Consider the following 461373-nt stretch of genomic DNA (forward strand, 5'->3'; position numbering starts at 1 on the left):
TATCCGTATCCTGAACGCCTTTGTGGCCGTTGCCCAAGAGGGCAATATCTCGCGAGCGGCAAAGCGATTGCACCTCACTCAACCCGCAGTCAGTTTGCAGTTGAAACGCTTGGCGCAGGACACGGGGCTGGAGCTGTTCCGCCGCACACCCAAGGGTGTGGAGCTCACACGAGATGGAGAAGCCCTTGTAGTAAAAGCAGAAAAAGTCCAAGCGGCTATAGAAGAGTTCGGTCAAACGGCGCGACGGGTCAACGGAAATGTTCGAGGCACACTGCGACTTGGCACCATTGTCGATCCGAACTTCATACGCCTAGGAGCTTTTCTGGCGGCCCTCGTCGATGGGTATCCCGACCTGCAAACAAAGCTTGTGCACGGTATAAGTGGTGATGTCGTTGGTCGCCTGATCAATGGGGAAGTGGATGTTGGTTTTGTTCTGGGTGATCTTGATAGCTATGAAAGCAGCGATCCGGAACAAGCAGAATCAGTTTTTTTCCAACGGGAACTCACTAAGTTTACCTACCGTGTTATTGCGCCGGCAGGCTGGGGGAAACGGGTTTTGGGCAAGGATTGGCCGGCCCTGGCTGCTTTGCCCTGGATCGGAACGCCGAAGAACTCTGTACACCATCGGCTGCTGGAAAACATCTACGCGGATCTTGATTGCCAGCCGCAGGCAGTCTGTCTTGTTGATCAGGAGCCATCAATGCTGGCCATGGTACGCTCAGGTATTGGATTGAGCCTGTGCCGAGAATCGATCGCTCTTGAGGAAATGCAGTCACGCGGGCTTGTCATATCGGATAGGGTCAAAATTGAAACTTCCCTTCGATTTGTAACGCTTGCTTCAAAAAAAATGGAACCTAACGTCGTCGCCGCATTCGATGCTTTAGGTACCACCTGGAACTAGGTTCTGGTCCCAGTTATTTGGCTGCCGCGATCTCGTCTGCATGGTTCAAGCTCTGAGTTTTGAAGGGTGCAAAGTGAGTAACCTATTCTAATTGACCGATAAGCAGATGGGGCGCCTTCGGTCCTACTTTTCAAGAAGCCATGGCAAGTCGAGGGTCGATGATAGACTTGTGTTGAGCGGGATTGTTTCCGTCAATCGCAATGGGTTGCGGTGGTCCGATGCGCTTCGAGAATGTGGGCCAGCCAAGACCCTCTGCAACCGCTGGAAACGATGGGGCGTTACGGTTGGACTTGGGCGGGTAGGGGGCTGAAAGTTCGGCACGAGCTTACTTTAAGCGCAGGTGCGTTCGCGTCGTGGCCTTTGGCAGGAATGAGCCCAGTTTTCCTGATGCTTCGGTCTGCATTAATGGGTAACAAGCTGACCTTGCGATCAGTCCCTGTTGCGCAGAACGGACTGCCATTGTCACTAGATCGAAGCATGTTCGGCAGTAAGCCGAACGTACAAGTCAAACCGCTGACTTGTCCGGCTTGTAGTGCGACATGAACATCTTGACGCAATCGTCCATGACATTCTTTGGTGTCGGACTCTCTCCAAGAAAAAACTCTGGCCAGAAAAAGAACCCTTTGACAAGCACCAGAAGCTGAGTGGTTGCAAAGCCCGGATCGGCTTTGCAGATTACGCCCGCGTCCATGGCTTCGCTGATCAGCCTCTTTATCGGGTAATCGTGTGTTTCGCTTTCATTGAAAAAACGCTTGGAACGGTCGAGGTCACGGATCATCTCCGACATGACCATCCGGTTCAGTCCGATTGCTGTCTCGTCAGTAATCACCTCAACGTAGCGCCATAACGCATCTTCCAGTTGGTCTTCGAAGTCGCGATCCGGATCATAAGGCACTGGCTCCATGCAAGAATTACGTTCGATCATGATCTCAGAGATTGCTTCGAACAGGGCTTCTTTATTCTCGAAGTGATTGTAGAGCGTGCGACTCGATACGTTCGCTTTTTTGGCGATCGAGGTTGTCGTTGCCCCAAGAAACCCCTGTTCACGGAACTCATCGATGGCTGCATTGATGATGTCTTTTCGTTTTTTTTCAGTGCGTTTCATGATTTCAGCCTCGAAAGTAAAGGGTGCTATTTACAAACGGCACCCTATAAACTAAGTAAACACCATCCTGTACTTTGGCAAGGCATGATGCCAGCCACCCGAGAAAGCGGAGCATGACCATGATCAAACTGTCACGACGCAACGTTCTCCAAACTGCCTCCGTCGCTTCCTTGCTGTCCCTCACGGGCTGGGGAGCAAACGCTAAACAAACCACACAACCCTCTATCGAAGGACTTTCAGATATGGCCCTCACTGCTGGCAAAAACCAAGTAACTTTCAAATCCTTTGGCGTGGATTTGGCTGGCGATCTTTATCTTCCAGAAGGTTTTGATGCATCCAAGAAATACAAGGCTATCGTTGGCGCCAGCCCGTTCCCGCAGGTGAAAGACCAAATTCCGGCGACTTACGGCCCGGAAATGGCTGATCGTGGTTTCATCTATCTGGGCTTCGACTATCTGGGCATGGGTGACTCCCCGGCGCTTCCCGGTGAGTTCATGAAATCGCGCTACATGTTCCGGCTAATCGAAAACACCTGGGATGCGGTTTCTTATCTGGGTACGCTACCCTTCGTCGAAGAAATCTACGGCCTGGGCGTCTGCCAAGGCGGCTCGATCATTGCCTCAGCTGCTGTGACCGACCATCGCATCAAGAAAATCGCAATGGTCTCGGGCATGATGGCGGCGGACGCGTTCCAGTGGACTGACCGCGATATGGCGAACCAGATGATCGCCGGTGCTAACGCATCGATGCAGAAGCAATATGAGACCGGTAAGCCGGACTATGTCGCTCCGTTCGGCCTGAACGACAAGATGTCCCGCGAAGAGTTCACTGCAGCGGCCGCCTATCCGGCGATGGCTGGTGAGACCTATGACTACTATGGTCGCGACGGTGTCAAAGGTCCGGTTGCGGTTGCGAATTTCTCTAACATGCACATCGGCGATCAAGCCATGCAATCACTGTTCTCGATCTGTGAAGCTTATGCCGACAAGATCGCGCAGCCGTCACTGACCATCTACGGCACCAATGCTTCGACTGCGATCTGCTCGACGGCATTTGTTGAAAAGCTGACCAACAAGCACAAAGAGCTGGCTTTTGACGAGTTCAGCCACGTCGACTTCTACTACAAGCCCGAGGCAGTCAAAGCATCGACCGATGCGGTGGCCGAGTTCTTCAACGCATAAGGCTCAACAGTCCAAATGCTCAGGATCTGGCGTCGACAGGCGGCAGGTCCGAGCATCTCGAGAAGGGCCTGAAAGATGGAAAGTACTTCCCTGTGGGCCATGGTGAGTGGCATCCCGAAATTGATTGTCGGAACCGCCATTCACCCATTGTTACGCGCCTTGAGAAGTCCATTGAAACAACCTGAAACCCAAACCGAGCTGGTCAATCAAACTCGGATTCATGAAATCCGAGCGGGGTATACCCACCGTTTCATCCGCTTGATGTTCGTGATTGTGGATGACCGCGTTTTCTGTCGCCGCTATCAGTACAACGAACCTTCGTGGCACAGCGTTTTCCTCTCTGACCCGGGCGGACAGATAAGGTTGGATGGTGTTGCGGCAAACATCAACGCCGCCGTCCCGCAGGATATGGATGACGTTATCCCCGCAGTGGATCAGGCTTATGCTGATGCGCTGAAGAAGCTTGGAGCCAGTTACATGCTGCCGGGCGCGGTCGAGAAACGGGCGCAGGATAGCACGCTTGAAATCTTCTTCTCTGACTGACCAGTCCCCGCGTGACCTTGGGATGTTTCAGAATGAGGCGAACACAGCAAACCTGGCGATCATCTGAAAGAAACGGAAAGCGTCTAAGCAGGATACAACTCTGGCAGTAGGAAATCCCCTCGGACACAGAGGAAAGAAGCAAACATGACATTCGATAGAAACTCCACCACCGACGACGTATTGGAAGACATCAATCTGGTCGGAAAAACGGTCCTTATCACTGGCGGCTCTACCGGTCTGGGCGCAGAAACCGCCCGCGCGCTGGCCTCCAAGGGAGCTTTGGTCACCATCGTGGCACGCTCAGCCGACAAGCTTGCAAAAACGGCAGAGAGCATCAAGGCAGACACGGGTCAGGACGTCGAAACCGCTTCGCTGGAGCTCGACAAGCCCGACACCATCCGCGCCTTTACTGCCGAATGGCTCAAATCCCATGATACACTCGACATCCTGATCAATAATGCCGGCATCATGGCGACCCCGCTTGAACGCACAAAAGAGGGCTGGGAGAGTCAGTTTGCCACCAACCATCTGGGTCACTTCCTTTTGACCAACCTTCTGGCAGAACCGCTTAAGGCTTCAGGGTCGGCCCGCGTCGTAAACCTGTCGTCAGCCGGTCACATGTATGCGCCGGTCGATCTCGACGATCCGAACTATGAAAGCCGCGAATATGATGCGCTCAAAGCGTACGGGCAGTCGAAAACCGCAAATATCTGGTTCACTCTGGAAATATCCCGCCGCTGGGCCGATAGCGGCGCAACAAGCTTCGCCGTGCATCCAGGTGGTATTCAGACCGAGCTTGGCCGGAATTTCGAGCCCGAAGTGGCGACGATGTTCGAGCAGATGATAAAGGACTCTCCGGATATCTGGAAAACCATTCCGCAGGGTGCTGCGACCTCTTGTTGGGCGGCAACCTCGCCTGACCTGGCGGGTAAGACAGGCCTTTATGTCGAGGATTGCAATATCTCCCAGCCCATGACCGGTGACCCGATGCAGGGTGGGTATGCACCACACGCCTATGACAAAGACGGCGCAAAAGCGCTGTGGGAGTTGTCTAACAAGCTGCTGGGTACCGAGTTTTGACGCCATGAGGGGGAGCCATGCGCTCCTTCTTCCTTTGCAAAAGGGTTTGATCGGGACGGGCAGCAGATGTCTGTTCTCACGCTCTGAGTCGTTTCTACATCCACGAAGCGCATCAAGTGACCGTTTGTCCGGATTGCGCAGGTAGCGCCAATTGGCGACTCTGGGTGAAAGGACAGCTTTGATGCGCGATGTGTCTATTGCCCGATCATGATTTTTAGCACGATATGGGGACCTGCCACATGGGTGCCGGTCATGCCAACCATATCCGGTTTGCCGTTGGCAACCGCTGTCCTCCTCGCATGTGAGACAGCTTCGAAAGTACATGACCCTCCAAAGCCTAACAGAACTGTAGCAAGCAGTCTGCGTCGTGTTAGTCAGTTCTGTTCCCCAACTGGTTCCCACGCGATCGCAAAGCATCCAATGCCGCCGGTCGTTCTGGCAATGACAATGCCGGGTTTATCCCGGCTTGGGTCTGAAATACGGATAGCGTTCCGCTCAATGAATGGTTCGGCATTCTAGTCAACCGCTTTGCAATCGGGTCGTGATTTCGGACAACCGAGACCAGGATTGCAAGGTCACCGGTAAGGTAAGGGCCGCTTCAGCAAACTCCCACGAATAGCTGACAATCGAAAAAATCATTCCCGGTGTCGCATCCAGGTTTTGCGTTGCAAACCACAGATTGAACAAGATCAGCCCGATCAGCAGAACAAAGATCACGCCGTAGAGAATGGCTTCGGTATCCGAGAGTTTTACTTCGAACCGACGCAGTTTCTTCAGGTGAACCAGCATCGGGCGGTCGCGGCGTTGCTCCAGAACGCTGACCTGATGCTCCATTTGCTCATTCAGTGCACGGTTCCATTGCCAAAATGTCGAATGAAACAGGGCATAGACGGATATCATTCCGACTAGAACTCCGCAGGCTGATAGAGCCAGAGTTGGCGAGAAGTAAAACAGCAGAATCGCCGAAACGATGAATTGTACCACCCCTGCGATTGCCGAAGGCAGGATCTCCTCCAAAAAGTCCGCCAGCTCACGCCCCATTCCGATCCGCGCGTTCAGCGACGAAATTGGCAAGTTCGAAAACCGTGCGGCTAACGCCTTGCCCAATTCAACGCGGATCGTTCCATAAACACGCGTATCGTAAATCCGCCTGATCACACCGATCATCGTGAGGGCGACCATGAGAGCGCCTAAATGCACAAAGGGCTGAAAATCTCCACTGAGCAATCCATCAATCGCGAAACCGATGAACAGCGGGATCAACACAGTTAATGCCGTTTCTGACAGGATCAGCAACCACGTAAGGATGACCCGCCAGCGAAACACACTCAGAAGCGTTCCGATTTTCAGTTTTCGGTCCTTTAACATACGGCGCTACTGATCATAGTGGATACGAACGCGGACATCGCCCGGCCAGACCGATGCGGCCTTGAAATCAGGCTCATCTTCGGGGTTTGGCGCACCTGTTGAACCCAGACCCTCCAACAGTTTCGTCGCAGTCATGTTCAGGTCTTCGTCCTTGTTTTCATCATGAAACAGCAACACCGCATAAGGGCCTGCGTTCAGGTCCGAAAACTCGTGGCTGATACTGCCCTTGCGTGACGGAATCTGGGCGTAGTCAATCGCGCTCCATACATCCAAGCTGTCAAAGGCGCGCGCGTCATCAAAAATAAGGATCACGATGTTTCCGTTGGCATTGCGAATGCCGTCCACAGTCACATTCAGACCATCAGCTGCAGCAGGCGTTGCCAAAGCCATCAGGGCAAATGCGGGGGCTAAAAGAGTCCGTGTCATGGCGTTGTCCTTTCTTCGGTAGGCTGCGGAAGGGGTGGTTTGAAAACGGCGAGGACATCTTCGGTGATGGCGATCAGTACCGGCACCAGCAGCAGCATCAGGGCGGTGCCGAACAGTTCCCCAAAGGCCAGAGAGATTGCCGCTGGGATCAGATACTGCGCTTGCTCAGAGGTTTCTGTCAGCAATGGCAGCAGGCCAATAACCGTCGTCGCGGTGGTCAGAAAGATCGCCTTGAAACGACCAACACCTGCGCTTTGCAGTGCCAGATTCACAGGTTGGCCTTCGTCGCGCGCCTGATTGTATCTGGTAATCATGACCAGACTGTCGTTCACGATCACACCGGTCAGAGCCAGCATGCCAAAAAACGAAAACAGCGACAGTGAGACATCCATGATCAGGTGCCCGACGGCAGCCGCGATAAAGCCAAATGGCACGATGGCCAGAATGACAAAGGGCTGCCAATAGCTTTTCAACGGCACGGCCATCAGCACATAGATCAGCACAGCCGCCAGCAGCAGCGCACGTTTCAGGCCATCACTGATATCAGCCATCTCTTCCAGCTCCCCGGCAGGCAGAATTGTTACGCTGGGATATTTCGCACGGAGTTTCGGGACCAGCTGTTCGAACACGGCTTGGCCCACCTCTTCGGGGGCGACGCGATCGCGGTCGATGGATGCAGCTACAATGTTCATACGCTTGCTGTCGCGGCGATCAATGGTGCCAGACGTGTAAGCGCCTTCGATTTCAGCAACCGTCTCAAGCGGCACCCAGGCACCGGATGCGCTGCGCAACTGGGTCTGCATCAGGTCGGCGAGTGTATCGCGGTTTTCCCGTGCGTTCTGTACGACCACGCGAATTTCGGACCCATCGCGCCGGACCTTGGTCACTTCGGCCCCGCCGAACCCATAGCCAATCTGTCTGGCCAAGGCTTCGGCATTGAAACCAAGGTGCCGCGCGTCCGGACGCAGGCGGAGTTTCAGTTCGGGTTGGCCGCCCGCCATCCCATCACGCACATTCGCTATGCCCTCGATGTTCGACAGGAAGTCTTTCATTTCGGCGCTGGCTAGTTGCAGAAGGTCTTCATCTTTTGACGCCAACCGGATGCGAAATCCTCCGGCGAGTGCCTCCGATCCGGTGAACTCCAGCTCGGTCGCACCTTCGACCGAACCGACCCGGTCGCGCCATTCGTGGACCACGGAAAGGATCGGTACTTCCGGTCGCTCAATCACCGGGATCATTTCAGCGTACATTTGCGCACTACCTGCGCTGTTGATGATGGTGAACACCGTCTTAACGGGCGGCACAGCCATACCCGCGTTTTCGGCAAGTTCGGTGTTCAAACCGTTCAATACGGCTTCGATCCGGTCCACATTCGTACGGGTCAGCTCAAACGGCGCGCGGGCGTCCATTTCCAGGTTCATCGTTATGACCTGACCGGGCACTTCTGGAAAGAACACCGTTCTGACTTTGCCCTTGTACATCAAGCCAAGTCCCAGCGTTGCAGCGCTAATGAACAAGATCAGCACGGCATAGCGCTGCCGCACCGCTGCAACGAGCAAGGGCTCGTACAGGCGATCCCGAACCCAGTACAATCCGCCCTGCGCAGAATCCTGTACCCGACCCCACAGGCGGGTCAGCAGGTACCGACGCTCTTGCCCCATCGAAACCTGTGCCAAGTGAGCTGGAAGGATGAATTTGCTTTCGATCAGTGAGAATATCAGTGTCAGGATAACGATGCCCGCAAACCCGGCCAGTACCTTGCCTAGCGGATTGTCGATCAACAGCATCGGGAAAAAGGCCGCGATTGTGGTCAACACGCCAAAGACGGTCGCTACTGCCACGCGATGCACGCCACGCTCGGTATCTTGGATTGGGTCTTTTCCTTTGCGGCGTTCTTCGAAAACACTTTCACCGACCACAACGGCGTCATCGACCAAAATGCCCAAGGCGATGATCAGGCCGAAAGTCGTAACATCGTTCAGTGAGTAATCTACCCATTTCGAACCCGAGACCGCGATCGCTCCCATGACCGAAACGGGAATGCCCATTGCGACCCAGAAAGCCAAGCGCACGTTCAGGAACACCGAAAGCATCAGGGTCACAAGGATCAACCCCTGCACCCCGTTTGACCTCAGCAACGCTAGGCGGTCCGAGATATAGCCAGCGCTGTCGCCCCAGACCTCCACCTGAACCTGCGATGGCAATTGGCGGCTAAAATCATCAACTGTGCTGCGCACCACATCGCTGATCTTCAGCAGGTTCTCCTTCTGCCCAACCAGAACCTCCATCCCCACGGTTGGTTTGCCGTTCAGCCGAAACAGATACTCGCCGTCCTGGAACCCATCTTCGATTTTGGCAATATCGCCCAAAGGCACAAAGGACCCGTCGTTACGTTCAATGATTGGAAGGGCTGCATATTCAGGAGTGTACTTCGCCCGATCATCTGCCCTTAGATAGATCGTACCGCCCTCGGTCCGCAGTCGGCCGGCCTGAAATGTCAATGAGTTTTCAGTGATGGCACGGGTTACATCCGAGACGGTCAGTCCGTAGTGGCGCAGCAATGCCGGGTCGATTTCGATGCGCAGTTCTCGTGGGATCAGGCCCCTGATTTGCAGGCGCGACAATTCCGGTTGGGCCAGCAGTTCTTCTTTCAGGCGTTGCGCCAAGCTCTGCAGTGTTGCGGGGTCTGTTTTTCCGTAGAGGTTCAGATAGAGCGCCGGGAAATCAAACCCCGACGCTTCGATAACAGGGCGGCGCGCGGTCTCGGGCAGATCGGTCAGACCGTCGATCCGAATGCGGACCCGGTCCAAAACGGACTGTAGTCTCTCACCTCCCGCACGGCGCACCGTGACTATGCTGAGATCATTTTGGGATTGTGAGGTCACACTTCGCACGCCTTCCAACCCCTCAAGGGCTTGCTCAACCTTCTGCGTCAACAGTTCATCAACCTGTTCGGCCGTCGCCTCGGGAAGCTCAATTGCGATTGTTACGCTTTCTGGTGGGATGCGAGGGAAGCCTTCGATCCTTATGTTCAGTAGCGTTTGCACGCCAAGAAACAGGATCAGCGCCATCATCAGATTGGCGGCGACCGGATTGCGGATAAACCAGGATGTCAGGGCATGCATGGCTCAGTCCTCATCCGGCTGCGGGGTCACCCGTTGACCCGGTAGGAACGAGGCCAGAGGCGTTCGGGCTATCTGCCACGGGCCAGTCCCTTCGGGCGCAGGGATGGTGATTTTACCTTCACTTCGGAACAGGATTTCAGGGTTGATCCTGCGCAGGTGATCGTCGCCACCCACTAGCCAAACGTAGCCAGCGCGGGTCAGGGCGTTTTCTGGCAGAGTCACGGTTCCGTCAATTTGGCGTCCGGGAATATGAACCTGAATGAAATCTCCGGCCAAAATGCGCTCGTCCGGCGCGGTGATGTCCAGAAAAACCCGCACCTGCCGCGTGTCCTGATCCAAAAACCCGCCTCCGCGCCGGACCTGAGCCGTCCCCAGAGATTGCCCCGTACGTTGCGTCAGATCAGCGGTAGCGCCCGAGATCGGATGCTCCAGAAGCGCCCAATCCGCCTGGCTGAACGCGGCAACCAGCTCAAATTGTCGGTCGTCCGAGAGGTGTATCAACGCATCACCCGGATTAACCGTTTGGCCAAGACTGGCAAAGCGACGGGTGACAAAACCGGAAAATGGGGCAACTACTTCAGCGTCCTTCAGCTCACTGCGCGTGGCGTTCAGACGCGCTTGAGCCGCCGCAACGGTTTTCTCGGCGATACGGAGTTGCGGCAGGTTCACAGCTAGTTCGTTTGGTGGTTCTTTCTTGTCCCTTTCAAATTGGCGTTGCGCCACGGTGACGTTATTCTGCGCGCGCAGCAGGTCCAGTTCCGCTTGCTCAAGCTCCATCTCCGCTGCAGCTACGGCACTTCGGTAAGGTGCGTTTTCAATTGAAAACAGGGGATCGCCGCGTTCAACCTGCGACCCAGCCAAAGCTGCATCATGCACCGCAGTGATGCGCCCGGACACGGCAGATCGCAACTCGACATCCCAGCGCGGGCGCACTTCGGCAAAGGCAGAAACCCGTGCCTGCACTGTGTTCGGGCTAACTGTGATGACAGACACGATCGGTGGCGGGGGTGCAATCTCGGTCGCCTGAACATCGATTGTGTCCTCGGTGTCGAATAGAAGAACGATGATCGCGGTTAGCAGAACCAGCGACAGCCCGATCCAGAGCCAACGCCGCGTTGGTCTGTGCTTTGCTTCGAAGGATTTGTCCGTCATAGGCCCGTTTTTCCCGTTTCGTCGAATTTCTTGCACCTTGTGATAGAGTGGCATATACTATGAACGATCGTTCGTTCAATATAAAAGCAAAAAAATGACAGAAGATAAATCGGAGCCTGGCTCCAGCAGGGAAAAGGCAGTGGCCAAGCGGCGCAACCAGATACTGGAGGCCGCCGTGATGTGTTTTCTTGAACGCGGCTATCATCAGACAGGTGTCCGCGACATTGCGGCCCGGGCGGGGGTCAGCCTTGGGAACCTCTACAATCATTTTCGCGGCAAACATGATGTGCTTGTGGAAATCGCAATGCTCGAACGCCGCGAGATGGAGCCGTTTCTGAAAATCCTGAGCTCAAAAAGGTCCGCACCCAAAGTGTTGAAAAAGTTCATCAAGGCCTACGCCAAGTACCTGGCTGCGCCGGAAAACGTTATTCTGACCTTGGAGATTTCGAGCGAAGCCGTTCGTCAGCCGGACATCGCGCAGCTGTTTGTCGCGAACCGCTCCAGTTTGACTGAAGCTCTGGAGTCCATTGTAAGGCGAGGGATAGCAGACGGTGATTTGCGCGCTGTTCCTGATCCGCTTCAAGCGTCACAACTGGTGATAGAGGTTTTGGAAGGCAGCGCGTATCGCAGCGTGCTGTCAGAAATGCCAATGAACAAGATCATTGTAAGCGCGGAAGATTTTATTCTGAGCTCGCTGCTGGCACGTCAATGATCTGTGCCTATTGAAGCGAGCGAGAACACATGAGTGTCGTGTGTTTGTCTTTCAGACGCAGCTAGTGTTGTCGGCTGCTAGCCTTGCAGATCGCCTCGACCTTTTCCGACATGCACTGAGTAAAGGATCGTATGTTGCCGCAGATTGATTTCGAATCACCGTTAATGGCGGACGCGTGGGACGGGTCCATTTGGTTGGTGACTTGCGTGCTCATGACATCTTCTCTTTCTTGAGAACCCCGTCGTCGGCAAGACTGCGGCAGCACCGAAAACAGCAGTTGCTAATGCATCTAGGGTCTCAGCCGGACTATTGCTCACCCAACGGTTCAATGCCACATTCCGCTCCTTTCAGTTTGAGCATAAGCCACCAAAACTACGCTTTGTCTGACAGGTTGGAATACTGTTCGCGACAAAAACAGATTTTTACAGATGCATAGGTGCACAGGCAGTTTTGAGCCAAGCCAGTGTGGAGGTAGACATTAAGGGTCCAAGACGCTCAATCAGTGTTGCATGATAGGTGTTTAGCCAGTCGATCTCAGCCATGGTCAAAAGCTGGGTTTGCAACATTGTGGTTTGGATGGGGCACCATGTCAGGTTCGAAAACTCCATGAACCCGTCATTGGCCTCAATAATTTCGAACAGGTTTTCGATCCGGATGCCATATTGCTCTGCCACGTAATAACCCGGCTCGATCGACAGGACCATACCGGGGGCGAGATCCACAGGGTTATAAGGCTTTCCAATACGTTGGGGGTGCTCGTGTACTGAAAGTCTGTGCCCGACTCCGTGGCCTGTACCATGGTCATAGTCCAGGCCGAGGTCCCATAAAGGGCGGCGGCAGATTGCGTCTATGTGGTGTCCTTGCGTTCCGGCGGGAAAGCGCAGGGTTGCGATGGCGTGGAAGGCTTTGAAAACTGCGGTGTAGGCGCGGTCATAGCCTTCTGGCCGGGTGGGGCTAAAGGCGAAGCTGCGCGTGGCATCAGTGGTACCGGTCTCGTATTGGCCTCCGGAGTCGAGGAGATAGGTGCCATTCTCCAAAAGCGGAACCGTGTTGCCTTGTTGTGTCGCGTAATGGCACATTGCAGCATTGCCGGATGCGGCGGAGATCGGGTTAAAGCTTTCCTCAAGAAAACCGGGCTGCGCTTGTCGGAAGCTCAGAATGGCATGCTCGGCTTCACGTTCAGTCACGGGTTCGCCCTGTCTGGCACGTCGCGGAACTTCGGTCGCCAACCACGCGCAGAACTCGGTCCAGGCGACGCCATCTGCGATGTGGCAAGCGCGCATGCCTTCAAGCTCGGTCTGGTTTTTAAGCGCTTTGGCCACGGTCAGGAGGCTGGGTAAAGGTAATTTCTTTGCTTTTTGCTTTTCCAACACCAGCCGAACAGCGGCGGGTGAGAATTCCGGATCGAATAGAATGCCCTTGCCTGCGGCAACTCTGGCCTCAAGGGTCGGAAGAAAGGCATCGGGCGCGCAAGTTTGGACGTTATCCGGCAGGTGGTCGGTGACATTTGCGTCCAGTTTCTCCGGTGCGACGAACCATTGGACCTGCCCTGCGTCATCCAGCAGCAGGAACGACTGAGGGACGGTATTGTATGCCACATCCGTACCGCGAACATTCAAGACCCACGCGATGTTATCGGGCTGTGTTTCGACAAGGTATTTGGCTCCGTGGTCGTGCATCTGCTGAACCAAGTTGCTGATCTTGTCATGCGCCGATTTGCCCGACAGTTGAACGGGGAACGGGTCGATCTTTCCCAGCGGGGCAGGGGGCTGGTCGGTCCACACCATATCTACGGGGTTGGACTTAACGGGGACAAGCTCTGCTTCCGGCAGCGCATCAACGAAACGATCCAGAAACACAGGTGGAAGGTGCATCGCATCAAAGCCAACGCGCCAACCGGTCTGGGCTTGGTCGGCCAACCAATACTCGGGTGGGTTGTCGAACAGATGTCGATGCGTAAACAGTGGGGCGGGGCATTGGTTTTCTACCTGCACCACATAGCGCCCGTCCACAAAGACGGCCACCGTGTCCATGGTTACGATTGCCATGCCGGCCGAGCCGGTGAAGCCGGTGATATAGGCCAGCCGCTCGTCGTGAGGCGCCACGTATTCCGACTGATGCGCATCATACCGGGGCAGGATGAACGCATCCAAACCCTGTGCCTGCATTTCGGCCCGGAGAGCGGCAACAACGGGGCCGCGAGAGGTCTTGGGGGCGTCAAGCATGGGCATTGATCTCTTCAACGTGATGGCAGGCCACTTCGCCTCTGCCTCCAAAGGGCAGCAAGGCGGGAACCTGTTGTTTGCAAATCTCGCTGGCGTGACGACAGCGAACGTGGAACGGGCAGCCCGAAGGCATGTTAAGCGGCGACGGTAGCTCGCCATCTAGCTTGGCTGCCTTGCCGCGGTCTTCCGGGTCCATAGAGGGGGCCGCTGACAGAAGTGCCTGACTGTAGGGATGGGAGGGGTCCGAAAACAGTGTTTCGCTGTCTCCGATCTCAACGATCCGACCCAGATAGATCACAGCCACCCGGTTGGACACATGCCGAACCAGACGCAAATCGTGGGCGACAAACAGGATCGTCAGGTCAAGCTCTTGCTGCAGTTCCAGCAGCAAGTTCACCACCTGCGCCTGAACCGAGACATCGAGAGCCGAAACAAGCTCATCCGCGATCAGCACCTCTGGTTCAACAGCCAGTGCGCGTGCGATTGCAATCCGTTGGCGTTGACCGCCTGAGAACTCGTGGGGCAGTTTGTGCTGCGCGTCTTGCGGCAGGCGCACCAGTTCCAGCAATTCAGATACGCGGGCAGGGGCCTCGTGGTCCGGGCGCATCTTATGAACCCGCAGAGCCTCGGCCAATATCTGGCCCGTCGTCATACGTGGATTGAGCGAGGAATAGGGGTCCTGAAACATCATCTGGACGCGCCGGTTATAGCTGCGATCCGAGCGTTGATCGGCGCCAAAGATGTCCTGCCCGTCGAAACGAACTTCGCCCTCGCTGGGCTTGTAGAGGCGCACGATACAGCGCGCCAAGGTGGATTTTCCACAGCCGGATTCCCCAACGACCCCGAGTGTTTCACCGCGGTTAAGATCAAGGCTGACACCGTTCAGCGCGTTGACGACACGACCGGGGCGACCCATGGCAACGTCAGCCATGCTTCGACCCAACGGGAAGCGCAGGTGGAGGTCTCGGATTTGCAGCACCGGGGCCGTCATGCGGCATTCCCCTGTGATTTGGTGATCGGGTTGAAACAGGCCACTTGCCGCCCTTCAGTGGCCGTGCTGAGAGATGGCCGGTCCTGCGTGCAGGCCGAAACACAGGCAGCGCAGCGGGGTGCGAAGGCACATCCCCGTGGCAGCGCATCAAGGCTGGGTGGGACGCCCGGCACCGAGTAAAGCGGCGTTCGAGGCGGCAGGTTTTCGGGGACAGACCGCATGAGCCCAACTGTGTAGGGATGGCGCGGGTCCTTTAGCACATCGCGCACCGATCCCTGTTCGACGATCCGTCCGGCATACATCACAGCCACGGTGTCACAGGTCTGTGCGACGACACCAAGATCATGGGTAACCAAAACAACGCCCATATCCATGTCCTGCGCCAGTCGCAGGATCAAATCGAGGATCTGTGCCTGAATGGTTACGTCCAGGGCCGTCGTAGGTTCATCTGCCAGCAGCAGCTTGGGATTTGCCGCCAGCGCAATGGCGATCATCACGCGCTGCCGCATCCCGCCCGAGAACTGGTGCGGATAATCTTTCAACCTTTGCGCGGCCGAGGGGATGCCGACCAGATCCAACATCTCAATAGCGCGATCACGGCGCGTGGACTGGGACAGGTCGGTATGCGCGCGCAGGGTTTCTTCAAGCTGAAGACCGACCGTAAGCAGCGGGTTAAGCGAGGTCATCGGCTCCTGAAAGATCATCGCGACCTCGCGCCCTTGGATTTGGCGCAGGGCGCGATCCGGCATCTGTACTAAGTCACGCCCCTGCCAACGTACCTCGCCGGTGACATCGCCGTATCGTCGCGCGAGCCCGATAATGGACCGCAAAGTCACGCTTTTGCCAGATCCGCTTTCGCCGACCAGCCCCAGAACCTCGCCTCGTGCGACCGAAAAACTGACATCGCGCAAGGCTGGCAATGGTTGCCCGCCGCGGTGGAATGTGGTGTTGAGCCCATCAACCTCGAGTATCGGTGTGTTGTGTTCCATCCGTTACCCTCGTGGTCTCAGCAAGTCGGCCAGCCCGTCGCCCAGCAAGGAAAAGCCCAGCCCGGTCAGAACGATGGCGATGCCCGGCATCAGGCTTAGCCACCACGCCGTTGAGATGAAGTTGCGCCCTTCTGCGATCAGAACACCCCATTCCGCTTGCGGAGGTTGCGCACCTAACCCCAGATACCCCAGCGACGATCCCAGCAGGATCACCAGGGCCATGTCGGTCATCCAATAGACGATAATTGGCGTTATCGCGTTGGGCAGAAGGTGGCGAAAGATGATACGCTTGTCGGAATAACCCATCACGACCCCAGCGGCGGCATAGTCGTTGCCCATTTGCGCAATTACTTCGCCCCGCATAAGTCGCGCGTAATACACCCAGTAGACCACCGAAATCGCGATATACATGTTGACCAATCCCGGACCCAACACCGCAACAACCGCGATGACCAGAACAAGGAAGGGGAAAGTGATCACCGCATCAACGATCCGACCAAAGATCAGGTCAGCGATACCTCGATAGTACCCGACCAAAGCCCCAACGACTACGCCGATCACAAGTGCAAAGACGGTACCGAAAACAGCCATCTGCATGTTTACCTGATAGGCCCAGATCACACGGGACAGGCTGTCCCGTCCCAGCAGGTCCGTGCCAAACGGATGCGCCCATGAGGGTGGTTGGCGAACTGCGAGATAGTCGATCTCGTTCGGGTCATAGGGGGCGAAAAATCCCGGAAAGACCGCCAGAAGGATCGAAAACCCAATGATGATCAGCCCGGCTACAAACCCCGGCTTGCGCAGAGCCCTTTGCAGGAAGTTGGGCTGAATGGGTGTAAAGGTTGCATCACTCATTGCAGGCGCATCCTTGGGTCAAGGCGGCTCTGGAACAGGTCCGTCATCAGGAAGACCAGCGACACCAGCAGGGCAAAGGTTAGGGTCAGCCCCTGGATCAGGGGATAGTCGCGGGCAAAGATGGCTTCGAGCATCAGTCTCCCCATACCCGGAACCGCAAACACCGTTTCGGTCACCAAAGTACCGCTCATCAGGTTGCCGATGGACAGGCCCAGCAGCGTCACGGTCGAAATCAGGGCATTCCGCAATACATGCCGCCCCAATATCAGCCGCGCGGGCAACCCTTTGGCGCGGGCGAACTGGACATATTCGGCGTCCAGAACCTCGTTGATCGCGCTGCGTAGATTCCGCATGATGATAGCGGATGTGTATAGCGCCACCGTCACTGACGGCAGAAACAGGTGATACAGCCGCTCACCAAACGTGTCTCCATATCCGCCGACGGGGAACAGGCGCAGTTGGGCGGCGAGGAAGGTCAGCAAAACCAATCCGATATAGAAAACCGGCATCGACAGGCCGATCTGGAAAACAGTGCGGATGACGGCGTCAGGCCAGCGGCCCCGGTTCAACGCAGCGACAAAGGCGAGCGGTCCGGCTATCAGCAGCGACAGAACCACCGAATAGATCGTCAGAAACACGGTAATAGGCAGCCGGTCGGCGACGACAGTCGTGACATCGGTACGCATCAGGATCGACCTTCCCAGATCGCCCTGCAGAGTGTTCGTGAGGAATAGCCAAAACTGTACGAACATTGGCTGTGTCAAACCAAGCCGTTCGCGAATGGCTTGAATATCAGCGTCAGAGGCGCGGTCGCCCGCCATGGCAATCGCGGGATCGCCGGGCAGCATACGCACCAACAGAAAAATGATCACCATAACCAGGAAAAAAGTCGGGACCATCAAAAGTAGACGTTTGAAGATATAGGACAGGCTGGACAAACGCTGGCTCCGCAAAGAACACCCGCCGCCCGCAGGCGACGGGTCGAGGGGGTCAGAGGTTAGCGGCTAACCGTCGCTTCGTCGAAGATATTGTTGCCCAGCGGGGTCTGGACATATCCATCAACGGCCGTACCCAACGCCACGGCAAACGGAGTTTCGTACATGAACAGCAATGGGGCCGCTTCTGCATAAATCTCCTGCATCCGGGCGAATTGCGCCTTGCGGGCCTCGGGGTCCATCTCATTTGCAGCTTCTTCGAACAGGGTGTTGAACTCGGCATTTTCCCAACCGGTGCCAACGGCTTTGGCAGTTGGGGTATATCCTAGCCATCCCACAACCTGGCTAGGGTCGTTTACGTCATTCACCCAGCCATAAGTGTGAATATCGAATTCACCAGATCGGTTTTTCGCGCCGCGAGTGGCACCGTCTACCTGTTCCACGACCAGGTCGATGCCCAATTCGCCCCACATCTGCTGCAGCGCCGCAAAGATCGTCGCATCATCCGCCGATCCGGCCAGTGTCGTCAAAGTCACTTCGGTTCCGGGTTGTACGCCTGCCTCAGCGATCAGCGCCTTGGCCTTGTCGAGGTCATAGGCATAAAGCGGGTTCAGGTCGGCCGCGTATTGCGTCGCTTTTGCCATCAGCGGTGAGCTCATGGGTTGGCCGGCACCGTGCAAGACAACTCCGATCAGCGCGTCTTTGTTGGTGGCATAGTTCAACGCTTGCCGCACGCGCGGATCAGCCATGGGGTTTGGGGAGCCATCCGCACGGGTTTCACGCGTATTGATCGGTGAATAGATGATCCGGGTCGAGGGATAGAGCTGCATCTCGATATTCGGATCAGTTTCCAGCTCGGTTACGCGGCTGAAGGGGATAAACTCGGCAGCGTCCACCTCACCAGCCTGCAGGCGCAGGATGCGGGTGGCGTCGTCGGGGACGATCTCAAAGTGCACGCCGTCCAGATAGGGTAGGGCTTTGCCGTCCGAGCCCATGCGCCAATAGTGTTCGTTAGCGCAGAAATCCATCGATGCGCCTTGTTCAAAGCCACAAAGATAGAAGGGGCCGGAACCAACCCCGGCTGTTGTTGCGGCGAAAATAGCTGCAGACTTGTCCTGATCGGTATCGCCGGTCGCAGCATCAAACGCTGCTTTTGACACAATAGCGGTGTTGAACGTGGCCAGCATCGACAGGATTGTCGGATCTGGTGCGCTCAGGGCAACGCTGACCGTGTTTCCATCAGCCGATACCGAGTCAATCGAGCCCAGCAAACCTGCCCAAGGGCTCAGATCCGGGTTGCGGGCACGATCCAGCGAGAATACGACGTCTTCGCCCGACATGGGCGAGCCATCGGCGAACAGGATGCTTTCGCGTAAGGTCAATGTGACCGTCTTACCATCATCAGAAACGGAGTAGTTCTCGGCCAGACCAGGCTCAACCGAGTTCCCGTCGGCGCTGCCGCGCAGCAAAGTGTCGAACAGGCTGCCGACCATCCAGATATCCGGGTTGCGGTCTGCATAGATAGGGTCAATCAGACGCGATCCGTCATAGCGGGCAAAGTTTAGCGTGCCGCCTCGTTCCTGCGCCATAACCGGCAACGCCAGGGTGGCAGCAACGGTTAGTCCCAAAACCGTCTTCAACTTCATTCTCTTCATCCTCCCGCAATGGTTCTGTTTCAACCTTGCAAGGGACAATAAGTGATTCTTAAAAATACTAAAGAAAATTTTAGTAATAAATGAAAAATTTTTACCTGCCAGGAATTCCTGACTATTTTCTGACCAGTCTCAGTGCGTCACGAGGGCCCTGTGTCCTTGATGGGTGAAGTTGTGACCCACAGCTCAACCGCCTCGGCCTCTCCAAGCACGACAGAATAATGTCGCGTTGAGGTGTCGTGATGTACGACATCTCCGGGGGACATGATGAAAATCTGGTCCCCCAAGTGATATTCTAGCTGACCCGAAATCAAATAGCAGAACGCCTCGCCGTCATGGCACATCTTTTCTGAAACATGGCCTGCAGGGCGGTGAACGACCTGTGGGTGAAATAATGCGCCCGAGAAGCCAGGCCCCAGTTTCTCATAAAAACGCCCGCGCGTTCCAAGGGAATAGGTTTGCCGTTTGTCCTTCGGTACATACTCTGAAAAGACTTTTGGCACACTAAGCAATTGTTCGATGCTGGTTTGCAATGCAGCTGCGATCGCCATCAACGACGTCAGGGACGGGGAGCTGAGCCCTCTTTCAACCTGAGACAGGAAGCCAGTCGTCAGGTCCGAGGACTTTGCCACTTGATCAAGCGTCAGCCCCATGGCTTTGCGCCGACGGCGGATGGCTTGACCCAACTCGGTCGGTTTACCCTTTGACTTGGCCTTGGCGCGCTCGGTCGGAGCTGACATGCGGTTTCTCCTGCGGTTGAGGGTTTGGCTATAAAACAGAATAATCGAGGGAAGATCAAAAAGTTTCTTAGTCTGACTAAAATCAAACCCAGTGGCTCCACACATACGAAGTTCCATCCAGCCAAACGGCAGCTCCATCTGAGAAATCAAGGTCGAACCCCACTTTCAATCATCGGAGTGATTGGAATTGGCCCGTGTGACGAGGCAAGTTTATGTGTTTGACGGTGGCGGAACGGAACTGTTTGCGCCCGAGGAATAGTTCAGGATCAGAGCGGGCACCATTTACGGGCTACGTCAGCCGGCAGCCATGTGGTCGATCAGATTTCTGATCCGCATCGGCAACAGACGACGGCTTGGGTAAACGACAAACATATCTCTGGTAAGCGGTTGAGCGTTCTCGACCTCCAAAGGCTGAGTGTCCCCGCCAACCATGTCTCTCGGCAGCATTGCGACACCCAGATTGCGACCAACCGCTTGTTTGATAACGTCCAGATCGCCGAAACTGTGAGCGATCTGATCTGGTTGTAGTGTCTCTCCTGTTTCGAGCACCCATGACTGCCCTGCGACCAGCGCGGGAAGGGCCACAAACTCTTCACGTGACAATGACCTCTGCAAACCATGATCTTTTGCGAATTCCACGCCGGCGCAGAAACAATAGTCAACAGACCAAAGCCGCTTGGCGATGAGGTTTGAATCCGACAACGGCCCCACCCGGAACGCCAGGTCAATGTTGTCGCGAAAGAAATCCAGAAAGAGGTTCGTCGTGGTCAGCTCAAATTCCACGTCCGGGTTCTGCTGAGCAAAGTCCAAAAGACGCGGACCGATGGTTTCGCGCGCCGCCAGCGGTGGTGCTGTTAAACGGATCATGTGTCGCCGCGTGTCATCGGCAAACCCCGCGACACCCTGGAGCGCTTCGATCGGATCCTGACACCCATCCAGCAGGCGGCGACCTTCTTCGGTCAGACGCACCTGACGGGTCGTGCGTTCAAACAGTTTAGTGCCCATATGATCCTCGAGATTGGCAATCCTGCGACTGACCCGGCTGAGTGGGATCCCCAAGTTTTCAGCGGCGATGGAAAAGCTGAGATGGTTTGCGACGGCGGTGAACAGGGCAAGGTCGTTATAGATCATTATCCCATTAATGGGATTATGCTTCCTATAAGCAACTATTATCGCCAATTGCCCTCATCGCTATCTTCTTCCCAACAGAAGGAGAACACCATGTCATATGCAATCGAAATTACCCGGACCGGTGGGCCCGAGGTCTTGCGCGAAGCTGATATTGCAGGAGCTGTGCCAGGGAGCGGCGCGGTCCTGATCCGCAACCAAGCCGGAGCTGTGAACTTTATCGATACGATCATTCGTCGAGGGGAAATGCCCGAAGGGATGATGCCCGCCCTGCCTGTTGTGCCGGGTGTTGAAGGTGCCGGGATAGTCGAAGCCATCGGCGACCGTGTCGACGGGATTGCAGTGGGCGACCGCGTGGCTTGGATGGGACCGATTGGGGCGGGCGGTTATGGCACGCATTCGGTAATCGGCGCAGTATACGTGACCCGGATTTCCGATGAAATCAGCTTTGATATCGCGGCGTCGATCCCGGTAAATGCGATGACCGCCTACCACATGCTGGTCAATCTGGGCAGAGCAAGTTCCGGGGAAACGGTGCTGGTTCATGCTGCCGCTGGTGGAGTTGGAACGATGGCTCTGCAGATCGCGAAACACCTGGGCCTGACGGTGATTGCTTCGGTCAGCACTGACAAAACGGACTATGCGCTCCAGCAAGGCGCTGATCACGTTATCGACTATCGCAAAGAAGACGTCGCCGAGCGGGTGATGAACCTGACGGGCGGGCGCGGCGTCGACCTGACGCTGAACCCGATTTCAGGCGAAACCCTGAAATCCGATCTCGACGCGTTGGCGCCGCTGGGAACAGCCATTCTTTTTGGTTTCCTGGCGGGCCCGCCCGCAGGCAGCTTTACCGAGGACCTTGCGAAGCACTTCCAGAAATCAGTGGCGGTACGCGTCAGCGATATTTATACCTATTTCACCCATCATCCCAAAGCGTTCAGCGCAGATATGGCGACCGTGTTCGACCTTTTGAAGCAGGGTGTGCTGTGCCCTCAGATCACGACCCTACCCATTGCTGAGGCCGCAGAAGCACATCGCCGTCTGGAAGCGGGTGAAACCACTGGCAAGCTTGTCCTGACCTACAACTGATCTGTCAAATCGACCAATTTGGGAATGACCAAAATGAACACCGTTTTCGAAACTGCCCTTGCGGGCAAGCACATAGTCGTTGTCGGCGGCAGCAGCGGTATTGGCAAAGCCACCGCCAAAATGGCCGTGACCCTTGGGGCAAATATCACCATCGCCAGCCGCAATGCCGATAAACTGAACGCCGCCGCCGCAGAGATTGGGGGCGCCGTGCAAATCGCGCCGTTGGACATGACAGACGAGGGCGGTGTGAAAGCCTGGGTCAAAGGGCTTGGCAGGGTAGATCATCTGGTGATCTCAGCCTCCAGCGCTGCCCATGGCGCTTTCTCCGAACTGCCGACAGGTGACCTGCGCGGCATGTTCGAGGCCAAGTTTACAGGCCCCTACGTCACCGCAAGAGAAGTGCTGGCGTCTCTGACAGAAGGGGGCTCGATTGCCTTCTTCTCAGGCGTTCTGAGCCGTCGTCCATCTGCGGGGGCCACAGGTCTTGGAGCTGTGAACGCAGCGGTTGAAGCGCTGACAAAAGGACTGGCGCTTGAACTTGCCGGACGCGCGCGTGTGAATTGCATCAGCCCCGGCATGGTCGCCACTGAGGCCTATGAGGGAATGCCTCAGGAAGCGCGGGACGCAATGTATGTTGAGGTAGCGAGCCGCTTGCCGGTCGGTCACATCGGGCAGGCTGAAGACATCGCTCAGGCCGTTATCATGGCCATGACAAACCGGTATCTGACAGGTGCTGTGTTGGACGTGGATGGTGGGCATTTGGTGCGGGCCTGAACACAGAATCTTGGCTGACGGAACACGCAACTGGTCTCATCTTTGTCCAAAGTAGGAGGGGGCGAAAGCGCAGGATAGTGCTTTCGCCTCAGTCTTGATCGTCACACCAGTGGAACAAAAACGAAACCTTCTCCATCGCGTGTGACGCGCCCGGTTCCGGGATAGCTGAGATGAGTGGCTGAAAAGACCGTTTCAGTGTCGGCCAGTTGACCAAGCAGTTTTGTTCTGGTTGCGATGGCCTGTTCCGGGTCGGAATCGAGCGCATAACTTATCTTTGGATTTGTGAACTGAAGCGCCTCGGAAATGATGGCATCACCAACAATGAACAGCTCTTCGCCATTCTCGGCAATGATGCGCACGCCGCTGTGGCCAGGGGTGTGACCAACCAGTGGCTCTAATGTGATACCACTGCCCAGATCCGCTTCACCCGTATAGGTTTTGACACGATCCGCCAGTGGGGCAGCAATCGATCGCAGTAAATCAATCATGGGCTTGTCCGCCTCGGGCGCGGTGGCTGGCAGGCCCGGGTCGGTCCAGAACACCCATTCAGCTTCTGCCACGTGAATGGTCGCATTGCGAAACCCACCAGCGTTTGGCCCCATCAGCCCACCGATATGATCGGCATGCATATGGGTTAGGACGATATCGGTGATGGCATCTTTTTCGATCCCTTCTGCCGCCAGTAATGCGTCCAGTTTGCCGACAGTCGGAAACATCTCGGACAGCGCTACACCCGAACCGGTATCAACCAAAACGACGCGGTCGTCGTCGCGCACCAACCAGACGGTTGCTCCTATGTCGATGGGATCACCTGCAGTGGCGACCGCTGTATCACCAGCGCCCTGAAAGAAAGCAGCGGGGATTTCGAAATGGCCGTCGGACAGCATTGAAACCGTAGTCGTGCCGATCTTCAAAGAGGCGATCTCAGCCGCGAAAACGGCCTTGGGCAAACCGGCAAGTGCGGCGGCACCAAGCAGTGCGGTTGAAAATGTGCGCCGGGTCAGTTCTGGAGTTCTCATCTGTTGATCCTTTCACGTTTCTGGACCCCAATTTGCTGTTTATCGGGTTCTGCGCTATTGGCAGGCATGACAAAAACTATGCAGAGAATGCCGAATTGACCGCCCAAACACGTATTGCGATTGTTAGATACCGGGGAGCATTGGCCTCAGCCGTTCACGGCATCGAAGAGATGCTGAGTTTTGCCGGAAGTCTTGAGGGTCATCGTTCACTGCACGTGGCCATCACCGAAACGGTGGTTCCCGGATTTGATGTCTATGTCCTGCCGCCGGCCGGGCAAGAGATCGACGTAACAGCCCAACCCGACATTCCGAAGTTTCTGAAACAAGAGCACGCGCGCGGTGCGCTCGTATGCTCGGTTTGCGTTGGGCTAGTTTGGTTGGCAGAGGCAGGTGTTTTAGGCAATCGCCCTGTAACCACACATTGGGGGTTGGAAGCGCTTATGGCGCAGCAATACCCCGACGCCGCGACGGACGTTGATCAGATATTGATCGAGCACTCAGACCTGACAACTGCCGGGGGTATGATGGCTTGGGTGGATTTGTCGATGGCGCTAGTTGAACGGTTTGTTGGCCGCGACGCGATGATTGAAACTTCGCGCCGGTTTGTTGTTGACGTGGGCCGGATGGATCAACGGCGCTATCGGAGTTTTACCCCGGACCTGTCGCATCAGGATGTTGCGATCCGAAAGGCACAGCTGGCCATTGAAAGCGACTTTGCGTTGCGTTTGTCGGTGAATTATCTGGCCCAAAAGGCGGGGTTGGCGGAACGCACTTTCATCCGCCGCTTTACAGCTGTTACCAGAATGACGCCGATGACTTACGTGCAAGCTATCCGGCTCGAGAAGGCCAAAGACCTTCTGATCCACTCGACAAAGCAAATCCAGCAAGTTGCGTTTGACTCAGGGTATGCGGACCATTCCGCCTTTGGCCGTAAATTTCATCAGGCAACGGGGATGTCACCAAAGGATTTCCGGCGGAAATTCTCGGCCTGAGAGCAAGGCTGGGAAGTCGTTCAGCATACAGTCGACTGCAGCAATCGAGTGTGTGTCGTGGATCACGCTATTACGCAATGTCGACTCCTCTAAAGAAGTTGCAAAATTGAATATTTACAGGATTTTACGCCACCGCCATAGTTGCATCACATTGCAACCATAGTTTGAGTTTCAACCTAATAGTTACGCGCATCAGTTTTTGAACCTAGTACATAGATGAACCAAGAGTCCTTTAACCAGTCGCTGTCCTTTACGGCCGTTGTGGATTTTCGCGATCACAATATGGCCAAGAGGTATTGGCTTCGAAAGGCCATTTGGAAGACGTCCGGGTTTCTTGTGCTAATCGGGATAATTCTATGGGCTGTACTCAATCAGGCCGTGCCTGCCGTTATGGTGACAATCTGGCCCGAGCAATTTGAACCTTCAGACCAACAGATTTGGATGTCTGCTGTGATTGTATGCGGTTTTGGGGTTTGGACTTGGTCCACTGCCAATGGGCTTGGGCGGCTACTCGTAAGACACAAGCGGCCTCTGGATGCTCCCGACGATGGTTTTAGGGACGGTGTAAGCCGGGGATTGGTCAAGTTCGCGGTTAACCGTGACGGCCTGTCTTGGAAGTATAATTACCTTCACGATGAGATGCATTTTGCGTCCATAAAAAGAGTGTTCCGCTGGCGCGACCTAATATTGGTAAAGCAGCGCTGGCCGGAAATACACTACACGGCACACCCAAGTGGTAAATCGCAAGCCACAAAGTTTGTTAGGGCAATCAGGAAATCAAAGAAGCAGACTTCATCCGATGGTTGGAGATTTCCCGAAGACAGTCGAGAATGGGCTGTGTTCGAACTTCCCTCTGACGTGTACGAAACATCTTGCGGCTCTAAGAAATCGTCAATCGGCTTGGTTTCACATATTTTCTTAACCGGGGTGAATATCTTTGTAGCAGGTCTGTTTGTCGTTGCCGCGCGCAACGCAGGCAACGTTGGCGAACAACTTGTGTTCTTGTTTTTGGGTGCGTGTTTTCTTCCAGCTTTAGCCTTTGATATCCCGTGGCTTTGGCAGGGTGTAAAACGACGTATAAAGGGCCTGTCGCCGTTCGGCTCTGCCATACCCGGATACAGCTGCGGGAAAACCGCCTATCGCGTTCGGAGTGGTGGCATAGATGTGCGACGCGTTTTCCTGAAACGGTCATTCGATGATCAGGCTATATCCATCGTCGAGGAAGACGAAGGTTGGGCCACGATACGCGGCGGGGATCAGGTATTGGCCGTTCTGCCATGTTCCGATGCCCTGCGTCAGCATTTCGTGTCTGCGGGCTTTTCTCCAGAAGGTGGGTCCTGGGGTGCTCAGGACCAGAACCGCAAGTGGCTCAGAATCTCATGAAGACAAGTGTTTATCTGGCAATGCTCGGCTTTTTGAGTTTCGTTTCCTCGGCGTTGGCCAATGGCGCAGACTACACCCCTGTTCCCGATTGGGTCGATCAGACCGGAATTGAAATGCAGGCCAGCGACTCCGACGATCATTCCTCCAAAGGTATCGCTTACATCCTTTATGACAAACAGGTTCGGCTTGAAGAAGACGGCTATTCCACTTTTCGTCGTTACAAATTGCAGGTCGTTGCGCGCCCCGGGCTTGAAAGTGCCGGCACGGTAAACCTGTCTTACGATCCGTCTGAAGACAGCGTCGTTTTCCATCATCTTCACCGGATCAGAAATGGACAGGTTTCCGATCTGTCTGACACCGAATTCCTGAGCATTCGCCGCGAGACGGAAATTGAAGCAGGGATTCTGGATGGAACTTTGACGTTGCATGCCACGATTGCCGATTTGCAGGTCGGTGACGTTCTGGATTTTGCCTGGTCGGTGCGTAGCAAGCCCAGTGTGTTCAAATCGCACTATCTTGAATGGGTTACAGAAAAACCAAGTGCGCTGAGCAGGATGGAGCGCTTTCGGTTGCTTGTGCCAGAAGGTCGAACAATCTCAATTGAGGGCCCGGCAAAGCCCGACGTGCGTATTTCTGATGGGTGGACCGATTATCGATGGGAACATCGTGACAAAGTGCGGCCAGACTACTCCGACGACACAGAACGTTGGGAAGATGTATTCGGCGAAACCCAAGTAGTCACCGACACGCAGTGGGAAGATGTTCTCGCGGACTTAGGGCAGTCTTATCTTCCGGGAAACCTGCCCAGCGACCTGCTGGACAGAATTGCTTCGTTGCCGCGAGGCGATACTCAATTCATGGCAACTCAGGCATTCCGTATGGTTCAGGATGAAATCAGGTATTTCGGAACCGAGATCGGCGCAGGTGGATACCTGCCACGAACGCCCGAGACTGTGTGGTCAAGGAAATTTGGCGACTGCAAGGATAAGTCGATCCTTCTGGTGTCCATATTGAAAGAGTTGGGAATTACATCTGACGTCGTGCTTGTTCATTCAAGCAACGGTCGCAACTTACCGAGCTATGTGCCTTCACCGTATCTGTTTAACCATGCAATCGTTCGGGTGTTTGATGGCGAGGAGACGTTCTTCCTTGATCCAACGGATGTGCTGCAGGGGGGTATTGGCTCCAAAGTCACAACCTCAGATTTCTTTTGGGGTCTGCCTGTTTCCCAGGGCGAAGCGGAGCTGGTTTCGATAGCCAAGTATTCGCCGCCAGCGCCGGAATACGAAGTGCACGACCGGTATGAGTTCAAGTCTGATGACGACTACGCGGCTGAGCTTTTCGTAAAAACTACGTTTCGCGGAAAAGAAGCAGACTGGTTTCGCTACAAGCTTGCACGTGACGGTTTGGCCGATCGTGCTGAGTCATATCTTGAATATTATGAAGGTCGTTTTCCTGGTGCTGTCAGTCTGACACCATTGTACTATACCGACGACAAAGACGCCAACCTGCTGGTAACGACCGAGCATTATGGCCTGCCTAACGCGGGTTTTGAGGAAAAGCGCTATTGGGAGAAGTTCTACCTCAACCCCTATGCAACAAAGGGCGAACTGGAAGAGCTTCCGGACGAAGAGTTGAAGACGCCTTACTATCTGGAGCCTTTGTTCAAGAAACACCACATTGAGCTGGTTGGTGACCTACGCATTGATCCACCGAAGCCCTTGCAGATTGAATCACAGCACATCCGTTACAGCCGGGTCGGCAACCAGATCGAAAACGGAATCTCGGCGACTTATGAAATTGAAGTAGTGGCGGACTCGGTACAGCCGGACGAGGCAGATGAGTATCGCGCATCTTTCGAAGAACAAGATGACCAGGCCGATTGGCGTTACAAGCTGACGGCCCCGGGTTCGTTGCAAGATCCCCTGCAGGTAGAAGTGATCGAAGGTTGGCGGATGGAACAAGTCGCTCTGATTTTCTCGTTTCTTTTTGTATCGGCGCTTGTCACCGTCGGCATATTTTGGGGGATGAGGAAGGAACGGGCTGACACAGTCTAGGGTATCTGACGCCAATTCTGTGCGCGTAAAGTGGGAGGCCGAAAGTTTAGATTTCCGGAGGTTTCAGGCGGACATGCCGCGCGAGGGCTGCACGAGGGTATGTGCATCGTCTTGTACTGAACGAATGCAGTGAAAGATTTGGTCCAATCCCAATTCGGCGGCATTCTGCAGGTTTCCGCCTTTTCGGAACTGCACGATGTGACAGCCTGGGTTTTGACGTCACTCAGTTCCGTGCGGATTTCATTTATAGTTCGGGTCTCATTGCTGACCTTTTGCACGAAACGACGCATCCCTTGCGCAAAGTGGTGCATCAGGTTCTCGATCTTGGCGATGAAAGCACCGGCAGAAAATGCAAAAAATCTCGTCCGATCTGCTTTCGGGTGATTGATCAATGACAAGGGAAAAGTTCATCAGGTTCAACTCGCTCAAACTTAAGAGTGAACTTCGAAAAATGGGGGCTCAAGCTATGCGCTCAGCTCCTCAACCAGAAAATCGATGAACACCCGGACTTTTGAGACAACGTGGCGCCGTGACGGATACACGGCGTAAAGTGAGGTTTCGTTTGGTGCCCAGTGCTCCAACGCAGCACAAAGCCGTCCCGATGCAAGATCGTCCTCGACATACATACGGGGAATGAGGCTAAGGCCAAATCCAGCTCGCAAAGCATCGCGCACTGCAAGGCTGGAGGACACCTTGTAACGGCCGTTTACCGGAACGCTGACCGAGCGGTTGCCGTTTTGGAAAGACCATTTTGCGGTATGGTCCGATAAGCTGAACTGAATGCAATTGTGCTGGGAAATGTCTTCGGGTTTCTCTGGTTGTCCATGCGCGTCGAAATAAGATGGCGCTGCGCACAACACGTGGTCCATGACCATCAGCTTGCGCGCGATCAGGCCTGAATCCTCAAGATTGTCACTCGCGCGGAGGGCGATATCGAAGCCGTCCTCGACCAGATTGACCCTCCTGTCATCAAGGTTCAGGTCCAAAGACACGTCCGGATAGCGTTCCAGGAACTTCGGAATTACGTCCGTCAGACCGACCAGCGATACGGTGACCGGAGCGCTGACACGCAGGAGACCGCTGGGCGTATTCTGAGCGGCTTGGAGTATCCCGTCCGCGTCGTTCAGATCGTCCAGAAATTGAACAACGCGCTCGAAGTAAAGCGTTCCGGCTTCGGTCAGGCTCATTCGGCGTGTGGTCCGGTTGATCAGACGCGTGGAAAGATGCGTTTCCAACTCACTAACGTTCTTACTGACCGCAGCTGGTGACAGGCCAAGATGGCGGGAAGCTGCTGCAAAGCTGCCGCGCTCGACGACCGTGCGAAATACATTGAGTGCTGTCATTCGATCCATCGTTATTCACTATCAGTAAATAGTGCAGTCACCAATCGCATAATTCACCACCACGAATTACGGGCGTATTTTGGCATGAGATCGGCAGGGCGCCTCAACTGCGCGCGCTGTCCTGAACGAAGATCGAATTCAAACATACATGAGAGCCTGAAATGCGCACCGAAAGAAACCCAGACCATCCGATTGAACCGCTTTTCCTGTCGCGCTGGTCGCCACGATCCTTTGACGCCTCAGCGATGCCAGAGCCGCATCTTCTGACCATTCTCGAGGCCGGCCGCTGGGCGCCTTCCGCCTTCAACGTTCAGCCCTGGCGGTTCCTCTATGCCATGCGGGACAGTGTTCATTGGTCGGCCTTTGTTTCCCTTCTGGACCCGTTTAATCAAAACTGGGCCACAGACGCCTCGGCCTTGGTCTTTCTGGTGTCGGATACGGTGATGCCGGGCGACGAAAACCGGCCCGAGAAAGCCTCGCGTTACAACAGTTTCGATGCAGGGGCCGCGTGGGTGCAGATTGCGCTTCAGGCTTCCGCACTCGGATATGCCGCTCATGCGATGGCAGGCCTTGTCTTTGAACGGGTGCCACAAGTACTGGAATTGCCGGACCGTTTCCGGCTTGAGATTGGGATCGCGATCGGGCGTCAGGCGGGCGCTGGACGCTTGCCGCAGGAGTTGAAAACGCGGGAAGTGCCAAGTGGGCGCATGCCTCTGGAACAGATCTCCTTTTCCGGTCCATTTCCAACCCGTTTCAGCACGATTGCAGCCGAGTAGGAGTTCGCGATGCCGACGCAACCGATAAATTCCGTCTCAGACTTGCCAGTTCACGGCTTGATGTTGGTGGCGACCGTTCTGGTGGCCACGTCCTTTCCGGTCGCGGCTGCGATAACAGGCGACCTGGATAGCGTTGTGCTTACCTTCATTCGCTTTACTCTGGCGACCCTATTGTTTGCGCCCATCGTTTTGTGGCGGTACGGGCTGGTTCTTCCCAAATCGTCCGACTTTTTGCGGTACGGTGTACTCAGCATCCTGTTGGTCACGTTCTTCTGGTGCATGTTTACTGCGCTGCGCATGACCTCAGCCCTCAACACAGCGGCGATATTCGCGCTGAACCCGATAATCACGGCAACCATCGCCGCGTTACTATTGCGTGAAAGGATGTCGCTGCAGGCACATATTGCCCTGCCAATTGGGGCAGTAGGAGCGATCTGGGTCATTTTCCGGGGTGATCCCAATGCGTTTATGGCGCTTGAATTCGGTGCAGGTGACATCGTGTTCCTCGCCGGTACTATCGCGCTTGCCGCCTATGCAACGCTAGTAAAACTCTTGCACCGGGGCGAGCCAATGGCCCATATGACCTTCTGGATCCTCGCGACCGGCTCGATATGGCTGCTTTTGCTATCGCTTCCCAAATTGGGGGGTATCCAATGGTCTGTGATCCCGTTCAAAGTCTTCGCCGGTATCGCCTACCTGTCGATTTTCACCACGATCGTCACGTTCTTTGCATTTCAGTGGAGCACTACCAGAATCGGGCCGACCCGGGTTGCGGCCTATACGTTTCTGAACCCTGCGCTGGTACTTATAATCGGGCTGGTATTCGGTGCGGCCATGCCTCCCGCAGCGACATGGCCAGGTGTGATTTTGGTGATCGTGGCGACCGTCATATTGCAATCAGTTAAGAAGTTTGGCCGTCGCAAGGAGAGGTTAAAGCCTTGCCTGACATCACAATCCTGAACGGCCCTGTTGCCAAGCTATTTCATCGTCGCACGCAGGTCTTTGGCGAGGAAATTAGTAAATTTCTGGGTGGCCGCAGATCGAAATTGCGTCGGGGGGTAAACGGCATAGATGCCCCCAGACCGCAGTTGCCAGTCAGGCAAAAGTTGGGTTAACGCGCCGCTTGACAGTTCCTGGCGCACGAAGAAGTCAGGTAGAATGGATATGCCCGCGCTGTGGACGGCCAAAGCTCGGATCACCGCAGTCTCATCAGCTGAAAGAGCGGTATTCATCGTGACCCGCTCTGTTTCGCCGGATGGTGACGAAAAGCTCCAACTTGATGGCTTTGGCAGCGCCCGGTGTTCGATAAATGGGAAAGCGGCCAGATCGGTAGGATGAGAGGGCACCCCGTACTTTTCGATCAGCACAGGCGATGCCACGGCGAATTGTTGGAAATCGGCCAGCTTGCGCGCAATGTTCGAGGAGTCTGACAGCCAGCCAACACGAAACGCCACATCAAATCGCGACTCGACAGGATCCATGCGCATATCGCTGAGCGTCAGATTGATCGTCACCGATGGGTAGGTCGCTTGAAACTCGGCAACCATGGGTGAAATGAACGTCACCCCAAGGTCAAGCGGTGCCGTGATGGACAACGTCCCCGAGGGTTCCGCACGTCCGTGCCGCACCATCTCATAGGCTTCTTCAGCCTGGGCCACCGATGCCCTCGCCGCTTCAAAGAACGACTGTCCAGTCTCCGTCAGCTTCAGGTGGCGAGAGTTCCGTATGATCAAAGTCGCACCCAATTCCTGCTCAAGCAGTTGCAATTGCTTGCTGACCACCGCCTTGCTGATGCGCATCCGTTCTGCTGCGGCAGTAATGGACCCTGCTTCGGCAATGGCCACAAAATACTCAAGACGGTTGAGGTTTGGCTTCTTCACTGATTGTCACCTTTTGACTGACGCTTAGTCTATAAAGGTTGCCTTTAGACTACAATCTCATCCCCTTAAATGTGGTTTCGAACGAATTGGAGACCGCGATGACGCGTTTCATCTACATCTACGATACGTATTGCGGCTGGTGCTACGGCGCCGCGCCTGTTGTTTCAGCGTTGATGGATAGCGGTGCCGAAGTTTCCGTGATGCATTGCTCCCTGTTTCATGGGGCAAATGCGCATCGGATAGGCGATGGGTTTGGCCGGATCGCACTGCAATATGACCGGCTGATTGCCCAATTGAGCGGGCAGGTTTTCAGCGACGCATACCGTCAAAAAGTGCTGGGCAACCGGGACGAAGTGCTTGAAACGGGCCTGTCCGCGCAGGCGGCTGCTCTGGTCCATGATCAGCGCGCCAAGGTGGAAATGGCTTTGGCACGTCAACTACAGACAGCCCGTTATGTCCAAGGTGTTTCAGCCAGCGCCGAGGCTGAGATTCTGGAGACCCTCGCACAATTTGGTGTCACCTTTCCGTTGAAATACGGCGCTGGAATGGCTGCTGAGTTCAGCGCCGAAGCCACTGCTCTGATGGCCCATTGCGGACTTCAGGGCGTACCGGCGTTGTTGCGTGAACAAAACGGCAGGATCGAGCAGATCACCATTCCCAATTTCTACAAAGCCCCCAAACAGATCGCGGCTTTCGCCGCCTAACCCAAAGGAAAAGAACATGAAAACGTTTCTGGCCTCTACTGCCGCTGTGTTGATGTCGACCGCAGCTTTCGCCGCCGACCTGACGATCACGCATTTCACTCCGAACGCGGGAAGCTTTTTTCCCGTGTCTTCGAACCTGATCGAAGGTCCGACCGAGGTTATTCTGGTTGACGCCCAGTTTGAAAAAGACGATGCGGAAAAGCTGGTTGAGATGATCAAAGCCACCGGCAAGACCCTCACCACCATTTACATCAGCCACAAAGACCCCGACTACTATTTCGGTTTGGACACGATCAATGCAGCGTTCCCCGAGGCCAAGATCGTCGCTACCCCCGCGACCGTGAAAGGCATTAACGAGACCATCCAGATCAAGTTTGACTATTGGGGGCCCAAGCTGGAAGGCAATGCACCGACCGAACAAGTCGTGCCCGATGTTCTGAAAGGCAATCAGTTGACCGTTGATGGCGAAGCTGTGGACATCATCGGCCTAGACGGTCATGACCCAGCGCACACCTTCCTGTGGGTTCCGTCGCAGAAAACCGTATTGGGTGGTGTTGCCTTGTATGAAAACCTGCATGTCTGGATCGCTGACAACCAAACCCCCGAAAGCCGCGATGAGTGGGGCGCAACTTTGGGTCAGGTCGAGGCTCTGAACCCCAAGCGTGTTATCCCCGGCCACGTGATCGGTGAAAGCGCCGAAGACGCAAGCATCATTGCCTTCACCAAAGAATACGTTGCGGTCTTTGAAGCAGCGGCAGAAAAGGCCAAAAACTCGGCTGAGCTGATCGCAGCTATGACCGCTGCTTATCCGAACTTTGAAAACGTAGGAGATTTGGAACTGAGCGCCAAGGTTGTCGAGGGAGAAGTTTCCTGGCCGTAAATCGCCGCACAAGGGCAAGAGGCCAGATATCTGATAATATACCCTTGGGCACAGAGGTGTCAGCCACATCCGGCTGGCACCTCGACGGGTTTCGAGAGGAGCTGTCATGAAACAGGTATTGCGAACACGTCGGAAAATCCTGACCGGGCTGCTGGCCGTCGGGGGAAATGTTGCGCTGGCCAAAACTGCGGCAGCCGCGCCACAGACACCACGGGCCAGTGAAGGCCCGTATTATCCGGAACCAAAAATGCGATTCCCAGATACCGACAATGATCTGGTCAAAATCTCGGGCCTGGTGCGCAAAGCCGGGGGCGAGATCTTTACCCTGAACGGGCAGATCTTTGATGCTGCGGGAAATCCGCTTGCCGGGCATCGGATCGAAATCTGGCAATGTGACATGAACGGAAAATACCTGCACCCAGGGGACAGCCGAAAAGTCGCGTACGATCAGGGATTTCAGGGTTTTGGTCATGACATTACCGATGGGCAGGGGCGTTATTCCTTTCGCACCATCAAGCCGGGCAAATACCCCGGCCGTACGCCGCATATCCATGTGAAGGTTTTTGATGATGCAGGGCGCGAAGTGCTGACCACGCAATTCTACGAGGCAGGGAATGCCGAAAACAAACGCGACGGTTTGTTTCGCCGCATGTCGGACGCGCAGGCGAAAAGCGTATCCATGACCTACGGAACCGGCACCAAAGGGCTAGAGGCTACCGTCAATGTCACGCTTGCATAGTCGGGGCAGCGCTCAAGCTTAAAGCAAGGGAGCAGTTTTAGGGAAGCTCTGGGCACAGAGACATGCGGCTGACATCCGTATTGCCGTATTCGGCGTGGATGACAGCGCAAGAACTGTTGATCCGTCATTCTGCTCAAACCTGCTCGACCTACCTTTCTGGGCGCAGTGGCAGGTATCCATACCTTCAAACCGGATTAATTGAGATTTCGGCAGCCTTAGATGCCTGAAACGAGAGGAAATTCGGGATGCAGCAAATGTCAGTGTTGCTGGGTGCTGTTGACAGACCGGATTGGGCCGCAGATCAATACTTCAGATCGGCTCTGGCTGTTTGGGAATGACAGGGATTGTGGCAGCTAAATCAGGATTTCACCTGAGAGTACCCGCCTATTGACGATGAAAGAGGGGGTCTGGAAACTGCCTTTGGTTAATTTGATTTAGAGGACAGATTGTGAAACGCCTTGGTTTTTGTGCATTACTGGCTTTGAGCGGCTGTGTCAGCGTTCCTTACGATGATATTCCTCGAGGGGAATTTAGCGGCCTTGTAATGGTCGTGTGGGTCGGCCCCAACGATGCATCCTTTCTTGGGGACGGAGAGTTCTTGTACGTGCCCGTAAAAGGTAGAGAACTGACTTTTGTTCGAAGCGACGCTGCAAATCCTTCCGGAAACAGCAAAGTGATCCAGCCCAAAGCCTTCTATACCGACGGTGGTTCAGTTCCACGCGTTGTTCAATCCGCAAGAGGGTTCAATGCGTGGGGATATGGACCAGCCTACATAATTCACGACTGGATTTTCGTTGCGAAGAAATGTTTGAACGATGCTGATTTACCGGATCATGATCAGTATTTGAATGATGAGGTGATGAAAATCTCGGAAATGCGTTTTCGAGAAAGCGCCAGTATCATGGGCGAGACGATCAAAACTCTGGTTCGGGATAACGATATCGATGACGGTGACTCATTCTCGGGTCCGGTGATAACCAGTATTACTTCTGGTCCGGTCACACGAAGACTTTGGAATGAGACTGGAAAATGTGTGGGAAACCAAGTGAAACCCGAACATCAAGCTGTTGTTGATGAGCTTTCCGGCACCGGCGTTCAGGCATTGCGTCAATCTGAATCAGTTCTGATCGAGCGATCGGCCACGTTTCTGAGGAAACTTGAAAGCGCGTCATTCGAAACGCGCGTCGACCTTGGGGACGGATTAACCGCCTTTGCTTACGGTGTGGCGTCGCTTGATACGGTTGACTAGGGAAGGGCACATCCGCTTCACGAGGCGTCAACGTTTTAAGTTCTATTCCTCTCCCGGCGATATCTACAAGGGTGGCAAACCCAAGTCGGCGGTGGCTCATTGGCATCGCTGAGGCTGCTCTTAAACAATCGTGTGATTGGGTACCATTGTCTTCGTCCAATCCCTGGCGGTCATAGCCTCGGTTGGGGTTCAGATCGTAAGTCCGTATTCGTATTCCCTGTCAGTGCCAAGAATAAAGTCGGCCTAGATGTTCAGCATGCACTGCACCATCCACAGGCCAAAGACAGCAGTTGTGTTTGGAAGTCTTTGACCGAATAGCCCATATCCGCGTAGACGCTGATGTGTTTGCTAACAAACTCATGAAAACACTCGGTCAGACCGAACTGCTTTTCCTCAAGTGTCTCTGTCCGCAACCGAAGCAAGGCTCAGAATATAAACGATTAATGATCTTGTTTGAGCGAAGCATGATCGTAATGGAACGACCCGGATTACCTTGGAAAATGGCAACCAAGGGCGGACAGAAACACACTGTTTCAGACACATTTGTCAACCTCAGATTGACTGACGAGTCGCGGGGGCGTATTAAAGCTGCGTGCAAGGAGGTCTTGCACACAAATTGATAACGCGGAGGTCGCGCTATGACACAGGTCACGCTTTCAGTGATCATTGGACGGTTTCAGCCTTTTCACAAAGGGCATCGGAAACTGTTCGACCATGCTTCACACATCTCAGATAAAACACTGGTTCTTATTGGCTCTGCTTTCCGTCCGAGAACGGAGAAGAACGCGTTCAAATGGACCGAACGGGCAGAGTTCATCTCGAATGCGATGACAGCTGCGGGGCACCAGTCAAAGATCACCTGTCTGCCCCTGATCGACACGCTTTATGACGACAAGACCTGGGCGGGGAATGTGCGCACGGCGATCGATCTGCACCTGCGGACCGAAGGGATTGCGCAAGCCAACGTCAAAATAGTGCTTGTTGGTCACGACAAAGACGAGAGCAGTCGGTATCTGCGTTGGTTCCCTGAGTTCGACGCCGTTTCGGTTGAGGCCGAACGCTGCGGCAGCACTGTTTTAAACGCTACAGATATGCGGGCAGGGTTGTTCCTTGACAAAACACCCGTTGCGAAATTGCGCGAGACCTTCGGGGATCTTGAAACCGATCAGATTGTGTCCTGGATGGAGCAGAACCCGAAAGCCGTGGCGCAAATTCGTGCGGAGGCTGCGTATAATCAGGCTTACCGCGCAAACTACAGAAAAGCAGTCGCTGCTTTTGGCTATGAAATCCCCGCTGATTGCGCGGACGCCGTTGTGGTGCAGAACGGGCATATCTTGTTGGTCGAACGGGGAAATGCGCCGGGTAAGGGGCTTTTTGCATTGCCCGGGGGGCACCTTCAGAAAGAAACCGCTCAGGAAGCGGCAATCCGGGAGTTGATAGAGGAAACCCGCCTCAACATCCCGCGTAAGCTTCTTGAGGGCCGGATCGCTGCTCGGCAGGTGTTTGATCACCCTGAACGTTCGGAACGGGGTTGGGTGCGCACCGAAGCCTTCAAGTTCGAACTGATCGACGGCAAGGCGCAGGAAAAGGTTAAAGGCGCTGATGATGCTAAACGCGCGTTCTGGATGCCGGTCAACCAACTGACCCCGGATGTTATGTTCGAAGACCATTTCGACATCATTCAGGCTTTGGTGCCCAATGTGCCCTTTGCCTACTCCTCGGTTCTGATGAGCCGCATGCACTGAATTTACAGGCCCATTTGGCCTGTGATCCCCAGCCCGCCGGGAGGTCCGGCGTGGCTCAACATATCCAATCCAAGGAGGACTGGAGCCATGATGATGCAAACATCACAATTTGCAAACACCGTCGACGCGTGCAATTTCTTGCTGGACACCGACAGCTACAAGTACAGCCACCCCAAGCAATTTCCCGAAGGAACTGAATACGCCTTTGCCTATATCGAGCCGCGCCGTGCGGATGGTGAGATTGATGAGGTTTTGTTCTTTGGCCTGCAGGCCGAGCTTATGAAGCTCGAAGGGCAAGTCGTCACCCAGGCCATGGTGGATGAGGCTGCACCGTTTATCGAGGCACACGGGCTTTCGCTTTATGTTGAGATGTTTCAACACATCATCGATGCGCATGGTGGGCGTCTGCCGGTGCAGGTCGACGCACTGGCCGAGGGAACGATCGCCCCGGTTTCCATCCCGCAGGTCAGGATCGTCAATACCGATCCAAAATGTTGGGCCTTGCCGGGTTTTCTCGAAACTCGCCTGCTGCGCGCGGTGTGGTATCCGAGCACTGTCGCAACCATCTCGAACTTTGTGGTACGCCAAATTCGTGACCGGTTGATCCAGACGGATGGCAGTGACGAAGGTCTTGCCTTTAAACTGCACGACTTCGGCGCCCGCGGTGCAACCAGTGCCGAAAGCGCGGCCCTCGGTGGTGCAGCGCACCTGGTCAATTCGATAGGGACGGACACTGTCGGGGGGCTGGTTTTGGCTCGGAATGTCTACGGCGCGGAAATGGCGGGTTTTTCGATTCCGGCGACTGAGCACAGCACCGTAACCACCTTCGGCTTGGATGGCGAACTGGATTTCATGCGGAAGTTTCTGGCTGATAATCCGCAGGGCATCATTGCGTGTGTCTCTGACAGCTATGACCTGATGCGCGCGGTGCGCGACTATTGGGGTAGCGCGTTGCGTGATGTTGTCATGGCGCGTGAAGGTGTCCTGGTTGTGCGTCCGGACAGCGGCGATCCCTTGCAGATCGTGCCCGAGGTGATCGAAGCGCTGATGGAGAAGTTCGGCTTTTCGGAAACCGTTAACGGCTACCGCATCCTGCCTGCGCAGGTGCGTGTCATCCAGGGCGATGGTGTCAACAAGGTCTCAATTGTTCAGATCATGGAGAAGATGATCGAACGCGGGCTTGCGGTCGGGAATATCGCCTTTGGTATGGGGGCGGGCCTGTTGCAGAAACTCGATCGGGATACTTTTTCCTATTCCATGAAAACGTCGGCGATCTGCGTGAACGGAGTGTGGCGGGACGTATTCAAGGACCCGGTGACTGCATTAGGCTCCAAGACTTCGAAAAAGGGGCGACTTGGTGTCATGAAAACCGACAGTGGTCGGTTCGTGGTTCGCCCGCAAGGCAACATACCAACCGGTCATGACGCACTGCGCCCTGTTTTTCTGAACGGTGAGCTCGTTGAGCGTCAATGCTTTGATGCCATACGTAAACGCGTCGGGATCATTGTGTAGGTTGCCTCTGTGCCACTGAAGCCGTCCCGCCCAAGGGGCGGCTTCAATCTGCGCGCAATTTAGCATCTGGTCAGGACGATTTCAGCAAGGACCCCAACTGGTTGCTTGATTATCTGTTTAGGCTAGCCATTGAACCAGATCGTGGTCTCGCCCTCGGTCCACGGTGTGTATTTGCTCATCACCTGCAAAAAGGCATCGCTTTCCAGAAAACGATCCAGCCACGCTGCTAAGTTCTGCCAGCCCTGTTCGTCAAACCAGGCCCGATCGATGTGCGCAAATTGGCGAACAAAGGGCAGAAGCGCGAGATCAGCAAGGGTGGGGCGATCTCCGAATAGCCACGACCGCCTGTCCAGTTGCTCGTCGAGGTTGCGCAAATAGCTTGCCGCTTTGCTGCGCTCCTCTTGGATATTCAGGTCCGGATACCGTGTGGCATATTTTGTGTGATCCAATGCATCCTTGAACGGGCCATCATTGGTAGCGATCAGGTCCCAACCAACTTGAGGCATGTCCAGAAGCTGCTGCGGATCGTTCTGTCCAAGCGCCCAGACCATGATTTCCAGGCTTTCGTCAATGACCTGGTCTGGCAGGTGAAGCGTTGGTACTGTTCCCGATGGGGATGTTTGCAGGAAAGCTTTTGGTTTGTCCCGCAACAGAATTTCACGCAATTCGACTTTGACCCCCGAACTCGCCAATGCAAGCCGGGCTCTTATTGCATACGGGCAGCGGCGGAAGGTCCATAGGATAGGGTCGTTGGCCATACGTGGACTTAGCTGCAATTCAACAGTTTGGTCAAACCCTCCATCTCGCGCCAAGATTTAGAGTACCTGACAATAGCGGGTAAAAGGTAACTTATCCGGACACTCCTGTCGTCATTTCAACTCGCCACTTGCGGCAGGACGTAAACACCATGTTCGGGCGTGCGATTTACAACGATACGACATCCATAGGCCTGGCTGAGCCTATCGTCGCTCAGACTGTCCTGCGGTGCGCCGTGATGCAATATCTTCCCGTCTGACAGAAGTAGGACACTGTCGGCGCACATGGCGGTCAGATTCAGATCGTGCATGACCATAACAACGCCGCCACCAGTGGCGGCGAACTCCTGAACCAGCTGCATCACTTGCAGTTGGTGCCCAATGTCCAGGCTCGAAACCGGTTCATCCAGAAATAGCCAGCGTGCTTCTTTTGACCCGATAGGCTCCCATACCTGAACCAAAACACGCGCAAGTTGGACGCGTTGTTGTTCGCCCCCGGACAATTCCTGATAGAACCTGCCTTCGAACCCGCGCAAGCCAACGCGGGTCAAGGCGTCCAGGATGATCTGATCATCTTGTGCCGGCCGCATTCTGCCCATGCGAACCACCTCAAGCACCGTGAACGGAAAACTCATGGGCGTGGATTGCGGCAACACTGCGCGCATCTCGGACAACTCCACTGCCGAGGCTCGGGCAATGTCTTTTCCATTCAGGGTGGCCTTGCCACCATAGGAAAGATCACCGGTCAGGGCCGCCATCAGGCTGGATTTGCCGGCACCAGATGGTCCAACCAACGCCGTCACCTGTCCGGCTGCCGCTGAAAAGGAGATGTCCTGAAGGATGGTCCTGCGCCCATACTGCAGAGACAAGTTTGAAACGTGCAGCATGGGTTAAAAATCCACAATTCCGCGTTGGCGCAGCAAGATCCACAAAAAGAACGGGCCCCCGACGACGGCGGTGACAATCCCGATGGGCAGTTCGGAGGGCGCAATGATCACCCGGCTGAGTAGATCGGCCAATACCAGCAACGCCGCGCCCAACAATGCGGAATTAACCAGCAAGTAACGATGATCTGGACCGGATACCAACCGCAACAGATGTGGGACAACAATGCCGACAAAACCGATCCCGCCACTGACCGCCACAGAAGCACCCGTTGCAGCCGCTACAACCAGCACGGCGCCAGCCTTCAGGCGTTGAACGCGAATGCCGATATGTCCGGCCGCCGCTTCGCCTAACGACAATGCGTTCAGCCCTTGGGCCAGAAGCGGCGCAAACACCAACGGCAAAACGATCAACGCTCCCGCAATGCTGACCTTGCTCCAGCTGCTGCCTGCTAGTGAACCCATCGACCAGAAGGTAAAATCGCGCAGCTGCGCGTCGTCGGCCATGTAAACAAGGACACCCGTCAACGCCATCGCCAAAGCCGTCAGGGCAATACCTGCCAATAGCATTGTCGCGACCGAGGTTCGCCCGCGCCGTGTTGCGATACAATACAAGAGGATTGTGGTGAACCAGGCCCCGGTAAATGCTGCCAAGGGAACCAGCCAGACTGCGAAACCAGCGGCAAAGCTGAACGTACCCCCCAAAACGATGGCGGTTGCGGCGCCAAGGCTTGCGCCCGCGCTTACGCCTACAATTCCGGGGTCGGCTAGCGGGTTACGAAACAACCCCTGCAACACGGCGCCGGACACGGCCAGCCCTGCTCCGACAAGGCAACCCATGATCACGCGGGGGGCACGGATATCCATCAAGACCACACGGTCCCGAAGGGAAAGCTCCCGTCCGTGAAACAGATCGGATAGGGCCTGCCAAAGTGACGTGCCTGCGGAACCGGTTGCCAATCCGGCAAGCGCGGAGGCGCAAAGGGCAACCAATAAAAACCAGGTCAACCGCCGCGCTTTGGGGCTGCGGTCCCCGACAACAGAAGCGCCGCCAAATGTGCGGTCAACCATTGCCATCGTGCAACTCGGCGGCCAGCTCGGTCACCGCCTGACCGGTGCGGACTGAAAAGCCCAACAATAGCATTCCGTCCATTCGGATTAGCTCACGGTTCTGGCCGGCGGGAGTGGCCGCGATGGCGGGATGGGACAGGACATCTTTATCTGTCGCCGAAACACTGCGCCCGCCCTCCATCATCAGGATCACATCAGGCGCGGCTGTGATGATGGCTTCGTCGCCCAATGGCTTGAAACCATCAAACCCTTGAACCGCATTCACGGCCCCGGCCATTTCGATGATGCCCTGAGCCGCCGTATCCTGCCCGGCTGCAAGAACGCGGCCGCCTTGCATTGTCAGCACAAACAGGACGCGCTTGTCCCCAAGCTCGAGATGCGCGGTGGACTCGTCGATCGCACGGCCCACCTGAGTCGCCAGGTTTTCGCCTTCCTCCGGCACGTCTAAAGCGTCAGCCACCGCCCTGATTTTGGCTACTACTGCTGCCCGGTCATGCCCCATCGGAATGGTTACCAATGGCACCTGAGTTTCAGCCATGACCTCAAGCGTCTCTGGTGGTCCGGCGCCTTCTTCGGCAAGGATCAAGTCGGGGTTAACGGACAGTAGTCCTTCGGCTGACAGTCGGCGAACATAGCCGACATTGGGCAATTCTGCGACTTCAGGCGGGTGGTTGGAGGTACTGTCCCGTGCCACAAGCCGGTGTTCCTGACCCAAAGCATAAATGATTTCAGTGATTGAGCCGCCTGCGGATACGATCCTTTGCGCAGGTTCAGCGCTCAACACCGTTGCAGCAAGGATAAGTGCGCTCGAAAACGTGATTGACTTGATCATGCGGAAACCTCCTCGGGCAGTGCGTCCAGCGACAAGATCAACTCGTTCCAGACCTCGGCCGCTTTTGGCTCGGCCAGTACACCAAATACTTGCAGGATCAGCGCACCATCGGCGTCAAACGCTTCGACCGAGATTGCGTCGCCGCGTTTGGTGGCCTTGGTCGCCTGCCAGACCTCGGCAATATGATCCGAGCGCAGATGCAGGTTGAAGCCGGGGTCCAGCACATTCAGCCACGGACCCATCTGCTTAATTTCTTTGATTGGGCCAGTATGGATTTCAATACAGCCCTGGTTGCCCACAAAAACTATGATAGGCAGGCCGGATTCCGCGGCCTTGTGCAGCACAGTGTCTATGGCCGAGATTTGCAGAGGGCGCACATAGGGTGCCCCCGCCATACGATACGCCCCTAGCCGGTTCAGTTTGAGCTTGCGGACCATCTGCAGAAACTGATGCGTATCTGTGATATCGTCCCAGCCTGCGCGCAGACGATCCACCTTTTCTGGATCAACCTTGGCCGGTTCAACGTGTGCACGGGGAGAAACCATCAGAGCGTCGGACTGATCCTGCAGCTTCAGCACCTCGATTATTCCATCCCATTCTTCGGTCACAGAACTGTCGCGCAAAAAGATCTTGTGAACCGCATCCCCCGCCGCATCGAAGATCTGCAGCGACCGGCGTTCGGTCCCATCTTCTAGCGTTTTGGAAACAGCGAACCCGTGAACCCAGTGACGCGGGAACATGCGCAGATCAATCTCGCGATTGACGACAAGTGCTGCATGAGGGCCACCACGGTAGTCGTCGTAAATGCCAACCTTCTCAATCACGCAGCTTTCGTTGCGGGTCAGGGCCATGACCTCACCCAGCCGGTTTACCAGCGGCATAAGCTGATCCATGTCCGGGTTGATCCGGGTCACTCCATGACCAATATGCGCTGCCACCAGCTGCGCCTCGGTGATGCCAAGTCGATCGGCCAGATCACGTTCGCGCAGCTTTGGCTGTTCCAAACGGGCTGCACGGATTTCAGAAGGGCTTGGATGGGCCATGGTTGTCTCCAATACGTATCAAAGCGCATTTGGCTAGGACCGAGACGACCGGGCTGTGCACTGTTTTTCGCAGTATTCGCCCTTGTCCTAAGCAGTTGAAGCTGTGGCATCAAGGGCACGCGCTGATTTTCTGACAAAATTACTATGGTACTGACATGTCAAGCCCGCTAAAGACACGTCCACATGGGCCGATGTGCACAGATTTGTGTTCGTGCGTCCGTGCAAACACCCAGCACTGCGCGAGGTAGCATTCGAATTTCGCCTGTTTCAGGCGGGTGCATCTCTCACTGCACCACAAGAACTCTGGGGGTTTCCATGAAATCAGCGCTAAAACTCTCTACCGCAACACTGGCACTGGCAAGCGTCACTCTGGTGGCAACGCCACTTTGGGCGCAGGAGGAAGATGACGTCATCCAACTGGATGACATCATTGTAACTGGCACCGGTATTCCAACCGAAGTTTTCCAAAGCCCGGGCTCGGTCACAGTTGTCGACTCCGGCGAGATTCGAGAGATCCCTCCGACCTCGGTTGCAAACCTGCTGTCAGACGTGCCGGGCGTGCAGGTCACCGAGAATGATCTGGACCGTATCCGTATTCGGGGCGAAGAGTCCCAGCGCGTAGCCATCCTGATCGACGGCCAACGCCTGTCGGACCACAACCGATACGGCACACCGTTGCTGGTATCTCCCACCGATATCGAGCGCATCGAGATCGTGCGTGGCCCGTCCTCGGTCGTCTCAGGCAACCGCGCAATCGGGGGTGTGGTAAACATCATCACCAAACGTGGTGCCGATAAACCCGTCGAGGTCTCGGGTACTGCCGGATACATCGGGGCCAATGACGGCTACCGAGCCGCTGCCAGCATCGCAGGGACGGTCAACAATTTCGACTATCGCCTGTCCTATTCCAAACTGGATCTGAACGACCGCAAAACTCCTGATGGCGACCTAGTGCCTTCGAGCAGTGAGGAAGATGGCGTATTCGGCTTCTTGGGGTATCGCTTTGGCAACAGCTATGTTGGTTTTCGGGCCCAGGATTTTGATGCCTCGACCGAAGTGTTCACGGGCAGTCCTGATGCTCAGATCGACCTGCCCAAGCGCGACTTGCGAAAGTACAGCGCATTCTATGAAGGCGAAGACCTGACTTCATGGATGTCTATGTTGAAATTCAGCGTCTATACACAAAAAGTAGACCGGTTGTTTGACAGTACGTTTGTCGGAAGTGGGTTTGCACCAACAGTCAACGCAACGTCAGACGATGAACAGACGACGAGCGGTGTCACTGCAACTGCAAACTTTGAGTTTGCTCCGGGTCATCGATCGGTTGTCGGGTTTGAGTATGATGATGATCGCCTCGAAACCAACAAGGGCTCAGTTGTCAGTTTTGCGGGTCCTTTCCCGCCTCCGATCACAACGACCAGTTTTTACGACGCAACAATCAAAACGGCCAGTATCTTCGGTCAACATGAAGCCACCTTCGGAAACTTCACCGCTACTGTTGGGGCTCGCTATTACAACGTAGATAGCGATCTGGAAGAAAGTACCGTCAATGGTGTTGCACAGCCGGGCCAAAGCAACAGCGACGATCGCTGGCTGGGTTCGGCCGGGCTGGTCTACAATCTGTCGGATACGTCCATCCTGCGCGCAAACATCTCGCAGGGCTACACCTATCCCTCGCTGTCCGAGCTGTACCTGTCGACCTCGGCAGGTGGTCAGGTCATCAACGGCAACCCGAACCTGAAGCCCGAAACCGCCACAAACTACGAGATCGGCGCACGGGTTGATCGCGGGAACTTGGTTCTGGACACCGCTATCTTTTATACAGAGGCCAAGAACTATATCACTACGGTCACCGATCCGACCAATCCCAGCCAACTGATTTACGACAATGTCGACAGCGCAGACAGTTGGGGATTTGAGATCGCGGCTGAGGTTGATCCGGGTTGGGGTGGTGTGCGCCCTTATGTCATTCTGTCGAATGTCACCCGAGAGTTCACCTATGCCAACGGGTTCAGCACCAAAGACAGTGGCACGCCGGAGTGGACGGGTACGCTCGGTGTGCGGTCCGACTGGCAGACCACCAGCCTGTCCGGCACGTGGGATGTGTTCCTGCGGGGCGAAAGCTCGGCCGAGTTGCGGGATGAAGACGGCAATATCGTAAACACCGGCACGCCCACCGGCAGCAACCCGACCGCTGGCTGGACCACGCTGAACTTCCGCGGCAGTCTGGACCTGACCGAAAATGCTCTGCTGACGCTTGAGGTCAACAACATCTTCGACAAGTCCTATCGCGCCAACGATCAGATCCCGGCTGCGGGTCGGAACATCAACCTGTTCGTGACCGCGACATTCTAAGGCGCGGGCAGCACAAGCAAGCCCAAGGGTCGCAGCGCTGACTGCGGCCCTTCCATTCGACAAACCTAATTTAGAAGATTTCCCCCTCCGGTGCCTTACGCGGTGTCGGAGGTTTTGTCGTGTCCCATATGGCGCAGAACCATCAGAAATGTGACCCAAGAAAAAGGGGCCCATTCTGACGATGCTCTCCAAGCGGGTCGGCATAATCAAACGACTCGCCCGAGTTTTCCCAACATAGCTTAGATGTCGTGCCTGCAAACACGCGGCCGGAAACCCGATCGCAGGGCAGTTTTAGTCAATAGTTGGTTCAAAAAGTAAATTGTCACCATTGACAAAATAAGGCCTGCCATTAATTGTCACAAATGACAGTTTATGAGGCCCATATGCCAAGACCTTCAATGAAAGACCAAAGGTCCCACGAGATTCTGGACGCTTACCTCACATGTGTGGCGCGGTTCGGGCTAGAAGGGGCGACACAGGCGCGGATTGCAGAAGAGGCTGGTGTCAAGCGTCCGCTTTTGCGCCACTATCTGGGCAACAAGGATGAAATGATCACAGCGCTGGCCGACTATGTCGTCGCAGGGTTCACTGAATCGCTGGACGGGCTTCGTCAGGCTTTGCCGAACAGGGCGACACCGTCTGATCTTGTGGACGCGCTGTTTGCCGAGGACAGTGGAACCGATCCGCGATTGATGTTGGCGTATCAGGCGCTGGTGACAGCCATTCCGGATCGACCGGATCTGAGGCAAGACCTGATGGCCAGCCTCACCGAATTCTTTGATATGGTCGAAGATATCCTGAAGCGCGCGACCCCGGATGCGCCGGATACAAGCATTCGTGCGGTGACACAGGGAATCTCGGCAATCTTTGTCAGCATGGACGCCTTGTCCCCGCTAGAGCCACCCGCAATTTGGCGCGCAGAATTGAAACTGGCGGCCTCTTTGCTGGCCTCGACCCTGGAGGTCACGCCATGAGCAACGCCAGAACAGCAAACTACGTCGCGCTGCCCATCCTGTTGGCAGCCACTGCGCTGGGTCTCTATTGGGTTTGGGGATTGCTCTTTGTTTGGTGGATCGTGCCGACAATTCTGAACGGTCAGGCCTTTTTGGTCTTTGAGATCAACCGCACAGAGGATCCGGTGTTGTATTGGGCCATCGTCGGCCTCTGGGCTGCGCTGGGTTTAATGATGATCGCCGCCAGCCTGTTTCCCCAATACGCCCATCTGCTTGCCTGAGGTGTTGAGATGACAAAAATGTATCACCATCTGCCGGTCGAGGCTTATACCGCGCAAGACTGGTTCGACCGTGAGCAACAGTTGATCTTCTCGCGCACTTGGCGGTTCGCGGGACTGGTCGAGGATATCGAAGGTCCGGGGCACTATCTGTCCGTTCAGGCAGGTCTGAACAACCTGTTCATTGTGATGGGCCGCGACCACCGCCTGCGCGCCTTTCACAATATCTGCCGCCATCGGGGGACCCAGCTGATCCGAGCGGTTGGCAAGACCCAAAAGGCGCTCACCTGTCCTTATCACGACTGGACTTACGATTTGGAAGGCAATCTGATCTCGGTGCCCGATGAGGCATCCGAGTTCCCGGGCGGTGTCGATAAGTCCTGCCTTGGCCTAAAGCGGGCCAGTGTAGATGTCTGGCGCGGCATGCTGTTCGTGCACCCCGATCCGGACGCGCCGACCGTGGCAGAGTGGTTCGGGGCGGTCGACCCGCACCTTGGCCCTCACAAGCCCGAGGAACTTGTCGAATATACGGAAGGTAGGAATACCTACGAGATCAAGGCCAACTGGAAGATCGTTGTTGAAAACTACATCGACGTCTACCACCTGAGCCATCTGCACTCGAATACTTTGCACATGTATGACCACGCCAAGGCCGAATACGGATGGCAGGGGCCGCACTATCATTTTTGGGAACCCCCGTCGCCGGATTATGCAAAAAATCACGAAGACAACATTCCGATGCCGCGAACGATCCCTGAACCGCATGTCGGTGCGTGGGTTCCGATGTTGTTTCCCGGAATTGGCATCGGTGCCAGTGAGGAAAGCTGGAACCTGTTCATCATCACTCCACTTGCCCCTGATCTGACGCGGATCGAGAACCGCACCAAACTGGCGAACGTATCGGATTGGGCGTTTCAGAAACAACAGTGGAAAAGCTGGGGCTTCTGGAAGGATTTCGGCGGTGCAAAATACCAAGGGGATGATGCGGCTGGCGAAGACGATCCGATGGCATCCGGGGATTTCACGGCCGAGGATATCTATGCCTGCGAACAGCAGCAGAAGTCTCTGAAAAGCCCATACCTTGAAATCGGTCCAGCCGGGATTGGTGAAAGCCCGATTACGCAGCACCAAAAAGCGGTGCTGGCGTTCATGCAAGACGATTAGAATGCGGATACTGATCATGAAACCAGTACAAGCTACGCTGGTCGGTGTTGCGCTTGCGTCGGGTCTGGTGTTGGCGGCGCAGGCCGACGCACCAGAGGACATCGCAGCCTGCATTTTGCAATCCCAAAACGAGCAAAGCCTGCTGGCTACATGGGATAACTGGCACCCAGACGCCACGCATCGGGTCATCCTCAAATATGGTATGGGGCAAGCGGATGACACCTTCTCATACCGGGTGGCCGATCTGAGTGATGCGGAGGACCCTGAACTTGCCAAGGCGTTGGAAGGCTACACGGAAACTGCACGATCCGCGCCGCAGATTACTGCGCAGTCCGAAGATGGTGTCCGGCACATCATCGCAGTCACCCAAGTCGATTATGATTGGCAGGGATATGCTGGCAAAATGCGTCAAACAGATGAGTTTGTCTTTGAACCCTATCTGGGTGGGACGGTGATCCGGTCCTTGACCACCACATACGATTACCGATGACGGGGGGGTCCTGATGCAACGTGACTTTCATCCACTGACAGTTTCCGAGGTCCGAAAGGAAATCGGGGGCGCGGCCATCAGTGTTATCTTCGACATCCCTCCGGTCCTGACTGATCTGTTTAAATGGGTAGCCGGGCAGCATCTGACGGTCAGGTTTCTGATCGACGGAGAAGAACACCGGCGCAGTTACACCATCTCGAACCCTCCGGGGTCCGCGCTGCGCATCACTGTTAAACGCGTCAAAGGGGGGACCGTCTCGAACCATATAGGCGACACACTGTCGGCAGGGGATAGGGTCGACGTCATGCCACCTTTCGGGCAGTTCACCTTGACGCCCGGAGCCCTGAAACGCCGCACCCACTATTTCTTTGGCGCGGGCAGTGGCATCACGCCGTTATACGCAATGATCAACACCGTTTTGGCGAATGAGCCTCATTCCGTGACACATCTGATCTTTGGTAATGCAAACGCCGACAGCATTATCTTCCGCGAGGAGTTGGACCAGTTTCTGGCGCAGTACCCACAGCGGTTCACACTGCGCCATGTTCTCTCCCACCCTTCTTTGCTGAGTTGGTTCAGCCCCTGGCGCACTGGTCGGCTGGATGCCGAAGCCGTTCTGGACGCAATTGCCGAAACGCCTCCGGTTGCGCAGGATGCTCAATACTGGATCTGTGGCCCCGGCAGCATGAATACCGATCTTCGGGCAGCCCTGCAAAACTTGGATGTACCCGACGGCCGCATTCACTCAGAGAGCTTCGGCGGCGATACCGAAAGCGATCTGAGCGTATCCGGGATCGCAGCCACGGCCCGCATTGAGTTGAATGGCGCATGGCATGACGTCCCGGTCGCGGCAGGTCAGACGTTACTCGAAGCTGCCCGATCAGCAGGGCTAAACCCGCCATTCAGTTGCCAATCCGGAGTGTGCGGGGCCTGTATGGCACACCTGACCGAAGGAACTGTCCATATGCGGAACCGCGTTGCACTTGAGGATGAGGATGTTTCCAAGGGGCTCATTCTGTGCTGCCAAAGTGTTGCGACGCAAAAGAGTGTTGCGTTGCGGTTCGACGACTAATTTTCAGACGGCGATCCGATGCAATTCCACCCAAACAGATGCCGGTCTTCGAAATTAAATAGACGCCCCAAATGGAACAACGGTGGTGGGGCTGCGGGACGTGAACTCAAAGCCTCCAAGTGAATCCGGTTGCAGTTTCAGACACGTCCCACAGCCTTGCCATGGCCGCCTTGTCGTAGGCGTGGGAATGCAGCGTGCCTTTGCCGACTGCGCCGGTGAACTCTAAAAAGCCGGTCGGACCATAAAGTGCACGTTGTTCCAGCCCGTCCTCTGTTGCACACATGACTTCGGGCCACGCGCCTTTTTCGGCCGATTGCACGATCGGCAGGACTGACATGACGCTGAACATAATCCGCGTTTTCAGATCGGCGCTGGTTTTTACAAGTGAGGTGCGCGAGGCACCGGGATGGCAGACATAGACCTCAACGTCGGTTCGGCCTGCTGCGGCCAGCCGGTCCTGCAACTCATAGGCAAACATCATCTGCGCCAGCTTGCTCTGACAATATGTGCGGTTCTGGTGATAGTTTTTGTCCCAGTTCATATCGTCGAACTGTATGGCCTTGATCCCCATATTATAGCCAAGGCTGCTGACCACGACGATCCGGCCCTGCGACGCTTCGATCCGTTCAAATAACAGCCCGCACAGTAGGAAGTGACCGTAGTGGTTTGTTCCGAGCATGCTCTCGTGGCCATCTTCGGTAAATTGTTGCGTGGGGACCTGGGCGATGGCGGCATTGCAGATAAGGGCGTCGATGCGCGGAACTGACTTCAAAACCTCAGCCGCGGCGTCGCGCACGCTGGCGAGCGAGGCGAGGTCCATGCGGACAAAAGAAACGTCGGCACCACTCCCGAATTCGTTTTGCAGTTCTTTGACGGCGGTGTGCGATTTCTCGACCGAGCGGTTCAGCATCACCACCTTGGCGCCTTTGTTCAGAAGCGTTCGCGTTGCCTGAAACCCAGCGCCAGCCGTTGCACCGGTGATGAGGTAGGTCTTTCCCTGAAGGTTTGCGAGGCGCTCTGGGGTCCAGCCTTTGGGTCCAAACGTCGTTTCGGCCATGGTCCTTGTTCCTTGTTGCCTCGGCGTCCACGCCGCGTGGTGTGCGTTTCTGATCTCGAGTTGCAGATAGATCCCTCACAGCTGTCCGTGTAGGCCAAAAAGTCACAAATACTTGCCTGATTGTATCAAGTTGGTTGCTATTGTCGGTTTGAGGCCTCTAGGTCAGCCCTATGAGCAAAGATCAGATCAAGCAGCTTATCGCAGGCCGGACCGTCAATGACGGCCTTACAGAGACCGGCATCGATGGCGTGCGTCTGTTTCGGGCTACGCAAGCAATTCCGTGCGTTCCGGCGGTTTACGACCCTTGCGTCATAGCCATCGTGACCGGCGCAAAAGAAGCCGTTCTGGATGGGCGCAGGTATGTATACGACGACAGCCAATATCTGTGCTGCCCCATGTCGCTGCCGGTCAATGCTGGCACACCCTCTGCATCACCCGAAAACCCTCTCTATGGCGTTCTCATTTCGCTAAATCCGCGCGTTATGTCCCAACTGGCGATGGAAATGGAAAACGCCGGAGTAGCCCTCCCCAAGGTAGATCGCAAGTCGCGCGCCCAAGGGATCAAGCTTGCAGAGTGGGACTTTGATTTTACCGAGGCGTTGCTGCGTCTGCTGCATCTTGGGTTCAGTCAAACGGATGCGGCTGTTCTAGGGGAGGGACGATTGCGCGAATTCTACTATGCGATCCTGAAAGGCGAGGCTGGGATTTTTGCACGACAGGCCTTTGGCACAGGCAACGCTATCGCGCGGTCTATCGCGCATGTTGCGTCCCATTTGGACGCATCGATTTCGATCGACGATATGGCAACTCGAGCGGGGATGAGCCGCGCAGTGTTTCATCGCAAATTCAAGCAAGCCACAACGATGGCCCCGATCCAATTCGTAAAGTCGATGCGTCTGAACAACGCCGCAATGAAGATTGCCGGAGGGATGTCCGTTAACGAAGCGGCGATGGGTGTCGGCTATGTCAGCGCGTCACAGTTCAGCCGCGAATTCAAACGCATGTACGGACAGTCGCCCAAGCAATGGGGCGACGCCCAAAAGCTGCCGCCGGGGGTTGTTTGAAGTTGAGCGGAGCCTAGGCGCGCCGATCCGACATTGAAAACCAGTTCTCTGCCGCCGCAGCCCCACAAGCCCGGTTTGCGAAAAGAAATCGTCGCGGTTGTCAGGGGTCCGGTGGCGCATAGCTTCCGTCTTCACGGTGCGTCTCGCGCCCGCTGAGCGGTGGGTTGAAGACACAGACAAGCCGTAGATCGGTGTCTGTCGCGCGTACCAGATGCCGGTCATGCTGATCCAAAGCATAGCGGGTAAATGGCTTGAGGACATGCCATGTTTCTTCGTCAGACGCCCTGATCTGGCCCATGCCATCAATACAATAACACGCCTCTAGATGATGGGTGTATTCAAGTTCAAGCACGACACCTTTTTTAATGATCGTGTCCGTAAGCGAAAACCCCATGCCATCAGAGGCAAGCAATAGTCGTCTGCTTTCCCAGCCCGGACCAGAAACGTCCCGGTCTGTACCAAGGATATCTTCGAGTGCCGTAACAATCATCTTTCACTGCCTCGCTTCTATCGTACTGCGCGGTTCATCCCGCCGTCGGACAAAATGCTCTGACCGTTAATATACCGGGCCCCTTCGCTGGCGAGAAACACGCAGGCCTGTCCAATTTCCTCGAAGGTCGCAGGCCGCTGCGCCGGTATGGATCTGCGGGCCTCTTCAGACAAGTTGACGTTTTCGCAGAACCCGGGGAGCAGGTTGTTCATGCGAATATTGTGTCGGGCATAACGGTCTCCGTAAAGTTTGGAAAAACTGTGAAGAGCGCCACGCAGCATGCTCATGGGGTAGGGCGCGCGCGGCTCGATCGCGTTCATGGACGAGATGTTTACGAATGCCCCCCCGCCTTGTTCGATCAGTATGGGCGTGACGATACGGGCAATTTTGACGACGTTCAGCACATACATGTCCAGGCTTTCGTGCCAAAGCTCATCGCTGAGTTCCAAAAGCGGCCCGTCAAAGTCGGGATCGAAGCCGACTGTTTTGATGGCCTCTGGCACCGTTCCGCCATGTCCCATATTGCTGACGATTGCATCGATCCGTCCGTATTTGCTCAGGGTGTCGTCGACCATAGCCCGCAGATCATCAACATCCAGAACTGAGCCGCGTCGGCCGATGCCCCCAAGCTCCTCGGCCAGTTCGACCGAGCGATTGGAGGGGGACATAAGCGAGACCTTGTAGCCTGCTTTTGCCATTTCGATGGCACAGCCCCGGCCGATCCCTTGTCCTGCCCCTGTCATCAGTGCGACTTTGACCTCAGGCATGGCTTTTCCTTTCATTAGACGTGATGCGTGTGAGATTTGTTGGCCTGAGGTCAGTGTAAGCCTTTAGAATTGGCGGTTCCTATCGAGTTTGTGGAAGATAGATGTTAGGTTTTCTCACATGGCGGAAAACCTCAGACACCTTCGCGCCCTTCAGGCTTTTGATGAAACCGCAACCCAATCCAGCCTGACCAAGGCAGCGGATGCACTGAACGTAACCCACGGGGCGATCAGTCGACAAATCAAATTGCTAGAGCTGCACCTTGGTGTCACGCTCTTTCATCGCCGTCCTAATGGGGTCGAACTGACCAAGGCCGGAGAGCGCCTGTACCAATCAACACGAGGGGCGTTTTCGGCGCTGCAGTTGGGCGTCATGGATGTGAAGCGACTTCACCACCGCCAGTCGATCACAGTGTCGTTGTCCACATCGCTAGCGCTCAAGTGGCTTGTGCCGTTGCTAGGCTCGTTTCAGAAGGCACATCCCGGTATCGCTTTGTTGCTGGACACAAATGATGCCTTTGCTGATTTCGATACATCCGAGGTCGATGTCGCATTGAGATTTGGCAAACCGGGTTGGGATGGGCTCTATCACGAACAGATAAGACAAGAAGAACTGGTTGTTGTGGCGGCGCCGTCGCTGGTTGGGAAAACGCGACGGCCAATGCGCTCCGAGGAAGTGGTTGATCTTCCACTCTTGCACGATGCCTTCAACGTTGGATGGGGAAGCTGGGCTGAACAGACCGGGCTGAACGCTGATCAGATCAACGCGCAGAGCATCAAATACGTGGACAGTGCAGTTCTTCTGGAGGCCGCGATTGACGGACAGGGCGTAGCGTTGGCCAGACATCTGCTGGCGGAACGGGATTTGAAACTCGGTCGACTGATCCGCCTTGACGACAGCAGTGTTCCACTGGATCGCGGGCTCTTTTTCGTCTGCCGCCGCGGCGATCAGGAGCGTATAACAGTCAGGATTTTCAAGAAATGGCTCCTGTCTATTTGAGGTCTTGTAGAGACCAAGTTTCGTGAAAGCAGGGTTGTTTTGAGGGTGTGCGTTCTACTCTGGCCGGAGCTGTATTCGGCGGCGAAGCAGAAGCTGTTGGTTGCGCAGATACTAATCGCTTTAGGGGTTGCACCAAGAGCGCAGCCGCAGTCCGGGAGGATGTTTTGAAAAATGCATCGCGCTGCCTGCGGAAAAAGCATCTTTGCGTCCAAAGCCGCGTTGAATTTTGAAGGAAGCAGGTCGTTTCCTTTGAAGAGATGCGTCGGCTAATCTTCTGTTGTGAACAAGGCAAGGAAAGACGCGCGCCTCTGATCGATCCTCTGTGATTGGGTAAAATGGCCGGTCACCCGAACTATTGAGTAACCGGTCAAGTACTCCAGTCGTGGTCAGTTGGTGATGTCCTGCACTTTCATGACAAGCTCATTCCAATTACGCTGGTTTTCGACATCGTGCTGCAATCCCTTTTCGTCGGCGATCGTGAATCGTTTGACCGCAGGTGTTTTACTGGTCGCCTGATAGAGCCAGTAGGCCTCAGCCTTCAGCGCATCGGCGATGGGCCTATCGATGGACTCGTATACCATTTGCTTGCAGGCGTTGATCGATTCAGCCGGGAATTGCGCGATGCGTTTCGCCAGCGCATCAACGTAGGGGCCGATCTCATCCGGTTCCAGGGCTTTGTTGATCGTCCCCATGCGTTCAGCATCGTCTGCATCATAGTCCTGAGCGCTAAGGATGATTTCAAGCGCGCGGCCAAGGCCTGTTTGGCGAGCCATCCGTGACGCACCACCACCACATGGCAGAATGCCCATGCCAACTTCCATCTGCATGAACTTGAATTTCCCTCTCGCGGCAAAGCGCATATCCAAGGCAAGCGCCAGTTCATGTCCGCCGCCACGTGCAAACCCTTCAAGTTTGGCGATGGTCGCCTGAGGGACTTTGCTGAGGCGCTCGCAGACAGATTGCAGGTCCAGCAACTGGGCTTCTTCTCGCGAAACGGCCTCGATCGACATGTCCTTAAGAAGTTCTGTGTCGTAGTGACAAACCCAAATTTCCGGGTTTGCCGACTGGAAAATCACAACCTTGGTGTCGCGATCCCGTTCCAGCCGCATCGCAAGGCTGTTGAGATCGGCCAACATCTCTTGGCCCTGAACGTTGACTGTGCCGAAATCGAAGGTCACTGTGGCGATCGCGTTTTCGACCTGAACGTCGAAGGTCTGGAAGTTTTCATATTTCATTGGACGGTCCTTTCTTGGCCCTCGGCAACGTGTGCACGAGGGGTGGGTGAAGACGATTGGGATAGGGTGCGTGGTTTAGTCTCGTTGGCGGGTTATGGCCCGAATTGCGCTCATAACTTCTTTTGCGTGCCCGGCGTTCAGGGCGGCAGGATGCGGATCGGCAAACGCTCTACTGTCATTGTCAAAATAGCGTCCGGACGCAGTTGAGAACTGATCACCCAATGCCGCGTCAATCAGGATGTCTGCGCCGATGTTGAGATCGTTGCCCGCAACCCCGAAGCCATCCTTTACCATTTTTGAGGCAAGCAGCGAACCCGGGTTTATGGCAATCAATGTCGGCCCGGCGGCCAGCTCCTTCGCCCACTCACGGGTCCAGATGGTGATTGCCAGCTTGCTTTGAGCATATGCCTCCATATCAGATAGGCGTTTTTCGCCCTGCATCGCGCCTATATCCACCGGAGACTGGGCAGCAGACGATAGGTTCACGACACGGCCCGAATTGGGCATGATTGGCAACAACAGCTCGGTCAGCAGGTAGGGAGAAAACGTGTTGACGACAAAGCGGATGTCCAACCCGTTTTCGAGCACCGTTTGTGGAGCCTTCAGAACACCCGCGTTGTTGATCAATACATCCAGTGAATTGTGTTTTGCACGGACGTCGGCGGCAAGCGACACCACCGATGACATGTCCGAGAGATCGGCGCTGTATGTTTCGGCCTCGCCTCCGACGGTTTCAAGGGCGGCCTCTAGCTTTGACGGGTTGCGCCCGTGTAGAAGGACCCGATGGCCGTCAGCCGCGAGCTTTTTGGCCGTAAGAAGCCCGATACCGTCGGTTGCCCCCGTGACGAGAATGGTCTTGGTCATGTGGTTATCCTTCTATGAAAAGTCGGGCAGAACATCGTCTGCCAAACATTTGAGCGTTGTCTCGATAGAGTTTTGGTTAAATCTCAGGTTCAAGGCGACATGGTTGATGCCCAATGTCTCAATCTCGCGCAGGTATCGGCGCAGGGCGTTCGCACCGGATTGAAAACCCAGATGAATCGGGCGCGCCGGGGCATGAGGCTCGTCAAGCAGATCGACATAGAGCGACTGCATCACGGGTTTGTCCGGTTGCCCCATCTTTACCAGGCGGCCACGATAGTCTGACACGACACGCGCCTGCGATGCCGCATCCCTCGGGTAGGTCATCCAGCCGTCTCCGTTTTGTGCGACCCAATCCGGGGTCTGTTGACTGCCCCCCGTGATCAACAGGGGCAAGCGTGTGCCCGCGGGTTTCGGCAAAAGGTCAATATTGCCGGAGAGATTACCCTGCCTGCTTTGGTGTTTGGGGTAAGATGTCCCGGCCGCGCGGATATAATCGACACTGTCGCGAAAGCGCTCGCCGCGATCCGGATAGGTGTGGTTCAGGGCAGGGTATTCTTCAGGTCGATCTCCGGATGCGATCCCCAGTATCAAGCGCCCGTCCGACAAGACATCCGCCGATGCTGCGGCTTTGGCAACATGCGCCGGATGACGCAGCGGCAGAACGATGCTCGCCGTTCCAAGCGCTATGCGGTCCGTAACGGTCGCCAGAGCACCCAGATAGACAAAGGGGTCAAAGATCTGTCCGGGATCGCCAAAGCTGGGCACGTTGAAAGGCACATCCCGCAGCCAAAGCGCAGAAAAATCCAACCGATCAGCCATTTGAGCCGCGTCAAGATGGGCCTGCAGTGTTGGTTCAGCGCCAACCGCGTAGGCTTCCAACGGCAGCACCAGCCCGATGCTCAACCGGTTGGGACGAAACACCTGATTGAATGCTTTGTTGATCGGGGCAAATTTCGAGTTCTGGCTTTTGTCCAGCATGATGAATCCTCGCTCAATAACGCACCAAAGTACGGCTCTCGATGCTTTTGCGTGGTGTGGTGATGGTGGGGTCTTCGACCATATCTAGCGCGCTATGCGCGACCGAGGGCCGGCCCTGATTGTCATGGATGTTGAAAATCGCGACCTCGTCGGGCGTCATTTTGGACTGGTAAAGCCATTCGTGGTTTTCACTTCCCACAAGTCCCATGATCTGGCCTTTGCGGTCCGGGTAGATCAGGTCGAGTAATATCCAGTCTTCCGGGTCAATGGTTGAAGAGCGCACAAATCCCAGGGGCGCGCTGTTGATCGAATGCTCGACGGGGCGCCATACATTGACAAAGGCGTAGTGACCTTCGCCCCATTCCTCGGCCTGCTCTGGCCCAAGCAGGTCAATCAGACGTTGTCTGGCACCGTCCTTGCTATAGTCGCTGTGAACATTGCGCGCGGGCTTGCGTGTGGCGTCGGACGCATCCACCCGCACGGTATGATCAAAGATCACGATTTCTCGGGCTGCTAGCTTGTCCTTCAAAAGCCGCGTGAGCTCTTCATCATAAGTTTTCTGCCAACCGTCACCTGAAAAGGCCGTTACGGCGCTGGGGGCGAAGCCAAATTCAACGCCGTCTTCGGCAAAGCGCAAAGGTCGCACCGACCCACGCATGTCGGTAAGTGGCACTTTGGTGGGTGCCAGTTCGGGCGAAATCAGATTGCCTGCAATACCGCCGGCATCCAGCTCGAATGCTTGCCGCTGGGGCTTATGGACATGGTAATTTACGATACCAGTTCTTTGCATCAGATTTCTCCATGTTTGTACGGATCGAGTGGCCTTTGCGTTTTTCGGGGGGCTTTAGAACCAGCTCACAGTATCGGCCATTGGCCGACGGGTTTTGGGAAACTGTGGATCGCTGGCGCGGTGTCCAAACGCGAACATGACCGCAGGCCTCCATTTGGTTGTGTCCACACCGAAATGCTCGGACAGTGCTTGTGTGGTCAGGTCCATGTCGAACCCTTCCATCGGGCAGGAGTCGATCCCCATCAGGGCGGCCGCCGTCATCATGTTGGCAAGCACAATGTAGGCTTGTTTGCCGGACCAATCGGTAATCTCACGCTCGGATGTGACGCGGTGATCGGTCGACTGGAACTTGCCGTACGCGCCATTGAACAGTTCAATGACATCGTCAGGCAGTTGCTTCACCGAGCGATAGTGATCCTGCAGATAGTCCGACCCTGCGGTCATAGTTTCCGAGGTGCTGGCGAGGATGATGCCGAAATGGCTCGCGGTGCCCAATTGACCCGTGCTTCCGTTCATCACTCCGTTCGCGCCCCAGGAAAACTCACGAAAGTGCTCGCGCATTTCGGGTGACTGGATGACCAGAACTTTGAACGGCTCGTGCCCGAATGAGGTCGGAGACAGGCGCCCTGATTCAAGAATGGTTTCGAATTCGGAATCGCTGATCTTTTTGTCGGGGTCAAAGACCTTGGTTGCGTGCCGAAAATTGAACGCTTCGAGGATCTGTGACTGGATATTGGGGCGAACGGACATTTTTGGCTCCATCTGGTGTGTCTTTCGTTGATCCTGAAATAACACTTGCGGAAACTGATAAAACTGGGGAAAACGGGTTTCAGTTTTCGTGTTTTACTTATAATCTAGCTATGGATACCAAAGCCCTCCGTCTTTTCGTGCTTGCTGCGGACAAGCTGAACATCTCGGCCGCGGGGCGTGAACTGGGGTTGGTTCCGGCTGTTTCCAGTGCACGTCTTGCCAAGCTGGAGCATCAGCTGGGCGTTGAGCTTCTACATCGCTCGACACGCAAGGTTTCCTTATCGGTGGAGGGCGCTGAATTCCTGCCCTATGCGCGTGAGATCCTGGCGCAGGAAGAAGCCGCCTTGGCCGCCTTGGGGCAAGGTGCGACGCAAGCCACTGGCACACTGCGTTTCACCGCACCCAGTACGTTTGCCCAGCTATACATCGCGCCAATTCTAGCGAAGTTCCAGGCTCAACAGCCAGGTGTCATGCTGGATTTGCGGCTTTCGGACACTCAGTTCGACCTGATCGAAGGCAGTTATGATCTTGCACTGCGGAATGCGCCTTTGGTTGATACCAGCCTCAAGGGTCGAAAGCTGGCGGATGACAGGCGTATCTTATGCGCGGCGCCTCACTATCTGGACGAGCATGGCGTGCCCGCAACCCCTGACGATCTGGGCAATCATAAACTCATCGCTTTTCGCCACATCCGGGCGCGGGCACTGAAGTCTGCGCATGGCGATGCCGCGACATTCGATCCGGGCAAAACAAAATGCCCGCTGGTCATGGATGATGGGCTTAGCCAAAAGCTCGCCACTGTTGCAGGCGCTGGTATCTCGATGAACTCGTTGTGGAGCGTTCAGGAAGAGCTTGCATCGGGAAAACTGCGGCACGTCCTTCCAGACTATGAAGCCGCGGAAGAGAACGTCTTGTGGCTAATCTATCCAAAGTCAAACGTGCTGTCGCCCAAGGTGCGTGTGTTCATGGACTTTCTGATCGCAGAAATCGCAACGAACCCGCCGTGGGAAAAACCTGTGATGTAACTTCCATTCGCAGCGCCGAGTCGTTTATTCGACTGCACTGACGGCAGCGTAGAGCTTACGAAACCGCGTCAAACGTTCAGACAGTGACCCCATATGAGCGGGTTCGAACCTGTCCGTTGTTGGCGGTTGAATTGCAAGATCAGCCCGGCCCAACGCACCGTCACCAAAAGCTGCCAGCCGGGCCGCGCCAAACGCCGGGCCGGAATCTGCCCCGGCTGAACGCACAATCGGCTTCCCGGTCACCGTCGCGATCAGACTTAACAGCAAATCTGATTGGCTGCCCCCTCCGATTGCGGCCAGTTCTGGCAAGCCGTCTATTGTGTCACCGAAGCTTTGCGCTGCATCGGCAAAGCAAAAAGCAATCGCTTCGATCACAGAACGGCAGATGTCTGCGCGCGTTGTCGAATCCTCAAGGCCAAAGAAACAGGCCCGGATATGCGGGTCACCGAGGGGGCTGCGTTCACCTGTCAGATAGGGCAGGAAAATCGGCGCACGATCACCGCTGACCGTTCCGGCAAGCGCAACAACTTCGGCGGCGGACAGCCCCAATTGACCACCTATCCAAGAAATCGGCCTTGCACCGTTCAGCATCGCCGCCATTTGATACCAGCGGTCAGGCAGCGTGTGCGCAAAGGCATGCACATAGCGTTCCGGGTTTGGTTTGTATTCGCGATCCGCCACGAACAACTGTCCGGACGTGCCCAATGAGATGAAACCGCGACCCGGTTCGGTCGCGCCCAAGGATACTGCCCCGGTTGCCGCGTCTCCTCCTCCGGCGACGACGGGCGCGCCGGGTTCCAAACCGGTTTCAGTTGCCGCCTGTGCCGTCACAGTGCCAACAACTGTGTGGCCGTCGAACACCTGCGGTAACCAGTTGGGATCTACATCAGTGGCTGCGGCGACACCCGTATGCCAAGTGCGCGACGCCTGATCCAGCCACAGTGTTCCCGCGGCGTCGGACGTATCGGTTGCCAACGCGCCATGAAGGCGCAAGCCGATAAAGTCTTTTGGCAGCAGGATATGGGTTAGCCGGGCGTAGTGCTCGGGTTCATGTTGTTTCAGCCACGCAACTTTGGGTGCGGTAAATCCCGGTAGGGGCAGGACACCTGAGATGTGACCAATCTGCGGCATGGCTGCGCGTAGATCATCGCATTCACGTGTTGCTCTGCTGTCATTCCACAGGATGGCCGGGCGGATTGGCCACAGGTCGCGGTCTAATAAAACCGCCCCATGCATCTGGCCCGACAGCCCGATAGCCTTCACCTCTGACAACGTGACATGCCCGGCAAGTTGGTTCAGCGCGTCACGCGTCGCCTTCCACCAAAGGTCCGGGTGCTGTTCTGACCAGCCGAGCTGCGGCGAGGTCGTCTTGATCCCGGCCGAAGACGTCGCAACAATTCGATCGGTGTCCGCGCAGACAAGTTTAACCGCTGACGTTCCGATATCGATCCCGAGATACATTCAAACCCCTTGCCGGGCGTGTGCCTGGCTATTGATTTTTAGCGCGCGCAAAGAATATGTAAAAGTATGATAAGTTCAAGGCGGCGCAGATCCGCAGGCAGACTGGCATGACCAAGATAAAGAATATGGAAGAGTTCGCGGCCCTCAGCGGTATCTCGCGGCCCACTGTGTCCAAATACTTCCACGACCCCGACAGCGTTCGCGCGACGACCAGAGCCCGAATTGAAGAGGCGCTGGAACGGTTCGACTACCGTCCAAATATCTATGCTGTGAACCAGAACCGGAAGCTGACCAAGAACGTAGGTATTGTCGTGCCCTATCTGGCCGATCCCTTCTTTGCCGAAATCGCGCGCTATCTGGAGCAAAGCTGTATCGCGGCGGGTTATCGCCCATCTCTGTTTAGCTCTCATGGTGAACAAAAGCTGGAAAACGAAATTCTGGACGGCTTGCAAGCCATGAAGCCTGCTGGGGTCCTGTTGGCCCCTTTGGGTCGGATTTCTGACCGTTCAGCGATTGAGAGGTTCTGCGCCAACGTCCCGACTGTCCTGTTTGACAGCAATCTTGATGGTCTGGGGGCTGCTTTCATCGGATCGGACAATTTCAGCTTTGTGTCGCAGACCGTGGAGTACATGACCCGGACGGGTGAACCGCCATCGTTTTTTGAAATGCGCACACCTGCGAACCCGAATGCTAACAAACGAAGGAAGGCCTATGTCGACGTAATGGAGCGCCTCGGGTTCGAGCCCCATATCATCAAAGTCGACGGCGAAGGATGGGCGTTTGAAGAGATTGGGCACCGAGGAGCGCTCAAGGTTTTGGAAGAGCGTGGCCTGCGAACAGACTCGGTTTTGTGCAGCAATGACCGGCTTGCGATAGGCTTTCTTGCAGCCTGCTACGAGCAGGGGATTCGCGTTGGGCGCAAGGAAGGTTGTACGCTGCGCGTGGCCTCAAATGACGATCATCCATTCGCAAAGTTTACCTGCCCGTCTCTGACAACAGCTGCGCATGACTATGACAACGTGGCCGGGCGAAGCGTCGAAACCTTGTTCGAACTCATTGAAAGTGGAGGGAAATTTGAAACTCGGACCGAGATTCTTTTCCCTGCAAGGCTCGTTTTAAGGGCCTCTGCCTAGATTTCTATTTTTAACGCGCGTAAAGTTTTTATTGACGGCGCGACAATTTACGATCTACGCTCCCTGCACGACATCCAAGCTCAGGGAGGACAGGGATGTATCTGAAGCAAGCACTTCGCGCGGCGACTGCGTTGACTTTCGTCGCCACAGCAGCAGCCCACGCGCAAACCATCACAATCGCCACCGTGAACAACGGCGACATGATCCGGATGCAGGGCTATACCGACAATTTCACCGAAGCGACCGGCATCGATGTCGAGTGGGTGACGCTGGAAGAAAATGTGCTGCGTCAGCGCGTGACCACGGACATCACCACCAAGGGCGGCCAGTTCGATATCATGACCATTGGCATGTACGAAACGCCGATTTGGGGAGCGAACGGCTGGTTGGTCCCGCTGGATGGCATGTCAGCGGAATATGATGTGGGCGACATTCTTCCGGCGATGGCTGGTGGTCTGAGCAACGACGGCACGCTTTATGCGGCACCGTTCTATGGCGAAAGCTCGATGATCATGTACCGCACCGACCTGATGGAAAAGGCTGGTCTGGAAATGCCGGAAGGGCCGACTTGGCAATTCATTCGCGAAGCGGCTGCGGCAATGACCGACCGTGACAATGACATCAATGGTATCTGTCTGCGCGGCAAGGCTGGATGGGGTGAGGGCGGTGCCTTTATTACCGTGACAGCGAATTCGTTCGGTGCTCGTTGGTTCGACGAAGACTGGAAACCCCAGTTTGATCAACCCGAGTGGAAAGAGGCGCTGACCTTCTTCGTCGATATGATGAACGAGTCCGGCCCGGCGGGTTATGCCACAAACGGCTTCAACGAAAACCTTTCTCTGTTCCAGCAGGGCAAGTGTGGCATGTGGATCGACGCAACGGTTGCCGCGTCCTTCGTGACCAACCCCGACGATTCAACGGTTGCTGACAAGGTCGGCTTTGCGCTGGCGCCAAACGCTGAAGGTGTCGACAAACGCGCGAATTGGTTGTGGGCCTGGGCTCTGGCAATCCCTGCGGGGACACAGCAGGAAGACGCTGCCAAGCAATTCATCGAATGGGCAACCTCGAAAGACTATATCCAATTGGTAGCCGAGAACGAGGGCTGGGCAAACGTGCCGCCGGGTGCGCGGACCTCGCTGTATGAGAATGACAACTACAAGGATATCCCGTTTGCCAAGATGACGTTGGAGTCAATTCTCTTGGCTGATCCGCAAAACTGCTGTGCGCAACCAACGCCGTACACGGGTATTCAGTTCGTCGCGATCCCCGAGTTCGCCGGCATCGCCACTCAGGTAAGCCAGGAATTCTCGGCAGTTTATGCCGGGCAGCAAACAGTCGATGAAGCGCTTGCCAAAGCACAAGCCTTCACCGCCGAAGAGATGGAAGCCGCAGGGTACTGAGGTCTCCTCCCTCGTGGGGGACAGGCGACTGTCCCCCGCTCTTAACTTCCACAATCGATGTTTTTCCCGCAGGCTAAGGCACGCCTGAACAGAGAGGGTTTGCGTCATGGCAACTCAACATTCCCGATCCGTCGCGCGCCTGATGATGGCACCCGCAGTGGTCCTTCTACTTGGTTGGATGCTCGTGCCGCTGACGATGACGCTGTATTTTTCCTTCAAGAAATACCTGCCGCTGCGTGGCGGCGACCTGGGCTGGGTTGGGTTCGACAACTACGTTCGGTTTGTTTCCTCCAGTTCCTTCTGGCCTGCGGTGCAAGCCACCCTAGTGATCGTCGGAGGCGTTCTAGTCATAACGGTCATCCTTGGCATCCTTCTGGCGATGCTTCTGGACCAACCGATGTGGGGGCAGGGCGTTGTCCGCATTCTTGTCATCGCGCCCTTCTTTGTCATGCCCACCGTATCCGCGCTGGTCTGGAAGAACATGTTCATGGACCCGGTGAATGGACTGCTGGCGCATCTGTGGCGCTTTTTCGGGGCCGAGCCGATCTCCTGGTTGTCCGAGGCATCGATGACTTCGATCATCATGATCGTCTCATGGCAGTGGCTGCCCTTTGCGACATTGATCCTGCTAACCGCGATCCAGTCGTTGGACAGTGAACAGTTGGAAGCGGCTGAAATGGATGGGGCGCCAGTGCTGAAACGCTTCTATCACATCATCCTGCCGCATCTGAGCCGCGCGATCACCATTGTGATCCTGATCCAAACAATCTTCCTATTGTCGATCTTTGCCGAAATCTTCGTAACCACCGGCGGTGCGTTCGGCACCCGCACACTCACCTACCTGATCTTCCAGCGCGTACTCGAAAGCCAAAACGTTGGCCTTGGATCGGCCGGAGGTGTCTACGCCATCATCCTTGCCAATATCGTTGCGATCTTCCTGATGCGCATCGTCGGCAAAAACCTGGACGCGTGAGGAGGAAACACACATGGCCCGCGCCGTCACACCCCGCCGTAAATCGCTGAACACCGCCCTAGCCTGGGCCGTTGGATTGCTGATCTTTTTCCCAATCCTTTGGACGATCCTGACCAGCTTCAAGACCGAGGCACAGGCCATCGCCAGCCCGCCGCTGTTTCTGAACTTCAACTGGACGCTGGAGAACTACGCCATCGTGCAGGAGCGCTCCGACTACATGCGGTTTCTTTGGAACTCAGTCATCATCGCGGGTGGATCAACCATTCTGGGCGTGATCATCGCAGTGCCCGCCGCTTGGGCGATGGCCTTTGTGCCGTCCAAACGGACCAAAGACATCCTGCTGTGGATGCTGTCCACCAAGATGTTGCCTGCAGTTGGCGTGCTGTACCCGATCTACCTGCTGTTTATCCGTCTGGGTCTGCTGGACACGCGCGGAGGGCTGGTCGTTGTTCTGATGCTGATCAACCTGCCAATCATCGTCTGGATGCTCTACACCTATTTCCGCGAAATTCCGGGTGAAATTCTGGAAGCGGCGCGGATGGACGGGGCAACGCTGAAAGAGGAAATCCTCTATGTTCTGACCCCCATGGCCATTCCCGGCATCGCCTCGACCGTTCTATTGAACTTCATCCTTGCCTGGAATGAGGCGTTCTGGACCCTCAACCTGACCGCCGTCGATGCGGCCCCTCTGACTGCCTTCATCGCCAGCTATTCCAGCCCAGAGGGCCTGTTCTTTGCCAAGCTCAGCGCGGCCTCGACCATGGCAATCGCACCAATCCTGATCCTTGGCTGGTTCAGCCAGAAACAACTTGTCCGCGGCCTGACCTTCGGCGCTGTGAAATAAGGAACACGACACATGGGACATATTCAACTCAAGTCCGTGACCAAAAGCTTCGGCGACGTACAGGTCATTCCACCACTGGACCTGACCATTGAAGATGGCGAGTTCACCGTCTTCGTCGGCCCCTCGGGCTGCGGTAAGTCTACGCTGCTGCGTCTGATCGCGGGTTTGGAGGACATCACCTCGGGCTCCATCGACATCGACGGTGCCGAGGCGACCGATGTGCCGCCGGCAAAACGTGGGTTGGCGATGGTGTTCCAGTCGTACGCGTTGTACCCGCATATGACCGTGCGCAAGAACATTGCCTTTCCTCTGCGTATGGCCAAGCTGGATCAGGCCGAGATCGACAAGCGCGTCGAAGGTGCAGCGAGTGTTTTGAACCTGACCGACTACCTGGACCGCCGCCCCGGTCAGTTGTCTGGTGGTCAGCGCCAGCGCGTCGCCATTGGACGCGCGATTGTTCGCGAACCCGCCGCGTTCCTGTTTGATGAACCGCTGTCGAACCTCGATGCAGCGTTGCGCGTAGGCATGCGGCTGGAGATCAGCGAATTGCATGAACGCCTTGCGACCACGATGATCTACGTGACGCACGACCAGGTCGAAGCGATGACCATGGCCGACAAGATCGTCGTTCTGCAGGCTGGTGTGATTGAGCAGGTCGGTAGCCCTCTGGAACTCTACCGTACGCCACGTAATCTGTTTGTTGCGGGGTTCATCGGCTCGCCCAAGATGAACTTTATCGAGGGCGCAGAGGCGAAGAAATACGGTGCCCACACCATCGGTATTCGCCCGGAACATATCGCAGTGTCCGAAACCGAGGGTGAATGGTCAGGGGTTGTCAGCGTCTCGGAACACCTCGGGTCTGACACGTTTTTTCATATTCATGAGACCGGCCTAGCTGAAACAATCACCGTCCGTGCGGATGGCGAGGTTGGCTTCCGCCACGGGGACCGCATCCACCTGACGCCGCGTGCAGATGTGATCCACCGGTTTGACGCGCAGGGGCTGCGGATCGAATGACACGCCTGGCCGGCAAAACCGCCCTGATCACCGGGGCCGCGCGGGGCATAGGGCTGACCTTTGCCAGGGCTTATGTGGCCGAAGGCGCGCGTGTTGTGATTGCCGACATTGACGGCGCCCGTGCACAAGAAGCAGCAACTGAGATCGGCGAGACCGCATTGGCCGTCGAGATGGATGTGACCAGCCAAAACAGCATAGACGACGCTGTCGCGCATACGGCCGCACATTTCGGCGCGATCGACATTCTGATAAACAACGCAGCTATCTTCACGGCAGCTCCGATCGTTGAGATTGAGCGCGCCGACTACAACCGCGTGTTTGACATCAATGTCGCAGGCGCATTGTTCACGATGCAGGCGGTCGCGCGCCACATGATCAAACACGGTACCAAAGGTCGGATCATTAACATGGCTTCGCAGGCCGGGCGACGGGGTGAACCTCTGGTTGCTGTCTATTGCGCCAGCAAGGCGGCGATCATTTCCCTGACCCAATCGGCAGGGCTGAACCTGATTTCTCATGGGATCAACGTGAACGCAATTGCTCCGGGTGTTGTGGATGGCGAGCACTGGGATGGTGTAGATGCGTTCTTTGCAAAACACGAAGGTAAACCGCCCGGCCAAAAGAAACGCGAAGTGGCTGCGGCCGTCCCGTACGGCCGGATGGGACGCGCCGAAGATCTGACGGGGATGGCGGTATTTCTCGCTTCGGACGAGGCCAAGTACATCGTCGCGCAAACCTACAATGTCGATGGCGGAAACTGGATGAGCTGATGAACCCTGTGGCAAACGCAAACTCTCCGATGCAACTGCGGTTAGACGGCCTTGCAGACCTGCCAGCGTCTGTCAGGACCCCGGTTTACGCCCGTTCGGACCTGACGCCGGGAATTGTCCATATCGGGCTTGGTAATTTTCACCGCGCGCATCAGGCTTGGTACACTCACCAATTGATGCAGCAGGGACAGGCCCGCGACTGGGCAATTATCGGGGCTGGTGTGCGAAGCTATGACGTCGAGATGCGCGATCGGCTACTGACGCAGGATTGCCTGACGACGCTGATTGAGCTGGACCCGAAAGGGATGTCTGCCGAGGTGATCGGTCCAATGATCGACTACCTGCCGATTGAGGACGGCAACGCCGCCTTGATCCGCAAGATGACCGACCCGTGCATCCGGATCGTGTCCCTGACAGTAACCGAGGGTGGCTACTTTCTGGATGCCAACACGGGCGCCTTCGACGCAGATCACGAAGACATTCGCCACGATGCAGCGAACCCGAACCAACCGCGTACGGTCTTCGGTGCAATTGTTTCGGCGCTCAGGCAACGGCGTGCAGACAGCCTCAAACCCTTTACCGCATTGAGCTGTGATAATCTTCAGGGTAACGGGGCGATCCTGCGGAACTGCGTCGTTGGTTTGGCGCGCCTGTCCGACCCTGATCTGGCCGATTGGATCGACCGGAACGGTGCGTTCCCAAACTCGATGGTGGACTGCATCGTGCCTGCGACGACGGACAAATTGATATCGCAATGCCGCGCGCTTGGCGTTGACGACCGTGCACCAGTCTCGCACGAGAACTTTCGCCAGTGGGTGATCGAGGATGCCTTTTGCGCCGGGCGCCCGCCGCTTGAACAGGTTGGCGTGACATTGACCCACGATGTTCACAGCTATGAGACGATGAAGCTGCGCATATTGAACGGTGGCCACCAACTGCTTGCAAATGTCGGAGAGGTTCTGAACGTCCCGACGATCTCGGACTGTATGCAGGATCCGGATCTCGTGGCGTTCTTTGGGAAAGTTCAGGCTAAGGAAATCCTGCCTCATGTCGAAGCTGTCCCCGGAACTACCGCGAAAGAGTATCTTGGGTTGGTCGAGACGCGATTTGCAAACACTGCGATTCACGACACGACGCGCCGGGTCGCGTTTGACGGATCGGCACGGCATCCGGGGTTCCTGCTGCCGTCGTTGCGCGACGCGCTTGTGTCTGGCTCTTCCGTAAACGGGCTTGCTTTGGCTGAGGCCTTTTGGTGCCGGATGTGTGCGGGCGTGCGCGAAGATGGCTCTGAAATTGCTCCTAACGACCCCCAATGGGACACCTTACAAAGGGCCGCGTTGGCGTCCAAAGATGACCCGGAAAACTGGCTCAATCAGCGCCAATACTATGGCGACATTGGCAGCGATGCGGATTTTTCCAAAGCTTTTGCCCGGTGGTTGACGGCGATCTGGCAGAGGGGCAGCCGGGCTGCCCTAGAAGAATATGTCGGCGACCGTTCAACGGCTTACTGAATTCGCCGAGGCGTGACATCCGATTTTTTAGACCTCAAGGAAGCGGGTTAGTGGAAAACTAGGAACGACTGCGCCTAACCAGATGGAAAACGGCGATAGGTAAACGTTCGAAAACGAATTCCTACCGCGTGCGAAGGTTGATTTTAGCTCTCTGCGTCGTCGGCCTGATGCGCATCGTAACCGGCTTCCAACTCTCCCCTCAAGAACTCACCAAAGTTCAACGCATCAAACCTTGGGGCCCCTGTCCCCGGAATCGGGGCGATGTCGGTAGAGACATGTGGATCAAAGAAGAACGGAACGGAATAGCGCTCTCGGCCGGTTGCATTGATCACCCGATGGGGTGTGGACAAGAGCTTCCCGTTGGTAAGGCGATGCAGCATGTCGCCGACATTCACCACGAAAGCGTCCTCTTTCGGCGGCGCATCCACCCAATGACCAGCCGGGGTCTGAACTTGCAGCCCGCCAACATTGTCCTGCGCCAGCAATGTCAAAAACCCAAAATCCTTGTGCGGCGCAGATCCATACAAGTCTTCCGGCGCTTGCGGGGACTGTGGCGGGTAGTGAAGCAGGCGCAACCATATCGTGGGCTTTTCAAATGCAGCGAGGATTGAGCGATCCTCGGTACCAATAGCGTCCAGTGTTAACCCCAAAAGTTTGTTGCCCAGTTCGGTCATCGCCTGAACATAAGCCTCACACGCTTCCCGAAACCCTTCCAAGTCCGGCCACTGGTTTGGCCCCGTTAGATAGACATCAGGGTCAACCTCTGCGTCCTCGCGCATCATCATGAAGGACGCAGATTGGTTGGGCTTCGTCACCTCGGCCAGATCGGAGTTCACGTCCGTGGATGTATTAATAGCGATATAGCCGCGGTGGCACTTATCTAGTGTGATTGCCTGCTTTGCGGCCTCGGGAAGCGCATGAAACTTCTTCGAAGCGGCAAACACTGCTGCTCGTAAAGCCGGATCCACGCCGTGGTTTATGATATAGCCAAACCCGGTCTTGCTGTAGGCTTCAAAGAATTTCAAAGCAAGATCGGATGTGTCATCGCCATTGATCAGTGGTGCCAGATCAAGCACCGGAATTTCAGTAAATTCGGCCATCTAAGGTCTCCAGGAAAAGCTTTGCAAAGTGGATCACGAACCAAAGGTCGCTATCCGGCAAAACGCTTTCGACGATGAGCGCTGTGACGCTCTAGGATGACAAGATGAGAGAATTCTGACATGTACGGCACGCTATGGGGAGTGTCAGAGGCAATCAAGCGCTAAAATCCATCTTGCATGCGCTACCCTTTGAAAGGCCCTCGTAGTGCAGCGAGACGGACCCTAACGTCTGGTACGCTTAGTGAATCTCTGAAATCTCACGACCAAACGCACTGCCCTGATTTTCTTGAAAAATCGCGTGCCGGCTTTGTTTCCTGAAGTGTTGCGCACGGCCATTTTTTTGTTCCGGACTTCATCGAGGGCCTCGTTCGCCTACCAGCCCGGACAGTTTCAGACGTTGGAAATACCGATACCGGATCGGCCGGGCGGCGTGGTGCAGCGAACTCACCCAATCTCGTCCTCACCTTCGCAGCTGTGATGCATCGCCATCGTGGCCAATGCACAACTGAACAATATCGGCCTGCAACGGATGCTGGATATCCTGCAGGTTGGCGTGCAGTTGAGGGGGGTCGGCAATGCAGGATTTCGGAAGACGATATCGAGGCAGGCTGCATTCCGGTCTGCTGCTCCATGCTAATCTGCAAGATTTAAGTGGAGGTCTGACGAACAAGGGAAGCGCAGGCCATGCGCTTCCCCTTCTGATTTCAAATTTTCAATCTTCGTCTTCGGCCACAACTGCTTCGCCGATGAGGCAAGGCGAGCCTTAGTTAGAAGATGAACTCGTCCCCTTGTGTGGCAGCAGAAGTATCGACGATCACGTCGACCCAATAATTGGAGGCGTTGTAGCTTTGCGTTGGGAACTGATCGACTGCGCCCGCAGCATATACACCATTGCTGGTTTGGCCGCTGTCGGCGGGGGCGGTCAGCTGCCCGTCCGGCCCGGTCCAATCGCTTCCGAAGAAGCTTCCGCTAAAGGCATAGTTCTGGGTCGTGCCATAGGAGACAACATAGGACGAGCCCGCCTCCAAATCGATCGGTGTCGAAAGAGTGCCGACCTGCCACCCGCTTTCACCGGGATCGGACTGCACCGTGACGCTGGCCAGTTTGGTGCCATCTTCCGCCCACAGGTTCAGCACGCGTATGTCAGTATCATCTGCGTCAGCGGCACCGCGGTAGTAGCGCAGACCGGTGACCTGTCCGTCAGAGGCAATTGTGAATTCCACCCCGAGTTCATAGTCGGTCGGGTCGAAAGTCACGATCTGATCTGGCGTGTCGCCCGGCCCAAACAGGGTTGAGACCTGTGGGCCACTTTCGTCCACATCCGCTACGGTGACCGTTGCCACTTGCTCAACCGCCGGGTTGAACGCATCCGCGACCGAGACGATCACGTCATAAATATTGTCGCCATTGCTATCCCCGGGGTTTTCGAAATCGGGGGGCGATGCAAAGGTCAACGCTCCGGTGTTCGGGTCGATATTGAACGCACTTGCGTCTGCCCCTCCGGCGATTGCAAACACAAATGTGTCGCCGTCCGGATCAGTGGCGGCAAGGGAGGCAACCTGAGTTTGGTTCTCGTTCACCTGAAAATCGAAGTCTGTCAGTGTGAAGGTCGGCGCGCCATTGGGGCCGACCGATCCGGCCTCGAAGTCCACGTCTACCCAATAGTTGCTGGAGAGGTACGAGTTCTGTGGGAACACTCCTGTTGAACCGGCACTGTACAGCCCGTTGCTTTCGCCGGCTGAGTTCGCTGGTGCAACAAGAAGGCCATCGTCGCTGGTCGCGGCGCTGGTGAAATAGTTCTGAGACACCGCGTAGTTCTGAGTTGTGCCGTAGGACACCACGAACTGATCGCCATCTGCCGCGTTTACTGGTGTCGACAGATCGACGGTCTGCCACCCAATTTCACCCGGCGCGGATGTAACCGTTGCAGATGCCAGCAGAAGACCAGTATCACTCCAAAGGTTCAGCGTTCGGACATCCGTGTCCGACGCATCCTCGGCGCCACGGTAGTAGCGTAGTGCTGTGATGATGCCGTCGCTATTGGTTTCAAACCGCATGCCCAGCTCATAATCTGTAGGATCGTTGGTTGCGATAAGGTCCGGCGTGTCCGTTGCACCAAAGACATTCGTCGGTTCTTCCCCGGGCCCTCCCTCGGGCTCAACATCGTTTACGGTGACCGTGATCGACTGCTGCGTCACAGGGGCAATGCCGTCCGAAGCTCCGACAACCAGATCATACTGATTATCGGCCCCGGCGTCGGCTGGGGTTTCAAAATCAGGCGGTGCGACAAAGCTTAGCGCACCAGTGTTCGGATTGATCGAGAACAGGGACGCATCCGCGCCGCCTTCAATCGAATAGGTGAGCTGATCTGCGTTGGCATCAGTTGCCTGCACAAGCCCAACAGCAATGGTGTTTTCATTCAGGCTATAGGACACGCCTGATACGATAACCGGTGCCTCATTAACGCTGGGGGCAGGTGCGAAGGTTACATCCACCCAGTAGAATGTGTCCTGAAAACTGTTGGTGGGCAGGACCGGAGAACCACTATAAGCATACACGCCTGCGGCATCCGGAGCGCTTAGTACTCCGAAAGGTTCAGTGAATTCGCCACCGAAGAATGAGTTGGTCGCAGCGTAGTTGTCCGTCGTTTCGTACGAGACCACATATTGCTGACCCGCGAGGATGCTGACAGGAACATTGAGCGCGACTGTTTGCCAACCGCTCTCTCCGGGCGCGGACACAAATTGAGCGCTCGCAAGCAGTGTTCCTGAAGAATCCCACAAATACGCATTGCGGACATCTGTATCATCAGCATCCGCTGCGTCCCGGTAGTATTTCAATTCTGTCACCTGACCGGCGACGCTTGAGCTGAAATTCGTACCCAGATGTAGCGGTTGTGCGTCCGAAGCGAGCACTCCGTCATAGGAGGTGAATGGTTCGAACAGGCTGACCGTCTCGGGGATCACAGCTTCTGTGACTTCAAGAATCTGCGGCGGAAGCGACGCAAGATCGGGCAGGTTCAGGCTGTCATCAATGGCCCGCACGACAATGTCGTAATTGCCCTCCACTGCAGGTGTCCAACTGTAAGACCAATTGGTTGTCCCGTTTACCGGGCTCCAGGTTTGGCCGCCATCGAACGAGATTTCCACAAGGGCGACCACACCATCTTCGGTGCCGGCGTCTCCGTCGTCATCGGTTGCGGTACCCGTGATGATCACAGTTTGAAGGGCCGAAACGGAGTCCGGCAGATCGTCCATTGTGGCGGTGGCGTCCGTTTGGTCAGCGGAGGCAATTGCCCTAATTAACCCCTGAGAGGCAAGGATGGTGTCTGAAACACCGGGTTGAATACCCATGTCCGCGAACATGTTCACGGTGAACTGCTGAAGGTCGACATTTTCAATGTCGGCACCATAGGGTTCGCTGTCGTGTTCGTTGCTCAGCGCCCAAGTCCAGAATACCGTGCCTGCACTGAACACAAGCGCACCACTGTCGGCCCGATACATGGTCAGGTTGTGGGTCGCCGTGCCCGGCGCTGTCGTGTTGCCTTGGTCGATAACAATCCTGTCCCACGGAATTGTCGTTTCTGATAGTTTGATTAATCCGGCCGGGCGGTTTTCGTCATCCGGGGCTGTGTTCCACTCGTACCCCAAAATGCCTTCGGAGACGTCCAACGCACCGCCATCCGCGTAGGATGTGTCACGCCACACACGCAGGGGTGCGAATTCTTCCGGTATATCCAGCGCACCGCCAAAAGTGCCGGTCGCGTCAGGGCCAAAGAGGGTGCCAATGAGCGAGTTTTCGGCGCAGTGGCACATCGGAACACCGCCGCTTACGGTCTCATCGCCGGTGCCGACACCTGCTTCTGGGTTGCCCAAAAAGCGTACGTCGCGCCATGTGCCGGTCCAAATGTCAGAGGGGTCAAGATTGTAGTAATCGTCCGGACCCGCATTCGGATCGGCCACCGCCCAAGTTTCCTTGTAGCAGACCAGAGTTCTGTATTCGACACCATCGACGATGCTGGTTTCCCACCGCGTCTTCCAATACATGTCATTGCCGCCCCAGAACAGCAGGTTCACACCTGCGTCCCGCGCTTCCTCGACATTGGCACGCTGGTCGCCTGACCAGTATTCGTCGTGACCGACCGAGATGTATGCGTCGTATTTCTTTAGGTAATCCGGACCCAACCGGTCCGTGTCCATGCCAGAGATATAAGCGACGTCATAGCCATTCTGTTCAAGCCACGAGATCGCCGCGTAGTCCGCACCAAAAAGATAGTCCTGTGCTCCAGCCGCTGGTCCGCCCTGTCCGCCTTCAATGCCACGCGTGATCAGAGGCCGGTTGTAGCTCACAGCATAAGCGCGATCCTGAGCAAAGTTGCCAGCGCCTGGGATGTCCGGGTGATCAATTGTACCGCTTGCGTCCCCATAGAAGTTGGCGCCAACCTCGCCGTTATTGCCGAACCATCCGTTATAGGCATGCCATGTCGTGTCGGAGGTCTGCAGAACGATATCCGCATCCCGATCGTCATCCCGAATGATGAAAGGAATTTGGTTTGCGGCGCCTTCAATAGGGTCACCATTTTCATCCAGACGCTGCACCCGTGCCAGATATACACCGGAAACAGCATCCTCGGGCGTATCCCAGCTGTCGGTGACGCTCCAATTACCCGCATCCACCAAACCGCGCGCAGCGTCATAATCCGGATCCGGTTGCACGACCGCATCGGTGTTGGTCCATTCGGCAACTTTACGAGCGCCATTGCCGTCGTAGTAGCCAAGCCGGAAAATCTCGACCACGTAGTCACTACCTGCATCGCCGTTTACGTTGATCTTGAAGTCAATCTGCCCACCGGCATCAACGCTGATATCAGTGGCAAACCCTTCGATCTGGGTTGAATGTGGGACATCCCAGTAGGACTTGGGTGCTACGCCATCTGTTCTGGCATTTTCCTGAACTATCGCATTGGTCATCTTTAAATCTCCTTTTTAATCTCCTTTACGGACGGAGCTTATCCTTGGTTGTTGGGCATCAGCGCAGCGAGCTTGTTTCGCATACCGTCAGCGGGCTGCACAGGCAGCGGAGGTTGCCATGCTGTTGGGGTCGATACACAGGCTTCCAGTGCGCTGATGATCTTTTCCTTGTTCATTTGTCCTGTGCCGATAAAAACCAGTTCCTGTCTGCGGTCACCAAAAGGTGGTCGCCAATGTCGCCGAATCTGGGTGCGCACGCGTGGATCTGCGGGCCAGTGTTCCGCAGGGGTGGCCACCCACCAGCGCCCGGTTGGCGTTATGGTGGACAAATGGCCTGCCAAGCTGAAATCAAAGGCTATGCTTGGACGTTCGGCGACCCAGAAGTGACCCTTGGCGCGCAGCACGCCGGGCAGGTTGCCGGTCAGTAGTTTCTGAATACGTTTTTCGTCGAACGGTTGACGCGATCGGAAGCAGAAAGACGACAAATCATACTCTTCTGATTCCGGTACATGATCTGCATGTCCGTACATCTCTTTGTACCACATCGGATGGCTTTTCGCCACGGACGGGTCGAAAAGCCGTGTGTCCAGAATGGCACCCGGATCGACCTTGCCAAAGTCCGTTTCTATCAACCGGGCATCGGGATTCAGCGCTCGGATAACTTGACGCGCGCGGGTGGTTTGCTCAGGGCCGGCCGAACTGATCTTGTTCAGGACAATGATGTCCGCGAATTCGATTTGGTCGACCAACAGTTCGACCAGCGTTCTTTCGTCCTTGTCATCGCGAACCGGGCCGCGCTGGCGCAAAAAGTCATGGCTTTCAAAATCGGCAAGTAGGTTGACCGCGTCCACGACCGTGACCATCGCGTCCAGCCGAGCAATGTCACTGAGGCTCTCGTGATTGCTGTCGCAGAACTCGAATGTCGCAGCCACCGGCAAGGGTTCTGAAATACCGGTGGATTCGATCAGCAGGCAATCAAACCGATCTTCAAGCGCAAGCCTGCTAACTTCTTGCAACAAGTCATCCCTCAGAGTGCAGCAAATGCATCCGTTCGAAAGTTCAACCAGTTCCTCTTCGGTGTGGCTGAGTTGCGATCCGCCGCGCTGCACCAGTTCAGCATCAATGTTCACTTCTGACATGTCATTGACGATGACCGCGACGCGCATTCCCGCGCGTGCGTTGAGGATCTGGTTCAGCAATGTTGTCTTTCCTGCGCCCAGGAAGCCCGACAAAACCGTTGTTGGTAGCCTTGTAGTCATGAGTTTCTGGCCCCCTTCCAAAACAGGTTCCAAATCTTCGATTTGCCTTTTGCATTTTCTTTGGTCGTCAGGGTCATTCGGTCGGTAAAGCCGTATTGGCTGTGCCGTTCCGGCTGCACATCGACAATCAACGAGTAGGCCGGGGCAATTCCGGACTTGCTCAGCAGGCCGTCACTCAGTTCGGCCTCAGACTTGGTGGTCTGCCCCCAACGCATGACCAACAACTTGGCCTCGACAAGCTGAGCAAACCTGAGTGTTGCCAGCCTGTGCAAAGGCGGAGCGTCCACGATCGTGACGTAGTGACCAGCTTCGGCTTCGGTCAGAAGCGTGCTCATCTGGGTCCAGAAGCGTTCGTCCCGCAAATCGTTGCCATGGAGCGCGAGTTTATCGAGCTTTTCACTTTGACCGAGGACGATACCGCCGATTGTCGCGGGGCTGGAGGTCAAGCCGTCTTTGGCGTCAGCGACCTTATTCAGGTCCACAAACAGGACTTTGTAACCCTTCTCGATCAGTTCCTTTGCAATCCAGTGTGCGCACAGAGTTGACGAGCCGGCATCGGATGTCGGACAAACCAGCAAACTTGAAGGGAAATCGCCATGATTTCCTGCCTCAATCATGAAGGTTGTACTGCTGAGAAACTCAGAAAACTGTGCGTCCGGTACCCAGCTCAGGGGATCGCTTGCGGATGAGTCTTCATGCGGTTCGACACGGGGAAGATAACCCACGGGCACGAGGTGGCTAAGCTGCGTAAGCTGTTCGTGGCTGCGCACGCGATTGTCCAGAAGCTCCAGAAGCCCCGCCAAAGTCAGCGCGCCGATCAGGCTGACTAAGCCGACGGCCATCAGGTACATTTTGCGCCCTGGCCCCAGTGGTTTGCGTGGCACAATTGCAGGAGATAAGACTTCCAAAGTCACCAGTTTGATCTGCCCTTCGGCCATCAGACTGTTTTGCCGGTACTCCAGCAACGCTGCCAATTCTTCCTGTTCTCGCAACGCCAGGGTCAAGCCTTCCTGCTGTCGGGCCGCATTCTGGTTTTCGGCCAGCTGGCTACGTGCAGTTGTGATGTTGCTGTCAACCCCTTGGGCTTGCTCTACGATCTGGCTTTTGCGCAACTCAACCATTCTCGCATAGGCCGCGAGTTCTGATCTGATGTCGGCGCGAATGCCCTCGGCACGGGCACGTCCGCGCACCACCGCCTCAAACTGTTCGCCGTAGGTGGCTGCGATGTCTTCCAGATCACGCATTTGCAGCAGAAGTTCACGTCGGAGATCGCCCAAAATCGCGGGTTCATGCAACGCTGGAACCGCAAGGTCCTGTTGGGCCAATTCAATCGAAGTCAGTATCGTGTCTATGTCTGCAAGTTCTTGCATTAGGCGCGCGCTAAAGGTTTCAAGCCCGGCCAGATGGCTGAGGATAGCAGTAGAGGTATCTTCTGAAGCTTCGCCGCTTTTCTCCGCTGCTTGTTTTAGCTCGGACCGCGTTGCTTCGGCCAATGAGTGAGCTGTCTCAATCCTAAGGCCCAACCAGTCGGCCGCGTCTTCGACCTCACTTTTCCAGCGCGCCTCTTTTTGAGCGATGTAAGTTTCGACCACGGCGGTTGGGACCTCAGCTGCCAGCACCGGGTCTAGTGATTTGAAAGAGACAACGACGACGTTACTTTGCCTTTGTCTGTAAATGGACAAGGCATCGCGGTATTCTAACAATACGCGGCGGAACGGATCTTGGGCCTCGGGGTCGTCCTGAGATGACGGTGACCCGAAAGAGCGTATCCTACCCAAGAGACGGCTTATCAGGCTTTGTGGCCGTAATTCCGGGTTGAATTCTTCAGTGTTGGCCAGATCGAACTGTGCGATGACGGCTTCGGCATTCTCGACAGACCCCAGTCTTGCGACTTCGGTCACGATATCGACTTCGGCCAACCGGATCTCGGCCGCCTCGGCCAAAGCGACAACGGGTGTCTTAAAGATCAGGACTCGCGTTTCGCTGTAGTACTTTTTCTCCATCCCCAACAAAAAGGGTATCGAAATCAGGCAGGCCCCAATTGTGATGGCCGCAATCAGGAAAAGGCGCCGACGCAAAGCCCAGACCGCCTTGAGCCACCCCATGTCCTCTGTATTCAGGGATTCCTGCGGCGGTGATGCCAAGGACAGGCGGTTTGCAGGGTCCAGATGTAGCGGAGGTACCGTCATGTAGACACCTCCGCATACCGAGAGGCTTGCCCCAGTTTGCCGTAGAGGGCGTCAAGCTGTTCGACATATCCACCGATCCCGAAACCGGACAGGTACAGCTGTCGGCCTTGTTCCGCGATCCGCGCGCGTTTGGTTGGGTTTCGGATCAGATCCGAGAGCGTATGCGCCAATGCTGTTGCATCCCCGACCGGGACGAATACGCAACTTTCATCGTGTTGCAGAACCTCGTCATGGGCTCCGACGCGCGTGGTGACGACAACCAGTTCATGTGCAAGCCCTTCTAGGACGGCCATTGCAAAGCCTTCGGCATGTGACGGGAGCACTAAAATGTCTGATCGAGCGCAGAGAGAACGCGTTGTGGGTTCGTCAAGCCAGCCGGGCAGGTTAACTTTGTTCTCTAGGTTCAAGTCTGCAACGTCTTGTCGATATTGCTCAACTGGTCCGTCGCCAGCAAGTGTCGCACGCCACCCGTCATCTGGCATGTCAGGGTGAGACAGCGCATGCAACAGTTCCGGCACGCCCTTTCGTGGGCCGAGGCGGCCCAGAAACAGGATTTCGACAGTGTCGCCTTCTTCTTTTGGGTGTTGACCAGGGTCTGGAACGCAATTGCGAACAACTGAAAGCTTGTCGGTTGGCACCTTTAGAACGTCGTGGACCATGCGAAAATCTCGCTGACCCAGAACGATGACGTGTTCCGCTCTGTTGAACAGTTTGCGGATCGCGCGTTGTTGCCATTCGGGGCGGCGCAGGTAGTCGGCCTCGTAATCATAGTCGTGTAGGTGAAGGATGTAGCTGCATCCAAGCCAGTGGGCCCACGTCCCAAGGATAAGCTTGCGTGCGGTGCTGCCCCTGCCGGCGATATGGATGTGATGAAGCCTGCCCGGTTCCGAGACCCGATCAGTCATCAGCGTCACAAGAGCAGACAGCAAAAAAAACGGAGAATAGAGCGGGTTCCAGCCCGCGCCCCGTGTATCTTTAATGATATGGGTCGACTTCTTTCCAGGGGCGGACAGAATATTGCCCGCCAAACGACCGATGCCGCCGCCGTGTTCGTGCCCGCCCGCGATATAGTGGCGGACCGATCCCACGGACGGCCTGAAAACACGCATAATAGTTACCCTTGGTCACAAAAAAGATTCTAATACGTTGAGTGTCCGCTATGCGCGGCGCTGCGACAATTAACGCAGCTGATATCGCCATTAATCAATTTGGTTGGGCCAAGGCCGGCGTTTGAACGATCTTGCGGTACAGTTCGGCCGTCATACCCCCAATGGAGGAGGGAGCGTTCTGGCTCTCTGACCATTTGATAGCGTTTTCACCCAATTGGGTGAGGAGATTCGGGTCACGGGCCAGTTTCAGCATCGTGGCGGCCAGTTGCGATGGTGCGCGCGGCGGAACAACCAACCCAATACGAGGAGGCTCGACCGTTGCCTTCAACTCTCCCGTGTCAGAGACGATAACCGGTTTTCCGAAGGCAGCAGCCAAATGGAGTACCCCACTTTGCGAGGCCTCATCATAGGGCAACACGACCAAATCGGCGTCTACGAACTTCTGGGCAACGTCAATATCCTCGATGAAACCCTGCTGGATTTCATAACGTTCGGGGTGCCCCATGAGGTGTTTGAGATCATTGGGATTATCACCCCGGCCAGCAATCACAAGGCGTAATTCGGGTAGGTCGTCACTCAGCTGTTTTTCCGCCTCGATCAGCGTGGAAAGACCCTTATAGGCAAAAATCCTGCCGAACAGCAGCACGACAAACTCGTTACTTGGCCGCGAGCGGCGCAGACCAGCCTCTTTTGCAAGATCAGCGTATCGGCGGATCGCCGGATGCGGGATCGAGTGAATGTGGCTTTCCGGTTTGTTGAAGGTATTGGATGCAGCTTTGTGTAGGCCATCACCATGAACGATCAGATGTGGTGACTGTTTGGCCATCAGCCGATTGCCCCAACCGGGAAGACGAGCGGTATCCTTGTCGCCCGGGTGCAAAGTCACATCATGCACGGTTGTAACCAATGGTCTTTGGCGCCAGACGGGCATCGCCAAGTTAAACCAGAGCGACGTGTTGCTGAGCAAATGAACGACATCCGGCTCTTTGGAGTCGATTATGCGGGTCAAACGCCACAGAAAGGCTGGGTAAGAGGGGCTGCGGGTCCGCGGCCAGTCCAGCAGTTCGACTTTGACCCTTGGGTCAATCCAGCGCTGCAGATGCTCGTAATGCTTGCGCGACAGCAAAGCATGAACTTCCACGTGATGTGCAAGCCCATTGACCACCGCGATCGTATAGTCGACGGGGTCGGCACTCACGAGCACCGCCTTCATGACATCTCCGATGCCGGTTTAAGCGGGTCTCGGCGCAGCTGAGCAACGAGGCGCGCGCAGGTCCGGGCGCGCCGCAGGACATTCGGCTCACCGGGATCGCGCAGACCTTTGAGGACCAAAGTCAGGATGTTGTTGGCGTCCGGGGTGCCCAATCGCGCCGCGGCAGCCTGGTAAGGGAAATGATCCGCGATATCCAGCCGTTCCTGTCGGCCATGCTCGGCTAGAAACTGATTGCTCACATCGACAGTTGCCCGCCAATGCGCCATTCGTTTGACCAAAGTTTCCTCGTCGTCTGTGGCCCTATACCAGTTATTGTTGTGAATTCTGTAGTACCCCAACGCCTGCGGCAGTGCGACGACCGGCGATAGAAATGGCAGGATTCCGGTCAGCCATGCGTCCGCAGATATCCGAAAACTGTCGGGGATTGCGCCAGCAGCGTCCCAGGCGGCACGTGTAACCGCCAGAGATGAGGTCATGGGAAACGGCCAGCATCCGCCACTTCGCTTCAATCTGGGCGCCATTTCTCCGGCGCAAAGGCTTCGCGGAATCGGCGCAAAGGCGTTGCTTCCGTCCAAGTGGACAGGTTGCAGCCGATGATAGACCAGACCTGCGTCTGGGTTTTCGGCAAATGCATGCAGTGTTTCGCGCAGCTTGGTCGGAGCCCACCAATCGTCTGCGTCCAGAAACGCCAGAACCGGCGCCCGGGAATTGGCAACGCCCGCGTTGATCGCACTGGCTTGCCCGCCGTTTTCCTGAAAAACAGCCTTTACCCGGTCGCCATATCCTTCAATGACTGCGCGGGACCCGTCCTTGGAACCATCGTCGACCACGATGACTTCGGCGTGCACGCCTTCCTGCCCCAATGCCGTTTCAATGGCCTGAGGTAAAAAGCGTTCGTAATTGTAGTTATTGATGAGGACACTCACCTGGGGTTCAAAAGACATAAACCTGCCCCGGACAACTAGTTACCAAAAAAAATACAGTCAGAACTCCTTAGCCGGGCAGGGCCGTTTCGATTTTAACTTCCAGAACGTCGCCCGGTTGAATCAGGGTGCCCGGCTCGGCCGTAATGGTGTTCATCTGACCCGCTTCCATCCGGAGAATTTCCATCCTGGCAATCGGCTCGGAAAGAGAGCTGTCACTGGTCTGGGCAAGGCCGACGACAAGCAGTTGTGCTCTTAGAGCTTGCATTGCGGCTTCGATCTGAACTTTCTGTCGGCGTGCTTCCTGCAGTTCGTTCTGAATCGTGATGCGTTTCTGTGCTTCGCTGTCCGACGCTTCGTATCTGTTGGTTTCCTTGGCTTGACGCGCACGTGCCGCGAAGGCTTGGTTCTCCAGCAAGTCCCGACCAAGCTGAGACCTCTCGCGCATGAGCTCCTGCAAACGAGAGGTTTGCATCAACCCGCGTTCAACCAATTGGCGCGCGTTCTCCAGTTCTTCACCGTGGACTTCGCCTTCTTCGCGTTGAAGTTCGGCTTGTTGCTCCAGTATTTGAATTTCGGTGTCCAGAAGATCGATCAGGTTGCCGCGGTGCTGTTGATGCGCCGATTGGCGGGACAAGCGTTCTTCCAGCAGCTTGATTTCGCTAGCGACGGTGTCCGAAACCATTTGTTCATCCAGCGTGCCAGCTCGGTCGGTCGGGGTTTCAAATTCAGACTGATCCGCCAGTTCAGCCGCCAATCTGGCAATGCGCGTGTCAACCTGTAGCAATTGAAATGCATTGGCCTGACTTTGGGCGACAGCGTGGATCAGTGTTTCGGAGTCGAATTCTTCCCCTTCGGTTCTCAACTTCATTCCACCGGCCGCAATGACCGCTTGCCGAACAGTCATGCCGGGCAAATATGTAATTGCGCCCGGCTTCGCCACAGCGCCATCAACGTATACAGGCCGGTACTTTTCGAATTCTACCAGCACCACAGGCTGGCGCATGAGGCCCCGTGCCGCCAATTCCACTTCGATCAAAGTACGAATTTCATCGAGACTTCGCCCCGCAACCTCGATCCCGCCGAGTACGGGTAGAATGATGCGCCCGTCAGCATCGACGCGCGCTTCGCGCGAAAACAACTTTTCATCGAAGACTTCAATCAGCAACGTATCACCGCGCTCGACGGTCGTTGCAGCGAAAAGATATCCCGGGGCAGACACGAGCAGGGCTAAAATAAACACCCAGCAGCGGCCATGCTCCAAAATTCGGAGCGCATTCACGAGGTGGTTGGCCATTTTGCAAACACTTTCACTAAAACTTAGAGACACTCACACAAACCGACCCGAAAAAAGCCGGGCTCAATAGAAATCTATAGCGCTTGGAAATTCGACGGTATTAGGCGGATTGGTAAGGTCCTTAGGCCTTTTGGTGGGGTGTATCATAAAACCTATCCAAATGGAGAACCAATTTATCAAACCGGAACTTCGACTCAAAAAATGAGACGCGCTATCATTGGCTGCATTTTTCGTTTTTGAGGCCCGTTTAAATTGTTTCCGCGCGACGTTTCCCAGGCACGTCTACCGACTTGGCGCAAGTTGGAATGGGTCGGCTGTTCCTTCAGCCTATTTATATTGTCCGGAGCCGTTTTCCCTCTGCTGTATTCGCTGGACGGGGTTTTGGATGGGTCCGAAATGGCGACCCTCAGGAAGATAGCACTTCCGATGTACGTCATTACTTTGATTTTGCTCCTTCGCCATTTGTCGCAATTCATGACGATAGCATTTCGTAGCATTCCGATGCTAGTTTTGATGGGTTTGCCCTTCTTGTCAGTGCTTTGGTCAATTTCCTCTTCGATCACGCTGCGCAGGTCTGTTGCGCTGCTGATGTCGACGTTACTGGCATATTTGATCGCCATGCGATTTACACCGCGGCAACAAACCCTGCTATTTGCGATCGTTCTGACCGGCGTGATGGTCTTAAGCCTGTTGATGGCTGCAGGGGCGCCTCATATGGCATTTGCTCCGGGTGAAACGGCGCTGCGCGGGCTCTTTGCCCATAAGAATGTTTTCGGTTGGTTTTCAAGTATCTCGGTTTTGCTGGGTGTTGCACTCATTCAGGACCCCTGGCTTAAGATGCGGCGTGTCGGTTGGTTTTCGGCGATATTGGGTTTTACCTGCGTTCTTCTTTCACAATCGGCCACCAGTCTTCTGGTCGCGGTTGCGTCCATCGTGTTCTTTATGGCCTTTCGCTTGATCGAACGATCTAAAGGACTGGGGCGGGTCGTTCTGATCTTGCTGACTCTGCAAGTGATCGCGATCATTCTCGTGTTGCTTGCAGTGTACCTGCTTCCGCTTCTTGAAGCTTTGGGCAAAGATGCGACGCTTACGGGCAGAGTGCCTCTATGGGCACTTGTAGATCCCGAAATCGCCAAGCGCCCCCTTTTGGGCTATGGGTACGGGGCGTTCTGGTCCGAGGCGAACGGGGTTGCTTACTCGATTTACAGCGAATCCGGCTGGAGCCCACCACATGCTCATAGCGGTTTCAGGGATCTCTTGCTTTCAGTCGGTTTTGTCGGCGTCGCGGTTTTGGTTTTTGTTATAGTGCAATCGCTTATCCGCGGGCTGACCCTGCAGTTCGCGCGGCCAGATGACGGGTGGACCTGGTGCAATTTGATGATTGCCTTCTCGTTGATCGTCAATCTTTCGGAAAGCACTTTCCTGATGCAGAACGACCTAATTTGGACGATGACGGCCACGGCTATTTTGACCATCAACTTCCACTATCCGTCTTTCCGACCGAAACTTTCGAGGCACCAGCGTTTGGCTATGGCTGCCGCCTAAAGCTGTTTACGATTCTCTGAAAGGCCGGGCATTTCGGGCCCGTCGTAGCCGAATGCACCTATTGGACAGGTTCGTAAGCCGTTCGGAGGCTTATGTTTAGTGCAATGTCTGAAAGTACTAGGGTTAATGTACCACAGGGATTCCTTTAGTTAGGTTCCGGGTTACTCTCGTTCGGCCTAGGCTGATCGCAGATATGTTACCGATTGTTCTTTTTTTTGAGTACTGAGATGACGGATACCCCAGTCAGCTGGCCTCCTGACAGAGATTATAGCATTGACCCATCGGGCGCGGTGAGTGAGCCCGAAGCGATGTCAGTTAGCGAGACCACTAGAGCGAATATTTTTTACGGCGCGTCTAAAGGAAGCGTTCAAAGCCCTTCTGTTGCAGCGGCCAGCGAGCGTTTTTCGCAAGATGTTCTGCGTAATCACAAACCCCGAGTTGCGGCGCTTGGCCTGACGGTCGCTGACCTTTTGCTTGGTGCGTTTGTCGCGGGATTTGCGGTTTTAACGAGCGCGTTTTTGCACGTCGTAGCAATTGCACCAGTGGTTCAGACATTCGTCGTAGCGGTCGGCGCACAGATCATTCTAAAATCGTTGTTTGGTCTTTACCCTGGATATCTGCTGCGCCGTGAGGTTCGGTTGCGCAAAAGTTGCTTGGCTTGGGGCGGTGCCGCGCTTGCAGCGTCGCTTTATGCTATGACCATTGATATCTGGACCATGGGCATTGCTTCGCTGATTGCTGTTGCATTGGCGCTTTTCCTGATCACCGCCGTGGCGCAGATATTCGGGCGTAGGTTCGCAATACGCGTCCTCTTAGACAACGGGTTTTGGGGGCGATCGTCAGAGGTGTTTGGCGATGAAGGATCGGTCGACGAATTCACCCGGCTGATGCGCGCCGATCCGGGATACGGTGTTTCTCTGGTCGGGGCAGGGTGTGGAAACGACCTGAACGAGCCAAAGATTGCGATCTGGGTAAGTGCTAACTTCCCGAACAACCCGACCCTGCAACGGCTCCTCAAGTCTTACTCCGAAGTTGTTATCCTGTCGGATGTGTGCGGCTTGTCGCATAACGGACGGTGTCGGCCGGTCAATGCAGACCACATCGGTGTTCGCTTGACCGGGCGCTATGGACGAACCGCTGTTCCGTTCGGAAAGCGTGCTTTTGATCTGTTGGTCGCCATTCCGGCGTTGATATTTGCGGCGCCGACCATTGGCCTGGCTGCCTTGGCGATCCGCATTCTCGATCCCGGTCCGGTTTTCTTTTCGCAAGAGCGCGAAGGTCTGGACGGGCGCAGAATTCACGTTCTTAAACTTCGCACTATGTATTGCGATGCCGATACTCTGCTGCAGCAACTGCTTGAAAGTGATCCAGAGGCACGCAAGGAATGGGAAACCCATTTCAAACTGCGTAACGACCCGCGCATCCTTCCGTTTGTAGGCCGATTTCTACGCGTCTTCAGCCTGGATGAGCTGCCCCAGATTTGGAATATCATTCGCGGGGACATGAGCCTGGTCGGGCCGCGGCCTTTCCCGATTTACCACCTTGAGGCCATGCCTGCCGAGTTTCGCCACCGTCGGGCGTCGGTGATGCCGGGGCTGACAGGCGTTTGGCAGATTTCCGACCGCAGCAATGCTGATCTGGAGCAACAGATCGCGCTGGATTCCTATTACATCGAAAACCGGTCGTTCTGGCTGGACGTATCAATAATACTGCGCACTTTCTCGGCAGTTCTTACCGGCAAAGGTGCGTACTGATATGCTGGAACGTTTTTTCTCAGTTTTTTTCCGCTTCGAAGTCAAATTCCAAGAGAGGACTTAAGTATGACCGACAACAAGCGCATTCTTGTCACCGGAGGGTCGGGTTTTCTAGGCTCATTCCTGTGTGAAAGCCTGCTGGACGACGGTCACGACGTCCTGTGTCTCGACAATTTTCTGACCGGATCCCGATCCAATGTCCTACATCTTTTGGACCATCCCCGGTTCGAACTGGCACGCCACGACGTCACCATGCCGTTCTATGTGGAAGTAGACGAAATCTACAATCTCGCCTGCCCGGCATCGCCGGTGCATTACCAGCTGGATGCTGTCAAAACCATCAAGACAAATGTTATGGGTGCGCTGAACATGCTGGGTCTGGCAAAACGGACCAAGTCCAAGATTTTCCAGGCGTCGACAAGTGAAGTCTATGGTGATCCGTCCGTCCATCCGCAGCCTGAAAGCTATTGGGGCAACGTGAACCCAATCGGGCCTCGCTCTTGTTATGACGAAGGCAAGCGTTGCGCCGAGGCGTTGTTTTTTGATTATCACCGTCAGTACTCGGTCAATATCCGCATGGCCCGCATCTTCAATACCTATGGTCCGCGGATGAACCCGGATGATGGTCGTGTCGTGTCGAACTTTATCGTTCTGGCCCTGAAGGGTGATCCGGTGACTATCTATGGCGATGGCACCCAGACGCGGTCGTTCTGCTATGCCGACGACCTGATCCGCGGCTTCCGCGCGCTTATGGATGCGCCGGATGATGTCGAATTGCCGATCAACCTTGGCAACCCCGGCGAATTTACAGTCCGAGAGCTTGCAGAGCAGGTGATCGATCTGACGGGATCGTCCTCACCGATTATTTTCAAACCCCTACCGCAGGATGATCCGCTGCAGCGTCAGCCGGACATTTCCCGTGCACGTGCGGCCTTGGGTTGGGAGCCGAAGATTCAACTGCGCGAAGGTCTGGAACGGACAATCGAGTATTTTGACGCCTTGCTGTCGGCAAGATCCTCCAGCTCGTTGTTCAAACAGGACAGATCCGTGCGAGCACCGTTTACGCCAAAGCTCAAGCCCGCGTCGAAGCGGCATGAGCACAACGGGGTCAGGCTTTGAAGCTACTCGTCTTTGCGCACCGCCTGGAACTGGGTGGTACACAGATCAACGCAATAGACTTGGCAGCACAGCTTCGGGACAAGCACGGTTTTGACGTGATCGTTTTCGCGACCGAGGGGCCGGCTTTGCAGCTTTTGTGCCGCAAGAAACTGACATTTGTGCCAGCGCCCGATGTGCGCTGGCATCCGTCCGCGAAGCGTATGAAAAGCCTGCGTAAAATCGTCCAGCAGTTCCAACCGGACCTAATCCATGCCTGGGATTGGTGGCAGGGAATAGAAGCTTATCTTGGCGTGCATCTGCCCTATCGGACGCCTTTGGTCATTACCGATATGATGATGTCATTGACCCGTGTTCTTCCGCGTCATGTCCCGACTACATTTGGTTTTGAAGGGCTACGGCAGCAGGCTGATCAGGCAGGTTGGACAAAAACCCATGCGCTTTTACCACCTGTCGATATCGTCGAAAATGCCCCAGATGCCGTTGATGGGGGGGCGTTTCGGCGCGAGTATGGGGTCGGAACAGATGAAATTGCTGTCGTCTCAGTGTCTCGGTTGGCTGAATATATGAAAGCGGAAAGCTTGGTTCAGGCGATTGCAGCCATGGACCATCTGGCAGGGGAGCTACCTTTAAAACTGGTGATTGTCGGCAGTGGCGAAGGGCGCCCTCGACTTGAGGCCCAGGCGTATCAGGTCAACGAACGGTTGGGTCGTAAGGCAATCGTGTTTACCGGCGCGCTCAGCGATCCGCGCCCGGCCTATGCCGGCGCAGATATCGTCATGGGAATGGGCGGATCTGCCCTGCGGGGGTTGGCATTTGCCAAGCCGGTGGTTGTCGTGGGGACCAACGGGTTCGCCCGCACGTTTTCTCCTCAGCTTATTGATCTGTTCCAACGGACTGGGATGTATGGCTATGGGGATGGGGCTGGTCGAAACAGTGCTTTGCAAGATGCACTGCGTACACTGGCGATGAACCCGCGCCAAAGGCAAGATCTGGGCGAGTTCGGCCGCAGTTTCGTTGTTTCTCATCATGGTCTAGAAGAGGTTGCAAGCAGGTTCGCAGAATTCTGCCGCGAGGCCGCCACCGAACCACCGAGCCGTTTTCCGGACGCCGCGCGCAGCGCGTATTTTTACTTACGCGAACGACGTTTCCGAGTACCCTCAAGAGATAGTCTTAAACGTGCGGCACCCGCCGGGCGATAGTTCGGAGAAGGAACCGATCTTTATGCTGGCTGATGCGGAAAAAAGCTAACAATGGTCCGGCGATCCTTTGTCTTTGCATTTATTGACAAATCAGCAGGCGCTTTGCTTGCGATCATTACCATGGCTGTTACTTCGCGGCTATTGACGCCGGCCGAGGTCGGGCTGTTCATGGTCGCCAGCAGCATGATCCTTTTGATTGAGGCATTCCGTGATTTTGGTGTAGGGCCGTTCCTGATCCAGGAAGCGGAATTGACGCCCGAGATCACGCGCAGTGCGGTCACCGTGATAGTGGTGATGTCTTTGGGCCTTGGCCTTGTTGTGTATTTTTCGGCTGATGTGCTGGCCGGAATTTTCAGCAACTCAGAACTGGCCGGATTAATCCGCGTTGCTGCATTGGCTTTTCTGGTTGCCCCAATCGCCACGCCGTTGTTGGCTTTGCTTAGGCGCGACATGAATTTTGGGGCCGTCGCACGGATCAGTATTTTTGCAGCCGCAGTAAACGCTGCGACAGCAATATCCATGGCTGCACTGGGGTTTGGCGCTTACAGCCTTGTTTGGGGCTCTGTGTTTGCTGCATGCGCCAACATGGTGGGCGCGCTGATCTGCTTACCGAAATGGTGGATTTTTCGGCCCAGCTTTCAATATTGGCGGCAGGTTTTACCCTTTGGGGTGTGGTCCACCATCATCACCATTCTTGGAATGTTGTATGATTCAATGCCGAGATTGATCTTGGGCCGATTCCTTGGGTTCTCGGCCGTGGGGATATTCTCGCGATCCGTGTCGCTGACGCAATTGCCGGACAGGGTGTTTCTTAGCGCGGTTCAGCCGGTCATTCTGCCTGCTTTCTCGGCGCGATCCCGAGCCGGAGAGGGCATAGTAGAGCCCTATCTGCTAGGTATTTCCTTTGTCACAGCGTTGCAGTGGCCGGCATTGCTTTGTCTGGCGGTGCTGGCGGATCCGTTGGTGCGACTCCTGCTTGGACCGCAATGGCTTGAGGTGGTGCCCTTATTGCGGATCATCGCCTTGGCGTCATTTGCGCTGTTCCCGATTTACTTTTCATATCCGGTGCTTGTTACTGTCGGTCGAGTGCGAGAGATGGCCTTTATCTCATTGATAACATTGCCAGTCTCTACGCTTGTTGTTTTGGTCGCGGCCCAATCCAGCCTGTTTACAGTCGCGTGGAGTCTCTTCTTTGCCAACGCGTTCCAAATGATCGTGATGCTTTTTGTCGTGCGTCGCCATGTTCCGTTTACCTGGAGGGTGTTGGGCACTGTGCTTGGAACCAGTCTGCTCGTAACTGCAGGGGCGGGTGCAGTACCCGTCCTTGCGATTGCTTTTTGGGGAGCAGATCTGAATGTTTGGGCAACGCTATTCAGTGTGCTAGGAGCTGCAGTAGGGTGGGGTGCCGTTCTGTATTTGACCGGCCACCCCATCTCCTCCGAGATTTCAAGAGTTATTCAGCGCATTCCATGGCTTCAGTCGCGCCTGGGATCCAAGTCCACTTAAGCAGTAGGCCTTGGCTAAAGCGCTCATGTCTTGGCAGCGATATCCATTTCGATATTTCCGTTCGCCAACTCGTTCAGCTTGAACGCTGCCTGGGTCCGGTTCGTCGCCTGGAGCTTGCGCATAATGTTTCTGACATGCACCTTGACCGTGCTTTCCCGCAGGTCGAGTTGGTAGGCGATAGTCTTGTTCGCGGCGCCCTGTTGCAAAGCGCGGGCGACCGCAAGCTGTCGTTCGGTAAAATAGCGTTCAAGGCCATTCTCGGCTTCTTGACCCGCAATGGCTGCGCCTCGCAGGGCGAGAATACTCTTGCGCGGAATGACAACGCTTTTGGTTGAGGAAATGCGCATTGCTTCGATCAGATCGTTCAATCCCACATCCGGTGGAATGTAGCTGGCTGCACCACATTCAAGCACATCGAACAGGGCATTCAGATCGTCGCTTTTGGAAAGCACAATGACCTTCCGGGTTCCTGCCTTATCGACGAACCGACGCAGTTCCTCTTTCGTTTCTGTCTCCAGAACCCCACTTTCTTCGAGGCTGTAGAGGACCACCTCATTCGTGTCAGCGCCATCGAAACTCTCTTCCCACGCGTCAGGAGAATCAAAGCACCGAATTTCGGCTTCTGGAAAACGGTATTTCAGCGACGTCGAGATACACTCGCACTCAAGCGACTGTTGGGATATGACGCTGATTACCTTGGTATCTTCTGGGGTATCAGCTTCAATGGTATCAACTTCTGCACCTACTTCACCCTTTAGGTTATCCAAGCCCCTAGCAAGGTGGCTGGACCTATTGTCTGGCAAATTCTTCATTTGGACCCCCGTCCACACTAATCGTTAACTACGGTCCCAATTCGGTAGAGCCTGCTATGCTACCATCCAAACGCATTAGCGGTTCAGCATGTGTGAATTGGGTTACTACTCTCTTCCCCCTCCTTTTTCGCCATCAATGCAAAAACGGCTATATTTGATTTAGAAAATGCAATTTTGATTCGATTAAGATCATAACATGATAACCGTGTTTGGGCGTAATCCTCCACCTTTTGATCGTTCATAATCCACTTTAACTATTCAACTTGCTCGATTTTTGATTACTGTCTCAAAAATGGGGACAATTGGCGGGCAAAGTTAATCTCTGTGAAGAAGTTAAAAGCCTAAAGTTTATGCGTTTAATCTTAATAAGTGCGCGCATTGCGCGATTTATCGACCGATTGATCGCCCAAATGGATGAGATCAGCCTATCGAGCTTCATCTGAGCCGGAAAATTTTGTTTCTGGAAGGCGTACAAAGCAATGCGTACAGCCATCCGCCGTTTGATGGTGCATTCTTTCCAAAAGGTGTTGCAATTGCGGGCAGTAGTCGAGTCGCTTGCGTCCTGTCCGGGATGTGCGGCGGTAAAAAAATGGCCGGCGGATTGTATCCGCCGGCCAATTGGTGCGTTTTAGTCAGGTGACCAATGCGAGCTACGCGATTAGGTTGTCCTGCTCAAAGGCCTGACCCAGGATCAGGCCATCTTCAAGGCCGACATAACCGACCTCTTCCCGAATATGCCATGTTTCCGCGTCACGAGACGTTTCTTCGGCAATGCAAAGAGACAGCAGATCATCGTCGATATCACAGATTTCGACTGTCGCGGCGTTGTTGCCGTTAAAGGTCTGCATGTCAGTCAGCATGACAAGGTTGGCCAGCCCGGCCACATCAAAGAATGACTCTGTGTGGTCCACAGACGTGCCTGTGCTCTGGGCCAGCACGTTGTCGTCACCCTGCTCGATGGCGATCCAGTCGACCGAGTCGCGACGCAGGTTGTTGCCCTGGTTTGCTTCTTCCTGCTCGACGCGCAGGGTAAAGCCGTCATTGCTCACACCGGAAATCCGGTCGTTGACTGCTTCTTCGTTTCGGTCGCCGGTGGCCTGAGCCAGCACGATCGGACCGTTATCGAAGATGCCGTCTTCGAACTCGACATTTTTGGCGCGTTCGTCAGCCCTGACAGAGCCAGCAGAGATTGTCCGACCATCAGCCAGCGTATGGGTGCCGCTTTCGACAGCCATCCAGCTGAGCGTCTCCAGACCGCGAACACCGTCCTGATAATCCCATTCATCGATCTGGAACTCGAAGCCTTCGTCGGTGACATTGCGGACGCGGACTGTGTAGGGTTCGCCGTCGTTGTTTGTCATGCCACTCATAATCACGGCCGGATCATCCAGAGCTTCGCTGAAGCGGACAGTATGCCACTGATCGGCGCTATCCTGGCCCACAGTTACAGTCCCGGTCTCACCAATCTTGTCAGAACCTTGCTCGATCGGAGTGGTGTTACCTCCGTCCGGATTGCCATCCGCAACATCGGTGCCATCATTCTCTTCGGGAAGAGTGACAATGGGGTCGTCCTGGACAGGTGTTTCGTCTTCGACAGGTGTTTCCACGACCGGAGGTACATCTACGACAGGTGTGTCATCCACCGGCTGCGACTGTTCGCCTTCGTTGAACACAACGTCGACCCAATAGTTCGTCGCGTTGTAGCTTTGGTCCGGGAAGTTGCTGTTGCCACCATAGGAATAGACACCAGCGCTTTGATCCAGCGAGATCGGTCCGGCATCCATGGCGCCATTGAAATAGCCAGAAGTTGCGGTGTAAGTGCCGGAGGGCGAGTAGTACGAAGCCACATAGGTTTCGCCCGCTTCGACCTGAACCGGAGTATCGAATGAGATCTCCTGCCAGCCTTCACCAGACATGTTGCCTACAGCCTGCGACGCGATCAGTTTGCCGTCGGCGCTCCACAGATTGATGGTCTCAGCGTCGGATCCCGGGCCGGTGTAAATCCGGATCGAGTTGATGCTGCCGTCAACATCGGCCTGAAACTGCAGGCCAACCTCAAGCCCAGCATTATCCGAATAGGAACGCGCATCACGAGAGTCAGTTTCTTCAAAGAAGCTGCGCTCTTTCTCTGCATCGCCCGAGCCGCCATTATCGTTGGTTGGGGGAACGTCAACCACCGGATCTTCACCCGCGTCCGAGTCATCGTTGGACGGCGGCGGGGTGTTGTCATCCACAACAGGCGGAGTGTCGTCCGACCCGTTATCAACCGGGGGTGGGGTTACTACACCGGTGTCACTGTCGCCCTGATACCCCTTGCCTGCGGCAACGGAACCGTTCTGCAGCGAGAAATCCGACGGGGCGTTCACGAACTCAGGGTCTACACCCAGAATGTTGCCATTCGAGGCCGACGGCATGTTGTTATTGCCATCGGTGCGAACTGACGCTTGTCCATCCGTACCATTGTACGACACGTTGCCTTCCCAAACGACGTTTTGGTTCACATAACCGCCGTAGGAGTTGTTGTCATAAGCGGTGTTGTTAGGTTCAATGTTGGGATCAGCAACAGCGATGTTGTTGGTGAAAGTGTTGTTCGATGACTGAGCGTTGGAGATTTCACCGCGCCACGTGCCTGTGTTCTGAAGATCCCGGTTATTGTGATATGCGGTGTTGCCGGTGACTGTTACATAGTCGCTCCAGGTCACCTGAATGCCCTTGCCGCCGTTGTCGTAAACAAGGTTGTTTTCTACCAAAGTGGGGTAGGTGTAGTTGGGATAGCCAGAGGTTTGAGTGCTTTGGAAATCATCGATGATGATGCCGTTCCCATCCGTGTGAGCACCGTTCTCAGTCACATTGTCATAGGACACGTTGTCCCGAATGATGGTGCGATACCCTTCGGTCGTCGTGTCACCGGTGATGTTCCGGTTCTGGTAAACCGAAATGCCCGAGAACCAGTTGGAAGAGGCGTTGCCGTAAGTCGTATTACCTTCGACCAGATAGAACTCACCCCGAACGAGCGAGATACCTGACGCACCGTTGTCATGAGAGATGTTGTTGGTAATTGAGATATGGTGCGAATTGGTTGCTTCGATACCGTGGGACAGCGAGCCTGTGATCTCGAAGCCGTCGATTGTGATGTAGCTGCCTTCGATCGTGAAGCCGTTGGAGCCATTTTGGGGCGGTTGAATTATCGCGCCGCCGGGGACTTCCGAACGAATAGTGATGTCACCAGCCGGCGACCCATCCACGCCGACATAGACAGACTCGTTGTATACACCCGGCTTGACGACAATCTCGTCGCCAGGCTGCAGGTTTGCTTCGTACAGAGCTTGATTGATTGAGCTGTAAGGTGAGTTTGCACTACCGTTTCCACCGCCGCTTGCGTCAGCCGATACGTAATAAACTGCCATCTTAGTTTCGCCTATTGTTGTGAGTGTAACCCCCTGTGAAAGAGAGCATGTACAATCAGATAGCAGCGTCCAATATAGGCAACAATTTGGCGGAAAACCGCTTCCCACCGTTTCCGGCAAGGGCTCGCCGACGGTGGCACACCCCGCCGAACTCGCAGTGTGGTCGTATTCTGAAAAATAGTTAATTGAACAATCAATTAGAGCATTTTGCCTGCCGTCGGCAAAAACTTGCGTGGGTATCAATAGGCTAAGCAGAATTGTGGCGATTCCCGCGCGAAAAACCGCACAAAATGGCGAAAACACGGATTTGCTCGAAAAAAGTAAAGAAAAAATAGAACTGATCAACGGCTGCTCGGGACAGTTTTTGCACGCGCGATTCGCTGACAGGCACCAATACCCCGGCTAATATGTATATACTTAGCGAGGTATTTAGACGCCATTCGGCACCAGGTTTTGCACATCAATTCGATATCACCATCGCCAGTAGAGGCGTAGTGATAGATATCCGGAGCGACGCAAGCGATAAGCCGACGTACTGCCGATGCTTTGAACTGTCCCCTCCTCTGTGTGTTCGCTTAAAGCCAGAAGAATAGCGGAAAGCAGAACCTCACCATATACGTCCATTCAGGGAAGTGTATATCGGAATGCTACTCCGTTTGGGTAAACTCGGCACTGGATCTAACGCAATTGTCGGGACAACGTGCATTGTAAATGGGAGAAAAATTGAACAGCTCAGTCAGACGTAAATTCAGCTAAAGTTTCGCAAGCCCAAACGCTGAAGAGCGACCAAATAGAGGTATCGGGGCACTACCCGAAAATACCGGCGCCACAACCGCCGCGGTTCAGTCCCCAGGCGAAACAACCATTCCAGCCCGGCGTTCTGCATCCATGAAGGGGCTTGTGGCATATTCCCTGCGTGGAAGTCGAAAGCGGCCCCAACACCGATCAAAACCGGTGCGTTCAAGCTGCCCTGCATTTCTGCCATCCAAAGTTCCTGCTTCGGGGCGCCTAGCCCGACCCAAACGATATCCGGCGCAGAGCCGTTAATCATTTTTGCCACTGATTGCGCCTCGGTTTTGGCGAGAGGGCGGAACGGCGGTGAATATGACCCAACGATTTTCGCATCGGGCGCAGTTTTTAAAAGACCGCGTTCGAGCTTTTTCAAAGTTTCTGGCGTTGCGCCATACAAATAGTGCCGCAACCCCTTACTTTGCCCTTGCGCGAACAATTCCAACATCAAATCAGGTCCATAGACCCGTCCGGCAGTCTTGTGACCCTCGCGCCGCAACGCCCAAACCAAAGGCATGCCGTCTGGGGTCGCTAGAAAAGCACCGTTATAAACTCGTCTGAGTTCATTGTCCGATTGGCTGTCCACAAGGCCATGCGCCCCGCACACGCAGACATAACCCTTGTCACCATGATCAATGGCCTCAAGAATTCTACTGACTGCGGATTGCAGGTTGAGGGACGATACATTTACGCCAAGCAGATTAATGCTCTGAACGGGCGAAAAATCAGATTGCCCGGAGCTGTTCAGCACTTGGCCCTGAATTTGGGCAGACGACACCATTTTAAACTCGCAACACATTACTCCACTAAAGCTTACAAGTTTGGACGCGTCAGATCACTTGGGCCAAAAGGCTAATGTCAGGCTGTGAGATACCCCAAAAAGAACACTGCCTTATCATGTTTCGGTTTTGCCAGATGTCTCTAAGTGATTGATTTATTGGATCGTAATAACTCCGATTGAAACAATTGCGGCTAACTCGCTTTTTTGTGTCGGTGAGTCGCGGCGTTGTGGAGCCAAAAGATATGTCTGCGCGCCGATGCGTAGACCAAAATTTTTGTATTAGCGGATTCAGGTTCAGAAAAGCACAGAGCTTCTATTCGATCTGCCGTAAACAGGTACTTCTTTTGGTGAGTACACTATTCGAAAGGTGAGGCGTACTGTTGCGTTCGAACGATCTTTCTTGTCGGATTGGCGCATTCCTCATCCGCGCACCGCCTCCTACACTCTCGGGCAGTTAGTGTTTTTTGTTTAGCCCTGTTCAGCGGTTCATTTTGGAACTGCGGGTAACGAGTTTTGGAGGGGTGAAAGTGCCTATTTTTGAGTGTGACATCGGTATCGATGTGCGTATTTTTCAGCCGGACCTGGTCAATATATACGGCTGCGAAATCGGGTCCGAGTGCCGTATTGGACCCTTTGTTGAAATCCAGAGCGGCTGCACCATCGGTAAACGCTGCAAGATTTCGTCTCATAGTTTCTTGTGCGAAGGCGTGGTGTTGGACGACGGGGTCTTTGTCGGCCACGGGGTTATGTTCACCAATGATCGTTTCCCATCCAGCGTTAATTCCGACGGTTCGCTGAAAGGCGCAGGTGACTGGGTCTGTGAAGGCGTTCATGTCGGCAAAGGCGCGTCTCTTGGATCAAACTCAACGATTTTGGCAGGGATTAAGATCGGTGCCGGTGCATTGATCGGTGCCGGAGCGGTCGTGACGCGCGACGTACCGGACTACGCCATCGTTGCTGGCGTGCCCGCCCGGGTTATTGGCGATGTCCGCGATCCCGGCGCGGATGTGGATGACATTTCCGACCATCAAGGTGTTGTGAGGCTGTAATGATTAAAGTTGGTATTGCCGGTTACGGCTATTGGGGTCCGAATTTGGCCCGCACAGTGTCTGAGTGTAGTGACACGAAAGTGGAAATGATCGCGGACATGTCCCAGGCGGCATTAGAGCGTGCCTCGAAACGGCACCCCTCCGCGCGTTTGACCACGGACATTCTAGAAATGATCCGCGACCCGAATATCGACGCGGTGATGATCGCAACGCCGGTCAACACGCATTATCCGCTTGCGCTTGCCGCACTACAGGCTGGCAAGCATACCTTTGTTGAAAAGCCGATGGCCGACGAAGTCGCCCATGCCAAACATCTGGTGGATGAGGCGCAGGCACGGGGCTTGACCCTGATGGTCGACCACACCTTTATCTATACCGGCGCCATTCAGACGATCGCAAAACTGATCGAAGACGATGAGCTTGGCGATATCTACTATTACGATTCCACGCGGGTGAACCTTGGATTGTTTCAGCGCGACGTGAACGTAATTTGGGATCTGGCGGTGCATGACTTTGCCATCATGGATCATCTCTTTCGCAATCGTCCTTCGGCCATTTCTGCCAGTGCGGCAGGCTTTCTGGACGAAAGCCCCGAGAACATGGCGCACCTGACCGTTCATTATGAATGTGGTGCGATGGCCCATCTCAATGTGAACTGGCTGGCTCCGGTAAAGATACGTCAGACGCTGATTGGGGGTAGCCGAAAGATGGTCATCTATGACGATCTGCAGCCCAGCGAAAAGGTGAAAATCTACGACAGAGGGGCTGCACCGGCTCCGGATAGCTATGATCATTTGGTGTCATATCGTCTGGGCGATATGTACGCCCCGGCCCTGTCCATGAAAGAGGCATTGCTGACCGAAGTTGAAGAATTCGCCAAATGCATCAACACAAGCGCGGTGCCGATCACCGACGGTATCAACGGCTTGCGGGTGGTTGAAATGCTGGCGGCGGCCTCCCGGTCAGTGCAACTGCGCGGTCATCCGGTGAGCCTCGAAAACTTGAAGGTTGCGTCATGATTCCGTTTCTCGACCTTAAACGTCAATACACAGCCATTGCCGGAGAACTTGAAGCAGCAGCGATTTCAACATTGCGGAGTTGCGGCTACGTGCTGGGTGAACCCGTGGCGCAGTTCGAGGCGCAATTCGCCGAATATTGCGGTACCCAACATGCCGTAGCGGTAAATTCCGGAACCTCGGCCTTGCATCTTGCACTGCTCGCTGCAGGGGTTGGTCCGGGAGACGAAGTTATCACAGTGCCCAGCACCTTTGTTGCGACTGTTTCGGCGATTGTGAATGCCGGTGCCCGGCCGGTACTGGTGGATGTCGACCCTGCGACATTGAATATGGATCCCTTAAAGATCGCAGCAGCCGTGACCTCAAGGACCAAGGCGATCATGCCAGTTCACTTGCATGGGCGGCTTGCTGATATGGAGGCCATTCTGGAAGTGGCCGACGCCCACGGCCTTCGGGTCATTGAGGACGCGGCGCAGGCACATGGTGCGCAGCGCGGCAAACGAGCCGGGGCGTTTGGTGATCTTGGGTGCTTTAGCTTCTATCCGGGAAAAAACCTGGGTGCGGCAGGCGAAGGTGGTGCCGTTGTGACAGATGATCCCGATTTAGCGCAAGCCGTCCGTCAGCTTCGCGATTGGGGGCAGAGCGAACGTTATCTGCACGCTGTCAAAGGCTTCAATTTTCGCATGGATGCGATTCAGGGCGCAGTGCTGAATGTGAAACTGCCCCATCTGGACAAATGGAACGCCGGTCGTCGGCGGGTCGCCAATGCCTATGACGCCGGTTTGGCACCGTCATTGCTGCGCGCGCCGGGGCCGTTTGGCGAAGATCATGTCTGTCATGTCTATGCGATCTGCCCAACTGACCGAGAATGGTTCCGCGAAGGGCTGCAGGCGGCTGGTGTTGCCACCAATAGCCACTATCCGTGGCCGGTGCATTTGCAGCCTGCCCATTCAGACCTTGGGTATGAGGTAGGCAGTTTTCCGGTAGCCGAAGCATATGCAAGCCGCACATTGTCGCTGCCTATGTTCCCGGAACTGACTGAACAGGAAATCGCTCATGTTATTTCAGCGGTCAACGCACTTGCTGAATGTCAGGAGCCAAGAAAGGAATATGCACTTTGACCCTTTCAAACTCTCTTGAAGGAAAACGCGTTCTGATTACCGGTGGCAGCGGGTTTGTCGGATCGCATATTGCCGATCTTCTGGTTGAAGAAGGATGCCAGGAGATTACCGTCATCGACAACATGGTGCGCGGACGCCCGGAAAACCTATCTATGGCGATGAAGGGTGCACAAGTTCGTCTGGTCGAAGGGGATATCCGCAATCAGGAGCTGATGGCTGAATTGGTGGCGGGCTCAGATGTTGTATTCCATCAGGCAGCGCTGCGAATTACACATTGCGCCGCTGAACCGGATGAAGCGATGTCTGTGATGGTTCAAGCCACATATGACCTGTTGCAATTGTGCGTCCAGCACAAGGTTTCCAAGGTTGTTATGGCGTCATCCGCCTCGATTTACGGCCTGGCACCGCATTTCCCCACGCCGGAATCCGATCCGCCCTATGACAACCGGACGCTATACGGCGCAGCCAAAAGCTTTGGTGAGGGTTTGTTGCGTTCATTCAATGACATGTACGGTTTGGACTACACCGCACTGCGCTACTTCAATGTTTACGGGCCGCGTATGGATATCCATGGAAAATACACCGAAGTGATGGTGCGTTGGATGGAACGCATCGCTGCAGGTGAGCCTCCGATCGTGTTTGGCGACGGTTTGCAAACTATGGACATGGTACATGTACGCGATGTTGCGCGTTCAAACATTCTGGCTGCAAAAGCTTCGGCATCGGATGCTGTGTTCAATATCGGCAGCGGGACCGAAACTACCTTGCTGCGTCTGGCGGAACTTCTGGCCGAAGAAATGGGCCGGCCTGATTTGGTGCCGGTACACGAGGCTGAACGCTCGGTGAACCCCGTGCCGCGCCGTCTTGCGTCCTGCGAGGCCGCAGCGGAACAGCTTGGCTTTCACACGACCATTGAACCCCGAGAAGGTCTTTGCGAGTTGATCGACTGGTGGCGGAACATGAAACTGCAAGACTCGGTGACGGAGGCAGCGGAATGATCCCTATCGCCAAACCCCTTTTGGGCGAGGCCGAAGCCGAAGCCGCGCAAGCTGCCGTTCTGTCGGGGTGGGTTTCGCAGGGGCCTCAGGTTGCGCAGTTTGAAACAGATTTTGCGGAAATGACCGGTGCGGTACATGCCTGTGCCGTGTCAAACTGCACTACGGCTCTTCATCTGGCGCTGCTTGCCGTTGGGATCGGGCCGGGCGATGAGGTTATCACAGTCAGCCACAGCTTTATCGCGGGGGCCAATGCTATTCGCCAATGTGGCGCTGTTCCGGTTTTCGTCGATATCGAAGTCGACGGTTACAATATCGACCCCGAGAAAATTGCCGAGGCGATAACATCTCGGACCCGTGCAATTCTGTGTGTGCATCAAATTGGTATGCCCTGCGATATGTCGGCGATCCTCGATATTGCGAAATCATCCGGTCTGCCGGTGATCGAGGATGCGGCATGCGGTATTGGGGCCGAGATGCGCGTCGGGAATGTCTGGCACAAGATCGGTCGCCCATTTGGCGATATTGTTTGTTTTTCATTCCATCCACGCAAGGTTTTGACAACCGGTGAAGGCGGGATGTTGACGACCAACAACCCCGAGTATGATAAGAATTTCAGGCTTTGGCGGCAACACGGCATGTCTGTCTCGGACGCGGCGCGCCATGGCAGCCCGCAGGTTATATTCGAGGACTATCCGGTTCGGGGCTACAACTACCGAATGACTGATATTCAGGCGGCCATTGGGATTCAGCAACTGAAGCGGCTACCTGACGTGATGCAGCGCCGCCGAGCCTTGGCGCAACGCTATCACACAGCGTTGCAGGACATAGATGGCGTTACCCCTCCGATTGAGCCGGAATGGGCCCGGTCAAATTGGCAAAGCTATTGCGTGCGCCTTGATGATGAGCTGAATCAGCGTGATGTTATGCAATTTATGCTGGATCGTGGCGTGGCGACCCGGCGTGGCATCATGAATATGCATCAGGAAATGGCACAGTCCGATGTCGCATTACCTTATGCCTTACCCCGATCAGAGGCGGCGCGTGACCAGAGCGTTCTGCTGCCGTTGTTTGTCCAGATGACCGAAGCGGAACAGGATACAGTTCTTGCGGTCCTGCAGAAGGCGATTCACTACGCCCGGGGCACCAGTCAAAGCGATCTTTTGGCCGGATAAGTTGATACATTTCAGGTCTTTAAGGGGCGTGCAGGGTTTCCGCCTACGACGCTGCCTGCGGGGACGTCACGGATGACCACCGAACCCATTCCAACCAATGCCCCATCTCCGATGGACACGCCGTTTCGTACGCAGGTTCCGCTGCCGATATAGCAGCTTTCGCCAACGGTTACGTCTCCGGCAAGTATCGTTCCTGCTCCGATCAGGGAGTATGGCCCAATGATCACATCGTGATGAATGACAGACTGCGGCAACACCAAAACATGGTCACCGACATGCGCATTCGAGGTCACCGTAACCTGATGGAACAAAACTGTTCCTCCACCAATGGAAGCGAAGCGCGATACCTGTGCGGATGGATGTGCAACTGTCGCAAATCTCGTTTTCGAGAGACCAAACCTGCCGATGATCTCTGCTCGTTTGCGAAAGCTGGCTGGTGATCCGATTAAGCAGATAAATGATGCCTCCGGGAATTGCGCGGCCGCGCTCGTAGGCAAAACGGGAACGCTTTCGAAGGCTGAGCCCGCAAGAGACGGATCGTCGTCAAGGATGGCCGGTATCGAATAGGAGTTTTCAAGAGCTTCGAAAATCTCTCGCAGGTTACCGCTCAACCCGATGGGGACGATGGCGCTTGCGGTCATAAGTTCACCTTTCACAAGCCTTTTGGCGTATCTGTAGGCTTCAAAACTCTAAGTCAGTTCCCTGTGATGTTCCAGCGGGCGGAAGGAAGGCATCTGCAAAGAAGATAACGCTCTTATCAGGATACACTACAAAATCAGGGCGCAGGTCATTTTTCCGTGTGATAGCAGGTAATTACAAGTTGCATTGCCGGTGGTTGATGTAGCAAGCTAATTAACCAATTTCTGCGATTAAGGCCTAAATATCAAAGAAAGCGGCCGAGATTAGGCTGTTGGTGACTCAGCGCCCCTTAACTGATAGGGTTTATTAGTGTTTTTTAATTAGTTGAGTTGGTCATCGCTATGGCGGTCTCTCAGAATACTTCCTGCAAACGGAGGTGCGGATGCTGAATTCCGACCGCTCATCCGGTTTACAAGAATTAAATGTTGTTCGTAGCGAAAGCCGAGGGTTGCTTTGGTGTGTTGGGTTGTTCAGCACATTTGTGAACCTTTTGATGCTGACCGGCCCGCTTTTCATGCTTCAGATTTATGATCGCGTCCTGGGCAGCCGGTCAGAAGAAACTCTGGCCGCCTTGGTTTTGTTGATGTCGTTCCTGTTTCTTATGATGGGCACTTTGGATTGGGCGCGGGGGCGCGTTTTGGCCCGGTTGGGTGCCAGATTTCAAGCCAGACTGGATAAACGGGTTTTCGATGCAATCCTCCGAAAGGCGGTGCGGGAAAACAATACGCATCAAACCGAAAACCAGTTGAAAGATCTGGAGGCCGTTCAGCGCTTCTTTTCCTCGCCGGTCTATTCTGCATTGTTTGATATTCCATGGACCCCCATCTTTCTGTTGGGCATTGCGATTTTCCATCCCTGGCTGGGTATTTTGGCTGTCGCAGGCGGGATTGTGTTAGTGGTGGTCACGATCCTGAATCAGACTACCACACGGGCGGCCCAAGCTAGGGCGGGTATGGCTGGCTATGCGGCGGACCGCATGGCCGATCAACTCGTGTCCGAGGCTGAGATGGTGCGAAGCCTGGGTATGCAAGGCAATTTCTTTAACCGATGGCATCGGGCGCGGGTTGTCGCGTTGGAGGAAACGCTGCACGCCAACGATATGGGCGGTTCATTTTCGACCGCTTCAAAGACATTCCGATTGTTTTTGCAGTCTGCGATGCTGGGCCTTGGTGCATATTTGGTTTTGTTAGGGCAGATGTCGCCGGGCGCCATGATCGCAGCATCAATCCTGATGGGTCGCGCGCTTGCCCCGGTCGATCTGGTGATCGGCCAATGGGCTTTGGTGCAGCGCGCCAGACGAGGGTGGGAAAACTTGGCCGCACTGCTATCCGAGATTTCTGTTAACCCGCCAAGAACCACGTTGCCGCGCCCGAAAGCCCGGGTTGAGGTTCAGCATCTGACAGTGGTTCCACCGGGGGCGGCCCAAGCGTCGCTTCGGATTGTGAATTTTGAAATCGAACCCGGTCAGGCCGTTGGCGTGATCGGTCCTTCCGGTTCTGGCAAATCCACGTTGGCGCGTGCATTGACCGGAGTTTGGTCGCCAACAAGCGGCCGTATACGGTTGGATGGCGCTATTCTTGATCAATACACCCCGGAGGATTTGGCAGCTTATATCGGATATCTGCCGCAACGCGTGCAGCTATTCGACGGGACAATTGCCGAAAATATCGCCCGGCTCAGTGCAGCGCCAGATTCGAAAGAGGTCGTGAAAGCCGCCAAAAAAGCAGCTGCCCATCACATGATTTTGCAGTTGCCCGATGGCTATGACACTCAGGTCAGCATGGCGGGCGGGCGACTTTCGGGCGGGCAGATTCAGCGTATCGGCCTGGCTCGGGCGATGTATGGGGATCCTGTGTTGTTGGTCCTCGACGAGCCGAACTCCAGTCTTGATCACGAGGGCTCGACCGCACTGAACCTTGCGGTGCGCTATATGAAGTCAGAGGGCAGGTCCCTGCTGATCATGGCGCACAGGCCAGCCGCGATTTCAGAATGTGACATGCTGATGGTTCTGGAAGACGGCGCCCGCAAGGCCTGGGGCCCTCGCGAAGAGGTGCTGGCGGAAACTGTGCAGAACTACCAGACAATAAAAAGAGCCGCCGCTAGGCCGATCGGTATCACATGAACGGTCCCGCGCGCTCCCGCTTCTCGGTCTCAAGGCCGATGATAATTGGCTTTGGGGCCTTAGCTCTTCTTATCTGTGGATTTGGCGCCTGGGCTGTGATGGCCAGTATATCAAGCGCTGTTGTGGCCTCGGGGCAGATCGTCGTGGATAGAAATCGGCAGGTGATCCAGCATCCGGATGGCGGCGTGGTGCACGAAATTCTTGTCAAAGAGGGCGACCATGTGACTGCCGGGGACTTGGTGATCCGTCTCGACCCCAGCCTCTTGCGATCTGAGCTTGCGATCGTCGAAGGCCGGTTGGTCGAACTGCTGGCACGGCGCGGGCGGTTAGAGGCTGAACGGGATGAGGCAAAGGACATAACCTTTGCGCCCGAATTGCTTGTAATGGCCGAAGCGGATCAGGAAATCGACCATCAACTCGCGGGTCAAAAGCGCCTTTTTGAGGCCCGAAATACATCGGTTGAACAAGAAATCGAACAATTGCGGAAAAGACGGGATCAACTGCACAATCAAGTTGATGGCATTGAAGCGCAGCTATCCGCGCTTGAGCAGCAAAACGATCTGATCCTGGAAGAGTTAAAAAGCCAAAAATCACTGTTCGACAAAGGTCTGGCGCAAGCTTCGCGCATTCTTGGCCTGCGGCGCGAGGAAGCCAGAATGGCGGGCGAATTGGGCAACCTAATTGCGCGAAAGTCTGAAGCACTGGAACGTGTTGCCGAGCTAGAGATCGAAGAACTAAAGCTGAAAACCCGCCGCCTCGAAGACGCAATAACCGAGCTGCGGGACCTGCAATACAATGAGCTGGAACTGAAAGAGCAGCGCAGATCATTGCTGGAGCGTCTCAACAGACTGGACTTGCGCGCGCCTGTCAGCGGTCTGATTTACGATCTGCGCGTGTTCGGAAAGGACGCCGTCATTCGCGCGGCCGATCCGGTGCTTTATGTCGTGCCGCAAGATCGACCTCTGGTGATCGAAGCAGAGATTCAGTCAATAGACATCGACCAGGTCTACGAAAATCAACCTGTGGTGCTGAAGTTCGGTGCTTTTGACAGCCGAACCACGCCCGAACTCGACGGTTTGGTCAAAGGGATTTCCGCTGACGCGTTCGTGGATGATCAAACAGGCGCACCCTATTACCGTATCGAAATTCACCTGCCAGAAGGTGAACTGAACAAGCTGCCTGAAGACGTGGCCCTGTTGCCGGGAATGCCGGTTGATTCTTTTATTCGAACCGGCGAGCAGTCGCCTTTGGCCTATTTGGCGCGCCCTCTGGCGAGTTATTTCAATAAAGCTTTGCGTGAAAACTGAATTCCGGTCGGTTGGGAATTAACCCTTTCCGGGCATTGAAAATTTGCTTTTGGGTGCGTGAAACTCGCGTGAATACTGGGCGGAAACTTGCTGCAACTTGAAGTCGAAACTCTGCAAAAACCCGCCGAGTTCCAGCCGTAGAATTGAGGTGATCTTTCTATTTCGAAAGGCGCGTTTATTTTCCGGCTCATCGATGTGGGGATTTTCTGTGAAAGTTGCGTACGCGCGCTGTTCCGATGGATCGGGCAGGCCGAAGACGTTTTCTTTTGCTCAGGCTGAAAAAACTCTCAGGCAATTCGGGCAGTGATGCGATGAAATCAAGTAACGAGATTCTGACGCCTTATGGGCGTGCAGTTGGTGCTTTGCGCGGGTCTTTTATGCGGGCTGGTGTTTTCAGCGCGCTTATCAACATTCTGATGCTTACCGGCCCACTTTACATGCTGCAGATTTATGATCGGGTTCTGTCCAGCGGATCAGTCCCGACCTTGCTTGGCTTGTTCCTGATTGTCGTCGTGCTTTACGCCTTCATGGGGGTGTACGAGTTTATCCGGTCCCGGATTTTGTCGCGTGCGGCTTTCCGCTTTGACAATGCGACCGGTGAATTGGCCTTCCGTCAGGTTCTGGAAAACGGAGGCAACCGCAGTAAGAGTGCAAGCAGCTTGCGCGATCTTGAAATCGTTCGTGGTTTCCTGGCTAGCCCCGCGATCCGCGGCCTGTTCGACGTGCCGTGGATTCCGATTTTTCTGGTTGCCGTCTTCATCATACATCCGTGGCTCGGCTATCTGACACTGGCCGGTGCGGCAGTGGTTGTGATGTTGGCTCTTATCAATCAGTGGGTCAGTAAAAAGCCTATGTCAGAGGCCATGCAATTGGACGGTGCCGAGCGTGCTTTTGTCAGCCAAAGTCTCCGCAGTACCGAAGCGATCAAGGCCCTTGGCATGCGCGCAGCAGTGACCAAACGGTGGCGCGCAGCCCACGAAGTGGCGGTCAGTCAGTCTCAGGTCGGGGGCGATCGTTCGGATGTAATCTCGTCAAGTTCCCGGGTTTTTCGCATGTTGCTGCAGTCGATGCTGCTGACAGGTGGCGCCTATCTGGCGCTTCAGCAACAGATATCGGCAGGCATGATCGTGGGGGCGTCCATTCTGGCCGGACGGGCATTGGCGCCGATCGATCAGGTTATCGGCCAATGGCAGGGGATCGGGCGCGCCTCCGAAGCTCATAAACGTTTGAAAGAGGTGTTTGCGGAAGCACCTGCACCCAAGCCCAGAGTAGCGCTGCCCAAGCCGACGGGAGCCGTGCAATTCAAAAAAGTCACCAAGCTTGTGCCCGGTGAAAAGAAACGCGTCGGGCCTCGCATTTTGGATCAGGTTAGTTTTGAACTTGAGGCCGGCGATGTTTTGGGGGTCATTGGCAACAGTGCGGCGGGCAAATCGAGCCTTGCCAGAACAATGGTTGGCGTCTGGAGCCCGGACATTGGCGAAGTACGACTGGATGGTGCGACCCTGGATCAATGGGACCCGGATGAGTTAGGGCAGCATATTGGGTACCTGCCGCAGCATGTGGAAATGCTGCCGGGTACAATCGCTGAAAACATTGCGCGCTTTGATGATGCGGCGAAGGAAAAGGACGTTTTCGAAGCCGCTCGTTACGCTGGTGTGCACGAGATGATCCTTGGTTTCCAGGATGGATATGCAACCCGAGTGGGGTTCGAGGGCCAGCCGCTGTCAGGCGGGCAGGTTCAGAGGATTGGCCTTGCTCGCGCATTATACCGGCTGCCAAAGCTTGTTGTTCTTGATGAACCCGACGCGCATCTGGACTCGCATGGCGACGAAACCGTGACCGAGGCGATCCGTTTGCTGCGCAAAGCGGGCAGTACAGTGGTGGTCACGGCGCACCGACCAAATGTTCTTCTGCAGTCCAACAAAGTTCTGCTTATGAACAAGGGCAAAGTGGCGAAGTTCGGCCCCCGAGACGAAATTGTCAAAATGGCGATGAAATCCGTGCCGTCAGAACCTATTCCGTTTGAATCCAGAAGAGCTGGGTAATCGAAATGCTCCATAAATCAGGCATCAAAACCAAACTTACCCGGACAGAGCAGGTTGTCGCCATCGGCAGCGTTGTCGCCTTGCTGCTATTGGTTGTTCTGTTTCGGTACGTGTCCATTGGCGGTGCGGTCATCGCCTCGGGCGAGGTCGTTGTGCAGGGCAACCCTCGCCCTGTTCAGAGCCTCGAAGGCGGTATTGTCCAGGACATTAAGGTCAATAACGGTGACCTTGTGGAGGCAGGACAGGTCGTGTTGCAGCTTGATCCCAAACTGGCTGAGATCAATCGGGATATCGTGCACGGCGTCCTGACCGAGTTGACAGCGCGCGAGGCCCGGCTTGAGGCGGAACGCCTAAAACTGGATGAGATACCGCCGGTCGAAACTGAGATTGCGCTTGATCCCGAGGCCGTGCAAAGGCAACTGCAAGGTCAGCAAGAGGCCTTCAAGTCCCGACGCGCCGTATTGGAAAGCCGCAAGGCCCAGCTCAGAGAGCAGATCCAGCAGCAACAAGCGCAAATCGTTGGTATTACCGCGCAGCTTGAAGCCACTGAGAGTCAGGTTGCCCTTGTCGATCGTGAGATAAGCAACGTCAGCACTCTGTTTGATCAGGGTCTTGTACCCGAGAGCCGCCTGTTGGAATTGCAGGGCAGGCAGATCGAGCTACTGGGCCAAAACGCGGTTCATCAGTCCGACCTGACAGGTATGCGGAACGCGATTCAGGATGCAGAGCTTAAAATCACTCAGGCCGATCAGGAATTCCATGACGAGGTGGTTTCCGAGCTCCGCCAGGTTTCTGCCGATATCGACGAGAACCGTTTGGAATTCGCGCGGCTTGACGAAATCCTTAGTCGCCTCGACATCAGGGCGCCGGTTTCTGGTGTCGTACATGAACTACAGGTGTGGACGAGTGGAGGCGTTATTGCCCCGCAGGAGACACTTATGACGGTGGTTCCGGTTACCGATGGTCTGGAATTTGAGGTCCAAGTGGCACCTGAGTCCATTGATACCGTGCATTTGGGACAAACCGCCAGGCTCCGGTTCCCGGCATTCGATCAACGCTCGACACCGGAACTCTATGGCGCGGTGTCTCGCGTCTCACCGGACAGTGTCGAAGATCCGGAAACGGATCGCCGTTTCTATTGGGTAGAAGTCACGCTACCGCCTGAAGAGCTGGCCCGGTTGGGTCAGTCTGAGCTTATACCGGGTATGCCGGTCGAAGCGTTTTTGCACACTGGCGATCGTTCGGTTCTAAGCTTTCTGCTGAAGCCTCTGACAGATCAATTGGCGCATGCATTTCGGGAAAGCTGACCGCAAATCTCTTAACCCGGCGTTCGCCAAGAGGTGCAAACATGCGGCGTGACCCTCGCAAAGTGCGGCGTGTGCGGCACTTAGCAAATTCGATGTTGTGCTGGGTCGATTCAGGTGGATCGATCACACGTCGACTTCAAATCGGCTTAGATGCTGCACTTTTGACGTGTTGGCAGAAAAGACACGCCATCCGCTTAAATTGAATTTTGTCATCCAGATTACGCTTGTTTTTCATACTATGTTGCAAAACTGCGTGGTCCCGAAGGTTCCTTTGATGAAGAGCTCTCCAAAGAACACCCAGGTTGTGCCAGTAAATGTGCCTGAGGCTTTGAAGGGTCGAAGGGCAGGTGTTTTCTTCTTGTTGAACCAACTCGAACTTCGAAAAAGCCAGGCCAAGGCCGCGGCTTCCTCGGATGTTGCGCCTGCGAAGGCACAAGTTCAAACGGCCGTAGAGCCCGATCCGCAGAAACCTTTTCCACTGACGGACGAGTTTATCTTTTCGTAGTCGATTACCTGCGTTTCACGCTGGCCCATACCTATATCTTCTACCGAAATAGCGCTCGACTTGCTGGGTGCCGTTCGAGCGTTTTGCCGATCGGTGTCGCGCTTTAAACCCAGCGGCTATATGGGCGTTTGCAGATCGTGATGAGTTTTGAATCTGTGATTGCGCGCACTGTGTCGGCATGGCGCCAAATCTAACAAGTGTTTATTTGAGATCATAAAACCCCTATGGTAGCGCTATCATATATGGGTTAAGCTTCGGATCAGGCGTTTCTGCCAGGCTGAAGTGCATTGCGATTATTCCTGTATTTTTAATGAAGTTGACGATGTCCACTCAGAAAAGGTTTATCGAAGGCGTTGGGCTTAGATTGTTTGCCGCGTTTCTCATGACGGCGATGTCAGCCGCTGTACATGGTGCAGCAAAGACAGTGCCGATCGGCCAAATTATGTTCTGGAGGTCAGCCGTCGCAATCATTCCGATTTGCCTCTACATGGCCTGGCGTAGCGACTTTCCCAAGGGCTTAAGAACTCGGCGTCCGGGCCTACATATTACACGCGGGTTGTTTGGTGCGCTGTCCATGGCGATGTCTTTCATGTCACTCGCTTATCTGCCCGTTGCGAATGCTCAGGCACTTGCATACCTCGCGCCGGTACTGGTCCTTCCGATGGCGGCTTTTTTGCTGAAGGAAAAGCTGACCACAGGGGTGCTTGCTGCGGTTTCACTGGGCTTTTTTGGGGCAGTGTTGCTGTTGTGGGAGGCGTTCGAGCTGCCGGGGGAAGGTGCGCTTATTGGGGTTCTCGCCGGGCTTGGTTATGCGCTGACGATGGCGTTTGTTCGAGTGCACACCAAGAGGATGACCCTCACGGAAAGCTCGTCCTGCATCGCATTTTACTTTGCCGTTGTTTCAGCACTTGTCGGGCTAACCACGCTGCCGTTCGGTTGGGCGGAGTTGAGCTGGAGCCTGATCGGGTGGCTCGCATTGGCTGGCTTCCTTGGTGGCATTGGTCATGTCGTGTCCAACGAAGCGGTCGCCCGTGCCTCGGTCAGCCAACTTGCACCGTTTGATTTCACCGGGCTTATCTGGGCGTTGGGTTTTGATCTTGTTCTTTTTTCCACCGTTCCCGGACCGTTGGGCTATCTCGGCGTTTTCGCTATTACCAGCGCAGCCCTGCTGGTAACGCTCTCCGGACAACGTGCTAACCGCGGCAGGAGAGGGGGCTAGTGTTTATCCCAGCCCCCAGAACCGGTAAGAATGGCGCTTAACGCAGCGCAGGCCGCTTCGAGATCACTGCAAACCGACATACCCAGTTCATTGAGTTCTGCAGAAACATCGACAGGTAGACTTGTGTTACTCCCTTCGGGGATTTCGTTCAGACGCCCACCTATCAGAACCGGCAGAACTAGCCCGGCGTCACCTAGCTTGTTCATCAACGATTTCGAATATCGTAACGCCACGCCATTGTAAGTGCTGAGGGCGATAACATCGATGTGCTTCTGTTGGGCCAGAGTGACGATGCGATCCGGATCGCTCGACACCCCTCCATCTTCGACGATAAACCCCACTTTGTGAAAAACGAGGTCCAGTAGCATTTTGCCATGTTCGTGAACGTCCGTGGTTGCAGTCAGTATTCGTACGGGGGCCTTCGCGAGTTGTTGCAGTGCAATACCCGCGTCAGATGCCACAAAGGCCTCGGCTTCTTCCTCCAGTTCGCGGTGTGTTGTCGCGCCAACGATGGGCGTTCTTCGACCTGGCGCATCCCGGCGCATTGCACCGCCACCGAAAGATCGCTCTAACACCCGCCCACCCAGGCGACGTAGGGACAACAGCAGCTCAAACGGGTCGCTCGTATCAATACCACCCTCTGCCAGACCCGCCAGAACCCGACCGGCAAAGCCTTGACCTTCGCGCAATAGGGTCTCGCTTATGCGATCGATCTCATCGATGTTGATCAGAGGGACATAGCCGTCCGCCAATTCGACGAGCCTTCCCAAATGGCATTGTGCATTGCAGATTTCGTCCACATCGGGGATACGCTCGTTTTCGCTGACCGGTACCGGGTTCAACGCATGCCCTGTAGGCTGAAGGCGCTGTGCCACGATGTCAGACAGAAGATAGGCCGACAGACCGGCAAAGTTCTCGGCATGCGTCCCTTTGTACAACACCGTTGCGCCATAAATTTGGGACCCGGGTACACCGCGGCTGATTTTTGCCAATGCTCGTTGAAAGGCAATCCGCGTCAGAGGCTCGGTGAAATGATGGCCATAACAAACTGCGTAGGGCGCTCCGATCAAGTCGGTGACTATGTATTTCTCAAGTATAGCCTGACCCAGTGCCGAGGTCAGATCTTCATACACAGCTGCATATCCATCGTCCAAATTGGAATGCACCAGGACCGGAACCGATTGCGCAGCAATAAGGCCAAGAGCTTGAACCGTCGCCCGCGTCGTTTCAACGTCATCGTCATGCCCAGTCATGCGAAAGGTAAAGTACTGCCCCAAATTCCCGATCGTTGTTGCACCTGCGGCCAGTGCGGCACATGTGTTTTCTAACGCCGCAGGAAACCCCAGCATAAAGTCCCCAAAATGCATAGCAGCTGGGCTTGCGTCTGTCAGGCACGCAAAAGCCTCGGCGTCATTCAGCAGGATGCCGGTTCCGCGAGCCTGATCTGTGCGTTGGTCTCTTGGATAGCCCATGGACCAGTCCAGGCACATGCCGAACCGGTCAACCCGCACCCCCCGTTCCGAACAGCTGTCAAAGACGCGTCGGATGGCGTCAACCGAGTGTTCAAGTTCACGAAAACCAAGATGCGCATGCTGCATCACATGGCCGGATCGCATTTGGTTTTGCTTGTATTCAATCTCGTTCCGGCAACCGGTCGCGCGTTGGAACGCACTGCCTCCAACACTCCAATCGGACGCCATTTTTCTGCCAAGGCCCAACAGATCAGCACCGGTTGGCAAATCTTGCTCCGGTAGAATTTCGGTGCGGTCGGTTCTGCTGATTGGCTTGTTCATAGGGTCAAGATGATGAAATCAAGGAAAATAACAAGCTTTAGACTATTACACAGTGAACAAATGCACGCCTTCTTCAAGGCGTGTTTGCGGATCTACCAATTTGGGCATCTTAGCTGTCGTTCGAGACGGTCGCTGTACTTCGAGCTATCAAACAACCAAGACCCTTTGCTTTCACATGGCGATTTCGGGCGGGTAATAATTCGCGGGTAAATAACACTCAAATTTTTCGCTGCATTCCCCATCCTCAGTTTTGTTGCGCCTCGCTGTTGCGGATCTAAGAGGACTAAATCTTAGAGTTAGATGTCAGAGGGTTAACATGCGACCATTACCCGCGTTTTCTCTGCCTCGACTCTTGCCGTTGTTGTTGGATTTCTGGCGCAAAAGTCCCGTGCTTAGTCTGCCGCATGTAGAGCCTTGGCAACGTGCATTCTCTCAGCACGACAGATGATGGGTCTCAGTCCAATTGGCTGTCGACCACGAATATCGTTTCTGAATTTGCTCTGTCTGAAACAACCTCGGGAGCCGGCATCGACACATGGAACGATCAAGGCTTGCACGTATCCATGTCGCCATTCGTTGCCGTTGGGGCGGCTGGTACGCACTTGCTTTCCGACGTTTCCGGCGACATGGGATGCGAGGTTCAAACCACTAACCAACTTGCGCTGCCGGATCAGACCCTACCGCCCGTTCCCGGTGGCGGTGATGGTGTTGACGCGGGCAGTAACACAGGGGGTTCGAACTGCGCAGAGCAACTGACTGAAAGCGCTGTTTTCGGGTTCAATCCACTGCTCTACGGTTGCGTTTCGATTTCGGAAAGACTTGGATGCCACGCGCTCGGCCCCTTCGCAGAATCTGCGACTTCTCAATCATCACCTGGGTTCGACCGCAGGAACCAGATTATTTTGGGATATGAAATATGGCACGATGCACGTTTTCAGATCGGTCCGGCCGGCAGGTAGGAGACAGCAAAGTGCGACTCGTTCAACAATGTGATTTCCGCAAACTTCGAAAGCTATTTCATAGGACCACACGTTGGGTGGCAACCGGACGATGGCACTCTCATTAACCTGTGGTTTGGTTAGGCGTCCGGCGACTACAATGCAAATATCGGTCCATCTGAGACATCCTTCGAGTCGGATCGGTTCTTCTTTGACGCCAACGCAACGAGGCGTTTCAAAAGCGGTGTGTTCTCAATTTTCCAACGATTTGGTGTGTTTTAGGCGATGACGATATTCCGGAGCAAAGTTACAGCAATGACACAACGGCCCTCCGCGTATACGAGCGCAACCCCGAGACCATAGTTGCACGGACCTCGGTCGAATTTTTGGCACGACCCGTTTCCAAGCCGCCACGGCTTTGAATGGATACCTTTTGTCGGGGCTGGATTGGTACGGTGAGCGCCCCGGAGACGGTCTGGTTCTGACAGACGGCCCCAGCATCGAAAGTGTTGGTGATGTGGTTGGAGACGGATCGGTTGGAACCTACATCGTGACCGTAAACAGCGGCCGCTGAACGACATGGCTGAACTATGACGGTATAGGCTTGGCAGGGTATGACGGCGCGGGATTTGAACCCGCATTCAATCTCGAGTTTTGAGGCCGCTCGGGCTGGCCTTTCCGTAACCCAGCGGTGAGTTGAAACTGTCGCAAGCTGGATGCGCCAAGTTTCGTGGCCCTATTTATAGCCGGCTGTTGATGAAGTGAACTGCGGTTCAAAGGCAGAAAATTAGGGCCATGCGATCCGTCCTATTCTGAGCCAACCTACGCTGACATTCGCGTTTCCGCGACAAAACACTGGGTCGTCTAACCAGCGACAAAATAGCTTTGAAATACTTGAGAAAAAACCCGCGGTGCTTGCAATCAGGGCGACCTGTTCCTGCCTCTACCGGACTTCCGACTTATATTTACAGACTAGTTTGCCATTTGCGTGACCGACAGAAGTATAACGACAAGGGGGCCATAACTCGCTAACATCTATACCAATAGTGGCAATACCCTAGATCCACCAACCGCCGTTAGTTTTCTGAATTACGTTACCAAGCAGGTTTAGGTTAGGAGGGCGCTAGATCTGATGCACACAACAGAAAGCCGTCAAGTCACAGTGCTGAACTGCGATTTGGTCAATTCTGTCGGGCTCACACTCGAACTCGGGGTGGAAGACTACAGCGAACTGCTTCGCGAGTTCTTCGACAGAATCCGAGCCGCTACGCAGCCATGGCGCGGCTTCGAGCACTCATCGCATGGGGACGGTGTCTATTTTTTGTTTGGTTATCCGAATGCAGAAGAAACTGCGGCGGAAAACGCGGTGCGAGCCGCGCTCGCTATTCTGACGAACCTCGGGCAAAGCACACGATTCCGCGATCAGTTGCATGCGCGAATAGGCATAGCGACAAGCATGTTGCTGTTTGGGGCAATCACCCACCACAAGAAACATGACGCTATCGGTGATGCAATGAACCGAGTGGCCAGGCTGCAGGAGCTCGTGGAGTCCGACGCGATAGCGATAAGCCACGAAACCCGTCTATTACTTGGAGACACGTTTAAACTTGAGAACTTGGGGCTGCGCAGTCTCAAGGGATATAGCGACCCGTTGCAGGCTTGGGGGGTCGTCAGGGAGCGGTCACGCGGGACAAGGTTCGATAAACTCAGGGGGGTTCGTCGAACTTCGCTCATCGGTCGTGATCACGAGTGGTCGGCTCTGTATACGCTATGGGAAAAAGCGCAAGAAGGGACCGGGCAGATCGCCGTTCTAAGCGGTGAGGCAGGTATCGGTAAGTCGCGTCTTGCGCACGAACTTGTAGAACGGGTGAACGCGAAGCAGGACGCTGTTTGTGTGCTGCAATGCGAACCACATTTGGTGCGCAGCCAACTCGCTCCTGTTGGTGCATACTTGCTTCAAAGGGCCAAGATTGACCCCGACGACTCCGAAGCCGTTAAGCTCAAAAAGCTGGCGAATTCGACCAACGCGGATTTTCAACCTGCCTTCGACGAAGCGCTATCGTTTCTTGCCGAATTTCTTTCAATACGCCACAAGTCGAAACAAGCTCGGCGGGACGTTTCTTCGGTTCTGCATCTGCGAAAGCTGCTGGATGCCATTACTCGTTTGCTAGTCGGCAGGTCACAGGATGCGCCCCGTCTGGTCGTGGTTGAGGACATTCATTGGGCCGATGACTCGACACTGAAGCTTTTGGATCGCCTGAGTGAGGTCGTGCCGAATGGTCCGAACCTCTTGGTCCTGACCACAAGAGGGCGCCACGAAGCGAGAATTTTCACCAACGACCATGTGGTGGGCATTCCGGTTTCAGCCCTGTCTGAATCTGATGCGGAAACGTTGGTTTCTGAATTGACGTCCGGCCCAAAGCTGCCAGTAAGCCAAATTCGGGCCATCTTGGACTGGAGCGACGGGGTTCCTCTCGACATTGAGGAACACACTCGCGTTGAGTTGTTAGAGTGGTCGCAGCGTTTTGCAGGTGAAAACAGTGCGGGCACAATGGTTGGAAATCCCGGTCACTTCGGCATTCCAGCCACCCGTCGAGATGCCATTAAATCGCATCTGGATCGACTGGATCGTTTCAGTCAGGAGACTGCTCAGGCCGCGGCGGTTATCGGAAAGCAGTTTACACACCGACAACTATTGGCCTTGCTTGAATGTTCCAGCCGGGCACTTACTGACAGTCTCGACGCGCTTGAAAGTGCGGACGTCATACGCAAATCGGATATAGGCGGGACGGAAGACTATTGTTTTCGCCATGCGCGCTACCGGGATGCCGCCTATGAGTCTCTGCCACGCGATAGGCGCCAGGCACACCATTCCCGTATTGTCGATTTCCTTCGGCGCGAACACCCAGGGCAGGTAAAAGCGCGGCCAGAACTCTTTGCCCATCATTTCGAGGCCGCCGGAGACGCCAGCACGGCAATTCGCTATTGGATTGCGGCCGGCAACCTGTCTTCGGTCAAGGGGGGCTACCTGGAGGCCGTCGTCCAGTACGAGCGTGCGGCGGCACTTCTAGACTCAGATCAGGGCTACTTAACATCAGATCCCGAGATAGAACTGCAGCTTCGGATTTCGCTTGGAACCGCCTTTGAGGTGCGTGACGGATTCTCGTGCGCGAACGCGAGAAAACACTATGAACGTGCCCTGCAGCTTTGCCGCGCTCAACGCAACCTGACCGACAGCAGGAACCTGTTCGCCACGTATTCGGGGTTTGGGTCCATGTTGATGGTTCGGGCAGATTTCAAGACAGCTCGAGAGATCGCGTCGGAATGTCGGGCCGAGGCGGAGGCGCGACAATCCAATCTGGGGAGAGTGATCGCAAAAAGGCTTGAGGGTGGCGCCAGTGTTCTTCAGGGACAGCTTGCCCGAGGCATTCGTGATCTCAATGAAGCAGTCGAACTCTACGACGCGCATTATCAAGAAACTTACGCATCCGATGAGTTTTATGCCCTTGATCACAAGGTAACTGCGAAGTGCTATCTGGCACTGGCCAAGATCGCGAAGGGTGAAATCAAAAGTGCCTTAGAAACGATCCGACAATGCGAGGAGTTCGCCAACCAACGTACGAACCTGCATTCACGAAACTACGTTTTGACCTATCACGCGGCCATTCATCATCTTCTTGACGATCAAAAGCAAACGATCGAAATAGCAACACGCAGCCGAAACATGGCGATTGAGCAAGGTTTCGGCAGCTGGGAAGGAATGTCGCGTATTCTGCTGGGCTACGCGCATTTGACGGAAGGTGAATTGCAGAAGGGCAAGGAAGAATTCCTGCTGGGCCGAAAAATCCACGAAAAGGGTATGGAGGCGCGACAATACCTGCCCTTTGTCATTTCGGTTGCGGCCAGAATGCAATTGCTGAGCGGCGACATCAAAACCGCACTGCTGACGAATGACCGGGCCATCGAGATCGCTGAAACGACTGACGAACAGTGGTATGTTCCCGAACTTCTTCGATTGAAGGGTGAACTACTTCTGCAGCAACAGGCTACGGAGGCGGCAATCGAATGCTTTGAGGAAGCGCAACAGCGTTCACTGGGCAACGGTTCGAACCTTTGGGCGCTACGGTCGTCGGCAAATCTTGCAAGGGTGTCGGGCGATGCAGAACTTAAAACACGTTCCCTTGCCGAGGTTTCTAACCTTTTGAGCGCGCTGCCTGAAATCAGCGGGTCGCCTGACGAAATCAGTTGTCGCGAATTGCTTTCACAGTGAATTGCCAAAGGGGGTGGCACCATGTCCAAGCAGAATAGCCAAACCTTTCGAAACTGGAACGACACGGCCCTGAGCGAGCCAACCGAGGTCGTCCACCCGGCGTCGATCACCGAGATTGTGGACGTTGTGCGCGATACAAAACGTTATCCGTCACCACTTCGTGTTGGTGGGAGTTTTCATTCCTTGAACGATTGCGCTTGCACCACAGGGACGCAGATCATTCTGGACCACTTCACCGACATTGACGTGGATGTGAAGAATTTCACTGTAACCGTCGGCTCTCACGTCAATATGCTTGGTCTGCGGGATGAGTTGAAGCTGCACAACATGTGCATCGAGGTCCAACCTGAAATCGGCAATGCAACAGCCGGATCAGTTGCTTGCTGCGGTACCAAAGACGCATCTTTAGGCCTACAAGGTCTTGGCCAGATAAGTTCCTGCGTAGTCGGGATACGCATGGTGAACGCTGAAGGCTTTGTCGAAACACTGACTGAGCGGAACAACCGGTACAAAATGCAGGCCGTCCGCTGTAGCTATGGATTGTTGGGTGTGATTTTTGAGGTCACGTTCAGGATCAAGCCGGAAAAAACGCTGCAATATCAATACGAATTTTTCAAACTTGACCCGCTGCCGGCTTTCGATGAGCTAGCGCAGTCTTCGGACGGGTTTCTTGGTTTTCTACAGCCCGCCAGCCGCAGGATGATTGTCGAAACGCGCAAAGTTACAGATGCGCATATAGGAGTATTTTCGAGAGCAAAGCGTCGGGTTCGGGACCGCATTTGGCAAGTGGTCGCGACGTTTGTCCTTTCTTGGTTGCCGTTTAACTGGTGGTACAGCGTCAGCGACTATTCCCTGATTGCATTCCTGAGACTGTATCGCTGGTCTGGGGGATTCAGAGCCCGCCGAGCCGACTCCATGCTGAATTTCAGGTTTGGCCGAAACCACTATTTTGACTTCACATTCTGGGCTGTACCCGTCAGCAAATGGGAAACCTTCGTTCCGGCCTATCTGGAGTTTTGTGATGAATTTAAAAGGAAGACGGGATTTCGGCAAAGTTTGACGACTGAAATATATTTCATTCAACGGGACCGAAACTCGTTGCTGTCCTTTTCCCGCAACGAAGCCATCTTCACCATGGATCCGGTAGATACGCGTGCGAATGATCCGCTGTGGGCTGGTTTCAACCGACGTTTCAACGACTTTGCCGTTGCGCGCGGTGCGCGTCCGTTGTTGAATCAGACAAAGCAACTTCGCAAAAAACATGTATCAGGCGCGCTTGGAAGAGATTGGATCAGGTTTGCCGCTATGCGCCACAAGGCCGATCCGAAGGACCGTTTCTTAAACTCCTATTTTGCGGCTTTGCTGCCTTGAAAGCCATGCAAGAGGCCGAACGGTCGAATGACAGCGCCAAATTTTGAGCCTTGTTCAAAGCCCAAGACTTGGCCCGTTGTGAAGCTATTGGTGTCGCGTACTGCCTACGATGAAATACCGCCCCGCGTGGAGTATGATTTGACCCCTACAGGAGAGTCACTGAACTTGCCGCTCCACACTCTCTCGGAATGGGCAACTTAAAAGAAAGACGACATCGATCTCGCTGGGGCGGCCCATGACCGGCGAGCCGCCGCGAAACCGAAATTGTCCGACCTATCTAAAGGGCGTTTTCACCACCAACGGTATTGCTTTTTCCATGCACTTTCTCTCTGAACCGCTGTGCGATTATGTATAGGGACGGTATGAGGAATATGCCGACAAGAGCAGCTGCGATCATCCCCCCGAACACCGGCGTACCGACACCGCGGCGCGCGAGCATCGAGGCCCCGTCGGCCACAACCAGTGGGTAGAGCCCGGCGATGAACGCAAAGCTGGTCATCATGACCGCACGGAAACGCGCACGGGCACCTTGGGTTGCGGCATCAACAGCGCTTAGCCCCTGCCGATACCGATCCATCGCAAATTCGACAATCAAAATTGCGTTCTTGGCAGCCAGCGCGATCAGGACGACCAGTCCGATCTGAGCGTAGAGGTTGTTCTGAAGACCAAGTAACAGCAACGCGCCCAATGCGCCGCACACCGCAAAGGTGACCGAGAACAGAACCGCAAGGGGTATCGTCCAGCTCTCGTACAGCGCGACAAGAAAGAGGTAGGCGAACAACAAAGCAAGCCCCAGAACGATAGGCGTTTTCCCTGCGGCCTCAATCTCTTGCTGTGCTGTGCCTGTCCAATCGTAACTGTATCCCTCTGGCAGTGTCTTTGCGGCAATTTCCTCCATCGCCGCGATGGCCTCGCCCGTTGATGTACCCGGTGCCGGCCCGCCGTTGATGGTGACGGCCTGGAAGTTGTTGTACCGGGTCACCATTTGCGGACCCAATACGAGGTCTACATTCGCCACAGCGCGTATAGGTACCATCTCTCCATCGCTATTCCGCACGTGAATGCGCGCAATGTCCCCGACATTGGCCCGGTATTTTTGATCAGCTTGAAGATTGACCTGCCACGTCCGGCCAAAGAGGTTCATGTCGTTCACATGATACCCGCCCAACGTGACCTGCATGGCCCGGAACAGATCGTCGACATCCACGCCAAGCGTCTGCAGTTTTTTGCGATCGAGGTCGAGGTTCAGCTTTGGGGATTGTGCAGAAAATGTCGTGTAGACTCCGGCCAATCGAGGGTCGGAATTGGCGGTTGTGACGAGCCCCGCTGCTGCCGCACCGAGATCCAAAACACTGCCGCCATGCAGGTCCAGAAGTTCGAACTCGAACCCGGCACCTGTGCCCAAGCCAAGGATCGGTGGAAGATTGAACGGAAAGGCGATGGCGTCTTCCAGACCGGCGAACTCGCTTCGGACATGCCTGATCGAGGACTTGACGGACAATGCAGGATCGGTCCGGTCTTCGAAGGGCTGCATGATTGCGATGCCAAATCCGCTGTTGGATTTGTTCAGGCCGTCGACAAAGCTGAAGCCAGTGACCGTCATGACATCCTGCACACCGGGTGCGGCTTTCATGATGGTTGCGACGTCTTCCATCACTTTGGTCGTACGATTGATCGAGGACCCTTCGGGCAACGCCACCTCAACAAAATAGGCCCCTTGGTCTTCGACCGGCAGAAAGCCGGATGGCGCGGTTTTGAACAGCCAGCCTGCACCGAAAAGGGCAAAGCCAAGCAGTAGCACTGCCAATATCGCGCGACGAGCCAGAATTGTGACCACATAGGCATAGCCATCGCGTGCATTGTCTATTCGGCGCGAAATCCAGGCGAGCGGGCCACGTTTGGGGCCGCTTTCCCGACGCAACAGCACCGCGCATAGTGCTGGACTAAGCGTCAGGGCGTTCAACGCAGAGATCAGCATTGAGAAAGAGACGGCGACCGCGAATTGCTGAAACATCGTTCCGGTGATGCCGGGTATGAATGCAACGGGTACAAATACCGAAAGCAGCACGCATGTGATCGCCAGAATAGGGGCAGTGATCTGCTTCATGGCCTCGCCAGTGGCTTCCGCCACGGACATCTCAGGGTTTTCGCCCATAACCTTTTCGACGTTTTCAATCACCACGATCGCATCATCCACAACGATGCCGATCGCAAGCACCAGCGCCAGCAGCGAAACGGTGTTGAGCGAGAACCCTAAAGCTAGAATGAATGTCAGTGCGCCGACAAGTGATACGGGAACCGCGATCAGGGGGATTAGGGCCATCCGCAGGCTGCCCAGAAACAAGAAGACGACGATAACCACAAGTCCAAACGCCTGTATCAGCGTTTTCACGACTTCGTCGATACTTGCGCGGACGAAGGTTACCGAGTTGTAGGGGACGCTCCATTTGACCCCATCGGGAAAGGCGCTTTGCAGCCCGGTCAGCGCCTCGTTGATGCCCTTTGAAGTATCCAGCGCATTTGCTCCCGGCTCAAGATAGACACCGATCATCGCCGCCGGTTTATTGTCAAACGAGGCAAAGGAATCCCGTGTTTTTGCGCCAAGCTCTACCCGTGCAATATCGCCGATAAGAACGAACGAACCATCGGGCAGGGCGCGGACGACCACATTTTCGAACTCGTCAGTACTGTTCAATCGACCCTGTGTCTGGATATTCAGCTGAAAGACCGGGTCATTTGCCATCGGTTGAGCGCCGACACGTCCCACCGCGGCCTGAACGTTCTGTGCATTGAGCGCCGCGATCACATCGTCAACGGTCACGGAAAGGCTGGTCATCTTGTCGATATCGAGCCAGATCCGCATCGAATAATCCAATGCGCCGAAGAGGGTGGCATCCCCTACGCCGGGCGACCTTTTGATACTGTCGAGGACGTTGATGGTCGCGAAATTCGAAAGGAAAAGATCGTCATTCTTCGGATCGTCGGACGTTATGGCGACGACCTGCAGCAGCGCCGAGGACTTCTTTTTGGTATTTACACCTGCGCGTGTTACTTCTTCGGGCAATGCGGACATGGCCAAGCTGACACGGTTCTGTACGTTGACCGCGTTGATATCGGGGTCGGTCCCGGGTTCAAATGTTACCTGCAGGTTATAGCTGCCGTCTGCCCCGCTCGTGGATTTCATGTAGAGCATGTCGCTGACGCCGATCACCTGTTCTTCGATGATCTGGGCAACCGTTGACTCGACAACTTCGGCACCAGCGCCGGGATAGCTGGTTGTCACCTGAACCTGAGGCGGCACAATATCGGGAAGCTGTTCCACCGGCAGTTGAGTAATGGAAATCAGACCAGCCAGCGTGATCACGACCGAAATGACGATTGCAAACCGGGGGCGACGGATGAAAAGTTGTGAGATCATTTGATCAGTTCCCGCCGGTGGTCGATGAGGTGTCTTGGGGCGTTGAAACACTCACCTCAGCACCGGCGTGGACCTTCTGCAGGCCATCGGTGATAACTTTGTCACCCTCGCTCAGACCGCCTGAAACAACGGCTTCGGTTCCTTCAGTACGGTCCAGTTGAATCTGCGTTTTCTTGGCTTTTCCGTCGCTTCCAACCGTGAACACAAAGTAACCGGACTGATCCTTTTGCAAGGACTTGGCGGGGATTACCAACGATTTTTGCTGTGAAGGATCAGTAACGACGACCCGCACCAATTGATTGTCGATGAGTGACCCATCTGGATTGGGAAAGGAACCACGGACCAGAACTGAATCCGTGCCTGACTGCACCTCGGTATCGGTCACATCGATGCTGCCCGTTTGGCCATAAGTTGTGCCATCGGCGAGGACTAACTGCAGTTTCAAGGGTTCGGAGGCCGACGCCTTGGCGCGGCGCGCGCGAAATTCAAGCAATTCGGCTTCGGTCACCGGAAATGTCACGCGGATGGGGTCGACACTGGATAGCGACAGCAGCGTTCCGCCGTCGGGGCTGACAAAAGCGCCAACGGAAAGATCGGTCAGCCCGATCCGGCCGTCAAAGGGCGCAGTAATTTTTGTGTAGGACAGGTTAAGCTGTGCGTTTTGGAGACTACCTTGCAGCTCAAGAATTTGCCCGTCCGCTTCACCTTGCTGCGCCTCTGCTTTCTGCACGACTGCTTGCGGAGTGTCACCTTTAGCATAAAGCTTTTGCTGCCGGTCCAGCTCAATATCGGCAAGTTTCTTTGCCGCCTCTGCGGCTTTTATCTGACCCTGAATTTCTGTGACCGTCGCCTCGTAAGAATCCGGTTCGATCTCGATCAGGACATCCGAGGCTGCGACGGTCTTGCCGTCCTTGTAGTTGATGGACTTCACAAACCCGGGCACGCGGGCGATCAGGTCCACTCGGTTCACTGCTTCCACCCGGCCAGTAAACACTTCGGTTAACGATACCGGCTTCATTTCTGCCGCGGTCACGCTAACTTTCGGTTTCGCTTGGCTTTCCTGCGCCATGACAACGGAAGGATTCAGACCAAAGTGCAGAACTATTGCGACGACTAACGGCCTTACTGGCACGGCTCATCCTCCTAAATAATTTTAAGAATTTTCTAGTTGGCGCCAAAGTACCGAATTGATTTTGAGAATCCAGCAGCTGACGCTAAGTACCTTGCCCGCAAAGACAAATAAGTGAAAGTTGTTGCAGATTAGGCAATACAGCTCAGTTCCAGGGCTGCGCTCTCCAAACAGGCGTTGCCGCCTTGCTGGAGTGCAAAGGGATAAACCTGCCTATGGTCGAGTTCATGCGCACCGGTTGGCACGGCGAGATGTGGGGTTGCGCCCGTCTGATCCCTGATGCGACCCAAGGTGTCCGGCGCTTTTTCGCGAATGTCAGATGTGGCCAGCGCAGAGCAGGCAAGAGTGATCAGACTCGGGCCGGGTTTGTGGCTTTTATCCCTTACCTGCGCGAGCGTGACGAGGATCGCCCATACGATAAGCGAGGATCAAACTACGATCCCCCCAGATACAGCTGTACCACTCTGAGCCTTATGTTAACTGTCTTGGCTGGCAGTGCTGCTGTCAGATGGATGTCAATTGTGCGCCAAGCTAGTCACTGTTTCACCGGCATCGCGTCAATGGTGTGATGGATTGCAGTGTGTTTGCACTTCCTGAACTTGCTTGTCGTCGATTGTGCATCATTTGGGTTGCCCTTTTATTTTGTCCTCGTGGTAGGGCGCGATGATCAGATTGTGCTTTATGCAACTTCCACCCATGTTTTCATTCCTGCAGCCTGGTGCCCAAGCATGTGACAGTGCAGTAGCCATTTTCCGGGGTTGTCGAAAACGCAAACGATTTCGCGGGTCTCGCCAGGATTCACAAGTGTTGTATCCCGGAAAGCACCCAAGTCACCGTCCGCTTTGGCCTCAAAGAAGTGGTGCCCATGCAGGTGGATGCCGTGTGGGAAACGGGTGTCGTTCACCAGACGGATGCGGGCCGTTTGGCCACGTTCAAACTTATGGAATGGTGTGTCCGTTAGGCCGGATTGCCCGTTGAACGCCCAAATATCCGTTTGCGTGCTTGCGGGGCGGCTCATCGCCCCGCCTTGCATGGTGAGCGTCAGAGCCACGGCATTGTCTAAGTCCGGTTGTTCCTGCACATTGGGTGGCAGTGCGGCTATAGTGGAAGGTCTACGCGTGGTGTTCTCCCCCTGAACAGGGATGTCACCCAGCAGGTAGGGATCGTCGCGCGTTGGAAAGACAAACGCGATCTGATCGTCTGACGTGACATCTGCAATGATATCTGTGCGCTGTGCCGGTGCGAGGACGAGGTTCGAAATTGTTAGCGGGCGAGGCAGGGGCATACCGTCGAACGCAACAATTTTGCCGTCGATCCCTTCAAGTTCGATCGGGAAAATCCGGTCTGTTGCGACGTTGATCAACCGCAACCGCACGCGATCACCGCGTCGGACCGGCGCATCCGGCTCAACCAACGCACGGGCAAAGTTGCCTAGTCGTCCCTGATGTGCCTGATCGTGCCTGTTCTCAAAACCGTCAGCCAGCGCACCGTCTTCGGTCAAGCGCCAGTCGTCAATCATAACGATCAGATCGTGATCCACATCGGGTGGTGCTAGTTCCTCAACAATCAGTGGACCATAGAGACCCTTGGCAACCTGTTCCCAAGACCGATTGTGCGAGTGATACCAAAATGTCCCCGCATCGGGTGTCCGAAAGCTGTATTCGAAGTCAGTGCCCGGCTCGACAATGTCTTGGGTCATCCCCGGTACGCCATCCATTGCGTTTTCAATGCGCAGCCCGTGCCAATGAACGGCCGAGCCTTCATCAATCTGGTTCAAAAACCGAATATCAATTGTATCACCTTGACGAGCGCGAAGCACCGGGCCGGGAGTGCTGCCGTTAAATCCAAGCATCTGGGTCGCCGGGTCGCGTTTGGGCAGGATTTGTGCACTGACGGGCTGTGCAACCAACTCCGCTGTTGTCGATGCAAGGACGATCGGCGGAACCAATGCCGCTGCGCTTGTTGTGATCAGGAAGGCGCGCCTGTTCATGGGATACCTCATTTCGGTAAGGTTAAAACGCTGGTGAGCGTCGCAGTTGCTGCAAGCACCATCAGAAGGACTGCGGTTTCGATTTCTATGGAACGTACCAGATGGCGCGCGGCTTTGTCGTCCCCGGCTTGCAAGGCCGGAACGAAGCGGAGCTTGTTTGCGGCTGCGAAGGTCAGGAGCACACTGACAAGAGCAAATTTGATCAACAGGACTTGCCCGTAGCCACTTGTCGTCAGATCCTTCAGGTCGCCCAGCAGCATCCAAGCCATCAGTAACCCAGCCAGAACCAAGCCGGGGACTATGATGGATGCAACCTGCCCAAACCGATGCCCCAACGTGGCTGCATTCCCCAAATGCCTTGGCTGCAGCGATAGGGCGCGCAATGGCCCAAGAACGCCGATCCAAAACGCAATGCCCAGAAGGTGCAGGAACAAAAACAAACGGGCGCCCGTTTGTTTCAATGCCGGGACATGCCCGATCTGAACAAACGACCACAGTGCGAGCATTCCACCTGCGAGTGCGATCCACTGTCCAATTTGGGGAATAAACACTCCAACGATGATCAATGTCGCCCCAGTGACCCGATAGACCAGAACATCGCCAACTGGGGTCTGCCATAGCAGTCCGAGCATTTCTGGATCGGTCATGCCATCGACGCTGCCCGTTAAAGCGCCGCCGCGCAGCAAGAAGCCAAGAACAGAGGCTGCAAGCGCGAGCCCCGCCAACAGCGCGGTCTGTACACGCATCCGATCGCTGATGGGCGTCACAAGGTCGGCAAACGCAGTTCGAATGATCAAAAGACCCGTCGACCCACCAATGCCAACATAGAGCATCAGCTTGGACAAAATCGCGCCTATTCCCCAGAAATCGGGCATGGTCAGTCCACTGTGAACGTGAACTCGCCCTGCATGGCGTGTCCGTCGATGCCCAAGCCACGCCATTCAATGCGATAGATGCCTTCACCCATGCTTTGAAGCGGGAGAGCAAATGTGCGGCCAAAACTTGTCTGATCTCCAAGATCAAGCGTGACGGTATGAACGTCCTGATGAGTCATGTTTACTTTTGTCAGGCGGATATCATCCGAGAAACTAAAGCTGACCTCAGAGGGCACTTCGGCAATTTTCGCGCCGTTTTCGGGTGTGGAGGACTCAACGCTTGAATGGGCAAAAGCGCCAGTGGCAAGGATAGAGATCAACGCGATAGTGGTGAGCATTTTCATTGGCAGGTTCCTCAGTCTATTCCATTGGCACGCTGGATTTCGCGGATGTAGTCGATGACCATGGCCACGTCACCACGGGTCAGGCCTTCAACTGGTGGCATGTCGCCAAATTGCCAGTGATGACTTCTGACCCCCATCGTAACAGCACGTTGAAAGGACTCATCTGCATGATGGCTGGGTTCATAGATAACATGGATCAGTGGTGGTCCTGCGCCTTCAAGGCCGACCGCGTTACTGCCGTGACATACGGCGCATGCGCTTTCGAAAATACGTTGCCCAACGGCCGCATTGCCGTCGATGGGTGGCATCCGAATTGCCACCATCGCGCCGCCCTCGCTCGGTGCCAACTGTGCGGCGTCGTCCACTGGGTCGGGGCGAAAAAAGAAGTATGCAGCCACTGCTGCCACGGCGCTTGCGCCGATCAAAAAGTGGTTTCGTTTCATGTACTGGTCCTAACCTTGAGTAACAGAGTTGCGCCGCAAATACGTTGCTGCACACTGGAACGTGTTCACTGCCGTGAACTGCGTCTGAAATCTGTTTCAAGTGTTAGGTGGTCTGTCCGGGTTATCCGGTTCATTGAGCGATGTGAGGCTTTTAACCTGCCATTCCAACACGATCGCCGATTGGGACAGTCTGGTTTCGGACATCTGTGCCGTAAGTACGAGAACGTTGCACAGGAAGGGATTGCACCCTTTGTGCGCCGTGCCGTCTGGCGCAGGTTTGGTGTCACTGTCTGGCGCGGCTGAAACATGGTCAGCGTGGTGCGCTTCAACGCCCATGGCTATTGTATCAAAACTATGCCCGCCAACGCAATCACTGGAGAGTGCATGCGCAATACTTCCGAGCCCCATAAAGAGGATCAAAAACACTGTAAGCACTGTCGTGGCTATCGGTCGAATGCACTTCACGCGGCGAACCTAAACCGGTTTCTGGTCTGACACAACGCGGATCATAGAGGGGTGTATTGCGCGAAGTAACGTGGGTTGCGCGCCCTCGGTTTTCAGCGCTTTCGGCGTTGACGGCAAACCAGGGAATAGACGCGCCACGCACGAAGTGTCGTGGCGCGGGTAAAAGTCGCCAATTGGACTCCAAACCAGCGGGCAGCTTTAGCTCTGCGCTATGCGGCCGCTGTTGCCTCAATCTCGAAAAGCAATTCCGGTATCGCGAGGCGCTTGACCCCGAGCAGGGTCATCGGTGGGGCAACCTGATGCGCGCCGAAACGCATACCCATCAGGTCAAAGTTCTTCAAGGCTTCGTCAACGTCCGTCGCATAGACGCCTAGTTTGACGACATTGCTCAAGTCCATGCCCGCGCCCTTCAGCACAGCTTCCAGATTGTCGAGGGCCAGGCCGATTTGCGCGCGCATGTCACCGGAATGTTGCGGTGCGCCTTTCTCGTCTACGGCAGTTTGGCCTGCACAAAAGAGCTGGCGCGTTGCGCCTTCGATGATTTCGGCTTGGTTGTAGCCCAGTTTAGTTGACCACTCCCATGGGTTCACTGCTGTTCGTTGCATGGCGCACTCTCCATAATTTGCGTTCTGGAGACGGTGTAATTCAAAACAGTGCCAAAATTTGGCACCATTGATGTTAAAGTACCAACATGAACATTCGACTTAGACAGGACGCCATCGTGCGGACGCTCCGCCGTAATGGCACCTCGACCATTGACGCCCTTGCGGATGAAGTTGGTGCATCTCGCCGGACCGTGTTGCGAGATATTGGTGCGCTCAGAGACGAAGGCTATGTGATTTATTCCGATGTTGGCCGTGGCGGTGGTCTGCGCCTTGATCCGCAATCGATGCAGACGACGGCAAGGCTTTCGGTACCTGAGGTCTTTGCCCTGCTGATTAGCGTGGCGGCCATGCGGGCGGCGGGGAACCTGCCGTTCTCCGAATTGGCGGATGCTGGACTCGCAAAGATCGAAAAGGCCTTGCCTGCGGACAAAGTGCGGGATTTGCGCACTTTCCTTGATTGCTTGCACATCGGTCGATTGTCGCCGTTGCAAGACTTGTCAGACATGAGAGTAATGGATCCCAAACTGCTATCAACTTTTCAGGTAGCGTTTCTTGGGCACCAACTTATCCGCTTTGACTATTGCGATGCCAAGGGGCGGCAGACTCAGCGCGAGGTTGAACCGCAGGCGATGCTCATCCTGCCGCCGCTGTGGTATCTTGTCGGATGGGATCCGTTGCGCGGGGGTTTTCGCCATTTCCGCATGGATAGGATCAGTCGGCCAGAGGCCGTCGTAGACAGCAGTTTCCGCCGTCGTCACGTGCCTTTTGAAGATGATGTTTGCCCTTATAAGGAATTGCAGCAACGATCGAAACATCGATGACCTCAAGACGTTGTCGCAGCGCTATGCTTGTCGAGTGAGGCCGAAAGATATTATGAACCTCAAATGCACTGCTTTGCGCAAAAAAAAGCGGGTCTTGCCTGCCCGCCTAGAAAGTGCAGTCTCTAAGCCAACGCTTCTTGCAAGTGCTTTGTGAAGGCGCGGGCTGAAGGTTTCGTATGGCGACCTCCTGCCAGGAGCGCGTTCACCTCGACATTTCCGATTGTCCAGTCAGGCAGCAGTTGCACGAGAGTTCCTGCTTCCAGTTCGTTCCTGCAACTCCAATACGACGTGCTGACAATACCCAATCCGGCGACCGCGGCCGTGGTTGTGCTTTCATTAACGGAAATCATCAGTTGGCTTTCGACACGGATGGATTGGACCTTACCGTCCTTCTCAAAGCTCCAACCCACTTTTCCAATGCTTGACGGGCCGAGGATGACCTGATGATCCACCAAATCAGAGGGCTGCTTTGGGTTGCCAGCTTTTTCTAGATAAGAAGGGGCGGCAACAACGACCCTTGGTGTCGCGCCCAGTTTGCGCGCGACCATCGTTGAATCTTCCAACGGTCCAAATCGGATCGCCACGTCGATAGCCTCATCAATCAAGTCCTGCATCGAATCCGTCAGGACAAGATCCACCTTGAGTTTTGGGTGTTGTTCCAGAAACGGTGGCAGGGCGGGTATGATCTCTCGTTGTGCAAAGCTCGCCGCTGCGCCGACGCGCAAACGACCGCGCAGCTCGCCAGTGCCCCTGACAAAGTGATTTGCCTCCTCGATGTCAGAGAGGATCGGCTCGATACGCGTCAAGTATTCTTCCCCGGCTTCTGTCAGCCGAACGGCATGCGTTGAACGCACAAACAACTGAACACCCAGCTCTTTCTCAAGGTTGGAAATGATCCGGGACACCGAAGGCTGAGATTTGCCGGTTTCTTTCCCCGCAGCGGTAAAGCTGCCGGTGCGTGCGACCCGCGAGAACAAACGTAAAGTGGAGAAGCTATCGGACATTCATATTATGAATAACAGTTAGGCATTTTGGCAGCCTACCCTCGAATTTCCTTATGAGCAACATTTGAGCGCAACGGTAGACGACGAACACGTCTGGCCGGTTGAACTCTGAAAACTCCGACGTAAACGCATTCTGGTAAGGAACAGCAAATGGCAACCTATGCACAGCACACGGTAGACACAGCTCCTGAAGGGTCCAAGCCAATCCTCTCAGCGATCAAAAGCAAAATGGGCTTTGTGCCAAACCTGATGGCAACAATGGCGGAATCCCCTGTTCTGGTCGAAAGCTACATGACCATGATGGGCATCTTCGAGAAAACGGATCTGACGCCCACCGAACGCGAAATCATTCTGATGACGAATAACCGTCTGAACGGCTGCACCTATTGCATGGCGGCGCACACGGTCGTGTCGAAGATGGCGGGAATGGATGACAGTGTGATCACAGCATTGCGCGCGGGTTCACCAATTGCGGACGCCAAACTTGAAGCGCTTCGCAGTTTTGCCGAAACCATCAACGAAACGCGAGGATGGGCCAGTGTTGAGCAGGTCGATGCTCTGATCGAGGCCGGATATTCAAAGCAGACCGTGCTTGAGGTGATCGCCGGGACGGCACTCAAAGTATTGTCGAACTACACAACCCATATCGTGAACCCGCCACTCGACAAGGCATTTGAGCCGATGGCTTGGGAGCCGGAAACGGCTGCAACAGCAGAATAGTCAGACTTCCCTCTCGCCTCGCTTGGCTGAATTCGCATTAGATCGCCAGAAATCCGGACATCCGGCAAACAAGTGTCGCGCTTTTCGCGCGGCGCTGTTTTGTTTTGCAGGCTGGGTTTGTTCCAATTGAGGTCCGCAAATTGGATCATTCGTTTTTTGAATAACCCTTACTCGAAATGGTCAGCTACCACCGTTTTCTCAAAGGGCCAAATATCAGAACAGGCGGCACGAAAGATCCCTGAGCCGACCAGAGAACGAAATCTTAGAAGTGGAAAAGACATGACCCTCCAAGACAAACTCGACGGCTTCAAAGCCCAATTCAAGACCATGGCTCCCGAAGGCGCTTTCGAAGCCTTTGCCCGTTCGACACAAGAGCTTATCGACAGCGGTCAGGCCGAGCGCGCGCTGAAAGCGGGCGACGCTGTGCCTCACTTTGTGCTGACGGATTCTGATCGCAATCCCGTCGCGTTGAAGGACCTGTTAGCCAATGGGCCGGTGGTTCTGACGTTTTACCGCGGTGTTTGGTGCCCCTACTGCAATATCGAGCTGAAAGCGCTTGAGGAGGTTGCAGAGAACATTCGTGCACGTGGTGCGACGCTTGTCGCAATCTCGATGCAGGGCGCTGCCGACAGCCGAAAGTCGCAGAAGGACAATGAACTGAGTTTCCCGATCCTGACGGACAAGAACGGCGAACTAGCCGAAAAGCTTGGCATCCGCTGGACGCTGCAAGACTACGTCATTCCGATCCATGACGGGTTTGGCGTCCACTTGCCGAGCATCCATGGCGACGGTCAGTGGAACCTGCCGATGCCTGCGCGCTTTGTCGTCGATACCGATGGCACCATCGCTTATGCCGAAGTGAATCCCGACTATACGCGCCGTCCTGAACCTGTGGACCTGTTCCCTGTTCTCGACAGCCTGATGACACCAGCTACTGCGTAACTCGGTTGCGCGCCTTGTGATGCGGGGCGCGCGCCATTCATCCTCTTTGCCCTCAGGTTTTTGTTGAGCGATGAGCCACCGCGGGCAATCTGACCAGACCTCGAAAGGACTTTCGAAATGAAAGGCAAACTTATTCTTCCCTACATCATGTTGAACTTGCTGTCCGGCGTCGGCTCGGCCGTCATGTTCTGGATGTCAGGCTATGACCCAATCTGGATCGGCACATTTTTTGCAACGTTCACGATGCCGTTCTTCCTGATGGTGTTGAGCCAAGCCTTTAGTATTGTTCGGACCTCAAAGAACCTGCCAGTGATTCAGATCATCAACCTTTCTGCCTTAGCTTGGGTGATCTACCAAATCGCCGCGCGCGGCGGTTTCACAGCAACCAGCGAGTACTTCGCCGTAGGGCTGGCCTTGTTTGGTGCGATCACTATGCAATGGTACATTCATATCTTCTCGAACTATGGCCGCAAGCCAAGCGCAGCCATCGTGAAAGGAAAAGCACTGCCTGAATTATCGCTGCAACGTCTGGACGAGACCAACCTGACCTCCGCGTCCTTTATGGGCGAAAAGACCCTGTTGGTATTTTTTCGCGCCAATTGGTGCCCCTTCTGCATGAATCAGCTCAAAGAAGTGAAAGCAAAGGCGGATCAACTGGCACAGGCGGGTGCGAAGGTGAAGTTTATCTCGAACCAAGGCATCAAGAACTCGAAAAAACTGGCCAAAGACCTGAAACTGCCTGCGCATTTCGAAATCCTTCAGGACAATGATTTGGCGGCTGCAAAGGCATTGGGGATCGAAGATATGGGCGGCGCTCCGTCCGGGATGCCCGGTTACCCCATCGATACGGTCAAAGCGACAGTTGTTGCGCTTGATCAAGACGGCAAGGTCATCTTCGGCGATGAGACGGACAACTACCGCATTCGCCCTCATCCCGACACGTTTCTGCATGTTTTCGAACCGCGCGGCAGCGTCAGGGCCTTTTCAGCCGCCTAAGTGGTTCGATTAACTAAGACTAGGTGCCGCGCGCTCTTGCGCGGCACGTTTTTGTTCTGAGAACGCAAGAGAAAACGCCGTAGGTGAATCCGTTTCAGAAACTTGAACCATCGTTCACCTTGGGCCGGGAATTAAAGCGGATGGCAGCACCTGCAAGAGGGACCACACTGGGCCGTCCACATCCGTGCAGACGTCCACGAAGTCCGGATGGTGTGCTTGTTCCTACAGTAGCGGTGAGGTCACGCAAGCCAGCACCGCACAATGCTAGAATTTCGCTTTAGGTCCTGGCTCAACCTGATAGCAAAGCGACAACTTGATCCGTTTCGGGTCTTCGTCTCGACTGTTGTGGAACTTGGATCACGAGACATCGGTCCGTTTGGCAGGATTGTGCATGCGCAGTCGTTAACGCTCCTGATGCCAGGGCCGTTTCGATGAGACACAAATGCCCCATCAAAACGCCTGCGCCAGCTTTGGCCTCTTCGACGGCAAGGCTGTAGAGCGAGAACTGAGGTCCGCGTTGTTCATCGCGCAGTTTGTAACCCGTTTTGCGGGACCATGTGGCCCAATCGTCCTTCCAAACCTGATCGTGCAGCAAGGGAACATCATCAAGACCGTGTTCTACCTGTACCCGTTCCAGAAGAGTGGGTGCACAGACCGGAGTGATGACGTCCTGGCTGACCACAATTTGGTTGGGTGAACTGTCCGGCGGGGCGAAAAAGATCGACAGATCGAAAAGCTCGCGCGCAAGGCTTGGTGGAGATTCCATTGCGGTGACGGAAAAATTGACGTCTGGAAGCTGCGCCCTGATCTGGCGCAGTCGTTTGGGCAGCCAGAGTTGGGCTATGCTGGGCAGGGCTGCGATATGAAAATCGGCTTTGGGCTTGAGGTTACGCAACGCTCGGGCCGCATCGGCCATTTGGTCAAATGCCACAGTGAATTCCGGGACAAGAGACTGCCCCTCAGGTGTCAGCTCAACGCCTTGGGCATTACGACGAAAGAGCGGCGCACCTGCCCAACCTTCCAGCGCCTTGATGTGTTGAGAAATTGCGCCCGGCGAGACGCTCAGCTCTTCTGCTGCAGCAGCAAAGCTGACGTGACGGGCAGCTGCTTCAAAGGCACGCATGGCATTTAGCGGAGGGCCCTTTGGGCGTCTGGGAGCAACGCTCATATCTCTAGCCTTAGTTTTTCTACGCCAAGAAATAGCAATTCTGCTTTGCGATGTCACGGGGCAGGCGTCACATTGGACAAAACAGGAGATCACCAGATGACACTTGCACAAAGAGACTGGGTGCCCGCGACATGCGAAACCATGATCCAGGACATTGCGACAAAGGCTGCCACGACGCCGTCGGGCGATCTTTTGGCCCGGATCGAGACACTGGCAGAGGAAAACCGCCGCATTCATGAAAAAGAGTGCTTCAACCTCAACCCAGCGACAAATGTGATGAACCCCAAGGCCGAGCTGCTTTTGTCTTCGGGTATCGGATCTCGGCCTTCGCTGGGTTACCCCGGAGACAAATATGAAATGGGGCTGGAGGCAATTGAAGAGATTGAAGTCATCGCCGCAGAACTGTGCGCCGAGGTTTTTGATGCTCGGTTTGCTGAGGTCCGGGTGCCTTCAGGTGCAATTGCCAACCTCTATGGGTTCATGGCGACGTGCAAGCCGGGCGACACCATCATCGCTCCGCCTGCGTCGATCGGCGGGCATGTGACCCACCATTTGGCAGGTTGCGCGGGGCTTTTCGGTCTTAAGATAATTGAGGCACCTATTAATGCAGATGGCTACACCGTCGATCTTGATCAGCTTCGCAGCCTCGTAAAAACCGAAAGGCCAAAGCTGATCACGATTGGCGGCAGTCTCAATCTCTTTGAGCATCCGGTCGCCGATGTCCGCGCCATAGCCGATGAAGTCGGTGCGAAAGTCATGTTTGACGCTGCCCATCAATGCGGCATCATTGCCGGGCGCGCGTGGTCGAACCCGTTGAAAGAGGGTGCGCATTTCATGACCATGAGCACTTACAAGAGCCTCGGTGGCCCGGCCGGAGGGCTGATCGTTTCAAATGATGCCGAAATTGCCAAAGCACTTGATGCTATCGCGTTTCCTGGCATGACCGCCAATTTCGATGCCGCCAAGACAGCAGCGCTTGCGGTCACCATGTTGGATTGGAAGGAATATGGCCCAGCATACGCACAAGAGATGATCGCCATGTCCAAAGCACTGGCCGAAGCTCTGCATACGCAAAGCGTTCCAGTCTTCGCTGGCAAGGATGGTTTTACCAATTCTCACCAGTTTGCTGTTCTCGCAAATCCCTTCGGCGGCGGGCAGGCGGCCTCGAAACAGTTGCGCAAAAGCGGGTTCCTGTCTTGCGGCATTGGCTTGCCCGTCGCACCGGTAGAGGGTGACATGAATGGTCTGCGCATCGGCACGCCCGAGTTGGTCCGCTGGGGCATGACGTCTGACGATGCAGAGCGCTTGGCCAACCTCATCAAGCGAGGCCTGAGCGACGAGCCTATTCTGCCGGAGGTATCCGCGTGGCGTAGTGAGTTCGACAAGGTCCATTTCGTGAATTGAGGTCACAGCAGCGACTTGAGCAAAATTCACGGGGTGGAGCCAAGAATGGCGCTACCCTTGGTGGCCATCGTTCTTCAGTTTTCGCAAAGCAGTCGTTGACGCGGTGGCGGTGGGCTGTGGGGTTGTTGCACGTTTGCGAGATTTGGAAACATTCAAATGCCGCCAATGCCGCGCGATTGATCAGAGGTCGAACTTGATGTCGGTGCCCAAGAAACAAATCATGCCCATCGAGCTGAAATTTCGGGGAACCGTTTATGAATGGCCTCGCTGAGCTCAGCTCCGAAAACCGCCGTCGCATCGGCTGCAAGTATGTCTTTGACCCGTTTTCGCGCCGCGTCGAGGGCTGAGGGTGCACCCGCATCCGCCCAGGCTTGAGGTGTGGCACGATCAGCGAGATCGGGATAGTAATAATCGCTTTGCATGCGCCGCAGGGTTTGTCCGCTGCCCAAAAAATGTCCCGGTCCATTCAGGCAGATGTCTCGGATTACATCAAAGGCCAAAGCGTTGTCGTTGACCATGAAACCCCGTGTCGCGCGAAGAACCGAGCCGATCAAGTCGTTGTCCAACACAAAGCTCTCTTTGCTGGCCGCCAGAAGCGATCCATACATACCTGCGGCTTCATAGATAAGGTTCGCCCCCGCTAAGGCGCTGAGAAGTTCAGTGATGCCTTTCTCATAACCCGCCTGAAAGTCGGGCACCTTACTGTCCGTCATGCCCGCGCTGACGGCGCAGGGGATGCCGTAGTATTGCGCCATCTGGGCGCAGGCCGCCATCAATACGCCTTGCTCGGCACTGCCACCCGACATCGCCCCAGTACGCAGGTCGCTGACAAAGGGCAGGGCGCCGAACAGCGCCGGATGGCCTGGGCTTAGCAGATTCACATAGACCAGCCCCGCCAAGACTTCGGCCGTTTGCTGTGCGACTGCACCGGCAAGCGGCGCGGGGCTTGTGGCCCCGGCCTGCCCGGCGGAGACGAGTTTTAGGGGTGTGCCGGTCTCAGCAGCGCACTCGATGATGCTAAGTGCTTCTTCGGCGAAGGTCAGGGGCGGTACAACGAAACAGGTGGAAACACAACAAAACGGGCGTGCGCCCCACGCGTCCTCTCCGCCCGAGATCATGTGGAACATCTCGATGGCGTCGCGCATCGTGCTAGCGGATGTAAACGACGTTCCGATCGGTTTGGCCGTGCCCGCTGCGCAGGCATAAGCCGTGTTCAACTCCATAGCGTGGGTGTCTTGGATGTCGCGTGCCACGACCGTGCGCTGGAACATGTGAATATTTGGCAGCACCTGGGCCAGACGGGCCATATCGTGAAGGTCGGTTAGGGTGCTGTCGCGCACCGTGCCGGTTTCGCTGTCGATGATGTGCACGGCTGCACCAGAGGTGCCCAGATGGATGCGTGTACCGCTTGGATCAAGGTCATATTCCGGCTTCTGACCAAACAGCGTGAACCCACGGCCGGCTGTTTGTAGGACACGTTCCACCATCCGGGATGGGAAGAGCAACCTACCAGCATCAGAGACAGACCCGCCCGCAGCTGTGACCGTCTCAATACAGCGAGGCGTTGCACTGGCGAGCCCGATTTCGGCAAGGATACGCAGCGCCGTCTGATGAATGGCGCGTACCCCTTCGGCATGGATCACCTGGTATTGACCGCCTTCAATGCCGGGCCAGATTGCGGCGCTTTGGCCCGAACCCGCACCACCTTGACGTTCCGCGTGCCGTGCGGCGCGGCCTGATCGTGTTCTGCTCATCGATGGGATCCCTGCTGTGCCAAGAGGGTGAGAATACCCGGTTGCTCAGGCCAGTTACGAAGTTTTGCGTCCCAGTTTCGGGAGACGGAGCCGACATTTGCCCGGAACTTTTGCCAGAGCTGGTCCACGCTCATGGGGTTTTGAGGCGCACCTAAGGGATAGATGCAGCATTCCTCAACAATCGTCCCGTCAGTTCGCGTGATAACCATGCGGTCGGGATCTTCCTTCGCATAGTTCAGATCAGGTCGCGCTGGAGCGAAGGGATGCACTCGGGTCCTGCCGATCAGTTCTGTCACATCAGGAGCATTCCAACATCCGGCTTCCAAGTCGGACAAGGTGAGCCCTCCGTCCAGGATCCCCATCGCAGCTACGAAGGGCAAGCTAAAGAGTGCTTCGGCGCGATTGTTCGGTTGCCCATATGGAAGTACGGCGGCGTGGAAATCAGGAAGATGCAGGTCGATCCGTTCAATTTCCTCCAGAGGCGTACGGTCGCGCAAGCCCAACGCACAGGTCATGATCCGGTGGGTATATCCACAGCTTGGCCATGGTTTGAAAACAAGGCCGTGCTTTGCCAATGCATATCCTTGGCCCAACTTGCCCAAGGCCGTATCAAATCGTCCAGCATCGATGCCGCCCATCAAGGCGGCCATGCCGCGTTTGTCGTGAAGAACATGCGCTTGGCCGGTCATCCCTGCCTGCGCCAGACAGGTGGCTTCGACCCCGGCACGTGCTGCGAAGCCTGCCTGGATCGGTTTGGCGTGAGATCCGAACTGGCAGGTAAATCCACTCGCGGTGCTGATCGCTAGGGACATAGCGTTTATTGTTTCTTCGGCAGACAACCCCATTATCCGACAACAGGCCGCCGCCGCTGCCGGAGCTCCGAGTGTCGCGGTGGAGTGCCAGCCCGCATCATAATGCTCAAAATTCATCACTTCGCCCAATCGGGTAATCACCTCAAATCCCGCAAGATAGGCGCGCGCTAGGTCTTTGCCATGGGTCTGAACTCCGGATACGGCAAGTATTGCTGGCAATAGCACCACGGTCGGATGCGTGTTTCCCGGAATCTCCCAATCGTCGAAGTCCAGCGCGTGGCCCGCGACGGCGTTCAAGAACGCAGCCTGCGGGCGTGAAGTTTTCATCTGATTGCCAATCACCTGCGCAGGGCCATCTGAACCCATCGTTCGGACCCCGTTCCGCGCCCTTGTCGCGACATAGGTGCGAGCGCCTGCGTGAATGCACCCAAGCGTGTCAATTACACCATCACGCAGAACGGCAAGTTTAGCCGCGTCCATGTTCAGCGGGTCTTCGGCGACGAAGCGGGCCAGACGTATCAATGGCGGTTGGGTCACCGGACCAGCCCATCGAACAGGATCACGCCGCGCCCGGGCTTTCCAGCGAGCATATCTTCCACAGCGACGTTGATCTGTTCAAGCGCGTAGCGCCGCCCGATTAGCTGATCGATGGGAAGGTTGCCCTGCATGTAATGCTGCGCATAGGCCACGAAATCGCGCGAGGTGAAGGCCGACCCGAAGATAGAGCCGGTGACGGTGATTTCCGCGCGCGTAACTTCGGTCGTTGGGAAGTCTATCGTCGCATCATTTTCATCCAGCCCGACAAACGTCACTTGCCCGCCGGGACGGCAGTAGTCGATCGCCGCCCGTTGCAGGGCGCGTTTTCCCACCGCTTCGAACACATGGTCCGCTCCATGTGTCGTGATTTGCGCGATCCGCATACTGGTATTCTCGCTGGCCAGAACGAATTCAGTGGCCCCTAACGCTCGGGCTTTTGCTTCGGTTCCTCGCATTGCATCAATGGCGATGATCTTAGCGGCACCTGCCAGTTTCGCCCCCATAATGATCGACAAACCGACGCCACCTGCGCCGATCACCACAACATTAGACCCAGGCGCTACCTTGGCCCTGTTCAGCGCAGCGCCAACGCCGGTTGTCACGGCGCATCCCAAAAGCGCGGCGACTTCGAACGGCACGACCTTGCTTACCCTAACGCAGCTTTCCTGCGGCACCACAGCGTGATCGGCCCAGCACGCCAGCATAGACAGATGCCGCACAGGGCCGTTGGCATTGGCCAGCCTGCAGGTTCCGTCCAACATGGTGCCGTCCCAGAGCGAGGATTTGTAGGTCTGACACAAATGGGTTTGCTCATGGGCGCAAAAGAAACAATCGCTGCAATAAGGAATCCAACTCAGCACGACATGATCACCGATTGCGAGATCGGTGACCCCTTCGCCCAATTCGATCACCTCGCCAGCGCCCTCATGGCCTAGCACGACGGGCAGGTCATGACTCGCTTGACCCGAGATCACGTGGTAGTCGGAATGACAGACGCCAGCAGCCCCCATACGGATCAATACCTCGCCTGCACGCGGCATATCGAGGTGCAGTTCTTCCACCACAAGCTGTTCATGCCTGCCATACATCACGGCGGCGCGTGTCTTCATGACAATAACAGCCCTTTTGACCCTTTTGGCCCATCCTGCTTGAGAGGTGACATGACGCGCCTTTCGGAATGCGATTGCCTGTTAGGGAACTCTATTTGCCCTTGTCCGTTGTCAGAACGCCTGAAACACTTATACCTATTATTCCGTGGAGGAATGGTATGGCGGTACTGAATTGGAAACGTCTGACCGCGTTCGAGGCCGTTGCCCGGCATCGAAATTTCACCCGCGCTGCACAAGAACTGAACGTCCAGCAGCCCGCGGCCAGCAGACGCGTGGCCGAGCTTGAAGCGGAACTGGGCGTAAAACTATTGAACCGAACTCGGCCCTTTGCGACGCTCACGCGGGAAGGCGAGGTGCTGTATCGGGGCATCTCGGGGGGCATAACGCAAGTCCACAGCGCAATGGAGCAAGTGCGCCAGCACCCGAGCCAGGAACGTTTGACCATCGACACCACCATCGGTTTTGCCAGTTGCTACCTGATGAAGCGCCTGCCCGAATTTCGGGCCATGCATACGGGCATTTCGATAGAGTTAATCTCTCGGGACCAGAACGACGCTTATGGTCGGCAGAGCGATATCGTGATCGCTTTCGACAATCCGGATCGCTTGCCTGGAATGCGAAAGGCTTTGATTTTTGAGGAGTGCATGGTCGCAACTGCCCGACCAGACGTGGCGGCCTCGATCGGTGAAGACCTAAAAGCGCTTTCAGAGCACGCGCTACTCTATCTGACAATGGGCCTTCACACCGACGACTGGACTACATTCTTTGACGGAACGGGGCTTGTTCCACCCGCTCCGTCCTCTGATCAGAAGTATACCAGCTTCATGGTCTACCTTCAGGCGGCCTTGAACGGAGATGGCGTCATCCTTGGCTGGGAGACATTGCTTCAGGAACATTTCAATCACGGGTTGCTTGCACCAATCACCGACCGGCGCATCAAGACACATCGTGGCTATTTTGGCTGTCAGATGCCTCGCGCAGCAGATCGAAAGTCTGCTGGAAAATTCCTCGATTGGATTGCTGGTCAAGGTTAGAAACTTCGATGGTTTGCTGATGCTCTTAATCCGGCGGGCAGCGTTTGAGCTTCCCTGGCCGTTTTTGGGGCCGTACCTGGCCGTGCCAACTGGGCAATAGTCCGAAGATGCCTCGAATGCCCTCACCATGGCCGTGGGGAGCTTCGCGCCGTTATGGCACGTTCACAACACCCATCGACTAGACGATCAGAGCACAATTTAATGTCCACTCAATACCGCCTGTGAAATAGCGGTGCCGAAGTGCTGCAAAGTCAAATGGCAAAAAGGCTGCAAAATGCCCATGGGTCAGCTAACAATATCATATTCGACACAACGGTATTCCCAGTGCGATCGCGTCGCCGAAATTTGAGTAGGGAGAGTGTAATGTCCATAATCGCCCACAGAGCGGACGCCGCCGCGCGTTCTATCCAGAAAGTTGAAGCCTTTTTTACGTCTTACAATGCTGCAGTAAGGGAAACACCTGCGGTCGCTGATTTCACATTCGGTAATCCGCATGAATTGCCCTTGCCCAATGTCGTGGATGCCCTGAAGACACACGCCGAGCCTCAAAGTGTTGACTGGTTTGCATATAAGACCAACGAAGCAGAGCCATGCGCCTTTTTGGCAGACGCATTATCCAGAGAGTTGGGGCTGTCTTTTGACGCAGAAGACATTGCGTTGACCAAAGGCGCTTTCGGCGCAATCAAAATGTGTTTCACCATGCTTCTCGAGCCGGGGGACGAATGCATTGTACCGTTACCGGGTTGGTTTTGTTATGGACCAATGCTGGCAGCTGCCGACGCCAGAGAAGTGCCAGTGTCGCTAGATCCTGATAACTTTGATCTCGACCTCGAAGCCATCGCCAATGCCATAACCGCGCGCACGAAGATCGTGGTCGTGAATACTCCACACAACCCGACTGGTCGTATTTACTCGCGTTCAGATTTGCAGCGGCTTGCCGACTTGCTCGAAGTTAAGTCGTCTGAAATCGGACATCGTATTTGGATATTGTCTGATGAACCCTATCGCCGTATCCGGTTCGATGGCATTGGTTTTACGTCGCCCGCCGCCGTTTATCCGCACACACTCATTGACTACTCATACGGAAAAATCCTCCTCGCCCCGGGCCTGCGTCTCGGCTATCTCGCTATCTCGCCAACCTTGCCTGCAGCAGAGCGAAAAGAGCTTCAAACGCGGCGGTTTGCTGTGCAGATGGCGGATGGCTGGAATGTCCCGGATGCTCCTTTGATCTATGCACTGCACGATCTTGAAAACGTCTCAATTGACATTGCCGCGTTGGCTCGTCGACGCGAACGTATGCTTGGTGCTTTGGGTCAGTGGGGATACAATATGACAAGGCCCGAAGGCACCTTCTATCTCTGGGGACGAGCCCCGGGCGGCGACAGCAATGCCTTCGCCGAGTGTCTAAAGAACCAAGGCGTTTATGTCATGCCCGGAACGGTCTTTGATCGTCCAACCGATTTTCGTATTTGCCTTACCGCTACTGATGAAATGATAGAAAACGCGATGCCCGCGTTTCAGGCCGCTGCGAACCAATTACAGGAATGAGAAACTGGCGTCGGATGCATGCCTAGGAATTTCGATTGAATCGCTGTGTGTTCCATTAGGTGAAAAAACCGCCCAAAGCACTCTGGATCATAGGTGTAGATGACACACCAGTCCGTGTGAACAGTGTCGAAGCCACCAAACCAGCCACAAGATCCGGTCAGGACCCAAAGCGCTGTTTGGTGAGCTAGCAGATCCGCTGGTCAGTCCCCGAGCAGTCTCTTGGTCTCCGAGGAAAAGAATCCACATCGACAAAGTGAGGAGATGGAGGATGAGTGTTGATTGTTATCGCAAACCGCAACGCCTAACAAAAAAAACAGGGAATTTTTGAGAGGCGAGAACTTTGCGTAAGTATCTAGTTTGATTGGTCGGAGTGAGAGGATTCGAACCTCCGACCCCTGCCTCCCGAAGACAGTGCTCTACCAGGCTGAGCTACACTCCGACCGTGGCGGGTGATCTATACCTGAGGATTTGGATGTGCAAGAGGGATTTTGATATCCCTCGCAGGATTTCCAAGCTCGCGAATGATGCAAAATTTCTGTCAGGGCAGGGGATCGGTTCGGTACAGCCGAATTTTCGTGCCGCCGTGATCCACTACGGGCCCTGGGGCCAACAAAGGCAGGCGGGTTGCGCGAGCAAGCGACTGGTTGCTGGTCACGATACCCGCGCGCCAGCCGCTGAACCGAGACATCAGAACTTTCCCAAGGCTGCCGTACAAGGAACGCAGGCGCTTTTCGTCTCCGATTCTGGCGCCGTAGGGCGGGTTTACGATGATCAGCCCTGCAGGACCAGACGGGGGTTTGATGTCGCTGACCGACTTGCATTGAAACTGGGTGTGTTTGGCTACTTCGGCACGTTCGGCGTTGGTGCCGGCCGCCTCAACCGCGCCTGCGTTCCGGTCCGACCCGTAGAATAGCTTGTCTGTTGCTGAGTGAGTTGCGCTGTTTTTCAGGGCGGCCCAGACTTCTGAATCGAACCCGTGCAGGTTCTCAAACGCAAAATGGCGCGACCGTCCGGGGTTCAGCCCCAAAGCAATCTCGGCAGCTTCGATAACAAAAGTCCCCGAGCCGCACATTGGGTCCAAAACGGGCTCTGATCCGTCAAAAGCGCACTCACGTAAGAACATCGCTGCCATCGTTTCGCGCATCGGTGCCTTGGCAACGGCTGGCTTATGGCCGCGTTTGTGCAAAGGCTCGCCCGAGGTGTCGACGGATAAGGTGCAGATATCCTTTTCGATGCGCAGCAAGACGCGCAGGTTCGCGTCGGATGAAATAGGCGCACCCAGTGTTTCCGTGATCGCGCGCTCAATTCTCTGTCGGGCGGCACCGGCGTGATAGATACGGGACTTGCGGCTGGTGGCTTCGACCTTGACCGGAACGTCAGGGCGTAAAACATCAGACCAAGGAAACTTGCGTGCCCGTTTGTCGAGCTGCGCCAGATGAACTGCGGGAAAGCTGCCCAACCGGACCAATACCTTATTGGCCCCGCGCAGACACAGATTTGCGCGCCAGACCTCGGGCCAGTCGCCGCGGCAACTTACGCCGCCGTGTACGATTTTGGCACCTGCGAATCCCTTTTCGGCTGCTTCGGCGTGCAAAGGCGCTTCAAGCCCTGGTGTGGCTACAAGAAAAATCTCAAGATCGCTCGTCTGTTCCATTGGATTTGCTTACACTGGAAGCATTCCGGGTGCGACACGCAAATTAGGCTGCGACAAATCGTATGTCTTCCAACGAAAGTGACATCTAAAGTTTAGTTTTTGCGGTAACAGGTTTGCTTTTAGTATCGTCCGCGCGTAAAGGACGCCCAATCAGAACTACGCCCGCGGAATTCGGACGCATTTCGACGCTTTTGCGACGACTGTTTGAGAATACTGCGTTATTGTCTGACCCTGAAAAGGTGTCGGCATGGCTGGCACAGTAAAAGAGGCTTGGAAGACAGTAGCGACATGCAAACTTTCAAACTGAAAAAAGGGTTGGAGTTGCCGGTGCAGGGTGCACCGGAACAAACCATCCATCCGGGACCAGAATTCAAAACCGTCGGAGTGTTAGGGAGCGATTACCTTGGTCTGAAACCACGTATGCTGGTTCAGGAAGGTGACGCAGTCCAACGCGGCACGCCGCTGTTCTGCCACAAGGACGCGCCTGAGGCGATGATGGTGGCCCCGCTTAGCGGTAAGATCGTGGCGATCAACCGTGGTGCTCGCCGCGTGCTGCAGAGCGTTGTGATCGAGGTATCGGACTACAACGACAACGGCATCGATTTCTCGGGTGTGGGCAGCGCGGACAGCGCCGAAGGTGTGGCTGAAAAGCTTTGCGCGGCGGGTTTGTGGACAGCATTTCGCACGCGCCCCTATTCGAAAATGCCGGTGCCGGGCACACAACCCGCGGCGATTTTCGTCACCGCGATGGATAGCGAGCCGCTTGCGGCCGACGCGGCGGTGATCATTGCCGATGCTGGTGACGCTTTCGCCGCTGGCTTGGGCGCGATCTCCAAGCTGACCGAGGGCAAAACCTATCTTTGCCACAGGGACGGTGATTCCATTCCGGGTGCGGATGTGGCGGGTGTTGAAGCCGCAGCTTTCTCGGGCCCGCACCCTGCAGGTCTGGCAGGCACGCATATTCACTTCCTCGAGCCGCTGGCTGGTGACAAGCAGGTCTGGACCATCGGTTATCAGGACGTAATCGCCATTGGCCGACTGTTCCAATCTGGTCACTTGGACCCTAATGTAGTTATTGCCCTCACCGGTCCCGGCGCGCGGCAACCACGTCTGATCCGCACTGTGATGGGCGCCTCGACCGATGATCTGATCCGTGATGAGGCCGACGTTGAAGGCCCTGCCCGGATCATCTCAGGCTCAATCCTGTCCGGAACGCAGGCCGATGGTCCGACCGCCTATCTGGGACGTTTCGCGCGGCAGGTTTCGATCATTCGTGAAGATCACGACCAGCACACTATGGGCTGGATTCTTCCGATGCCGTCGAAATACGCGATCCAGCCTGTGCTGGGTTCGGCGTTCGCGCGCAAGCTCTACAAACTGACGAGCAACCTGAACGGTGGCCGTCGCGCAATGGTGCCCACGGGCACGTTCGAAGAGCTGATGCCGCAGGACTACCTGCCGACTCAGCTGCTGCGCGCGCTGCTGGTGATGGACACCGATACCGCTCAGGCTCTGGGTGCGCTGGAGCTGGACGAAGAGGATCTGGGCCTTGTCGGCTTTGCCTGTCCGGCGAAATATGAATACGGGCTGGCGCTGCGCGACTGCCTGACCAAAATTGAAAAGGAGGGCTGATCCGAATGGGTTTGCGCAGCTTCTTTGACCGGATTGAGCCGAACTTTACCAAGGGCGGCAAGTACGAGAAGTATTTCCCCATCTACGAGATGGTCGAAAGCTTCATCTACACTCCGAAAACCGTAACCACCGTCGCGCCCCACGCGCGGTCCTATGTGGATATGAAGCGGATCATGACTTACGTCGTGATCGCGACGATCCCGTGCATCCTGTGGGGGATGTGGAACACTGGCTATCAGGCCAATTCTGCGATCGCGGCCTTGGGCGCAGATGCCGCCACCGGCTGGCGGATTGCCCTTTTGCAGATGTTCGGCATTTCGCTGGAACCCTCCAGCATCTTCGCCAATGTCATGCACGGGCTGCTCTACTTCCTGCCGATCTATATCGTGACGCTGGTCGCAGGTGGTATTTTCGAGGTCATCTTCGCCACCGTCCGTGGCCACGAGGTAAATGAAGGTTTCCTTGTTACCTCAATGCTTTACACGTTGATCATGCCCGCAAGCACACCCTTGTGGCAGGTCGCCTTGGGGATCATCTTTGGCGTCGTAATCGGTAAAGAGGTGTTTGGCGGAACAGGTAAAAACTTCCTCAACCCCGCGCTGGTCGGCCGAGCGTTCCTGTATTTCGCCTATCCGGCGCAGATGTCGGGTGACTCGATCTGGACGCCGGTTGACGGGTTCTCGGGCGCGACGGCGCTGGCTGTCTCCGCCGCTGATGGGATGCAGGCGCTTGCTGCCGAGGGCATCACATGGTGGAGCGCCTTCTACGGCACCATTCAGGGCAGCTTTGGTGAGACCTCAACGCTGGCCTGTATTATAGGTCTGGCATTCCTGTTAGTGACCAAGATTGCCAACTATCGCCTGATCGTCGGCTGTCTGGGTGGGACGATCGTGTTCACCTTGCTGCTGAACCTGATCGGCTCGAACACCAATCCGATGTTTGCGATGCCCTGGTACTGGCATGTTGTGTTGGGCGGCTATGCGTTTGGTCTGGCCTTCATGGTCACCGAACCGGTATCCGCAAGCCATACCAATCTGGGTCGCTACATCTATGGTGCGCTGATCGGTGTCATGGTTGTGCTGATCCGTGTCCTTAACCCGGCTTTCCCCGAAGGCATGATGCTCGCCATCCTGTTCGGTAACGTCTTTGCGCCGCTGATCGACTACTTCGTCGTTCAGGCCAACATCAAACGGAGGGCGCGTCGCCATGTCTGATACGCAATCCCAAGAACCCAAGGGCGCGATTGCCAAGTTTCTGGCAGCCTCGCCGGACTCAGTTGGCAAGACAATCTTCATCGCCGTGGCCGTCTGTCTTGTGGCCTCGATGGTGGTGTCCGCTGCTGCGGTCAGCCTGCGCCCTGTGCAGGAAGCCAACGCGCTGAAGGACAAGCAGGTCAACGTCCTGCAGGTGGCGGGTGTTTACGAGCCCGGCATCGATGTGTCCGAAGCTTTTGCTGCGTTTGAACCGCACGTGCTGGAACTGGCCACCGGCGAGTTCGTCGACGACCAGTTCGACCCTGCCACTTTCGATGACATTGCCGCTGCCAGCGATCCCGAGCTGAGTGTCGCGCTGGATGACGACCCGGCAGGGATCGGCCGAAAAGCAAAGTACCGTGTTATCTACCTGCTGCGTGACGATGCAGGCGATCTGGACAAAGTGATCCTGCCGCTGCACGGTTATGGGCTGTGGTCTACGCTCTATGGCTTTATCGCGTTGGAGAACAACGGCAACGATATCTACGGTCTGCAGTTCTATCAGCATGGTGAGACCCCGGGCCTTGGTGCCGAGGTGGACAACCCGCGCTGGAAAGCGCTGTGGAGCGGTAAGAAGTTGCGCGACGAAGCGGGCGATCTGCAGATCACCGTCGCAAAATCGCAGCCCGCCGCGGGCCCCGATTTCTATGTCGATGCGCTGGCTGGTGCCACGCTGACGTCCGTCGGTGTCGATAACCTGGTAAGATTCTGGATGGGTGATGCGGGCTACGCTCCGTTCCTCGCCAAACTGCAAGCAGGAGAGTTCTAATGTCTCAGACCAAGAAAGAGATGCTGGTCGACCCGCTTGTCGACAACAACCCGATCACATTGCAGGTTCTGGGCATCTGTTCCGCATTGGCGGTTACGTCCTCGCTGCAGGTGGCCTTTGTGATGGCGCTGGCGGTGACCTTCGTGACCGCGTTTGCGTCGATGTTCATCTCGATCCTGCGGAACCAGATACCGGGCTCGATCCGGATTATCGTGCAAATGGTGATCATCGCGTCACTTGTGATCCTGGTTGATCAGGTCCTCAAGGCTTATGCCTTCCAAATCTCGAAAACCCTTTCGGTTTTCGTCGGCCTGATCATCACCAACTGTATCGTGATGGGGCGCGCCGAAGCGTTTGCAATGAAGAACCCGCCAATGGCGTCATTCATCGACGGACTGGGCAATGGTATGGGTTATGGCCTGATCCTGCTGCTGGTCGGGTTCATTCGGGAGCTGTTCGGCGCCGGATCACTGTTCGGCGTGACCATTCTGCAAACCGTCAACAACGGTGGCTGGTACGTGCCCAACGGCATGCTGCTTCTGCCTCCGTCGGCGTTCTTTATCATCGGTCTGATAATCTGGGCCTTCCGCACATGGAAGCCGAACCAGGTGGAAGAACGTGAATACAAAATCCAGCAGGTAGAGGCCCACTGATGGAAGGTCTGATCTCACTGGCCGTAAAGGCCATCTTTGTCGAAAACCTTGCGCTTAGCTTCTTCCTCGGGATGTGTACTTTCATCGCCGTGTCCAAGAAGATTTCGACCGCGCTGGGTCTGGGCATCTCGGTCATGGTCGTTCAGGCAATCACCGTACCCGCCAACAACCTGCTGCTGAACTATCTGCTGAAGCCAGGCGCACTGGCCTGGGCCGGGTTCCCGGATGTGGACCTGACTTTCCTTGGTCTGATCTCCTATATCGGCGTCATTGCGGCGATGGTTCAGATCCTCGAGATGGTCTTGGATAAGTATTTCCCGCCGCTCTACAACGCGCTGGGGATCTTCCTACCGCTGATCACAGTGAACTGCGCCATTCTGGGCGGCTCGCTGTTCATGGTGGAGCGCGACTACAACTTTGCCGAGGCCGCTACCTATGGTCTGTCCTCCGGCTTTGGTTGGGCGCTGGCAATCACCGCAATGGCCGGGGTTCGGGAAAAGCTGAAATATTCGGACATTCCCGACGGCCTGCAGGGTCTGGGAATCACTTTTATCACCGCGGGACTGATGGCGATGGCCTTCATGTCTTTCTCGGGCGTGAAACTGTAAGGAGGGGCCCATGGAAACGTTTAGCCTTGGCGTAGTCCTCTTCACCCTGATCGTCATCGCATTGGTGGCGATTATTCTGGCGGCTCGCTCGAAACTGGTTTCGACCGGTGATGTAAACATCACCATCAATGGTGAAAAGACCATTTCGGTGCCTGCGGGTGGCAAGCTGTTGCAGACACTTGCGGCGGAAAAACTGTTCGTCCCCTCCGCTTGCGGCGGTGGCGGCACCTGCGCACAGTGTCGGGTGAAAGTGCATTCCGGCGGCGGATCGATCCTGCCCACCGAAGAAAGCCATATCACCAAACGCGAAGCATCTTGCGGTGACCGTCTGTCCTGTCAGGTCGCTGTCAAGCAGGACATGGACATCGAAGTTCCGGAAGAGGTCTTTGGCGTCAAGAAGTGGGAATGCACCGTACGCTCGAATGAAAACGTCGCGACCTTTATCAAAGCATTGACACTGGACCTGCCCGAAGGCGAGGATGTGAATTTCCGCGCCGGAGGCTATATCCAGATCGAAGCCCCCGCGCACGCGTTGAAATACACCGACTTCGACGTGGAAGAGGAATATCGCGAAGATTGGGATCGCTTCAACCTGTGGCAGTACGAATCTGTCGTGAACGAACCGATCGAACGCGCCTATTCGATGGCCAATTATCCGGATGAAAAAGGCATGATTATGCTGAACGTCCGCGTGGCGTCGCCGCCTCCGGGATCGGAAGGTATCCCTCCGGGTCAAATGTCATCGTACATCTTCAACCTAAAGCCGGGCGACAAAGTCACGATCTCGGGTCCGTTTGGCGAATTCTTTGCCCGCGAAACCGAGAAAGAGATGGTCTTCATCGGCGGTGGTGCCGGTATGGCGCCGATGCGCAGCCACATCTTCGACCAGCTCAAGCGTCTTGAGAACCGTAACCGCAAGATCAGCTTCTGGTACGGTGCGCGCTCGAAGAAAGAGATGTTCTTTGTCGAAGATTTCGACTCACTGGCCAAAGAGTTCGATAACTTTGAATGGCACGTGGCCTTGTCGGATGCGCAGCCCGAGGACGATTGGAAAGGCTATACCGGCTTCATCCACAACGTTCTGTTCGAGGAATACCTCAAGAACCACCCCGCACCCGAAGATTGCGAATTCTACATGTGTGGCCCGCCCATCATGAACCAGTCGGTCATCAATATGCTGCTGGATCTGGGTGTAGACCGCGAAGACATCATGCTCGACGATTTCGGCGGGTAAGAAATAGAAAACCGGCGCATAAGGCGCCGGTTTTTTTAAAGCCGCAGGTCGCTGGCCTCTTTGGGCAGACAGGATTTAACGTCGAAGACAACGCTCTGATCCTTGCCATAGGCGCGCACCTGCGCGGGGTCGAGGTCCAGAAACTCCCGATGCGCAACCGCCAGTATAACGGCGTCATAGGTGGCATTCTGGGGGTTTTCGATCAGTGAGATTCCATATTCAGCCTGAGCCGCGTGTGAATCGGCATGGGGGTCGTGGACATCTACAGTAACGCCATAATCCTGCAATTCTTCGATGATATCGACAACGCGCGTGTTGCGCAGGTCCGGGCAGTTTTCCTTGAAGGTCAAACCCATCACCAGCACTTGCGACGCGCCCACATTGATCCCGTCGCGCATCATCCGTTTGACCAATTGTGAGACCACGTAACCACCCATGCTGTCATTCAGCCGCCGCCCGGCCAGAATGATCTGTGGGTGATGGCCAACGGCTTCGGCCTTGTGGGTCAGGTAGTACGGGTCAACGCCGATACAGTGGCCGCCAACCAGACCGGGGCGGAAGGGCAGGAAGTTCCACTTGGTGCCGGCCGCCCGTAGAACGGCATCGGTATCGATATCCATGCGGCCAAAGATCATCGCCAACTCATTCGCCAGAGCGATGTTCAGATCACGTTGGGTATTCTCGATCACCTTCGCGGCCTCGGCCACACGGATGCTTTCGGCTTTGTGGGTGCCCGCCGCGATGACCCGGGCGTAGAGCCCATCCACCAGATCGGCCACTTCGGGGGTCGAGCCCGAGGTAACCTTGCAAATATCCGAAATCCTGTGTGTCTTATCGCCGGGGTTAATCCGCTCGGGGCTGTAGCCGGCAAAGAAATCGCGATTGAAGGTTAGGCCAGATGCTCGTTCCAGCACCGGCACGCAGTCTTCCTCGGTCGCACCGGGATAGACGGTGGATTCATAGATCACCAGATCACCGGGTTTCAGCAGCGAACCAACCAATTCAGAGGCCGCAAGCAAGGGTGATAAATCCGGCTGCTTGCCGTCAGTGATCGGGGTGGGGACAGTGACAATGTAGGTGTCGCACGCGGCAAGGTCGGACTTATCGGTCGTGAAAACCAAGTCCGACGCCGCCGACAGGTCTTCGGGTTCGACCTCTTGCGTGGCATCCTGTCCTACGCGCAGAGCCTCGATCCGATGTGGATTGATATCATAGCCCACAACAGGGCCGATCTTGCCGAAGGCCACGGCCAGCGGCAGACCGACGTAGCCAAGGCCGATAACAGCGATCCGACGGGAATTCGGGTTGGTCTCAAGCATCACAGCGCCTCGGGTCACTTGTTGTGGTAGTCGCGGAACCATTCGACAAATTGCGCGATCCCGTCTTTGAAATCCGTCTGCGGGCGGTAACCCGTCAGCCGTTGCAGCAGGTCGTTATCGGCCCATGTCGCAGGCACGTCGCCCATCTGCATCGGCATGTAATTGCGGATGGCCTTTTTCCCCAGAGCGTCTTCGATCGCTTCGACAAAGTCCATCAGCCGTACTTTGTCACCATTGCCGATATTAACCGCTCGCCACGGGGCTGCAGGTGAAAGACTGTCGCCTTCCTCGATCTCGTCCGGATTGTCAGGACGCACCGGGGGCACGTCAATCAGCAACCTGATCCCCCGCACGAGGTCTTCTACATAAGTGAAGTCACGATACATGTCGCCGTGGTTGTAGATGTCGATTGGACGCTCATCCAGAATGGCATCCACGAATTTATAAAGTGCAAGATCGGGCCGGCCCCAAGCTCCGTAGACGGTGAAGAACCTGAACATCGTGGTCGGCAGATTCCACAAATGGGCGTAGGAATGGCCCATCGCCTCATTCGCCTTTTTGGTTGCGGCGTAGATGGTCAGGGGGGTGTCGGCCTTTTCCACTTCGGTAAAGGGCATAACCTCGTTGGCGCCATAAACCGAGGACGTGGACGCCATCAGCAGGTGCTCAACCTCATGTTGCCGCGCGACTTCCATAACGTTAAAAGTGCCGACCACGTTCGAGTTAATATAGCTGCGTGGGTCTTCGAGGCTGTAGCGCACCCCAGCCTGTGCGGCGAGATGAACGATCACCTCGGGCTGGAACTCATCTGCGACCTGCATCAGGTGTTCGTGGTTTTCCAGTAAATCCTCGGTCGCCGAAAATCCGGGCGTTTGCAGCATCATCTGGTGGCGGCGCTGTTTAAGGGTGACGTCGTAATAGTCCGTCATCCCGTCATAGCCATGCACGCGGAATCCTTCAGACAGCAGTAGCTTGGCCAGATGGAATCCGATAAATCCCGCCGTTCCCGTGACCAGAACCCGTTTCATGCAACCCTCGACCTTAACGCAATCTTTGACGCATCAGGGATACTGTCACCGGGGCAAGGTCAAGGGGATTCTGGGCGAAATCGACTAGCCGACGATCATCTGTTTCATCCGCAGCGCTTCGTATTCCAGTTCTTTCAGGCGGAAATGCACAACGTCGCCAATGGTGATGACACCGACAAGGGTGCCGTCACGCAGAACCGGCATGTGACGGAACCGGCCTTCGGTCATGGTTTTCAGAACATCGTTCAGATAGTCATCCGGCGCGCAGGTCTTGACCTCACGCGTCATCAGGTCTTCGACCGCCTGCGGCAGGGTCTGGCCGGGCGTGTCCGCCATACGCCGCACGATGTCACGCTCGGACAGGATACCTTGCAGCGCGCCATTCTGATCGGTTACCAATACCGCACCGATCCGCTTTTCCTTCAACGTGTTGACCACGGAATGAACCGTCTCGTTCGGGCGCACCGAAAACACCGCATCCCCTTTACCTTCAAGCAACTTGGCCACGGTTGTCTGCGAGTGCGACAGGTTCGAGTCCGTCGATTGGCTGTACGTGGACTTGTCTGCCTTGTCGCCACGCGATGGCGATTGGTAAGAGGTTGGAGCCATGGGCAATCTCCTTCATGGTTCTTGCAAAGTCTTTCCCTTTCACCTTAGCGCAGCTAAACGACCTGTATAGGGTGCATTTGCACTGATCGGCGGAATCTCCCGCCTGCAGAGGAACCATAAGCCTTTGAGTGAACTGTATCTTACCCCACCAGTGGCTGCGTTGATTTTCTTCGCGGTGGTCGTTTGTGGCCACAATTTCCGCAAGGTGTGGAAACAGCAAGCTCCGGGATGGCAGAAACGGGCCTGGCTGTTTGGGGTGCCGGCGGGGATAGGTCTTTTGGTGTTGGGCTTTTTGCCGCTGAAGCTGTGACGCCGGTTTGACTCCGGCAAGGGTGGCTGGCATATGCCGGGCACTGAATTCTCGGAGACCACACCATGCGTCTTGTGCCCGTACTGGCCTTTGCCACACTTCTATCCGGCTGCCTATTCGACAAGGAGCCCGAAGTGGTCCGCCTGTCGGGTGAGACGATGGGCACGACGTTCAATGTCACCGCCATTGGTGAGGATCTGGACGAGGACGCCTTGGCCAGCGCGGTTCAAGAAACCTTGGCCGAGGTCAACGCCAAGATGTCGAACTGGGACCCGAATTCTGAGGTCTCAACCTTTTCCGCCGCAACCGGCACAGATCCCATGGCCGTATCCGCCGAATTCGCGCAGGTGATGACGGCCGCGAATGAAGTGCACGAGAAATCCGGCGGTATCTTCGACGTCACCCTGGGCCCGCTGATCGAGCTGTGGGGTTTTGGCCCGCGCACGCCAGAAGACCCGGTGCCCTCGGATGCTGAAATTGAGGCCGCGCTGAGTGGTGTCGGCCAAAACCGACTGCTGACTCTGGACGCCGAGGCGGGCACGCTTGCGAAGTCCGAACCCGGTGTGGGCATCAACCTGTCCGCCATCGCCAAAGGCTACGGTATCGACGCCGTTGCCGAGACGCTGCGCGAGGCTGGGATCGAGGATTATCTGGTTGAAATCGGCGGCGATCTGGTCACCAAAGGCCAGAACGACAAAGGTGACACCTGGCGGATCGGCATCGAAAAACCGCAGGCCGGCGCGCAGACCCCGCAGTTGATCGTGTCGGTGGGCGATCTGGGCATGGCCAGCTCGGGGGATTACAAAAACTTCTTCGAACAGGACGGTGTGCGCTATTCGCATATCATCGACCCAACAACTGGGCGCCCGATTATGCACCGGACAACCTCGGTTACCGTTCTGGCGGAAAACGCGATGATGGCGGATGCATGGGCCACCGCGATGCTGGCACTGGGGCAGGAAAAGGGCCTTGAACTGGCCGAAAAACATAAACTTGCTGTGTATTTCATCTCGCGGGATGTGACAGGCGGCGAAGAAGCTTATATCACCGTGCACAGCACTGCATTCAAAGACGCGATTGGCACCAACTAACCGGTAGGACCCACGATGAGCACCTTTATTCTGGCCTTCATTCTGCTGACCCTTGTTGTGGTGGGCATGTCGTTGGGCGTGATGCTGATGGGCAAGACCATCAAAGGCAGCTGCGGCGGCCTGAACGCGATCTCTGGTGCTGACAAATGCGTGGTGTGCCAGAAAGACGTCGACCCGAACTCGCCGCTGCGGGACAAGCTGCAGTGCAAGCGCGCCAAGAAGATGCTGGAACAGATGGAACGTCAGGCCGAGGCGTAATTTACGCTTCGCCCCGGGAAGAGAATTGGCTAACTAGGTCCCTGAATACCGGGGGACACTGCCATGGCCAAAGCCAAGAACATCCTGTTCATTATGTTCGACCAGCTGCGCTGGGACTACCTGAGCTGTTATGGCCACCCACATCTGCACACTCCGAACATTGACCGTCTGGCCAGGCGGGGCGTGCGGTTTGACCGCGCCTATATCCAATCCCCGATCTGCGGCAGCTCGCGCATGTCCACCTATACCGGCCGGTATGTGCATTCGCATGGTGCCTCGTGGAACGGCATTCCACTCAAGGTGGGCGAGATCACAATGGGCGACCACCTGCGTAAGGCGGGCATGGACTGCTGGCTGGTTGGCAAAACCCACATGAAAGCCGACGCTGAGGGGATGGCGCGGCTGGGTCTGGAGCCTGATAGCCTGATCGGTGCCCGCGTCGCGGAATGCGGGTTCGACGTATTTGAACGCGACGACGGTATGCGCCCGGAAGGCCCCGACGGGTTCTACGATCCGAACGGGGCGAGGAAATACAACGAGTACCTCACCGACAAAGGCTATGAGAGTGACAACCCGTGGCACGACTTTGCCAATTCCGGGCTGGATGCGGATGGCAACGTCCTGTCGGGCTGGTTCCTGAAAAATTCGTCCGAGGCGGCAAATATCGCCGAAGAGGACAGCGAAACCCCCTATCTGACGGGCCGCGGTATTGAATTCATGGAAAGCCATGACGCCCCGTGGTGCTGCCACCTGAGCTTTATAAAGCCGCACTGGCCTTACATTGTGCCCGAACCCTATGCCTCGATGTACGGACCTGAGCATGTGCTGCCCGTAGTCCGGTCCGAGGCCGAACGTGAGAAAACCCATCCGGTTCTACGCGCGTTCATGGATACTAAAATCGGCCAAACCTTTTCACGACAGGACGTGCGCGAGGCGGTGATCCCCGCTTACATGGGCCTGATCAAACAGGCCGACGATCAGATGGGCCGCCTGTTCGACTGGATGGAGAAAACCGGCCGGATGGACGACACGATGATTGTGTTGACCTCGGATCACGGTGACTTTCTGGGCGATCACTGGATGGGAGAAAAGACGTTCTTCCACGACGCCTCGACCAAAATGCCCCTGATCATTTACGACCCGTCACCCGAGGCTGACGCGACGCGCGGCACCGTCAGCGACGCATTGGTCGAGTCTATCGATCTCGCCCCGACCTTTGTGGATGTGGCGGGCGGCGACGTCGCGCCACATATCCTTGAGGGGCATTCGTTGCTGTCGATCTTACATGGCCAGCAAGATGAAACGCCACGCGATGTGGTGATCTGCGAATATGACTACTCAGCCTCACCAATCGCCGACATGTTGAATGCGTCGGTCCGCGATGCGGTGATGTTCATGGTAGCCAACAAGAAATGGAAGCTGATCCATTGCGAAGGCGGTCACCGGCCCATCCTGTTCGATCTGGAAAACGACCCGGACGAACTGACCGATTTGGGCGACAGTGCCGACCACTCTGAGGTCATCGCGGAAATGTACGACCTCCTCTTCGCCTGGGCCCGCCGCCCGTCGCAGCGGACAACGCGGTCGGAACAGCAACTGATCGAGATGCGTACAAAGAGCAGGGGCAGGGGTGTTGTCTTGGGCATTTATGACGAGAACGAAGCCTCGCTGGACTTGACCATCAAATACCGAGGGCGCAAAGCCCGGCCTTTTGCCGAATATATCGGCAAGAACAAACCGTCCGGGCATTAATTCTGTCTATGCACCGCCAAAAGGCGGTTCACCCGCCGTTGGTCAGGCGATACAAGACGGACCAAGAGCAGAAATCCGGAGAGCCGAAATGACCGCCCCCAAACCTGTTGTCCTGTGCATTCTTGATGGTTGGGGCCTGTCCGAGGACACCGAAGCCAATGCGCCTTATCTGGCCAAAACGTCCACCTTCGACGCGATCATGGCCAACGGCCCGCACGCTACGCTGATCACGCATGGTCCGGATGTCGGCCTGCCCAGCGGTCAGATGGGCAATTCCGAGGTCGGCCATACCAATATCGGCGCGGGTCGCGTTGTTGCCATGGATCTGGGGCAGATCGACCTGTCGATCGAAGACGGCTCATTCTTCGGCAACGAGGCGTTGCAGGATTTCATTGCCAAGGTGAAGGCTTCGAGTGGCACCGCGCACATGATGGGTCTGGTGTCGGATGGCGGAGTACACGGCCACCTGAACCACATCGTCGCCGCGGCCAAGGCAATCACCGACGCGGGCGTACCGGTCGCGTTGCACGCAATCACAGATGGCCGCGACGTGGCGCCGAAATCCGCCTTCACCTATATCGCCGAACTGGAAGATCGCCTGCCCGAAGGTGCCCGAATTGTCACCGTCAGCGGGCGCTATTTCGCGATGGATCGCGACAATCGCTGGGAACGCGTCGGCGAGGCGTATCAAGCGATGATCAAGGGTCAGGGCCGGACGGCAGCCACTGCGCATGGCGCGGTCGACCACGCCTACAACCAGTCGGAAACCGATGAATTCATCGTGCCCACGGTTCTGGAGGGCTTTGATGGTGTGAAAGACGGCGACGGGTTCTTTTGCCTCAATTTCCGCGCCGACCGTGCGCGAGAGATTCTGCGCGCGATTGGTGAGCCCGGTTTTAAAGATTTCGACACCGGCCCGCGCCCGCAACTGTCTGCCCTGCTGGGCATGGTCGAATACTCGGACGGCCACAACGCTTATATGACCACCGTGTTCCCGAAGCGCGACATCGTGAACACGTTGGGTGAATGGGTCGCCAAACAGGGTTTGCGTCAGTTCCGTCTAGCCGAGACCGAGAAATACCCGCATGTCACCTTCTTCCTCAACGGCGGCAAGGAAACCCCAGAAGTGGGTGAAGACCGGTTCATGCCAAAATCGCCCAAGGTGGCGACATATGACCTGCAACCCGAAATGTCTTCGACCGAAGTGACCGCCAAATTCGTTGAGGCGATTGAGGCGGGATACGACCTGATTGTTACAAACTATGCCAACCCGGACATGGTCGGTCACACGGGCGACTTGCAGGCCGCGATCAAGGCCTGTGAGGCTGTAGACGAAGGGCTGGCTCAGGTGGTTGCTGCGTTGAAAAAGGTGGGCGGTGCGATGATCGTGACCGCCGACCATGGCAATTGCGAGATGATGGTCGATCCTGAAACCGGTGGACCGCACACGGCACATACGCTGAACCCGGTCCCCGTGGCGCTGGTTGGCGGCCCCGAGGGCGCCACACTGCATGACGGGCGTCTGTCCGATCTCGCGCCGACTCTGTTGCAACTGATGGGTCTGGAACAACCGCCGGAGATGACCGGTAAGAGCCTGCTGTCATGACCTTTCGCGCGCTTGTAATGGCGCTGCTGTTTGCGGCATCAGCAAATGCACAGACAGACCCATCCACAGCCGCGCTGAATGCGGCGCAGATGCTCGAGGACGCCTCGGTCGCCCTGACCGAGGCCGACAGCGCCCGGGATCGTGTGCGCGCCCTGACCGAAACCATTCAGGCCTATGAGGCGGGTCTGACCGCAATGCGCGAAGGCTTGCGCCGCGCCGCCACGCGTGAGGCGCAGTTGGCTGCCGAGCTGCGCACCCGAGAAAAAGACATCGCACAGTTGCTTGGCGTGTTGCAGACCATAGAAACCACGGCACCGCCGGTGCTGATGCTGCACCCTTCGGGTCCGTTGGGGTCAGCTCGGGCGGGGATGATGCTGTCCGAGGTCACGCCGGGCCTCAATGCCCGCGCGCAGGCTCTGGCCCACGATTTGCAAGAGGTGCAGACCTTGCGCCAGTTGCAACAAAGCGCAGCGGAAACACTGACCGAGGGGCTCTCCGGTGTTCAGACCGCCCGCACACAGCTGAGCACTGCGATTGCTGACCGCACCGATCTGCCACGGCGCTTTGTCGAAGATCCGGTGCGGACCGCCATTTTGATATCGTCCACAGAGACTCTGGAAGGATTTGCCAGCGGGTTGTCTGAAATTTCCGAAGGTGAAATTGCCGAAACTAGTGCCGATATCTCGGACCGCAAGGGTGAGATTGCACTACCCGCGCAGGGTATTCTGCTGCACCGCGCGGGGGAAACCGACGCGGCGGGTGTCAAACGCCCCGGCGTAGTGCTGGGCACGCGTCCCCGCGCGATTGTGACTTCGCCGACGGCCGCCACCATTCGCTATCGCGGACCACTGCTGGATTTGGGGAATTTGGTCATCTTGGAGCCTCAGCCCGGGCTTTTGTTCGTATTTTCAGGCCTGCAAGAGGTGTACGGCAACACCGGGCAGGTGATCCCCGAGGGCACTCCGGTCGGGCTGATGCCCGGTGAAACCCCCGAAATCGGCGCTATTTTGTCAACAAGCGGTGATGGCACTGGAACTGACCGGTCAGAAACGCTCTATATAGAGGTAAGACAGGATAACAGCCCCGTGGACCCGGAATCGTGGTTTCGGACCAGCAAGGATGGATGAGTACGTATGAAGAAATTTGTGATGGCCGCTCTGGCCGGAACCGTGGCAGGCGTAATCGCAACCACTCAGATCGCGGGCCCTCTGCTGGCGCAGGAGGCCGAAAACAATGCCAGTGTCTATGAGCAACTGGATCTGTTCGGCGACATTTTTGAACGCATTCGTGCGCAATATGTCGAAGAGGTCGAGCCTGAAGAACTGATCGAAGCCGCAATTGACGGCATGCTGACCTCGCTGGACCCGCATTCCAGCTATCTTTCTCCTGACGACGCTGAGCAGATGCGCGTGCAGACTCGTGGTGAGTTCGGCGGGCTGGGCATTGAGGTCACGCAGGAAGAGGGCTTTGTGAAAGTCGTCTCGCCCATCGATGACACACCCGCAGATGCGGCGGGAATCGAAGCTGGCGATTTCATCACCCATGTTGATGGCGAAAGCATTCTGGGCCTGACGCTGGACAAGGCGGTTGACCTGATGCGCGGCCCGGTGGGTTCGGAAATCGTGATCACCGTCGTGCGCGAAGGTGAGCAGGAGCCCTTCGATGTCACCATCATCCGCGACACCATCAAGCTGACCGCCGTGCGCGCCCGGACCGAAGGCACCAGCGTCGTTCTGCGCGTGACCACCTTTAACGACCAGACCTTCCCCAACCTGCAGGAAGGGTTGAACGAACAGATCGAAGAGGCTGGCGGCATCGAAAAGGTCAACGGCTTTGTTCTGGACCTTCGCAACAACCCCGGTGGTCTGCTGACGCAGGCGATCAAGGTGTCGGATGCCTTCCTGAACGAAGGTGAGATCGTTTCGACCCGTGGTCGTGATCCGGGCGAAGGTGAGCGGTTCAACGCCACCCCCGGCGATCTGGCCGAAGGTAAGCCGATTGTGGTTCTGATCAATGGCGGCTCGGCCTCGGCGTCCGAGATCGTGGCCGGTGCGCTGCAGGATCACCGCCGCGCCATCGTGGTCGGCACTAAAAGCTTTGGCAAAGGCTCGGTGCAGACGGTCATGCCGCTGCGCGGGGACGGAGCCATGCGCCTGACCACGTCGCGCTATTACACACCGTCGGGGCGTTCGATCCAGGCGCTTGGCGTCAGCCCGGACATCATCGTCGAGCAGCCGCGCCTGACACCGAACGAAGACGAAGAGGATTCGGATCGTCCTTCGCGGTCCGAGGCCGATCTGCGCGGCAGTCTGAACAATGACAGCCTCAGCGAGGATGAAATCCGTCAGATCGAAGAAGATCGCGCCAAGGCCGAAGCCACTGCAGAGCTGCGCGAGCAGGACTACCAGCTGGCCTATGCCATTGACATCCTCAAGGGTCTGTCGGCCTTCAACCCGAATGGACCGTCGCAGTAACAGGAAAGAAGCCGCCTGATGGGCGGTTTCTGAAAACAAATGTTGAAAGCCCCGCTCGTTTTTGGCGGGGCTTTTCAATTCGATTGCATTTGTCGGTTCAGATGGGTTTCCAGCCAGCTTTCAACCAGTTTGCAAATTCCGCTTCATCAATCTGATCTGCTGCCAAACCTTCCATCATCTGCACACCCTTTGCCGGGCTGGGAAGGAAAGCATACCCGTTAAGCCGCAGAAATGTGAGAGCAGTCACAAAGGCCGTTCTTTTGTTGCCGTCGACGAAAGCGTGCGCCTTGGCGATGCCAAATGCGTATGCTGACGCAATTTCGGCAAGATCGGCATCAGCGTAGGCTGCTAGGTTCATGGCCCTCGCGCAGCCCATCTCCAAAAGCGCGCGGTCTCGTATTCCGGGGGCACCGCCATGTCGTGAAATCTGTCGGTCGTGAATAGCAACAACCGCCGCCAGCGGAACCCAGATCAGGGATTTCACGCCAGTGCCTGAAGCAGATCGCGGTTCTCGTCCATTACGATTTCAGCGGCCTCAAGCGCCTCGGCGACCGACGGGTCGTGGGCCATGATTTTCAACGTGCCATCGTCACCTCGTAGGACAAAAAGGGTGTCACCCTCTTTGGCATCGAGGATGGTCAACATCTCGGTGGACAGAGTCATGACAGCCGAATTTCCGACCTTGCGGATTTTAGTTTCGATCATTGTGCCCTCCGGTATATATTTATGTATATACCATTTTGGGTCGAAGCTGGCAAGATTCAACTGGTCCATTCGGGTGTGGCCTTTGTTTGGGTGTGTCAGCTTTCAACCTTATGCAGCTTTTCTTCGTCCAGCATCATGGCCAGCACGACCCCGACCGAAACCGACAGGGTTGCAAAGATGAAGGCCGTGTTCATTCCAGTATCAAAGGAGGCGGCGATGGCGGATCGGACCTTTTCGGCTTCGGCGCTGCTCAGCTTTTCCATGACGGCCTTGGCCGAGGATGTGGTCAGCGTTCCACCATTGATCGCCCGCTGACCGGCCTCTGAAATATCAATCCCAGCGGATGTGAGGCGTTCCCCCAGACTACGCAAACTGACAAGATACATGATCGCAGTAGCACAGGCGACCGAGATGGCACCGTAGACCAAATGTGTCATGAAACTCAGCCCACCAACTAGTCCGGCCCGCTCTGGTTTAACGGCGCAGACGGCTGCGGTACCGGAGGGCCCAACCGTCAGCGTAGCCCCAAGCCCGATCATCGCCATTCCGGGCAGGATCTGGAAATAGCCAAAGTCGGCGGGCATTACCACAACGCTGGCTGCCCCTACCGTGGCGCAGAGATATCCCCAGAACAAAAGTCGTTTAGGGCCGAAATCATTGTACAACCGGCCCGAAAGGATGGACCCCACCGCCAAAAGAATCGTCAAGGGTGCCAGCCCAAAGGCCGATTGCAGGGTCGTCCAGCCCAGAACCTTTTGCATGTATTGGGGAAAATACATCAGCCCGACAAAGGCGGCCGAGACGTTGAACATATTCAGGCCCAATGTGATGCGAAACTCTCGGTTCGCCATCATCTGCGGCAGCAACAACGGCTCTTTCACGCGCTTTTCCACCTGCGGGAACAGAACAAACAACACCGCGCTGACAAAGAACAACATCAACAGCGGGGCCGAGGTCCAGCCCCAGTCCGCACCCACATCCAGCCCGTAGAGCAACAGCAAAACGGCAAAAGACAGCACGCCCATCCCGGCAAAGTCGATGTGCTCGCCCTGCTTGTGCTGGGTTTCGCGCTGCATCAATAGCAGGGCGGTCACCATCGAAATGGTCGAGAACACCACATTTGCGAGGAAAAACAGCCTCCAATCCCCGAAGTTCACTGCCGCTCCGCTAATCAAGGGCCCAAAAACGTTGCCACAGGTCACGCCAGCCAGGATCAGCCCCATGATCATGGCCCGGTGCTCGGGGTGGGATACCTTGGTCGCGCCAAATGCCAGCGTACAGGGCCAGACGCAGCCTGCACCGATCCCCTGCAAAGCGCGGGAGATTATCAGAAAGTCCAGATTGGGTGAGACAAAACACATGACAGAGGAAAACAGAAAGATCGACAGTCCGATCAACATCATCTTGCGGTGCCCGAACATATCGCCCATGCGCCCTCCGGCGACCATGGTCATGGCGAAGAACAGGGCGTAGATGTTCAGAACCCACTGCGTGCTTGTTATGTCCGCATCGAAACTGTTTTCGATGGCCGGAACCAGGATCAGCGCGCCGGTAAAGTCGATGCCGATCCCGAACCCCGTCACCATCAAAGCAATGATTTTGACGATGCTGCTGCGATCCATGCGCTTTCCTAGGCTGCTGCGGATCACTCTAGGATGCACGGATTTCCGTTGAAAAGATAGGGAGCTGCCCCGAGCTGATCACTCGACCGCGTTCTGCGCCCGGCGAAATGCCCGTTTCAGCATGTCCAGTTCGGCGCGCAACAGCTCGACCTCGGCGCGCAGGTCATCCGCCGCGGGAGTGCCTGCAATGATGGTGAAATCACCAAGCTTTTCCGACGTCGGCGCATCAACGATCACAAAGCAATGCACCCCGTCGGACAGCGCGGCCACGGGTACGGGAACGGTCAGGTCCCAGCCACCTTCGGACGGCGAGACGCTTATGTCGTCGAGAGTTTCACCCAGATAGCGCACGTCAACTTTTGGTTCGGTGTCGGCCTGCAAATACCCCTGCCACAGGCCGTTTTCGAACCGGATAGGCGTCAATGTCGGAAGCGTCATGGTTGGAACTCTCACAAATCGGCGCGGTGGTGGCGGCAGAAGGTCAGATCGCGTAAGGCGACACAGTTCATATGCGGATTGTCAAAAATCAGGTCCAGCCAGATCTTCTCGATCCGCGACTCGTTCAGGGGCAAGTGGGCCAGGTCGAAATCCACCGAGTTGGACGGGGTGGAAAGATCAAGCTTGCGCAGCACCTGTTCGGTGTTGGGCCCGTGCTGGATGTTGAGCCGGGCAAACATCTCAAGCGGCTGTTCCAGCTCAACCTGCACATCAACGCGCATCAAATGCTGTCTTGTCAGCCCCTGCGCAGCCTCGGGCGGCAGTTCCACGGACAACGAAAGGAACGAACCCAAAAACCCGAAGACATCGACCGTCAGCCCGAACGCAGCCAGATCCTTGTCGCGAGAATTCCGGGTCTGACGCATCCCGATTTCGGCAAGTGGGCAGTTATGAAATAGTGTTACCTGCCGGTCCATCTGTGCCCTGCGGGGTGCCGAGGCCACCCCGAGGCGCGACAAAGGTCCGCGCCACAGGTCCGGTCGCCAGCACCAGTCTGTGCTCAGAGGTTTGGGGAATTGGGCTGACCCGATTCTGGGCCGCGCTAGGCGGCCATTGGCCTCGTGGATCAGCATATCCAGCTGTGTACGCAACTTGCGCGCTTCGTCCCGCTGTTGACGCAGCAATGGTTCAGGCGCTTCAGCCGCACCGCGTTGCACTTTGCGCCAACGCTCGACAACCCGGCGGTGAATATAGCGATCCAGAAGTCTGCCCATGGTCTCATCATTCAGAATGTGGCCCTGTTTAGTCAAAGACGGCGCAGGGATGAAAGGTGAATAAACGATTTTAGGGATCAAAACTCGCAAATTCGTGAGCAACGATAAGGATGGTCAATTCGGCGGCAATCTGTTAGCCCGCCGCATTCTTGCAATCGCCGGGGCCAGTGCGTACCGTCTGACACCTGATTGCATTGGATAATCCTAACAAAGCATCCAATAGATTTGAGGCACGACCGGGGCATGGAATCCACTCTGTTCGCATTCATCTGGAAACACTCCAGGAAACAACAGCTTGTCCTGCTGTTTCTGACAGTCCTGTCGTTTCCTTTCCTCTATGCCTCGCTTGAGCTGCCCAAGCAGATCATCAATGGCGCCATCGGCGCCCCCAGTGACTCGGTCGCGGTGCTGGGGTTCACGGTAACGCAGGTGCAGTACTTGATGATCCTGTGTTTCGCCTTTCTGGCCACGGTGATTGCCAGCGGATTGATGAAGATGCGTATCAACACGATGAAGGGCATTCTGGCCGAGCGGATGCTGCGCCGCCTGCGGTTCACCCTGATCCATCGTACTATGCGGTTTCCAAAATCCTATTTCGCCACCACCAGTCAGGGTGAACTGGTGTCGATGATCACCTCTGAGGCAGAGCCGATGGGCGGGCTGATGGGCGACGCCATCGCCCAGCCGGTGTTCCAGTTCGGCCAGATGATGACCATCGTCACCTTCCTGTTCATGCAAAGCGTCTGGTTCGGGTTGGCCAGTATCGCGCTGATCCCGCTGCAGGCGTGGCTGATCCCGAAACTGCAGCGCCAGATCAACCTGCTGAACAAGGAACGTATTCAGGAGGTTCGGAACCTCAGCTCAGAGATTGGAGAAAGCGCGGCAGGTATTAGCGATCTGCGCACCAATGGCGGCTGGCGATATCGGCTGGCGCAATTCAGCCACCGTTTGGGGCTCTTGTTCGAGATCCGGTTCAAGATCTACAACAAAAAATTCTTCATGAAGTTTTTGAACAACCTGATCACGCAGATGACGCCGTTTCTGTTCTACTCGGTCGGCGGTTATCTGGCGATCAAGGGAGAGGTGACAGTGGGTGCGCTGGTGGCGGCACTTGGGGCCTACAAGGACCTCAGCGGCCCATGGAAGGATTTACTGACCTATTACAATCAGGTACAGGACATGTCTCTGCGGTGGGAGGTGGTGACCGAGCGTTTTGCCCCCTCGAACATGATCCCGGAAGAGTTGTTCGTTGGCGAGCCCGAGGTGATCCCGCATCTGACCGGCGAAATTGAGTTGCGCAACGTGACCGTGCGTGACGATGATGGAAAAACCATCCTGGAAGACATCGACCTGACCATTCCGAAAGGTGCTCGGGTGGCGATCCAGTCCGGCCACTCCGCAGAACGCAATGCGCTCGCACAAGTGCTGACCCGCGAAGTCCTGCCGGTGCAGGGAGACGTCATTATGGCCGGTCATAACTTGAAGGACCTGCATCAGACCGTGATCGCAGCGCGGATCGGCTACGCCTATTCAAGGCCATACCTGTTCAACGGCACCTTGGGCGACAACCTGTTGATGCCGCTGCGCCCGCATCCTCAGCACGAGGCTGAGGCGGAACAAGCTCCAAACCGTTGGCAAATCGAAGCTTCCAGGTCCGGCAATCCAACGGATTCGCTGGCCGACGAATGGATTGATCCGGAACTGGCCGGGCTGGACGATATCGATGACATCCGGGACTGGTGGTTCAAACTGGTCGAAGCAATGGGGATCGACGAGTTCATGCTGCGGCGCACGCTGCGCACGCGGTTCGATCCAAAACTGCACCCGGTATTGGCGCAAGGGGTCGTGGACTTGCGCGAAACTGTGGCCCAGCGGCTTAAGGAAAGGGGGCTGGACCGTCACGTCTATCGTTTCGACCCCGAACGCTTTAACCCGGCTGTTCCGCTTGGCGGCAACCTGCTTTTTGCCACTCCGTCGCGGGACATCACGCCCGAGACGCTGGCCAGTGACACTCGGTTCCGAAGCATGTTAGGGATGCCCGATCTGGCCGGCGATGCTATGACCATGGGCACCACCGTTCTTGAGACGCTGGATCAGGCTTTTGGCCGCGACGGAACGGATCACCCGCTGTTTCTGCGTTTGGGAATGTCGAAAGACATGTATCACCGCCTGCTCGACATCAAGGATCGGCTTAAGTCCAGGGGGGACGGCGGGATCAGCGACTCGGAGCGCTCGCTGTTGCTGACCATCCCGTTCCTGTTGACGGCCGAGCAGATTGGCCCCGATTTCCCCGATGAATACAAGGACAAGATCCTTTCTATCCGCAAAAACCATTCCGAAAGGTTGCGCGGGGCGCTGGGTGAGATGTTCGTACCGCTATCTCCGGACAGTTACCTGCCGCGACTGACGGTGATGGAGAACGCGTTGTACGGGCGGGTCTCGCTGATGGCGGGCGCACACGCCGAAGAGATCGAGGACGTCGTGGCACAGGCCATCAACGAGGCCGGGCTGCGACGCCGCGCTGCATCCACCATGTTCGACCTGCCCACCGGTCTTGGCGGGAACAACCTGCCGACCGTATTTCAGGAACGCGCAGCGTTTTCCCGCGCCGGGATCAAACGCCCGGATATTCTGATCCTCGACAAAGCGCTGGCCAGCCACGATTCCCAAAGTCGCCTGCGCACGCGCCTACGGTTGCGCGAGTTGCTGCCGGATTCGATCATGATCTTCATGGAAGATCATTTTGCCCACCCCGAGGCCTATGATCTGTTCATTGAAATCAAGGATGGTCGCATCGACGGCGTCGCACGAACCCAGGACCGTCACGAAGAAGGGGCCTCGGCCGATCTAAGCAGGAAGCTGCAGATTATCGCTTCGACCGAGCTGTTCTCGGGTATCGACGCACGCAACCAACGCCTGCTGGCATTTTCGGCGCAATGGTATGAGGTGGCCGAGGGTCAGATGGTCTTTTCCCGCGGGCAGGCGCCCGACGCGGCTTATCTGTGCATCAAGGGGCAGGCCAATTTGATCTGGACCGAAGAGGGCGGCGGCAAGCGAACGATCTCGATCATCGAACCCGGTCGCCTGATTGGAGATTTGTCGATCATCACAGGTGATCTCCGTCAACTGGACCTGGAAGCCACCACCGATTGTACCTTCCTGCGTATTGGTGCCGAGGAGCTGCGGGCCGTGATCGAAAGCGATGCCTCGGTAGCGGTTCAACTGTTGCAAACCGTTGCCGGATATCTGACCACGTTGTCCAACAGGCTTAACACGGTTCAGAACACCGCTGATGTCTTCCCTGACATACCGCAATCTATCGATGGCGAAAGCACAGACAGCAATGCGTGAACCCGCCTCTTATTCCGCCCACGAACAGCTTGTGACTGACGCCCGTGCACGGCCCGAGATTTGGCGGTTGCTGGTCGGGCTTGTCATCGTCGGCGTGCTGTATGTAACGCTGAATTCGGTTCTGTTCGCCCTTATTGGTGGCCTGCTTTCGCCGGATCAGGCGCAGGGATTTCTGCGAGGCACCTCAACTCTGGCCACGCTAATTCTGCTGATGAGTTTCGGTTTTCTGACGCTGGGTGTGGCCATTGCAGCCCGGCAGATGCAGCGCCGTTCGTTGCGTGCGATTCTGGGGCAGCGCAGTCTGTTCCGGCTGCAATTCTGGAAAGTGACGCTGGCCTTAGCAGTTTTGGGCGTGGTCCTGACCCTAGCGCCGCCTTACGGAATGGGCGAGCCGCTGACCCAGAACCTAGCCCTGTCGACTTGGTTGTTGTTGCTACCGGTGTCGGCAATTGCAGTACTGATTCAAACAAGCGCCGAAGAAGTGCTGTTTCGGGGATATATTCAGCAATCCCTGGCGGCTAGATTCCGGTCGCCAGTGATCTGGATGGGTTTGCCTTCGGTTTTGTTTGCCGCCGGACACTACGCGCCGGGCGTGACAGGGGATAATGCGTTGCTCGTGACAATCTGGGCCTTTGTGTTCGGCTTGCTGGCCGCTGATCTGACAGCAAGATCCGGAACGCTGGGTCCCGCTATCGCCTTGCATTTTCTGAATAATACCGTTGCGTTGTTGTTCATTTCAATGCCCGACACCCTCAGCGGTCTTGCGTTGTACCTGCTACCATACGAGTTGACCGAAACTGGAATGCTGCGGCAATGGCTGTACGTGGATTTCGCGGTGATGATTGTCTGTTGGCTGACAGCGCGACTTGCGCTCAGGCGTTGATTGCATTTCCTTCCGTGGCGTCTTATTTGACGTCAACGCCGCTTAATAAGGTTCCGACATGAACTGGATCACAAACTACGTCCGCCCCCGGATTAACTCGATCTTCTCGCGCCGGGAAGTGCCCGAAAATCTTTGGCACAAGTGCGACGAATGCGGCACAATGCTTTTCCATCGTGAGCTGGCGGAAAACCAGAACGTCTGCACCCAATGCGGTCATCACATGGCGATCACCCCGCGTGACCGGTTCAAGCACCTGTTTGACGGTGGAATTTTCACTGAGGTCGACGTTCCTGCGCCTAAAGACGACCCGCTGCAGTTCCGCGATCAGAAGAAATATCCTGACCGCATGAAAGCCGCGCAGAAAAAGACCGGTGAAAAAGAGGCGATGCTGGTCGCCAGCGGTGAGATTGGCCGCACACCGATCGTCGCTGCTGCGCAGGACTTCTCGTTCATGGGCGGCTCGATGGGCATGTATGTCGGCAACGCCATCATCGCCGCCGCGCAGGAGGCGGTGAAACTTAAACGCCCGCTGATCCTGTTTTCGGCTGCGGGTGGCGCACGGATGCAGGAAGGCATCCTCAGCCTGATGCAGATGCCGCGAACCACCGTCGCTGTCGAGATGTTGAAAGAGGCGAATCTGCCTTACATCGTCGTGCTGACCCATCCCACCACCGGGGGCGTGACCGCGTCTTATGCTATGCTGGGCGACGTGCATATTTCGGAACCTAATGCACTAATCTGCTTTGCCGGGCCGCGGGTAATCGAACAAACCATCCGTGAAAAACTGCCCGAAGGGTTCCAGCGCGCCGAATATCTGCTGGATCACGGAATGCTGGACCGCGTGACCAAACGCACCGAAATGCGCGAGGAACTGATCACCATCACGCGCATGCTGATGAACCAGCCTCCGGCGGTCAAAGGCGACCTGCCTGCGCCCGAACCTGAAGAAGCCCCCGCCGAAGCACCGGCTGAGGACGCAGGCGAGAAATGACCACCCAGACATCTGACGTCATCCTTGACCGGATGATGGCCCTGCACCCCAAGATCATTGACCTGACCTTGGATCGCGTCTGGCGTTTGCTGGCTGCGTTGGACAACCCGCAGACCAAACTGCCGCCGGTGATCCACATCGCCGGAACCAATGGCAAAGGTTCGACCCAGGCCATGATCCGGGCAGGGCTGGAAGGCGCAGGGCTGTCGGTTCACGCATATACCTCGCCGCATCTGGCACGGTTTCACGAGCGCATCCGCTTGTCCGGAGAGTTGATTTCCGAGCCCGACCTGACGGCAGTTCTGGATGAATGCTACGCCGCCAATAACGGCGAAAACATTACTTATTTCGAGATCACGACCTGCGCCGCCCTGCTGGCTTTTGCGCGGGCGCAGGCGGACTACACTCTGCTTGAAGTCGGACTTGGCGGTCGTCTGGACGCAACCAATGTCATTCACGAACCGGCCGTCACGGTGATCACGCCGGTGTCGATTGACCATGAGCAATTTCTGGGCGACACGCTGGGCAAAATTGCCGCGGAAAAGGCAGGCATCATCAAACCCGGTGTGCCTTGCATTGTCGGCCCGCAACAGGACGAGGCGCTGGAGGTCATCGAATACACCGCTGCGCGTCTGGGCGCTCCGCTGTTGATCCACGGTCAACACTGGCACGTGCATGAGGAAAACGGACGCCTGATCTATCAAGACGAAACCGGCCTGCGCGACTTGCCTTTACCGAACTTGTTGGGCGCACATCAGATCCAGAACGCTGGCGCCGCGCTGGCTGTTTTGCGCCACTTCAATCTGGGCGATGACGCCTATGAAGCCGCCGTAACCAAGGCCGAATGGCCTGCACGGATGCAGCGTTTGAAGACCGGCCCGCTTGTCGACGCCGCGCCGCAGGCCGAGCTGTGGCTGGATGGCGGCCACAATGCCGCCGCCGGGATCGCGCTGGCTGACGTTCTGGCCAAACTGCCCGACCGTCCTACGCATATGATCTGCGGTATGCTGAATACCAAGGACGTCACCGGCTATCTGTCTCCGCTGGCGAAACGTGCCCAAAGCCTGACCGCCGTCTCTATCCCCGGAGAGGCCGCCACGCTCAGTGCTGAAGACACCGCCGCCGCTGCGGCCAAGGTTGACCTAGCTGCGACAACCGCCGACAGCGTCTCTGATGCGCTGAACGCGATCGTGGCAGAAAACCCGCAAGCTCGCGTGCTGATTTGCGGCTCGCTTTATCTAGCTGGCAATATCCTGCGCGAAAACGGTTGAAGAACGACCGCTAAGAACTCTCCCTGCCGATTAAATACCCCCACGGCGAAAACGGTGGGGAGCAGAGCTGCTTATTTCCCCCAATCCTGATCCTGCATCTCACGCAGGCGCGAGGCGGTGCGTTCAAATTCAAACGTCCCTTCACCCTCGACGTACAGCATTTCGGGCTCGGCCGCGGCGGAACAGATCAGGCGTACCTTAGCCTCATAAAGGGCATCAATTAGCGTCACGAACCGCTTGGCTTCATTGAAGTTATTCCGCGACAGGCGCGGGATGTCCTCCAAGACCAGAACCTTCAGTTCCTCAGCAATTGCCAGATAATCCGCAGGCCCAAGCATTCGACCGCATAGATCGTAGAAGGATGCCCGCGCAACCCCGTTGCGAAAGGCGGGCAGCTCAACCGCGCGGCCTTTGACCTGCAGGATCAGCGGCTCGGCGTTGCCACCTGACAAATCGTTCCAAACACTGCGAACGCTCTGCCGCGCTTCGGGTCCGATCGGCGAGAAATAAACCGGCGCCCCTTCCAGCCGGTTCTGGCGGTAATCCGTGGGTGAGACCAGTTCCCACACCTGTAGCTGCTCTTTGATATGGGCAATGAAGGGCAGAAACAGCTGCCGGTTCAACCCGTCCTTGTAAAGATCATCGGGATGCCGGTTCGAGGTCGTCACGACCACAACTCCACCCTCGTACAGCATGTCAAACAGCCGCCCCACGATCATCGCATCGGTTATGTCGGTGATCTGCATCTCGTCAAAGGCCAGCAGCTTGACTGTCTTCACGACGTCTTGCGCCACCGGAGCCAGCGCGTCTTCGACACCGTCCTGACGAGCCTTGTGCATTCCCGCGTGGATTTCCTGCATAAAAGCGTGGAAATGTACGCGCCGCGAAGGGATATCCCCCAACGCATCAACGAACATATCCATCAGCATCGACTTGCCGCGCCCGACGCCGCCCCACAGATACAACCCTTTCGGCGGAGGAGGGGCTTTGCGAAACAGCCCGCGCTTGACCGGAGCGGCAAGAGCTGTGCGGATGCGCTCGAAATGAGGCAGCACGGCTTCTTGCGCGTCATCCCGCGTAAGGATGCCCTGCGCAACTCTGTCGTTATAAAGCGAAATTAAATCCGTCATGAACCCGAGCCATAGCGCCCCCACTAAGGCTTGAAAAGCAGCCATTTTGTCGATGCATCAAATTTCCTTAAGTGAAACCGCAAATCTGTTGATTTGACGCTGTGTGCAAAACCGCTAATCCTCAGCCAGCTAATTCCCCGAGGTCCGAATGCCACAGTCTGCCCGCCTGCTAAACCCGATCCTGATCGTCGGATGTATCATCATCATGGTCAGTTTCGCCGTGCGCGCTTCGTTCGGGGTATTTCAGATTCCGATTGCCAGCGAATTTGGCTGGCTACGAACCGACTTTTCGCTGGCGATTGCGATCCAGAACCTCGCCTGGGGGATAGGGCAACCGATCTTTGCCGCAATTGCAGAAAAGGTAGGTGACCGGAAAGCGATCATCCTTGGCGCGCTGACCTACGCGGCTGGGATGGTGCTATCGGCGTGGTCGATCACGCCGTTCGGGCACCAGATGTACGCCTGGCTGGTCGGCTTCGGCATCGCGGGTACGGGCTTCGGCGTTGTGCTGGCCGTTGTCGGGCGCGCGTCGTCTGATAAGAACCGATCGATGTCTTTGGCCATTGTCACGGCGGCGGGCAGCTTCGGTCAGGTAATCGGTGCGCCTACGGCCGAGTGGCTTTTGACTTTCCTGCCTTGGCAACAGGTCTTCATCGTCTTCGCTGCCGCAATCCTTGCACTTGTGCTGACACTGCCCTTCATGCGCGCCCCGCAACCGGTCAGCAAGGCTGAACTGGAAGAGAGTATGAGTCAGATTCTGGGTCGCGCCTTCCGCGATCCGTCTTATGCGATGATCTTTCTGGGCTTTTTCAGCTGCGGCTATCAATTGGCCTTCATCACCGCTCATTTTCCGGCCTTCGTAACCGAGATGTGTGGCCCAATCCAACCCGGCGGTGTCCTGCATTCATTGGGAATCACCACCACGTCTGCCCTCGGGGCGGTGGCCATCTCGCTGGTGGGGCTGGCGAATATCGGAGGCACGTTGCTGGCCGGTTGGGCTGGGAACCACTTCCCCAAGAAATACCTTCTGGCGGCAATCTATACGGGTCGCACTTTGGCGGCGGCGATCTTCATCATCCTGCCGATCACCCCGATGTCGGTCATCGTCTTCTCAATCGTCATGGGGTCGCTCTGGCTGGCGACGGTTCCGTTGACCTCGGGCCTTGTCGCGCATCTGTATGGGCTGCGCTACATGGGCACGCTCTACGGCTTTATTTTCCTCAGCCACCAGATCGGAGGCTTCCTCGGGGTCTGGTTGGGCGGCCGAATGTATGACGTCTATGGCGACTACACGATGGTCTGGTGGATCGGCGTAGCCGTTGGCGCCTTCAGCGCCATCGTCCACTTGCCCATTCGCGAGAACAGACCTCAGGTTGCTGCCGCAGCCTGATTAGACCCCATATTTGCTGATGATGTATTGGCTGGTCATCAGGTCCAAATGTGCGCCACCACCGTTCTTGAACAAAGTGATGGTGGTGGGGTCGGGGGTGAACTTGTCCAGATCATAGTAGTCAGCCACCAAGTCCGCACGTGCAATCACGCCCTGTTCTAGCGGTGTTTTGATCTCACCGATATGATCAACGGTTGAGTCGAAACTGTCCATGAAGATGCGGGCGCGCTGCAGCGCCAGATCTTCGGCCTCGCGCATGTCGGGCCGATAGGCGCCGACGAGGTTCAGATGCTGACCTGGGCGTAGCCACTCGCCCTTGATGAATGGCTGAGTGCTCATAGTTGCAGTCAGAATAATATCGGCCCGATCCACCGCATTGGCCAGGTCATATTCGACGTCGACATGCTCCAGTTTTGCAGCCAAATCTTCGGCTTTGGAACTTGTGCGGTTCCACAACCGTATTTTGGCCTGCGGGAAACCGGCAGCAAAAGCTTCGCAGAGCGAATGAGCAACCGGACCTGCGCCCACGATTAGGATTTTGCGGCTGTTTGGGTTTGCCAACCGCAGCGCGCCCAGCAAGCTGTCCCCGGCTGTTTTCCACTTGGTCACCAGAAAAAAGTCAACCAAGGCCGTCAATCGCCCATCCGCGTCGTCATAAACGCTGACCGATCCATCTATCGCAGGGCGCCCAGCCTGAACGTTGCCCGGGAAAATGGTGGTGGATTTCACCGCAATTCCCAGCCCGTCAACCCAGGCCGACCGCGACAGCAGCGTATCCGCGCCGCGGTACAGAAACGTGTCCTCTATCTGCGCCTTGGGCCGTTGATGTCCTTCAGCGATGGCCTGGGTCAGTTCCAACCAGTCCAGATTGGCTTCTCCGGCAGCAAAGGGGATTTGCAGAACGTTCATCGCGCCTCATCCGCGGTTAACAGACCTTCGGCGACCAGACGGTCTGCCCAACCCTGAGGACCGTTGAAATGATGCGTCTGCCATCCGCGCGCTCGTGCCGTTTCGATATTGTCGATCCGGTCATCCGCGAACAGCAGTGCTTCGGGGGCGACGCCGCAATCGGCCTCAAGCATCTCATAGATCGGAACGTGAGGCTTCACGGCCTGCATACGCCCCGAAACATACAGCCGGTCGAATTCGTTTAGAAACGGGTAAACAGTTGTAGCATAATCGAAATTCTGCACCCCAAAGTTTGTGAGTGCGAAAACCGGAATATTCTTGGCGCGCAAAGCCCGCTGCAGTCGGACCGAGTGCGGGATCTCGGGCGAGGCCAGCTCAATCCACTTGTCGTGCCACATCCGGATCTCATCGCGCCATTCGGGATACTTCTCGGCCCAGTCATAGATCGTGTCGGTGAAGTGGTGACCCTGATCCACCAGATCATTCATTCCGTGTAGATCAACCTCAGCGAACATAGCGCGGCGGCGCTCCTCCCCGATCACCTTGTCGTAATAGCGTTCGGGTTGCCATTGGATCAGAACGTTCCCAATATCGAAAATCACGGCTTCAATCGGCATGATGTGCCCCTGTCAAGTCTATCCAATTTGCGCCGACTGAACCAATCCCAGAGCAGATTTACAAGTGCAGAACCGCAGCGCGCAGCGCTGCCCGGCCCAACCGGAGAAGGCGCATCTTTGATGCGTCTCTGACGGGCGGGAGGGCTACCCTCGCAGGGCTGCTCGCAATTCCCGCTCGAGCGCATCAAGGAAACGGGACCGATCTGCCTTGCCAAAAGATTTGCCAGCGCCGCCGGCCCCCAAGGGGTTAGCGGCACGCAGGTCAGCCATCAGATCGCGCATCGCCAGTTGTTGGCCGATATTGGCCGCCGTGAAGGCCTCGCCATTCGGGCGCAGCACTCGCGCGCCCGCTTCCACGCATTTTGCGGCCAGTGGGATGTCCGAGGTCACCACCACATCCTCCGACCCGCAACGCTCGGCAATCCACTTGTCCGCCTCGTCCGCGCCTTCCGCCACAATTACGACCTGCACCAGAGGGTTTGCCGATGGCCGCAGCCCGCCGTTCGAGACCAATGCCATTGGCACCTTGTGGCGAGTCGCCACGCGTTCTGCCTCAGCCTTTACCGGACAGGCATCACCATCGACATAGAGCGTGGTCACGCCTTCTTGACCTGTTTCTTCGCAGGTTCAGCGGGTTTCTTTCGCACTTTGAACTCTTCGGGGATCGGCATCCTGTTGAACGCGTCCAGGCCCGCGATCTTGTAGGCCTCGGCCAGTGTCGGATAGTTGAACGTGTTCTGTACGAAGTAGTCCACTGTACCCTTCAGGTTCAGCACGGCCTGTGCAATGTGGATCAACTCGGTCGCGCCTTCGCCGACGATCTGCACGCCCAGCACCCGGCGGGTTTTCAGCGAGAACAGCATCTTCAGCATCCCGTGCTCCAACCCCATGATATGCCCGCGCGAGGTTTCGCGGAACCGCGCCACGCCGACCTCATAGGGGATGCCGCGTTCCTGCAGCTCTTCCTCGGACATGCCGCAGGTGGAAATTTCGGGCACTGAATAGATGCCATAGGGGTACCATGGGCTTTCGGGCAGGGTGGGCGTGTCCAGCGCATGACAGGCGGCCACGCGGCCTTGCTGCAAGGACGTCGAGGCCAGCGACGGGTGACCGATCACATCACCGGTCGCATAGATATGCGGCACGGCAGTCTGATAAGTCTTGCGATCCACTTTGATCCGATTGCGGTGATCCGTTTCTAGTCCAACAGCATCCAGATTCAGCTTGGACGTCGCGCCCATACGACCCGCAGCGAACAACAGCATCTCAGCTCGGACGTGACGACCGTTTTCCAGCGTCAATTCGACATGAGATCCCGCGTCCTCGATCTTTTCGACCGCAGAGCCCAGCCGCAGATCGACGCCATTTTCGCGAATCTGGTGAGTGAAATCGTGAATCAGGCGGCTGTCGATGAAATCCAGAAACGAGTCGCGCGGTTCGATCAGTGTCACCCGCACGTCCAGCGCCGAGAACATTGTGGCGTATTCCACCCCGATCACACCGGCCCCGATCACCACCAGCGAGCGCGGGATTTCGGCCATCTCGAGGAACTCATCGCCATCCACGATCGTTTTGCCGTTGAAAGGCACGTAGTCCGGTCTATAGGTCTTGGTTCCCGTAGCAATCAGAAATTTGGCCGCCGTCAGACGCGTGGTTTCGCCCGCGTCCGTCGCGACCTCTACCTCATGCGGGCCAACGAATTTGGCCAGACCGTTCAGGGATTCCACATGGTTGCGATTGAACTGGTGCTCCAGCACATCGACCTCGTGGTCCAGTGTCATGTGCAGACGCGCCTTCAGGTCCTCGGCCCGGATCTGATCCTTGACCCGGTACGAGCGGCCGTAAAAGCTGCGCTCGCGCCAGCCGGACAAGTTCAGAACGGTCTCGCGCAGCGTCTTGGAAGGGATCGTGCCGGTATGGACCGAGACACCTCCGAACCGGTCCTTGCGGTCGATCACTAGCACCCGACGTTTCAGTTTGCCCGCCTGAATCGCGGCGGCACGCCCGGACGGGCCCGACCCGATAATGATCAGGTCGTAATCGAAATTGGGCATCCGTCAGTCTCCGTACAACGCCTCGGCGTGAAAGGTGATGTGATCTTCCATAAAGGTCGACACAAAGAAATATGAATGATCATAGCCCGGTTGCAGACGATAAGTTGCCTGTTGCCGACGTTCGGCAATCGCTTGCGCCAGAGCTTCGGGGCGCAGCAGGTCGATGAATTGATCGCTGGATCCGGTGTCAATAAGGATTGGCCCGTCAAACCCGACCTCTTTCATCAGCAACGAGGCATCATGCTTGGCCCATGTGGCCTCATCCGCGCCCAGATAAGCACCCAGTTGCTTGCGACCCCAATCCGCGCCGGTTGGATTCGAGATTGGCGCAAAGGCCGAAACCGAGCGGAACCGTCCCGGCAGGTTCATGGCCAGCGTCAGCGCGCCGTGACCGCCCATCGAGTGGCCGGTAATGGCCTGACGGTCCATGTCGATGGCGAAGTTCTCGGCCAGCAGGGCGGGCAGTTCCTCGGCCACATAATCCCACATGTTAAAGTGTGGCGCCCAGGGGGATTGTGTTGCGTTCACATAGAACCCGGCACCCTGACCCAGATCGTAATCTTCGTGATCGGCCACGCCCGCGCCGCGCGGCGAGGTGTCGGGGAAGACCACGGCGATACCCTGTTCGGCTGCCCAGGCCTGAGCGCCCGCTTTGGTCATGGCGTTTTCGTGGGTGCAGGTCAGGCCAGACAGGTACCACAGAACCGGAACCGGGCCATCTTTGGCCTCAGCCGGAAGAAACAGGCCAAAAGTCATGTCGCATTGGCAGGCTGCGGAAGAGTGGCGGTAAACGCCCTGAACGCCACCAAAACAGGCGTTTTCGGAAAGGGTTTCCATCTGGCAGAGTCCTTAGCTTTGGGTCGCGATATGGCTAACCCTACAAGGACGTGGCGTAAAGGCCATGCGCCTTCGGCGGGAGTACTTTTTTGAAAGATGACGCTCAGAGTGTTGCGACCCAGGCAATAACGAACGGTACTGTCAGGATGCTGGCAGCCGTAGACAGCAGGATGGCCGCCGAAGCCCGATGCGGGGCCACGCCATAATGGGCCGCCAGCATGTAGACATTTCCCGCGACCGGCAGTGCGGCAGCTGCAATGGCGACCGCAGCCGGAAACGCAGCTACCGGGATTACCCACAGCAAAGCAACGGCAACACAGGCCGGGTGGACGACCAGTTTACAAAAGCTTAGCCAGGCCGCGACCTGCACCCGTTCGGCCGACTTGGAGGCCAGCGAGGCCCCGATCGCGAACAGCGCACCCGGCGTGGCGGCCCCGCCTAGAATCGTTAGAAAATCGTTCAAAGGCCCGGGAACCGGCACTTGAAACGCCGACCACAACATGCCTGCGGAAATCGACACGATCATCGGGTTCTTTAGTAGCCCCAGCCCAATCAATCGCAGGGTTGCGGGCGTCAGCCGCCCGTCGCGCCCGGCATTGATCAAAATCACGATCAGCGACGAAAACACCACCAGATCAACCGTCAGAACCAGCATCACCGGCCCGATGGCGGCTTCGGACAACAGCAGGGCCAGCATTGGAAGACCCAGAAAGCCGACATTGCCGATGGCGGCACATTGGGCCTCGACCGCGGCGGTTGGGATATCAAGCCCGCGTATCCAAGCCACAAGCGTCGCCAACGCGTAGACCACAACAGTGCCCAGCAGATAGCCTACGACAAGGCGGCCATTGAAAATTTCGGCAAAAGGCAGAGTGGCGGCAAAGCGGAATAGCATAGCCGACAGCGCAAAGAAAAACACGAATTTGGTCAGATAGGCCGTTGCTTCTTCCGTGAAGAACCGGGTGCGCCCGGCCCAATACCCAAGGCCGATGATCGCGAAAAACGGAAGCGTGCGTAGAAAGATATCGACCATGGCCAGAGTGTTAGCATTGTTTGAAGGAGCGGCAAGCGTTTAGCCGCCACACCTGCCTGGTGCTAGGCTTTGACGTGAAAATGAACGGATTTCAACTGGTCGCATCCCCGGAAATTACGCGAATCGTTGTATCTGAACCGAACGGTTTATAGTTTCAGAGGATCAACACACCAAGGAGAGCCCATGACAGAGACAGCCGCCATCCTTCGTACGGGTCGCAAATTCGATCAGGTTTTGCGTGGTGCCCGAGAGGTTTTCATGGCGGATGGTTTCGAAGGCGCAAGCGTCGATGACATCGCGCGCGCTGCAGGTGTATCCAAGGCTACGCTCTACAGCTATTTTCCCGATAAACGGCTGCTGTTCATGGAGGTCGCGCAGACCGAGTGCAAACGGATGGCCGAAAACGTCATTTCGATGATCGACGATTCCAAACCCGCACGTGAGGTTCTGACGATCACCGCCACTCAGCTAGCCGCTTTTCTGGTGTCGGATTTCTCGCAGCAGGTGTTCCGAATCTGCGTGGCTGAACGGGATAGGTTCCCCGAACTCGGCACAGTGTTTTTCGAAGCGGGACCTCAGAACGGCCAACGGCACATGGTTGAATATCTGGAAAAGGCGGTGAAAAAGGGCGAACTGGCAATTGAAGACCTTCAGATTGCGGCCGAGCAGTTTTCGGAACTCTGCAAGGTGCGTATCTGGACCAAGGCCGCTTTGGGTATCCAGACCAGTTTCACCCAATCCGAAATCGACGCAATCGCGCTGCAGGCGGTGGACATGTTCATGGCCCGTTATGGGGTCTGACCAAGTTTTGAGCAGGCGCGCGGGCGTTTGCCCAAAGAAAGGCCGTTCAAACAGTTGAGGTTTGACAGGTGGACCGTTCTGGAAAACCATCAAGCGGATACAGCGAAGGCCCTGTGACCCTTGACCAGTGTGAACACCAGCTTCTCCCGCCGACTGAACGATCTGCTCGTTCAGATTTACCCCGATCATGATCAAGCTAAACTGGTCCGCCAGATCACCGAAGCCTTTTGGCCCGAGGGAACGCATCGACGCAAACAGGGACGCAAGCCAGGTAACAAGCTGTGGTCCGAAAAGGACAGCGTCCTTATCACCTATGGCAACTCGATAGAGGATCAGGTCCACAAACCGCTGGACCTGCTGCATGATTTTCTGCTTCGACATCTGAGCGGCGTCGTGAACGGTGTGCACATCCTGCCGTTCTTTCCGTTCACCTCTGATGACGGGTTCGCGGTGTCTGATTACTATACCGTCAGCCCGCAATTGGGGGATTGGACGGATATCACCCGGATCGCGGGCGACTTTCATCTTATGTCCGATCTTGTGTTGAACCATGTCTCAAGCCAGGGCGCGTGGTTCACCAATTTCCTACAGGGGAAGTCCCCGCACGACCGGTTCTTTTTCGAAGCCTCGCCAGAGGATGATCTTTCTCAGGTCGTGCGTCCGCGTACCACCCCTTTGCTGCGGCAGGTCGAAACCAATCAGGGTGAGAAATACGTCTGGTGCACGTTCAGTCACGATCAGGTGGATCTGGATTTTTCGAACCCCGTAGTGCTGATCGAAATGCTGCGGATTATCCGTCTGCACATCGACAAGGGGGTGCGCATCCTGCGGTTGGATGCGGTGGCATTCGTCTGGAAAGAGATTGGCACAAACTGCATCCATCTGCCGCAAACCCATGCCATTGTGCAACTGCTGCGGCTGCTGTGTGACTACACTACAGAAACCTTGGTGCTGCTGACTGAAACCAATGTACCGCGCACCGAAAATCTCAGCTATTTCGGCAACCGGAATGAGGCGCACGCGGTTTACAATTTCCCACTGCCGCCACTGATCCTGCATGCGATGCAATCCGGTACCGCGCAATATCTGCGTGAATGGCAAGCCGCGATGCCACCTGCGCAGCTTGGCTGTGCCTATCTGAATTTCACTGCCAGTCATGACGGCATCGGCATGCGCCCCGCCGAAGGGGTACTGCCGCCCGATGAAAAAGACCGCATGATCGACACCGTGCGGCGGATCGGCGGGCTGGTGTCGATGCGAGCACTGCCTGATGGGCGCGAGGAACCCTATGAGCTGAATTGCGGGTATTTCGAGGCGATGCGCGAGACCTTTACTGGCGAAGATCGATACCACCTCGCCCGTTTCATCTGCTCGCAAACCATCGTCATGTCGCTTGAGGGGATACCGGCCTTTTATATCCACTCTCTGCTGGCCACACCCAACGATCACGAGGCGGTCGAAAGGCGTGGCATGAACCGGGCGATCAACCGGCATCGCTGGCATTATCCCGATCTGCTGGCGCGGCTGGCCGATCCGGGGTCCTATCAGGCGCTGGTGTTGTCGGAACTGTCACGCCGATTGCGCCTGCGGTCTCAGCAGGCGGCATTTCATCCGAATGCCACCCAATTCACTCTGCGGCTGGACAACCGCTTGTTCGGCATCTGGCGGCAGAGTCTGGACCGCAGCCAGTCCATCTTTGCGCTGCATAATGTCTCGTCCGACCCGGTGCATGTCAGCCCCGCTGAGATCAATATGATCGCCGAGGAGGCCTGGACCGACGCCCTGACCGGAGAAATACTTGCCACCAACGGCCCTGATATCGTGCTGGCGCCTTATCAGTGCCGCTGGATCACGAACGCGGGGTGAACTCCTTAAGATCCTCGGACACCGCCGCCTTCAAGCGCAACAGAAATTCCGAGTCCGCCGAGTGTACGCGGTTCCACGTTGGAATGAACGGTGTTTCGTGCGGGTTATCGAGGAAGACCTGACCCGCACGGATGATGTTTTCGGCGAACAGCTCGATGGACTTCTCTTCCTTGTGGCGGTCCAATTCCAGTCCGTTCATCTTGGCGTCGGTATAGTAACCCTCGAGCAGGTCCAACGCTGATCGGTAATAAGTGGCCTTCAGCGTGCGGAAGGTGTTGGGCGTGAACACGGTGCCATCGGCGGCCAGTTTGCGGAAGATCGCCTTGCAGATATCGGTGGACATGCGGGAAAGGCCGCGGTTGGCATCTTCGGGCGACAGGTCCTGATGCTTGTGGTCGTAATTGTCGGCGATCTCAACCTGGCAGACGGATTTCGGCGCCAGGTTGCGCCAGGCCTCGGACAAAACGCCAATTTCCAAACCCCAATCTGATGGGATACGAAGATCGGGCAGGGTGGGCGTGCGAATGGCGAACTCACCCGACAACGGATAGCGAAAACTGCGCAGATAATCGAGGTAATCGCGATCCCCGATCACTTTCTTCAATGCAATCAGCAGCGGACTGACAAGCAGACGGGTCACGCGCCCGTTCAACTTGCCTTCGCCAATGCGGGGATAGAACCCTTTGGCCATCTGGAACGGAAAGGTCGGGTTGACCACCGGATAGACCAGACGGTCCAGCATTTGCCGGTCATAGGTTAAGATATCGCAATCATGGATCGCCATGACTGAGCTGTCGGCACAGGCCAGTAGGTAGCCGATGCAAGACCAGACATTCTTGCCCTTTCCGGGTTCCTGTGGGGCCAACCCCATTTCGCGCAGCTGACCCTCAAGCTGGGTCAGGCGTGGGCTGTCATTCCAGATTACCGCATGGTTTTGCGGCAGGTCGGCAAAAACCGCGCGGGCGTGGCGATATTGCGCCTCATCCGCCTGATCCAGACCGATGATGATACGGTGCAGATAAGGCACCTGCGCCAGTTCCTTCAGGATGCCCGCCAGCGCTGGCCCTTCCAACTCCGAATACAGGCAAGGCAGGATCAGGGTGATCTTTCGTGTTTCAGCAAAAACCGAAATCTCATGCGCCAGTTGTCCGGCGGGTCTGCTGCGCAGGTTGTGCAAAGTGGTGATGTTACCGTTCTGATGAAAGTCTGCCATGTCTGGTGCCTTTTCTGGATCAGAGCGCTGCGGTCAACGTCAGGATCGCGTGGGACCAGCCTCGCGGCCCGCTCTGAGTTGTTCTGAGAATTCGAGTTTCGACTTCGGGCGGGAAGGGAGGGATAGTCGGACCATGAGGATTGGAGATAATCACGCCCTGATCGGCAGCCTGAATCATTTCGCTGTCGTTGGGTGCGTCGCCCAAGGCTATTGTGCGCAGCGGCTGTAATTTCGCGGTGACCTCGGCCATTGCGTCCGCCTTTGTCTTGCCAAAGGAAAGGGTTAGAAAACGCCCGCCTTGCCGGGCGTGCAGTCCGGTGCGCTTGGCGGATAACAGGAACTCCTGCAAACCGATTTCCGAGCCTGTCCACAGCCCTGGTTCACTGAACCTACGCTGCTTTGCTAGGACCGCCTGCGTAAGGTTCAAGCCGGTCTTCTGCGCCACTTCCTGATCGGTAAGGTCGCCAAAGCCGAGAAAGCCGGACGGCAAAACGTTCAGCATGGACCGAAGGCGTGGATAACAATCCCCGCCTTCGTCAGTTGTACCGGGCCACAGTATCCCGGCCCCATTTTCAACGATGGCGGGCATGTGTGTCAGGCCCATCTCTTGCTGCAAAGGCTGGATTTCTGCAGCCGTCTTGCTGCTGGCCAGAACCAGCCACGCCCCCAATTCCTTCAGTCGGTCCAGTCCCGGTCTGGCCGCTTCCCAGCTATAGTCCTGGTGGTCCAACAACGTGCCATCCAGATCGGAAAACACAAGAAGGGGCAGGGTAGGGGCAGCGGCATCGTTCATTGCCCTCAAAGTAGAAATCTGTAGATGCCTGATGTAAATCCGTGCTGACGAATTTTCCATCAAACCGATAACCTGCGCCTATTTTTTAGGCGCAGGTATTCAGGTTCATTCGATGAACGTCCTTGCCAGCCGGTCGCTGATCGGTTGCGACAGATAGCTGATCACCGCACGCTCCCCCGTACTAACGAACAGATCAGCGGGCATACCTGGCACCAATTCCAACGCCGCGACGTCCTTCGGCTGTTCGTCATCCAGCTTGACCCGCGCCTTGTAATAAGGTTCGCCGGTGCGATCATCCTCGAGCGCATCTGCGGAAATATCAAATATCCGGCCGCTGGCTTCAGGCACATCTGCCTGAGCGAAAGCAGAAAGGCGGATGCGGGTGGGCTGACCGATCCGCAGCTTGTCGATGTCACCGGTTTTGACTCTTGCCTCGACGATCAGGGCCTGATCGGCAGGGACGATATCCATGATCGGCTCGCCCGGCCGGATGACGCCTCCGGTGGTCGAAACGCCAAGGTTCACGACGCGCCCGCTTGTGGGCGCCAAAACCTGCGTCCGCTTCAGCCGCGCCAAAGTTCCCACAAATTGCGGACGAACCAGATCAAGCTGCGCCTCTACCACGGCCAGTTCCCCGGCGATGACCTCATCGCGCAACTTTTGCTGGCTGAGCAGGGCCAGTTCCAGCTCTTGCACCTGGTCCTGGGCCTGCGCGATCTGGGTGCGCAAAGAGGCATCAACCCCGCCAAGCCGCTCCAATTCAATCTGCCGCGCGCTGACCCGCGTAACTGCGACCAAACCTTTGGCCAGAAGCGATTGAAGGTTGGTCAGTTCCGTCTGCGTGATCTCCACCTGGTTTTGCGTTGCTATTCGCTGCTCGTTTAGGCCCGCGATCTGATTGTGCAGCCCGGTGATGCGCTGCGCGTTGATCTGCGCCTCGGTCCGTCTGGCGCGCGCTTCGGCGTCGAACAACTGTTTCTGGGTCAGGTAGGGCGAAACCCAGTGCAAGCGCTCCATCCCCTCACGGAACCCGGCCAGAGCGGTTGCTTCGTCAAACGTAGGCTGTCCGCTCATCTGCGCAAGAAGGCGCGCGCGACGAACCGAAAGCTCTCCCAACTGGCTGCCCTGCACGCTGAGATCGACGTCAATTTCAGTACTGTCGAGCTGCACCAAGGGTTGCCCGGCCTCAACAAATTGCCCATCTGTCACTAGAATGGAATGGATGATGCCGCCGTCCAGATGCTCGACTGTCTTGCGATCCCCTTCGACCACGAACGAGGCGGGCGCGACCACAGCCCCATCCAGTTTTGAGGCGAAAGCCCAATAAGCGCTGCCCCCGACGAATACCGCCAGAGTGAACAGTCCGAACAGCACATATCGCCCGATGCTGGATGAAGTGTCGGTAATAACCGCCGCCTGAGTTTCGGGATATCCAACGGCATTGCGGGAATGGGAGTATTTGACCAGGTTTGTCATTGGGCTGCTCCTGCAATCTGAGTTTCACTGGATGTGCGCGGGGGTGTTTGCAGCACATTGCGGCTGTTCACCTTCAACACGTCCTGTTTGTCGCCAAACTGGGCCTGACCACCATTGCGCAGAACCAACACCTTGTTGGCGGCCTGCAACGTGGCCGGACGATGTGTCATGACGATCGCAATCGCGCCGCGTTCCTGAACAGCCAGCAAGGCATCACGAAGGGCCTGCTCGCCCTCGGCGTCCAGGTCCGAGTTCGGTTCGTCCAAAACCAACACAAACGGATCGCCGTACAGTGCTCTGGCCAGAGCTAGCCTCTGACGCTGGCCGCCAGACAAAAAGAACCCTTGGCCGATGCGAGTTTCGTACCCGTCGGGCAGGCTATTGACCAATTCATGTACCCCAGCTTCGCGGGCCGCGCGCAGAACCTCGGCATCGTCGATTGCTGTCGAGAACCGGCCGATGTTTTCGCGGATGGTGCCGTCGAACAATTCCACATCCTGCGGCAGGTAACCGACCTGCTTGCCCAGATCTTCAGCGTTCCATTTCGACATCGAACTGCCATCCAGCAGAACCTCGCCCCTTTGCGGATGCCAGATACCGGCCAGCATCTTGCCCAGGGTAGTCTTGCCCGACCCGCTTTGACCTATCACGGCCAGAACATCCCCGGCTGTCAGGTTGAAATCAATTCCGCGAAGGGTGGCATTCAACGCGCGCGGCGGGGCCGCTTGCGCAATTCGGACGTCCAGTGCCTTGAACGCTCGCGGCAGGTGCAGGTTGGCGGGCTCCTCAGAGAAGTCCGCGGTCAGCTGCTTGATCTTGCTGTACGAGCCACGCGCTGCAAGAAATGAACGCCACTGGCCGATCAGTTGATCAATCGGAGCCAGAGCACGGGCCAAAACGATGGTCGCGGCGATCATCACGCCGGCTGTGGATTCTCCGGTGATTGCAAGCGCGGCCCCAAGGCCAAGTGCAGCAGATTGCAGACCCATGCGAATGGTTTTGGACATGACGGAAAAACTGGCGATCCGATCTGCGGCGCAGGTTTTATGCTGATGCGCGTCCGCTTGCAGGGCCGTCCAACGGCGCACCAGATCGTCTTTCATACCCAGCGCGTGAACCAGCTCGGCGTTATTGTCGCTGGTTTTGAACAGCGCGTCCGAGCGTCCGCGAGCTTGTGAAGCCTGCTGCATCGGGTTACGAGCGCGGGCGTTGTTGATCAGCGCCATGATGGTCAGGGTGGCAGCTCCGGCCACGCCCAGCAGACCCAGAATCGGGTGCAGAACATACAGCACCAATAGATAGATCGGTATCCATGGGGCATCGAAGAAAGCGGTCAGAGTTGTGCCCGAGATAAACTCGCGAAAGCCGTTCACGTCTTCGACCAGATTTTCACCCGCCTCGCTTTCGCCTTGAACCCGGCGGCGCATGGCCGCGCCAAGGACAGGTGCGCCGACACTTAGTTCGAACCGGGCGGCCAGACGGCCAAGGATGCGCATCCGCATCAGGTCAAGGCAGGCGATCACGACGAAAACCCCGGCCAGCAGCAGCGACAGGGCGATCAGAGTATCGGCGTTTTGGCTGGTCAGCACGCGGTCATAAACCTGCAGCATGTAGAGCGGCCCGGCCAGCATCAAAAGGTTCAGAAACAGGCTGAAGACCGCGACCGCAACAAAGCCTTTGCGCAGCGACCCCCAGGCGGATTTGACGGGATTGGCGTTCTGGAACATGTCTTGGGCCCTTTCCTATTAGAAAAACGGGGCGACCAGAGGTCGCCCCGCTGCTACTCGATTATGCGACGAAGTCATCTTCGGTCAGATCGGCGCTGTTGACGCCTGCCAGACGAACCGAACCTTCATCACCGAAGGTGATCAGCGCGTCTGCACCATCCTGAGCGACATTGAGATTGCCACCGAAGTCGGGACCGAAATCGCCGAACTGCAGTTGGTCAATGCCAACCTCAAAGTCCTGAACAACGTCGTTCCCGAAGTTGCCCGCAAAGACAAAGGTATCGTTGCCTGCGCCTCCGATCAGGATGTCATCGCCACCTTCGCCGTTCAGCACATCGTCACCGGCCTGGCCGTTCAGGGTATTGGCCCCTGAGTTGCCCGACAGGATGTCGTTGCCACCATTCGGGCTGCCTGCATTGTTCGAGCCGTTGATGTTTTCGAACCCGAACACCTGATCCAGCGTGGCACCGTCCGGCGCGTTGACCGCGGCGACACCGTTGCCGTCTTCGTCCAGATCCAGAACAACGCCCGGCCCAGCCGTAAACAGCGCAGTATCGATGCCTTCACCGCCGATGATGATGTCAGCCCCACCAAACGAGTGGATCGCATCATTTCCGGCACCGCCGTCGAGCACGTTGAATTCGTTGTTGCCCAAGAGCAGGTCATCCCCGCTGGAACCGACAACGTTTTCGAAGTCATCGACTTCGGCAACGATCTGACCGTCTACGATAATGGCACCATCCTGCGGGCCTTCATCGCCGTTGCCTGCCGCGTTCGGCGCAGGGCCGCTCAGGTCCAGATCAACGGTTACACCATCAAAGCCAGACACATCGATCGTGTCGCTGTCATCCGAGCCGACAACCCGTTCGATCGAGCGCAGAGTGTCGACCTCGATCTGGTTGTCGATGACATCCTGACCAATGACGCCGGTGCCGCCTGTGGCCTGGGTATCCAATGTAGCCCCGGCGTCCACCAGCGTATCCTGTACGACCGCGCCATTCTGACCGGCAGGTGCATTGTGCAGGTGGATGGCCGAAACAACGCCCGGGATCGGCGTGTTCAAGTCGGCTTCGTTCAGGCCAACAACACTCAGCTCGCTGGAATAGGTGACAACACCCGTGTTCAGGTTCTGAGTGATAACGACCGTGGCTTCGCCTGTTGCCTCGCTGTCCGAAGTGGGTCCGGGTTCCTGCGACGCATCCAGACCACCGCTGAGGGTGACTGTACGGATGCCGTTTTCGGTGACGATGTCGTCCACAAGCAGTTGCCCACGGATCTCACCGCCGGGGAAGTCCGAAGTGTGGATGTTGTAGTACAGGTTGCCCAAGATGGCTTCCTCAACAAACCACGACGGGTCCGGGATGTTCGAGCCAAATTGGTCGGGGTCATCAACAACCGCATCGGTGACTGTGACGGTAAAGCCGGTGTCACGGGTCGCGGTGCCATTGCCGTTGGCGTCCAGGGACACCTCGACTGCAACGTCCAGATCCGAGAAATCGGCTGTGTCGATACCGTCACCGCCATCGATGAAGTCATTGCCCAGACCACCGGTCAGAACGTTGTCGGCTTCACCTGCGATCAGGACGTCATCTCCCGCGCCGCCGGCGATATTGCCGTTGGTGGTGCCCAGATCGACAAAGATATCGTCGCCACCGCCCAGCAGGACGTTGCCGTTGATCACGCCTTCGTCGTCATTGACGATGGTCACGTCGCCCGCATCCGAAGCATCGATTGCGTTGACCGTGCCACGGATTTCACCTTCGTTCAGGATTGCGCCCAGAAGGTTTAGACCACCATCCACGCGAATACCTGCAGCGGCGTCCGAGTCCTCAGATCCGGCGATCAGGCCTTCGTTGACAACCACACCTGCAAACGAGGCATCGTCCTGGTTGGTGAACAAGCGCAGACCGTCGCCGACCTGATTGCCCTCGACCGCGTCGCCGCGCCCCTGGAAGGTGCCTTCGTTGATAACAACTGCTGACACCACATCACCCGAGACGTCACCGGTTTGCAGCGAAACGGCAGAGCCGTTGTTGCCTTCGCCTGCATCGACAAGACCGGTGTTGGTGAAGCTGTAGTTGTCGGCCGTACCATCGGCATAGACGGTGCCATTGCGCTGGTTGCCGGTGCCGAGGATGTCGCCTTCGTTCACGACCTCAAGCCCGTCCCCGTCAATGTTCAGCGCGCGGCTTTCCGAGGTCACGGTGCCACGGTTGACGAAGGACCCACCTGCGTGATCGCCGGTGCCGAAGTACACACCGTTCTGAACGCCCGCGAACAATCCGGTTTCCTCATTGACCAATTGGCCCTGAAAATTGACTCCGTTCACAGCCCGGAACGCACCTACAGTGTTGTTGGCGCCCTCAGACGTGACCGACCCGGTGTTGGTGATGGTGCCGGTGAACAGGGCAGGGCCAAAGCCTCCGCCTTCCAGACGCGTACCTTCCAGACGGATGCCGTCACCGGCCGTGCCCAGACCTGCGCCTGCGTTGCCGCGTCCCGCGATGGAGCCGTCGTTGGTGATTTCAACCTCGCCATTACCGCCTTCGGCCAGTGACAAAGAGATACCGGCACCGTTATTGCCTTCACCGGCGTCGATCGTGCCCGTCGCCAAGTTGTTGATCGAATAGTCGCGGGCGGTGTCGTCTGCATAGACCGTTCCGTTGCGCTGATCACCGGTGCCCAGAATGTCACCGCCATTGACCAGATCAACGCCCGAGCCGTCGATATTTACCGCGCGGCTGCCCGACTGGATGGTGCCAAAGTTCAGCACGTCCAGATCATGTTCACCATCGCCGATATACAGGCCGTTGCGTGGGCCTTCGATCACACCGGTTGAGGTGTTCAGGATTTCCCCTTCTGTGTTCGCACCATCTGCGATGCGGATACCGGCGGCTGTTCCCTGATTGCTCTCGGTCGAGATCAGGCCGCTGTTGAGGATTTCAGTCTCCAGAATGGTGCCTTCAGCGCCATTGTCGATGCGGATGCCATCACCGGCCAGCGCGGTGTTCGACGCGGCCTGACCACGGCCCTGAATGGTTGCACCAACGCCATTGAAGACATCGGTTTCCACGCGGTCACCGATCTCATCACCAACCTGCAGCGAGATGCCCGCGCCCTGGTTGTTTTCACCGGCATCAATGGTGCCGCCCGTGAAGTTTGAGATCGAAACATCTTCGGCAGTGCTGTTGGTATAGATCGTGCCGTTGCGCTGGTCGCCGGTGCCGATGATGTCGCCGAAGTTGCGCACATCGATGCCTTGGCCCTGAATGTCGACCGCGCGGCTGTCCGAGTTGATCACGCCACCTCGGAAGTTATCGAGACTGCCCGAGCTGCCTGCACCGGCAAACTGAACGCCGTTGAACTCACCCGCGATTTCACCGAAGTTGCGGATCGATGCACTGCCGGTGACTTGCACACCGGTCGCCAGCGCTTCGGGGCCATTGTTGGCCTCAATCCGGCCCGAGCGGAAATTGAAGACATCAACATCCTGACCTTGCGCCAGAACAGCCGCGACCGCGTTGTTGGTGACGATCTCTCCAAAGTTCAGCAGGCGCGAGAAGTCATTTGCCAGAACAAAAGCCGGTGTGTCATCGACTACGGTGCTTTGGAAGAAGTTGTTGATAAGGGATTGGCCATCGCGAGATGTCTCTTGCGCCAATGTAGACGTGGTCAAGAGACGGGCGCGGATGCTTGCCAGAAGTTGGGACAGCATTGGTAACTCCATCATGGGTTTGCATTTTGCGGCCCGCCCGCTGTTCTGGGCGTTCCACGTAGCAAAGGGGTAGGACCCGCCGCCCGTCAGCTAAAATTCATCCTGCGAATTGGGCGTATAACCAACGCAAATAGTCACAACAGTCGTGATATGCGGTGACAGCGTATCTTTAGATTTCAATGTGTTAGTCATTTGTCGGGATTCATGCGGCACTATTCAGTGGCGCGTGATGACGGTTATGTCAGTGATTGTGATCCCGATTTTCTGCAACTCAGCCCGCGATAACGTATCTAAAGAGCAACCCGTGCGGGGTCGGAAAGCACGTTATTGGTTCGCGGTTATGAATTTCAGAGACTTGGAATATGTCCTTGCCATTGCCAAACACGGCCAATTCAGCCAAGCCGCTGTGGCCTGCAACGTATCGCAACCTGCGCTGTCCAATCAGGTAAAAAAGCTTGAACAGGAGCTGGGGGCCGATCTGTTTCTGCGCCTCAACAACGAGGTACGTCCAACCGCCTGCGGTGACCGCGTAATCGCTATCGCCGAGCGCATTCTGAAAGACGCTCAGAACATCCGGGATACCGCGACCCAGTTCCGCGACCCCGAAGCCGTTCCGTTCAATGTGGGCATGACCCCGACGCTGGCTCCCTATTTGACACAGTATTTCTCGGAGTTGTTCAGCACGCTGTTTCCCAACATGCGCGTGACGTTGATCGAGGACCTACCACAAAACATGTTGCGCATGGTCGAAGATCACACTCTGGACGTGGCACTGGTGGCCAAGACCAACACTTTAGCGACGCTTGATTTCACCTCGATCTGGACCGAGCCGCTTTTTCTGGCCGTCCGAGACGGACACCCGCTGTGCCATTTGCCGTCCATTGCGCCCGAGGACGTGCCTGCCCATGACTTTATCCGGTTGCCGCACAGTTTCGGCTATGAGTTGGAAGATCGTCTGCCCAAGCAGGACCCCTCTCACCGGGTCAGCAAGCGGTTCGATCTCAGCGCCTTAAGGTTCGAGACGATTTGCCGCCACATCTGCCATTCGGACGATTGCACCATTGTCTCAGCACTGGCGGCTGAACAGTTCAGGCGCGACAGATGGCCCCTGTGCTTTGTGCCCTTCGACGCACCCGGCAACCTGCGCGACCTTGGGGCGGTGACACGCCCCGGCTGTCCTCGTCGGCCACTGCTGGACCGTATCGGCGCGTTTATCAATGAGAAACCGCCCGAAGGTGTAACGCCAACCTTTTCAGGGTGATCTCCTAACAAAGGTCAAGCTGGCGCAATCACAGGCAGACACTGACCTTTAAAAACATGAGTCCAATATGTCCTTTTTTCAGCATCTCGGCCCGGTCGGATCGCTGTAAATTCTTCTTGCCCGCATAGTTCAAAAGGCCGAACGTGTTGGTGTATCCAGTCTGCTTGCCAACTGACCGCAACCACCTGCGCAAGTCAGTTGACAATGGATTTTGTATTTTGGATACATTGGCCAGAGATGTCGCGATGAGACGAGTCGTCAAAAAAGCTCTGGCCAAAAAAAGAGCAACGCGAATGTCTGAAAAAATTCATTTCTGGGAGACCCACATGAAACTGAAATTAATGGCCGCAACTGCTGCGATCGCTCTGTCGGCTGTCGCAGCACAAGCGAATACGCTTGTCTATTGCTCTGAAGGCTCGCCCGAAGGGTTCGACCCGGCGCTGTTCACTGCTGGCACAACTTTTGATGCCTCTTCTCACCCGATCTACAACCGCCTGCTTGAGTTCGAAACCGGCACGACCAACGTCATTCCCGGTCTGGCCGAAAGCGTTGAGGCCAGCGATGACGGTCTGGAGTACACTTTCAAACTGCGTCAGGGCGTCAAGTTCCACTCGAACGACGAATTCACCCCGACCCGCGATTTCAACGCCGATGACGTGATCTTCTCGTTCATGCGTCAGAAGGACGAAGGCCACCCCTATAACCAGGTTTCCGGCGGTACGTGGGAATACTTCCAAGGCATGGGCATGCCCGATCTGGTTGAGTCCATCGAGAAGGTCGATGACTACACGGTGAAATTCACCCTGACCAAACCCGAAGCGCCGTTTGTTGCCAACATGGCGATGGACTTTGCCTCGATCCTGTCGGCTGAATACGCCGATGCAATGATGGAAGCGGGCACGCCTGAAAAGCTGAACACCGCACCGATCGGCACTGGCCCGTTCTCATTCGTGGCCTACCAGAAAGACGCGGTAATCCGTTATGCGCAGAATGCCGACTACTGGAAGGACCCGGCGGCGGTTGAGAACCTGATCTTTGCGATCACACCGGACGCATCGGTTCGCTATCAAAAGCTTAAGGCCGGCGAATGCCACATCATGCCCTATCCGAACCCCGCCGATATTCAGGCGATGAAGGATGACGGCGACATCAACATGATGGAGCAAGAAGGCCTGAACGTCGGCTACCTTGCCTACAACACCACCATGGAGCCGTTCGACAACCCGAACGTCCGTAAGGCGCTGAACATGGCAATCGACAAGAACGCCATCATCGACGTGGTGTTCCAGGGCTCGGGTCAGGTCGCCAAGAACCCGATCCCGCCGACCATGTGGGGCTATAACGACGCCATCACCGACGACGCATATGATCCCGAAGCGGCCAAGGCGATGCTGGAAGCCGAAGGCGTTTCCGACCTGTCGATGAAGATCTGGGCGATGCCGGTTCAGCGTCCGTACAACCCGAACGCGCGCCGCATGGCCGAACTGATCCAGGCGGACTTCGCCAAGGTTGGTGTGGATGTTGAAATCGTGTCCTATGAGTGGGGCGAGTACCTGTCGCGCTCGAAAGAGCTGAACCGTGACGGTGCTGTTCTGTTGGGCTGGACCGGTGACAACGGTGATCCAGACAACTTCCTGGCTGTACTGCTGGGTTGTGACGGACGCGAAGCGTCGAACCGTGCACAATGGTGCCACCAGCCGTTCGAAGACCTGATCCTGCAAGCCAAGCAGACCACCGATCAGGCCGAGCGCACCAAGCTGTACGAAGACGCTCAGGTGATCTTCAAAGAGCAGGCGCCTTGGGCGACCATCGCACACTCGGTTGTTTTCATGCCGATGCGCAATGAAGTGCAGGGCTACAAGGTGCACCCGCTGGGCGGCCATATCTTCTATGGCGTAAGCGTCGAGTAAATCACAACATACTGACCGGAGCCGCCATTGGCGGCTCCGGTTTTCTTTATGGGAGGTCGGCCTCGATGCCGGATTTGTCCGAGTACCGTCAACTGGCAAAGGACATGTCAGTAGATGCCGTGGCGCTTGTGCCCGGCCCGAATTTTACCCGCGCTTTGGGAAAACCCTTCATGAGCCACGAACGGCCCTTTGTGGTCGTGATACCGGCCGAAGGCACCCCTGCAGCGGTTGTACCCAATCTTGAGCTGGGATCATGGGAACTTGTTGGGTTCGAAGGCGCTGTTTTCGACTGGTTCGATCAGAGCGGGTATGATGATGCGTTTGCCGCGTTGGCCGATCACATGCCGCTGACATCACTGGCTGTCGAAGGACAGGTGATGCGGGTTTTCGTGTCGAAGGCTTTCACCAACGCGTTGCCAGATTTGCGCATTGTCGATGCCGAGCGTGAGATCTCCGGTCTTCGGATTTGCAAAACCGAAGAAGACGTTGCCGCCATGCAGACGGCGATTGATATCTCGGAACGTGCTTTGGCCCGCGTGATCGCAGATGTGCGCGTGGGCCAGACCGAAGTACAGATTGAGCAGGCTCTGGTTCAAGCCCTGTTCGCCGAAGGCGCGGCCTCGCTGGCCTTTGCACCGATCGTTGCGGCGGGCGATAATTCTGCGCGGCCTCACGGTAAGGCGCGCGCGGACTACAAGATCAAACCGGGCGACGCGTTGCTGTTCGACTTCGGGGCCCGCAAACATGGATTTGCCGCCGACATCACCCGCACCTTCTTTGTCGAAGAGGTCTCGGACGAGGGCAGGGACGTCTATGACACCGTTCTGCGCGCCAACCTTGCTGGGTTCGAAGCCTGCAGCCCTGGCGTCACAGCACATGATATCGATGACGCAGTGATCAGCGTGCTTGAGGCCTCACCCTATGCCGACCGCATCCGTACCAAGACGGGCCACGGGCTGGGTCGCGACGTGCATGAGGCACCGTATATCATGCGTGGAAATGACCAGAAAATCCTGCCCGGTATGGTCTGGACCAACGAACCGGGCCTTTATGAACTGGACAATTTCGGCGTTCGCATCGAAGATGACGTATTGGTGACCGAAAACGGTTGCCGGTCGCTGACCAGCTTTCCCAAAGATCTCACAATCATAGGTCGCTGATGTTTGGCTATTTTCTAACCCGTCTGGGTATGTTCATCCCGACCTTTCTCGGCGTGACGCTGATTTCCTTTATGTTCATCCGGGTTCTGCCGGGCGATCCCATCATCGTCATGGCTGGCGAACGCGGCATGACCGAGGAGCGCTATCAGGAGATGGTCGAGAAGCTGGGCTTCGACAAACCGGTCCTGCAGCAATATTGGGACTACCTCGTTGGCGTGATGCATGGTGATCTGGGTGAAAGTTTCGTCACCAAGAAACCGGTCTGGGATGAGTTTTTCGCCCTGTTTCCCGCCACTTTAGAGTTGTCACTTTGTGCAATGATCTTTGCGGTGGCGCTCGGGCTGCCTGCGGGCGTGATTGCTGCGGTCAATAGGGGCAAGTTCTTTGACCGGGCGTTGATGTCTTCTGCGCTGGTCGGATATTCAATGCCGATCTTCTGGTGGGCATTGCTGCTGATCATCGTGTTCTCGGGCAATTTGGGCTGGACCCCGGTCTCGGGCCGGATCGATCTGCTGTATTATTTCCCAAGCGTCACCGGCTTTATGCTGATCGACAGTCTACTGTCGGGGCAGTCGGGTGCATTTGGTTCCGCCGTTCGTCACTTGATCCTGCCAACCATCGTTCTAGGCACAATCCCTCTGGCGGTGATTGCGCGCCAGACACGCTCGGCCATGTTGGAGGTGCTGGGCGAAGACTACATTCGCACTGCCCGTGCCAAAGGCCTGTCACCTTCTCGGATCAACGGGTTGCACGCGCTGCGCAATGCGTTGATCCCGGTCATTACCGTGATTGGCCTGTCGGTCGGCACCCTGCTGGCTGGCGCAATCCTGACTGAAACGATCTTTAGCTGGCCGGGTATCGGCAAGTGGATGGTCGACAGTATTTTCCGCCGTGACTACCCGGTGGTGCAGGGTGGCCTGCTGATGATCGCTGTGATCGTGATGCTGGTGAACCTGCTGGTCGATGTTCTCTATGGCATCATCAATCCCAAAATCCGGAGGCGGTGATGGCTGAACTGTCTGCAAACGCGCCCAAAACCGAAGACCGCCCAAGCGCCCTGCGCGAGTTCTGGTATTACTTTAGCGAAAACCGCGGTGCCGTATTTGGGTTGTGGGTATTCACGGCTTTTGTCTTCTGTGCCGCTTTCGCGCCGCTACTGGCGCCTTATGACCCGACCGAGCAGTTCCGCAATCACATCCTCCAGCCGCCCGCATGGCAAGAGGGTGGCAGCTGGGCCTTCCCGCTGGGTACCGATCCGCTGGGCCGGGATATGCTGTCGCGGCTGATCATGGGATCGCGCTATTCCTTCTTTGTCGGTATCGTCGTGGTCTGTGTGGCCGTGACGGGCGGTGTGATCATCGGACTGTTGTCCGGTTTTGCACCCAAATGGGTCGATACGCTGATCATGCGGGTGATGGATATCATCCTGTCCTTCCCGTCACTGCTGCTGGCACTGGTTCTGGTCGCGATCCTTGGCCCGTCGTTGACCAATGCGATGATCGCCATCGCAATCGTTTTCCAACCGCATTACGTGCGCCTGACACGTGCCTCGGTGCTGTCCGAGCGGCAAAAGGACTACGTAACTTCAGCCCGCGTGGCCGGTGCTGGCAAAGCGCGGTTGATGTTCAAGACTGTGCTGCCCAACTGTCTGGCTCCGATCATCGTGCAGGCAGCGCTGTCGTTTTCGACCGCTATTCTGGACGCTGCGGCACTTGGCTTTCTGGGCATGGGCGCACAGCCGCCCACGCCGGAGTGGGGCACCATGCTGGCCGAAGCGCGCGAGTTCATTCTGCGCGCATGGTGGGTGGTGACATTCCCCGGCCTTGCTATCCTGATCACAGTGCTCGCCATTAATCTGATGGGCGACGGTCTGCGCGACGCGTTGGACCCGAAACTGAAGCGGAGCTGACGATATGAGCTTGTTGGATATCCGAAATCTCACCGTCGAATTCGCCACCGCTTCGGGCAAATTCCGCGCGGTGGATGGGGTCGACCTGTCAGTCGACAAGGGCGAGTTGATGGCCATCGTCGGCGAAAGCGGTTCGGGCAAGTCCGTGTCGATGCTGGCGTTGATGGGTCTGCTGCCCTGGACAGCGACAATCACCGCAGACCAGCTGAGTTTCGAAGGGATCGACCTGACCAAAATCTCAGCCCGTGACCGCCGCAAGATCATCGGCAAAGACATCGCCATGATCTTTCAGGAGCCGATGTCGTCGCTGAACCCGTGTTTCACGGTCGGATTTCAGATCAAAGAGGCGCTGCGCATCCATCTGGGTCTGAACCGCAAGGAGCGTCACCAGCGGGCGATCGAGCTGTTCGATCAGGTTGGCATTCCAGCCCCGGAAAGCCGTCTGAACACCTTTCCGCACCAGATGTCGGGCGGGATGAACCAGCGGGTGATGATCGCCATGGCGATTGCCTGCAATCCCAAGCTGTTGATCGCGGATGAGCCGACAACGGCACTGGACGTCACCATCCAAGCGCAGATCCTGGATCTGCTGTTGCGGTTGCGCGACGAGCAAGGCATGGGCCTGGTGCTGATCACTCACGACATGGGTGTCGTCGCTGAAACGGCCGAGCGGGTTCAAGTGCAGTATGCTGGCCAAAAGGTAGAGGAACAGCGGGTCAAAGACTTGTTTCGTACCCCACGCCACCCCTACACGTCGGCTCTGCTGAGCGCGTTGCCAGAGAGGGCAACATCCAAGATGCTACCCACCATTCCCGGCGTGGTGCCTGGCCAGTTTGATCGACCCAAGGGGTGCCTGTTCAGCCCCAGATGCCAGTATGCAGACGATCTTTGCCGGTCTTTGCCGCCAACGCCGCATAGCGCGGAATATGGCAAGGCGCGTTGCCACTATGTTGAAAAGATAACTGCCGGAGAAATGGCATGACCGCACCTATTGTTCAGGCCAACGCCTTGGCGCGGCATTATATCGTCAAAGGCGGGTTGCTGTCGAAACCGGCAACGGTCAAGGCCCTGTCCGGCGTCGATTTCGACCTGCAACCTGGCAAAACACTGGCCATCGTCGGAGAATCCGGCTGCGGAAAATCGACGCTGGCGCGTGTGGTTACGATGATCGAGGAACCAACCTCGGGCAACCTGACCATCGATGGCGTGGATATCACCCCGTCGAAGTGGGCGCAGATGCGCGAGACGGTCCAGATCGTGTTTCAAGACCCTTACGGTTCGCTCAACCCGCGCCAGAGGATCGGGCAGATTCTGCAGGAACCGCTGATCATCAACCGCCCCGACATGTCCGCCGCTGATTGTGAGGCGCGGGCGCGAGAGATGATCGACCTCGTGGGCCTTCGCCCCGAACATTACGACCGCTATCCGCACATGTTCTCGGGCGGGCAGCGCCAGCGGATTGCCATTGCGCGCGCCCTGATGCTGAATCCTAAGGTGCTGGTTCTGGACGAGCCGGTGTCGGCGCTGGATGTCTCGATCCAGTCGCAGATTCTGAACCTTCTGGTCGAGCTGCAGGAGCGCTTGAACTTAGCTTATTTGTTCATCTCGCACGACCTGTCAGTGGTGAAACACTTCGCCGATGATGTGATCGTCATGTATCTGGGCCGCGCGGTCGAAAAGGCTCCGAAAGAGCTGTTGTTCGCAGCCCCGCGGCACCCCTATTCCAAGGCGCTTCTGTCCACGACCCCGCGCGCCGACCCAGAGGCGCGGAAAGAGCGTATCAAGCTGGAAGGTGAGCTGCCTTCTCCGATGAACATCCCTCAGGGCTGTGCCTTTGCGCAACGCTGCTGGCTGGCGACCGAAGAATGCCGCGTTGCGCCGCCCGAGTTGAGCGGTGAGACCCATCAGGCGGCTTGTCTGCATCCGCTGGATTGATCGGGTTTACTCGCCGTTGCGCGTGGCAATGACCATTTCCAGCAACTGATCCTTGGTCCGCTGAATATGCCGGGTCAACAGGGCGCAGGCATCCTCGACCCGGCCGTCGCGGGCCAGTGACAATAGTTCTCGATGGTCTTTCTTGGCCGGTTCTCGCTGTTCCATAACACTCAGGTGCATCCGGACGTACCTGTCAGATTGAACATTGACCCGCTGCAGGATTTCATTGCTTAGCCCGCGGCCCGCAGCAGCGTAAAGCGCCATGTGGTATTCATTGTTGAGGCTGCCCCAGCGGCCCACATCATAGGCGTCGTAGGACTTTTCCATTTCATCCAGAATGCGGTCGCATTCGGTGAACTCAGTCGTGGTCATCTGTGGGATGGCACGCTGGAACAGGTCCACTTCCAACAACACGCGCAGATCAAAAATCTCTCCGATTTCCGACAACGAATGTTTGGTGACTGATGCACCGCGGTTGTTGGTCAGCTGAACCAGACCTTCGGCATCCAGCCGCTTCAGCGCCTCGCGGATCGGCATACGCGAAACGTCATAATCCTCGGCCAGAGCTTCCTGTCGGATTGTCTCACCCTCTGCCATTTCACCGCTCAAAATCCGCTCGCGCAGATCGTTGGTAATGACTTCGGGCAGACTTTGTCGGGGGATCGCGCGGGTTCTGGGCATTCGGTCGGTCTCGGGTGCAGAAATCTTGTATCCAAAATACAAAATGAGTGAGCGATTTCCAAGTCCCTTACACACCACGATTACAATCATATGGCGCGTCGGCTTCAGCGGCGCGATCTAAAGGCTTTCATGCCTGTCTCACATCCTTTCCCCAAGCTGGTTTTAGAAGGATAGCCAGAGAAATTAGAAGGTTGCTTTGCTATAGAGTCAATCGATAAGAAGGATCAAAACAATCTATTGGACCGATGGTGGTATTTGCCGCAGATTGCGCTCAACAAGGCGAATCCTCTGATTTGGTACGAGGCCCCCGATGTGGACATATTCCAACCCGGTCAAAACACTGTTCGGCACCGGGACATTCAAACAAGTGCCGCAGTTGATTGCCGGTCGCCGGTATGCGTTGGTGACCTATCCTGATGCACCGTTTAAGGCGCTGACGAGGAAACTGGCGGAACTGGCCGGACCCGCAACACTGGTCATCGATGATATCGCACCCAACCCTGACTATCGCCTGCTGCAGGAACAATGCGCCCGCTTCGGCGATCTGGATGTTATTGTCGCCCTGGGCGGGGGGTCGGTGATCGACTCGGCCAAGGTGTTTGCCGCCGCCGCTGGGGATTTTGGCAAGGTCGCCCGGTTTTTGGAGACGAAGACTGGGGCCGACGAACTGGCCGGCACACCGATCATCGCCATTCCCACAACGGCCGGTACCGGGAGTGAAGTCACCTGTTGGGCCACCGTCTGGCAGGAGGAGACTGGTAAGAAATTCTCGCTGGCGCGAGCCAATCTTTACCCCGAAACGGCGGTGATCGATCCCTCGCTGATGGTCAACAAACCCTATGGGCTGACATTGGCCACCGGGCTGGACACACTGTCTCATGCGCTTGAGAGCATCTGGAACATCAACGCCAATCCAATCTCGGCCCGCCACGCGGTTGGCGCCGCCCGGCAGGTTATGGACACACTGCCTGCATTGCTGAGCGACATGGGAAATCTGCAATTGCGCACCCGCATGGCCGAAGCGTCGCTGAGCGCTGGTCTGGCATTCTCGAACACCAAGACGGCCATTGCGCATAACCTGTCCTATCCGATCACGCTGGGGTGGGGGGTGCAGCATGGCATCGCGTGCTCTTTCACCCTGCCGGTGATCCTGCAATCGGTGGATGGCCTTGGCGGTTTCCGTCAAGACGCACTGCACGAGATCTTCGGACCCGATCTTGCCGCGGGGGCTGACATGCTGAACGCATTCCTGTCCGGGCTGGGCGTTGCAACACGGTTCGCCGACTACGGCATTTCCGAGGAGCAGCGCATGAAGATCATCAATGACGCCTTCGCCGGAGAGCGTGGCCGAAATTTTGCCGGAACAAAAGACGCCTTTCTCGCTGCCGAGAAAGCCATGCAATCCTCACGTCCGAAAGTGGCGTGAACGAACCCAACTTTGACGCATGAACGCGCCATCACCAAGGACCTAGAGATGACCCTGCACACCCCGATCACAGCCAACGAGCGGGTCTACCCGCAGCCCAAAGTTCCCGCCATCGCCATCTGTTTGGACGGGTGCGAGCCGGAATACCTGGAAGTCGCCATCGCCAAGGGCCTGATGCCAACGCTGAAGCGTATTCGTGAAACCGGAACCGACCGTCTGGCGCATTCGGTGATCCCGTCCTTCACCAACCCCAACAACCTCAGCATCGCAACCGGCCGTCCGCCCATCGTGCATGGCATCTGCGGCAACTACTTGATCGACCCGGACAGCGGAGAAGAAGTGATGATGAACGACGTGCGTTTCCTGCGTGCGCCGACCATCTTCTCGCAATTCTACGACGCGGGCTATCGCGTCGCCATGGTCACTGCTAAGGACAAGCTGCGCGCACTGCTGGGTGCAGGCCTGAAGTTTGACGAAGACCGCGCCGTTGCCTTTTCGTCCGAGCGTTCAGGTGAGACCACCAAGGCCGAGCATGGCATCGACAACGCCAGCGAATGGCTGGGCATGGAAGTCCCCGAGGTCTATTCGGCTGAACTGTCCGAGTTTGTTTTCGCCGCAGGCGTCAAGCTGCTGAAGGAATTCAAGCCGGACATCATGTATCTGTCGACCACTGACTACATCCAGCACAAGTTCGGCCCTGAACAGCAGGGCGCGTTGGATTTCTATGCGATGTTCGACAAATATTTGGCGCAGCTGGACGAACTGGGCGCGGCCATCGTCATCACTGCCGACCACGGCATGAAGCCTAAGCACAACGCAGCGGGCGAGCCCAACGTGATCTATGCGCAAGACTTGATGGACGAATGGCTGGGCAAAGATGCCGCCCGCGTCATCCTGCCGATCACCGACCCTTACGTGGTACACCACGGCGCACTGGGTTCTTTTGCCACAGCTTACCTGCCAGAAGGTGCCGACAAGGCCGACATCATGGCCAAGCTGGACGCAATTGAGGACATGATCCTGGTGGTTGACAAGGAAGAGGCGATCCGCCGCTTTGAACTGCCCGCCGACCGGATTGGCGACATCGTCATGATCTCTGGCGAGACCATGACCATCGGCACCTCGGCCGACCGTCACGATCTGGCCGCGCTGAAGGAACCGCTGCGCAGCCATGGTGGCCTGACCGAGCAGGAAGTCCCCTTCATCGTCAACCGCGTCATCGACCTGGGCAACGCGCCCGAATTGCGTAACTTTGACGCCTTCTTCTACGCCACCACAGCGGCGGCTCAGTAAATGGACGGGAACATGAACACATCCGACATCCGCAACGAGGGGATGCGCATTGGTGGAGAGGTTGTCTTCACCGAGGCCACTGTTCCCGTGCGCTATCCCTACACAAACGAAGTGGTTGGCTATGTCCCTGCGGGCACCGCTGAGCACGCGCGCAAAGCGTTTGAGATTGCGGCAAACTACACGCCAAAACTTACCCGGTACGAGCGCAGCCAAATTTTGCAACGCGCAGGGGAACTGATCGGTGAAAAGCGTGAGTATCTGGCCAAGTGGTTGACGCTGGAATTGGGCATTTGTTACCAGCATGCGATCTACGAGACCAAGCGCGCGCAGGACGTCTATCAGTTTGCCGCCGCCGAGGCGCTGAAAGACGATGGCGAGATCTTCTCGTGCGACCTGACCCACAACGGCAAGGAACGGAAGATTTTCACCAAGCGTGAGCCGGTCAAGGCCATCAGCGCGATCACTCCGTTCAACCACCCGCTGAACATGGTCAGCCACAAGATCGCGCCATCAATTGCGACCAATAACTGCATGGTCTGCAAACCTACCGAGCTGACACCGCTAACTGCGCTGACACTGGCCGATATTCTCTATGAGGCCGGTTTGCCGCCCGAGATGTTTCAGGTGGTCACTGGCTGGCCGAAGGATATCGGCGAAGAGATGATCACAAATGAAAACATCGACATCATCACCTTCACCGGTGGTGTGCCGGTGGGCAAAATGATCGCCTCGAAAGCGGGTTACAAACGTCAGGCGTTGGAGCTGGGCGGCAATGACCCTCTGATAGTTCTGAACGACCTGAGCGACGCCGATCTTGAGAAGGCAGCAACCATCGCCGTAGCCGGTGCCACCGGTAACTCGGGCCAGCGCTGCACCGCGATCAAACGCATTCTGGTGCAGGAAAGCGTGGCCGAAAAATTTGTGCCGCTGGTGCTGGAGAAGGCCAAGAAGATCAAATTCGGCGATCCGCAGGACCCTGATACCGAGCTGGGTTGCGTGATCCATGCCGAGGCCGCCGAGCTGTTCGAAAAACGCGTCTACATGGCCGAGGAAGAAGGGGCAGAAATCCTCTATCATCCCGGTCGTCAGGGCGCGTTGCTACCGCCCATCGTTGTCGACAAAGTGCCTCATAACAGCGAGCTGGTGATGGAGGAAACCTTTGGCCCCATCGTGCCCATCGTGCGCGTGCCGGACAATGACGCCGAAGTCATGGCGATTTCCAACGGCACCGAGTTCGGCCTGTCCTCGGGTGTCTGCACCAACGATCTGAACCGCGCGATTGCCTATATCAACGGTCTGGACGTCGGCACCTGCAACATCTGGGAGCAGCCGGGATATCGGATCGAAATGTCTCCCTTCGGCGGCATCAAGGACAGTGGAAACGGCGTCAAGGAAGGCGTCATCGAAGCGATGAAGTTTTTCACTAACGTCAAGACCTATTCGCTGCCCTGGCCGGGCTGATCGCCTGACAGCAAAAACAGTAAGACCCCGGCCCATCTGGCCGGGGCCTTTTTTCGCTCAGGTCAACAGGTCAGCCCTGCACAACATTCTGACGCTGCACGCCCAGCCCTTCGATGCCCAGCTCCATCTTGTCGCCCGGTTTCAGATAGGTCTGTGGGTTCTGCCCCATGCCGACGCCTGGAGGGGTCCCGGTCGAGATCACATCACCCGGTTGCAGCGACATGAATTGCGATAGGTGCGAGACGACAGTCGCCACTCCGAAATGCATCGTGTTGGTCGATCCGTCCTGATAGCGGTGGCCATTGACCTCAAGATACATCGACAGGTTCTGCGGGTCGGTAACTTCGTCCCGCGTAACCAGCCAGGGACCAATCGGGCCGAACGTGTCGGCGGATTTACCTTTGACCCACTGGCCTGAGCGGTGCAGCTGAAAGTCACGTTCAGACAGGTCATTGACCACGCAATAACCGGCTACGTGGTCCAGCGCCTCGGCCTCGGAAACATATTTAGCCTCTTTGCCGATCACCACGCCCAGTTCGACTTCCCAATCAGTCTTGACCGAACCGCGCGGGATTTCGACGGCATCGTTGGGGCCGACGATGGCAGATGTCGCCTTGAAAAAGATCACCGGTTCAGCAGGCAGTTCCATACCGCTTTCGGCAGCATGGTCAGCATAGTTCAGACCGATACAGATGAACTTGCCGACCTGCCCAACACAGGCACCGATGCGCGGGTCGCCTTCGACAACCGGCAGCCCGGTAAGGTCAAGCCCGCGCAGGCGCGCCAGACCCTCGTTGCCCAGCACATCGCCCGAAATATCGCCAACAACGCCAGACAGATCGCGAATATTTCCGTCGTCATCCAGCGCACCGGGCTTTTCCGCGCCAACCGGTCCATAGCGTAAGAGTTTCATTTCCTGTTCCTTTTCAACTCAGATGGTCCAGCCGCCATCGATGGCAAAGGGCTGACCCGTGGTATAGTTGCTGGCGTCGCTTGCCAGATAGAGCGCGAGTTCGGCCACTTCTTCGGCTGTTCCGATCCGGCCCATTGGCTGACGGGCGATGAAGTCCGTCATGGCTTGCTCGTAATCTCCGGTGGCGCGAAGCCGATCATGCAGGCTGGGGCTGTCGACTGTACCAGGGCAAATCGCATTGCACCGAATGCCCTGCGTGACGAAGTCTGCAGCCACCGATTTGGTCAAGCCGATCACCGCCGCTTTGGAGGCACAATAGGCGAAACGGTTCGGCACGCCTTTCAGAGACGACGCAACCGACGACATGTTGATGATGGACCCACCGCCGTTTTCCAGCATCGCAGGCAGGGTCAGGCGGATCAGCCGGTACATGGCTTTGACGTTCAGATCGAAGCTGAAGTCCCAGTCTTTTTCTTCGCACTCCAGTATAGATCCACCTGCCACATAGCCCGCGCAGTTGAATAGTGCGTCCAGTGGCGGCAGGTTCGCCGTCGCGGCCTGAACCGCACGCGTGTCAGTGACGTCCAGTTTCAGGGTTTGAACACCGGAAAGCTGTGAAAGTTCGGCCAGCGAAGCGTCGTTGATTTCGCAGGCAATGACTTGAGCGCCCTCGGCCGCAAAAAGCTCGGCTGAGGCACGCCCGATCCCCTGACCCGCGGCAGTGATCAGGGCTGTTTTGCCGGACAGGCGGTTTGAGGAACTCGTCATCGCGTCTCTCACACTTGCTCAGGCAGAAGGTCGGTCGGCAGGTTCTGATAACAAACTGGCCGCAAGAATCGGCGGATCGACAGTGTCCCCACCGAGGTTGCGCCGAAATTGGTCGAGGCAGGGTAGGGGCCGCCATGCACCATGCTGTCACAGACCTCGACACCGGTGGGGAAGCCGTTGGCCAGAAGCCGTCCTGCCTTGCGCTCCAGCAAAGGCACCAGTTTGCGTGCAATGCCCGCGTCGTCGGCGTCCATGTGCAGGGTACAAGTCAGTTGTCCTTCGACTGCGCGGGCGATGTCGGTCATCTGATCGACATCCCGGGCACGCACGATGATGCCGGTGGGTCCAAAGACCTCTTCATGCAGTCGGTTATCGGCCAGCCAATTGTCGCCCGATACGACAAACAGGTTGGGCGCTGCGCTGCGGGGTGCACTATCTTTGCTTACGATTTGTGTAACCCCGGAACCTTCGGCGAATTGTGCCACGCCCTTGCGGTACGCGTCCGCGATACCGCTGGTCAGCATCGTCTGTTCGGCCGTCTCTGCCAATGCGGATTGCGCTGCTGCCTGCAAAGCATCTGCATCCGGCCCATCCACAATAATCGCGATACCGGGATTGGTGCAGAACTGGCCCGCGCCCATGGTCAGCGATCCGGCCCAACCGGAGCCGATCTCGGCTCCGCGCGCCGAAGCGGCTTCGGGTAGAACGAACATCGGGTTGACCGAGCCCAGCTCGCCAAAGAACGGAATGGGCTCGGAGCGTTGTGCGCAGATGTCGAACAATGCGCGACCTGCGCGCAAAGACCCGGTGAACCCGACCGCCCGGATCAATGGATGCTGGGCCAAAGCCGTTCCGACCCCGATCCCGTCACTTTGGATCAACGAGAAAGTACCCGCAGGATTGCCCGTCGCCTTGATGGCGGCATCAATCGCCTGCGCCACGATCTCTCCTGTGCCGGGATGCGCCGGGTGGCCTTTGACGACCACGGGGCAGCCCGCTGCCAATGCCGCCGCTGTGTCTCCGCCAGCAACTGAAAACGCCAGTGGGAAGTTCGACGCTCCAAACACTGCGACCGGGCCCAACGGACGCTGGATCATCTGCAGATCAGGGCGGGGCAGGGGCGCGCGGTCCGGCAGGGCGGGGTCGTGGCGATGGTCCAGATACGCACCAGCTTCGATGTGGTCCGCGAACAGGCGTAGTTGACCAACAGTCCGGCCACGCTCACCTTGCAGCCGCGCCTCCGGCAGGCCGGTTTCCTGGCACCCGATTTCAGTGATCGCATCGCCGCGGGCGTCTATCTCATCCGCAATTTTCCGCAGTAGTGCGGCCCGGTCGGCCCGCGTGGACCATCCGAATGTGGCAAAAGCCTCTTCTGCGGCCTGAACGGCTGTATCCACGTGCGCGGATGTCCCGACGGAGAAGTCGTGGCTTGGTCCATGTGCAGGGTCCGACGCAAACGTGGCCTCGGTCCCGACCCATTCGCCAGCGATCAGGTGTTTTCCGGTCAACATATTCAATTCTTCCTTAAATCAGCCCGCGCCGGGCGAGGTTTCGCATCAGGTGGGATGCCCCGAATTTCCATTCCGGGCACTCGGTCGACAGGCGAACCGTGTTGGTCAGCGCGCCCAGTTTATCGTTTGAAATCGTGACGATATCACCCAGTTTATGAGTGAACCCACCCCCCGGAGTATCGCGATCCTGGGTCGGTGCAAAGAGGGTTCCCAGAAACAGCATCAAACCGTCCGGATATTGGTGATGCCGCCCGATGGTCTGGGCCACAAGATCGGCCGGATCACGGCTGATTTGCGCCATTGAGGAATGGCCTTGCATCTCAAATCCGTCGGGCCCGGCCACGGTCAACGTCAGTTCAGCGGCGCGCACGTCATCCAGCGTGAAACAGTCATCAAACAGGCGGATCATCGGCCCGATCGCGCACGAGGCGTTGTTGTCTTTGGCCTTGCTCAGCAACAGGGCTGAGCGCCCTTCGACGTCGCGCAGATTGACGTCATTGCCCAGCGTAGCGCCCTTGATTTCACCCTGTGAGGTGACGGCCAGAACGACCTCGGGTTCGGGGTTGTTCCAGGTTGAGATCGGGTGCAGCCCGACATCCGCGCCAAACCCTACCGAGGACAGCACCTGTGCCTTGGAAAACACCTCGGCATCCGGTCCGATCCCGACCTCCAGGTATTGGCTCCACAGTCCTTCGGCGATTAGTGCTTCTTTGACTTGTGTGGCCGCGTCCGACCCCGGCACGATATTGGTCAGGCTGTCACCGATGCGAGCACCGATCCGAGTGCGGATCGCGTCGGCCTTTGCAGGATCGCCGGCTGCCTGCTCTTCGATCACCCGCTCGACCATGGAGCCTGCGAATGTAACACCGCAGGCCTTCACGGCCTGCAAGTCGCATGGGGCCAGCCAGTGGTGATCAGCTCCCAATGGACCCAGCGCCTCACCCGGTGCTGAACGCGTGAAATCAGCGGAATCCTCACGTTCGAGGATATCGCGTACCGTTGGGGCCTCTTTGGAAGTGATATCAGTCAGGTGCCCATCGCGAAGGGTCACGACGCACGGGCCAATGCCCTCACGCTCTACGCGCCCAAGCCACAGGCCGCTGCTATCCAATTTCGGAAATGTCATTCTAATCCCTAAGATTATAGGCCCGGGCGGCATTGGCCCCCAGCACTGCGTTGCGTTCTGTTTCGGTTAGCGTGCTGAGCAGTTCGTCGGTGGCGTCCAGCCAGCGTTGATAACTGCTGGCCAATGTGCAGACGGGCCAGTCGCTGCCCCAGATCAAACGAGAGGGGCCAAACGTGTCGAGCAGGTGGTCGACATAGGGGCGCAGGTCATCGATGGTCCAGTCCGAAGTGGCTTCAGTGACCAGCCCGGACAGCTTGCACCATGCGTCGGTGTCGCGCGCTAGTGCTGCCATGTCTTCTGCCCAACCTGAAATCACTTGGTCCCGGATCAGCGGTTTTGATCCGTGATCGATCACAACGCGCATCTGCGGGTGATGCGCCAGAAGCTCGCGCAACGGAGCGAGATGTTCTGGCAACGTCAGAGCGTCAAAAGTCAGATCATGGCGTTGCACCGCCTCAAATGCCGGTGTCAGAGCGTCCCCCATCATCCATTTCGGATCAGGAATGTCTTGAATCATCGGCCTGAGCCCAACCAAAGCCGTGTGCGCGGACAAGGCTTCAATCTGTGCTGGCGCATCTGTGGATTCGAAATCGACCCAGCCAACAACTCCTTTGATGAACGGAGTCTGATCGGCCAGAGACAGCATATATTCCGTCTCTGCCACCGTTGGTGCGGCCTGTACCAAAACCGTACCGTCAATCGCTGCGGCCTTGATAATTGGCGCCAGATCTTCCGGCGTGAAGTCGCGGTAAATCACGTCAAGTTCTGGCGTCAGCCAGCCATAGTCACCCCGCTCCAAAGCCCAAAAATGCTGATGTGCGTCGATCCTCATCCGATGACGCCCTTTTTGAGAATGATGTTGCCGTACAGTCTGCGCTCACCTGTCTGAACGATGGCAAAGGCGTTCGCTGCGCGGCCATAGAAGGCGAACCGTTCCAGTCCCTGAATCTGGGCGGGACTGTCCGCCGTTGCATTGATGATGTTCTGAAAATCGACCACGGCTTCGGGCAGTTTGTTCGGGTCACCAACCACCTGCATGGTCAAGGCCGGGTCAGGCGCGAATGTGTCCAGCGGCATGACAGACAGCACCGCCTGCAGAATTTCACTGGCCGTGGAGCCGTCCGCACGGATACACGCCGGGCCGCTGCTTGAGCCAGGGAAATTGGCATCCGCAATGACGATCTCATCCCCGTGCCCCATGGCGCGCAGCGCATGGAGCAGTTCGGGCGACAAGAGGGGATCGATGTTACGCAGCATTGGCGGCCTCAGCGGGCAAAGGCGCGTCTGGGCGGATCAGGCCCTCGGACCGCAGATCAGACCAAAGACTTGCCGGAATATCGCGGTTCAGCAGGGCGACATTGGCCTGAACCTCGGCTGCACTTACCGCCCCGGGGACCACGGTTTTAACGCTGGGATGGCCTAGGACGAACTGCAGCGCGGCCGCAATCAATGGAGTGTCATGCTCAGCACAAACTGCTTCGATATTGCGCACCCGGTCCAAAATTTCCTCGGGCGCGTCGGTGTAGTTATACTTGGCACCCGGCACCGCCCCGGTGGCCAAGATGCCCGAGTTGTACGGTCCACCCAGAATGATCCCCACGTCCCGTTTTTCACACAGTGGCAGGAAACTGTCCAATGCCTCTTGTTCCAACAGCGTGTATCGTCCAGCCAGCAAGAAGCCGTCGAAATCGCCCAGCCCCAACAGTTTCTGACAGACCTGCCATTCATTCACGCCAGCACCGATTGCGGCGACTTCACCAGCGTCGCGCAGCTCGGTCAGTGCCTTGAAGCCGCCGCCATCGAACAACTCGCGTACTTTGGCGTCTGACATTTCCTGACTGCCCTGGCTGAAGACACAGACATCGTGCACCAGCAGGATATCGGCCCTAGTGACACCCAACCTTTCCCGGCTGGCCTCATAGGATCGCATTACGCCGTCATATGTGTAGTCGAACACGATACGTTTTTGCGGTACGTCTACAAAAGCCTCGGGCGTAACCTCGTGCGGTTCACAATCCAGCAGCAGGCGCCCGATCTTGGTCGAAAGCTGGATATTATTGCGCCCAAAACGCGCGATGGCCTCGCCAAACCGGTGCTCGGATCGGCCAAGCCCATATTGTGGCGCAGTGTCAAAAAACCTGATGCCCGCATCATAAGCTGTTTGCAAAGCCGCCTGCGCGTCTTCGTCCGATACTTTACGATAGAGATTGCCTAAAGGCGCGCCACCGAACCCCATACGGGTCAACGGTACAGGCCTTTTGGTTCGATGATTCAAAAGTTCGGTTTGCGAAACGGTCATCCTGCTTCCCGTGCTGGCTGAGTGGTTAAGTTGAAAAGATGCGGTTGTTCCTGAAGCAGAACTTCGATCCGCGGCATAAGTTGCCCCAGATGACGCCGCATGGCCGCCTGTGCCGCCTGTTCGTCGCGATCCAGAATCGTGCTGTGAATGGCGCGGTGCTCTTCCAGAGTCTCCGCAATGCGTCCCGGTGTTGGCAGCAACAGCATGCGGGCGCGGCTGACTTGCAGCGATACGGTTTGCGCCACATCGCCCAAACGTTTGAAGCCAGTGAATTGCATCAGCAGTGCATGGAACTCCTCGTCGGCCTGATAAAAGCCGGGGATATCATCATCCTCGATCAGCAACTCCTGCAGGCGCATGTTCCGACTGAGCTTTTTGCGTTGATCTTCAGTCAGATCGCGCGCCACCTTGGCAACGGTCGCCAGCTCTAGTGCCTCGCGCAGGAACATGCCTTCGCGGATTTCCGGCATCGAGAAATACGAGACGCGGGTTCCGGATTGCGGCACGACATCCACCAGCCCTTCGGCAGCCAACCGGGCGATTGCCTCGGTCACAGGTGCGCGCGACACACCCAGCCGCTCACAGATTGGCGCTTTCCTAAGGGTCGCTCCGGGCGGAAAGTCCAGCGATAGAATGGCCTGTTTAATCGCCTGATACACCCGCTGTGCCAGCGAGCCATCATCCGACGCAATATCGCGCAACAGCTGCGCGTCGATGTCATGTGGCTTGGTCATATGATTGATCTATCATACTAACATGTTAGTTGACAATAGCGTGATCGCACTTTAGCAATCGGGGCAGGCAAGCGGGGACAAAATGCACGCAGACCAACAAAATAAGGCCTCTGGGGCGACGACTCATGACACGGTCAAGCTGAGTCCAGATGATAATGTTGTGATCGCGTTGCGCGATTTGGAGGCCGGAGAGCAGCCTGTTGGCCTGAATTCACCCCTGACCGGACCCGTCAATCGCGGGCACAAGATTGCCATCAGTGCGATTGCGGCCGGAGAGAATGTTATTCGCTACGGTCAAATCATCGGTCAGGCGAAAAGTCACATCAGTATCGGTGATCATGTTCATGTGAACAATCTTGGGATGGGGGCACATCAACAGGATTATGCCCATGCCAGCGCGAACGCGCCTTTGGCACCACTGGATGAAAACCGCACGTTCCAGGGCTTTCACCGCGCCGACGGGAAGGTTGGAACCCGCAACTATATTGGCATTCTGACAACTGTGAACTGCTCGGGTTCGGTCGCACGCTTTATTGCCGAAGCGGCTGAGAAAACGGGTCTCTTGGACAACTATTCTAATGTGGACGGAGTGGTCCCGATCGTGCACGGCACCGGCTGTGGCATGTCAGGCAAGGACGAAGGCTATGCGACGCTGTTTCGCACGTTGGCTGGCTATGCACAGCATCCGAACTTTGCTGGCATTTTGCTGATCGGGTTGGGATGCGAGGTTATGCAGGTCGCAGATCTGGTGGGCGGCCGCCCGATCCGGCAGGACGGCGCGTTGCGGTACATGACCATCCAGAACGAAGGAGGCACCCGCCGGACCATTGAGCGTGGCCTGGACGAGCTGCGTGGTATTGCGGAGCTGGCCAATCAAGCCGTTCGGCAGCCCGCGCCAATCAGCGCGATCACGGTCGGAATGCAATGCGGCGGTTCGGATGGTTATTCCGGGATCACCGCCAATCCGGCACTGGGATATGCGTCAGATTTATTGGTACGTCACGGCGGCACGACGATCCTGTCGGAAACCTCAGAAGTTTATGGGGCCGAACATCTGTTGACCCGTCGCGCCGAGACGCCCGAAGTAGGCCGGAAACTGATCGAGCGCATCCACTGGTGGGAAGAGTACACTGCCCGCAACGGCGGCGAGATGGACAACAATCCCAGCCCAGGAAACAAGCGCGGTGGACTGACGACCATTCTGGAGAAATCGCTGGGAGCTGTAGCCAAGGGCGGTACCGCTCCAATGCGGGATGTCTACAAATTCGGTGAGATGATCGACAAAAAAGGCTTTGTCTTCATGGACAGTCCCGGATTTGACCCGTGCTCTGTTACGGGGCAGGTGGCCTCGGGCGCGAACCTGATCGTGTTTACCACCGGGCGTGGCTCGGTGTCTGGCTATCAGCCAACGCCCTGCGTGAAGCTGGCGACCAACTCCGAAATGTACGCACGGATGGCGGACGATATGGACCTGAATTGCGGGGACATCGTCACCGAAGGGGTCAGCATCGAAGCCAAGGGCGAAGAACTGTTTGAAATTCTGATCCGGGTCGCATCCGGCGAGAAAACCAAAAGTGAGGAACTTGGCTTTGGGGGCGTTGAATTCGTCCCCTGGCAAATCGGCGCGGTGATGTAACCGGCGCAGCCCTAAGGGAGAGGGGCGATATGGGAGGACAAATGACAAAGCTGGTCGACATGACGGGGATCGACAAACACTTCCCCGGTGTGCACGCGCTGAAATCCGTGCAGTTCGATCTGTTTCCGGGCGAGGTTCACGCGCTGATGGGCGAGAACGGCGCCGGGAAAAGCACGCTGATGAAAATCCTGTCGGGGATTTATCAGCGCGATGGCGGTGATCTGGTGATCGAAGGCAAGTCGGTCAGCCCAACCACCCCGCGCGAGGCGCAAGACTTGGGCATCGGCATCATCCATCAGGAACTGAGCCTGATGAATGACCTTACCGTTGCGCAGAACATCTTTATCGGTCGTGAACCCCGCAAGAGTTTTGGTCGTCTGGACGAGGTCGCGCTGAACGCTCAAACGGCTGAGATTTTTGCCTCGATGAACCTGTCGTTGGACCCGAAAACACTCGTTGGCACCTTGACCATCGCAAAACAGCAGATGGTCGAGATCGCCAAGGCGCTTTCCTACCGGTCAAAGGTTCTGATCATGGACGAACCGACCGCCGCACTAAACGACGCTGAAATAGCTGAGCTGTTCGTGATCATCCGCCGTCTGAAGGCCGAGGGCGTGGGCATTGTTTATATCAGCCACAAGATGGATGAACTGAAGCAGATCGCCGATCGTGTCACCGTCATGCGGGACGGAGAATATGTCGGCACGGTGGACGCGGCAGGCACGCCTATCAGCCAGATCATCGCGATGATGGTGGGGCGCGAGGTGAACGAAGAACCACTGGACGTGCCCGATCTGGGTGATGCCGAGGTATCGTTGCAGGTGTCTAACCTGACGCGGGGCAAAGACATCCACGAGGTCAGCTTTTCGGTTCAGAAGGGCGAGATTTTGGGCTTTGCCGGGCTGATGGGGGCAGGGCGCACCGAAGTGGCCCGTGCCATTTTTGGGGCCGATCCGAAAGATAGCGGCGAAATCCGTGTCCATGGCAAGCCGGTCTCGATCAAATCGCCCAAGGATGCAGTGCGCGCGGGGATCGGGTATCTGTCGGAAGACCGCAAACACTTTGGTCTGGCGACGGGCATGAACGTGCGGGACAATATCGCACTGGCCTCAATGGACTTGTTCACCGCGACAGGTGGTGTTCTGAACGATGGCGAAATCAGCACCACCGCCAAATGCTATATCAAGCAGCTTGGCATACGTACCCCGTCTGATGTGCAGGAGGTTCGGCTTTTGTCAGGCGGCAACCAGCAGAAGGTTGTCATCGCAAAATGGTTGCTGCGCGACTGCGATATTCTGATCTTTGACGAGCCCACCCGCGGCATCGACGTGGGTGCAAAGTCCGAGATCTACAAGCTGCTCGAGGAATTGGCTGAACAGGGTAAGACGATCATCGTGATTTCGTCCGAATTGCCCGAGATTATGCGCCTCAGCCACCGCATCGCTGTGATGTGCGAGGGCCGGCTGACCGGCATTCTGCCCGGCGGAAAAGACACCACTCAGGAAGACATCATGCATCTGGCCACCCAGCGGGCGGCAGCAATGCAGGTAACAGGGACAGTACAATGACCACAGCCACGGATATCGACAAAAAGAAACCCCTCGCGGGTCTGTCGGAAAGCGGCGCCTATCAGAAGCTGCTGGCGTTTGCCAGTTTGATTGCCTTGCTGATCGGGTTCTCAATCGCGTCGCCGAACTTTATGCAAACGTCGAACATGATCGCCATTCTGCAGGCCACCTCAGTCAACGGGGTACTGGCGGTGGCCGCGACTTTGATCATCATCACCGGCGGGATCGACCTGTCGTTGGGCACGCTAATGACGTTCTGCGCAGTGATCGCTGGAGTGGTGCTGACCTATTTGGGGATGCCGTTGTTGCTGGGTGTTGCGGCGGCCATCGGGGCGGGCGCGCTCTGCGGGCTGTGCTCGGGCACATTCGTCGCCAAGATGAAAATCCCGCCCTTTATCGCCACGCTGGGCATGATGCTGATCCTCAAGGGGCTATCGCTTGTCATATCTGGTACGCGACCGATCTATTTCAATGACACGCCGGGTTTCGACCAGATCTCTCGCGGGTCTCTGATCGGAGAGGTTTTCCCGGCTCTGCCGATCCCCAACGGTGTGCTTATCCTGTTTCTTGTCGCGATCGCAGCCTCGTACATTCTGGGCCGCACGGTTCTGGGTCGCTACACCTTTGCGCTGGGTTCGAACGAAGAGGCTGTGCGCCTGTCCGGTGTGAACACCGACATGTGGAAAATGCGCATCTATGCGCTGGCTGGGGCCATCTGCGGTATTGCTGGCATCCTAATCGCCTCGCGTCTCAACTCGGCCCAGCCCGCTTTGGGTTTGGGCTATGAGTTGGAGGCCATCGCGGCCGTGGTGATCGGGGGCACATCCCTGTCCGGCGGGCGCGGCACGATCCTCGGAACCCTTATCGGGGCGCTGATCATGGCGGTGCTGACCAATGGGTTGCGCGTGCTGTCGGTCGCGCAGGAATGGCAGACCGTTGTGACCGGCGCGATCATTATTCTGGCCGTCTACGCCGACATGGCGCGGCGCAAGAAAACCGGCTGAACCAACAAACAAACGACCAACAAGGAGGAGAAAAACATGTTTTCACGTCGTTTCATTCTGGGGGCGCTGAGCGCTGCCACTCTTGCCGCACCGGCCTCAATGGCCGCGGCCGAGGACATCTACATCCCGCTGGTATCAAAAGGTTTCCAGCATCAGTTCTGGCAGGCGGTTAAATCCGGTGCGGAACAAGCCGCAGGTGAATTTGACGTCACGATCACCTTCGAGGGTCCCGACAATGAGACCATGGTAGATCGCCAGATCGACATGCTGGCCGCAGCACTGGCCAACAACCCAAAGGCCATCGGATTTGCCGCGCTGGACAGTCAGGCTGCCATCCCGCTGCTGAAACAGGCTGACGAGAAAGGCATTCCGATCATCGCCTTCGACAGCGGTGTCGACAGCGATATACCTGTGTCCACAGCAACCACGGACAACCTGGCGGCTGCAGGTCTGGCCGCTGATAAGATGGCCGAAATGCTGGGCGGCAAAGGCAAGGTTGCCGTGGTCGCGCATGACCAGACCAGTCGCACGGGCATCGACCGCCGCGACGGTTTCGTGAACCGCATCGCCGAAAAATACCCGGAAATCGAGGTTGTCACCGTTCAATACGGTCAGGGCGATCACCTGAAATCGACTGAGGTTACCAAGGCTATTCTGACCGCAAACCCGGATCTGAACGGAATCTTCGGCACCAATGAAGGGTCGGCCATTGGCGTGGTGAACGGTGTGCAGGAGTTGGGCACCGAGGGGCTGGTCATCATTGGATATGACAGCGGAAAAGCCCAGAAAGATGCGATCAAAAGCGGCTTGATGGCAGGCGCCATCACACAGAACCCGGTCGGAATCGGCTATGAAACGGTCAAGGCCGCCGTTGCCGCTCTGAACGGCGAAGAGGTTCCGGCCCTGATCGACACCGGATTCTACTACTACGATGCGTCAAACATGGACGACCCTAAAATCTCGGCCGTTCTGTACGACTAAGACCAAAATCGCTCTCGAAGAACCGGTCCGCTTGTTTCAGGCGGGCCGGTTTTCCTTGGCGTCAATCAAACGCACAAGCCAGTCGGAACTTATCCGCTGGGGCGGACATATTCTCATTTCGTATTTGTTGAACAACTGTGTTAGGGTCCGAGTATATTTTCTGATTTTTTCAAAGGTAGTTGATCCATTGCCAGACAAAACCAACAGCGTATTCAAGCTGCGTCCCCTCCAGAAGGCGGATCTGGAGGTCATCACCCCCTGGTTTCAGGACATCGAAGACCTCGCTCGATTTGACCGCACGTTACGCATCCCATTCAACCTGGCGCAATCCGAAGAGGCCTGGAGCGTTTCGTTAAGCCCCTCCGGAAATGACAACAGATGCTGGTTCGCCATCGAATCCGAAAGCGGGCAGGTTCTGGGGCTTGCCGGCCTTGAAGCCATATCGCCGGTCAATCGGGATGCCGTAGTGGCCATGTTCGTCGAAAAATCAGCCAGGCGTTTAGGGCTGGCGATCAGAGCGACCGCCCTGGTTGTAGATTTTGCGTTCCGCCAGCTTGGCTTAAACCGACTTACCTCGTATTATCGTGACGACAACCACATAAGCCGCGACCTCGTGGAAAGATTGGGGTGTCAGGTCGAGGGGAAAATGCGGCAGGCTTGGTACGCAGATGGGACATACCACGACATGATCGTGGTTGGCGTTCTCAGGCAGGATTGGATGGACCGACGCCCCATCTTGGCAAAGGAGCTGGACCCGGAGACAGTTGTTTCCTTCGGGTCGGACAGGGCCTCTGGTTGGTCCTGGCCTCCGCAGGTTGATGAGTGTGAGTAACGGGGTGTGATTTCGCTTTCCAAGCGCAAATGCACGGTTGCTAAAAACTGATGACAGGGTTCGAACGCGGCCCCTCAGACGAGTATTGAATGTGAACACCACAAGTCCAAATCCTTCCATTACGCAAAAACTGGGTGCGATCCTTTTCGCCGACGTCGTCGGCTATTCGCGCCTGATGAGCGAGAACGAGTTGGATACATATAACGCCCTGAAACTATTGATATCTCAGCTCGAAGAAACCTGCGCCGCATTTCAAGGCCGGGTGGTCGAGGTCCGCGGGGACGGCATTCTGGCCCTGTTTGAGACCGCCACGAGCGCCGTGGAGTTCGGGGTAGAGCTGCACCGTATCGCCAGCCAACACAACAATGAACGCACCGATGATCAGCGGCTCAAGTTCCGCGCCGGTGTTCATCTGGGCGAAATCCTGATCGACGATCGCGGCATCCATGGCGACAACGTTAATATTGCCGCTCGGCTGCAGGAAATCGCGGAGCCTGAAAGGGTTTATGTCAGCTCGGCTGTTTATGATCAGGTCTGCAACCGGCTTCGCTATGGGTACGAGTTTCTGGGCCCGAAACAGCTGAAGAACATTCTGTCTCCTGTCTCGACATACTGCGTACGCAGTGAGGTGGCCGGGGCGACAATGGCCGGGACAATGCGGCCGGACCTTCCCGGAGATGTGCTGGAACGTCCCGACACGCCCTCGGTCGCCATTCTGCCTTTCAGCAGCCAGGGCGGGGACGAGTCGGATAGCTGGATCGCCGAAGGTCTGACTGACGACATCATCATGAACCTGTCCAAGTTCCGCAATCTGTTCATCATCGCGCGGAACTCGTCTTTCTTTTTCAAGACACAGTCGATGCCGCCAAAAGAGGCCGCGCAAAAGCTGAACGTACGCTATGTCGCCCGGGGCAGTGTGCGGCGGTCAGCCAGCCGCATCCGGATTACGGCCGAATTGATCGATGCCACGACCGAGCGCACCATTTGGGGCGAACGGTTTGATCGCAAGATCGACGACATCTTCGACATTCTGGACGAAGTCACCGAGTGTATCGTGGCTGCCACCGCGGTAATGATTGAATCGCACGAAAAACAACGCATGATTCAGAATATCCCGTCCGATCTTGAGGCTTATGGGTCCGTGCTTCAGGGCCAGTACCACATCTTCAAATACACGCGGAACGACAACCGCAAGGCACAGGATTTCTATCAATCTGCGCTTGATCGGGACGAAGGCTATGCCCGGGCAGCGGCGGCGTTGTCGCGAACGCTGAACATCGACTGGCGCTATTCCTGGAGCAAGGATCCCTCAACTGCGCTGGATCAGGCGCTGACCTTTGCCCAGCGTGCGATCGAGTTGGATCCCACCGATGCGCGCGGGTTTGGGGAATTAGGCTATGTCCACTTATATCGCAAGGAACATGAAGCCGCGCTGCAGTCTTATCGCCGGGCGCTGGCGCTGAACCCGAACGATGCGGATATGCATTCCGACTTCGCCGATGCATTGGCGCATTATGGTGACAACGAAACGGCAATCACACATCTGCAACAGGCCATGCGGTTGAACCCATACTTCCCGGACCAATACCTGTGGCATCTGGGTGGGGCGTATTTCAACCTCAAGCGCTATAAGGAAGCCATCGACGCGGTCAATAAGATGAATAACCCCACCGAAGGGCAACGCTTGCTGGCCGCTAGTTTCGCGCATCTGGATCAGTTGGACATAGCGCGCGACATTGCGGAACGACATCGCAAGGCCCATCCCAATTTCTCTCTGAAGCGGTGGGAGAGCGTACAGCCGGACCGCCTGCCCGAAGACACGCAGCACTTTGTCGAGGGGCTGAAAAAGGCTGGGTTCTGAGTGAAAAAAGGCCCTGCGTAGCAAGGGCCTTTTGCGTTTCTATCCTAAGTCGGACCCAGATCCCAATCCCGCGTCAATCTTCCGAGCCCCGCGCGCGTGCACCACTGACTCTAGCTCCACTCACTCGCGCGCCGCTGACACGAGCACCACTTACTCGAGCACCACTTACGCGAGCGCCACTGACACGAGCACCGCTGATTGCCGGGCTGTCAAATCCGAAATAGATGTCCAGCAAAACCTGTTCGAATTGGCCAGTCATCACGTCCATGCGGATTGTAAAATCGGCTTTGTCATAAGACCAGACTTGGATATCATCCGCGACTTGGTAGTCGGCAGAGGAAACGCCACTAATATCAGGATTGCTCGGAGCACGAGATCCGTTGTTGGGAGGGCGATTACGATCAGTTGCAGAAACGCCATTCCCATGTACTAGGAAAATAGAGGGTTCGGGTAGGTCGTAAACCGTACCCTCGTAGCCAAAGCTGTAAATTCGAGCTAGTTTTGCGTTTCCACCGAATTGATCGCCAATTAAGTTGTTAACACCATTTCCGCGCCTGCGGTTTTCCTGTTCAACGTATAATTGCTCTGCGTGACGGTTAGCGTCTTGTAACCAAAACGTATTCTTGAATTGTCTGCCGCGACGGACGTAAACCAATGACCCGAAACTTACTTTTTTGCGTTTTACTAGATCAAATGTATTAGCGGCGTTTAGTTGTGTTTTGTAAATTCCTGATAGGTTGTTTTCCTGGTTGCCGACTTGAACCAGTACTCGGTCATCCTCATTCAATGCCACACCGTCAATTTCAACAATTCCAGCCGGGACAACCCCGCCGGCAGGTACGACGATTACTACCCGAACCGTTCTTTGATTAAGTTTGAGATCCGTGATCTCACGGCCAAACAACAACACTTCTGAAAAACTAAGTAAGGATTCGGACATCGCACTTTCTCCCAACTATGGGATCGACGGAGTCAGAACCCTCATCTCCCCCCTTAAAATCAACTCGAACAAATAATTCGAGCAAATACGTTCCAAAAATCATCCCACGACTGCATGCCACAAAACTATTTAAAAATAAAGGGTTTTAGGCTCTAGTCCGGCACCTGAGTGCGGACCGAATTCGAATGGCTGTCTTCCTCGGGATCCGGCAGACGAGGCCCTGCGGTGGTCAATCCGATATCGCGCATCCGAAAGTTGCCTTCGATGATGTTACGAAAAGCGCCCCCAGTGATCTCTTGGTCCACGGCTAGCAAGGCCTTTTCCACTCCAAAATAGCTAAGCATATCTGCGTCCAGCAACCCCCACGCATCAGCCAGATAGGTGCCCAGATAGTCGCGCGCTTCCAGCAGGGCGATACGGAACCCTTCAGGGTTCTCGGCGTATCGCTTGTCGAAGATACCCTGCATCATCCGGCTGTAGTCGGGCGAGCCTTCCAACTTATCCGATAAGTCCTCTTCTTCAGGAGAGATCAGGCCATGCACCAGCAGGCGCTCGTGATAGATGTCGACGAAAATGTCGAACATCGCACCAGTCAGGGGTTCTGACAAAGCGTGTTCGCTAGACCATCCGGCGGCGAATTCCGACAGGGACCGGTCATTAGCTGCAAGCCTGATCTGCGCGTTTTCCGATAGTTCGGCAAATCGGCTGAGGCGGTTGAAGGTGTAAAGGTTACCCCGCGTGTTCTCCAGCAAGTCATCGACCACCGAACCAAAATGCAGCGACGCGAGCAAAGCCACAAGATCAGCCGCGGATTCATGAAATCCGTAATACTCGCCCGAGGCATCGCCGTTAGAGGGCATCCCAATCACACTGTAGATGATGGCGTGGCCGATTTCATGCGCGACTACGTCGAAGTTCAGACTGTAGGGGCGGTATTCCCCGCCATGTTCGTGGGTGCCGCCGGTCTCCAGAAACCCCCAGCCGATATGCGCATTGTCCAGGCTGGGCAGTAGCGATAATTCCAGCCGATCAAAGTCGCGCGCAAAATGCCACGGGATCGGGCGGTCGAAATAGCCCTGCCAGACATCCATGGTGAAATGGGCCGATCCGAACAGATGCGCCGCCTCAAACGCGGGATTGCTGGGATCGATATGGATGAAATTGCCGAACTCATCCGGCATGGCGGGCGGTTGAATCTGGCCGTCCCAGGGCGGCAGGTACATACCCGGTCCATTGGGACCGGGTATGATCGCGCCATAAGGAGTTGTCTTGCCCACCGGATCAACCGTGTACATGCGCGGCCCGGATGGCCCCGGCCCGATACTGCCTTGAGGAGCGGAAATCTCGACCAGTTCCAACTGGGCGTTGGGTTCCAGAAACGGCGACTGTGGATACAGTAGGAACCGGGTACCAGGTTCTTCTTCAATCTGTTCGGGTGAATTCACAAAACGCCCTCCCGCGTGGTGCCCAGTCAATTCCGGCGGCCTGTCATTCGGCAACTCCGGTGTCGGCACCCTTGTGGCAATACAAAAACTCGGCTTCTATCAGGTCATAAAACGCATCGCGCCCGGTCAGACCAAGCGTCACTGCGTAAGAGTCAAGATCATCGGGCACGGCTTGGTCAAGACGAGATTCAAAATACCACATCAGCATCCTCAACCGATCGACACCGGACCGGCCCGTCGGAAGGGCCTGTTCCGCCTTGCTGGCCGCCCGGTCCTTCAACCCGATGTATTGATCCGATCGTCGCAACTCCGACAGAAGCTGCACATCCAGACGGCCTGCCCGTGACGCCGCGGCGGATTCGATCCGGGCGGCGTCCGACAACATCGTCTCATAGCCCTCGGGGGTTAGATCGTTCGCTTCAATCCACGCCATCAGGTCGGACCGCCGGGACAGGCCAGAATTGGCTCGGTGATCTTCCATCTGCCGGACCAGCTCAGTGCGTTCGGGGTGGCGATCCTGTCTCGAGGCCTCCTCGTGCGAGAGCAGCGCCAGAACTGCACGCTCTCGCAACGTCGCATAGAGTTCGGGTTGCAACCGCAGTTCGTCGATCACGCTGCGGTCGGGTGCGGGGTCCCCGGCATCAATCCGCGCGCACAGGGCTTTCCACATCAAAGTGCGCTCGGTTCTGGCAATCTCCGACGGGGGCAGGGGGGTTCCGGTCAGATGTTCAGACATGCGCTCCAGCATGGCGACAGCATCTTGTGCCTTGGCATCTACGCGCCCGGTTGGCAGCCAATCCGCAAATTCGGCGATACCCGGCAAGTCCTGAAACGGCGCAAGGAGGTCCGGCCAGACGCGATGACGGTAGTGCATCGACTTGGCGCAGCGCAGCAGTTCAGTGGCCGTATTCTGCGGCAGAACCCCGGCGGTCTGTGCTTGCGCCACGGTCGCACGGACCGACACCATCGGCTCACTCAGCGGCTGGAAACCCAGCTCAGCCGGGCTGTGCAAGACCGCGACTTCGTCGTCATCTTGCAGCGTGCCATCGAGGTAGTCTTCGAAGATGCCCCCAACGCCGATCATTCCGAAATCGGCCAGCTCGGCAGCGCGCAGGGCGCCCATACTGGCACTGCCGAAGACCGGAATTCCTTGCTCGAGCGCCCACAGGATTTCCTTGTGCCAGACCGAGGGCACTCCTTCAAAGAAACCATCGATGATGCCAATGGCGGACGGGTTTTTGCTCACCACGCGGTATACGTCACCCTGTCGGACGGGTGGCAGGATCATTGCGTCCAATCGCTCGGAAACCGCCTCTGACGTAAGGGTCGGACCCACAAAAATCACCGCCGTCATGTCAGACCTTCCTCGATGCGCTGTGCCCTGGGGCCGGGGATGTAATCCGGTTCGTCATGCGGCGCCTCAAGCCCGGGTATGACGGCCCGGACTACGGCGATGTCATATTCAGGGCGCGAGAGATCTACAGTCACCACCTGAGCGACACCCACAGCGGCAAGCCGCTGCAACAACAGGCCCAGATCCTCATCAAAGGAATTTGTTTCATGGGACGGGCAGTCGCTAAAGCTTTGATTTGGCGCTGTGCCATCGATCAGGTCGAGCACGTATTGACCCCGATCCATTTTAGCCTGATCGGTGAATTCTTCGGGGTCAAGGTCATCCCGCGCGCCCGAGATATAGGTTAATCGCGTTTGCGCCGCCTCGGTCACGGCACGCAGCAAGGCGATGGCGCTGTCGGGGTGGCAGCCGTCGCCAATACCGATATGGCCGGGCTGTCCATCCCCTTCGCAAATCACGCAGCGAAAACTGGCGATACCAACGTCTGAAGTCGTGTTCCAGAGCCCGACCTCCAACCCGGCGGCGGTGATCATATCGATAGCCTGACGACAGCGTGGATCATCGACACTATCCGGATCTAGACGCGGCAACCCGGGTTGATGGTGCCATAGGGTTGTCGCATCCCGTTCGATCAACTCACATATCGCGTGGCAACAGGCCTCTGTCAGGTTGTTGCCGGAAGCCAGCCCATTTGTTGTGCGGGGAAAGGCGGCCTGTCCGCCAACCGGCGCACTGGTATAGTCGGTATCGACCATCTCAAGCGGAACCCAGCATGGGGTGCCCGTTCCCAAGTCGTGCCCTTGAACCCACAGCATGTTGGTATGCGGGTCAAAACTCCCTCCGGTCACTCGGGGCAGGTTGCTCACATCGACCACCTGGACTTCTTCGATCAGTTCTGAATACCTGGCCAGACGCTGCGGAAGCTGAACTCGTTCGGCGTGCCAGGATTCAATCGCCTCCATCACGCCTGAGGCCTCGGCGGCGCGCAAGGACAACCCTTTGCCCAAGGATACTGCAACCGAGCGGGAATTGGGCCGGGCGACCATCACCGTAGGCAATCCGATCCGGTCTAGTCCGGTCAGGTTCGCGATCCGGGTGATGCCCATGTTTTTCAGAAACGGCTTAACGATTTGTAGGGTCTGTTCGGGGTCGCGCAGCCGATGCGTGTCCAGCACATATTGCTTCTGTGATGCATCGGGCATGTTTCAGACCTTGTTCAAATAAATAACTACGCCGGAAAATAATCTTGTTGGGCCAGTCTGTTACGCCGCAGGATGCTGGATCAGGTCTGTTCGGTCAACCGTTGTGGTGCGTCGCAAGCAAAACTAGGCCTGAAGTGCGTTGATTTCTATTTAACATAACCATGATTATATCATATTTTGATGCCGCCCACTTCGGTCAATGGGCATGGTACTCATAGAGTGAAGGTTTCTTGCGGGCAAAGACTCTGACAACATATCGAAGAATATCATTCTGCTGGACGAGCCCCAAGACAATCTAGACACTTCGGCCAGCCGATTGCTCATGAAACAGCTTCGTTGCAAGGTGGACGGTCAGGCACGCTCTGTTTTCTTTGTATTGCACGATCTAAACCATGCCTGCTGCTAAGCCGATCACCCGGTTACGATGAAAGATGATTGGTTGAATACCTGTGCGCACCCTACCCAGGTTGTGGAGGCCGAACAGGTCCGCGCCATGTTTTCAACCTATGCATATGTTCATCAATTCAGGGTGCGCCCGCTATCTCACGTCTGTGCAATGCTCTGCCAAAACCTGTCTCGATCCATCTTAAGCAGGTTTCAGCAATAGCGTTCGGGCCCGGCCCACTGGTCATAGGAATACCGGTCACCATGAGCCCAACCGACCGGAAGGATCGTGTCGATCCTGTCTAATATCTCTTGTGACAACGCCAAATCCCCGCCTTTAGCCAGCTCACGCAAGTGTTCGACGTTGCGGGTGCCAGGAATGGCCAGAACATGCTCGCCGCGCTGCAACACCCAGGCGATGGCCAACGATGCGGCCGGTAGACCCAAGTCGGCTGCAAGCGATCGGAAAGCAGCGGTTTGGGCGACATTGGCGCTCAAGTTGGGTTCATTGAAGCGCGGCGTAGTCTTCAGAAACGGCATCTCAGCTATGCGCTCGATTGTATGGGGGGTATCCGTCAACAAAGATCGGCCTACAGGCGAAAACGCCACCAAAGCGGCCCCGATGTCTTGGCACGTTTGAATCAGGCCCAGATCGGGCGCACGGGTTGATAGAGAATACTCGGATTGCACCGCCGAAACGGGATACACCGCATGCGCACGACGCACGGAGGACGGTGCCACCTCGGACCAGCCTACCGCCTTGACCTTACCCTCTTTGACAAAGTTGGCCATCGTTTCGGCCACATCTTCAATTTCAAAGCGAGTATCGCGTCGGTGGACGTAATAAAGGTCGACAGCTTCAAGGCCCAGCCGGGTTAGACTGTCCTCGAGCGCTTTGCGCATATGATCAGGATCGTTGTTAAACCGTTGTTCAGGGTCCCGGGTTATGCCACCTTTTGTAGCGATGGTGAACGGAGTCTCGCCGCTGCGCTGTTTCAACCAAGTGCCAATCACTGTTTCCGACCGGCCCATGCCGTAGACATTGGACGTGTCGATATGTGTAATGCCCAGTTCCAAACAAGTGTCCAGAATTGCCATCGAACCTTCGTCCGTCGCGGGCCCGTAAAAATCACTAAATGACATGGCGCCATAACCCACAGCACTGACGGTGGGACCATTCTGTCCCAGTTTGCGCAATTTCATCCGGTCATTCCTTTGGCTTGGCTAAGTGTGAATGCAACTCTGCCGCCAAATGCTTTGCATGCAAGTCGTCATTCACGCAAGAGGCGGGCCAGAATACTCTTCGACAGCCAGTAGAGCTGTTTGCGGCCCTTTCTATTGACAAAGCACTGTCGAAAAACTAGGCCCTCACGCAAATGGGCTTATGAATTGCCCACGCCAGATTGCACTTGCCACAACCTCGCAGTTGCAACCCAGCCATTCAACAATGACAACCTGCAAGTTCCGCGCGCGCCAGCCGCAGCGGCGTTTCAGTATCGATGATGCATTAACGTTCAGCGCTGTGCAGACCCGTCACTGTCAGGTTCAGGCGAAGTAGGTATGCAATGACGGATTTTATTGACTTTCTTGCCTTTTGGCTGCGCGGACCGCGCGGTTGTATTCGAAAGTTTTGTATGATCCTGGCCGCTCTTCTGGCGACCGCGCCATTTAGTCTGACTGCACAGGAGACCTCAGCCCCGACTGTGCCGGACACTGTGGTGACCAGCCCCGCACCAGAAGCGCCACAGCAACCAGGAGTCGTCCCCGTTGATGCTACCGATGTAACTGGTGAGCAGACACAGCCCGAACCGGCAACCCCGCATGGCGAGACGACCGCGCCTTTGCCCGATGTGCAGACCCTGCCCGAACCAGAAAGCGCGCCGACAGAAACGGCCATCCCCGTGCGTGAAGAACAGGGCCTGCTGGACATCGCAAGCGACACTTCAGCCCAGGCAACCGAATTTCTGCGCAATGGAGGACCTTCGATCTGGGTCATCGCGGCCCTGTCGGTCATAACGGTTGCCCTGATCCTGTGGAAAATCTGGCGTCTTGCACTGATTGGGGCCTGGTCACGCGGCAAAGCCGGACTGGCCGTCGAACTATTCGAAGCAGGAAACACCAAGGCAGCGCTTGCCACTGTCAAAGGTAGAATGGGCGTGCGCTCCAAGGTGGTAGAGGCGGCGATCCTCGCCTTGACCAACCTTCCTGAAAGCCGTGCCCGAGAAGAGGTGTCGCGCGTGGCAAAACGTGAGATTGCCAATGCGGGTGTTGGATTGCGTGCGTTGGAATTGATCGCGACGATTGCGCCTCTGCTTGGTTTGCTTGGCACCGTTCTAGGTATGATTGCTGCATTTCAGGCGCTGCAACAATCGGGCAACCGCGCCGATCCGGCCTTGCTGGCTGGCGGCATTTGGGAGGCGTTGCTGACCACCGCTGCGGGCATGGCCGTAGCGATCCCAGCCTCGGCCGCGCTGACGTGGTTCGAAGCGGTAATCGACCGCATCCACCGTGATGTTGAAGACGGGGCCACTCGTCTGTTTGTGTCGGCGGCTCCGGAAGAATTGAAACTGGCGGCTGAGTGATCCGATGCAATTCGCCCCACCCTCCAGACCAAGGCGCAAACCCAGTCTGACACCGATGATTGACGTGGTGTTTCTGTTGCTGGTGTTCTTCATGCTGGCATCCCGGTTCGGAACGGACGCGACCCTGCCCTTGCCATTGGCCGCGGCAGGTGGGGAATATTCCGGCCCGCCCCGGCTGATCGACGTGCTGCCCGAAAGCACCCTGTTGAACGGCGTCGAGGTCACCGATCTGCCCAGTGCCTTGGCGCCGCTCATGCAACAACCAACGGACATGTTGATCCTACGCGGCAAAGACGGGGCAACGTTGCAGCGTATCGTGACAGTAACCGAGGCTCTGCGTGCGGCCGGGTACACTTCGGTTGTGCTGGTGGAGTGAGGCCATGGATTTCTCGGACCCGCCTCGCAGACCCCGCACAGAGTCCATTGTTCCAATGATCAACGTTGTGTTCCTGCTGTTGATCTTCTTTTTGATGACCTCAAACCTTGCAAAACCCGAACCCTTCGAAGTCTCACCACCCCGTTCGACCTCGGACATCGAGCCCGAGGTCGAGCGGATGCTTTATGTGGACAAGACCGGGCGCATGTCCTTTGAGGGAGCCGAAGGTGAAGGCGCGCTGGCCGAACTGGCCGCGAAAAGCGAGACGGAAAATATCATTCAAATCCGCGCCGACGGAGAGTTGGACGCCAAAGTCATGGCAAGGTTGCTGAACGATCTTGCCAAAGCCGGTCTGACTAAAGTCGAACTGGTGGTGGCGCCGCAATGAAACGATGGTTTGAAATCCTGGTTTTCGTGGTGCTTGCGGTCGCATTGCATCTGGTGGTTTTTGTCAGTCGGCCTCAATCCGGTGTTGCTGCCGGGGGCAGCGGTGGTGACGCATTGGTGTCGCTGAAAGCCGCTGCACCGACAGTCGCCGAAATGGTTCAGTCCTGGGAACAGCCAAAAGTCGTTCGGACCTCGCAGCCGATTGAAATGAAGGCACCAACGACCCCGTCCGTGGCCCCTTCCATGCCGGTCTTGAAGGTTGATCAGGCGCCGCGCGCTCAGGTGAAGGTGGCAATGGCAGCGCCCGCGTTGGAAAATGACGCCGAGATCGACACGGCACCGCCACCTCCGCCCAAGCCGGAACCCGAAGCAAATGCGAAACCGGACGTCAAACCCAAGCAACGGCCGCAGAAGAAACCGGAACAAGAGAGGCGCAAGGCCAAGGTCACCTCGGCCGGAGTGGCTAAACAGGTCTCGGCCGGGTCGGGCGGCGGAGCGCATGCCGGGTCGGGATCGGCCAAAGTAACCACGGGTTCACCGGGAAAACAGGCCAAGCTTGTGGCAGTATGGGGCGCTAAGATCCGCGCCCGCGTTGAGCGCAATAAGGGGTATCCACGCGGCAGCAAGTCCAGCGGAACCGCGATCGTTGCCCTGACAGTGTCTCGGGATGGGCGTTTGATGTCGCATAGGCTCGCGAAATCTTCGGGCGACCCCATCCTGGATCAGGCCGCTGTGACCGCGGTCACGCGCGCCGGGCGTTTTCCGAAGGCGCCAAAAGACCTGTCTGGTGACAGTTTCAACTTTTCCCTTCCTATCCTCATGAAGCCTCGGTGACCGTGCAACCGACCTTTTTGTGACCCTTTTGGAACTCACACCGGAACCGGGCTCTAAATCGACGGGCGCGCCGCGACGTTTCTGAACCATCCTCCGATCTGCGCCTCATAGGCCAGCGCGGCGCGGAAAACGGCCGGGTCGTCAAAGGTTCGGCCAACAATCTGAAGGCCGGTTGGAACTCCGGTCGTTGCAAAACCGCTGGGAACCGCAAGGACCGGGCAATGGTGCAGCATGTTGAAGTGGTGTGTCAGAATCCACCCATATTCCGGATCGACTTGAATGCCGTCGATCTCAAAATCCGTCGCGGTCGCATCGTGGTCTGCTTTGACCGCAGGTATCGTTGTGGTCGGGCAGAGGAACAGATCGAACCGCTCCATCAACGCGCCAAAGAACTGATACATATCGTGCTGGGTTTCCCAAGATCGTGATACATCGTCCAGAGTTGTTGCCTCAACGCCTTTTGCGGCGGCCAGCGTGTAATCGTTCAGTTGATCCGCATGTGTTTTGGCCGCCCAGGACGCCTGCCTGAGATAGTGCATCGTATTGTACCAATGCGTCGCCGCCGCGTCGCAGGCGCGGGTCCAGGGGACATCGACGTTGGTGATTTCGGCACCCAGCGCGCGAAAGTGCTCTAATGCTGCCAGAGTATTGCGGTGAACTTCGGGATCAACGGGGCAATATCCCAGATCCATCGAAAACGCGATTTTTACTCCGTCGAGCCTGCCGGCCTCGCGCGGAAGGTCAACAGTTTCGCGCAGGCTGTCATGGTCACGCGGATGCGCGCCCGACACCACATCCTGCACCAGAGCCAGATCCGCAACCGAGCGGGCCAACGGCCCACAATGGTTGTAGCGGTCGAAATTTGCAGGAGGGCCGTCGGGGTTGCGTCCGTGCGGCGGTTTGAACCCCACAACCCCGCAACAACTGGCCGGAATGCGGATCGACCCGCCGATATCGGTGCCGGTTGCAATCGGTGCAAAACCTGCCGCCAGTCCTGCGCCCGATCCGCCCGACGATCCGCCGGTACCGAACGCGGGGTTGAACGGGTTGACCGTGTTGCCCCAAGCCAGACTGCGGCAAACGCCCGAGATGCAGAACTCGGGCACCGTCGTGCGGGCCAGAATGATTGCTCCGGCATCCTGTAGGCGTTCGATCATCGGGTCCGACATCTCGTCCGGCGCGGCATCCATGTGCAGCAGTGACCCGTGCGTCGTGCGCTTGCCTTTGACCCTTTGCGCATCTTTGACCAGCGCCGGAATGCCCAGCAACGCTCCGCTGGCTGACCCATCCGCATAGGCGGCGTCCGCCACCAGAGCTTGTTGCAGCGCCTCGTCGAAATAGGTGTCTGTCAGCGCGTTGATCACCGGGTTGACCTGCTCTATCCGCGCGATCAAGGCCTGCAGCAGGGTACTGGGTTTCAGGCGGCCCGAGCGGAAGGCCGCAAGCGCCTCGGTCGCCGACATGTAGCACAGATCGAGGTCAACGGGCGCTGCGGTATCCATGCGACTTACTTTCTTATCAGACGGCGTTGTCCAGCTTTACGCCAAGGCGCGATTGGATTTGCTGGCTGAACCCTTGGGTGATGCGGTCGGCAATCATGGCGATGATGGCCATGCCGATCCCGGCGGTCATACCGACACCGAAGTCACCGTCGCCGAGGCCGATGTAAATCTGCTGCCCCAGATCGTCGGTGCCCACCAGCGCGGTGATCACCAGCATCGAGATGCCGAACATGATCGTCTGGTTCAGTCCCAACATGATCGACGGCACCGCCAGTGGTAGCTTTACCTGCCACAGTAACTGTCGCGGTGTCGTGCCGATGGCCGTCGCGGCCTCGATCACGTCATGGGGTAGATTGCGAAGCCCATGCTCGGTGTATCGGATGGCGGGGACGATGGCATAGACGATGATGGCTAGAAGCGCTGTGAACTCACCGATTTTGAACACCATTACAAAGGGGATGAGAATCACGAACAGCGGCATGGTTTGCAGCGTGTCGATCACCGGCCGAACCATACGCGATACGGTGTCATTCTCGGATGCCCAGATGCCGATCGCACTGCCGAACAGGAAGGACAGCAGCACCCCGACTCCACACAGATAGAGTGAGACGACCGAAGGCTCCCATATGCCGGTTAGCAACAGGAAAGCTACCCCAGCCAGAGCCCATAGGGCCAAGTTCATCCCACCAGCCTGCCATGCCAAAGCGACAATGATCGCGCAGAGCGCAACCCAAGCTAGCCCGGTCAGACCCGAGTACAGGACCAGCGCAAACAGGATGACCCAAAGCGCTGGCAGCACGCGCCCATTGAAGGCCAGGTATCCAGCCACTGCCGCGACTATAAGTGCGTAGCCAGTCGTCACAGCCGGGGTCATAGCAAATCCCCAAGTAAATGGGCTGACGGCTTGAGCCAGGCCAATCTTGATCGGCAGCATCAAATAGAACAGCGCTGCGCGCTTGATCGCCTCAAGCACTGTGCGGAATTCGACGAAGACCCACTCCAGACCTGCGTTCATGGCGGGGGCCGGGTTTAGGACCCATGCGTCGGGCCAGTCTTTGAGCGGCGAAAAGACCAGCGCCAACACCCAGGCCGCACCAAACAGAACCGCACAGGTTATCCAGCCTGAAGCCTTGCGCTGCGTCGAATTAGACTGCACCGCAAATCCCCATGTGATTCGGTCCAGCACCATCGCCATCAGTGCGATCACGATCCCGGCCAGCAGGCTTTCTCCGAACTGCGCTTTGCGCATGGTCGAAAGCACTTCCCAACCGATATCGTTGGTTCCCCCGATGATCGAAGCGATGATGACCATCGACAGGGACGCCATTGTTGTTTGGTTTACCCCCAACAGAACTTGCCGCTGGGCTGTCGGCACACGCACGCGCCAGAACAGTTGCGACGGGGTGGCACCGCTCATCAGGCCGGATTCGATGACCTCATCCGGGACACCGCGCAGACCGACGATGGTGTTGCGCACCATCGGCGGGAAGGCAAACAGGATCGAGGCGACCAGACCGACCGTTGTGCCAAACCCAAACAGCAGCAGGATCGGCAACAAGTAGGCAAAAGCAGGCACCGTCTGCATCAGGTCGAGGATCGGCATAATGATCCGATAGGCCCGCTCTGACATGAACCCCCACGTTCCCAGTGCAAAGCCCAAGGCAACTGCCATTGGGATCGACACACATACCAAAGCGAAAGAGTTCATCGATTGGGTCCAGAACCCGAATGTGACCATGTACGCAAGGCTGGCCGCGGTGAAGATCGCCAATCCTCTGCCTCCGGCGCGCAAGGCCAGAAAGACCCACAGCACAAACCAGGCCGCCCATGGCACCGCGTGCAGAACCGTCTTTGCCAACAGGATTGGCCAGTCCAGCAGCCAGGAAATGGCCTTGAAGAACCAGCCGAACGTCACAACGAACCACCGCATCGCGGTGTTCATCGGATCGGTCACCGGCAAAACCAGCGCATCGGGATAGGTCACCAGCGGCCCGAGGCTTTTGGCGAAAACCACACAAATCGCCACCAACACCGTGACCGCAAGCCAGACCACAAGCGATCTGTTCGAAGTTGCATCCATCGCGTCAGTCCTTGACCGCAGAGGCGTCCGAGACACCGCTGGCCAATGCGGCAACCACGTTCTGGCTGGTCATGTGCACCAGCGCGTTGTCGTCACGACGCACGGCGACACCGCTGTCGTGTGAGGCAAGATAGGGCAGTAGATCGGCCACATTGGTCGAGGCGGGAACCTCTTTGATCCCGGCAGGCGGTGTGTTGTCCGAGGCGACATCGCCTGCGGTCAGGATCAGCTCCCACGGGACATCGTTGGTAAACTCGCGAACGTAATCATCAACCGGGTTCAGGATCAGATCCACCGGGCGACCGATCTGCACGACCGCGCCGTCCTTCATGATCGCCATCCGGTCGGCAATTCGGAGAGCCTCAAGGAAGTCATGGGTGATAAAAACAATGGATTTGTGCAACTCCTGCTGTAGCCGTAGGAATTCGTCCTGCATCTGACGGCGGATCAGCGGGTCAAGCGCACTGAAGGGTTCATCAAGGAACCAGACCTCTGGCTCCACGGCCAGCGATCGGGCAATGCCGACACGTTGCTGCTGACCACCCGAGAGTTGGCTGGGGAAACTTGCTTCCCGACCTTCCAGACCAACCAGCGAGATCACCCGCTCGGCTCGTTCCAGGCGCTCTTTGTCGTCCAGCCCCTGCAGTTTCAGCGGAAAGGCAACGTTCTCCAGAACGTTCAGATGTGGCATCAGTCCAAAGCTCTGGAACACCATTCCCATCTTGTGACGGCGAATGTCGATCAGCTCTTTCGATGACACTTTCAGCAGGTCCTCCCCATCCAGCAGAATCTCTCCGGCGGTAGGTTCAACCAGACGGGACAGGCAGCGCACGATTGTCGATTTGCCCGAACCCGACAGGCCCATAATCACGAAAATCTCGCCCGGCATCACGTCAAAACTGACATCTGTCGAGGCGACGATACCGCCGTCGTCCCGAATACTTTGCGCAAGCGCCTTGGCCTCGTCAGGCCCCTGCCCGGCTACATCGACATTGCTCAGGTGCTGGTCCGCCCCTTTGCCGTAGAGCTTCCAGACATGTTTGCAGGACAGTTTCGGGGTGTTGGTCGGGGAAGATGTGGTCATTTTGGCAGCCTTGAAAATGGTGGAGCACGCGAACGGCGCTCCACCTAGTTCGGTGTTGGTTATTGCTTTGCGGCTTCAACCCAAGGCTGCCAGACGTCCTGGTTTGCACCCATCCACTCGGCAACGACCTCTTTCACTTCGCGCCCGTTCTGGTCTACTTCAAGGATCAGGGCGTTCTGCACGTCGTTGGTCATGCTCATCAGCTCAACCATCTTCATGGCGTCTGGATAAGTTGTGACAAAGTCTTTTGCGACGATTTTGTCGACGGTCGCCTGCTGGAAGCCACAAGCTTCACCGCGCTTCTGGCTGGTTTCGTCGCAGGTGCCGTGTGGCGAATCCCATTCGACCCATTCCACCTCGGTATCCGCGAACACCCAATGCGGCTGCCACATCATCATCAGGATCGGCTGCTCTGCGGCAACAGCACTCTTGAGTTCGGCCAGCATCGCGCCTTCCGAGCCACCGGGTACTGGTTTGAATGGCAGGTCGATCAGTTCGACCAGATCGGCCGAACGGGTCCCCCAGTCCGCCGGATAGGTGATCAGGCGACCATCCGGAAACGTGTCCGCGGCGGCAAAGGCCTGCGCACAATCATACAGCGCCTCATAGGCCGGCAGACCCGGGCACAGATCGGCCATATAAGGAGGATAAATCCAGCCTTCCTGCGGCTCGAGCCCTAGTCCGCCGACAACGATGATGTCCCCGGCCTCAACGGCCTTGGGATAGATATCGCCAACGTTGTTGGTCCACAGTTCGGGCTGATAGTGCAGGCTGCCTTCGGCAATTGCGGCCAGCTGTGGTACGGCACCGGCGGTGACGTATTCGACCTCGTGACCTAGTTCTTCGAACAGCGCGCCTGCGAAATGGGCCGAGATATGCTGGCCCGTCCATTCATTGACGGCGATCTTGATCGGATCGGCCAAAGCCGCGCCCTGAGTCAACATAAGCGTGGCGGAAGCCAGCAAAGCGGGCTTCAGTTTGTGTGAGAATTTCATGGTTAACCTCCGTTGGTGGGTTGGCCGTTTTCGGCCTTTTGGGTCCGTATCTAAAAAACAGTACGGTTGCAGGTAATTTGATGCACCAGACTGTTTTTTGTCAACAGAGTTTGTTTTTTGCCTTTCTGAATGGTAATTTCATATCCATTACGCTGAGCATGAAGGCGATCCTAACATGAGAAAGCAGACCATCAAGAACATGCGTCGCAAGCAATTGACCGAAGCGGCGTTTGACGTGCTCAAAACTCAGGGAATCGGTGGGACGACCTTTGATAAGGTGGCCAAAGAGGCAGGTTTATCCAAAGGTGTCGTGCAACACTATTTCCCGGACAAGGAAGCGTTATTCGAGGCGGTTTTGCGGGAATCCAACGCAGAAGCTGGCCGGTGTGTCACCGCATTGTTCGCCCACAGCAACACACCGACAGAACGCCTATACGCGATAATTTACGGCAACTTCGCTCCAACCCTATTTCAGCACGAAATTTGTAACGCCTGGGTTTACCTGTGTGCAGAGGTGCCGCAAAACGCCCAATTTTTACGCATACAGAATGTCATCCATTCCCGAATGCGCAGCAACATGATGGACGCTTTGCGCCATATGGTTGAACCGGATTTGGCCGAGCAGATTGCCTTTATTCTGACAACGATGATCGACGGGATCTGGATGCGGGGTGCGCTGCAAACACAGCCTATGTCCTCGGACGAAGCCTTGTCACATATGGAGTTTACACTGAAACGGTTGTTCCGCGATACAACGGTCGACAGCGCCGACTTGCAGGCCGCACGCGAAAAAATCGCGCAGGTCAGCGGCATCCTGTTCAAAGTTTGAGGTGTGACACCAGAGGCTTGTGGTTTTTGGGGTCGGCAACTTTGACTTGATTTAGACTGATTTCCGACACAGTTTGATGCCGTTTTTACCATAGGTCTCGACCGGTGTTTTCGGAGACAGGAATTGCCTGATAAATCATTTGAAGCCCTGCTGGGGCGTCTTGAAGCCTCGCCGGAAAACGTGACGCTTCGGCTGGCCGTGATGCGCCGGGCAATGGCGTTGAAACTGGACAGTCGTGCGCTGGAGCTAGCGTTTGAAATTCAACCAGAGAATGTAGAGTCTACCGATGACCGCGCTCTGGTCTCGCAGGTATTCACGACTGCGGGCCTGACCGAAGACGCCGAACGCTGGGGCCAATCCGAAGAGGTGGCGCCCCGCTTTGAACCTGAAGAACAGGACTCTCAACCCATCGCGGACGAGATTGCCGACAACGTTGTCAGTCTGCAGGTGATTGAGGGACAATCCGAACCTGAACTCGCTGAGGGGGATGAGCAAATCTCATTCGCTGATGTGGGTGGGCTTGAAAACGTGAAACGCGATATCGAAAGGCGTATCATCGCGCCTTTCAAGCAGTCGGGTTTGCTGACGCGTTTCAGGAAAAAATCTGGCGGCGGTGTTTTGATGTACGGCCCGCCCGGTTGCGGCAAAACCATGATCGCACGGGCAACGGCGGGGGAATGTGGCGCGCGATTTCAGGCTGTGGCGATCTCGGACATTCTCGACCCCTATTGGGGCGTAGCCGAGCAACGGTTGACCTCGGTTTTTGAACAGGCGCGCAACAACACTCCGACCATTCTGTTCTTTGACGAGATCGATGCGCTGGGATCAAAGCGATCTGGGCATACGTCGACCCATATTTCCCAGATGGTCAGCCATTTTCTGGCGCAGATGGATGGTGTCAGCCAACGCAACGACGGCGTTCTTGTGTTGGCTGCGACCAACATCCCTTGGTCGATGGACTCCGCGTTTCTACGCCCGGGGCGTTTCGACCGCCTGTTCTTTGTCCCGCCGCCGGATGCCAAGGCTCGAGAGGCGATCCTACTGATGGAGCTGGCCGGGCGCCCGAGTGAAGCCAACATCCGCTTTGATAAAATCACTGCTGCCACAAGCGGATACTCCGGTGCGGACCTGGCGCAGATCGTCGAAACCGCAACAGATCTGGCGATTGACGCGACTTTGTCGCAGGGCCGTGAAGTACCGATCAGCATGAAAATGCTTGAGACGGCTGCCAATCTGGTCCGCCCCTCAACAATTGACTGGCTGACCACCGCCCGCAACCACGCCACCTATGGCAATGAGAGCGGACGGTATGACGACGTTCTGGCGTTCCTCAAGTCAAACGGACGCAAGTGATGCAGTTGGACATAGCGGAGAACACGCTAGACGGAGCAAACCCCGACAGAATTACCGCCCCTATCGTGGTCTGGATTGCCGGTTTTCTGGCCGGGCCGGTTTTCAGCAGCATCTGGATGTACCGAAACGCAGGCTTTCTGGGTTGTCGCAGCCAGAAACAACAAGGCCGCGTGCTGCTGGCTTCGGTGCTGTTCTGCGCCCCGATGCTGGTGCTGATTGATTTCATCAAGGACAGTTTCGAAAAAGGCAGTATCGAACGTCTGGGCAACCAGATCCTGCTGAACATTGTTCTGGTGGTCGCAATTGTTGCGTCCGGTTATTGCTATCAGGCGCAGCGGCAACTCTATCACCTGCATAGGACGGCGACAGGTCGAGACCAGATGCGTTTACCCACTGCGCTTCTGTTCGTCATTGGGTCGTGGTTTGCCACCGCCGTTCTGCTTATCTTCTTTCCTCCATTGGGTGAGGCAATGGGTGGCCTCGCTTACTTCTTGAACTGATCATGACGCTATCCAACAGAGATCTTCCGCTGGCAATTGCCGCTTCTGATCGAGGCGACTACACCACCGCGCTCGGGTATTTTCGCAAGGCTTTGAAGGCGGATCCGGAAAGCGCGCTTATTCACGCGCACCTTGCGGTCTGTTTGTTTGGGTTGCGCAAGTATTTTGCCTCATCCCGCGCTGTGGACGCGGCTTTGTCTTTGGCCCCGAACCTGCCCATGTCGCATGTGCTTCGATCCATGCTGGACACGGTTTTCGGCGACAGTAAATCGGCCAAGGCCTCTTTGGATGAAGCCCTGCGTCTGGATCCCGAAAACAAGGACGCGTTAGTGCTTCGTTGCGCCAGCGCGTTGTTCGATCGGGACATTCCGGAACTGGCAAAGGTGACCGAGGCACTATTGTCACTGTATCCGGACGACGATCAGGCCCACTATTTCGCATCAAGGCTGGCAAGCCTGCGAATGGATGCAGACACTGCGGAAAAGCACGCCAGAGTCGCGCTGAGGATCGCACCGAACAAGGACGCAAATCACATCGCCATCGGCTGGGCGTTCTGGGTTCGCAAGGACTTCGACAAAGCGCAGGAAGCGGCCCTTAGTGCATTGGCTCTGTCTCCCAATAGCCGGGATGCGCACAGCCTGTTGGCCGCGATTGAAATGCACCGCAAACCTCTGACCGGTTGGTTTCATCGCATTGGCTACCTTGCCAACAACGTGAATATCAAGACGGCCACGCTATACTTTGTCCCTGCTCTGTTCCTTTATATGACTGCGGGCGACGTTCTGGATTACTTCGGTCACGAAGAGATTGCGGACGAGATGCTGCATTTTGTGATGGTCGTTGCCGGTTCGCTCTTGCTGAGCACTCATTTGTACTCCAGGAAGGCAGCAAAACACCAAAATGTTGCCACCCTCAGTAAGGACTATTGAACGCCATCCGCTGCAGTTCCTGAGATGGCTGCAGTTAGACACCATGATTGATCATCGCCCGGGCCAGACAGCCAGTGGTGTCGCTCCCAAGCAGGTAGGTTCGCACAGGTTGTTGATCTGCAAGCGGTGGTTTTCTGATTTAAAACTTGAACTTTCTGACGATCGCAGGCTAATTGCCTACCGTACGAGTTTTTTGTTTCAAGAGTAACGCATGACCACCACGTTTACCGTCTTCTCCCTTGGAAACCTGCCAATATGGGATCCCGCTGAGGGTAACCAATTCCTATCAACCACTAATGTAAACGCAGCCCTTGGCACCTATGGCTCGGCTGGCGATCCTCTTTACGACAGCCGCCAGACATTTTCCGAGGCAGGCAACGGTTTCGGCGGTGGCGATCCAGACACTTATGATCTGGACAACAATGTCTCGAACGACCAGTTCAGCATCGACGGAGGGCCGCCTCAGACCTTTGATGCGTCGATGATCTACAACGCGGTCATCACTTACAATGATGGCACGACCGCCAACATCACTGCCGTCGTTTTTCAGGACACCAACGGCAACACGTATTGGGCGCCGGAGTTCGAGGCAAACGCGGATCAGGACGCGATCGACGAACGTGCGATTGTGTCAATCGAGTTGGTTTCGCCGATTTATTCCAACGGTTTCGGAACCGGATACTCGATGTTCGGGGAACGGGAAGAGTCCGACCCCTTGTGTTTTGCCGGGGGCGCGATGATTGCCTGCCCCGACGGGCCACGGCCAATCGAAGACCTGAGGGTTGGAGATCTAGTTCTGACCATGGACAACGGCGCTCAGCCAGTACGCTGGATTGGACGACGGACCATGGCGGCCATTGGCAAATTCGCACCTATAAGAATCAGCGCGGGTGTTCTGGGTGCCCAAGAGACACTGGAAGTGAGCCCCCAGCATCGCATTCTGCTAGAAGGTCCCGAGGTCGAATTGCAATTCGCATGTCCGCAGGTCTTTGCCGCGGCCACGCATCTGATTGACGGCGATGGCGTGTCTGCGCGGCAAGGTGGAGAGGTCGAGTATTTCCATCTGCTCTTTGATGAACATCAGATCGTCTGGGCCAACGGTGTAGCGTCAGAAAGCCTGCTTCTGGGCAAAATCGGCATGTCCACGCTGGATGATGCAAGCGTAGCTGAGATTCAAACCGTATTCCCCGATCTTGATGTGACCTCCGGGCCGGGCTTTAAAGTCGCCCGCCCTGTTTTGAGGTCCTTTGAGGCGTCTCTGCTGGCCACGCGGTCTTCGGTCGAAAAATCGCGCAATTACATCAAGGCCGCTTGAGCAATCGGCTTGGCCAGTGAATTGGTCGTACCGTAAAGGCTAGCGCCCGATTCTATTTGTTGAAACAGATTGCGCTTTGCACGGCCCAATTGCTCGGGCGGCAAGCGTGTATTCTTCAGAAGTTCTAGCTCGGCCGAACAGCGACAAGAACGACGTCAAGTTCGTCTTCCAAGGCTTGCAACTTTTTCAGGTCGTCCTTCGGCAGATTGGCCGTTTCGGCTTCAACAGCGGCAAGCGCGACAACCGGGCGTCCAATCTCCTGTTCAAGCGCCCGCACTGCGTTGAGCTTGTCGGCCTCGAGCGTTGCAAGTGGATAAAGCATGGCAATCTCCTGTCTACTGATGGCTAGGAGTATAGCCGAGTTTTCAGTTTTTGGAGAATTGTTTAACTGTGCACCTCTTGTCAGAGGCTGGCAGGCGCACGCAGTCGGCAAAGACGCCCCACGACGCTATTGCGCGCTTAACGGCTGGCCATAAAGCAGGCCTGTCACGAAAAGATCAGGAGTTCCTTTAGAATATGGTGCGGGTGGAGGGACTTGAACCCCCACGCCTTGCGGCGCCAGAACCTAAATCTGGTGCGTCTACCAATTTCGCCACACCCGCACTACCGGCCATAAGTGCCGGATTGGCGTGCTCAATAACAAAGGCTGCGGTGGAGTGCGAGAGGGAAATTCACTTGAGCGCAAGATAATTGGGGGTCGACCCGAGATGATCGAACTTGACACGACTGCAAGGCAATGGGCGCCGCCCTAAAGTCAAGCTATCCACCCTTTCTTTCGACCAGTGCCTGCCTGCATTTTGACATTAATCGGGACGGTGCGTTTCGACTTAGAATTTCCGACAAATCTTCGCCTATTAAACGTACACATTACCGAAATTTTCAGCGACATGTTAAACTCGCTTACGTTGAGTAAGGAGACGAAGCCTGGGGAGTCACCCGACTGCATTCGCGGCCCACGGATTGGCTGGGGCACCCTCATAATTCAGCACGCACTCTGTCACCCGCAATTAATATCGTTTAAATTCTGTAGCTTAAAAAATTCCATGAGGACGCGTTTGCATGTCCAAATTGGGAATGCCCAAGTGTTCGCAGAAACAGAAATTTGCCCACACGCCCTTGGGTTGAGCCCACGTTCAGGGTCATGACCATATTTGCGCCACATTTCAAACGCCAAAAAATCTTATTCGCGTCAAATTAACACCGCCTTGCCAGTAATTGATGGGCAGTGGGAATTAATGAGTCTTTTCCGCCCTCGGGCGCCGTAAGAGTTTTTTGCTCAACTCGAACACAAGGGTCTTAGCCGTGACCAACATGATGAACTCTGCCGCTGCTGAGCAAGACGCCATTGGTCTTGCACGTGAAAGTTTCCTTGGTGAACTGAAGTCTCTGAACCGGGATCATCCGAACACAGGTTTTGGTGTCTCGTTGCGCACGCATTCGGGGGGGCACTACTTGCTCGCCAATTCTCGTATGCCGCTGCCCAAGACCAAATCCCAAGGGTTTCCGACTGGTCGCCGTCTGGCTCTGCTGGAAAACAGTGAACAGTTCAGCTCGATCGAAGTGCTAGCCGATTCCCGCGCTTACGAAGAGATTTCGCCGGGTGCCGAGGCCGCCATTCTTGGCAATGCACTGAACCTGATTGCCCGGATCGATATCCTGACCAGCTCTGTTGACGGTCAGATCCAACCCCATATCGCCGCTACTGGAACCGGAGGCTGACCATGGCCCGAAACGACCATCTCTTGTCCGTTGGAAACGAAGCGCTGACGCCGATGACCTCGGCGATGACGGCGCTGACGGCGCAGATCGACCAGCTGACAGAGGTGGCAGATGCGCGTTCCTCGGCACGGCTTGCGACGCTCAAGACGCGGATGGAGAACTTTACGGCCAGCGTTACGTTGGTTGGGCAGGTCAAGGCTGGTAAGTCTTCGATCGTGAACATCTTGGCTGGGCGCCCTGCCCTTTTGCCGTCGGACGTCAACCCGTGGACCTCGGTGGTAACAACGCTGAACATCAACACCCGCACCGAAGGCGACAAGAGAGCGAAATTCACCTTCTTTGAACAAGAAGAGTGGGACAATCTGATGGTCGGCGGTGGCCGCTTGGGCGAATTGGCCAACCGGGCTGGTGCCGATGACGAGATGGAAGATATCCGCCGCCAGATCGGCGAAATGAAGGCCAAGTCCGAAGCGCGTCTGGGCCAACATTTCGACCTGATTCTGGGACAAAGCCACCAGTACGACTATTTCGATGATGAACTGATCCAGCGCTATGTCTGCCTGGGCGATGAAGATGACCCTGATATCAATCCCAAGACCGGGCGTTTTGCCGATGTCACTAAGTCGGCGGAACTTTACATGGACATTCCGCAATACCCGATCTCGCTGAAACTCTGCGACACGCCCGGTGTCAACGATACCTTCATGGTACGCGAGCAGATCACCCTGCGCAGCCTGCGTGGGTCCGAGGTTTGCGTTGTGGTACTGGCGGCCAGCCAGGCGCTGACCACAATGGACATGGCGCTGATGCGGATTATCGCACAGTTCGAAAACCGTCAGATCATCCTGTTCGTAAACCGGATCGACGAGCTGTCTGACCCGGTCAATCAGGTGCCCGAGATTCGCGATCGGATTCAGGACACACTGAAGCAGAACAGCATCGACACAAACACCAGCGTTGTTTTTGGCAGCGCGCTTTGGGCCGAGGCGGCCCTGACCGGAAACCCCGACATTCTGTCGGAGGAATCGCGGAACGCCTTGAATACCTTCTATCTGGCCGCCGGGTTTGGCGATCAGGCACCTTCGCTTGACAAGATCTGGGCGCTATCCGGTCTGCCTGACCTGCTCCTAGCCATGAACGAACGTATCGCCGACGGGGCCGGTAACCGGCTGCTGGATCGGGTTCGTCACCGGGCGCGCAACATCGCCAGCCAGATTCGCGCAACTGCGGTGGCTAAGAACCTGTCTGACGGTCAAGGTGTTGTGCGCGATCTTGACGGTGTTTCGCCCGAAGAGGCCATCGCCAAGGTGACCGAAGAATACGAAAAGAAGGCCGTCGAGCTGACGACGTCATTGCGCGAAAAGGTGCTAGAGCGGTTGAAATCAGCCGAAGACAACTTCGTCAAACGGGCCACCGATTCGTTGATTTCGCATCTGGAGCAGAATGGCGAGGAAGGCACCTGGCAATATGACCCGGCTGGCCTGCGCACCCTGCAAAAGGCAGCCTATTTCAGCTTTGCCCGCGCCATGCGCAAGGAGGCCGGAGCGCTTTACAGTGCCTCTGCGGCGGATGTTGAAGCATTGTATCAAAAGCTGCTGGGCAACCATCTTGGCGAATTCAGCATCGAAGCTCCGATCGTGCCCCGCGTGCCGCCGCCACTGGGCATCGGCCGCACTATCGCGCTGGACCTTCAAAGCACTTGGTGGCGCCGCTGGTGGCAACGCCGCAAAGGGTTCGAAGCCTATGCTGCGGATTATACGCGACTGATCGCGTCCGAGGCCAACTCGATCACCAAAGACCTTGAGGAAAATCAGATCGCGGCTGTTCTGGAAAACGTGCGGGCCGGCTTGTCGGACTTCCTGCGCGAGCAGAAAGAGACCCTGCTTAACATTTCGGCCTCGGCTGAACAGGACCCGAACCAGGCGGCCCTGATGGCAGGTATGACCCCCAAGAAATCGCGTGACGATATCCTGGGCGACATCCTGAAAGATCTTAGTAACGAGGCAGCATAAGTAGCGACATGGCAAAAGATACACAAACCCGCTTCGTCTCTCCTAAGGCTTGGGAACGCATCGAGCAGTGGTCCCGCCGCAAACCGATCTTTGCGTTGATGGGGGAATTCAGTGCCGGGAAATCGACGCTGATGAACTTTCTCCTGCGCTCGCAGGCCCTGCCAACGCAAGTGACCGCTACACAGTTACCGCCCGTGTGGTTCAGCTGGGGCAAGAAATCGGCCTATGTGCAGCGCCACGACGGAACCCGCGAAAACATCACTCTGGATCAGCTGGAATCAGTTGGTGTCAATGACGTGCAGTTTGTGCGTATCTTTCTTGAGGCTGATATTCTGGAAGCGGTGGATCTGATCGACACCCCCGGTATCTCGGACCCTAAGATCTCCAGTGATGTCTGGCGCCGTGCGGTTGGGCAAGCCAACGGGGTTTTGTGGTGCACCCATGCAACTCAGGCCTGGCGCGAAACCGAACGTGCCACTTGGGTGTCATTGCCGGAACGGCTGCAGCATAACTCTCTGCTGCTGGTGACCCGCGCCGATGTGCTGGGCCCGAAAGACCGTCAAAAGGTGCTGCGCCGGGTCAACCGCGAAGCAGGCCACCTGTTCAACCGGTCGATTCTGTTTTCGGCGCGTGATGCAATCACGGCCCGGGACAAAAGTGGCGATGCCGAGCTATGGACCCGTAGTGGCGGCGGCAAGATGGTGGACAGTTTTCTTCAGATCACCGAACAGATCATGGACAGCCGCGCCGACATGCTGACGCGCTATCAGATCGACAACGGCATGGCCGCAGGAGCACCCGTGCAACCGATCCGCCCGAAACGCGTGGCGGAGCAAACCGAAGAACCGGCTCCGCTGAAACTGGTGAACCCGGTTCCTACTGCCACCGAAGAAGACGAAGTCGTCACTAGCTTTCCCATCCGCCCGGCCCGCGTTGAGCGCCGCACCGAAGAAAGCAGTCGCGAAGAACGTATTGATGCGGCAGAGGCCGAACGTCTGCGCGCCGAGATGGAAACCGAAACTCCGGCGGCCGAGCCGCAGCCGGAAAACGAAGGCGATGAACTGCGCGCCTTTTTCCGGGACACGGAAAGTAACAGCCTGAATCTTGCGGAATTCCAGGAAACGTCGGCAGATGAAGACTCGTTTGATCTGTTGGACGACAATGAGCTGGACGACGAGGATGACAACATCCTGGCCCTTGATGAGCAGGCGGAAACACTGGAAGACACAGTCGGTGAAACTTCCGACCGGTTCATAGAGTCGCTGGACAGCAAGCTGGCAGACGCGACTGAACAGGACATGGCATCGGTTGAAGAACCCGAAGAAAAGCCCGCCGAAGTTTCAGTTTCGTCGATAGCCGCATTGCTGGCCGAACAATCGAATGGCGTCGACGAATACGAGCCGGAGCCTGAATCTAACGGTCTCGTGAACATGCAGGTTGTGCCCCTGTCGAACGGTACCGCCGCGGACGACGCGGAACCGTCGGACGAAAAGGACGAGAACCTTGAGGGCCTGATTAGCGCTCCCGCAAACGTACCGCTGAGTGCGGCATCCATGTGGCGCGACGTGACGGCGGATGAGAATTTGCCGACCGATGTTGAAAGCATGAAAAAGGTCTTCGGCGCATTTCTTGAGGAATTCGACCAGATTGCCGCCGAGCATTTCGCGCGCCATGTCAAGAATTCGGTTGGCGCCGTACCGAAAGCAACGGAAAACGGCGGGGCCGAATTCCGTGTGTTGTAACCCAAACCTCAGGTAGCAAGCGATGACGATCGAAGCCGCACTGAACACCGCGATGGAAACCATACCCGACTGTATTGCAGCCGGGTATGTCGATATGGAAACAGGGATGTTGCTTGGGACCAACACCCTGGATTCAGACAGCGCGGACATTCTGGACAGTCTTGCCCTTGCCGTGGCTAACCTGTTTCAGGGGCGTGGCGTCAAGGCTTTCGAGGACTTGCTGCGCGCGGCCGGGGCCGAGGAGGCCGACAACCCGGGATTTGGGGAAATCGCGGTGTTTTCGGACGACCGGTTGAATATCTTTTTGCGGACCCGGGAGTATCCCGATCATGTGGTCTGTTACATCTGTCGCAGCAGCGCCAATGTCGGGTTGGCGCTGACAAAATCGCATCTCAGCCTGGGGCCCGTTGCGGCCGCAGTCTAGACCTGACCAGAGGGGGGTCACGGCATGATGGACACGAACATACTCGAGATGCTCGACGACATCGGGCGCTCGTCTGTGGCGCGCCTGAACCCGGCGGTCACCGTTCCGGGCGAAACTGCCCGGATTCGGCGCGAAAAAGTGCTGCACACCATTCGCGGCACCATTTTGCCGCGCCGGCTGGAATTCACAGCCGCCGATGGTCATTGCCTTGCAATCGAAGTTAACAGCTCGCGCATCACGGATGTTTTCCGGGTTCAGTCCGGCGTCGCTCCGGATTTCGAAACCGAGTCCCGAGAGGAGTTAGCAAGCAAGCTGGCGCAGCTGGTCACCGACATTGCGGCGGCCCCTGCTCCGTTGGAGCTGATTTCGCTGCAACCAGACACCGCGCTTGAGGCTGACGATGTGGGCATCACTTTCAGCGAGATTGAAAGCGCTTGCGAGAAAATCGAACTACCTGCTGAGCCCGTTTTCTCGATCGTCCCGGATGCGACTGAGGAACCTGCACCTGCCGAAGAAACACCGGTGCAAGATGCAAACTCTCTGGCGAAGCAGTTCTTTGACGGTTCCGACCGATTTGCCCAAGGCCGGGTTTTGGCCAGTGGCGCGGACGGTGCCGTGCTTCACTTGGGTGGCACTTGTGACGAAGGGCAACCGCTGCATCCCAACGCGGATCTGCTGACCCGATTTGCCCGCGATCTTGCGGGTTGGGATGGTGACACGGCCAACGTGATGGGCCACCCGCAGTTGATTGTCATGCGTCCTTCCGGTGGCAAAGGCGCCGGTCTGGCCGTCCTGAATGATGGCGAGAACTTTGCCGTTACCGTCCACGAGGCACGCAAACTGGGTGCCGTCGTCAATCTTTGGGCCTCACTGAAAAGGCCGGAAGGATGAGTACGCCCCTTTCGTTCAATTTTTCGATGAATTCGATCCGTGATTTCAAGTTACCAGGGTAAAGTTTATGAGTGAAAACAACCGTCGCGAGTTAATCCGTATTGCCGAAGATATGAACGGCGCCTCGAATGATGAGACCCGCCAGTTCATCTCGCGTATTGTCGGCGACCTGACAAATCTGAAACCGTCGATCGCCTTTGTCGGGCAGATCAAGGCTGGCAAATCCCGTTTGATCAACGGCTTCACCGGTCAGGCAGAATACCTGCCATCGGACGTGAACCCCTGGACGACGGTGATCACCGACATGCATTTCGGCCACCCGTCAGGGCGGACCTCTGGGGCCGAGTTCCATTTCTTCGACAACCGCCAATGGCAGGCGCTGATCGCCGAAGGCGAAGAGCTGCGCAACATGTTCCCCGATGATGAGGACAGCTATAAACGCGAGATGATCGAAGAGCAGGTCGAAGCGATGAAGACCCGCGCCAAGCTTCGTCTGGGGGAAAGCTACAAGCATCTTTTGGGGCAACATCACGATCTTGACGAACTGACCTCGGATGATCTGGCGCGTTATGTTTGTGCGGGCGACGACCCGACCGAAACAGGGGAACACGATCCGGGCTCAGACCGCGGACTTTACAGCGACATCACCCGCAAGGCCGAGGTCTATTTTGACATCGGCCACTTCCCGTTTCCGCTAACGGTAACTGACACACCGGGCGTTAACGACCCGTTGCTGATCCGCGAAGAAATCTCGCGCCAGTACCTGAAGGAATCTGATTTCTTTGTGGTGGTTCTTTCCGCACATCAGGCGCTGTCGCGGGCCGATCTGAAACTGTTCCGCCTGATGCAGGCGCTTGAACTGGGTCAGATCGTAGTGTTCATCAACCGGGTTGATGAGCTGGGCGGCGGTGCGGAAGACGCCGGAAAAGTCCGGACCGATGTTACGGAGGGCTTGGAGAAAGCCCTCGGGAACTCGGACATTGACGTGTTGATGGGCAGCGCGCAATGGGCACACTATGCCCTGACCGGCGATGAGACCGGCATCAACCACGACGAAGTTCTGGCTTGGCTACGGGCTCACCCAGCTCAGATGAAGCAATATCTGGACGGTGTGGAAGAGATCAAACAGGGCCCTGGCCCGATCAGCCGCGAAGGCGTTCTGCGATTTGCGGCAATGATTGCTTCCGGGCTGCCGGACCTGCGCCGTCACGTGACCGGCGCCCTGACAGAGGGCCCGCGCAACGAACAACTGCGCATGGCGTGGCAGCATCTCAATACCTTTGCCCAAGGCGAGGTTGAGCGCAGTAGAGCGCATTTGCGCGCTATCGAGGATGATTCCGCCCCCACTGCCGAAAGCAACAACGAGAACGACAAGACTCTGGCAGAGCTGCGCACACTTGTTGCCGACAAGACCGCTGGGATCGTCAACGACATGGACGATGTACTAGCCAATTTGCGCGGTGTCATGGACGACACAGTAGCTGAGTCCGTCTCGGCCGTGGTGCGAGGCCCGAACGGGGACTCACCGCTATTGGCCAAGGGCGGCGACACGGAACTGAACTTCACTCCGCTGCGTGACCGTATGCGCGAGCTTGTGCAGGGGGCCACGCAGGTCGTGCGCCAACGGATGCTGAGCGAGCTTTATACTATCGACATGCAAAGCAACGCGGCCCTGCGCGCACTGCCCGGCTGGCAAGATCCGACCGACAACCGGATGAACACCAGTGCCGTGCGGTGGTTCCGACCCGACACCACCGCGCTGACACGGGGCATTACTGTGGAGTTGCGGGTTAGCTGGCTGTCGCGCCTGATCTCACGAAAAAGCGTTGTGGCCCGGGCCGAACGCATGATCGTGCAGGAATTCGAGATGATCGGCGACGATCTGGTGGACACTGCGCGCAGTGATTTGCTGGAACGACTGAACACGGTACTGGATCATTATCTGGCCTTGCTGGCCGGGCATCTTGAACATCGGGCCGGAACCGGTGAAACCAACGAACGGGCCCAGGCGCAAGCGGCCTTTGACCACGCCCAACACATCGCCGAAGAACTCGGCGCTGTCTTTGGTGCGGATGACATCGACAAGAGATTAACAGAGGCTGCGGAATGATCGAATTTCCCGGAACCGAACAGGAAGTAAAACAACTTGAACGCTTTCTGACCGCGACCGAAAACCTTGTGGCCGACACGGCACTGGACGAGATGCGCGAGCGCGCACTTGCCCATGCCGGGCGGCTGTCCAACGCGGTCAACATCGGTTTTGCCGGGGAATTCGGGGCTGGCAAGTCCAGCCTCGCTAACATGCTGGCCGGGGCAGACATTCTGCCCACTGGACCGCAGCACCTCAAGCTGCCGCTAGTGATCGTCGCCTATTCAGATACTCCGGAAACCACAGTTGGCTGGTGGGACAAAGAGCCCAAGGTTTATTCCGGCATCGCACTGGAAAAGGCTGCGGCGGATGAGCCCGATTTCATCTCGGTCGGTTTGAACACCCCTGCCCTGCAGGAAATCTCGCTGTTTGACCTGCCCGGAACCGGTGCGCTGGATGATACGTACAAAGAAACGCTCGACCTGCTGAAATTTGTGGATTGCGCAATCTGGTGCACCAACGGCACAAACGCCTGGCGCGAAACCGAACGTCATCTGTGGTCAAAAGTTCCGCAGGAGTTGCGCGCTAACAGCCTGCTGGCCGTCACTCATGCCGATCTGCCGCCAGTTCGCGATGCGTTGGACCGGGTTCTGGCGCGCCTCAACAAGGAAATGGGTGATCTGTTCCGCTCTGCCGTATCGATTGGCACCCCTGTGGCCGTGCGTGCCATGGCGCAGGAACCCGAGCCAGATTTCGCCCTGTGGGAAAACTGCGGTGGTCAGAACCTTGCCGAACAAGTGCTCCAGATCGCGTCCGATCGCCGTCTGGCTGATCTGGAGGCTGCGCGCGCAGATCTGAAACAGGACTTCCTGCCGTTTCTGGAAACGTTGGAAGGCCCCGAGGCCGAAGTGGAGCAGCCGGATACCGCGTCGATGCACGCCGCGTTGGAATCCGCGTTGCCCCCGCTTGAAAACCCGATCCTCGAAGACTGGCTGGCCGCGATTGCCAGCATCTACGAAGACCTGCGCGAATCGTCCGACATCGAACCGTCGGCCTTCCTGCATTCGTGTCAGGAAATCGTCGAGGATTTCGCCGAGCGCCTTGAGCAAGGCGGCGAGATTGACCCGAAAGCTGACTGGATTCCAGGTGAATTTGAAAGGGCCACCGACCTGCTGCTATTGCTGCAATTCGAAAGTGGCGACGCCCCCCTGAAGGACGCGATCAGCATCCTTGCACAGCTCAGTGACAACCTGGCCTGGGCAGGTAGTCGGGTAGATTCGGTTCAACCGAAAACCGGGACCTAAAAATTTCTCGTTAAAATTGCGCTGTGACGCAGCGATTCGAGACCCGTAGAATCGGGTCTCAAACGGGCCGACTCCGTTGCCCAAGCGGAGACAAAGAGTCGGTCCTTCTGTATTTTGTGCAACGCTATTTCCAATATATAGGTCGTGTAATTCCCCGCTACACAACATGTAGTATTTTCCCAAAAACGATCCTTAGTGAAGCCATCAGGCGGCCCCAATAAAGTCAAATTTGAAACGTCTAACCGTCTCAAGTGTCCTGCGGTTGTGTTTGGTTGTGAGTTCGCGGGCGATTTGCCTCAGTTAAGAAAACCGCAAAACGATCAGAACGGGCGGAAAGAAATGAGCCACAACCAGGCGGTCGGTGCATCGCACGACGAACCGAAAATCGAAGGACTTCAACCCGGCGCCAAACTGTTGCGCGGGCAGTACGAAATCCTGCGTTTTATCAGCAATGGCGGGTTTGGGATCACGTATCTCGCGCGGGACAGTCTGGAACGCGAAGTGGTGATCAAAGAGTGCTATCCGGGTGCTCTGTGTCGCCGCAACGGCGATATGGTCGAACCGGTCGAACCGGGGTACAAAGAAGACCTGCGTTCGATCATCGATCTGTTCATTTTAGAGGCGCGCAACCACGCACGTCTGGTCCACCCTAATATCGTGAACGTCCACCAGGTGTTCGAAGACAATGACACAGCCTATATCGCGATGGATTTCATCAAGGGCTGTGACCTGCTGGACTATGTCGAAGACACCGACAACAAAGCCGGCCCCGACTTCGTCGTCCAGGTCACCGAAAAGATGCTTTCAGCGGTGTCTTTTATCCACCAGAGTGGAATGCTGCACCGGGACATCTCGCCTGACAACATCCTGATTAACGAAAACGGTGATCCGGTTCTGATCGACTTTGGCGCCGCTCGCGAACAGGCCGCCAACCAGTCTGCGGCGCTTATGACCCTGCGAGTGATCAAGGATGGCTACTCGCCGCACGAATTCTACGTGCGCGGTGCCGAGCAAGGCCCCAGCAGCGACCTATACGTACTGGCTGCCACTTTGTATCACGCAATCAGCGGCGAGCGCCCGATTGACGGCCAGACCCGCCTGAACGCATTCAATAACGGCCAGGAAGACCCATACACGCCGCTGGCTGGACGGTTCAAAGGCTATCCCGAAGGTTTCCTTGAAGCGATCGACAAGGCGATGGAGGTGCACGTCACCGACCGCCTGCAAAGCGCGCTGGACTGGCTGCGTATGTTCCGCGGTCCGAGCGTCATGTTTGATACGTTCGATTACCGCCCGGTCTCGGTCATTGTGGGCATGGACCGCAAAGATGAAGAGGCCGAAAAGGCCCGTATCAAAGCTGAAAGCGAAAATGCCGAAGCTGTGGTCACCGCTCTTCTGGCCGGAAATGCCGATCTTGCCCTGGGCAATGAAGACAAGAACGAGAATGAACTGGCCAAGTTCACGTCCAAAGAAGAAAGCGCTGTTGCGGTCGATACCGTGGTCAAAAGCGGATCGGGCGGCAGTGGTAAGCTGATTGCCGGCGCTGCGGTCATTGCTGTTGGTTTGGCAGCGGGCGGTTATTTTCTGATGTCCGGCGAACAGAACGAACCGGCACAGGACGTTGCAGTCGTCAGCGAACCAGCTGAGGACATCGTAACTGCCCCGGCACCTGCGCCGCAGGAAACAGAAGAACAGGTGGCAACAACACAAGAACCTGTCGAGCAGGTCGCCACCACCGAAACGACGCCGGAACAGGCTGATCCGGCACCAATCACGGCAGAAGCAGTACAGGCACCTGTCGAGCAGTCACAGGCCCAAACGGCGGAACCGGAAGAGTCCCAGACAGCCGAAGCTCAGCCTGCCGCCCCAGCCCCGGAAGTTTCCGGACCGCCTGCGGAAACCCAGATTGCATTCTCGCACTGGGACGTTGAAATTCCGTTCCAGACGTCCAAACGCCGTGCCTCGACCGGAAGCATCATCGCCGTGACTGGCGTTGATCCGTCACAGGACATGTCCGTGATCGGTGACTGGGTCAAACGCGGCGACGCGATCTATACCCTGAATGGCAAGCCCATCCGTGAAAACACAAGCTTTGCTGCGCAGGTTCTGGACGATCTGGCAATTGATCCCGACGGGTATATCCGCGTGTCGGCCCGCTATCGACCGCTGGGCAAAACCCTTGCTCAGAACGGGTTGCTGGCCCTGCCTGCCATGCGGGCGATCGGACTGGAGAACGGCTATGGCTTCACTGTTCGCAATGAGGACGGTCAAAGCTGGACAACGGTCGTCACCACCGTACCCGCAGACGCGGCGGGTGATCTGCAGCGCGGCGACATTCTGGTCTCGGAAGGTCAAACCGGGGCTGCCATCGACGGTAAGGAAAGCCTGGATGCGATGCTGGACGCACTGGTTGCGGAACAGCATTCGCAGGCCCGTCTGACCGTGATGCGCGATGGCGCCCAGACGGATGCCGTGATGACGCTGACGCAGGAGTAATCTGACCGGTCTGAGGTGATTTGCCTCAATATCAAAGCTGTGGGTGGCGCCCGGAAATCCGCCACTCTGACGGGGACTGGCTCGTCGCGGCAGAAAAAAGTTGTTTCGATTTCCAGATCATAAGTGCCGTTGTGCCGATGCGCGCAGAGGTGAATAGCAGCCCCGCAGGACGCAGGTTCTGTGAAAGACAGCAAAGGTGTCGACACCATGTTCAAATACAAAAGCCCTCTTAGCCGGCTGCTCGAAGGTGCCGGCAAAGCCAAAGAACCCGAAGCCGAAACCGAGGTGGAAGAAGTCGCCACGCCCGAGGCTGAAAAACCCCAGCCGATCGCGGATTTCAACGCGCTGCGGGCGGCTCTTGGCGGCGGCAACATGTCTTCGACATCGGAAAACTACGAAGACACGGATGATCTGATCCCCGAAGAAGATATGCCCGAGTTTTCGGAAGACGAGGCCGAGGCAGTGATAGAGGTCGTGACCGCCGAGGTGGCCGCTGAAACACAAGACAATATTTTCGAGGCTCCCGAAGCGCAGCCCGAACCAGAAGAGCCGGTTGTGACCCTGCACGTCGCTACCGAGGAAGATGTCGCTCCTGAGCACCCCGTCGAGGAAGAACAGGTTGTTGAAGTGATCGTTGAGGCGGTTGAGCCCGCTCAACCCGAGCCAATGGCAGAGGTCGTACCCGCTCCTGAGGTGACGGCCGAGCCCGCTCCCGAGGTAGAGGCCGATCCGGCACCGGAAGTTCAGCCGGAACCGCAACCGGAAGCTGCGGCACCGGCTCCTGCAGACGACCGTCGCGGTCGCGTCAAGACCACTTTCCTGGGCTTTGAACGCGCCGATACGCACGTTCAGGAACTGATTGAAAGCTCGGCTCCCGTTGCCAAGACCGAAACCGCGCAAGAAACCTTCCCGGTTGGGTGGCTGGTTGTTACGTCTGGCCCTGGCCGGGGTGCGTGCATCACGCTGACCGAAGGCCTGATGCAGATTGGCCGCAACGATGATCAGGCCATTCAGTTGGACTTTGGTGACACGGGCATCTCGCGCAGCAACCACGCGGTGATCGCCTATGACCCCGAGGATCGCAAATGCTATCTGGGTCACGGCGGCAAGGCCAACCTGGTGCGTCTGAACGGAAAGCCGGTTCTGAGCACGGTTCCGCTGTCCAGCGGCGATCTTATCCGCATCAGCGAAACCTCAATCCGGTTTGCCGCATTCTGTGATGACGGCTTTGACTGGCGGGACGCCTGATAGATGCTGGCGCAACCGGCATATGATATTGCGCTGATCCTGGATCAGGGTCAGCGCGAGTCGCAAGAAGACGCGATTGCCGCGCGCATGTTCGATGCAGCGGACGCCGGCTATGTCGTTATAGCGGACGGTATGGGCGGTCACGCAGCTGGTGAGGTTGCCTCAGAACTTGTGGTCGCAGCATGGCGCGAGTCCCTGGACGCCGAGCTTGAGGTTACGGCACCTCCGTCCGAAGCGGCGGTGGTTGATGCGTTGCCGCTGGCAGCCATGCAGGCCAACGCCGCGATTGCAGCCCATTGCGAAGACAAGGGCGGCGAGATCAACATGGGTTCGACCCTGCTGGGACTGTTGCTGCTGGGCCAGCACGCGTACTGGATTTCGATCGGGGACAGCCCCTTGTACCTGTTCCGCGATGGCGTTCTGCGCCAGATCAATGAGGACCATTCCATGGCTCCGATGATCGACGCGCAGGTGGCCGACGGCAAACTGACCGAAGCCGAAGCGCAGGCACATCCCGACCGAAACCAGCTGACTTCGGTCATCATGGGGGGTGCGATCCCCAAGGTTGACTGCCCGGAAACGTCACTGGAACTGACTGCTTCAGATGTGCTGATCTTAGGGAGTGACGGGCTGCAATATCTCAGCGACGCCGAACTTCAGGCCGTCGTGCGGGACAATGCACATGCGTGGGCACAGGACATCGCCGACGCACTGTGGCAGGCGCTTCGGGCCAAGGGCGACCCAGATCAGGACAATGCGTCAATCGGCGTTGTGAAACTTACAAAAAACTAACCAAGGCAAAGATACAGGATCCATGAAAACCCATCTGTTCATCTCCAGCCTGGCACTTGCTGCCGCAGCCGGAGCCGCCTCGGCGCAAGAGGCGTGCTCGACCTACGAAATCCAGCGTGGCGACAGCCTGCGCGAGTTGGCTATCGAAATCTATTCGACCGAGGATTTCCGCATCATTTTTGACGCCAACCGTGATGTGATCGGCAACAACCCGAACGTCATCCGCGTGGGCGACGTGCTGACATTGCCCTGTCTCGATGAGATCGGACGCGCACCGGCCGCACCGCAGACAGAGGCCGAAGCAATGGCCGCCGAAATGGCCGCCGAGTTGGTCAAAGCCGCAGAAAAACGGGCCGAACAAGCCATTGCTGACGCGGAAGCTCGAGTTGCCGAGGCCGAAGCCGAAGCCAAAAAGGCAAGCGAAGACGCCGTGACCGCAGCCAAGGCCGAGGCCAAAAAGGAAATTGAAGCCGCCCGTGCTGAGGGTGCCGCCTTGATCCGAAATGCCGACGAAGGTGATCGCCCGGAAATCCGGGACCGTCAGTTGCTGCTGATCACCGGTGGCAACTATGCACCCTTCACCGACGAACAGCTTCCCCATCGTGGCCTCTACACCAATCTGGTGGAAACTGCGATGCTGCGCGCCGCGCCGGAACAGGGATACAAGATTCAGTTCGTCAACGACTGGTCCTCTCATCTGGACCTGCTGATGCCGACTTTGGCCTTCGACGCTACCTTCCCCTGGTCGCGCCCGAATTGTGAAGAGGCCGCGTCGTTGTCAGAAAAAGACCGTGACCGCTGCGAAACCTACAACTTCTCGAACCCGTTCTACGAGGTTGTGGACACGTTCTTTGCCCGCCAAGGCACTGGCTATGAACAGACCCTGACCTATGCTGATTTCGCAGGCACCACGATCTGCCGTCCCGAAGGTTGGTCACTGTCGCACATGGATGCAGTGGGTCTGTACGAACCTGCTATCACTCTGGTGCGCCCCGTTTCACCAGATGACTGCTTTCACGCGGTCATGGAAGGCACGGCCGACATCGTAGCCATCGAAGCCCATCTGGCGGTCGAGGCAATCGGGCGACTGGGTTATGAACACCGCATCATTGAGAACCCAAACTTGGCGGCGGTCAAGCAACTTAACGTGATGACTCACAAAGATAATCCGGATGGTGAAGCAATCCTTGAAACGCTGAACCAAGGTCTGACGATCATGCAGCAATCCGGAGAATGGCGGGACATCGTCTCGACCGCCCTGCGCCATCAAATGGAAAACAGCTTCAACAACTAAAAGCCCTCTCAAATTTTATCTGGAGAAACTACCCAATGCCCCAACTAACGCTCCATAACGTTGCGATGACCTCTGCTGCTGTCATCGCGCTAAGCGCCGGAGCCGCTGCCGCCCAGCAAGCTTGTACGAACTACACCGTGCAAGATGGTGACACCATGGCCACCATTGCAATTGCTGCCTATGGCACATCGAACTACCAGCCGATCTTCAACGCAAACCGCGAAAACATCAGCAATCCGAATGCGTTGACCCCAGGGCTGTCTCTTGTCCTCCCCTGTGAAGACGGAAGTCTGCCGAACGGCCAGAGTGCCCGCGAAATTATCGCGGCACAGCAAGAACGGTACGCTAGCACGTCAACTCAAAGTGCATTTAAGCAACCGATCAAACTGGTCACCGGCAACGGTTGGGCTCCTTTTGCCGACGAGACACTGAACGGAGGTGGCTTTATCACCCGCCTGGGTACGACAACCCTGCAACGTGCGGGAAATAACGAGCAGTACTCGATCAGTTTCGTGGACGACTGGAACTCACACATCGAGACACTGCTGCCCTTGGGTGCCTTCGATATCTCGATGGCTTGGAATATCCCCGACTGCACCAACCGAAGCTATGAATGGTCGTGGGAAACCGAAGTCCGCTGCACACAGTTCCACGCGTCGGCCCCGGTCTATGACATCGTTTTTGGCTTCTACAGCCTGCCCGAAAGCAGCTACGCAAGCGCGACCAGCTTCGAAGATCTGCACGGTGCCACAATCTGCCGTATGGAAGGCTGGCCGTTGCACGATCTTGAACAAGAAGGTTTGCGCCGGGGTGAAACAATGACCGTTCTGCAACCGACCACTGCGCGGGAATGCCTTGACGCGGTTGTGACCGGAACGGCTGACCTTGCCACGTTCGAAGTACAACTTTTCGCTGACGCTATGAGCGAAATGGGTTTGAACACAAATGACATCGTCGAGAATCCATACGTCTCAACGCTGTCTGCACTTCGGTTCATTACTCACCGGTCCAATCCTCAGGGGAAAAAATACCTTGCCCTGATGAACAAGGGCCTCAACGAAATGCGCGAAACCGGGGAATGGTACGCCATCATCTCGGACACCCTCAATGAACACAACGAAAGACTGCTAGAAGCGATCAACTAGGATCTCATTTCCACATTCCAACTTATGGGAGGAATAACCAATGCAAAAACAAAAACTTAACACCAAAGTGATGACGGCTACGGCCGTCCTCACACTCACCGCAGGCGCAGCTGCAGCGCAGGAAGCCTGTTCGAACTACACAGTGGAAGACGGCGACACGATGGCCACCATCGCGATCGCGGCTTATGGCACCTCGAACTATCAGCCGATCTTCAACGCGAACCGCAATATCATCACCAACCCGAACGACCTGGAACTGGGTCTGGTTCTGGCCCTGCCTTGTGAAGACGGCAGCCTGCCGAACGGTCAGTCCGCTCAGGAAATCATCGCGGCGGAAGAAAAACGCGCTGCAAGTGTGAAACGTTCAAATGTCTACGCACCACCGATCAAGCTCGTGGCCGGAAACGGCTGGGAGCCGTTTACAACTGAGTCGCTGAACGGCGGCGGTATTATGACCCGTTTGGCGACTACCAGCCTTCAGCGTGCGGGCAACCAGAGGGACTTTTCGGTCAGCTTCGTTGACGACTGGACATCCCACTTGGAAACGCTGTTGCCGCTTGGCGCGTTCGATATCTCGATTGCCTGGACACTGCCAGATTGCACCAACCGCACCTACGAGTGGTCCGAAGCTACCAAATCCCGTTGTACGGAGTTTGTTGGCACCGTCCCTGTCTACGATGTTGTCGGCGGGTTCTTCACTCTGCCTGAAAGCGAGTACACGAACGCGACAACCTTCGCAGATTTTGAAGGCGCAACTCTCTGCCGCATGTCCGGTTGGAGCATGGTTGTTCTGGAAGAAGTCGGCCTGAACAGCAAAAACCTGAATCTGGTACACCCAAACTCGGCCCGCGAGTGCCTTGATGCCGTTTTGACCGGCACAGCGGATGTTGCCGCATTTGAGGTGGAACTGTTTGCTGCGACGATGACCGAGATGGGCCTGACCTCTCAGGAAATCGTTGAAAACCCCTATGTATCCACACTGTCGTCGATGAGCTTCCTCGCGCACCGCTCGAACCCGTTCGCGCGCGAGTATGTTGCCATGATGAACAAGGGCCTGAATGAAATGCGTGAATCCGGCGAATGGTACGCAATCATTTCGGATACCCTGCGTGAGCAGAACGAAAAACTGAACGCAGCGTCGAACTGATCTTTCAGTTCACCTGACAATCAAGGGGCTGGTCTTGGGACCGGCCCTTTTTTGTGTTGAGACCAAGGTTTTCGTGAACCGGTCAACACAAATACGGGAAACCCCCAATACCCGAGTGTGTCAAAGTTGTTAATCTATAGATAACAATACCGGTGAGGCTCTGCCTCTCCACTCACTCAAAAAGGGGCTGGCTTTGGGGGTCAGCCCCTTTTTCTATTCAACGCTCCGATCAGAGCCACAAAAAGCCACGCCTCTCAGCGTGGCTTTGCCTGATCAGCCGATGATCGCATTCAGAGTGGCACTGGGGCGCATCACTGCTGCGGTCTTGGCAGGGTCTGTGTGATAGTAACCACCCAGATCGGCAGGCGCGCCTTGTGCGGCAGCCAGTTCACCAAGAATCTGACCTTCCTTGTCTGCCAGTTCCTTGGCGATAGGCGCGAACTCAGCCGCCAGTTCCGCATCGCCGGATTGCGCCGCCAAGGCCTCGGCCCAGTAGCGTGCAAACCAATAGTGGCTGTCGCGGTTGTCGGGCTGACCAACCTTGCGGCTTGGCGAGCGATTGTTGTCCAAAATGCCCTGCGTTGCGGCCTCGGCCGCGGCACCCAGAACACCCGCTTTAGCGTTGCCTTTGCTATCAGCCAGGAAGTTCAGCGATTCACCCAGCGCGCAGAACTCACCCATCGAGTCCCAACGCAGGTGGCTTTCTTCGACCAGCTGCTGGACATGTTTCGGGGCCGACCCACCTGCACCGGTTTCGAACAAACCGCCGCCATTCATCAACTTAACGATGGACAGCATCTTGGCCGAGGTGCCCAGTTCCAGGATCGGGAACAGGTCAGTCAGGTAGTCCCGCAACACGTTGCCGGTAATCGCGATCGAGTCATTGCCCGCTGTGATGGTTTCCAGAGACTGACGGGTTGCCTCACGTGGCGCCATGATCTGGAACTTGTCGGCCACACCAGCCGCCTCAAGCGCCGGTTTGACGTATTTGATCAGCTCTGCGTCGTGGGCGCGGTTTGCGTCCAGCCAGAAGATCGCCTCGGACCCGGTCAAGCGCTGCCGATCCATCGCCAGTTGAATCCAGTTCTCGATAGGGGCTTTCTTCACGGTGCAAGACCGCCAGATATCACCTTCTTCAACGTCATGGCTAAGCAAGGTCTCGCCATTGGCCAGAACAATACGAATGGTTCCGTCTGCAGGGGCCTGGAAGGTGGTCGGGTGCGAACCGTATTCCTCGGCCTTCTGCGCCATCAGGCCGACGTTGGCGACGGCACCAGCGGTGGCCGGATTCAGCGCGCCATTTACTTTAAAAAAGTTGATGGTCTCGTCATAGACACCAGCATAGCAGCGGTCGGGGATGACGCAGTTGGTGTCACCCTTGGCACCGGTCTCGTCCCAACCCTTACCACCAGCACGGATCACGGCAGGCATCGACGCGTCGATGATCACGTCCGACGGCACGTGCAGGTTGGTGATGCCCTTGTCGCTGTCGACCATATACATCGACGGGCGGTCGCCTTTCAGCGCGTCAATGGCCGCTACGATTTCAGCATTGTCCTTAACGCGGTCCAACAGGTCACCCAGACCCGAGTTTGGGTTCACACCCAGCGCGTCCAGTTCAGCGCCGAATTTCTCGAACACCGGGGCCAGCCAGGCTTTGACCGCATAGCCAAAGATGATTGGATCCGACACTTTCATCATGGTCGCTTTCATATGCAGCGAGAACATGGTGCCGTCCTTTTTGGTGTCTTCGATGGCCTCAGCCAGGAACGCAGACAGAGCTTTAACCGACATGAAGGTCGCGTCAGCCACGGTGCCTTCGTCCAGCGTCCAACCGTCTTTCAGAACGGTCACGCTGCCGTCCTTACCGACGAATTCGATCTTTGCATCACCAGCCTGCGCCGCTGTGATCGTCGCCGATTTCTCATTTGCGTAGAAATCGTTATCCGACATCGACGAAACTTTGGTTAGGCTGGACGAGGCCCATTCTCCCATCGAATGCGGGTTGCTCTGAGCGTAGTTTTTCACAGCCTTTGCCGCGCGACGGTCGCTGTTGCCCTCACGCAGAACCGGGTTCACGGCCGATCCTTTGATGGCATCGTAACGCGCACGGATCGCCTTCTCTGCGTCATTTGCTGGTTCTTCGGGGTAGTTCGGGATGTCATAACCCTGCGCCTGCAGCTCTTCGATCGCAGCAACCAGCTGCGGAACCGAAGCCGAGATGTTCGGCAGCTTGATCACGTTGGCCTCGGGTGTTTTCACCAGTTCACCCAGCGCGGCCAGATCATCGGTGATGCGCTGCGCATCGGTCAGGTTTTCCGGGAAGGTCGCCAGAATACGGCCTGCCAGCGAAATATCCTTGGTTCCAACGCTGACACCTGCGGCACTGGCGAACTTGCGAATGATGGGCAGGAACGACGCGCTGGCCAGCTCGGGCGCTTCGTCTACAATGGTATACAATATATCGAAGTTCGATTTTTCTGCCATATTCTTTTACCTTTTTTAAGCCTTTCGGGGCGTGCGATCCAAGAGTGTGCCACATATGCGTGGCTGCGGATGGGGCGCGAGAATCCTACCGCCCCAAGGGTGACTCTGATTTGACAGGGCCTCCCATAAAACAGGTTGCGTTTCGGATCAATCCTCTAGTGGGGGCGCAAATTGACACGGGGTTGACGTTTGGGCTCAAGCCAATTCCAGTTTGATAGGCTGTTCCGACCGCAATCCGGGTGTTTCTACTGGACCCCAAAATCCGCATACCCGCTGGAAGCCGCAAGCTGCTGGACATAATCCGTGATCGTTTGGCTCAAATGATCGGTAGAACCCGCCTCGACCTCTGGTGGCACTGACACACCGGCTTCTCGAATGAGGCAAAAAAAATACTCTCGATCAAAACGCCGGGCATTTATCAGAAAGGTGTTAATCTCGTGCTGAGCCAGATCAGTTCTTCCTAATTCCGCATATGTTTGGGCACGGGTTATCCATTCGTGGTTTCCACGAAGGCCCAACCATTCATCCACTCTTTGACTCCATCTGTCGAAAAGGCCCTTTCGGGCATAGGATCTCTGCGCGGACCATTCGGCGTAGTCTTCAACGAATTCCACGCCTTTCTCCTCATCACCAATCTTCAGATGAACCATGGCCGGAAAAAACAGATTTGTGACCCCATTCGGCATCAATTGAGAGAGGCCGCTCGCAGCCGCGAGGCCCTTCTCGGCGTCACCTGTTCCGTTCAAGTGCAACAATATCTGACTAATGTATACCTATGTCTGATCCGGCCAGCGTTTCGCCGCCTGCGTCAGAAACTGTTCCGTTCCATCAAGCCCATCTACTTGGTGGTGCGTATTTGCCAGGCCAATACCTGCGCCTTCATACCCCGGATCAATTTCCAGAACTTTCTCATATCCCTTTATCGCATCCACAAAGTTACCCTGACGCTGATCGAACCGCGCTTTGTAATATCGGGCTGACACTCTGTCGGGATCAAGGGCCACAGCTTTGGAATGGGCCGCATCGGCGTCGGCGACGCGTCCCATGGCCTCCAGCGCCAAAGCCCACCTTAAGACCGGAGTTTCATCCAAAGGCTGAAGGTCGGACGCCGCGGTATAGTTCGCGATAGCCTCATCATAGCGTTTGCCGCAATAGTAGGCCCAGCCACGCGCGCTCAGCAGTCTGCTGTGTTGCACAGGTGTCAGTGTATCAACAGTCATCAGCGTTGTGCAGATCGCAACAACGTCAGCCATGCTGCCCTTGTTCCCCATGCAGGTCGCGGACATTTCCGTATAGTTCGGCTTGGGGTTGAGCGCCCATATCACCGTCGCAAACACGATGATCAGGGCGGCAAGGCGTATCTTCATAAAGGCTCAGTTTCGGAAATTCGCTCTTCTATAAGTAGAAATGTCCCCCCTCGAATTCAAGGCTCTCCAACCGGTTACACACCCCACGTGTCGCTCAACCGATACCCGCCGGGCCAGGGGTCGTCCGGGTCCAGCATGTGTTGGTGCGTGCCGGTGATCCAGCCTCGGCCGCTGATTTCGGGGATGATGGCTGGGCGGTCGCCGACTTGGGCTTGCTCGACAATCCGTCCGGTAAAGCGCGATTCGATGATCGAGACCGCCTCGAACGTTTGACCGACCGTCATTTGACCCTTTGCGGCCATCAGGGCCATCCGGGCCGAGACTGCCGTGCCGGTGGGGGATCGGTCGACCTTGCCCGGCTGAATGGCGACTGCGGATTTGCCAGTCAGGCCGGTTTCTGTCTTCTCAAGCGGCCCGCAAAAGGCGCAGAAGGAAATGTGATCCCAATCCGCGTTTTCGGGGTGCGTAAATCCAAGCTGTTCATTGGCCGCGTTGGTGATGGCCACGCCCATACGCGCGATGTCACGGGCTTCGTCTTCGACGATTTCGAACCCCAAGGCCCCCGCATCGACCACAACGAAACTGTCCCCGCCATAGGCCGTGTCCACGGTCATAGTGCCGATGCCCGCAACCTCGAGCGGCACTGAAATCTTATCGGCAAAACTAGGCAGGTTTTGAACGAAAATACGCTCGGCCTTGCCGTTTCGGCATTCGGCGCGGACCTTCACCAGCCCGCCCGGGGCCTCAAGCGTCATCAGCGTCTCGGGCTCCTGCATCGGAATAATCCCGCCATCCAGCAGAACGGTAGACACGCAGATCGAGTTTGAGCCGGACATGGGCGGCGTGTCTTCGGGCTCCATGATGATAAAGGCGGCGTCCGCATCAGGATGCTTAGGCGGCACCAGCAGGTTGACATGCCGGAACACGCCGCCGCGCGGCTCGTTCAGCACAAAATTCCGCAAGGTTTGGTCCTGCGCAATGAAGGCACGTTGTTCCCAGATGGTCGCTCCGGGTGGCGGCTGAACACCCCCGACGATGACATCGCCCACTTCGCCTTCGGCATGGGCCGAGATTACATGAATGGTCTTACTGCTGCGCATGTTCTGTCCTTAAAAGCGGGCGGCCGAAAACGGGGTCACAGAAATTTGTGCAGGCTGATCGTCAACGAGAGCACCCACCAGTTCGGCGGTTCCTGCAGACTGCGTGAGACCCAAGTGACCATGGCCGAATGCATAGATCACATCCCTTGCGTTTGGCGAGGGTCCGATCACCGGCAAACTGTCAGGCAGCGACGGGCGGAATCCCATCCATTGCGTGCCGCCTTCTGTATTCAAACCGGGCAAAAACTGCGTGGCTTTTTGCAACAGCGTATCAGCACGCTTGAAGTTCGGGGGCAATTCCAAGCCACCCAGTTCAACTGCGCCACCGATCCGAACGCCGCCATTGATCTTGCTTGCCACAAAGCCATGACCTGAGAACGTCAGGTGCATCCGTAAATCAAATGCGCCCTCGGGAAGGGTGGTGTTGTACCCACGCTCGGTTTCCAAGGGGATGTGATCACCGAGTGTCCGCGCAAGGTGATGCGACCACGCGCCCGCGCTTAGAACAACCGTATCGGCCTCGATTTCACGTTCTGCCAGCGTGATCCGCACACCGCTTTCCATCGGAGTCAGCGTGCGGATTTCCTGGCGTTCGATCAGACCGCCTCGGTCACGGAAAGCCTGTGCCAGACGCTCGACCCATTTCTTTGGGTCGACGGTGTTGATCCAGTTCGGCGTGAAGCCGGCGTGGGTGAACCGAGGGCTGAGGCCGGGTTGTCGTTCGGCAATCGCCTCAGGGCTTTGCAGAAGTTCGAAGTCTATTCCGTGCTGGCGACGCACCTCCCACGTGGGCAGACTGGCGCGATATTCAGCCTCGCTCTCGTAAAGCTGCATCTGCCCGTCGCGTTGCATCATCGCCTCGCCAGTCACCGAGGCAATCAGCTGGGTTAAGGCGGTGCAGGACAGGTCCATCAGGCTGGCTTGGGCCGACAGGAGTTCTTTGTAGCGGCTAGGACGGCTGGCGCGCCAAAACCGATACATCCACGGCGCAATCTTGAACGCATAAGCGGGTGGGATGGACAGCGGCCCCAGCGGGTCCAGCAACCATTTCGGTGCCTTTTTCATGATGCCGGGGGTTGCCAGCGGTTCAACCTCGGAAAAGGCAAAGGCGCCCGCGTTACCGGCAGAGGTCTGCGCGGCAACGCCTTCACGATCCAGAACCAGAACGGAATGACCCCTGCGCTGCAACTCCAGCGCCGTTGTGATGCCAATTACGCCGGCGCCAATCACAACGATCTGCTTGGTCATAGCTCTATGCCCTCTTTGAACGGATCACTTGCATCGAAAATCAGTGTCGCCTCGGCCATGACATGAGCCTGCCCGGTGATCGAGGGGATGATCCCTCCGTTCGCACCCGGCTGATAAGAAAGGCGATAAGCGCTGCCGATGACGCTGTGCTGGACGATTTCTTCACCGGGAGCCAATGCTCCGTCCGCGGCCAGACAGGCCAGACGCGCTGAGCTACCGGTACCACAGGGCGAACGATCGTAATTGTCGTCCGGGCACAGGACAAAGTTGCGACTATGGACCGCTGGGTTAGCGGAGGCGTCCTGAAAAATCACGTGGTCGATCGGTTCGCCCTGCTCTCCTCCGATCCCCTGCGCGATCGAGGCCTCGCGGATCGCGACAGTCATATCAGTCAATTTCGGGATATTGCTGGTCTCAACCGGGATCGGGCTGGGGTCGACGATGAAGAACCAATTGCCTCCATACGCGACGTCCCCTGTCACCGCGCCATAGCCCGGCACATCCAATGTCACATCACAGTGGACCCGACGGCTTTCGATATTTGTGACAGTGACGGTGTTGGCATCATGCAGCTCAACTGTCACGACCCCGGCGGGGGTTTCAATCTTGTGTCGACCAATGTCGATCCGCCCCAGATGCGCCAGTGTGACAGTCAGGCCTATGGTGCCGTGGCCACACATGCCCAGCACCGCGTCCACATCGAAATAGATCACGCCGGTCACGCAGGACGGATCAACCGGCTCGACCAACAGTGCGGAGACCATGGCGGGCTGGCCGCGCGGTTCCAGCATGATCGACCGGTAATACTCTTCATGCTCAGTCGCCAGCCTGCGAGCACGCTCGGCCAAAGGCCCAGAGCCCAGATCGGGTGCGCCGTCAAGGATGACCCGCGTCGGCTCACCCCCGGTATGACTGTCGATCACATGCATTCAGCGATCACTCCGCCCTGTTTTGACCAATCGGCGAACCATGTGCGGAACAGATCGTATTGCTGTTCGCAATAGTTGCGCTGCGCATCGGTCAGCTCGTCCGTTTCATTGAAGTGCAGACGGTATTCCTGTTCCCCGTTCAGCACCAGAAGATGCTTGTAATACAGCACCAGATCGGGGCCTTCGTCAAAGCTGGAAAGCACTTGGATCGCCTCGGTCAGCTCTTGCGCTCGCTGACGCGCCTCGGCATTCCCTTGAGCCGCATTTTGAGACAGCGAGGCCAGCAGCAGCGCCTCACGCGGCAAGGCTGTACCTATACCAGTGATCGAACCGGTTGCGCCGCAATTGACAAAGCCGTGGTAAACCTCGGTATCGACGCCCACCATAAGTGTGACCTGATCGTCCTGGCTGGTGATGTTTTCCGCCGCATAGCGCAGATCATCCTTGCCCCCGAACTCCTTGAACCCGATCAGATTGGAATGTTCAGCGCGCAGGGCAAAGAACAGATCCGCGCGCGTGGCAAAGCCGTAATACGGGCTGTTGTAGATGATCGCAGGCACATCCGGTGCCGCCGACAGAATCGCCTTGAAATGGTTCTTTTGCGCTGCCGGGGACGTGCCGCGCGACAGCACGCGCGGGATCACCATCAGACCGACCGCGCCGACCTTTTGCGCATGCGCGGCATGGGCCACGGCGGATTTGGTGTTAATGGCCCCGGTTCCGACCACGACGGGCAGCCCCGCGGCAACCAAACGCTCCACCCCTTCCATACGCTGCTCATCGGTCAACAGTGGCCAGTCGCCCATAGAACCGCAATAAACTACTGCCGACATACCCGCATCGATCATCTGTTTCCCCTTGCGCACCAACGCGTCAAAGTCCGGTGTGCGGTCCGCCTTACATGGGGTCATAAGCGCAGGCATGGTGCCGGTGAAAACATTGGTCGACATCGGATTTATCCTTTGAAAATGTTGAGTCAGGGCAGGCAGAATGAGCCCTTCAAAATTTGCCATAACGGATATTGGATACAAAATCCAGAACAAATGATACCAACAAAAAACGCGCCGGATCGAGGGATCGGCGCGTTAGGCTTGTGATGCGGCGGGACTACTAGCGGAACCGCTGCCCGGTTTCAGGATCGAACAGCATCGCACGCTCTGGACGAACGTACAGACCGATCCGCTCACCTTGTTTGCTGCGCTGATCGTCACGTTCTTCGACAATCAGTTTATCACCATTCGGCGTCAACAAATACGAATAGCTCACACCGCCAAGCGCCTCGGTCAGGTCAACGGTGCAAGTGTCGCCCGTGCGGTCGACCTCGATATGTTCAGGACGAATACCGAGTGTAACCTTATTTAGGCCAGCAGGCACATTGGCCGTCACCTCCAGCGGTGCGCTAAGCGCCGGGTGCGAGACCTTGCCGTCAGCATAGTCGCATTCAAGGAAATTCATCGCCGGAGAGCCAATGAATCCCGCCACAAACCGGTTGTCCGGATCGCGGTACAGATCCATTGGCGCGCCGACTTGTTCAATCCGTCCATCCCGCAGCACCACGATCTTGTCGGCCATCGTCATCGCCTCGACCTGATCATGGGTCACGTAGATCATCGTAGCGCCGATCTCGTTGTGCAGCCGTGCGATCTCGACCCGCATCTCAACGCGCAGCTCGGCATCGAGGTTGGACAAAGGTTCGTCGAACAGAAACACCTCGGGGCCGCGCACGATGGCCCGCCCGATGGCTACACGCTGACGCTGACCACCAGACAGCGCCTTAGGCTTACGCTTAAGATACTGATCCAGCTTCAGAATGTTCGAAGCCTGCTGCACCTTCTGATCAATCTCAGACTTGGGAACGCCGTTCATGCGCAGTCCAAATCCCATATTCTCGGCCACAGTCATATGCGGATACAGAGCATAGGTCTGGAACACCATCGCGACGCCGCGCTTGGCGGGATCCATATGGGTCACGTCACGCGCACCAATATGAATTTGCCCTTCAGTGGTTTCCTCAAGACCTGCGATCATCCGAAGCAAGGTGGATTTGCCACAGCCCGATGGGCCAACGAAGACGCAGAACTCCCCGTCTTCGATCTCCAGATCAATGCCGTGAATAACCTGCGTCTCGCCATACCGCTTGATCGCCTGATTCAGAGTCACACCCGTCATGTTGCTTGCATCCTGTCTGTGTCGGCGCCTGAGCGGGTCTCGGGGAACCGCCACGCCTGTGCTTCGGCTCCAATTTGTTCGGCCACGCGGCGAACTCGGGGAACCCAGGTTTCCAATTGTTCGAAATTCATTCGTTCGGTCGATCCGGTTACGGAAATCGCCCCCAGCATCCGCCCGCCCGAAGTCAGAATCGGACATGCAATGCAGATAATGCCGGGTTCATGCTCTTCGTCATCAACCGCATAGCCCCGACCGCGGATCAGTTCGAGGTCGGCCCGCAATGCCGCCTCAGAGGTCAGCGTCTTGTCAGTGAACCGGTGATAGCTTTGCTGTGAAACGGCGCGGTTCAGCGCCGTCTCATCGAGAAAGGCCATCATGGCCTTGCCCACCCCCGTGCAATAGGCCGGACCAACCTTGCCGGCCTGCGAGTACATCTCGATAGGCTGGGCGGCATTACGTTTGTCGACATACAGCACCTGACTGGAATCGAGCTGCGCCAGATGCACCGTTTCCCCGGTTTCCCGGCTGAGCGCATCCAGAAATGGACGTGCAATCGGCGCCAGTGAGCTTTGAGTCCAAGCCGCATGGGCCAGTCGTACCAGCCGCAATCCTGGTGCGTAGGTCTGCCGATCGGGGTCGTATGACAGCATCCCCTGATTGGTCAGGGTCTGCAGAAACCGATACAGCGTCGCCTTTGGAAAATCGCTGCTTTCCAACAGTTCCGCGAATCGAACCGGGCGGGCAAAAGCCGCCACCTGTTCCAGCACGTCACATGCTTTTCCTATTGTTCCGTCACCAGCCACGGGCGCCTGTTCTCCTCCCAATAACCCATCGCCATCCTCACGAGGGTCTTGACAAGACTAACCGAGTCGATGTGTAGTTTTCAATATGTAAAACACGGTTTCATTATTTGGAACTTTATAAAGCGATAAATGGAAGCTAAGGGAGGAAACCATGCATTCCATGTTCAAGCGCACAGCAGCTGCGCTGGCGGCCAGTGTGGCCTTTGCCGCGCCTGTTGCGGCCGAACTGACCGGCGAACTACGAATCTTTCTCGACACGTCAAACCCGGCGCCACGCGCGACGATGGAAGCGATGATCGAGCGCTTCGCAGCCGAGCACCCGGGGCTGGAGATCGAAACTACGGTGATTGACCGCGAGGCCTACAAGACGCAAATCCGCAACTTTCTGACCGCGGACACGCCGGATGTTGCCAACTGGTACGCGGCCAACCGCATGAAGCCGTATGTCGAGGCGGGCCTCTTCGAAGACGTGTCAGATCTGTGGGCCGAACCGGCGATCGCTGACAACCTCGGGTCGACCAAAGGTGCGCTGACCATCGACGGGAAGCAGTGGGGCGTGCCCTATACCTACTACCAGTGGGGCGTCTACTACCGCAAAGACATCTTTGACGAACTGGGCCTGACCGAGCCGACAAGCTGGGAAGAAGAGCTGGCCAACTGCCAGAAGATCGTCGATTCAGGACGCGCCTGCTATACCATCGGCACCAAGTTCCTGTGGACTGCCGGTGGCTGGTTCGACTACCTGAACATGCGCACCAACGGCTTCGACTTCCACAACCAGCTCGCTAATGGCGAAATCAGCTGGGAAGACGACCGGGTCAAGCAAACCTTCGCCAACTGGAAACAGCTGATCGACATGGGTGCGTTCATCGACAACCACCAGACCTATAGCTGGCAAGAGGCCCTGCCGTTCATGGTCAACGGCGAAGCTGCGGCGTACCTGATGGGCAACTTTGCTGTCGCACCACTTCGCGAAGCAGGGCTGACCGACGACCAACTGGACTTCTACCAGTTCGTCGCCATCAACCCCGACGTTGAATTGGCCGAAGATGCCCCGACTGATACGTTCCACATACCGGCCAACGCATCAAACAAAGAGGCCGCACGCGAGTTCCTGCGCTTCGTTGTGTCAGCGGATGAGCAGACCGAGATCAACAACGGCGCGAACCTCGGCCAATTGCCAGTGAACGCGCAATCTGCGGTGGATGACGACAAGTTCCTGCAGCAAGGCTTCGCCATGCTGTCATCCAACAGCCCCGGTGGCGTCGCACAATTCTGGGATCGGGACGCGCCTGCGGAAATGGCCAAAGTGTCGATGGAAGGCTTCCAGGAGTTCATGGTCAAGCCCGACAATCTGGATCGCATCCTGTCCAAACTGGAACGCGCACGCGGGCGTATCTACGAGAACTAAATCGGTTGGGCCGGGCTCAAGCCCGGCCTGCACCCAAACCTGCGTAAGGCGGGTGATAACCCGTCTTACTCCTTTGACCTAAAACCCCGAGTGTCCGCATGTCAGCCGTCGAACCCCCTGAACAGGAAAGCTGGTTCCACAGAAACCAACAGCGCATCGCGCCCTGGCTGTTTTTGGCCCCCGGTCTGCTGTTCTTTATGGTCTATGTGATCATCCCGGTATTCCAGTCCTTCAACCTGTCACTCTATGAATGGGACGGGTTAGGCGCAGCAGAATATGTGGGATTCAGGAATTACGAAGACCTCTATTGGGAATGGGTGGACAGGGATGCGTTTTATACATCGCTGAAAAACAACCTGATCTGGCTGATCCTTTATCTGGCCGCAATCCCTGCGGGTCTGTTCATCGCCCTGTTCCTGAACCAAACGGTCTGGGGCATCCGCCTGTACAAGTCACTGTTTTTCTTCCCGTTCGTGATCTCTCAGGTCGTCGTTGGCCTTGTCTTCACTTGGTTCTATGACCCGACCTTCGGTCTGCTGAATGAATTCCTTAGCTTCTTCGGCCTTGGTCCGCTGAACGTGCTGGGCGACGAACGGTTCGTCACCTACGGCATCATCTTCGCGGGCCTCTGGCCGCAGACCGCTTATTGCATGATCCTCTACCTGACCGGCCTGAACGCGGTGGACCCCGAACAGATCGAGGCCGGGCGTCTGGATGGTGCAAAAGGTCTGCGGATGTTGTGGCACATCATCCTGCCGCAACTTCGCCCCGCCACCTTCATCGCTTTCGTTGTGACCATCATCGGGGCACTGCGCAGCTTCGACCTGATCTCAATCATGACACAAGGCGGCCCGTTCGGCTCGTCCCGCGTGCTGGCCTATTACATGTTCGAGGTTGCACTCTCCGAATACGGCTTCCGCATGGGTTATGGCGCTGCCATCGCGGTAATACTGTTCCTGATCATGCTCTGCTTCATCGCCTATTTCCTGTGGTCGATGTACCGCGAAGAAAGGGGGCACTGAGATGTTTCCCAAACCCATCGAAAAACAGTCCCGCGCGGCACAGATCAGCTATCAAGCCATGTTGCCGCTGGCCTTGCTCCTATGGCTCGGCCCGCTGCTGGCGGTTGCTCTGTTCTCGGTCAAACCGGCAGCAGATTTCACCAACGCGAACTACTGGGGCATGCCGTCCAGCTTCGAGGGCGCAGTCAATTACGGGCAGGTCTTTTTCAACTCGGACATGCCGCGCTACCTGTTGAACTCTTTCCTGATCACCATTCCCACGGTGATCGGAGCGGTTGCACTTAGTTGCATGACCGGTTTCGCGCTTGGCATCTATAAGTTCAAGTCGAACCTCTGGATTTTCTTCATGTTCGTTGCGGGCAACTTTGTGCCTTTCCAAATCCTGATGGTCCCCGTCCGCGATCTGACGCTGCAGCTTGGTCTCTACAACACCAAAACCGGCCTTGTGCTGTTCCACATCGCCTTCCAGACCGGGTTCTGCACACTGTTTATGCGCAACTTTATCCGTGCCCTGCCTTTTGAACTGATCGAGGCGGCCCGCGTCGAAGGCATCAGCGAGGTCCGCATCTTCTGGTACGTGGTCTTGCCCCTGATGAAGCCAGCCATCGCTGCGCTTAGCGTGTTGATCTTCACCTTCATCTGGAACGACTATTTCTGGGCCGTGGTGCTGACACAAGGCGCTGAAAGCCAGCCTGTTACTGCCGGGATCACCAGCTTTAACGCCCAATTCCGGGCAGCCTATCAGTTAATGAGTGCGGGCTCGATCGTTGCGGCCTTGCCGCCGGTGGCCATGTTCTTCCTCATGCAAAAACACTTCATCGCGGGCCTGACCCTCGGAGCTGTAAAATGAAAAAAATCGCCTTTGTCGGAGCGGGTTCCACGATCTTCATGCAGAACATCGTGGGCGACGCTCTGCTGACCCCTGCCCTGGCCGACAGCCACTTTGCCTTGATGGATATCGACGCCGAGCGTTTGGCCGAAAGTGAAGCCGTTGCCCGTGCTATGATCCGTACCGTCGGAACCGGGGCAACTGTCACCGCACACACCGACCGCCGCGCGGCGCTGGACGGGGCCGATTTCGTTATAACCGCTTTTCAGGTCGGCGGGTATCAGCCCTGCACGGTGACCGATTTCGAAATCCCCAAACAATACGGCCTGCGCCAGACCATCGCCGATACATTGGGTGTCGGAGGCATCATGCGCGGCCTTCGCACGGTTCCGGTTCTGTGGGACGTGGCGCGCGACATGATGCAGCTCTGCCCCAACGCGACCCTGCTGCAATACGTCAACCCGATGGCGATCAACACCTGGGCCTTGGCCGAGCAATTCCCGGCGCTGAAACATGTGGGCCTGTGCCACTCGGTCCAGAACACGATCGAAGAACTGGCGCATGATCTCGACCTGCCCAAGGATGAGTTTCGCTATAAGGTCGCAGGCGTTAACCACGTCGCCTTTTTCCTGCGGCTGGAGCATCAGGGCCGTGATCTCTACCCCGCGCTACGGCAGGGCTATGCCAGCGGGCAGATTCCCAAGGCCCCGCTGCTGATGCCGCGCTGCCCTAACATAGTTCGTTACGAAGTGATGGATCATCTGGGTTACTTCTGCACCGAAAGCTCTGAGCACCTCGCCGAATACGTTCCGTGGTTCATCAAGGACGGGCGGCAGGATTTGATTGATCAGTTCTCGATCCCACTGGATGAATACCCGACACGCTGCGTTGAGCAGGTGGCCAGTTGGAAGGAACAGGCCAAAACTCTGACCGACGGTCGCGATATCGAAGTGACCCGCAGCCACGAGTTCGCCGCCGATCTGATGAACGCCATCGTCACTGATACGCCCTATGTGGCCTATGGTAATCTCCCGAACACGGGCCAGATTCCACAACTGCCAATGGGCGCTGCGGTGGAAACACCCTGTCTGGTAGACAGCAACGGTGTGCAGCCTTCGGTCGTCGCCGATATCCCACCACAACTGGTCGCGCTGATGCGGACGCAGATCAATGTGCAGGAGCTGACCGTTCGGGCATTGGTCGACCAGAACCCGGAATACATCTATCACGCTGCCATGATGGATCCGCACACTGCCGCCGAGTTGGACCTGCGCCAGATCCGCAATCTGGTTAGCGACCTACTGATCGCACATTCTGACTGGCTGCCTGACTGGTGCCAGCCCGCCAAAGCCGCTTGAAAAGGCCTAGCCAATGACCAAAAAACGCCGCTCAGAACACTGGTATGGAAAGCTCGATAAAGACGGGTTCATCCACCGTTCGTGGATGAAGAATCAGGGTTTCCCTGATCACGCTTTCGACGGCCGCCCGATTATCGGCATCTGCAACACATGGTCGGAACTGACGCCCTGCAACTCGGGCCTGCGTGATCTGGCCGAAGGAGTGAAACGCGGCGTGTGGGAGGCCGGAGGCTTTCCCGTCGAATTCCCCGTCATGTCGCTGGGTGAAACTCAGATGAAGCCCACCGCGATGTTGTTTCGCAACCTGCTGGCGATGGACGTCGAGGAATCCATCCGCGCCTACGGTATTGACGGCGTTGTCCTTCTGGGCGGTTGCGACAAAACCACCCCGGGGCAGCTGATGGGCGCGGCTTCGGTCGATTTACCGTCGATCGTTGTCAGCTCTGGCCCGATGCTGAATGGCAAGTATCGCGGGCAGGACATTGGTTCGGGCACCGACGTCTGGAAATTCTCTGAGGCCGTGAGGGCCGGAGAGATGACCCTGCAGGATTTCATGAACGCGGAGTCCGGCATGTCCCGCAGCGCCGGTGTGTGTATGACCATGGGCACGGCCAGCACCATGGCTTCACTGGTCGAAGCGATGGGCATGAGCTTGCCCACCAACGCCGCCCTGCCCGCTGTCGACGCCCGCCGCATGGCGCTGGCGCACCTGACCGGCAAGCGAATAGTCGAGATGGTGGATGAAGACCTTAAACCCTCGGACATTCTGACCAAGGAAGCGTTCGAGAATGCTATCCTCGCCAATGCCGCCGTGGGCGGATCGACCAATGCAGTTGTTCATCTGCTGGCACTGGCAGGTCGCGTGGGCGTGGACCTGACGCTCAAGGATTTTGAGATCGGGTCGGAAATTCCCCTACTGGTGAACTGTATGCCCTCGGGCAAATACCTGATGGAGGACTTCTGTTACGCCGGTGGTGTGCCGGTCGTACTGAACGAACTCAAACCCTTTCTGCGCCCGGCAAAAACCGTGCTGAACAAGGACATATCAGCCCATTTCGAAGGGGCCGAGTGTTTCAATTCCGACGTCATCCGCCCCTTCAACGATCCGGTGAAACCCGCAGCAGGGCTGCGTGTTCTGCGTGGTAATCTCGCACCAAACGGAGCCATCGTGAAGCCTTCGGCGGCGACGGACGCTCTGCTGGAAACTGAAGCAGAGGCACATGTCTTTGAGAATATCGAAGACCTGAAAGCCAATATCGACCGCGAAGACCTGCCGGTCACACCTGAGACCATTCTGGTGCTCAAGGGCTGCGGCCCCAAGGGTTATCCGGGGATGCCAGAGGTCGGCAACATGCCGATCCCGGCCAAGCTGGTGAAGGATGGCGTGCGCGACATGATCCGCATCTCAGACGCGCGCATGTCCGGCACCGCCTTTGGCACCGTTATCCTGCATGTCAGCCCCGAAGCACAAGCAGGAGGCACCTTGGCGCTGGTCAAAACCGGAGATCGCATCCGTGTATCCGCCAGCAAGGGTGAGCTTGAACTGCTAGTCGACGAACAGGAGCTCGACACCCGCCGCGCAGCGTGGAAACCGGACGACCCGCATTATACCCGCGGCTACGCGAAACTTTATGTCGATCACGTGCTGCAGGCCGATCAGGGCGCAGACCTTGACTTCCTCGTCGGCAAAGACACCCGCCTTGTGACCAGAGAGAGCCACTGATGGACCAACCCGCCACTTTCCACGATCTCAACGAGGCTTCAGTCTATATCACAGGCGGCGGCTCGGGCGTTGGTGCCGCCCTGACCGACGGGTTTCTTGCTCAAGGTGCCAATGTCGCCTTCATCGGGCGGTCTGACGCCAGCGGATTTGTCGAGGAAATGCGCGACAAACACGGCCGCGCACCCCTGTTCATGCAGGGCGACATGACCGATACCGAGCTGCTACACGCCACTATGAAAAGGGCCGCTGAGGCGCATGGTCCTTTGAACGTGCTGATCAACAACGCCGCCAATGACAAGCGCCACTCGCTTGAGGAAACCACGACCGAGTTCTGGGACTGGATGATCGAAGTGAACCTCAAGGCCTATTACTTCGCCTGTCAGGAAGCCGCGCGTCAGATGCAGGGCAAAGGTGGTGCGATCGTGAATTTCAGCTCGATCAGCTACATGATGGGAAATGCCGGCTATCCGATTTATACCACCTCAAATGCCGGGATCACGGGCATGACGCGTTCCCTTGCGCGCGAGTTGGGGCCGCAAAATATCCGCGTCAACGCTCTGGCGCCGGGCTGGGTTCTGACGCAGAAACAGCTGGATATGTGGGCCACGCCCGAGGATTTGGCCGCCCACATGGACCGCCAGTGCCTAAAAGAGCACCTGACGCCCGAAGATATGATTGCACCAACTTTATTTTTAGCTTCAAACGCCAGCCGGGCCATGACGGGCCAGTGCATGGCCGTGGATGGCGGCGTTGTCGTAACGGGATAAAACCATGAATACCGAATGGATTGCTGTCGACTGGGGAACCTCTCATTTGCGGGTCTGGGCCATGCAGGGCGACACCGTGTTGAAACACGCGCAGTCGGACAAAGGCATGGTGCGGCTGGACAAGAGCGGGTTTCAGCCTGCTTTGTTGGACCTGATCGAGGGCTGGCTGAGTGACGAACCGATTGACGTCATTGCCTGTGGCATGGTTGGCGCGCGGCAGGGCTGGGTCGAAGCCCCCTACTCGGCCGTGCCCTGTGATCCCACCCCGGTCGCGCCGATCCGAGTCCCGAACACGGATCCGCGTATCCGCGCCTTTGTGGTTCCAGGTTTGAAGCAGATTGCTCCACCGGATGTCATGCGCGGTGAAGAAACCCAAATCGCGGGTTTTCTGGCTAATCGTCCCAACTGGGACGGGGTCATCTGCTTGCCCGGTACTCACACGAAATGGGTGCAGGTCAGCGCCAGCGAGGCCGTGAGCTTTCGCACCTTCATGACTGGCGAGATGTTCGACCTGCTGCGCGGGCAATCGGTGCTGAAACACTCGGTCGGCGACGGATGGGACGACACGGCGTTCGCCGAGGCCACCGCAGATACGCTTTCGAAGCCTGAACAACTGGCCGCGAGGTTGTTTGGCCTGCGTGCCGCCGATCTGCTGCAGGGTCAGGAAGGCAGTATCGCCCGGGCCCGTTTGTCGGGCTATCTGATCGGAGCAGAACTGGCAGCCACACGCCCTTATTGGCTGGGCCAACAACTGGCGATCATCGGGGCCGAGGGGCTTTCGGGCATCTACGCCAAAGCCCTGCAACAACAGGGCGCGTTCGTTGAAACCGCCAACAGCACACAATGTACTCTGGCCGGCTTGCTGCAGGCCCGTAACCTTACGAGGCAAACCGCATGAGCCGTCCGATCATCGCAATTCTGCGTGGCCTTCAACCGACTGAGGCCGCCGCCACCGGGCGGGCTCTGATCGACGCCGGGATCGACAAGATCGAAGTACCCCTTAATTCTCCTGACCCGTTGGACTCCATCGGTATTCTGGTCAAGGAATTCGGCGACCGCGCCCTTATCGGCGCGGGCACCGTTCTGACGACCGATCAGGTGGATGCCGTCGCCAGCGTTGGCGGCAAATTGATCGTGTCGCCAAACTACGACGGGCAGGTAATCTCGCACACCTATCAGCTGGGTTTGGAAAGCTGGCCAGGTATTTTCACTCCGACCGAGGCGTTTGCCGCTCTCAAAGCTGGCGCGTCTGGCTTGAAACTGTTCCCTGGCACTCTGGCCGGTCCGGCAGGGCTGTCCGCCCTGCGCGCGGTGTTGCCCAAAGGCACGCTGGTCTATGCTGTCGGTGGCGCGGGGCCTGAGAATTTCGGCGAATGGATCAAAGCCAGCGCCGATGGGTTCGGCATTGGTTCAGCTCTGTTCAAGCCCGGCATGTCGGCCTCTGAGGTCGCAGACCGCGCCGCTGGGATCGTGGCGGCCTATGACAAGGCCGCCGGATGAGCACCGTCTTCGACGACCGCCCTTGTGAACTGGGCGAAGGCCCGCTTTGGCATCCTGAACGACAACAGCTTTTTTGGTTCGACATCGTCGGCAAACGCCTGATGACGCAGGAAAACGGCGAACCGCGCAGTTGGCAATTCAACGAACACGTCTCAGCGGCGGGCTGGATCGACAGGGACACCCTGTTGATCGCTTCAGAAACGGGGCTTTGGCGGTTCAGCTTGAAGACCGGTCAGAAAAATCTGGTCACCCCGCTTGAGGTCGACAACCCCGTCACGCGATCAAATGATGGGCGCGCTGATCCCTGGGGCGGGTTCTGGATCGGGACCATGGGTAAAGGTGCCGAATCAGGCGCTGGCGCGATCTATCGGTACTGGCAGGGCGAATTGCGACAATTGGTGCCGGGCGTCACGATTTCCAATGCGATCTGTTTCGCCCCGGACAGATCTTGTGCCTATTACGCAGACACTGTTACGAAACAGGTCATGCGCTGGCCCCTGAACCCGGAAACCGGCTGGCCCGAGGGCGAAAGCGAGGTCTTCCTCGATCTGCGGGTCGATGGGCTGAACCCCGATGGGGCGGTGGTCGATATCGACGGTAACATCTGGATCGCTCAATGGGGCGCAAATCGCGTGGCTGCCTATACACCTGCGGGCCAGTTCCTGACGGCGGTCGCGTTTGAGGCCGCGCATACCTCGTGCCCAGCCTTTGGCGGCAATCAACTGACGACCCTGTACTGCACCACCGCCCGCGAGGGGCTGGATGCTGAGACTTTGGTCAAACACCCAACCAATGGCATGACCTTTGCCGCCCATGGCGTTGGCAAGGGACAAGCCGAACACAGAGTTCTTCTATGAAGCCCGAACTTGGCGTTTGCTACTATCCCGAACATTGGCCCGAAGAGATGTGGGCCCAGGATGCCGCTCGCATGGTGGAAACTGGCCTAACATGGGTGCGGATCGGCGAGTTTGCCTGGAGCCGCATGGAACCCTCTCCGGGCGACCTGCGTTTTGACTGGCTGGATCGTGCGATTGAGGTGCTTGGGGCTGCGGGCCTCAAGGTTGTGCTGGGCACGCCAACGGCAACGCCACCGCGTTGGATGCTGGACAAACACCCCGACATGCTGGCCGTAGATGAACAGGGACAGCCGCGCAAGTTTGGGTCGCGCAGGCATTATTGTTTTAGCCATCAGGGTTATATCGAGGACTCCGTCCGTATCACGCGGATCATGGGCGAGCGCTACGGACGCAACCCGCATATCGCGGCGTGGCAAATCGACAATGAATATGGCTGCCACGACACCACGGTCAGTTACAGCCAACCGGCACTGCAGGCGTTTCGCCAGTGGCTGGCGGATCAGTATGGTTCCGTCGAAGCGCTTAATACCGCATGGGGCAACGTATTCTGGGCAATGGAATACAGTAGCTTTGATCAGATCGACCTGCCCAACCTGACCGTGACCGAGCCCAACCCCGCCCATGTTTTAGCCTTTCGCCGTTTCAGCTCGGATCAGGTCGCGGTGTACAACAAAGCGCAGGTCGATGTGCTGCGGCCGCTGACCGATGCACCGTTGCTGCACAACTATATGGGCCGGATTCTGGACTTCGACCATTTCAAGGTTGGCAAGGATCTGGATATTGCCACCTGGGACAGTTACCCGATCGGGTTCCTCTCTGACCGGCTCGAAGCTGACGAGGCGCACAAGACCGCATTCCTGCAGCAGGGCGATCCGGACATGCAGGCCTTTCACCACGACCTCTATCGCGCCGTTGGACGTGGCCGCTGGTGGGTGATGGAGCAGCAACCCGGTCCGGTAAACTGGGCCCCGTTTAATCCCGCCCCCCTGCCCGGCATGGTGCGCCTTTGGTCGCTTGAGGCGGTGGCGCATGGGGCCGAGGTGGTCAGCTATTTCCGCTGGCGGCAGGCTCCGTTCGCGCAGGAACAGATGCACGCAGGCTTGCTAGCCCCGAGCAATACCCCCGCCCCCGCCTTGGCTGAGGCCCGCCAGACTGCTGATGATCTGGCGGAACTGGGCACAGTCACTCAGACTCAGGCAGATGTGGCCATTCTGTTCGACTACCCCTCGGACTGGGCGTGGGCAACACAGCCGCAAGGGGCTGGTTTCAACTATTTCCGGCTGGTCTTCTCAGCCTATCGGGCACTGCGCAAGGCCGGGTTGTCGGTGGATATTCTTTCGGCGTCTGACAGCCCCAAGACAGGGTACAAACTGGCCTTTGCCCCAGGGTTGGCCACTTTTGAAGGTCAGATGGAGCAACGCTCGGCCGATTTGACGATCTTTGGCCCCCGCAGCGGCGCCATCACGCGTGATTTTCAGATCCCAGAAGCGCGCCCCGGTCTGTCTGAACTGGATTGCGAGGTCGATTTGGTCGAGACCTTGCCGCCCAATGTGCAACGCAACGTGATTGGTGGTGGTGCAGCGCAACACTGGATTGATCGCTTGTCCGGCAGCGCCCCTGACTTGCTGACTTATGCCGATGGGACATCCGCCCTGAAGGGTGAAGGTGGGATCTGGTATCTATCTGGGTTTCCGGATGAGGCTCTGTGGGACCGGGTGATCACAATGGCGGCGCAAGAGGTCGGGCTAACTCTGCATCCGCTGCCCAAAGGATTGCGGCGGCGCGAGACTGAAGAGTACGTGTTTCTGATCAACTACGCTTCTACCCCTGTGTCTTGGAACGGCTATGAGATTGGTGCCTGCGACGTGCTGATCCTAAAAAAACACGCGCCCGAAGAGGGGTAACTCTCCGGGCGCGTTGTCTTCCGTCAGGCGCGAATCTTACTGGTCGCTTTGCAGACTGTTGGGGTCGAAGGCTCCGCCGAAACCACCATTGCTGGCGGGCGGTGTTTCGGGCTCCGCTTCGCTCTCTTCGTCGTCACCGCCCAATGCGTTCGGATCAAACACATTACCGAAGCCCGAGTTGTTGGAACCCGTGTCCGGCTCAGCGCCCTCTTCCGTAGCACCGGGTTGTAGGTCACCGGGCTCAAACACACCTTCAAAGCGCTGTTTGCGTTCTTCCTCACGCTGCTTGCGCTGCTCTTCGCGCTGCTTACGCAGCTCTTCGATGCGCTGTTGGGCTTCCAGTTGCTTCTGCTCTCGCACGTTCGCGATACATTGCCCCGGGTTGTATGCCGTCGCGGTTCCGACCACAGTTATCGTGGCTACAGCGAACACGACCACAAGAACCGCAGCAGTGTTTCCAGAAAAGAAGCTGGGCAGTTTGATCTTACCCGCCAGTTCCTCGACCGTGGCGTTCTTGCGCGCGGCAGCAACCAGTTCCTGCCGTTTCAACTTGGCCTCGTTCAGCAAGGCGAAGAACACGGTCAGCGCCACGATGATGAAGGCCAGCGCCGAGATCGACGGCGTAATACCGTATCGTACTTTCTGTGCCAGTTCGATGGTCAGCGTCGGGTACTCACCAAATGTGAAGGTGGTGGTGTTGTAGTTCTCGAACGAAGCGAGGAACGCCAACACCGCCGCCGAAGCAATCGCCGGGCGCATGAACGGCAGCAAGATCTTGCGGAATGCCTGCGCGTGGGATGCGCCGAGGTCCAGTGCCGCCTCGGTCAGTGCGATATCATAGCGCTGCAGCCGCGCCACCAGCACCAACATGCAATAGCTGGCGATAAAGGTGGACTGACCAATCACCGTCAGGAAGATGCCGTTGGACAGGAAGCTATCCGCTCCCAATCCCAGCATACGGTTGATCCTATCCCAGAAAACCAAGGTTGAGATACCCAGTACCACGCCCGGGATCAGAATCGGTGCAATGATGACCGTGTAATAGGTCGCCCGCAGCTTGGGCCAGATCTGCGTCAGCATCAATGCGCCCGCCAAACCCATTGCCACCGACAAAACAACAGTCCCGGCGCCGATTATCAACGAGTTCTTGATGCCGTTCAGGATACGCTGATCCTGAAACAGTTCGCCAAACCACTGGAAGGTCAGGCATTCCCACGGCGTCATCCTCGGGAACGCCGAAGAGTTGAAGGCCGTGATTGACATGATCACCAGCGGGCCCAGCAGGTACAGGAAGAAGATTGCCAGATAGACCCAGATACTTATGCGGAGGAAGGAATTGTTCATTTCCCGATATCCCCCATGTTCACCTTGAACAGGCGCATCATCGCCAACACGAACAGGATACAGGTCACCAACAGCACGATGGCGTACGCGGCCCCTTGCGGCCAGTCGTTGTTGTCGTTGAATTGCTGATAGATAAGCTGCGTGAACCAAAGTGAAGACGGCCCGCCCAGAATCTGCGGAGCAGCCAGTGCGCCTGCGGACAGCATGAAGACCATGGTACAGCCCGAACTGATCCCCGGCTTGGCATAGGGAATGACCACCCGCCAGTGAATCCGCCACCACGGAGCACCCAGATCACGTGCGGCCTCGATCTGGTTGCCATCCAGACTTTCGATCACGTTGTAGATCGGGAAGATCATCAGCAGGATGTAGGCATAACCCAAACCGGCATAGAGCGCGATGTCGGCACGGATGAAATCATACGGCGTGTCCCAGATGCCCAGCCCCATGAACAGGGTGTTCAGAACACCGGTCTGACCAAAAATGATCCGCAGCGCAAAGGCCCGCAGGATCTCGTTGATCCAGTAGGGGATGATCAGCATGATCGCAAAGATACGAATATGGCTGCCCTTGGACTGACCCAGGTAATAGGCGATCGGATAGCAGATGATCAGGTTAAAGATCGTCACACACACCGCCGCAAGCAGCGTGCGGAAAAACACGCGCAGATCGACCGAGTTATAGGCCTGGCTGCCGCCTTCGGGGCCATAAATCAGGTATTTGTAGTTCTCCAGCGTATACACGTCCTTTGGCCCGCCGATCTCTGGCGGCGGAAGGTTGGGACGGAACGAGAAGTCCAGCATCGACAGCTGCGGCAGGATAATCAGGCCGATGGTCCAGAACAGGACCAGACCCAATATCGCCAACCCCATGCCGGTGCCGTTGCGATTGAAGAATTCCTTCAGGAAGCGGGGCATATGTTCTTCCCCTTATTCTGCGGCCAGCTCACCAGCCGGAACCAGAACCGCATTATGGGTCTCGTATTCCAGCGTGATGTTCTGCCCGGTGTGGTCCTGAAAGGACTGACCGTGGTTCGGGATCGACACCTTGATCTCCTTACCGCCTTCGCCTTCGGTGAAGATGTTGAAGACGTTACCCTCGAACTCTTCATGGTTCACTCGCGCAGTGACAAAGTGATCGCCGGTAGCACCGTCGGGCGCGATGGCAAAGGCCTCAGGACGGATGAACAGCATGGCGTCGTCGCCCTCTTTCATCTTGCCCTGATTGGCGGTCGAAATCCGCGCGACCAGATCACCGGAACGGTTGGTCTCGATCAGTGCCTCACTGCCCATGACCTGTTTAATTTTGCCGCGAAAGACATTGTTTTCGCCCACAAACGAGGCAGCAAAGGCTGTATTGGGGTCGTTATAGATCGTCTTGCCATCCGCAATCTGATCAATCACCCCAGCCCGCATGACTGCAATGTTGTCCGACATGGTCAGCGCTTCACCCTGATCGTGGGTGATGTAGATGAATGTGATACCAACCCGTTGCTGAATTTCACGTAGCTCGGTCCGCATGTGCTGACGTAGCTTGAGGTCCAAGGCGGACAGTGGCTCATCTAGCAATAGCACATCGGGTTCAGCACACAGGGCGCGCGCAATGGCAACACGCTGGCGTTGGCCGCCGGACAATTCACTAGGCAGTTTGTCGCCCTGCCCCGGCAGCGCGATCATGTCCAGCAATTCGTCGGCGCGCTTGCGGCGTTCCTTGGCACTGGCGCCTTTGATCTCCATGGAAAACGTGATGTTCTCCCACACTTTCATCAGCGGGAACAACGCCAGGTTTTGAAAGATCAGGGCGGTCGGACGCTTGTTCGGGCCGATGCCCTGCATGTCGTTGCCGCCGATCAAAACCCGGCCCTCGCTTGGGTCCAGAAAGCCCGAGACCGCCCGCAGGATCGTTGTCTTGCCACAGCCCGAGGGGCCAAGGAACGAAAAGAAATCGCCCCCATTGATGTTCACATTGGCGTCCCGCACGGCGACAAAGTCACCGAAACGGATCCACAGGTTTTCAAGATCTACACCGACCCCTGCACTCATTTTTGGTATCTCCGTCAGGTGCGGTGGACGACCGCACCAAAATAGGGTCCGTCACGCCAAAATGGCGCGCGGGTGATTGGCCCCCCGCACAGTGGCGGAGGGCTGCGTTTCAAAGCTATCAGGCGCTTTTGAACTTATTGACGAACTCGGTGCGGGTTTCCGCATACCATGGCGCTTCAGCAGGCCACGGGTTGAGGTTCGCCAGCGAGTCACCCGGATAGGCCTCGGCAAAGTTCTTCTTGTAGGTGTCGCCCGAATACTGGTCGGCACCCAGAACCGGCGAGTTGTAGCCGTGGCTGTCGATCGCAACACCGGCCGGTTTCGCCTGATAGGCGAAGTCGATGAAGGCATAGACCTGATCGATATTGGCCGCGCCCGTTGGCATTGCCATACCGTCAACCCACGCCATCGCACCTTCAACCGGTGCCTGATAGTGCACAGGCTCACCCGCCGATTTCAGCGCCAGCGGTGGGCCGTCCCATGTTTGGCCGACTACAACGCCTTCGTTCAACAGACCGTTCTTCTGAGTGTCGGCGTCGTTCCAGATCAGCTTGATCCGGTTCTTGCGTTCGATGCACCAGTCGGTGATCTGACCCCAGACCTTGCGCATGGTTTCTTCGTCGCCATACGCAGCCCAAACCGAGCCAGGCTCCATTTCACCGGCGCGTTCCATGTAAAGACCGGCACCCAGCATCATCGAATGCGCGCGGCCCATGGTCTTGCCGGCGTTTTCTTCGGACCAGACATCGCCATAAGATGGTGCGTCCCCTTCGGGCAGCCACAGGTCGGTGCGATAGGCGATGCCTTCGGTACCCCAGATATGTGGCAGCCAATGCACGCCGCTGTCACCGAAGTTCCATGCATCCGTGCCAATCGCCGCCATCGCCGGGTTCACCAGATCGATTGGAACCTTGTTCATGTCGAAGGGCTGCAGCAGCTCCAGCGGCTCCCACTGCAGCGAACGGTTGTTGGTCGGGGACACGATGTCAAAGCCCTGACCCTTGGTCGCTTTCATCTTGTTGATGATTTCTTCGTTTGACCCGATACCGGTGTAGTTCACCTTGATCCCGGTCAGAGTTTCAAACTCTTGCAGGAATGCAGGCGGCAGGTAATCCGACCACATCAGAATGTTGATCTCACCCGAGGACGCCAGCGCGCTTTTGCTGTAAAGCGGTGCCGCCAGCGCAGCAGCACCTGCGCTTTTCAGGACAGAGCGTCTGGAAAGCGTTTTCCGTTCAGCCATTTTCGTTTCTCCCGTTGTTGGACTTTGTAGTCTTTTTGTTTTGTAACTGCAGGCTAGACCTTTGCCGCAGAGCTGTCAGTCCAAAAGTGACAGTTATCAGTTTTCATAGGTCCAGTTTGCAATCACATCCGCCGGAACCAAGATCAGGTCACGGTTCCATCCAGACTGAGACACCATAGGGCGGGATTTCCGAAGTACCAACAAGATATTGACGAACCTTTGGACCGGGCAGAGTTTGCGGTTCTGCGCCGAAGTTGAAGGCAAAGATCAGCGCGCCTCGGCGTGTGATACGCACATCCCGGTTTTTTTCCGTCACAGGGATATCCGCCCAGTTCAGAGCCTGTGACAGAACGGCGTGCAACAACGGTCCGCGCGGGATCATCGCCAGGTACATCGCTCGATCCGACTGCACAATAGCCGGGCTGCCGTCGCGGTAAACGCTGGAAAAACGGGCTGTTACAGAATTCTCGGTTTCGATGATTTCTCGCCACCCGGTGAATTCGTGCTGTGTGCCGTCCTGCAGACGCACCGATTCCTTGGCCAGATCGGGCAGCGATTCGACCCGTAGCACCCGTACACCGGTCAGTTCGGCCAATTCGCCGGGGGCAAGGTTAGGCGGCGTGTGCATGTCGGCGGTCTTGCTGCCCCCACGGGCACCGATCAGCAACTTTGCCTGACTGTCTCGCAGCCGTTTCGCCAGGTCCGGTGGGACGATCATGCTTTGTGGTAAAACAATCAGCGCATAGCCGGTTAGATCATCCTCTGGACCGACAAAATCCAGATCGACTCCAAAGGACCGCAACCCCGCATACCATTCACGGACGATTTGAGCATTCGGGAAAGCATCGTCATGCGGCAGGATATCTGCGGCCCAGATGGACATGTAATCCAGCAGGATCGCCACTGAGGCCTGTTGGCGCATGACCGGAGGCAATACGGCCCGCTCCTCGACCACCTGCGCAAGTTCCAGTGCCGCCTGATCCGGGCTACTGTCTGACCGCAGAAGGGCCGTGTGAAACTGCTCTTGTGCAAACTTGGCTTGCCGCCAGCGGAAGAACATAACCGCTTGCGCCCCGTGCGCATAAGCGGCCCAAGTCCATAGCCGCACCATTCCATCGGCTGGGGATGGGTTCTTTTCCGCCCAATCCACCGGGCCGGGTTGTTGCTCCAGCACCCACATGCGCCCGTTGCCTTGTGATCGGTAAAGATCGCAGTGAAATCCCTGATAGTCCGGCGCACCTGTACGCAGGTACCGATGCTTTTCCTCATCGGATAGGGTCGAACCCAACAGGTTGCCCAGCGGATAACTGTCGAAGCCGACGATATCCAAATCGGCAGCGACTGCATGGTGGTCGAACTCGAAACTGCCCGCCATAAAGTTATGGGTAATATCCCGGCCTGGCGAGAGCTGCCGCAAGATGTCCACCTGCGCCCGGTTGAACAGTCGCACCCGGTCCGAAGAATAGCGCGCGAAATCCAACGCGTGAGTCGGGTTGGGGCTGGCCACCAACCCGTGAGGCAATTCGATCTGGTCAAAGCGGGTATAGCCGGATGCCCAGAACACGGTGCCCCATGTCTGGTTCAGATTGTCGATTGTTCCGTAACGCTGCTCCAACCAGTGGCGGAATCCGTCGCGCGCGGCTTCAGAGTAGCTGAGCACCGTGTCGTGATCATTATACTCGTTATCGATCTGCCAAGCGCGGACATGCGGGTTCTCGCCGTACCGCCGTGCATATTCGGTGGCGATCCGGCGGGACTCGGCCAGAAAAACCTCACTGGAAAAGCAGTAGTGCCGACGGGACCCAAATCCTCTGGCGCGCCCATCCGGGCCAACCGGCAGGATTTCAGGGTGTTCATCGATCAGCCACTTTGGCGGCGCTGCCGTCGGCGTGGACATCATCACGCGCAGGCCCGCATCGCCCAAAATTTCGATCACCTCGTCCAGCCAGTCCCACTGGAACTGGCCGCGCTGGGGTTCAATCAGACCCCAGGTGAATTCGGCAATGCGCACCCAATCGAGGCCCATTTCGGCCATCCGACGTGCATCCTCGCGCCACAACGACCGATTCCATTGTTCGGGGTAGTAGCAGACCCCCAGTTCCAGTTTGCTCATCGGTCTTCCCTTGCCGTGCGGCGTTCGATCCATTTCAGGAAGCTGGCGCAGCCCAGCGTGATCACGACATAGAGGATCGCTGCGGTGTTAAACGGTGCGAACGGCAGGAAGCTGGCTGCCTGAAACTCGCGCATCCGCTGCGTCATGTCGCGGACCGACAGGATCGACAGAAGTGAGGTATCTTTGATCATCGCGATGAATTCGTTGCCCAAGGGCGGCGTAACGATACGCAGCGCTTGCGGTAAGATGATCAACCGTGCAGTTTGCCAGCGTGACAGGCCCAGCGAGCCCCCCGCCTCGATTTGCCCGCGCGGGATGGCTTCGATGCCGGATCGGAAAATCTCAGCCATGTAAGCAGAATAGCCGACCGAGATTGCAATGATCCCGCGTGTCATGTTGGTCATGTCGATGCCGCCGCCAGTGGCATCCTTAACCGCACCGGCCAGAGGAAGACCGATGTATAGAATGATCACTAGCATCGGGATGCCGCGGATCGTATCAACAAAAAACTCAGCCCCTACCGCCAGCGGATGCAGTTTGTGTTGGGCGCCGCCAACGGTCAGCGTCAGCAGCAGAAAGCCAAACACAGCAAAGGCCAAAGCCGGGTTGCGATACTTGTCCGGCAGGAATTGCGTCTGCCAGATCACCGGATACCCCTTGGTGTTCGTACCGACCGGAACAAAAGCACCCGAGACACTGTCCACGGTTTCGATCTGCTCCAACGCAGAGGCCGCGTCGGGCGCGCTGCGGATACGGTATTGGGGGCTTTCACCCTCTTGAAATTCGCCAAAGCGGATTATGTCTGCCTGCGCTTGCGGCGTGCCCCGCACGATGGCAATGCGGGCGTCCAGTGTGCCGACGAGTTCGTATTGAACCTTGGGCTGCATGAAGAAAAACGCTGACATCGCCAGAAGTGCGAGACTGATGCAGCCATAGGTTACAGTCGTGCGCGCCTTGGGTTTGAACGATTGCAGCCCCACCCAGATCAGACCCAGAATAGCTGCGAATATATAGGCGAAGATGGCCGCCCGGAACGTGATCGCCACCCCGGTGGCGAACTGCCAATGCGCCATGAACATCAGATAAAACAGCACCGCGCCGGTCAGGACCTCAAACCCCAGTTGCACATAGTTTCGCGACCCATTCGGTAGGCGTGAGGAAAATAGGATGGCGGCCACGGCAAGCGCGTAGATTACCAGCACGATCTGTAGACCGGCCTGAACAGTCTCAACCACCTCCGGGAACAGCACCCAGGTTTGCGAGGACCTGTCGATCAAAGTCGACGTGTTCTCGCTAAGCGCATGAAAGAAGACGGACTCGGCAAAAGGCATAAGCACCTGCGGCGCAACGAACCCCAGAACAGCCAAAACAATTGCCGCTGGTAACGCCGCCATCGCCGAAACACATAACCAGGCCGGCGCCTCTTTAAAGCGTGCGTTGCGGGCGCAGAGATAGCCCAAAACGGCAACCGTTAGGACAATTAGAAACCCGATGAATATCGGCCCGGCATCATTGCCGATCCCCAAAATCGCAATCAGCGAGCGCAGGTATTTCGACGAGGTGGCGAACAGATAGATGATAAACGGAGCAGCGGCGAGCAACACGAGGTTGCTCGGGCGGATCGAGCTTAGGCGCGACATGGGACCTCTCTGCTGAAATGCGGCCCGGCCACCTATGGCGCCGGGCCGTTACGGGTCAAACCAGGTTATTCGGTGCCCCAGTATTTGCTGATCAACGCGTCCAGGGTGCCGTCGGCTTTGATCGCCTCGAGCCCTGCATTGATGGCATCAACTGTGGCGTCGCCTTCCTGGAACACAATGCCCAGCGGGTCAGATTGAAGACCGGTGATCCCCACGGTCAATTCACCTGCGAACTCCTGTTCGTAAGCCGCAGCCGAGGTGCCGTCGATGATGACGCCCTGCACATCGGCATTCTGCAGCGCCAAAATTGCCGCCGAGAAGTTGTCATACAAGCTGACATTCTCACGCCCGACCAGCTCTTCGGCCAGTTGCGCGTTGGTGGTGCCGGTTTGCGCGGCCAGTTTCTGACCACCGGCCTTGAAGTCATCCAAGGTCATGTCTGCGTTATCGACCTGGAGAATGATCGCTTGGCTGACCACGATATAGGGCTCTGAGAAATCCATCGTCTCTTCGCGCTCAGGCGTGATCGATACGCCCGAGATAACCAGATCAAACTCACCCTGCTGAAGCGCGGCAAAGATGCCGTCCCAGGCGGTGTTCACAAAGTTCGGAACGCAATTCACCTTGTCGCAGATCGCATTCATCACATCCACGTCAAAGCCCACGATCTCTCCGGTGGCTTCATCAACCGTCTCCATCGGCGGATAGGTGGCATCCGTTCCGATTTTCAGCACGCGCCCTTCCAGATCGGCAGCAAAGACCGCTGGGGCGGCCATTGCGGTCAGAGCAGCAGCGGCCAATAAGTTCTTGATCATCTTTATTACTCCTTCTGTTGGTCTATTTGACAAACGCCGTTTTCGGCGCGGGGGTGTCAGGTTGGCGCTCGATGAGTATGGCCCTGATCTTTTTCTGAGTTTCGGACGGGTCTGCCCCGTCCAAAGCTTTCAACATGTATTCGCCCAGCAGACGGCTGGTCTCTTCAATCGGAACGTAATAGGTGCTGGGCGGTGGCACGAAATAACGGCTGAGCTGCAGATCGTCGGTCGAAATCACCACCAGATCGCGACCAACCTGAACCCCGGCGGCATGGGCAGCAGACAGCACGCCCAAGGTCATCGCTTCGTTGGCGCAGATGCAGGCCGTGGGACGATCAGGCAACCGCATCAGCGCATCAAAGCTGTGCTTCCCGGTACGCGCCGTGGTGGGGCCGTTGAAGATCAGATCCGAATCCGGCGAAATACGACCATCAGCCAAGGCTTGTTCGTATCCGGCTTGGCGCTGGCGCGCATAGATCAACTCGGTCGGGGGATTCACCAAAGCTATACGCCGGTGACCTAGCCGCACCAGCCGCGCGGTGGCGTCAAATGCTGCGGCCTGACTGTCGAAGTCAACAAAGGCATGAGGCATTTGGCTGTCGCTCATCCCCATGGTCACAAAGGGAAAACCGTGCTCTTGCAGATACGCAATACGAGGATCGCCGTGCAAGGTACCCGAGAATATGACCCCGTCGGCAAGCCCATCCTGAACGATCCGCTCCAGCGTCGCCATGGCATCGGCAAGATCAGCCACGTTGAACACGCTCATTTCATAGAGCGAGCCCTGTAACGCGGCCGAGATTCCCGCCAGAATTCGGGTGAACTCCACTCCTTCCCATTCCTCCGACGCGTCCAATGACACACTGACCAAAACGGCGATGCGGAAGGACTTGTTGGTGCGCAGTTTCAAGCCATCCATGTTGACACGATAGCCAAGCCGGGTGGCAACGGCCTGAATCTCCAGTCGGGTCTTTTCTTTGACCGACGCCGCCCCGCGTAAGGCGTTCGAGACGGTACCCACCGAGTATCCCGTCTCTTTCGCGATGGACTTGATCGTCGCACGCGCCACTATCCGTCCTCCGCCGCAAGCTGGTGCCTAAGGAAGGTGTGCCCTGTCCGCAGGGTCTCAGTGTGATTGGGCGTATCATCGTGTTCAACGAATAGATCGGAACATGGGCTATGGGTCAGAACCTGCAACACACGGGACCAGTCCAACACGCCCTGCCCCAGATTGCGCCAACGCTCATCCCCCTCACCCGCTGACGGATCCGCATCCTTGGCATGCACCGATACGATGCGGTCTGCATAACGATGTAGCAGCGCACATGGATCTTGTTGTGCAACCGCCAGCCACCCAAGATCGGGCTGCCAGTACATGTTGTCGTGGGACAAGATCTGATCCAGCGGTGTTTCGCCGGGACGGCCAGTCAGGTCAAAATCGTGATTGTGGTACGCAAGGCGCACCCCATGCACCGCCAGTTCGTCGGCCCAACCTGTCAACCGACCCGACACGTCCATCCATCCCTCGGGCGTGTCGGGCCGCGCCTCGGGCGACAGCCACGGCATGACTGCGACCTGGCATTTCAATAGGACTAATAGATCCAGAATTTCGTCGAACCGCGCTTCAAACTCCTCCCAATCGAAATGAGCCGAGCGGACGGACAAACCCGAATCCGCCACCTGCCGGGCCATGTCCTGAGGGGTCAGGTCGTGAAAGCCGATCGTTTCGATATCCGCAAATCCACAGGCAGCAACCAATTCAAGCTGGGAGGCCAGATCTCCAACCTGGCGAACGGTATAAAGCTGCGCCGCGATCCGCATATTCAAAGGCTATCCGCTATTGAAACGTTTCAAATAGGTTGAAACAGCTCAACTCCACTTGTCAAGACAAGTGTTTAAGGACCCCTTTCTTACCTAAGATAGAATGGTACGACGTTGCATTGCGATCAGTTTTCTCTGCGATGCAATCAAAACTCAGGTATTGTTAGCGCTATCATTTTTTGCTATCGCCAACTGCAACATCAAAAACCGGATGCCGTCTGAACGGGTCGCAACGGTGAATGACCCCAACGAAACTGGAATGCCGGAGACCAAACTGATAGGTGGCACTTTTACCGGTCCCGCCCCAACAGGTACTGATCATGCAATACGCCCGCACTGATTTTCCCAAGGACTTTCTCTTTGGCTTTGCGCCTTTAGGCGGTCAAGACACATCTGCGCCGCAAGACTTTGCTCCCGCGCTCAAGGCCGGGTTTGACTGTTATCGGTTTTCGATCGTTTGGGCGCATGTCCTGCCCGATGGACGGGGAGCAATCAATCAAGCCGGATTGGACGACTACGACCACCTGACGGAAAAACTGCTGGAACAGGGTATTCGCCCCTGCGCAACGCTTTTTGGCAGCGATCTTCCCTTGGCACTGGACGATTTGGGCGGCTGGCGAAACCGCGATATTGCCAACTGGTTTGCCGACTATACCGAAATCATCATGAGCCGCATCGGTGATCGCGTATTCAGTGTCGCCCCAACGGACGCACATGAACTAGGCCACACTGCCACCTCGAATTTTCATAGCACCCGCACCGCCGCGCGTAGGATGCACCACAGACTGCTCGCACACGGCCTATCGATTGACGCGATGCGCGGACTGGGCATGACCAATCTGGGGGTGGAAATTCCTTTGGGGTCGGTTGAAAGCGGTCCTCGAACTAGCGATTTGCTTGGCGCCATATTCAATAAGGCCTACGCGGAGGTCTCGGTTGCAGAAATGGAGGCACTCCTGCCGGAAGGCTGGCAGGACGATTTGGACATCATTGGCACACCTGTCGATTGGTGCGGGATTCACAGCGATGCGCGCAGGGATACTACCGCCTCAGCGCTGGCAAGCATCCAAAAGAGCTATACCAAAGACCTGCCCATTTACCTCATCGAACATCACGACTCTGACCGCCAGAACGAGCCTGCACGACCCGATCAGCCGATGCAAACCGCGCAAGAGGCTATGGAACACGGCGTGCCAGTGAAAGGCCTGTTCGTCCGCGCAGCGGAAGTCGAAGACCTGTCCGTTCTGCAATCCCGGTTGAAGGGAGGCGCGGTGTCGCTGCCCCTGGCTCAACCTCCAGGTGCCATGCATGAACACTGGAATCTGGTCGCTGATATTGGCGGCACCAATACGCGGCTGGGTGTGATCTCAAACGGCAAACTGACCGATCTGCGCAAATACCCGACTGGCACACTGCCCGAATTGCTTGACGCTTTTCACAGCCTGCGGGATGAGATTGGAACCGATCCGCGCGCCGTGGTCGCTGCCGGGGCCGGGCCAGTGAAGGACGGGACGATCCGCCTGACCAACGCAAATCTCGACTTGTCCGAGGGCGATATCGGCAAGGCAACCGGTGCGCAGCATACCTTTGTGATCAACGATTTCACCGCCGCCGCTTGGTCGGTTGCTGAAATCACCGGCGACGATGTCGAGGTTCTGCAAGGGGCCGCAACCCCGCCCATTGGTACACGGCTAGTGGTCGGGCCGGGTACCGGGCTTGGCGTCGGCGCCCTGCTCTATTCCAATGGCCGCTATCACACTGCCTCGGGCGAAGGCGGTCATATCGGTCTGTCGCCCCGTCACGTCGATGAGGTCGAGATTTTCCGCGCCGCCCGTCACATCGCGCCCGATTGCTTTTTTGGCGACACAATGGTGCTCGAGGCTGAAATGTTCCTCAGCGGCACCGGCTTACCGATCCTGTATCAGGCCGCCGGGATGGCCGCTGGACAGACCGATATACCTGTACGCAGTGCCCGGGATATTCTGGAAGACGCCCAGGCCCAAACCGACCCGACCGCCGTGAAAACTGCCGATATGTTTACCGCCCATTTGGGCGCAGTCATGGGTGACCTGGCCGTTGTGCTCATCCCCACTGGTGGCATTTTCCTGGTCGGCGGCGTCGCAGAAAAGAACCGTTGGCTGTTCAAGGACGCCTTCCGCGACGCGTTTAATGCAGGCGGGCGGTTCAGCGAGTTGCGACAGTCCTTCAACCTCTATGTGTCAGAACAGGATGAATTTGGCATTGTTGGCGCTAACAACTTCTGCAAAAGTGCGCTCGCGCGGTAAACTGGCCGCCCGATCCCACGGAACAGAAAGGACTTGGAATGATCCTGTGCTGCGGTGAAGCACTGATTGACATGATCCCCACCCCGACCGTTTCGGGAGACCAGGGGTTTGTGCCCCATTCAGGCGGGGCCATTTTCAACACCGCCATTGCGTTGGGTCGGTTGGGGGCTCCGGCCGGGCTGCTGACGGGCCTGTCATCGGATATGTTCGGAGAACAGTTGGCCGATGCCCTGCAGGCCAGCCATGTGGATAGCAGTCATGTGATCCGCTCGAACCGGCCGACAACACTTGCCTTTGTGCGGTTGAAGGACGGGCACGCGACCTACAGCTTCATTGACGAAAACTCGGCCGGGCGGATGCTGATCCCCGAGGATATGCCCGACCAGTTGCCCGCCGTGTCGGCGCTGTATTTCGGTGGGATCAGCTTGGCCTGTGAACCCTGCGCAGATGCTTATGCCGCGCTGATGGAGCGGCATGGGTCGGACCGGGCTGTGATGATTGACCCTAACATCCGGCCAGATTTTATCAGGGATCAGGCCCGCTATCGCACCCGGCTGAACCGAATGATCGCGCAGGCGGATATTGTGAAAGTCTCGGACGAAGATCTGAACTGGATCGTCCCCGGCCCCGAAAGCGTCGCCGAGAAAGTCCCCCTGTTGCTGCAGGCTGGGCCAGCTGCGGTCATCGTCACCCGGGGAGGCGACGGCGCCTCGGGCTATATGGCGGACGGGTCTGAAACCTCGGTCCCGGTTCCCCCGGTCGACGTGGTCGATACAGTTGGTGCGGGTGACACCTTTAACGCCGGCGTTCTGGCCGAGTTGGAACGTGGCGGTCACCTGAGCAAACCCGCCCTTCGCGCCCTGACCCCTGACCAATTGCGCGCGGCCCTTGCCAAGGGGGCCGATGTCGCCGCAGTCACCGTATCCCGCGCCGGGGCAAACCCGCCCTGGGCGCACGAGCTTTGACCTTTAAGAGACCGACATGAAACGATCCGATATCAACGCCATCAAGACCGAGGCCGAGGCCTTTATCCGCTCTTTCGGCGCGGTGCTGCCGCCCTTTGCCAACTGGTCCCCGGAAAAGATGCGCAGCAACACCGCCGCTGGTATTCGCGAGCGCGGGCTGGGCTGGGACATTACCGATTATGGGCAGGGCCGCTTTGATGAGCTGGGCCTGTTCTTGTTCACCCTGCGCAACGGCGATGTGGGAGATTTGGACAGTGGACGCGGAATGCTCTACGCCGAAAAGCTGCTGGTCTCGCGTGACAAACAGCTGTCGCCGATGCACCGCCACATCATCAAGGCCGAGGATATCATCAACCGCGGCGGCGGTGATCTGGTGATGGAGATTTATGCCTCGGACGCCGAAGGCGGCATCGACCGCGACAACCCCGTTGTTGTGCCCAGCGACGGATGCCCGGTCACGATAAAACCCGGTGAGTTACTGCGTCTGAAACCCGGCGAAAGCGTCACGCTTATGCCCGGCATCTGGCACGCATTCTGGGCGGAAAAGGGTGATTGTTTGATCGGAGAGGTGTCGACCGTCAATGACGACCGCACCGATAACGTGTTCGAAGACCCGATCCCGCGTTTCGCCACCATTGAAGAAGACGTCGCACCCGATTTCCTGCTGGTTGCGGATTACTACGCTTAAAAAAGATAAGTCCCTTTTCTAAAACCGGAAAAGCACATTAAACTGGTCCTCAATACCGGGGGTGAGGTGCAGATCTCACCCATCCGGCGCAACAATCGTAAGAGGACCGGTCCTATGGTCACCAAAGCCGAGCTTGAAGCCCAGGTCGCCGATCTGCGCCGCCAACTGGCCGAGCAAACCGCGGCCAACCAAAAGGCGCCTGAGCCTGATCCACATGATACAGTGGCTGACAGGATTGCTGAGAATTTCGACAACTGGTCCGGTCAGTTGGAAGAAGCACTGACCGAGTTGGAGGACCTGCCGCACAAAAGGCCGATCCTGTTTGCCCTTGGCATCTTCACGATTGGCTATCTGCTAGGCCGGTCCCGGTAGGAGACTGATCATGAGCCGTATTTCCCGCAATATCTCGATCATTCTGCGCGCCGAACGGCTGATCGCCCAACGTCATGTCGCAGTGGCGGCGCGGCGCACCGGATTCTACGCCGCCGCCGGGCTGGCCGTAGGGCTGGCGGTCATCATGCTGAACGTCGCCGGATTCTTCTGGCTGTCCGCAAGCCTGTCAAAACCGCTGGCCGCGCTGATCATGGCCGGGGCCAACCTTCTGCTGGCGCTGATCCTTGCCCTGCTGGCCAACACACAGAACGCGCAGGCCGATACGACGGCGGCGGTTGAGCTGCGAGACATGGCCTTGCAGGACATCGAAACCGAGATCAAAGACACGCTTTCCGACGCGCGCGGCACCGTGGCGGGCCTCAGGCGTGACCCTCTGGGCGCGCTTACGCCCGATGTCATCAGCGCAATTCTCGGAACGTTGGTCAGATACGCCCGGCGGCGGAAAAACAAGCCGGACCAATAGCCGCGTTTACACCATCCGCGCCGCGGCGCGGGCGATCACCATCTCCTCGTTGGTGGGAATCGTCAGAATGCGCACGCGGCTGAAGTCGGTAGACAGAACCGTGCCTCCATCAGCGTTTCTGTTGTGGTCCATGTCAATCCCGATCCAGCGCATCCCATCACAGACCTGCTGACGGATCTGGGCCGAGTTTTCGCCGACCCCTCCGGTAAAGACTAACGCATCGATGCCTTCGAGCGCAGCGGATAGTGCGCCCAGCTCTCGGCGGATGCGGAACACGTAATAATCTATGGCCTTGCGCGCGTCGGGCGTATCGGCGGCCAACAAGGTGCGCATATCCGACGAGATACCCGACAGGCCAAGCAAGCCGGATTTACGATAGAGCATTTCTGCGATTTCGTCCGCGCTCATACCCTCTTGCTGCATCATATACAGCACGACACCGGGATCTAGCTGACCGCTGCGGGTACCCATCGGCAATCCGTCCAGTGCCGAAAAACCCATGGTCGACGCCACGGCACGCCCACCCGAAACCGCACACATCGATGCCCCGTTGCCCAGATGCGCGATGACCACGCGGCCATCGTAAAGACCCGGAGCGATCTCCTTCAGTTTCTGCGATATATAGTCGTAACTTAGACCGTGAAAGCCGTACCGGCGCACACCTTTCTCATAGTACCTCTGCGGCAGGGCGAATGTGTCGTTGACCCAGGGGTGCGTGCGGTGAAACGCGGTATCAAAACAGGCGACCTGAACAGTACCAGGAAAGGCGGCGCTGGCGGCGCGAATACCGGCCAGGCTATAGGGTTGGTGCAGCGGCGCAAAGGGGATGAAACCAGTCAGCGTTTCAATAACGTCGTCGTCAATCAACACAGGCTCGGAATACACTGTCCCGCCATGCACAACCCGGTGGCCTATGGCGCGGATGTTGACGTTCGGCAGATATTCTCGGGCCATGTCCAAAAAGGCTTGGATGGCCTCATCATGGCTCTTGGCATTGATGAGCGGCCGGTCCACCGACCGCCCTCCTGCGGATTGCGCCAACAAACGGGGCGCGTCGCCGAGGCGTTCGATCTGGCCATGCCAGCGCATGCTGGGCCGGTTGCCGTCGGTCAGTTCGTACAGTCCGAATTTCAACGAAGAAGATCCGGCATTCAGTGCCAGAACATAGTCAGCCATGGATTTTACCTTTAGTCGCTTGCGCGTGGAGAGCCGCTACAGCGCAAGAAGCCAACCGAGAAGCATCGTCATCAGACCGCGATGTCAGAATGATCGGCACGGTGGCGCCAACAACGATCCCAGCTGCCTCGGCATGAGAGATAAATGTCAGCTGTTTCGCCACCATATTGCCCGCCTCGATATTCGGCGCCACCAGAATATCCGCCGCCCCGGCAACCTCAGAGGTGATCCCCTTGGTGCGGGCCGCGTTCAGATCGACCGCATTGTCCATCGCAAGGGGACCATCGACTAGGCCACCGGTGATCTGACCCCTCTCTGCCATTTTCGACAGTAGCGCCGCATCAACGGATGAGGGCATATGCGGGTTGATCGTCTCAACCGCCGACAGGACACCAACCTTGGGCGTTTCGATTCCGATGGATTGCGCCAGTTGGATGGCGTTCTGCACAATATCAGCCTTGGTCTCCAGATCGGGCGCGATGTTGACCGCTGCGTCCGTCACCATGATGGGCCGCGACATCCCCGGCACGTCCATTACGAACACATGCGACAGTCGCCGCCCGGTCCGCAGCCCCTTTTCCCGGCGCAAAACCGCATGCAGTAAAACATCGGTATGCAAGTGACCTTTCATCAGGGTCTCTGCCTTGCCTTCGACCACAAGGTCAACCGCACGGTGGGCGGCGATTTCGTGGCTCTTGGCGTCAATAATTTCAATTCCGGACAGGTCGGCACCCAGCTCCGCAGCCGCAGCGGCAATCTTGTCAGGATCGCCCAACAGGATCGGAGTAATGATGCTCTTGGCCATACCCAGTAGTGCACCCCCCAGCGAGTTCGGCTCTTCCGGGGCGACCACGGCAGTCGGCATCGGGTCCATCGGCTCAGCCTTAGCGATCAACGCGTCGAAATGGCGATGGCGCTGGACAATCAAGCCGGGCACCTCGACCGAGTCGAACGCCATGTGCTTGGCCGGCGGCGTAACCTGAACCTCACCGCTGAGAACCAGTGCGTTGTCACCAACACGGCGCACTTCAGCGGCGCACAGCAAGTCACCGTCCTCGCGTTTTTCGATCACCGTAACAAAGGCGGTAACTTCGTCGCCCGCCACCACGGGAAGGTGGAAGGACAGGTTCGCCCAACGGGTTTGTGTGCCGGCGCCGGGCAAGATATTGCCCAGTACCGCCGCGATCAGACCGGCAGGCCAAAGGGCTGGGGCGACCGCCTCGGGGCGGCCGTCGCCATCGCCATCATAGCCCGCTAGGTGCAGCGGGTTGTGATCACCCGAGGCCGAGGCAAAAGCATAAAGATCGTCGATCGTGCATAGGCGTGTCACCTGCGCTTCGTCCCCGACCTCGACCTGCGCGTAAGTGCGGTTTTCTTCTATCTTCATTTTGCCTTGGCCTTGTTTACTGCTGCAGCCTTGCGCGCCCGTGATCTGGGCGCAGGTTTAACCGAGGTATCAGGTTTCTGTTCGATCTCAGCAAGATCGAGCGTCTCGTACAGCGCCTGTGCCATCTCTACAAGCTCGGGCGATGGGTTCGGGATATCGCCCAGAACACGCTTGATCAGATCGACAGCTTGCTTTCTGTCAGCGGCGCGCGGCAGCAGGTCTGGCAACGTATCGATCGCGCCCTGGTCATCAAAAGTTACGATCACGGTCTGTTCTTGCAACATGCGTTGGCGCTGTTCGACCGTTAGATCCTTGAAAGGCGCCTCGTGTCTGAAAACATGCGCCCAGCGATGCAGAATCTCTGCCCTGAAGCTTTGGTTACTGTCGCCCAACAGGATCAACAGACGGACAACCGCCTCGGACAACCCGCCCTGCTTCATATGCGCCAGCGCGGCTTCGACCTGCGGCAAAGAACGGAGGGATTCAGGATCGGGCAAGGTGCGGTGTGCCGCGTATTTCTTGCCGAACCACGCAGCCAGCGGTCCACCCCAGAGCGTAAAGAACGTCGCCTCGTACCACGCATCGCGCAAATCCCGGTTCAGGTCCATGGCCTGCTCGATCCAGTCAGCGGTCAATTTCTCTAGCTCAAGGAAGGGGTTGTCAGGCGCGGCAGGCTCGCGCTGCTCGCGCACGGTGTCGGCCAGATGTTCCACACCTTTCATGATCGGGTTCGCGGATGACATTGCAGCCCGTTGAACGCGCAGCGGGTGCAGGTCGCGCAGCGCCTTCGCCCCCATCGGCGTAGACAGGGACCTTACAAAAGGACGCCCGAAGGTTTCATAAGTATTCGCCTGCACCTCGGACATATGCGCCACGGCGGCAAAGCTGGCTTCGTCTTCCTGCCCATCATCCAGAGCGGCTAAATCTTCCAGAGTCCGGTCATGGAACCGGACTTCGAACCGTTTTTCCTGACCTTCACCTTCGATGTTCTCGATCACCATCTCATAGAGACCTGGCGCCATCGCCTCGACCGTTTCCAGGGTCGAGGCCAGCTCGGTGTGTTCTTTCCGCGCCACTTTGGACGAGACGAAGATGCCCAGATGCCCGACCTCGTCGTGCAGCATGTAGATAATCCGCTGTCCGCGTAGGCGGATTTCCTCTTCGTCCGCATAGGTGGCAGCAATCCAGTTCAGCGCCTGTTGCGGAGGGGTAATATTGTCACCCTGACTGGCGAAGACAAAGATTGGGCCCTTGATGGCTTTGATGTCTATCGGTACGCCGGGCTCAAGCTGCGCGGTGTTCTTGACCAACCGGTTGCCGACAAACAGCTGCTCGACAATCCAGTGGATTTCAGCCTCGTTCAGGATGAAATAGCCGCCCCACCAGCGCTCGAAGTCGATAAAGCGTTTCCAGCCCGCTTCAGGGTTGCGATACAAATCGAAATACTTACCGAAATAGTTCCGACTGGGGTTCAACTGTTCGAAGTTCATCACCAGATTGGCGCCGTCGAACTTGCCTGCGCCCAGATCGGACCAGAGCATCGGTTGCCACGTGCCCCCAAGGACACCTGCGTTGTAGCGCATCGGGTTCTCACCCACCTCACCCGACCACGGCGCAACCGGCGCGCCGTTCAGGATCAGCGGTCCGGTCAGGTCCGGGTTGCAGGCGGCCATCAGCAAGGTCGCCCACCCGCCCTGACAATTCCCGGTCACCACCGGCTGAGGACTGTCGGGATGGCGCGCCCGTACGGTGCGGACGAACCCAGCCTCGGCGTGCATGACATCGGCAAGGGTCTGGCCGGGCATTGGGTCTCGACCGAAACTGACAAAATACACCGGATGGCCTTTGGACAGGGCAACCCCTACCTGACTGTCCGGTTTGAAACCCCCGATGCCGCCTCCGTGACCCGCGCGCGGATCAATGATGATGTAAGGGCGTTTCGTATCCTCAACCGCAACGCCCTCGGGCGGCAGGATGCGCAACAGCTGATAGTTACAGGGACGTTTCAGGGTCTTTCCGTCGACGATGATCTCGTAGTCATAGACCAGCACCGGCGGGCAGCCCGCCGCCTCATGTTCCAGAAACACGTCCCCACGTTCGCGCAGTGCGTCCATTGTCAGCACAACCCGCTGCGAGGCGTCTTTCAGGTAGCCCGTCCAGTCCTGAGTCACGGATTGTGACCCCACAAGGCGCTGAGACACATCCGCAAACCTCTGCATCAGGTCACGGGTCCGTTCCGAGTGAGTCTCGGCAATCTTAGTCGACTGCAACCGGGCGGATTGCGCCAGCAGGTGCCATTGAACGCCCGACTGGTCCAGCGCGCGGGTCACAATATCAAAGGTCCGGTCCTGAACCGAGGCCGCGTCCTGCGCCATTTCGGATCCGATTTTCAGCGACGTCTTCTGCATACTTGGAAACATGAGCCTGTCCTTTACCCGACGATGTTATAGCCGCCGTCAATAAGGTGAATGCCGCCGGTGACGTTGAACGCCTCACGGCTGGCCAGAAATGCAGCATAGGCACCGACATCCTCTATCGTAGCCAGATGATGGGTTGGTGCCCGCGCTGCGGCGTCTTCGAGCAATGCGTCAAAATCGGGCAGCCCCGACGCCGCCCGCGTCTGCATCGGGCCCGGCGACAGCGCATGAACAGAGATACCCTGCGACCCCAGTTCAGCGGCCGCGGACCGCACAGAAGCCTCAAGCGCGGCTTTTACGGGGCCCATAACGTTGTAATGTTCGATGACCCGGGTCGAGCCCAGAAAGGACACCGTCATGCATGTGCCGCCCTGCGTCATCAGCGGTTCGGCCAGTCGGATCATCCGCAGGAAGGAATGAACCGAGATATCCATGGCCAGCCCGAACCCTTCGGCCGAGCTGTCAACAACGCGCCCATGCAGATCATCATGGGGCGCAAAAGCGATGGAATGCACAAGGGTATCCAACCTACCCCACTGACCGGTGATCTCATCGAATAATGCCCTAGACTGATCCGGATCACGCACATCCAGCGGCATAACGATCGGCGCGTTGATCTGTTCGGCCAGCGCCCGAACATTCGGCTCAGCCTTCTCGTTCAGATAGGTCAGCGCCACCTCTGCACCCTGCGCATGAAGAGCACGAGCGATACCCCAGGCGATCGACTGGTGATTGGCCACGCCCAAGACAACCGCATTGGTTCCGTCCAGTCTGAACATTCAGCCAATCCTTTCGCCCATTCTGCAGTGCAGCATATCAAGTTTCGATATGGGACTCAATTTCAACGCTGCAACGCCGCATGGCAGAAAAATGTAACACCCGCACTTTGACCAGCGACACCTAGCATTGTGACCAACCTGCGCCCGAAAACCCCACAAAACCGTTGCTCCGTTGCTTTCCACAGCCAAGTTGGCAGCTTTGGTCGCCCGGAGCTTCAAAAAGCGATGAAAAATAAAGCTCTCGTTTATGATCTGGATCAAAATTCATCACATTCAAAATCGGTATTGGAGTAACCTAGAAGAAGAATCAAACGCGAACAGTCCAGCCATATGAGCCAGATGACGAGCCGCCGAGCGTTTCTAAGCGCCAGCATGTTCCGGGAGGATAGCGATACAGTCCGTCCTCCGGGTTCGATTGCGCGAGGCTTTGTGGATCAGTGTTCCAAATGCGGTGACTGTGCCGAGGCCTGCCCAGAAAACGTGATAAACATTGGCCAGGATGGTTTCCCGGTGTTTCAACCCGGCGACGACCCCTGCACGTTTTGTGGCGACTGCGCCAATGCCTGCCCGACGGACGCCCTTCAAATCGAACGTCTGGCCGACTGGCCGTGGCGCGCAGCCATCCAGGACGCCTCATGCCTGTCTATAAATGGTGTCAGCTGCCGCGTCTGTCAGGATAATTGTGAGCAGAACGCAATCCGGTTCAGCTTGCAACTGGGTGGGCGTGCTGAACCGTCGTTGGATACCGATACCTGCACCGGTTGCGGCGCCTGCGTGGCGCTGTGCCCTGTCGATGCTGTCGCACTTGAACGCCAACCCCTAGCCAAAACGGAAACGGTTCAATGAATATCTGCGGTTGCCTTGCTCATGTCGTACCGGATCAAGCCGACACCGCGGCGCAAACGATGCGGGACACGCCGGGCGTCGAGGTCCATGCCCAATCCGACGATGGCCGTTTCGTTGTCGTTGTCGAAGACACACCCGACCGCCTTGCGTCCGAAATCATCATGGATCTGCATCAGATCCCCGGGGTGATTTCTCTGACGCTGACTTATCACCATTTCGAGGATCTCGCGGAAAGCGCTCCGCATCCCGAGGCCCCAAGCCAAACCACCAGCCGGAGGCTCACGCTATGACTACATCAGAATCTCGCCGGACTTTTCTCAAGGCCTCAGCGGCCGCTGCCACTGCGTCCGCCGCAGGCATCCCTCTGGCCACAGGTCAGGCCAATGCGCAAGCCGGTGCCCCCGATATCCGTTGGGACAAGGCCGCTTGCCGGTTCTGCGGCACCGGTTGTTCAGTTCTAGTCGGCACCAAGGACGGCCGCGTTGTTGCCACTCAAGGCGACCCGGATGCGCCGGTCAACCGCGGCCTGAACTGCATCAAGGGTTATTTCCTGTCTAAGATCATGTACGGCAAGGACCGCCTGACCACTCCCCTGCTGCGCAAATCGAACGGTGTCTACGACAAGAACGGCGAATTCGAGCCGGTCAGCTGGGACGAAGCCTTCGACGTCATGGCCGAGAAATGGAAAGAGTCGCTGGCCAAAAAAGGCCCGAGCAGCGTTGGCATGTTCGGCTCGGGGCAGTGGACTGTCTGGGAAGGCTATGCCGCTGCCAAGTTGATGAAAGCCGGGTTCCGGTCCAACAACATCGACCCCAACGCACGCCATTGCATGGCGTCGGCCGTGGTGGGCTTTATCCGCACCTTCGGCATTGACGAGCCGATGGGCTGCTATGATGACCTCGAGCACGCGGACACCTTCGTGCTGTGGGGTTCGAACATGGCCGAGATGCACCCGATCCTGTGGTCTCGCCTGACCGACACCCGCCTGACCAAGCCGGGCTGTGAGGTGCACGTGCTGTCCACCTTCGAACACCGCTCGTTCGAGCTGGCCGACAACGGTATGGTGTTCGCGCCACAGACCGATTTGGCAATCCTGAACTATATCGCCAACTACATCATCCAGAACGGCGCGGTGAACGAAGAGTTCGTCAAGAACCACGTCAACATCACCAAGACTGCTACCGATATCGGCTATGGCCTGCGCGACAGTCACCCGCTGCAGCAAGAGGCCGCAAACCCCAATGCCGGCAAGATGGAACCAATCAGCTTTGAAGAATACGCCAAAGCGGTCGAGCCCTACACGCTGGAATACACTGCTGAACTGTCGGGCGTGCCCGCCGACAAGCTGGAAAAACTGGCCAAGCAATACGCCGACCCGAACCGCAAGGTCATGAGCCTGTGGACCATGGGCTTCAACCAGCACACCCGCGGGTCGTGGGTGAACTCGCTGATGTATAACGTGCATCTGCTGGTCGGTAAGATTTCGGAACCCGGGAACTCGCCCTTCTCACTGACCGGTCAGCCTTCGGCCTGCGGTACCGCGCGTGAGGTTGGCACTTTTGCCCACCGTCTGCCTGCCGACATGGTGGTGATGAACGACAAGCACCGTGAGATTTGCGAGACCGCCTGGAACGTGCCTGCTGGCACCATCCCGGCCAAGCCCGGCTTCCACGCCGTGCTGCAGCACCGCAAGCTGAAAGACGGCGATCTGAACGCCTATTGGGTGCAGTGCAACAACAACATGCAGGCCGCGCCCAATATCAACGAAGAAGGCTATCCCGGGTACCGCAACCCGGAAAACTTCATCACCGTGTCGGACCCCTATCCGACGGTTACGGCGGTGTCGGCCGACCTGATCCTGCCCACCGCCATGTGGGTCGAAAAAGAAGGCGCCTATGGCAACGCCGAACGCCGCACTCAGTTCTGGCGGCAACAGGTGCAAGCGCCGGGCGAGGCAAAGTCCGACCTGTGGCAGCTAATGGAATTCTCTAAGCGCTTCACCGTCGAAGAGGTTTGGGGCGAAGAGCTGCTGGCCACCATGCCGGAACATCGCGGCAAGACCATGTATGACGTGCTCTATGCCAACGGCAAGATCGACAAGTTCCCGCTGTCAGAAACGGCCGAAGGCTTTGACAACGACGATGCCGAGCACTTCGGCTACTATGTCCAGAAAGGTCTTTTCGAGGAATATGCCGACTTCGGTCGCGGTCACGCGCACGATCTGGCACCGTTCGAGATGTACCACGAGGCGCGCGGCATGCGTTGGCCGGTCGTGGACGGCAAGGAAACGCTCTACCGCTTCCGCGAAGGCTATGACCCCTATGTACCCGAAGGCGCAGGCGTGAAGTTCTATGGCAAACCCGACGGCAAAGCGAGCATCATCTTTGCACCTTACGAACCCGCCGCCGAAGAGCCGGATGAAGAATATGATCTGTGGCTGTCCACCGGCCGCGTGCTGGAGCACTGGCATTCGGGTTCGATGACACGCCGCGTGCCGGAGCTGCACCGCGCCTATCCGAATGCGGTTGTCTACATGCACCCGCAGGACGCCAAGGATCGGGGTTTGCGCCGTGGACAAGAGATCGTGCTGTCCACCCGTCGCGGCGAGGTCACCAGCCGGGTCGAGACCCGCGGACGCAACAAAGTGCCGCGCGGTCTGGTCTTCATGCCCTGGTTTGACGAGCACCAACTGACCAACAAGCTGACGCTGGACGCAACCTGCCCGCTGTCGAAAGAGACCGACTTCAAGAAATGCGCGTGTAAGGTCGAACGCGCGTAACCGGGAAGGATCGCAAAGGTAGTCCCCATGTCCCTGACCGGTACTCCTCTCTCGCCGCAACGGCGTCGCTTCCTGCAGGATTCGGCGCGCGCGGCAGGCGGCTGCGTGGTCGCTGGTTCATTGCTGGCCTGGTTGGCTCGCGATGCCCGCGCGCTGCCGGCCGAGGCATTGCGTCCGCCGGGCGCTTTGCCCGAGAAAGAGTTCCTGTCGGCCTGCATCCGCTGTGGCCTCTGCGTGCGGGACTGCCCTTACGACACCTTGAAACTGGCTGAACTAGGGGTCGACGCTGTTGCGACCGGCACGCCCTATTTCACGGCGCGCGATGTGCCATGTGAAATGTGCGACGACATTCCTTGCGTCGCCGCCTGTCCCACCGGTGCGCTGGATCCGGGGCTGGACGATATCGACAAAGCCAAGATGGGCGTTGCCGTTCTGGTCGATCAGGAAAACTGCCTGAACTTCCTCGGCCTGCGGTGTGATGTCTGCTACCGTGTTTGCCCCGTCATTGATGAGGCGATCACGCTGGAGACCGCGCACAATGACCGCTCTGGCCACCATGCGATGTTCATTCCCACCGTCCATGCGGACCACTGCACCGGCTGCGGCATGTGTGAGAAAAGCTGTGTTCTACCAGAAGCAGCGATCAAAGTACTGCCCGCCCGACTGGCACGCGGCAGCAGCGCAGATCACTACCGTAAAGGCTGGGAAGAAAAAGAGAGCCATGGCGGTCCGCTTGTGGACGGCCTGATCGACCTGCCCGACCGCTTGCCGGGGCCGGGTACGGATAATCTGGCCACACCAGGGGGCTTCGCGCCGTCTTATAATCTTCCGGGGACAGGACAATGAGCGCCCGCACCCATCTGCCGGTCGGACAAGAGGCCGTTGCTACCAAAGGCTGGATCGGCGCGCACCGCTTCCTGCTGCTGCGCCGCACAAGCCAACTGTTCTTTCTGGTCCTGTTCCTGCTGGGCCCCTGGTTCGGCATCTGGATCGTGCAGGGCACGCTGGCGGGGTCGCTGACTCTGGGTGTGCTGCCCCTGACCGATCCTCTGGTGCTGTTGCAAAGCCTCGTGGCCGGGCATTGGCCCGAACTGACCGCACTGATTGGTGGTGTGATCGTTCTGGTCGCCTATGCGCTGATCGGCGGCCGCGTTTATTGTTCCTGGGTCTGTCCGATCAACCCAGTCACTGACGCCGCAAACTGGCTGCACCGCAAGCTGGACCTGCCAAAAGGCTGGCAACCAAAGCGAAACACCCGCCTCTGGGTGCTGGCGACGGTGCTGATCGTCTCAGGCCTGACCGGCGTAATTGCGTGGGAGATGGTCAACCCGATCACCATGCTGCACCGCGAGTTGATCTTTGGCGCCGGTTTCGTCTGGGCGCTGATCGCTGCGATCTTCATCTTTGATCTGGTTGTCGCCCGCCACGGCTGGTGCGGCCATATCTGCCCGGTCGGCGCATTCTATGGCCTGATCGGCAACAAAAGCCTGCTGCGTGTCAGCGCCGCCAACCGGACGGCCTGTGATGACTGCATGGATTGCTACGCCGTCTGCCCTGAAAACCAGGTCATTTCACCCGCTTTGAAGGGCAAGCCCGGCACGACACCGCTGATTCTGTCGCCGGATTGCACCAATTGCGGTCGCTGTATCGATGTCTGTGCCGTCGATGTTTTCAAATTTACTCACCGGTTCGACGACCAGGTCGCCGCACCATCCGATCCAGTTCCCGCGCCCGAGCCGCGCGAAGCCAGACCTATCTAAGGGAGTGCCAAGATGAAAAAATCAATCGTGACAGGCGGAATTGCCCTGATCCCCGTTTTGCTCCTGAGCGGGTTCGCCCTTGCCCAGTCAGCCCAGGTGGAAACCCTGCGCGGAGCAAATGTAGATGAGCCCATCCCCCTACATCAAATCCACAAGGATGTCGAAGGGCGCATGCAGCGCAACTATCGCCAGCAACCACCGCTGATCCCGCATTCAATCGAGCAATATCAGATTGATGTGCGCACCAATCAGTGCCTGTCCTGCCATGACTGGACCAAGGCCGGTGACCGCAACGCACCGACCCTGTCGATGACTCACTACCTGGATCGCGACGGCAACGAGTTGGACCACATCGCAGGCACCCGGTACTTCTGCAATCAGTGTCACGTGCCTCAGGCGGATGCTCCGGCGTTGGTCGACAACGTGTTTGAACCCTCGCACAACAACTGATCCAACGCTTGACTGAAAGGAGCACTGACATGGCAGACTCCCCCGAAAAACGCGGTTGGATTGGCCGCATTTGGAACTGGATTTGGACACCCGCAGTGGCGTTCAGCTCCGGCTTTCTGATCCTGGCGGGTTTTCTGGCCGGTATCCTGTTCTGGGGTGGGTTCCACTGGACACTGGAACTGACCAATACCGAGGAATTCTGTACCTCGTGCCACACGATGGAAACCAACCTCGGCGAATACCGCGAGACGATCCACTACAACAACCACTCGGGCGTGCGCGCGATCTGTTCCGACTGCCATGTGCCGCATGAGTGGAACCACAAGATCAAGGCCAAGATCATGGCCGTCAAGGACGTCTATCATGAACTGGCCGGTACCATCAGTACACCCGAAAAATACGAAGATCACAGGCTGGCCATGGCCTCGGCCGTCTGGAAGAAGATGAAGGCGTCGGACAGCCGTGAATGCCGCAACTGCCACAACTTTGACTATATGGACTTTACCATCCAGGAGACCCGAGCCGCGTCTGAACATCAGCGTGCTATCGACAACAAGATGACCTGCATTGACTGCCACCAAGGCATCGCGCACAGCCTGCCGCCAAACTACCTTGAGACCTATCAAGAAGTTACCGAAGAACTGGCTGACGCACCCTCGGGCAAGCTTCAGCATCAGGTGGCGGATGGCAGCGCAGAAATCCGGTCATTCCTGACCAATAAGGCGGAATAAGAGGGGCAAGATATGCTGGAACTTCTGGGAACAATCGGGGCCAACATCATCAGCCTGCCGGGTATTCTGGGTCTCGCGCTGGGGATGATGACACGGCGTGTGTGGCTCGGCGGATTGATGGGTGGTGCGGTTGGCGTGCTGGAAACGCTGATCTTCGCCCACTGGAACTTCGCCAATGTCGAGACGATCGAACTTTTGATTGCGGTGGTCGTTGGCCTTTGCGCGGGTTCGTTGGGTTCAGCCATCCGTATCAAGGGTACGACCGCTTAAACACCACGATCTAATCAGTGTTCACCCGGCATCAAACGCCGGGTGAACGTTGTTCTGGAGTGGGGGTCACGCCCCTACATTAACCACCATTTTCCCGAAATTACCGCCACTCAGCAGTTGGTTCAACGCATCCGGCGCGTTCTCCAATCCATCGACCATGTGCTCCTTGTACTGGATCGATCCATCTGCGATCCAACTTGTCATATCCCGGCGAAATTCCTCGTAAACCTCACGTGTGAAGCTGTCGAAAATGATGAAACCCTGCATTTTCACCTTCATGCGCAGCAGCGTGCCCATAATAACGGGCCCCATGTCCGGACCTTCGGGCAGCCCCGGCAGGTTGTACCAAGCTACAACACCGCAAACAGGCATCCGCGCAAAGGGGTTCAGCAGCGGCAGTACCGCGTACAAAACCTTTCCGCCAACGTTTTCGAAGTAAACGTCGATTCCGTCCGGGCAGGCCAGTTTCAATTGCTCGGCAAAATCCGGCGCCTTGTGATCGATACAAGCATCAAACCCCAGATTATCGACGATATGCGCACATTTATCTGCGCCACCGGCAACGCCCACAACCCGGCATCCTTTGAGCTTTGCAATCTGACCAACGGTTGCGCCAACCGGCCCCGCCGCAGCCGCGACAACGACAGTTTCACCTGGCTTCGGTTCGCCGATTTTCAGCAGACCAGCATAAGCGGTGTAGCCGGGCATCCCAAGGATACCCAAGGCCCATGACGGGTTTTGCGGGGACTTGCCGAGGTTCATGACCTCAGTTCCGTCTGAAATCGCATAGTCCTGCCAACCGCTGCCGGACAGGACATAATCGCCGGCCTCAAAACCTTCGAGATTCGAAGTCACAACCTGCCCAACGACCTGAGCGGTCATGACGCCGCCGATGGCCACTGGTTCGGCATAGGACTTCGCATCGTTCATACGCCCGCGCATATAAGGGTCCAAAGACAGGTAAACCGTACGAACCAGCATCTCATTCGGGCCGGGGGTCGGAACCTCGGTCGTTTTCATGCGAAGCGTGTTTTCGTCCGGCTGGCCGCTGGGGCGTTCATTCAAAACGATCTGCCGGTTAAGGTCTTTGGATTGGGTCATGTTCAGACTCCTGTGTTTTGGGTCTCGTCCTGCGACTTGGGTTTGCTTTGCTACTGTGCAGAAAGCGGAAAGGTCCGCAACGTCATATCCCTCAACTGCCGCTGCGGAACGCGGTCGGCGTCTGCCCGAACTCGGCCTTAAACGCTCGGGTCATGGCGCTGGCATTTTCATAACCGCAGCGCCCCGCGATTTCGGCGATGGACTGTTCCGTCTCTTCCGCCAGCTTGCGTGCAAGATTCAGACGCAGACGCCGGTACAACGCCTGCGGTGTGGTTTTCAACTCGGCCTGAATTCGCCCTTCAATCCTCTTTTGCGAACAGCCGATCTTACGGGCAACCTCTTTGATCGACAGCGGCGTTTCCAAGTTGGATTGCATTACAGCAAGCGCACGATTGACCAGAGTGTCCTCGGATTTCAGCGGCAGCGCATAGTGATCCACTCCCCCCCGGCTCATCAGCAAATGCGCCACCTCCATCGACAAAAGTGGCCCGTGGTCGCGGCGAATAAGGGCAGAAGCCAGATCAAACGCAGCCATTGCCCCGGAACAAGTCAGCCGGTTGCCGTCGATGACATACCGCTCTTGAACCACGTTGACCGAAGGAAAGGCCTCTTCGAACCGAGCCAGTTCATCCCAGTGAATCGTCGCCCTGTGATCGTTCAGCAACCCAGCTCGCGCCAACAGCCAGCTGCCGGTATCCAGACCCGCCAACTGTAAGTGCTTTCCCGCAGCCGCCAGGATTGAGCGCGTTGTTTCCCGCGTGTCCAGCTTGAGATAACCATAGGAGGGCATCACCGCCAGAACGTCTCCGCGCTGACCACTCAGGGCACCGTTCGGCGTGACGGCAAGGCCACTGGAGCTTTCAACCACCCTCCCGTCGACCGAGCAGAATCGCCACGCATACAGTCTCTGCCGTGCCAAAGTGTTCGCGGCACGCAACGGCTCGACCATGTTGGCCAAGCAGTGGTTCGAGAATCCGTCGAAAATCAAAATGTTATATTGGCGGGTCAAATTTTTTCCAACTCTGCACGATTCTATGCCAATTCTGCATGCCGCGAAAATGCGCAATGCCGTTTCTTGCGTCAATCACCTATCTTAAGGATACGCGCCATGCAGTTTGGTCTGTCAGAAGAACAGGAAATGATCGTTTCGACTGTTCGCAGCTTCGTCGAAAACGAAATCTACCCGCACGAGGCCGAGGTCGAACGCACCGGTCAGGTCCCGCATGAACTGGGCGAGCAGATCAAGCAGAAGTGCATCGATCTGGGTTTTTACGCCTGTAACTTCCCCGAAGAGGTTGGGGGCGCTGGCCTGTCCCATTTCGACTTCACTCTGGTCGAGCGTGAGCTGGGCCGAGGTTCGATGGCGCTGACCCACTTCTTTGGCCGTCCGCAGAATATCCTGATGGCCTGTAACGACGAACAGCGCGAACGTTACCTGCTGCCCGCCGTGCGAGGTGAGAAAATGGACGCACTGGCCATGACCGAGCCAGACGCAGGGTCCGATGTGCGTGGCATGAAGTGTCAGGCCGTGCGTGATGGCGGTGACTGGGTTGTCAACGGCTCCAAGCACTTCATCTCGGGCGCAGAGCACGCCGATTTCTTCATCGTCTTCATCGCCACCGGTGTGGATGAGACCCCGAAAGGCCCCAAAAAGCGCATCACCACCTTCCTAGTGGATCGCGGCACGCCCGGTTTTGAGGTGCGCGAGGGCTACAACTCGGTCAGCCACAAGGGCTACAAAAACTACATCCTGTATTTCGACAACTGCCGCCTGCCGGACGTGCAGGTTCTGGGCGAGGTCGATGGCGGCTTTGCGGTGATGAACGAATGGCTCTACGCCACGCGTTTGACGGTAGCGGCCTTCTCGGTCGGTCGTGCGCGCCGTTGCTTTGACTACGCTCTGAACTACGCCGCCGAGCGTAAACAGTTCGGTCAGCCCATCGGCAAATTCCAGGGTATCGGTTTCCAAATTGCCGATATGATCACCGAGATCGACGCCGCCGACTGGCTGACCCTGTCCGCCGCATGGCGTCTGGACGAGAACTTGCCGTCAAACCGCGAGATCGCCTCGGCCAAGCTGTATGCCTCGGAAATGCTGGCGCGGGTCACAGACGCCACACTTCAGATCTATGGCGGCATGGGCCTGATGGATGACTTCCCGATTGAGCGTTTCTGGCGCGATGCCCGCGTTGAGCGCATTTGGGACGGCACTAGCGAGATTCAACGTCATATCATCAGCCGCGATCTTCTGCGTCCCCTCGGCGCATAGGACCACGCTACCGCGGTGAGCGGGCTCTGGCATCAAATGCTCTCACCCTGCCAGGGTCCGCTCTCCGTCGTTTACTTGCAACGATACGATCAGGATCGTCGATGAACAAAGATCTTACCCGGCTGCTGCGCCCGAAATCTATTGCCGTCATTGGGGGCGGCGCCTGGTGCCAACAGGTTATTTTGCAATCGGAACGCATGGGCTATGCGGGTCAAATCTGGCCAGTGCATCCAAAGGCAACGGAAATCGCGGGCCACAAGGTCTATGGTCACCTCGAAGACCTGCCCGAAGCGCCCGACGCAGTATTCATCGGCATCAACCGCCACGCTACGATCGAGGCGGTTCATATCCTTTCCAGCATGGGTGCCGGTGGCGCGGTGTGTTTTGCCTCGGGCTTTTCCGAGGCTGCGGCCGAGGATGATACGGGCGGAGATCTGCAGGACCAGTTGATCGCTGCCGCCGGCGACATGCCTATTCTGGGGCCGAACTGCTATGGTTTCATCAACGCACTGGACGGCGCGCTGCTGTGGCCAGACCAGCACGGGGCGACTCCAGTGGACAAGGGCGTTGCGATCCTGACGCAAAGCTCGAACATCTCGATCAACCTGACCATGCAGCAACGCGGCCTGCCGATTGCCTACATGGTGACCTGCGGGAACATGGCGCAGACCAGCCAGGCCGAGATCGCCTCGGCCCTGATCGATGACCCGCGTGTGACTGCCGTGGGCCTGCATATCGAAGGCTTCAAGGACATCCGCGAGTGGGAAGCGCTGGCCGCCAAGGCGCACAGCAAAGGTATCCCGCTGGTTGCGCTTAAAGTTGGCGCATCTGAACAGGCGCAAGCGGCAACCGTGTCGCACACCGCGTCTTTGGCCGGCAGTGATGCCGGGGCGCAGGCCTTGTTGGAGCGTCTGGGCATCCCGCGCCTGTCCGCCCTGCCCGATTTCCTTGAAACGCTGAAACTGCTGCACTGCTATGGTCCGCTGCCGGGCGGCAACATCACCTCGATCAGCTGTTCGGGGGGTGAGGCCAGCCTGATCGCGGATATGTCAGTGGGCACCGGTCTGACTTTCCCGCGCCTGACCGACGACAAGAAAGCCCACCTGCGCGATGCGCTCGGGCCCATGGTCGCGTTGAATAACCCGCTGGATTATCACACCTATATCTGGCGTGACGAAGAGGCGATGGCCAAAGCGTGGTCCGGCATGACCGGCGACGACATTGACCTGACCTTCTCGATCGTCGACTACCCAACCACTGATGCGACCGACTGGACCTGCGCCTCGCGCGCGGCGATGAAAGTCCGCGCTGAAACCGGCGCGCGGTTTGCCATTGCCGCGACCTTACCGGAGCTACTGCCCGAAGACGTTGCGCAAGAACTGATGGCCGGCGGCGTTGTGCCCTTCATGGGTCTGCGTGAAGCACTGGCCGCCACCCGCGCGGCGGCTCAGGTCACGGCACCGTCCACGCATCCGGTCTGGCTGCCGGGCACCGCCGAGGCCAACCGGACCCTAACCGAGGGCGAATCCAAACAGGCGCTGGCCGATTGCGGTCTGCGCATCCCGCAGAACCGTACGGTGCGCGGCCCAGAGGAAGCCCAAGCCGCAGCACAGGAAATGGACGCGCCCTTCGCCGTCAAAGGCGTTGGTCTTGCGCATAAATCCGAGCATTCCGCCGTTCGACTGGGCGTTCAGGCCGAAGACGTGGCAGATGTCGCCGCCGATATCGGCACCAACGAGATTCTGATCGAAGAGATGATCACCGGAACCGTTGCCGAATTGCTGGTCGGTGTGGTCCGCGATCCGGCACACGGTTTCGTGCTGACCCTGGGCGCAGGCGGTGTGCTGACCGAGGTTCTGCGCGATACAGCATCCTTGCTGGTGCCCAGCACGCCCGACGATATCCGCGCCGCCCTGGGCAAGCTGAAGATTGCGCCGCTGCTGGCAGGCTATCGTGGCCAACCGGCGACTGATATGGATGCGATCATCACCGCGATTGAGGCCGTTCAGGCCTATGTCATGCAAAATGCCGACACGCTTGGCGAGGTCGAGATTAACCCGCTCCTCTGCACGCCCGACAAGGCCGTTGCCGTGGATGCCCTCATCAGAAAGGCCTGAGATATGGACCCGATCAAAACCCGCCGCGAAGGGGCGATCCTTGAGGTGACGCTGGACCGGCCCAAGGCCAATGCCATCGACCTGGCTACCAGCCGCAGAATGGGCGAAGTCTTTGCCGAATTCCGCGATGACCCGGAGCTGCGCGTGGCCATCCTGACCGGCGCGGGCGAGAAATTCTTCTGCCCCGGCTGGGATCTGAAAGCCGCCGCAGATGGCGACGCGGTCGATGGCGATTACGGCGTCGGCGGTTTCGGCGGCCTGCAGGAACTGAGCGATCTGAACAAGCCGGTCATCGCCGCGGTGAACGGGATCGCCTGCGGTGGCGGGCTGGAACTGGCGATCTCGGCGGACATGATCCTGGCTGCTGAGCACGCCACCTTCGCCCTGCCGGAAATCCGCTCGGGCACCGTGGCCGACGCGGCCAGCGTCAAGCTGCCAAAACGCATCCCCTATCACATCGCCATGGAGCTGCTGCTGACCGGCCGCTGGTTTGATGCCGAAGAGGCCAACCGCTGGGGTCTGGTGAACGAAATCGTCGCCGCCGATCAGCTGATGGACCGCGCATGGGAGCTGGCCCGCCTGCTGGCCTCGGGTCCCCCTCTGGTCTACGCCGCGATCAAAGAGGTCGTGCGCGACGCCGAAGACAGCAAGTTCCAGGACGCGATGAACCGCATTACCAAGCGCCAGTTGCGCACCGTTGACGTGCTTTACGCCAGCGACGACCAGCTGGAAGGCGCGCGCGCCTTTGCGGAAAAACGCGACCCGGTCTGGAAGGGCAAGTAAGAGATCAGCGCTTCGGCGGTGTCAGCCATTGCGCTGACATGCCGAAGTTCGACTCTTTCAACTCTTGCTTTGCGATGGCCTGCAGGTGCACCTCATCCGGGCCATCCGCATAGCGCAGCGCCCGCGCCCAAGTGTAGCTGTCGGCCAGCGGCGTATCCGGTGTCATACCCATGGCGCCAAAGACCTGCATTGCGCGGTCGGTTACGGTCGCGTGCACATTCGGAGCCACTACTTTGATCAGCGAAATCTCGCGCCGGGCCGCCTTTGCGCCGACTTGATCAATCTTCCACGCCGCCTGCAGGGTCAGCAACCGCGCCTGATCGATCTCAAGCCGCGACTTCGCGATCCACTCCCGGATCACGCCCTGCTCTGACAGCTGCTTGCCAAAGGTCTTCCGCTCCTGCGCGCGTTCGACCATCAGCGACAGCGCCATCTCGGCCGCGCCGACCGAACGCATACAGTGGTGGATGCGCCCCGGCCCCAAACGCGCTTGCGCCAGAGCAAAACCGCTACCCTCTTCCCCCAGCAGGTTACTGGCGGGTACGCGCACATCCTTGAAGACCATTTCGGCATGACCTTCGGGATCGTGCATGTTCAGGATCGTGGGATTACGTACGATCTCAAGACCGGGCGTGTTCTTGGGCACGATCACCATGCTCTGCTGCTTATGCCGGTCCGCGTTCGGATCGGTCTTGCCCATGACGATGAAGAATTTGGTGTTCGGGTGGCAAGCATTGGTAATGAACCACTTGCGACCGTTGATAACAAACTCATTGCCCTCACGCCGGATTGAGGTGGTGATATTGGTCGCATCCGAACTGGCCACGTCCGGTTCCGTCATCGCAAAGGCCGACCGGATTTCGCCATTCAACAACGGAAACAACCATTCCTCGCGCTGTTCGGGTGTGGCGAACATATGCAACAGTTCCATGTTGCCAGTGTCCGGCGCGTTGCAGTTGAACACTTCAGACGACCACGTCACCTGCCCCATCAACTCGGCCAAAGGAGCATATTCCAGATTGGTCAGCCGTGTGCCGGGCTCATCGTCGCGCAGCGAAGGCAGAAACAGGTTCCACAATCCCTCGGCGCGGGCCAACGCCTTGAGGTCCTCCATGAAGGATACGGGGAATTTGCCTGCCTCGATCTCTTCCTTGTGGTCGCGGATGCGCGGATAGATATGCGCCTCCATAAAACGTTTCAGCTGGTCGCGGTACTCCACGGCGCGCGGCGACAGGGCAAAATCCATTGCAATCCCTTTTCAGACTAATTCGTCAGACTGTAACCTGTACCGTAGCCGCGCGATTGGCGTTTGTGAAACCTGCTTGCAAGTTCTGAGCCTCAAGTGCCGTTAGGTCATTCCGGTGACCGCCAAAGCCCATCCTTTCACAGCTGTGTTGCTCAACCTCCTGCATGACGGTAAGCGTCTGTGAACACGTGCAATGAACCGAGGGTCAGGTGTCCGAGCAGCAGATCAAGAAATCGGATGACATCGCAGACAAGCTATCGACGCGGATTGTCCAGGGGAAACTAAAGCCCGGTGAAAAGCTGCGACAGGACCTGATTGCCCGAGAGTTCGGGGTCAGTCAGGTAACCGTGCGCGAAGCCTTGCTGAACCTTGCCTCCAAAGGCCTGACGGTTGCCATGCCACGCCGGGGGATGTGCGTGGCCCCGATGGATCAGAATGCTATCCAGGAACTTCGCGTGATGCGCCGCGCGTTGGAGCCGGTTGCGTTGCTGCATTCCGTGCCCAACCTGACGGCCCGCCAGATTGGGGTGATCGAACAGGTGCACGAAGACTGCGACAGCGCCACCACGGCGGATGAATGGGAAGACGCCAATCAGCGCTTTCATATGGCCGTGATTGCCGCCTGCAACATGCCGCGCATGGTTACCGAGATCAGGAATCTGCAGGTGCTGTATGCGTGGCATTTCAATAATCTGCATACCGCCAAATGGCGTCAACGCGCTGACCCGGATCATGCCGCCATTCTGGCCGCCATCAAGGATCGCGACGCGGCCAAGGCCCATTCGGTGATGCAGCGCCACCTGACACGATTGGCCTAGACTGGCTCAGCCGGGTTTGCGGGCGATGATCCATGTCGGGTGATAAGTCAGCGAAACGCCGGACTCGCCCCCGAACTTTCGGATATAGTCATTGTTAAAGGCCATCAGGCTGGACTTGGTCCAAGCTTTCTTGGCCCGGCCGTTCACACCTGTTCGACGCAGGTGCTCCAACACCTTTCGAGGTGAGGAAAAATACATCTGCCTTTCCAGTTCGCCGGCAGAGACGACGTCCAGAATACCCTCGACAGCGGCGGTCATTGCGTCCGATACACACAGCCCGGGTGCCTTCGCTGCCGACCCGACCTGAACCAGTTCGCGGTATTGCTGCGGACCAAACCCCGAAACGGCCAGCCACCCTCCGGGCGCCAATGCCACCGCGGCCCTGCGCAGGAACGCGGCAGGGTCGGGAAGCCATTGGATCATCGAGGCCGACGCAATCAGATACGGTTGAGCGGGCCACGCGACTGTCTCGGCATCCCCGCACAGAAAATCGGCCCCATGGGCGGCGGCGGTTTTATAAGCCTCGGGTGACAGGTCATTGACGGTGAGCGTGTCGCAAGCGAACTTCTCACATAGCCGCTGCGTCAGGTGACCTGTGCCGCAGCCGAACTCTAAGACCGATGGGAAGTGCTTTGGTGCGCCACAGTTGCGCAGATCCTGCGCCAGACGATCCGCGATCCGCGCCTGTTGGCCCGCCGAGTCATGGTAGGTCATGAAACTACGGCTGAAGCTGCGTTGTACTCGTTCAGTCAACTGGGCGTTCATGCGATCCACTCCTTCCAGCTTTGACCGGCAGCAAAGGGAACATGCGGCGCGGAAACCTCGCGCACCACGTCCTGCTCCCCAGCCCAAGCGGCCTGTTGCGCGCGGGTTGGGATAATCCGGTCCCGCTGAGGAATCCAGATACGGTCAAATTTGTGGCTCGGCGCTGTGCCACGTTCGATCACCGCGTGAAGCTCGGCTCGCGCGGCGTCGATATCGATTTCGGGGACAGGTCCCGCCAATCCGGCGCGGCGACAGAACTTGGCGAAACTGGCGGTACTTAACTGGTCCGCCGTGGCGCGGATCATATCCGGCGCGATACCGTGATCAACATCGGCTGGGGACAGAGTGCCGCTGACGGCAATCAGTCGATCCGGCTGAAGCCCTGTCTGCGTCAGCCAGTGCGCTGATGAAGCCACACCAAAGGAAAAGGCGATCAGGGTGACCCGGTCATAGTGCGTCAGGTCGCTCAGCGGGTTGTCCAACCGTGTGTAGTCTTCCACGAACAGCACATCTGGCTCCTCGGAAAGACCCTGAAACGGTCCCGGCCCTACGGCCCAGCCACCAAAGACCAACAGCACCTCATGGGTGCCCGAGCGAGACAACCATTGCTGTTTCATGATGCCCCTTTCGCCAGAGATACCATGGCCGATGTCACACGTCTCAGTTCGTCCGGAGAGAGAATGTAGGGCGGCATACAATAGATGTTTCGCGCGAAGGGCCGCAGCCAGACGCCGGTTTCCAGCGCTAACCCATGAGCAACGGACGGATCGACCCAATCGTCCATTTCAATGACACCGATGGCACCCAGAACACGCACATCCGAGACCCCCGGCAATCCGCGCGCGGGGGCCAGTTCGTGTTCCATCTGGTCCGCAATCCCGGCCACTTCGGATCGCCAATCCCGGATCGACAACTGCTCTAGACTGGCAACAGCCGCCGCACAAGCCAGTGGGTTGGCCATGTAGGTCGGGCCGTGCATCATCACGCCCGCCTCGCTCTCACCGATCCGGCGCGCGACAGTCTCGGTCGTGACGGTGGCTGCCAACGTTATATGCCCGCCGGTCAGCGCCTTGCCCAGACACAGGATATCCGGCACCACACCAGCGTGATGCAGCGCAAACAGCTCGCCGGTTCGGCCGAAACCTGTGGCGATTTCATCGAAGATGACCAGCACGTCATGGGCCTTGCACAACTCATGCGCCCGCTGCAGCCATGTCGGGTGGTAGAAATACATCCCACCCGCGCCTTGGACGACGGGCTCAAGGATCAGGCCCGCGATCTGGTCGGCCTTGGTTTCCAGCAACTCTTCCAGCGCGTTCAGACCGTTCAGTTCGCCATCCTCGGACCAGTCCTGACCAAAGGCGATCTGCGGGCGCGGCAGGAAGTGCTGCACCGACAGAGCCCCCGCGAACAGCCCGTGCATCCCGTTGACCGGGTCGCAGACGCTCATAGCCTTCCAGGTGTCGCCGTGATAGCCGCCGCGGATGGTGGCGAATTGCGTCCGCCCCGTGCGGCCCTGCGCCATCTGGTATTGCACCGCCATTTTCAGCGCTACTTCGATGGCGACGGAACCGCTGTCGCTGTAGAAGATACGGTCCAGCCCGTCAGGCAGCAGGTCGATCATTCTGCGGCCCAGCTCGATCGCCGGGGAATGGGTCAGGCCACCAAACATCACATGCGGCATCTGATCCAGCTGCGCCTGCATCGCGCCAATGATGGCCGGGTGACGATGCCCATGCACAGCGCACCACCATGAAGACATGGCGTCAATCATTTGGGTCCCGTCCTCGGCCGTCAGCCAGACGCCCTCGGCCCCGGTGATCAGATGCATCGGACCGGGCTTCAGCACGTTGGTGTAAGGGTGCCACAGATGACGGGCGTCGAACTCAAGCGGGGTCACAAGGCGCTCCGGATTGTATCAACGTCGATTGTAGTAAAAGCGTCGGTCAGCGTTTCGCGTGACAGGGTGTGGATGAACGGCAAACGGCCCAGATGCCGGGTGTTGCACATTTCGGCGATCGTCTGTTCAACATCCGGTTCGGCATCGCCAACAAACGCCACGCCGACCACATTGCACCCGGCATTGCGCAAGGCCATCAGAGACAGGGTTGTGTGGTTGATCGTCCCCAGAGCAGTGCGCGCCACCAGCACGACCGGCGCATTCCACTGCGCGATCACGTCGAGGAAAAAGACCTGCCGATTCAGTGGCACCATCAGCCCGCCCGCGCCCTCGACTACCAGAGGGCTGCCCACCATTGGCAGGGCTAGGTGGGCAGGGTCGATTTCGATCCCCATATCCTCGGCGGACAAATGTGGTGAGGCAGGCATGTTCAGGCGATAAGCCTCGGGCAACACTTCGGCTCCAGCCAGTTCTGCGACGATCTCTGAGTCCGTTGCGTCCTCCAGCCCCGATTGCACCGGCTTCCAATACCGCGCGCCAAGGGCGGCAGTCAGGCCTGCGGCAAATACAGTTTTGCCAATTCCGGTATCTGTGCCGACAACAATTACGGTACTCATGCGGCCTCGCTTTGGTGGTTTGCCAGCGTTTCGAACAGAGCGCTAATGTCGGCGTGGGACACGTTGCCAGTGACAGAAATCCGAAGCCGCGACGTCCCGCGGGGAACGGTCGGCGGACGGATACCCCGAACATCAAACCCTTGTGCTTGCAGTGTAGCGGCCATCGCCATCGTCTGCGCCTCATCGCCCAGAATGACGGGAAGGATCTGGCTGTTCAGCACGTCTTGCGGCACTCCCGTTCGGCGCGCCTCGGCATGGGCATGGTGCATCCTGGCGGTTGCGGCGTCGGACAGGCTGGTGTTGGATTGCAGATGATCCAACACTGCACGTACAAGCGTCGCATTGAACGGCGATGGCGCGGTTGCAAAAATAAATGGCCTTGCCCGGTTGATCAGCGCATCGATCATCACCCGCGGCCCACAGATTAAACCGCCCGCAACCCCCAAGCCCTTGCCGCAAGTATGCAAGGTAAGAACCTCAGCCGTCAGCCCGTGCGCCAGACCTTTGCCGTTCGGTCCGAACACACCAGTGGCATGAGCTTCGTCCACAACCAGAATGGCCCCCTGGTCAACCGCCAAATCGGATAGCGCGGTCAACGGCGCGACGTCGCCTTCCATCGAATAAACGCTCTCCACTGCGATCCAGACTTGCCCCGACCCGCCGCTAGCCCGCCAGTCGGCCAGAACACTCCGAGCATCGGCCAGGTCGTTATGGGCAAAAGACCGGGTCTCCGCCCGGCCCGAGCGCATCCCTTCATGGGCGCTGGCATGGACCAGATCGTCGTACAGGATCAGATCCCCCGCCGCAGGCAGGGTTGAGAAGATCGCCTGATTGGCCTGAAACCCGCCGCCCATAAACAAGGCGGCCTCAGCCCCGAAAAAGGCAGCGGCCTCTTCCTCAAGCGCCTCGTGTTCCGGGTGGTTACCGCGCAACAACCGTGACCCGCCTGAACCCAAGGCCACGCCCCGCTCCAGCGCCTTCTGCGCGGCGCGGCGCAACAGCGGTGAGTCCGCAAGGCCCAGATAATCGTTCGAGGCGAAGTCCAACCCGCGCCTTGGGGCAAGCGCCCGGCGACGATGCCGAGCGTCTAGCGTTTCAAGCATCGAGTGCAGGCGACTCAATGCTTTCATTCAGCCGCTTCCGCACAGCTTTGCTCGGCCACGGTTTCCGCCTGTAGCCCCAGCTTGTTGAACAGGATCGCGTCGGTGTCTTCTTCGGGGTTCTCTGCAGTCAGCAGTGTTTCACCCACAAAAATCGAGTTCGCACCAGCGAAGAAGCACATGGCCTGCATCTCTTCGGTCATGTCGCTGCGACCGGCAGATAGGCGCACATAGGAATTCGGCATCATGATACGGGCGGTGGCGATCACGCGTACGAAATCAATCGGATCGATCGGCTTGGCATCTGCCAGCGGAGTGTCTTCCTGTGGCATCAGCATGTTGATCGGTACGGATTCCGGCGCAGGGCCCATATTGGCCAGTGTCACCAGCATATCGACACGGTCGCCGATCTCTTCACCCATGCCCAGAATACCGCCCGAGCACACTTTGATACCGGCGTCCTGCACACGGCTCATCGTGTCGATGCGGTCGGCGAAGGTACGGGTGGTGATGACCTCGGGGTAATAACGTTCAGAGGTGTCGATGTTGTGGTTGTAATAGTCCAGGCCGGCGTCGCGCAGGCGAATGACCTGATTGTCGTCCAGCATGCCCAGCGTCATGCAGGTTTCCATCCCCATATCGCGGACGCCTTCGACCATAGCCACCAGCGCATCCATGTCCCGGTCTTTTGGCTCACGCCATGCCGCACCCATGCAGAACCGGGTCGCGCCACCTTCTTTCGCCTTGCGGGCCTCAGTCAGGACGCGCTGAACCTCGATCAGTTTTGAAGCCGACAGCTTCGAGCCGTTTCGGGCCGATTGCGAACAATAGGAGCAATCTTCGGCACAACCGCCCGTCTTGATCGACAGCAGCTTGGAAGTCTGAATCTTGTTGGGATCAAAATTCTCACGATGGACGGTCTGCGCTCGAAACAGCAGATCCATCAGAGGAAGGTCATAAACGGCCTGAGCCGCCTCGCGGGTCCATGTGGGGGAGGTGTTTTTCATTTTATCGATAATCTATCCAAAACTCCATGCCTAGAGTTTTCAATATCGATAATTTTGAAATTTTCAACTGCTAACTGTCCGGTCGGCGCGGAACCGCCCGGGGGAAACAAAGATCACGTTGAAGGAAACCTAGGAAACCGAGTCGCGCTCTGGGGCCGCTCGCCCTGCCATTCCAGTGCGCACCTTCCTGATCCGACGACGCAGAACAGTAGCGATATCCTGAAAGGGGCGGAAATAGATATAGATCAGGTTCGAGGCATGCGCCTCGGACGGCTTAAGACCGAAGGTCAGCTTTTTGTCCTGCTCCGACAGATGCAACGACCCAAACAGCCAATCCCAAACCGCAAAGGCGACACCAAAATTCTTGTCGTGATGCTCACGCGCAATCGAATGATGTACCTGATGCTGCGCCGGAGAGATCAGGACATGTTCAAGCCAGCGCCAATACCGGATCGAGATATGCGAATGCCGAAGGTTCGAGCCGGTGACGTGAAAGATGAAGGACATCACGTTGACGCCCAGCACCGTGTACAGGTCGACCGCGCTGCCGAAGAAGAACAAAAACACCGCCATCACAGTACCTTGCGCAACAGCGCCGCGCATCCCGTACAGAATACCCTCCAGCGGATGCGTTCGGTAGACCGTTATTGGCGTCATCGTTTCGGCTGAGTGGTGTGTTTTATGGATCGCCCACAGAACCGGCCAACGATGCATCCAGCGATGAAGAAGGTACTTCGTGAAGTCGTCGACGATAAATATCGTCACTGTGAAGAGCGCCACAATCACGCTTTTCGGTGTGCCATCAAACAGACCGCGTTGCAGGAAGCTCACCTCATGTAACGCGTAGTACAACGCTGTTGCGATCGCCAACTGTGACACCAGCAATGGTGATATGAACAAGGTGAAGACGCGATTGATTACAAAAATCTTGTAGTCCGCCTTGGCCGACGGAGAGAACAGGATCTTGCGATCAAACACCTCACGCAAGGCCGCCCGGATCGAAGACCGGCGCACCGCTACCAGCCATACCAGTGCTATCAGGATCGTAAGAAACAGGTACCCAACGAAGATGCGCTTCTTGGGGTTTGAAAAATCAGCAAAGACCGAGCCTATTTGATCGAGAAATTCCAAGGGGTCTCTTTCCGCTGAAAACCCGGCGACCATAAGGCCGCCGGGACAGGATCAAAAGACCCTTAGTCGTTTTCCGCCGACGCGTTTTCGCCCAACTTTTCGGCCAGCGCGGCCAGATCGCCGGTTGCGTCATTGGCGCGGCTTTCGATACCGAATTTGTCGATCAGCAACTGCTGAACTTTCAGCATGTTGACCTGATACTCATCCAGCGTCATGTCGCGACCACGAACAAAGTTGCCGTCTGCGTCGATGTCCGAAACCATCTTGCCATCGGGCATCGCCGGGCCAAAGCCGATCAGCCAGTTCAAATCAATCGCGGTGGCGCCCAAGTTGTTCTTGCCCGACTGCAGCGCCATCGAGAAGCCCTTCAGCTCACCCCAATGCTTGGCATAGTTGCGCAGAGCTTTGTCGGTATCTTCGCCCGATTTGATCTTGTCGATGTCTTTGTAAACCGAACCGGCATATTTGAACGTGGCTTCTGCCAGCGTCTTTTCCCAGTTGGTTTCGATGATATCGGCATAGTTCTTCAGTTCGGCGCGCTGCTCGTCGGTCAGCGCTTCACCATTGGCAGACGCGATCAGCGCACGACCGTCTCGGAAGGCGTTGAAGATGGTGGTCATGTACTGGGTGTTCTTGTTGCCACCTTTGTCAGCACCGGCGGCATAGTAGGCCGGGCCAAAGACCATCTCAGTTTTCAGGTCGATGACGCCATCACCGTTTGCATCCGCTGCAGCCATGTCTTTCTGCTTGGAAACGCCGTAGTTCTGCTCGGGGGACAAGGTCACCGAATGCGCGGCCGCGCCGAAGTAACCAAATGCTTCATCCCAGGAATGCTCTTTGCCTGTGTAGTGTGCGCCCTCAGAGTAGGGCTTGTCGTTGGGCTTGTTGTCGGCTTCCAGTTTCTCGTCGAGGTAGTTGTCGACCGCCTGGTTATACGCCATTGCGCCCAGCGTGAATTTCGAGATCAGCTGACCCCAGTCCATGCCGTTGACCGGATCATAACCCTGCTCGGACGCGGCTGCCAGTTTGATCATCTGCAGCGCAACGTCCACGCCCGACTGGTTGCCCGGCCATGCAGGCATCGCACCGTTGTAGAACTTGCCCGAGATGTTCTTGCCTTTGGAAATTTCGTTTACGGTCGATTGCTTGACTGGGAAGCCGTCTTTCGACGCGGGTGCGATGATTTCCAGATCTTCTTCGGATCCGTTGAAATAGGCCAGCATCAGAGCCTCGACTTCAGCCGCGTTGTTGCCGCCATCGCCTTTGCCAGCCGCTTTTTTCAGGCTGTCATGCAGCACGTGGCGTGCAACTTGACCGGAATACGAAACCGAATTCGTCTTGTCACCTTCATAACCTTTCACAGTGACAGGGAACGGGCCATAGGCTTGGTCTGCCAACGCAGCGCCGCTAAATAGTGTCACGGCGACAAGCGCCGAAGTAATCTTGAGTGTGGGCTTGAGCATAGGGGGGAGTCCTCTTTTCTATCTGACAAAATCCATCAGGATATTTTTCCCGACCCTTTTACTCGACTAATACCAAGTGGTGTCAAGCCCTCAATACCTTGCTTTGATGGCAAAACATCGTTCGGGACGTCGGACAACGTTGTACTGAATGCAAATAACGGCGCCCTGAGATTCAGAAAAACTGTCCGCAAACGCGCTGTGAATCTCACATTGAAACCTTCAACCTGCCCCCACAGGCACATGATACACGCTCGTCCCAGCAGTGAGGCTTAGATCGATATGGCAAATGTAGCTGTGAAATAGGTTTACTCAGCCAGGACAAGTACTCGCTCAGACTGATGATTTAGGTCAAGAGATTACCCAACAACGCGCAGTTTGACCCCGCATCGCGCACGTATCTCCGGCGATGCACCCGCAGGAAAACGGTTGGCGAACGTTAGACCTGAACGAATTACGTCCGGGTCAAGGCGACCTTGGGTCAGCACCTCAACCGCTTCACGTGCAGCTGAGGCATCATCACGACGCATGAAATGCAGCACGTGAAGTAAGTTTGCCTCATCCTCGGTCACCAGATCCCGGCTATGCTCACATAGCGGGTCTATGTGATCAAAGACATCTTCGCGGCAGCGAACCACATATTTCAGGAACCGCGCGAGCAAATGCGCGGCCGGCAATCCGATATTGTCGCCCCAACGTTCAGCGGCAATGGAATACGCCAGATGCCAAGCCTGGGTTTCGGGGCAGCGCAACGCATCAAGGTGATGGCGGGCCACCGTCAGAACTCCGATCTCGAACGCATCGAACGAAAAGCTGTCGATCACCTGCATTCCGCCGTGAGGCACAGAGCGATTAGGTGCGTTCATGCCGGAGTCCTCTGTTTTTGCGGTTGAGATACCTCAAGTCTGACGACATTCTCGGGCAATTCGTTGAGCGATTGAGCGTCTTGCGGTGTCGGTGATGCCGCATGGGCCGGAAAGCGAAGATCCTTCTCAATCGCAGCGCGCAGTGCGGGTTTCAGCCCACACCCGTGAAGCCGGGCCAAATCATCTGCCGCTAGAAGCGTATTCATAATTGTTTTCATTGTCAGTCTTCCCGCCGGTTACCATCCTGACTTCGTCGCGAAATACGACTGTTGTCAGAGGGTTATGCTGTAAACGGCCGGGCGTGATTCCATCGAATCTGACTGAGCCGGGCTTTATATGACAAAATTAGTCAGGTATTGCAACGCACACTGTTATTTGAAAGGAAAACAAAAAAGTCAGCGTCAGGTAATCGGGTGAGGCGCCAACAGAATCCGGGTAGAAATTGCGATGAAAAACAGAACCGTGCCAGTCAGAACAAACACATGCCAGATGGTGTTGTGAAAAGGCAGCTGGTCCAGAAGATAGAAGATGACTCCAACAGTATAAACCACGCCCCCGGCGATCATCAGCCATACAACAACCGACGGCAGTTCATCCAGCATGGCGGGGCCGGCCCAAACAACAGCCCAGCCCATCATTAGATAGAGGACAAGTCCGAACCAGCGAAACCGGGTCGGATCGATCAGCTTCAGCACTGAGCCCAGCGTTGCCGAAGACCAAAGACCAATCAAAAGACCCGCCCCCTGCCCGCCGGACAGAAGAAGGAACGGCGTATAGGTCCCAGCGATTTTCACATAGATGCCCGAGTGATCGAGACGGCGCAGCAGCTCAGACCACTTGTCATTTTCAATCATGTTGTAGAGCGCGGAAAAGGTCAGCATCAGCAACAGCGTGACGCCATAGACCGAGACCCCCAGAATGGCTTCGGGTTCTGACCGGTTAAATGCGGTGATCGTGATCAACACCGGAACCGCTATGAGAGCCGATGTGACACCCAGAACATGCACAACTCCGTCGCTCACACGCTCAGCGCGGCTATAGGCGGGACGAATATCTGCAAAGGACCACATAGACTTAATTTAGGCGCCAATGCTATTTCGGACAAGTTGACCGGGCTCGCATCCGATCAACGTCGTGTGCCCGCTCGGTTGATGCCCTGCGTTTATGACGGGTCATCCCCGGGCTTGGGGTCCTTGTACCTATTCAGGTCGAAAACACCCGCCTGAATTGGCTTCTGGCGCAAGAAAATGTCGTGAATTCGGTCGCTTACCGCCCAAAAATCCGGACTGGTCCGGCGCACACCATATTCCTTCACCACGGCCAGATAGTCACTCTGCGACTGGACGCCTTTCATGTCCGAGACAAATGACGGCAACTGATCCTGCCTTATGTGAAAATAGAAATTCGGATAGCTGCCGATCAACTCGGGAAGGATTGTCAGTGCATCAGCATTGGGATCCCGGCGCGCCTTTTCATCGAACAGGAAAGCCACGTTGTAATGCGCCTTGTCGTGCACAATGGTGAAAAGCGATACCTCCCCGCCGTCTCGCTCGATCACAAGAACGGACAGGTCTGGCAGGAATTTCACCCATTCACCGACTTGATCGGCCAGATCGCGCAGTGCTTCGGCGGGCTGGCCCGGCGGGCAGTCTTCCTCAGCACATCTGTTGATCGGGTCCGTCACAGGCCAAAGGCCATTACCACGCTCCAACAAGGTCAGCAGAAATTCTTGTTTCGGCTGGTCCGTTTCAAACGAAACACCGGTAGGGAAGCTGTCATCGACGCGGCGGCGGTGCCAATAGGTGTGCAATTCGGCCAGAATGCCCTGGTACCAGTGTTCGTGCATCTGCGGCCGCACGTCCCGCGGCATGAACGCCAGAAAGGTGTCCTCACTCTCCATCCGCAGTTCATCCATATAAAGCCGCGTGGACAGTTGGTGCTCGACCCGCCCGAACACGTCATAGCCCGCCACGAGGTCGTAGTAGATGCGTTCAAAGATCGGGAAGTCTATCACCCAGGCCGTTTCTGGAATGCCACCGTGAAACCCGGTCATGGCCGAAGCATTGTCGAAATGGCGAAACACCGTGATCAAGGCGTTGGTGTTGGTCCCGTCCCCGTCCCAGATCGAACTATAGTCAAATCCGGTCTGATACACCGGAGCGGCCCGGTATCGCGCGTCCCGGAACTCAAGATATTCGACCTGATTTTTGTGCGAGAACTCCCGCAACATGCCCAGCACACCCGCATCTGCTTGGGTCACGGGCAGTTCCAGGTAGGCAGCACCCTCCTGCAAATAGCTTGGGTCGGTGACTGACAAATCTGCGTCGGGATCAAGGAAACTAACCCAGAACCGGTCCTCTATCACGTCTACGGCGGTCTCTCCGTGGCAGACGGGGCCGCGGATGAAGCTACGCACAAAGAACAACGCGTCATCCAGCAGGAACTGATAGCGGCTGCGCGCAGGCATTTGCATGTAGGTGCTGAACGGGTCGCCGCCTTCGGCGTCACCAAACGGGGGTAGTTCGGCCAGAGCCCAATCGGTGTCGATAAACAGCTGTTGATAACGTGCCATGCGATCTGGGCCAAGCGCATAGACCAGATGCTCCTTGTGCACGATCGTTTCCGTAAGCTGCTGCACCCGATAGTAAAACGGTTCCACGCCAGGGTCGTCGAACGGTCGTCGCGTAGCGATTATGTCGATCTCTTCACCCGGCGGCGTGGTCGAGCGTACCAGTTGGAAGAACCGCCGCGGATCGTCACCTTGAAAATGAAGTCGGGCCAGAAAGAGATGCTCATAAAGGTACCGGCTCATCAATTGGACACGGAGGTCGCTTGCATTCAGGAAGGCCTCCCAATCTGCCATCTGAGCATTGATCACATCGGGAAGGTCGGGCTCCGCCAATTGCAAGTCCGCACCACCGCTGACCCAGCCAATAAGCGCCTGATACTCGGCCTCAGCAAGTGGTGCTGTGCCATAAGGCATACCTGCAAGCGAGTGGGCCGTGCTGAACGCGTCAAACTCATCCGATGTTGGACAGACCAGAGGGCGGTTGATTGCCAGGCCAAGTTCAGCGGGAAGCGGGGCGTCGGCTGGCAACGGGTTCTGGCGGCCCAATTCAAGATACCGCTCCAGAAGGCTTGCATCTTGCTGGTGAAGAACGGAATAAAACCCCAACTCGCGCCACTCCGGAACGGTCTGCGCATCGATTCCTAGCCGGGTAGGCTGGGCATCCTCCAAACGCTCAGTGTGATAGACGACCTCTTTGCTGGCCCCGCGCAGAACTCCCATCGGTGATGTCAGTTTCAGCTGACACGGCGCGTCATAGCAGCTGTGGCACACGACACAGCGACGATCCATGATTGATTTTACCTCGGCCCACGTCTGGTTCTGTGCGCGGACCCCAAACGGGTAAGCGCAAAAAAGGGACATCAGGATAGCGACCTTCAGCAACAATCGAGTTTTGTGCATATGCCCCCCTTGCCCCGATCCCAGGCGTCATCCCCCGTAACCTGCCAATACCATTGCAGTTACGGGGGGCTTTAGGCAAGGAACGCTTCCGAAGGGTCTGAGCGACCCAGCGTCAACCGATGGTGTAGCCCGGCGTCGATTGGGCGATTTCGGCTTCCTCATCTGTCATGTCTACCGAGATGTCGGCAAACAAAGGCGTGCTCAGATACCGCTCGCCCGTGTCAGGCAACATGCACAAAACAGACGCGCCGGGTTTGGCCTGTTCGGCGATGTCCATGGCCACGGCAAAGGTCGCACCGCCGGAAATGCCGGTCAGAATCCCCTCCTGGCTGGCCAGCTTCTGCGCCCATTCGACACCGGCCGGCCCCGGCACTGGGATCAATTGATCAAAGTAACTGTTGTCGATGGATTCCTGCAGGACCGAAGGGATAAAATCCGGCGTCCAGCCCTGAATCACGTGCGGCTCGAACGCGGGGTGGCTGGCAACGGGATCGTTGTCCTTACCCCGCTCGGTTGCAATGCCACTGCCCACCAGCTGCGCGTTGGCAGGTTCGGACAGGATGATCTTCGTATCGGGCCATTCAGCGCGCAGCACGCGCGAGACACCGGTGACCGTACCGCCGGTGCCATAACCGGTTACGAAATAGTCCAGCGGTTCACCGTTGAAATCACTCAATATTTCCCGTGCGGTCGTGGCGGCGTGGATCTCGGCATTAGCCTCGGTTTCAAACTGGCGCGCCAGATACCAGCCGTGCTTTTCGGCCAGTTCGGCGGCTTTGCGATACATTCCAAAGCCTTTTGCCTCTTTGGGCGTCAGGACGACCTTGGCCCCCAGCATCCGCATCAACTGACGGCGCTCGGTCGAAAAGCTCTCGGCCATTGTGACGACCAAAGGATAGCCCTTTTGCGCACAGACCATAGCCAGACCGATGCCCGTATTACCACTGGTCGCCTCGATCACGGTTTGACCGGGCTTCAGGGACCCGTTGCGTTCCGCGGCTTCGATGATGTTCACCGCAAGGCGATCCTTAACCGAGCCGGCTGGATTGAAGGCCTCGAACTTCACGAACAAATTGACGCCATCGGGCCCCAGATTGTTGATGCGTATCGTGGGCGTGTTGCCGATCGTTTCAAGCACGCTGTCATAAATACGGCCATTGCCCGAAGTAGTTCTGAGCTTTGAGTCGGTCATAGGAAATCCTCACATGATCACAGGTGCAATCTGATCTTTTTAACCTGCGTCAGCGCCATTGTCCCGTACCCTTTCCGATGGGCCGTGCTACAGATCCAGTACCACCTCGTCGGTTCCGTCTGCAGGCACAGCACAACAGATCAGAATCTCATCCTCGGAATGATCCGCCGTGGGCTCGGTGCGATAGGTGACCTTGCCCCCGATTTTATGCGTTAGACAGCTGCCGCATGAGCCCGAGCGGCATGAGAAGGGCGGCTCCAACCCCTGTGCCTCGGCCGTTTCCAACAAGGTCGGCCCATCTTTCACCCAATGCGCCTTTCGGTCGCTGGCCGCAAAGGTGACCTGAGCCGCCTCGGCTTCGGGCTTTGGTTTGGGTATGTTGACATCGGCTTGCCGCGTCAGCGCAGCGGGGCCGAAGCTTTCGGCGAATATCCTGTCATCCCGCGCACCCAGTTCGCGCAACATGTCATACACGGCTTGCATGAAAGGCGGCGGGCCGCACAAGAAGAAGTCATAGTCGTCGAATGGCAGCGTGTCGCGGATCAGCGCGGGCGTGATGTAGCCAGCGGCATCGAAGTCCACGCCCTCCTGCACGCCCTGTTCAGGCCGCGAGATGACCGAGACATAGCGGATCTTGCCGTCGCTGTCGGCCTCGGCCTTTCGCAAATCCGCATGAAAGGCGCGCTGCGCGACGGTCTGCGTGGCATGGAACACGGTCAGCCTGCGGGTGTGGCGGGTACGTACGGCTTCGTTCTGGACGTGGTGAACCATCGATATCATCGGCGTTATGCCAACACCTCCGGCAAACAGCACGGCGGGGCGGGGCTCAGACGGTTTCAGAAAGAAACCGCCTTTGGGAGCCTGAGCTTCGACATAATCCCCGACGGCAAACGTGTCATGCAAGTGGTTCGACACGGTGCCGCCGGGCTCACGTTTGACCGAAATCCTGTAAGTTGCGGCCCCCGGAGCAGACGAGACCGTATAGGTGCGGGTAACCGGCGTCTCGCCGTCGGGCCGCACGCGGAGCGTCAGAAACTGGCCTGCTTCAAAAGGTAACAACGGCAGGCCATCTGTTGGCTCAAAGGCAAATGACCGGATCACATCGCTTTCGTCGCGCACCGAGGTGACCCGCAGGGTCCGCCACTGACGGCGCTGCTTTTCAGCCTCTTGCCGGGCTTCAACCGCCTTCCAGTCATCAGCCATCAAGCTGTTGGGCGAAAACTCGAGAAATTCCGCCCGGAACGGCAACGCGTCATGGATGCGCAGCCCGTGGTGCAGATGAAACCACCAGCCGCGCTTTGCACCTTGAAAGGTCGCGATGTCAGGGTGGTCGTCGGCCAGAACCTCAACCCTTCCGGTCAACATCAACACATCTCCGGTCCGGTAGTCCGGGAAAAGCAAACCTGCCCGAGGGTTCACAAGGAAATTGCCCAGCGTGTTGAAAAAGTTGTTGCCGGAAAAATCAGGCACCAGAAGGCTGTTGCCTTCGACCCTGACAAAGCCGGACCGCCCACCCCTGTGCGACACGTCTACACCTGTGTGTTCAGGCGTATCGGCGGAACTGGCCACATAGAATGAGTTGGCAGTCGATATCACCTCATGAGCCTGAGCATCCAGTTCAGAAAACCGATCGGTGCGGGAGCGCGCAGCATCATAACCGGGTTCGCGAACGAAGATCACATCATGGGTTTGGATATATTGCGGGCAGTTCCCAAAGGATTGCGCCACCTCCAAAGAAAAACCGTCCTGATCAGCACGGCGCACCGTCGCGTTCATTCGGTTGCGGCGACGTGTTGAGAGCTCTACCCCCACCAATCCGATTGGCGCGCCGGAATGCAATGCAGTGCTCAGCGGGTCGTCTTCCAACGGACGGATGGCAACGTCAAGTTGTCGATCATTCGGGGAGCTGATGAACCCCGGCCTGCCCGAGATCATCGACGCCCAGGGCCACCCATCGGCGTCGACGCTACCTGCGACAATGAAGGGAAGCTTTCCAAAGAACTCCCGATGCTGGTCGGGCATGTAAGGGCGGATAAAGTCCCGGCCCATTTTCTCGACTTTCTCCTGCTTCCCCACGCGGGCCTGCATCTTTCGCTCGCCTGCGTGAAAGGGTGACTTGGTGGCTGCGACCGGAGTAGTCATGGCGGACCTCATGTGAAGAAGGGACCAATTGCGCCGATGCGCAATTGGTCAGGTTGGGGGTCAGGCGGCGTTCAGACCGGCCGCCGTGCTGGGCATTGGAACAAAACCGTCCAGCGCCTCGATATTGCGCAGCAGGCGTCGAACATTCGGGTATGGCTCCAGCGAAACGCCGCCCTCGGGTGCGTGCGCGGTATAGCTATAGATCGCAACGTCCGCGATAGTCGGCGCGTCGCCCACCAGCCAGTCTCGCCCCTCAAGATGCGCGTCCAGCTTGCCCAGAACCTTGGCAGCGGTGGCATGTGTGAACTCCATGTCCAGCGGGGCGTTGAAGACGGTGATCAGCCGTGCGGCGGCGGGGCCAAAGGCAATCTCACCTGCGGCGAGGGTCAGAAATTTCTGCACCTCGGCCTCAAGCACCGGATCGTTCGGCAGGTAGGATGGCGCGTACTTCCGGGCCAGATAGACCAGAATGGCGTTGCTGTCGCTGATGACCGCTTCACCATCTTCCAGCACCGGCACTTGTCCCGCCGGATTCAGCGCCAGAAAGGTTTCACCCTTGTGTTCGCCCCCGGCCAGATCAACGTCGATGACATCGTGCTTGATACCGGCAAGGCTGGCGAACAAAACCGCGCGGTGGGCATGACCGGATAGCGGGAAACTGTGAATTCGGATGGAATTGGACATCTGATAGCACTTTCTGTGACTGATTGGGTTCGGCTGAAGATCAGCATCTGAGCACCAGACTTAATTTGATTTCCTTCAGGCGATAATATACTCATCTGGTGAATTACTATGAACACAGCGTAGATAATGGATACTGTTCAGGGCATGAGGGCCTTTGCGGCCGTGGCAGCGCATTCCTCCTTTACCGAAGGGGCGCGTCAGATTGGTATCAGCACCAAATTGGCCAGCAAATATGTCAGCCAGCTGGAGGACCGACTGAACGCGCAGTTGTTCAACCGAACCACCCGCAGCGTCACCCTGACCGATACTGGACGCGCATATTACGAACGCTGTCTGCCCCTGCTGGAGCAGTTCGATGAGCTTGAAGGCCTTGTGCAGCAGCGCCAAACCGAATTGGCGGGCCGCATCCGGATCACCGCGCCCACCGGGTTCGGATCCGCCGAGCTGATCCACCTGCTGAAACCGTTCCAGACCGAACATCCCAAGGTCTCGATCGAATTGCACCTGTCTGATCATCACGTCCCGATGGTCGAGGAAGGCTATGACCTGGCCATACGGTTCGGGGTCCTGAAAGACTCGAACCTGGTGGCACGCAAATTGATGAACATGAGGATCGTGTGCTGTGTGTCGCCAGACTATTTAAAGGAGCACGGCACTCCGAAAGACCCTGAGGCGCTGGCCTCTCACAACTGCCTGCTGCAGACCACAGGCAACGCAATCGATCACTGGACTTTCAAAAGCGCGGACGGAGAGTATTCGGTCCCGGTTTCCGGCAACTTCCGGGCAAACTCGCCGCGCGCGGTGGCCCATATGGCCGCCGACGGGCTGGGGATCGGACGCATTCCCCTGTACACCGCACAGCCATTCCTGAAAGCGGGAAAACTGCAGTTAATCTTCGAAGCTCAGGAAGCGGTTTCCCTCGGCCTCTATGCCGCCTACCCACAAAACCGTCACCTGACGGCACGGATAAGAGCTTTGATTGATTTTCTGGCGGCCGAGATGCGAGGAACCTAAAAAACCGCTTTCCTCAAATCCCCGTGAGGCAGGCAGATCAGTGCATCAACCATGGTTGCAGATATACCTACCTATTGATAGATAGCTAAGTGTAACTAACGCCTCAACACCCAGCCTTTCAGCTCAAAGGATCTGTCAAATGGAACTCAATTCGGACTTTTCTTCCCGCGTCATTGTTCACGCTGACCAACTTGACTGGCAGGCTTCACCAATGACGGGTGTGGATCGGCGCATGCTGGACAGGATCGGGGGCGAGGTCGCAAGGGCCACCACAATCGTTCGCTTTGCGCCCGGCAGCCAGTTTTCGGCCCATACCCACACGGGGGGTGAAGAGTTCATCGTGCTGGATGGCGTGTTTCAGGACGAGCACGGCGATTTCCCCGTCGGGACCTATGTGCGCAATCCTCCGACCAGCCGACATACGCCGGGATCGGAACCCGGCTGCACCATCTTCGTCAAACTCTGGCAATTCGACATGGACGACCGCACCCAGTTCCGGAAAACCATGGCCGACGAGCTGTCCGCCCCGGAAAACGGCGTTGCCACAGCGACGCTGCACAAGGACAGCCGCGAGGAGGTCACCTATAGCCACTTGGACGCGGGCGCGACCCTGACCTCTGACGCAGAAGGAGGGATTGAGCTGCTGGTGATTGACGGGTCTGTCACAATCGAAGGCGATGATCTTAACAAAAACAGCTGGCTACGCTTGCCCGACGGTCAGATCCTGTCAGCCACAGCTGGCCCAGAAGGGGCGAAGGTTTGGATGAAAACCGGACATCTTCTCTTTGCCCACGCGCCGCGAGTCTAGGTAATTGCAACCAATTGCTTGGAGCACGACCGAAAAGGAACAGGTAAAAACGTATGGCAGCCGACACGAAAACCGCTTTGCTGGATGTTGCAGAACACGCCGCCCGTGCGCGCGGTTTTGACGGGTTCAGCTATGCCGATCTGGCCGAAGCCGTCGGCATCCGAAAGGCGTCGATCCACTATCACTATCCCACCAAAGCCGTGCTATCCGCCGCGTTGATGGACCGATACCACGCGACGCTCGAAGCTGAGTGTCGGAAAATCGAGGCCAGCCACACCACTGGGGCCGACCGCCTGCGGGCCCTGATCCGTTTATATCGCGATGCCTTGAACGACGGCAAAACTCTGTGCCTGTGTGTGTCGCTGACCAGTAGCCGGCAAAGCCTGTCGGACGCGGTCATCGAAAAGCTCAAGACCTTCCGCGCCATGATGGTGGAACGGATCGAGGCGATATTTGCACTCGGACAAAACGACAAGTCGATCTCAGGCGTTGCAAATCCGGCTGCGGAAGCCCGGGCGACGCTGGCGCTGCTGGAAGGCGCGCATCTGGCCGCCCGCGCGGAAGAGAATGTACAGACCTTTGACGAGGCCATGGGCATACTGAAAACGCGTTGCTGAAGTCGTATCCTCGGTGCGCGCTATCTCTTGCCGGCCACAATCCGATCCAGAATGAGCGCACAGAACAGGATCGCCAGACCGGCCAAGATGCCCTGCCCTGCGGCCGCATACTGCAATGCCTCCAACACATCTTCGCCAAGCCCCTTGGCACCAATCAGCGAGGCGACGACGACCATCGCCAGTGACATCAGGATGGTCTGGTTCACACCCGCCATGATGGTTTTATGCGCCAAGGGCAGGTCTACGCGCCACAGCAGGTAGCGAGGGGTCGCCCCGAAGGCCAATGCAGCCTCGCGAACGGTTTCTGGAACCTGCTGCAGGCCCAGAACGGTAAACCGGATCACTGGCGGGCTACCAAAAATCATGGTGGCAACCACGCCCGCAGGTTTGCCCGATCCGATGAAGGCCACAACCGGGATCAAATAGACAAAAGATGGCATCGATTGCATGAAATCCAGAATGGGCCGCACGATGGCAAAGGCGCGCGGGCGGCGGGCACAGTAGATGCCCAGCGGAATGCCCAGCGTGATCGAGATCAGCGCAGCCGCCCCCAGCAGAGCAATCGTGGTCATCGCTTTTTCCCAGAAATCGAGCAGACCAAGATAAGCCAGCGCTGCACCGGTAAAAATCGCAACCCGCGCTCCGGCTGACAGGTAGGCGAGCATGATGATCACCAACGCGACAACCGGCCAGGGGGTGTCGACTAGAACAACCTCAATCCAGTCCAGCAAGGTACGCATTCCATAGGTCAGACCGTCGAAAAAGCCACGACCAGCGGTTTTGGTCCATTCAAACACAGCCTGCACGCCATCGCCGACGTTCAGGCGCCAGTCGCGATTGGTTGGAAAGGTTTTCAACACTGCTAACGCGTCAGGCTGGGCAAACTTGATCATCGACAGAATAACAACCACACCCGTTAGCACCGAAGCGACGATCATTCGGGACGACGACCATCCATGCGCAACGCTCGGGTCCGAACGCCAACGCGCAAACTGCCCCTCAAGCGTCCAATTGGCCAGTGAAGCGGCCAGAAACTTGACTGCCAGCAACAGCACGATCCCGATCGCAAGATAAGTGAGTCCGGTTGAATCCGCGCTTTTGGCCGCGTCCTGCGCCCCGACCAAAGCCCCTTCCAGCGACTCTGCGGCACGTTTCAACGACTCCAGTGACCCCGATCCGGACTCTTCTGCCGCCGCGATCTGTTGTCGACGCAGTTCCAGCGTCTGCTCAATCTGTTCTGCCCGCTCGCGGAACTCGCGCCCCAGATCGCCAAACAAGCCAAGTCCGATCTGGATGTAAGCCAGCGTTTCCAACACTAGAAAGCCCAGGAACCATGACCACAAACCCCGCGCGCCAAACCAGATCGGACCCAGGATCGCTGCCGCCTTATTCAGGGTAAAACGGTACCCCGGCGCCTGCATCATGTAGGCAAAGGTTTTCTGGTAATAGGACTGTCCCTGCCCCACGAAATCACCGATCAGGCCATTCAGACGGTCTGCGGTTTCCGGTTGGATCTGTTGCACATCAACATGTTTCATATCGGTCCCCTTATGCCTGACTGTCCTGAATCGCGCGGATCAAACCCGCTCGGTTGATCACGCCCACGGTCTTGCCATCCTGTGTCACCGCGACGACGCCGTGACCGTCAACGCAGAGGTTCATCAGGTCTGACAGGTCCATATCCGGATGCGCTTCCTTGGCGTCTTCGGGTACTTCGCCATGATGCGCCTTGAACTCATCGACCGGCTTCATCACCGCGTGGGCAAAGATCATGTTCAGTTTCGAAATCCCCGCCACGAAGTCGGCCACATAGTCGTCGGCTGGGTTGAGGATGATCTCTTCCGGCGTGCCGATCTGCACGATGCGCCCGTCCTTCATGATCGCGATGCGGTGCCCGATGCGGATCGCTTCATCAAGGTCATGGGTGATAAACATTGTGGTTTTGTTCAGCTTGTGGCTCAGCTCCATGAACTGATCCTGCAACTGCTTGCGGATCAGCGGATCAAGAGCTGAGAACGGTTCGTCCATCAGCAAAATCTCGGGATCGGCAGCGATGGCACGGGCAAGACCAACACGCTGTTGCATCCCGCCCGACAGCTCGTGCGCGTACTTGTCTTCCCAGCCGTTCAGCTCAACCAGCTCCAACACCCGATCCGCCTCTTCCCAACGTCGCGCCTTGCCGGTGCCGCGGATTTCCAACGGCATAGCCACGTTGTCGCGCACAGTGCGGTGGGGCATCAGACCAAAGTTCTGAAAGACCATGGCAACACGCCGGTTGCGAAGGTCGCGCAGGCCCTCATCGTTCAGGCCCATCACATCATCGCCATCCAGATAGATATGGCCGTCAGTCGGCTCCAACAGGCGGTTCACATGGCGAACAAGGGTTGACTTGCCCGAACCTGACAAGCCCATAACGCAGAACAGCTCACCCCGTTCTATTTCGAAACTGGCATCGGCCACACCAACAACGCAGTTGAACCGTTCCAGCACGTCGGCCTTGCTCAGACCCTCGCTGTGAATAGCGTTCAATGCTTCCTGCGAACGCGCGCCAAACACTTTCCACACGCCCTTTGCGTCGATTGCGATATCCGCTGTCATAGTGGCCCCATCGGAGTTAATCGTGTCGTGTTGCGCCCCCGACATTCGAGGGCGCGCTGGTGTTAGTTGGTGGTCAGACCCAGCCAACCATCCACAGTCTCTCCGTTGGCGGCGATCCATTCCGCCACGACCTCATCAGTGTCGCGACCTTTGACCACAACCTCATAGGTCAGGCCGCTCAATTGACCCGCATCCATGTTGATATTCGCTAGGAAGGAGGCTGCCGCCGGGTTACGTTGTTCCAGCGATTTTGAATGCGCCACGGTCACGGTTTTGACCGGCTCACCGGTACTGACATGGGATTTGTTGTACCAATCGGCATCCTGATCAGGCTGCACCATCTTGTAGGTGGCCGCGTCATGTTCGGGCTCTTCCAGGATGGTCACGTCATACAGCGCATGTACATAATGCGGGGCATAGCAGTAGAACGCCGCGCCTTTCTGCTGGTCGATCTGATCCTTCAGGCGTGAATAGAACACCGTCTCATCCTCGGTGGTCGGCGTTAGGAACGTCTCGATCCCATAGTCGCGCACCCGCACCTTGAATGTGTTGGTCGAGGCCCAGCCCGAGGCACCCACCCAGACCTCTCCCATGCCATCACCGTCTGAGTCGAACAGTTCTTGCGCCATGGGGGTGGCCAGATCGTAGATCGAGCGGATGTTGTGATCCTCAACCATGTAATTCGGCACGCAAATCCCGGCTCGGCCTTCGTAATTGCCCGAAGACAGCGCCACTGTGCCCTTCTGATCGACATATTCGTCGGTGAAGGAGGATTGGTTCGGCAGCCAGACATCCGGGTGCACGTCGATATCACCGCGGCCGCCATCCATAGCAGCAAAGATCACCGCGTTGGCACCTGGGGCGTAGCCGACTTCACCGCCCAAACGGGTTTCGATAACCTGTCCGATCACACGGCTCATGATTTTGGCACCCGGCCAGCTGGGTTCACCCACCATGACCTTTTCCTGGGCCACCGCTGTAGTTGCGCCCAAAGTCAGGGCTAAAGTTGCTGTAAGCATCAGTTTTTTCATTTCTTTTCTCCCATAGCGTTGAGTTACATGCGCCATCAGGCGCGCGCCCGCTTGCGTTGCGGGTCTATGAATGGAATGTCTGAGACGGTGGCGCACAGGCGTTTCATCCGCCCGTCGAGTTGGCCGATCTCCAATTCGGAGCCGTTCTCTGCGTGTTCGACCGAGAGCCGCGCCATGGCAATCGCATGCTCCAACATCGGTGAACGCGTGGCCGACGTGACCACCCCCACCTGCCGCTCACCGGCATAGACGGGAGCACCGTGGGCGGGCACATCATCGCAACCGATCAGCAACCCTTTGAGCACGCGGCGCGGCTCACGCGCATTGCGCTCCAGCGCAACTTTTCCGGTGAACTCGGATTTGGTCAGGTCGACGGCAAAGCCCAATCCCGCCTCAAAAGCATCGACACCCGGCGCGAATTCCGCGTTGGCAGCGGCCAGGCCGGCCTCAATCCGGATGATATCCAGCGCAGCCGAACCCATTGGGGTGACGCCGAATTCCTCTCCGGCGGCCATAACCGCATCCCAGATTGCGACGGCGTCGGTCTTCGAACAAAAGATCTCGTACCCCAACTCTCCGGTATAACCCGACCGCGACAGCATGAATGGCGCACCTTCGCGCTCGTGCAGCCGCGCAACTGTAACGCCGAACCACTTCAGATGATCGAGTGCTGGAACGTGCGGTTGGGTAAAAGCGATCTTACGAAGTAAATCGCGCGACTTTGGCCCCTGAATAGCGAGGTTCGGCATGGACCCCTGCAGCGCATGGACCCGAACTTGCAATCCGCGCGTATCAGCCAGTTCCTGCAAGGCACGGCCGCTTTCCTCGGAACCGCAGCACCAGCGGAAAATCTCGGGCGCGAGGCGGAAAAGGGTGCCATCGTCGATGACCGATCCGCTCTCATCGCACATCAAAGTGTAGGCCCCGCGCCAAACTGGCAGCTTTGCCACGTTGCGCGTGGTGGCCAGTTGCATCAGAACCTCAGCATCCGGACCGATGATGTCATATTTGCGGAGACCGCTCATGTCCTGCACGGTCACGGCCTGACGGCAGGCCCAATATTCGCCCAGCGTGCCATGCGCAGGATAACTGACCGGCACCCACAGATCTCGCGCCGGGGCGAAATGCTGGGTCAGCGGTGCCAAACGGTCGTGAAAGGCGGATTCCTGACTGATCGACATCTGGGCATCTTCCTTTTCACGATAGGCAACGGCGCGACGGATCGGAGTATCCGGACGGTAAATGCGGACATGCACATCCGTCGGGTTCCAGCCGTTGATTGGGTCGATATCGTCTGGGCAGGCTGTCGAGACGCAGACCAAATCCCCAAGCGCACGCATGGCGACATAGTCTCCGGGGCGTGAGTGAGATTCCTCGGTCAGGATGTGATGGGTCGCCGGATCGATCCATGTGCTCCAGAAGAAGTTGATCGCAGGCCACGCCGCCCGTCGCGCCACGCCATAGGGCGCCAATGCGTTCGACATGTTGTCGGAACAATTCAGATGGCCGGGAAAGCCCCGTTCCTCGTACCCGCGCGCGGTGCAGGCCAGACCAAATGTGTCATGCCGCCCGCACGTATCCTGCACGACATTCAGCAAGGGCCGCATCTCACGATCGAAGAACTTATCCAACAATCCGGGGCCGGGATAAGCACGCCGCACCATCGACCGTGTTGCGGTTGAGTCGATCATCCACTCATCGCCCTTATCCAGGCCATCCGACCGCAGCGCCATAAAATCCGAACACTGCTGGCCTTCAACATCGATGATCTGGATGAATTCCCCTGCCTTTAGCTCATAGGCAATGGCGCTGCCGCGCGACACGGTAAATTCAGCCCGCGTGTCACCCAACAGAGGGGGCAATTCCGGACCAGCCGAGACTGCAGGCTTATGCCGGATGGTGACACAGCCCGTGTTTATGCCCTCGACCAAAGCAGCAACCGGCACAGGCCGGATTGCCCAGACGGTTACCTTCTGATCTGCGCGAAGGATCAGCGGCTCGGTGGTTTGACCTAGCCGATGACCAGAGACCGGCAGCCTTCCGCCCTGCGCCTCGACCCATCCGACGAAGCGGGCGCTATCGAATTCGGCGCAATCGATTTGTGTGTTTGCCGCCAACCCCAAGTCTGTTGGCTTGGTCTGCCCATCCTCGGCGAACACCGCAAGGTCCAAAGGCTGACCCGGGCCCTCCAACGACAGCAAATCCCCCGGCAACATCTCCAACCTGACGGCTTCACGTGCGACCAGCTTGTGCGTTCGCGAACCAGAGGCCTTCTGGAATCCCGGGAATCGGCGTCCGGGGCCGTCTAACCCGGTATTCGTAAACGCATGTAATACCGATGATCCCAGCATGGTGGCGTCAGATTCCCGCTAATGTAACTAGTTACAGAGGTTGCTGAAACTAGTTACATATGTCAACTCTTTCCTCAGAGATCAGCAAAACGGACGCGAAAACCCGGTGATGCAAAAACCACCCGAGCCTAAAAAACGTGCAAATCTCAGAGATGTAGCGAAAGCTGCCGGCGTATCTGTGGCCACCGTGTCTCGCGTCTTGAATGAGCCCGGTGTGGTAAAAAAGGACACACTGGAAAAGGTTCAGGCTGCGATAACACAGCTGAAATTCGTTCCCAGCGCCGCCGCGCGGGCAATCAATTCCGGCCGCACCCGGTTTGTCGGCGCCTTGGTGCCCACGCTGGACAACGCGATCTTTGCCCGTTTCCTTGCCGCGCTTGAACGCACCCTGTCTGATCACAAGCTGTCTCTTATTGTAGCTACAACCGACTCGGATCCGGATATCGAGGCCGAAAAAGCGAAAAGCCTGGTGGATATTGGGGCCGAAGGTCTCATCATCACTGGCGCCGCGCACAGCACCGCGCTTCATGACCTGATCGAACGGACAATGCTGCCAGCGATCATCACCTCGTTCTACGATGCAGAAAACCCGCTGCCGACGATTGGATATGACAATGAAGGCGCAGCGCAGCTTGCCTTGCAACACTTGATTGATCTGGGTCACCAACACATCGCAGTTGTGCATGGGCCGACGCATGACAACGACCGGACCCGCGCGCGCCTGTCCGGTCTGCGCGCCCTGACAGTGGTCAGAGAACTAACGACGTTTGAGACCGATATCAGCCACCGGGGCGGTGCAGATGCCGCCAAACTGATCTGCGACCTACCCCAAAAACCTGACGCAATCCTCTGCCTGTCTGACGTTGTTGCATTGGGCGTGCTGTTCGGGCTTCAAGCCCAGGGTGTTTCCGTGCCCGACGATATTTCTCTGGTCGGCATCGACGATCTGCCCAGCTCTGCTGTGGCGGTGCCCGCGATCACAACGGTGCATCTGCCTGTGGCGCAAATGGGCGAACACGCCGCAGTCGCACTGGCGGACTGGATCTCAGTGCAGAAAAGACCCGAGCCAGAACGGCTTGAAGCGCGACTGGTCGAACGGCAATCGGCCATTCGGCGCAATACTAGTTAGGAAGCACTGTCCTCACCGTAATTGCGCGCCTTGGACATCTTCCCAATGCCGGGATTGAACGAGTTGGTCGGATCGCAACACTTGTAGTGCGCGGCCAGATCGGGCTTGGCTTTATAGAGATGCCCGACATTGTGTTCTGCCGGGTATTCCGCACCGCGCTCATCTAGAATCTTGAGCATCGCCGCCTTAATTTTCTTGGGGTCACGACCCTTTTTCACTATGTAGTCCTGGTGCATCACGTGGCACATCAGGTGGCCGTAATAGACCTTACCCACCAACTGATCGCTGATTTCCGTAGGCAACGTTTCGAACCAGTCACGGTCATTGCGGCGCAGTGCGATATCCAGCGCCAGAATCTCTTCGACGTCATTCGCATGAACGTGGCCATATCGGACAGCAGCACCCGCCGCCGCAAAGCGATGCAACCCGGCAATCTTGGCTTCACGCGGTGTACATGTGACGAATTCCGCCCCGCGCCCTTCGAAGAACTCGGGCAGGAAGTCTGCGGCCTCTTCAATGCCACCGTCATGCATCTTCAGGATCAGATGATGTTCGTATTTGTTGCGATACTCGTACAGGAATTTCGGCAGATGCTCGGGCCAGAGCTTTGAGACAACCTGCATGAACTTGTCAGTAAAGCCCTTGGTGAGAGAAAACTTGTTCAGGCGTGAATCCACCGCGCCTTTTAGGGCAAAGAACATTGGCAACCGGTCGGTCCCCAACTTGTCAATCATCACCAATGTGTCCTTGCCGTATTTCGCGGCGATATCAAAACACTCGCGGTGCACATATTCGGCCGAGACCGGCAAGGTCTCGAAATCCTTCAGAATGTGACGCCGCAACTCGGTCAGATCAGCGGGGTCGTTTGTCCCAATATAATAGACCTGCTCGCGTTCGTAAGTGGGAAAGGTGTCAAGCCGCACCGCAAAGACCGCCAACTTACCTGCGCAGCCAGAGACTTCATACAGCAGCCGGTTATCGTTGTTGTACCGCGAGGGTGTATCCGAATCGACATCTCGCAGGATCGTCGTGTAATCCGGATCCGAGGCGTTACGGCCTTCGGGCATTTGGGCGTTCTTGTCAAAATCTCCGGCCTCAAGCCGCGTCAGGATTTCTTCCGGAGTATCGCCCAGATCCAGACCCAAATGGTTAACGAGGTTCAGCTCGCCATCCGCATTGATCTGGGCAAACAGTGCTAGCTCGGTGTAGCTGGGGCCGCGCTCGCACAGCGAACCACCGGAATTGTTGCAGACCCCGCCCAGAATGGACGCACCAATGCTCGAGGATCCAATCACTGAATGCGGGGTGCGGCCCAATGGCCGCAGCTGTTTCTCAAGTTCAAACAGCGACGCGCCCGGGAAGCTGAGGACCTGCTGCCCGTCCTGCATGAGATGCAGAGCATTCATGCGGCTGACATTGATCAGCACGACATCGCGGTCATAGCCGCCCTTAGGTGTGGACCCCTCGGTCAGGCCTGTATTCGAGGCCTGCATAATAACGATCTTGTCGGCCGCGACGCAGGCTTGCAGAACCTTCCACTGCTCCAGCAGGGAACCGGGCTGCAGGACGCATAGCGCCTCACCCTCGCCCGAACGGAACCCGCGACGAAACCGCTCTGTCGCGCGTTCGCCCGTCAGGACGTGGCGCGACCCAACGATGGAACGGAAATGTGTGATCAGTTCATCATTGGTCATGGCAACCCTCTTAGCAGTTTAGGTGGTGCGAAAACGGATATTCTCGCGGCTCAGTTGGTCGACGCTGGTAACACCCATCAATTTCATGTCGCGCTCAATCTCGGCGCGCATAAGACCCAAAGCACGTTCGACACCCGCCTGCCCTGCAGCGGCCAGTGGGTACAGGTAGTGTCGACCGACACCTACCGCCTTGGCGCCCAGTGACAGGGCTTTCAGAACATGGGTTCCGCGCTGAATACCGCTGTCCATCATCACGTCCAGCTTATCGCCAACCGCATCAACGATCTCGGACAGTTGATCGAAAGGCGTGCGCGAGCCGTCCAGCTGGCGGCCACCGTGGTTGGACAGAATGATGCCAGTGCAGCCGATCTCGGCCGCGCGCTTGGCATCCTCTACGGTCATGATCCCTTTGAGGCAGAACTGCCCGTCCCAGTCGCGGACCATCTGAGCAACGTCATCCCAATTCATCGACGGGTCCAGCATGTCGGTGAAATACCCACCGATCGAGCTTGCACCGCCGCCCATATCCACGTGCTCTTCCAGCTGCGGCAGGCGGAAATTCTCGTGGGTGACGTAGTTGATGCCCCACATCGGCTTGATCGCAAACTGGATCATGCCGCCCAGCGTCAGACGGAACGGGATCGAGAATCCGGTGCGCAGGTCACGCTCGCGGTTGCCGCCGGTGATGCTGTCGACGGTCAGCATCATTACCTCGACGCCCGCTTCTTTGGCACGCTGCATCATAGCGGCGTTCAGACCCCGATCCTTATGGAAATAGAACTGATAGACTTGCGGATTCTTGTGCTTCTTCCGCAGCTCTTCCAGCGACACGGTGCCCAGCGAAGACACGCCAAACATAGTGCCGTATTTCTCGGCCGCAGCCGCCACCGCGCGCTCTCCCTGATGGTGGAACAGGCGTTGCAAGGCAGTGGGCGAGCAATAGATCGGCATGTCCAGCTTCTGCCCCATCACCGTGACCGACATGTCCACGTCCTTCACGCCGCGCAGGACCGAGGGCAGCAGATCGCAGCGATCGAACGCGTTGGTGTTTTCCCGATACGTCACCTCATCATCGGCTCCGCCATCTATGTAGTTGAAGATCGGCCCCGGCAGCCGCTGCTTGGCCAGCCGCCGAAAGTCGTGGAAGTTATGGCATTGGTTCAGGCGCATCTGCAGACCTCCTTAGTAGGCGACCGAGGGCAGCCAGGTGGCAAGGGTGGGCCACAGGAAGACCAAAGCGAGGCCAGTCAGCTGCAGCAACACGAAGGGGATAATGCCCTTGTAGATATGCGTCAGCTTGATCTCGGGCGGGCAGACGCCTTTCAGGTAGAAGAGCGCGAAGCCAACCGGCGGCGTCAGGAAGCTGGTTTGCAGCGTCACCGCGACCAGGATTACAAACCACACCAGCGCGGGCTCATCCAGAACGCCGAAGCCCGGGATGTCGATGCCAAGGCCGTTCACGATGGGGCGCATCAGCGGCAGCACGATCAACGTGATCTCAATCCAGTCCAGAACAAAGCCCAGCAGGAAGACGATGAAGAGGATGAACAGGATGGTACCATTGGCCCCGAAACCAGTGGATTGGACAACGTGTTCAATCAGTTCGTCACCGCCCAGTTCACGCAGGACATACGAGAATACGGTCGCACCCAGGAAGATCGCAAAGATGTAAGCAGTAGTGTTGAAGGTCGAGACCAGCACGTTCCACAGCTTTGCAAAAGTCAGCTTGCGATATCCCAGAGCCAGCAGCGTTGCACCCAGTGCACCGATGCCCGAGGCTTCGGTTGGGGTAGTCAGACCCGCAAAGATCGAACCCAGAACCGCAAGGATCAACATCAGCGTCGGAATAACAGCGATCAGCACGTCTTTGACCGCAGCCCAATCAGGGGCTTTGGCACCCTCGGGCACGGGGGCCGCGTCACGCTTCACCAGAGCGAGGATGAATATATAGGTCAGGTACAGACCACCGATGATGACACCGGGGAAGACCGCAGCCATGAACAGGTCACCGACCGAAAGGGCCATCTGGTCAGCCATGATAACCAGCATGATCGATGGTGGGATAAGGATGCCCAGCGTGCCGGAAGCCGAGACCACACCTGCGGCCAGCGTTGGCTGGTACTTCTGCTGCATCATCGAGGGCAGCGACAGTACACCCAGCAGCACCACGGATGCACCAATAATGCCGGTCGAGGCCGCCAGAATGATCCCGATCAGGGTTACGGTGATCGCCAGACCTCCGCGCACGGTGCCGAACAGGCGCTGCATCGAGGACATCAGACGCTCGGCCACGCCGGATTCGTCCAGCATCAGACCCATGAAAATAAACATCGGTAGGGCAACCAGAACCGCGTTGGACATGGTCGCGTAAACCCGGTTCACCACGGCGCCGAGGGTCAGGTAATCAAGCCCGGTAAAGGTGCTTTCCAACCCGGTCCACAGCATCAGGTCGTTATCGAACAGGTATGCCAGACCACAATATGCAACGCCCACACCGGCCAGCACCCAGGCCACCGGGTAACCGGTGAACAGCAGAGCGATAAAGGTCAGGAACATCGCGATGACCAGTTTTTCCTCGGTTGTCTCAACCAGGAAGGTCAAACCAACGCAGACGGCGGCGAACACAGCCAGCACCAGTAAGATACGCCGCAGCGACGCGCCCTCACGTTCAGAGGCCGGTCCATACAGTAATGCGTGCCCGTCGTGGATCAATCGCGCCAGAGCGGCAAGTGCCAGCAGAATGAAGCTGATCGGAATTACCGCTTTGAAAGCCCAGCGTCCGGGCAGACCGGTGGGGCTGTCCGACCGTTCGTTGACGCGGAAGCTTTCGTAGAAATAGTCGTATCCCTGATCGACCATCAGATAGATGAACGGAGTCAAAAGGGTCAGAATGCCGATCACTTCGATGACCCGCTGCGCGCGGCGCGATAGTTGCATATGAAGCACGTCAACGCGCACATGGCTGTCCGTGATCAAGGCATAGGAAATGCCGATCATCGTGACGATGCCGTAGAAATGCCACTGGATCTCATCCAGCTTGGGATAGTTCTGGCTAAACAGATAGCGCAGCGAGACCTGAGCGAAAATCGCCCCCATCAGCAGCACGTTTGCCCACATGACCACGTGACCCACCGCCTTGACGCCAGTGTCGATAGCTAAAGCGATCTTCTGACGGTCTGTCTCGGGATGTTCCAGGATGCCTTCATAGGCTTCGACCGGATCGTTGAGGTTCTTTTGGCTGTCCATGGTCATTCCTCGCTCAGCAGCCCGGCGTGCGGGCAGTGATTGGTTAGAAATTCCGAATAAAAGGAAAATGGGCCGGAGCGGCGATTGTGACCGCCCCGGCATCGTCAATAAGGGAGGTTACTGACGAGGGAGGAAAGCGTTCGTTTTCCAGAGGTCATAACCGTCACGGAACTCGTTCATGTCGGTCAGAACCTGTGCAAAGAAGGCGTCACTTGCGGCTTCTTCGGCGGCAACCTCTTCCCAGGTTGCGCGGAACGTATCCAGCATCTCGGGCGACCATTGCTTGATGGTGACACCGTTGTTTTCAACGTTGTCGATCAGAGCGGCGTGCTGAATGGCTTCACCTTCGGCAAAACTGTCCGCCATCGAGGCCTTACAGGCGTTTTCGATGATCGCTTTGTGCTGATCGGTTGCTTCGTTCCAGACATCCTTGTTGATCAGCAGTTCGAACACAGTCGCTTGCTGGTGCCAGCCGGGGAAATAGTTAAACTTCACCAGCTTGTGGAAGCCCAGACGCGCGTCGATGGCGGGCATCGAGAACTCGGTCGCGTCAATGGCACCTTTTTCCAGCGCGGGGAATATCTCACCACCCGGCAGCAGCGACGTCGCAACACCCAGTTTCTGCATAACCTTGCCGCCCAGGCCAAAGAAGCGCATCTTCAGGCCGTTCAGGTCTTCGGGCGAGTTGATCTCGGTTGCGAACCAGCCCGAGGTTTCCGGGGCAATGATGGCGCAGGGCAGAACGTGAACGTTGTAACCTGCCTGGTCGTACATGTCCTGATACAGTTTCAGACCGTTACCGTAATACATCCACGCCATGTACTCGCCAGCCTCAGGGCCGAACGGAACGGCCGAGAACAGCGGTGCGGCGGGGATTTTACCCGCCCAGTAGCCGGCAGTAGTGTAACCCGAGTTGATCTTGCCGGTGGACACTGCGTCAAGGATTTCGAACGGCGGAACCAGTTTGCCTGGCTCGTACACTTTCATCTTCAGCGTGCCGCCCGACATCAGCTCAAGCTGTTCGGCGACGCGCGGGATCGGCGAACCTAGGCCCGGCAGTTCGGTCGAGAATGCGATCGGGGTTTTCAGCAGCAGCTTGTCGGCGGCTACTGCAGGTGCGGCCAGCAGGCTGGCGGCCACAGCGAGGCTCGTCAGGGTATTCTTCATGAATTCTCCTCCAGGTTGGTTAGGGCATCTACCCCAATCTTTGGCGCAGGCTCTTCCAGCGCCGCTCCGGTGGTAAACTAACTTTACCAGTCATAACCAGTCAATAATTTTGTTTACCACTGGTTTTTTTCAACCTCCCTCACCCGGACAATTACTGCGCCGCCCCCGAGTATTTCGGCGGCATCCAATCCTAAGAATCTCTCATTTTTCGTTCTAATACATAGACCTTCGCCCAAATTTCCCGCCCAATACGGTCGCTTGAATTTTTGACCAACTTGGTTATATTTATTTACCAGCAAGTCGAAATCTGACACTTATCGGAGGCACAGCGTTATGAGGCCCGCGGCGATTTTTGAACCGGTTGGACACGAATCGCTGGCCGAAGCGGTCGTCTCTCAAATTGAGGAACTGATCGCCTCCGGCATCCTTAAACAGGGCCGCAAACTGCCCTCGGAACGTGATCTGGCTGAAATGCTGCGCGTGTCGCGACCCAAGCTGCGCGAGGCCCTGGCGGTTTTGGAAGACCGTGGTCTGGTGACCACACAACATGGCGAGGGCACGTTTGTCGCCGCCCTGACCGGTCAGGCGATGATGCCCGCATTGCTGGCGCTTTATGAACGGCACGAGCCGGCTTTTTTTGACTATCTCGAATATCGGCGGGAACAAGAGGCCTTTGCCGCCCGTCTTGCTGCACGGCGCGCAACCAAGGCCGACAAAGAGCGGATCGCGGAAATTCTGACTGAAAATGAACGGGCCTGGCAAGAGAATGACACTAAGGCCGCGCAGGTGGCCGATTTCGCTCTGCACACTGCAATCGTCGACGCCAGCCAGAATGCGACCCTGATCCACATGATGGCGTCAATCTACGAGCTCACGCGCAAAGGTGTGTTCTACAATCGCGATTTCCTGAAGACGATTGATGGTACCGGCGAGCAACTTCTGGCGCAGCACCTCGAGTTGGGCAAAGCGGTGATCGATGGCGATGAGGCACGCGCGGCAAAAGCCGCAACCGATCACATCGACTTCGTGGAGGAGTCTTTCAGATTGGGGATCGAACGCAATCGTCGCGAAGCGATGGCTGAGAAACGCCGGATACTGTCAGAGCAATAGCGGCCACAATTGCGCGAACAAAACTAAGATACGCGCAAACTATAGTGATCTTTTTCACCGCTCACATTTACCGATGGGCCTAACAACACGCGAACTGGCGGTCTAATACACCGATGAGAAACGGTACTTTGTCTTGGCATCCTCGGCCATTCGTATCCTCTAGGCAGTGGCCCCGATCATAGCTCCGGTCCAAGTAGTGATCTGTGCGGCCGGACAGTTCTCTCACTAGACTACCCACCCCAACGACCTCTGACAGACTGTTTTTTAACTACCTCAAAGTCATCGGGTGGAGGCGGAGTCGCCGGTATGATCCGAAAAACGCAGTTCCCTGGGGTAAAACCCCTGAATTTCGACCACTTGCTCAACGTGTTGGATAATTGTCCCCTGCCGAACGTATGAACTGTTCGCTCAACAATCATGGCCTCCCCTCGAGCAAGTGCCCTTATAGGGACGGTGCCCACTGCGTCGCTCTACCGAGCGACGCAGTGGTTCTCTCATCAGAACGACCAGTTCAATCCTGCGCGCAGGAAGGGACCTTGAGCGTCGTTTCCGATTTCCTGTTCAGCCGTAGCCTCGAACCGCATGTCCTGCAGCAGGTCTTTTTCATACCCCAAAACAATGCTCGCACCGGTAAAGTCTGTGGACGCAAACGTCAGTGTCTCCGTAGAAGAGAACACGGTGACATCGGCGCTGGTGTCCCCCAGCCCTCGGCGCAGGACACCGCTGAGCTGGCCAGAAATGATACCGCCTTGCCCAAGGTCCTTTTCGATTTCCGCACCAAGCCGGGCTTCGATCACTTCAGTTGTGGCTGACCCGACAGACGCATTGGCGACGGACCTGGTTTCCGTGTATCCATCGTCCTTCTGACGAGTGTAGCGAACTTCGCCCAGACCCAGCAGGTCGAAGTCCTCGCTTACATCAAAGGATCGCTCGACACCGATATGGGCAGTCAACAACTGACTGTCATAGTCCGCATGCGCATCCGTGCTGCCCGTGATCTGACGCGTCCGATCCGTAGACAACCACCCGTAGCCAAACCCGGCTTCGAGACTGTAAGCACCAATCTGACGCCCAATCGCGGTATCCAGATAGAAACCAGTAGTGTCAAAATCGGTTGTGTCGGTATCACCGTCGGCATTGAAAACACCTATACCCAAGGCCATTGAGAGGCCATTGTCCAGTTGCCCTGAAAGCCCGGCGCTACCGTTGAAGAGCGTGATGTCGGTATCGTTACCAGGTACAGTTTCAAACTGACGGTATTCGGCATCTATCATCGCGTAGGGTCGGAATCCCGCAAAGGTAGGAACCTCCTGCCGGAACGCGAACCCGCGTGAGACCTGCGCCGGTTGACCGTACCTCAAAGCTTCACCTGCGCCGCCTACAACGCTCCCGAAGAAAGCTGTGACATCGCTGGATATTCCAAGATCACCACCATCCACGACAGCGTAGACAGGTGCCGATCCGCCTTCATCCTGAACAAACCAGGCTGATCTGCCGTCAGAAACCCGTGTCGTGAAAACACCCGCGCTGGGTGCAGCATCTTCAAAGTAGAAGACGTTGCTGCCACCTTGCGCATCCAGATTTACATTGTGGTCCTGCACCCGGATCAGACCGGTCACCTGATCCTGACTGTCGATATTCAGAGCACCCGAACCCGTGCCCAAAAAGATCGCATAGGCCATGCCGCCGTCAGATGATGCCGATATTTGGCCCACATCTGAAATGACACCGTCAAAGTTCTCAAAGTACAATCCGTAGGCTTCGGACGATGCACCGCCATTGGCCGTTGCTGTGATGGTGCCTGTGTTCGAAAACGTGGCTTGCATGTCCTCGACCCAGACACCTGCGGCCAAAGCCTTGGCGCTGGCGGTGGCATTCACGGTGTTCGCGGTCGCGCTGATCGAACCGGTGTTCGTAACGGATGCGGTCACGTCGTCGTACAGCAATATGCCCTGCGCTCTGAGGTCCTCGGCCCCCTGTGCCAGAACTGAAATGCTGCCACTGTTTGTGACGCTTCCTGTGGTATCCCCGCGAATGTAGATACCGCGGGCTGTGGCGTCATCTTTCTGAGAAATACTCACCGTATCGATAGTGCCGGAATTGGACAGGTTGCCTTCAAACCCGTGGCGGACATAAAGACCGCTGGCATAGGCAGAACCAGTATCCCCTTCGGCCCGAACTGTGATACTGCCGCTGTTGGTGAAGTCCCCTTCCAGAGAAGGGTCTTCATCACTGGAAACTTGGTTGCGCACATAGATCCCGAAGGCCTCGGATTCGTCATCTGTGGTCGTGGTTGTCACGCTTATCGTGCCAGAGTTCACGACGTTGCCAACGATCCCATCGTTGACCTCGAAACCTGCAGCAAAGGCGCTTTCGAACCCTGTCGCGGCTGCTGTGATCGAGCCGCTGTTGGACAGATTGCCTTCCATCCGATCTTCGACAGTCAAGCCGGTTGCAAATGCCTCGGAGGTATCAGACGTCGCAGTCGCAGTGATCGAACCGGAGTTCTGAAAACTCCCCTCGAAATCGTCGTCGATTTTAAGACCTGCTGCATTTGCCTCGGAATCAGCCTGAGCGCTAACAGAGATTGAGCCGCTGTTGGTTGCGTCGCCTTCCAGATCATTGGCAATAAACAGGCCAAAAGCTTCGGCACTGCCGTTGTCGGACTGAGTGTTGACAGTAAGCGCACCAGAGTTGGCAAAGTTTCCGATCAGATCATCGCGCAAGAAAACACCAGTTGCGCTCGCGTCATTGGCATTCTGCGCGCTGACGGAAATCGAACCCGCGTTGGCAATATTCCCGGTGGTGACATCTTCAAAATAGACACCTGCCACGTCCGGCGTGACTGCAAAGGGCGGGCGTGGTGGGCGCGGCGGGCGCGGCCCGGTTGCCTCGGTGCTGACCGAGTTTACCGAAATCGTACCGGTGTTGGTGAAGTTCCCCGTGTACTCATCATCCAGGTGAAAGCCCCGCGCAGTTGCGCCCGATACTCCGGTCGTACTCACCGAAACAGTTCCGGAGTTGCCAATATCTCCGATCATATCCCCATCAACATAAAAGGCGACGGATTCAGCGTCGTCACTGGTAGACGAAGCCTGGACGGTGACCGTGCCACTGTTTGTTATGTTGCCGTCGAGGTCCGAGTCCACATAGAAAGCATATGCTTCAGCAGAATCCGTTCCGCCCTGAGCCTGAACCGTCAACGTACCGCTATTGTCGAAGTCGCCGGTAAAGGTGTCATCGAGATAAATACCATATGCCGTGACTTCGCTGGCACTGATCGCGGACACCGTCAGGACCCCGCTATTGGCAATGTTGCCCGTCATGGTGTCGCTTACATACAGACCGAACGCCTCAACACTATCAGATGAAGTGCTGGTTCCACGAATGTCGATCGTGCCTGAGTTCGTGAAATTCCCATTGAGGTTACCGGACAGGTAGAAGCCCGAGGCGCTGACCTCGGTAGACGCTTGCCCAATGGCACGGATGGTTCCACTGTTCGAGATACTTCCGTTGGTATCACCTTCGACATACACGGCGGCGGCATCGACACTGCCGGAAGAGGCGGATGCATTTGCGGTGATCGTTCCGGTATTGTTGAAGTTCCCGTTCAGATTGCTTTCCAAATGGAAAGCCCAGGCCGTCGCAGACGTTTCGGCAGACGCGTTAGCCGTCACCGTCCCGTTGTTGTTGACGTTTCCGGTCATATCGCCGCTGACACGAACGCCAATGGCATCAGCGGCGCTGCCGTTACCCATCGCGCTTGCGGAAATAGTCCCGGAGTTGTTCAGGTTCCCGTTCAGATTGTTTTCCGCAAGGATGCCAAATGCTTCCACAGTCGAGCCGTTTTCAGCAGTAGCTGAAATCGTTCCGCTGTTGCTGATGTCAGTTTCGACGTCATTCACAAACAACATGCCAGTCGCGCCGGCGAATTCCGACCCGGCGGCGTTCGCGGTGGCCTTGATGGTTCCAGAGTTTGAAACGGTTGCAGTCGCCTCAGCGCCTCCAACGAATACAGCACCTAACGCGCTGGCACCATTGCTTGATGTCGAATTCGCTGTCGCACTGACTGTTCCAGTATTTGCGAACGTGCCGCTGTAGCCCCCTAGAAAAAGAAACCCGAGGGCAGAAGCCCCGCTGGTACCGTTCGCCGCGATGTTGATATTTCCATTGTTATTGATGGCACCGGATGTTTCGAGATTGCCAACCAAGACAACACCGATCCCGAAGGGAACTCCGGCAGCCGGGCCTGTGATTGTGCCGTTGTTGGTGGCCGTGCTTGAATAGTTTGTGGTGATTTCAACCGCCGGAACCGCACCGGTGGTCAAGTTGATTGCCCCCGTTTCCGTAATCGTTACGTCGACATCAGTTGAAACCACTGCCTGTGTGTTCTGTGGCGTGGAAATAACCTGAGCCTGGGCGGTCCCCACCGTTAGGGCAGACACAGACACCGACGCAAGGAAAAGCGATGGTGCAACACTCGCCACCCGTCCTTTCCATTTGACCAAACGACCCCCTCGCGCCACACGATCGTGGGCGCGCTCTGCTGCGCAGTCCTTCATTTTCCGATTACCCCCTCGGAATTAGTGTTTTGTTAACTTTTGTTTTAATGGCTAGCTAAATTCAAAGCTGGGCACAAATGTGACCATTAGTTTAAAACACGTAAGATATGCGCGTATTGCACAGACAACACACAACATATCGATATGATACTTAGCTTTTTCAGCTCTTTCGCACCGATGGTACCATACAAAAAGAACGATCAAAACGGGGTTGCAAAAGTGACTTGTAGCAGGAACTTTTGGGGCAGAACCCACTGATTTTTGTCTTCAGACGTTGTTCATCACCCAAAAAATTCGAGCGGTGACATGTCTAATCTTTTTTGGCTCAGCGACGCGCAGATAGGTTGTCTTGAACCCTATTTAGCTGATTACCCAAAGTCGATTGGCTCCCATGAGAGTGAGATTACAAGGCTGACTGCTTCTAAACAGCCCCAAAAGACGTTGGGAAAAACGCAAGTCTCCGTTGCCAGAAGCAACGAAAGGCTACCGCCGGAGAACGAGTGGAGTGTACTAGTCGAACCCTTCAGCGACCAGGGCATCAAAGTCTATCAACAGACTTTCTCTGGCTTGACGGCGTCGGGATCTGGGTAAGGTGCTGACGTACTTTTGCATCTGCCGAAAGCGTACAGCACGTGACGTATTCCGGATTGTGCTGATCTGCCCGGATGCTAGGAACACCAAAAGGCCAATGACAAACACCTCGCTGGCAAGCGAATAAGGGAAACTTCCGCCTGACGCAAAAAGACCAATGCAAATTCCAGTGCCAAGTGCCACTGCAGCCCAACGACCACCAATACCGATTGCTTTCCAAATGGGCTCAATGCCTTCGCCCCTTGGAGACCACCCGCCCCAGAGCGCCGCGGTGACTATGATACCCGCCGTGTAACGAGGCCATTCGATAACGCCGACAAGTTCAGAGAACGCAGCCATCAAACCAATGCCGAGAACGCACAGCCGAGCCGCCGCCAAACGTTTGACAAACGTCTTGCTTTCCAACGGTGTGCTTTTGGAAATCCGGTCAAACTCGGGCGTCGTATTCATTTAATCTTGCTTGGCCGCAATTAAGGTTGAGACGCTTATCTTAAAGTTGCCTATTTTTTTCAAGCAGTTAGATGAGTTCACGGCAGCTTACCCAGTGTCAGCCTTCTGGGTACCGGGCTGTGGCAGGTCGTCTGCAACAAGCAGACTGAAACCGAAATATTCGGACATCTGATCTTGTGTGACCTCCGCCCTCATCGGCAACCCGTTTGCATCGTCGAAGAGGTGGAATTTGGTCAATACCCACCTCTCAAGCTGCTAAAACCAACCAAGGAATAGATGGGCTTGCACCTGAGGCCAACCTATTTTCTGTGTGGTGCAGAGATCTGCTGATATCACGCAGGCTCAAGGGTTTTCAGCATAGGCCGCTGGTGGCAGGAACTGTTCCGGACGAAATGACAAGTGTCTTCGTTCCCCAAACAACAGGCCCTGGCAAAACGCTCCTGCTTCCTCAAGAGACACAGAAAGCCGCTTGAGTTTCGCCTTTGTCCATGAGGTGTTTTGATAGACCGCGTAGGCTTGCGGAAAAGGGGGTTCCAGATGTTGTGGCCCAAAGTTTGCTTCCCTGTCAAAAACATCGAGCTGAACAGCCAAACACGGTTCGACCTGCATCTGCTGCGTCCAGTTTCGGGTCCACAAGAACGCCTCCATCATTGAATAATGGGTGGCTTCGCTCAGCAGCTTCTGCGCCACTTTCGGGCCCAAGATATAGGCGGCTGCCCCACGTTTGTTTTTATAGATTTTCCGAGAAACAACCTGCAGCTTTGGGTTTTGCCAGGCCGGGTTTCGTCCAACCGTGTGTTTGTAAGAAGCATACTCAATATCGTAAATGCAATTCCACGGCTCGTTCCGGGAATCGATGTAGTCGAGAACCGATTTAAAGCTGTTGGACAGCAGTACGTCGTCTTCCAGAACGCATACCTTTTCAGCTTGGTGCGCAACTCGTTCCCAAACAAGCCGGTGCGAAAACGTGCATGCAATATCCTGCGCTCTGATTTTTCGGGTCCATTCATTGGCAGCTTTTTGTAATGTGCTCTCGGACAAGTCGCGGACCGAGACTGCATCTATGAACTCTATCTCCAGCCCAAGCCGCGAAGCTTGGCGTTGCTGAAACTCCCGGCGCAACTTGTTTTGAGGCAGATTGATCATCACTATTTTCATGTTGAGACCTTTGTTCTGACCGGGTTGGAACTACCGGGGCCGGAAGGGAGTATTTGGTAACGACGCCATTCGGGTGATCTGCAAAGCCTGCTGCTGGCGACGTTGTCGGAGTTCAAATCGCACCTGAACAGTCGAACGGGGTTTGGAGACATGTCTGCAATTACAGCCCTGTTGACGTCTTTGCCGCGAAAGTTTGGCGTGCCGTAAGACGATCGACTTCGTCGAATGCTCGGGTGACGAGTTTTAGGACCTGAATTCAACAGGGCTCTCTAAATCCACCCCCAAATGAACGCTATGATTGCGGCGTGCACACTGATTTCAGCGATCGCAGCCAGAGGGTTTCGGTTGGGTGATTTTCCGTTTTCAAGCGTGTTCCAACCGAGCCGCTCAGCTTCGTTGATCCGTACTAAGTACATGTGCCACAGCAAGTACCGACTGCGATCAGCCAAGACCAAAACCAATGCACCAAAGCCCATCAAAGCTGACCTCAACGTGCAAACGATTGCAGAAAATCCTGCGCCATCTGGATGGCGGCTACTTGTGTCTTTCACTCCAGAAAACTGTTCGGGATTGCTCGAAAATGCCGACAAAACTGCGATCCTTGCCTACTGACGGAATCAAAACTTGTCTTCACTTCACCCGCGAAGATTACGTCAGGATTACAGTTCGGAAAAAAGTCGTGCCTGTTATCTTTTTGTCAGCGTCTTTGCGGAACCTGACGCTACACTGCGTCTGCAGTCTTGGATTCCTTCACAACGAGCCGTGCTTCCAGCCCTCTGGACGATCCAGGAATAGGCGAGGCAAAGGACAGATCCAGTCCCGATTGTTCCGCCAGAAGCGTGGAAATCGTTATCCCAAGCCCCAAGCCTTTTGCACTGCGCGCTCTAATCTCTTTTCTGGGGTCTATTTCGAAAACTTCACAATCATTACGTATTCTGATTTCAGACGCACTTGATTGTTCCAGCGTCACTTCTGACCCTTCGGGGCTGTATCGCAGCGCGTTTTCAAGAAGGTTCGAGATAATTATCCCAAACGCATCTTCGTCTACTTTGATCATCACTGGTTCTTCAGACAATTGGGCTGTTACTCGGTTCTCGTATGCGGGGTGTCGATTGAAATCCGATACAAGCAACTGCAAGATTTCGTTGACATCTGTCGCCACATCCACGCGACCGATCTGACGCTCGACCCTCGATAGCTGAAGCAAACGATCGATCAAATGGGCTGCCCTTTTCGCAGAATGTTCGATTTCACGCGCTTTTTGCTGACAATCGGCAACATTGTCCGTCTTTTTCATCCGTTGGGCCTGAGCGAGTATGACGGCCAACGGGGTTCGCAATTCATGGGCGACATTGGCTGAAAACTCACGCTCAAGGCTTAGAGCTTTTTTTAATTTACTCATCAGCCTGTTGATACTTTGGATTGCCGGGCGAGCCTCGGAGAATACTACCGAAGAATCCAGCGGTACGAGGTTTTCCACCGATCGCGCTTCGATGTCGTCAACAAAACGGGTAACGCTGTTCTGCAAAGTCTGGGCCATAAAATTTCCGGCCAGAATAACAGTGGGCACCAAAAGCAATATGCCCAGCAGTACCAGACCCATTATTTCGGCCAATATAAACAAGGCCTCATGGGAGTCCTTGGAAAACTGAACAACCAGCCCCCTTTGAGGCAGCGATTGAGTGAAGAACATGCCTTTGTTCGTTTCACTGAACCCTTGGCTCAAGCTGACGTCGTCAAAAAACCCGGGGGGTGTTTCCGGTGTAACAACCAGCAGCTGACCCGAAGACAACCTGATAGCAATACGTTGGTAGTAGTCGGGCTCGTCACCTTCAAGTTCCTCGCCTTCCGGGTCCTGCAGGAAATCCAAAAGTCGCTGAAGCCGCTCAAGCATTTCTTGATCCGGAGGAACCCGCGAAACATCCGGTAGTTGATCGGCGATCAAATAGGCCGCGGCCCTCGCGAATTCGGTTTGCTCTTCGGCAAGGTGCCTGTCGATATTGATCTTTATCGCAATCGCAACCACACCAAGTATCGGAACAAGAAGCAGGGCACTCCACAAAGTAAGTGACCTGATGAGGGCAAATTTTAAGCTTTTGAAATCAGGCATCATGTCCAAGCGCATATCCTATGCCCCGATGCGTAGTGATAACACGTTGCCCAAGCTTTGCGCGAATACGGTTTATATGTACGGCAAGAGCATTGCTTTCGATTGCTACGTCAAACGAATACAGAGCATCCAAGAGAATGTCGGTCTGTACAATCTGGTTGCGACGCCGGGCAAGGCACTCCAACAAAGCCCATTCGCGACGTGTAAGGTTGATTGTTGTTTCCCCGCGCTGGACCCGGTGGCTCTGCAAATCGATATCAATTTCACCTATCTGGATTTGTTCAGCGAGGTTCCGCAGCGACCGGCGTGTTACCGCTTCAATTCGGGCAGACAGCTCATCCAGATCAAAGGGCTTAACAATGTAATCGTCGGCCCCTGCTTTCAAACCTGCAATGCGATCCCGTATTTGGTCCCGGGCAGTTACAACGAGCGTCGGAGTTGTATTTCCACGCTGGCGCAGAGATTTTAGAAAATCCAGACCAAACCCGTCCGGGAGTTGAAGGTCTAACAAAACGAGGTCGTACACGGTGGTCGCCACAGCAGCATGGGATTCGTCGAGGGACTGAAACCAATCCACCGTGTTGCCGTCGGCACGCAGATGCTCGCACACGGCCGCCGCCAGTCTTTTTTCGTCTTCAACGACCAGAATGCGCATACTCTATCCAACTCGAAGTATCCTGCACTACATCACCAGACATAGACCTCGCACAAGATGGTTGGCTTGTTACACCGCTCGGACAACATGAATTCAAGGGTCTTGCCGCATCTATCGCCAGATAGCAGGTACGATATCGAACACAGAAGAACGCTGCGAACAGTGTCACATCCTTCGGATACTGCCCGCATTTTGAAGAAACGAAAGATCTGTCTTCATCTTTACGATACCGCTCGTCCTTCAGTCGTGAAGGTCGACGGTCAAATCCAGATGACGTGACTGGTATCACGGCAATAGATCGGACACCTTGCTGAATCCCGCCAGATCAAAGCCAAAAGATATCGGGTCGCCGACCCGGTTTTTGCCTTCAATCGTCAGCTGATCCCCGGCCCGCATCGCCGACATCCAATCAGATGAAACAGGAGAGCGAGCAAAGCAGCCTTGCGCTTCGCATGTCAGAAAATCAAGACGAGCAACCTCAGCGCCATCGACCTTGGCGGTCAGCCCTTCGGAAAACAGCAGACCAAACGGCAGGGTCAGCACGGTTTCGGTCTCATCTTTCCCTGCGGGCTTCACGAACGCAATAGAGGTCAGTCTCTGATTATTCTCGGTCAAAACGATGCTCTGGGTCATTTCACAGATCAGCTCGGTACCGTTGACCAGATTGCTGCAGTTGACCGACCACAACGGCGCGTTGTTTTCTTGTGCGGCAAGAGGAAATGCCAACCCCAACGTGGCCCCCAACGCGCAAATCCAAGTTTTCATACTGCTGTTCCTCATTGATTAGAATTGTAGTCCGAGGCCAAGGCCGACCTGAAGTGCTTCGGTCGAGTCTCCGAACATATGGTCAATGCTCAGGTTGATAAAGCTGCTGTCGTCCAGTGCGAACAGCCCCAGCCGGGCCGAGACCAGACCATGTGTATCGCCTATATAGCTGGTGTTCGAGAACCCACCATCGGCTGCGCTGGCCCCCGCGAAACCGGCCCTGACCGATACGGTGTCATCCGACGAGATGATGGCACCAGCCCGCAGACTTGCGCGCAGTTTCTGCGATGCGCTCAGGACCTGTTCCGTCCCGATCTCCAGCGACGGCGTCAGCGAATAGATCATCTCGCTGTCATCCTGCAGGACAATCCCCGACAGGGTTGCGTCGCCGTTGCTGTCAGTCGCCAGACGGGTTGCATCCACTGCAATCTCGGGCCGCAGGTACGAAGCGCCACCGGCGAACCTGTGATCATAGGCAAAGCTCAGGCGCAGGTTCTGGTGGTTCATCTTATGCTTGATTGAGCTGACGCCGACCGTGTCCACAACGTTTCCGTTCGGCAGCACGCCACTGATCCCACCGGCCCTGAGCGAGTCATAATCAGACCATCCGGCGGACAACATGGCCGCGAACTCCCACGCGCCCGTGTACTTGGTCAGCGATGCGCCCAGATTGAACCGGTCGCCGGTCGCATTGTACTGCGATCCGTTCCGCAGACTGATCTGATCATGGCCCACCGCAACCCCAACATAGAGCTCATCCCCAACCGGCATACGGACTCCGGCGGACAGGCTGGTGTTGTTGATGTCCAGCTCATCATAGATACCAATCTGGTCACGGTCATAGAACGACCGCCCTCCGGAGAACCAGACGCAGTTGCGCGGATCGTCGCCAGCTTGATAGTCGGTGAAGCGCTCGCAATTGTGCAGAGTGTCCGCGAACACCCGGGTTCCGTAATAGGCATCCACCGCATCCGAGGCGTAGTCCCCCACGGTAAGGCCGTCGATCGCGGCTATGACATCCGCCTCAGACGTCATATTCCCGATCAGAGCGAACAACTCACCTTGTGCGGCCGAACCCTGCCCACTCAGCACCTGGTTGATGTAATCGCCGACAGCCGCCTGGTTCGCGTTCATGTTGGCGGTCGAGTAATCCGGCGTGATCACCAGATCGATCGAGCTGCCATCCGAGGTCGAACCGTTCAGACCAATCGAGTAATCCAGCACCACGGTGTCTTGAATTGCCGTGCCCGCGTCCGCCGCCGTGCCATCCGGGTTGACGATGACCAATGGCAAGGCCCGCTCCAGCGTGTTCAATTGCGGCAGCAAAGTGCCCCCCATAGTGGCATCGCCGGAGACATTGATCAGATCGCTGTCACCGCCCGAAGCCCCCGAGGTCAGGAAATACACGTCAAAGACCGAACTTGCCGTGGAGCCAAAGGCCAGGCTGCCGGTCAGGCTCGTGGTCTGGCTGACATTGCCGGTAAAGACAAAGTCACTTGCCTGAACGTCTGTCATAAACTCAGTGTTCAGACCCCAGTTCGCGCCCAGAACAAAGTCACCGTTTACCTGCATCATTCCGGCTGCGCCCAGATCAATCGTATCCAGTGCATAGAAGGCGCCGCCTTCCTCGACCGTCAGCCCGTTGGTGCCCGCGCCCAGGTTGATGTTGCCAAGCGCTGCACCGGCAAGCGATATCTGGTCATTACCGTCGCTGCCATTCACCAGCTGGTTATTCCCGGCAAGCAGTACCGTGTTCTCGGACAGAGTCAGTGCGTTGTTCGTCCCGCCCTCCACAATAATTGAGGCAACAGAGTCCGCTTGCCCCGTACCGCCCATGACGACACCATCGAGGCCTAGCGTGATGGCGCCTGCCCCATCGCGCCCTTCGGATTGCGCCAGTACGCCGATGCCCCCCTCGCCGACCGACAGGATATTGCCGGCGAGCGCCATGTCGATGGCACCGCCTGATCCCGCACCACCCGCTGTTCCGCGGAAGACCGAGTCCACCATGCCGCCACCGCCGCCCAACGACTGCGCCACAACGCCAATTGCGTTTTCCCCAGTCGTGACGATGTTGCCGGTCTGGGCAAAGCCGATATCACCACCGTCGCCGCCATTGTCGGCTGACAGATCTACAGTGATGCGGCTGGCCTCCATATCGGTCGAAACAAGACCGCCGCCTCCGCCGATGCTTTGAATGACGAAACCATGCGATCCCGCGCCGCTTGTTGTCATATCACCGATATTGGCGAAATCGACATCACCACCGTCACCGGTCGAGCCGTCCTGCGCGCCTAGCATAACGTCAGCCTGTCCCAGTCCCGAGATGACGACCTCGCCACCACCCGCGCCTATACTCTGGATGCTCTGACCAAAGGACCGGTCACCGCTAGTGAACACATCACCGTCCAGCGACAGGGTCACGTCACCGGCATCATTATCAAAGCTTGGATCCGATCCAAGGATCACCGACGCGACCTTGTTCGTGTTGACCGTGCCAGAGCTGTTCAGCACCAGCTTACCACCGCCGCCGCCGATGGATTGCGCCGAGCCCGCGGAAGAGAACGCACCATCTGTGCCTACATCCCCGGTGCGGCTGCCGTTCACGTCACCGCCGCCAGCGTCGTCGGTGTCAATCGCGCCCAGACGTGCGGTGATATCTACGCCGTCGCCGTCCTGCACCTCAATGTTGGTCGCCGAGGTCCCGCCGCCGCCTCCAACACTCTGCAGCAACAACGCCGTCGATTTGTCGCTGGTCGTGGCGATATTGCCGGTGTGCGATTGCGCAACCTGACTGCCCGCCGTTCCCGAGACGTCATCTCCGCCCAGGGCGATATCGCTACTGACGACAGTCCCAGTCGCGCCACTGGCCGTGGTGGTGAAGTCGACAGAGGTATTGATATTACCACCGCCGCCGTTGACGGACTGGGCGAAGACAGCTTGGCTACCTTCGCCGTTAACCAGAATGTCCCCGGTCGAATTGACCGTCACAGTACCCACGGATCCAGTCGACCCTTCGCGCGCACCAAGCGCCTGCGAAATCGTGTAATCCAGTGCAGAAACCAGCGGAGAGGACACCGAATACCCGGCATTGCCGCCGCCGCCTCCAACGGACTGGGCGAAGATACCAAACCCGTTTGAGGCATTCACCACAATCGCACCGGTGTGGTTGACCGTAACGTCGCCACCATCCGCGCCGTCCCCTCCGGACCCGCCGATGGCGATCTTGGAATAGGATTTGCCGGTCATTGTGTTCTTGAGGTCATTCACATCCATGGCAACGGCCAGACCGCCGTTACCACCGCCACCACCGACGGATTGCGCGTAAATGCCATAGGCCCCTGCACCATCCACCCGGATGTCGCCGCTGTTGGTAACCACCACATTGCCCGCAACATTTCCACTGCCGCCCGAGCCCCCGATGTTCAACTGCGCGGTCGGAGAACTGTTGTCTCCGGTCTTGAGCCGCACCGTACCCGTGATCGAGCTGCCGCCGTTGCCGCCGCCGCCACCAATGGATTGCGCAAAGATACCGTGGGCACCGGCGCCAGTGGTCACGATGGTCCCGGCATTGGTCACCGCCACGTTGCCACCAGTTCCTCCGGTACCGCCCGAGCCACCCAGACCGAATTGCAGTGCCCGCCGTGTGCTGGCCTCGGCTCCGCCATAGCGTCCATCAACGGAAATCGTCGAGCCGCCATTGCCGCCGCCACCTCCGACGGATTGCGCAAAGATGCCGTGGCTTTCAGCGCCGGTGGTCAGGATCGTGCCGTCAGTTTCGTTGAGAACAGACACGGTACTGCCGGCCCCGCCGGTGCCGCCGGTGCCGCCGATCAGAATGGCGTTTGTGGTCGAGCCGTCCGAAGACCGGCCAAGGACGATATTACGCACTTGCTGCGCATCGCCACCGCCGCCACCAACAGATTGTGCGTAAATACCAACGGACTTATCGCCAGTGGTCTGAATCACATCGCGGTTCGTCACGGAGACCGCAGCCGAGATCGCCCCGGAACCACCGGTACCGCCAATGGACAAGGTCGCCGTGTTACCAATTTCTTTGCGTAGGTTGATGATGCGGTTTTCTACCAAACCGCCCATGCCACCGCCGCCGCCGACAGATTGTGCAAAGATCGCATGTGCCATCATGCCGGCTGTGCTGATCGAACCATCGCTAACCACAGTCACCGTGTCAGACGTCATGCCGTCTCCGCCGGTTCCACCGATGTTGATCGATGCAGCGGTGCCAACAGTGGATGGATTGACGACAGATTTGATGGTGTCGGTGTTGGATTGCCCTGCCTGCACCATGCCGCCAGTACCGCCCGCGCCGCCAATGGATTGTGCCATGATGCCAACCGATCGATCCCCGAGCGTAGCAATCTGTGCAGTGCTATTCACATCAACTTTGCCGCCCACGCCGCCAGTACCACCAGTACCGCCAATGGACAGCGCTGCCGAAATCCCGCCGCCAGCTGAGTTGCTGGCTTTGCCGCCATTGCCGCCGCCGCCGCCAACGGATTGCGCGAACACCGCGTGGGCATCGTCGCCCTGTGTAACTACGGTCCCTGCGATAACGGATGTCACGTCACCAGCCGCGCCTCCGGTACCGCCCTCCAAACCAACCGAAAGACTGGCCTTGTTACCCTTGCTATCGCCGGTTTTAGGTGTACCAACACTGACGGAAACCGACGATGAGTTACCGCCCCCGTTTCCGATCGACTGAGCGAAGAACCCGTAAGAACGGTTGCCCGACGTGGTGATAATTCCATTCGAACTAGCTGTGACATCACCGCCGCTGCCGCCTGTACCACCAGTGCGACCGATCTGGATGTTCACATTGCCACCATCCACCGCTGTCGACGCAGAGTTGTACCCGGCGTTACCGCCACCGCCGCCAACAGACTGGGCAAAAAGACCATGAGAGTCCGCACCAGAGGTCGAGATGTTGCCCGTGTTACTTACATTGACCTCACCACCGGTTCCGCCTTCTCCGACGCCACCGCCAACTGCAATGCCAAAGCCTTTGTTCGTTGCATCCGAGGCCAATTCGTAGGTCATGCCAAGGTTCAAGGCGGCGTTGCCGCCACCGCCGCCGATGGATTGGCCAAAGACACCGTGGCTGCTGTCCTGCAGCGTGATGATATCGCCGTAGTGGTCGATATCCACGGTGCCGCCGTCCCCAGCGGTCCCGGCATCACCACCAATTGCAACCACAGCTGACACGCCGGTTTTGTTGCCCGAAGAGTCCGCCGGGTTGGTTTTGCCTTCCAACTCGTCCAGCACCTTGTTGTAATTGGCGATGACCGAGTCATCGACACCCGTATTGGTTGGCGTTTTACGATCGGTTGAATCACCGGTGCCGCCATTGCTTTTGTTGCCGGTGGTTTTGCTGATACCCACCACAGCGTTGATCCCGGCGTCACCGCCACCGCCACCAATGCTGGACGCCTCGATTCCGTGCGAGCCGACACCATCCGTCGTGATGGTCCCCGCCGCCAGCGCGGCTGTGCCGCGCGCGACGGTCACATCGCCTGCATCGCCGCCAACGCCGCCAAATCCGCCGATACCCATGGCAATGGGCGAGCTGTCCTTGGTTCCGACAAAGGTCGCATTGATCCCGCCCGTGCCGCCACCACCGCCGATGCTTTGGGCAAAGATACCGCGCGCGTGATAGCCATTGGTCGAAATAGTGCCGGTTTGCACAACCGATACATTGCCCGCATCCGCCCCGGTGCCGCCATGGCCACCCAGACCACCGACGATGCTCAGATCAGTCTTGCCGTCAGAATTGTTGGAATCGCCATAGTTCAGCTGCCCGGTCACGTTCAGCGCGCCATTGCCGCCGCCACCCGCGATGGATTGGGCCAGAACGCCATGCTTCCAGTTGCCGGCGACCGAAACAGTGCCAGCGTGATCCACAGCCACATTGCCCGAGACATTGCCGTCGCCACCAAAGCCGCCGACTCCGAAGGTCACGGACGGAATCTTGCCGTCTTTGCTCAGCGCAATACCACCCGAAACATTCAGGCCGCCATTGCCGCCGCCACCGCCGATGGACTGCGCCATAAGACCAGCCGAACCATCGGTGTCCGGTTTCTCTTCGTTGAAGACGCCCATGTCGATGAACAGACGCTCCAACCCGAAAGTCGAGGCCAGTTCCTCGGTCTCATCCACAATCGTGTCACCCAGGAAGTCGCGCAGCTTGTCCTCGAACGTGGTGGTGTTGGGGATCGAGATATCGTCCGGGTTTGTCGTGACAGTGATATCCGCCTGCGATGTGACCGTGACGTTGCCAGCCCTGCCACCGTCGCCCGCAAAACCACCGACGCCAACGATCAGAGAGCTGTCGGACACGATCCCGCCGGATACGTTCAGGCCGCCATTGCCGCCACCGCCGCCAAGCGATTGCGCCAGCAGGCCGGATTGCCCGGTGCCATGCGCCATGATCGTGCTGCCTGCGCCAATGTTCACATCGACATTGCCAGCGTCACCGCCGCCGCCGCCAAAGCCACCGACACCGACGACAACGGCATAAGACTTGCTGCTGTCTGTCTGACCCGCGCCGGGCTTACCGCTGATTGCGATACCGCCGGACACATTGGTGCCGCCATTGCCGCCGCCACCACCCAGCGATTGCGCGATAATACCGCTGGCGCCTTTGCTTTCATCCACGGCGAACGAGCCGTCGGATTGCTGCACCATCGGCACCGCCTGCAGAGCGCCGGTGTAGTCCAGATCAACATCGCTGGCGTCACCGCCCGATCCGCCAAAGCCGCCAACACCCGCCGCAACTGAGAAAATCGTATCCGACCCCGAGGGTTTGGTCAGTGCCAGAGAGCCCGAGATATTAACGCCACCGGTGCCACCGCCGCCGCCAAGGCTCTGCGCGAACAGGCCGTGTGAGCCGTCACCCGCTGTCACAACGTCGCTTTGCACATCCAGTGTCACCGCTCCGGCGTCACCGCCGCCGCCGCCAAAGCCACCAAGGCCCAAGGCAACCGCCGCGCCGGACTTACCTGTCAGGTTTACCGCGCCTGAGACATTCAGGCCACCATTACCGCCTCCACCGCCGACGGATTGCGCCATGACACCGATGCTGTCCGTGCCCGTTGTAACAACGGAACTCGTGCCGCTGCCGTCCGTCGCAGACCGCAACGTGCTGATCACATCACCCGCATTGCCCGCGCCGCCGCCGAAACCGCCAACACCCAGGCTGACCGATCCACCGTTTTGCTGGCTGATGCCAAGCGAGGCCGAGATATTGGTCCCGCCGTTTCCGCCCCCACCGCCAAGGCTCTGCGTCAAAATGGCTGTACTGTTACTGCCACTGGTGGATACACCGCCCGTGACAGTCGATTGGACCAGCGCACCGGCATCTGCACCGCCGCCGCCGAAACCGCCAACGCCGATTGCCACTGCCGCGTTGGCCGACCGGGACAGAGACAGAGCTGCCGAAATGTTCGTGCCGCCGTTGCCGCCGCCGCCGCCAAGGCTTTGTGTCAGAATCCCAACCGAGTCATCGCCCGTCGTCGTAACGTTGCCCGTCACCTGCTGCGTGACGTTGTTTGCCGCGCCGCCGTCGCCACCAAAACCACCAACACCAATACCAAGACCACCCGAATAGTTGCTGGCCACCGAAATCGCACCAGAGATATTCGTGGCGCCATTACCGCCGCCGCCACCCAGGCTTTGCGCGATGATCCCCGCCGAGCGCGAGCCCGATGTGCTGACATTGCCGTCAAAAGTATTGTCGACCACGCCACTGGTGCCGCCATCGCCGCCAAAGCCACCGACACCGATGCCCGCCGCGCCGGACCCGGTACGCGCAATGCTCAGCGCGCCCGAGATATTGACGCCACCATTGCCACCGCCACCGCCGACGGATTGAACCAGAACACCAGTTGAATTGTTGCCGCTTGTGGTAACGTCACCGGTCACAGACCCCGTGGCGGTGCTTGCGCTGCCACCATCCCCACCGGACCCGCCAATGCCAACGCCAATTGCGCCGCCACCGGTGCCCGAAATGTTCACGGCGGCCGAAACATTCAGCCCTCCGTTGCCGCCGCCGCCCGCAGCGGATTGCACCAGAATACCGCCCGAGTTGTCGCCCGCCGTGGTGACATTGCCCACAACCGTGCCGGTCGCCGTGTTCGCGTTACCACCGTTGCCGCCGCTGCCACCTAGCCCGACGGACGCTCCACCGCTGCCTTTGCCGGCAACCGTCACCGTGGCTGAAACATTCATGCCACCATTGCCACCGCCGCCGCCGAGGCTCTGCACGACAACACCGCCGGACTCGTTGCCTTGGGTCGATACATTACCATCCAGCGTGGCTTCAACTACCCCGCCATTGCCACCAGTGCCGGATGCGCCGCCCAAACCAACCGACGCGCCACCCGCGCCGGTGCCCGCCGCGGCAACCGCGACCGAGATATTCATGCCACCGTTACCACCGCCGCCACCGACAGACTGCGCCAGCAGACCGGTTGAGGTGTCGTCCAGCGTCACAAGGTCGCCAGTGACATCCGCAGTAACTGCCGACGCGCTGCCGCCACCGGTTCCACGACCGCCCAGCCCAACAGCTGCCGCACCCGAGCCTGTGCCCGCACCGCCTACCGATGCTGAAACGTTGAAGCCACCATTGCCGCCACCACCACCAATGGATTGTGCAACGACCGCGCTGGATTGCACGCCTTCTGTCCTCACACTATTGGCGACGGTCAGATCAACGACACCGCCTGTGCCGCCACTGCCACCGGACCCGCCGAGGCCCACTGTGATCGCGCCCGAGCCTGTTCCAGCCGCCGCAAGCGATGGCGAGACGTTGAACCCACCGTTACCGCCGCCGCCACCAACGGATTGCGCCAGAATGCCAACCGAGGCATCGCCCTTGGTCACCACGTTTGCCGTGGTGCTGGCGGTGACCAGACTGCCATTGCCGCCGCTATCGCCTGAACCGCCCAGCCCGACCGAGACTGCGCCCGCGCCGGTTCCTGCGCCTGACACGGTCGGCGAGACGTTGAAGCCTCCATTACCACCGCCGCCGCCGAGGGACTGCGCAACAAAGCCGCTTGAGGCGAAACCATCGGTCAGGATGGTTCCGTTCGAGGTCAGCGTGACGTTACCGCCATTGCCGCCGGTGTCTCCCGAACCGCCAAGCCCGACGCTGACGGCGCCGCTGGCCGTACCCGCACCTGACAGAACCGGGGCCACGTTGAAACCACCGTTGCCGCCGCCGCCACCGATGGACTGCGCCACAACGCCTGAGGAGCTGTCGCCGCGGGTTTCAACCGCGTTATTTGATGTAGCGATGACGGTGTTGCCGTTGCCACCGCCGCCTCCGTTGCCACCAAGGCCAACCGAAACGCCACCCCCGGCCGTACCCGATCCCTGAACCGATGCGCTGACGTTGAAGCCGCCGTTGCCGCCGCCGCCACCAATGGATTGCGCCAGGAAGGCAGTGGCCGAGTCGCCCTGAGTCAGGATCGTTCCATTCGAGGTCAGTGTGACCTCGCCGCCATTGCCGCCCCCTGAACCGGTGCCTCCCAGCCCAACGCTAACTGCGCCGCTGGCCGTGCCTGCGCCTGCCCCAGTGCCTGAAACGTTGAAGCCGCCGTTGCCACCACCGCCACCGATGGATTGGGCGACCACGCCCGAGGAACGATCCCCAGCCGTCACAATTGAATTCGTTGTCGTCAGATTGACTGTTCCGCCCGTCGCGCCGGTACCACCGTCGCCGCCAAGACCGACCGATACCGCGCCACTGGCAACACCCGCGCCCGCAACCGAAGCGCTGACGTTAAAGCCGCCATTGCCACCGCCGCCGCCAACCGATTGTGCCAGAACGGCGGTCGCATCCGCGCCGCCCGTGCGGACGGCTCCTGTGACACGTCCGGTTACGGACTTGCCGATACCACCGCCCGAGCCGCCGCCGCCGAGACCGACCGTGACTGCTCCGCCGCCCGCACCGGCCCCAGCAATCCCCGCCGTGACATTAAAGCCGCCGTTACCACCGCCGCCACCGATGGACTGAAACACCACGCCGCTGGAACCGTCGGACAGCGTTGTGACATTGCCCGCAACCTGACCCTCGACGACGCCACCGTCGCCGCCAGTGGCACCATCGCCCCCAAGGCCAACGCCGATCGAACCTGCACCGGCACCCGCAGCAGCGACACCTGCGGTGACATTGAAGCCACCATTGCCGCCTCCACCACCGATGGATTGAACCACGACGCCCGTCGACCGCGCGCCCTCGGTCCGGACATCGCCATTAACCCGAACGCCGGTTACAGTGCCACCAATACCGCCACTGCCGCCATCTCCGCCAAGGCCAACATCAACTGTCCCGGCCCCTGCACCTCCGGCTGCCAGGCCAGCGGCGACACTAAAGCCGCCATTGCCGCCGCCGCCGCCAATAGACTGCACGACGACTGCACCAGAATCGTCCCCGCGCGTCGTGACATCCGCATCGACTTGCGCCGTAACGGTCCCGCCTGCACCGCCGCCGCCAGCCTTGCCGCCAAGGCCGACGCTGACCGATCCGGCCGCGGCACCGCCTATATCTGCGCTGGCGCCAACGGCATATCCACCGTTGCCACCGCCGCCACCGACGGATTGCGCCACGACCCCGCTGGAAAACGCGCCACTCGTTTGAATGGTGTTACCACCTGCAATCAGAGTGACATTGCCGCCGGTTCCGGCACCGCCGCCATCTCCGCCGACGCTGACATTGATACCGACCGCGGCCCCGCCGCTTGCGCTGATCCCGGCGGCGATGCTGCCGCCGCCATTGCCACCGCCGCCGCCAACCGATTGTGCGATAATCGCGCTGGAGCTTGTTCCCGTCGTGGTGACATCCGCTTTGGTATAGACCCGCACCAGACCGCCGTTACCGGCACTGCCCGCCTGCCCTCCAATTCCCACTGAGACATTGCCGGAAAACAGCGCCGAGGCACCACCGGTCGCAGCCACGGCCAGACCGCCATTACCACCTCCGCCACCAACGGACTGGAACAACATACCGGTCGAGCGGTTGCCAGTTGTCACGACCGTGCCCTCGAAACCCGCGGCAGTTGCTACACCGCTGCTGTTGAATTGGCCGACCGTGACCGGCCCACCAGTGCCGCCCGAGCTGCCGCTACCACCAACGCCCACGGCCAGCGAACCGGACACCGGGCCACCTGACGCGGCCACCGACACGGCATACCCACCGTTGCCGCCGCCACCGCCAACAGATTGAAGCATAACGCCAATCGCATCGTCTCCACCTGTTTGAACCGAGGCTGAACCACTGCCGCTGAGCGTGACCGCCCCACCGTTGCCGCCACTGCCTGCCTTGCCGCCAACGGATACCGACGCCGCACCAAAGGCTCCGACCGCGACCGAAACCGCGCCGCCGCCGTTGCCGCCACCGCCGCCAACGGACTGCGCGAATACACCGGTCGACCGGTCTCCCGAAGTCTGAATTGCCGAAGGCTGGCTGCTGTCTGTGTTCGAAAGCGTCACGTTGACATTGCCACCCGCTCCGCCAGCGCCGCCATCACCGCCGATGGCCACTCCTACAAAGGCTCCGACCGATCCGGACGAGCCACCATTGCCGCCACCGCCGCCAATGGATTGGGCTAGGATGCCCATCGCATCATCTCCGGATGTGGTGATGATCCCATCATTCACTATGGTCACGGTCGAACCGCTGCCGCCACCACTGCCTTTGCCTCCGACAGACACCATCCCGCCTGAAGAGCCGCCATCACCGCCGCCGCCGCCGATGGACTGCGCGATGACACCGCGGGCGCCCTCTCCGCCGGTTACGATGCGCCCATAGTTGCTGACGCTAACTGCTGCACCTGTGCCGCCTTTGGACCCGGTGCCGCCAACGGCAACCAGACCGAAGGAGTTTGCACCCGTTCCGCCACTGCCGCCAATGGATTGGGCCATGACACCATCCGCGCCTGTGCCGGAGGTCAGGATACTGCCGCTGCCTTGCACCGTGACGCTGACATCATCACCACTGCCACCGTTCGAACCGACACCGCCCAATGACAAAGAGACCAAACCGCCCGCAGTACCACCGGAACCACCGCCGCCGCCGACGGACTGGGCTACAATCCCGCGCGAGAAGTTGCCCTGTGTTTCAATTGCTCCGCCGTGCGAAACGGTGACCTGCCCGCCATTGCCGCCGTTATCTGCGCCACCGATCAACGACACCAGCAGGTTGCCGCTGGTGCCCGCTGACCCGCCCGAGCCTCCGATGGACTGGGCATAAATTCCGTTCGCAAAATCGCCGGTTGTCAGGATGCTGCCGGTTGACGTCGTGTTGACTGTCACTGTTCCGCCGCTGCCGCCGAAACCGCCATCGCCAGAGGATCCCACCAACCCCCATTGGGATCCGCCATTGCCCCCATTGTTCGATACACTCAGGGCATAGATGCCATCTGCCGAGTCACCCGATGTAGAAATCTCACCCCGTTGGGTGACGGTTACGTTGCCGCCGTCAGCAGAATGCCCGCCGGTTCCGCCGCCCGGTGCCGCAAAGCCGCTGCCCCCGTTCCCCGCCTTACCGCTGCGGCTGAATGCGAAGATACCGTCATTATTGTCGCCCGATGTTTGGATCGTGCTGCTAGTAGCCTGCGTCGCATTAACTGTGCCGCCCTTGCCACCATCTCCGCCATCGCGCCCGTCCCAGAAACTCAGGTACGAGTCCCCGCCACTGCCGCCATTTCCACCTACGCTGCCGACTTGCCAGCCAATATTGCTGGTGGCATTGACGTCGCTTGTCAGGGTTTTTGTCTGAGTTGGACCGTTGGACCCGTTCCCACCTGAGCTTGGCGGTACAACCAGCGCGCCATCACGACCGTTGCTGCCGTTCTGCCCGTAAACCACCTGGTTCACACCATTGGGTCCCGAGACATCATCGGGCGGGGTTACTGTACCCGGAGTACCCGAACTGTTGAAGTTGCTGTTGTACTGGGAAAGGGTCAGTTGCGTGGACAAACTGGCCGTGCCAGTCGCCCCGGAATTGCTGATTTGAGCTGTCGTTCCCGTTATGGAAACGATATTAAAGGCCAGTGGGGGATTGTCTGTATTGTAGATAATATCGCCCGCATCCTTGACCAGAAAAACATAGCCATCGGCGGTTTCGACAAAAGCCGTTGTTCCTGCTGTTGGGGTCGAGGCCGGGTCCACAATAAGCGCACTGACGGTTGTATCCAGACCGGTTACAGGGTTTGTAACGGTGTCACCGACTTTCGAGGCGGATGTGGGCGCGGCCAGCAACGGTGTTGAAATCAAAACATAAAACGAGACCGCCAACAGCAGATTTGATTTCATTGTCACCCTTTAACCCCGCAACCTATCCGGTCAAAACACTTGTCAGCAGGATACGATTTCGAAATGCAGCACCTTGCAATTCGACGTAACCCCATCACCATTTCGGACAGACTATGCGCAAGCTTAAGGAGATTAGTTTCTATATTTTCTCCCGTTAACAGTTTCGTAACCATTATTGCTGAAATGCAACATTTCAGATGCAGCATTAGTCTCAAGCTGATATTTCACACCCAGCTCACGCTTTTAATTGCTCGCTAAAGTTGTGTCGCAATCTGAGAATGGCACCTGCCGCCAGCGGGGTATCTACACCTTGAAAATCAATTCGAGACGTTTGCTAAAGAACTGCAAGTGCAGCCCGCGTATGGCGTTCTATCTTCTGATGCGCGGTAAACGCGTCGTAACGGGCATTGTGAAACTCTGCGATAACGCCGGACTTCGGGAAAATACGCATTTGCACTGAAGACATCGCGCCCATTGCGCTCGCCAAGGAGTCCACCGACTTACTTGCGACTGCGCCCAGCATCGCTGCCCCCAGCAAGACCGGCTCTGGCGAACATGTTGAGAGAACAGGGAACCCACTTGCGTCAGCGAGAAGCTGTTTGATCGTCGTGCTTTCGCCAGCCCCGCCACTTATAGCAACAGATTTCGGACAGACGCCGTGCGCCGCCTGTACCTCCATGATCTGACGCAGGCCGTACCCCACCCCAAGAACCGCTGCGACATAAGTGGCAACCAGGTCCGAAAGATCCGTCGCCAATGTAAGGCCCACAACAATGCCTGTTGCTTCTGGATCAGCATAGGGCGCCCGGTTACCGAGGAAGTCCGGCACGATCACACGGGCACCAGCAAGTCTAACCGCATCACTGGGGTCGGGCACGCGCCGCTCGACCTCGCGCAGCAGATAAGTCTGCAGCGACATCCCCTCGTCCTGCGCCTGCGCCGAGGCATCAACACTTGCTGGATGGGTTGAAATGAGATGAGCGATGGCCTCACCCGCTGCGGACTGGCCGCCTTCGGACAACCACATGCCTGGCACCATGGCCGAGTAGTACGGCCCCCACACGCCCGGAACCTTATGTGCGCTGGTCGACGTGGACATAGTGCAAGCCGAGGTTCCGAATACATACGCCATCGTCGCCTCGGGCCCCGCGTCGGGGTCAGCGCCCACCGTGCCGATGCCACCTGCATGGGCGTCAATCAGCCCGGCCCCGACCGGAGTACCCGCATTCAGACCCATGCATTTTGCGGCCTTAGCCGTCAGTCCCTGCGCCAGCGCCGTTCCGGGGGCCACAATCTGCTGACCGATCCGGGCAAACCCTTCGGAAGGTAGTTCAGGCAGGCCGATCTGCTGAAAATAGCTCTCATCCCAGCGGCCTTCATGGGCAAGGTAGGTCCATTTGCAAGTCACGGTACAGGCAGAGCGCTCTAGTGATCCGGTCGCCGCCCATGTCAGATAATCCGGCAGATCAAAGAACTGACCGGCAGAGCGGAACGCTTCTGGCATATTCTCTTTAATCCACAACAGCTTGGGCGTCTGCATCTCGGGCGAAATCCGGCCGCCCACATAGTCCAGAACGGCGTGCCCCATCGCGTTAATGCGTTCAGCCTGGTCTTTAGCGCGATGATCCATCCAGACGATCACATTGCGCGCGGCCTCACCGGATGCGCTGATGCTGAGCGGGCGCATTTCACTGTCCAGCACCACCATCGAACAGGCGGCGTCAAACCCGATCCCAATGACGTCTTCGGCACCAATGCCGGCATCCGCAACCGCACTGCGCACGCAGGCGCAGACGGCCTGCCAGATATCGTCCGAGGATTGCTCGGCAACATCCCCGGCGTCGCGCCACATCTGAATGTCCTGCTTTCGACTCGCCAGCAAAGTGCCGGCCTTATCAAACACGCCGGCACGCGCGCTGCCGGTTCCAACATCCACACCGACGAAACAGCTCATAGGTCCACCGCGTTTGGTAGGATGACAAGATCGCGGATGGTGACATTCGCAGGTCGGGTCAGCATGAAGACGACACAATCCGCGACCTCTTTGGGTTGCATCAGGCTCCCTTCGGCAAGGGCCTGTTCCATCTTTGCTTTTGGCCAGTCATCCAACAGGGCGGTAACCACAGGGCCGGGCAACACGGCGCCGACCCTTACACCATGTTTGGACATCTGTCGCCGCACGGAATGGGTAAAGGCCTGCACCGCGTGCTTTGAAGCGGTGTAGATCGGCTCCCACACAACAGGAATGACGCCCGCGATAGAACTGGTGAGGATCACATCTCCCGATCCCTGCTTCGTAAGATGCGGCAGAACTGCCTGGACAGACCGGAAGGCAGCGTTGATATTGAGGTTCAGTACTCGATCCCAGGCGTCCGGGTCCCCTTCCAGAACGTCGCCTCCGATATAGGCTCCGGCATTGGCGTGGAAAGCATCCAGACGGCCAGTTTTCTCGATAATTTGGGGCAACATCCGAGAGACACTCTCGGGGTCCAGCAGGTCGGTTACAACCGGAACCGCAGCCTCACCCAGATTGGCGCAAACCGAGGCCAATGCGGCCTCGTCCCGGTCGACCAGAGCCACTCTGGCACCGGCAACTACGCACTCTTCGGCGCACGCTAGCCCTATGCCCGATGCAGCGCCCGTGATGGCCACCACTTTGCCCGTTAGATCAGCCACTGTACCGTCTCCCTTCGACTAGACCGTATTGTGCCGCTTTCCCTCGCAGAAATGGCAGGCCCTGACCGATGACCTCATCCGAGCTGTCAGCAACAGGACGCCAGACGGACAGGCCATGTGCGATCTCAGGTGGCATGTTGATGAAGCTTTCCATTGCCAGACCACCGTCAAACCCAATCGCTGCGAGGGTGGCGAAAATCTCATCCCAGTCGCAAGTTCCCGCCCCCGGAGCGCCCCGGTCAGATTCCGACAGATGGATGTATCGCAGGTGATCACGACCCTGCAGGATGCCATTGCCCGCGCCTTTTTCCTCGATATTCATGTGATAGGTGTCGAGATGCAAAAACATGTTTTCCGCCCCGATCCGTTCGATCATCGCAACGCCCTGCGCGGCCGTGTTGATCAAATGCGTCTCATAGCGGTTAACCGGTTCGATGCCAAAGCTCAGACCCGCCGCGCGCGCAACACGCGCCGCCGCTTCAAGAGCGCGGGCCACGTTGTCCAGCTCGGCCTTGGTGGGCGGCAGGCCGCTGCGTTCACCAATGCCTCCATACGTCACCCCGGTCAGGGCCTCGGCCCCCAGACCGGCCGCCTTCTCAATCGCAAGCGTCAGAAACTCGACCGCGCCTTCGGGGTTCCTTGACGCCCAGACCGGTTCCGGCAAGCCCAGTGAACACACGGCGGGCAGTTGGGCGTCGCGAAGTAATCGCCGCCCAAGAGCCGCGTCTGTCGAGGCCGGATCAAGTAGTGCTATCTCGATGAAATCCATCCCACAGCCGTTTGCTGCCGCGATGGCCCGTGCCGCACCTTCCGCATCCCAGGACATGGTCCACATGCTGGTATGAACGCCAAATCCCTTCATATGCTGGAATACCCCCCTTCGATCATCATGATGGACCCGTTCACCAGATCGGACGCAGGTGAGGCCAGATACAAAGCCATATCGGCGACCTCGACCGGCTCACCAAACCGCCCCAAGGGCGTGCGTGCGATGAACGGGTCTTTCTTGTCTGGGGCGGACCAAAGCTCTTTGCCCATGTCCGTCAGCACCACAGTGGGGCAGATGGCATTGACCTGCACGTTAAAGGGCGCGGCCTCGGTCATCAGCGACTTTGTCAGGGCGTTCAAACCGCCTTTGGAGGTGGCATAAGCCGCGTGATCGGCCAGAGCAATAACACCTGTTTGGGATGAGATATTGATAATCTTACCCTGTCTTCGCTCCATCATGCCCGGCAGGACAGCGCGGGACAGGATGAACGGCGCGGTCAGGTTTACCGCCATCGTCCGCTGCCAATCTTTCAGATCGTAATCCACCACCGGGCCGGTCAGGGCAATTCCAGCAGAGTTCACCAGAATGTCGATCTGCCCAAACGCATCGATCGCAGCGGCTGCCACTGAAACCGTTTCTTCCGCATCCGCCAGATCGCCGGTAACAGCCCGGTATTGTCGTCCGAACGCTTCGACACGCGCACCCAAAGCGGCCAGGCGAACTGAATCGCGTCCATGCGCTGCGATATCCGCGCCGGCCTCGGCGAAAACCTCGGCAATCGCTGTTCCAATCCCTGAAGACGCGCCAGTAATCAGCGCTTTCTTCCCGTCGAGGCTGAACCGGCTTTGCAAAGACATGCTCTATTCCAGATTTGTGTGATTGGCGCGCATGGCCTCGGGTGACACACCCAATCTGTCTCGCAGATCCAGCACGAGCAGTTCGAAGAACAAAAACATGAGCGCCTCATAGAGCGAACCCATCGGCAGGATCGAAGTTGCGTCGCTGCCCTGATCCGCCGCCATGGTCTGCGCGGGAAGGTGAATGGTCAGATCAACGGAACTGGGAACAGCACCCTCGGGTTCCGCCGTGATGCAAACAACCTTGGCCCCCGCATTGCTCGCGACTTGAACCAGCGCGGCCACGGTTGAAAAATGCCCCGGTCCCGCACTGACGAACAGGACATCCCCTGCCCCAACCGGAGGCGCGGTCATGTCGCCCACCACATGAGCATCACATCCCAGATGAAAAAGCCGCATCGCCAGCGCTTTCATCATCAACCCTTCGCGGCCCACGCCGTAGCACAAGATGCGTCTAGCATCGGCAAAAGCTTGTGAAAGCGGCGCGATCTGCGTCAGAACCTGCCCGGACAAACCGGGTCGCAGCTCTGACAGAAGCTGGTCCGCCAGCCTGTCCAGTGCGTTTGTCATGACTGGACCAGCTTGATCTGGATTTTGACATCCGTTGGCCGGGCCTCGACGGCGCGGTCAAAGGCTTCGACGCTGTTGTCGAAATCGAACGTCTCGGAAATCAACGGCTTGAGGTCCACTTTGCCCGATCCCAGCAGCGCAATGGCCCGGTCGTACATGTTGGCATAGCGGAACACTGTCTCCATCCGGATTTCCTTGGACTGGGCCAAAACGATATCCACCGGCACCGGATCAACCGGCATGCCTACCCAGACTACACAACCCGCAGGGGCCACCGCGTCGAGCGCGGTCTGGATTGAGGCCGCCGCACCCGCGCATTCAAACACCACATCCGCGCCCCAGCCTTCGGTCGCTTCGCGCAAAACGGCGGACGGATCATCGCGACCGATCAGGATAGGCTCGATATTGTCGTATCGCGCAGCAACCGATAGCTTTTCTTCAACCAGATCAGAGATATAGACCTTGGCGCAGCCTCCTGCCAACGCTGCTAAAGCCACCATGATCCCAATCGGGCCTGCACCTGTGACCAAAGCCACGTCACCCGGTTTAATCTGGGCTTTGGTGGCAGCCTGCATCCCTATCGCAAAGGGTTCAACCATTGCCCCTTCGGCAAAGCTGATATGGTCAGGCAGACGATAAGTGAACGCCGCAGGGTGCACGACCGAGGGGGTCAGGCAACCGTGCACCGGCGGAGTGGCCCAAAACTGGACAGACGGGTCCACATTGTAGACACCCAGCTTTGCGGCCTTGGATCTGGTGTTTGGGATACCGGGCTCCATACAGACACGATCACCGACCGTCAGACCAGTCACGTCTGCGCCGACCTCGGTGATCACACCCGCTGCTTCGTGCCCCAGCACCATGGGCGCATTGACGACGAAGGGTCCGATCTTGCCATGGAGGTAGTAGTGCACATCACTGCCACAGACCCCGACCGTATCTATCGCGATGCGGACATCCTCGGGGCCCAAGGTCTCGGCCAGCTCGATCTCGCGCAGCGCAAGGCTGCGGGCTTTTTCCAGAACCAGAGCTTTGGCCATCCTACACCTCTCTTATGTTTTTCTGGTTTCAAGCAAAGCGGCTGCCGTGTTCTCATCGGTAACAAGAGTGTCGACAAATCCACGCTTCAGGGCCGCAGCAATGATCGGCGTCTTGTGCAGGCCACCGGCGGCTAGAATAACATTGTCGATCTCGGCCATCTCATCCAGCGACAGCCCGATGACGCATTGGTTCAACGGATGCTCAATCAGATCACCATCCGCGTTCAGGATATGTCCGGTGATATCGCCCACCCCGCCTTTGGCGATCAGATCTGCCGGATCAACCCCGTTGGGCAAGGCGTCACGCACCAGCAAGGAGCTTTCCAGATCGCCCGTCGCCAGCGCAATCGCACCGCATGAACGTATCTTTTCCAGCATATCCCGGATCACGTCCTGTTCCATGAACAGCGCTTGGCTTTTCGGGCTGCCCGCATAAAGCGGCGCGGTGAAAAAGCTGTGTTCGGCATTGCAAAGATCGGCGAGCCGCGTGGTGATCTCATAACCGTTCACGTCCGATCCGCGCGAGACACCGCCCATGATCGACACAATCTCTAGATCAGGGCGGTCTAACGGCTGCATATGCCGCGTCGCAAGGTTCAGGGTATTGCCCCAGGACATGCCAAAATGCGTCAGATTGGGGTCACTCAACACTTCGCCCAGATGCGCGCCTAGCCCTGCGGCAACCAACGGGGTCACCGACACCCGGTCTTCGGGCGAAGGCACCACAACCGCTCGGGTAAGGCCGAATTGCCGTTCCAGCTCCCATTCCAGTTGCGCCGCGGCCGCAAAGACAGAATCCACACTTACCCGCAGAATACCCCGGCGCCGCGCTTCGCTGAGGGCTTTGTTGACACGCAACCGCGTGGTGCCGAACCGCTCGGCCGCATCTGCCTGTGTCATGCCCTCGACCTCGCAGGCCCAGCACAGACGCACCAGCAGCTGTTCTTCCGGGTCGATCTGATCGAGTTTGATATAGCGTGACATAGATTTCCTTTCCTTTTCGTTTCGTTCTACCGCAACACGAAGGGAAAGGGAGTGGTTGACGGTTTCATTTCACAGCTCCCATCGTCAGGCCACGCACCAGTTGCTTGGAGGCGATTAATGCGAAGATCAGAACCGGGATCACGATCAGGGTCGATGTGGCCATGATCTTACCGTAGGGAAGGTTGTACCCTTCCATGAAGGACACGGCCATTGCGGGGGCCGTTTTGGCCTCGGTCCGGGTCAGGATCAGGCCGAACATCAGCTCGTTCCATGAGAAGATGAAAGAAAAGATGGCCGAGACCGCAACCCCCGGCATGGCCAGTGGAAGGCAAATCTTGCGCATGATGGTGAACTGCGAAGCGCCTTCCAGTCGCGCGGCCTCGTCCAGATCATAAGGGATGCCGCGGAACTGATCCGTCACGATCCAGATGACGATCGGCAGATTGAAGGTCAGGTAAATCAGGATCAGCGTGATGTGCTTGTCGAGCAAGGACAGGTTTCTGGCGATCAGAAAGAACGGCAGCGCCAGAACGATGGGGGAAACCATCCGGTTGGTGATGAACCAGAACCACAAGTCCTTCTTGCCCCGGAACTCGAACCGGGCCAGCGCGAAAGCAGCAGGCACTCCCAGAACCAGCGCTAGCAAAGTTGTCGAGATCGCGATGATCAAAGAGTTAATCAGCGTCCGCAGCACACCGTCGTCAAACAGTGCTTCACGATAGTTGGCCAGCGTCGGCTCGAATACCCAGACCGGAGGCGACTCGAGCGCAACCACCTGAGTTTTCAGTGAGGTCGTGACCATCCAATAGAACGGAAAGACACAGACCAGAATGATCACGGCCAGCAAGGCGATCTGGGACCAGTATGAACGGGTAGTCGTCATGGCTCAGACCTCCTTGTAGAAGACGCGGATGTAGATCTGCGCCAATACAATGGTAATGATCAGCAGAATGATCGCCTGCGCCGAGGCCAGCCCCTGATCAAATCCGCGAAAGCCAACCCGCTGGATCATGAGCGAGATGAACTCGGTCGACGATCCCGGCCCGCCGCGCGTCAGGGTGAACACCATGTCGAACAGTTTCAGCGTATCCGCCGTGCGCAGGATCAGAACTGCGACCAGACCCGGCAGCAGAAAAGGCAGCTGCACATAGCGCAGGACAATCCATTTAGACTTGGTCTCCAGCCGCGCAGCCTCTTCCACCTCACCCGGGACCATCGTCAGGCCCGCCAGCAGCACCAGCGCCACGAACGGTGTCCATTGCCAGACGTCCCAGAAGATGATCATCGCAAAGGCGTTTTGCGGGTCGCCGATCCAGTTGATATCCGCACCTCCCAGCAACTGGTTCACGACGCCAAATTTTTGGTTGAACATCACCTGCCCCAGCAGACCCACCACCGCATAGGTGGTGGCCATTGGCAGAACGAGGCTGAGCCGCGCCAGTGTTTTCACCAAAGTCAAACCCGGCTGATGCAGCACCAACGCAATGCCCAGACCCAGCGCAATCTGCAGCGGCAGCGCCGTTCCAAGCAGAAAGAACGTACGCCCCATTGCCTGCCAGAACACCTCATCCGTTAGCACCGACCAGTAGTTGTCGAACCCAACGAACTTGACCCGTTTAAGTTTGGTCAGGTTGTAGAAATGTGTCGAGGTCCACGCCGCGTACATCAACGGCGCAATGCCGATGATGGCCAAACCGATGACCGCCGGGCCAATGAATGCAAAGATTGTTTTGCGGGATACCTGACCGCGCATGTCCGTCCTCCGGTTTTCCCGGTTGTGTAGGGGCGCACTGATGCGCCCCACTTTTTGATGTTTTTATTGGGCCAGTGGCTTGTCGCCGGAATAATAACCAGCGTCTTCCAGCACCGCTTCCATACGAGAGCCGATTTCCTGCGCACCTTCCTCGGTTGAGACTTCACCTAGCATCATCTTGGTGCCCCATTCCTGAACAATCTCGGTAATCTCGGGCCATTCCGCGAAACGTGGGCGGAATTCCGGGACTCCATCCTGCCAGCTTTCGACCAAGGCCGGGACAAATTTAAAGTCTTCCAGACCTTCTTCATTGTACACGGACTGACGGGCTGGAACGCCGCCGCGTTCAAGATATTCGCGCGCATTGGCTTTCGAGGTCGCCCACTGGATGAACAGATACGCTGCTGCTTGCTCGGCTTCATCCGCTTGCGAGGCAACCGCCAGCGAGAAGCCACCCAGCGCGGGCTTACGACCGGCAGGCCCTGTTGGCTCGGGCGCGATTTCAACACAATCGGCCACTTTAGACGTCTCGGGCGAGACGACCGAAGAATAGAAGGCCGACCATTCGGTGATCATCGCGATGTCGCCTTGGCTGAACCCGTTGACGGTTTCAGCGTGGTCATAGGCAACAATGCCATCAGGCATGTACTCCATCAGATCCTGACGGAATTTCAGACCTGCCTGGCTTTCGTCGCTCATCAAGTTGGACTTGAATTCGTCATCCAGGAACGATCCGCCGAACGGCCACAACACCCGTGCAAAACTGTCGGCGGACTGGGTTTCGTTTCGCTTGGACTGCAGCGCGAAAGCGTATTTGCCATCCTTTGTCAGCGCCGGGCCGTAGGTGTCTTTAAGCTCCTGCCAAGTTTCGGGCGGACCATCGAACCCTGCCTCTTCCAGCATACAGCGGTTATAGAACATCAGGCCGGAGTAATTGTCGAATGGCAGGCCATACAACGTGTCATTCCAACCGCCAAATGCGTTCAGGACCAGCGGGAAAAAGTCGTCAATGTCCAGATCAGGGTCAACTGCGTCTGGGAATTTTGCCTGCACATCCGCCAGCGGAATGATCCAGTCGTTTTCTGCAAAGTTACCTATCCAGACAAGGTCAATCAGCGCGATATCAAGATCACCGCCAGCCACGAAATCTCGCACCTGCTCGCCCAGAGCGTTCTCGTATGGATGTTTGATGATATTGACTTTGATGCCGGTTTCTTCCTCGAAGGCAGGAAGCATGGCTTCGATCGCTTCATAGCCCGGACGCAGAAGGAAGACGACGTCAATGGTTGTGCCCGCGTAAGGCTCAGCTGCCTTTTTTAGGCTCCACCCATCATCTGCAACGGCCGCACCAGTCGCGACGATACTGGCCACGGCTGCAGTACCCAGCAAGTTTCTAAGAGTTTTCATTCTCAGTTCTCCTCCCTGTTCAGAAACATCTTTTGCATCTTGACTCATACAAAAGTATTTTTTCGACTTGAAAGTCAATACATTTGTTCCTACTGATAAACAAAAGATATCGTGCGGACCGTAGCGTTCGCCGTTGGGGAGGGGTTGCCTTGGCTGGCATCAAGATTGAAGGACTCAACAAGTTTTACGGTGAAACACAGGCGCTATTTGATGTCAGTCTCGACATCAAGGACGGAGAGTTTGTTGTGTTCGTCGGGCCATCGGGTTGCGGCAAGTCGACCCTGTTACGAACGCTGGCCGGGCTGGAGGGTGCGGACTCAGGTCGCATTGAGATTGACGGGCGCGACGTGACCTACGCCGAACCTGCCGATCGCGAACTGGCGATGGTGTTCCAATCCTATGCACTTTACCCCCACATGAGTGTGCGCGAAAACATGGATTTCGGCATGAAAGTCAACGGGTTTGCACCCGCCCTGCGAAAGGAAAGGATCACAGAAGCGGCCCGTATTCTGCAGCTGGAAGATTACCTAGACCGCAAGCCCTCTCAGCTGTCTGGTGGTCAGCGTCAGCGCGTCGCGATTGGTCGGGCCATAGTCAAAAACCCCAAGGTCTTCTTGTTTGACGAACCGCTTTCCAACCTCGACGCGAAACTGCGCGTGCAGATGCGGGTCGAGCTGGAAGGCCTGCACAAACAACTTGCCGCAACAATGATCTATGTGACCCATGATCAGGTTGAAGCCATGACAATGGCCGACAAGATCGTTGTGCTGAATGGTGGGCGTGTCGAGCAGGTCGGAACTCCGATGGAGTTGTATCACTCTCCACGTTCACGCTTTGTAGCCGAGTTCATCGGTTCGCCAGCCATGAATGTGTTTGCCCCCAGTGGCACAGTAAATGGACTGACCATCAAGCCAGATGCCGCTTTTGTTGGCTGCCGCCCCGAACATCTTGAACTGCTGCCACAAGGCGAAGGCAATACCGACGCTACGGTCCGGGTAAAGGAACAGCTTGGGGGCGAGAGCTTGCTGTACCTGACCCTCTCGGACAAAAGCGAGATCGTCGCGCGTGTCGGCGGCGATGATGATACTCCTGTTGGCCAAGTCGTCGGCGTGCGAATCCCCGAAAACCGGCTGCATCAGTTCGGTGCCGACGGGCGCGCACTGTAACGGTGCGCGAGATGACAGGAGACAACTCCACAAGCTCCGAACTTCCTCTCTCGCTTGAGACATTCAACCTCATCATCTTCGATTTTGACGGAGTTATTGCCGATAGCGAGATCATCTCGCTCTCTACACTGAGAGAAACATTAACGGAGTATGGCATCGACCTGCCGACGCAAGAGGTTCGAAAGAAATTTCTGGGTAAATCTCTTGCGGCAATCGAAACCTATGTTGCCGAGCACAGTCCGTCCGGTTCCGCCAACACTTTTGCGCAAAAATGGCAGGCCGAGCTGTTCCGGCGTTTCCACAGGGAGCTTTCACCCATTTCCGATGTCAAAGACTTTCTGGGCGTTTTGGCTTCAATGAATGTTCCCTACTGCATTGCCTCGAGCGGTACGTTTGAACGGATCGGCGTTGCCCTGACCGCGATGCAAATGACCTCATTGTTCGAAAACGTCTTTAGCTCGGAGCAAGTCGAACATGGTAAGCCGGCGCCAGACCTGTTTCTGCACGCCGCTGCTCAGGTTGGTGTCGCCCCCGAAAGTTGCCTTGTGATCGAAGATTCACCTTTTGGCGTGCGCGCTGCCAAAGCGGCCAACATGTGCTGTGCCGGGTTTGTCGGCGGGGCGCACTTGCGCGGCATTGAAGACCAGCACGGTGAGTTTCTTCGCCAGCAAGGGGCTGACGTGATCATATCATCCTATGAGGCGCTTGCGCCTGCGCTTTGCAAAAAGCAGGAAAAACAATAAACGAATTACGGGCACAAATAAGGGGTAACGTCGCATGAGCTACCTTGGCATTGATCTGGGAACTTCCGGGCTGCGCGCCCTACTTCTGGCAGAAGATGGCAGTGTGATCGGGTCGGCCGAGCAGACTTACCCATCCGAACACAAACACCCCGGCTGGAGCGAACAGAACCCTGCCGATTGGATCACAGCGCTGGAAAAGGCTGTTGGTGAATTGCGCGACAATCATCCTGAGTTTGCTGACCTCCGTGCCGTCAGCGTCGCAGGCCATATGCATGGCGCAACTCTGCTGGATTCTGAAGGTGACGTGATCCGGCCGTGTATCCTGTGGAATGACACACGCTCTGACATCGAAGCAAAGCATCTGGATGCCCTGCCCGGCATTCGCGAGATTTCGGGCAATATCGTATTCCCCGGCTTCACGGCCCCTAAACTGCTTTGGGTCAAAAAGCATGAGCCCGACACTTTCGCCCGCGTCGCAAAAGTTCTGCTGCCAGCGGCTTATCTGAACTACTATCTCACGGGCGATTATGTCGCCGACATGTCGGACAGCGCTGGAACATCTTGGTTGGACGTATCAGGCCGCACGTGGTCCGAGGCACTGTTGACCGCCGGGCAAATGAGCGAAACACAAATGCCACGACTCGTCGAAGGCTGCCAACCCGCCGGTACTTTGCGGCCCAATCTGGCGGCAAATTGGGGCGTTCGGAACAGCGTGGTCGTCGCGGGTGGCGCCGGAGACAACGCTGCAGCGGCCTGTGGTTTGGGCGCTCTGAATGAGGGCGATGGGTTTCTGTCCCTTGGCACGTCTGGCGTGTTACTGGCGGCGCGGGATGGCTATTACCCTGCCCCGGCCTCTGCGTTGCACACGTTTTGCCACGCGGTTCCGGATCGCTGGTACCAGATGGGTGTCATGTTGTCGGCAACGGACAGCCTGAACTGGCTGAGTCAGATTACCGGTAGGAAGCCTTCCGAACTAACACGCGAATTGGGTAATGAATTGCGCGGACCAGGTCGCGTGCAATTCTTCCCCTACCTATCCGGAGAGCGAACACCGCATAACGATGCCAACATTCGCGGCAGCTTTACAGGGTTGGGGAAGGACACCGACCAGAGCGACTTGACCTGTGCGGTGCTCGAAGGCGTCGCCTATGGCCTGAGTGACTCGTATGATGCGCTGGCAAGCACCGGAGCCCGGATTGACCGCCTGATCGGCATCGGTGGCGGAACGCAGTCCAAGTACTGGGCTAAACTGATTGCAACCGTTCTGGACGTGCCCATAGAACTCCCGCAGGGAGGCGAGTTTGGCGCCGCGCTTGGGGCAGCCCGCCTTGCAATGATCGCAGGAACCGGAGCTTCGCCCGAAGACATTCTCAAACCACCCAAAATTGGTGAGCGGGTGCTTCCTGACAAAACCAAGATCGAGGCCTTCAACGAGGCAAAAGACCGTTTCCGAACGGCATACTCAAACCTGCAAACAATATCGTCCAGACGGCGGTAGACAAACCTTTCACCCAACATTCTGCGTTGGCGCGAGCTTTGACTACAGGCAATCCACTAACACCGTAAGGACCGGTGGCGCGTTCAATGAGCGTGCCACTTTGCGTTATAGTCATATAGGCATCTAAAACTGATCCTTTGGTGATGCGTCGCGAGCTTGGTGACCTTTTCCAAAGACCATTTTGCACCCGACAGTCCGGCTGGGATATGGCTACCTCAAGAACGTCGCACGGTCTGCAAAAGTCCTGCACAACCACTCAGGAAAAACTGCGAGATCCCGTCCCTATACACGAGATGAATTGCAAACTCAGGAGTGAGAGCATGCCACCCTGCTTCTGTTGGGACATTGCTGTCGCTCAACTCCTGGGATTGTCGAACTGACTTCAGGTTCCTTAAGAGACTAAACTTGTGCTTACATTTTACATCGTCGCCTTTTTGGCCTTCATCTATCTTCCGTTTGCCATGCGCAACTGGGGCGCGTTTATCGCGCTTTGCTTTGCTTATTTTGTGATCGATCTTGGCGTCCGTTTCGGTGTGGCGACTTATTCGGCAGCTGACGTGCCGAGGACGTTGGTTCTGGCAGGGAACGCTTGGACTGACGTGATCGTCAAAGTATTACCCGTGACGGTCATCGCACGCGCGGCTGTGCTTATTGCAAGATCGCTCGGATTAAACGGGCGATATCTTATGGCTGCCAATATTGTTGGAATTCTCGCCCTGCCAATCGGCCTCGCGGGGATTGTGGCATTTGAGCGATGGGAGCGCCGGCCTGCTTCACTGCACTGCACCAACAAGCGGATTCCCTTGATACTATCAGGAATTAAAGCGTCAGCTGCCTGGAACAAGAACATGACGCTATATGTTGGCGCGGATATTCGCGAAGACAGCCGATACCTTTTTTCTCCAAGCCATCGGCGCAAAGTTTGTAGGGGCACCTCGAACGGCACCAAGCACCTTAAGATCGAAGCGATCAATTTCCGAACGCATAGGCTTTCAATTAACCGTTGCACGGCACAAGACATCACACCATGGGAACTAAGGGTATGCGAGAATTGGAAAGACGATGACTGGTATCGCAAACCCCACGAGTTAATCATCTTCAATCCAGACGGAATCCAGCTGGGCGATTTTGGTATCCCGCGTGCTTCTACCGACGATGGCTACCAACTTCGTGACGGTGAGCGCCTGATATCAGCAACAAACGAATATCACGAGACTATTTCAGCCGTCTGCCGCGTGCCGACAAACACGGACAGATCTCTTTATTGCACAATGCGTCGACCAATTTCGAAAGGTATCAGCCTCTTTTGGGAGGCGAGCTTACCGCGCGGGCAGGTGCAAGCGTACTTGCTGCGTACGGATGAGTTCGCACGGGGTGTCTGCACGGATATGTTTGGCAATCCTTTTTGCAAACCCTCCCCTTAGGACATTTTGGTTACTTTGTTATTACTTTCGAACCCGCTGTGCTCACTGCCGATGTGGGCGAAGCCAAGCATATGTCCCTGAATACATTTTACTCGGGAACGGGTCGCCAACAGCCGTCGCTCGCTAGCACATGTTCTGCATCAATATAGCGCCAGGAAAGCAAAGTCCGAATAACCATCTCAAGTCAGTCAATTGGTCGTGTATTGGTGCGGGGCAGCCATTCTCGCGACAGATATCTTGTCTATGAACCAACGAAGGTCTTGATTTCATCCCAATAGTATCTGATATTTCTGTCATGACAGAAACTTTAGACATAACGAAATCCAGCGCGGCCAGCCAGTTTATTCTTTACTGGGGCGATATGGGTAATCAATGGGGCGTCAACCGCTCTGTGGCGCAGATTCATGCGCTTCTCTATCTCAGCTCCAGACCTCTCAACGCTGAGCAAATTGCTGAGTCGTTGAGCATTGCGCGGTCCAACGTGTCCAACTCTCTTAAAGAACTGGTGAGTTGGCGGCTTATTCGGCGCGTTCCCGTTCCGGGAGACCGGCGCGAACACTATGAGGCCGAGGTGGATGTCTGGGAAATGGGCATACGTATCGCTCAAGGGCGCAAAGAGCGTGAGATTGATCCCGCAACACAAGCCTTGCGCGCCTGCGTGACACAGGCCGAAACCGAAAGTGGTCTGGACCCAACTGCGCTGCGGCGGATGCAAGACATGCAAGAGTTCCTGGCAACGGCCGATACTTGGTTTCGCGACATGCTGACGGTGCCCCGCCCAAAGCTGGTGATGTTGATGAAGATGGGAACCAAAGTCGTGTCTCTGCTGAACTTCGCCGGAGGCAAAAAGAGCGGCTAAAAAATTTGATCCTTAATTTCTCTCACAACGGAAATAACAGAATGCTCGCAAACAAAGGAAAAGCCATCCCGCCCAGTATAAGGCCTGTTCAACCGCAGTCCGATGAGGTCACCCGCCGGGACGATCGCTTCAAGAAGCTGTTGGGGGCTACTGCGTGGGCCCGCCTGCCAAATGCAATTCAGCGTCGGTTCAGCAAGCGTTTGCTGGGTGATGCCAGCCTGGCCTATCAAGGCCGCGTAACCCAGATGCGGATGAACACCTTTGGACGCGCGCTGGCCTTTACTTTGCGGATTATAGGAGCCCCTCTGCCCTTTGACCGAACCTCTGTCGGTCGGTCTGCTGTTGTCACCGTCACGGAAGATGCAGCAACAGGCGGGCAATTTTGGATCCGACAATACGGTCGAGCCGTAGGTTTTCCGCAGATGGTTGGCAGCTCCAAACGCTTTGCCGGGCCCACAGGGTTAGAAGAATACATCGGCTATGCGATTGGCATCTCACTCAGGCTGGAAAGCACAAGAACCGGCCTGTATTTCGTCAGTGACCGTTATTTTCTGAAACTGGGGCAAAGGCGACTTCCTTTACCACGGTGGGCCTGCCCGGGTGGACTTCGAGTTGGCCACGAGGAACTTGGTGACGGGCAGTTCAGATTTACCCTGGAACTTGCGCACCCGATATTTGGCGAGCTGATCTGGCAAGACGCCACCTTCCACGATGCCGACATTGTCGGAAATTTCCCGTCATGAAGGTCGTGATCATCGGAGGATACGGTGTTTTTGGAGCCCTCACCGCGCGCCTACTGGCACGAGACGGGCATCAGCTTTGGCTGGCCGGACGGCGCCCTGAGAAAGCCCGCGTTCTGGCGCAAGAAATCGGTGCCCGGACCCTGAAGCTGGACCTCCGCACAGCACCAGCGGTTTTGTTCGAAGTTGAGCCGGACGTGGTAATCGATGCAGCCGGACCTTTTCAGCACTACGAAGAAGACCCGTATAGGGTCCCGAGGCTCTGCATCATCCATGGGGTCAATTACCTCGACTTGTCGGACAGCGCCCAGTTCACGAAAGGAATCTCAGCCTTAAACGCCGAAGCCAAGGCTGCTGGTGTTTTCGCACTTTCCGGCGCATCCAGCGTACCCGGGCTGTCCTCAAGCATCGTCGTGGACCTCCTCACTGACATGGAGGACGCTGACCAGATCGACATCGCAATCCTTCCAGGCAATCGGGCGCCACGCGGTTTATCCGTTATCAAAAGTATAGTGAGCGGTGTCGGGCGACCATATCAGGTGTGGCGCGACGGAGTCTGGCAAACGATCACCGGATGGACGGACCGCAAGGTTTATGATCTGGCACCCGATCTAAGGCGCACCGGATACAGCGTAGAAGTCCCCGATATCATGCTTCTTCCCGAAAAGACGGGCGCAAAAAGCGTCATGTTCCGCGCCGGGATGGAGCTTTCGGTGATGAACTGGGCGTTGCAACTGCTGGCCAGACTGAGGCGGCACGGGCGCTTTGAATTACCGAACGTTGCGTATTCTACGCTCTACGTGCTCTCGAAAGCGCTTTACCCTTTTGGCAGTGACCGCGGCGGTATGCAGGTGAGTGTTTCAGGAAGGTTGAACGGCCAAAACGTTGTACGCACGTGGAGGTTGATCGCCGAAAAAGGGCATGGCCCTTTTGTGCCTGGCATCATGTGCCGAACCATCCTGCGTGAGTTCTCCAACATAAAGGCCGGGGCCCGACCTTGCTTGGCAGAGCTTCCAAGGTCTTTGGTCGAAGGCGCCATGGAGGATTTGGAAATCCAAACTGAAACCATCGACCTGTTCGATCAAAGCGCTCCTTAGGCTAGCGAGAACGGGTACGGGAGATACCGTTGCGGAACGCTTTGATCAAGACAATGCTCCCTTGCGTTCCGCTGGTATAGCATTCACTGCCGGATGATACGTCGCTCAGTCCAGACAGGACCAATTGATATCAGCCAGCCACCGTTTCGTAGCGGCTACAGTTAAACGCCCGGTTTGGTCAACATGTGACAATAGCCATACATCGCGAAAGACCGGTTTCGCCTGACCGCTAGATACGTGCGTGCGCAGCCTGTGGTCAGCATCCGAGATGAGCGATGGCAACAGTGTCTTACCCAGACCGCGTGCCGTCGCCTCCTGTGCGGTTTCGATATCCGCCACCCAAACATTGGCTCGCCGCGCGCCAGCCCCAGAGGCCGCTTTCTCTAGCCATTGTGCCTGTGGCAGGCTGGCGCTGGTATCCTCATAGGTGATCCAACCCAGATTTTCGGCCTCGTCATCAGAGAGCTTTCGACTGACGTATACGCCAAATCGCAGCTCTCCCAGTTTCTGGGCCTTGATACGTAAGCCGCCTCCATCAGGCCGCGCGAACCGGAGAGCCAGATCCGCTTCGCGCTTTGAAAGGTCCAGATTGTTCGAGTTTGGAACCAACTCGACTGTCAAATGCGGGTGCCGCCGGGCAATCTTGCCAATTTGGAATACGAGCACACGATTGATGATGATCGGGACAGACGTGATCCGAACCACACCTGACACGTGGTCTGCTGCCCGATCTGAACACGCCTGCAGCGCCCGGCTTGCGGCTTCCATAGTCTCAGCGTGGCTGAGAATGTCCAAAGCAACATCCGTGGGTTCGTATTGTCCTGCCGCGCTGCGCAGAAACAGTGTGGCGCCAAGGTCAGACTCCAGCGCCTTAACCCGGCGTGCCACCGTCGTTTCGTTCACCCCTGTCGCCTGAGCGGCCGCCTTCAGCTTGCCACCACGAAAAAGAGCCAGAAAAAATCTGAGGTCGTCCCAGTTTGTGCTCTGCATCTTTGCAGGCTAAGTAGGCAAGAATTTAAATTCAATCGGCGTATCTGCTGTGCACAAGTAGTGATGTTCCAAATTGGAGAGAACCAAATGAAATTCATCATCCTCTTCGAAGACGCACCACATGCAGACCCTGACATACGCAAAAACCACATGGCGCAGCATCTCAGTTTCCTCGAACGTCACGCAAACAAAATTGAGGCTGCCGGTCCGCTGTCTGACCCAGAAAGACAAGGGCGCGATGGGCTTTGGGTTGTCGATGTGGCCTCGATTGATGTCGCGGAAAGCCTGGTCCGAGAAGATCCGTTCTGGGAGACAGGCTTGCGCGCAACCTACTCAATTATCCCTTGGAAACAGGTATTTTCGGCAGGGTCGCGACTGGTCTAGCAAAAGTGATGCTCACAGCGACTAAGAAGCATAGTCGCCGGGCTGCCCCACAGCGAAGACAGTTTTTCCAGCAGCAGCAGTGGACAAGCTGCGCCCTCTGGAATTGTCACATCATAATTTTCGTAAATAAGCCCAAGACACGTATCCCTTGAGCTGACGCACACGATCCAGCGACACTCGGCACCAACGCGTGCTTCCGGTTTGTTCGCAGCTGTGAACCCGCAGGGCAGTCCCATTTGGAAGGCCAACGATTACTATGTAACCTGTTCCCGGCCCCGCACGCATCTTCAGCATGTCACCCTCTTCGACACCATAAACCTCGTATCGTCCAAGGGAGGCCGCCGTTGCAGATTCAGTAGTCAAAAAAATCCCTAGAACAATTGCCGCCAGGGTGGTGAAGGTTGCGCTGCGCATCGGTTATTCCTGCTTGTTGCCTCAGACCCTATCTTAGCGAGCCGGATCGACAAGCGGAACAATTCCAAGCAACAACTTTAGGACGCTGAAAAGTATCCAAAGTCTGTTTAGGCCTAATTGACAGATCGCAGGGCTAAGAAAGTGTGGTCGGTTCACCGGTGCTCCTCTGGCACCCAGTCGTCGGCTTTATTGTTCCAGAACCTGTTTGGATTGTCTTCGTCCGTTCCCCGGATGTGCAACGTCCGCACGCATGGCTGCACGAATATCACCGGCTCTTCATATGGGTGTGAGAAGTAAATGCTCTGGAGAACCCCCACAGCATTGTCCTCGTCTCCGCTCAGAAAGAACGACAGCTCGACACAGGGCACCTCAACCGCATCCTGCGTTGCCGCGTTGCGGCCGCTTCCCAATGATCGGAATTGTTGCACACCAGGCGCGGCCCGAAAGGTGACACGATCATAGTCACCGTATTTCAGAGCGTTTTCGACCAGAACCGCATCCACGATCTTTTGTGCGTGGGTATGCGGCACCTGAACAATGATGCGGAAACCTGCTTCGGGCGCAAATCTTTCACTTTCGAGATTGGACATTATCATAGTTTTCTCCAACGGTTACTCCGTTGCGATAACCTATGTTGGCCACCCTGCGGGAAAGGACAGTTCGTTGTCGGCCGAACCGTCGGTCGCTTGTTGCGCCAGACCTAACCAACGTGCGTGTGCAGCGAGCCCGTATTCTGTTTGGTATTGGCGCGGCTTCCAGACTGTCGCATCTTACCCTCAATCGCTTGCAAAACACCGCTAGACTGAATGACCACGATACAAACGCTCGAATTCGACTTCGCCGCGGGTCACCCATGACGGTTTCCAACGTCTGGCGCGGTGCTTTGTCATCGACGCCCCAACTTAGATTTAGGAGCCGACCTATCGATGAAATGTGTCAGGGACCTTTCAAAACCGAAATCACACGATGCTTTTGAACCGGTGTGCGGCGTGGCAGACCGACGCAAAGCCTGACTTGCGTTGATCAATGGGCCAAACCTTCTCGTCTTAAAAACGCAAAAGACCTCTCTACCTAGCTGGGAACGTGAATTTCTATGATGAGGCGCAGTTTGCTATCCATGTCTCGCAGAGCTCTGACGTAAAACGGTAGAGTTCTACCCGTAGAATTACCACAAATCGCAAATCAAAAAGACAGCAAAGGCAGGTCCGCCAACAGAAATTTCTTCCGTGAAGAACCAATTGATTGCGGTACTTTCGTCCTCAGAACAGCCTATATGGAATGAACAGAGCCAAGTCCTGCCAGAACCACAACAGGACGGCTGTTGACAGCATGATCAACGCAAAGGGGATGGCACCTTTGATCACCTCTTCCAACCGTGCCTTACCAACCGCCTGAATTACGAAAAGGTTCAATCCGACAGGTGGCGTAATCAGCGCTGTTTCAATGAGCACCACGAAGAAAATCCCAAACCAGATCGGGTCAATCCCCATGACCCCAAGCGCCGGGAAAAGAACCGGAACCATGATCAACATCATGGACAGGGCTTCGAGGAAAAAGCCGATTATCAGCAACACGAGACCGACCGCAAAGATAAACATCGTTGGGTTCGCGATATTTTCGGTCAGAAAGTTGCTGATCGACTGCGGGATCAGGTAAAGCGTGATCGCGTAGGAAAACACTTTGGCGCCTGCGACGATGATGAAAATCATCGCAGTTGTTTTCAACGAGTCATGAACGGCAACTCGAAGCTTGGTAAAGTTCATACGCCCCATTGCGAAGGTCATGAACATGGCGATCACAAACCCAACGCCCGCGCTTTCCGACGGTGTCGCAATGCCTGCATAGATTGATCCGATAATCGCCAAAGCCAGGACGACCGTGGGAAGCGCATAGAGTGTCACGAACAATCTCTGTTTCATCGGCAAACGCTGGACTTTCAAACCCTCTTTGCCCCGCGAATAAAACATGGCGTAGATGATGAAGAGTGTCGCAAGAAACAAACCCGGCCCAATTCCGGCCAGGAAGAGGGTTGGGATCGATGTCTCGGTGATGACACCATAAATAATCAGCGGAATGGATGGGGGGATCAGAATGCCCAGAGTGCCCCCGGCAGCAAGTTGTCCCATCACAAATGGGCGGTCATAGCCGCGCTTTTCCATCTCGGGGATGGCGACGGTGCCGATTGTTGCTGCGGTTGCCACCGAGGAACCGGAAATTGCGGAAAACAACGTGCAGCTCATGATTGTCGCTACACCCAACCCTCCGGGCCAATGACCGACCCAAGCCTGCACGCTGGCAAAAAGATCTCTGCCGACGCCACCCTTCAACAGCACATTTGACATCAGAAGGAACAGCGGCACGGCCAAAAGCTCGAAACTGTCCATAGATCCGAACAGACGCTGAGGTACGGCGATCAGAGGGAAGCCCTTGAGCCAGAGCAGCACGACCCCAAGCGCGCCCATGGCAAACGCAACCGGCACACGCAAAAGAAGCAGGCCCAGTAAGGCACCGATAATAAGGAGAGACTCCATGGATCAGTGGCTCCCCAATTCAGAGCGTTGCAGGTTCGCCTGCCCGGTCCAGACCTTGTAGATCTCTGCCAACGCCTGCAGCGCCAACAACCCGAACCCGACCCAAATCGCGGATTGTGTATAGGCCTTGGGGATAGCAAGGTAGCTGTCCGTCGTATGCCCAGAGAGCGTGGATTTCAGCCAGATGTCCCAGCCATAACGAGCAGCGACGCAGCCGAAGAATACAATAACAAGCAATGAAAACGTTTCGACGATCCGGCGCTGCAACGAGTTCACATCCCGAAACGTCAAATCAATTATGATGTGCTGGCGGTGCTTGAGCACATAGGCCGTCGCAGCAAATGTACCCCATACCTGAAATATCCGCGAAACCTCATCCACCCAGACAGTCGGGCTCGTTAGCACATAGCGCATGAAGACCTCGTAGGCCACGAATATGCCAACGGCAAAAAACATCCACCCGGCGACAATGCCAAAGAACTCGGACAGCCAGTCAACGAATTTGGTCAGTGCTTGTAGCATTCTGAGTAACTCGCCAGAAGATAAAGAAGCAATCGAACTGCAACAGCCCGATTGCTTTGACATTGTTATTAAGGGGTTAAATTCCGGAAGCGGCAGAAACCACCTGAGCTGCCGTATCACCGGCATCATCAACGAAACGCTGGGCCACGCTGGAGGTTGCCTCAACCCATTGCTGGCGTTCTTCGTCTGTCAGCTCGACAACGGTCATCACACCGCGCATTTCTTCAACGATTGCATCTTCTTCTGCGTAAATCGCGTCACGTAATTGCTGCTCAACCTCGGCGGCTGCGTCCAGAATGATCTGCTGGTGCTCGGGTGACAGACTTTCAAAGAAGTCATTGTTCATGACAGCGACGAATTCGATGGCACTGTCATAAGACAGTGTCATGTGGTCCATAACCTCGTGCAATTTGCGAGACTTCACAGCAGAGGCGCCTGTCATGCCTACGTCAACAGCCCCCTGTTGATAGGCGAGAAACTGTTTGGACCCCGACATCAGCGTTGGTGCGCCACCAAGCGCTTCGACCGTCCAGCCAAGCACTTTTCCGTAGGTCCGGACTTTTTGATCGCTCAGGTCGGATGGCGTCCGGATGGCGGAACCGTTCGACAAATAGACGTTGCGCCCGAAAGCCTGCCACCAAAGAACTTTGGCCCCTGTTTCTTCGAGCACCGCGGCATCAAGGACGTTGCGCATCGGTGATCCAGTGGCAACAGCAGCGCGCAGATGGTCTTCGTCGCGGAAGAAGAACGGCAGGTTCACGACGTCCACCGCCGGCACAGCCCCGGTGAACCGGCCAAGAAACGCAGAACCGGCCTCGACTGCGCCTGAGCCTACTGCTTCTGGAACTTCCTTGTCTTTATAAAGCTGCGCTGACGGGAATAGCTGAACAGTCAATTCGCCACCTGACTTCTCTTCAATGATTTCCTTGAAGGCGATCCAGTTCTGTCCGAGCGAATGGGTTTCTGGCAATTGAAGTGTGACCCGGATAATTGTTTCGGCCTGCACCATCACCGGTGCCACCGCGATGACTGTAGCGGCCACCGCCGCTTTCAACATCCTACGCATGACTCTCCCTTGTGTTTTCGTGCCGATGGCACTTTAGTCTTGATACACAGCGTTGCAATGCGCCTACAATATTGTCAATTACATATGTAAACCAGAAAGATGACTTGGAATGTCGACCCGGGATGATATCAAAGATTCAATGGCAGGCGAGGGCTTGATCGCCGCCATTCATTCCCTGTCGCACAAGTTAATGCTGCTCTATTCCCAAATCGTATACGACCAGACAGGGCTGAACTGGCAGGACTGGCGCATCTTGCGCGCCGTCGTAAGCCTGCAATCCTGCCGAGCTCAGGACATTTGCGACGAATGTGGGTTGCAAAAGCCGCATGTCAGCAATGGGTTGGCACGGCTTGAAAAAGCAGGGCATATCCAGCGCTCGCGCAACCCGGACAATGCGAAAGTCAAAGTTGTGCGCAGTACTGCCCAAGGCGAAAATCTGGTGGAAAAAGCTAAGCCGGTGCTTGAGGGCTTGAACGCACAGATTAAGACCAACACTGTATCCAGCGAAGGCCTGCTGGAAGAGCTGCGAGGGTATCAAACGGAACTTGACCGATTAGCCAAAGCCTCCTCGCACGTTGATGACAAGCGGAGCGCCTGAACAGAGCCGATCCGATGGAATTGATCCAATAACTCCTGAATCCGAAACAACGCCCCTAGTCTGAGGGTGATTTTTGAAACTCGGAATTTAGACCAATGTACGGTTGGCAAGAAAGCGCAGGAAGAAAAGCGCGCGCTTGATTAGCGCAACTTTGCTGGCGTAGTTTTACACAGGGACTCAATCAAAAAAGGAGCAAGCTTCTATTTTTGCTGCACCCAATTGTTTTTTTAGGGATAGCAGCGTCGGTTTTCTTTCTCTTGGCCTCGCCCGGTTTTCGCGTTTGGTCGACTAATTGTTTTGAAGTTGTAATGAGGGCCTCAGTGTTTGAGGCAGTATTGGCGGAGGGTTTTTCCTGCGATGCAAAATACGAAATACGCCGTCCTCCCAGCTCTGTCCCGATCGGTTTGGCTCAGAATCCAAAGAACTCGTTTTTCAACAACAGAACTCTGTCATCCGGCCAGATGTTTGATCGCGGACGTTCCCAAGCGACCGTTCGCGCGGGACAAAAGGGCTGAGTAATGCACGCGTTCGATATTGCACTGATTGGCGCAGGACCTGCCGGTTACGCCGCACTGACCGCATTGCGAGGGTTTTCGGGATCACTGGCCGTGATCACCGGCGCTACACCCGACCCTTGGCAGGGTGGTCCTGCAAAAGTGGTTTCGGTCGCTTTTGAACGGCAAAAACCGGCTTGTCTGGCCGATCGTATGCCTGTGTCCGGAGACGCACCGCCGATGTATGCCGCAGCCGAAGTGGGCGGTCTTGCCAATTACTGGGGTAAACAGCTTCAGGTTTACGACAGCGATGACCCTTGGGGACGCGGTCCGTTTTTGGAGAACTGGAAGGCGTATCAAACCGCTTGTGATGCGGTTCAGACGGATCTTGAGGTGATCGGCGGTACCCAGCAGCAAAGTCTGGACAGCGATTTCGAAGCCAGCGCCCCACGCCTGTTGGTCGGCACCAAGGACGCGCCTGGCAGCCAATTGAATGCGATGGCGCTTGCAGTCGAGGCACGGCTGCAAGAAATCCCCAATGTCGAAGTCCTGTCCGGGCGGGTAAAGCGGATCGAAAAGGAACAGGGCGTTCTGCGTTTGGATCTGGGCGGGGGCACGCAGGTCCGCGCGCGCCTTGTTTTTCTGGCCGCTGGCGTTCTGGGAACAGCGAAAACCTTGGCACGCAGCATTCCCAATGTCTCAGAAATCGGTTTTCGCGATCACGCCCCCTATACCATCAACTGTTTCAGGCTGGATCGCATTCTTGGTCCAACGCACACCTACGCCAACAGTGGCAATTTCAACTCCCTAACAGTCATGAAAAAAAATGGCGGGCACTGCGATCTGTTCGCCTCGATTTATGCGGTGTCGCAGGCGCCCATCAGCCTGTTGACCACCAATTTCGGGCTTGGGCCCCGGTTGCGAGGTCGCCGGTTCGGCCGAATATTCGACTTCGTGCAACCGATCCGACTGTGGACGCCGAAAACGCAAGTTCAGTTTCGACATCACCCCGCCGACAGTAAGACCGAAGCCACCCCTACGCTGGATCAGGAACCCGACACGAAGTTGCAGTGTTTCCTGAATTGGCTGGATGCACATAGTGTTCGTAACAGGCTGGGCCAGACCGCGCCGGGACAAGGTTTTCACTATCACCGGCTAACCCTTGGAGCCGACCAGTGCGCAGTTGATGACGTGGTCAAAACGGCCTTTGACGGGCAATTGCGCGTTATTGACGCCTCTTGCCTGAAACAGATCGGTTGCCCGCCCCACACCCTGACAGCGATGGCGCAAGCCTATGCCCGCGTGCGTCATGATCTGCAAAACTCAGAATACGACGCAATCGCCCATAGCGGCTTGTCCTCCTCATAAGGTCAGCCCAAGCGCGTAGACCAGCGCCTATCCCGGTTCAGATAGCGGCTGTAACGCGTTCAATACATCTTCAAGCGCTCGGGCACCAAACGCATGAGAGCCAATTGAAATCTGCGTCCTTGAATGAGAGCGTCATGGTTGCTCCTATCCGTTTGGAGCACATAGCAGCAAAACTGCGCTCGACCTGACAGGAAGGAACAGGGTTTGCGACAGCACTGAAGGAATTTTCCTAATTCAGGTCGGTCTTATGTAGAACAGGCACTAAAGACTAAAGGAATCAGATCATAGAGAAGCCAATTGCCCGCGACTGGTATGAAGTCATACCATTTTCAGACAATATCAGTCTGATCCGTGAGAAATACGTTGCGGACTGGTTGCGCTGCAATATCTGGCACGTTCGTGGGCGTGACAGGGATCTGATCATCGACACCGGAATGGGATTGCGTCCGTTGGTCGAGGAAGTTGCCTTCCTGACTGAGCGCCCTCTGACTGCTATCATGACCCATTCTCACTTTGACCACGCTGGCGGTCTGCATCAGTTCGACCACCGCTGCGGACATCGCCATGAAGCGCAGATTATCGCGGAACCGACTGCCGCCAATACCGTTGCCGATACTGGATATGTGCGGGCCGAAACTTTCACCGCTCTGCCCTATAAAGGCTTCCGCCATGAGGACTATTTTGTCAAACCAGCGCCTCTGACGCAGCTGTTGGATGAGGGGGATATCATTGATCTGGGGAACCGGGTTTTTAAGGTCTTTCACATGCCCGGTCACTCGCCAGGGTCAATTGCCCTGTTCGAGGAAGAAACAGGCACCTTGTTCAGCGGTGACGTTGTTTATGACGGTGATCTGCTTGATACGCTCTACCATTCAGATTCCGAGCAATTCAAAACCTCTCTGCGCCGTGTGCAGGAACTGCCTCTGACGACCATTCACGGCGGCCACTACCCATCTTTCGGAAAACAACGCCTTTCAGAAATCATTGACGGCTACCTTTCAGGTCGCCAACGCATCAAAGACTCTGCAGAATGGGTACGAGACAATCTGAGTTGAAGCCATCGAGCTCAAAGCTCGTCATTGCCAAGTTGTTGAACGCAGCGGACAGTCCGCCATGTTCCGCGAGCAAGTTTTTTACATCAGGAGTACTGAGCGCCAAGCCATAGTGGACCAAGACGGCATTGGCGATAATCGCGCGAGGAAAAGGGAAACCCTTAAGGCGCGGCATTTTGGGATGAGATCTTCACGCGTGAGCGGTAGCCAGTTCAAAACGAGCAAACAAGCCGTAATGCTATTTCCAGAGATCATTACGCACAAGGCACTGTCTAGGACGCTAAGTTTTCATCATTCTCTACTTTAGAGCCGAGTTTTTTACGTGAGCTCGGTTCTGTAAAACGTTTGTGCGGTCTTAATCTGGCGAGGCAATTCCTAGCTATCAGACGATGCTTAACGAGGTTTAGACGTCTCCATTCAGGTTGCGTGGGCACCCACACCCTCAACGCCGTGCAGTCCGTTGCGGCTAAATCACTCGCTCTCCGCATAAAATCATAGTTTCAGAACAACAAAAAGGCGCCACCCGAAGTCTGAGTGGCGCCAGTGTTTGACGTCTGAGGGAGTCAGAATGTCAAAGAAGGCGTGTATCGCCTTCGCAGCTCTATTCGCCTGCCGTCAGCTCCCCGATCTCGCCATGAGTAGTCGGCACGCCCTTTGCTTCTCGGCGACTGTCATTGTAGATCGCCTTGATCAGCGCAAAGCACATCAAGACCATCACGATTGAGAAGGGCAACGCCCCGATCACCATCGCGGTCTGAATTGCACCGGTTCCGCCCGAAAGCAACAGACCGCCAACAACCAGTGCCAGTGCTGCGCCCCAAAACAGGATGTGAGGACGCGCTTTTGGGCCTTCGTCGCCGGCAGCATTGATTGTGTTTACAATCAGAACCGCCGAGTCAGCCGAAGTTACGAGGAACGTCATCAGCAGGATAACGATCAGCACCGCCATAGCCCAAGCCAGTGCTTGGGCAATTGGAGCCAGCATGAATTCGGTCATCGCAAAGATTTTGTCGCCATTACCTGCATCAAAGATCACGCCGTTTGCGCTTCCGTTCAGCTCCAGATCAATCGCGGTGCCACCGGCCCACGAGAACCAGATGCAGCACATCAGACCCGGAACCAGCATCGCGCCCAGAACGAATTCGCGAATGGTGCGACCTTTCGAGATGCGCGCAAGAAACAGGCCAACGAAGGGTGCAAACGCGATCCACCAGGCCCAGTAGAATACCGGCCACCAGCCCTGCCATTGTGCCAGCAGGAAGGCTTCGGACCCTTCAACACCGTCTGAACGGTAAACATTGAAGCTCAGGTAAGGCAGAGCCAGAACATAGTCCCACAGGCCGACGATCAGCGCCGTTGCACCAAACCAGGTGGCACCGAAGATGATGAAGAAACCCAGCAGGAATATGGACAGAACCATGTTGATGTTCGAAAGCCATTTGATGCCTTTGCCAACACCGGACAAGGCCGAAAGGGTCGACGCGCCCATGATGAAGCTAAGTGCCACCAGAATGCCCACAAAGTTCACGGTTCCCGCAATGCTTTCACCAGCTGCGTTCACCGCCCCGTCAGGGTGTACAAGACCGCCAACACCAATACGGGTCAGACCGGCAACAAACTGATCGACACCAAACCCCAGAGTTTGCGCAACACCCAGAATGGTCGCGACAACAGCAACGATATCAATGATATGACCGATCGTGCCAGACAGGGCCTTGCCAAATAGGGGCGTCAGAGCCGAGCGGATCGTCAGTGGCAAACCGCGACGATAAGCGAAGAATGCCAGCGCCAATCCGATGATTGCATAGCAGGCCCATGCGCCAGCACCCCAGTGCAGGAAGGACCAAACATATGCCGTACGGATATTGTCTGCACCACCCGACGTGGTAATGCCCTGAATAACGCTTGGGTTATTCTGAAAATGCGATACCGGCTCTGCAACCGCCCAAGTCAGCATGCCAACACCGATACCGGCACCAAACATCATGGAGAACCATGAGAAGTTCGAGAACTCCGGCTCGTCCCCCGGCTGACCTAACAGCATGCGTCCTGCGGCCGGCCAGATCGCCAATCCCAGACACACCACAACGAACAAGGCGACGACCCAAATGTACCAGGCGGCAAAGTTATTTAGGATAGAGCTGTTCCAAGCACCTAGTGTTGCTCCGGCTTGCGCAGGCCAGAAGATACACCAAACAACGAGCACGCTGATGATGATCTTGGATACAACGGTAACATTGACGCTAAAGCCACTATAAAAACCCTTGTCCGCCGTTTGGATTGGTAAATCTGTTAAAGGTGGTTTCACAGGTTGTTCTCCCTTGTGTTGGTGCTTCTTGTGGCCGCCGATAGTCAGTTCATTCTGAACATTGTGGTTTTTCGCCTGACATCACTGTATGCCCGGCAGCCGGATTGAAATTTGAACGAGCCAATGGGCCGTTTCGGAACAAGAGCCTGGCCAACAGGCTTGTCGCCAGTTTCAGGTCGATCACTCTTTTCGCTGTGCCTTCTTTTTTGCCGTCCGCGTCGTAATCGTTAATTGTTACTGGCCTAACGGAAGTGAGTGAAGTAGCAGTAAGGAATGGCTGCCATAGACAAAAGCTATAGCAAGTTGATGCGTCACTCGGGTGATTTTGTCGTATTTACAACGGTCTATCGTGTGAAATCTCTGTCCCGAGCTGCAAAGGTTCTGGGAATATCTCAACCAAGTTTGAGTAAACGTGTTCAAAATTTAGAAAGATCTTTGGGCCACGTTCTATTCGAACGAACGTCGCGCGGCCTTAACCCGACATCTACGGCGAAGACACTATGGAAACTTGTTGAAAAACCCGTAGAAGACCTTCGAATTGCCATGGAATCTTTAGAGAGAAACCAAAACGAAAAAACTGTTCTGGTTTCTGTGGACTTTGCTTTTGCTGCATTGTGGCTGCTGCCAATATTACCAGAGATTTTGGACAGCTTCACGGGTCTCAATATACAAATCCTGTCTTCGCAAACCCCACATGCTGCCAAGTTCGACACAGATATAACAATCCATCTTACGGATAGTGAACGCGTATCAGATACGGCTGTTCGTCTTTTGGATGAACGGGTATCTGCCGTTGCTTCACCAAGTTATGTGGCCGAGTATGGTTTGCTTGAAAATTTTGATGACATTGGCAAACACAAACTAATCCATCTTACTAACGTAGATGGAGACACGCCTTGGTACGATTGGGAAACATGGCTTCTTGAGGCCAGCGACGGGGTTGTCAACGCGTCGAGCGGAACGACATTTAATTCTTACGAAATGGTCCTGAAATCGGCCTGTGCTGGACAAGGCATAGTTTTGGGCTGGCATGGACTGATCGACAAGTACCTTCAATCCGATGAACTGGTATTGGTACGAGACGAAGTCCTGGTTTCTGGCCGCGCGTACTTTATGGAATTGGGAAGACAGAATGACCGAACGTATGCGACCAGTGTAGCGCATTGGATAGAACGTGCGTTTCACTAGGTTCAGGAACCGTTAGATTTGCTGTCGCTGTCTCGGCTCAATGATTCTGGCCCCTGATCTTCAGAGGAAATAATCAGCTTTCTATTCTGGCTGACTAACCAACAGATGGAGTGTCTCCAGCCTTATTTTCCGAAGCACCATCTGCTACTTTTCATCCAGTAACGTTCCCAACAGTGTGTCCTTCGACCGTGCCTTCCTGTGTCGGAAACGCCGTCTTGAACCGCCTCATCTCACGCGCCGCAATTACGTCAATGCCGTCGAGCGATGACCTGACAGGGTTAGTCTGCGTCTTCCATCTTCGTCGCGTTAAGTTGAGCAAACAGCTCAGGCCCGACGCGATCATAGAGATCCAACTGCGTCTCAAGAAAATCAATGTGACCTTCCTCGTCTGACATCAGTTCTTCAAACAAACCCATAGACACGTAATCACCCGCGTCCTTGCATACATCTCTGGCTTCTTTGTAGAGGGCTCGAGCGCTTTGCTCGGCTGCCAGATCACATTCCAGCGTTTCACGCGGGTTTTCACCGATCTTCAGCGGATCCAGTTTCTGTAGGTTTGGATGACCTTCCAAAAGAATGATCCGCTGTATCAATTTGTCGGCGTGCTCCATTTCTTCAATGGATTCCTCACGGCTTTTCTTGGCCATGCTCCCCAGGCCCCAGTCGTCCTGAAGGCGATAATGCAACCAATATTGGCTTACGGCCGTCAATTCGTGCCGAAGTGCTTTGTTAAGGTATTCGATTACTTTCTTGTCACCCTTCATCATTAGTCTCCCTGGCTATTTTTGCGCGCTGCTTGGAAGCGACTATGAGGGCCAATACTAGCACTCTTTCGGAATGAGCCCAAAACGGCAAAAATTGCTAAATAATTAAGATAATTAAAAGAAATCCCGACGATTCTTGTTTGGTATATTTCAGAAGGTTCTGACATTGGGTTCAGCCAAACACCAAGCTGGAGCCAAAGTTTGGCGATGCTACAAGACGTTCGAAACCTGTTTTCGCAAACGGCAGGATCGTGGATGAGGTCACACATGGCGCTGACAGAGGATGAAAAAGCCTATGCCTGAAGTCCTGATGACAAAGTTACGACAGGTGGTATGGATAGCGATCCGGCGACCGAAGACAGCGCTGGTTTCTGCCCGACTATGGTTGCGAAACTAGACGACGTGAATGTCGCTAAACTGCATACCGCTCTGAAGTCAATCACTGCCGTGACGGACAGCTAGGGTTCTCTTCCGACGGGTTGGTTTATGCGCTAACCCGGATCAAATGGGTGGTGAAGCAGGCCCGTTTATTGTGTCTGCCATACCGGACTACAACGGCGCGTTATTGCTAATAACCGGGCTCCAACCCTAACTTTCACTGAAAAGATTCAAGCCGGAGAAGGCACGCTGACCCCGGCCAACCACGACACGGGTGAGCGGATCGAAATCGACGTGACCGAGCCGCGACTTGTCACGCTCGATGACAACACCATCATCGTAACCCCGCCGGAGCGCAATCAAGTCGATGCGCGCCACTACGTTGAAATCGACAATAGCGTCTTCGTGGATCTCAACTGGAACGCATTTGAGAGAATTGCTGAGAGCGACAACTCGACGAACAAAAAAGTGACCGCCGCGTCCTAACCTGTACGCGGCACCCTTAAAGATGATCTGCTGCGCGAATTATCGGACTATGACGTGATCAACGGCAAACGCGGCCGTCGCCAACGGTCTAGTTTTCACTTTTTCTGCATCATAGCTTGTTTGGAGTAAATCTTAGTACTATTGTCAGGTACTGAGAATTGAAGTGGTCCCACATCGTGATGCAGGCAATCAGTTTCACACACTCGGAAGACATCCGACCGTCCCGCGCTCCACAGTTGCGCGAGCGGACAATGCAGGTCATCAATCATCTGCGTATGGTTGCATTGCAATGCCGCTCGGCCGCGCGTGTGGATTTGGATCAAGCCTGCGCCCTGTTGCTGGCGGATCCAGCGGACGCGCAGATGCGCCACGCGGAAACACTGATGCGCGGGTTCCGCCAGGCCGTTTCGCAACGGCCCGTGTTTTTCCGCCCCGGGACCACCGAACTATCCTTTGACGAGGCCTGGCTGGGACGCCTGTTCGAAGCAGTTGAAAATTCGGATGACGACAGTTTCCGATTCCTTATCCAATCCCGCGTGCCCCGTTGGACGCAGGGAAATCTGGCCTTTCTTATCCGATCTATATCCGAGCAATTTCATCAGTTTTAGAATTATTCTAAAAAGTTCTTGGAATTCTCTGGTGATCCTCTAAATAGGTGTTAGAGCGCTGTTTTTTCAATCAAACAGAGCAATTAACCGAAGGATCAAGGTGAATTTCATGACCCAGACAGCTATCGACCTGACGACCGATTCTCGCGCCGCCATTGCGGATGCGCTCAACCAATGCGTTGCCGAAACCGCAGTGACCACAATGCTGGCGCAGAACTTTCACTGGAACGTGACTGGCATGGCTTTTGGCCCTCTGCATGACCTGTTTCAGAAGATCTACGAAGATCACTTTGTCGCACAGGACGATCTGGCCGAGCGTGTCAAAGCGCTGGACGCCTATGCCGAAGGTACTCTGGCCGGTATGCTGAAACGCTCGAAAGTAAACGAGCAAGAAGGCGACGCCACCGACAAAGAGATGATCCAGATGATGCTGGATGCTCAGGAAACACTGGCATCAACCCTAGCGGGCGCTGGCGAACTGGCCGCCGGACACGGCGATACCCTGACCGAAGATCTGTGCATCAGCCGTGGTCAGACCCACGAAAAATTCGCCTGGTTCCTGCGTTCGATGCTGCGTTGAGCTAGCCCGCCAGGGTAATTTTGACCTTGGCTTTCTTTTTTTTCAGCTTTTTCAGATAGGCCGGTCCCCAATGGGTGTACCGGCCCATTTGTTCCTGCTGGCAGACAAGCATCTGAAGAAACGCCTCTTGCTGATCGGGGCGCTTGATCGACTTGAACAGCTTTTTCTGGCTTTTGGTCATCGAGCACCCGATGCAATGCCCTTCGCGGCGGAACTTGCAGACGTCGATGCAGGGCGTCGGGACTTTCTTGCTCATGTACAGAACTCGCTTAAGCGCCGATCGGACGGTGCATGGCTGGTAAGTGATCGTGTTAACTATTCAGATAATCTGTGAGGAAGCGGTCGCCAAGCCCCATTCATAGGTTTCCGTGTCTTTCCAGCCCTCTAAGACCGACAACAGGCGGTGCATGACTACTGCCAGCACGTGGGCAAACATGTCGTCATCGGCAACCGGCATCTCGACCGAAGCCACAAGCGGCGTAGCACTTTCATAGAATTCAACGGCACGGGGTTTTGCCAGGTGATCCGTGAAAGTGCTGGACCCGAACACGGTTGTTTCATTGAGGTCCATGAAATCCTCGTCGAGGTTGGCGTCACTCTGCCGCAGCACATGAGCAGAGCCGTCGAAACCATTTGCCGAGATGGACAGGGTCCCTGCCCTGTCGGTCGCTATCGAAAATGCAATATGCGCCTCAGTACTTTCCGGCAGCGTCAGGCTGTTCCAAACCTCTGCGGCCTTGCCCTCTTGACCGATCAGATATGTCCCTTCCCGATCTTCCAGCCGGAACAAACACGAGGTATCGCCCATCCGCGGTTGCCAGCTTAGCGCTTAGACAGCCCCGTCCGGCACAGTCAGGCTGGCCACTTTCAATGAGGCGGAAAACGCCATGTCAGTCGATATGAAGGGCTCGATCTCCCCTGCCGAGACGGTTCCGTTTCCGTCCTGATCCTCGGCTCAGATGCTGGATTGCTCGAAGCGGAACAGCGCGGGCTATGCGCTGCCTTCATCGCCCCGGCGCCTCCGGAAGTGTTTGTTGAATGGGGAAATTCGACCATGTCCATGCGAGTTTCTTAGGATCGGGGCTCATAGCCAGTTGATCACGAGGATACTTTCGCAAACTTATTCTGAGTCTTGGAATTTGGCGCAGACGGGCCGATTGTACTGCCATTCAGGTGAATTGCTGAAACGGTGATCCAGTTCAAGGCGACGTTGCACCATGATTTCTTTCAGATCCCCTCGGCTGTGGGGGCAATCTGTTCACACAAGGGGACATCGAAGAACTCACAGCGCCTCACGCCCCCAGGTGGTTTTGCCGTTCAACCGGCCTTGTGCACCTCTTCTTCCGCCCCGCGTTTGTCCAGCAGGAAAAGAGCTGCAAATGTAACCAGAGCACCCGACAACAAATACAGGCCAGCCGCCCACAGACCCAGCAACGCGGTCAAGCCAATACCGACCAGTGGCGCAAAAGCAGCGCCAATGATCCACGACAGATTGGTTGCCATGGCTGAACCCGAATAACGGTATTGCTTCGGGAACCGACGGGGCACGATCGCACCGGCCTGACCATAAGCCAGTCCCAGAACCACAAATCCAAACAGAATGTAGTAATATGGGTAGTGAGCCAAAGTCCCTATCATCAGGCTGAGCAACACGATCAAGATCGTGCTGATGCGGATCACTGTGCGGCGATTGTACCGGTCGGCCAACACACCAGAGGCAATAACCGACAGAATCGCAAGCGCACCGCCAATCAATTGCACAGTCAGAACCTCGGTGATTTCAAAACGCTCGTAAATGACCGCAAATGCCAGTGGGAAGACTGTAACCATATGGAACAGCGCATAACTTGCCAGCGGCAAACAGGCGGACAGGAAGATTGTCTTGCCTTCGTTTCGAACCAGTTCGGGCAGCGGTGCCGATTTCATTACTTCTGGCTCGACCCCCAAATCAGAGTTCAGCAACCGCACACGGGCATAGAGCGACACCACATTCACGGCCATCACCGCAAAGAAGGCAAAACGCCAACCCCATTTTATGAATTCTTCCGGCGTCAGGAACCCGTGCAAAACGTAAAAGATCGAGGCCGCCACAACGAAACCGATCGGACCACCCAGTTGCGGCACCATGGCATACAGGCCCTTGCGGTTTTCAGGTGCCGCATTTTGCAATTGCAGCGTCAATCCGTCCCAGGCACCGCCAAGGCCTAGGCCCTGAAGAACGCGGAAAACGGCCAGCAATATTGGTGCAAACCAGCCTATTTTTTCGAATCCAGGTAGCAAGCCGATCGCAACAGTGGACGTTCCAAGCAAAAACAGAGCCAGCGTCACCTTCCCGACCCGACCGATTTTGTACTGCAAAGTACGCCCGGCAAGACTGGCGACAGGGCGGGCAAGAAACGCCAGTGAAAAAATCGCAAACGAGGCCAAAGTACCGCTCAGCGGGTCGAGCATCGGAAAGAGAAGTTGCGGGAAAACCAACGCGGACGCGATTGCATAAACGAAAAATCCAAAGAAATCAGTCACTCGCGCCATGACGACCGTTGTGATCACTTCGTCTATCGTAGCGGTATATCGTGGTGTGTCACTGACGTTTGTCATGTTATACTCCTGATTTGACCCAGTCTTTCCGGAGCGTCACGCCAAAGGTATTTTCGCGGGTCATGTTTTGTCGCATTGCAGCACGGCTGAAAACCATGCACAAGGCCCCTGCAAGCAGAGGTATGTGAAATGTCTCGCCAGCTTAGCAATTCTTCAGTGAAAAACAGAACCAAGAGACGCAAAAAAATGAAGCGCGCACTTTCCGCGACGGCTCTGCTGTCGCTATTCGTACTGCCCGGGTGCGATATGGTTGTTCTCAACCCATCCGGCGATGTTGCCAGCCAGCAGGCTGATCTGATTCTGTATTCCACTGTGTTGATGCTGATCATCATCGTGCCTGTGATGGCCTTGACGGTGTTCTTCGCTTGGAAGTATCGCGAATCCAACAAGGACGCGACGTATGAGCCTGATTGGGATCATTCCACCAGCCTCGAGATCATAATCTGGTCCGTTCCTCTCGCTATTATCATCAGCCTTGCGGGTCTGACTTATGTGGCCACTCATCGCCTAGACCCGTTTCAGCCGCTGACCCGTCTGTCGGACGGGCAACCAATTGATCCGAACGTCGAGCCGATGGTGATCCAAGTCTCGGCGATGGATTGGAAATGGCTGTTCATATACCCTGAAGAGGGAATTGCCACAGTGAATGAGGTGGCTGCAATCGTGGATCGGCCGATCAAGTTCGAGATTACGTCTACCACCGTTATGAACTCGTTCTTCGTGCCTGCATTGGCCGGCCAGATCTATGCAATGTCTGGTATGCAGACAGAACTGAACGCAGTGATTAACGCGCCGGGCGTCTATGACGGGTTCTCGGCCAATTACAGCGGCGAGGGGTTCTCGCAGATGCGGTTCAAGTTCCATGGGCTCGACCAAGGCGACTTTGACGCCTGGGTGGAAAAGGTGCGTGCTCAGGGCACTGCGCTGGATCGCGAAGCGATGGCTAAGTTGAACCAACCGAGCATTTCTCATCCCGTCACTTACTACGACGCAGTTGAAGACGGGTTGTGGGACAAGATCGTCAACCTCTGCATTGAGGATGATGCCCTGTGTCTGAACGACATGATGATGGTGGATGCTCTGGGCGGAGGCGGCCTGGAAGGTTTGTTTAACCGCGAGATGTTCCGCGGCATCTGCTCAGCTGACGATCCAGGCGCGTTGATGGCACTGATCCGCCCCGAGATGCGAATCCGCGAAGACGAAATCATTACTGCGATGACGCTGGTTCCACCAGCGACCGCAAACTGACCTGAAACGAATAAGAAACGGAAAGATAACGCAATGTCGCTATCTCACGGAACCGCTGACGGACATGCCAAGTTGTCGTCTGTTGATCCTTTCTGGGGCAAACTCTCTTGGGACGTGTTCCCCTTTTACGAACCGATCGTGCTGTTCACCTTCATCGGCGTGGTTCTTGGTGGCCTCGCCGTTCTAGGCGCGCTGACCTATTTCCGCCTTTGGGGCTATCTCTGGAAGGAATGGTTCACCAGCATCGACCACAAGAAAATCGGGATCATGTATATGGTCCTCGGACTGGTCATGTTGTTGCGAGGCTTTGCTGACGCGCTTCTGATGCGGGGTCATCAGGCCATCGCAGCCAGCGGGGGCGAGGGGTATTTGAACGCTCACCACTATGACCAGATCTTCACCGCTCATGGTGTGATCATGATCTTCTTTGTGGCGATGCCCTTTGTCACCGGCTTCATGAACTATGTCATGCCGCTGCAGATCGGTGCGCGCGACGTGGCGTTTCCGTTTCTCAACAACCTCAGCTTTTGGCTAACCGTCTCGGGTGCGATTCTGATCATGCTCTCGTTGTTTGTCGGCGAATTCTCGACCGCTGGTTGGTTGGCCTATGCGCCATTCTCGGGGCTGGATTACAGTCCGAGCGTTGGGATGGACTATTACCTGTGGTCGCTGAACATCGCCGGGATCGGGACAACCTTGTCAGGCATCAACCTCGTGGTCACCATCGTTAAGATGCGCGCACCGGGTATGACCCTGATGAAGATGCCGGTCTTTGTCTGGACCACGCTGTGTACCAACATCCTGATCGTGGCGACCTTCCCTGTGCTGGCGGCCACGCTGGCGCTGTTGACGGCGGATCGCTACCTGGGCACCCACTTCTTCACCAATGATCTGGGCGGCAACCCAATGATGTATGTGAACCTCATCTGGATTTGGGGTCACCCCGAGGTTTACATCCTGATCCTGCCGATCTTTGGTATTTTCTCGGAAATTGTTCCGACCTTCACCGGCAAGCGTCTGTTTGGCTATACCTCGATGGTCTATGCGACCTGCGTGATCATGGTGCTCAGCTACATCGTCTGGCTGCACCACTTCTTCACCATGGGGGCCGGGGCAAATGTGAACGCCTTCTTTGGCATCACCACGATGATCATCTCAATCCCGACCGGGGCCAAGATCTTCAACTGGCTGTTCACCATGTATAAAGGCCGCATTCGGTTCGAGACCCCGATGCTGTGGGTCATGGGCTTTATGCTGACCTTTGTCATCGGTGGTATGACCGGCGTTCTGCTGGCAGTACCCCCTGCGGACTACGTGCTGCACAATTCACTGTTCCTGATCGCGCACTTCCATAACGTGATCATTGGTGGCGTGGTGTTCGGTATCTTTGCCGGTATCATCTACTGGTGGCCCAAAGCGTTTGGTTTCAAGCTGGAGCCGTTCTGGGGCAAAGTCAGCTTCTGGTGCTGGATCATCGGTTTCTATCTGGCCTTCATGCCGCTGTATGTGTTGGGCCTGATGGGCGTGACCCGCCGTCTCAGCCAGTTTGAGGATACGTTCTATTCGGTCTACTTCATCGTTGCCCTTGTGGGTGCACTGTTCGTCGCCGCCGGGATCGGAGCCTTCATCGTTCAGATCATCGTCTCGATCCTGAAGCGGGACGAACTGCGCGACACGACGGGCGATCCGTGGGATGGTCGAACGCTGGAGTGGTCCACATCCTCGCCACCGCCTTACTACAACTTTGCCTTCTCACCGCGCGTGTATGAACTGGACGCCTTCACTCAGATGAAGCGCGAAGGGTTCACACGCCCGACAGAAGGCTTCGTGCCGATCCACATGCCGCGCTATACCGCAACGGGTATCGTGATGGCCGGGTTCCTGACCATCATGGGGTTTGCCTTGGTCTGGCATGTCTGGTGGCTGGCGGCAGCCAGTTTTGCAGCGACGCTGATCTACGGCATCGCCCATACCTTCAACTATGACCGTGACTACTATGTCCCTGCGGATGAAGTGCGCGAGATCGAGAACCAGCGGACACAACAGCTGGCAGGGGCTGCGGAATAATGAGCGACACCACAAGCGAAACGCCAAAAGAGTTCTTCGTGATCGAAGACCCTCATCACGAGGAGGATCACGGAGAGCACCACCATGAAACCGGAACCATGCTTGGGTTCTGGATCTACCTGATGAGCGATTGCCTGATTTTCGGCATCCTCTTCGTCACTTATGCAGTGTTGGGCAAGAACTATGCAGCTGGCCCAGCCCCTGTGGACCTGTTCGAGATCGAGATGATCCTGGTGGCGACCTTTGCGCTGCTGTTTTCGTCGATAACTTACGGATTTGCAGTGCTGCGAATGGACATGGACGATCTGCGCGGCACAATCCTTTGGCTGATCGTCACCGGGTTGTTCGGGGCTGGGTTCCTGTATCTTGAGTTCGAAGAGTTCAATCACCTGATCCATATCGGTGCTACCCCGCAAGCCAGCGCATTCCTTTCATCCTTTTTCGTGCTGGTCGGGACACACGGCCTGCACGTGCTGGGCGGCAGCATCTGGCTGATCGTCCTGCTGATGCAACTGGGTCAGCACGGTCTGACCCACGAAAACAAACGCAGGGTCATGTGCCTGTCGTTGTTCTGGCACTTCCTCGATCTGATCTGGATCGGCGTCTTTTCCTTGGTCTACCTTACGGGGGTGCTGCTATGAGCGATCACGCAAAAGGGGGCCACGGCACCTTCAAGTCCTACATGATCGGCTTTCTGCTGTCGGTCGTCCTGACACTGATCCCGTTCTGGGTGGTGCTGGGCGACGTAACCGACAGCACAGGCTGGGCCATTGCCATCATCTTTACGCTGGGGGCCACGCAGATGATGGTGCACATCCATTACTTCCTGCATGTCTCGCTGAAGGTGGAAGAAGGCTGGCAAGCCATGTCGCTAGGTCTGACGGTCCTGCTGCTTGTCATCGTGATGGCCGGGTCGATCTGGGTCATGTTCAATCTGGATGAGAATATGATGCCCGCCCACGAACAGATTGAGCGGGTGCGCAACCTGCCATGAACGATCAGAACACCGCGCGGCGGCCCATTTGGGTCAGAGCTCTGCTCATAGGGCTGTCGGCGGTGTTGATCGTGGTCTTTGTTCTGCTGGGCAACTGGCAGGTGCGTCGTCTGGCCTGGAAAAACGATCTGATTACCGCCGTTGACGCGCGCGCCTTTGGCGAACCAACTGCCCTGCCCGCGCAGTTCGACCCAAAACTACACGCCTATCAGCGCGTCTCGGTTGATGGCCAGTTTCTCGACAGCCCCGCAGTTTTGGTCAAAGCTGTGACCGAGATTGGCCCCGGCCTCTGGGTGATGTCACCACTTCAAACCGATCAGGGCGTATTGTGGGTCAATCGCGGCTATGTTCACGCGGATGTTGCCTCGCCAGAGGACTGGACACCGCCGCAAACACCAATCACCGGCTTGCTGCGCCCCACTGTCGAAGGCGGCACTCTGCTGGAACGGAATGATCCGGAAGTCGACCGTTGGGTGTCACGCGATACGAAGGGTATGTCAGTTGCGCGAAATCTTGGCCAGACCCTGCCGTACTTTCTGGATGCCGATCATCAGGGCGCACCAGGCACATGGCCGCGCGGGGGATTGACCGTCGTTAAATTCAGCAATTCTCACCTGTCCTACGCACTGACATGGTATGCCATGGCTGTGCTGTTTGCAGGGGCATTGGTATACGTCCTGTTAGGTCGACACTCTGAGTCCGCTTAATTAGCACCCCTTATCGTAATATCAGAAATTACGCACAAATAACTTATCAAATACCCTTCTCTACAATTGACACATGCGCGATTCCGTCGCATCTAGAGCTTGAAACAGCCACTGGAACAAGAGTTCCAGAAGCATGCGAACAATCACAGTTAATTCAGTATTTTATCCGGGCCACCGGCGCATGTCGTGTGCGTGTTCCCAGCCCGAACAGAATGCAACCGGGGGCGGGAATGGCGGGGAAAAAGCACATCGGCAAAAGCTCGAACGCTGCTGGCGGTTGGGGCGCCCTGAAAAGCGTTGGTCGTCAGCTGATGGGCAGCGGCAAGCCCGTGTCCGGTGCCAAAACAATGTTGAAGGCCAACCAACCTGATGGCTTCGATTGCCCGGGTTGTGCTTGGGGCGATCCTGAACATGGTTCTTCATTCGAGTTCTGCGAAAACGGCGTCAAGGCAGTCGCATGGGAGGCGACCAAAGCCCGCGTGACGCCCGAGTTTTTCGCCAAGCACACTGTCACTGAACTGCGCGGCTGGACCGATTACGATCTGGAACATCAAGGCCGCCTGACTCACCCTGTGCGCTACAACCCTGAGACCGATAAATACGAGAAGGTCGACTGGGATGCCGCCTTTACCGAAATCGGTGCGGCCCTGAATGCGCTGGATGATCCCAACCGGGCCGAGTTCTACACCTCGGGTCGCGCCAGCAATGAGGCGGCGTTCCTGTATCAAACCTTCGTTCGTCTTTATGGCACCAATAACTTCCCTGACTGCTCGAACATGTGTCATGAGGCCAGCGGTGTCGCCCTGACCGAGGCGATCGGGATCGGCAAAGGCACCGTGCTACTGGAAGACTTCGAAAAAGCGGATGCGATCTTTGTGGTTGGCCAGAACCCTGGCACCAATCATCCGCGCATGCTGGCCGATCTGCGCAAGGCCACCCAGCGCGGCGCCCGGGTTGTGGTGTTCAACACGCTCAAGGAAAAGGGCCTGCATCGCTTTGCTGACCCGCAGAACAAGTTGGAAATGATCCGGGGCGGGTCCGAGGCGACCTCGACCGATTACTTCCGCCCGCGTCTGGGTGGAGATATGGCGATCTTCCGCGGCATGGCCAAAGTGGTGTTTGCTGCTGATGATACGGCATTGGCTAACGGACAGCCTTCGGTTCTGGATCACGAGTTTATCACCGAGCATGCTCATGGTTTCGACGCCTACCGCGCTTTGGTTGAGAGCACGTCATGGGAACAGATCGAGGAACAATCCGGTCTGACACACGCCAAGATCGAAGAAGCCGCCGAAATCTATCTGTCGGCGGATAAGGTGATCACCACCTGGGCGATGGGCGTGACGCAGCACAAGCATTCGGTTCAGACAATCCGGGAAATCGCCAGCTTCATGTTCCTGCGCGGGAATGTCGGACGGCCCGGCGCGGGTCTTTGCCCGGTGCGCGGCCATTCCAACGTTCAGGGCGATCGCACCGTTGGCATCAACGAAAAAGCCCCCGCACCGCTGCTGGACGCCATGGAACGAGAATTGGGCGCCCCGATGCCCCGCGCGCCCGGCCACAACGTGCTGCACGCGATCGGCGCGATGCTGAACGGGCAGGCCAGAGCATTTATCGGACTGGGCGGCAACTTTGCCCGTGCCACTCCGGACAGTCAGTTGATCGCACATGCGCTTGGCAATCTGGACCTGACGGTGAATGTGGCCACCAAGCTGAACCACGGCCATTTGCTGCCGGGCAAGCTGTCTTTCATCCTGCCCTGTCTGGGCCGTACTGAGATTGATCGAAACTCGGCAGGAGTACGCCAGATCGTGACGGTCGAGGATTCGATGTCGATGGTGCATGGCTCAGGCGGGATCAACCTGCCGGCCTCGAAAGAACTGAAATCCGAAGTTGGCATCGTCTCGGGTATCGCCAAGGCGACCGTAGGCAACGGCGTCGTCGACTGGGACGTATTGGCCGATGACAATGACAAGATCCGCGACCTGATCGCCCGTGTTTTGCCCGCCTTTGGCAACTACAACGAAGCGGTACGCAAGCCACGTGGGTTCCACCTGTACAACAGCGCTGCTGTGCGGGATTGGAAGACCCCGACCGGCCGCGCCAATTTCTCTGCCACCGACCTGCCGGATCAGACAGAGTGGCAGCGGGCGCAAAGCAACGATCAGACCTTTGTGCTGCAGACCTTCCGCTCGCATGACCAGTACAACACCACCGTTTACGGTATGGATGACCGATATCGCGGTGTTTACGGAGAGCGTCAGGTCGTCTTCATGCACCCTCAAGACGTGGCCCAACTGGGCGCGGCAGCAGGCGACCGGGTGAATGTGGTCGGATGTCACGACGATGGCATTGAACGGATCGCGCGGGACTTCCGATTGGTGCCTTATGACATCCCGCGCGGTTGCGTAGCGGGCTACTACCCCGAATTGAACGTTCTGGTGCCGTATCAGGCCTTCGGCGACAAAAGTTTCACCCCCGCCTCCAAGTCCGTGATGGTGCGGTTCGAAATGTCGGAGCAGTGAGGATGGACAACATGCTGATGCAAACCATCACGGACCTGCTTGAACGAAACCCGGATGTTCTGAGCCCTCTGGCAGCCGGGGTTCTGGCGGCGGCACATCATGGTCTTTCACAGGACAGCCGCAGCTTTGCGGCCAAGCTGGGGATTGCGCATGCGTTGGTCCTACGCGAATGCGTGGCATTGGCTGAAGATCATCGGTTGATCGACCTTGATGACCGACACGACCGGTCTCAGCGCGTGTTCTTTTCCTTGACAGTACAAGGTCATAACGCCCTTGCCAGAATACATTCGACATGACCGCGCCATTTCGGGAAAGCCCTGTCGTTCAATTTCCGACATCGCGGATGGTAACGGTCGCTCGTTACCCAGACCGCGCGACTCGGGTCAGGGATCTGGCAAGCGAGGTTCCAGTGGCGGTTGTTTTCAACGGAACTACGGCCGCGGTGATGATGGCCTCACCTGCAGATGTCCATGACTTTGCCTTGGGTTTTGCCATGACCGAAGGCTTCATCGCGGGCCAGGATGACATTACGGAGTATGAACAGGTCGCGCACAAGACAGGGATTGAAGCGCGGTTCTGGTTGAAAGAGGACGCCTCCGAACAAGTTTCAGCGCGACGGCGTGCGATGATGGGCCCGGTGGGATGTGGGCTGTGTGGTATCGACAGCCTAGAGCAGGTGACGCGAACTCTACCCCGTGTGACGGATACATCGCTACGGATCGAGGTCGATGAAGTGGCCCACGCGCCCGAGTCACTGCGTGATCATCAGTTCTTGCATGATCGGACCCGATCAGCACACGCCGCTGGATTTCTGGTTCCGGGTAAAGGAATTGTCATGGCCCGGGAAGACGTCGGGCGTCACAACGCATTGGACAAGTTGCTGGGCGCATTGATCCGATCAGGCACCGACCCGGCCATCGGCGCAGTGGTTGTGACCTCGCGGGTGTCACTTGAGTTGGTCCAGAAAACTGCTTCTTTGGGCTGCCCTATGCTGATTGCGGTGTCATCGCCGACAACCCTTGCGGTGGATATTGCGGATCAGACCGGTATTACCTTGGTGGCCAACGCAAAAAGGTCTGAATGTGCGGTTTTTACACACGAGTATCGCATTTCGACCAAGCGTTGACCGCCACTTGTGACCTTAGGCGCAAACGGCGGACGGTGAGGAAAATCAACACCGCTCTAATGCGAGCGGGGCATAGCCAGCAGCAGGTTCCTCCAGTCCTGCCCGCATGACAACGGCGGCGCGGTCAGAATTGCGACCGCTCGGTCTTTGCGATCGTAGATTTCCAACTGCCAATGCAGACGAGACGCTGCCACCCAGATCGATCCGATCTCGGCTGTGTCGATTGCAAAGGTGCTGATGGATGACGCGCATGTCAGGATTGGACCTTGCCGGCCAATCCGCTCAATCCGGCCCGCTTGCGCCTGCATCAGACCTGTCGCACAAACAATGCGGGTAAAATCTCTGCGGGCGTGGTGCAGTTGCTCCAGAAATCCGCAAAAAGCCCCATTGTCGACGCGCCAAGCCTTTTCTCTACCCATGTGACGCAGACATTTCAGGCGCGCGTGCCCCCGATCTGTAAGGAAATCATTCAGATGATCTGCAGCAACGGATTTATCCCACGACTGGCGGGCGGATCGTATCGCGTTGAAGGGCACAACATTGTCATGTTCAGCCAAAAGCGGTTCAGCCTGTTCAGGTATTTCGGTTTCGGTCACATCCAGTGACTCCGCCACGCGCACATCATAGTCGGTGACGAACTGAACGCGATGCTGCACCTCTCCGTTGCGGTCCACTGCCAACAACGCGCCGGGCTGATCCAGGCGCGGATTGCGATTGTAGCGGGCCAAAGAAACTGGCGCTGTATCAAGATACCTCAGGTTTACCCGCCGAGCGTTGACGTTGTAGGACCTGTTGGCCGGTTGCAGGCCAGCATAACCGCCCCGCCCCGAGATAATCGCAACCTGATTTCGCGTTGTTATCAGCGCGTCTTCGAACTGCGTGCCCAGCAAGGCCAGAGTCTCGACATCCCAACCCAGCAAGGTCACATCCGTCACACGCGACATCTCGCCAAGCGTATTGGGTAATACGGCAGCCATAGGACAGGCAGCCAGCGCCTGTCTGCTGAGTTGTGGCATGGGAGGTCCTTTAATAGACGTCCCGCACGTAGCGCTTTTCACGCTTGAGGCGGTTGACGTAGTCCGTTGCCGCCTCAGGCGTCATGCCGCCCTGGGTTTCGATAATTTTGTGCAGTGCCGCATCCACGTCACGCGCCATGCGGGTGGCGTCACCGCAGACATAAAAATGTCCACCCGCTTCCAGCATAGCGAACAGATCTTTACTGTTTTCCTGCATGCGGGTCTGGACGTAGATCTTTTCCTTCTGGTCACGCGAAAATGCCAAGTCCAGCCGGGTCAACAAACCCGAGCCGCTGAGTGCACTTATCTCATCCTCGTAGATGAAATCGCTTTCTCGGTGCTGGTCGCCGAAGAACAACCAGTTGGCGCCTTTCGCACCACGCTCACGGCGCTCTTCCAGAAACGCACGGAAGGGGGCAATGCCAGTGCCCGGCCCGACCATGATCATTGGCACGTTGTCGTCGGTCGGTACGCGGAAGGCCTTGTTCGGAGACATGAATATGCCCGCCTGCGCGCTTTCAGGCGCATGATCGGCAAGGAAAGTCGAACAGACGCCACGGTGCGGTCGGCGGTTATAGGTCCAGCGCACAGCGGCCACGGTCAGATGCACCTCCCCCGGATGCGCCTTGGGACTGGACGAGATTGAGTAGGCGCGGTGCTGCAGCGGCTTCAGCCAGCTGACCACTTCATCCGGGTCCAAAGGCAGGTTTGGGTTAAGCTGCAGCAGGTCCAGCAGGTCCTTACCCCAAAGAAAGGCGTCCAGAGCTTCCTTGTCGCCATTTCGGACCACGTGGCTGAACTCATAATCACCAGCCAGCGGGACCAGCGCCTTTATCAGATCGCGCGACGGGGTGGTGATTTCGAACTTTTTCATCAGCAGCTCGGACAGGGGCGCGTCGTACCCCGCTACCGCGTGATCAGGGCTGACACCAAGTCGCTGGATCAGCGATTGAACCAGATCGGGGGCGTTCACAGGCATCACGCCAAGCGCGTCGCCTGCTTCATAAGACATCCCGCTGTCGCCGAGTTCAAAGGCGATGTGGCGGATTTCCTTGGCAGAGTTTGCGCCGGACAGAATGCGGTTGTCGCACACCGTCGCCACATAGGGCTTCTTGCGCGACCAGCCCGATTTCGTCAGCTTGGCATCAGCGCGCGCAGGGACCGGCGCAGTCGCAGATTCAGCTGTCGGAAGAGTTGAGGTCAGCCAGCCGGTCGCAACTTCGTCATAGTCCACATCGCAATCGACCCGATCACCCAACCGTTTCGCGCCCAGTTGCTCCAGTCGCATATCGATCAGCTTGGCTGCTTGGCAGAAATACTCATAGCTGGTGTCGCCCAGACCCAGAACACCGTAATTCAGGTTTTCCAGACGCGGAGCGGTCGATGACGACAGCGCCTCCCAGAACAGCCCCGCATTGTCGGGCATCTCGCCCTCACCATAGGTCGAGATGACGACGACCACATGTTCCATTGTCGCCAGTTGTTCAGGCGTTACCGCGTCCAATTCTTCAAGCTTGGGGGCGAAACCGCGGGTGCGGGCCAGGGTTGCAGCCTCGTTCGCGACGTCTTCGGCATTGCCAGTCTGAGTACCGTAAAGGATGTTCAGCGGCTTGGCCTGAACTGTGGCTTCGGACACCGCAACCGGGGTCGCGCCACCCATTGCCGCGCGGGAATGAAGCCCAGCCAGAAAGCCACCAAGCCAAGCGCGTTGGTCACCGGAAAATGGTGCGTCTTCGGGAATATAGGGTAGTTGCATTCTGTTACTCCGCAGCGGTCCTTGCCACCAAATCAGGCAGGGCCGTCGTGGCGAATAGTTCGTCAAAGCTTGGGATATCTCCCAGAGCAGCTCGGTTCTTGGCGTCCTGATGCAGGATCCAGGCATAGGTGCCGGGGCTGTCCATGCTCAGGATATTGCGCATCGACAGGGCGCGTTTGAAATCGCTCAGGCGTTTGTTCGACACCAGAACGGCCAGCCCCGCCTCCTCGTAATCGGCGATCGCGGTGCGAGCATGTTTGGCCAACCACATCATCAGCGCAAAATCCTCGGTCAGCACCAGGTTGCGCGCGGCCTTGTCCACGGCGCGCTGGTCCGCGGTTTTGCCGACGCGTTTGCGCGCCAGACCCTGCGCCATTTCCAGCACCGTATAGCTGTTGAGCAGGCGGAACATCTCGGGTGTGTCCATCTCGCCATAGGCCGGAAAAGCACCCTTATGCACCGGACGGCCCCGTTTCCAAGCGCGTTTCAGTTCTGCCACTTGATGCGCAGCCAGCGCGGTCGCCAGTTCCTCGGTCAGGTCTTTTTTCGACTTGGCCGCCAGGATCGCATCCGCATCCTGATATTGCAGCAGCGCTTTGGGCATAACCCACGCCATATCCGCCTGTGCCTGTTCCCAATTCGACAGTAGATGGGCCGCGCGGGTCGATCCTGTCGCCTCATGATGCCATTCCAGCAACTGCCGCACCGCCTCACGGTGGATGTCGGCCTGCGGGCTGCCGTCATTGAGTTTGCCCATAAACACACTGTCTCGTGACAGCATATCCGGCAGACGATTTTCCGGGTCGTACTGATAGGCAAATCCACCGGACATGCCGTTTCCGAACCCTTTCGAGAACCCTCCGATGTTCAGAATCGCACCGTTGGTCATATATTCGGCGCAGAAGTCACCCACGCCTTCGACCACTGCGGTCGCGCCCGAGTTCCGAACGGCAAAGCGGTCCCCCGCCTGCCCTTCGATGAACAACCGACCGCCGGTGGCGCCGAACAGGGCAAAGTTTCCGATCAACACGTTTTCATCCGCCGATCCGCCACCCGGCGCGCGGACGATGATTTCGCCACCACAAGCGCCTTTACCGACACCGTCATTGCAGGTTCCGGTATGATCCATCACCATACCGTCGTTGCAGAAGGCGGCAAAGCTCTGACCCGCCGACCCCTGCGTCACCACGCGCACCGAGCGATGATCCAGATAGCACCGACCGCGCGCATCTTTCAGCGCGGCGGCGGGCAGCGTTTCAAGTTGGTGGTTCAGCATCCGCTCAATATCAATCGCCAATTGCCCGCCAACCGATTTGTTGCGGTTGTTCAGCGGTTCATTCGGACGCAGTTCAACGGCGGTTTCATCGTTCTCGATCAGGCGCAGGCGCACCTGTTCAAGCAACCCGTCATCCACTGCAAAATCCCGCTCTAGGTAGACGGGATCCTGCATCGGTTTCTCCGGGATATGGGTCAGCATCGGCCGCAAGTTGAGCTGCCCGACCGAGGCCGGGTGATCCAGCAGATGCAACAGATCGGCTCGACCACGCGCCTCGTCCAGCGATTTCAGCCCCAGATCGGCCAGAATCTCGCGGGTTTCGTGGGCGATGTTCAGCAGATACTGCGCCAACGCGCGAGGGTCACCGTCGAACACCTCGGGGTTGGTGGTCAGTCCGGCGGGGCATTTAACGTTGCAGTTCTTGGCCATAACGCATTTCAGCATCATCAGCGCCGTCGTGCCGAATTCAAAGCTGTCGCCGCCCAGCAGGGCGGCCTTGACCACGTCCGACCCGGTCTGCATTGCGCCAGAACAGCGCAATGATACTTTTTGACGGATACGGTTGGCGACCAGAGCCTGATGCACCTCGGCGATCCCGATCTCGGCCGCGCGTCCTGTGTATTTCAGCGAGGTCACCGAGGCTGCACCGGTGCCGCCGGTCGAACCGGCTACGTTGATCACATCAGCGCCCGCCTTGGCAACGCCAACGGCAATGGTGCCGATCCCTTCCGAGGATACCAGTTTGACGATCACTCGCACACGGGCGGCCTTGGCGTCGTGGATTAGCTGGCCGAGGTCTTCGATCGAATATGTGTCGTGATGCGGCGGCGGGCTAATCAACTCAACACCCGGGGTGCCGCCACGGGCTGCCGCAATCTCGACCGTGACTTTGGGCGCAGGCAACTGACCGCCCTCGCCGGGCTTGGCCCCCTGCCCGATCTTGATCTCGATCTCTTCCAGATTGGGCTCGGCCAGGTACCCCGCCCAGACCCCAAATCGGCCCGAGGCGAACTGTTTGATCCGGCTAGCTCGGATAGTGCCGTAGCGGCTGATGTGCTCGCCGCCCTCGCCCGAGTTTGACATACCGCCGACCATGTTCGTGCCGTGCGCCACTGCCTCATGGGCTGACGCCACCAATGCACCATGGGACATAGCGCCTGAAGCCAATCGCGGGGTGATCTCGGACGCCGGCTGCACCTGCTCCAACGCGATACGATCCGGGGCTGGGCGGATGCGCGAAAGGTAATCCAACGCCTCACCGCGTACGGCAACCTTCAGTTCTCCTCCGATGATGGAGTGGCCCTCGACATCGTCACCGAACCGCTGAACCAGAGTTTGTCGCAAGGCATCCAGACGCCCGATATCCCGTGCTTTCGGCCCGGTCAGGGCCAGCAGGAACTGCCCATCACCGATATCGACCACATCCAGCCCACGGATCACGAAATCGCGGTTGCCGGCGCGGTTGAACAGCTTCATCTCGCGCTTGATATCGGCCACCTTGTCCATGAACGTGATGTCCGCTGGGAAGGCCAGCACATCGCGCAGTGCAGCGGGGCGGCGGGCGCGTTCATCCGCCATCATGCGGCTGAAATCACGGTAACCGGGGGTGATCCGAAAACCGTCAGCCTGTTCCTTTGTCAGCTTGTCAAAGCTGGTGTTGACATAACCATCCTCTGAAATACCAAAGGCGTCATCCATCTGGCGCAAGGTCAGCAGGCGCAGCGGATCGATCTCTTCGTCGTTCTGCGCAAAGGTAATGGGCTCTTCTGTCAGGTCTACAAACCCGCGCACAGCGGTCACACCGTAAGAGTGCCCCGCCCCCTCGGAGCGTTCCTTGAACAAGCCCAGCATGGGGATGTCGCTGTCTGCCTTCACCTGCAGCGCGCGTTCATGCCAGTCGACCACCGATTGCGCAATCGTGTTGAACTGCACTCCGCCCACAGGTGTTTTCATATTCGGGAAATACCGCGCGAAAACACGGTCATTGGTGTCGAGGAAATTCGGCTCAAAGAACTCACCGCCCGAATAGCTTTCGACGGTACAAAGTCCGACCTTGCCCATCGTTTTCATAAGGGCCTTTTCGGCGGCTTTGCGGAACTTCATATAGGCTTCGGTAACGGCGTCGCCCTCAAACAGCTCTTCCGCCCGCATCCGAACACCCAGAGGATAGACCGCCGCCGCTCCGAAACCCAATGCGCAGGCGATATGGTGGGAAGACGCAATCTGACCGCTTTCAATCACCAAACTGGTTTTGAACCGCAGCCCTTCTTCGATCAGGCGCTGGTTCACCGCCGAAACGGCTAGCGTCATCGGCAGCGCCGCCCGATCCCGTGCAATGTGGCGGTCGGAGATAATGGCGATCCCACCGGTGTCACGCGCAAAACGCACGACGTCTTCGGCCAGAGCATCCAACGCACCCTCAAGTGCAGCTTCATTGCCCGTCGGATCGCCGAGCACCGGCGCGTAGAGCATGTCAAACCGAGCCCAAGGCGTGTCCGTCTGCGCCTTGATCTGTAGAACATCGGTCATGCGAAGAACCGGGCTGTCGATAACGATCTGCGGATGCCGGGCCTGGCCCAGATGCGGCTTTTCACCCAGCGACACCCGTAGGGTCATACCGTCTGCCTCGCGGATGCTATCGAGCGGCGGGTTCGTCACCTGCGCAAACCGCTGGCTGAAATACTTCGCTACACCGCCTTCATTATCGGACAGCGCGTTGATTGCATTGCCATATCCCATGGCCGAGACCTTCTCGACCCCGGTCTGCAGCATCGGGTCCATCAGGAAGCGGAAGGTTTCCTGATTTAGCGTATATGCCACATAGCGTGCGGGTCGTTCCAGATCGCCCTGATAACGGGCCGCGGCCTGTTTGGGGTCCATCTCGGGATCAGGCAGATCGTCCAGATGGGTGCGGGCATCCGCAAGCAGCGCGGCATAATCGTTATGGGCCGCCAGCGTCTCCAGCGCTTCCTGCGTCTCAATGATCCGCTTTTGGGAATGGTCAAAGTAGATCATACCCCCGGCCTCGACCCGACCGCGGCGGGTGACGGTTTCGGGCGGAAAGCTGATTTGCCCCGCCTCGGACATCACCGCCAGATATTCATCCGTTTCAACCGACCGCAACGGACGCAGACCCAGCCGGTCCAGCCGGGCACCGATGATGGTGCCATTACCGAACACCAGCGCCGCCGGACCGTCATTCTTTTCCTCGAACAGCGAGAAATACTCGAGCATGTCCAGAACATCCTGCGACATCCGGCTGTCGTTTTCCCAGGCGGGCGGCATCATGGCGACAACAGCCGCAACCAGATCAAGCCCTTCGTCACAGACACGGCTGTTCAATGTTTGGTCCAACCGGCAACTGTCCGACTGACCGGGGGGGCGGATGATTGAGGTATTTCGGGCCAGCGCAATCGCGGCCTCAGACAGGCGATTCTTTTTGTCGGTGTTCAATTCACCATTGTGCGCCATCAGCCGGAATGGCTGCGCCATAGATGGGTGCGGATCGGTGTTGGTCGAAAACCGCGTGTGGAAATACATCGTGTGGATGCTGTGATCAGGGTTCGACAGATCACTGAAATAGGGAATGATCTCCCACGAGTTCAGCCGCCCCTTAAAAACCTGCGTACGGTGTGACAGAGACAGAGGGTACAGCCCTTCCAGATCTTTGTCCGTATAGGCGATGGCCTCGATCTCAAGCAGCGCCTTGTGGATCTGTTTATCTACCGCATTGCCGTCCAGAACTTTCGGCAAAGCAAAAACCCACTGTACGATCGGCAGCTGCCATTTTACCGCCCGCGCACCGATTGCATCGTTGTTTACCGGAACATCGCGGCGCAAAAGGATCGAGAACCCATGGGACTGTAATGTCTCGGCAACCAAGGACTCGGCGCGCGCATGCTGAGCCGTATCAGCCGGCAGGAAAAAGTTGCCGACACCGAAACGGCCCGCGTCCAACGGCTGACCAACCAGGGCCGAAAAGAACCCGGCGGACAAATCGACGCTGATACCGGCCCCATCACCCACACCTTCAGACGACATTCCGCCACGATGCGGCACTGCGCACAGGGCCTCATGCCCCTTTAGCAGGACGTCATGGGTTTGCTTTCCATCTTTTCGCGTCAGGAAACCCACTCCACAGGAAGAATGTTCCAGGGTCGGGTCGTAAAGCTGGGATGACATCGGGTCGTTCAATCTGGTGGCCCTTGCGCAAGCAGTTCACCCCCGCGCCCAAAGTCAGGCTCGGAAGTATTTCGGTGTGAAGAAGTGATGTCTTGCTGAAGTAGGCTACTAGATCAGTAGGCTTTAGCTGGTCGCGTGGTTTTACTCACTACTTCCGCAGAATTCAAGAGCAAGCCACCCGCCGGGCTTGGACAGGAAAAGTGTTATTGTATTGGCTTCGACTGAGCAGCCCGACCTCACGAAAAGCGTTTCATCAAGGCAACAACGCGCTCGGATATCTTGTTGTAGGGCGGTGCCAGCAAGCCTGCACCATTGAGCTTTGTCTGGGTAAACACCGATTTCATGTGGCTGAATGTCTCAAAGCCACGGTCGCCGTGATAAGCGCCCATGCCTGACGATCCGACCCCTCCGAACGGCAGCGTGTCACAGCCGACTTGGAGCAGTACTTCGTTCACGCCCATCCCACCCGAGATCGAATGCGAGGCCCAGAAATCATGGTCATCTTTGGATTCCGAAAACACATACAGCGCCAGCGGGCGGTCGCGATTCTGTACAAAGGCGACGGCATCCTCAGTGGCATCATAGGCGATTACCGGCAGAACGGGCCCGAAAATCTCTTCCTGCATGATGCCCAGATCGACATCGGGCGAGACAATGAGGGTCGGTGGCAGCACACGCTTTCCTTCCGGTGTAGAAGATGTCTGAAGACATAGCACCTTGGCGCCCGATTGCTCGGCCTCTTTGACCAGATCGCTCAGCCTGTTCAGGTGGCGATCCGAGATGATCCCGCCATAGTCAGGGCTGGACGCACCATCCGGATACAGGGCGGAAAGCTCTTGCAACATCAAATCGGCAAACGCGTCCACCTGTGCCTTTGGAACCAGCGCATAGTCTGGTGCAACGCAAATCTGTCCGGCGTTTACCGTCTTGCCCCAAGCGATACGTTTCGCGGCGCGTTTCAGATCGGCATTTGGCGTCACAATGGCTGGGGATTTTCCGCCCAATTCCAAAGTGACCGGAGTCAGGTTCGCGGCAGCGGCGACTGCCACTTTTCGACCTACTTGGGTCGATCCGGTGAACAGCAGATGGTCGAAGGGCAACGCACTGAATGCAGACCCGATTTCCGGCCCGCCCGTCAAAACGCTAACTTCTGATGGGTCAAAATTGTCGGCGATCATTTGGTGCAGGACCTCCGACGTGTGCTGCGAAAGCTCTGACGGCTTCATCATCACACGGTTTCCCGCCGCAATGGCCGCGGCCATTGGTGCGATCGACAAAAAGACCGGAAAATTCCAGGGTGAGATGATCCCGACAACACCCAGCGGCTGCGGCACGATCTTACCCCGCGCAGGCTGCAGATGCAGCGGCATTGAAACCCTGCGTGCGCGCATCCAACGTTTGAGGTTTTTGCGCGCAAACCGGATCGACCCAAAAGCGGGGACCAGATCAACGGCTTTGCACTCCACCGCACTGCGGTGCGAGAAATCAGCGTTCAAGGCTTCGACAAGGCGATCAAAATTCGTTTCCAGCGCAACCTCAAGACGATCTAGCCGGTCTTTGCGCGTCTGAAAATCAGGGTAGATATCAGAAGAGAAGGCACTGCGCTGACGGTCCAACGTATCTTTTAACGCAGCCAAGTCCACGTGATTTGCCTCAGAAACATTCAGAGCCGCATGTGTCATCGAATTCCCCTGATTAGCCAATGCTCATCTATTCAAAGAGTTTACTGAAACTCAACTGAGACGTTACGTTGCCCTGTAGGCTGCGCGCGTCGTCCGCCAACAACAGCATTCCCAAATGCGTTGCGGCGCGCGATACTCAAACTCGACACCAGCACCTCCACTTCACTTCAGCAAGTAGGTCACCATCCGCAATCCACAGATGGTCAGTTTTGTTAGGTTGGATAACATGAACGTGGGCACATAAATTCGTTCAACTGGCGGGGTAACCAAGTTACCAGTTCCACAGATGTCGTCACCGAAGATGTTTACGGTTCTTCGACGTCAGATTGACAAATTAAAGGCGTCGATATCGCGGCCCTTTACCATTTCAAATCTTTGAAAGACCCATAAACGCAATTGATTTCAACAGGGCAGCCCATATTCTGAGGCTATGTTGAAATCAGAACTTAGATCTTTTCATGCGGTTGCAACCTATCGCGGATTTTCAGCAGCCGCCAATGAACTGAACATTACCCAGCCTACCCTGTCGACGCAGGTAAAGGATCTGGAAAACCGCTATGACGTGCAACTGTTCAATCGCGTAGGGCGCGAAGTGCGACTGACTCATGCCGGGCGCGAATTACTGGCCATCACCTCGCGCCTGCATCAGGCCGAGGTTGATGCTGAAACCCTGCTGGATTCGTTTCGCGGGTTTCACGCAGGGCAGCTCAGCATCGCGGCTGTCGGCCCGTTTCACGCCACCGACATGATCGTGGCCTTCAAGTCCAAATACCCCGCCATCGATCTAGACGTCTGGTTCGGAAATTCGCAGCGCTGCTTTGATCGAATCGTCTCATACGAGGCCGATGTTGCGATCCTGGCCGAAGTGCAGTCTGACCCGCGCGTCACAACTCGGCTTTACAGCACGCATCAGGTGGTAGCCTTCGTTAACTCTAACCACCCGTTCTTTCATCGGGCCGGGATATCGATCAGCGATCTGCATCGGCAGAAAATTGTCCGGCGCGAGGCCGGATCGACCACACGGGCCGCAATCGAAGCGGAAACCGAACAGCGCGGCATCGAGATGGAACCGATTTTGGAGCTGGGCAGCCGGGAAGCTATCTGGAAAGCGGTAGAACAAGGCATCGGCATCGGATTTGTCGCAGACTTCGAATTCGTTCCCCATCCTAACCTGCGGGCGATTCCAATCACCGATGCCAGCGTGGAGACCAGATATTATCTTGCGCATCTGAACGATCGGGCGGAATCTCGTTTGGTCCGATCCTTTTGTGACACCGCAATGGAAACCAATTTGGGAACCATGTAAGGGTTTATGCAGCACCGGGCGATCATTGGCCTGACCGCAAGTAGCTTTTCGCCGATCTGCCAATTCTCGCATTTTCACCACCGCGCCTTAGTTTTAGGATGCGGCCCAACACAAACGCCCTAGCCCATAAGACTAACAGTTACTAAAGGCTCCGTACGTGAATATTGAAAACCGCATGATGATGCCGCCTCGGCACGAGCTGCGAAAAGTGCGCAATCAGGGCATGACCTTTCTGGCTCTGGCGTTTCTATTCAGCATATTCGTCAACATCCTAATGCTGACCGGGCCCTTGTTCATGTTGCAGGTCTATGACCGAGTACTGGGGTCGCGCGCGGTGGAAACCTTAACGGCGCTGTTTCTGCTGGTGACGCTGCTATACGCGCTCATGGCGATGCTGGACTATGCCCGCGGCAGGATCGTTGCTCGGTTCGGGGCTCGCTTTCAATCGCAACTGGACGAACGGGTGTTCGATGCAACGTTGCGCCGGTCCCTCTATCCGCAAGCACGATCGGCTCCGGCAACGGCATTGCGAGATCTGGAATCGATTCAGAACCTGTGTTCCTCACCCGTATTGCTTGCGGTGATGGATATTCCGTGGACCCCGGTTTTTCTCGCGGCGATCTTCTTGTTCCACCCGCTGCTGGGCTGGCTGGCCGTGGCAGGTGGGTCCCTGCTGATTGTGATTGCGCTGCTGAACCAAGGGTTGACGCATCGCAAGGTTGCTTCGGCACAACGGGCCTCGGCGCAGGCAAATGCTTTTTCGGAACATGCCAGACAGGCGGCCGAGGTGGTTCGATCGCAGGGTATGCAGGACGACATCACCCAGCGCTGGCAACGCCAGCGGACAGATGCGCTGCGCCAAACTATAGCCGCCAGCGACTGGACAGGCAGCTTTACCTCACTGACCAAATCTCTGCGGTTGTTCCTGCAATCGGCGATGCTGGCGCTTGGCGCGTGGCTGGTGCTGCGCAACGAGTTGACGCCGGGCGCGATGATCGCTGGCTCGATCCTATTGGGCCGCGCGCTGGCGCCGGTGGAACAGGCTGTAGGTCAATGGGGCATGGTCCAGCGCGCGCGAACGGCGTGGACCTCTTTGAACCGGTTTCTGGACGCAACCCCGCCTGAAACGGGGCGCACCAAACTGCCCGTGCCCGAGGCCCGACTGACCGCCAAGGGCCTGACGGTAATCCCGCCCGGCGCGGACAAACCAACCCTGCGGAATGTCGCACTACAACTTGAACCGGGCCGTGCGCTTGGTGTGATCGGCAAAAGCGGGTCGGGAAAATCGACGCTGGCCAAGGCCCTGTTGGGCTTGTGGCAACCGGCCACCGGAGAAATTCGCCTAGGCGGTGCGACGCTTGATCAATACGACCCCACCGATCTGGGCCAGCATATCGGCTATCTGCCGCAAGAGGTGACCCTGTTCAACGGAACCGTGGCAGAGAACATCGCCCGCATGTCGGAAAACCCAGACCCCGAGGCTGTTGTAGCGGCCGCAAAAAAAGCCAAGGCACACGAACTGATCCTGACGCTCAGCAAGGGGTATGACACGTTTCTGGAGGGCAACGACAGCCAACTGTCCGGTGGCCAAAAACAACGGATCGCACTGGCGCGCGCCTTGTACGGAAACCCGGTCATGCTGATCCTCGACGAACCAAACTCAGCTTTGGACGCCGAAGGGACCGAGGCGTTGAACGCCGCTGTTCGAGGGCTAAAGGAGGCTGGCAAATCTGCCATCATAATGACCCACCGCCCGCAGGCGATATCGGAATGTGACGATCTGGCGGTTGTTGAGAACGGACAGGTGGTAAAAACCGGCAGCCGCGACGAGGTGTTGGCTGCGATGGTGCAGAATGCCGGTGCGATCAAACGGGGCCTCAGCCAGGTGAAAAAAGATGCAGGATAAGGTGGCTAAGGGTGCGCGCCCGGTGTGGCGGATCACGGTTCCGGCCCTTGTCGGCTTTGCAGCGCTGATCATTCTTGTCGGCGGGCTGGGTGTCTGGGCGGTTCAGACCCGTTTGGCCGGGGCCATTGTCTCGCCCGGGATCATCGAGGTTCAAAGCAACCGACAAGTGGTTGAACACCCCGACGGTGGCGTCGTGGGTGAGATTTACGTCCGCGATGGCGACGCGGTTACAGATGGCGACCTACTGGTCCGCCTGGACGATACGTTTTTGTCTTCGGAAAAGACCATCGTTGAATCCCAGTTGTTTGAGCTTTTGGCCCGCCGGGTCCGCCTAGAGGCCGAACGCGACGGTGGGGACGCCGAGACTTTGGCCGCACAGCTGGCTTATGTGCAGAAGCAGGACGAAATCGACCCCGACCTGATTGCTGGTCAGCAACGCCTGTTCGAGGCGCGCCTGGAAACCTTGACACAGCAGACCGAGCAACTGCGCAAGCAAAGGGTCCAAATCGAAAGCGAGATCGAAGGCACCGAGGCCCAACTTGTATCTCTGCGGCGTCAGGTTGAGCTGATTCAGGACGAGTTGAAAGACCAGCAGAGCCTGTTTGACCGCGGACTTACTCCAGCCAGCCGTGTCTCGGCTCTGCAACGGGAAGAGGCCAGCCTGACCGGTGAGATTGGCCGCCTGGAAGCCGCAATCGCGCGTCTGACAGGCCAGATCGCTGCGACCGAAATCGAGATTGTCGAACTGACCTCGACCCGGCGCGAAGAGGCAATAACCGCATTACGGGATGTGCAGACGCAGATCTCGGAACTGGCCGAACGTCGTTTGTCGCTGGATGTGCGGCTGTCGCGGCTGGACATCCGCGCGCCCGTCGACGGAACTGTCTACGGCAGTCAGGTCTTTGCACTGCAGTCGGTGATTCAGCCGGCAGAACCGATGATGTATGTAGTGCCGCAGGACACCCCCTTGCTGGTGGCAGCGCGCGTTGACGCGATCCATGTGGATCAGTTGCATATCGGTCAACCGGTCTCATTGCGATTTCCCGCTTTCAATCAACGGGAAACGCCTGAGATTAACGGCCGGGTCATCACCGTTTCGGCAGACACATTCACCGATGACAGCACCGGACAGACTTATTACCGCGCCGAAGTTGCACCCGAAGACGACCAGATCGAGCGGCTGAACGGTCAGGCCTTGCTGCCGGGTATGCCCGTAGAGACCATGATCAAAACCGACGAAAGAAGCCCCCTGTCCTATTTGATCAAGCCGATGGCCGACTATTTCAACCGCGCCTTCCGCGAGTGACGGCCATTCTCAGACTTGTTCTACATTGCCCAGCAAGATTGCAGTCATGTCGGTAGTAATGACATTGTCAACCACGGTCACGTCGACACCGGTTTCGTAACTGACATCTGTTTCCGTGATCCCGGACAGGTCGGCGTCCTTGTCCAGGAAAACCCATTTCGCATCCTGCGCGGTTGGCAGGCCAACGGACAGCTTGAGGATCTCCAAAGCGTCTAAAGCATTGACTATTCCATCCTGATTGACGTCTGCCGCAATCAGGTTTTCCGGTGTCGCCGGGCCCCATATAGGGTCGAGCCCGACTGAAATCCGCAGCACCTGCAAGGCGTCCAACGCCGAGATTTTATCACTGGCCAGCGAATAGGATTTGACGATATCCAGCTCGCCCTCAATCGTGCCTGACGGCAGACCCAGATCAAAATATCCTTCGTCATCCGCAAGAACACTGATGGTGCTTCCTCCGTCCGGGGTGAAGTGAATTTCAGCATCGGCTAGCGCAGGGTTCGCGGTTTCCGAACTTATCGAAACATCGCCCAAAACCCCGCCCGAACTGCCAGGCTCGACCGGAGCGAAATCCCCGAAGTCGACCGGAATGTGATCTGGTCCACCGAAACCAGCCCCGAACACTTCGGCACTGGTAAGAGGTCCACCGGACGCAGAGTTGATGACGATCACTTCGTCGATGAATTCGATCTGCGCCCCCTGAGCGGTGGCGGTAAATGTCAACTGTCCGGGCGTGCGCAGCAGGGGATAGTCGAAAAGATCCAAACGATCGACCCCGGCCTGAAAGCTATTAATCGTCGTCGTGTCGCTGCCATACTGCATGATGAAAATGTCTGCTCCGGCTCCACCGTGCATCGTGGTTGCCCCGTCTCCTGCGATCAGAATGTCATCCCCTGGGCCGCCCATCAGGGTAGTGTCCAGAATGCTACCGCTGAGCATGTCATTTTGCGCCGTTCCAGTCACCGTACCGTACCCGTCCTGCACGATACCCAGATCGTCGATCGAAACGCTAAGTTGCGTCAGCCCCGCATCCTGTTGCGATCCGACTAGAATCTGCAGCTCGTCGCCGACACGGGCGACGCTCAGCGTTTCGACGTTTTGCAGACCGCTGTGCACGGTGTCGGCGAAACTGTCCAAATGCACCAGCTGGCCTTTCGGCGTGAGTGTAAACAAGTTTACACCGTCATCACCACCACCCGCCACGACAAACACATGCCCGTCGGCTTCGACGACGGCCAGATCCTGCACAGTTTCAAACCGCGTGTGCAGCGAATCCAAAACGTGATCGGTCGCAATCAAGCGCCCGTCAGCCGCCAGTTCCATCACGCTGAGAGAGTTGCTGCCCGCCCCCGCCACTACCACCCAGGACTGACCATAGGCCTGCACCACTTCAACCGCAGTCGGCGTCGCGATTCCCAGTGTCGCCAGTGTGTCGCTGTTATCAACCGTGGTCAGGGTGCCGGTACCCTGATCTACACCGAGGGTGCTGATGGTGCCACTGACGGAATCGGCGGTAATCACGAATTGCCCGGTTCCGGCCTGCAGCACCTGCATCGAATCCGCCCGTCCCGTGACCGAAGCTGCCAGGCTTAGCGAGCCATCCCCATTCACCGTATAGGTCGCAATCTGCCCTGTTGCCTCATGAGCGATGGTCAGCACATTCCCGATCTGAACCAGGGCCGAGATGTCCCCGCCACCGGTCAGAGAATCGGTTTCTTGCAAGGCGCCCACGGTCCCGTTCGGGTTCAGTTCATACCCAACCAGCCCGGTTGCCGTACGGACATCCAGCACAAGTTGATCGTCACCTGCCAGCGCCACAGGCACGGCGCTGTCGCCAACCTGATAAGTGATCGTACCGCTGAAGTACTCGTAATCATGAAACTGGGGCAGAGCGCCCTCGACCAGCTTCCACACCGCTATTCCGCCGCCAGGGCCGGTCACGCTGTACAGATACGTTTCGCCATTAAGCGTTTTTAAAGCCGTATCGCCGATACCTGAATCGAGCGCTGCGCTCCCCGTCGCAACCACTCCTTCGAACTGAAGCACCATATCAAATCACCCCACGCCAAAACTGGCACCGACTACAGGATGATCTGATGCCCGGTCCGAAACCAAAGCGGGAATGTGGAGAAAACGAGGAGTTCGGCTTCAGTTTAACTCAATTTTTTCTGGTCCGACCGCATGAGTCACCAAGGGGCAAGACAGATGAACAAAACCTGGACCCCTCGCGCGGATGCGGAAACCACATGTGAGGGCAAGATGACCAAAGAACCTGAATCCAAGATCAATCCGGCCGCTGAGCAGCCTGGTTTCGAGCGTCGACAGAATATCCGCCAGTGGATCGACGGGAAAATGCGCCGCTGGGCCGGTCGCGGCATTGCCGGTGGGCTCGGGTCGACAATTCTGGCTCTGCCTGCCCTGGCGCAAGCCACTGTCGAAGAGCTCTATGCCTTCCAGTTCGCGGAAACGATTCCCGGAGTGCGGTCGGTTAAGGTGCTGGACGACGGCGACGTTCTTCTGAAGCTGGCCGATGGCCGAAAACTGGTCGTTGCTGCCGAGAACGTGCAGGTGCTGGACAGCGGTGCAGTCATGATTGCCGAAGGCGTCGTATCCGAAATCGCTCAGTTCAGTTTGGCCGAAGCCGGCGGTGCCGCTGCAATCGGAGGAATCAGTGGAACTGGCGCAGCCCTGGGCGGCCTGGGTCTGGCAGGTGCCGCAGCCGCTGCCGGTGGCGGCGGAGGGGGTGGAGGGGAGGACGATATCGCCCCGGCGCCAGCACCCGCACCAGTGCCTGTTCCAAGTAATCCCGTTCTCAACCTCGCCGGTTCGCAAACCAACACGTTGAGCAGCAGCAGCATGCAGCTCTTTGCGCCAGCAGGCACAGAAACGGTCGAAGTGACCATCGGCTCGATCACCAAGACCGTAGCGCCCGAAGCTGACGGGTCCTGGAGTATTTCCCTGACCCCGACCGAAGCCGCTACCCTACCGCAGGGTGAGCAAACCGTAACAATCCGCAATCTGGATGGCGAAGGTACGGAACTGTCGTCTGAGACGGTCGCCTTCGATGTGGATACAACCCCGCCGACCCTTACAATCTCGGGGTTCTCTGATGGCGCGGTCATGAACGCGGCTGAACAGGCCACAGACTTGACCATTACTGGCACGACAACGGCTGAAGACGGCCAAACCGTCACCGTCAATATCTACGGCCAGGTCTACGAAGGCATGGTGACCGGTGGCCAATGGAGCGTAACGGTCCCAGCCGTAGGGCTGACGGTCTTGCCGGACGGCGCAACAGTTGCCCTCACCGCAGACGTCACCGATCAGGCGGGCAACCCGGCGACGCAAGCCGATGCCAGCTTCGATACGGATTTCACCGCGCCAACAATTTCACTGGACCCAATTGCCGGTGGGTCGATTGAGTTGATCGATGTCAGTGCTGACCTGACGTTGACGGGATCGACTACAGCGCTGGACGGCCAGCCCATCAGCGTGACGTTCGATGGGCAATCCTACTCGACCACGGCCACTGGCGGCGGTTGGAGCGTGACTATACCCAGCGCCGATCTCGCTGGCCTTTCAACCGGCGTACCCGCAACCTTCAACGTTACCGTTGCGGATGCGGCTGGTAACATCTCAGTCCCGGCTTCGGCCTCCGTCCCGGTTGATTTGACCGGCCCTTCCATCGCCATTTCTCCGTTGTCCGTCGGCGCGGTTCTGAACGCGGTCGAAGTAGGGTCTGACCTGACCATCTCGGGCACGACCGGCAACGTACAGGACGGCCAGCAGGTCACGGTCAATCTGAATGGACAAACTTACACCGATACCGTTTCGGGCGGCACCTGGAGTGTGACGGTCGCGACCGCCGACCTGACAGCTTTGCCCGACGGGGGAAGTTTCACCGTGACCGCGGATGTCTCGGATACAGATGGTCTGGCCGCCCCTCAGGCGAATGTCCCTTTGGCCAAGGATGTGACGGCCCCAACCCTTTCAATCGACAGCTTCTCGGACGGGGCGGTGATGAACGTAACCGAGCAGGGCACGGACCTGACCATCACAGGTGCGACCACCGCCGAAGATGGGCAGACCGTGACCGTTTCGGTGAACGGCCAAACCTACACTGGCGCAGCATCGGGCGGCGCGTGGTCCGTTACCGTCCCCGCCGTGGATCTGGCAGCCTTGTCGGACGGGGCCACCATTCCGGTTACCGCAGATGTGACGGACCAGGCGGGGAACCCGGCGGTTCAGGCCAGCAACAGCTTTGATACCGACTTCACCGCCCCGTCCGTGAGCATCACAAACCTGTCTGATGGTGCTGTGATGAACGCCGTGGAACAGGGCACGGACCTGATGGTGACTGGCACCTCTGACGCCGCAGATGGCACAGTGGTCACTGTCGAAATCGCTCGCCCGGACGGGACAGTGGACGTCACTGGCACCGCCACGGTCACCGGCGGCACCTGGAGCTACACAGCACCAGCATCGGATTTGGGCGCGCTGCAGGATGGCGTGTCATACGACGTGAACGCGGCGGTCTCTGATCCGGCGGGCAACAGTGCCGAGGGCAATGCAGGCTTTGACACCGACTTCACTGCCCCGACAGTCACGCTCGACCCTCTGTCAGTGGGCTCTGAACTGGACGTGGCCGAACAGGGCAACGACCTGACGATCACGGGCACCACAAACGCCGAAGACGGGCAAACCGTGTCCGTCACCCTGAACGGCCAGACCTATTCCGGTGTCGCGTCTGGCGGCACATGGTCCGCGACTGTTCCGACAGTCGATCTGGCCGCTCTGTCAGACAGCACCGGCTATCCGATCTCGGCAAGTGTAACAGATCAGGCCGGCAACGCGGCGACACCGGCCACGACCACTCTGACCACGGACTTCCGCCCGGTCCTGACAGTGAACCCCGTCGGTACGAACAACTCTGTATCGCTGACTGACGCCCAGGCTTCTGGCGTAACCGTTTCTGGAACATCAGCTGGCCTGAGCACTGGCCAGTCGGTTGATGTTTCGCTTAACGGCAGCCCGATCGGCAGTACAACTGTGGCAGCCGATGGCAGTTGGTCTTTGGCTGTTCCCGCCTCGGATTTCTCAGGCATTGATGGGGGCGATGCCCTTAACTTCTCGGCGGATGCAACGGTTTCCGGCGGGCCGGACCCCATAACGGCGACTGATGAGAACACCGCGCACGAACCTGCGGCCTATGTCATCACCCAGGCCGGGATTTCCGGAAACACTGTGACCTTCGCGGTTTACGCGGATTCCGACACGGATATCTCAGGCGGCTTCGCCCTTGCCATGAATCTGGGCTTCGACCCTTCCGTTGTGACCTACGATCTCGGGTCTGAGACCGGTGGTAGTGGCCTGATCAGTCTGGTTGCGAACCCGCTTGGGGCTTCGGTGATCCGGTACTCTGGCATCTCAGGTATCCCTGATGGGACTAACCCCGTGATTGACCTGAGCCAGCCTGTGATGACCTTCGACATGACGGTCGTGGATACAAGCCAACCCATTGAGCTGACGGTCGCAACATCGTTAGGCGGGCATTCTGTCTTCCATCTAGGCACCAATGGTGATGATACGCTGGTCGCAACCGACGTCGACAACATCATCCGCGGACAGGACGGCAACGATGCGATTGATGTCTCGGCTGCTGGACGTGACATTGTCGTATTCGAGGCGGACCCGGCCGCCAACGGTATCGACACGGTGACAGGTTTCACAATTGGACCAGCAGCCGAGGTAACCGATGCCATTATGTTCAGCGGCCTGAGCGTCGGTACGCTGCACGGTAATGGAACAGATGTTGAGACTCTGGCCGTTGGCGATACGATTGGGGCGGATACCGGCGTCGTTGGCTTGACAACGGTTCTGGGCGATTTGTCTCAAAACACAATCGAAACTGCGGTTGAGAGCTTTACCGGCATTCAGGCAGGCGACGAAATCTTCGTGATGGCAACCGACGGTACCGACAGTGTGTTGGTTAAAGTTGACTACAACGCTCCGAACGCGGCATCGGTTGAAACCGTCGCGCAGTTCACTGGGTTGGATGATCTGACCGGTCTGAGCGCTGACAACATCCTGCATACCGATCCGACGGGGGCAACGGCCTGATCACTAAACAGGCTGCCGGTCGCTCTGGTCGGCAGCCATAACTAAATGCACGGGGCAACAATGGCGCAGAATGGCCTGGTCCCAGTCACTGCTGCACGGCACGGGCATCAGTACTGGAGACGTTTCACCTCTTACGAATTTGCAGCCAATCGAACTGACTGTTCAATTGTGATGCAGGAGGTTTCGCAGATTGCTGCGACATTTCCGATTGTGTTCAGGGAAAACGGCGAAGGCGTCGAGCCAAGGGCCATTTTTTCCCTGTCAGACCAAATGCCTACACCTTTCGTTTCACAGGCAGGACAGTGGTTGGCAACCTATGTACCATCGGATCTGCGATGCCACCCTTTTCAGGCACAGCCCCTTGGACCCAACGCGCCCGATGGATCAACCCTGTTTCAGTTGAATGTGGATGAAGCATCAGGATTGCTCAGCAGCAATCCTACAGACGAGCCGTTCTTTGACGAGGCTGGCAAGTTGTCACCAGAATTGAGGAAAGTGCAGCGCTTTCTTCAAACCCGTGTTACAGCGCGCGCATCGACCTTAGAGCTTTGCCAAACACTCAAGGCCATGGAGCTTTTTGAACCCGTCGACACTCATCACGGGCTTACATTGCCGTATGGGACCTTGGGCATTTCAACGCCACGACTAAAGAAACTGCCTCAGGCTGAGAAACTGAAACTGTTTGAGTCTGACGCATTTTTGCTGATCCACGCCCACCAGATCTCGCTTTGCCATATCGCATGGCTGACACGGGCGCAGGAACAGTTGGCCAAGCAAGCATCAACGAAGAAATACACCGAAAATTCAGATATTTCCGGTTTTCTTTCTGCAATGGCCAACGCGCAGAATGACGAAGTCCTCGGAACCAGTGGGGTGTGAAACACCTATGCAAATATTCAATCGCAGTCTCGGATTTGCACCTTTTTTCTTGTTTGCCGCCCTGCTGTCGGCCTGCACGCCGACACCGGATCTGACCGGGGTTGGGATGTCTCTATCAAGCGGATCCGTCGGGGCCGGTGCAAGTGTACCGGCACCTCGGCTCGCGCAGAGCGCCTTTGGCAAGCAGATAAGAGCTGCCGTGGAAACAAACCCGGACCTGGCGCAAAGTGCAACGAGACTGGAGATTGCCGCGGCTAACGAGGAAGCTGCCAAAGGGGCCTTTCTGCCTCGGCTGTCAGTAGGCGTAAACGCGCGATCCGAACGTATCGACTCGGATATTGCCGATATCACCCCTTACCTGCGCATATCGCAATTGGTTTACGACGGGGGGGCTGCGTCAAATGATCTGGCTGCGGCGAAGGCCCGAGTACTACAAGGCCGCGGAGATCAGTTGCAAACGGCGTCGGCCGTGGCGTTGTCGGCGATCGAGGCATATGTCGTAGTTCTGGACCGACGGAAAATTCTGGAAATATCGTTGCAAAATGTATCGGTTCATGAAGAGCTGGTGCGCCAGATCACGGAACGCTCGGCACAGGGTGTGGGGTCGAACGCGGATGTTCTATCGGCGCGCTCTCGTATGGCGGATGCGCAGACACGGTTGGCAGATGCAAGGGCGCGCTTGGACCGGGCAGATGCCCAGTATCGTGAGTTCTTTGGTAAGGAGCCCGGGGCGCTTCCGCCACCTGTCACTGCGCCGAAACTGTCGCGGACTGACGCCCAGATCGTGATGGACAGCCCACAGGTTAGACGAGCCGATGCAGCCCTGCTGTCGGCAAAAGCAGAACAGGCAGCTGCAGTTGCGCGCCGTCAGCCAGGCGTTGAAATTGCAGCTTTTGCCGACCGGGATGACAGCAATGACGCGAATTTCGGTGTCGATCTGTCGTTCAACTACGAAATCGACAGTACCGGGCAACGCCGAGCCGCCATCGCAGCGGCGGAGGCGCAGGTCAAAGAGGCGGAATTCAACCGGGATTCAGTCATCCGCGACATCCGCCGTGAATTGGAGTTCGTCCGATCTGATCAACAAGCCGGTGCAGTGCGTCTGCAGGCTGCCCGGGTTGCCGTGCAAGCCAATGCCGACAGCGTGACCGCCGCACGCGAACAATTCACCATCGGCAGACGCAGCCTGATCGAAATTTTGGATGCGCAACGGGATTACGTAAACGCTCAGGAGAGACTGATTTTGGCGGAGCAAAACTTCTTCCTGACCAACTACGCCGCGTTGAGCTTAACCGGCGATATTCTAGATCTGCTGGGGGTTTCAACAGTGCAATGGGGGAACGGCCTATGAATCAGCTTTTGCCAATTTCACGGGTGCCTTCGTTGCCTCCGCTCGAGACTTGTCTTTTGCATGTCGCGGCGCAATTGGACCGTCCCTTGACCATGGCCGCCCTGCACGCTGTACAAACAGGGCCGGCGGGGGAATTAACCCTTCGCGATGCCATTGAAGCAGCGCAAAACGCTGGGCTTCAAGCCGGATATGGCAAACGCAAGCTAAAGGATTTTGACACGAGCCTCTCACCAGCGCTGTTGATTTTGGAGGGCGAAAAAGCTGTTATCTTCCACGGTCGAACAAGCGACGGAAACCTTTTGGTCTTCGACCCGGACCTCGGAGACGGGATCGGCGAAATTTCCGCCGACAAGCTGGACCGCACTTACACCGGATATGCAATCCTGTTTCGCCGCGACCATCGGGCGGAGGTCACGGGCGATGAGCCCGCGTCCTCGGGCCATTGGTTTTGGTCGGCAATGACGGCAAACCGGTGGTCCTATACGCAGGTGATCCTGGCTGCGGCGTTGGCAAACTTGCTGGGCCTGTCCACTTCGATTTTCATCATGGTCGTCTATGACCGCGTGTTACCAAACGAGGCGACGGAGTCCCTGATCGCTCTGACTTTGGGGGTCGGCTTGGCGTTGGGTTTTGATTTCCTTTTGAAACTCTTGCGCGCAGGGTTCATAGACCGTGCCGGACAAAAGGCTGACTTGCAGATGGGGCGGCGCGTTTTCGATCAGGTGCTGAACATCCGGATGAAGTCCCGCACCGGATCTACTGGCGCAATGGCCAGCACCGTGCGTGAGTTCGAAACCCTGCGAGAGTTCTTTACCTCAGCAACACTTGTCGCATTGGTCGACCTACCGTTTATTGCCCTTTTTGTCTTTGTCATTCATCTGGTCGGTGGGCCTTTGGCCTTGATCCCTGCGCTTGCGGTTCCGCTAGTGTTGCTAACTGGCGTAGCCGTACAACCGGTATTGTCGCGCCTAGCTGAAAAGAGCTTTTCGGACGGGCAATCCAAGCAGTCTGTTTTGGTGGAAACAGTGTCAGGACTTGAGACAATAAAGACCACGGCGGCGGCCAGGCCAATGCGTACCCGCTGGGAAAATGCGATCGAGCGTCAATCTTCACACGGTGCGCGCAGCCGCATGGTGACGCAGTTCGCCCTGAACCTGACCGGTTTCACCCAGCAAGCCGCTCAGGTTCTGATCGTTTTCTACGGCGTGTTTTTGATTACCGATGGTCAGGCAAGCATGGGGGCTCTGGTTGCCTCAGTGATGCTGACCGGGCGGGCTCTGGCGCCGCTGGGACAACTTGCTCAGACCCTGACCCGCGTCAATCAGGCCCGCAGCGCGTACCGCAACCTGAATGCGTTGATGGAAGCCGAAAGTGAACGGCCGCATGGGCGCAGCTGGATCAGCCGAAATAGCTTCGACGGGCGTATCCGTTTCGAGAATGTCCACTTCACCTATCCGGATCAGACCGAGGATACGTTGGCGGGTGTGTCCTTTTCGATCGAACCCGGTGAAAAAGTTGCGATATTGGGGCCAATCGGCTCCGGAAAAAGTACAATTACGCGCCTGTTGCTTGGATTGTATGAGCCACGCACTGGTTCTGTCATGCTGGATGGCGTGGATATTCGTCAGATTGATCCCGGTGACCTGCGTCGTAATGTCGGGTCAGTGTTGCAAGATATCTGGCTGTTTTCCGGAACAGTGCGCGAAAACATCAATAGCGGAACCGTCAGGCCACGCGATCAGGACCTGATCCGTGCGGGGCAGGTAGCAGGGGTTGAAGACTTCGTCGCCCATCATCCCAACGGCTACGATCTTCAACTGGCCGAGCGCGGCGAAGGCCTGTCTGGCGGGCAACGGCAAGCCATCGCGCTGGCCAGAGCTCTAGTCGGTCGCCCCCCGGTTCTGCTGTTGGATGAACCGACCAGTGCAATGGATGTGAAAACCGAAGCGGAGGTGATCCGGCGTCTTAAACAGGCTACGCAGGACACCACGATGGTGATTGTCACACACCGCACCAGCCTGTTGGAGCTGGTGGACCGGGTTATTGTGATCGAAGGTGGACGTGTAACCACAGACGGCCCAAAGAGTATGCTCGCTCAACATGCGCGCAAAGCAGCGAGGCACCTTAATGTCGCAGCATCCTGACCTCGCCACGCTCGCGCGCGAGATGCACGGGCGCTCACCAATTCGAGGATCGCTGCTCTTGCTGGTGATCACGTCGTGTCTGATCGCATTAGGTCTTTGGGCGCATCTGACTGAGTTGGACGACGTTACCCGCGTAGATGGGCGGATTGTACCTTCGGCCGATGTTCAGGTGATCGAAGCTACCGAACCCGGTATCCTACAATCGTTGAAAGTCCGCGAAGGGCAAGTGGTCGAAAAAGGCATGTTGTTGATGGAATTTGAAACAACCCAAATCGACAGCCAGTTCAGCCAGGAACAGCAACGCGCTTTCGGTCTGATGGCGCAAACGCACCGACTGCAGGCGGAAATCGACGGCTCTGACCTGAGATTTTCACCGGACTTGATCAAAGGCGCACCCGAGGTCGTGCGATCCGAAACCGCTCTGTATCAGGGGCGGCAATCCGAACTTTTCGCCGAGATCGCCATCCTTGAACGCCAGCGAGAACAGAAGCAGCAGGAATATGAAGAAGGCCTTGTAGACCGGATTACTGCCGACGAAACGCTGAGGCTATTGACCGAGGAGCGCGCGTTGATGGAACCTTTGGTAGAAAAACGGATGGAGCCTGCGACGACGCTTTTGACCCTGCGTCGGGGTGAGGCCGAGTGGGAAGGTCGGAAAACCAGGGCGATTGCCGCCACCAACCGCCTGAAAACCGGACTTGATGAGATAGACGATCGCATCCGCGCGACCCGCAGCCGGTTTCGCAGCGCCGCGCTGACCGATCTGGCGGCGGTAACCGCTGAGCTTGCTGCGCTGCAACCGAGCTTGCCAGCACTTCTGGATCGAGCCGACCGCGCGCAGGTGCGATCCCCGGTACGCGGCATCGCCAATCGGGTACATCGCAGCACAATCGGGGGCTTGGCACGCAGTGGGGAGGAACTGATTGAGATCGTGCCTCTGAACGACACGCTTCTTGTCGAAGCATATGTAAGGCCTGAAGACATCGCATTTCTACATGCCGGGCAATCCGTCAAGGTCAAGATCACAGCTTATGATTTCGCCCGATACGGCGCGCTGGACGGCCGGATTATGCGTATCGGAGCCGACACAATCATGCGGTCCGAGCGCAATGATGAAGAGGTCTTCGTTGTGGAAATTGAAACCAGTAATGCGATGCTTGACGCGGATGGTGTCGCAGTCGAAATCATCCCCGGCATGATTGCTGAGGTTGATATCCTGTCAGGCCGCAAAACGGTTCTAGAGTACCTGCTGCAGCCCGTAGTCAAAATCAAGGACCGGGCTTTGCGCGAATAATGCGTGGAAAAGTCGGCTCAGGCGTTGCCTGTGCCGACTGCATCCCTTTGTCTCACAAACGCTATTGCGCAGAAGATACCGCTTCGGACGCGGGCTGTTTGAATTGATGGTCGAACAGTTGACGGAACACACCGTCATTCTCGATCAGAGTCTCAAGATTGCCTTCTTCAAGAACTTCGCCTTCCTGAATGACGACGATCTTGTTAGCCTCAAGAACGGTCGACAAACGGTGGGCGATAACAATCGTCGTTACATTTTCAGTCAACCTGTCCAGAGCTTTCTTAACAAGCGTCTCGGATTCCGCATCAAGGGCACTGGTTGCCTCGTCCAGCAACAAAATTTCAGACTTACGCAGAATTGCCCGCGCGATGGCAAGCCGCTGTTTTTGCCCGCCTGACAAAAACGCGCCGTTCTCGCCGACAGGCGTATTATAGCCGTATTCCAGCTTGGTGATGAAATCGTGCGCATGGGCAGCACGGGCAGCGTCCATCACTTCTTCATCGGTGGCATCCGGGCGCGCGTATCTCAGGTTGTCCATAACAGAGGACGAGAACAGAAATGTCTCTTGCCCAACGTAGGAAATCTTCTGACGCAGCGAGGCAAAGCTAACGCCTTGCAGGTCCTGACCATCAATCTCGACAGTCCCGGAATCGGGGTCATAGAACCGCATAATCAAGCCAAAGATTGTTGATTTGCCGCCCCCGGATTGACCAACCAGAGCCGTCGTCTTGCCGGCTTCGAAAGTCAGGTTCATATTCGAAATGACTGGTGTGTCGCCCTTGTACCCAAAAGTAAGGTCATTGAGGCGAATTTCACCCGGCCCCGTAACCAGGGGCTTGGCGTCGGGGCTTTCCCGCATTTGGTCTTCTTCGTCCAAAAGCTCGAACATCATGCCGATCGGAACCAGTGTGGTCTCGATCGCAACGCGCATCTTTGACAGCCGTTTTGCAGGCTCATAAGCCATCAGCAAAGCCGTGATAAAAGACATCAACTGTCCAGCCGAGGTTGGCTCACTGTCTCCAAAACCGATCGCGCTGATTACCAAAATCCCTGCAATTGCAAGACCTGCCAAAAGTTCCATCAAGGGGCTGGCAATCGCCTGCAACTTAGAAATCGAGTTCGCCCGCTCCTCGACCGTCCGGATAGCCCCGTTCATACGGTTCGCCATATGGTCTTCGAGTGCAAACACCTTGATGATCGTGATCCCGCCCGAGGTTTCCTGCAAAACCTTGATGATTTCAGAAAGTGCCATCATCTCGGACTGCATGATCGCTTTGACACGCTTCAGCAGCATGCGAACGCTGATGAGCGCAACCGGTCCGACAACGAAAAACAACACCGACAGCATCGGCTGTTGATAGATCATAACAAAAATCAGACCGATCAACGTCAGCAGGTCGCGGACAAAGCTTGTCACGACAACATCAACCAGCCGTCTGGCTGCCTGCGCACCCTGAGTCACACGCAGCAACAGCCCCGAAGACTCATTGCGCGAGAAAAACCCAACACCGCGTTTGATCAGCTTTGCGTAGAGGCGTTCTTGCTGGACGGCAATGATACGGTTACCCGCGCGCGCCAAAAAAACCGCCTGAATGTAAGAAGCAGTCGCCTTGCCGACAAACAAGGCAATAACGGCGATAGCGACCAGTCCGACTTTGGATCGCATTTCCGGCTCGGTCATCGCGTTGACGATGTTCTCCATCATCCACGCTGTACCAGCGGTCGTCCCGGCGACACCAACCATGGCCACCATTGCGATACCGTAGAGCCAACCTTGATTTCGAAGGCTTTCGAAGAGCAAACGGCCAATATGTCCGGATTTCCATCTGGCCCAGGTTTTTTTGATCATTCTATTCTCCAAAACCTTCAGCGGTTCCGATGCCTGACGTCGTCATGGTCTCAACCCTATTCCAAATCCGCACATTTGCGGCAATGGTTGGACGCGGTGCTGTTAGTTATGCGCGACTGCGCCAAGAATCCATAGGCAGCGCTCAGATATATCGGTCGATGTGTCCCGGCTGACATCAGGTATTCTCTATTGAGCTTGGTTCGCATGTAACAATTTGTAAACACTTGTCTATTTCATCATTGTGACAAAAATAACAAGCTTACCGCAAGGCATGTATCGGCGTTTTATCGCCACTCGACATCCCCCAAGAAGATATATCCCGCCCCGTAAATCGTCTTGATAAGGCGCGGATTTTTGGGATCTTCACCCAGTTTCGTCCGCAACCGGGATATCCTTACATCCATGGCCCGGTCGAAACTGTCACCTGCGGCACCGCCTAGTGCCTCTTGCATCTGAGCCCTGCTGATCAGGCGTTTGGGGCTTTCCAGAAACATCCGCAATACTTCGCCTTCCGCATGACTGAACGATGTTTCCGCCCCGCTTCCATCTTCTAGAACATAGCGGTCAAAATGCGCGGTCCAACCGTTGAAACGCGCCACGTCTGACTGCGACACTTGCGCACGCGGGGATCGCAACCTTGCCCGGATGCGGGCCACGACCTCGGCGGGGTCGAACGGTTTGGTGATATAGTCATCGGCGCCAAGTTCCAGCCCAGTTACACGATCCTGCACCTGGGCCCGGCCCGAGATGATGATCACCGCCGCCCCCTGTTCCAATGCCAACCGGTGAACAAGCGCCAGACCATCGGTGTCGGGCAAGGACAGATCGACCAGACAAACATCCGGCGTCACGCGCTTCAAAGCGGCTTCGAATTCCCGGGCGCGGGCAAAACACTGGGTGCGAAAGCCCGCCTCTTCCAACGCGTCGGTCAGAACTTGGCGGATTTCGGGCTCATCATCGACAATAGTGACCAATGGTTGTGTCATCAGGCGGCCTCGGTTCGGATCAGTGCAGACAATTGCTGGCGTGTGAACGGTTTACTCAGTACCGGTGCCAACGTTAGTGCCCGCCGATGCAACGGATCGGTATAGGGCAAAGAGGTCATCAGAATGCATGGCAACGCAGGCTTAAGCTGCGCCAGAAGGTCCAAACCGGTCCCCTTCCCTTCCAGCCGAATGTCCGACAGCACAAACACGATGTCCCCGATATCCGCCGTAAGCGCCAGCGCTTCATCGACCGAGGTCGCCTCGATCACCGAGAACCCAAGTTCGACCAGCATGTCCCGGAACTGCCCGCGCAGATCGTCATTGTCTTCGACCAGCAGTACAAGGCCCTCTTGTTTCGGCGGCGCCGGACGGTAAGGCAAACGCATGGCCACCGTCGCGCCCGAAGGGGTATTGCGCAGGTTCAGATCTCCGCCTGCAAGTTTCACGGTATCATAGACCATGGGCAGCCCCAGCCCCGACCCCTTACTGCCTTTGGTGGTAAAGAATGGGTGCAGCGCCTTTTCCAACCCTTCCTTGGAAAAGCCCGACCCGGTGTCCGAGACAGCGATCTCGATCCAGATGTCGCCGATCTTATGGGCACTGATGGTGATCTGACCGAACCCGCCGCAGGCATCGCGCGCGTTCAATACCAAATTCAGCAGAGCGTCCTGAACCATCCCCGGGTCCAGCATCAGCGCTTTGTCGGGCAGTGTGTTGACCACCGACAATCCCACGCCGCGTGGCAAAGAGGGCGAGGCCAGAACGCGCAGATCCTCTAGCAGACCACGCATGTCGGTCGCTTTGGGCTGAAAGGTGCGGTTGCCAGTCATGTCCGCGATCCTGTTCAGCAACTGACCGCCGCGGCGGGCGGTTTGCTGGGTGGCTGCTACAAGCTCGTGCGCTTCGGCGGGTAAATCCATCTTTTCCAGCCGCGACTGCATGCCCAGAATAATCGTCAGCAAATTGGAAAAATCATGCGCCAGTCCGCTGGTCATCTGCGCCGCCATGGCCCGGCGTCGGGTCTGTTGCAGGGCAACGCGCGCCTGAGTTTCCTCTGTAATATCAACCGACATGACATAGACGCCGCCCTCGCCATCCGGAGAAAACGACACACGAATACGGCGGGAATCCTGATCTTCGGTAAACTCGAACACCGAGGCTTCACCGCGATAGGCCTTTTGTAAGTGGGGTTTGACACGCGGAAAGGCCATGGCCCCCAAAGCATCAGACACATGCATGCCCAGAATTTCAGACGGGCGGCCCGGCATGACCGAACTGAGCCGACGGTTCGAATAATCATAGCGCCCGTCCGAATCCAGATGCGCGATATGGGCCGGCATCATTTCCGTCGTCATGCGCGTTCGCGCTTCGATCTCGGTCATTTGACGCTTGGCCTCTTCCAATGCGGCGTTGGTGGCGGCCAGTTTTCGGTTGGTCGCCGAAAGCTCTTCGGCACGGTCCAGCAGTTGGCCCGACAATTCCTCGGACCGGGCGCGCAACAAAGCCTCGGCCTTTTTGGTGTTGGTGATATCGGTGTAAACCGACACCCAGCCGCCTTTTGGCAGAGGAGCCCCTTCGACGGAAATCACCCGCCCATTGGCCCGAACACGTTCCATGTAGTGCGGTTCAAAAGTTAGCGCCTGTTGAACCCGCACGTTCACGACGGCCTCGACATCCGCATCCGCGCCGTATTCGCCCCGCGCGGCCAGATAGCGGATCGTATCGTGGAATTGCGCCCCAGGTTGGACCAGTTCATCCGGTAAATCGAACATCACCTGAAACGGTCGGTTGCTGACCACCAGCCGCAACTGGCTGTCATAGATCGACAGGGCCTGCCCGATCAGGTTCAGACCGGCGGTCGTCATTTCTTTTACGTGCTGTACGGTAATGTCCAAGTTTGCCCTCCCCGCAACACATGCGTAACACCGGATCTGTCATAGGTGTAGAGGGTACGGACGCGACAGATTGGGTCAGTATCGCGGTTTGGTCTTTGCCCCGTCGGATGTCAGAGAACACAGCGACAGCGTGTGATCCATGTTACGCATCCGATGCCGCAGCATCATCCGGCCCAGACGCGCCAGGTCGGCCGTATAATCTGGGTTATCGGCAACATTCTCCATTTCGCCTTTGCCCTTATGGTCAAACAATAGCGGCGGGAGGTCAGCGGCGAACTCGACCAGAGTAAACCGATCGTCCCGCAAGATACCCAGGCACGAGTCGCTGTTTCCCGTGCCCAGTTTCTGCTGCCACAAGCTAGGTTTTTCAGGTGCCGAGAAATCAAGTTCGCTGAACAAATAGCCGCGCCAATCGTCTGGCACCTGCCCTTGCAGCAGCGGCATCAGGGATCGCCCGTCCATCGCGTTCGGAACAGAAAGCCCGGCCCAGTCCAGAATTGTGGGGGTGATGTCGATGGATTCAGTCGGCACGGTGACAACAGTTCCCGCCTGATCCTGATTGCCGGGCATCCGGATGATTAGCGGCGTATGATAAGCCGCGTCGTAAACCGTCATCTTGCCCCAGGTGTGGCGATCCCCCAGCATCTCTCCGTGATCCGCAGTAATAACGACGAGAGTATCGTCATATTGTCCGCTATCCTTGAGAAACTGGATAACCCGGCCGACATGGTGGTCCACCTCGGTCGCCAGCCCCAGATAGACCGAACGCAGTGTGCGTGTGTTTTCAGGCGTGGGATCCAGCGTATCAAACCCTTCGATGAAGTCTTGCGCCGATTGCTTCTCCATCGCCGGGCCGAAGAAGGGGTGGATAGCGCTTTCTTCAGCTATTTCGGTAAAACCAGTCGGCAGCGGCAAAGCCTCCGGATCGTACATGTCATTGTACGGCGCTGGCGCGACCAGGGGCGGATGCGGCCGGATATACGTCAGATGCGCAAACCAGTTCTGATCCTTGAAGGGCGCCATGCTGCTCAGAAACGCGTCCGTCAGAAAGGCGGTGTCGCTGTCTTCGGCCCGATAAAGCGCCGGGTCATTCAGGCGAGGGGCGCCACCGTTTGGCGGAACCGGTTTGAAAACGTCCCAGTATTTGTCGAATTCGTACCCCTTCTGTATCAGATACGACCGCCACGGAAAGGACTCCTCCAACCGCATTTCGATGACTTCATGAAACCCTTCCATTGGGTTTTCATAGGATTTCAGGATCGGGTCACGCGGATCATACACCCGCGGGTCAGCGGAAGTGTCGGTATAACCGAACAACATGGGCAGATACCCGGCTTTCCGCATCTCGGTCGCGATATTCGGAGTGTCATGCCGCAGGGGCGTGCCGTTGCGAATTGACCTGTGGTTCATCGCATATTGACCCGTCAGGATCGAGGCGCGCGATGGCCCGCAGGGGTTGGTCACAGAAAAGTGCCGATCAAAAGTCACGGCCTCGTCCATGAACGCACGCAGGTTTGGTAGATCGACATGATCCGCAAGAGCGCCGCTCAGGCAATCTGCCCGCAACTGATCAATGATGATGAACAGGACATTTCCGGGTTTCTGCATGTGACCTAACCTGATTCCACCGAGGCGATTCAGGTGTGATCATTGGCGCGCTTCGGGCGATCCGGCAACCACTTCCTGATCTCGGGTTTTGATCAGGCTAAAAAATTTGAACTTTAACGAAAAACAGGTTTGATTCACGCAATCGGTTGCGTCGATGCCGGGACGATCCGAAATTGTCACACTGATGCTATTGTGCGGCAGCAATTCCCGGCGGTGCGCAAAAAATCCGTTGCAGCCCAACACGGTTTCACCTCTCATACGGCCATGACGCAGCCCATGATACATTCGGACCCTGACGCCGACGGCATCTGCCTGCGTATTTCGGGCGAAATGCTGACCCAGTCTCTGGAAAAAGTGGAACAGGCATTTGCAGCGGTAAAGCCACAGGGTGGCAAGGTCACCTTTGATCTATCTAAGGTCGAGGCGCTGGATACCGGCGGGGCATGGCTGATTGCCGATTTGGCACGGCGGGTGCGCACCGGCGGAGCTGATGTCCGGTTCGAAGGGCTAAGCCCTGCCCATTCCGCGCTATTGAAGACCGTGGCTGACAACATACCTGAGGAATCCGCGGGCGAAGTCGAACGTCCCAGCTTTGTCGACTGGGTCGCCAGCATTGGACAGCGTACCGTCGGTGCGTGGAAAGACACGCTCTCGATGTTGAGTTTTTTGGGCCTGACACTGCATCGTCTGGTCCGAACCCTCGTCATGCCTTGGCGGTTGCGACGGGCCGCTTTGGTGTCGCAGATGGAAGAGGTCGGATTCAAGGCGATCCCGATTGTGGCCCTAATGGGTTTCCTGATCGGCGTTGTTCTGGCCTTTCAAGGGGCCACACAGCTGAAACAATTCGGGGCCGAGATTTTTGTGGTCGAGCTGATCTCGATCTCGGTACTGCGTGAACTGGGCATCCTGCTGACAGCCATTATCGTCGCTGGCCGGTCCGGGTCGGCCTTTACCGCATCAATTGGCTCGATGAAGGTGCAAGAAGAGATCGACGCCATGCGCACGCTGGGCCTGGACCCGATCGAAGTGCTGGTGATCCCGCGAGTCCTCGCCCTGCTGATCATGTTGCCGATCCTTGGCTTCATTTCAGATATGGCTGCCCTTTTCGGTGGTGGTTTGATGAGCTGGATAGACCTTGACATCAGCCCCGGCATGTTTGTGACCCGGTTGAAGGAAAGCACCGGTATCTGGCACTTTGCGATCGGGATGATCAAAGCGCCTTTCTTTGCGCTGGTGATCGGCGTGATCGCCTGCTGGCAGGCAATGCAGGTCAAGGGCTCGGCTCAGAGCGTCGGCCAGAGAACAACCGCCTCAGTCGTACAAGCCATTTTCATGGTCATTGCGCTGGACGCGCTGTTCTCGATCTTCTTCTCGGCGTTGGATGTCTGATATGGACGGGACCGTGCTGGAACAAACGTCGGACACCAACACCCAGCGAGAGGCCGTGATCCGTGTGCGCCACCTGACCAACCGGTTCGGGCCGCAGGTGGTGCACGATAACCTCAATCTGGATGTCTGGCGTGGCGAGGTGCTGGGTATTGTTGGCGGATCGGGCACCGGTAAATCCGTATTGCTGCGAACAATTGTTGGGCTGAACAAACCCGCCGCTGGCAGCATCGAAGTACTGGGCGTCGACGTGTTGAACGGCCCTGAACAGGAGCGCCGGCGCATCGAAAAACGCTGGGGCGTGGCGTTTCAGGATGGCGCGCTGTTTTCCTCGCTGACCGTGTTGCAGAACGTCATGGCACCGCTGCGCGAGCATACCGGGATCAGCGAAAGGCTGATGCAGGCCTTGGGCAGCTTAAAAATCAGCCTTGTCGGTCTGCCACAACTGAGCTGCGGCAAATTCCCATCGGAACTGTCCGGCGGCATGCGCAAACGCGCAGCTCTGGCCCGCGCTTTGGCGTTGGACCCAGAGATCGTGTTCCTAGACGAGCCTACCGCCGGGTTGGACCCGATCGGGGCTGCGGCCTATGACGAGTTGATCGGAGAATTGCAGCACGCGCTAGGTCTGACCGTTTTCATGGTCACCCATGATCTGGATAGCCTTTACGCCATATGCGACCGCATTGCGGTTCTTGCAGAAAAACGCGTTCTGGTTGAAGGACCGATTGAAGAAATGACCAAAGTTGATCATCCTTGGGTGCAGGAATACTTCACCGGCCCCCGGGCGCGCGCAGCGCAAGAGAAGGGGCAGGATAGGTAGAGACCATGGAAACCCGAGCGAACTATATCCTGATCGGCGCTTTCACCCTTGCGGGTATTCTGGGCGCATTTGGCTTTTTCCTCTGGCTCGCCAAATTCGAGGTATCGCGGCAATACGCCTATTATGATGTGCTATTCGACAATGTCTCGGGCCTGTCGGCCGCGGGTGGTGTCAGCTATAACGGTCTGCCGGTCGGTCAGGTGGTCTCGCTGCAACTGGATGATGACGATCCGTCAAAGGTGCGGGTCAAGCTTGAGGTAGACGCCGATATCCCGGTGACCGAGGATACGGTCGCACAACTGCATTCCCTAGGTGTAACGGGGGTCAGTTACGTCGAGCTAACCGGAGGATCGGCTAGCGGAACGCGGCTGCCACAGAACAGCGTGATCAAAAGCAAACGCAGCCCGATCCAGTCGCTTTTCGAAGGCGCACCAAAAGTGCTGGACGAGGCCGTCACGCTGCTGGAAAACCTGAATGCCGTGGTTGATGACAAGAACCGCAAATCGGTCAGCGACATCCTAGAAAACGTAGCCTCGGCGTCGGGCAAGCTGAACAAGACCCTCACGGATTTCGAGAACCTGTCAACAGATCTGGGTGGTGCGGCCAAGAAACTTGGTGATTTTACAGATCGATTGGACAAGTTGGCCGATACAGCTGAAACCACTTTGACAACAGGAACGGATACGCTGAACAGCGTTAAAACGGCCTCGGAATCTGCGACCGCTGCTTTAGACAGCGCAAAGACCACGGTTGAAACCGCAGACCGCGTCATACAGCAAGATATCCGCCCGCTGATCGAGCGTGTGACGGTTTTGGCCGACAACCTGAACGGCTTGTCGGGTGAGGCCGACGTTGCCCTGGCAACAATCTCGGAAACCTTCCTGAACGCCAACAAGACACTGGGTTCGATCACCGGCGCGATGGAGACGGCAAAAGGCACGCTAACTTCAGCCGAGCGCGCCTTTGACTCGGCCAACAAAGTCATAAACGAAGATGTCGGTGCAGTTATGGACGACATCCGTACGGCGGCGAATGAAGTTTCCTCGACCGTAAAAAACGTCACCGAACGGCTGGACGATATCTCGGCTGACATCCTCAGCGCATCCCAATCCGCCTCAGAGCTGTTGGGAACCATTGACGGTATCGTGCAGGCCAACCGCCGCCAACTGTCTGATTTCCTGCGGGTCGGCTTGTCACAATTCACGCGTTTTGTCGAAGAGTCACAGCGCCTAGTCATCAGTCTGGACCGTCTGGTGGACAAGGTCGAACGCGACCCGGCGCGCTTCTTACTTGGAACCCAGGCATCGGAGTTTCGTCAATGATTAGGCTATTTCTTGTGGCTCTGGCCCTTGTATCGCTGGGGGGTTGCACGGGTCTGGGGACATTGCGGCAGGCCTCAAAACCTAACGACCTGTACCTGCTGACACCAAAAAGCACCTTCTCTTCGTCGCTGCCGCGCGTTCAAAGGCAGATCGTGGTGCAGGAACCAACAGCCACCGCAGCAGTCAACACCGATCAAATCGCAATCCAACCGACGCCATTGCAGGTTCAATACCTGCCGCGCGCCCGCTGGGTGGATCGCGCGCCGCTGATCGTTCAGGCACTTCTGGTTGAAAGCTACGAAAACAGTGGAAAGGTCGCGGCCGTTGGCCGATCAACCGTTGGTCTGCGTGCGGATTATGTCATCGTCCCTGACCTGAGAGAGTTTCAGGGCATGGTTGTAAGTGATGTTGACGGGAATCAAACCATCAGGGTGGAAGTGCGCATCAACATCAAAATCATCGACGAATTCGAAGATAAGATTATCGCTTCGAGTTCCTTCCGGGAGTACGTGATTGCAAACAGCGATCAAACCCCCGATCTCGTGAGGGCTTTTGACGAGGCACTTGGCAAAACCATGCGAGATGCAGTGGAATGGAGTGTGCGCAGAATCAACACTCATGCCGCAAACAATCCCCAGAGTTATTAAAACGAGAAAGACGGGCGCTGCAGGAATACAGCGCCCCAAGACATGCCTTACTGCGACAGCGTTTCAGCCAGGCGCATAAGGGTAACCGCCTCGGTGCGATAGCCGAACGGATCCTCACCCTTGGAGCCATTGGCCAACGCGATCGCATCCGCGTAGGACCATCCGCCCAGGTACTCTCCACCGCGTAGCAATTGACCAAACCCAGCGATGGCATAAGAGAACCGGACATCCCTGGTCGCCTGCCCCTGCCCCGGCAGGATAGGTTCCTCAATCAAATGGCTTTCAGTCTCACCGGGCGTTTTGTAGCGCATCTTGAAGAATCCGATCTCAGTTGACCCATCGGATACCGACTGTTCAGCATAGCGCAGCGGACCGTTTCGAATTGCGTCCGAGCCGACCGGTGTAACCTCGTAGATCGCGGTCACGGTATGGCCTGCGCCGATATCCCCCGCATCCACCTTGTCGTTCGAGAAATCCTCACGCCGCAGGGTACGGGTTTCGTATCCGATCAGACGGTACTCGGCGATTTGCGCAGGGTTAAACTCAACCTGGATCTTGACGTCATTGGCAATCGGGAAGAGGACCCCAGTCAACTGGTCGACCAGCACTTTGCGTGCCTCGCCCAGCGTATCAATATAGGCCGCTTGTCCGTTGCCGTTTTGCGCCAGTGCCTGCATCGTCGCATCGTCCAGATTGCCACGGCCAAAACCCAGAACGCTCAGGAAGGTGCCACTTTCGCGTTTGCGTGCGATGAAGTCTTTCAATGCGTCTGGGTCCGACGGGCCAACATTGAAATCGCCATCGGTGGCAAGGATGACGCGGGTCACATCTCCGTCCTCGGCCATGCCTTCGGCCACCTGATACGCCTGTTGCAACCCGGCTTGACCTGCTGTCGAGCCACCGGCCTCCAACTGCTCCAGTGCGGACAGAATCTTGGTTTTTTCGGACGCCTCAGTCGGTTCCAGTACCTGTCCGACGCTGCCCGCGTAAGTGACAATCGAAACCTGATCCTCGGGGCGCAATTCTGAAAGCAATAGCCGGAAGGATTGCTTCAGCAAGGGCAGTTTGTTCGCATCCTGCATCGACCCCGAGGTGTCGATCAAAAAGACAAGGTTCAGCGGCGGGCGGTCCTCAATCTGAGGAAGTGCACCCTGAATGCCGACATGGACCAATTGCGTACCCTCGTTCCAAGGTGTTGGAGAAACGGTAATTGTCGACCGGAACGGTGCATCCCCTTCAGGCGCGGGATAGCTATAAGGGAAATAGTTCACCATCTCCTCAACCCGCACCGCATCTTTCGGTGGTAGCTGGCCACGCAACAAGGAGGATCGGATGATCGCGTAAGAAGCCGTGTCGACGTCAATCGAGAATGTCGATACCGGGTCTTCGGCCGTGATCTTCAGCGGGTTGGTGTCGGCATTGGCGAAGGCTTCGGTGTTCTGTTCAGGGGCGATTTGAAGATCACCTTGAACAGGTGAAGGCGCTGTTGAGACGGTGCCGCCAATCAACCCTGCACTCTCCATAGGCTCTGTTGTGGCTCCCAAACTTATGGCCGCCCGTTTGTTCAAATCGCGGGGGCGCGGTAAAGACGGCATAGCCTCTTCCAGAACCATCAGCTCCTCAACAATCGAATCCGGCAGAGCATCCTGCGATAGGCTGCGGTCCTCCTCAGCCTCCCGATCGGGTTCCACCGCTTGAACCGGCGCCTCGGCCCGGCGGTTTTCGGTCCAGGATGTGGGGTTCACCACGTAATCTCGGGTCTGCGGCAGGATCACAATCAGCGCCACAGCAGCGATTGCGGTTGTCGCGGTCAAAGCACCGCGATGCGAGAGGGCATTCAACATGGATTTCGCTCCTTCTGTCATGCGGGCCATCAGGCCTCGCTTGACAGTCGGACGCATGCCGGCACGCGATCCTTGGGCGCGGGCGAAATTTTTCTGCGCCTGTTCCAGGTTTTCCGCCCGCCGTTGCGCGTCCGGCTTGGGCGTCGCGACGTCCATCAGCGTTTTGAGGTCTTCAAGATCGTCTGTCATGGGGCCAGCTCCTGTTGCCGCAGGGCGCGCAGGCGTTTGCGGATATCCGACATGCGCCAGGATACTGTGCCCTCGGATACGCCCAGCACTTCGGCGGCTTCGGCATGCGTCATTTCCTCTTCCAGTGTCAGGGCCAGCGTGTCCTGCAGATCCTGTGGCAGCGATCGCATCGCACGTTGCAACCAATCGACGGCTTCGGCAGTTTCTGCAACCTCGGCCCGACGCATCTGTTCGACATCGCCCCACCCCACTGCAGCACGGTTGTGACTGACCTGACGGCGGCGTGCGTCTTCGGCAGCGTTGACGACAACCCGGTACAGCCAGGTGGTGAATTTGGCTTGCGCCCGGAAACCGGCAATCTTGGCCGGCAAGGCCGCACAGATATCCTGCGTCAGATCTTCGGCCTGATCAGCCCGTCCGGTAAGGCGAAAGGACAGGCGAAAAATCCGGTCGTAATGCCGCGCCAACAGGGCAGCAAACGCATCAGCGTCCCCTTTCGCAGCGGCTTTGGCCAGGTCCTCATCGGATGTTGTCATACGCATCACGATGGGTAAGACGGATCGAAAAGGTCAATCCTTGGTGGCGGGGCGAAAAAAATCAGAAATGATCCGCTGAGGCCATTTTCCAATCCGCTGCAAATCCATCCGGAATCGTGTCCGTCAACAAAGCGCCTTCGTCGATGAATGTATACAGATCGGCATAGGACCATTCCCGTTCATCCGCCGTTCGACGACGAATATCACCTGGTCGCAGGTCCGAGACCTTTTCCTTGCCCATCGCCCCCAGAAGCTCGCGAAAGCTTTCAAGCGTAGCGTCGTGGAAACGATGCACCCGTTTGCGTTTTTGCGGCACATGAACGGCACGACCGCGGATCGGGTCTTGTGTCGCCACACCCGAAGGACAACGGTTCGTGTTGCAGTGCAATGCCTGAATGCATCCTACCGCAAACATCATCGCCCGTGCCGCATTGCACATGTCCGCCCCGAGCGCGAATTTTTCGACCATGTCATAACCGGTAGCCACCTTACCCGAGCAGATGACCCTGATCTTGTCACGCAGTCCGACGCCCCGCAGACAGTTATTGACGAAAATCAGTGCCTCGTTCAGCGGCATCCCCAGACGGTTGGTGAATTCAACCGGGGCCGCACCGGTGCCGCCCTCCGCCCCGTCAATGGTGATGAAGTCGGGCAGAATGCCGGTTTCCAGCATCGCCTTGCAAATGGCCATAAACTCGGACGGCCTGCCGATACACAGCTTGAAGCCAATGGGTTTGCCGTCCGACATCTCTCGTAGGTGTTGGACGAAATTTAACAGGCCGGTTGGCCCTTCAAAAGCAGAATGGATTGGCGGGGAGATAACATCCTGATGCTCGGGCACACCACGAATTTCCGCGATTTCCTTATCGACCTTGGCTGCAGGCAATACCCCACCGTGAGACGGCTTCGCGCCTTGCGAAAGCTTAATCTCGATCGCTTTGACCACGTCCTTCTTGGCCTTTTCGGCGAATAGGTCCTTATCGAACCCCCCTTCTGGCGTGCGGCAGCCGAAATATCCGGTGCCGATCTGCCAGATGATGTCTCCACCCTCGGCAAGGTGGTGTGGAGACAGACCGCCTTCGCCTGTATTATGTGCGAAACCACCGTCCTTGGCGCCACCATTCAACGCCCGGATTGCATTGGCGCTGAGCGCACCGAAGCTCATGGCGGAAACGTTCAGACGCGAAGCGCTGTAGGGTTTGGTGCATTGTGGACCGCCCAACATGATCCGCTCTTCGCTTTCCGGCACGTCCTTGGGCGCGAGCGAATGATTGGCCCGATGGTAGCCCACCGTCAGGATATCGTATTGGGTACCAAAGGCTTGAGTATCGACCTGCCCTTTGGCCCGGGAATAGACAAGACTGCGAATGATCCGGTTATAAGGACGACCGCTTTCGTTGGTTTCCACAAAGTACTGCCGAATTTCAGGGCTGACGAACTCCAGCATGTACCGGAAATGGCCCAGAACAGGGTAATTGTTCAGAACGTTATGCTTGGTGGTCAGCATGTCATACAGACCGATCACGGCATAAGGGATCAGGATCACCAGCAGCCAATGGGCCGGTGGCCAGAAAAAACCCCACAGCAATGTCAACGGAAGGCACACGTAGCTCAGGATGTAATAGAGTCTGCGTACAATCATTTCGTGCTCTCCCAAAGTGTTGCCAAACCAATTGTGTAGCAACCGTGGATCAAATCGGCTTTTGATTGCAAGCATTTGTACCCAACCTCACTGGATTGAGCGGGCTTGTGAGATAGTCAGCGCGTTTGGTGGCAGTTGATCCAAGCTTCGGCAGTATGTATGCCAAAACAAAGGTAAACTTGGGTAGGACTACCGGCCGTGACAAAAACCCGACCCGCCGTCCGGACCACGGCCATCATGTTCATCGCCGTCTTTGTTGGGGGTGCTGCGGGGTCACTGCTGCGCGAGGCGTTCTCGGCCCAGATCCCAGGCGCTCCGGCGCTGACGGCGACCTTTGGCATCAATGTCGTGGCATGCTTCGTGCTTGGCTGGCTTTACGCTATTAGAAACCGCGTCCACGCGCATGTACTGCATCTGGGGGCGGTCGGGTTCTGCGGTGGGCTGTCAACCTTTTCCTCGTTTGTTGCAGAATTGGAGCGAATGGCCGAAACGCATCTTTGGAGTGCAATTTCAGCCGCCTCACTGGAGATCGCCGTCGGTCTTGCCGCTGCAATCCTGGGCGAGGCAATCGGGCGCCGTATTCATGGGCAGAGGTCGACGGGATGAGCGCGCTTTATCTTCACGCCATGTTCGGATTGGGGGGTGGATTGGGCGCGGTGCTGCGGCATTGGATCGCTTTGCGGGTCAACCATGACCTGCCCTTTGCAACCCTGATCGTGAACGTCTTGGGCAGCCTGTTGTTGGGGCTCTGGATTGGCTACCTAGGCGGGCCGGTTGATCTTGGCGAGGAGGAAAGAAGGCTGGTTTTCGGCTTCTGCGGCGGCTTCACTACCTTTTCCAGCTTTGCGTATCAATCGCTGGAACTGCGGCGGGAACGGACAATCGCGCTGGCTGCCGGGAACATCCTGCTCAGCCTCGGTCTATGCTGGTTTGCCTTGTGGTTGGGATTAGCACTGACGCGTTAATGCGCGGCGACAGCAGCCTGAGTTCCGGGTTTAGGCGCTTTGCAAAAGAACAGCAGGGGTATCGTCGCCAAGGCCAGAAGACCAAGGTTGTTGAACACTGTCAGATAGGAAATCAGCTCGGCCTGCTGGCTGATCACCTGCCCCAGTATGGCAGCTCCTTCGGCACTTTCGGGTGTCAGACCAAGCGGCTGCAGATAAGCCTGCGCTGCCGGATTGTAGGGCGTCACGTTCTGGCTCAGCACAGCCGTATTCGTCTGCAAACCGCGCACCACCCACGTGCCAACAAGCGAAATACCCACTGATGAACCCAATTGCCGGGTCACGTTGAACAGACCCGATGCTTCGTCCTGCCTAGACTTGGAGATGCTCTCAAACGCAAGGATCGACATCGGCACGAAGACCAGCCCCATGCCTAGCCCACTGACAGCGCCCGGCCAGGCCAACTCCCAGAACCCTGCGTTCATGTTCAGCGCGCCCATCATGAAGTTGCTTATGGCCGTCAACAACATCCCCAACCCGGCCAGAAGGCGGGGGTCGAACCGCGACACCAGAACCGCGCCGGTCACAACCATCGATAGCCCGGCGGTTATACCGCGCGGAATGAACAAGTGCCCCGAGGCTATGACGGGATAATCCAGCAGGTTCTGCACAAAGGTTGGCAGGATCGCGATGCCACCAAACAGCGAGATGGCAAACCCCGCGATGACCAGATTGCAAAGGGCAAAGTTGCGATCCGCGAAGAAACGCAGGTCAACCACTGGCCGCTTGGTCGTCAGGGCGTGGACGATGAACCCCAACGCACCCAGAACAGACGCGATCAATGCCACCTGAATGACCCGCGAAGACAACCAGTCCTTGGTCTCTCCTTGATCGAGGATGAACTGCAAACAGCCGATGCCAATGGCCAGCATGGCCAAACCTGCCCAGTCGATGCGCACCTCTTCGGTTTCGTCCTCAGGCAGTTCGCCCGCCAGCAACAGCAGTGCCATCGCCGCCACCGGAAGGTTGACAAAAAACACCATCCGCCACGAGAAATACTCGGTCAGAAGTGCCCCAACCGTCGGCCCTAGTACGGGGGCCACCACGACGCCTAACCCAAATACAGCCATCGCCTGCCCGCGTTTTTCGCGGGGGAAAGCGTCGAACAGGATGGACTGAGACAACGGGATCAGAAACGCGCCGAACATACCCTGCGCGAGGCGAAAGAACACGATGGTCTCGAGGCTCCAGGACAGGCCGCACATAACGGACATGGTTGTAAAGCCGGTGATGGCCGTCAGGATCAGACGCCGCCGCCCGACCCGACGCGCGACGAAACCGGTCAGGGGCATAACTACAACCGCCGAGACAATATAGCTGGTCAGAATCCACGTTGCCTGATCGGTCGTCGCCCCAAATGCGGCCTGAATATGCGGCAAAGCAACGTTGACGATGGTGCTATCTAACACCTCGAGAATAGCGCTGAGCACAACGGCGATCACGATCACCGGGTTGACGCGGCTGGCCGCCGATCCGGTCATTTGCCAGACTGATCCGCTGTGGTGTCCACGGTCACTTTGCTGCTGCCGCCCACGCGCAGAGGCACATCTGTCGGGTCAAGCTCCACACGCACCGGGAACCGGCGTGTGACTTTGACCCAGTTGCCACTGGAGTTCTCAGACGGCAACAACGAGAACGTGTCCCCAGACCCGCGCCCGATCGAGGCCACCTTACCGGTTAGAGTGACCCCCGGCAGCATATCAACTTTCACCGTGACCGGTTGGCCCGGCCGGATACGCGGCAGCGCAGTTTCCTTGAAGTTCGCATCAACCCACCAGTCAGAGGATTCGACGATGGAAAACTGCGGCGCGTTGGCGGAAACTGCCGACCCCGGTCGCAATGTCAGGTTTGCGATCCAGCCGTCCGCAGTGGCGTAAACCTTGGTCCAGTTCAGATCGGCCTGCGCAATCTCTAGCTGCGCGCGGGATGACAGAACTTCGTCCTGCTTCGCAGCGAGCCCGCTTTGAAGCGCCAGCAATTCAGATTGGCTGGTAGTCAGACGGGCGGAAGCCTCGGCGAATGCTGTTGTGGCCTGATCCAATGAAACCTGAGCCAGATCACCGTCCGAAAACAGCGCTTTGGCCCGTTCAAAATTGTTCTTGGCCGTGTTGTAGGCTGATTGAGAGGACTGAACCGCCGCCTCGGCTGCAGTGATCTGGTTGGAATAGGATTGCGCCTGTTGAAGCGAACTATCCAAATCGGCCTGTGCCTGATCCACTGAGGCCTTGAATTGTGTGTCGTCGATCGTAAACAACAGATCACCCGCCTTGATCGGCTGATTGTCCGTGATTGGCACCTCGGCGACCTGCCCGGTCACTTGCGCCGCGACGTTGATGATATTTGCGCCCACATAAGCGTCTATGGTCGAGGGATACCGTTCCTCGTGCCGCCAATACAGAAATAGCCCGGCGCCAATGGCGATCAGCATGGCTGCGGCAGCGGCGATTTTGAAGGATTTCATGCGTCAGGCCTCTTGCAGGTCATTACATCGGATAGGTGTGCATCCGCACCGCCAGATTGCCCATAATCCAGACGGTCCCAAGGATGATGATCAGCAGGACCAGCGTAGAGAACAGGACCAGATCAAGGTCTTCGCGACTGCTGCGGCGGCGGTCGATATGCAGAAAGTAGACCAGTTGCACGATCAGTTGAGCCAACCCCAACAACGCAATCGAGAGATAAACCCCCGTGGTTCTAATGCCGTATTTGTAGGCGATGAGGAACACCGCCGCTGTCAGCAATAGCGAACCGCCATAGCCGATGACATAACGCCGGCGCTCTCGCCGGTGCATCTCGCTGCGCTTATCCATAGGTCAGCCCTCCGAAATAAACGATGGTGATGATGCCGATCCAAATCAGGTCGAGGAAGTGCCAGAAAAGCGCCAACCGAACGACGCGCGACATCAGCAGGTCGGTTAGCCCAAACACCCGCAATTGGATGCCCAGCACGATTAGCCACAAACACCCTGCCGCAACGTGCAACCCATGTAGCGGTACCAATCCGTAGAAAGCAGACAGGAACCCGCTGCGTTGGGGGATGCCGCCCTTTTCAGCCATGGCCATGAAGTCACGGATTTCCAGCACCAGAAAGCAGAGGCCTAAAACCAGTGTCACACAAAACCAGAACACGATCCGCCAACGAGGCAGGTTGTATTTCAGCGCCAGCATT

The 461373-nt window shown here is 57.0% G+C and carries 380 protein-coding genes, 2 tRNA genes and 1 pseudogene (1 of these 383 only partly in view); 193 read left to right on the forward strand and 190 right to left on the reverse strand.

Annotation, left to right across the window (positions count from 1 at the left end; translation table 11 throughout):
* Both ACXAGD_RS18415 and ACXAGD_RS18420 read left to right on the forward strand, forming a co-directional pair.
* Positions 1–901, forward strand: a 901-nt coding sequence (locus ACXAGD_RS18415; RefSeq protein WP_475212698.1) for a LysR family transcriptional regulator, incomplete at its 5' end; no start/stop codon positions are given.
* A 91-nt stretch (positions 902–992) separates the two neighbouring features.
* Positions 993–1175 (forward strand): annotated as a pseudogene (locus ACXAGD_RS18420) (transposase); the annotation flags it as partial.
* Between the two features lie 231 nt (positions 1176–1406).
* Here ACXAGD_RS18420 and ACXAGD_RS18425 read toward each other — a convergent pair.
* Positions 1407–2006, reverse strand: coding sequence for a TetR/AcrR family transcriptional regulator (locus ACXAGD_RS18425; RefSeq protein ID WP_475212700.1), 600 nt, complete (start codon positions 2004–2006; stop codon positions 1407–1409).
* Between the two features lie 242 nt (positions 2007–2248).
* Here ACXAGD_RS18425 and ACXAGD_RS18430 point away from each other — a divergent pair, with 242 nt between their 5' ends.
* From ACXAGD_RS18430 to ACXAGD_RS18440, 3 genes are all read left to right on the forward strand, one after another.
* On the forward strand, positions 2249–3187 hold the full coding sequence (locus tag ACXAGD_RS18430; RefSeq protein WP_475212702.1) for an alpha/beta hydrolase: 939 nt from the start codon (positions 2249–2251) through the stop codon (positions 3185–3187).
* A gap of 75 nt (positions 3188–3262) precedes the next feature.
* Positions 3263–3730, forward strand: a complete 468-nt coding sequence (locus tag ACXAGD_RS18435) for a DUF2255 family protein (RefSeq protein ID WP_475212703.1) — start codon at positions 3263–3265, stop codon at positions 3728–3730.
* Positions 3731–3874: 144 nt separating this feature from the next.
* Positions 3875–4810, forward strand: a complete 936-nt coding sequence (locus tag ACXAGD_RS18440; RefSeq protein WP_475212705.1) for an SDR family NAD(P)-dependent oxidoreductase — start codon at positions 3875–3877, stop codon at positions 4808–4810.
* A 519-nt stretch (positions 4811–5329) separates the two neighbouring features.
* Here the strand turns inward: ACXAGD_RS18440 and ACXAGD_RS18445 are convergent.
* Genes ACXAGD_RS18445 through ACXAGD_RS18460 form a run of 4 tightly spaced genes read right to left on the reverse strand, consistent with a single transcriptional unit; the run spans position 5330 to position 10881 of the window.
* Entirely contained in the window at positions 5330–6178 is an 849-nt protein-coding gene (locus ACXAGD_RS18445) for an ABC transporter six-transmembrane domain-containing protein (protein WP_475212707.1), read from the reverse strand.
* A 6-nt stretch (positions 6179–6184) separates the two neighbouring features.
* Positions 6185–6604, reverse strand: a complete 420-nt coding sequence (locus ACXAGD_RS18450) for a DUF2141 domain-containing protein (protein WP_475212709.1) — start codon at positions 6602–6604, stop codon at positions 6185–6187.
* Positions 6601–9729, reverse strand: coding sequence for an efflux RND transporter permease subunit (locus tag ACXAGD_RS18455; protein ID WP_475212710.1), 3129 nt, complete (start codon positions 9727–9729; stop codon positions 6601–6603). Before ACXAGD_RS18455 ends, ACXAGD_RS18450 begins: the two co-directional genes overlap by 4 nt.
* A gap of 3 nt (positions 9730–9732) precedes the next feature.
* Positions 9733–10881 (reverse strand): efflux RND transporter periplasmic adaptor subunit, encoded by a 1149-nt coding sequence (locus ACXAGD_RS18460; RefSeq protein WP_475212711.1) that lies wholly within the window; start codon positions 10879–10881, stop codon positions 9733–9735.
* Between the two features lie 94 nt (positions 10882–10975).
* Here ACXAGD_RS18460 and ACXAGD_RS18465 point away from each other — a divergent pair, with 94 nt between their 5' ends.
* Entirely contained in the window at positions 10976–11593 is a 618-nt protein-coding gene (locus tag ACXAGD_RS18465) for a TetR/AcrR family transcriptional regulator (RefSeq protein WP_475212714.1), read from the forward strand.
* Positions 11594–11654: 61 nt separating this feature from the next.
* On the opposite strand, the gene ACXAGD_RS18470 is transcribed toward ACXAGD_RS18465, so the two are convergent.
* From ACXAGD_RS18470 to ACXAGD_RS18510, 9 genes are all read right to left on the reverse strand, one after another.
* Entirely contained in the window at positions 11655–11807 is a 153-nt protein-coding gene (locus tag ACXAGD_RS18470; protein ID WP_475212716.1) for a hypothetical protein, read from the reverse strand.
* 208 nt (positions 11808–12015) lie between these two features.
* On the reverse strand, positions 12016–13818 hold the full coding sequence (locus ACXAGD_RS18475; RefSeq protein WP_475212718.1) for an aminopeptidase P family protein: 1803 nt from the start codon (positions 13816–13818) through the stop codon (positions 12016–12018).
* A complete protein-coding gene (locus ACXAGD_RS18480) occupies positions 13811–14809 on the reverse strand; it encodes an ABC transporter ATP-binding protein (RefSeq protein ID WP_475212720.1) in 999 nt (332 codons plus the stop codon). Before ACXAGD_RS18480 ends, ACXAGD_RS18475 begins: the two co-directional genes overlap by 8 nt.
* A complete protein-coding gene (locus ACXAGD_RS18485; protein WP_475212722.1) occupies positions 14806–15798 on the reverse strand; it encodes an ABC transporter ATP-binding protein in 993 nt (330 codons plus the stop codon). Before ACXAGD_RS18485 ends, ACXAGD_RS18480 begins: the two co-directional genes overlap by 4 nt.
* 3 nt (positions 15799–15801) lie before the next feature.
* Positions 15802–16653, reverse strand: coding sequence for an ABC transporter permease (locus tag ACXAGD_RS18490; protein ID WP_475212724.1), 852 nt, complete (start codon positions 16651–16653; stop codon positions 15802–15804).
* Positions 16650–17606 carry an ABC transporter permease gene (locus tag ACXAGD_RS18495; RefSeq protein ID WP_475212726.1) on the reverse strand — a complete coding sequence of 319 codons (957 nt, stop codon included), beginning with the start codon at positions 17604–17606 and terminating at the stop codon, positions 16650–16652. Before ACXAGD_RS18495 ends, ACXAGD_RS18490 begins: the two co-directional genes overlap by 4 nt.
* Before the next feature lie 44 nt (positions 17607–17650).
* Entirely contained in the window at positions 17651–19234 is a 1584-nt protein-coding gene (locus ACXAGD_RS18500; protein ID WP_475212728.1) for an ABC transporter substrate-binding protein, read from the reverse strand.
* Positions 19235–19380: 146 nt separating this feature from the next.
* The gene (locus tag ACXAGD_RS18505; RefSeq protein ID WP_475212730.1) at positions 19381–19980 is read right to left on the reverse strand and encodes a helix-turn-helix domain-containing protein; all 600 of its coding nucleotides are present in this window, start codon (positions 19978–19980) and stop codon (positions 19381–19383) included.
* Positions 19981–20274: 294 nt separating this feature from the next.
* Positions 20275–21111 (reverse strand): LysR family transcriptional regulator, encoded by an 837-nt coding sequence (locus tag ACXAGD_RS18510; protein ID WP_475212732.1) that lies wholly within the window; start codon positions 21109–21111, stop codon positions 20275–20277.
* Between the two features lie 90 nt (positions 21112–21201).
* On the opposite strand from ACXAGD_RS18510, the gene ACXAGD_RS18515 reads away from it, so the two are divergent.
* Positions 21202–22197, forward strand: coding sequence for a quinone oxidoreductase family protein (locus ACXAGD_RS18515; RefSeq protein WP_475212734.1), 996 nt, complete (start codon positions 21202–21204; stop codon positions 22195–22197).
* A gap of 24 nt (positions 22198–22221) precedes the next feature.
* Positions 22222–22971 carry an SDR family oxidoreductase gene (locus ACXAGD_RS18520; protein WP_475212736.1) on the forward strand — a complete coding sequence of 250 codons (750 nt, stop codon included), beginning with the start codon at positions 22222–22224 and terminating at the stop codon, positions 22969–22971.
* A 101-nt stretch (positions 22972–23072) separates the two neighbouring features.
* Here the strand turns inward: ACXAGD_RS18520 and ACXAGD_RS18525 are convergent, their stop codons facing one another.
* Positions 23073–23990 (reverse strand): MBL fold metallo-hydrolase, encoded by a 918-nt coding sequence (locus tag ACXAGD_RS18525; protein WP_475212738.1) that lies wholly within the window; start codon positions 23988–23990, stop codon positions 23073–23075.
* Positions 23991–24085: 95 nt separating this feature from the next.
* Between ACXAGD_RS18525 and ACXAGD_RS18530 the strand changes: the two genes are divergently transcribed.
* The 3 genes from ACXAGD_RS18530 to ACXAGD_RS18540 all read left to right on the forward strand — a co-directional run bounded on the left by ACXAGD_RS18530 (position 24086) and on the right by ACXAGD_RS18540 (position 28422).
* Entirely contained in the window at positions 24086–24982 is an 897-nt protein-coding gene (locus tag ACXAGD_RS18530) for a GlxA family transcriptional regulator (RefSeq protein ID WP_475212740.1), read from the forward strand.
* Between the two features lie 216 nt (positions 24983–25198).
* Positions 25199–26365 carry a hypothetical protein gene (locus tag ACXAGD_RS18535; protein WP_475212742.1) on the forward strand — a complete coding sequence of 389 codons (1167 nt, stop codon included), beginning with the start codon at positions 25199–25201 and terminating at the stop codon, positions 26363–26365.
* Positions 26362–28422: a DUF3857 domain-containing transglutaminase family protein gene (locus ACXAGD_RS18540; protein ID WP_475212744.1), complete on the forward strand. Its 2061-nt coding sequence runs from the start codon at positions 26362–26364 to the stop codon at positions 28420–28422. Before ACXAGD_RS18535 ends, ACXAGD_RS18540 begins: the two co-directional genes overlap by 4 nt.
* 464 nt (positions 28423–28886) lie before the next feature.
* Here the strand turns inward: ACXAGD_RS18540 and ACXAGD_RS18545 are convergent, their stop codons facing one another.
* A complete protein-coding gene (locus ACXAGD_RS18545; RefSeq protein ID WP_475212745.1) occupies positions 28887–29765 on the reverse strand; it encodes a LysR family transcriptional regulator in 879 nt (292 codons plus the stop codon).
* Between the two features lie 161 nt (positions 29766–29926).
* Between ACXAGD_RS18545 and ACXAGD_RS18550 the strand changes: the two genes are divergently transcribed.
* On the forward strand, positions 29927–30541 hold the full coding sequence (locus ACXAGD_RS18550; RefSeq protein WP_475212747.1) for a nitroreductase family protein: 615 nt from the start codon (positions 29927–29929) through the stop codon (positions 30539–30541).
* Positions 30542–30550: 9 nt separating this feature from the next.
* Positions 30551–31501 carry a DMT family transporter gene (locus tag ACXAGD_RS18555; RefSeq protein ID WP_475212749.1) on the forward strand — a complete coding sequence of 317 codons (951 nt, stop codon included), beginning with the start codon at positions 30551–30553 and terminating at the stop codon, positions 31499–31501.
* A gap of 17 nt (positions 31502–31518) precedes the next feature.
* Here the strand turns inward: ACXAGD_RS18555 and ACXAGD_RS18560 are convergent, their stop codons facing one another.
* A complete protein-coding gene (locus tag ACXAGD_RS18560) occupies positions 31519–32421 on the reverse strand; it encodes a LysR family transcriptional regulator (protein ID WP_475212750.1) in 903 nt (300 codons plus the stop codon).
* A 98-nt stretch (positions 32422–32519) separates the two neighbouring features.
* Between ACXAGD_RS18560 and ACXAGD_RS18565 the strand changes: the two genes are divergently transcribed.
* From ACXAGD_RS18565 to ACXAGD_RS18590, 6 genes are all read left to right on the forward strand, one after another.
* Complete coding sequence (locus ACXAGD_RS18565; protein WP_475212752.1) at positions 32520–33125, forward strand: hypothetical protein; 606 nt, start codon at positions 32520–32522, stop codon at positions 33123–33125.
* A 16-nt stretch (positions 33126–33141) separates the two neighbouring features.
* The gene (locus tag ACXAGD_RS18570; RefSeq protein WP_475212754.1) at positions 33142–34005 is read left to right on the forward strand and encodes an MBL fold metallo-hydrolase; all 864 of its coding nucleotides are present in this window, start codon (positions 33142–33144) and stop codon (positions 34003–34005) included.
* A gap of 106 nt (positions 34006–34111) precedes the next feature.
* Entirely contained in the window at positions 34112–34744 is a 633-nt protein-coding gene (locus ACXAGD_RS18575) for a dioxygenase family protein (protein ID WP_475212756.1), read from the forward strand.
* Positions 34745–35192: 448 nt separating this feature from the next.
* Complete coding sequence (locus tag ACXAGD_RS18580; RefSeq protein WP_475212758.1) at positions 35193–35993, forward strand: DUF1353 domain-containing protein; 801 nt, start codon at positions 35193–35195, stop codon at positions 35991–35993.
* A gap of 638 nt (positions 35994–36631) precedes the next feature.
* A complete protein-coding gene (locus ACXAGD_RS18585; RefSeq protein WP_475212759.1) occupies positions 36632–37738 on the forward strand; it encodes an NUDIX domain-containing protein in 1107 nt (368 codons plus the stop codon).
* Positions 37739–37831: 93 nt separating this feature from the next.
* A complete protein-coding gene (locus ACXAGD_RS18590; RefSeq protein WP_475212760.1) occupies positions 37832–39250 on the forward strand; it encodes a nicotinate phosphoribosyltransferase in 1419 nt (472 codons plus the stop codon).
* A 122-nt stretch (positions 39251–39372) separates the two neighbouring features.
* Here the strand turns inward: ACXAGD_RS18590 and ACXAGD_RS18595 are convergent, their stop codons facing one another.
* From ACXAGD_RS18595 to ACXAGD_RS18615, 5 genes are all read right to left on the reverse strand, one after another.
* A complete protein-coding gene (locus tag ACXAGD_RS18595) occupies positions 39373–40008 on the reverse strand; it encodes a glutathione S-transferase (RefSeq protein WP_475212762.1) in 636 nt (211 codons plus the stop codon).
* A 116-nt stretch (positions 40009–40124) separates the two neighbouring features.
* Positions 40125–40892 carry a heme ABC transporter ATP-binding protein gene (locus ACXAGD_RS18600; protein ID WP_475212763.1) on the reverse strand — a complete coding sequence of 256 codons (768 nt, stop codon included), beginning with the start codon at positions 40890–40892 and terminating at the stop codon, positions 40125–40127.
* Between the two features lie 3 nt (positions 40893–40895).
* Positions 40896–41960, reverse strand: coding sequence for a FecCD family ABC transporter permease (locus ACXAGD_RS18605; RefSeq protein ID WP_475212765.1), 1065 nt, complete (start codon positions 41958–41960; stop codon positions 40896–40898).
* Entirely contained in the window at positions 41953–42792 is an 840-nt protein-coding gene (locus ACXAGD_RS18610) for a heme/hemin ABC transporter substrate-binding protein (RefSeq protein WP_475212766.1), read from the reverse strand. The genes ACXAGD_RS18605 and ACXAGD_RS18610 overlap by 8 nt, the downstream gene beginning before the upstream one ends.
* Positions 42789–43835, reverse strand: coding sequence for a hemin-degrading factor (locus ACXAGD_RS18615; RefSeq protein WP_475212768.1), 1047 nt, complete (start codon positions 43833–43835; stop codon positions 42789–42791). Before ACXAGD_RS18615 ends, ACXAGD_RS18610 begins: the two co-directional genes overlap by 4 nt.
* Positions 43836–44150: 315 nt before the next feature.
* On the opposite strand from ACXAGD_RS18615, the gene ACXAGD_RS18620 reads away from it, so the two are divergent.
* The 6 genes from ACXAGD_RS18620 (at position 44151) to ACXAGD_RS18645 (ending at position 50147) form a co-directional block, all read left to right on the forward strand.
* Positions 44151–46190: a TonB-dependent receptor gene (locus ACXAGD_RS18620; RefSeq protein WP_475212770.1), complete on the forward strand. Its 2040-nt coding sequence runs from the start codon at positions 44151–44153 to the stop codon at positions 46188–46190.
* A gap of 383 nt (positions 46191–46573) precedes the next feature.
* Positions 46574–47164 (forward strand): TetR/AcrR family transcriptional regulator, encoded by a 591-nt coding sequence (locus tag ACXAGD_RS18625; protein WP_475212772.1) that lies wholly within the window; start codon positions 46574–46576, stop codon positions 47162–47164.
* Positions 47161–47424 carry a hypothetical protein gene (locus tag ACXAGD_RS18630; protein WP_475212774.1) on the forward strand — a complete coding sequence of 88 codons (264 nt, stop codon included), beginning with the start codon at positions 47161–47163 and terminating at the stop codon, positions 47422–47424. The genes ACXAGD_RS18625 and ACXAGD_RS18630 overlap by 4 nt, the downstream gene beginning before the upstream one ends.
* A 9-nt stretch (positions 47425–47433) precedes the next feature.
* Positions 47434–48585: an aromatic ring-hydroxylating oxygenase subunit alpha gene (locus ACXAGD_RS18635; RefSeq protein WP_475212776.1), complete on the forward strand. Its 1152-nt coding sequence runs from the start codon at positions 47434–47436 to the stop codon at positions 48583–48585.
* A gap of 16 nt (positions 48586–48601) precedes the next feature.
* Complete coding sequence (locus ACXAGD_RS18640; protein ID WP_475212778.1) at positions 48602–49075, forward strand: hypothetical protein; 474 nt, start codon at positions 48602–48604, stop codon at positions 49073–49075.
* A gap of 13 nt (positions 49076–49088) precedes the next feature.
* On the forward strand, positions 49089–50147 hold the full coding sequence (locus ACXAGD_RS18645; protein WP_475212779.1) for a 2Fe-2S iron-sulfur cluster-binding protein: 1059 nt from the start codon (positions 49089–49091) through the stop codon (positions 50145–50147).
* A gap of 106 nt (positions 50148–50253) precedes the next feature.
* Here ACXAGD_RS18645 and ACXAGD_RS18650 read toward each other — a convergent pair whose 3' ends face one another.
* A complete protein-coding gene (locus ACXAGD_RS18650; protein ID WP_475212781.1) occupies positions 50254–51204 on the reverse strand; it encodes an SDR family oxidoreductase in 951 nt (316 codons plus the stop codon).
* A gap of 170 nt (positions 51205–51374) precedes the next feature.
* Here ACXAGD_RS18650 and ACXAGD_RS18655 point away from each other — a divergent pair, with 170 nt between their 5' ends.
* The gene (locus tag ACXAGD_RS18655; RefSeq protein ID WP_475212783.1) at positions 51375–52268 is read left to right on the forward strand and encodes an AraC family transcriptional regulator; all 894 of its coding nucleotides are present in this window, start codon (positions 51375–51377) and stop codon (positions 52266–52268) included.
* 100 nt (positions 52269–52368) lie between these two features.
* Here the strand turns inward: ACXAGD_RS18655 and ACXAGD_RS18660 are convergent, their stop codons facing one another.
* Positions 52369–52758, reverse strand: coding sequence for an ectoine synthase (locus ACXAGD_RS18660; RefSeq protein WP_475212785.1), 390 nt, complete (start codon positions 52756–52758; stop codon positions 52369–52371).
* A 17-nt stretch (positions 52759–52775) separates the two neighbouring features.
* Complete coding sequence (locus ACXAGD_RS18665) at positions 52776–53525, reverse strand: SDR family oxidoreductase (protein ID WP_475212788.1); 750 nt, start codon at positions 53523–53525, stop codon at positions 52776–52778.
* A 118-nt stretch (positions 53526–53643) separates the two neighbouring features.
* On the opposite strand from ACXAGD_RS18665, the gene ACXAGD_RS18670 reads away from it, so the two are divergent.
* Entirely contained in the window at positions 53644–54522 is an 879-nt protein-coding gene (locus ACXAGD_RS18670; protein WP_475212790.1) for a LysR substrate-binding domain-containing protein, read from the forward strand.
* A 386-nt stretch (positions 54523–54908) separates the two neighbouring features.
* Here the strand turns inward: ACXAGD_RS18670 and ACXAGD_RS18675 are convergent, their stop codons facing one another.
* The 5 genes from ACXAGD_RS18675 to ACXAGD_RS18695 all read right to left on the reverse strand — a co-directional run bounded on the left by ACXAGD_RS18675 (position 54909) and on the right by ACXAGD_RS18695 (position 59139).
* Entirely contained in the window at positions 54909–55757 is an 849-nt protein-coding gene (locus ACXAGD_RS18675) for an enoyl-CoA hydratase/isomerase family protein (RefSeq protein WP_475212792.1), read from the reverse strand.
* A gap of 75 nt (positions 55758–55832) precedes the next feature.
* A complete protein-coding gene (locus ACXAGD_RS18680; protein WP_475212794.1) occupies positions 55833–56621 on the reverse strand; it encodes an SDR family NAD(P)-dependent oxidoreductase in 789 nt (262 codons plus the stop codon).
* A 12-nt stretch (positions 56622–56633) separates the two neighbouring features.
* Positions 56634–57599: an LLM class oxidoreductase gene (locus ACXAGD_RS18685; protein WP_475212797.1), complete on the reverse strand. Its 966-nt coding sequence runs from the start codon at positions 57597–57599 to the stop codon at positions 56634–56636.
* A gap of 13 nt (positions 57600–57612) precedes the next feature.
* Complete coding sequence (locus ACXAGD_RS18690) at positions 57613–58389, reverse strand: CmcJ/NvfI family oxidoreductase (RefSeq protein WP_475212799.1); 777 nt, start codon at positions 58387–58389, stop codon at positions 57613–57615.
* 54 nt (positions 58390–58443) lie between these two features.
* Positions 58444–59139: an NAD(P)H-dependent oxidoreductase gene (locus tag ACXAGD_RS18695; RefSeq protein WP_475212801.1), complete on the reverse strand. Its 696-nt coding sequence runs from the start codon at positions 59137–59139 to the stop codon at positions 58444–58446.
* 110 nt (positions 59140–59249) lie between these two features.
* Here ACXAGD_RS18695 and ACXAGD_RS18700 point away from each other — a divergent pair, with 110 nt between their 5' ends.
* Entirely contained in the window at positions 59250–60164 is a 915-nt protein-coding gene (locus ACXAGD_RS18700; RefSeq protein WP_475212803.1) for a LysR family transcriptional regulator, read from the forward strand.
* Between the two features lie 24 nt (positions 60165–60188).
* On the opposite strand, the gene xylB (ACXAGD_RS18705) is transcribed toward ACXAGD_RS18700, so the two are convergent.
* On the reverse strand, positions 60189–61625 hold the full coding sequence (gene xylB / locus ACXAGD_RS18705) for a xylulokinase (RefSeq protein ID WP_475212805.1): 1437 nt from the start codon (positions 61623–61625) through the stop codon (positions 60189–60191).
* A 107-nt stretch (positions 61626–61732) separates the two neighbouring features.
* On the opposite strand from xylB (ACXAGD_RS18705), the gene ACXAGD_RS18710 reads away from it, so the two are divergent.
* From ACXAGD_RS18710 to ACXAGD_RS18740, 7 genes are all read left to right on the forward strand, one after another.
* The gene (locus ACXAGD_RS18710) at positions 61733–62758 is read left to right on the forward strand and encodes a LacI family DNA-binding transcriptional regulator (RefSeq protein ID WP_475212808.1); all 1026 of its coding nucleotides are present in this window, start codon (positions 61733–61735) and stop codon (positions 62756–62758) included.
* Between the two features lie 95 nt (positions 62759–62853).
* Entirely contained in the window at positions 62854–64158 is a 1305-nt protein-coding gene (locus ACXAGD_RS18715) for an ABC transporter substrate-binding protein (protein WP_475212810.1), read from the forward strand.
* Between the two features lie 106 nt (positions 64159–64264).
* Positions 64265–65131: a carbohydrate ABC transporter permease gene (locus ACXAGD_RS18720; protein ID WP_170375757.1), complete on the forward strand. Its 867-nt coding sequence runs from the start codon at positions 64265–64267 to the stop codon at positions 65129–65131.
* A gap of 13 nt (positions 65132–65144) precedes the next feature.
* On the forward strand, positions 65145–65975 hold the full coding sequence (locus ACXAGD_RS18725; RefSeq protein WP_170494452.1) for a carbohydrate ABC transporter permease: 831 nt from the start codon (positions 65145–65147) through the stop codon (positions 65973–65975).
* Positions 65976–65987: 12 nt separating this feature from the next.
* Complete coding sequence (locus ACXAGD_RS18730) at positions 65988–66992, forward strand: ABC transporter ATP-binding protein (protein ID WP_475212812.1); 1005 nt, start codon at positions 65988–65990, stop codon at positions 66990–66992.
* Positions 66989–67762, forward strand: a complete 774-nt coding sequence (locus tag ACXAGD_RS18735; RefSeq protein WP_475212814.1) for an L-iditol 2-dehydrogenase — start codon at positions 66989–66991, stop codon at positions 67760–67762. The genes ACXAGD_RS18730 and ACXAGD_RS18735 overlap by 4 nt, the downstream gene beginning before the upstream one ends.
* Complete coding sequence (locus ACXAGD_RS18740; RefSeq protein ID WP_475212816.1) at positions 67762–69273, forward strand: mannitol dehydrogenase family protein; 1512 nt, start codon at positions 67762–67764, stop codon at positions 69271–69273. The genes ACXAGD_RS18735 and ACXAGD_RS18740 overlap by 1 nt, the downstream gene beginning before the upstream one ends.
* Positions 69274–69416: 143 nt before the next feature.
* Here the strand turns inward: ACXAGD_RS18740 and ACXAGD_RS18745 are convergent, their stop codons facing one another.
* The 8 genes from ACXAGD_RS18745 to ACXAGD_RS18780 all read right to left on the reverse strand — a co-directional run bounded on the left by ACXAGD_RS18745 (position 69417) and on the right by ACXAGD_RS18780 (position 83333).
* Entirely contained in the window at positions 69417–70373 is a 957-nt protein-coding gene (locus ACXAGD_RS18745) for an isopenicillin N synthase family dioxygenase (RefSeq protein WP_475212818.1), read from the reverse strand.
* A 767-nt stretch (positions 70374–71140) separates the two neighbouring features.
* Complete coding sequence (locus ACXAGD_RS18750; RefSeq protein ID WP_475212820.1) at positions 71141–75343, reverse strand: DUF4082 domain-containing protein; 4203 nt, start codon at positions 75341–75343, stop codon at positions 71141–71143.
* Between the two features lie 38 nt (positions 75344–75381).
* The gene (locus tag ACXAGD_RS18755; protein ID WP_475212822.1) at positions 75382–76602 is read right to left on the reverse strand and encodes a GTP-binding protein; all 1221 of its coding nucleotides are present in this window, start codon (positions 76600–76602) and stop codon (positions 75382–75384) included.
* Entirely contained in the window at positions 76599–78791 is a 2193-nt protein-coding gene (locus tag ACXAGD_RS18760; protein ID WP_475212824.1) for an exopolysaccharide transport family protein, read from the reverse strand. The genes ACXAGD_RS18755 and ACXAGD_RS18760 overlap by 4 nt, the downstream gene beginning before the upstream one ends.
* Positions 78788–79900 (reverse strand): glycosyltransferase, encoded by a 1113-nt coding sequence (locus tag ACXAGD_RS18765; RefSeq protein WP_475212826.1) that lies wholly within the window; start codon positions 79898–79900, stop codon positions 78788–78790. Before ACXAGD_RS18765 ends, ACXAGD_RS18760 begins: the two co-directional genes overlap by 4 nt.
* 94 nt (positions 79901–79994) lie before the next feature.
* Positions 79995–81113, reverse strand: a complete 1119-nt coding sequence (locus tag ACXAGD_RS18770) for a glycosyltransferase family 4 protein (RefSeq protein WP_475212828.1) — start codon at positions 81111–81113, stop codon at positions 79995–79997.
* On the reverse strand, positions 81110–82057 hold the full coding sequence (locus ACXAGD_RS18775; RefSeq protein ID WP_475212830.1) for a glycosyltransferase family 2 protein: 948 nt from the start codon (positions 82055–82057) through the stop codon (positions 81110–81112). Before ACXAGD_RS18775 ends, ACXAGD_RS18770 begins: the two co-directional genes overlap by 4 nt.
* Positions 82058–82106: 49 nt before the next feature.
* Positions 82107–83333 (reverse strand): polysaccharide biosynthesis/export family protein, encoded by a 1227-nt coding sequence (locus tag ACXAGD_RS18780; RefSeq protein WP_475212832.1) that lies wholly within the window; start codon positions 83331–83333, stop codon positions 82107–82109.
* A gap of 300 nt (positions 83334–83633) precedes the next feature.
* Here ACXAGD_RS18780 and ACXAGD_RS18785 point away from each other — a divergent pair, with 300 nt between their 5' ends.
* From ACXAGD_RS18785 to ACXAGD_RS18805, 5 genes are all read left to right on the forward strand, one after another.
* Positions 83634–84878 carry an O-antigen ligase family protein gene (locus ACXAGD_RS18785; RefSeq protein ID WP_475212834.1) on the forward strand — a complete coding sequence of 415 codons (1245 nt, stop codon included), beginning with the start codon at positions 83634–83636 and terminating at the stop codon, positions 84876–84878.
* A gap of 518 nt (positions 84879–85396) precedes the next feature.
* On the forward strand, positions 85397–86632 hold the full coding sequence (locus ACXAGD_RS18790; RefSeq protein WP_475212838.1) for a sugar transferase: 1236 nt from the start codon (positions 85397–85399) through the stop codon (positions 86630–86632).
* A 66-nt stretch (positions 86633–86698) separates the two neighbouring features.
* Positions 86699–87751 (forward strand): UDP-glucuronic acid decarboxylase family protein, encoded by a 1053-nt coding sequence (locus tag ACXAGD_RS18795; RefSeq protein WP_475212839.1) that lies wholly within the window; start codon positions 86699–86701, stop codon positions 87749–87751.
* On the forward strand, positions 87748–88950 hold the full coding sequence (locus ACXAGD_RS18800) for a glycosyltransferase family 4 protein (protein WP_475212840.1): 1203 nt from the start codon (positions 87748–87750) through the stop codon (positions 88948–88950). Before ACXAGD_RS18795 ends, ACXAGD_RS18800 begins: the two co-directional genes overlap by 4 nt.
* A 51-nt stretch (positions 88951–89001) precedes the next feature.
* Positions 89002–90456: a lipopolysaccharide biosynthesis protein gene (locus ACXAGD_RS18805; RefSeq protein ID WP_475212842.1), complete on the forward strand. Its 1455-nt coding sequence runs from the start codon at positions 89002–89004 to the stop codon at positions 90454–90456.
* A gap of 23 nt (positions 90457–90479) precedes the next feature.
* Here the strand turns inward: ACXAGD_RS18805 and ACXAGD_RS18810 are convergent, their stop codons facing one another.
* The 3 genes from ACXAGD_RS18810 to ACXAGD_RS18820 all read right to left on the reverse strand — a co-directional run bounded on the left by ACXAGD_RS18810 (position 90480) and on the right by ACXAGD_RS18820 (position 96215).
* Complete coding sequence (locus tag ACXAGD_RS18810; protein WP_475212844.1) at positions 90480–91223, reverse strand: LuxR C-terminal-related transcriptional regulator; 744 nt, start codon at positions 91221–91223, stop codon at positions 90480–90482.
* 695 nt (positions 91224–91918) lie between these two features.
* A complete protein-coding gene (locus ACXAGD_RS18815; protein WP_475212847.1) occupies positions 91919–94675 on the reverse strand; it encodes a DUF4082 domain-containing protein in 2757 nt (918 codons plus the stop codon).
* Positions 94676–95423: 748 nt separating this feature from the next.
* Positions 95424–96215 carry a WecB/TagA/CpsF family glycosyltransferase gene (locus tag ACXAGD_RS18820; protein ID WP_475212849.1) on the reverse strand — a complete coding sequence of 264 codons (792 nt, stop codon included), beginning with the start codon at positions 96213–96215 and terminating at the stop codon, positions 95424–95426.
* 557 nt (positions 96216–96772) lie between these two features.
* On the opposite strand from ACXAGD_RS18820, the gene ACXAGD_RS18825 reads away from it, so the two are divergent.
* From ACXAGD_RS18825 to ACXAGD_RS18845, 5 genes are read left to right on the forward strand one after another with little or no spacing between them, the layout of a single operon-like run.
* Positions 96773–97294 (forward strand): acyltransferase, encoded by a 522-nt coding sequence (locus ACXAGD_RS18825; protein WP_475212851.1) that lies wholly within the window; start codon positions 96773–96775, stop codon positions 97292–97294.
* Positions 97294–98313 carry a Gfo/Idh/MocA family protein gene (locus ACXAGD_RS18830; RefSeq protein WP_475212853.1) on the forward strand — a complete coding sequence of 340 codons (1020 nt, stop codon included), beginning with the start codon at positions 97294–97296 and terminating at the stop codon, positions 98311–98313. The genes ACXAGD_RS18825 and ACXAGD_RS18830 overlap by 1 nt, the downstream gene beginning before the upstream one ends.
* On the forward strand, positions 98310–99431 hold the full coding sequence (locus ACXAGD_RS18835; RefSeq protein WP_475212856.1) for a DegT/DnrJ/EryC1/StrS family aminotransferase: 1122 nt from the start codon (positions 98310–98312) through the stop codon (positions 99429–99431). Before ACXAGD_RS18830 ends, ACXAGD_RS18835 begins: the two co-directional genes overlap by 4 nt.
* Positions 99428–100429 (forward strand): NAD-dependent epimerase/dehydratase family protein, encoded by a 1002-nt coding sequence (locus tag ACXAGD_RS18840; RefSeq protein WP_475212858.1) that lies wholly within the window; start codon positions 99428–99430, stop codon positions 100427–100429. The genes ACXAGD_RS18835 and ACXAGD_RS18840 overlap by 4 nt, the downstream gene beginning before the upstream one ends.
* Complete coding sequence (locus ACXAGD_RS18845; RefSeq protein ID WP_475212860.1) at positions 100426–101601, forward strand: DegT/DnrJ/EryC1/StrS family aminotransferase; 1176 nt, start codon at positions 100426–100428, stop codon at positions 101599–101601. Before ACXAGD_RS18840 ends, ACXAGD_RS18845 begins: the two co-directional genes overlap by 4 nt.
* A gap of 11 nt (positions 101602–101612) precedes the next feature.
* Here ACXAGD_RS18845 and ACXAGD_RS18850 read toward each other — a convergent pair whose 3' ends face one another.
* On the reverse strand, positions 101613–102242 hold the full coding sequence (locus ACXAGD_RS18850; RefSeq protein WP_475212862.1) for an acetyltransferase: 630 nt from the start codon (positions 102240–102242) through the stop codon (positions 101613–101615).
* Positions 102243–102622: 380 nt separating this feature from the next.
* On the opposite strand from ACXAGD_RS18850, the gene ACXAGD_RS18855 reads away from it, so the two are divergent.
* From ACXAGD_RS18855 to ACXAGD_RS18880, 6 genes are all read left to right on the forward strand, one after another.
* Positions 102623–104362: a type I secretion system permease/ATPase gene (locus ACXAGD_RS18855; RefSeq protein WP_475212864.1), complete on the forward strand. Its 1740-nt coding sequence runs from the start codon at positions 102623–102625 to the stop codon at positions 104360–104362.
* A 38-nt stretch (positions 104363–104400) separates the two neighbouring features.
* Entirely contained in the window at positions 104401–105669 is a 1269-nt protein-coding gene (locus ACXAGD_RS18860) for an HlyD family type I secretion periplasmic adaptor subunit (RefSeq protein ID WP_475213484.1), read from the forward strand.
* Between the two features lie 311 nt (positions 105670–105980).
* On the forward strand, positions 105981–107714 hold the full coding sequence (locus ACXAGD_RS18865; RefSeq protein WP_475212866.1) for a type I secretion system permease/ATPase: 1734 nt from the start codon (positions 105981–105983) through the stop codon (positions 107712–107714).
* A 5-nt stretch (positions 107715–107719) separates the two neighbouring features.
* Positions 107720–109021, forward strand: a complete 1302-nt coding sequence (locus tag ACXAGD_RS18870) for an HlyD family type I secretion periplasmic adaptor subunit (RefSeq protein ID WP_475212868.1) — start codon at positions 107720–107722, stop codon at positions 109019–109021.
* A gap of 166 nt (positions 109022–109187) precedes the next feature.
* Entirely contained in the window at positions 109188–109526 is a 339-nt protein-coding gene (locus tag ACXAGD_RS18875; RefSeq protein ID WP_475212870.1) for a hypothetical protein, read from the forward strand.
* 310 nt (positions 109527–109836) lie between these two features.
* Positions 109837–110745 (forward strand): DMT family transporter, encoded by a 909-nt coding sequence (locus tag ACXAGD_RS18880; protein WP_475212872.1) that lies wholly within the window; start codon positions 109837–109839, stop codon positions 110743–110745.
* On the opposite strand, the gene ACXAGD_RS18885 is transcribed toward ACXAGD_RS18880, so the two are convergent.
* Positions 110742–112538, reverse strand: a complete 1797-nt coding sequence (locus ACXAGD_RS18885) for a cobalamin-dependent protein (protein WP_475212874.1) — start codon at positions 112536–112538, stop codon at positions 110742–110744. The genes ACXAGD_RS18880 and ACXAGD_RS18885 overlap by 4 nt on opposite strands.
* 422 nt (positions 112539–112960) lie before the next feature.
* On the opposite strand from ACXAGD_RS18885, the gene ACXAGD_RS18890 reads away from it, so the two are divergent.
* The 5 genes from ACXAGD_RS18890 (at position 112961) to ACXAGD_RS18910 (ending at position 119318) form a co-directional block, all read left to right on the forward strand.
* Complete coding sequence (locus tag ACXAGD_RS18890) at positions 112961–113497, forward strand: hypothetical protein (protein WP_475212876.1); 537 nt, start codon at positions 112961–112963, stop codon at positions 113495–113497.
* Positions 113498–113894: 397 nt separating this feature from the next.
* Positions 113895–114050: a hypothetical protein gene (locus tag ACXAGD_RS18895; RefSeq protein ID WP_475212878.1), complete on the forward strand. Its 156-nt coding sequence runs from the start codon at positions 113895–113897 to the stop codon at positions 114048–114050.
* 558 nt (positions 114051–114608) lie between these two features.
* Positions 114609–117746: an ATP-binding protein gene (locus ACXAGD_RS18900; protein WP_475212880.1), complete on the forward strand. Its 3138-nt coding sequence runs from the start codon at positions 114609–114611 to the stop codon at positions 117744–117746.
* Between the two features lie 21 nt (positions 117747–117767).
* Complete coding sequence (locus ACXAGD_RS18905) at positions 117768–119117, forward strand: FAD-binding protein (RefSeq protein WP_475212882.1); 1350 nt, start codon at positions 117768–117770, stop codon at positions 119115–119117.
* Between the two features lie 27 nt (positions 119118–119144).
* Positions 119145–119318, forward strand: coding sequence for a winged helix-turn-helix transcriptional regulator (locus tag ACXAGD_RS18910; RefSeq protein WP_475212884.1), 174 nt, complete (start codon positions 119145–119147; stop codon positions 119316–119318).
* 76 nt (positions 119319–119394) lie between these two features.
* Here ACXAGD_RS18910 and ACXAGD_RS18915 read toward each other — a convergent pair whose 3' ends face one another.
* The 7 genes from ACXAGD_RS18915 to ACXAGD_RS18945 all read right to left on the reverse strand — a co-directional run bounded on the left by ACXAGD_RS18915 (position 119395) and on the right by ACXAGD_RS18945 (position 128386).
* Positions 119395–122535, reverse strand: a complete 3141-nt coding sequence (locus tag ACXAGD_RS18915; protein WP_475212886.1) for an efflux RND transporter permease subunit — start codon at positions 122533–122535, stop codon at positions 119395–119397.
* A gap of 4 nt (positions 122536–122539) precedes the next feature.
* Positions 122540–123568: an efflux RND transporter periplasmic adaptor subunit gene (locus ACXAGD_RS18920; RefSeq protein ID WP_475212888.1), complete on the reverse strand. Its 1029-nt coding sequence runs from the start codon at positions 123566–123568 to the stop codon at positions 122540–122542.
* 775 nt (positions 123569–124343) lie between these two features.
* A complete protein-coding gene (locus tag ACXAGD_RS18925) occupies positions 124344–125654 on the reverse strand; it encodes a multicopper oxidase family protein (RefSeq protein WP_475212890.1) in 1311 nt (436 codons plus the stop codon).
* Between the two features lie 8 nt (positions 125655–125662).
* Positions 125663–126499, reverse strand: a complete 837-nt coding sequence (locus ACXAGD_RS18930) for a copper resistance D family protein (RefSeq protein WP_475212892.1) — start codon at positions 126497–126499, stop codon at positions 125663–125665.
* Positions 126500–126531: 32 nt separating this feature from the next.
* Positions 126532–126873, reverse strand: a complete 342-nt coding sequence (locus ACXAGD_RS18935) for a copper resistance CopC family protein (protein WP_475212894.1) — start codon at positions 126871–126873, stop codon at positions 126532–126534.
* An 11-nt stretch (positions 126874–126884) separates the two neighbouring features.
* Entirely contained in the window at positions 126885–127316 is a 432-nt protein-coding gene (locus ACXAGD_RS18940) for a c-type cytochrome (protein ID WP_475212895.1), read from the reverse strand.
* Between the two features lie 674 nt (positions 127317–127990).
* On the reverse strand, positions 127991–128386 hold the full coding sequence (locus tag ACXAGD_RS18945) for a RidA family protein (RefSeq protein WP_475212897.1): 396 nt from the start codon (positions 128384–128386) through the stop codon (positions 127991–127993).
* Between the two features lie 86 nt (positions 128387–128472).
* Between ACXAGD_RS18945 and ACXAGD_RS18950 the strand changes: the two genes are divergently transcribed.
* Positions 128473–129207, forward strand: a complete 735-nt coding sequence (locus ACXAGD_RS18950) for a helix-turn-helix transcriptional regulator (RefSeq protein WP_475212898.1) — start codon at positions 128473–128475, stop codon at positions 129205–129207.
* A 122-nt stretch (positions 129208–129329) separates the two neighbouring features.
* Here the strand turns inward: ACXAGD_RS18950 and ACXAGD_RS18955 are convergent, their stop codons facing one another.
* Positions 129330–130211 (reverse strand): LysR family transcriptional regulator, encoded by an 882-nt coding sequence (locus tag ACXAGD_RS18955; protein ID WP_475212899.1) that lies wholly within the window; start codon positions 130209–130211, stop codon positions 129330–129332.
* 150 nt (positions 130212–130361) lie between these two features.
* On the opposite strand from ACXAGD_RS18955, the gene ACXAGD_RS18960 reads away from it, so the two are divergent.
* The 3 genes from ACXAGD_RS18960 (at position 130362) to ACXAGD_RS18970 (ending at position 132869) form a co-directional block, all read left to right on the forward strand.
* Positions 130362–130931, forward strand: a complete 570-nt coding sequence (locus ACXAGD_RS18960; protein ID WP_475212901.1) for a carboxymuconolactone decarboxylase family protein — start codon at positions 130362–130364, stop codon at positions 130929–130931.
* Between the two features lie 279 nt (positions 130932–131210).
* The gene (locus tag ACXAGD_RS18965) at positions 131211–131873 is read left to right on the forward strand and encodes a peroxiredoxin-like family protein (protein ID WP_475212902.1); all 663 of its coding nucleotides are present in this window, start codon (positions 131211–131213) and stop codon (positions 131871–131873) included.
* A 117-nt stretch (positions 131874–131990) separates the two neighbouring features.
* On the forward strand, positions 131991–132869 hold the full coding sequence (locus ACXAGD_RS18970) for a peroxiredoxin family protein (RefSeq protein ID WP_475212904.1): 879 nt from the start codon (positions 131991–131993) through the stop codon (positions 132867–132869).
* A 289-nt stretch (positions 132870–133158) separates the two neighbouring features.
* On the opposite strand, the gene ACXAGD_RS18975 is transcribed toward ACXAGD_RS18970, so the two are convergent.
* Positions 133159–134094, reverse strand: a complete 936-nt coding sequence (locus ACXAGD_RS18975) for a LysR family transcriptional regulator (protein ID WP_475212905.1) — start codon at positions 134092–134094, stop codon at positions 133159–133161.
* Between the two features lie 39 nt (positions 134095–134133).
* On the opposite strand from ACXAGD_RS18975, the gene ACXAGD_RS18980 reads away from it, so the two are divergent.
* On the forward strand, positions 134134–135441 hold the full coding sequence (locus ACXAGD_RS18980) for an aminotransferase class I/II-fold pyridoxal phosphate-dependent enzyme (RefSeq protein WP_475212907.1): 1308 nt from the start codon (positions 134134–134136) through the stop codon (positions 135439–135441).
* Between the two features lie 218 nt (positions 135442–135659).
* Here ACXAGD_RS18980 and ACXAGD_RS18985 read toward each other — a convergent pair whose 3' ends face one another.
* From ACXAGD_RS18985 to ACXAGD_RS18995, 3 genes are read right to left on the reverse strand one after another with little or no spacing between them, the layout of a single operon-like run.
* Positions 135660–137195 carry a trimethylamine methyltransferase family protein gene (locus ACXAGD_RS18985; RefSeq protein WP_475212908.1) on the reverse strand — a complete coding sequence of 512 codons (1536 nt, stop codon included), beginning with the start codon at positions 137193–137195 and terminating at the stop codon, positions 135660–135662.
* Positions 137192–138544, reverse strand: coding sequence for an MmgE/PrpD family protein (locus ACXAGD_RS18990; protein WP_475212910.1), 1353 nt, complete (start codon positions 138542–138544; stop codon positions 137192–137194). The genes ACXAGD_RS18985 and ACXAGD_RS18990 overlap by 4 nt, the downstream gene beginning before the upstream one ends.
* On the reverse strand, positions 138541–139653 hold the full coding sequence (locus ACXAGD_RS18995) for an alcohol dehydrogenase catalytic domain-containing protein (RefSeq protein WP_475212911.1): 1113 nt from the start codon (positions 139651–139653) through the stop codon (positions 138541–138543). Before ACXAGD_RS18995 ends, ACXAGD_RS18990 begins: the two co-directional genes overlap by 4 nt.
* A gap of 158 nt (positions 139654–139811) precedes the next feature.
* Here ACXAGD_RS18995 and ACXAGD_RS19000 point away from each other — a divergent pair, with 158 nt between their 5' ends.
* Entirely contained in the window at positions 139812–140687 is an 876-nt protein-coding gene (locus tag ACXAGD_RS19000; protein WP_475212913.1) for a LysR family transcriptional regulator, read from the forward strand.
* Positions 140688–141050: 363 nt separating this feature from the next.
* A complete protein-coding gene (locus ACXAGD_RS19005) occupies positions 141051–142235 on the forward strand; it encodes an aminotransferase class I/II-fold pyridoxal phosphate-dependent enzyme (protein ID WP_475212914.1) in 1185 nt (394 codons plus the stop codon).
* 362 nt (positions 142236–142597) lie between these two features.
* Here ACXAGD_RS19005 and ACXAGD_RS19010 read toward each other — a convergent pair.
* Positions 142598–142674, reverse strand: a tRNA-Pro gene (locus ACXAGD_RS19010).
* 99 nt (positions 142675–142773) lie between these two features.
* On the reverse strand, positions 142774–143889 hold the full coding sequence (locus ACXAGD_RS19015; protein WP_475212916.1) for a THUMP domain-containing class I SAM-dependent RNA methyltransferase: 1116 nt from the start codon (positions 143887–143889) through the stop codon (positions 142774–142776).
* Positions 143890–144177: 288 nt separating this feature from the next.
* Between ACXAGD_RS19015 and ACXAGD_RS19020 the strand changes: the two genes are divergently transcribed.
* Genes ACXAGD_RS19020 through nqrF form a run of 6 tightly spaced genes read left to right on the forward strand, consistent with a single transcriptional unit; the run spans position 144178 to position 150038 of the window.
* Positions 144178–145521: a Na(+)-translocating NADH-quinone reductase subunit A gene (locus tag ACXAGD_RS19020; RefSeq protein ID WP_475212917.1), complete on the forward strand. Its 1344-nt coding sequence runs from the start codon at positions 144178–144180 to the stop codon at positions 145519–145521.
* 5 nt (positions 145522–145526) lie between these two features.
* Positions 145527–146735 carry an NADH:ubiquinone reductase (Na(+)-transporting) subunit B gene (locus ACXAGD_RS19025; protein WP_475212919.1) on the forward strand — a complete coding sequence of 403 codons (1209 nt, stop codon included), beginning with the start codon at positions 145527–145529 and terminating at the stop codon, positions 146733–146735.
* Positions 146728–147543, forward strand: coding sequence for a Na(+)-translocating NADH-quinone reductase subunit C (locus ACXAGD_RS19030; protein ID WP_475212920.1), 816 nt, complete (start codon positions 146728–146730; stop codon positions 147541–147543). The genes ACXAGD_RS19025 and ACXAGD_RS19030 overlap by 8 nt, the downstream gene beginning before the upstream one ends.
* Positions 147543–148196, forward strand: coding sequence for an NADH:ubiquinone reductase (Na(+)-transporting) subunit D (locus tag ACXAGD_RS19035; protein WP_475212921.1), 654 nt, complete (start codon positions 147543–147545; stop codon positions 148194–148196). Before ACXAGD_RS19030 ends, ACXAGD_RS19035 begins: the two co-directional genes overlap by 1 nt.
* Entirely contained in the window at positions 148196–148804 is a 609-nt protein-coding gene (nqrE, locus tag ACXAGD_RS19040; RefSeq protein WP_050603817.1) for an NADH:ubiquinone reductase (Na(+)-transporting) subunit E, read from the forward strand. Before ACXAGD_RS19035 ends, nqrE begins: the two co-directional genes overlap by 1 nt.
* A 10-nt stretch (positions 148805–148814) precedes the next feature.
* Positions 148815–150038: an NADH:ubiquinone reductase (Na(+)-transporting) subunit F gene (gene nqrF / locus ACXAGD_RS19045; protein ID WP_475212922.1), complete on the forward strand. Its 1224-nt coding sequence runs from the start codon at positions 148815–148817 to the stop codon at positions 150036–150038.
* A 35-nt stretch (positions 150039–150073) separates the two neighbouring features.
* Here the strand turns inward: nqrF and tviB are convergent, their stop codons facing one another.
* The 3 genes from tviB to ACXAGD_RS19060 form a co-directional block, all read right to left on the reverse strand.
* Complete coding sequence (tviB, locus tag ACXAGD_RS19050; RefSeq protein WP_475213486.1) at positions 150074–151357, reverse strand: Vi polysaccharide biosynthesis UDP-N-acetylglucosamine C-6 dehydrogenase TviB; 1284 nt, start codon at positions 151355–151357, stop codon at positions 150074–150076.
* Between the two features lie 14 nt (positions 151358–151371).
* Positions 151372–152385 carry a GDP-mannose 4,6-dehydratase gene (locus ACXAGD_RS19055; RefSeq protein ID WP_475212924.1) on the reverse strand — a complete coding sequence of 338 codons (1014 nt, stop codon included), beginning with the start codon at positions 152383–152385 and terminating at the stop codon, positions 151372–151374.
* Positions 152386–152469: 84 nt separating this feature from the next.
* Complete coding sequence (locus ACXAGD_RS19060) at positions 152470–152994, reverse strand: CBS domain-containing protein (RefSeq protein ID WP_475212926.1); 525 nt, start codon at positions 152992–152994, stop codon at positions 152470–152472.
* A gap of 151 nt (positions 152995–153145) precedes the next feature.
* Between ACXAGD_RS19060 and ACXAGD_RS19065 the strand changes: the two genes are divergently transcribed.
* The 7 genes from ACXAGD_RS19065 to ACXAGD_RS19095 all read left to right on the forward strand — a co-directional run bounded on the left by ACXAGD_RS19065 (position 153146) and on the right by ACXAGD_RS19095 (position 160485).
* The gene (locus tag ACXAGD_RS19065; RefSeq protein WP_475212927.1) at positions 153146–153304 is read left to right on the forward strand and encodes a hypothetical protein; all 159 of its coding nucleotides are present in this window, start codon (positions 153146–153148) and stop codon (positions 153302–153304) included.
* Between the two features lie 65 nt (positions 153305–153369).
* A complete protein-coding gene (locus tag ACXAGD_RS19070; protein ID WP_475212929.1) occupies positions 153370–154395 on the forward strand; it encodes an FAD:protein FMN transferase in 1026 nt (341 codons plus the stop codon).
* 15 nt (positions 154396–154410) lie between these two features.
* A complete protein-coding gene (nqrM, locus tag ACXAGD_RS19075) occupies positions 154411–154653 on the forward strand; it encodes a (Na+)-NQR maturation NqrM (protein WP_475212932.1) in 243 nt (80 codons plus the stop codon).
* 63 nt (positions 154654–154716) lie between these two features.
* Positions 154717–156405, forward strand: a complete 1689-nt coding sequence (locus ACXAGD_RS19080; RefSeq protein WP_475212935.1) for a sulfatase-like hydrolase/transferase — start codon at positions 154717–154719, stop codon at positions 156403–156405.
* An 88-nt stretch (positions 156406–156493) separates the two neighbouring features.
* On the forward strand, positions 156494–158011 hold the full coding sequence (gene gpmI, locus ACXAGD_RS19085) for a 2,3-bisphosphoglycerate-independent phosphoglycerate mutase (protein ID WP_475212937.1): 1518 nt from the start codon (positions 156494–156496) through the stop codon (positions 158009–158011).
* The gene (locus ACXAGD_RS19090) at positions 158008–159138 is read left to right on the forward strand and encodes a murein hydrolase activator EnvC family protein (protein WP_475212938.1); all 1131 of its coding nucleotides are present in this window, start codon (positions 158008–158010) and stop codon (positions 159136–159138) included. The genes gpmI and ACXAGD_RS19090 overlap by 4 nt, the downstream gene beginning before the upstream one ends.
* A gap of 6 nt (positions 159139–159144) precedes the next feature.
* On the forward strand, positions 159145–160485 hold the full coding sequence (locus ACXAGD_RS19095) for a S41 family peptidase (RefSeq protein WP_475212940.1): 1341 nt from the start codon (positions 159145–159147) through the stop codon (positions 160483–160485).
* A 97-nt stretch (positions 160486–160582) separates the two neighbouring features.
* Here the strand turns inward: ACXAGD_RS19095 and ACXAGD_RS19100 are convergent, their stop codons facing one another.
* From ACXAGD_RS19100 to ACXAGD_RS19120, 5 genes are all read right to left on the reverse strand, one after another.
* A complete protein-coding gene (locus tag ACXAGD_RS19100; protein WP_475212942.1) occupies positions 160583–160969 on the reverse strand; it encodes a type II toxin-antitoxin system death-on-curing family toxin in 387 nt (128 codons plus the stop codon).
* Entirely contained in the window at positions 160966–161190 is a 225-nt protein-coding gene (locus ACXAGD_RS19105; protein ID WP_475212944.1) for an AbrB/MazE/SpoVT family DNA-binding domain-containing protein, read from the reverse strand. The genes ACXAGD_RS19100 and ACXAGD_RS19105 overlap by 4 nt, the downstream gene beginning before the upstream one ends.
* A 95-nt stretch (positions 161191–161285) precedes the next feature.
* Positions 161286–162812 carry an MFS transporter gene (locus ACXAGD_RS19110; RefSeq protein ID WP_475212947.1) on the reverse strand — a complete coding sequence of 509 codons (1527 nt, stop codon included), beginning with the start codon at positions 162810–162812 and terminating at the stop codon, positions 161286–161288.
* Positions 162813–162890: 78 nt separating this feature from the next.
* Complete coding sequence (locus ACXAGD_RS19115; RefSeq protein WP_475212948.1) at positions 162891–163250, reverse strand: hypothetical protein; 360 nt, start codon at positions 163248–163250, stop codon at positions 162891–162893.
* A gap of 11 nt (positions 163251–163261) precedes the next feature.
* A complete protein-coding gene (locus ACXAGD_RS19120) occupies positions 163262–164023 on the reverse strand; it encodes a DUF6478 family protein (RefSeq protein WP_475212950.1) in 762 nt (253 codons plus the stop codon).
* 243 nt (positions 164024–164266) lie between these two features.
* Between ACXAGD_RS19120 and ACXAGD_RS19125 the strand changes: the two genes are divergently transcribed.
* Genes ACXAGD_RS19125 through ACXAGD_RS19140 form a run of 4 tightly spaced genes read left to right on the forward strand, consistent with a single transcriptional unit; the run spans position 164267 to position 170519 of the window.
* Complete coding sequence (locus ACXAGD_RS19125; RefSeq protein ID WP_475212953.1) at positions 164267–167374, forward strand: ABC transporter transmembrane domain-containing protein; 3108 nt, start codon at positions 164267–164269, stop codon at positions 167372–167374.
* Complete coding sequence (locus ACXAGD_RS19130; RefSeq protein WP_475212955.1) at positions 167367–168257, forward strand: lysostaphin resistance A-like protein; 891 nt, start codon at positions 167367–167369, stop codon at positions 168255–168257. Before ACXAGD_RS19125 ends, ACXAGD_RS19130 begins: the two co-directional genes overlap by 8 nt.
* Positions 168258–168315: 58 nt before the next feature.
* On the forward strand, positions 168316–169248 hold the full coding sequence (gene accD / locus ACXAGD_RS19135) for an acetyl-CoA carboxylase, carboxyltransferase subunit beta (protein ID WP_475212956.1): 933 nt from the start codon (positions 168316–168318) through the stop codon (positions 169246–169248).
* A complete protein-coding gene (locus ACXAGD_RS19140; protein ID WP_475212958.1) occupies positions 169245–170519 on the forward strand; it encodes a bifunctional folylpolyglutamate synthase/dihydrofolate synthase in 1275 nt (424 codons plus the stop codon). Before accD ends, ACXAGD_RS19140 begins: the two co-directional genes overlap by 4 nt.
* A gap of 71 nt (positions 170520–170590) precedes the next feature.
* On the opposite strand, the gene zapE is transcribed toward ACXAGD_RS19140, so the two are convergent.
* Positions 170591–171649, reverse strand: a complete 1059-nt coding sequence (gene zapE, locus ACXAGD_RS19145) for a cell division protein ZapE (protein WP_475212959.1) — start codon at positions 171647–171649, stop codon at positions 170591–170593.
* 148 nt (positions 171650–171797) lie between these two features.
* Between zapE and ACXAGD_RS19150 the strand changes: the two genes are divergently transcribed.
* Positions 171798–173039, forward strand: a complete 1242-nt coding sequence (locus ACXAGD_RS19150; protein WP_475212961.1) for an MFS transporter — start codon at positions 171798–171800, stop codon at positions 173037–173039.
* Here ACXAGD_RS19150 and ACXAGD_RS19155 read toward each other — a convergent pair whose 3' ends face one another.
* From ACXAGD_RS19155 to ACXAGD_RS19180, 6 genes are all read right to left on the reverse strand, one after another.
* Positions 173040–173948 (reverse strand): ornithine cyclodeaminase family protein, encoded by a 909-nt coding sequence (locus ACXAGD_RS19155; RefSeq protein WP_475212963.1) that lies wholly within the window; start codon positions 173946–173948, stop codon positions 173040–173042.
* On the reverse strand, positions 173945–174565 hold the full coding sequence (locus ACXAGD_RS19160) for an HAD family hydrolase (RefSeq protein WP_475212964.1): 621 nt from the start codon (positions 174563–174565) through the stop codon (positions 173945–173947). Before ACXAGD_RS19160 ends, ACXAGD_RS19155 begins: the two co-directional genes overlap by 4 nt.
* Before the next feature lie 144 nt (positions 174566–174709).
* Positions 174710–175165: a YaiI/YqxD family protein gene (locus tag ACXAGD_RS19165; protein ID WP_475212965.1), complete on the reverse strand. Its 456-nt coding sequence runs from the start codon at positions 175163–175165 to the stop codon at positions 174710–174712.
* Complete coding sequence (gene sthA, locus ACXAGD_RS19170; RefSeq protein ID WP_475212967.1) at positions 175162–176619, reverse strand: Si-specific NAD(P)(+) transhydrogenase; 1458 nt, start codon at positions 176617–176619, stop codon at positions 175162–175164. The genes ACXAGD_RS19165 and sthA overlap by 4 nt, the downstream gene beginning before the upstream one ends.
* A 3-nt stretch (positions 176620–176622) precedes the next feature.
* Positions 176623–177456, reverse strand: a complete 834-nt coding sequence (fghA, locus tag ACXAGD_RS19175; RefSeq protein ID WP_475212968.1) for an S-formylglutathione hydrolase — start codon at positions 177454–177456, stop codon at positions 176623–176625.
* Positions 177457–177559: 103 nt separating this feature from the next.
* Positions 177560–178489, reverse strand: coding sequence for an AEC family transporter (locus ACXAGD_RS19180; protein ID WP_475212970.1), 930 nt, complete (start codon positions 178487–178489; stop codon positions 177560–177562).
* Positions 178490–178672: 183 nt separating this feature from the next.
* Between ACXAGD_RS19180 and ACXAGD_RS19185 the strand changes: the two genes are divergently transcribed.
* Positions 178673–179290 (forward strand): TetR/AcrR family transcriptional regulator, encoded by a 618-nt coding sequence (locus ACXAGD_RS19185; RefSeq protein ID WP_475212972.1) that lies wholly within the window; start codon positions 178673–178675, stop codon positions 179288–179290.
* A 129-nt stretch (positions 179291–179419) separates the two neighbouring features.
* Positions 179420–181156, forward strand: coding sequence for a sugar phosphorylase (locus ACXAGD_RS19190; RefSeq protein ID WP_475212973.1), 1737 nt, complete (start codon positions 179420–179422; stop codon positions 181154–181156).
* Here ACXAGD_RS19190 and ACXAGD_RS19195 read toward each other — a convergent pair.
* The 5 genes from ACXAGD_RS19195 to ACXAGD_RS19215 form a co-directional block, all read right to left on the reverse strand.
* Positions 181140–182369 (reverse strand): glycosyltransferase family protein, encoded by a 1230-nt coding sequence (locus ACXAGD_RS19195; protein WP_475212974.1) that lies wholly within the window; start codon positions 182367–182369, stop codon positions 181140–181142. The genes ACXAGD_RS19190 and ACXAGD_RS19195 overlap by 17 nt on opposite strands.
* A gap of 19 nt (positions 182370–182388) precedes the next feature.
* Positions 182389–183162 carry an HAD-IIB family hydrolase gene (locus ACXAGD_RS19200; RefSeq protein WP_475212976.1) on the reverse strand — a complete coding sequence of 258 codons (774 nt, stop codon included), beginning with the start codon at positions 183160–183162 and terminating at the stop codon, positions 182389–182391.
* A gap of 105 nt (positions 183163–183267) precedes the next feature.
* Positions 183268–184638 (reverse strand): HlyD family type I secretion periplasmic adaptor subunit, encoded by a 1371-nt coding sequence (locus ACXAGD_RS19205; protein ID WP_475212977.1) that lies wholly within the window; start codon positions 184636–184638, stop codon positions 183268–183270.
* Entirely contained in the window at positions 184635–186365 is a 1731-nt protein-coding gene (locus ACXAGD_RS19210) for a type I secretion system permease/ATPase (protein WP_475212978.1), read from the reverse strand. Before ACXAGD_RS19210 ends, ACXAGD_RS19205 begins: the two co-directional genes overlap by 4 nt.
* Before the next feature lie 61 nt (positions 186366–186426).
* Positions 186427–190080 (reverse strand): beta strand repeat-containing protein, encoded by a 3654-nt coding sequence (locus ACXAGD_RS19215; protein WP_475212980.1) that lies wholly within the window; start codon positions 190078–190080, stop codon positions 186427–186429.
* 340 nt (positions 190081–190420) lie between these two features.
* Between ACXAGD_RS19215 and ACXAGD_RS19220 the strand changes: the two genes are divergently transcribed.
* From ACXAGD_RS19220 to ACXAGD_RS19250, 7 genes are all read left to right on the forward strand, one after another.
* Positions 190421–191341 (forward strand): LysR family transcriptional regulator, encoded by a 921-nt coding sequence (locus ACXAGD_RS19220; protein ID WP_475212981.1) that lies wholly within the window; start codon positions 190421–190423, stop codon positions 191339–191341.
* A gap of 326 nt (positions 191342–191667) precedes the next feature.
* Positions 191668–193251: an ABC transporter substrate-binding protein gene (locus ACXAGD_RS19225; RefSeq protein ID WP_475212983.1), complete on the forward strand. Its 1584-nt coding sequence runs from the start codon at positions 191668–191670 to the stop codon at positions 193249–193251.
* Between the two features lie 65 nt (positions 193252–193316).
* Entirely contained in the window at positions 193317–194411 is a 1095-nt protein-coding gene (locus ACXAGD_RS19230) for a M24 family metallopeptidase (RefSeq protein WP_475212984.1), read from the forward strand.
* Positions 194411–195418, forward strand: coding sequence for an ABC transporter permease subunit (locus ACXAGD_RS19235; RefSeq protein WP_475212985.1), 1008 nt, complete (start codon positions 194411–194413; stop codon positions 195416–195418). The genes ACXAGD_RS19230 and ACXAGD_RS19235 overlap by 1 nt, the downstream gene beginning before the upstream one ends.
* Positions 195418–196320: an ABC transporter permease subunit gene (locus ACXAGD_RS19240; protein ID WP_475212987.1), complete on the forward strand. Its 903-nt coding sequence runs from the start codon at positions 195418–195420 to the stop codon at positions 196318–196320. Before ACXAGD_RS19235 ends, ACXAGD_RS19240 begins: the two co-directional genes overlap by 1 nt.
* A 4-nt stretch (positions 196321–196324) precedes the next feature.
* On the forward strand, positions 196325–197302 hold the full coding sequence (locus ACXAGD_RS19245) for an ABC transporter ATP-binding protein (RefSeq protein ID WP_475212988.1): 978 nt from the start codon (positions 196325–196327) through the stop codon (positions 197300–197302).
* Complete coding sequence (locus ACXAGD_RS19250) at positions 197299–198255, forward strand: ABC transporter ATP-binding protein (protein WP_475212990.1); 957 nt, start codon at positions 197299–197301, stop codon at positions 198253–198255. The genes ACXAGD_RS19245 and ACXAGD_RS19250 overlap by 4 nt, the downstream gene beginning before the upstream one ends.
* Positions 198256–198261: 6 nt before the next feature.
* Here ACXAGD_RS19250 and ACXAGD_RS19255 read toward each other — a convergent pair whose 3' ends face one another.
* Positions 198262–198936 carry a GntR family transcriptional regulator gene (locus tag ACXAGD_RS19255; RefSeq protein WP_475212991.1) on the reverse strand — a complete coding sequence of 225 codons (675 nt, stop codon included), beginning with the start codon at positions 198934–198936 and terminating at the stop codon, positions 198262–198264.
* Between the two features lie 310 nt (positions 198937–199246).
* Here ACXAGD_RS19255 and psrA point away from each other — a divergent pair, with 310 nt between their 5' ends.
* Genes psrA through phnY form a run of 3 tightly spaced genes read left to right on the forward strand, consistent with a single transcriptional unit; the run spans position 199247 to position 203116 of the window.
* Complete coding sequence (psrA, locus tag ACXAGD_RS19260) at positions 199247–200362, forward strand: iron-containing alcohol dehydrogenase PsrA (RefSeq protein ID WP_475212992.1); 1116 nt, start codon at positions 199247–199249, stop codon at positions 200360–200362.
* A 12-nt stretch (positions 200363–200374) separates the two neighbouring features.
* Positions 200375–201655, forward strand: a complete 1281-nt coding sequence (gene phnA / locus ACXAGD_RS19265) for a phosphonoacetate hydrolase (protein WP_475212994.1) — start codon at positions 200375–200377, stop codon at positions 201653–201655.
* 12 nt (positions 201656–201667) lie between these two features.
* Entirely contained in the window at positions 201668–203116 is a 1449-nt protein-coding gene (gene phnY, locus ACXAGD_RS19270) for a phosphonoacetaldehyde dehydrogenase (protein WP_475212995.1), read from the forward strand.
* 70 nt (positions 203117–203186) lie between these two features.
* Here the strand turns inward: phnY and ACXAGD_RS19275 are convergent, their stop codons facing one another.
* Genes ACXAGD_RS19275 through ACXAGD_RS19310 form a run of 8 tightly spaced genes read right to left on the reverse strand, consistent with a single transcriptional unit; the run spans position 203187 to position 210467 of the window.
* Positions 203187–204029: a fumarylacetoacetate hydrolase family protein gene (locus tag ACXAGD_RS19275; RefSeq protein ID WP_475212996.1), complete on the reverse strand. Its 843-nt coding sequence runs from the start codon at positions 204027–204029 to the stop codon at positions 203187–203189.
* Between the two features lie 18 nt (positions 204030–204047).
* A complete protein-coding gene (locus tag ACXAGD_RS19280) occupies positions 204048–204797 on the reverse strand; it encodes an SDR family oxidoreductase (RefSeq protein ID WP_475212998.1) in 750 nt (249 codons plus the stop codon).
* An 8-nt stretch (positions 204798–204805) separates the two neighbouring features.
* On the reverse strand, positions 204806–206308 hold the full coding sequence (locus ACXAGD_RS19285) for an aldehyde dehydrogenase (NADP(+)) (protein WP_475213000.1): 1503 nt from the start codon (positions 206306–206308) through the stop codon (positions 204806–204808).
* 13 nt (positions 206309–206321) lie between these two features.
* Entirely contained in the window at positions 206322–207434 is a 1113-nt protein-coding gene (locus tag ACXAGD_RS19290) for a fumarylacetoacetate hydrolase family protein (protein ID WP_475213002.1), read from the reverse strand.
* Position 207435: 1 nt separating this feature from the next.
* The gene (locus ACXAGD_RS19295) at positions 207436–208266 is read right to left on the reverse strand and encodes an amidohydrolase family protein (protein WP_475213004.1); all 831 of its coding nucleotides are present in this window, start codon (positions 208264–208266) and stop codon (positions 207436–207438) included.
* Positions 208263–208691, reverse strand: coding sequence for an RbsD/FucU family protein (locus ACXAGD_RS19300; RefSeq protein ID WP_475213006.1), 429 nt, complete (start codon positions 208689–208691; stop codon positions 208263–208265). The genes ACXAGD_RS19295 and ACXAGD_RS19300 overlap by 4 nt, the downstream gene beginning before the upstream one ends.
* Positions 208681–209733: an aldo/keto reductase gene (locus tag ACXAGD_RS19305; protein ID WP_475213008.1), complete on the reverse strand. Its 1053-nt coding sequence runs from the start codon at positions 209731–209733 to the stop codon at positions 208681–208683. The genes ACXAGD_RS19300 and ACXAGD_RS19305 overlap by 11 nt, the downstream gene beginning before the upstream one ends.
* Positions 209730–210467, reverse strand: coding sequence for a GntR family transcriptional regulator (locus ACXAGD_RS19310; RefSeq protein ID WP_475213010.1), 738 nt, complete (start codon positions 210465–210467; stop codon positions 209730–209732). The genes ACXAGD_RS19305 and ACXAGD_RS19310 overlap by 4 nt, the downstream gene beginning before the upstream one ends.
* A gap of 82 nt (positions 210468–210549) precedes the next feature.
* Here ACXAGD_RS19310 and ACXAGD_RS19315 point away from each other — a divergent pair, with 82 nt between their 5' ends.
* From ACXAGD_RS19315 to ACXAGD_RS19340, 6 genes are all read left to right on the forward strand, one after another.
* Positions 210550–212103, forward strand: coding sequence for a UxaA family hydrolase (locus ACXAGD_RS19315; protein ID WP_475213012.1), 1554 nt, complete (start codon positions 210550–210552; stop codon positions 212101–212103).
* A gap of 41 nt (positions 212104–212144) precedes the next feature.
* Entirely contained in the window at positions 212145–213671 is a 1527-nt protein-coding gene (locus tag ACXAGD_RS19320; RefSeq protein WP_475213014.1) for a sugar ABC transporter ATP-binding protein, read from the forward strand.
* On the forward strand, positions 213668–214675 hold the full coding sequence (locus ACXAGD_RS19325) for an ABC transporter permease (RefSeq protein WP_421598893.1): 1008 nt from the start codon (positions 213668–213670) through the stop codon (positions 214673–214675). The genes ACXAGD_RS19320 and ACXAGD_RS19325 overlap by 4 nt, the downstream gene beginning before the upstream one ends.
* Before the next feature lie 36 nt (positions 214676–214711).
* Positions 214712–215656, forward strand: coding sequence for a substrate-binding domain-containing protein (locus ACXAGD_RS19330; protein WP_475213015.1), 945 nt, complete (start codon positions 214712–214714; stop codon positions 215654–215656).
* Between the two features lie 31 nt (positions 215657–215687).
* Positions 215688–216488 (forward strand): GNAT family N-acetyltransferase, encoded by an 801-nt coding sequence (locus ACXAGD_RS19335; RefSeq protein WP_475213017.1) that lies wholly within the window; start codon positions 215688–215690, stop codon positions 216486–216488.
* 91 nt (positions 216489–216579) lie between these two features.
* The gene (locus ACXAGD_RS19340) at positions 216580–218349 is read left to right on the forward strand and encodes an adenylate/guanylate cyclase domain-containing protein (RefSeq protein ID WP_475213019.1); all 1770 of its coding nucleotides are present in this window, start codon (positions 216580–216582) and stop codon (positions 218347–218349) included.
* 73 nt (positions 218350–218422) lie between these two features.
* Here the strand turns inward: ACXAGD_RS19340 and ACXAGD_RS19345 are convergent, their stop codons facing one another.
* The 5 genes from ACXAGD_RS19345 to ACXAGD_RS19365 form a co-directional block, all read right to left on the reverse strand.
* Positions 218423–219289, reverse strand: a complete 867-nt coding sequence (locus tag ACXAGD_RS19345; protein WP_475213020.1) for a hypothetical protein — start codon at positions 219287–219289, stop codon at positions 218423–218425.
* Between the two features lie 152 nt (positions 219290–219441).
* Positions 219442–220734, reverse strand: coding sequence for a gluzincin family metallopeptidase (locus ACXAGD_RS19350; RefSeq protein ID WP_475213022.1), 1293 nt, complete (start codon positions 220732–220734; stop codon positions 219442–219444).
* 43 nt (positions 220735–220777) lie between these two features.
* A complete protein-coding gene (locus ACXAGD_RS19355; protein WP_475213023.1) occupies positions 220778–222088 on the reverse strand; it encodes a TfuA-like protein in 1311 nt (436 codons plus the stop codon).
* Positions 222085–223290 carry a YcaO-like family protein gene (locus ACXAGD_RS19360; protein ID WP_475213024.1) on the reverse strand — a complete coding sequence of 402 codons (1206 nt, stop codon included), beginning with the start codon at positions 223288–223290 and terminating at the stop codon, positions 222085–222087. The genes ACXAGD_RS19355 and ACXAGD_RS19360 overlap by 4 nt, the downstream gene beginning before the upstream one ends.
* 597 nt (positions 223291–223887) lie before the next feature.
* Positions 223888–224877 carry an aldo/keto reductase gene (locus tag ACXAGD_RS19365; RefSeq protein ID WP_475213026.1) on the reverse strand — a complete coding sequence of 330 codons (990 nt, stop codon included), beginning with the start codon at positions 224875–224877 and terminating at the stop codon, positions 223888–223890.
* A 431-nt stretch (positions 224878–225308) separates the two neighbouring features.
* Here ACXAGD_RS19365 and ACXAGD_RS19370 point away from each other — a divergent pair, with 431 nt between their 5' ends.
* The 4 genes from ACXAGD_RS19370 to tolA are packed head-to-tail and all read left to right on the forward strand — an operon-like array spanning position 225309 to position 227853.
* A complete protein-coding gene (locus ACXAGD_RS19370) occupies positions 225309–226256 on the forward strand; it encodes a MotA/TolQ/ExbB proton channel family protein (protein ID WP_475213028.1) in 948 nt (315 codons plus the stop codon).
* A 4-nt stretch (positions 226257–226260) separates the two neighbouring features.
* Positions 226261–226632 (forward strand): ExbD/TolR family protein, encoded by a 372-nt coding sequence (locus tag ACXAGD_RS19375; protein ID WP_475213030.1) that lies wholly within the window; start codon positions 226261–226263, stop codon positions 226630–226632.
* A gap of 4 nt (positions 226633–226636) precedes the next feature.
* Positions 226637–227020: an ExbD/TolR family protein gene (locus ACXAGD_RS19380; RefSeq protein WP_475213032.1), complete on the forward strand. Its 384-nt coding sequence runs from the start codon at positions 226637–226639 to the stop codon at positions 227018–227020.
* Positions 227017–227853 (forward strand): cell envelope integrity protein TolA, encoded by an 837-nt coding sequence (gene tolA, locus ACXAGD_RS19385; RefSeq protein ID WP_475213035.1) that lies wholly within the window; start codon positions 227017–227019, stop codon positions 227851–227853. Before ACXAGD_RS19380 ends, tolA begins: the two co-directional genes overlap by 4 nt.
* Positions 227854–227906: 53 nt before the next feature.
* On the opposite strand, the gene ACXAGD_RS19390 is transcribed toward tolA, so the two are convergent.
* The 4 genes from ACXAGD_RS19390 to ACXAGD_RS19405 are packed head-to-tail and all read right to left on the reverse strand — an operon-like array spanning position 227907 to position 233514.
* Positions 227907–229355, reverse strand: coding sequence for an amidase (locus ACXAGD_RS19390; RefSeq protein ID WP_475213037.1), 1449 nt, complete (start codon positions 229353–229355; stop codon positions 227907–227909).
* 16 nt (positions 229356–229371) lie between these two features.
* Positions 229372–231435 (reverse strand): ABC transporter permease, encoded by a 2064-nt coding sequence (locus ACXAGD_RS19395; protein WP_475213039.1) that lies wholly within the window; start codon positions 231433–231435, stop codon positions 229372–229374.
* Between the two features lie 4 nt (positions 231436–231439).
* Positions 231440–232519, reverse strand: a complete 1080-nt coding sequence (locus ACXAGD_RS19400) for a quaternary amine ABC transporter ATP-binding protein (protein ID WP_475213041.1) — start codon at positions 232517–232519, stop codon at positions 231440–231442.
* A 59-nt stretch (positions 232520–232578) separates the two neighbouring features.
* Positions 232579–233514 carry an ABC transporter substrate-binding protein gene (locus tag ACXAGD_RS19405; protein WP_475213043.1) on the reverse strand — a complete coding sequence of 312 codons (936 nt, stop codon included), beginning with the start codon at positions 233512–233514 and terminating at the stop codon, positions 232579–232581.
* Positions 233515–233689: 175 nt separating this feature from the next.
* Between ACXAGD_RS19405 and betI the strand changes: the two genes are divergently transcribed.
* The 5 genes from betI to ACXAGD_RS19430 all read left to right on the forward strand — a co-directional run bounded on the left by betI (position 233690) and on the right by ACXAGD_RS19430 (position 238440).
* Positions 233690–234343 carry a transcriptional regulator BetI gene (betI, locus tag ACXAGD_RS19410; RefSeq protein ID WP_475213045.1) on the forward strand — a complete coding sequence of 218 codons (654 nt, stop codon included), beginning with the start codon at positions 233690–233692 and terminating at the stop codon, positions 234341–234343.
* A 123-nt stretch (positions 234344–234466) separates the two neighbouring features.
* On the forward strand, positions 234467–235696 hold the full coding sequence (locus tag ACXAGD_RS19415; RefSeq protein WP_475213048.1) for an ATP-binding protein: 1230 nt from the start codon (positions 234467–234469) through the stop codon (positions 235694–235696).
* Complete coding sequence (locus ACXAGD_RS19420) at positions 235696–236196, forward strand: hypothetical protein (RefSeq protein ID WP_475213050.1); 501 nt, start codon at positions 235696–235698, stop codon at positions 236194–236196. The genes ACXAGD_RS19415 and ACXAGD_RS19420 overlap by 1 nt, the downstream gene beginning before the upstream one ends.
* 2 nt (positions 236197–236198) lie before the next feature.
* Positions 236199–237125, forward strand: a complete 927-nt coding sequence (locus ACXAGD_RS19425) for a tetratricopeptide repeat protein (RefSeq protein WP_475213052.1) — start codon at positions 236199–236201, stop codon at positions 237123–237125.
* Positions 237126–237336: 211 nt separating this feature from the next.
* The gene (locus ACXAGD_RS19430) at positions 237337–238440 is read left to right on the forward strand and encodes a Hint domain-containing protein (protein ID WP_475213054.1); all 1104 of its coding nucleotides are present in this window, start codon (positions 237337–237339) and stop codon (positions 238438–238440) included.
* Between the two features lie 124 nt (positions 238441–238564).
* Here the strand turns inward: ACXAGD_RS19430 and ACXAGD_RS19435 are convergent, their stop codons facing one another.
* Entirely contained in the window at positions 238565–238762 is a 198-nt protein-coding gene (locus ACXAGD_RS19435; RefSeq protein ID WP_475213056.1) for a hypothetical protein, read from the reverse strand.
* A gap of 195 nt (positions 238763–238957) precedes the next feature.
* Positions 238958–239042 (reverse strand) — tRNA-Leu (locus tag ACXAGD_RS19440).
* A gap of 709 nt (positions 239043–239751) precedes the next feature.
* Here ACXAGD_RS19440 and ACXAGD_RS19445 point away from each other — a divergent pair.
* From ACXAGD_RS19445 to ACXAGD_RS19505, 13 genes are all read left to right on the forward strand, one after another.
* The gene (locus ACXAGD_RS19445) at positions 239752–240159 is read left to right on the forward strand and encodes a hypothetical protein (protein ID WP_475213488.1); all 408 of its coding nucleotides are present in this window, start codon (positions 239752–239754) and stop codon (positions 240157–240159) included.
* Positions 240160–240161: 2 nt separating this feature from the next.
* Entirely contained in the window at positions 240162–242171 is a 2010-nt protein-coding gene (locus ACXAGD_RS19450; protein WP_475213058.1) for a dynamin family protein, read from the forward strand.
* An 8-nt stretch (positions 242172–242179) separates the two neighbouring features.
* Positions 242180–243913: a dynamin family protein gene (locus tag ACXAGD_RS19455; RefSeq protein WP_475213061.1), complete on the forward strand. Its 1734-nt coding sequence runs from the start codon at positions 242180–242182 to the stop codon at positions 243911–243913.
* Between the two features lie 22 nt (positions 243914–243935).
* A complete protein-coding gene (locus ACXAGD_RS19460) occupies positions 243936–244337 on the forward strand; it encodes a hypothetical protein (RefSeq protein ID WP_475213063.1) in 402 nt (133 codons plus the stop codon).
* Between the two features lie 24 nt (positions 244338–244361).
* Positions 244362–245228, forward strand: coding sequence for a hypothetical protein (locus tag ACXAGD_RS19465; RefSeq protein WP_475213065.1), 867 nt, complete (start codon positions 244362–244364; stop codon positions 245226–245228).
* Between the two features lie 67 nt (positions 245229–245295).
* Positions 245296–247338 (forward strand): dynamin family protein, encoded by a 2043-nt coding sequence (locus ACXAGD_RS19470; protein ID WP_475213067.1) that lies wholly within the window; start codon positions 245296–245298, stop codon positions 247336–247338.
* On the forward strand, positions 247335–248621 hold the full coding sequence (locus ACXAGD_RS19475; RefSeq protein ID WP_475213069.1) for a dynamin family protein: 1287 nt from the start codon (positions 247335–247337) through the stop codon (positions 248619–248621). The genes ACXAGD_RS19470 and ACXAGD_RS19475 overlap by 4 nt, the downstream gene beginning before the upstream one ends.
* 339 nt (positions 248622–248960) lie before the next feature.
* A complete protein-coding gene (locus ACXAGD_RS19480; protein WP_475213071.1) occupies positions 248961–251117 on the forward strand; it encodes a protein kinase domain-containing protein in 2157 nt (718 codons plus the stop codon).
* Between the two features lie 180 nt (positions 251118–251297).
* Positions 251298–252365, forward strand: a complete 1068-nt coding sequence (locus ACXAGD_RS19485; protein ID WP_475213073.1) for an FHA domain-containing protein — start codon at positions 251298–251300, stop codon at positions 252363–252365.
* A 3-nt stretch (positions 252366–252368) separates the two neighbouring features.
* Positions 252369–253157 (forward strand): PP2C family protein-serine/threonine phosphatase, encoded by a 789-nt coding sequence (locus ACXAGD_RS19490; RefSeq protein WP_475213075.1) that lies wholly within the window; start codon positions 252369–252371, stop codon positions 253155–253157.
* A 22-nt stretch (positions 253158–253179) separates the two neighbouring features.
* A complete protein-coding gene (locus ACXAGD_RS19495; RefSeq protein ID WP_475213077.1) occupies positions 253180–254451 on the forward strand; it encodes a type 2 periplasmic-binding domain-containing protein in 1272 nt (423 codons plus the stop codon).
* A 35-nt stretch (positions 254452–254486) separates the two neighbouring features.
* A complete protein-coding gene (locus ACXAGD_RS19500; protein WP_475213079.1) occupies positions 254487–255596 on the forward strand; it encodes a LysM peptidoglycan-binding domain-containing protein in 1110 nt (369 codons plus the stop codon).
* A gap of 40 nt (positions 255597–255636) precedes the next feature.
* The gene (locus ACXAGD_RS19505; RefSeq protein WP_475213081.1) at positions 255637–256743 is read left to right on the forward strand and encodes a peptidoglycan-binding protein LysM; all 1107 of its coding nucleotides are present in this window, start codon (positions 255637–255639) and stop codon (positions 256741–256743) included.
* Positions 256744–257016: 273 nt separating this feature from the next.
* Here ACXAGD_RS19505 and ACXAGD_RS19510 read toward each other — a convergent pair whose 3' ends face one another.
* From ACXAGD_RS19510 to ACXAGD_RS19550, 9 genes are all read right to left on the reverse strand, one after another.
* Complete coding sequence (locus tag ACXAGD_RS19510; RefSeq protein WP_475213085.1) at positions 257017–259230, reverse strand: NADP-dependent isocitrate dehydrogenase; 2214 nt, start codon at positions 259228–259230, stop codon at positions 257017–257019.
* Positions 259231–259475: 245 nt separating this feature from the next.
* Positions 259476–259976 (reverse strand): hypothetical protein, encoded by a 501-nt coding sequence (locus ACXAGD_RS19515; protein WP_475213087.1) that lies wholly within the window; start codon positions 259974–259976, stop codon positions 259476–259478.
* Positions 259977–260003: 27 nt separating this feature from the next.
* The gene (locus tag ACXAGD_RS19520; RefSeq protein ID WP_475213089.1) at positions 260004–260597 is read right to left on the reverse strand and encodes a tetratricopeptide repeat protein; all 594 of its coding nucleotides are present in this window, start codon (positions 260595–260597) and stop codon (positions 260004–260006) included.
* 74 nt (positions 260598–260671) lie between these two features.
* On the reverse strand, positions 260672–261697 hold the full coding sequence (locus ACXAGD_RS19525; RefSeq protein WP_475213091.1) for a trans-3-hydroxy-L-proline dehydratase: 1026 nt from the start codon (positions 261695–261697) through the stop codon (positions 260672–260674).
* A gap of 9 nt (positions 261698–261706) precedes the next feature.
* Positions 261707–262945, reverse strand: a complete 1239-nt coding sequence (locus tag ACXAGD_RS19530) for an NAD(P)/FAD-dependent oxidoreductase (RefSeq protein ID WP_475213093.1) — start codon at positions 262943–262945, stop codon at positions 261707–261709.
* Positions 262942–263874, reverse strand: a complete 933-nt coding sequence (locus tag ACXAGD_RS19535) for a 4-hydroxyproline epimerase (RefSeq protein WP_475213096.1) — start codon at positions 263872–263874, stop codon at positions 262942–262944. Before ACXAGD_RS19535 ends, ACXAGD_RS19530 begins: the two co-directional genes overlap by 4 nt.
* The gene (locus ACXAGD_RS19540; RefSeq protein ID WP_475213098.1) at positions 263865–264824 is read right to left on the reverse strand and encodes a dihydrodipicolinate synthase family protein; all 960 of its coding nucleotides are present in this window, start codon (positions 264822–264824) and stop codon (positions 263865–263867) included. Before ACXAGD_RS19540 ends, ACXAGD_RS19535 begins: the two co-directional genes overlap by 10 nt.
* 160 nt (positions 264825–264984) lie before the next feature.
* Entirely contained in the window at positions 264985–266043 is a 1059-nt protein-coding gene (locus ACXAGD_RS19545) for an ABC transporter ATP-binding protein (protein WP_475213100.1), read from the reverse strand.
* Positions 266040–266846, reverse strand: a complete 807-nt coding sequence (locus ACXAGD_RS19550; protein ID WP_475213102.1) for an IclR family transcriptional regulator — start codon at positions 266844–266846, stop codon at positions 266040–266042. The genes ACXAGD_RS19545 and ACXAGD_RS19550 overlap by 4 nt, the downstream gene beginning before the upstream one ends.
* Positions 266847–266997: 151 nt before the next feature.
* Between ACXAGD_RS19550 and ACXAGD_RS19555 the strand changes: the two genes are divergently transcribed.
* The 10 genes from ACXAGD_RS19555 to ACXAGD_RS19600 all read left to right on the forward strand — a co-directional run bounded on the left by ACXAGD_RS19555 (position 266998) and on the right by ACXAGD_RS19600 (position 278217).
* Positions 266998–268257: an ABC transporter substrate-binding protein gene (locus ACXAGD_RS19555; protein WP_475213104.1), complete on the forward strand. Its 1260-nt coding sequence runs from the start codon at positions 266998–267000 to the stop codon at positions 268255–268257.
* Between the two features lie 98 nt (positions 268258–268355).
* Positions 268356–269279, forward strand: coding sequence for a carbohydrate ABC transporter permease (locus ACXAGD_RS19560; protein WP_475213106.1), 924 nt, complete (start codon positions 268356–268358; stop codon positions 269277–269279).
* Position 269280: 1 nt separating this feature from the next.
* A complete protein-coding gene (locus ACXAGD_RS19565) occupies positions 269281–270129 on the forward strand; it encodes a carbohydrate ABC transporter permease (protein WP_475213109.1) in 849 nt (282 codons plus the stop codon).
* On the forward strand, positions 270126–271466 hold the full coding sequence (melA, locus tag ACXAGD_RS19570; RefSeq protein WP_475213111.1) for an alpha-galactosidase: 1341 nt from the start codon (positions 270126–270128) through the stop codon (positions 271464–271466). The genes ACXAGD_RS19565 and melA overlap by 4 nt, the downstream gene beginning before the upstream one ends.
* Positions 271467–271479: 13 nt before the next feature.
* Entirely contained in the window at positions 271480–273189 is a 1710-nt protein-coding gene (locus ACXAGD_RS19575; RefSeq protein WP_475213113.1) for an IlvD/Edd family dehydratase, read from the forward strand.
* The gene (locus tag ACXAGD_RS19580; protein ID WP_475213114.1) at positions 273189–273956 is read left to right on the forward strand and encodes an SDR family NAD(P)-dependent oxidoreductase; all 768 of its coding nucleotides are present in this window, start codon (positions 273189–273191) and stop codon (positions 273954–273956) included. The genes ACXAGD_RS19575 and ACXAGD_RS19580 overlap by 1 nt, the downstream gene beginning before the upstream one ends.
* A 4-nt stretch (positions 273957–273960) precedes the next feature.
* On the forward strand, positions 273961–274854 hold the full coding sequence (locus tag ACXAGD_RS19585; protein ID WP_475213115.1) for a 2-dehydro-3-deoxygalactonokinase: 894 nt from the start codon (positions 273961–273963) through the stop codon (positions 274852–274854).
* On the forward strand, positions 274851–275456 hold the full coding sequence (locus tag ACXAGD_RS19590; protein ID WP_475213117.1) for a 2-dehydro-3-deoxy-6-phosphogalactonate aldolase: 606 nt from the start codon (positions 274851–274853) through the stop codon (positions 275454–275456). Before ACXAGD_RS19585 ends, ACXAGD_RS19590 begins: the two co-directional genes overlap by 4 nt.
* Complete coding sequence (locus ACXAGD_RS19595; RefSeq protein WP_475213120.1) at positions 275453–276313, forward strand: SMP-30/gluconolactonase/LRE family protein; 861 nt, start codon at positions 275453–275455, stop codon at positions 276311–276313. The genes ACXAGD_RS19590 and ACXAGD_RS19595 overlap by 4 nt, the downstream gene beginning before the upstream one ends.
* The gene (locus ACXAGD_RS19600; RefSeq protein ID WP_475213122.1) at positions 276310–278217 is read left to right on the forward strand and encodes a beta-galactosidase; all 1908 of its coding nucleotides are present in this window, start codon (positions 276310–276312) and stop codon (positions 278215–278217) included. The genes ACXAGD_RS19595 and ACXAGD_RS19600 overlap by 4 nt, the downstream gene beginning before the upstream one ends.
* Positions 278218–278253: 36 nt before the next feature.
* Here ACXAGD_RS19600 and ACXAGD_RS19605 read toward each other — a convergent pair whose 3' ends face one another.
* The 9 genes from ACXAGD_RS19605 to ACXAGD_RS19645 form a co-directional block, all read right to left on the reverse strand.
* Positions 278254–279561, reverse strand: coding sequence for an ABC transporter permease (locus tag ACXAGD_RS19605; RefSeq protein WP_475213124.1), 1308 nt, complete (start codon positions 279559–279561; stop codon positions 278254–278256).
* On the reverse strand, positions 279558–280478 hold the full coding sequence (locus tag ACXAGD_RS19610; RefSeq protein ID WP_475213126.1) for an ABC transporter permease: 921 nt from the start codon (positions 280476–280478) through the stop codon (positions 279558–279560). The genes ACXAGD_RS19605 and ACXAGD_RS19610 overlap by 4 nt, the downstream gene beginning before the upstream one ends.
* Before the next feature lie 12 nt (positions 280479–280490).
* Positions 280491–281603 (reverse strand): ABC transporter ATP-binding protein, encoded by a 1113-nt coding sequence (locus tag ACXAGD_RS19615; RefSeq protein WP_475213130.1) that lies wholly within the window; start codon positions 281601–281603, stop codon positions 280491–280493.
* Positions 281604–281721: 118 nt separating this feature from the next.
* Entirely contained in the window at positions 281722–282846 is a 1125-nt protein-coding gene (locus ACXAGD_RS19620) for an extracellular solute-binding protein (protein ID WP_475213132.1), read from the reverse strand.
* Positions 282847–282994: 148 nt separating this feature from the next.
* Positions 282995–284959, reverse strand: coding sequence for a beta-galactosidase (locus tag ACXAGD_RS19625; protein WP_475213134.1), 1965 nt, complete (start codon positions 284957–284959; stop codon positions 282995–282997).
* The gene (locus tag ACXAGD_RS19630) at positions 284956–286599 is read right to left on the reverse strand and encodes an amino acid ABC transporter permease (protein WP_475213136.1); all 1644 of its coding nucleotides are present in this window, start codon (positions 286597–286599) and stop codon (positions 284956–284958) included. The genes ACXAGD_RS19625 and ACXAGD_RS19630 overlap by 4 nt, the downstream gene beginning before the upstream one ends.
* Positions 286600–286664: 65 nt before the next feature.
* Positions 286665–287414 (reverse strand): basic amino acid ABC transporter substrate-binding protein, encoded by a 750-nt coding sequence (locus ACXAGD_RS19635; protein ID WP_475213138.1) that lies wholly within the window; start codon positions 287412–287414, stop codon positions 286665–286667.
* Between the two features lie 22 nt (positions 287415–287436).
* Complete coding sequence (locus ACXAGD_RS19640) at positions 287437–288483, reverse strand: LacI family DNA-binding transcriptional regulator (protein ID WP_475213140.1); 1047 nt, start codon at positions 288481–288483, stop codon at positions 287437–287439.
* Positions 288483–289235 carry a sugar phosphate isomerase/epimerase family protein gene (locus tag ACXAGD_RS19645; protein ID WP_475213490.1) on the reverse strand — a complete coding sequence of 251 codons (753 nt, stop codon included), beginning with the start codon at positions 289233–289235 and terminating at the stop codon, positions 288483–288485. The genes ACXAGD_RS19640 and ACXAGD_RS19645 overlap by 1 nt, the downstream gene beginning before the upstream one ends.
* 281 nt (positions 289236–289516) lie before the next feature.
* Between ACXAGD_RS19645 and ACXAGD_RS19650 the strand changes: the two genes are divergently transcribed.
* From ACXAGD_RS19650 to ACXAGD_RS19670, 5 genes are all read left to right on the forward strand, one after another.
* Positions 289517–291520, forward strand: a complete 2004-nt coding sequence (locus tag ACXAGD_RS19650; RefSeq protein ID WP_475213142.1) for a family 1 glycosylhydrolase — start codon at positions 289517–289519, stop codon at positions 291518–291520.
* Positions 291521–291558: 38 nt separating this feature from the next.
* On the forward strand, positions 291559–292485 hold the full coding sequence (locus tag ACXAGD_RS19655; RefSeq protein WP_475213144.1) for a carbohydrate kinase family protein: 927 nt from the start codon (positions 291559–291561) through the stop codon (positions 292483–292485).
* A 16-nt stretch (positions 292486–292501) separates the two neighbouring features.
* Positions 292502–293173 carry a D-lyxose/D-mannose family sugar isomerase gene (locus tag ACXAGD_RS19660; protein ID WP_475213147.1) on the forward strand — a complete coding sequence of 224 codons (672 nt, stop codon included), beginning with the start codon at positions 292502–292504 and terminating at the stop codon, positions 293171–293173.
* 114 nt (positions 293174–293287) lie between these two features.
* Entirely contained in the window at positions 293288–293545 is a 258-nt protein-coding gene (locus tag ACXAGD_RS19665; RefSeq protein WP_475213150.1) for a hypothetical protein, read from the forward strand.
* A gap of 10 nt (positions 293546–293555) precedes the next feature.
* Entirely contained in the window at positions 293556–294029 is a 474-nt protein-coding gene (locus ACXAGD_RS19670) for a hypothetical protein (protein WP_475213152.1), read from the forward strand.
* A gap of 6 nt (positions 294030–294035) precedes the next feature.
* Here ACXAGD_RS19670 and ACXAGD_RS19675 read toward each other — a convergent pair whose 3' ends face one another.
* From ACXAGD_RS19675 to fabI, 4 genes are read right to left on the reverse strand one after another with little or no spacing between them, the layout of a single operon-like run.
* Positions 294036–295205 (reverse strand): acetate/propionate family kinase, encoded by a 1170-nt coding sequence (locus tag ACXAGD_RS19675; protein ID WP_475213154.1) that lies wholly within the window; start codon positions 295203–295205, stop codon positions 294036–294038.
* Positions 295198–296592 carry a bifunctional enoyl-CoA hydratase/phosphate acetyltransferase gene (locus ACXAGD_RS19680; RefSeq protein ID WP_475213156.1) on the reverse strand — a complete coding sequence of 465 codons (1395 nt, stop codon included), beginning with the start codon at positions 296590–296592 and terminating at the stop codon, positions 295198–295200. The genes ACXAGD_RS19675 and ACXAGD_RS19680 overlap by 8 nt, the downstream gene beginning before the upstream one ends.
* Positions 296589–299012 (reverse strand): DUF3141 domain-containing protein, encoded by a 2424-nt coding sequence (locus ACXAGD_RS19685; protein WP_475213158.1) that lies wholly within the window; start codon positions 299010–299012, stop codon positions 296589–296591. Before ACXAGD_RS19685 ends, ACXAGD_RS19680 begins: the two co-directional genes overlap by 4 nt.
* A gap of 11 nt (positions 299013–299023) precedes the next feature.
* Positions 299024–299788 carry an enoyl-ACP reductase FabI gene (fabI, locus tag ACXAGD_RS19690; RefSeq protein WP_475213160.1) on the reverse strand — a complete coding sequence of 255 codons (765 nt, stop codon included), beginning with the start codon at positions 299786–299788 and terminating at the stop codon, positions 299024–299026.
* Between the two features lie 129 nt (positions 299789–299917).
* Between fabI and ACXAGD_RS19695 the strand changes: the two genes are divergently transcribed.
* From ACXAGD_RS19695 to ACXAGD_RS19735, 9 genes are read left to right on the forward strand one after another with little or no spacing between them, the layout of a single operon-like run.
* Positions 299918–300082, forward strand: a complete 165-nt coding sequence (locus ACXAGD_RS19695) for a hypothetical protein (protein WP_475213162.1) — start codon at positions 299918–299920, stop codon at positions 300080–300082.
* 36 nt (positions 300083–300118) lie between these two features.
* Complete coding sequence (gene napF / locus ACXAGD_RS19700) at positions 300119–300634, forward strand: ferredoxin-type protein NapF (protein ID WP_475213164.1); 516 nt, start codon at positions 300119–300121, stop codon at positions 300632–300634.
* Positions 300631–300924 (forward strand): chaperone NapD, encoded by a 294-nt coding sequence (locus ACXAGD_RS19705; protein ID WP_475213166.1) that lies wholly within the window; start codon positions 300631–300633, stop codon positions 300922–300924. Before napF ends, ACXAGD_RS19705 begins: the two co-directional genes overlap by 4 nt.
* Positions 300921–303413 carry a nitrate reductase catalytic subunit NapA gene (napA, locus tag ACXAGD_RS19710; RefSeq protein ID WP_475213168.1) on the forward strand — a complete coding sequence of 831 codons (2493 nt, stop codon included), beginning with the start codon at positions 300921–300923 and terminating at the stop codon, positions 303411–303413. Before ACXAGD_RS19705 ends, napA begins: the two co-directional genes overlap by 4 nt.
* A gap of 27 nt (positions 303414–303440) precedes the next feature.
* The gene (gene napG, locus ACXAGD_RS19715; protein WP_475213170.1) at positions 303441–304259 is read left to right on the forward strand and encodes a ferredoxin-type protein NapG; all 819 of its coding nucleotides are present in this window, start codon (positions 303441–303443) and stop codon (positions 304257–304259) included.
* Complete coding sequence (gene napH / locus ACXAGD_RS19720) at positions 304256–305173, forward strand: quinol dehydrogenase ferredoxin subunit NapH (RefSeq protein ID WP_475213172.1); 918 nt, start codon at positions 304256–304258, stop codon at positions 305171–305173. The genes napG and napH overlap by 4 nt, the downstream gene beginning before the upstream one ends.
* A gap of 12 nt (positions 305174–305185) precedes the next feature.
* Positions 305186–305623, forward strand: coding sequence for a nitrate reductase cytochrome c-type subunit (locus ACXAGD_RS19725; RefSeq protein WP_475213174.1), 438 nt, complete (start codon positions 305186–305188; stop codon positions 305621–305623).
* Between the two features lie 29 nt (positions 305624–305652).
* Entirely contained in the window at positions 305653–306354 is a 702-nt protein-coding gene (locus ACXAGD_RS19730) for a NapC/NirT family cytochrome c (RefSeq protein ID WP_475213176.1), read from the forward strand.
* 12 nt (positions 306355–306366) lie between these two features.
* Entirely contained in the window at positions 306367–306624 is a 258-nt protein-coding gene (locus ACXAGD_RS19735; protein ID WP_475213178.1) for a hypothetical protein, read from the forward strand.
* 66 nt (positions 306625–306690) lie between these two features.
* On the opposite strand, the gene ACXAGD_RS19740 is transcribed toward ACXAGD_RS19735, so the two are convergent.
* Positions 306691–307725, reverse strand: a complete 1035-nt coding sequence (locus ACXAGD_RS19740; protein WP_475213180.1) for an NADP-dependent oxidoreductase — start codon at positions 307723–307725, stop codon at positions 306691–306693.
* 91 nt (positions 307726–307816) lie between these two features.
* Entirely contained in the window at positions 307817–308734 is a 918-nt protein-coding gene (locus ACXAGD_RS19745) for a GlxA family transcriptional regulator (protein ID WP_475213182.1), read from the reverse strand.
* A gap of 99 nt (positions 308735–308833) precedes the next feature.
* Between ACXAGD_RS19745 and ACXAGD_RS19750 the strand changes: the two genes are divergently transcribed.
* The 3 genes from ACXAGD_RS19750 to ACXAGD_RS19760 all read left to right on the forward strand — a co-directional run bounded on the left by ACXAGD_RS19750 (position 308834) and on the right by ACXAGD_RS19760 (position 312894).
* Entirely contained in the window at positions 308834–309994 is a 1161-nt protein-coding gene (locus ACXAGD_RS19750) for an acyl-CoA dehydrogenase family protein (RefSeq protein ID WP_475213184.1), read from the forward strand.
* A 101-nt stretch (positions 309995–310095) separates the two neighbouring features.
* On the forward strand, positions 310096–312111 hold the full coding sequence (locus tag ACXAGD_RS19755) for an acetate--CoA ligase family protein (RefSeq protein WP_475213186.1): 2016 nt from the start codon (positions 310096–310098) through the stop codon (positions 312109–312111).
* 3 nt (positions 312112–312114) lie between these two features.
* Complete coding sequence (locus tag ACXAGD_RS19760; protein ID WP_475213188.1) at positions 312115–312894, forward strand: carnitinyl-CoA dehydratase; 780 nt, start codon at positions 312115–312117, stop codon at positions 312892–312894.
* A gap of 4 nt (positions 312895–312898) precedes the next feature.
* Here ACXAGD_RS19760 and ACXAGD_RS19765 read toward each other — a convergent pair whose 3' ends face one another.
* Entirely contained in the window at positions 312899–314140 is a 1242-nt protein-coding gene (locus ACXAGD_RS19765) for an acyl-CoA dehydrogenase family protein (protein ID WP_475213191.1), read from the reverse strand.
* A 209-nt stretch (positions 314141–314349) separates the two neighbouring features.
* Between ACXAGD_RS19765 and ACXAGD_RS19770 the strand changes: the two genes are divergently transcribed.
* Positions 314350–314958, forward strand: a complete 609-nt coding sequence (locus ACXAGD_RS19770) for a GntR family transcriptional regulator (protein ID WP_475213193.1) — start codon at positions 314350–314352, stop codon at positions 314956–314958.
* A 6-nt stretch (positions 314959–314964) separates the two neighbouring features.
* Here the strand turns inward: ACXAGD_RS19770 and ACXAGD_RS19775 are convergent, their stop codons facing one another.
* From ACXAGD_RS19775 to ACXAGD_RS19845, 15 genes are all read right to left on the reverse strand, one after another.
* Positions 314965–315723 (reverse strand): methyltransferase domain-containing protein, encoded by a 759-nt coding sequence (locus ACXAGD_RS19775; protein ID WP_475213195.1) that lies wholly within the window; start codon positions 315721–315723, stop codon positions 314965–314967.
* A complete protein-coding gene (locus tag ACXAGD_RS19780) occupies positions 315720–316340 on the reverse strand; it encodes a pimeloyl-ACP methyl esterase BioG family protein (RefSeq protein ID WP_475213197.1) in 621 nt (206 codons plus the stop codon). The genes ACXAGD_RS19775 and ACXAGD_RS19780 overlap by 4 nt, the downstream gene beginning before the upstream one ends.
* A complete protein-coding gene (gene bioA / locus ACXAGD_RS19785; protein WP_475213199.1) occupies positions 316337–317623 on the reverse strand; it encodes an adenosylmethionine--8-amino-7-oxononanoate transaminase in 1287 nt (428 codons plus the stop codon). Before bioA ends, ACXAGD_RS19780 begins: the two co-directional genes overlap by 4 nt.
* The gene (gene bioD, locus ACXAGD_RS19790; protein ID WP_475213201.1) at positions 317620–318240 is read right to left on the reverse strand and encodes a dethiobiotin synthase; all 621 of its coding nucleotides are present in this window, start codon (positions 318238–318240) and stop codon (positions 317620–317622) included. Before bioD ends, bioA begins: the two co-directional genes overlap by 4 nt.
* Positions 318237–319370: an 8-amino-7-oxononanoate synthase gene (locus ACXAGD_RS19795; protein ID WP_475213203.1), complete on the reverse strand. Its 1134-nt coding sequence runs from the start codon at positions 319368–319370 to the stop codon at positions 318237–318239. Before ACXAGD_RS19795 ends, bioD begins: the two co-directional genes overlap by 4 nt.
* Positions 319367–320347 (reverse strand): biotin synthase BioB, encoded by a 981-nt coding sequence (gene bioB / locus ACXAGD_RS19800; protein WP_475213205.1) that lies wholly within the window; start codon positions 320345–320347, stop codon positions 319367–319369. Before bioB ends, ACXAGD_RS19795 begins: the two co-directional genes overlap by 4 nt.
* Before the next feature lie 129 nt (positions 320348–320476).
* Positions 320477–321478 carry a sterol desaturase family protein gene (locus ACXAGD_RS19805; RefSeq protein WP_475213207.1) on the reverse strand — a complete coding sequence of 334 codons (1002 nt, stop codon included), beginning with the start codon at positions 321476–321478 and terminating at the stop codon, positions 320477–320479.
* A 62-nt stretch (positions 321479–321540) separates the two neighbouring features.
* The gene (locus ACXAGD_RS19810) at positions 321541–322941 is read right to left on the reverse strand and encodes a DUF4856 domain-containing protein (RefSeq protein ID WP_475213209.1); all 1401 of its coding nucleotides are present in this window, start codon (positions 322939–322941) and stop codon (positions 321541–321543) included.
* 356 nt (positions 322942–323297) lie between these two features.
* On the reverse strand, positions 323298–323804 hold the full coding sequence (locus tag ACXAGD_RS19815; RefSeq protein WP_475213211.1) for a hypothetical protein: 507 nt from the start codon (positions 323802–323804) through the stop codon (positions 323298–323300).
* Positions 323801–324010, reverse strand: a complete 210-nt coding sequence (locus ACXAGD_RS19820; RefSeq protein WP_475213214.1) for a hypothetical protein — start codon at positions 324008–324010, stop codon at positions 323801–323803. Before ACXAGD_RS19820 ends, ACXAGD_RS19815 begins: the two co-directional genes overlap by 4 nt.
* A 195-nt stretch (positions 324011–324205) precedes the next feature.
* Positions 324206–324874: a PAQR family membrane homeostasis protein TrhA gene (gene trhA, locus ACXAGD_RS19825; RefSeq protein ID WP_475213217.1), complete on the reverse strand. Its 669-nt coding sequence runs from the start codon at positions 324872–324874 to the stop codon at positions 324206–324208.
* Between the two features lie 92 nt (positions 324875–324966).
* Positions 324967–327093, reverse strand: a complete 2127-nt coding sequence (locus ACXAGD_RS19830) for a fatty acid cis/trans isomerase (RefSeq protein ID WP_475213219.1) — start codon at positions 327091–327093, stop codon at positions 324967–324969.
* Between the two features lie 292 nt (positions 327094–327385).
* Positions 327386–328465: a PLP-dependent cysteine synthase family protein gene (locus ACXAGD_RS19835; protein WP_475213221.1), complete on the reverse strand. Its 1080-nt coding sequence runs from the start codon at positions 328463–328465 to the stop codon at positions 327386–327388.
* A gap of 87 nt (positions 328466–328552) precedes the next feature.
* Entirely contained in the window at positions 328553–330607 is a 2055-nt protein-coding gene (locus ACXAGD_RS19840; protein ID WP_475213223.1) for an FAD-binding oxidoreductase, read from the reverse strand.
* Between the two features lie 60 nt (positions 330608–330667).
* Positions 330668–331291 (reverse strand): glutathione S-transferase family protein, encoded by a 624-nt coding sequence (locus ACXAGD_RS19845; RefSeq protein WP_475213225.1) that lies wholly within the window; start codon positions 331289–331291, stop codon positions 330668–330670.
* A 126-nt stretch (positions 331292–331417) separates the two neighbouring features.
* Between ACXAGD_RS19845 and ACXAGD_RS19850 the strand changes: the two genes are divergently transcribed.
* The 3 genes from ACXAGD_RS19850 (at position 331418) to ACXAGD_RS19860 (ending at position 333730) form a co-directional block, all read left to right on the forward strand.
* A complete protein-coding gene (locus ACXAGD_RS19850) occupies positions 331418–332305 on the forward strand; it encodes a LysR family transcriptional regulator (RefSeq protein WP_475213227.1) in 888 nt (295 codons plus the stop codon).
* 139 nt (positions 332306–332444) lie between these two features.
* Positions 332445–333113 (forward strand): cupin domain-containing protein, encoded by a 669-nt coding sequence (locus tag ACXAGD_RS19855; protein WP_475213229.1) that lies wholly within the window; start codon positions 332445–332447, stop codon positions 333111–333113.
* A 53-nt stretch (positions 333114–333166) separates the two neighbouring features.
* Positions 333167–333730 carry a TetR/AcrR family transcriptional regulator gene (locus ACXAGD_RS19860; RefSeq protein WP_475213231.1) on the forward strand — a complete coding sequence of 188 codons (564 nt, stop codon included), beginning with the start codon at positions 333167–333169 and terminating at the stop codon, positions 333728–333730.
* Positions 333731–333750: 20 nt separating this feature from the next.
* On the opposite strand, the gene ACXAGD_RS19865 is transcribed toward ACXAGD_RS19860, so the two are convergent.
* The 4 genes from ACXAGD_RS19865 to ACXAGD_RS19880 form a co-directional block, all read right to left on the reverse strand.
* Positions 333751–335268 (reverse strand): ABC transporter permease, encoded by a 1518-nt coding sequence (locus ACXAGD_RS19865; protein WP_475213233.1) that lies wholly within the window; start codon positions 335266–335268, stop codon positions 333751–333753.
* Positions 335269–335278: 10 nt separating this feature from the next.
* Entirely contained in the window at positions 335279–336328 is a 1050-nt protein-coding gene (locus ACXAGD_RS19870) for a quaternary amine ABC transporter ATP-binding protein (protein WP_475213235.1), read from the reverse strand.
* Between the two features lie 62 nt (positions 336329–336390).
* Positions 336391–337359: an ABC transporter substrate-binding protein gene (locus ACXAGD_RS19875; RefSeq protein WP_475213237.1), complete on the reverse strand. Its 969-nt coding sequence runs from the start codon at positions 337357–337359 to the stop codon at positions 336391–336393.
* Positions 337360–337394: 35 nt separating this feature from the next.
* Positions 337395–339710 carry a DUF1989 domain-containing protein gene (locus ACXAGD_RS19880; protein ID WP_475213239.1) on the reverse strand — a complete coding sequence of 772 codons (2316 nt, stop codon included), beginning with the start codon at positions 339708–339710 and terminating at the stop codon, positions 337395–337397.
* Positions 339711–339819: 109 nt separating this feature from the next.
* Here ACXAGD_RS19880 and ACXAGD_RS19885 point away from each other — a divergent pair, with 109 nt between their 5' ends.
* A complete protein-coding gene (locus tag ACXAGD_RS19885; protein WP_475213241.1) occupies positions 339820–340839 on the forward strand; it encodes a LacI family DNA-binding transcriptional regulator in 1020 nt (339 codons plus the stop codon).
* Here ACXAGD_RS19885 and dld read toward each other — a convergent pair.
* From dld to ACXAGD_RS19905, 4 genes are all read right to left on the reverse strand, one after another.
* Positions 340836–342533: a D-lactate dehydrogenase gene (gene dld / locus ACXAGD_RS19890; protein ID WP_475213245.1), complete on the reverse strand. Its 1698-nt coding sequence runs from the start codon at positions 342531–342533 to the stop codon at positions 340836–340838. The two genes, ACXAGD_RS19885 and dld, sit on opposite strands and share 4 nt — an antisense overlap.
* Before the next feature lie 18 nt (positions 342534–342551).
* A complete protein-coding gene (locus ACXAGD_RS19895) occupies positions 342552–343703 on the reverse strand; it encodes an alpha-hydroxy acid oxidase (RefSeq protein ID WP_475213247.1) in 1152 nt (383 codons plus the stop codon).
* 12 nt (positions 343704–343715) lie between these two features.
* On the reverse strand, positions 343716–345785 hold the full coding sequence (locus ACXAGD_RS19900; RefSeq protein ID WP_475213249.1) for a TRAP transporter large permease subunit: 2070 nt from the start codon (positions 345783–345785) through the stop codon (positions 343716–343718).
* A 111-nt stretch (positions 345786–345896) separates the two neighbouring features.
* Positions 345897–346946, reverse strand: a complete 1050-nt coding sequence (locus ACXAGD_RS19905) for a TRAP transporter substrate-binding protein (protein WP_475213251.1) — start codon at positions 346944–346946, stop codon at positions 345897–345899.
* A gap of 333 nt (positions 346947–347279) precedes the next feature.
* Between ACXAGD_RS19905 and ACXAGD_RS19910 the strand changes: the two genes are divergently transcribed.
* A complete protein-coding gene (locus ACXAGD_RS19910; protein WP_475213253.1) occupies positions 347280–348056 on the forward strand; it encodes a FadR/GntR family transcriptional regulator in 777 nt (258 codons plus the stop codon).
* Positions 348057–348553: 497 nt separating this feature from the next.
* Here ACXAGD_RS19910 and ACXAGD_RS19915 read toward each other — a convergent pair whose 3' ends face one another.
* The 3 genes from ACXAGD_RS19915 to ACXAGD_RS19925 form a co-directional block, all read right to left on the reverse strand.
* Complete coding sequence (locus ACXAGD_RS19915; protein WP_475213255.1) at positions 348554–352618, reverse strand: beta strand repeat-containing protein; 4065 nt, start codon at positions 352616–352618, stop codon at positions 348554–348556.
* A 510-nt stretch (positions 352619–353128) separates the two neighbouring features.
* On the reverse strand, positions 353129–353659 hold the full coding sequence (locus tag ACXAGD_RS19920) for a hypothetical protein (RefSeq protein ID WP_475213259.1): 531 nt from the start codon (positions 353657–353659) through the stop codon (positions 353129–353131).
* A 342-nt stretch (positions 353660–354001) separates the two neighbouring features.
* Positions 354002–354805 carry a glycosyltransferase family 25 protein gene (locus tag ACXAGD_RS19925; protein WP_475213262.1) on the reverse strand — a complete coding sequence of 268 codons (804 nt, stop codon included), beginning with the start codon at positions 354803–354805 and terminating at the stop codon, positions 354002–354004.
* 297 nt (positions 354806–355102) lie between these two features.
* Here ACXAGD_RS19925 and ACXAGD_RS19930 point away from each other — a divergent pair, with 297 nt between their 5' ends.
* A complete protein-coding gene (locus ACXAGD_RS19930; protein ID WP_475213264.1) occupies positions 355103–355429 on the forward strand; it encodes a hypothetical protein in 327 nt (108 codons plus the stop codon).
* Between the two features lie 109 nt (positions 355430–355538).
* Here ACXAGD_RS19930 and ACXAGD_RS19935 read toward each other — a convergent pair whose 3' ends face one another.
* From ACXAGD_RS19935 to ACXAGD_RS20000, 14 genes are all read right to left on the reverse strand, one after another.
* Positions 355539–356942: a sensor histidine kinase gene (locus tag ACXAGD_RS19935; protein ID WP_475213266.1), complete on the reverse strand. Its 1404-nt coding sequence runs from the start codon at positions 356940–356942 to the stop codon at positions 355539–355541.
* The gene (locus ACXAGD_RS19940; RefSeq protein WP_475213268.1) at positions 356920–357582 is read right to left on the reverse strand and encodes a response regulator transcription factor; all 663 of its coding nucleotides are present in this window, start codon (positions 357580–357582) and stop codon (positions 356920–356922) included. Before ACXAGD_RS19940 ends, ACXAGD_RS19935 begins: the two co-directional genes overlap by 23 nt.
* Before the next feature lie 285 nt (positions 357583–357867).
* Positions 357868–358347, reverse strand: coding sequence for an invasion associated locus B family protein (locus ACXAGD_RS19945; protein WP_475213272.1), 480 nt, complete (start codon positions 358345–358347; stop codon positions 357868–357870).
* 18 nt (positions 358348–358365) lie between these two features.
* On the reverse strand, positions 358366–371679 hold the full coding sequence (locus ACXAGD_RS19950) for a hypothetical protein (RefSeq protein ID WP_475213275.1): 13314 nt from the start codon (positions 371677–371679) through the stop codon (positions 358366–358368).
* Positions 371680–372013: 334 nt separating this feature from the next.
* Positions 372014–373633: an FGGY-family carbohydrate kinase gene (locus ACXAGD_RS19955; RefSeq protein ID WP_475213277.1), complete on the reverse strand. Its 1620-nt coding sequence runs from the start codon at positions 373631–373633 to the stop codon at positions 372014–372016.
* A complete protein-coding gene (locus ACXAGD_RS19960) occupies positions 373630–374355 on the reverse strand; it encodes an SDR family oxidoreductase (protein ID WP_475213279.1) in 726 nt (241 codons plus the stop codon). The genes ACXAGD_RS19955 and ACXAGD_RS19960 overlap by 4 nt, the downstream gene beginning before the upstream one ends.
* Positions 374348–375181, reverse strand: a complete 834-nt coding sequence (locus ACXAGD_RS19965) for a TIM barrel protein (RefSeq protein ID WP_475213281.1) — start codon at positions 375179–375181, stop codon at positions 374348–374350. Before ACXAGD_RS19965 ends, ACXAGD_RS19960 begins: the two co-directional genes overlap by 8 nt.
* A 32-nt stretch (positions 375182–375213) precedes the next feature.
* Positions 375214–375981, reverse strand: coding sequence for an SDR family NAD(P)-dependent oxidoreductase (locus tag ACXAGD_RS19970; protein WP_475213283.1), 768 nt, complete (start codon positions 375979–375981; stop codon positions 375214–375216).
* 3 nt (positions 375982–375984) lie between these two features.
* The gene (locus ACXAGD_RS19975; protein ID WP_475213285.1) at positions 375985–376551 is read right to left on the reverse strand and encodes an SIS domain-containing protein; all 567 of its coding nucleotides are present in this window, start codon (positions 376549–376551) and stop codon (positions 375985–375987) included.
* Positions 376548–377591 carry an NAD(P)-dependent alcohol dehydrogenase gene (locus tag ACXAGD_RS19980; RefSeq protein ID WP_475213287.1) on the reverse strand — a complete coding sequence of 348 codons (1044 nt, stop codon included), beginning with the start codon at positions 377589–377591 and terminating at the stop codon, positions 376548–376550. Before ACXAGD_RS19980 ends, ACXAGD_RS19975 begins: the two co-directional genes overlap by 4 nt.
* 12 nt (positions 377592–377603) lie before the next feature.
* Entirely contained in the window at positions 377604–378575 is a 972-nt protein-coding gene (locus tag ACXAGD_RS19985) for a sugar-binding transcriptional regulator (protein WP_475213290.1), read from the reverse strand.
* Between the two features lie 64 nt (positions 378576–378639).
* Positions 378640–379458, reverse strand: a complete 819-nt coding sequence (locus ACXAGD_RS19990; protein WP_475213292.1) for a carbohydrate ABC transporter permease — start codon at positions 379456–379458, stop codon at positions 378640–378642.
* 3 nt (positions 379459–379461) lie between these two features.
* Positions 379462–380328: a carbohydrate ABC transporter permease gene (locus tag ACXAGD_RS19995; protein WP_475213294.1), complete on the reverse strand. Its 867-nt coding sequence runs from the start codon at positions 380326–380328 to the stop codon at positions 379462–379464.
* Between the two features lie 63 nt (positions 380329–380391).
* Positions 380392–381735, reverse strand: a complete 1344-nt coding sequence (locus tag ACXAGD_RS20000) for an ABC transporter substrate-binding protein (protein WP_475213296.1) — start codon at positions 381733–381735, stop codon at positions 380392–380394.
* Positions 381736–381884: 149 nt separating this feature from the next.
* On the opposite strand from ACXAGD_RS20000, the gene ACXAGD_RS20005 reads away from it, so the two are divergent.
* The 7 genes from ACXAGD_RS20005 (at position 381885) to ACXAGD_RS20035 (ending at position 389262) form a co-directional block, all read left to right on the forward strand.
* Positions 381885–382901, forward strand: coding sequence for an ABC transporter ATP-binding protein (locus tag ACXAGD_RS20005; RefSeq protein WP_475213298.1), 1017 nt, complete (start codon positions 381885–381887; stop codon positions 382899–382901).
* Between the two features lie 11 nt (positions 382902–382912).
* The gene (locus ACXAGD_RS20010; protein WP_475213301.1) at positions 382913–383644 is read left to right on the forward strand and encodes an HAD family hydrolase; all 732 of its coding nucleotides are present in this window, start codon (positions 382913–382915) and stop codon (positions 383642–383644) included.
* Positions 383645–383678: 34 nt separating this feature from the next.
* Positions 383679–385142 carry a xylulokinase gene (gene xylB / locus ACXAGD_RS20015; RefSeq protein WP_475213303.1) on the forward strand — a complete coding sequence of 488 codons (1464 nt, stop codon included), beginning with the start codon at positions 383679–383681 and terminating at the stop codon, positions 385140–385142.
* A gap of 407 nt (positions 385143–385549) precedes the next feature.
* Positions 385550–386566, forward strand: coding sequence for a hypothetical protein (locus tag ACXAGD_RS20020; protein ID WP_475213305.1), 1017 nt, complete (start codon positions 385550–385552; stop codon positions 386564–386566).
* Positions 386567–386861: 295 nt separating this feature from the next.
* Positions 386862–387425: a GbsR/MarR family transcriptional regulator gene (locus tag ACXAGD_RS20025; protein WP_475213307.1), complete on the forward strand. Its 564-nt coding sequence runs from the start codon at positions 386862–386864 to the stop codon at positions 387423–387425.
* A 41-nt stretch (positions 387426–387466) separates the two neighbouring features.
* Positions 387467–388168 (forward strand): DUF4166 domain-containing protein, encoded by a 702-nt coding sequence (locus ACXAGD_RS20030; protein WP_475213309.1) that lies wholly within the window; start codon positions 387467–387469, stop codon positions 388166–388168.
* Positions 388165–389262: a saccharopine dehydrogenase family protein gene (locus tag ACXAGD_RS20035; protein WP_475213311.1), complete on the forward strand. Its 1098-nt coding sequence runs from the start codon at positions 388165–388167 to the stop codon at positions 389260–389262. Before ACXAGD_RS20030 ends, ACXAGD_RS20035 begins: the two co-directional genes overlap by 4 nt.
* Before the next feature lie 105 nt (positions 389263–389367).
* On the opposite strand, the gene ACXAGD_RS20040 is transcribed toward ACXAGD_RS20035, so the two are convergent.
* Positions 389368–390252: a LysR family transcriptional regulator gene (locus tag ACXAGD_RS20040; RefSeq protein ID WP_475213313.1), complete on the reverse strand. Its 885-nt coding sequence runs from the start codon at positions 390250–390252 to the stop codon at positions 389368–389370.
* A gap of 87 nt (positions 390253–390339) precedes the next feature.
* Between ACXAGD_RS20040 and ACXAGD_RS20045 the strand changes: the two genes are divergently transcribed.
* Positions 390340–390636, forward strand: coding sequence for a YciI family protein (locus ACXAGD_RS20045; RefSeq protein ID WP_475213315.1), 297 nt, complete (start codon positions 390340–390342; stop codon positions 390634–390636).
* A gap of 111 nt (positions 390637–390747) precedes the next feature.
* Here ACXAGD_RS20045 and ACXAGD_RS20050 read toward each other — a convergent pair whose 3' ends face one another.
* From ACXAGD_RS20050 to ACXAGD_RS20070, 5 genes are all read right to left on the reverse strand, one after another.
* Complete coding sequence (locus ACXAGD_RS20050; protein WP_475213317.1) at positions 390748–391050, reverse strand: SH3 domain-containing protein; 303 nt, start codon at positions 391048–391050, stop codon at positions 390748–390750.
* Between the two features lie 152 nt (positions 391051–391202).
* Positions 391203–391640 (reverse strand): YqfO family protein, encoded by a 438-nt coding sequence (locus tag ACXAGD_RS20055; RefSeq protein WP_475213319.1) that lies wholly within the window; start codon positions 391638–391640, stop codon positions 391203–391205.
* A 669-nt stretch (positions 391641–392309) separates the two neighbouring features.
* Complete coding sequence (locus tag ACXAGD_RS20060; protein ID WP_475213321.1) at positions 392310–393581, reverse strand: TRAP transporter large permease; 1272 nt, start codon at positions 393579–393581, stop codon at positions 392310–392312.
* Positions 393582–393584: 3 nt separating this feature from the next.
* Positions 393585–394103, reverse strand: coding sequence for a TRAP transporter small permease (locus ACXAGD_RS20065; protein ID WP_475213323.1), 519 nt, complete (start codon positions 394101–394103; stop codon positions 393585–393587).
* Positions 394104–394179: 76 nt separating this feature from the next.
* A complete protein-coding gene (locus tag ACXAGD_RS20070; protein WP_475213325.1) occupies positions 394180–395169 on the reverse strand; it encodes a TRAP transporter substrate-binding protein in 990 nt (329 codons plus the stop codon).
* A gap of 109 nt (positions 395170–395278) precedes the next feature.
* On the opposite strand from ACXAGD_RS20070, the gene ACXAGD_RS20075 reads away from it, so the two are divergent.
* From ACXAGD_RS20075 to ACXAGD_RS20085, 3 genes are all read left to right on the forward strand, one after another.
* The gene (locus tag ACXAGD_RS20075; RefSeq protein ID WP_475213327.1) at positions 395279–395767 is read left to right on the forward strand and encodes a MarR family winged helix-turn-helix transcriptional regulator; all 489 of its coding nucleotides are present in this window, start codon (positions 395279–395281) and stop codon (positions 395765–395767) included.
* Between the two features lie 518 nt (positions 395768–396285).
* Positions 396286–397629, forward strand: coding sequence for a hypothetical protein (locus ACXAGD_RS20080; protein ID WP_475213329.1), 1344 nt, complete (start codon positions 396286–396288; stop codon positions 397627–397629).
* A 344-nt stretch (positions 397630–397973) separates the two neighbouring features.
* Positions 397974–398684 (forward strand): MBL fold metallo-hydrolase, encoded by a 711-nt coding sequence (locus ACXAGD_RS20085; RefSeq protein WP_475213492.1) that lies wholly within the window; start codon positions 397974–397976, stop codon positions 398682–398684.
* A gap of 598 nt (positions 398685–399282) precedes the next feature.
* Here the strand turns inward: ACXAGD_RS20085 and ACXAGD_RS20090 are convergent.
* On the reverse strand, positions 399283–400989 hold the full coding sequence (locus tag ACXAGD_RS20090; protein WP_475213331.1) for a BCCT family transporter: 1707 nt from the start codon (positions 400987–400989) through the stop codon (positions 399283–399285).
* Between the two features lie 273 nt (positions 400990–401262).
* Here ACXAGD_RS20090 and ACXAGD_RS20095 point away from each other — a divergent pair, with 273 nt between their 5' ends.
* On the forward strand, positions 401263–402177 hold the full coding sequence (locus ACXAGD_RS20095) for a LysR family transcriptional regulator (RefSeq protein ID WP_475213333.1): 915 nt from the start codon (positions 401263–401265) through the stop codon (positions 402175–402177).
* A gap of 278 nt (positions 402178–402455) precedes the next feature.
* Here ACXAGD_RS20095 and bfr read toward each other — a convergent pair whose 3' ends face one another.
* Positions 402456–402941, reverse strand: coding sequence for a bacterioferritin (bfr, locus tag ACXAGD_RS20100; protein WP_170330683.1), 486 nt, complete (start codon positions 402939–402941; stop codon positions 402456–402458).
* Positions 402942–403274: 333 nt separating this feature from the next.
* On the opposite strand from bfr, the gene ACXAGD_RS20105 reads away from it, so the two are divergent.
* From ACXAGD_RS20105 to ACXAGD_RS20120, 4 genes are all read left to right on the forward strand, one after another.
* Positions 403275–403403, forward strand: a complete 129-nt coding sequence (locus ACXAGD_RS20105; RefSeq protein WP_475213336.1) for a hypothetical protein — start codon at positions 403275–403277, stop codon at positions 403401–403403.
* A gap of 210 nt (positions 403404–403613) precedes the next feature.
* The gene (locus tag ACXAGD_RS20110) at positions 403614–403805 is read left to right on the forward strand and encodes a hypothetical protein (protein ID WP_475213338.1); all 192 of its coding nucleotides are present in this window, start codon (positions 403614–403616) and stop codon (positions 403803–403805) included.
* A gap of 158 nt (positions 403806–403963) precedes the next feature.
* A complete protein-coding gene (locus ACXAGD_RS20115; protein WP_475213340.1) occupies positions 403964–404413 on the forward strand; it encodes a hypothetical protein in 450 nt (149 codons plus the stop codon).
* Positions 404414–404522: 109 nt separating this feature from the next.
* Positions 404523–404993 carry a Dps family protein gene (locus ACXAGD_RS20120; protein ID WP_475213342.1) on the forward strand — a complete coding sequence of 157 codons (471 nt, stop codon included), beginning with the start codon at positions 404523–404525 and terminating at the stop codon, positions 404991–404993.
* Position 404994: 1 nt separating this feature from the next.
* Here ACXAGD_RS20120 and ACXAGD_RS20125 read toward each other — a convergent pair whose 3' ends face one another.
* The 3 genes from ACXAGD_RS20125 to ACXAGD_RS20135 all read right to left on the reverse strand — a co-directional run bounded on the left by ACXAGD_RS20125 (position 404995) and on the right by ACXAGD_RS20135 (position 407591).
* Positions 404995–405249 (reverse strand): DUF1289 domain-containing protein, encoded by a 255-nt coding sequence (locus ACXAGD_RS20125; protein WP_475213344.1) that lies wholly within the window; start codon positions 405247–405249, stop codon positions 404995–404997.
* A 63-nt stretch (positions 405250–405312) separates the two neighbouring features.
* Positions 405313–405801, reverse strand: coding sequence for a hypothetical protein (locus ACXAGD_RS20130; RefSeq protein WP_475213346.1), 489 nt, complete (start codon positions 405799–405801; stop codon positions 405313–405315).
* A 509-nt stretch (positions 405802–406310) separates the two neighbouring features.
* Positions 406311–407591 (reverse strand): MFS transporter, encoded by a 1281-nt coding sequence (locus ACXAGD_RS20135; protein ID WP_475213348.1) that lies wholly within the window; start codon positions 407589–407591, stop codon positions 406311–406313.
* A 186-nt stretch (positions 407592–407777) separates the two neighbouring features.
* On the opposite strand from ACXAGD_RS20135, the gene cyoA reads away from it, so the two are divergent.
* From cyoA to fdhD, 8 genes are all read left to right on the forward strand, one after another.
* Complete coding sequence (gene cyoA / locus ACXAGD_RS20140) at positions 407778–408839, forward strand: ubiquinol oxidase subunit II (RefSeq protein ID WP_475213350.1); 1062 nt, start codon at positions 407778–407780, stop codon at positions 408837–408839.
* A 33-nt stretch (positions 408840–408872) separates the two neighbouring features.
* Positions 408873–410906 (forward strand): cytochrome o ubiquinol oxidase subunit I, encoded by a 2034-nt coding sequence (cyoB, locus tag ACXAGD_RS20145; RefSeq protein WP_475213352.1) that lies wholly within the window; start codon positions 408873–408875, stop codon positions 410904–410906.
* Positions 410906–411547 carry a cytochrome o ubiquinol oxidase subunit III gene (gene cyoC, locus ACXAGD_RS20150; protein WP_475213354.1) on the forward strand — a complete coding sequence of 214 codons (642 nt, stop codon included), beginning with the start codon at positions 410906–410908 and terminating at the stop codon, positions 411545–411547. The genes cyoB and cyoC overlap by 1 nt, the downstream gene beginning before the upstream one ends.
* Positions 411544–411900: a cytochrome o ubiquinol oxidase subunit IV gene (gene cyoD, locus ACXAGD_RS20155; RefSeq protein WP_475213356.1), complete on the forward strand. Its 357-nt coding sequence runs from the start codon at positions 411544–411546 to the stop codon at positions 411898–411900. Before cyoC ends, cyoD begins: the two co-directional genes overlap by 4 nt.
* Entirely contained in the window at positions 411897–412607 is a 711-nt protein-coding gene (locus ACXAGD_RS20160; RefSeq protein WP_475213358.1) for an SURF1 family protein, read from the forward strand. The genes cyoD and ACXAGD_RS20160 overlap by 4 nt, the downstream gene beginning before the upstream one ends.
* A 230-nt stretch (positions 412608–412837) precedes the next feature.
* Positions 412838–415132, forward strand: a complete 2295-nt coding sequence (locus ACXAGD_RS20165; RefSeq protein WP_475213360.1) for an FdhF/YdeP family oxidoreductase — start codon at positions 412838–412840, stop codon at positions 415130–415132.
* An 11-nt stretch (positions 415133–415143) separates the two neighbouring features.
* Positions 415144–415428, forward strand: coding sequence for a hypothetical protein (locus tag ACXAGD_RS20170; RefSeq protein ID WP_475213362.1), 285 nt, complete (start codon positions 415144–415146; stop codon positions 415426–415428).
* Between the two features lie 47 nt (positions 415429–415475).
* Positions 415476–416258 carry a formate dehydrogenase accessory sulfurtransferase FdhD gene (fdhD, locus tag ACXAGD_RS20175; RefSeq protein WP_475213365.1) on the forward strand — a complete coding sequence of 261 codons (783 nt, stop codon included), beginning with the start codon at positions 415476–415478 and terminating at the stop codon, positions 416256–416258.
* Between the two features lie 56 nt (positions 416259–416314).
* Here fdhD and ACXAGD_RS20180 read toward each other — a convergent pair whose 3' ends face one another.
* The 4 genes from ACXAGD_RS20180 to ACXAGD_RS20195 all read right to left on the reverse strand — a co-directional run bounded on the left by ACXAGD_RS20180 (position 416315) and on the right by ACXAGD_RS20195 (position 426170).
* The gene (locus ACXAGD_RS20180) at positions 416315–417274 is read right to left on the reverse strand and encodes a hypothetical protein (protein ID WP_475213367.1); all 960 of its coding nucleotides are present in this window, start codon (positions 417272–417274) and stop codon (positions 416315–416317) included.
* A gap of 10 nt (positions 417275–417284) precedes the next feature.
* A complete protein-coding gene (locus ACXAGD_RS20185; protein WP_475213369.1) occupies positions 417285–419030 on the reverse strand; it encodes a diflavin oxidoreductase in 1746 nt (581 codons plus the stop codon).
* A 4-nt stretch (positions 419031–419034) separates the two neighbouring features.
* Positions 419035–424488, reverse strand: a complete 5454-nt coding sequence (locus ACXAGD_RS20190; protein ID WP_475213370.1) for a glutamate synthase-related protein — start codon at positions 424486–424488, stop codon at positions 419035–419037.
* A 236-nt stretch (positions 424489–424724) separates the two neighbouring features.
* Positions 424725–426170: a coniferyl aldehyde dehydrogenase gene (locus ACXAGD_RS20195; RefSeq protein ID WP_475213372.1), complete on the reverse strand. Its 1446-nt coding sequence runs from the start codon at positions 426168–426170 to the stop codon at positions 424725–424727.
* Between the two features lie 430 nt (positions 426171–426600).
* Between ACXAGD_RS20195 and ACXAGD_RS20200 the strand changes: the two genes are divergently transcribed.
* From ACXAGD_RS20200 to ACXAGD_RS20210, 3 genes are all read left to right on the forward strand, one after another.
* Positions 426601–427476 carry a LysR substrate-binding domain-containing protein gene (locus ACXAGD_RS20200; RefSeq protein ID WP_475213374.1) on the forward strand — a complete coding sequence of 292 codons (876 nt, stop codon included), beginning with the start codon at positions 426601–426603 and terminating at the stop codon, positions 427474–427476.
* A gap of 175 nt (positions 427477–427651) precedes the next feature.
* A complete protein-coding gene (locus ACXAGD_RS20205; RefSeq protein ID WP_475213376.1) occupies positions 427652–429382 on the forward strand; it encodes a type I secretion system permease/ATPase in 1731 nt (576 codons plus the stop codon).
* Entirely contained in the window at positions 429372–430688 is a 1317-nt protein-coding gene (locus ACXAGD_RS20210; RefSeq protein WP_475213377.1) for an HlyD family type I secretion periplasmic adaptor subunit, read from the forward strand. Before ACXAGD_RS20205 ends, ACXAGD_RS20210 begins: the two co-directional genes overlap by 11 nt.
* A 9-nt stretch (positions 430689–430697) precedes the next feature.
* Here ACXAGD_RS20210 and ACXAGD_RS20215 read toward each other — a convergent pair whose 3' ends face one another.
* Positions 430698–432629 carry a dockerin type I domain-containing protein gene (locus ACXAGD_RS20215; protein ID WP_475213379.1) on the reverse strand — a complete coding sequence of 644 codons (1932 nt, stop codon included), beginning with the start codon at positions 432627–432629 and terminating at the stop codon, positions 430698–430700.
* A 264-nt stretch (positions 432630–432893) separates the two neighbouring features.
* Between ACXAGD_RS20215 and ACXAGD_RS20220 the strand changes: the two genes are divergently transcribed.
* The 5 genes from ACXAGD_RS20220 (at position 432894) to ACXAGD_RS20240 (ending at position 442476) form a co-directional block, all read left to right on the forward strand.
* Positions 432894–436808 (forward strand): Ig-like domain-containing protein, encoded by a 3915-nt coding sequence (locus ACXAGD_RS20220; protein WP_475213381.1) that lies wholly within the window; start codon positions 432894–432896, stop codon positions 436806–436808.
* A gap of 60 nt (positions 436809–436868) precedes the next feature.
* Positions 436869–437687: a SapC family protein gene (locus ACXAGD_RS20225; protein ID WP_475213383.1), complete on the forward strand. Its 819-nt coding sequence runs from the start codon at positions 436869–436871 to the stop codon at positions 437685–437687.
* A gap of 199 nt (positions 437688–437886) precedes the next feature.
* Positions 437887–439038, forward strand: a complete 1152-nt coding sequence (locus tag ACXAGD_RS20230; RefSeq protein WP_475213386.1) for a TolC family protein — start codon at positions 437887–437889, stop codon at positions 439036–439038.
* On the forward strand, positions 439035–441182 hold the full coding sequence (locus ACXAGD_RS20235; RefSeq protein WP_475213388.1) for a type I secretion system permease/ATPase: 2148 nt from the start codon (positions 439035–439037) through the stop codon (positions 441180–441182). The genes ACXAGD_RS20230 and ACXAGD_RS20235 overlap by 4 nt, the downstream gene beginning before the upstream one ends.
* Positions 441166–442476 carry an HlyD family type I secretion periplasmic adaptor subunit gene (locus ACXAGD_RS20240; protein WP_475213390.1) on the forward strand — a complete coding sequence of 437 codons (1311 nt, stop codon included), beginning with the start codon at positions 441166–441168 and terminating at the stop codon, positions 442474–442476. Before ACXAGD_RS20235 ends, ACXAGD_RS20240 begins: the two co-directional genes overlap by 17 nt.
* A gap of 61 nt (positions 442477–442537) precedes the next feature.
* Here the strand turns inward: ACXAGD_RS20240 and ACXAGD_RS20245 are convergent, their stop codons facing one another.
* The 4 genes from ACXAGD_RS20245 to ACXAGD_RS20260 all read right to left on the reverse strand — a co-directional run bounded on the left by ACXAGD_RS20245 (position 442538) and on the right by ACXAGD_RS20260 (position 448814).
* A complete protein-coding gene (locus ACXAGD_RS20245; RefSeq protein ID WP_475213392.1) occupies positions 442538–444325 on the reverse strand; it encodes an ABC transporter ATP-binding protein in 1788 nt (595 codons plus the stop codon).
* Positions 444326–444609: 284 nt separating this feature from the next.
* A complete protein-coding gene (locus tag ACXAGD_RS20250) occupies positions 444610–445311 on the reverse strand; it encodes a response regulator transcription factor (RefSeq protein WP_475213395.1) in 702 nt (233 codons plus the stop codon).
* Positions 445311–447176 carry a hybrid sensor histidine kinase/response regulator gene (locus ACXAGD_RS20255; RefSeq protein ID WP_475213494.1) on the reverse strand — a complete coding sequence of 622 codons (1866 nt, stop codon included), beginning with the start codon at positions 447174–447176 and terminating at the stop codon, positions 445311–445313. The genes ACXAGD_RS20250 and ACXAGD_RS20255 overlap by 1 nt, the downstream gene beginning before the upstream one ends.
* 105 nt (positions 447177–447281) lie before the next feature.
* Positions 447282–448814 (reverse strand): alkaline phosphatase family protein, encoded by a 1533-nt coding sequence (locus tag ACXAGD_RS20260; protein WP_475213397.1) that lies wholly within the window; start codon positions 448812–448814, stop codon positions 447282–447284.
* Positions 448815–449090: 276 nt separating this feature from the next.
* Here ACXAGD_RS20260 and ACXAGD_RS20265 point away from each other — a divergent pair, with 276 nt between their 5' ends.
* Genes ACXAGD_RS20265 through ACXAGD_RS20280 form a run of 4 tightly spaced genes read left to right on the forward strand, consistent with a single transcriptional unit; the run spans position 449091 to position 452989 of the window.
* On the forward strand, positions 449091–450203 hold the full coding sequence (locus ACXAGD_RS20265; RefSeq protein ID WP_475213399.1) for an ABC transporter permease: 1113 nt from the start codon (positions 449091–449093) through the stop codon (positions 450201–450203).
* Position 450204: 1 nt separating this feature from the next.
* Positions 450205–451020 (forward strand): ABC transporter ATP-binding protein, encoded by an 816-nt coding sequence (locus ACXAGD_RS20270; RefSeq protein WP_475213401.1) that lies wholly within the window; start codon positions 450205–450207, stop codon positions 451018–451020.
* A 5-nt stretch (positions 451021–451025) separates the two neighbouring features.
* The gene (locus ACXAGD_RS20275; RefSeq protein WP_475213403.1) at positions 451026–452342 is read left to right on the forward strand and encodes an MlaD family protein; all 1317 of its coding nucleotides are present in this window, start codon (positions 451026–451028) and stop codon (positions 452340–452342) included.
* Positions 452343–452356: 14 nt separating this feature from the next.
* Positions 452357–452989, forward strand: coding sequence for an ABC-type transport auxiliary lipoprotein family protein (locus ACXAGD_RS20280; protein WP_475213406.1), 633 nt, complete (start codon positions 452357–452359; stop codon positions 452987–452989).
* Positions 452990–453036: 47 nt separating this feature from the next.
* Here the strand turns inward: ACXAGD_RS20280 and ACXAGD_RS20285 are convergent, their stop codons facing one another.
* The 3 genes from ACXAGD_RS20285 to ACXAGD_RS20295 form a co-directional block, all read right to left on the reverse strand.
* Positions 453037–455022, reverse strand: a complete 1986-nt coding sequence (locus tag ACXAGD_RS20285) for a vWA domain-containing protein (protein WP_475213408.1) — start codon at positions 455020–455022, stop codon at positions 453037–453039.
* Positions 455019–455558, reverse strand: a complete 540-nt coding sequence (locus ACXAGD_RS20290; RefSeq protein WP_475213410.1) for an RNA polymerase sigma factor — start codon at positions 455556–455558, stop codon at positions 455019–455021. The genes ACXAGD_RS20285 and ACXAGD_RS20290 overlap by 4 nt, the downstream gene beginning before the upstream one ends.
* Before the next feature lie 61 nt (positions 455559–455619).
* Complete coding sequence (locus ACXAGD_RS20295) at positions 455620–457200, reverse strand: FMN-binding glutamate synthase family protein (RefSeq protein ID WP_475213412.1); 1581 nt, start codon at positions 457198–457200, stop codon at positions 455620–455622.
* 198 nt (positions 457201–457398) lie between these two features.
* Here ACXAGD_RS20295 and ACXAGD_RS20300 point away from each other — a divergent pair, with 198 nt between their 5' ends.
* Positions 457399–457806, forward strand: a complete 408-nt coding sequence (locus ACXAGD_RS20300; protein WP_475213414.1) for a fluoride efflux transporter FluC — start codon at positions 457399–457401, stop codon at positions 457804–457806.
* A complete protein-coding gene (locus ACXAGD_RS20305; RefSeq protein WP_475213416.1) occupies positions 457803–458165 on the forward strand; it encodes a fluoride efflux transporter FluC in 363 nt (120 codons plus the stop codon). Before ACXAGD_RS20300 ends, ACXAGD_RS20305 begins: the two co-directional genes overlap by 4 nt.
* On the opposite strand, the gene ACXAGD_RS20310 is transcribed toward ACXAGD_RS20305, so the two are convergent.
* The 4 genes in view from ACXAGD_RS20310 to ACXAGD_RS20325 are tightly spaced (at most 22 nt apart) and all read right to left on the reverse strand, a layout consistent with a single transcriptional unit that may run on beyond the window.
* Entirely contained in the window at positions 458162–459685 is a 1524-nt protein-coding gene (locus ACXAGD_RS20310; protein WP_475213418.1) for a DHA2 family efflux MFS transporter permease subunit, read from the reverse strand. The two genes, ACXAGD_RS20305 and ACXAGD_RS20310, sit on opposite strands and share 4 nt — an antisense overlap.
* On the reverse strand, positions 459682–460665 hold the full coding sequence (locus tag ACXAGD_RS20315; protein WP_475213420.1) for an HlyD family secretion protein: 984 nt from the start codon (positions 460663–460665) through the stop codon (positions 459682–459684). Before ACXAGD_RS20315 ends, ACXAGD_RS20310 begins: the two co-directional genes overlap by 4 nt.
* A gap of 22 nt (positions 460666–460687) precedes the next feature.
* Complete coding sequence (locus ACXAGD_RS20320) at positions 460688–461014, reverse strand: cytochrome o ubiquinol oxidase subunit IV (protein WP_475213422.1); 327 nt, start codon at positions 461012–461014, stop codon at positions 460688–460690.
* On the reverse strand, positions 461007–461373 hold the 3' portion of the coding sequence (locus tag ACXAGD_RS20325) for a cytochrome c oxidase subunit 3 (protein ID WP_475213424.1). 266 nt of this gene lie beyond the right edge of the window; the window shows 367 of its 633 coding nt (coding positions 267–633); the start codon falls outside the window, past its right edge; its stop codon occupies positions 461007–461009. The genes ACXAGD_RS20320 and ACXAGD_RS20325 overlap by 8 nt, the downstream gene beginning before the upstream one ends.

This window comes from Ruegeria sp. ABF4_144 (genome assembly GCF_056160045.1).

Bases quoted from the DNA above. Each gene is read 5' to 3' on its own strand.
- ACXAGD_RS19625 (WP_475213134.1), bottom strand. From the start codon at position 284,959: ATGAGCAAACTGGAACTGGGGGTCTGCTACTACCCCGAACAATGGAAT.
- ACXAGD_RS19030 (WP_475212920.1), top strand. From the start codon at position 146,728: ATGTCTGATACGCAATCCCAAGAACCCAAGGGCGCGATTGCCAAGTTT.
- ACXAGD_RS19990 (WP_475213292.1), bottom strand. From the start codon at position 379,458: ATGACGACTACCCGTTCATACTGGTCCCAGATCGCCTTGCTGGCCGTG.
- bioD (WP_475213201.1), bottom strand. From the start codon at position 318,240: ATGAGTACCGTAATTGTTGTCGGCACAGATACCGGAATTGGCAAAACT.
- ACXAGD_RS20200 (WP_475213374.1), top strand. From the start codon at position 426,601: ATGTTGAAATCAGAACTTAGATCTTTTCATGCGGTTGCAACCTATCGC.
- ACXAGD_RS20185 (WP_475213369.1), bottom strand. From the start codon at position 419,030: ATGCAACTACCCTATATTCCCGAAGACGCACCATTTTCCGGTGACCAA.
- ACXAGD_RS18730 (WP_475212812.1), top strand. From the start codon at position 65,988: ATGGGACATATTCAACTCAAGTCCGTGACCAAAAGCTTCGGCGACGTA.
- ACXAGD_RS19220 (WP_475212981.1), top strand. From the start codon at position 190,421: ATGAATTTCAGAGACTTGGAATATGTCCTTGCCATTGCCAAACACGGC.
- ACXAGD_RS18960 (WP_475212901.1), top strand. From the start codon at position 130,362: ATGGCAACCTATGCACAGCACACGGTAGACACAGCTCCTGAAGGGTCC.
- ACXAGD_RS19365 (WP_475213026.1), bottom strand. From the start codon at position 224,877: ATGAAATTGCGCAAACTGGGACAGAATGGTCCCACCGTCAGTGCTGTG.
- ACXAGD_RS18440 (WP_475212705.1), top strand. From the start codon at position 3,875: ATGACATTCGATAGAAACTCCACCACCGACGACGTATTGGAAGACATC.
- ACXAGD_RS19685 (WP_475213158.1), bottom strand. From the start codon at position 299,012: ATGTTTCCAAGTATGCAGAAGACGTCGCTGAAAATCGGATCCGAAATG.
- ACXAGD_RS19020 (WP_475212917.1), top strand. From the start codon at position 144,178: ATGCAAACTTTCAAACTGAAAAAAGGGTTGGAGTTGCCGGTGCAGGGT.
- ACXAGD_RS18880 (WP_475212872.1), top strand. From the start codon at position 109,837: ATGAAGTTGACGATGTCCACTCAGAAAAGGTTTATCGAAGGCGTTGGG.
- ACXAGD_RS18645 (WP_475212779.1), top strand. From the start codon at position 49,089: ATGCAACGTGACTTTCATCCACTGACAGTTTCCGAGGTCCGAAAGGAA.
- ACXAGD_RS19915 (WP_475213255.1), bottom strand. From the start codon at position 352,618: ATGAAGGACTGCGCAGCAGAGCGCGCCCACGATCGTGTGGCGCGAGGG.
- ACXAGD_RS18690 (WP_475212799.1), bottom strand. From the start codon at position 58,389: ATGCAAAGAACTGGTATCGTAAATTACCATGTCCATAAGCCCCAGCGG.
- ACXAGD_RS18435 (WP_475212703.1), top strand. From the start codon at position 3,263: ATGGAAAGTACTTCCCTGTGGGCCATGGTGAGTGGCATCCCGAAATTG.
- ACXAGD_RS20065 (WP_475213323.1), bottom strand. From the start codon at position 394,103: ATGCTACAAGCACTGACCAAATTCGTTGACTGGCTGTCCGAGTTCTTT.
- ACXAGD_RS19470 (WP_475213067.1), top strand. From the start codon at position 245,296: ATGAGTGAAAACAACCGTCGCGAGTTAATCCGTATTGCCGAAGATATG.
- ACXAGD_RS19430 (WP_475213054.1), top strand. From the start codon at position 237,337: ATGACCACCACGTTTACCGTCTTCTCCCTTGGAAACCTGCCAATATGG.
- ACXAGD_RS19575 (WP_475213113.1), top strand. From the start codon at position 271,480: ATGACCAAAAAACGCCGCTCAGAACACTGGTATGGAAAGCTCGATAAA.
- ACXAGD_RS19870 (WP_475213235.1), bottom strand. From the start codon at position 336,328: ATGACAGCGGATATCGCAATCGACGCAAAGGGCGTGTGGAAAGTGTTT.
- ACXAGD_RS20285 (WP_475213408.1), bottom strand. From the start codon at position 455,022: ATGACAGACGATCTTGAAGACCTCAAAACGCTGATGGACGTCGCGACG.
- ACXAGD_RS19110 (WP_475212947.1), bottom strand. From the start codon at position 162,812: ATGGATCGCAGCAGCATCGTCAAAATCATTGCTTTGATGGTGACGGGG.
- betI (WP_475213045.1), top strand. From the start codon at position 233,690: ATGAGAAAGCAGACCATCAAGAACATGCGTCGCAAGCAATTGACCGAA.
- ACXAGD_RS19240 (WP_475212987.1), top strand. From the start codon at position 195,418: ATGGCTGAACTGTCTGCAAACGCGCCCAAAACCGAAGACCGCCCAAGC.
- ACXAGD_RS18845 (WP_475212860.1), top strand. From the start codon at position 100,426: ATGATCCCTATCGCCAAACCCCTTTTGGGCGAGGCCGAAGCCGAAGCC.
- ACXAGD_RS18850 (WP_475212862.1), bottom strand. From the start codon at position 102,242: ATGACCGCAAGCGCCATCGTCCCCATCGGGTTGAGCGGTAACCTGCGA.
- ACXAGD_RS18675 (WP_475212792.1), bottom strand. From the start codon at position 55,757: ATGAAATATGAAAACTTCCAGACCTTCGACGTTCAGGTCGAAAACGCG.
- ACXAGD_RS20000 (WP_475213296.1), bottom strand. From the start codon at position 381,735: ATGAAAACTCTTAGAAACTTGCTGGGTACTGCAGCCGTGGCCAGTATC.
- ACXAGD_RS19675 (WP_475213154.1), bottom strand. From the start codon at position 295,205: ATGGCTGACTATGTTCTGGCACTGAATGCCGGATCTTCTTCGTTGAAA.
- ACXAGD_RS18460 (WP_475212711.1), bottom strand. From the start codon at position 10,881: ATGACGGACAAATCCTTCGAAGCAAAGCACAGACCAACGCGGCGTTGG.
- ACXAGD_RS20170 (WP_475213362.1), top strand. From the start codon at position 415,144: ATGCTGATGCAAACCATCACGGACCTGCTTGAACGAAACCCGGATGTT.
- ACXAGD_RS19005 (WP_475212914.1), top strand. From the start codon at position 141,051: ATGTCCATAATCGCCCACAGAGCGGACGCCGCCGCGCGTTCTATCCAG.
- ACXAGD_RS19600 (WP_475213122.1), top strand. From the start codon at position 276,310: ATGAAGCCCGAACTTGGCGTTTGCTACTATCCCGAACATTGGCCCGAA.
- ACXAGD_RS19150 (WP_475212961.1), top strand. From the start codon at position 171,798: ATGCCACAGTCTGCCCGCCTGCTAAACCCGATCCTGATCGTCGGATGT.
- ACXAGD_RS18595 (WP_475212762.1), bottom strand. From the start codon at position 40,008: ATGGCCAACGACCCTATCCTATGGACCTTCCGCCGCTGCCCGTATGCA.
- ACXAGD_RS18915 (WP_475212886.1), bottom strand. From the start codon at position 122,535: ATGATCTCACAACTTTTCATCCGTCGCCCCCGGTTTGCAATCGTCATT.
- ACXAGD_RS18515 (WP_475212734.1), top strand. From the start codon at position 21,202: ATGTCATATGCAATCGAAATTACCCGGACCGGTGGGCCCGAGGTCTTG.
- ACXAGD_RS18570 (WP_475212754.1), top strand. From the start codon at position 33,142: ATGAAAACGTTTCTGGCCTCTACTGCCGCTGTGTTGATGTCGACCGCA.
- ACXAGD_RS18425 (WP_475212700.1), bottom strand. From the start codon at position 2,006: ATGAAACGCACTGAAAAAAAACGAAAAGACATCATCAATGCAGCCATC.
- ACXAGD_RS18485 (WP_475212722.1), bottom strand. From the start codon at position 15,798: ATGGAACACAACACACCGATACTCGAGGTTGATGGGCTCAACACCACA.
- ACXAGD_RS18775 (WP_475212830.1), bottom strand. From the start codon at position 82,057: ATGTCTTTTGAACCCCAGGTGAGTGTCCTCATCAATAACTACAATTAC.
- ACXAGD_RS19855 (WP_475213229.1), top strand. From the start codon at position 332,445: ATGGAACTCAATTCGGACTTTTCTTCCCGCGTCATTGTTCACGCTGAC.
- ACXAGD_RS20165 (WP_475213360.1), top strand. From the start codon at position 412,838: ATGGCGGGGAAAAAGCACATCGGCAAAAGCTCGAACGCTGCTGGCGGT.
- fghA (WP_475212968.1), bottom strand. From the start codon at position 177,456: ATGGAAACCCTTTCCGAAAACGCCTGTTTTGGTGGCGTTCAGGGCGTT.
- cyoA (WP_475213350.1), top strand. From the start codon at position 407,778: ATGAAGCGCGCACTTTCCGCGACGGCTCTGCTGTCGCTATTCGTACTG.
- ACXAGD_RS19315 (WP_475213012.1), top strand. From the start codon at position 210,550: ATGCACGCAGACCAACAAAATAAGGCCTCTGGGGCGACGACTCATGAC.
- ACXAGD_RS19200 (WP_475212976.1), bottom strand. From the start codon at position 183,162: ATGAACGATGCCGCTGCCCCTACCCTGCCCCTTCTTGTGTTTTCCGAT.
- ACXAGD_RS19305 (WP_475213008.1), bottom strand. From the start codon at position 209,733: ATGACCGTTTCGCAAACCGAACTTTTGAATCATCGAACCAAAAGGCCT.
- ACXAGD_RS19095 (WP_475212940.1), top strand. From the start codon at position 159,145: ATGAAGAAATTTGTGATGGCCGCTCTGGCCGGAACCGTGGCAGGCGTA.
- ACXAGD_RS19845 (WP_475213225.1), bottom strand. From the start codon at position 331,291: ATGTCCAATTCCATCCGAATTCACAGTTTCCCGCTATCCGGTCATGCC.
- ACXAGD_RS20270 (WP_475213401.1), top strand. From the start codon at position 450,205: ATGGACGGGACCGTGCTGGAACAAACGTCGGACACCAACACCCAGCGA.
- fabI (WP_475213160.1), bottom strand. From the start codon at position 299,788: ATGTTCAGACTGGACGGAACCAATGCGGTTGTCTTGGGCGTGGCCAAT.
- ACXAGD_RS19210 (WP_475212978.1), bottom strand. From the start codon at position 186,365: ATGTTCCAGAACGCCAATCCCGTCAAATCCGCCTGGGGGTCGCTGCGC.
- ACXAGD_RS19325 (WP_421598893.1), top strand. From the start codon at position 213,668: ATGACCACAGCCACGGATATCGACAAAAAGAAACCCCTCGCGGGTCTG.
- ACXAGD_RS19940 (WP_475213268.1), bottom strand. From the start codon at position 357,582: ATGCGCATTCTGGTCGTTGAAGACGAAAAAAGACTGGCGGCGGCCGTG.
- ACXAGD_RS18950 (WP_475212898.1), top strand. From the start codon at position 128,473: ATGAACATTCGACTTAGACAGGACGCCATCGTGCGGACGCTCCGCCGT.
- ACXAGD_RS19330 (WP_475213015.1), top strand. From the start codon at position 214,712: ATGTTTTCACGTCGTTTCATTCTGGGGGCGCTGAGCGCTGCCACTCTT.
- ACXAGD_RS19740 (WP_475213180.1), bottom strand. From the start codon at position 307,725: ATGACCCAATCCAAAGACCTTAACCGGCAGATCGTTTTGAATGAACGC.
- ACXAGD_RS20135 (WP_475213348.1), bottom strand. From the start codon at position 407,591: ATGACAAACGTCAGTGACACACCACGATATACCGCTACGATAGACGAA.
- ACXAGD_RS20160 (WP_475213358.1), top strand. From the start codon at position 411,897: ATGAACGATCAGAACACCGCGCGGCGGCCCATTTGGGTCAGAGCTCTG.
- ACXAGD_RS19475 (WP_475213069.1), top strand. From the start codon at position 247,335: ATGATCGAATTTCCCGGAACCGAACAGGAAGTAAAACAACTTGAACGC.
- ACXAGD_RS18540 (WP_475212744.1), top strand. From the start codon at position 26,362: ATGAAGACAAGTGTTTATCTGGCAATGCTCGGCTTTTTGAGTTTCGTT.
- bioB (WP_475213205.1), bottom strand. From the start codon at position 320,347: ATGAAAAACACCTCCCCCACATGGACCCGCGAGGCGGCTCAGGCCGTT.
- melA (WP_475213111.1), top strand. From the start codon at position 270,126: ATGAAAAAAATCGCCTTTGTCGGAGCGGGTTCCACGATCTTCATGCAG.
- ACXAGD_RS20205 (WP_475213376.1), top strand. From the start codon at position 427,652: ATGATGATGCCGCCTCGGCACGAGCTGCGAAAAGTGCGCAATCAGGGC.
- ACXAGD_RS19540 (WP_475213098.1), bottom strand. From the start codon at position 264,824: ATGTCGACCAATGTTTTCACCGGCACCATGCCTGCGCTTATGACCCCA.
- ACXAGD_RS19925 (WP_475213262.1), bottom strand. From the start codon at position 354,805: ATGATCAATCTGCCTCAAAACAAGTTGCGCCGGGAGTTTCAGCAACGC.
- ACXAGD_RS19590 (WP_475213117.1), top strand. From the start codon at position 274,851: ATGAGCCGTCCGATCATCGCAATTCTGCGTGGCCTTCAACCGACTGAG.
- ACXAGD_RS18885 (WP_475212874.1), bottom strand. From the start codon at position 112,538: ATGAACAAGCCAATCAGCAGAACCGACCGCACCGAAATTCTACCGGAG.
- ACXAGD_RS19920 (WP_475213259.1), bottom strand. From the start codon at position 353,659: ATGAATACGACGCCCGAGTTTGACCGGATTTCCAAAAGCACACCGTTG.
- ACXAGD_RS20245 (WP_475213392.1), bottom strand. From the start codon at position 444,325: ATGATCAAAAAAACCTGGGCCAGATGGAAATCCGGACATATTGGCCGT.
- ACXAGD_RS18565 (WP_475212752.1), top strand. From the start codon at position 32,520: ATGACGCGTTTCATCTACATCTACGATACGTATTGCGGCTGGTGCTAC.
- ACXAGD_RS20130 (WP_475213346.1), bottom strand. From the start codon at position 405,801: ATGGGCGATACCTCGTGTTTGTTCCGGCTGGAAGATCGGGAAGGGACA.
- ACXAGD_RS18665 (WP_475212788.1), bottom strand. From the start codon at position 53,525: ATGCCTGAGGTCAAAGTCGCACTGATGACAGGGGCAGGACAAGGGATC.
- zapE (WP_475212959.1), bottom strand. From the start codon at position 171,649: ATGACGGATTTAATTTCGCTTTATAACGACAGAGTTGCGCAGGGCATC.
- ACXAGD_RS19195 (WP_475212974.1), bottom strand. From the start codon at position 182,369: ATGGCAGACTTTCATCAGAACGGTAACATCACCACTTTGCACAACCTG.
- ACXAGD_RS19070 (WP_475212929.1), top strand. From the start codon at position 153,370: ATGCGTCTTGTGCCCGTACTGGCCTTTGCCACACTTCTATCCGGCTGC.
- ACXAGD_RS19865 (WP_475213233.1), bottom strand. From the start codon at position 335,268: ATGAAACATGTTGATGTGCAACAGATCCAACCGGAAACCGCAGACCGT.
- ACXAGD_RS19255 (WP_475212991.1), bottom strand. From the start codon at position 198,936: ATGCCCAGAACCCGCGCGATCCCCCGACAAAGTCTGCCCGAAGTCATT.
- napF (WP_475213164.1), top strand. From the start codon at position 300,119: ATGAGCCAGATGACGAGCCGCCGAGCGTTTCTAAGCGCCAGCATGTTC.
- ACXAGD_RS18855 (WP_475212864.1), top strand. From the start codon at position 102,623: ATGCTGAATTCCGACCGCTCATCCGGTTTACAAGAATTAAATGTTGTT.
- ACXAGD_RS19090 (WP_475212938.1), top strand. From the start codon at position 158,008: ATGACCTTTCGCGCGCTTGTAATGGCGCTGCTGTTTGCGGCATCAGCA.
- psrA (WP_475212992.1), top strand. From the start codon at position 199,247: ATGTGGACATATTCCAACCCGGTCAAAACACTGTTCGGCACCGGGACA.
- ACXAGD_RS19975 (WP_475213285.1), bottom strand. From the start codon at position 376,551: ATGACAAACGCACTGGACAGGCTGGCGGACCAGCTTCTGTCAGAGCTG.
- ACXAGD_RS19525 (WP_475213091.1), bottom strand. From the start codon at position 261,697: ATGCGCAGCAGTAAGACCATTCATGTAATCTCGGCCCATGCCGAAGGC.
- ACXAGD_RS18755 (WP_475212822.1), bottom strand. From the start codon at position 76,602: ATGACTACAAGGCTACCAACAACGGTTTTGTCGGGCTTCCTGGGCGCA.
- ACXAGD_RS19320 (WP_475213014.1), top strand. From the start codon at position 212,145: ATGACAAAGCTGGTCGACATGACGGGGATCGACAAACACTTCCCCGGT.
- ACXAGD_RS20305 (WP_475213416.1), top strand. From the start codon at position 457,803: ATGAGCGCGCTTTATCTTCACGCCATGTTCGGATTGGGGGGTGGATTG.
- trhA (WP_475213217.1), bottom strand. From the start codon at position 324,874: ATGTGGTCCTTTGCAGATATTCGTCCCGCCTATAGCCGCGCTGAGCGT.
- ACXAGD_RS18970 (WP_475212904.1), top strand. From the start codon at position 131,991: ATGAAAGGCAAACTTATTCTTCCCTACATCATGTTGAACTTGCTGTCC.
- ACXAGD_RS19495 (WP_475213077.1), top strand. From the start codon at position 253,180: ATGAAAACCCATCTGTTCATCTCCAGCCTGGCACTTGCTGCCGCAGCC.
- ACXAGD_RS20180 (WP_475213367.1), bottom strand. From the start codon at position 417,274: ATGCCACAACTCAGCAGACAGGCGCTGGCTGCCTGTCCTATGGCTGCC.
- ACXAGD_RS20195 (WP_475213372.1), bottom strand. From the start codon at position 426,170: ATGACACATGCGGCTCTGAATGTTTCTGAGGCAAATCACGTGGACTTG.
- ACXAGD_RS18575 (WP_475212756.1), top strand. From the start codon at position 34,112: ATGAAACAGGTATTGCGAACACGTCGGAAAATCCTGACCGGGCTGCTG.
- fdhD (WP_475213365.1), top strand. From the start codon at position 415,476: ATGGTAACGGTCGCTCGTTACCCAGACCGCGCGACTCGGGTCAGGGAT.
- ACXAGD_RS19980 (WP_475213287.1), bottom strand. From the start codon at position 377,591: ATGGCCAAAGCTCTGGTTCTGGAAAAAGCCCGCAGCCTTGCGCTGCGC.
- ACXAGD_RS20055 (WP_475213319.1), bottom strand. From the start codon at position 391,640: ATGTCCAATCTCGAAAGTGAAAGATTTGCGCCCGAAGCAGGTTTCCGC.
- ACXAGD_RS19445 (WP_475213488.1), top strand. From the start codon at position 239,752: ATGATGAACTCTGCCGCTGCTGAGCAAGACGCCATTGGTCTTGCACGT.
- ACXAGD_RS18745 (WP_475212818.1), bottom strand. From the start codon at position 70,373: ATGGCCGAATTTACTGAAATTCCGGTGCTTGATCTGGCACCACTGATC.
- ACXAGD_RS19555 (WP_475213104.1), top strand. From the start codon at position 266,998: ATGCATTCCATGTTCAAGCGCACAGCAGCTGCGCTGGCGGCCAGTGTG.
- ACXAGD_RS19535 (WP_475213096.1), bottom strand. From the start codon at position 263,874: ATGCATGTGATCGACAGTCATACCGGGGGTGAGCCGACGCGGGTCATC.
- ACXAGD_RS19155 (WP_475212963.1), bottom strand. From the start codon at position 173,948: ATGAACGTTCTGCAAATCCCCTTTGCTGCCGGAGAAGCCAATCTGGAC.
- ACXAGD_RS19120 (WP_475212950.1), bottom strand. From the start codon at position 164,023: ATGGGCAGACTTCTGGATCGCTATATTCACCGCCGGGTTGTCGAGCGT.
- ACXAGD_RS18535 (WP_475212742.1), top strand. From the start codon at position 25,199: ATGAACCAAGAGTCCTTTAACCAGTCGCTGTCCTTTACGGCCGTTGTG.
- ACXAGD_RS20295 (WP_475213412.1), bottom strand. From the start codon at position 457,200: ATGATTGTACGCAGACTCTATTACATCCTGAGCTACGTGTGCCTTCCG.
- nqrF (WP_475212922.1), top strand. From the start codon at position 148,815: ATGGAAACGTTTAGCCTTGGCGTAGTCCTCTTCACCCTGATCGTCATC.
- ACXAGD_RS19895 (WP_475213247.1), bottom strand. From the start codon at position 343,703: ATGCGCCTGAACCAATGCCATAACTTCCACGACTTTCGGCGGCTGGCC.
- ACXAGD_RS18625 (WP_475212772.1), top strand. From the start codon at position 46,574: ATGCCAAGACCTTCAATGAAAGACCAAAGGTCCCACGAGATTCTGGAC.
- ACXAGD_RS19860 (WP_475213231.1), top strand. From the start codon at position 333,167: ATGGCAGCCGACACGAAAACCGCTTTGCTGGATGTTGCAGAACACGCC.
- ACXAGD_RS19630 (WP_475213136.1), bottom strand. From the start codon at position 286,599: ATGTCGCGCCTAAGCTCGATCCGCCCGAGCAACCTCGTGTTGCTCGCC.
- ACXAGD_RS20080 (WP_475213329.1), top strand. From the start codon at position 396,286: ATGCACGCGTTCGATATTGCACTGATTGGCGCAGGACCTGCCGGTTAC.
- ACXAGD_RS20265 (WP_475213399.1), top strand. From the start codon at position 449,091: ATGATACATTCGGACCCTGACGCCGACGGCATCTGCCTGCGTATTTCG.
- ACXAGD_RS19280 (WP_475212998.1), bottom strand. From the start codon at position 204,797: ATGACGAGTTCCTCAAACCGCCTGTCCGGCAAAACAGCCCTGATCACT.
- gpmI (WP_475212937.1), top strand. From the start codon at position 156,494: ATGACCGCCCCCAAACCTGTTGTCCTGTGCATTCTTGATGGTTGGGGC.
- ACXAGD_RS18600 (WP_475212763.1), bottom strand. From the start codon at position 40,892: ATGCTGCACGTTTCAAACTTGTCTCTGCAGTATGGGCGCAGGACCATC.
- ACXAGD_RS18835 (WP_475212856.1), top strand. From the start codon at position 98,310: ATGATTCCGTTTCTCGACCTTAAACGTCAATACACAGCCATTGCCGGA.
- ACXAGD_RS19125 (WP_475212953.1), top strand. From the start codon at position 164,267: ATGGAATCCACTCTGTTCGCATTCATCTGGAAACACTCCAGGAAACAA.
- ACXAGD_RS19345 (WP_475213020.1), bottom strand. From the start codon at position 219,289: ATGTCCGAATCCTTACTTAGTTTTTCAGAAGTGTTGTTGTTTGGCCGT.
- ACXAGD_RS19380 (WP_475213032.1), top strand. From the start codon at position 226,637: ATGGATTTCTCGGACCCGCCTCGCAGACCCCGCACAGAGTCCATTGTT.
- ACXAGD_RS19755 (WP_475213186.1), top strand. From the start codon at position 310,096: ATGAACAAAGATCTTACCCGGCTGCTGCGCCCGAAATCTATTGCCGTC.
- ACXAGD_RS19395 (WP_475213039.1), bottom strand. From the start codon at position 231,435: ATGGATGCAACTTCGAACAGATCGCTTGTGGTCTGGCTTGCGGTCACG.
- ACXAGD_RS19585 (WP_475213115.1), top strand. From the start codon at position 273,961: ATGAATACCGAATGGATTGCTGTCGACTGGGGAACCTCTCATTTGCGG.
- ACXAGD_RS19060 (WP_475212926.1), bottom strand. From the start codon at position 152,994: ATGGCTCCAACCTCTTACCAATCGCCATCGCGTGGCGACAAGGCAGAC.
- ACXAGD_RS19465 (WP_475213065.1), top strand. From the start codon at position 244,362: ATGATGGACACGAACATACTCGAGATGCTCGACGACATCGGGCGCTCG.
- ACXAGD_RS20030 (WP_475213309.1), top strand. From the start codon at position 387,467: ATGCTCGCAAACAAAGGAAAAGCCATCCCGCCCAGTATAAGGCCTGTT.
- ACXAGD_RS18700 (WP_475212803.1), top strand. From the start codon at position 59,250: ATGGATACCAAAGCCCTCCGTCTTTTCGTGCTTGCTGCGGACAAGCTG.
- ACXAGD_RS19565 (WP_475213109.1), top strand. From the start codon at position 269,281: ATGTTTCCCAAACCCATCGAAAAACAGTCCCGCGCGGCACAGATCAGC.
- ACXAGD_RS20260 (WP_475213397.1), bottom strand. From the start codon at position 448,814: ATGCAGAAACCCGGAAATGTCCTGTTCATCATCATTGATCAGTTGCGG.
- ACXAGD_RS19875 (WP_475213237.1), bottom strand. From the start codon at position 337,359: ATGAAAAAACTGATGCTTACAGCAACTTTAGCCCTGACTTTGGGCGCA.
- ACXAGD_RS19530 (WP_475213093.1), bottom strand. From the start codon at position 262,945: ATGACCAAGCAGATCGTTGTGATTGGCGCCGGCGTAATTGGCATCACA.
- ACXAGD_RS19185 (WP_475212972.1), top strand. From the start codon at position 178,673: ATGACAGAGACAGCCGCCATCCTTCGTACGGGTCGCAAATTCGATCAG.
- ACXAGD_RS18640 (WP_475212778.1), top strand. From the start codon at position 48,602: ATGAAACCAGTACAAGCTACGCTGGTCGGTGTTGCGCTTGCGTCGGGT.
- ACXAGD_RS18735 (WP_475212814.1), top strand. From the start codon at position 66,989: ATGACACGCCTGGCCGGCAAAACCGCCCTGATCACCGGGGCCGCGCGG.
- ACXAGD_RS18470 (WP_475212716.1), bottom strand. From the start codon at position 11,807: ATGAGCACGCAAGTCACCAACCAAATGGACCCGTCCCACGCGTCCGCC.
- ACXAGD_RS18650 (WP_475212781.1), bottom strand. From the start codon at position 51,204: ATGGCCGAAACGACGTTTGGACCCAAAGGCTGGACCCCAGAGCGCCTC.
- ACXAGD_RS19835 (WP_475213221.1), bottom strand. From the start codon at position 328,465: ATGACCGACTCAAAGCTCAGAACTACTTCGGGCAATGGCCGTATTTAT.
- ACXAGD_RS19460 (WP_475213063.1), top strand. From the start codon at position 243,936: ATGACGATCGAAGCCGCACTGAACACCGCGATGGAAACCATACCCGAC.
- ACXAGD_RS19545 (WP_475213100.1), bottom strand. From the start codon at position 266,043: ATGACGGGTGTGACTCTGAATCAGGCGATCAAGCGGTATGGCGAGACG.
- ACXAGD_RS19105 (WP_475212944.1), bottom strand. From the start codon at position 161,190: ATGATCGAAACTAAAATCCGCAAGGTCGGAAATTCGGCTGTCATGACT.
- ACXAGD_RS20045 (WP_475213315.1), top strand. From the start codon at position 390,340: ATGAAATTCATCATCCTCTTCGAAGACGCACCACATGCAGACCCTGAC.
- ACXAGD_RS18680 (WP_475212794.1), bottom strand. From the start codon at position 56,621: ATGACCAAGACCATTCTCGTCACGGGGGCAACCGACGGTATCGGGCTT.
- ACXAGD_RS19645 (WP_475213490.1), bottom strand. From the start codon at position 289,235: ATGCGGATCGCGGCGCAGCTTTATACCGTTCGCCAGGTTGGAGATCTG.
- ACXAGD_RS19295 (WP_475213004.1), bottom strand. From the start codon at position 208,266: ATGAGGATCGACGCACATCAGCATTTTTGGGCTTTGGAGCGGGGTGAC.
- ACXAGD_RS20075 (WP_475213327.1), top strand. From the start codon at position 395,279: ATGTCGACCCGGGATGATATCAAAGATTCAATGGCAGGCGAGGGCTTG.
- ACXAGD_RS19035 (WP_475212921.1), top strand. From the start codon at position 147,543: ATGTCTCAGACCAAGAAAGAGATGCTGGTCGACCCGCTTGTCGACAAC.
- tviB (WP_475213486.1), bottom strand. From the start codon at position 151,357: ATGCTTGAGACCAACCCGAATTCCCGTCGGATCGCTGTTATCGGCCTT.
- ACXAGD_RS18805 (WP_475212842.1), top strand. From the start codon at position 89,002: ATGGTCCGGCGATCCTTTGTCTTTGCATTTATTGACAAATCAGCAGGC.
- ACXAGD_RS20235 (WP_475213388.1), top strand. From the start codon at position 439,035: ATGAATCAGCTTTTGCCAATTTCACGGGTGCCTTCGTTGCCTCCGCTC.
- ACXAGD_RS19620 (WP_475213132.1), bottom strand. From the start codon at position 282,846: ATGGCTGAACGGAAAACGCTTTCCAGACGCTCTGTCCTGAAAAGCGCA.
- ACXAGD_RS18695 (WP_475212801.1), bottom strand. From the start codon at position 59,139: ATGTCCGTTCGCCCCAATATCCAGTCACAGATCCTCGAAGCGTTCAAT.
- ACXAGD_RS19830 (WP_475213219.1), bottom strand. From the start codon at position 327,093: ATGGGAGTTCTGCGCGGGGCCAGCAAAGAGGTCGTCTATCACACTGAG.
- ACXAGD_RS19820 (WP_475213214.1), bottom strand. From the start codon at position 324,010: ATGAATACGCTTCTAGCGGCAGATGATTTGGCCCGGCTTCACGGGTGT.
- napA (WP_475213168.1), top strand. From the start codon at position 300,921: ATGACTACATCAGAATCTCGCCGGACTTTTCTCAAGGCCTCAGCGGCC.
- ACXAGD_RS20035 (WP_475213311.1), top strand. From the start codon at position 388,165: ATGAAGGTCGTGATCATCGGAGGATACGGTGTTTTTGGAGCCCTCACC.
- ACXAGD_RS19245 (WP_475212988.1), top strand. From the start codon at position 196,325: ATGAGCTTGTTGGATATCCGAAATCTCACCGTCGAATTCGCCACCGCT.
- ACXAGD_RS19930 (WP_475213264.1), top strand. From the start codon at position 355,103: ATGAACGCTATGATTGCGGCGTGCACACTGATTTCAGCGATCGCAGCC.
- ACXAGD_RS18655 (WP_475212783.1), top strand. From the start codon at position 51,375: ATGAGCAAAGATCAGATCAAGCAGCTTATCGCAGGCCGGACCGTCAAT.
- ACXAGD_RS18490 (WP_475212724.1), bottom strand. From the start codon at position 16,653: ATGAGTGATGCAACCTTTACACCCATTCAGCCCAACTTCCTGCAAAGG.
- ACXAGD_RS19750 (WP_475213184.1), top strand. From the start codon at position 308,834: ATGCAGTTTGGTCTGTCAGAAGAACAGGAAATGATCGTTTCGACTGTT.
- ACXAGD_RS20070 (WP_475213325.1), bottom strand. From the start codon at position 395,169: ATGCGTAGGATGTTGAAAGCGGCGGTGGCCGCTACAGTCATCGCGGTG.
- ACXAGD_RS18520 (WP_475212736.1), top strand. From the start codon at position 22,222: ATGACCAAAATGAACACCGTTTTCGAAACTGCCCTTGCGGGCAAGCAC.
- accD (WP_475212956.1), top strand. From the start codon at position 168,316: ATGAACTGGATCACAAACTACGTCCGCCCCCGGATTAACTCGATCTTC.
- ACXAGD_RS18795 (WP_475212839.1), top strand. From the start codon at position 86,699: ATGACCGACAACAAGCGCATTCTTGTCACCGGAGGGTCGGGTTTTCTA.
- ACXAGD_RS19355 (WP_475213023.1), bottom strand. From the start codon at position 222,088: ATGACGGCGGTGATTTTTGTGGGTCCGACCCTTACGTCAGAGGCGGTT.
- ACXAGD_RS19765 (WP_475213191.1), bottom strand. From the start codon at position 314,140: ATGGATTTTGCCCTGTCGCCGCGCGCCGTGGAGTACCGCGACCAGCTG.
- ACXAGD_RS18630 (WP_475212774.1), top strand. From the start codon at position 47,161: ATGAGCAACGCCAGAACAGCAAACTACGTCGCGCTGCCCATCCTGTTG.
- ACXAGD_RS18955 (WP_475212899.1), bottom strand. From the start codon at position 130,211: ATGTCCGATAGCTTCTCCACTTTACGTTTGTTCTCGCGGGTCGCACGC.
- ACXAGD_RS18720 (WP_170375757.1), top strand. From the start codon at position 64,265: ATGGCAACTCAACATTCCCGATCCGTCGCGCGCCTGATGATGGCACCC.
- ACXAGD_RS18555 (WP_475212749.1), top strand. From the start codon at position 30,551: ATGCCGACGCAACCGATAAATTCCGTCTCAGACTTGCCAGTTCACGGC.
- ACXAGD_RS19595 (WP_475213120.1), top strand. From the start codon at position 275,453: ATGAGCACCGTCTTCGACGACCGCCCTTGTGAACTGGGCGAAGGCCCG.
- ACXAGD_RS18870 (WP_475212868.1), top strand. From the start codon at position 107,720: ATGCTCCATAAATCAGGCATCAAAACCAAACTTACCCGGACAGAGCAG.
- ACXAGD_RS19580 (WP_475213114.1), top strand. From the start codon at position 273,189: ATGGACCAACCCGCCACTTTCCACGATCTCAACGAGGCTTCAGTCTAT.
- ACXAGD_RS18910 (WP_475212884.1), top strand. From the start codon at position 119,145: ATGACAGCGCCAAATTTTGAGCCTTGTTCAAAGCCCAAGACTTGGCCC.
- ACXAGD_RS19815 (WP_475213211.1), bottom strand. From the start codon at position 323,804: ATGAACGCACCTAATCGCTCTGTGCCTCACGGCGGAATGCAGGTGATC.
- ACXAGD_RS18605 (WP_475212765.1), bottom strand. From the start codon at position 41,960: ATGGTTGACCGCACATTTGGCGGCGCTTCTGTTGTCGGGGACCGCAGC.
- cyoD (WP_475213356.1), top strand. From the start codon at position 411,544: ATGAGCGATCACGCAAAAGGGGGCCACGGCACCTTCAAGTCCTACATG.
- ACXAGD_RS18760 (WP_475212824.1), bottom strand. From the start codon at position 78,791: ATGACGGTACCTCCGCTACATCTGGACCCTGCAAACCGCCTGTCCTTG.
- ACXAGD_RS19290 (WP_475213002.1), bottom strand. From the start codon at position 207,434: ATGACATTTCCGAAATTGGATAGCAGCGGCCTGTGGCTTGGGCGCGTA.
- ACXAGD_RS19850 (WP_475213227.1), top strand. From the start codon at position 331,418: ATGGATACTGTTCAGGGCATGAGGGCCTTTGCGGCCGTGGCAGCGCAT.
- ACXAGD_RS18710 (WP_475212808.1), top strand. From the start codon at position 61,733: ATGACCAAGATAAAGAATATGGAAGAGTTCGCGGCCCTCAGCGGTATC.
- ACXAGD_RS19910 (WP_475213253.1), top strand. From the start codon at position 347,280: ATGAGGCCCGCGGCGATTTTTGAACCGGTTGGACACGAATCGCTGGCC.
- ACXAGD_RS19435 (WP_475213056.1), bottom strand. From the start codon at position 238,762: ATGCTTTATCCACTTGCAACGCTCGAGGCCGACAAGCTCAACGCAGTG.
- ACXAGD_RS19935 (WP_475213266.1), bottom strand. From the start codon at position 356,942: ATGCGCTTGGACATGATGCCTGATTTCAAAAGCTTAAAATTTGCCCTC.
- ACXAGD_RS20120 (WP_475213342.1), top strand. From the start codon at position 404,523: ATGACCCAGACAGCTATCGACCTGACGACCGATTCTCGCGCCGCCATT.
- ACXAGD_RS18500 (WP_475212728.1), bottom strand. From the start codon at position 19,234: ATGAAGTTGAAGACGGTTTTGGGACTAACCGTTGCTGCCACCCTGGCG.
- ACXAGD_RS18945 (WP_475212897.1), bottom strand. From the start codon at position 128,386: ATGCAACGAACAGCAGTGAACCCATGGGAGTGGTCAACTAAACTGGGC.
- sthA (WP_475212967.1), bottom strand. From the start codon at position 176,619: ATGCCCAATTTCGATTACGACCTGATCATTATCGGGTCGGGCCCGTCC.
- ACXAGD_RS19025 (WP_475212919.1), top strand. From the start codon at position 145,527: ATGGGTTTGCGCAGCTTCTTTGACCGGATTGAGCCGAACTTTACCAAG.
- xylB (WP_475212805.1), bottom strand. From the start codon at position 61,625: ATGTATCTCGGGATCGATATCGGAACGTCAGCGGTTAAACTTGTCTGC.
- ACXAGD_RS19130 (WP_475212955.1), top strand. From the start codon at position 167,367: ATGCGTGAACCCGCCTCTTATTCCGCCCACGAACAGCTTGTGACTGAC.
- ACXAGD_RS20190 (WP_475213370.1), bottom strand. From the start codon at position 424,488: ATGTCATCCCAGCTTTACGACCCGACCCTGGAACATTCTTCCTGTGGA.
- ACXAGD_RS19250 (WP_475212990.1), top strand. From the start codon at position 197,299: ATGACCGCACCTATTGTTCAGGCCAACGCCTTGGCGCGGCATTATATC.
- ACXAGD_RS18635 (WP_475212776.1), top strand. From the start codon at position 47,434: ATGACAAAAATGTATCACCATCTGCCGGTCGAGGCTTATACCGCGCAA.
- ACXAGD_RS19490 (WP_475213075.1), top strand. From the start codon at position 252,369: ATGCTGGCGCAACCGGCATATGATATTGCGCTGATCCTGGATCAGGGT.
- ACXAGD_RS18860 (WP_475213484.1), top strand. From the start codon at position 104,401: ATGATAATTGGCTTTGGGGCCTTAGCTCTTCTTATCTGTGGATTTGGC.
- ACXAGD_RS18980 (WP_475212907.1), top strand. From the start codon at position 134,134: ATGACACTTGCACAAAGAGACTGGGTGCCCGCGACATGCGAAACCATG.
- ACXAGD_RS18995 (WP_475212911.1), bottom strand. From the start codon at position 139,653: ATGAAGACACGCGCCGCCGTGATGTATGGCAGGCATGAACAGCTTGTG.
- ACXAGD_RS18925 (WP_475212890.1), bottom strand. From the start codon at position 125,654: ATGAACAGGCGCGCCTTCCTGATCACAACAAGCGCAGCGGCATTGGTT.
- ACXAGD_RS19900 (WP_475213249.1), bottom strand. From the start codon at position 345,785: ATGACCATGGACAGCCAAAAGAACCTCAACGATCCGGTCGAAGCCTAT.
- ACXAGD_RS18715 (WP_475212810.1), top strand. From the start codon at position 62,854: ATGTATCTGAAGCAAGCACTTCGCGCGGCGACTGCGTTGACTTTCGTC.
- ACXAGD_RS19605 (WP_475213124.1), bottom strand. From the start codon at position 279,561: ATGAACAATTCCTTCCTCCGCATAAGTATCTGGGTCTATCTGGCAATC.
- ACXAGD_RS18525 (WP_475212738.1), bottom strand. From the start codon at position 23,990: ATGAGAACTCCAGAACTGACCCGGCGCACATTTTCAACCGCACTGCTT.
- ACXAGD_RS19810 (WP_475213209.1), bottom strand. From the start codon at position 322,941: ATGCTCAAGCCCACACTCAAGATTACTTCGGCGCTTGTCGCCGTGACA.
- ACXAGD_RS19285 (WP_475213000.1), bottom strand. From the start codon at position 206,308: ATGTTGACCGGAAAACACCTGATCGCTGGCGAATGGGTCGGGACCGAG.
- ACXAGD_RS19205 (WP_475212977.1), bottom strand. From the start codon at position 184,638: ATGACAAACCTGGTCAAATACTCCCATTCCCGCAATGCCGTTGGATAT.
- ACXAGD_RS18830 (WP_475212853.1), top strand. From the start codon at position 97,294: ATGATTAAAGTTGGTATTGCCGGTTACGGCTATTGGGGTCCGAATTTG.
- ACXAGD_RS19905 (WP_475213251.1), bottom strand. From the start codon at position 346,946: ATGAAGAATACCCTGACGAGCCTCGCTGTGGCCGCCAGCCTGCTGGCC.
- ACXAGD_RS19310 (WP_475213010.1), bottom strand. From the start codon at position 210,467: ATGACCAAGCCACATGACATCGACGCGCAGCTGTTGCGCGATATTGCG.
- ACXAGD_RS20275 (WP_475213403.1), top strand. From the start codon at position 451,026: ATGGAAACCCGAGCGAACTATATCCTGATCGGCGCTTTCACCCTTGCG.
- xylB (WP_475213303.1), top strand. From the start codon at position 383,679: ATGAGCTACCTTGGCATTGATCTGGGAACTTCCGGGCTGCGCGCCCTA.
- ACXAGD_RS19670 (WP_475213152.1), top strand. From the start codon at position 293,556: ATGAGCCGTATTTCCCGCAATATCTCGATCATTCTGCGCGCCGAACGG.
- ACXAGD_RS18765 (WP_475212826.1), bottom strand. From the start codon at position 79,900: ATGCGTGTTTTCAGGCCGTCCGTGGGATCGGTCCGCCACTATATCGCG.
- ACXAGD_RS19080 (WP_475212935.1), top strand. From the start codon at position 154,717: ATGGCCAAAGCCAAGAACATCCTGTTCATTATGTTCGACCAGCTGCGC.
- ACXAGD_RS20095 (WP_475213333.1), top strand. From the start codon at position 401,263: ATGGCTGCCATAGACAAAAGCTATAGCAAGTTGATGCGTCACTCGGGT.
- ACXAGD_RS19985 (WP_475213290.1), bottom strand. From the start codon at position 378,575: ATGTCACGCTATATCAAACTCGATCAGATCGACCCGGAAGAACAGCTG.
- ACXAGD_RS18770 (WP_475212828.1), bottom strand. From the start codon at position 81,113: ATGAAGGCGGTGCTCGTGAGTGCCGACCCCGTCGACTATACGATCGCG.
- ACXAGD_RS19115 (WP_475212948.1), bottom strand. From the start codon at position 163,250: ATGACGCTTCCGACATTGACGCCTATCCGGTTCGAAAACGGCCTGTGG.
- ACXAGD_RS19015 (WP_475212916.1), bottom strand. From the start codon at position 143,889: ATGGAACAGACGAGCGATCTTGAGATTTTTCTTGTAGCCACACCAGGG.
- ACXAGD_RS19140 (WP_475212958.1), top strand. From the start codon at position 169,245: ATGACCACCCAGACATCTGACGTCATCCTTGACCGGATGATGGCCCTG.
- ACXAGD_RS18905 (WP_475212882.1), top strand. From the start codon at position 117,768: ATGTCCAAGCAGAATAGCCAAACCTTTCGAAACTGGAACGACACGGCC.
- ACXAGD_RS18985 (WP_475212908.1), bottom strand. From the start codon at position 137,195: ATGAGCAGAACACGATCAGGCCGCGCCGCACGGCACGCGGAACGTCAA.
- ACXAGD_RS20025 (WP_475213307.1), top strand. From the start codon at position 386,862: ATGACAGAAACTTTAGACATAACGAAATCCAGCGCGGCCAGCCAGTTT.
- napH (WP_475213172.1), top strand. From the start codon at position 304,256: ATGAGCGCCCGCACCCATCTGCCGGTCGGACAAGAGGCCGTTGCTACC.
- ACXAGD_RS18750 (WP_475212820.1), bottom strand. From the start codon at position 75,343: ATGACCAATGCGATAGTTCAGGAAAATGCCAGAACAGATGGCGTAGCA.
- ACXAGD_RS19055 (WP_475212924.1), bottom strand. From the start codon at position 152,385: ATGAAACGGGTTCTGGTCACGGGAACGGCGGGATTTATCGGATTCCAT.
- ACXAGD_RS20250 (WP_475213395.1), bottom strand. From the start codon at position 445,311: ATGACACAACCATTGGTCACTATTGTCGATGATGAGCCCGAAATCCGC.
- ACXAGD_RS19680 (WP_475213156.1), bottom strand. From the start codon at position 296,592: ATGAAGATAGAAGAAAACCGCACTTACGCGCAGGTCGAGGTCGGGGAC.
- ACXAGD_RS19950 (WP_475213275.1), bottom strand. From the start codon at position 371,679: ATGAAATCAAATCTGCTGTTGGCGGTCTCGTTTTATGTTTTGATTTCA.
- ACXAGD_RS18545 (WP_475212745.1), bottom strand. From the start codon at position 29,765: ATGACAGCACTCAATGTATTTCGCACGGTCGTCGAGCGCGGCAGCTTT.
- ACXAGD_RS19400 (WP_475213041.1), bottom strand. From the start codon at position 232,519: ATGACCACATCTTCCCCGACCAACACCCCGAAACTGTCCTGCAAACAT.
- ACXAGD_RS19390 (WP_475213037.1), bottom strand. From the start codon at position 229,355: ATGGATACCGCAGCGCCCGTTGACCTCGATCTGTGCTACATGTCGGCG.
- ACXAGD_RS20050 (WP_475213317.1), bottom strand. From the start codon at position 391,050: ATGCGCAGCGCAACCTTCACCACCCTGGCGGCAATTGTTCTAGGGATT.
- ACXAGD_RS19795 (WP_475213203.1), bottom strand. From the start codon at position 319,370: ATGAAAGCATTGAGTCGCCTGCACTCGATGCTTGAAACGCTAGACGCT.
- ACXAGD_RS19000 (WP_475212913.1), top strand. From the start codon at position 139,812: ATGGCGGTACTGAATTGGAAACGTCTGACCGCGTTCGAGGCCGTTGCC.
- ACXAGD_RS18510 (WP_475212732.1), bottom strand. From the start codon at position 21,111: ATGATCTATAACGACCTTGCCCTGTTCACCGCCGTCGCAAACCATCTC.
- ACXAGD_RS18815 (WP_475212847.1), bottom strand. From the start codon at position 94,675: ATGGCAGTTTATTACGTATCGGCTGACGCAAGCGGCGGTGGAAACGGT.
- ACXAGD_RS18455 (WP_475212710.1), bottom strand. From the start codon at position 9,729: ATGCATGCCCTGACATCCTGGTTTATCCGCAATCCGGTCGCCGCCAAT.
- ACXAGD_RS20315 (WP_475213420.1), bottom strand. From the start codon at position 460,665: ATGAAATCCTTCAAAATCGCCGCTGCCGCAGCCATGCTGATCGCCATT.
- ACXAGD_RS18590 (WP_475212760.1), top strand. From the start codon at position 37,832: ATGCAAACATCACAATTTGCAAACACCGTCGACGCGTGCAATTTCTTG.
- ACXAGD_RS20040 (WP_475213313.1), bottom strand. From the start codon at position 390,252: ATGCAGAGCACAAACTGGGACGACCTCAGATTTTTTCTGGCTCTTTTT.
- ACXAGD_RS18620 (WP_475212770.1), top strand. From the start codon at position 44,151: ATGAAATCAGCGCTAAAACTCTCTACCGCAACACTGGCACTGGCAAGC.
- ACXAGD_RS19615 (WP_475213130.1), bottom strand. From the start codon at position 281,603: ATGAGTGCAGGGGTCGGTGTAGATCTTGAAAACCTGTGGATCCGTTTC.
- ACXAGD_RS19885 (WP_475213241.1), top strand. From the start codon at position 339,820: ATGCAAAAACCACCCGAGCCTAAAAAACGTGCAAATCTCAGAGATGTA.
- ACXAGD_RS19665 (WP_475213150.1), top strand. From the start codon at position 293,288: ATGGTCACCAAAGCCGAGCTTGAAGCCCAGGTCGCCGATCTGCGCCGC.
- ACXAGD_RS19510 (WP_475213085.1), bottom strand. From the start codon at position 259,230: ATGGCAGAAAAATCGAACTTCGATATATTGTATACCATTGTAGACGAA.
- ACXAGD_RS20320 (WP_475213422.1), bottom strand. From the start codon at position 461,014: ATGGATAAGCGCAGCGAGATGCACCGGCGAGAGCGCCGGCGTTATGTC.
- ACXAGD_RS18465 (WP_475212714.1), top strand. From the start codon at position 10,976: ATGACAGAAGATAAATCGGAGCCTGGCTCCAGCAGGGAAAAGGCAGTG.
- ACXAGD_RS19775 (WP_475213195.1), bottom strand. From the start codon at position 315,723: ATGAACGCCCAGTTGACTGAACGAGTACAACGCAGCTTCAGCCGTAGT.
- ACXAGD_RS18660 (WP_475212785.1), bottom strand. From the start codon at position 52,758: ATGATTGTTACGGCACTCGAAGATATCCTTGGTACAGACCGGGACGTT.
- ACXAGD_RS20255 (WP_475213494.1), bottom strand. From the start codon at position 447,176: ATGACGACCGCCGGTCTGAACCTGATCGGGCAGGCCCTGTCGATCTAT.
- ACXAGD_RS19730 (WP_475213176.1), top strand. From the start codon at position 305,653: ATGGCAGACTCCCCCGAAAAACGCGGTTGGATTGGCCGCATTTGGAAC.
- ACXAGD_RS19965 (WP_475213281.1), bottom strand. From the start codon at position 375,181: ATGTCCTGGGATGCGGAAGGTGCGGCACGGGCCATCGCGGCAGCAAAC.
- ACXAGD_RS18940 (WP_475212895.1), bottom strand. From the start codon at position 127,316: ATGAAACGAAACCACTTTTTGATCGGCGCAAGCGCCGTGGCAGCAGTG.
- ACXAGD_RS20225 (WP_475213383.1), top strand. From the start codon at position 436,869: ATGGCGCAGAATGGCCTGGTCCCAGTCACTGCTGCACGGCACGGGCAT.
- ACXAGD_RS20125 (WP_475213344.1), bottom strand. From the start codon at position 405,249: ATGAGCAAGAAAGTCCCGACGCCCTGCATCGACGTCTGCAAGTTCCGC.
- ACXAGD_RS19370 (WP_475213028.1), top strand. From the start codon at position 225,309: ATGATCCTGGCCGCTCTTCTGGCGACCGCGCCATTTAGTCTGACTGCA.
- ACXAGD_RS20220 (WP_475213381.1), top strand. From the start codon at position 432,894: ATGAACAAAACCTGGACCCCTCGCGCGGATGCGGAAACCACATGTGAG.
- ACXAGD_RS19275 (WP_475212996.1), bottom strand. From the start codon at position 204,029: ATGAAACTCTTACGCTATGGACCGGTTGGCGCGGAAAAGCCCGGTGCG.
- ACXAGD_RS19725 (WP_475213174.1), top strand. From the start codon at position 305,186: ATGAAAAAATCAATCGTGACAGGCGGAATTGCCCTGATCCCCGTTTTG.
- ACXAGD_RS18865 (WP_475212866.1), top strand. From the start codon at position 105,981: ATGAAATCAAGTAACGAGATTCTGACGCCTTATGGGCGTGCAGTTGGT.
- ACXAGD_RS20210 (WP_475213377.1), top strand. From the start codon at position 429,372: ATGCAGGATAAGGTGGCTAAGGGTGCGCGCCCGGTGTGGCGGATCACG.
- ACXAGD_RS19655 (WP_475213144.1), top strand. From the start codon at position 291,559: ATGATCCTGTGCTGCGGTGAAGCACTGATTGACATGATCCCCACCCCG.
- ACXAGD_RS19425 (WP_475213052.1), top strand. From the start codon at position 236,199: ATGACGCTATCCAACAGAGATCTTCCGCTGGCAATTGCCGCTTCTGAT.
- ACXAGD_RS18670 (WP_475212790.1), top strand. From the start codon at position 53,644: ATGGCGGAAAACCTCAGACACCTTCGCGCCCTTCAGGCTTTTGATGAA.
- ACXAGD_RS19480 (WP_475213071.1), top strand. From the start codon at position 248,961: ATGAGCCACAACCAGGCGGTCGGTGCATCGCACGACGAACCGAAAATC.
- ACXAGD_RS20310 (WP_475213418.1), bottom strand. From the start codon at position 459,685: ATGACCGGATCGGCGGCCAGCCGCGTCAACCCGGTGATCGTGATCGCC.
- ACXAGD_RS18780 (WP_475212832.1), bottom strand. From the start codon at position 83,333: ATGGCCAACCACCTCGTGAATGCGCTCCGAATTTTGGAGCATGGCCGC.
- ACXAGD_RS19955 (WP_475213277.1), bottom strand. From the start codon at position 373,633: ATGAGCTGTTTCGTCGGTGTGGATGTTGGAACCGGCAGCGCGCGTGCC.
- ACXAGD_RS18430 (WP_475212702.1), top strand. From the start codon at position 2,249: ATGGCCCTCACTGCTGGCAAAAACCAAGTAACTTTCAAATCCTTTGGC.
- ACXAGD_RS19300 (WP_475213006.1), bottom strand. From the start codon at position 208,691: ATGCTGCGTAACATCGATCCCCTCTTGTCGCCCGAACTGCTCCATGCG.
- ACXAGD_RS19780 (WP_475213197.1), bottom strand. From the start codon at position 316,340: ATGAAACAGCAATGGTTGTCTCGCTCGGGCACCCATGAGGTGCTGTTG.
- ACXAGD_RS18610 (WP_475212766.1), bottom strand. From the start codon at position 42,792: ATGATCAAGTCAATCACGTTTTCGAGCGCACTTATCCTTGCTGCAACG.
- ACXAGD_RS19180 (WP_475212970.1), bottom strand. From the start codon at position 178,489: ATGGTCGATATCTTTCTACGCACGCTTCCGTTTTTCGCGATCATCGGC.
- nqrE (WP_050603817.1), top strand. From the start codon at position 148,196: ATGGAAGGTCTGATCTCACTGGCCGTAAAGGCCATCTTTGTCGAAAAC.
- ACXAGD_RS18615 (WP_475212768.1), bottom strand. From the start codon at position 43,835: ATGGCCCATCCAAGCCCTTCTGAAATCCGTGCAGCCCGTTTGGAACAG.
- ACXAGD_RS19215 (WP_475212980.1), bottom strand. From the start codon at position 190,080: ATGCTGTCCCAACTTCTGGCAAGCATCCGCGCCCGTCTCTTGACCACG.
- ACXAGD_RS19230 (WP_475212984.1), top strand. From the start codon at position 193,317: ATGCCGGATTTGTCCGAGTACCGTCAACTGGCAAAGGACATGTCAGTA.
- ACXAGD_RS19560 (WP_475213106.1), top strand. From the start codon at position 268,356: ATGTCAGCCGTCGAACCCCCTGAACAGGAAAGCTGGTTCCACAGAAAC.
- ACXAGD_RS18685 (WP_475212797.1), bottom strand. From the start codon at position 57,599: ATGCTGGACAAAAGCCAGAACTCGAAATTTGCCCCGATCAACAAAGCA.
- napG (WP_475213170.1), top strand. From the start codon at position 303,441: ATGTCCCTGACCGGTACTCCTCTCTCGCCGCAACGGCGTCGCTTCCTG.
- tolA (WP_475213035.1), top strand. From the start codon at position 227,017: ATGAAACGATGGTTTGAAATCCTGGTTTTCGTGGTGCTTGCGGTCGCA.
- ACXAGD_RS19610 (WP_475213126.1), bottom strand. From the start codon at position 280,478: ATGCCCCGCTTCCTGAAGGAATTCTTCAATCGCAACGGCACCGGCATG.
- ACXAGD_RS19880 (WP_475213239.1), bottom strand. From the start codon at position 339,710: ATGCTGGGATCATCGGTATTACATGCGTTTACGAATACCGGGTTAGAC.
- ACXAGD_RS18450 (WP_475212709.1), bottom strand. From the start codon at position 6,604: ATGACACGGACTCTTTTAGCCCCCGCATTTGCCCTGATGGCTTTGGCA.
- phnY (WP_475212995.1), top strand. From the start codon at position 201,668: ATGAACACATCCGACATCCGCAACGAGGGGATGCGCATTGGTGGAGAG.
- ACXAGD_RS19225 (WP_475212983.1), top strand. From the start codon at position 191,668: ATGAAACTGAAATTAATGGCCGCAACTGCTGCGATCGCTCTGTCGGCT.
- ACXAGD_RS20010 (WP_475213301.1), top strand. From the start codon at position 382,913: ATGACAGGAGACAACTCCACAAGCTCCGAACTTCCTCTCTCGCTTGAG.
- ACXAGD_RS18585 (WP_475212759.1), top strand. From the start codon at position 36,632: ATGACACAGGTCACGCTTTCAGTGATCATTGGACGGTTTCAGCCTTTT.
- ACXAGD_RS18550 (WP_475212747.1), top strand. From the start codon at position 29,927: ATGCGCACCGAAAGAAACCCAGACCATCCGATTGAACCGCTTTTCCTG.
- cyoC (WP_475213354.1), top strand. From the start codon at position 410,906: ATGAGCGACACCACAAGCGAAACGCCAAAAGAGTTCTTCGTGATCGAA.
- ACXAGD_RS18935 (WP_475212894.1), bottom strand. From the start codon at position 126,873: ATGAAAATGCTCACCACTATCGCGTTGATCTCTATCCTTGCCACTGGC.
- cyoB (WP_475213352.1), top strand. From the start codon at position 408,873: ATGTCGCTATCTCACGGAACCGCTGACGGACATGCCAAGTTGTCGTCT.
- ACXAGD_RS20290 (WP_475213410.1), bottom strand. From the start codon at position 455,558: ATGACAACATCCGATGAGGACCTGGCCAAAGCCGCTGCGAAAGGGGAC.
- ACXAGD_RS18725 (WP_170494452.1), top strand. From the start codon at position 65,145: ATGGCCCGCGCCGTCACACCCCGCCGTAAATCGCTGAACACCGCCCTA.
- ACXAGD_RS18445 (WP_475212707.1), bottom strand. From the start codon at position 6,178: ATGTTAAAGGACCGAAAACTGAAAATCGGAACGCTTCTGAGTGTGTTT.
- ACXAGD_RS19705 (WP_475213166.1), top strand. From the start codon at position 300,631: ATGAATATCTGCGGTTGCCTTGCTCATGTCGTACCGGATCAAGCCGAC.
- ACXAGD_RS18740 (WP_475212816.1), top strand. From the start codon at position 67,762: ATGAACCCTGTGGCAAACGCAAACTCTCCGATGCAACTGCGGTTAGAC.
- ACXAGD_RS19455 (WP_475213061.1), top strand. From the start codon at position 242,180: ATGGCAAAAGATACACAAACCCGCTTCGTCTCTCCTAAGGCTTGGGAA.
- ACXAGD_RS19375 (WP_475213030.1), top strand. From the start codon at position 226,261: ATGCAATTCGCCCCACCCTCCAGACCAAGGCGCAAACCCAGTCTGACA.
- ACXAGD_RS18475 (WP_475212718.1), bottom strand. From the start codon at position 13,818: ATGCTTGACGCCCCCAAGACCTCTCGCGGCCCCGTTGTTGCCGCTCTC.
- dld (WP_475213245.1), bottom strand. From the start codon at position 342,533: ATGACCAATGATGAACTGATCACACATTTCCGTTCCATCGTTGGGTCG.
- ACXAGD_RS19405 (WP_475213043.1), bottom strand. From the start codon at position 233,514: ATGAAATTCTCACACAAACTGAAGCCCGCTTTGCTGGCTTCCGCCACG.
- ACXAGD_RS19520 (WP_475213089.1), bottom strand. From the start codon at position 260,597: ATGAAGATACGCCTTGCCGCCCTGATCATCGTGTTTGCGACGGTGATA.
- ACXAGD_RS19945 (WP_475213272.1), bottom strand. From the start codon at position 358,347: ATGAAAACTTGGATTTGCGCGTTGGGGGCCACGTTGGGGTTGGCATTT.
- ACXAGD_RS19995 (WP_475213294.1), bottom strand. From the start codon at position 380,328: ATGCGCGGTCAGGTATCCCGCAAAACAATCTTTGCATTCATTGGCCCG.
- nqrM (WP_475212932.1), top strand. From the start codon at position 154,411: ATGAGCACCTTTATTCTGGCCTTCATTCTGCTGACCCTTGTTGTGGTG.
- ACXAGD_RS19160 (WP_475212964.1), bottom strand. From the start codon at position 174,565: ATGCCGATTGAAGCCGTGATTTTCGATATTGGGAACGTTCTGATCCAA.
- ACXAGD_RS20240 (WP_475213390.1), top strand. From the start codon at position 441,166: ATGTCGCAGCATCCTGACCTCGCCACGCTCGCGCGCGAGATGCACGGG.
- ACXAGD_RS19840 (WP_475213223.1), bottom strand. From the start codon at position 330,607: ATGACTACTCCGGTCGCAGCCACCAAGTCACCCTTTCACGCAGGCGAG.
- ACXAGD_RS18900 (WP_475212880.1), top strand. From the start codon at position 114,609: ATGCACACAACAGAAAGCCGTCAAGTCACAGTGCTGAACTGCGATTTG.
- ACXAGD_RS19760 (WP_475213188.1), top strand. From the start codon at position 312,115: ATGGACCCGATCAAAACCCGCCGCGAAGGGGCGATCCTTGAGGTGACG.
- ACXAGD_RS18480 (WP_475212720.1), bottom strand. From the start codon at position 14,809: ATGACGGCCCCGGTGCTGCAAATCCGAGACCTCCACCTGCGCTTCCCG.
- ACXAGD_RS19505 (WP_475213081.1), top strand. From the start codon at position 255,637: ATGCAAAAACAAAAACTTAACACCAAAGTGATGACGGCTACGGCCGTC.
- ACXAGD_RS19500 (WP_475213079.1), top strand. From the start codon at position 254,487: ATGCCCCAACTAACGCTCCATAACGTTGCGATGACCTCTGCTGCTGTC.
- ACXAGD_RS19420 (WP_475213050.1), top strand. From the start codon at position 235,696: ATGCAGTTGGACATAGCGGAGAACACGCTAGACGGAGCAAACCCCGAC.
- ACXAGD_RS19235 (WP_475212985.1), top strand. From the start codon at position 194,411: ATGTTTGGCTATTTTCTAACCCGTCTGGGTATGTTCATCCCGACCTTT.
- ACXAGD_RS18965 (WP_475212902.1), top strand. From the start codon at position 131,211: ATGACCCTCCAAGACAAACTCGACGGCTTCAAAGCCCAATTCAAGACC.
- ACXAGD_RS19635 (WP_475213138.1), bottom strand. From the start codon at position 287,414: ATGATCAAGAACTTATTGGCCGCTGCTGCTCTGACCGCAATGGCCGCC.
- ACXAGD_RS18505 (WP_475212730.1), bottom strand. From the start codon at position 19,980: ATGTCAGCTCCGACCGAGCGCGCCAAGGCCAAGTCAAAGGGTAAACCG.
- ACXAGD_RS20060 (WP_475213321.1), bottom strand. From the start codon at position 393,581: ATGGAGTCTCTCCTTATTATCGGTGCCTTACTGGGCCTGCTTCTTTTG.
- ACXAGD_RS19450 (WP_475213058.1), top strand. From the start codon at position 240,162: ATGGCCCGAAACGACCATCTCTTGTCCGTTGGAAACGAAGCGCTGACG.
- ACXAGD_RS19970 (WP_475213283.1), bottom strand. From the start codon at position 375,981: ATGTCTTTGCAAAGCCGGTTCAGCCTCGACGGGAAGAAAGCGCTGATT.
- ACXAGD_RS19360 (WP_475213024.1), bottom strand. From the start codon at position 223,290: ATGCCCGATGCATCACAGAAGCAATATGTGCTGGACACGCATCGGCTG.
- ACXAGD_RS20105 (WP_475213336.1), top strand. From the start codon at position 403,275: ATGGATAGCGATCCGGCGACCGAAGACAGCGCTGGTTTCTGCCCGACT.
- bfr (WP_170330683.1), bottom strand. From the start codon at position 402,941: ATGAAGGGTGACAAGAAAGTAATCGAATACCTTAACAAAGCACTTCGG.
- ACXAGD_RS19735 (WP_475213178.1), top strand. From the start codon at position 306,367: ATGCTGGAACTTCTGGGAACAATCGGGGCCAACATCATCAGCCTGCCG.
- ACXAGD_RS19660 (WP_475213147.1), top strand. From the start codon at position 292,502: ATGAAACGATCCGATATCAACGCCATCAAGACCGAGGCCGAGGCCTTT.